Source organism: Micromonospora sp. WMMD1102, from assembly GCF_029626265.1.
Taxonomy (GTDB): domain Bacteria; phylum Actinomycetota; class Actinomycetes; order Mycobacteriales; family Micromonosporaceae; genus Plantactinospora.
The window spans coordinates 2,065,422-2,526,794 of the sequence record NZ_JARUBN010000001.1 but is presented as its reverse complement, the minus strand read 5'-3'; the positions used below and the strand labels follow the sequence as shown (position 1 = coordinate 2,526,794).

The following is a 461,373-nucleotide window of genomic DNA, read 5'->3' as shown; positions in this document are numbered from 1 at the left end:
GGCTGGCGCGGCCCCGGGTCGAGAGGGCAGCATGGCGGGCGTGTCCCAGCCTCCACAACTCACCGCCGTGCAAGCCCGCGCCCGCGCGCTCCGCGACGGGGGTGACGACCCGGGCGCCCGACGGCTGCTCGCACAGGCGCTCGAGGCGGCCCGGCCCGCGTACGGCAAGGACCATCCGGAGGTGCTCGGCACCGTACAGGTACTGGCGCGGTGGCAGCGGGAGGCCGACGATCCGGCGGCGGCCCGGCGGTTGCTCGAAGAGGCGATTCTGGACGGCCAACGCCGGTGGGGCGACGCCGACCCGCTGATGCTGGCGCTCAGCTTCGAACTCGGTGCCGTCGCCGAGGAGTTGGGCAACCGGCACGAGGCACGCCGCAACTTCGGTCGGGTCGCCTCGCTCGGGCCCGGTGTGCTCGGCGACGACCACTGGCAGGTCCGGGCGGCCCGCGACTACCTTGGCGAGGCGCCGGGCGGCGCGGCGGAACCAGCCGCGCCCCTGTCGGCGCCACCGGCACAGCTCTCCGCGCCACCGGCACAACTGTCCGCACCACCAGCACAGCTGTCCGCACCACCGTTCACACCCCAGTCGGCGCCACCGTTCACACCACCCCGGTCGGCCCCACCGGCCATGCCATCCCAGTCGGCGCCGCCGTTCACACCACCCCAGTCGGCGCCGCCGGCCGGCGGTGGACTGTTCCAGTCGGCCGCCACCTCGGGGGCGTACGCACCGGCCGTCGAGGTGCCGGGCCGGCCGGCCGAGCCGCCGCCCTCCTCGTACGCCCCGGGTGCCGAGCGGGCGTCGTCGACGTACCCGCCGTACTCGGCGCAGTCGGGCGGCCAGGTCGAGCCGTACCCGGTGGTCATGCCGACCCCGACGGCCGCGGCACCGGCACCTGTCGCGGAACCGAACCGGGGCCGTGGTTCGACGGTCGCCGCCGCGATCGCCGCGGCGGCGGCGGTGGTCGCCGCGATCGTGGTGGTGGTCGCGGTCGTGCTGGACAAGAGCGGGTCGCCGGAGCAGGGGCCGACCGACGAGCGTGCCGAACCGGTGGTCGCCGGCGAGCCGCCGACCGACGTGAAGTTGCGCGACGAGGGCACCGCCATCACCATCTCCTGGACCGATCCGAGCGGCGGGACGGTGCCGTTCGTCGTCGCGGGTGCCCGGGCGGGCCAGCAGACCAAGCCGATGATGACGCTCAGTCCCGGCGAGACCACCTACAAGGTGAACGCCGTCAACCCCAAGCTCGATTACTGCTTCTCCGTGCTCGCCGTCTATTCGACAAACGAATTCGCCCCGTCGGATCTCGCCTGCACCAAGCGGGACGGTGCCGGACCGACGCCGGGCTGATCACAATTCGACAACCGTTGCGACCCCACCCACCTGCCTCGGCCTACCGCACTGACCTGCGGAGACGGCGCGGGACGGCGGCACTTATCCACAATTCGCGCCGCGTCCGTCCACAACGGCACGTTCCGGGTACCCGCCGGCAAAGCACGGGCCTTATGATGACACGCGGTTTCGGGAAAGATTCGCTGACGAAGGCGGTCGGACACGACCGCTCACGGGGTGGGGAGGCGGCCGGCTGTGGTCACCACAGGCAACGGCTTGACAGGCAGTGACGGCAGCGGCGGTGTCGACCCCGGCGGGGTCGCGCCGGTCGCGCCCCCGGCCCGCCGCCGCTCCCGGCTCCGGGGTGGACTGGTCACCGTGGCCACCGTGGCGGCGCTGGCCGCCGCGATGGGGCTCACCGTGCTCGGCCTCGGCGCCGCAGACAACGCCGTGGCCAGCTTCGACGCCAGCTCCTGGCTCTGGAGCACGACCAAGAGCGAGCTTGCCCGGGTCAACGGGGTGACCGGCCGGGTGGACACCCGGGTGCAGGTCCCGCAGGGCCGCAACCACCAGATGCAGGTGGCGCAGACCGACCGGCTGCTCATCCTGCGCGACCTGAACACCGGCCAGATCAGCTCGCTCGACCTGGCCACGCTACAGATCATCGCGACCACCAAGACCACCGCCGGGATCGGGGTCAACGTGGCCCTGCACGAGGACGCGGCGTTCGTGGTCGACGCGGTGCAGGGCGTCGTCCGCCAGCTCGACCCCCGGTCGCTGGCCCCGGTCGGCGAGCAGATCAACTATCCGCCGGGCATCACCGGCGGCCAGTTCGACGGCAAGGGGCGGCTCTGGGTCGCCGTGCCCAGCGAGGGGACCGTCTCCGCGGTCACCGCCGCCACGCTGCCGCAGTCCGACAGCGGCGGCACCGGCGGCAGCGTCAGCCCGGAACAGGTCTTCAACGACGCGGTCGCCGATCCGAGCCACGACCTCACCATCTCCACTCTGGACGACGGCGTCGCGGTGCTGGACCGGACCACCAGCACGCTCACCACGCTGCGCGGCGACGCGAAGCAGCCGGTCAAGCTGCCGCTGACCGGCCCCGGCGACATGCCGCCACGGACCACCGGCCTGCGGGTCCCGGTGACCGTGCTCGACGACCGCAACATCGTGGTGGCCGACAACGGCGCCGTCGGTCAGCAGTTCAAGGTGCCCGGTGGCGGCACCCGGCTGAGCCCCGCCGTCGCCTGGGCCGACCGGTTCTACTGCGCCGACGCGGACACCGGGACGGTCTACTCGTTCGACGCCGCCGGGAAGCTGCTGGAGAAGATCGAGATTCCGGGCGCCAACGGCCCACTGGAGCTGGAGGTGCGGGAGAACCACCTCTTCATCAACGCACCGAACTCCGCCGTCGCCCGGGTCATCGACGACAAGCACCGGGTCAAGGACGTCAACAAGTACGCCAACGACGTCCTCGGTGGCGACCCGCCGCCGGACCCGCCGGCTCCGCCGCCGCCACCGAAGCCGGTGATCAGCAAGCCGAGCGCGCCGAAGTCGGTGACCGCGGCCGCCGGCAACGCCCGGGCGCGGGTGAGCTGGCGACCGGCCGCCGCCAACGGCGCCGCCATCACCCGTTACGTGGTGCAGGGCGCGGACCGGACCTTCGAGGTGGGCGCCAACCAGCGCTCGCTGGAGGTGACGGGTCTGACCAACGGCGAGACCTACCGGTTCGCGGTGCACGCGGTGAACGCCAAGGGCGCCGGCCCGGCGAAGCGGAGCAACCCGGTGGTGCCCACCTCGGAGGTGCCGGATCCGCCGGCCAGCGTCACCGCCGAGGAGCGGCCGGACGGCACCGTGCTGGTCAAGTGGCCGGCCGCCAACGGCCAGGGTTACAAAATCAACAAGTACGCCGTGACCGCCATCTCAGCCGGCGCCAACGCCCCGGTCGGCGAGTCGACGAAGACCGAGCTGGTGATCCCGGCCGGTGAACTCGACTACGGCAACCAGTACGCCTTCACCGTCGTCTCGATCAACGAGAAGGGCGCCGGCTCGGCCGCCTCGCCGGCCAGCAACAGCGTCGTGCCGTTCAGCACCCCGGCGGCACCCGTCGGCCTCCAGGCCAGCACGGTCGCCGGCTCGCGCGGCACCGTCTCGGTGCGCTGGAACCCGCCCGCCGACAACGGCCGGCCGATCACGAAGTACCGGGTCGAGGCGGGCGGCAGGACCAGCGAGGTGACCGACACCCAGGCGACCGTGGGAGGGCTGGGTGACGGTCAGAGCGTCACCGTCCGGGTGCAGGCGGTCAACGAGGCCGGGCCCGGTGCCGCCGCCACCGACACCGCCAGCACGGTGGCGGCGCCGAAGGTCACCATCACCGGCACCACCGCCGACGCCACCTCGGTGACTGTCAACTTCACCGTGAACGCCGGTGGCGGCCAGGCAACGTGTTCGGTGACCCCGTCCGGGCGGGCGAAGGTGAACGGGAACTGCTCCAGCATCCGGGTCACCGGGCTGACCCCCGGCACGAGCTACAGCTTCAAGGTGACGGCGACGAACGCGGCCGGCAACGGCACCGACGACGTCAGCAAGGCGACCGCGGCCGTCTACGGCATCGCCACCTGCAACAACGGTTCCTCCGGCGACCAGCGGACGTACTGCAACTCCGACGGACCGGGCCGCAACGGCAACGAGATCTTCTCGGTGACCCGGCAGGACGACGACCGCCAGGTCGGCTGGGCGAAACCGGGCAGGCGGATCAAGGCGCTCTGCAAGGCGTCCGGCGAGGAGGTCTACGCCTACGTCTACAACGACGACAAACGCAGCACCTGGTGGGTCCGGATCGAATGGGACGGCGGCAAGCCGTACATCCCGTTCGCCTGGCTCAACCTCGAAGGGGGCGACAATATCAACGTCCTGCCCACCTGCTGACCGCCTCACCTGCTAGCAGGGCGCACCTCCGGTAACAGGGAGCACCACGACGTGAACCACGAGCCGCTCACCCCGCACCATGTGCAGGGCTTCGCCAACCTGGCCGCCCGGATCGCCGACAACATCAACTCGGTGGTGCTGGGTAAGCCGCACGTGGTCCGGCTGGCGCTAACCGCGCTCTTCGCCCAGGGGCACGTCCTGCTGGAGGACGTGCCCGGGGTGGGCAAGACCACCCTGGCCCGGGCGATCGCGGCGACCGTGCACGGCCAGTGGCGGCGCATCCAGTTCACCCCGGACCTGCTCCCCGCCGACGTCTCCGGGGTGACGATCTTCAACCAGGCCAGCCGGGGCTTCGAGTTCCACCCCGGCCCGGTCTTCGCCAACATCGTCATCGCCGACGAGATCAACCGGGCCTCCCCGAAGACCCAGTCGGCGCTGCTGGAGGTGATGGAGGAGCGCAACGTCACGGTGGACGGGGTCCGGCACCCGGTCCCCCGGCCGTTCCTGGTGGTCGCCACCCAGAACCCGGTCGAGATGGACGGCACCTACCGGCTCCCCGAGGCACAGCTCGACCGGTTCCTGGTGAAGCTCTCCGTCGGCTATCCCGACGAGCTGGTCGAGATCGAGGTGCTGCGCGGCGCCCCGCTCCGCTCCCCGGAGGCGCTGGAGCCGGCCACCGACACCGCCACGGTCGGCGAGATGGTCCGGATGGCGCAGCGGGTGCACATCGCCGACCCGCTCTATGCGTACGCGGTCCGGCTCGCCGCGGCGACCCGCAACCATCCGCAGGTACGGGTCGGGGTAAGTCCGCGGGGCGTGATCGCGCTGACCCGGGCCGCCTGCGCGTACGCGCTTGTCGACGGGCGCGGCTGGATCATGCCCGAGGACCTCAAGACGCTCGCCGAACCGGTCTTCGCACACCGGATCCTGCTCTCCCCCGACGCCCAGGTCCGGGGCGTCACCGCGACCGAGGTGCTGAACGAGGCGATCGCGTCGGTGCCGGTGCCGCTGCCCTCGGGGCAGATGTCCCCGGCGGGCACCTGACGTGCACCGCCCCGCCCGCCAGACCCGCCCGGCCCGCCGAGCCGACCGTCTGGCCCGCCCGACCCGCCGAGCCGACCGTCTGGCCCGCCCGACCCGCCGAGCCGACCTTCTGGCCCGCCCGACCCGCCCGCCCGGCCGTCCGCGCCGGACGACGGCGACGCCATGACCGTCACCTCGCGCGGCATCGGCCTGCTCGTCGGCGCCGCCGTCCTCCTCGTCGCCGGCTTCCGGTTCGGCTATCCCGAACTCGCCCTGCTCGGCACCGCCGCCGCGATCGCGGTGGGCTGCGCCGCCGGCAACGCCGCCTGGCGGCCCCGACTCGACGTCACCCGGATCGCCGACCCGGACCGGGTGGGCCGGGGCGAGCCGGCCAGCATGACGCTGACCGTCCGCAACAGCGCCCGGCTCCGCTCGGCCAACCTGATCGCCGAGGACCGCTGCGGCAGCCGCCCGGTGCCGGTGCCGCTGCTCCGGCTGCGCCCCGGCCGGGACACCACGGTCAGCTACCCGGTGCCGACCAGCCGGCGCGGCGTGATCGACGTCGGCCCGCTGCGGGTCACCGGGCGGGACGCGCTCGGGCTGATCACGGTGGCCCGCTCGCACGGCGGAACGGCCCAGGTCTGGGTGCATCCCCGGATCCATCCACTGGGCGCGGTACCCGCCGGGGTGGCCCGGAGCATGGACGGGCGGATCGACAAGGTGCCGCAGGGGTCGATCACCTTCGACTCGCTCCGGGAGTACGTCGTCGGCGACGAACTGCGCCGGGTGCACTGGCGGACCAGTGCCAAGGTCGGCGAGTTGATGGTCAAGGAGCAGCTGGACACCAGCCTGCCCCGGATCGTCGTACTGCTGGACAACCGGGCCGGTGCCCATCCGGGGCGGGTCGACGGGGTCGCCGAGACGTTCGAGTCGGCCTGCGAGGCGGCTGCCTCGGTGGTGGTGGCCGCCCGCCGGGAGGACCTGTCGGTGACGCTGCTGCTGGTCGCCGACGACGACGGCTCCGGAGAGTTCCTGGACCGGCTCGCCGCCGCCGACCTGGTGCCCGGGGTGCAGGGTGCCGACGGTGACCCGCTGCGCACCAGCACGCTGCGGCTGCGGCAGGAACGGCTCGGCGACACCCTCGTCTTCCTCACCGGTCCGGGTGCGGCAGCCGACCTCGGTTACGTCGGCGCGCTGCGCCCGGCGTACCCGTCGGTGCTGGCCGGAGTGTTCGGGGCCGGCGGGCAGACCGCGTCCGGTGCCTCCGGGCTGGTGGTGATCGACGCGGCCGACGGGGCGGAGTTCGCGGCCGAGTGGGACGGGGCCCGCCGGTGGTGAGAGTTCTCCGGGCGCTGCCGGTGCCGCTGGCCCTGGTGGCGATGATCGGCCTGGCCGGCGCCGTCCTCGGCGCGGTCTACGCCGACCCGCTGCTGACCCGACTCGTCCTCGGCGCGGCCGTCGGTTCGGTCGGGGTCAGCCTGGCCGCCCGGCGCCTGCCGTCCTGGCTGGTCGCCCCGCTCTCGGTGCTGGCCCTGCTCGGCTACGCCGCCGTCGCGCTCTGGTTCACCGCACAGCGGGCCGACCTGCCCGGCTCGTTCGGCACGGTGGCCGCGGACGCCGCCCGCAACGGCATCCCCCGGCTGCTCACCGCGCTGATCCCGGTCGAGCCGCTGCCGGACACGGTGATCGTCCCGCTGGTCGCGGCCTGGCTGGCCGGGCTGGCCGGCGCCGAGGTGGGCATCCGTTCCGACCGGGTGCTGCTCGGCCTGACCGCCCCCGCCGGCCTCTACGCGGGCGCGCTCTACGTGGTCGGCCCGAACGCCGATCCGACGCCCTGGCTGACTGTCGCGTTCGCCGCCGCCGGTGCGATGGCGCTGGCCGCCGGTGGCCGGCCGGCCCGGCTCGACGGCGGGCCGGCAGACCCGGCCGCCGAGCTGGCGCCCGGGGTCCGGGCCGCGCTGCGGGCCCGCACCCTGGCCGGTACCGCGTTGGGCGTGGTCGTGGTGCTCGGGCTCGCCGCACTGGTGGCGCCGGTGGTCGCCCGACAGGTCGGCACCACGCCGGTCGACCCGCGCCGCTACGTGCAACCGCCGCAAGTGGACAGTCTGGACGAGAACCCGCTGATCCGGATCTCCGGCTGGGCGCTGAACCCGGACCAGAAGCTCCTCGACGTCGCCACCGTGGGGTCGGACCGGCCCCTGCCGGCCGGAGAGCCGGCCGGGACGGTTCCGCCGATCCCGGCCGGCGACGACGAACCGGAAGTCGAGGAGGAGTCCGACGTCGTGCCGCCCCGGCGGATCCGGCTGGCGGTGCTGGGCGACTACGACGGGGTGACCTGGCGGGTAGGCGGGACGTACCGGAACGCGGGTCGGGTGCTGCCGGAGCCGGAGTCCCTGCTCGGCGCGCAGGCCGTGGAACAGGTGGTGCAGCGGATCACCATCGACAGCCTGACCGGCCGGCTGCTGCCGGTGCTGCCCACCCCGCGCGAGGTGACCGGCGCCCGGGTCGCGTACGACCAGGAGAGCGGGACGCTGATCCAGCCGGAAGGGCTGACCACGGGGCTGAGCTATTCGGTCGCCTCGCGGGTGGAGCGGCCCGACTACGGCCTGCTGCCCTCGGCGAGCGTGCCGTCCGGCGACGCGGTGGCCAGATTCCTCCGGGTGGAGCCGGGAGCACCGGAGCAGATGCAGCAGCTCGCGGCACAGCTCGCCGAGGAGAACGGGTCCCCGCACGCCCGCGCCGACGCGATCGAGACCTTCATCGCCGAGCACTACCGGCTGGTCGCCGACGCGCCGAGCGGGCACGCCTATCCGAACCTCAACTTCTTCCTCTTCGGCCCCAGCAACGGTGGCGGGCAGCGGGGCACCTCGGAACAGTTCGCTGCCGCGTTCGCCGTACTCGGCCGGATGACCGGACTGCCCACCCGGGTGGTGGTCGGCTTCCAGCCACCGGCCGGCGGTGGACCGGTCCGGGGCGCGGACGCGCTCGCCTGGCCGGAGGTGCTCTTCGACGATCTCGGCTGGGTGGCCTTCGACCCGCTGCCGAAGCCGAACACCCGCCCCAAGCCGGTCGAGCAGGACTTCAAGCCGCCACCGGAGGACCCCACCCCGCCGCCGGAAGAGGCGACCGCGAGTCCGGAGGCGACACCGAGCGGCACCCCGGATCCGGCGGCGGCTTCCGACCGCGATGGCGGCCTCGGCACCCCGGTGCTGGTCGGCGGCGGCAGCGGCGGGCTGCTGCTCCTGCTCGCCGGGCTGGCCACCCTGGTCGTCGGCCTGCGCCGGGCGCAGCGCCGCCGCCGGCTCGCCGAGGGGGCGCCGGCACAGCGGATCGCCGGAGCCTGGCGGGAGGTGACCGACGCGTTGCGGCTGGCCGGGCGGCCGGTGCCGGACCATCTGGCCGCCACCGAGGTCGCCGAGCATGCCCGGGCCAGCCTGCCCGGTGCGGCGGGACCCGGGCCGGACGCCGGAACGACGCCGGACCGCGCGGGCGGGCTACGGCCGGCGGCACCTCCGGTGGACGACCTGGCCGCGCTGGTCAACCTCGCCGCCTTCGCACCCGGCAGCGCCACCGACGAGCAGGCCCGGCGGGCCGGCGAGCTGGCCGTGGCATACTCGGCCGGCCTCCGCGCCGACCGGCCGTGGTGGCGTCGGGTGCTCTGGTCGCTGCATCCCGGCCCGCTCCGCTGGCGTCGCTGACCGGCGCCACCCGACCGCCCGACCGACGTTGCCGGACCGGGCAGCGCCAGACCGGGCAGCGCCAGACCGGGCAGCGCGGATTGGGTCAGTCCTGCGGTGAGGTGGCCGGGCCCAGCTGCGCGATCAGGGTGGTCAGTGCCGCCGCGCCGCCGGCCGCCAGCTCCGGGGTGGGCAGCAGGGCCAGCACGGGTACGTCCACTCCGGACGCCACGTACCGCCGCACCCGGGCCCGGCAGTTCTCCGGGCTGCCGTGCACGATCAGCGCGTCGACCAACTCGTCCGGGACCAACTCCGCGGCACCGCGACGGTCACCGGCCGCCCAGGCCCGCCACATCGGCCCGAGCACCGACTCCCGGCCCAGCCAGCGGTGGAACTCCGCGTACGCCGGCACGCTCAGGTAGGTGGCGATCAGCCGGCGGGCGGCGGTGCGGGCGTACCCGGCGTCCTCGGTCGGGCAGACGAAGATCCGGGCGACCACCTCGAAACCGGGACGGCGCTCCCCCAGTGCACCGAGCACCTTCGGCACGTCGTCGTCGGCCAGCCAGTTCAGGATCGTCCCGTCCGCCTCCGCACCGGCCAACCGCAGCATGCCGGGACGCAGCGCGGCCAGCAGGATCGGCGGCGGTACGGTCGGCGGACGCTCCAACCGGAACCGCCGTACGGTGAACGTGTCGTAGACCTCGTCGACCGGCTCGCCGCGCAGGGCCGCCCGCAGGAACCGCAGCACGTCCCGGGTACGCCGGAACGGCTCGGCGAACCGCGTCGCGTTCCAGTCCTGCACGAGTACCGGCGACGAGGCGCCGATGCCGAGCGAGAACCTGCCGGGGGCGGCCTCGGCAAGTGCCGACGCGCTCATCGCCAGCAGTCCGGGGCCCCTGGTGAAGACCGGCGCGATGGCGGTGCCCAGCCGCAGCGACGGTTGCCAGGCGGCGGCGAGCGCCAGCGGGGTGAACGCGTCGCTGCCGGCCACCTCGGCGGACCACAGGTCCGTGAACCCCGCCTCGGCCAGTGCGGCGTAGACCGCGTCGTGCCCGTCGAGCGGTACGCCGCCGAGCGGCACCGTCATCCCCCAGCGTGTGGTCACCGGTCGATGGTGCCGGCTGGTCGGGGCCGGGGCAACCCGACCGGCCGTCTTGTAGCCTCTGCCGGGTGACCTTCTCGATCGTGGCGCGATCCGACGACGGCCGCCTGCACGGGGTCGCGGTCGCGAGCAAGTTCCTCGGTGTCGGTGCCCTGGTGCCGGCCGCCGAGGCCGAGGTGGGTGCGCTGGCCACCCAGGCTCGGGCGAATCTCGGCTACCGGCCGCAGGGGCTGACCTTCCTGCGCACCGGGCTGGCCGCCGCCGACGTACTGGCCGGACTGGTCGCCGCCGACGCGAGCCGTACCCAGCGGCAGCTCGGGATCGTCGACGCCGAGGGTGGGGCCGCGACCTACACCGGCACCGACTGCCACGACTGGGCCGGCGGGCAGGCCGGCACCGGCTGGGCGGTGCAGGGCAACATCCTGGTCGGGCCGGAGGTGGTCGACGAGATGCGGGACGCCTGGCTGGACGGCACCGACCGGCGCTTCCCGGACCGGCTGCTCGGTGCGCTCCGGGCCGGTGACCTGGCCGGTGGTGACCGGCGCGGCCGGCAGAGCGCCGCGCTGCTGGTCGTCGGGCGGGACGGCGGGTACGGCAGCGGCAGCGACGTCGTGCTGGACCTGCGGGTCGACGACCACCCCGATCCGGTGACCGAGCTGGCCCGGCTGCTGGACCTGCACCGGATGCTCTTCGAGCGGCCCGATCCCGCGACGCTGCTGGACCTGAGCGGTGACCTCGCCGACGAGGTGTCCCGGCTGCTCACCGGGCTGGGCTATCCCGGCGACGGCTCGGCGCTGGAGGCCCGGCTCGCCGCCTGGGCCGGCGTGGAGAACCTGGAGGAGCGGCTGGTGCCGGCCCGGATCGACCCGGTGGTCCTCGCCCACCTGCGCGCCCACGCACAGCGCGCCGTCGAACACGCCCGCACCTAGCGCGCCGTCGAACGCGCCCGCGCACGGGGAAGCGCCCGGCCGTGGTCGGCCGTCAGCCGCCGAAGGTGAGCCAGCGGACGCCGCGCCGGTCGATTTCGGTCTGCTCCGGACCGGTCAACGGCCGCCGGCCGGTGGCCTTGGCGATCAGGGTCGACCGGTCCCAGCGAAGCTCCTCGGCGAGCCCGACGGCGGCCGGTCCGGCCGCCATGGTCAGCAGCCCGGCGATCAGCTCGGCGGCCGGCCCGGTCAGCCACGGCTCCCGGTCCAGGGCGTCGGCCAGGTCCAGGCCGTGCACCCCCAACTCCACCACCCGGGTCACCAGGAACTCGTCCAGGGTCATCGGGTCGCCGTGCCTGGTCCGGACCACCCGGCCGGGCGGTGCGGCCAGGCTGGCGTCGTATCCGGCCCGCCAGGTGTGCGCGAAGTCCTCGGCGAGTTCCCGCCCGCTGCCGAATCCGGCGCCTTCCTCGCGCGCCGTGTCGATTCGGTCCGCGTCCGTCCCGGCGGTGAACTTCGCCGGCCCGAAGTACGCCGCCGCGTCCACCTCGGCGTGCGGCGGCGCCGGCTCGGCCAGCATCCCGACCACCCGGCCGGCGCCGGTGCGCACGTGCGCGGCCAGCTCCAGGACGGTCCACGGTGCACAGCGGGTCGGCCGGGCGAAGTCCGACTCGGTCAGCCCGGCCAGCACCTCGGCGAGTCGGACCGCCTCGCCCCGGAACACCTCGACGACCCGCACTTCCGTCAGGCTAGTCGGCCGGCCCGGTGCCGCCCCGCCCGGCCGGCTCGGCGCTACCTCGCCCGGCCGGCTCGGCGCCGCCCCGCCCGGTGTGCCGGGGCACCACCCGGTGCAGGGCGACGAGCACCAGGGCCGTCGTCAGGGCGGCGGTGCCGGCGATCCCGGCCGCGCTCCCGGCGTACGCGATCAGGAGCTGGCGGCGGCCGAACTCCGAGATCGGCGTCGACCGCAGGCCGTCGGTCCAGCCGATGGCGATCGCGGCGGCCACCAGCAGGGCCAGGCCGACGATGGCGAGTGTCGCGGCGGATCGCCGGTTACCGTCGGCGGAGGCGACCTGTGCGGTCTCGCGCTGGGTCAGCAGCAGCACCAGGCTGGCCGCCGACGCCCAGGCGCCGACCACCAGCAGCGCCGCCACCGCGTCGCTCGGCCGGTGCCAGCCGGCCGACAGGGTGGCGACCCCGGCGGCGGCGGCGTAACCGGCGCCGATCAGCGCCCCCCAGCCGCGTACCCGGGGCGGCAGCACCATGACCAGCGCGATCGCCACCGAGGCGGCGACGGTGGTGTGTCCGCTGGGCAGGCTGTTGCCGGCCGCCTCCCGGGCCTCGTCGACGTCGAAGTCGGGCCGCTCGATGAAGTACTTCAACGCCTGGGTGCTGAGGTTGGCGCCGACGATCAGCAGCACGGTCACCAGCGCCAGGGTGATCCGGGTCCGGATCAGGGCGATGAAGCCGATCACCGCGGTGGCGGCGAGCAGGGAGAGCAGGGAGACCGCGTTCAGCACCCCGCCGACGATGCCCTCGATCCGGTCCTGCCCGATCGAGTTGCCGGTCAACGCGATGGTGTCGAGCAGCTGGCCGTGCTCGGTGCCGACGGCGAACCGCCAGACCACGAAGAACGCGACCACCTGCACGACGGTCAGCAGGACGAGCCAGGACGCTGTCAGAATGCCGCTTCGGCCACGCACGCGGGACACCGTATCGGACGCTCCCGGCATAGCCGACACCGCACCGGTCGAGAAGCGGAATGCGGCGGAGAAACGAAGAAGCGGGAGGGGCCGCCACGGGGGAAGCGGCCCCTCCCACTGAGGCCAGGATACTCCCCCTGAGCCGCGCGGGGCACCCCGGACTGACTGGAAACTCAGCGCCTTTGGTGGGTCGTACCCCGAGACTCTCCGCCGTGGCGCGCGGAGGCGCGGAGGCCGGTCGGAGGCCCGGACGGCAGAACGGGCGGGCGGCACCGGATGGTGCCGCCCGCCCGCAGGGCGGTGGTGGACGCCCCGCGTGTTGTCCGTGGCGGAACGGGAGTGGCGGGCCGGCCGGATCGCTGCGTTGGCCAATCCGGCCGGCCCGCCACGGTTGGCCTGACCGTGGGAATCAGGCCCGTCTGGTGACCGGGATCAGCCGATCAGCCGGTCGTAGTCGTGCAGCGCCATCGCCACGTCGATCTGCGCCCAGAAACGGTGGTAGTTGAACGTCGGCACCGCACCGCCGTTCAGGTACGACTCCACCTTGGGCCAGTCCGGGTCCTCCTCGAGGAAGGAGCGGATGCTCAGGAACGTGGAGTTGGAGTTGATCGGGTCGCCGTTCGGCATGGTGCCGGTGAAGCCGGACGGCACGTAGAGACCCTGGCCGGTGCTGGAGTTGTAGGTGTCGTCGAAGCGGTTGTAGTCCGCCTTGGTCTCCGGCACCGACACACCCTTGTCGTCCTTGTTCTGCAGGACGGCGTCGAGCAGGGCCTTGGCCGTCGTCTTGGCCGCCGTGTGGTTCGCCTTCGCGCCGTAGTAGATCAGGGTACGGGCGTAGGCACCGGCGACGCCGACGTCCTGGGTGTGGTCGAGCACCGACACCCGCAGGTTGCTGTTGTTCACCGAGGTGGTACCGGAGGTCCAGTTGCCACCCGGCTGGCCGCTCCAGCTCAGCGTCGACGGGATCTGGTAGTCCGAGCCGTTCACCGTGGTGTTGGCGATGGCCCAGTTGACCCACTTGTCGAGCAGCGCCTTGGCCCGGGCGTCACCACTCTCGTGGTAGTACTCCGCCACCCGCTCCATGCTCCACGCCTGGAAGCCGAACCACTGGTTCGACGGCGGGTCGTGGTAGACCGGCTTGGCGTCGTAGGTCATGCCGTAGAAGGTCGGCACGCCGGACGGACGGGCGCTGTAGTCGCCGTTCCAGCTGTTGGTCGCGCCACCGGCGATGCCACCGTCGGCGGACTGGAGCCAGGTGTAGAAGTCGATCTGCCGGGTGAGGCTGGTGGCCCAGTCGGTCTTCGCGGTCGGTGACCTCGGGGTCAGCTCCGGCACGGTGGAGAGGACGTACGCGGCGAACGGGTTCTGGTAGCCGCCGTGGTTGTGGCTGGAACCGATCCGCCACGCCCAGCTGCTGCTGCCGCCCTGCGAACCGCCCCACGAGTAGTACCAGGAGAGCAGGTACGCGGAGCTGTTCTTGCCGGTGCCGGCCGCGCAGGACGGCGAGGCACACCCGGGCTGCTTGAAGTACTTGTCGTACATCGCGTAGCGCAGGTAGTCGCCCATCTTGGCGGCGTTGGCGATGGTGGCCGAGATCTGGCCCTCCGCGCCCTGCTCCTTGGCCCACTTCAGCGCCCAGTAGGCGGCCTGCACGGCCCGGGCGTCGGCGTCGGGAGCGTTGGTGTAGCGCCACTGCTGGGCGTAGGACGGGTCACCGATGAAGATCGGCAGGTAGCCGTTCGGGCCACCGTGCTTGAACGTCTCGCAGGAGGGGTGCGGAACGGTCTCGAAGACCGACTCCTGCGGGCCGCGCTGGTAGGTGTTGATGTACGCCGGCTTGGTGGTGCCGTCGCCGCACTTGCCGAAGCCGTAGACGTTGTCCACGTCGAGCAGCCAGTGCATGCCGTACATCCGGCCGCTGTTGTAGGTGGACTGGAGCTCCGCGGCCAGCGGGTCCGAACCGACCTTCACGCTGGAGTCGAGCTTGCCGCCCTGCTGCGGGTAGAGGTCCGGCCGGACGGCCTCGGGGGCGTAGTCCGCCGGGTCGCTGGCGTTGTAGTTCGACTGGGTCTCGGACGGGATGATGTACCGGTCCATGATCTGCCAGGCGTTGTTGAACGGTCCCCACTCACCGGTGGTGCGGCCGTACATGGCCTCCAGGAAGAGCCAGTAGCTGAACGCCTCGGAGGTGGTCTCGTGACCGTGGTCCGGGGCCTCGACCAGCAGCGTCTCGACGGAGTGGTACGGCACGCCCTCGGGGCTGAAGTAGCCGTTCCCGGGCGCCTTGATCTTGTTGTAGAGCTCCAGGAACTCCTCGCCGTACTCGCCGGACGGTCCGCCGCCCTCGTCGTCGGTCACGGTCACCTGGGTGGTGCCGGGGGTACGCCCGCTGGCGCTGGCGGTGATGGTCGCCGTGTCGTTGACGTCGTCGGAGTCCTGCGCCGCGTTGACCGCGACGTTGACGCCGGTGTTCCAGTTCTGCGGGGTGATCGTCGCCGTGCTGGCGCCGAGCGTCACGTCGGCGTCGCCGGTCTTGGCCAGGCTGACGGTGACGTTGCTGGTCGGCGCGGCGCTGAGCTTGACGTTCAGCGGCGAGCTGCCACCCTCGGAGAGGGAGAGCGTCGCCGGTACGACCATGCTCGGCTGGGTCGTGCCGCCGACGGTGAAGGCGACCTCGTCCACACCGCTCAGTCCGGCGCTGTCGTACGCCCGGGCCTGGGCGGTGTACGACCCGGCCGGCAGCGCGCTGTTGGTGTAGCTGTACGGCGCGCTGGTGTCGGTGCCGACCAGCATGCCGTTGCGGTAGAACTCGACCCGCTCGACCGGTCCCTCGGCGTCGCTCGCGGTGGCCGCGACGGTGACGTTGGCCGGCGCGGTGAAGGTGGCGCCGTTGGCCGGGCTGGTGATGTCGACCGTCGGCGCGGTGTTCTGCTCGCCGTTGCAGCGGTTGCCGTTGATGGTGAACGCGGTCGGGTTGGCGTTGGTCCCTGAGTAGGAGCCGTTGAACCCGATGCTGGTGGAGGCGCCGGTGGCCAGATTTCCGTTCCAGGCCGCGTTCGTCGCGGTCACGTTGGCGCCGGACTGGGTCCAGTTCGCCGACCAGCCCTGGGTGACCCGCTGGTTGCCCGGGAAGGTGAACCCGAGGCTCCAGCTGGTCAACGGGTCGCCGACGTTGCGGATGGTGATCGAGGCGCTGAACCCGGAGCCCCAGCTGTTGGCGGTGTAGGTGACGTCGCAGCCGGGTGCCGCGTAGGCGGTGCCGGGGACGACGGCCACACCTCCGACCACCAGTATGCCGGCGGCGGCCATCGCCAGTCGGCGTCTTCCTAACCTCAACTTCATGTCGTGACTTCTCCTCGCGGACCGGGCCGCGGTACTGCCGCGGCCAGGGCGCCTCCTGCGCGTGCTGCGGAGATGCGCGTTGGTGGGTAGGCGCCGAGATGGTGGTGGGGTCAACCCGTCCCGGACCGGGGTCGGCGGACGCCGGAGGAGACGCCGGACGTGGCGGCTCCGGAGCTGTGTTCGGGGCGCCGTACCGAGAACTCGGATGCCCTGGCGGCCCGTGATCGCGTCAGCTTGTGGCTCCCGACCGCGATAGTTCGACAGTGTTGCATGGGAGCGCTCCCGCAGCAAGTGGACGCCAGCGAGCCTCCACTACCGACGGTCAGAGAGACCCGCTGACCTGCGGATTAAGTGGATCGAGGGCAGCACGACGGGGTTTCGGCGACGTTGGCCCGATGTTTCGATCATATTTTGGGTCTTTCACAAACCCGTGACGCGGGATACAGTCCAACCAACGTCGATGGGAGCGCTTCCATTGACGATGATGTAAGTAGCTTGGATCGCACCACCTCGGGGAGCTGCGACGATCCGGTTCGCCGGAACGGACGCACCCCGTTGGGCGAGCTACGGCAATGTTACGTAGCCGCCGACCGCTCAGCCAGAGGGCTGAGGGCGGGCCAGCCCGGACTCCGCCGTCAGCCAGCTCACCACCGTCGGAAGGAGGTGGAACCAGAGCCACTCGCGTGGCCCGGCTCCCGCGCGGCACGCACGACCTGGACGCCAATTCCGCTCGTGCGTGTTTGTAACTCACGCTGGGGACGGGGGTTGCCCTCCCCGTCCCCACACTAACCCCCCGCCAACGACGGGAAAATCGGTCATCGGTACAGCGTCTCGACGCCGAACCGGTCGATCGGCTGCGTCATCGGCACCTCGGACGGCGACCGGTCTCGTCGCGACACGACGAACGGTCGCCGTGGTCATGGCGCACGTGGGGACGGGCAATGGACGAGGCCCAGACCCGCCATTGCCACCCGAACATCCCATACGCAATCGCCCGGTAGATCGCTACGCTCCTTGCATGGGAGCGCTCCCGGGCGTCGTGCGGAGGGCCCCACTCACGAGGAGACAGCATGTCCGTACTGACCCGGCGGCATCTGCTGCGCCGCGCCGCGTTATCCGCCAGTGCCGTGCCGGTCGCCGGCCTGTCGACGAGCACGGCGGCAGCCACCGTCACCGGCGGGGCGCTGGCCGGATGCGACGCCGGTCCCGAGGCTGACGACGAGCGACGTACGGCGCCGGACGCGCAGCTCGGCCTCCGCTTTCCGGACGGCTTCGGGTGGGGTGCGGCAACCTCGGCATACCAGATCGAGGGGGCGGCCAAGGACGACGGGCGGGGCGAGTCCGTCTGGGACACGTTCAGCCACACCCCGGGCCGGACCCGGGGCGGGGACACCGGCGACGTCGCCGCCGACCACTACCACCGGTACGTCGAGGACCTGGACCTGATGAAGGAACTGGGGCTGCGGACGTACCGTTTCTCCATCTCCTGGCCGCGGATCCAGGCCGACGGCACCGGAGCGCCCAACCAGCGCGGACTCGACTTCTACCGCCGCCTGGTCGACGGCCTGCACGACCGGGGCATCGCCCCGATGGCCACGCTCTTCCACTGGGACCTGCCGCAGTCGCTACAGAACACCGGCGGCTGGGAGTCCCGGGACGTCCCCTACCGGTTCGCCGACTACGCCGAGGCGGTCTTCGAGGCGCTCGGCGATGCCGTGCCGGTCTGGCTGACCATCAACGAGCCCAAGACGGTGGTGCAGAACGGCTACCTCCAGGGCCACCACGCCCCCGGCCTACGCGACCCGGACGCCGCCTACCTGGTCGCGCACCACCTGCAACTGGCGCACGGCCTTGCGGTCCGCGCACTGCGCGCCACCGGCAGCGGCAGCCGGATCGGCCCCGCGCTGAACCTGCACCCGTGCTACCCGGCCGACGACGCGCCGGGGGTGGCCGAGGCCACCCGGCTCTACGACGGCTACGAGAACCGGCTCTACCTGGACTCCATCTTCAAGGGCGCCTACCCGGCCGACGTGCTGGCCGACCTCGGCCCGGACAGCCGGATGGTCCGGGGCATCCGGGACGGCGACCTGAAGATCATCTCGTCCCCGATCGACCTGCTCGCCGTGCAGTACTACACGCCGATCTACGTCACCGCCGACAGCGACATGGTCCGCAAGTGGCCGACCTCCGAGGCGGACTGGCAGCAGATCTTCCCGGACGGCATGTACGACACGCTCACCCGGGTCACCCGGGACTACGGCGACGTGCCGCTCACCGTCACCGAGAACGGCCTGCCCACCCCGGACCGGCTCGACGGCAACGGCACGGTGGACGACGTCGGCCGGATCGCCTTCCTCCGCGACCACCTCGCCGCCGCACACCGGGCCATCTCCGACGGGGTGCCGCTGGAGAGCTACCACGTCTGGTCACTGATGGACAACTTCGAGTGGAACGAAGGCTACGAGCAGCGGTGGGGACTCGTCTACGTCGACTTCCCCACCCAGCGCCGGGTCCCCAAGCGCAGCGCGCACTGGTACCGGCGGGTGATCGCCGACAACACTGTCTGACACAGCACCGGCCGTACCGGCCGGCACCGTAGCCGTCGCCGCCCCCGCGTGGTCCCCGCCGGACCATGCGGGGGCGCGGTCTGAGATCGAGGTTCACCCGGCTGGGAACCCCACCCACCCGGCCGTACCGCCGAGGAGAATGTCGGATGGTGGAGTCACAGAGCTCGACCAGGAGGCACGTCACCGAGTCCGAGCTCCGGGCGCTGGTCCGGCGCGGCTTCGGCGACCGGACCGGCGTCACCGACTGGCGGGAACTGACCGGCGGCACCTACAACGCCGCCTACGCGGTCACCCTCGGCGAGAACACCGAACTGGTGCTCAAGGTCGCCCCGCCGCCCGAGCTGGAGCTGCTGCGGCACGAGGTCGACCTGATGCGTACCGAGGTCGACTTCCACCGGCGGGCCGCCCGGGTCGGGGCCGCCGTGCCGGAGGTGGTCTACGCCGACTTCACCCGGGACCTGATCGGCACCGACTTCGTTTTCCTCAGCCGGATACCCGGAACCGACCTACAGCGTCGCCGGGACGAGCTGACCCCGGCCCAGCTCGCCGCCGTACGCGCGGAGATCGCCGCGCAGGCCGCCCGACTGCACACCGTCACCGGCCCGGCGTACGGCTATCCGCTGCGCGAGAGCCGGAGCTGGCAGCCGTCCTGGCGGGCGGCCTTCGGCGCGATGGTCGACGACATCCTCGCCGACGCCGTCCGGCTGGGCAGCGCGCTGCCCGCCCCACCGGACCGGATCGGTGACCTGCTACGCCGGCACGCCGACGTCCTCGACGAGGTACGCCGACCCGCGCTTGTGCACTTCGACCTCTGGGACGGCAACGTCTTCGTCGCCGCCGACCCGGCCGGCACGGTCCGGCTGACCGGCCTGATCGACGGCGAACGGGCCTTCTTCGGCGACCCGCTGGCCGAACTGGTCTCGATGACACTGCACCGGGAACTGGACGACGAACCGGAGATCCTCGCCGGCTACGCCTCCGCCGGACACGGCCGGCTCGAACTGACCGGCCCGGCCCGCCGCCGGCTCACCCTCTACACGATCTATCTCTATCTCATCATGTGCATCGAAGGCGCCACCCGGGGCTGGAACAGTCCCGAACGGGCCGAGCGCGAACGGTGGCTCGTCGGACGGCTCGAGGCGCAACTGGACCGGCTGGACCGGGTCCGGCAGTGACCGGCCGAGCCTCGACCCGCCCCCGGCCGACGGACCGCCGCCCCTCAGCGGGGCAGTGCCTGCTGAAGCTCGGCCCGCAGCGCCGGGGTGAGCATCTCGCCGGCCGCCTTGGCCAACTTCGCCATCTCGTAGCCCACCACGCCGATGTCGGCGTCGTTGGCGGCGAGGGTGGCCAGGATCGAACCGTCCCGGATCTGCATGACCAGGAAGTAGCCCCGGCCCATCTCGACCACCGTCTGCTTCACGATGTCGCCGTCGAACATCTCGGCGGCCCCGGTGGTGATGCTGGACAACCCGGAGGTGACCGCGGCGAGCTTGTCGGCGTGGTCCCGGGGCAGGTGCTCGGAGACCGCCACCAGCAGTCCGTCGGCGGAGACGACGATGGCGTGCGCCACCCCTGGTACCCGTTCCGTGAACCCGCTCACCAGCCAGTTCAGATCCCGTGCCTCTTGACTGAGCGTGTTCAATACTTCTCCTCTTCGCTGCGCGCGCCGGCCGGCGCCATCGGTATCACCATCGTCTCCTCGGCCTCGGCCCGCCGGAGCCCACCGTAGTACCGGCTCAGCATGCCGCCCACCTGCTCCGGATCCGGCGCCTCGCGCTGCACCGGCTGCCTGGGCCGGACCGGCTCCGCCTTCGCCCGCAGCTGTGCCATCGGCACCCGGATCGGCAGCCCGTTGGCGTTCGTCCCGCCGGTCACCGGCACCGCGGGCGGGGCGTTCCCGGTGGCCAGCGCACCGGTCGGCGCGCTGGCGGGGGCTGCCGCCGGTGTCGCGGTACTCCCCTTGCCCTGCCGGGACCACCAGGTACTCGGCGCCGAACCGGCACCGGCGGCCATCCCGAGCACGTCCTCGGCCCGGGTCGGCGTCTCCCGGCGAACCGCCCGGCGGGCCTGCGCAGCCTCCTCGCCGGCAGTCTGCGGACCGACCGGCCTAGCCGCACCGTCCTGGGTAGTCGCACCGTCCGGCCCGGCCACCGCACCCGCGACGACCTCCAGCATCCGCCGGCCGGGAGCACCGACCGGCTCCGCCGCCGGCGCCGGGGCGAGCAGGTTCGCCGGCAGCCAGACCGCCGCCACCAGCCCACCCTGCGCGGTGGTCCGCAGCCCCACCCGTACGCCCTGCCGGGCGGCCAGGTGGCTGACCACGAACAGACCCATCCGCTCCGAGGCGGCGACGTCCGCGGCCGGCGGCAGCGCGAGCAGCTCGTTGGCCCGCTCCAACGCGGCCGGACTCATCCCCAGACCCTGGTCGACGATCTCCACCAGGACGCTGCCGTCCGACTGCCGGGCGGTGTCGACCTGGACGACCGTGTCCGGCCGGGAGAACGACGACGCGTTCTCCAGCAGCTCGGCGAGCAGGTGCACCAGGTCGGCGACGGCATGCCCGACGACGTGCAGCTCGTCGGCGACGTGGTGCCGGATCCGCTGGTACTGCTCGATCTCGGCGATCGCGGCGAGCATCACGGTGCCGAGCAGCACCGGGCGGTTCCACCGCCGGGTGGCGTCGGTGCCGGCGAGCACCAGCAGGCTGTCGTCGTTACGCCGCATGCGGGCGGCGAGATGGTCCAGCTTGAACAGGTTGTCGAGCTGGTCCGGGTCGCTCTCGTCCTGCTCCAGCTCGTCGAGCAGTTCGAGCTGCCGCTCGACGAGTACCTGGCTGCGGCGGGCCAGGTTGACGAACATGGCGTTGACGTGGCGGCGCATCACCGCCTGCTCCAGCGCCACCGTCACCGCGCTGCGGTGCACCGCGACGAACGCCTCGGCCACCTCGCCGATCTCGTCCATCGACCGGACGTCGGCCGGTGGCACCTCGAACTCGGCCGCGACGGGATCGACCGTACGCAGCCGTTCCAGGGTCTCCGGCAGCTCGACCTGGGCGACCCGCAACGCCTGGCCACGCAGCATCCGCAGCGACCGGGCCACGGATCGGCCGATCGCGATCGAGGTGAACAGCGCGGCAAGCAGGACCGCCAGCACCGCACCGGCGGTGAGCAGCGTCCGGCGCAGCTGCTCGGCGCTGCGGGAGTCCGCCAGCTCCACCGCGTCGCCGACCGCACCCGCCTCGACCTGCCGGAGCAGGTCCTGGCGCTGCTGGCTGACCGTCCACCAGCGGCCGGGTTCGAGCACCGCCGCGGTGCGGCCACCGGCGGAGTATGTGGTCTCCTCCAGCCGGATCGCCGCCACGAAGTTCGGATCGGTCGCGGCCTGGTCGTACCGCTCGATCTGCCGGTCGGTGGCCGCGAGCCGGAAGCCGGCGATGCCGCTGAGCTGCTGCGCCCGCAGGTCGGTCAGGGTGACCACGTCGTTCTGGTCGTAGCGGCCGGCCCGGGCGGCGGCGTAGAGCTGCCCCCGGATCCGTGAGTTGATCTCCTTGACCTGGGCGAACTGGACGTACCTGAGCACCGCGTCGGTCAGCTCGGCGCGCTCGGCCCCGGGTGACGGCTGGGCCAGCAGCACCAGCAGCACCTCGATGGCCCGGTTGTACTCGGCGAGCACCGGGGTGGGATTCGAGCCGGCCGCCGGCACCGAGGCCCGGACCTCCGGCAACCGGTCGAGTGCGTTGTCGACCCGGTCGTAGGAGACCCGCCAGGAGGCCACCCCCCTGGCCAGCGGCGACGCCGCCGCCCGGAACCGGTCGATCGCCCGGTCGGCGACCGGGTACACCGACTCCAGCGCCGGCAGCGGGCGGCCCGGCTCGACCGAGGGGGCCGCGCCGGCGTTCAGGGCCGCCAGCTCGCCCGCGGTCTGGTCCCGCTCCCGCTGCAACTCGTGCACCAGGGCGGTGATGTCGCGGCCCACCGCCACCTGGTCGGCGAAGTCGTCCAACAGGCCGGCCTGGCTCACCAGCGCGCTGGTCTGTGCCCCGGCCAGGACCAGGAACGCCACCGACGGGACCACGAGGACGGCGCCCAGCTTGGTGCGCATCCGCCAGTCCCGGATCCGAAAGGCGGACCTGCGGCGATGTGGCACCACCCGGACGTCGAGTCGGCGCCGGCGGTGACGCGAGACGGCGCCGTGTGACGGGTTCGGGGCAACAGCCACCATGCCTCCTACCGTCCTCGATGCGGGGCGCGCCAAGGAGCGGAGCTATTCCAATTCAGGCCCCGACCTGCTGTCAATGATCAGTTGGGCGCGACAGGTCACGAACGATACTGCGGGCGAGCAGATCTTGTCGCTGTCGGCGACTCGTCCTCATCCGTCCGGACGATGCGTTCAAGTCCGGACGCACCGTCGAGCCGACCGATCGCCACCAGAGCGGCGCCGACCGCACCGATCTCCGGATTCCGGACGTGGTGCACCGCGCGCGGGGCCAGCGCCACCGAGAAGGAGTGCCGCCACCACTCGGAGGCGGCGACGGCACCGCCGCCGAGGACAACCTGGACCGGTTCGTCGAGGGTGGACTCGATCGCGGCGACGCCGGCCACGACCTGGTGGCAGAGCGCGCCCATCAGTCCGGCCAGGAGGTCCACCGCGGTCGTGTTGAAGCCCAGCCCGGACAGGACGCCCGAGCCGGCCGGGGCGAGCCCCGGTGGACGGTCGCCGCCCAGCCGGGAGTCGGCCGGTATCCCGCCGAGCGGCGGCACCCGGGCCAACGCGCGGTCCAGCTCGTGCCCCTCGGGCAGCCTCATCTCCCGCCGCGCCCAGGCGTAGAGGTTGCCGCCGCCGGAGAAGGCGGTGCCGGTCACCAGGTGCCCGTGGTCCACCCGGTAGCGCCACAGCTCGTCCGGCAGCGGAGGCAGCTCGGCACCGGCCGGCACCGTCTGGACCAGGCGCACCGCCGCCGAGGTGCCGACCGTGACCGCCGCGCGCCGGCTGTCGTAGCAGCCGGAGCCCACGTTGGAGGCGGCACCGTCGCCGCTCGGCGGCGCCCACCGGGCGTTCCGCAGCTCCGGCCAGCGCCCGGCGTACTCGGCCCGGAGCCGGCCGAACCAGGCGGCGGGAGCCAGCGCCGGCAGTTCGCCGTGCCGCACCCCGGCCAGCTCGCACGCCTCCGGATCCCAGCTCAGGGTGCGCAGGTCGAGCAGGCCGGTGCCGGAGGCCTGGGAGACCGACATGACCGCCTCGTCGAGGAGGACGCCGAAGACGTACTCGACCAGGCCGGCGAAGCGGATCCGGCCGGGGCCGCACCGCTCCCGCAGCCACGGCAGCCGGACCGACCAGTAGAACCGGTGCCACCAGGTGCCGGTACGCCCGTGGTAGTCGCCGGGATCCGCCGGCCCGGTCAGTCCGGCCGGCGGGGTGGGCCGGGTGTCCAACCAGGTCAGCACCGGGCCGAGCGGCTCACCGCCCGGGCCCAGCGGCACCACCGAGTGCCACTGCGCCGAGGCGACGACGAGTTCGACACCGTGCAGGTGGCCCGCGCCGGCCAGCTCGTCGAGGCACTCGACGAGGGCGGCGAGGTAGCCCGGCCCGTCCAGGGTGGCCCGGCCGTCGTCCCCGATCACGATCTCGGCCGGTCGCCGGGCCAGCGCGTCGGGCAGCGGCCGGGCGGCCGCGTCCAGCACCAGGCCGCGCACCGACGACGTACCCAGGTCGAGAGCGAGAATCCTCATCGCCGGAAACCGTACCCGTTCGCCGGTGCCGAGCAGGGCAGGCTGGCGCGGGTGCCGGCCGCGGGCGACCCCGGGCCGCCCATCTGGTGGACGGCGGCGCCGAAGGGGCTGCGGCACCGGTACGTGCTGCCCTAGACTCGGCCCGTGCTCGCGCGACTCAACTCCTGGTGGCCCGCCATCCCGGCGGCCGACCTCCGCGCGTAGCGATCTTCGACGCGGCCGCCCCACGCGGCGGCCGCCACGGTTTCCTCCCCGCCCTCACGGCCACCGCTCGGGACGGTCCCCGGCTGTGAGGACGACCGATGACCCTGCTGAACCACCTGATCCGCACCATCGCCGACGGCGCCGACCCCGGCCCGTTCGCCCTGCTGCGCCGGGACGGCGCCACCGGCCTGGAAGTCTTCAGCGGTACGCCGCACACCGTCGCCCGGCTCGCCGACATCCCGCTGCCGGCCGGGCCGGCCGGCCCGCGCACCCTCGCCCTGGTGCCGTACCGGCAGGTCACCGAGCGCGGCTTCGACTGCGTCGACGACGGCGCCCCGCTGGAGTGCCTGATCCTCGACGAACCCGACCGGATCCCGCTGGCGGAGGCGCTGGCGGTGCTCCCCGAGGTGCCGGTACCGGTCCGCGACGCCGGCTTCGACATCGCCGACCCGGAGTACGCACAGATCGTCGACCGGGTCCTGGCCGACGAGATCGGCCGGGGCGAGGGGGCGAACTTCGTGATCCACCGCTGCTATCTCGGCAACCTGGCCGGTCCCCCGCTGCTGGCGGCGCTTGCCGCGTTCCGCCGGCTGCTGACCGGCGAGCGGGGTGCCTACTGGACGTTCCTGGTGCACACCGGCGGGCGGATCCTGGTCGGCGCCTCGCCGGAACGGCACGTCAGCGTCGAGGACGGCCTGGTGATGATGAATCCGATCAGCGGCACGCTGCGCCATCCGGGCCGGCCGGCGGACCGGGCCGAGCTGCTGCGTTTCCTCGCCGACCCGAAGGAGATCGACGAGTTGTACATGGTGCTCGACGAGGAACTGAAGATGATGGCGACCGTGGCCGAGCACGGCGGCCAGGTGATCGGGCCGTACCTGAAGGAGATGGCGCACCTGACCCACACCGAGTACCTGCTCGCCGGGCGGGGCTCGCGGGACGTCCGGGACGTGCTCCGGGAGACGATGTTCGCGCCGACCGTGACCGGCAGTCCGATGGAGAACGCCTGCCGGGTGATCGCCCGGCACGAGGGGCGCGGCCGGGGCTACTACGCGGGGGTGCTGGCCCTGCTCGGCGTCGACGAGGCCGGCCGGCAGACCCTGGACGCGCCGATCCTGATCCGGACCGCCGAGATCTCGCCGGAGGGACGGGTGCGGGTACCGGTCGGTGCGACCCTGGTGCGGCACTCCACCGCGGCGGGTGAGGTGGCCGAGACGCACGCGAAGGCGGCCGGGGTGCTCACCGCGCTGGGGTTGCGGCCGGAGCCGCCCGCCACCGGCGACCGCGCCGCCGAGCGCACCCTCGATGGCCGCCCCGCCGGGACGACCGCCACGCGGGTGCCGTCGACGGCCGTGCCGGACCTGGTGTCGGACGCCGTGCCGGCCAGCCGGCCGGGCGCCGTCGCAGCGGAGCCGGCCGCCGAGGTCCGGCTGGCGGACGATCCGGCGGTACGTGCCGCGCTGGCCGCCCGCAACGTCGGGCTCGCCCGGTTCTGGCTGGAGCAACGGACCCCGGGTGCCACCGTACGGCCGGAACTCGCCGGCCGGCGGGTGCTGGTCGTCGACGGGGAGGACACCTTCACCGGCATGCTCGCGCACCAGTTGCGGGCGCTCGGCCTGACCGTGTCGGTACGCCCCTGGGCCGAGGTCGCCGAGCCGGGCGGATTCGACCCGGCCGGTGCCGACCTGACGGTACTGGGGCCGGGGCCGGGCGATCCGGGGCACCCGACCGACCCGAAGATGCTCGCCCTGCGCGAGATGGCCGGACGGCTGCTCGATACCGGCGCACCGGCCCTCGGCGTCTGCCTCGGCCACCAGGTGCTGGCCGCCCGGCTGGGCCTGACCCTGCACCGGCGCACCGCCCCCTACCAGGGATTGTGCCGGGACGTGACGCTATTCGACACCGTCGCCCGGGTCGGCTTCTACTCCAGTTACACCGCACTGGCCGAGGCCGACGCCCTGGACACCGCGTACGGGCCGGTGCGGCTGGCCCGGGACCCGGTCGACGGTGCGGTGCACGCCCTGCGCGGGCCGACGTACGCCGGGGTGCAGTTCCATCCCGAGTCGGTGCTGAGCCGGGACGGCACGGCGGTACTGGCCGAGTTGGTCGGTCGGCTGCTACCCGCCCCGGCCGGCTCGACCCCCGTGGCCGGGCTGGCCCACGCACCGATGCCGGGGACCGGCACGCCGTCGCCGGGAGCGGGCCGGTAGGTGTCCGGCACGCATACTTCCCGGCATCCCGGGTAGGCATTCGCGTGCCGGTGGTCCGGGCGGGTTGAGAGCCCCCGCCCGGGCCGCCGGTCCGCATCTGCCGTCGGTGACGTCGCCGCCTCCGGCGACGGGTGCGGATCGGCGGGAGGGGCGCTGTGGTGTCCGACTGGGTCCTGTCGTCCGACCAGGACCCGTCGTCGAACCAGGACCCGTCCACCCCGTCCCGCCGCTGGCTCGGAAGGCACCTGCCTCGGGGCCGTGTGGACGGTCGGCCCGGCGACCGGGCACTCGACGGCGGGACCGAGCCGGGAAGTGGGCTGGCCCGCTACCGGTTCCGGGACGTCTACTTCGGTCTGGTCCTGCTCGGAGTCGCCGGCATGCCGACCGGCTCCGGTGGCCGGGCGGGTTCCGACCGGAGTTGGGTCAGCGGATGGCCGTCGGGGCGCCCTGCCCGGCCCAGGCGTACAACCCGGCCAGCACGTCGTGGAGTCCCGCACCACGTTCGGTCAGGGCGTAGTCGATCCGGGTTGGCGGGCCGGGGTCCACCCGACGATGCAGCATTCCCGCGCCGGCGAGTTCGCGCAGCCGTTCCGTCAGTACCCGTCGGGAGACGCCGGGCAGCGCCTCGACGAGGTCCCGGAACCGCGCTTCGCCGTGGCTGAGCACGTACAGCAGGTCGAGGGTCCAGCGTCGGCCGAGGAGTTCCAGGGCCGCCGAGGTGTCCGCCGGCAGCTGCCGGCCGGGCACGTCGGTGAGGTCGGTTGAAGCGGTTACTTTTTCAAACTTGATTTTTCGAGTGGCGACCTGTTCGGCAGGCGGGTCGGCCGGGGCCGAGCCGCCGGCCAGGAAGACGGCGACGCCGTCGAGCACCCGGGCGAGGCCGAACTCGAAGTCCGGCCGCACGGCCGCCGGGCCGGCGCCGGCCTGCCCGACCAGCCGGGACAGCAACGGGAACCGCCCGGTGCCGAGCCGTTCGCCCAGTCCGGCGACCTCGACCGCCCACCACTGCTCGATGCTCGTCCCGGACCGCCGCTCCTGCTCGGCCTCGGTCTGCGCGTAGCGGGCAGCACCCTGCACGTAGTCGCTGACGGTGAGATAGAGCTGGAGCATTGTCGCCGGGTCGAGTCCGAAGCCGTCGAGCGCACCGAGCACCCACTCCACGTTGGCGAGCAGGTTCGGGCCGAGCGGCGGCCGGCTGGTGCCGGCGACGACCGGCAGTACCCACGGATGCCGCTGGTACATCGCCCACTCACGGCGGGCGGAAAGCTCGATCCGGGCGCGCCAGCCGGCCGGGCCGACCGCCGGATAGTCGATCTCGCCGAAGACGCTCTCCACCATCAGGTCGACCAGTTCCGCCCTGCCCGGCACGTACCGGTAGAGCGACATCGCGCCGGTGTCCAGGGCGGCGGCGACCCGGCGCATCGACAGGCTGGCCAGGCCGTCCGCGTCGGCGAGCCCGACCGCCACCCGCACGATGCGGTGCAGGCTCAGCCCTGCTCCGGACCCGGCGTCGAGGCCGTCGCGCTCCATCCACTCCCACCCCACCGTCGACAAGGGTACGCATTCGATACAGAGTACGCACGATCGCGTACAGTGTACCCAGACAGGGAGCGCGAGCGACGGAGAGGTGACGATGACCGAGACGGTGCTGGTACGCCGGGCCGGGTTGGCGGATGCCCGGGCGGTCGCCGCCCTGCTCGGGCGGGCCGGACACGACGAGGCCGTGCTCGGTTGGGTGGTGCCGGACGAGAGTGCCCGCAGGGCGTGTGCGCGGAGTTGGGTCGAGTTCGCTCCGGACTGGCTGGGCGGACTGCTGCGGACCGGTGAACTCCTGCTGGCCGGTGACGAGTCGAACCCGTTCGGTGGCGTGGCCGTCTGGGAGCACCGCACCCCTGCCCCGGCAGCGGCCACCGCCGGCCCGGACGAGCGGCAGGCGGCCTTCCTCGCCCGGGCCTACGGCCGGTACGCGCCCCGGATGGTTCTGGTCGACCAACTGATCTCGGCCCGCCATCCCGACCGGCGACCACACTGGTACCTCCAGCAGATGGTGGTGCTGCCCGAGCTGCGCGGCCGGGGACTCGGCGGCGCGATGCTGCGTCACCAGCTCCGCCGGGCCGACGCCGATGGGATCGGCAGCTACCTGGAGGCGAGTTCACCGCGCAACCGCGCCCTCTACCAGCGGTACGGATTCCGGTCCTGCGCCGAGCCGATCCGGCTGCCGGACGGGGGCCCGACCCTCCAGCCGATGTGGCGGGAGCCCCACCCCGGTCAGCCGCCCTCGTAGCCCTCCCGGCCGGTGGACCGGGTGCTCGCCAGCCAGATCCCGAAGCCCATCGCGAGGATGGCGGGCACCTCCAGCAGGAGCCGGAGCCCGCCGAAGGACAGCGTCTCGTGGAACGCGGTCACCCCGATGACGACGCTGGCGACGGGATCCACCAGGGTTATCGCGGTGAGCGGTGCGGCCAGAGGACCGTTCTGGAAGGCGTTCTGGTTGAGCGCCACCGAGGCGAACCCGACCACGGCCAACGCGTACAGGTGCCAGTCGGTCAGCGTGGAGAGCGGATCCCGGCCGACCCGGTCAGCCACGGTCTTGAGCAGGGATGCGGTGCCGGCGTAGAGCAGCCCGCTGGCGATCCCGAGCAGCGTTCCCCGGGCGGCGTCGGTGACCCGGTGGGCGAGCAGCAGGCAGATCCCGACCAGGGTGCCGCCGATCAGCGCCATCCCGAGCCAGCCCGTCAGGGACGGCTGGGCAACCCCGGCCCGGGGGCGGGCGGCGGCGAGGAAGACGGTCAGTCCGACGACGCAGGCGGCAACCGCGGTGACGTCGCGCGGATGCGGTCGCCGGTGGTCGAGCGCGGCCTCCAGCGGGATCGCCAGGAACATCCCACTGATCAGCAGGGGCTGGATGAGGGTCAGCGGCCCGAACCGGAGGGCGATCGCCTGTAGGACCGTACCGGTCAGGTCGGGAATCTTGGCGAGCAGCCAGGCCTTCCGGCGCAGCAGCCGGATCAGCAGCCGCGGGTCGGCGGCACCGTGCGGCGGCTCCTGTCGCGCGGCGCGCTGTTGCAGGGCGGCGCCGAGAGCGAAGCAGGCGGCGGAGCCGAGGGCCAACGCGACCGCCGCGCCGTTCACCCGGCGGTCCCGGCGTTGGACGACGGCGCGCGATCCGTACCCACACGGATACGCTACGTGCTGTAATCGCTGCTCAGGGACGGTTCCGCGCGCCGGCCACCGGTCCCCTCGGCCGACGCCCTCCGCCCGGCCAGCACCCTCCGGCCAGCCGACACCCTCCGGCCGGTCCGCCGGGCGGCGGTGGAGACCAGGAACCCGCCGACGGAGACCGGATGACCAGATGACCGACCGGACCGACCGGAGGATTCTTCCGGTCGGTCCGGACAGCGGCACAGCGTGGTCCGGCTCAGGACGCCAGGGTTCCCCCGGCCCGCCCCTCGTGCAGCGTCAGGTTGCGGCCGTTCGCCGGGTCGAACAGGTGGATCTTCTCCAGGTTGAACCAGATCCGCCGGTCCTCCCCCTCGGCGACGGTGGACTCCGCCGACAGCCGGGTCACCAGGTTGGCCCCGGTGCCGCCCAGGTCCTCGGCGCCCGCGTCGGCGGCGAGTTCCTCCAGCTCCGCCGCGCTGGCCCGCTCACCGGAAAGGGTGAGATAGACGTACTTGTCGGAGCCCATCGACTCGACGATCTCGACCGGCGCCTCGAACTCCATCCCCCGGCCCCGGGTCTGCTCGTCGACCAGACCGGCGTCCTCGAAGTGCTCCGGCCGGATGCCGAGGATCAGCTCCCGGGGGGCGTCCTCGGCCGCCAGTTCACGCCGGAGCCGGTCCCCGAGGGGTACGTCGCCGATCGCCGTCCGCAGCGTCTCCTCCTCGATCGCGGCGTGCAGGAAGTTCATCGACGGCGAGCCGATGAAACCGGCGACGAAGAGGTTGACCGGGTGGTCGTACAGCTCCTGGGGCGGGCCGACCTGCTGCACCGCGCCGCCCCGCATGATCACCACCCGGTCGCCGAGCGTCATCGCCTCGGTTTGGTCGTGCGTGACGTAGACGGTCGTGGTGCCGAGCTGCTTCTGCAACCGGGACACCACGGTACGCATCTGCACCCGCAGTTTCGCGTCGAGGTTGGACAGCGGCTCGTCCATCAGGAACGCCTTCGGGCTGCGGACGATCGCCCGGCCCATCGCCACCCGCTGCCGCTGCCCGCCGGAGAGGTTCGCCGGCTTGCGATCCAGCAGCGCGGTCAGCTCCAGCACCTTGGCCGCCTCGTCGACCTTCTGCTCGATCGTCGCCCTGTCCAGCTTGGCCAGCCGGAGCGGGAACGCCATGTTCTCCCGGACGGTCATGTTCGGATAGAGGGCGTACGACTGGAACACCATGGCGATGTCCCGGTCCCGGGGTGCCTTGTCGTTCACCCGCTCCCCCGCGATCCGCAGCTCGCCGGAGCTGATGTCCTCCAGCCCGGCGATCATGTTGAGCGTGGTCGACTTCCCACAGCCCGACGGGCCGACCAGGATCACGAACTCGCCGTCGGCGATCTCCAGGTCGACCTCCCGGACCGCGACCGTCCCGTCCGGAAAACTCTTGCTCACCTTGTCCAGCACGATGTCAGCCACTGCGACCTCACCCCTTGACGGCGCCGGACGTCAGGCCCGACACGATGCGACGCTGGAAGAACAGCACGAACAGAATGATGGGAATCGTGATCACCACGGCGGCGGCGCAGATCGCCCCGGTCGGGTCCTCGAACTGCGACTCCCCGGTGAAGAACGACAGCGCCACCGGCACCGTGCGGGACCGCTCGGTGGAGGTCAGCGAGATCGCGAAGAGGAAGTCGTTCCAGCAGAAGATGAAGACCAGGATCGCCGTGGTGAAGACCCCGGGCGCGGCCAGTGGCGCGATCACCCGGCGGAACGCCTGCCCCGAGGTGGCTCCGTCCATCTTGGCGGCCTTCTCCAGGTCCCAAGGGATCTGCTTGAAGAACGCCGACAGCGTGTAGATGGCCAGCGGCAGCGAGAACGTGATGTACGGCAGGATCAGCCCCGGCCAGGTGTCGAAGAGCCCGAGCGACCGCTCGATCTCGAACAGCGGCGAGACGAGCGAGACCTGCGGGAACATCGCGATCAGCAGGGAGACCCCGACCAGCAGCTTCTTGCCGGGGAAGTCCAGCCGGGCCACCGCGTACGCGGCCATGGTGCCGAGCACCACCGCGATGGTGGTGGCGATCAGGGCGATCCCGATCGAGTTGCCGAGCGCCCGGAGGAACTGGTTGGTGGAGAAGATCGTCCGGTAGTTGTCCAGGGTCCACTCCCGGGGGATGAAGTTCCCGTCGGTGAGCGTGCCGGTGGTCTTGAACGACAGCGACGCGATCCACAGCACCGGTACCAGTGCGAAGACCACCACCACCACGTCCAGCAGTCCCCACCGCCACTTCGCCCGCGCGGTGGTGTCGGAGGCGGCCATCAGCGTCCCCTTCCGTTCACGACCGCGGTGCTGTGCCGGGTCATCGGCGGCCTCCCTCGTCCGTGCTGCCCGGGGCAGCGGTGCCGAACAGCTTCACGAAGACGAACGCGATGATCGCCACGGCCAGGAAGATCAGCACCGACATGGTCGAGCCGATCCCGAGGTTGAGTCCGCGCATCAGGTTGTTGTAGGCGAGCATCGACACCGACGAGGTCTCGTTCGCACCGGCGGTCAACACGAAGATGTTGTCGAAGACCCGGAACGCGTCCAGGGTGCGGAACAGCAGCGCCACCAGGATCGCCGGCTTCATCACCGGCAGCATGACCTTGGTGAAGCGCTGCCAGGCGGTGGCGCCGTCCATCGAGGCCGCCTTGAGTAGGTCCTCCGGCACCAGGGCCAGCCCCGCCATCAGCAGCAGCGCCATGAACGGGGTGGTCTTCCAGATCTCCGCCAGCATGATGATCGCCAGCGCGCTGGCCCGTTCGGTCAGCGGCGCCCCCTCGCCGAAGAGCGTGGCCAGGTAGCCGGTGCCGGGCGTCCAGGCGTACCGCCAGGAGAAGGCCGCGACGACGGTGACGATGCCGTACGGGATCAGCGCCGAGGTGCGGACCAGCCCGCGCCCGACGATGGTCCGGTGCATCACGATGGCCAGGCCCATGCCCAGCACCAGTTCGACGGCGACCGTGACGACGGTGATCAGCATGGTCACCCCGAACGCGGTCCACCAGTAGTCGTTGGTCAGCACCGTGACGTAGTTGGACAGCCCGACGAATTCCCGCTCGTCCGGGAACTTGAGGTCGAACCGCTGCAACGACAGCCAGACGGAGTAGAGGATCGGATAGGCCGTCACCGCCAGCATCACCAGCGCGGCCGGGGCGCAGAGCAGCCAGCCCAGCCGGCGTTCGGCCCGCTTCCCCTCGCTGAGCGGCACCCGGTCACGCCGGCCGCGCCGGGGCGCCGGCACCGGGCCGGCAGCAGCGGCCCGCTCCGCGGCGGTCTGGGACTCGGTGTCCGTACTCACGGCAGCACCCCCTTGGAATCGAGCGCGTCCTGGGTCGCCTCGCGCATCCGGTCCGCGGTCTTCTCCGGGTCGATCGCCGACGGCGGCGAGAGCGTCGCCGACAGCACGGTCGAGATGTTCTGGTACGCCGGGCTGCGCGGCCGGGTCGCCGGATCCTTCAACTCCTCGAGGATGGTGTCCCGCATCGGGTACGCCTCGGCCATCTCCGGCTCGGCGTAGACGCTCTCGATGGTCGGCGGCACCCCGTCGTTGATCGCGGAGAACTTCTGGTGCTCGGCGTCGCGCAGGCAGGCGGCGGCGGCGAACGACTCGTCGGGGTGCTCGGAGTAGCTGCTGATTCCCAGGTTGAAGCCGCCGATCGTCACCTTGCCCGGGACGCCCGGCCGCACGCCCGGGAAGCGGGCCCACTTGACCTTCTTCGCCAGTTCCGGGTCGGCCTCCTGCATGGCCGGGTAGACGAACGGCCAGTTGAGCTGGAAGGCGCCCGCCCCGGACTGGAAGTCGAGCCGGGCCTGGTCCTCGATCGTGTTGGAGAACGACGAGGTGGTGACCCCGGCGGTGGCGAAGTCGCGCAGCACCTCCAGGGCCCGTACGGCGCCCTCGTCGAAGACCGCCTTGCTGCCGTCGTCGTTGATGATCTGGCCGCCGGCACTGGCCACCAGCGTGTTGTAGAGGACGACCAGCCCCTCGTACTGGGCACCCATCGTGATCACCCGGTACGGCTGGCCCCGGTCCCGCAGCTGTTGCGCCATCCGGGTCATCTCGTCCCAGGTCTGCGGCGGCTGCCGCACCAGGTCGGAGCGGTACCAGAGCAGTTGCACGTTCGTGTTCTTCGGGGCGGCGTAGAGCTTGCCCTCGTAGCGGGCGGTCTCCAGCGGACCGGCCAGGGTGCCCCGCTCGACCTCGGCCTGACGCTCGCCGGTCCACTCCAGCAGCCAGCCGGCGCTGGCGAACTCCTGGGTCCAGGTCACGTCCAGACCCAGGATGTCCATCCCCGAGTCCTCGGCGGCGAGTCGCCGGACCAGCTGCACCCGCTGGTCGTCGGCGGCCCGGGGCAGCACCCGGTACGCGATCCGGTACCGGCCGCCCGCCTTGGCGTTGCAGCTGTCGACCACCTTCTGGATGTTCTGCTCGGTGGTGTAGTAGAGGTTGATGGTCGGCACGCCGCCGTCGTCGCCGGAGCCGCAGGCGGCGAGTGGCGCCAGCAGGGTCAGCCCGGCCAGGGCCGCCGCCAGCCGGAACCGACGCCGCCGCCCGGCGCCGCCGCGTCCGGGTCCGGTCCCGTCGTTGTGCTCACGGCCCGGCTGACCGGACCGCTTCCGGGCTGGCCGATCGGGCTCAGTCATGCCGGCCTCCCGCCCTCCTCGGCGTTCCGCCCACGTCGGCATCCGCCGATTTCGACCTTCGGTGGCTCCCCGCCGACCACGTTTCACGCGCCTGGTGACCGTTCATCGCGCCGCCCTCCCTCTCCACGATGGGCCGGGGCGAGGCCGTCCCGGCACACGGCGAAAGCACCTCGTCTCCAGCCACAGGCGAACCGCCGGACCAGGCGTAGGTGTCGGATTACCCCCACTGCCCAGGCGTCCAGCGCCCGAAACATCGACGAAACCCGGTGCCCGCCGGCTCCGCCCCGTGCAAGGAAGGGCCCCTTCTTATCGCTTTTTGTATAAGAAGGGGCCCTTCCTTGCATCTCGGCGCGGCTGGCAGCAGGGGCGATTCCTGGTCCAAAGTGGTGTTCCCGCTGGCCGTCGCCTCGGCTACCGTGGGTGCTGCCTCCGGCGCCAGCCTGTCGCCGTCGACGCCGACACGCTCTCACCGGGCCGGCAGCGCGCCCGACCCGGCGCGTCCCGGCCCGGACCGACCCGAGCGGCAGGCTCCGACAGGTGAAACGCGCCCCGTCAACGCGATCCTCCGGCAGGATCGTCTGCAAGAGGAGGTGCCGACGTGCGGAACACCCGGGAACGCACCCTGTCCTTCGAGGTCAGCGGGCCACCGCCGGTCAGGACCGAGGCACTGTCGATCTTCGCCGCCGGGCACCGGCAGGCCGCCCGGGTCCGTACCCTGCTCCAGGCCGCCTGCGCGGCATCGCAGCGCACCGGCTGGACCGCGTTGACCGAGCCGGTCGCGCTGGAGATCGTGCTCCGCTGCCCGCCGGGCCGCCGGACCTCCGACGCGGCGACCCTGATCGGCGGGATCGCCGCCGTGCTCCAGGACAAGAAGCGGGCCGCCGACATCGGCCTGGCCCACCTCGGGGTACTCGCCGACGTCGCGCTCTACGTGGACGACCGGCAGGTCCAGCAGGTCTCCTACCGGGAGGAGCCGGCGGAGGAGATGTCCTACCAGGTGCGGGTGACCAGCCTGCCGCCACCGGTCTGAAGCCGGGCGCCGGGCGCCGGACCCGACCCGGACGACAGCGGAACCGCCACCGGTACGCCGGATCCGGTTTGGCCGTCGCCCACCGCTGGGTACGCGGTCGGCGACCGACGGGTGACGGGGACCGGCGGGCAACGGCACCGGCGACGAAGGGAGCGGTCATGTCGGAGCCACACGTCACGCTCGACCCCACCGGTCTGGCCCCGGAGCGGCGGCATCTGCGCGGTCCGCTGGAGGAGCAACTCACCTCCGCGCTGCGCGCCGCCACCGACCGGGTCCGGGCGGAGTACGCCGGCGAGCCGGTCGAGCAGGTCTGCCAGCGGCTGCTCGACGAGACCCGGGCGGGGCTGCATCCCGACATCGCCGAGGGCTTCACCCCGGACATGGACGAGTTCTGCCGGGTGGCCGTGGCGATCGTCCGGCAGGATCCCGCCGGATCCGGCTGAGCCGACCCGGTCCGTTGTCCGTCCGGCGGCCGCAGCCCGGAGCCACCGCCCGGACCGGCAAGATCGACGGCTGTCGGCGTACGGACATTGGCCGGGGGCGTCCGGCCTCCGTACACTCAGTGCGCCGTTACGGCCGACCGTGCGCGTCCCGCGTCCCCTGCACCGGATCCGGTCGATCTCTACGGGAGGCCCAGTGCCCGCACTGCCGTCCAGCGTGCCCGCCGCGGTGCTCGACACCACCTCCACCGCCCTGCTTACCGCCGCCGAGAACGGCGAGGTGACCTGGTACAACCGGGCGGCCCAGCGGCTCGGCCAGTTGATCGGCGCGGACATCGGCTCGCTGCCGTTCCGGGCCGCCACCCCGGACGGGCCGCCGGTCGAGCTGCGCTGCCCGACCGCCGACGGCGCGGTACGGCACCTGCGGGTGACCTGCCGACGGCTGCCACCCCCTCGGCGCACCGACCGCGTGCCGGACGACCAACTGGTGTACGAGCTGGCCGACGTCACCGAGCAGCGCGCCGACCGGCGCCGGGCCGACGACTACGCCTGGCGGCTGTCCCACATCGAGCAGCTGGCCCGGGTCGGCACCTGGGAGTGGCACCTCCCCTCCGACCAGGTGGTGTGGTCACCCACCCTGAAGGCGATGCTCGGGCTGGCCCCGGAGACCGCGCTCGACTATCCGACCTACCGGACGCTGATCCACCCGGACGACGTCGCGATGATCGAGGCGACGTTGGACCGGGCGATCCGGGAGGCCGACTCGTTCACCTACACGCACCGGATGTACCAGGCGAACAGCCGGCAGATGCGCATCCTGGAGTGCTACGGCGAGGTCTTCACCGACGAGTCCGGCCGTCCGCTGCGGATGCTCGGCACCGCGCACGACATCACCGAGATCCGGCAGGTGCAGGACGAGCTGGCATACCTGGCCGAGCACGATCCACTGACCGGGCTGCCGAACCGGCGGGCGCTGACCGCGAGGCTGAGCCAGCTCACCGGCACCGACGGCCGGACGGCGGCGGCGCTGCTCCTGATCGACATCGACAACTTCAAGGACATCAACGACCTGCGCGGGCACGCGATCGGCGACGAGGTGCTCCGGCTGCTGGCCCGGCTGCTCCCCGACCACCTGCCCGCCGAGGCGGTGCTCGGCCGGCTGGGCGGGGACGAGTTCGCCGTGCTGCTGCCCTGCTGCGACGCCGACCGGGCACTCGCGATCGGGGCCGGGCTCTGCGACCTGGTCGCGCATACCCCGCTGGCGGTGCGCGGCGAGCCGTTGCGGGTGACCCTGAGCATCGGCGCCGCACCGCTGGACACCGCCGACGACGACACCCTGCTGCTCGCCCACGCCGACCTCGCGCTCTACCAGGCCAAGGGCGAGGGTCGCAACCGGGCCCGGCTCTTCGCGCCGGAGCAGCAGCGCCAGGCGGCCCACCGGGTCGACCTGGTTTCCCGGGTACGCCGCGCGCTGGACACCGGCCAGCTGCAACTCGACGCCCAGCCGATCATCGACCTCGCCGACGAGCGGGTGCGCAGCTACGAGCTGCTCATGCGGGTACGCGACGACCAGCACCGGCAGATCGGGCCCGGTGACTTCCTGCCGGCACTGGAACGCGGCGACATGATCTACGAACTGGACCGCTGGGTGGTGGAGACCGCGACCGCGGCCCTCGCGTCGGCCCGGGCCGCCCAGGTGGAACTGCGGCTGGACGTGAACATCTCCAGCCGCTCGTTGGAGGACCCGAGTTTCGGTGACTGGGTGGTCGGCACGCTGGCCGCCGCGGGCGTACCGGCGACCCAGCTCGGCCTGGAGATCACCGAGACCACCGCCATCGCCAACCTGGCCGCGGCCCGGCGGCTGGCCTCCACGCTCACCTCGGCCGGTTGCCGGTTCAGCCTGGACGACTTCGGCGCCGGATACGGCTCCTTCGTCTATCTCAAGCACCTGCCGTTCAGCGCGGTGAAGATCGCGGGTGAGTTCGTCCGCCAGGCCGACCACGGCGGCTCCGACCCGATCCTGATCGACGCGGTGGTCCGCGCCGCGCACGGGCTCGGGATGCGGACCGTCGCCGAACACATCGACCGGCCCGAGCTGGTACCGGTACTGCGGCAACTCGGCGTCGACCGGGGCCAGGGCTACCACCTGGGCCGCCCCGAGCCGCTGCACCAACTGATGGCCCGGACCCTCACCCGGGGCGGGGTCTCCGCGACCAGCCGCTGACCGGGACCCGGCAGGTCAGGAACCGGCGAGCGCCACCACCTCGTCGGCACAGCCCCAGCTCAGGGTGACCCCGGCGCCGCCGTGCCCGTAGTTGTGGACCAGCCGGGCCGGACCCGCCGAGCCGGACGTCTCCTCGGCCAGCCGGGCCCCACCGGTCCGGCCCGGCCGCAACCCGGCGAGCCGCCCGAGCACCGGCGCCCCGGCCAGCTCCGGCACCAGCGCGACGCACCGGGCCAGGATCGCCGCCGCGGCGCCGTCGTCCGGCCCGGTCTCGGTCCGGTACGGCTCGAAGGTGCCGCCGAGCACCACGTCCCGGCCGCGCGGGTGTACGTAGGTGATGCCGGCCGGGTTCGCCTCGTCGCGTACCGAGGTGGTCAGGCCGGGGTTCTCGACGAGCACGATCCGGCCCCGGACCGGGTGCACCGCCGGGTCGTCGGCGAGCTTGCCGGCGGCCAGCCCGGTCGCGTTCACCACCAGCGGTGGGCGCCGCGCCGAGGGCCACATTCCGGCCGCGATCCCGGGTACGTCGGCGAGCCGGTCCACCCGGTGCCGGCGTACCGGCACGTCGAGCCGGGACAGCCGGTCGACCAGCCAGTCCAGGTACGGCCCCATCTCGACGGTCGGCACGGTGAACCGCCACTGGCCGGCGTACCCGTCCGGGGGCGGGGCGGGGCGGAAGTCGGGGACCGCCGGGGCCCACCACGGGTCGGCGGTCCCCGGCTCGCGCAGCAGCATCCGGGTCGGCCGCATCACCACCCCGGGTACCTGCTGGCGGGCCTGCCCGGCGAAGACCTCGAAGGTGCGCCGGGCCCAGCCCAGCACCCGGGGGTCGGCACTGGTCCGGGTCGGGTACCAGACGGCGGCGGCGATCCGGGAGACCGTGTCGACCGGTTCGTCGGCGGTCAGCACTGTCACCCGGGCACCGGCCTCGGCCAGCCGCACCGCGCTGGTCAGTCCGACCACCCCGGCACCAACCACCACGACGTCACGCATCCGTCAAGCGTGCCGGTCGACCCGGCCGGGCGTCCAGCACGACGGTCGCGAACCCCGCGGCGGGTGGGAGAGGCAGGATGCCGGGGAGGGCCGGGCAGCGGGTTCACCGACTTCGTCGGGGCGGCGGGTCGGCGGCGGCCGGTCCCGGCGATCGGCGCGACGGCGGGGAACCCGTCGCCGACGCCAGGCGGGACCTGGTGCGGGCCGGTGCTGCCGGAGGCAGCGTCGCGATGATGTCGGCGAGCGAGACGCCGGCAAGGCTGCGCCGCCACGCGTCGTGTGCCTCGGCCATCTTCTGGGCGAGCACGCAGGTGTTGCGGCACTCCTCTGGAGCGAGTGCTCCCAGTCCCTGCTGGCGGATCTCGCGGCACTCGTACGGCGGGGAGGTGCCGTCGACCGCCTCCACGATCCGCAGCAGTGTGATCTCGGCCGCCGGTCGGGCGAGCCGGAACCCGCCGCGTGGACCGGTCGTCGCGACCAGCACGCCGGCCTTGACGAGTCCTTGCAGTTGCTTGGCCAGGTAGGCCGCCGGGATGTCGTAGTACTGCGCGAGCTGCGCCGCCGACGCGGTGGCTCCGGGATCGAGCTGCGCCAGCGTCGCGGCGCAGTGCAACAGCCATTCGGTGCTCACCGGCAACTTCACCGGGCCAGCCTATCGCGGATATTGCGGACCTGCAAAGTCCGTAATAATGTCGGCCGGTAGCGAACGAGAGGAAGGACCGTCATGCGAATCGCAGTCGCCGGGGCGACCGGGAACATCGGCGCCCGCACCGTCGCCGCCCTCGAACGGGCCGGGCAGGAGGTGGTGCGCATCAGCCGCGCGCAGGGCGTGGATCTGTCGATTGGAGAAGGACTCGAGCGCGCCCTCACCGGCGTCGACACGGTCGTCGACGTCAGCAACGGGCCGGCCACCGACCGGGCCGAGGCGGTGGACTTCTTCGGCACCGCCACCCGGAACCTGCTCGCCGCCGGGGAGCGGGCCGGCGTCCGGCACCACGTCCTGCTCTCGATCGTGGGGATCGACCGGGTCGAGGGCAACGCGCACTACGCCGGCAAGCGCGAGCAGGAGCGCCTGGTGGCCGCCGGCCCACTGCCCTGGACTATCGTCCCGGCCACCCAGTTCCACGACTTCGCCGCGATGGTCGCCGGTTGGACCGAGCGGGACGGCGTCGCGACGATCGCACCGCTGCTCGTGCAGCCGATCGCACCCGCGGACGTCGCCGACGTCCTCGCCGAGATCGCGGTGGGCGAGCCACGGGGCCGCCACCCCGACGTCGCCGGCCCGGAACCGCAGGACCTCGTCGACATGGCACGACGCACCAACGAGGCGCGCGGCCACCGGGTGAGGCTCGTACCGACCTGGTCCGGGCTCTTCGGCCCGGCGATGGCCGGCACCGTACTGCTGCCCGGCGAAGGCGCCCGCATCACGCCGACCACCTTCGACGAGTGGCTCGCGGAACAGCGCCAGGACCACACGTCAGACCGGCACGCCGACGCCGAACCACACCCGACATCCGGACCGGCGGCGCGCTGAGGACCCGGGCCCGAGCCGGCCGAAGAGGCGGCGCCTCCGCGCCGGCCGTCAATGCCCCGGCGCCGCCTGGGCCGGGGTGGCGACGGCCGTCTCGTACCTGAGCAGGGTGTCGACGAACGTCCGTTGTTGGGCCGGGGTCAGCGGCGCGAGGGCGCGTCGCCAGGCCTGCGCACCGGGAGACAGCCACTGCGCGATGGCGGGACGGCTCTCCGGGCTGATGTCGACGATGCGGCGACGACGGTCGGCGTCGTCCTCGCGTCGCACCAGGACCCCTTTGCGGCTCAGATCGCGGCCGCGAGACCGCACTGATCCGGAAGCTGACCGACGCGGTCGTCACCGTCTACGGCGAGTGGGCCCGGAGCATCACGGTCGTGCGGTTGATCGGCGTGCCGCCGAACCGCTGGGGCATCGGCGGCACGCCGGCCCGGGCGCCGTCGCCGAGCGTCACGTTCGGCATCAGGGAGGCCGCGTTCAGCCGACCCGACGCCGACGAGATCGTCGCCCGGCTCGTCACCGGGGTCACGGACGCCGTCGTCGGCGTCTTCGGGGAACGCGTCCGCGCCGGCCTCACGGTCGAACTCGTGGGCACTCCGGACGGGCGCACCGGAGTCGGTGGAGTGGTGGTCACCGCGTAGCGGCTACGACCAGATGCCGGAGCGGACCGGGCGTCGGAGCGGACCGGACGCCCGAGCGGACTTAGGCACCCGAGCGGACCAGGCGCCGGAGCGCCCGGACGTCGGAGCGCACGAGGGGGCGTCAGGAGTGGCGGACGTCCAGCGCGACCACGTACCGGCCGCCGGTCCGGGTCAGTTCCAGGGAACGGACCGGCAGCGCCTGGTCGCTGTCTGGTGCGACCCGCAACCCCAGGCCGTAGGTCAGGTAGCCCTCGAAGTCGCCGCCGAAGGCGTACCCGCGCAGGGTGGCGAAGCCGAGTTCCGGCCGGGGTGCGGTGGTGACCGAGGAGCGGCCCCGCTCGTCGTGTGCCTGCGCCTGGACGAACCGGATCCGGAGGAAGGCGTTGCCCGGCAACCGGAGTGGCTCGCCGGTCCCCTCGGCGGGGATCCGGCCCAGGTAGGCGAGCTCGTAGGAGGGGAAGCCGCCCCGGAAGGTGAACGAGATCCGGCTGTACCCGGGGCGCCCCTCCGGATGGTCCGCCGCCCGGATCTCCACCAGGTACGGCAGCGGCGGCGCGGGAGGCGGCGCCACCGGTGGGCGTACCCGGTGCCGGACCAGTACGGGCTCGGCCGGTACACCCCAGCCGTACGCCGTCCGGAACGAGGTGACCTCCTCCCCGCCGGTCGGGCGGGCGGGTCGGCTCGGGGTACCCGTATCGGGGCCGGGATCGCCCGGGACCGGGACGGAGCCGGACGGACCCGAGGTCGCCTCGGACAGGCGGTCCGGGGCGGTGCCGGGGCGGGGTGCGGAATCGCAGCCGGTCAGCCCGACGAGCAGCAGTACGGCGACGAGTGTCAGACGGTGCGCTCTCATGTGGTGGGGACGCGCGAGCGGCGCAGCCGGTTTACCGGGCCCGACCAGCGAAACAACGGGTCCGCGGATCGCCGCCTCGAGGCGGCCCCGCACTCGATACCTCCCGCAGGGTAGCGGTTATCTCACTCCACGTCCATAGAGGAAGACCCCTAAAGTTCGCCGGAACCCCGTAAGTAATTAAAGTCCCGTGACGAGGGATCAATGAGGGTTTCTGCGCATGAAAGGTACGACTATCCTCAGGAGTGTGCAGGAAGAATCGGACCGCGAACTCAGCGCCTCCACCCGGACCCACCGCTACGTCGTGGTGTCCGAGGTGGTCGTCGAGGTGGAGAACGACTACCGGCTTCGGGCCGCGGCCCTGGCCAAGCTGGATGAGGTGGCGTCCAGCACCCCCGAGGGGCTTGAGCGGATGCGCAGCCGCATCGAGGGCGACACCGCCGTGGCGCTCGACTTCCTCACCGATCCCGTCGCGGCCGTCGCCGCCGCCGACGGCATCCGGGCGCACGGCCACGGCATCCGGGTGCGCCGATACCTGCCCCGGGACGACGGTGCCGGCGACCCTGGCGACGAGCGCCGGTGACGTCCCGCCCCGGACTCCCCGGCGGTGCGGCCACCGACCGGTTGACCGGGGCGACGGGACGCCGGACGGCGCGGCCGAGCGTCAGCGTCAGCGGGGCATGACCCGCTCGACCAGCAGCGGCACCAGCCGGTCCGCCTGGTCGTCCAGATAGAAGTGACCGCCGGGCAGCGAGTGCACGTCCAGCCCGGCGGTGGTGTGCACCACCCAGCGCCGGGCGTCGGCGGCGGTGAAGGTGTGGTCGCGGTCCCCGACGATGGCGGTGATCGGGCAGTTCAACGGCTCGCCGCCGGCATAGCGATAGGTCTCGATCAACCGCAGGTCACCCCGGACCATCGGCAGGGTCAACTGCCGGATCTCGTCGATCTCCAACATCTCCACCCCGCTGCCGCCGAGTTCCCGGATGTACGCCACCACCCCGTCGTCGTCGCGCAGGTGCACTCCCAGCGAGCTCCGGGCCGAGGGGGCCGGGCCGGCCGAGGCGAAGAGTCGGCGCACCGTCACCGGCTCGCCGCCGCGCAACCGGCGGGCCACCTCGAAGGCGACCACCGCACCCATGCTGTGCCCGAAGAACACCACCGGCCCGGTCAGCTCCCGCTCGACCGCCCCGACGATCTCGTCGGCCAGCAGCGTCATGTCGTCGATGACCGGTTCGCCGTACCGGTTCTGCCGGCCCGGGTACTGCACCGCGAGCACCTCGATCGTGTCGGGGACGAGTTCGGCGAAGCGCCGGTACCCGGCCGCCCCGCCACCGGCGTGCGGAAAGCAGATCAGCCGGACCGTGGCCCGGGGCGCGGCCGCGAAGCGGAGGAACCAGTCGGTCGTGACCCTGCCGTACCTGCTGCTCACCGGCGCAGCCCTTTCCCTCGGTGGAATGTCCCGTGTGGACGATGCCGGGCGGTCACCCGTTCTCCTTGCCGGCCGGACCAGGACGGCTGCCGAACGTGCGGTCCAGCGCCGCGTACCGCTCGTCGGCCGTCTCCTCGTCGGCGGCCTGTTCCATCGCCAGCGCCCGGACCAGGTCGTGGAAGAAGTACCGGGGCTGGCTCGACCCGTCGACCTGTGCGACGTCCAACAGCCGGGCGTCGACGAGTTGCTCCAGCAGCTCCCGCGCCGTGGCGAGGGTGACGTCGAGCAGCACCGCGGCGGTCCAGATGGCGAACCGGGGCGCGTCCAGCAGGGCCAGCAGCCGGAAGGCACGCCGGGCGGACTCGCCGAGCCCCTGGAGGCTCAGCGCCACACTGGCCCGCACCTCCAGGTCGCCGATCCGGAGTTCGTCGAGCCGGCGACGCTGACTGGAGAGCCGGTCGGCGAGCCGGGCCAGCCGCCAGTGCGGCTTCGCGGTGAGCCGGGCACCCGCGATCCGTACCCCGAGCGGCAGGTGACCGCAGAGTTCGACGATGCGTACCGCGGACTCCGGCTCGGCGGCCACCCGGGCGGCACCGACGATCTTGGAGAGCAACTCCAGCGCCTGCCGGTGTTCGAGCACGTCCAGGTCGATCAGGGGTACGCCCTCCAGCGCCGCCAGCCGGGCCCGGCTGGTCACCATCGCCGCACAGCTGGGGCTCTCCGGCAGCAGTGGGCGTACCTGCTGTTCGCTGGCGGCGTTGTCGAGCAGCACCAGGACCCGCCGGCCGGCCAGCCGGCTCTGGTAGAGCTGGACCCGCTCGGCCAGCGACGGCGGGATCTCCGACACCGCCACCCCGAGCGCCCGCAGGGTGGTGCCGAGCAGGTCGACGGGATCGGCCGGCTGCGGCCCGGCGCCCCGCAGGTCCAGGTAGATCTGCCCGTCCGGGTACGACGACCGGAGCAGGTGTCCGACGTGGATCGCCAGGGCCGTCTTGCCCAGCCCGGCCATCCCGCCGATCACGCAGGCGAGCCGCCGCCCGCCGTTGTCCGCCCGGGTGCGCAGCAGCGCGACCACCTGGGCGGCCTCCCGGTCCCGGCCGGTGAAGTCGGCCACGTCCGGCGGAAGCCGGGCCGGCAGCGGCTCGGCCGAGACGGGCCGGACGCTGACCCGGGCCTCCGGGGCCGGGAGCGTGAGCGTCGCCTCCGCGGCCAGGATCGACTTGTGCAGGTCCTGTAGCTCCCGACCCGGGTCGATACCGAGTTCCTCGGCGAGCAGCCGCCGGTAGTCCTGGTAGCTGGCGAGCGCGTCCGCCTGCCGGCCGCAGCGGTAGAGGGTCAGCATGAGCTGGCCGCGCAACTGCTCACGCAGCGGGTCCGCGGCGACCAGGCCGGTCAGTTCGACGACCAGCCGACCGTGCTGGCCGAGCGCGAGTTCGGCCTCGATCCGGTCGCCGAGCGCGGCCAACCGCGCCTCCTCCAGCCGGGGCCGCTCGGCGTCGTTGAGGAACTCGGTGACCCCGGCGAGGGCGGGACCGCGCCACAGCGCCAGCGCGGCGCGCAGCGCCTCGGCGGCCTCGGCCGGCCGCCGGGACGCGAGGGCGTCCCGACCGCGCGCCGCCAGCTCCTCGAACCGGACCAGGTCGAATCGCTGGGGCGCGACCCGCAGCACGTAGCCGGGACGCTGCCGGACGATCTCGGCGTCCGGGGCGAGCTTGGCGCGCAGCCGGGAGACGTACGTCTGGATCTGCGCCGCCGCGGTGACCGGCGGGTCGTCGCCCCAGAGTACGACGGCGAGCCGCGAGTCGGAGACCACCCGCCCCCGGGCGAGTAGCAGTACGGCGAGCACGGTGCGTACCTTCGACGCGCTCAGCTCGACCACACCGGTCGGGTCGACCACCTCGACCGAGCCGAGGATCCGGAACTCCAGCTCCCCGGACCGGGGGTGGCCGGCCAGGCCCGCCTCGGGGTTGTCGGCCGGCGCCGGAGTCGACGGGATCGTGCTCATCAGCACCTCCCGCCGGTCGTCGTCGGTGCCGTCCCGGCGCCGGTCATCGGAAGTCCTTGCCGTGGCTCACCGCGAGCGCCGGGCGGACCGCCCGGTAGCGGCGCCGGGTCTCGATGTCCAGGTCCTCGTAGACCGGATCGAGGGCGTCGGCCATGAACAGCTCCCGCATCAGCGCACGCTGCACCTTGCCGCCGGGCGACTTGCGCACCTTGCCGGGGTGCAGGAACGCCACGTTCGCCACCCGTACGCCGAAGCAGCGGCTGAGCCAGTCCTTGACCGTACGGGCCAGCGTCGACAGCGACGCCGGGTCGGCGGTCTCCGCCTGGACCTCGTGCAGGACCACGATCTCCTGGCGGGGTGAGGGCACCGCGAAGACCGTGCCGGTCAGGTCGGCGAACCGGGTGTCGGAGGTGCGTACCGCCTTCTCCATGTCGTGCGGATAGAGGCTCCGGCCGCCGACGACGAGCATCTCGCGCATCCGGCCCAGCACGTACAGCTCGGCGTCGGCGATGACGCCGAGGTCACCGGTGCGCAGGTAGCCGCCCTCGCCGTCCCCGGTGGCCGCCCCGAAGACCCGGTCGGTCTCCACCTCGCGTCGCCAGTAGCCGCGGGCCACGCTCCGGCCCCGGATCCAGATCTCGCCGAGCCGCCCGTCCGGCAATACCGAGGCGCTCTCGGGGTCGACGATCCTGATGTCAAGACCATTTACGGTGCCGCTGCTGACAAGTGATCTAGCCGCCGCCGCGTCGGCCGCCGCCGGCAGGAGGATGTTCTGTTCCAACCGGCTCGGGTCGAATCGTTCCACCGCCAACGGCCGACCGGGTCGGGTGCCGGAGACGAACAATGTCGACTCGGTGATGTGGTAGCCGACCCGGACCGCCTCGGGGCGGAAACCCGCCGGCCCGAATCGCTCGGCGAATTCGATCAGCGGCTCCGGCTCGATCGGGTCCGCGCCGCCGACGAAGGCGTGCTCCCAGCGGGCCAGGTCCATGCCTCTGACCTGCTCGTCGGTCACCTCGCGAGCACACAGACGGTATGCGAATCCGGGCGCCGAACTGATCCGCACGTCGTATTTGTCAACGGCTTCCAACCACCGGCAAGGATCGGTGAAAAAATCGTCGGCGGACATGAGCACGGTGGTGGCGCCGCGATACAGCGGTTCGAGAAGCATCTCGATCAGGCCGGTCCCGTCGTGCAACGGCAACCAACTGAGACATCGGTCCGCCGGAGTCAGCGAAAAAGTGTCCCGAAATATCTCGAAGTTGTGCGCCAGATTCTCATTGCTGATCATTACGCCTTTCGGGTCGCTCGTCGAACCCGTCGTATAGCGCAGCAACGCGAGCCCGGCCGGACTGATGTGCGTCGGACCGTCCCATCCGCCCGGGTCGGCCGGACCGGCAAGGTCGGTGGCGGTGCAGAGCAGCCGGTCCAACCCGTCCTGGCTCATCCAGTCGGAGACCGTGACCAGGCTCGCGCTGTCGGTCAGCACGATGCGCGGATCAGAGTCCAGGGCGATTCCGGTGGCCCGCATGAGGTGGTGCTTGTCCCCGTCGGGCAGCGGGGCCGGCACCGGGACGACGCCGGCATACATGCAGCCCAGGATGCTTTTGACGAACTCGAGACCGGTCGGATAGAGCAGCAGTGCCCGATCACCCGGCCGGCAGCGGTCCCGCAGTCGGCCGGCCAGTTCCCGGGCCGCCTGGTCCAGCTCGCCGTAACGCAGGGATTCCGAATGCTCCTCACGTTCACCCCAGCGCAGCAGGACGACAGCCTCCCGGTCCGGATCATGGCCGGCGTGTCGGATGACCCGCTCCACCAAACCCACGATTCCCACCCGCATTTCCCCCCAAAATGTTGGCTACAGGAAGCGTGGCCAACCACGGCGGGCCGCCGAATGAGCACAGGCTCGGCGACGGCCACGCCCGCGGACGCCAGTTCCCCAAACGCTCACGGACGGTTCCGCCTACGATATCGGTGCACGGATATTCAATCAAGTCAGGTTGGAGACAGCCATAACAACTTCCAGCGAAACATCAGGAAAACGGTGGAGTCGCTTATACAGCCGGACGTCCACTACCGAATGGTAACCTCTCCCGCATTGCCGCGATGTCCCGGCCACCAGGGCAATTGACCCGCCCGGCCGGGAAACTTCCCGCCGCTTTGCCGACGCAAACAACATAGTCCGCCGTCTTCCACATACGCGCCCGCACCCAGAAGACAAGACTGTTTCACATACTCGTGCGTAACCCCGGCTGGGCCCGCTCGGAGCAGGCCGGGCAGAGTCGTAAATAGGGGACGAGCGGCCCCGGCGGCGCCGTGCCGGCACGCGAGAGGGCCTGCCGCGCCGGCACGCGAGAAGCCCGCCCGGGCGGCCGTGGGGGCGCCGGGGCGGGCTGCTGGTCGCGGGGTCAGGCGTTCGACGGCTCCGCCATCGCCACCGCGATCTGCCGAGGGCCGGTGAACGGCTCGCGGCCGTGCGCCGCGAGCATGTTGTCGACCACCAGCACGTCGTCGTACTGCCAGTCGAACCGGGTGGTCGCGGCCCGGTAGCAGTCGCGCAGGTGCCCGATGACGTCGTCGGGGATCCGGCCGCCGTCCCCGTAGTAGGTGTTCGTCGGCAGGTCCTCCTCGTCGAACATCTCCAGGACGCCCTCCCGGATGTCCTTCGGCAGCGTCGTCACGTGGAAGAACGTCGCGTGGTTGAACCACACCGTCTCGCCGCTGACCGGGTGCGTGTGCACCGGTCGGCGTACCGCCCGGGTCCGCAGGCCGCCGCCGTCGCGCCACTCGACCTCGATCCCGTTGACCGCGCAGTACTCCGTGACGGCCGCCCGGTCGTCGGTGTTGAAGATCTGCTGCCAGGAGGTGCCGAAGGAGCCGTGGAAGTTGCGCACCACCATCCAGCCCCGGCGGACGAACTCCTCCCGGATGGTCGGGTCGATCGACCGGTAGACCTTGCGGATGTCGGCCAGCGGGGTCGCACCCCGGGTGGCCGGCGCCTGCCGGCAGTAGAAGTAGAGCGTCAGCGGCCACACCGCCTGGTACGAGTTCTCGTTGTGCAGGAAGATCTCCTCTTCCGGCGGGTAGTCGGTCGAGGTGTAGACCTGGCCCTTGATGGTGCTGCGCGGCGAGGAACGCTCCGAATAGGTCAGCGGCGGGCCGGAGAGCGCGCGGACCACCGCGTCGAAGCCGTCGACACCGCCGACGGAGAAGCCGCGCAGCAGCAGCGCACCCCGCTCGCCCAGGATCTTGCGCAGCTCGGCGCGCTCGGCCCGGATCAGCTCCCCGATCTCGGCCCCGGCCGACCCGCGGGTCACCAGGTACGGCATTGTTCCGGTGTCAGTAGTGGACAGAGTCATGGTCCGGCCCTTCGGTCTGGTCAGCTCCGTGCGGTTCAGTCGGACATGGCCACCAGGACCCGGCGCCGCCCGGTGAACGGGCGCCGGCCGTGGCCGACCAGTACGTTGTCGATCAGCAGCACGTCACCCTGTCGCCAGTCGACGTCGACGGCGGCCTCCAGGCCACGGTCACGCACCTGGATGACGTACTCGTCGGGGATCGGGCTGCCGTCGGCGAACGTGACCGACTGCGGAAGCTCGTCCGGCGGCAGCACCTCGGCCAGCGACTTCGCGGTGTCGTCGCCCAGCGCCGCCGGGTGCCACTGGTCGGACTGGTTGAACCACACCTCGACCCCGGTCACCGGGTGCCGGGTGGTGGAGGGACGGTCCTGGGTGACCCGCAGCCCGCCGTCGGACTTCCACTCCCAGCTCGCCTCGGTGCTGCTCAGGAACGCCTCGACCTCGTCCCGGTCGGCGGTCTCGAAGGTGTCCTGCCAGCTCTTGCCGAGGCCGAACCCGTCGTGCAGGTTCTGGGTGTAGCGCACCCCGCCGGCGTACGCGGCCCGCACCTGCGGGTCCAGCGAGTGCAGCCACAGTGCGGCGTCGACCACCGGGGTGGCGCCACCGGTCTCGGCCGCCGTGTGGCAGAAGAACATCAGCCGGGACGGCCACTGGTGGGCGTACGACAGTTCGTTGTGCATCGAGATGGTGAACTCGGGCGGGTACTCGGTGGAGGTGTAGACGTTCTTCCCCACCTTGGTGCGCGGCGAGTTGCCGTGCACGTACGCCAGCCGGTTGGGCAGCAGCTGGTCCATCACCGGATCCAGCGTCTCCTCCGTCACCTGGAAGCCACGGAAGACCAGCGCCTTCTCCGCGGTCAGCAGGTTGTCCAGCTCCGCCGTGGTCGAGAGGTAGTCGGCCAGCCCCTGCGGGCTCGCCTCGACCCCAGCAGCCGCCGGGTCGATCTCCATCGGTCTCCAGCTCTGGTGACCTTCCATCGGACTCTCCCTTCGAGGGGACTCCCGCGGGAGGTGGAGACCGGTAGCGGGAATCGGAAGGTAATGCGTCGGTGACACAGCCGTCATCCAGTCCAAGGATGCCGGCAAGATCTATACTTTCTCGATACTGCGGCCATCGAGCCGCTGGACCCCTGCTCCGGCACCGTTTAGCCACAGGCCACCGGCTGCCGGCGGGACGATGTTCCGGCCCGGCGCGGCGTGCCGGCCCAGCCGGCGGACCATCCGGGCGTTGTCCGGACTCCTGGCGATCCCCCGCACCGCCGGGCTGGCGACGGCGAGCAGCACCAGCGAGGCCATCACGGCGCTCAAGCCCAGCACCGTCGCCCGGACCCCGGCACCGCCGAGCAGCACCCCGCCGGCCAGTGCGCCGAGGAAGTTCGCCCCCGAGGCGAGCAGCGTGGCGACGGCACCGACCCGGCCCATCATCGGGTCCGGGGTGATCCGCACCAGATAGACCCCGCCGACCACGTTGAACAGGCCGCCGACGTAGCTGTTGACGGCGAAGATCACCGCCAGGCTGACCGGATCGGTGGTGAACGCCATCAACGGCACCGTCACCGCCCAGGCGGCCAGCCCGCCCACCACCAGGGTCCGCAGGGTGGCCCGGCGCAGCCACCACATGCCGCTCAGCGCGCCGAGCATCCCGCCCACCCCGCTGGCCCCGATCACCGCACCGACAAGCGCGGCCGAACCGCCGCCGTTGCGGATGGTGACCATCAGGACCAGGGTCAGCGCCTGGAACACCGCGTTGCTGATCGCGACGAAACCGAGCACGGTACGCAGGAACCGCTGCTGCCACAGCCAGGCCACGCCCTCGGCGATGTCGGCGCGCACCGTGCCGGGCCTGGTCGGCCGGGGTTGCTGGAACGGCCGGCGGATCAGCAGCAGCGCGACGAGCGAGCCGAGGTGGGCGAGCGTGGTGAACAGGAACGGCGCCCAGCGGGCCAGGGTGAACAGCAGCCCGCCGACCGGCTGACCGACCAGCACCGCGGCCCGGCCCCGGGTCTCGTTCTGGGTCAGCGCGCTCGGCAGCTGTTCGGCCGGGACCAGGTGCCGGACGGCGGCCCGCTCGGAGAGCTGGTAGAAGACGCTCAGGCTGGTCTGCACGAACGCGACGACCATGAGTTGTGGCACCCAGACCCGGCCGAAGAGTACCGCCAGCGCCACGCTGCCGGTGGCGAGCAGGCAGCCCAGGTCGCAGAAGATCATCAGCCGGCGCCGGTCCCAGCGGTCCACGAAGGCGCCCGCCGGCAGTTGCACCAGCAGGTGCGGCAGCAGCGCGGCGGCACCGACCAGCCCGGCGTTGCCGGCCGAGCCGGTGTACCAGAGCACCAGCATCGGGTAGGCGATCGAGGTGATCCGGGCCCCGACCATGGTGCCGGCCGCCCCGGCCCAGAGCAGCAGGAAGTCCCGGTTGCGCCGCAGCGGCACCGACGCCGGCGGCTCGGCGAGCGACGGCGCAGAGGGGGCAGACGGTGCAGAGGGGGCAGACGGCCCAGGGGAAACAGGCGGCGCGTAGGCAGGCGGCGCGGCGGCAGGCACTACGGCGACAGGCGGCACGGACGGCGCCGCCCCGCCGGATGGCGGGGCGGGCTTGTCGTCCACGATGCTCACGTTCCGGTTCCCGGCGGTCCGTCCACCGGACCCCGGCGGCACCACTCCAACACCGCCATCGCGCTGTGCAGCTTGTTCTCCGCCTGCTCGAAGGCGATGCTCGCCGGACCGTCCAGCACCTCGGCGGTGACCTCCTCGCCTCGGTGCGCCGGCAGGTCGTGCATGAAGACCGCGTCCGGGCTTCCCACCCAGAGTTCCTTGCCGACCTGGAACGGTGCGAAGATCTCCCGCCAGTTGGGGTCGGGCTTGCTGGTGCCGGTCGTCTGCCACCGGGTGGTGTAGACGACGTCGAAGCCGCCGGGCAGCTCGGCCATGTCGTGCCGCCGGTGGATAGTCGCCGTACCCCGGGCCGCCTGGGCCGAGGCGGTCGCCACGATCTCCTCGGTCAGCCCGTACCCCGGGGGCGTGCGCAGCTCCAGGTGGGTGCCGGCGTACCGGGTCAGGGCCAGGGCGAGCGCCGCCGCGCTGTTGTTGCCCTCCCCCACGTAGAGCACCCGCAGCCCGTCGATCCGGCCGAAGTGGTCGAGCATCGTGGTCAGGTCGGTGAGCGCCTGGGTCGGGTGCTCGTCGGCGCTCATCGCGTTCACCACCGACATCCGGTCCTGGTCGGCGAGCGCCCGCAGTTCCGCCGGATCGCCCGCGGTGCGGGCCACCAGCAGGTCGAGCATCCGGGACATCACCCGGCCGGTGTCGGCGTGCGTCTCACCGGTGTTGAGCTGGAGGTCGTCCGGCCCGTACCCGACGATCTGCGCGCCGAGGCGCAGCGCGCCGCTGGAGAACGCGGTCCGGGTCCGGGTCGAGGTCTTCCGGAAGTACACCCCGACCACGTCGCCGTGCAGCGGCCGTTCCCGCCGGGCCTGCCCGGACCGGAACCGCACCCCCCGGGCGACGATGGACCGCAGGTCCTCGTCGGTCAGGTCGTTTATCGAGATCAGGTGCCGCACCATCCGTGCCTCCTCCTGCGCCGTGCCGCCGGCCGGCGGCAGGTCCCGGGCCCGGTCGGCCGGCAGGCCGGCCGTCGCCGCGATCCCGACGGTCTCGCCGTCGGCGGCAGCGTAGGCGCCGGTCTCCGCCACGGCCGCCGGACGCTCCGCCCAGCCGGCCAGCTCGGTCGCCACGAACGACTGCACCGCCTTGCCGGACTCGGCGTTCGTCAGCACCACGAAGCCGTCACCGGCACCGAGCCGCCCCAGCGTCATCGCCCGGTAGCCGACCGTCTCGCCAGGATGCCCGAACTCCAGGTCCGGCGCGGTGTCGTCGACGACCGTGCCGAGCCCGTAGAAGCTACCCGGTGCGGCGACCGCCACCAGCTCGGCGGCGAGCGCCGGAGTGAGCAGTTCACCGTTGCCGAGCCGGGCACGGTGGACCTCGACAAGCACCCGGGCCAGGTCCGCGGCGGTCGTCCAGAGACCGCCGCCGGCCAGCGCCGGACGGTTGCGCCAGCCACCGGGTACGGGTACCCCGTGTGCGTCGTGGCCGAGCGCGACCCGGCGGGCCGGGTCGGTCGGGAACGCCGGGTCGAAGCTGCTGTCGGTCATGCCCAGCGGGGCCAGCACGAGCCGCCGCATCAGCTCCGGGAACGGTTCCCCGGTCAGGTCGACGAGCACCTGTTGCAGCACCGCGTAGTGGCTGTTGGTCTTCCGGAACGACTCCCCCGGCACCAGTTCGGGCCGGATCGGCGCGGAGGTGGCGGGCGGGCGGCCGTACAGCACGTCGAGCAGGGACGGGCCCGGCTCGGTCGGGGCGTACCCGGTGTTCGGGCTGGTGGAGAGGCCGGAGAGGTTCGCCAGCAGGTGCCGTACGGTGACCGGTGCGCCGCCGTCGGGCAGCCGCCACGAGGTCAGGTACCGGTTCACGTCGGCGTCCAGCTCCAGCCGACCCTGGGCGACCAGCCGGAGCACCCCGAGCGCGGTGACGTGCTTGCTGATCGAGGCGACCTGGAACGGGGTCTCCGGGGTGACCGGCTCCGACCCGCCGGCGGCGAGTACGCCGTAGCCGCGTACCTCGGCGAGCTGGCCGGCCCGGACCAGCGCGACACTCGCGCCGGGGATGTGGTGTTCGGCCATCAGGGGCAGCGGCGACGGCCCGGCGCCGAGCCGGCCGACCGGACGCGCCTCGGCCCGGACCACACCGGAGCCGGTGCTGGCGACGGGCTGGGCGGGTTCGACGACGGGCGCAGCCGGTTCGACAACGGTGCTCGGCGCAGCCGGTCCGACAACGGTGCTCGGCGCAGTCGGTTCGACGACGGTGCTGGGCGGGGGCGGGTCGCCGAGCGCCACGGCCAGGTCGGCGACGGTGCCGTTCTGGTAGAGCATCCGCAGCGACACCGGCAGCCCGGCCCGACGCCCGGCGGTGACCAGCTGCACGATCCGCATCGAGTCGGCACCCAGGTCGAAGAAGCTGTCGTGCACACCCACCCGGTCCAGGCCGAGCACCTCCGCGCAGACCTCGGCGATCCGCCGCTCGGTCTCGGTACGCGGCGGCAGGTACTCGCGCTCGCCGCCGAACGAGGTCCGCTCCGGCGCCGGCAGCGCCCGCCGGTCCACCTTGCCGGCCGGGTTCAGCGGCAGCGCGTCCAGGGTGACGAAGGCGGCCGGCACCATGTAGCCGGGCAGCGCGGCGGCGAGGAAGTCGCGCAGTCCGGCCGGCTCGACCGGCCGGCCGTCCACCGGTACGACGTAGCCGGCGAGCCACTTCTCGCCGCCTGGGTCCTCCCGGGCCACCACCACGCCGTTGCGGACGTCCGGATGGGCGAGCAGCCGCTCCTCGATCTCGGGCAGCTCGATCCGGTGCCCCCGGATCTTCACCTGGTGGTCCGCCCGGCCCAGGAACTCCAGGTTGCCGTCCGGGCCGTACCGGACCAGGTCGCCGGTGCGGTACATCCGGGCCCCGACCGCCCGGCCGAACGGCTCCGGCAGGAACTTCTCGGCGGTCAGCTCGGGACGGTTGACGTACCCGCGGGCGACGCCGTCACCGGCGATGTACAGCTCGCCGACCACGCCGACCGCGACCGGCTGGAAGTCCCGGTCCAGCACGTAGGTCCGGGTGTTCGCGATCGGCCGTCCGATCGGCACCACCTCGACCTCACCGGGCACGTCCCAGCTCGTCGACCAGATCGCGGTCTCGGTCGGGCCGTACACGTTCACCAGCCGCTTCACCCGGCCGCGCAGCTCACCGGCGAGGGCCGGCGGCAGCGCCTCGCCGCCGACCAGCGCCACCACCGGACGGTTGCCGAACCCGGCGTCCAGCAGCAGCTTCCAGCCGGACGGGGTCGCCTGGACGTGGGTCACCGGAAAGCGGTCGAGCAGGCCGAGCAGTTCCGGGCTGTCCCCCACTTCGTCGTCGTCGGCCAGCACCAGCCGGCCGCCGGTGACCAGCGGGAGGTACAGCTCCAGGCCGGAGATGTCGAAGGAGAGCGAGGTCGCGGCGAGCCAGACGTCCTCGGTGCCGGCGTCCAGCAGCCGGCGCATCGAGAAGAGCAGGTTCAGCAGCGCCCGGTGCGAGATCTGCACACCCTTCGGCCGCCCGGTCGAACCGGAGGTGAAGATGATGTACGCCAGCTGGTGCTGGTCGTCCCGGCGGGGCACCGGCTCCGCCGACCGGGACTCGATCACGGCCTCGTCCCGGTCGGCGAGGACCCGCCGGCCGGAGTAGACCCCGGCCAGCCGCCCGACCAGCTTCGACTCGCTCACCACCAGCTCCGCCCCGGCGGTCTCCAGCATGTAGCCGAGCCGTTCCGCCGGCAGCTCCGGATCCAGCGGCACGTACGCCGCACCGGCCTTCCAGACGGCCAGCAGCCAGGCCAGCAGGGACGGCTCGCGGGACAGCAGCACCCCGACCACCGACTCCGGCCCGACGCCGGCCGCCCGCAGGTGCCGGGCGTACCGGTTCGCCAGCGCGTCGAGTTCGGCGTACCGGACCCGCTCGCCTCCCTGGACCACCGCCACCGCTCTCGGGGTGGCCGCCGCCTGTGCCTCGACGACGTGGTGCACCGATCGACTCATGCTGCTCACCACTCCACGGCCGTGTCGTTCCAGTCGGTCAGCACCGCGGCCAGTTCCGCCGCCGGCACGTACGCCGCCCGGGCGTTCCCGTCGGCACCGGCGGCCATCGCCTCCAGCACCGTCCGGTACATCGCCACCACCCGCTCGGCGTTCTGCTGGGTCAGCGCGGAACGCCGGACCCGCAGCATCAGGTGCCCGGGGCCGGTCGAGACCGCGAGCGCGAACTCGTTGGCGGCGTCGCCGGCACCGGCCCGGACGTCCACCAGCTCCGTGTCGACCTGGTGGAAGTCCTGGTAGCTGAACATCACCTCGATCAGCTGCCGCCCGCCGACCTGGCGCTGGATCGCCGGCATCGGATAGCGCCGGTGCGGCCAGAGTTCGACCTCCCGGTCGTAGACCTGCCGGACCAGTTCGCCCCAGGTGCCGGCGGTGCGGTCGTGCGGGAACGGCAGGGTGTTCAGGTACATCCCGTAGACCCGGTCGGCGCCGTCGACCTCCGGGCGGGCGCTGCACACCAGGCCGGTGAAGAACGCCGGCTCGTCGGTGAGCTGGCTCATCACCTTCAGGTGCGCCGCGTGCAGCACGGCCTTCATCGAGGTACGGGTCGCGCTGGCCAGCGCCCGCAGCCCCGGCTCGAGGTCGGGGAAGCCGACCGGGATCCGGAAGCTGCCGGTCTCCTCGGGTGCCTCGCCCCACCCGGCCGGCGGGGTGAACCGGGCGTACCGGGTGACGATCCCGTGCCAGTAGTCGCGGTCCTCGGTCGAGGCCAGCGAGTCGAGTTCGGCGGAGATGAAGTCGGCGTACCGGACCGGCGGCGCGGCGACCGGCTCGGGTGCCGCTCCGGCGGCCAGCTGCCGGTAGAGGTCGAGGACCTCCATCAGCAGCGACTGCTGGCTCCAGCCCTCGGTGATCGCGTGACACTGGGTGAAGCCGAGCCGCCAGGCGACGTCGCTCTCCACGAACCCGGCCATCCGGAGCAGGGGCGGGTCGGTCAGCTCGAACAGGTTCGCCCGCTCCCGGGCGATCAGCTCGTGCAGCGCCTGCTCCCGGCCCGCCTCGTCCAGGTGCCGTACGTCGCGAACCTCGACCGGCATCTCGGCGGTGCCGTGCACGAGCTGCATCGGCACGGAATAGCTGGTCAGGTCGAACGAGGTACGCAGCAGCTCGTGCCGGGCCACCACGATCCGGGCCGCCTCGCGCAGCGCGGCCGGCTGGAAGGGCCGCTCGTCACGGATCCGGAAGAAGCTGGTGTTGTGGTAGCGGTTGCCGCCCACCCCGCCGAGCATCTCCACCACCATGCCGAGCTGCACCTGCGACAGCGGGTACGCGTCGACCACCCCGGCCGGCAGCGCGGCCCGGTCCTCGCCGGAGATCAGCCCGAACGGCGCCACCGGACCCGCCTCGGCCGGCTGCTCGGCGACCGGCTGGCCGGCGAGTTTCTCGGCGAGTTCGGCGACGGTGCGGTACTGGAACACGTCCCGGACCGCCACCTCGAACCCGGCCGCCCGCAACTTCCCGACCAGGGCCACCGCCCGGATCGAATGCCCACCCAGATCGAAGAAACTCTCCGTCACCCCGACCCGATCCAGACCCAACACCTCCCGCCACACGGCGGCGACCCGCTCCTCAGTCTCCGACCGCGGACCCACGAACACCGGCCCCGCATCCACCACAGCCGAATCCGGATCCGGCAACGCCCGACGATCCACCTTCCCGTTCGCGTTCAACGGCAACGCATCCAACGACACGAACACCGCCGGCACCATGTACTCCGGCAACCGCGCCCCGCAGTGCTCGACCAGCCCGCTCACCGGCAACTCCCCGGAAGCCGGCACGCAGTAGGCCACCAACCGCTTGTCCGAAGCCGAACCCACCGCGACCACCGCCGCGTCCCGGACCGCCGAATGCGCCAGCAACACCGAACGGATCTCACCCAACTCGATCCGATAACCGTGCACCTTCACCTGGTCGTCGACCCGACCCACGAACTCCACGTCACCGCCCGGCAGCATCCGGACCTGGTCGCCGGTGCGGTACAGCCGACCACCCGGCGTCGCACCGAACGGATCCGGCACGAAACGCTCCGCCGTCAACTCCGGCCGGTTCACATAACCCCGAGCCACCCCGACACCACCGACGAACAACTCACCCAACACACCCACCGGAACCGGAGACAGCTCCGCATCCAGCACGTACATCGCCATCCCCGGCAACGGACGACCGATCGGCACCACCTCGACCGTCTGCGGGCCGCGCACCGGATAGACGCAGGTACCCACCGACGCCTCCGTCGGGCCGTACTCGTTGACCAGGCGGCCGTCGCCGAGGATGCCGCGCCAGTGTTCGGCGACCGGGCCGGGCAGCGCCTCGCCGGCAACCACCACGATCTCGGCCAGCGCGGCGAGCTGGGCAGCCTCGGCCTGCTGGCCGATGATCTCCAGGTGGCCGGGGGTCAGCTTCAGGAAACTGAACGGACCCGCCGCCACCAACTCCCGACCCAGATCCGCCATGTCCAACTCCGGACCGGCCAACCACACCCGCTGACCCGACACCAACGGCGCCCACACATTCGGCACCACCAGATCGAACGCCACCGACGAGAACAACGCCGAACCACCAACACCACGACCAGCCAACTCCCGCGCCGCCCACGACACATGGTTGACCAACCCACGATGCGACACCGCCACACCCTTCGGCCGCCCCGTCGACCCCGACGTGAAAATCACATACGCCAGCCGGTCCAGATCGGCGGGCTCGGAGATCGGGGAGGACGGACGGTTGCCGATCTCCAGGCGCTCGGTGTCGACCAGCACGCAGTCCAGCCCCGGGTCGAACCGGTCCGCGTGCCGGGACCGGGTGACCACCACCCGGGCACCGGCGTCGGCGAGCATCGCGTTCACCCGGTCGGCCGGGAAGGACGGGTCCAGCGGCACGTAGGCAGCACCGGTCTTCCAGACCGCCAGGAAGGTGGCGATCAGGTCGGGACCCCGGTCCAGCAGCACCCCGACCAGGGACTCCGGCCCGACGCCCCGGGAGCGCAGGTGCCGGGCCAGCCGGTTCGCCCGGGCGTCCAGTTCGGCGTAGTCGAGTTCCAGCTCGCCGAGCGCCACCGCGGTCCGCTCCGGATGGGTGGCGGCCATCTCGGCGACCAGCTCCGGCACGGTACGGGTCGGCGCCTCGACGGGGTTTACCGCGTACTCGTCGAGCAGCCGGTCCCGCTCCCCCGCCGGCAGCTGGGTGCCTCGGGCGTTCCCGCCGGCACCGGTCGCCGCCATCGCGGCCAGCACCGCCCGGTACATCTCGCCCACCCTGGCTGCCTCCGGCCGGCTCAACGTGTGCGTGTCGGCGGTCAGCACCAGGCTGCCGGTCATCGCGGCGACGGCCAGGCCGAACTCCGTGGCCCCCTCGCCGAGCCCGGACTCCACATCGACCAGCTCGGTGTCGACCGCGTCGAAGTCCTGGTAGCTGAAGCGCACGTCGAGCAGGCGCTGGCCGTCGGCCAGCTCGCGCTGGATCGCCGGCATCGGGTAGCGCCGGTGCGGCCAGAGTTCGACCTCCCGGTCGAAGACCTGCCGGACCAGCTCGCCCCAGGTCGCCGCGCCGCGCCGGTGGCCGAACGGCAGGGTGTTCAGGTACATCCCGTAGACCCGGTCGGCGCCGTCGACCTCCGGGCGGGCGCTGCACACCAGGCCGGTGAAGAAGACCGGCTCGTCGGTGAGCTGGCTCATCACCTTCAGGTGCGCGGCGTGCAGCACGGCCTTGAGCGAGGTACGGGTCGCCGTGGCCAGCTTCCGCAGCTCCGGCTCCAGGTCCCGGACCGGCACGGTGACCGAGTACGGCTCCCGGGGCGTGTCCGGGGCGTCGGCCCAGCCGGTCGGCAGGCTCAGCCGGGCGTACCCGTCGACGATGCCGCGCCAGTGGTCCCGGTCCTCGGCCGAGGCCAGCGAGTCGAGTTCGGCGGCGATGAAGTCGGCGTACCGGACCGCCGGTCGGGTCGCCGGTTCCGGGGTTCCGCCGGCCCGGATCTGCTGGTAAAGCTCCAGCAGCTCGGTCAGCATCGCCCGGTGGCTCCACCCCTCGGTGATCGGGTGCGAGACGGTGACGGACATCCACCACGCCTCGTCGCTCTCCTCGTGCACGGTGAACCGCAGCAGCGGCGCCACCCCGAGGTCGAACAGCTCGGCCCGTTCCGCCGCGGTGAACTCCCGGATCGCCTGCTTCCGTCCGGCGGCGTCGAGCTGCCGCAGGTCGCGTACCCCGATCGGGATCTCGGCGGTGTCGTGCACGAGCTGCATGGGCACCGAATAGCTGGTCAGGTCGAACGAGGTACGCAGCAGCTCGTGCCGCTCGACGACGATCCGGGCCGCCTCGCGCAGCGCGGCCAGCCCGAACGGCCGCTCGGTGCGCAGCCGGAACGAGGTGACGTTGTGGTACGCGTGCAGGTCGCTGTCGGCAAGCATCTCCACGACCATGCCGAGCTGCACCTGCGACAGCGGGTACGCGTCGACCACCCCGGCCGGCAGCGCGGCCCGGTCCTCCGTGGAGATCAGCGCGAACGGCGCCACGGTCGGCCCGTCGATGCTGGCACCGGTCGCCACCGCGACGGCCGTGGCCGGGACGGTCGTGCCGTCGGTGGTCGTCTCCGGCACCGGGCCGGCGAGTTTCTCGGCGAGTTCGGCGACGGTGCGGTACTGGAACACGTCCCGGACCGCCACCTCGAACCCGGCCGCCCGCAACTTCCCGACCAGGGCCACCGCCCGGATCGAATGCCCACCCAGATCGAAGAAACTCTCCGTCACCCCGACCCGATCCAGACCCAACACCTCCCGCCACACGGCGGCGACCCGCTCCTCAGTCTCCGACCGCGGACCCACGAACACCGGCCCCGCATCCACCACAGCCGAATCCGGATCCGGCAACGCCCGACGATCCACCTTCCCGTTCGCGTTCAACGGCAACGCATCCAACGACACGAACACCGCCGGCACCATGTACTCCGGCAACCGCGCCCCGCAGTGCTCGACCAGCCCGCTCACCGGCAACTCCCCGGAAGCCGGCACGCAGTAGGCCACCAACCGCTTGTCCGAAGCCGAACCCACCGCGACCACCGCCGCGTCCCGGACCGCCGAATGCGCCAGCAACACCGAACGGATCTCACCCAACTCGATCCGATAACCGTGCACCTTCACCTGGTCGTCGACCCGACCCACGAACTCCACGTCACCCGTGGCCGACACCCGCACCAGATCACCCGTGCGGTACAGCCGACCACCAGCCGACCCGAACGGATCGGGCACGAACCGCTCCGCCGTCAGCTCGGGACGGTTCACGTAACCCCGGGCCACCCCGACCCCACCGACATACAGCTCACCCAGCACACCCACCGGAACCGGAGCCAGGTCGGCGTCCAACACGTACATCGCCATCCCCGGCAACGGACGACCGATCGGCACCACCTCCGAGACCGGCACACCCAGCACCGGGAACGTGCAGGTACCCACCGACGCCTCCGTCGGCCCGTACTCGTTGACGAGTACCGCGTCGGGGGCGCACTCGCGCCAGCGTTCCAAAGTATGCCGGGTGAACGCCTCGCCGGCCACCACGGTGATCCCGGCCAGGCCGGTGGCCTGGCCCGGTGCGAGCTGGTGGGCGAGCACCTCCAGGTGGCCGGGGGTCAGCTTCAGGAAACTGAACGGACCCGCCGCCACCAACTCCCGACCCAGATCCGCCATGTCCAACTCCGGACCGGCCAACCACACCCGCTGACCCGACACCAACGGCGCCCACACATTCGGCACCACCAGATCGAACGCCACCGACGAGAACAACGCCGAACCACCAACACCACGACCAGCCAACTCCCGCGCCGCCCACGACACATGGTTGACCAACCCACGATGCGACACCGCCACACCCTTCGGCCGCCCCGTCGACCCCGACGTGAAAATCACATACGCCAGCCGGTCCAGATCGGCCGGTACCGGAAGCGGGGTCTCCGGCTGTTCCGCGACGGCCGCCGCGTCCCGGTCGACCAGGACCCGCACCGGGATCTGCGGGAACCGGTCGGCGTAGCCGGAGCCGGTCACCACGACCCGGGCACCGGCGTCGGCCAGCATGTCGGCGAGCCGGTCCGCCGGATGGGCCGGGTCCAGCGGCACGTACGCGCCGCCGGCCTTCCAGACCGCCAACATCGTCACCAGCAGCTCCGGGGTACGGTCCAGCAGCACCCCGACGACCGACTCCGGCACCACACCGCAGGCGCGCAGGTGCCGGGCCAACCGGTTCGCCCGCTCGTCCAGTTCGGCGTAGCCGAGCCGCTGCCCGGCGCACTCGACCGCCACCGCGTCCGGGGTGGCCGCCGCCTGCGCGGCGAACCGCTCCGGCACGCTCGGTCCGGCCGGCTCGGCGGTGGTGCGGTTCCACTCCACCACGCAGCGCTGCCGCTCCTCGTCGGCGAGGAAGGTGCCCCGGGCGTCGCCGTCCGGGTCGGCCGCCATCGCCTCCAGCACCGCCCGGTACATGGCGCCGATCCGGTCCCCGTTGGCCCGGCTGAGTGCCCGGGGGTTGACCGCCATCGTCACGTAGCCGAGCCGGACCGCCACGGCGAGCGGGAACTCCGTCGGGCTGTCGTCGATGCTGGCCATGTAGTCGACCAGATCCCGGTCGACCTGGTCGAAGTCGTGGTAACTGAACCGGACGTCCATCAGCCGCTGACCCTCGCCGAACTCGCGCTGGATCTCCGGCATCGGGAACCGGCGGTGCGGCCAGATCTCCATCTCCCGGGCGTACGTCCGCGTCACCAGCTCCCGCCAGGTCCGGGCGCCCCGGTCGTAGCCGAACGGCAGGCTGTTCAGGTACATCCCGTAGACCTGGTCGGCGCCGACCACCTCGGGGCGGCCGTGCAGGACCAGGCCGGTCAGGAACGACTCCTCGGCGGTAAGCTGGCTCATCACCTTCAGGTGCGCGGCGAGCAGCACCGTCTTCAGCGACGCCTTCGCCCGGCTGGCCAGCTTCCGCAGGTCGGCGTCGAGGTCGTGGAACGGCACCCCGAGCATCAGCGACTCGCGCGGCGCGTCCGGGTCGCCCCAGCCGGTCGGCAGGGAAAACCTGGCGTACCGGCCGACGATGTCCCGCCAGTACTCCCGGTCCTCGGCCGAGTCGAGCGAGCGCAGCTCGGCGGCGATGAAGTCGGCGAACCGCACCGGCGGAGCCTCGACCGGCGGCGGGGTTCCGCCGTCCCGGATCTGCCGGTAGAGGTCGAGCACCTCCATCAGCAGCGAGTGGTGGCTCCAGCCCTCGATGATGGCGTGGCACTCGGTGACCGACAGCCACCAGGTCTTGTCGTCGCAGACGTGTGCGTGCAGCCGCATCAGGGACGGCTGGGCCAGGTCGAAGACGTCGGCCCGCTCGACGGCGGTGAACTCCCGCAGCGACCGGTCCAGCTCGGCGGCGTCCAGGTGCCGCAGGTCCCGCTCCCCGACCGGCATCTCGGCGTCCGGGTACACCACCTGCATCGGCACCGAGTACGTGGTCAGGTCGATCGCGGTACGCAGCACCTCGTGCCGGGCCACCACGATCCGGGCCGCCTCGCGCAGCGCCGCCAGCCCGAACGGCCGCTCGTCCCGGATCCGGAACGAGGTCACGTTGTGGTACGCGTGCAGCTCCCCGTCGGAGAGCATCTCCACCACCATGCCTGCCTGCACCCGGGACAGCGGGTACGCGTCGGCCGCGCCGGCCGGCACCTTCGCCCGGTCTTCGGCGGAGAGCAGCTCGAACGGCGCCACCGGGCGCTCCTCGGCGGCCGGTGTCGAGCGGCCGTCCAGGATGCCGCAGAGTTCGGCGACGGTACGGTGCGCGAAGACGTCCCGGACCGAGACGTCCAGCCCGATCGCCCGCAGCTCGCCGACCAGAGCGACCGCCCGGATCGAGTGCCCGCCGAGGTCGAAGAAGCTGTCGTGCACACCGACCCGTTCGAGCCCGAGGACGTCCCGCCAGATCGCCGCGACCCGCTCCTCCACCGGGGTACGCGGCGCCACGTACGCCTGCTCGCCGTGCAGTGCCGCGCGGTCCGGTGCGGGCAGCGCGCGGCGGTCGAGCTTGCCGTTGGCGGTCAGCGGGATCTTCGCCAGCGACACGAACGCGGCCGGCACCATGTACTCGGGCAGGCTGCGGGCCAGGAACTCGCGCAGCTCGGCCGGGTTCGGCACCTGCTCTCCCTGGGCCACCAGGTAGCCGGCCAGCCGCTTGTCGCCGGGGATGTCCTCCCGAACCACCACCACCGCGTCCCGGATGCCGGGGTGCGCGGCGAGGACGGTCTCGATCTCCCCCAGCTCGACCCGGTAACCCCGGATCTGCACCTGGTCGTCGATCCGACCCAGGAAGTCCAACCCACCATCCGGACGACGCCGCGCCAGGTCACCACTGCGATACATCCGCGCACCCGGCACCCCGGCGAACGGGTCCGGCACGAACCGCTGCGCCGTCAACTCCGGCCGCCGCAGATAACCCCGGGCCACCCCCGGACCACCGACGTGGATCTCACCGGGCACCCCGACCGGCACCAGGTTCCCGTACCCGTCCAACAGGTAGATCCGCAGATCACCGAGGGGGTAGCCGACCGGGTTACCGGGATCGGTGATGTCCTGCGCCCGTACCTGGTGGAAGGTGGAGTGCACGGTCGTCTCGGTGATCCCGTACATGTTCAACAACGCCGGACGGTCCAACCCGAACCGATCCGTCCACGGCGCCAGCTCCGCCATCTCCAACTTCTCACCCGCGAAGACCACGGCCCGCAGTTCCAGGGCGGCGAGTCGGGGGTCACCGTCCCGGGCGAAGCCGACCAGGCTGCGGAACGCCGACGGGGTCTGGTTGAGCACCGTCACCCGCTCCGCCACCAACAGATCCAGGAACTCGTCCGGCAACCGGGTCACCTCACGCGGCACCACCACCAGACGACCGCCGTACAGCAACGCACCCCACAACTCCCACACCGACACGTCGAACGCGTACGAGTGGAACAACGGCCACACGTCGTCAGCCGAGAACCGGTAGTGGGTCTCGCCGACGGTGAGCAGCCGGAGCACATTGGCGTGGGTCAGGCAGACACCCTTCGGTTTGCCGGTCGAGCCCGAGGTGTAGATGACGTAGATCAGGTTTTCCGGGCCGGAGAGCGGGACCGGGTTCTCCGCCGGCTGACCCGACAGGTCCTCCTCGTCCAGGTCGACCACGGCACCGGCGGAGAAGCCGGCGACGGTCCCGGCCAGTGAGGACTGCGTCACGACCACCGAGGCACCGGCGTCACCGACCATGAACCCGAGCCGGTCCACCGGCTGCGCCGGATCCAACGGCAGGTACGCCGCACCCGACTTCAGCACACCCAGCAGGGTCGGCACGAGATCGAGGCCCCGCTCCAGACATACCCCGACCAGGGACTCCGGCCCCGCGCCGAGGGCCCGGAGCCGGTGCGCCAACCGGTTCGCCCGGACGTTCACCTCCGCGTACGACAACGACACACCCTCGAACGTCACCGCGACCGCGTCCGGAGCGGCGGCCACCCGCTGCTCGAAGACCTGATGCACGGTAAGGGTCGGCGGCACCGCGTCGATCCGGAACGGGTTGGCGACCCCGGTCACCTCGGCCCGCTCGGCCTCGTCGAGCAGGTCGACGGCGGAGAGCGCCCGACCGGGCTCGGCGACGGCGGCCTGGAGCAGCCGGACCAGGTGCCCGCCCAGCCGCCGCACGGTGGCCCGGTCGAAGAGCGCGGTCGCGTACTCCAGGTGGGCGCGCAGCCCGCCGTCGGCGGCCTCCTGCACCTGTAGCGTCAGGTCGAAGCGGGAGACCTGGGAGAGCGCGTCCAGCGGGGAGACCGCCAGCCCCGGCATCGCGTACCGGCCGTCGCCCGCCTCGTGCATCGTGAAGGCGACCTGGAACAGCGGGGTACGGGACATGTCCCGGTCTGGCTGGAGTTCGTCGACGAGCTGCCCGAACGGCACCTCCTGGTGGTCGAAGGCGGCCAGCACGGTCTCCCGGTTGGCGGCGAGCAGCTCGGCGAAGGTGATGTCGGAGTCCCAGCGGGCCCGCATCACCAGGCTGTTGATGCCGTACCCGATCAGCCGGGACAGCTCGGGCCGGTTGCGGCCGGAGACCACCGTGCCGACCGGGATGTCGGTGCCGCCGGTGTACCGGGACAGCAGCGCCTGGTAGCCGGTGAGCAGCACCATGAACAGCGTCGCGCCGTGCCGCTGGGCGAGGTCGCGGAGTTGCCCGCCGAGCCCGGCCGGCAGCTCCAGCTCGACCGCCGCGCCGGCCCACTCCCGGGTGGCCGGGCGGGGCCGGTCCGCCGGCAGGTCCAGCGGTGGGACCCCGGCGAGCTGCCGGCGCCAGTAGTCCAGGTGTCGCTGGTGTTCGGTCGCCTCGCGGCCGCGTTCCCAGGCGGCGTAGTCGGCGTACTGCACGGGCAGCGGGGCGAGGGTGTCGGGGCGGCCGGCGAGCGCGGCGGCGTACAGCTCGCTCAGCTCCTCGGCGAAGATCCCGGCGGACCAGGCGTCGCAGGCGACGTGGTGGAAGACCACCACCAGCAGGTGGTCGTCGTCGGCCAGCCTGATCAGCCGGGACCGGACCGGCCACTGGGTGCCGAGGTCGAACGGTACCGCCGGCTCCTGGGCGGCCCGCTCGAAGCCGCGGGCCTCCCGCTCCGCCTCGGGCAGCTCGGTCAGGTCGGTCACCGCCAGCTCGACCGGCCCGGCCGGGTCGATCACCTGGACCGGTTCGCCGTCGGCGAGCGCGTAGCGGGTACGCAGGATCTCGTGCCGGCCGACCAGCCCGGTCAGCGCCCGGCGCAGCGCGGCTGCGTCAAGCGTGCCGCGCAGCCGCAGCGCCAGCGGCACCAGGTACTCCCAGCTACCCGGGTCGAGCCGGCTCAGGAACCACATCTGCTGCTGCCCGAAGGAGAGCGGCAGCGGGCCGTTCCGGTCCACCCGGGTCAGCGCCGCACGGCGCCCGCCGCGCAGCCGACCGGCGAGCCGGGCCCGCAGCAGTTCCTCCCGGGCCGCCTCGACGCCGCGTTCGATCGTGCCCTCGCCCGTGCTCATCTGTTCTGCTCCTTCAGCAACGCCAGGCCGGTCAGCAGGTCGGATTCGGATAGCTCGTCGATCTCGGCGCGGATCCGCTCCTCGACCGCCTCGGCGATCCGCGCGATCGTGGGCCGCTCGAAGACGGTCCGGACCGGAAGGTCGATCTCGAACTCCTCCTGGATCCGGGAGGCCAGCCGGACCGCGAGGATCGAGTGGCCGCCGACGGTGAAGAAGTTCGTCTGGGTGCCGGCGTCGACGTCGAGCAGTTCGGCCCAGATCTCGGCGATCCGCTCCTCGACCGGGCCGTTCGGCGCGACGTGGTCCGGGGCGTCCGCTCCGGTGGCCGTCCGGCCCGGTGTCGGCAGCGCGCGGCGGTCGAGCTTGCCGTTGGCGGTCAGCGGGATCTTCGCCAGCGGCACGAACGCGCCCGGCACCATGTAGTCGGGCAGCCGTTTGCCGCAGTATCCGGCCAGTTCGGGGACGGTCGGCGCCTGGTCGGCGTCGGGCACGTAGTAGGCGACGATCCGCGGCTGGCCCGGCTCCGGTTCGTCGGTGCGGACCACCGCGTCCCGGATGCCGGGGTGCGCGGCGAGGACGGTCTCGATCTCCCCCAGCTCGACCCGGTAACCCCGGATCTGCACCTGGTCGTCGATCCGACCCAGGAAGTCCAACCCACCATCCGGACGACGCCTGGCCAGGTCACCACTGCGATACATCCGCGCACCCGGCACCCCGGCGAACGGGTCCGGCACGAACCGCTGCGCCGTCAACTCCGGCCGCCGCAGATAACCCCGGGCCACCCCCGGACCACCGACGTGGATCTCACCGGGCACCCCGACCGGCACCAGGTTCCCGTACCCGTCCAACAGGTAGATCCGCAGATCACCGAGGGGGTAGCCGACCGGGTTACCGGGATCGGTGATGTCCTGCGCCCGTACCTGGTGGAAGGTGGAGTGCACGGTCGTCTCGGTGATCCCGTACATGTTCAACAACGCCGGACGGTCCAGACCGAACCGATCCGTCCACGGCGCCAACTCCGCCATCTCCAACTTCTCACCCGCGAAAACCACCGCCCGCAACGCCAACCGGTCCAACCTCGGGTCACCGTCGCGGGTGAACCCGACCAGGCTGCGGAACGCCGACGGGGTCTGGTTGAGCACCGTCACCCGCTCCGCCACCAACAGATCCAGGAACTCGTCCGGCAACCGGGTCACCTCACGCGGCACCACCACCAGACGACCGCCGTACAACAACGCACCCCACAACTCCCACACCGACACGTCGAACGCGTACGAGTGGAACAACGGCCACACATCGTCAGCCGAGAATTGATAGTGCTGTCGGGTGGTGTCGAACAGCCGGAAGACGTTGGCGTGGGTCAGGCAGACCCCCTTGGGCCGCCCCGTCGAGCCGGAGGTGTAGATGACGTAGATCAGGTCCTCGGGGTGCGAGACCGGCGCCGGGTTGCCGGCCGGCAGCCCGGAGAGGTCCTCCTCGTCCAGCACCAGCAGCTCGCCGCCGAAGAACCCGGCGACCGTGTCGACAAGCGAGGCCTGCGTGACCAGCACCGGCGCCCCGGCGTCGCCGACCATGAAGCCGAGCCGGTCCACCGGCTGCGCCGGATCCAACGGCAGATACGCCGCACCCGACTTCAGCACACCGAGCAGGGCCGGCACGAGATCGATACCCCGCTCCAGACACACCCCGACCAACGACTCCGGCCCCGCACCCAACGCACGCAACCGGTGCGCCAACCGGTTCGCCCGGACGTTCACCTCCGCGTACGACAACGACACACCCTCGAACGTCACCGCCACCGCGTCCGGAGCGAGCAGTACCCGCTCCTCGAAGACCTGGTGCAGGCAGCGGTCCGGGGTGCCGGTGCGGAACGGGTCGGTCCGGCCGGTGCCGACCAGCTCGTCGAGCGGGTCGAGGAAGTCCACCGTGCCGAGCCGCAGCTCCGGGTCGGCGGTGACCGCCTGGAGCAACCGGACCAGGTGCCGGCCGATCCGGTCCACGGTCGAACGGTCGAAGAGCGCGGTCGCGTACTCCAGGGCGGCGAGCATGGTGCCGTCGGCCTGGACCCGGACGAAGAGCGTCAGGTCGGTCTTGGCGATCTGCCACGCCTCGGTGAACGCGGCCAGGTCGTCGCCGCGGACCGCCCCACCGGTCAGCCCCTCGTCGTGCAGGTCGAAGGCGACCTGGAAGAGCGGGGTCCGGGACATGTCCCGGTCCGGCTGGAGATCGTCGACGAGCTGCTCGAACGGCAGCGTCTGGTGCGCGAACGCCCCCCGGCAGACCTCCCGGGTCGCCTCCAGCGCCTCCTCGAACCGCATCCCCGGGCCGAGGTTCGGCCGCAGCACCAGGGAGTTGAGGAAGAAGCCGACCATGTTCTCCAGCTCGGGCCGGTTGCGGCCGGCGACCGGGGTGCCGACGGCGACGTCCCAGTTCCCGGCGTACCGGGCGAGCAGCGTGCTGAACGCGGTGAGCATCGTCATGTACGGCGATGCGCCGTGCCGCCGGCCCAGGTCGCGGACGGCGGTGGCCAGCCCGGTCGGGATGGTGAACGGGGCGAGCGCGCCCCGGGGGTTCCGCCGGGCCGGTCGGGGCCGGTCGGTCGGCAGGTCCAGCGGGCCGAGCCCGTCGAGGGTCTTCCGCCAGTACGCCAGCTCGGCCGCCAGCACCTGCTCGGTCAGCCAGCCCCGCTGCCAGCTCGCGAAGTCCGGGTACTGCACCGGCTGGGCCGGCAGCTCCGGGTCCCGTCCGGCGAGCACCGCGGCGCAGAGTTCCCGCAGCTCCCGCTCCAGCACCACCGACGACCAGCCGTCGCAGGCGATGTGGTGCAGGGTGAGCAGCAGCACCGACTCGCCGGCCGGGGCACGTCCGGCGGTGGCCGGAATCCGCACCGACGTCGGCGGGGTGGGCGTCGGCACGCCCGGGAAGCGGACCAGCAGCGCCCGCCAGACCGGGCCGGTGGCCAGGTCGAAACCGCGCTCGAACTCGGCCCGGAACACCGTCTCCAGGTCGGCGGAGTCGGCCTCCACCACCCGCAGCTCGACCGGGCCGGGCGGGTCGACGAGCTGGCGGGGTTCGCCGGCGTCCTCGACGTACCGGGTGCGGAGGATCTCGTGCCGCCCGGCGAGCACGTCCAGGGCCCGCCGGACGGTGCGCTGATCGATTTCGGCGCCGAGCCGGACGAAGAGCGGGGCGACCCACTCGGTGTTGCCCGGCTCCAGCCGGTCCAGGAACCAGAGCCGGCGCTGCCCGAACGAGAGCGGCAGCGGGCCGGTCCGGGGCACCGGGTGCAGCGGCGGGCCGTCGTCGGACGGTACCGCGATCAGCTTCGCCTGCTGCTCGACGGTGGGCGCGGCGAAGAGGCCGCGAAGCGCGACCTTGCTGCCGGAGGCCGACCGGAGCTGGTTGGCGAGCCGGGTGAGCAGCAGCGAGGAGCCGCCGAGGGTGAAGAAGTCGTCGTGCGCGCCGACCCGGTCCACCTTGAGCAGCTCGGCCCACGCCTGCGCGACCATCCGCTCGGCGGTGGTGCGCGGCGCCACGTACGGCGGGCGGCCGTCCTCGGCGGCGGTCTCCGGCGCCGGCAGCGCGGCCCGGTCCACCTTGCCGCTGCTGTTCAGCGGGAACTCCGGCAGGGCTACGAAGGCGGCCGGGATCATCGGGTCCGGCAGCCGGTCCCGCAGGAAGGTACGCAGCCGGTCGGCGGCCGGCACCCGCTCGCCGGTGACGTACCCGACGAGTCGCTTGCCGCCCTCGGCGGCCTCCACCGCCAGCACCACCGCGGCGCTGACGTCCGGGTGGGCGACGAGCGCCGACTCCACCTCGCCGGGCTCGATCCGGACCCCGTTCACCTTCACCTGGTGGTCGAGCCGGCCGATGTACTCCAGGGTCGCGTCGGCCCGCCAGCGCACCAGGTCGCCGGTGCGGTAGAGCCGGGACCCGGCCGGCCCGTACGGGTCGGGGACGAACTTCTCGGCGGTCAGGTCCGGCCGCCCGAGGTAGCCCCGGGCCACCCCGACCCCGCCGGCGTGCAGTTCACCGGCGACCCCGACCGGCACCGGGTCACCGTTGCCGTCGAGCACCAGCACCCGCAGGTTGGCCAGCGGCCGGCCGATCGGCACCGGGCCGGTCGGCAGCGCCGGGTCGTACGGGTGCGCGGTCACGTCGATGGCGCACTCGGTCGGCCCGTACGTGTTCCAGAGGGTGACCTTGAGTCCGTCGGTGAGCCGCCGGCACAGCTCGGCGTGCAGCGGCTCGCCGGCCGAGAAGAGCAGCCGCAGCGAGGTGCAGTCCCGCCAGCCCGGTTCCTCGGCGACCAGCCGGAGCACCGACGGCACGCCCTGGAAGACGGTGACGCCGTGCCGGTGGATCGCCCGGACCAGTGCGGCCGGGTCGCGCTCGGCGCCGACCGGGGCGAGTACCACGGTGCCGCCGCTGACCAGCGGGGCGAAGAACTCCCAGCAGGCCGCGTCGAAGGTGAGCGCGGTCTTCTGCAACACCCGGTCGGCGGGGCCGAGGCCGTGCTGCCGGACCGCCCAGTCGACCCGGTTCGCGATCGCCGCGTGGCTGACCATGACGCCCTTGGGCCGCCCGGTGGAGCCGGAGGTGTAGATCGCGTAGGCGAGGTGGTCCCCGCCGGCCGGGTTGCCCGGCGCCTCGTCGGAAAGTCCGGCGAGGACGGTCCCGAGGTCGTCGAGGGTGACCACCCGGGCGCCGGTACCGGCCACCAGCTCGGCGTGTGCCGACTCGGTGAGCACGATCCCGGCGCCGGTGTCGGTGAGCACCCAGCTCGCCCAGTCCCTCGGGTGGTCCGGGCTGAGCGGCAGGTAGCCGGCACCCGCCTTCCAGACGCCGAGCAGCGCGACGACCAGCTCCACGCCGCGGGGCAGGCAGACCCCGACCAGTGCGTCCGGCCCGACGCCGAGGTCGCGCAGGTGGCGGGCCAGCCGGTTGGCCCGGCGGTCCAGCTCGGCGTACGTCACCTCGACGTCGCCGGCCAGTACGGCGACCGCGTCGGGCGTGGCCGCCACCTGGCGGGCGACAAGCGCCGGCAGGATGTTGGCGGACCCGGCGTCGGTCGCCGGCCCGCGCAGGTCGCCGGCTGATTCGGTCCGGCTTCGATCGGGGTTCATCGGGTGCTCCTCACCTCGTCGCGGGGGCGGTCAGCCCTGCGCCGCCGCCATCCGCTGGCGCAGGCTCAGCGGGCGCATGTCGGTCCAGACCTCGCCGATCCGGGCGAGGCAGTCGGCACGCGGGCCCTGGGTGCCCTCGGCGTGCCAGCCCGCCGGCAGATCGCGGTCGGCGGGCCAGATGGAGTACTGCTCCTCGTCGTTGCGGACGACCCGGTACACCCGGTCGTCGTTCTGCTCGTCAGCCATCGGAACTCCTCGTGTGGTCGGTCAGGGCGCCGGCGGGAGGCCGGGTCACCTGGTCGGTCAGGTCGCCGGCCGGAGGCCGGTGACCTGGGCTGCTGCTCCCCGACCCGGTGCGGGTCCGGGGGATCGCGATCCCGGCCGGGGCCGGATCGCCTCGTCGTGCGCGGCGGGCGGGTCAGCGGGGATTCGCGGTGCCGCCGGTGGCGGGCAGGAAGTCGTCGACGCGGGTGCCGAGGCCCCGTTCGACGGCGGCGGCCCGGACGAACTCCGCGAGGGCGATGTCCAGGGCGCCGAGGCCGAACGGCGAGTAGACCACCGTCCGGTCCGGGTCGCGGCGGAAGCCGCCGGTGCCGCGCAGGATCTGGCCGATCGGCGCGTCGATGAAGTCCCGGTGTCCGACCTGCTGCTCGGTAAGGTGCAGCGAGGTCCGCTCCCGGCAGACGTGGTCGGCGTCGTCGACCACGTTCTGGCTGGCCAGGATCGTCGCCGGGGTCAGGTCGCGCAGCGATACGTGCAGCACCAGGGTGCCGGGGCGGGCCGGGCCGAGGTCGAGGTGTGGTTCGGCCGCCGTGGTGGCGATCGAGACCAGGTCGTGCGCGGCGACCGCCCGGCCGGCGTCGGCGGCCAGCGTGACGTGCAGGGTCGGCGAGAGGTCGGCGCACTGCCGGGCGAACGCGGCGGCCCGGGTGCAGTCGCTGTCGAAGAGGGTCACCTCGGACAGCGTCGGCAGTGCGGCGAGCAGGAAGCGCAGCACCTCCAGGTTGATCACGCCGCAGCCGATCAGCGTGACCCCGCTCGGGCCCGGCTCGCGGACCAGCAGCCGGGCGGCGAGCGCCGCACTGGCCGCGGTCCGCTTGGCCGAGATCACCGACCCTTCGAGCAGCGCCGTCGGCTGCCCGGTGTCGAGGTCGTTGATCACGATCGAGGCGCTGGCCCGGGCCAGCCCGCTGTCGATGTTCCCAGGCCAGGAGGCGATCCACTTCATCCCGGCCGCCGGGGACTTCCCGCCGACGTACGCGGGCAGCCCGATGATCCGGTTGCGGGGCTGGTCGGGGAAGCGGAGGAACGTCGAGTGCGGCACCGAGGTGGCACCCTCGTCGTGCAACCTGTACGCCTCGCCGACCAGCTCGATCAGTGCGAGTTCGCGTTCGGCCAGGATCTGTCGCACGTCGTCATGTCGAAGGATCAGCATCAGGCCTGATCACCACCGGCGGCTTCCTTCCAGAGGTGCGAAACCTCACCGAAGCGGCTTCGCACCCAGTCGTCGGAATAGATCGTGTCGAGGTAGCGGTCGCCACCGTCGGGGAAGATGAGCACGCATGTCGCGTCCTCGGGGATGGTCTGGCTGCGCCGTTCCAGGGCCGCGACCGTGGCCCCGGAGGAGCCGCCGGCCAGGATCGCCTCCCGGGCGGTGAGCCGGCGGCAGGCGGCGACGCACTCCAGGTCGGTCACGTGCATGACCTCGTCGGCGGCGTCCGGGTCGAAGAGTCCCGGCCGCAGCGACGCGCCGTGTCCGGGGAGCAGCCGCTCGATCGGCTGCTGCCCGTCGAAGATCATGCTGCCGACCGCGTCGACCGCGACGATCTTCGTCTTGAGCCCGTGCTGCCGGATGTAGTCCGCGCAGCCGCGCAGGGTCCCGCAGGAACTGACCGCGCAGAACAGGTAGTCGACGGAGCCGTCCAGCGCCGCGACGATCTCGCCCATGGTCTGCCGGTGTGCGATCGGGTTGAGCGGGTTGGCGTACTGGTTGGGCCAGAACGCGTGCGGGGTGTTGGAGACCAGTTCGCGGACCCGGCGTACCCGCACCGGCAGGTATTCGCCGCTGTCCGGGTCGGGCCGGTTCACCACCTCGACCGACGCCTGGTACGCCCGCAGTATCGCGATGTTCTGCTCGGTCGTCTTGGCGTCGACGACGCAGACGAACCGGAGTCCGAAATACCGGCAGATCTGGGCGAGCCCGACCGCGAGATTTCCCGAGCTGGACTCGACCACCACCGACCGGCCCGGCTGGAGCTCACCGCTGCGAATTTTGTCCAGCAGCATGCTCAGCGCGGTCCGGTCCTTGACGCTGCCACCGGGATTGAACCGCTCCAGCTTGGCGAAGACCCGAATTCGGGAATCGGGCACCAGGCGTTCGAGTTCCACCAGCGGCGTGTTCCCGACGGCCGCGAGGATGCCCTTCAGCGCATCCGGTGGACCCTCTTCGACCTCGCCCTGCGGTTGGTCGTCACCGCTGCTGAGGGTCGGCGTGCAGGCGCCGCGCTGTCCAGCTCGTAAAAGGTCCATTGGCACGGCTTTCCCTTCGCGGGTCAGTTACGCTCCCGGAAACGTCACCGCCAGGTGAGGCGTTCCCACGGTTGGCGCCGGCCTGCTTTCTCGGCTCCTTGCCATCCTGCGACCCGCGGCTATACCAGCCCCATATCGAAACTATCTTCGAGAAAACGAACCGGGCCCCGCCACCGGCGTAAAGCCGGCTGGCGGAGCCCGATGGTCCGTTGTGGACGGCTATTCGCGTACGCCGGCCAGCTCGACCGCGCCGGACCGGAAGGCGAGCCGGACCGGCAGCACCGCACCGAGTACCGCCAGGGCGGCGCTGACCAGCGTGATCACCGCGACGGTGCCCCACGGCACGCTGACCGGGGTGGCCCCGACCAGCTGCCCCAGGGCGAGCCGCAGCCCGGCCAGGTTCACCGCCGAGGCCCCGACCGCGAGCAGCACCCCGACCCCGGCGACCAGCAGCGACTCGGCGGCGAAGACCCGGAGCACCTGGCGCGGGGTGGCCCCGGCCAGCCGGAGGATCGCCAGGTCGCGCAGCCGGTCCGAGGTCGCCATCACGAGCGTGTTGACGATGGCGATGAAGCAGAAGACGATCGCGATGCCGAGCACCAGCACCATGCCCAGCGAGCTGGCCTGGCTGTTCTCGCTGCTCTCCTCGCCGAGCCAGTCCTCGGCCGGGACCGCCCGGGCACCGAGCCCGCTGGTCGCGGCGGCCAGGGCCGAGCGGACGGTCGCCGGGTCGGTGCCGTCGCGCACCGAGACGTAGACCCGGCGGGCCAGCCCGGTGAAGGCGTACTCGGCGGTGCCGGCGTACTTCGTGCTCAGGTAGGCGACGTCGTTGCTGCCCGAGGTGGTGTTCAGCACCGCCACCACCCGCAGCGGGACGCTGCTGCCGTCGGCCAGGAAGACCTCGACGGTCTCGCCGACCCCGACCCCCCAGTCGTCGTTGACCACTATGGTGTCGTCGCGCAGGTCGGCCGGGTTCCCCTCGTCGACCGGCAGGGTCAGGGTGCTGGACAGGGCCGCCGGGTCGACGGCCAGCGCCTCGTAGTCGGCCAGCCGGGCGTCGTCCCGGGCGTACACCATCGTCGGCAGCGCGGCGAGCACGTCGACGCCGGGGATGGCCCGGACCCGTTCGGTGACCGCCTCGTTGACTCCGGGGGTGCCGTCCGGGGTGACCACGAAGTCGGCGACCACCTGGTTGCGCCGGCCGCTGTCCTTGGCCCGGTCGATGGTGGCGGCCGCGCCGAGCAGCGAGATGGAGAGCCCGACGGTGAGCAGCACCGGCGCGGCGGTGGCCGCGGTACGCCGCACCGCGGTCAGCGCGCTCTCCCGGACCAGCATCCCGGCGGCCCCGCCGAGCCGGCCCAGCGGCCAGGTGATCAGCCGGGCGATCGGCTTGACCACCACCGGGGCGAGCAGTGCGAAGGCGAGGATCGGGAACATCAGCACCCCGATGTACCGGGTCGGCACCATCACCAGGCCCGGGTTGACCGTCGCCACCCAGCCGATGGTGACGAGTCCGAAGGCGAGCGCCAGCAGCCCGTAGAGCCACCGGCCGGGGGTCATGGTGCGGGAGTCCACGGCCGCGTCCCGCAACGCCTCGATCGGGCGTACGTCGCCGGCCCGGCGGGACGCCGCCCAGACCCCGAGCAGCGCCACGCCGAGCGCGGTGCTGAAGGCGATCAGCAGCGGGACCCAGATCGCCGGGCTGGTGGAGACCTCGACGGTGAACCAGGACGGGGCGAGCCCCAGCTCGACCATCCAGCGGGCCAGCGGCGGCGCGGCGGCCAGCCCGAGGGCGGAGCCGGCGACCGCCGAGGCGAGCCCGACCACGAACGCCTCGGCCAGCACCATCCGGCGTACCTGCCGGGGGGTGGCGCCGACCGTGCGGAGCAGGGCGATCTCCCGGCGCCGCTGGGCGACCGCGAAGGCGAACGTCGAGGCGACCAGGAAGATCGAGACGAAGCCGGCCACCACGGCGGTGATCGGCAGCAGCGTCTGGGTGTTGTCGATCGCCTCCCGGTCGGCGTTGTAGCTCGGGTCCAGCACCCCGCGCCGGTCCCCGGTGAGCACCTCGGCGTCCCCGCCGACGGCCTGCCGCACCGCTTCCGGGGCGCCGTAGGAGACCAGCGCCTCGACCCGGGGCGCGAGCCGGGCCGCCTCGGCGTCGGTGAAGAAGACCGCCGACTCGAAGTCGGCCGGCCCGGTCACCCCGGCGACGGTGTACTCGCGCGGCCCGCCGGTGGTGAGGACGGTGACCCGCTCACCCGGTCCGGCACCGCCGGCCGGCACCACCACCTCGGTGTCGGTCTGCGGCGCCCGGCCGGCGGCCAGCGCGTACGGCGCGAACTCGGCACTGGCCCAGCCGTGCCCGACCTGGTCGTCGGGTCCGCCGGTCAGTTGGGCGTAGAAGGACCGGACCGGCACGGTACGGCCCAGCGCGCCGATCTCGGCGGCGAGCGCGTCGGAGATGCCCCGGGCCTGGATCAGGGAGCGGCTGCCCGGGTCGTGCCGAGCCGGATCCCACTCGGGATCCAGCGCGGCCACCACCACCGGGGCGGTGGCGAACCGTTGCGGCGCCCGGTCCGGCAGGTCCAGGGTGGCGGCGATCTCCAGCCCCATCGCGGCGATCATGCCGGCGCCCAGGGTCAACGCCAGGAAGGTGCCGACGAAGGCGGCCCAGCGCATCCGCAGCGTCTGCACCGCGATGCTCAGCACGCGCCGACCTCCATCCGGGTCATCCGGGCGGCGATGGCCTCCGCCGTCGGGTTGACCAGCTCGCCGGCGAGCACCCCGTCGGCGAGGAAGACCACCCGGTCGGCGTTGGCGGCGGTGACCGGGTCGTGCGTCACCATCACGATTGTCTGCTGGTGCTGGTCGACCAGGCCGCGCAGCAGGGCCAGCACCTCCCGGCTGGTGCTGGTGTCCAGCGCGCCGGTCGGCTCGTCGGCGAAGAGCACCGCCGGCTTGGTGACCAGGGCACGGGCGATCGCCACCCGCTGCTGCTGGCCGCCGGAGAGCTGCGCCGGCCGGTGCCCGCCCCGGTTGCCGAGCCCGACCTCGCCGAGCACCTCCGCCACCTCGGAGCGGCTCGGCCGGCGACCGGCGAGCCGCAGCGGCAGCGCCACGTTCTGCTCGGCGGTCAGCGACGGCAGCAGGTTGAACGCCTGGAAGACGAAGCCGATCTTGTCTCGCCGGAGCAGGGTCAGCGCGGTCTCGCTCAGCCCGGTCAAATCGGTGCCGCCGATCACCACCCGACCGCCGGTCGGCCGGTCCAGCCCCGCCGCGCACTGCAACAGCGTCGACTTGCCCGAGCCGGACGGCCCCATGATCGCGGTGAAACTGCCGGCCCGCAGGTTCAGCGACACGTCCCGCAGCGCGGTCACCGCGTTCTGTCCCGAACCGTACGTCTTGCTCAGCGACTCCAGCCGCACAGCGTGCTCCATAGCGAGCATCCAATCACTGATCGTCAGATCGACACATGAGATTCCACCCTGAGAAGCCCCGGACGCCCGACCCTGAGCCGTCCTGCGGGTTCGGGCGGTTTCCGGACGTCACCGCCCGGGGGAGACTCCACCGGTACCCAGGGCGAGCAGCAGCTCCAGTTGTGCGCTGTCGACGAGGGAAACCCGGTCGATCCGGTGCGTCGGGTCGGCGGTGGCCGCCTCCAGCAACCGGCGGTAGTGCCCGGTAAGCCGCTCTATGGTCGCATCATCGAACAAATCCGTGTTGTACCGGAAGGCTCCGGCGAGTGAATCCTCCGACTGCCGCAGCTCGACGTTGAGGTCGAACTGCCCCTCCAGCTGCGGCACGTCGAAGGCGGCCAGCCGCAGCCCGGAATGTTCGATCTCCGGGCCGACGACGGCACCCTCGGGCACCAGCGGCAGCGGCGGGTCGAGCCGGTCCGCCGCCACCATCGTGAAGGCGATCCGGAACAGCGGCGCCCGGCTGCCGCCCCGGGCCGCGCCGAGCATCCGGTCCAGCAGCGGGAACGGATAGCCGACGTGCGCCAGCCCGGAGAGGAGTTCCCGGTGCGCCGAGGCGACCGCGGCGGCGAAGGTGGCGCCGGGCGCGAAGGAGGAGCGGAGTACCACCGTGTTGACCAGGTAGCCGACCACGTCGCGCAGGCCCGCGCCGTACCGGGTGGCGACCGGGCAGCCGAGGGTGAAGTCGTCCTGCCCGCCGTACCGGTAGAGGGTGGCCTGGAAGACGCCGAGCAGGAACGCGAACGGGGTCACCCCGGCCGCCGAGGCCGCCGACCGGACCCGGCCGGCCAGCTCGTCGGGGAGCCGCAGGTGGTGGGTGGCGCCATCGAAGGTCTGCCGCTCCGGCCGGGGCCGGTCCAGCGGGATCACCCCGGCGGACACGCCGGTGCAGCGCTCCCGCCAGTACCGTTCCAGCCGGGCCCGGCGGGGCGAGTCGAGCAGCTTCCGTTCCGCCTCGACGTGGTCGAGGTAGCCCGCGGTCAGCGGCGCCCAGTCCGGGGCACCGCCGGCCGCGATGCCCCGGTAGCCGGCCAGCAGGTCGCGCAGCAGCAGCCACTGCGAGGTGGCGTCGCTGACGATGTGGTGGGTGACCAGCACCAGGGCGGCGTCGGCGGCGGCACGGCGCAGCAGCACCACCCGGAAGACTTCCCCGGCGCCGAGCCGGAACGGCTGCTCCCCCACCGACCGGGCCAGCCCGAGCAGCGCCGCGTCGGTGCGGCCCGGCACGTCCCGGATCTCCAGCCAGCGGGAGGCCGCCGCCCCGGCCGGCGAGGCAGCCGGGGGCGCCGCCGGGACGTACTGCCGGGGTGCCCCGTCCCGCTCGGCGAAGGCCGTGCCGAGCACCGGGTGCCGGGCCACCAGCGCGTCGACCGCCCGGGCCAGCGCCGCGTCGTCGAGCGCGGTCCGGACCCGCACCGCGAGCGTGATGTTGTACGCCGGGCTCTCCGGCGCGAGCTGGTAGAGGAACCAGAGCGCCTCCTGCCCGACCGAGAGCGGATGCCCGGCCCCGGGCGAGGGCTCGACCACCGGCTGCCCGCCCGGGGTGGCCGGCTGCCCCCCGGCGGGCGCGAGGTCGGTGCTCATCCCCGGTCGCCCAGTACGCCGTGCAGGTGACCGGCGAGGGCGTTGACGGTCGGGTGGTCCCAGGCCATCGTCGGCTCCACCTCGATGTCGAAGCGCTCCTCGACGTCCCCGCTCAGGGTCATCGCGTACACCGAGTCGAGGCCGATCTCGACCAGGGGCGTGTCGGCGTCGATCTGCTCGGCCGGCCGTTGCAGGTAGAACGCGATCCGGCCGACCAGCCAGCTGCGGATGGCGTCGACGGACGTGTCTTGGATGGTTCCGGACATGGTGCTCTCCTTCGGCGTACGGGCGCGGACGGTCAGCCGGCCAGGCGCCGGTTGACGAGATCGAAGCCGCGGTTGTCCTGATGACGTTCCAGCAGCTCGGCGTAGATGTGGTCGGCCAGCCCGTCCGGCGCCGTACCCGGGTCGATGCCGAGCCGGCCGGCCAGCCGGGACAGCGCGGCGAGCAGCCAGCGGGGGTCCCGGAGGAACGGGTCCGCCGGACCGTGCCGCCACACCCCGAGGCAGGCGGCGGCGGCCAGTACGGTCGCGTACCGGTCGGTCAGCTCGAAGCTGCGCCGGCCGGCGATCACGGTGCGGTCGGCGGGGGGCAGGTCGGCGCAGAGCCCGCCGAGCCGGTCGAGTTCGGCGGCGAAGAGCCGGCCGAGCCGGTCGACCGCCGGATCCCCGCCCGGCTCGTCCAGGTGGTCCCGCAGGCTGCCGGCCAGGCTGTCCATCCCCTTGGCGGAGAGCCCGAGAGCGGCGAAGTCCAGCGGCGGCAACGGGTCGTCGAGCCGGAACAGGGCCGGCGGCGCGCTCGGGCCGGACCGCCAGCCCTGCCGGGCCAGCCGGGGCAGTTGCGGGATGATCGTCGCCTGGCAGACCGCCGCACTGGCGTGCGTGAGCGTCGCGGCGAGCAGGTCCCGCAGGGTCTTCTGGAAGATCGCGTACCGGCCGTCCCGCAGGTACGACCGGGCGCCGAGCACCACCGAGAGCGAGTGGGCCGCCTCCTGGAACAGCTTCGGCACCAGGTACTTCACGGCGGCGCTGTACACACTCGTCTGCTCCGGCAGCACGTGCAGGGCACGGGCGGCCACCGTGGACAGGCAGTCGCCGACCAGCAGGTCCAGGAAGGCGCCGACCAGGGTGGCCCGGGCGTGCGGCAGTTCGGCGACCGGCAGCCCGTACAGCCGGCGGTCGAGGGCGAAGCGCAGCACGGTACGCAGTTGGGTGTCGACGATCCCGACGGCCATCCCGGGTAGCACGCTCCGGGTCACCTGGAAGGCCCGCAGCACCGTCTCCATCGCACCGCCGGCCTCGCCGACCAGCGCGTCGACCGGTACCGGGCAGTCGGTGAACTCCAGCCCGCCGAGCAGGATGCCGCGGACACCGGCGGTCCGGTAGCGGTGCAGCTGGCGGCGGTGTCCGGCCGGCAGCGCCGCCATGTCCAGCAGCAGGTGCGAGTGGCTGCGGCTGCCCGGCCGGTCGTCGGTGCGGGCGAACAGGGTCACCGCGTCCGCCCGGGACAGGTTGCCGACCATCTCCCGGCGGCCGGTGACCAGGAACCGGTCCCCGGCGGGCCGGGCCCGCAGCTCGGTGCGGCCGAAGTCGGTGCCGTGCGCCAGTTCGTTGTAGCCGGCCGACGCCTTGCCGTGCCGCAGCAGCAGGTCGGCCAGCCAGCGGCGCTGTGCGGGGGTGCCGTCGGTCCAGACCGGTGTGGCGGCGATGAAGGTGGTGACCCCGTAGCCGACCCCGAGGGTGGTGTCCCGGCGGAACACCGCCCGCAGCACCCGGGCCAGCCGGTCGGCCCGGTCGAACCGGCCGCCGAGGGCCCGGGGCACGAACTCGGCGTTCAGGCCGTACCCGTCGAGGGCCCGCTCGCCCTCGGCGAGCAGTTCGCCGCGCTCGTCGGCGGCGAGCACCGCCGGATAGCCGACCGGGTTCGCCGGATCGTGCGGATCCCCGAGGTACGTCTCCAGGTCGGGATCTGCCGCGCCGGCCGGCGTGCTGCCGGGCGGGGTAGCGGTGTCGACGCTCATCGGACCACCTCGGGAAGCTGCGGAGCCGGCTCACCGGACCGGGCCGACGCGGACGGCTCACCCGACCGGGCCGACGCGGACGCCTCACCGGGCCGGGACGGCGGTGCCGGCGCGCCGGCTGGCCGGGACGGCGGTGCGGGCGGTTGCCCGGTCGCCTCGGCGAGCCGGAACGGGAGCAGGGAGAAGAGCCGGCCCGCACGGTGCTGTGCGCGCAGGTCCGGAAGCAGCCGGTCGTAGTCCTCGCCGTCGTCGGGCCCGGCGCCGTCGTCGGGTCCGGGTCCGGGCCCGGGTCCTGATCCGGAGCCGGAGCCGCTGCCGGCGACCGGGCGGAGCTGCCCGATCAGCCGGTGCAGGCAGGCGCGCAGCCAGCGGGCGTCCGCCCAGAGCGGCGCGGTCGGCCCGTCGGCGAGCCAGTGCCGGTTGCGCAGCCACAGTTGCAGGCAGCCAGCGGCGGCGAAGGCGACGGCGTACCCGCCGGCCAGCTCGAACGCCTCGACCGGCACCTGCCGGGGCTGCGGCCGGTACGCCGCCATCCGCTCGTGCAAGGCGTCCACCAGTCCGGCCAGCGTCTCGGCCTGGGCGGCCAGGGCCGGCGGGACGATGCCGGCGTCGGCCAACTCCAGCACCTCGGCGACCGCGGCCGGCAGCCGCTGCACCACGCTGCACCCGGCCCGGGAGAGCAGGGCGAGCCGGCTCCGGTCGAAGTCCGGCAGCGGCCGGGACAGCTCGACCGTCTCGGCCAACCCCGGGTCGGTCACCCCGCGCCGGTAGCCACGCACCAACCCGGGAAACTGGTTGACCAGGGAGTTCAGGTTGACCAGGGTGTTGCCGTCGAAGATGCCGACGATCCGGTGGTCGCGTTCGATCTTCTGGAACAGCCCGTCGGCGTGGTCGGCGGTGAGCAGGGCGCGCGCCCCGAGCACCTGGCCGAGCCGGGGGATGGTCCGGTCCATCATGGTCGGCACCAGGTATTTGGCGATCGCCGAGGTGACGCTCAGCTCGCCGGGGGTGGCGTGGATGCCGCGCGCGGTAAGCACGCTCACCACCTCGCCGACCAGCAGGTCGACGTACGCCTCGGTGAGGGTGCGGTTCGCGTGCGGCAGGTCGATCAGCGCCCGGTCGTAGAGCCGGTGCCCGGCGGCGAAGTCGGCGACCAGCCGGAGTGCCTGGTCGGCCAGGCCGAGCGACATCGCCGCGCACATCGTCCGGGTGAGCTGGACGCTCTTCAGCACGATCTCCGGGCCGGCGCCGGCCGGGCCGAGCAGCGCCTCGGCCGGCACCTGTGCGCCGTCGAAGGCGATCCCGCTGATGTCCGCGCCGCGTACCCCGTGGGTGCGCTCCTTCGGCAGGCAGCGGAAGGTGCCGGGGTCGAGCCGCCGCTTGTCGACGAGCAGCAGGCTGAACCCCCGGGTGCCGCCGGCCGGCTCGGTCCGGGACAGCACGCAGAGCAGATCGCCCCGGCTGGCGTTGTTGATCAGCCACTTCTCGCCGTCGACCCGGTAGCCGGCGCCGGACGGCACCGCCGAGACGTCACCGGCGAGCAGGTCGCTGCCGTGCTCCCGCTCGGTCAGCGCCAGCGAGATGACGCTGCCGGCCAGCACCTCGGCACCGACCCGGCGGGCCTGCTCCGGGGTGCCGCCCACCCAGGCGGAGACCGCGCCGAGATAGGTCTTGCCGTGTCCGATCGCGACGGTCAGGTCCCGGCGGGCCAGCATCCGCACCGCGTGCAGCAGTTCCTCGTAGCTGCGCAGCTCGCCGCCGAACTCGGCCGGCACGTACCAGCGGGGCAGGCCGAGCCGGTCCAGCTCGGCGCAGACCTCGGCCGGGAACTCCTCCCGGGTGTCCAGCGCCACGCAGTTGGCGAACGAGGCCGCCCGGGACGCGTCGTGCGGGTCGCCGAGCCCGGCGTCGAGGTGCTCGGCGAGGGCGAAGGCCGGATAGCGCATCCCGGTCACCCCCGCCCGGCCGGCACCGGCAGCCCGGCCCGGCCGGCCCGATAGCGGTCCCGGACCTCCGGATCGAGTTCCTCGTACGTCGAGTCGAGCACGCCGGAGACGAAGAGTTCCCGCATCATGGTGCGCTGGATCTTGCCGCTGGTGGTCCGCCGGACCTGGCCGACCCGGACGAAGACCACGTTCGCCACCCGGACCCCGAGGACCCGGCTCAGGGCCGCCCTGACTCCGGCGGCCAGCCCGGCGATCTCGGCGTCGTCCCGGCCCCGGGTACGCAGCTCCTGGACGACCACGATCTCCTCCCGGGGTGCCGGCACCGAGAAGACCGCGCAGGGCAGCCCGGCGAACGCCGGCGAGACCTCCCGGACCTCGCGCTCCACGTCGTGCGGATAGAGGTTGCGGCCGTGCACGATCATCATTTCCTTGATCCGGCCGGTGACGTAGAGTTCGCCGTCGTCGAGGACACCGAGGTCACCGGTACGCAGGAAGCCGCCGTCGCCGTCCGCGGTCGCCGCGCCGAAGGCCCGTCGGGTCGCCACCGGGTCCCCCCAGTAGCCCCGGGTGACGCTGCCGCCCCGGATCCACACCTCGCCGACCCGCCCGTCCGGCAGCACGGTGCAGGTGCCGGGGTCGACGATCCGCACGTCCAGCGCGTTCACCCGGCCGCTGCCGACCAGGGCCAGCCCGGCGGGCGTACCGGCGGGCAGCGGGGCGAAGACGTCCCGGGCCAGCTCGGCCGGGTCGACGTACGCGCTGACGGGGCGGCCGGTCGGGCGGGCCCCGGTGACGCAGAGGGTCGCCTCGGCCAGCCCGTACGTCGGCAGGAACGACTCGTAACGGAATCCGGCCGGGGCGAACCGGGCGGCGAACCGCTCCAGGGTGGCCGGGTCGACCGGCTCGGCGCCGTTGCAGGCGTACCGCCAGCGGGACAGGTCCAGCCCGGCGACCTGCTCGTCGGTGAGCACCCGGGCGCAGAGGTCGTACGCGAAGTTCGGCGCGCAGGCGACCTCGGCGCCGTACCTGTCGATCGCGGTCAGCCACAGGTGCGGGCGCTTGAGGAAGTCGTTGGGCCGGATCAGCACGGCGGTGCTGCCGAGCAGCAGCGGCGCGATGAGCATCGCGATCAGGCCCATGTCGTGGTAGAGCGGCAGCCAGGAGCAGAACCTGGTCTGGTCGGTCCAGCCGAGGGTCCGGTGCGCCGAGCCGATGTTGTGCAGCACGTTGCCGTGGGTGACCATCACGCCCTTCGGGTCGCTCGTCGAGCCCGAGGTGTACTGGAGGAACGCGATGTCGTCGGGGCGGGCCGGATAGGGCCGCCAGTCCGCGCCACCGTCGCCCGGCCCGGTCCCGATCGGACCGCCGGACCCGATCGGACCGCCGGACCCGATCGGACCGCCGGACCCGATCGGACCGCCGGACCCGATCGGACCGCCGGACCCGATCGGACCGTCAGGCCCGGCCGGGACGGCGGCCAGGTCGGTCGCGGCGAAGGCCAGCTGGTCCAGGCCCTCCTGGAGCATCCAGTCGGCGACCGGGCGCAGGTTGCCCGGGTCGGTCAGCACCGCCGCCACGTCGGCGTTCCGGGCGATCGCGCTGGTCCGGTCGGCGTGCTGCCGGTAGTTCGCCGGCAGCGGGACCGGCACCGGGATCACGCCCGCGTAGAGGCAACCCAGGAAGCCGACCACGAACTCCAGCCCGGTCGGATAGAGCAGCAGCGCCCGGTCGCCCGGCCGGCACCGCCGGCCCAGCCAGGTCGCGGTGGACCGGGCCGCCCGGTCGAGTTCGGCGTACGTCAGGGACGACTCCACAAGCCGCTCCCCCACCCCACGGCAGAACACCACCGCCTGCCGCCCTGGCGATCCGGCGACGTTGTGCCGGACCGCCTCGACGATGCTTCCCAACATTGCTTCCCCGGCTTCTCCGGTACGGCGTGCACCCGCGCCATCGGCGCCTGTCGGGCCAGACCGTACGGTCGACGTCTCTATTCGGGCTATATCGGCGGGTTGGCCGGTGTGCTCAGCCGCAGCCGCCGGCATGCCCCTCGTCGGTGCGGCCCGGCACACCCACGAGTACCGGCTCGGCCGCCGGGCCGCTCTCCTCGGGTGCCGGTACCGCCGCCGGCCGGGCCGCCGGTCGGGCGGCACCGCGCCTGGCGGCGACCGAGGCGGCGAACGCGGGCAGCCGGTCCACCCCCCAGAACCGGTCCAGCTTGTGCACGAAGAACGGCACCCCGAAGACGCCGTCGGCGTAGATGTCGAGCAGCGCCGCGACGCCCTGGCGGCGTACCTCGGGATCGTCCGCCGCCCCGGCGACCTCGGCCGGGTCGAGCCCGAGTTCGGCGGCGATCCCGGCGACCGTGTCCCGGTCGCAGATGTTCCGCCCCTCCTCCCACCTGGCCCGGTACGCCCGCTCCAGGTAGCCCGGCCCGGCACCGTGCCGCGCCGCGACCAGGTAGCCCAGGTGCGGGATCTCCCAGACCGGCTCGCGGTCCACCGGCCAGCTGAAGGACAGCCCGCGCTCGGCGGCCAGCCGCCGGATGTCGGCGAGCACGTAGAGGTGCTTGGCCCGGGACATCGCGGTGTAGACGAACTCGCCGCCGGCCTCGGTCAGCAGCCGGGAGCTCCGCTCGTCCGGCTCCCAGAACGGCACCCAGTCCAACCCGGGGACCAGCTCCGGATGGTGCTGGTGCAGGTCCCGGTAGGCGAGCCAGGAGTACGGGCTGCGCAGGCTGAAGTAGAACCGTGGGGTGCGGCGCACCGCCATGGGAAACTCCTCGGATACTCCGAGGCGGTACGCGCTACAGCGCGATGCCGCCGTCGACTTGGAAGACCTGGCCGGTGACGTAGGAGGACCGGTCGGAGACGAGGAAGCCGACCAGGTCGGCGGTCTCCTCGGCCCGGCCGAACCGGCCCAGCGGAATCCGGCCGAGCATCTCCTTGTTGACCGCCGGCGGAAGTCCCGCGGTCATGTCGGTCTCGATGAAGCCCGGCGCCACCACGTTGGCCCGGATGCCGTACCGGCCCATCTCCTTGGCCAGCGCCTTGGTGAAGCCGATGATCCCGGCCTTGGAGGCGGAGTAGTTGGTCTGCCCGGCGTTGCCGGCCACCCCGGCGACCGAGGAGAGCGTCACCACCGCGCCGCGCCGCCGCTTCATCATCGCGAAGACCGCCGACCGGCAGACGGTGAAGGTGCCGTCCAGGTTGGTCCGCAGCACGCCGTGCCACTCGTCCTCGCCCATCAGCACCAGCGGCCGGTCCCGGGTCACCCCGGCCACCGTCACCACCGCGTCGATCGGGCCCAGCTCGTCCTCGGTGGCGCTGACGAAGTCGCGTACCTGGGCCAGGTCCACCACGTCCACCTGCCGGGTCAGCACCCGGGCCCCGGTCTCCCGGGCGGCCTTCGCCGACAGTTCGGCCGCCTCGGCGTTGGCCTGGTAGCAGAAGGCCACGTCGAAGCCGTCGGCGGCGAGCCGGGCCACCACGGCCCGGCCGATGCCCCGGGATCCGCCGCTGACCAGCGCGACCCGTCGTCCGTTGTCGCTCATCTCGCTCCTCACACCCCCGCCGGGGCCGGCTCCGCCGGACGCAGCGCGTCCAGCGGGCGCAGCGTCTGCACGAACTGGCCGAGCCGCATCACCGGCTCGTCGCCGACCACGGTCTCGCCCTCGAGGATCACCGTCTCGCCGACGACCTTGACCAGCCGGACCCGGTGTTCGAGGACGTCACCGGGATAGACCGGGTTGCCGAAGGTGACGTTGCTGATCGAGCCGGCCAGCACCACCTTGCCGGCCAGCACGTCCGGGTTCGGGTTCTCCCAGCTGGCCAGCAGCACCGCCGCCTGGGCCCACGACTCGACGATCAAAGTCCCCGGGTACGCGTAGTCGCGGTCCACGGACGCCTCGTCGAGCCGCTCGTAGCAGGCCTCGCTACAGGTGACCGCCTTGGTCGCGGCCAGCCGCTCACCCGGCACCAGCTCGACCACCCGGTCGAGCAGCAGGATCGGATACCGCTGGGGTATCACCTTCCGGATCCCGGCAACCCCGATCATCGGTTCTCCTCCGGTCGGTTTTCCTCCGGTCGGTAGCGCAGGCGCAGCTCGGCGGCCGGACCGCGACCCGTGCTGATCCTGGCGGTGCAGCGCAGTTCCGGCCCGGACCAGGACAGCGCCGCCTCAATCCGCAGATCGTCGCCCGGGGCGACCGGGCTGAGGAAGCGGCACCTGTCCATCGCGGCCAGTTCGGGGCGGTGCCGCTCGCCGAGCGCCGCCCGTACGGTCTGCCCGACGAGTTCGACCAGGTAGACCCCGGGCAGCACCGGGAAGCCCGGGAAGTGCCCGGTGAAGACCGGGTCACCGGGGTCCACCTTCGCGGTCGCCACCGCCGAGGTCCCGTCGGCGTCGAGCAGCTCGACCTGGTCGGCCAGGGGTGCGCAGCGGGTCGTCACGACCCGCCCCGCAGCTTGCCGTCGAGGAGCTGGTAGGTGCTGTCCAGCGTGCTTACCGCGATCAGCTCGCTCTCCTCCATCTTGACGCCGTACCGCTTCTCCAGCCGGACGGTGATCTCCAGGGCCATCAGGGAGTCCACCTCCAGGTCGTTGACGAAGTGCGCCTCGTCGGTGACCTCGGCCAGGTCGACGTCGATGGTGTCGGCGATGAGCTTGCGCAGGTCTTCCTTGTCGAGCCCCGTGGTGAGCTGGTCAGACATGACTTTCCGTCCTCTCGGTGTGAATCTCGTGGTCCTCGGTGTTGATCTCGTGCTCCTCGGTCTGGGCGACGTCGCCCGGGGATGGCTCGGCCAGCACGGACTCGACGACGCCGAGCTGGTAGTCGCCCGCGCGGAAGCCGGGATGGCGCAGCAGCCGGCGGTGGAAGTCGACGTTCGTGGTCACCCCCGCCAACCGGTACTCGGCCAGTGCCCGGTCCAGCCGGCGCAGCGCCTCCTCGCGGGTGGCGCCGTGCGTGACGATCTTGGCCAGCAGCGAGTCGTAGAACGGCGGTACGACGTAGCCGTCGAAGAGGTGGCTGTCCACCCGTACGCCGGGGCCGGCCGGCATCCGCAGCCCGTGCAGCCGGCCGGTGGAACCGGCCCAGTCCCGGTCCACGTCCTCGGCGTTGATCCGCGCCTCGATCGAGTGGCCGTCGAACCGGACGTCGGACTGGGTCAGGTCCAGCCGCTCCCCGGCGGCGATCCGGATCATCCAGGCGACGATGTCGATCCCGGTGCGTACCTCGGTGATCGGATGCTCGACCTGGAGCCGGGTGTTCATCTCCATGAAGTACGCCGCACCGTCCGGCGCGACCAGGAACTCGAAGGTGCCGGCGCTGACGTAGCCGATGTCCCGGGCCCCGGCGACCGCCGCCGCGCAGAGCCGCTCCCGCAGTTCCGGGTCGAGGGCCGGGGACGGGGACTCCTCGACCAGCTTCTGGTGCCGGCGCTGCACCGAGCAGTCCCGCTCGCCCAGGTGCAGCACGGTGCCGTGCCCGTCGGCGAGTACCTGCACCTCGATGTGCCGGGCGGCCGGCAGGTAGCGCTCCAGGTAGACCCGGTCGTCGCCGAATAGGGTCCGGGCGGCCGAGCGGGTCGTCTCGTACGCCAGCGGCAGGTCCTCGGCCCGGTGCACCACCGCGATGCCCCGGCCGCCGCCGCCGGCCACCGCCTTGACGATCAGCGGGAAGCCGATCGTGCCGCCCGCCGTCACCGCGTCGCCGAGCGAGTCGACGGTGCCGTCCGAGCCCGGCAGTACCGGCACCCCGGCGGCCCGCATCGCCGTCCGAGCCGCCACCTTGTCCCCCATCAGCGCGATGTGCTCGGCGGCCGGGCCGACGAAGGTGAGCCCGACGCCCCGGCAGGAGGCGGCGAAGACCGGGTCCTCGGAGACGAAGCCGCAGCCGGGGTGCACCGCGTCGGCGCCGGACTTGGCGGCGGCGTAGAGGATGGCCGGGATGTTGGTGTAGCTGCGGGCGACCGGTCCTGGTCCGATGTGCACGGCGTGGTCGGCGAGCTGCACCGCCAGGCTGTCCCGGTCGGCGGTGGAGTAGACCTGCACGCTCTCCAGGCCGAGGTCGCGGCAGGCGCGGATGATCCGGACGGCGATCTCGCCGCGGTTGCAGACGAGTACCCGGTTGACCATGCCCGCCACCTCAGCCCGGCTCGATGCTGAGCAGCGCCTGCTCGTACTCGACGACCTCGCCGTCGGTGGCGTGCACCGCCCGGACGATGCCGCCCCGGTCGGTGACGACCGGGTTCATCATCTTCATCGCCTCCACGATCGCGACCTGGTCGCCGACCTCGACCCGCTGGCCGATCTCGACGAAGGGCGGCTGGTCCGGGCCGGGACGGCGGTAGAAGACCCCCATCAGCGGCGCGGTCACCGGCACGGTGCCGGCGTTCGGGGCGACCGCCGCGGCGACGGCCGCCACGGCCGCACCCGGTACGGCGGCCACGGCCGTGCCCGGGGTGACCGCCACGGCCGCACCGGGTACGGCGGTCCCGGCCGCGCCGCCGCCTGCCGCCGGTTCGGCGGCGACGGTGACGACCGTCTCCCGGGCCGGGCCGGGATCGACCCGCTCGACCTCGATCCGGACGTCGGCCACCTCCACCCGCACCCGCCGGATCGCCGAGTCGCGGACCAGCTCCGCCACCTCGGCGGCGGCCCGCACCGCACTCTGCAGTGCGGCGTCGGTGTCGTTGGCGACCGGGGTTTCTGGACCGCTGCCGTTCGCGGCTGCCGCGCCGTTGCCGTTCGCGGCTGCCGCACCGCTGCCGTTCGCGGCTGCCGCACCGCTGCCGTTCGCGGCTGCCGCACCGCTGCCGTTCGTGGTTGCCGGCCGGCTGCCGTTGGTGGCTTTCGACCGGGTGCCGTCGCGCTCCGGCGACGGCGGCGTGCCGTTGGCCACCTGGGCGGTGGCCGGCTCGCGGACCTGCTCAGACATGCGCGCCTTCCTTCCAGGGTTCCGGCACCGCGCTGCCGGCGGCGGCGCCCTCCGGGGCCAGCACGCCGTATCCGCGCAGCCGGCGGTAGCGGGCGGCCAGCAGTTCCTCGACCGGGACCGCGGCGAGCTGGCGCAGCAGCCGGCCCACCGCCTCGGCGACGAGTTCGGCGGCCCGGTCCGGGTCGCCGGGCGGCTCCGGCAGGATCTCGTCGACCACACCGAGCCGGCCGAGGTCCTCGGCGCGCAGCCGCAGCGCGCGGGCGGCCACCGGGGCCTGCCCGGCGTCGCCGAAGAGGATCGCGGCGCAGCCCTCGGGGCTGATCACCGAGAAGACGCCGTTCTCCTGGATCAGCAGCCGGTCCGCGACCGCCAGCGCCAGGGCGCCGCCGCTGCCGCCCTCGCCGGTGATCACCGCGACCACCGGGGTACGCAGCCCGGCCGCCAGCGCCAGCGTCTCGGCGATCGCCCCGCTCTGGTTGCCCTCCTCGGCGGCCAGCCCCGGGTACGCCCCAGGAGTGTCCACAAGGGTCACCACCGGTACGCCCCAGCGCTGCGCCAGCTCGAACAGCCGCATCACCTTGCGGTAGCCCGCCGGGTGCGGCATGCCGAAGTTGTTCGCCACGTTCTCCCGGGTGTCCCGCCCCTTGGCGTGCCCGACCAGCACCACCGGCACGCCGTCCAGCCGGGCCAGCCCGCCGACGATCGCCGGGTCGTCGCGTTCCCAACGGTCGCCGTGCAGCTCGACGAAGTCGCCGAAGATCCGTTCGATGTGCTGCCGCACCGTCGGCCGGTCCACCGCCCGGGCCCGGCCGACCGCCGTCCAGGCGTCCACCGAACGCTCCGGCCGGTCGTCGTGCCCGGCTCCCCGGGACGTCCGGCGGCCGGCGGCGGCGACCGGGCGGCCCGGGGCGGTGCCGACAGCCGCGAGCGGACCGCCCGAGGAGGCGCGGGCCGCCGCGAAGAAGCCGACCAGCCGGGCCAGCACCCCGCGCAGCTCGGCCCGGCGTACCACCAGGTCGACGTGGCCGTGCTCGTGCAGGAAGCGGGCGGTCTGGAAGCCGGCCGGCAGCGGTTGCCGGATCGTCTGCTCGATCACCCGGGGGCCGGCGAACCCGGCCCGGGTGCCCTCCTCGGCGACGATCACGTCACCGAGGCTGGCGAAGGAGGCGGCCACCCCGCCGTAGACCGGGTCGGTGAGCACGCTGACGTACGGCACCCCGGCGTCCCGGAGCAGCCGGATCGCGGCGGCGGTCTTGGCCATCTGCAACAGCGAGAGCACGCCCTCCTGCATCCGCGCCCCGCCCGAGGCGCTGACCGCGACCAGCGGCACCCCGTGGTCCAGTGCGGTCTCGGCGGCCCGGGCCACCTTCTCGCCGACCACCGAACCCATGCTGCCGCCGAGGAAGGCGAAGTCGAGCACCACGAGCGCGACCCGGTGCCCGCCGATGGTGGCCAGCCCCAGTACCGCGCCGTCGGCCCGGCCGGTCCTGGCCCGCGCCCGGGCCAGCCGCTGCGGGTAGGGCATCCGGTCGGTGAACTCCAGCGGGTCGGCGGCGGCGAGGTCGGCGTCGTGCTCGACGAAGCTGTCCGGGTCGACAAGCAGCGCGATCCGGTCCTCGGCGCGCAGCGGCAGGTGGTGGCCGCACTCCGGGCAGGTGTGCAGGGCCCGGGCCAGCCGGTCCCGGTGCAGCAGCGCCGTGCAGCGCGGGCACGGCTGCCACACGCCGTCCGGCAGCCCGTTGATCAGGTCCAGTGTGGAGGCGCCCACGGCTCAGCCCACCCCGCCGAGCAGGGTGGCGCCGACCTGGCCGTCCCGGTCCACCCCGGTCACCAGCGCGACGCCGTCGGGACGCTCGGAAAGCTCGGCGAGCGCACCGGCGAGCTGGAACGCCGACGACGCGGCCGAGGTGTCGCCGAGCAGGGCCCGGCAGTGCACCCGGGTCGGCCGGTTCGTCCCCAGCACGTCGACCAGGGCCGCCTCCTCCAGCGCACCGAACTCGTCGCCGCTGTCGGAGGCGGCCAACACCGTCACGTCGGCCGGGCTCAGGTCGGCCGCGGCGAGTGCCTCCGCGACCGCGCGGGCCAGCACGGTGCGCACCGCCGACGGGTCGGCGAAGGCGAGGAACCGGGAGCCCCGGACCGCCGCCAGCGGCCGGCGCTGCTGCCGGACCGCACCGGAGTACGACTCGAGCAGGAAGATCGCGCAACCCTCGCCGAGCGCCGTCGCGCCGTCGGCCGGGGCGACCCCGTCCCGGGACCGGGCGTGCCACTCCAGCCAGCCGCGCTGGACCGAGTACTCCTCGACGGCGCCGCACAGCACCGGCCCGCCGTGCCCGCACCGGTGCAGCCGTACGGCGTAGTTCAGCGCCAGCAGGCCGGTGAGCGAGCCGCCCGCGATCGTGGTGTTCGGGCCCTTCAGCCCGTACCAGATCGCGCTCTGCCCGGCGGCGCGGTTCATCACCGTGTTCGGGAAGCGCGCCGGGTCGACGTGGAACGGCTTCGCCCCGGTCAGCGACTCCCGGGTGAAGTCCATGATGCTCTGCACGCTGCCGGAGTTGGTGCCCAGCACCAGGCCGAGCCGCTCCGGCTCGCCGAGCCGCTCCCGCCCGTGCTCGTCGAGCAGCATCCCGACGGTGGCGATGGCGATCCCGGTGGCCCGGTCCATCGACCGGGTGCCCTTCTTGCCGAGCACCTCGGCGACGTCGAAGCCGGGGATCAGCCCCGCCCGGTCGTACGGTCCGGGCCAGACGTCCCGGTCCAGCGCGGTCACCGCACCGGTCCCGGCGCGCAGGCCGGCGGTGAACCGGTCGGCGCCGAGCCCGAACGCCGAGGCCGCCGACCAGCCGGAGAGCACCAGCTCGTCCGCGGCGATGGTGGTGACGGTCATCTGTCTCTCCCCCTCAGCCCGCGGCCGACGCCACGACCGGCGTCCCGTTCGGTTCCGACGCGACCGGCGTCTGGCTTGACCCCGACGCTGCCGGCGTCAGGCTTGACCCCGACGCGACCGGCGTCGAGACCGGCTCCGACGCCGTGCCCGGCTCGACCGCCTCGGCGTGCCGGGGACTCCAGGCCGGAATTCCGGCGATGTTCTCGGCCCCGTCGACCCCGATCGTGTTGCCGGTGATCCAGGACGAGTCGGTACGGGACAGCAGCAGGACCGCCTCGGCGACGTCCTCAGGCCGGGTGAGCCGGCCGTGCGGATTCGTGGCGCCGGCCTGGGCGACGAACTGGGTGTGCTCGGGGATCCGCTCCAGGGCCGGGGTCACGGTCACCCCGGCGCAGAGCGCGTTCACGGCGACGCCGTACCTGGCGAGTTCACAGGCGAGCTGCCGGACGTGCGACTCCAGCGCACACTTGGCCGCCGACACCGCGCCGTAGCTCGGCATCACCGAGGTGGCCCCGGAGCTGGTCATCGCGTACACCTTGGCGCCCCGGTGCAGCAGCTTCGCCGCCATCAGCTCCTGCACCCAGTAGACGAGGCTGTGCGCCATCACGTCGACCGTCATCTCCATCTGCCGCTGGCCCAGCGTCCGGTCCCAGCCGGCCCGGGGCAGGTACGGCAGCAGCGAGCCGAACGCCAGCGAGTGCATGACGACGTGCAGCCCGCGCGCACCGGTCAGCTCGGCGATGGTGGGCAGCAGTTGCTCCCGGGTCGACCGGCTGGACGCGTTGACGTTGAAGAAGTGCGCCTGTACGCCGTACCCGCGCAGTTCCGCCTCGAGAACCCTGGCCGCCTGGGCCCGCTCGCCCATGTCCAGGTGCACCCCGATGACGTTGCCGCCCTCCCGGGCCAGCGCCAGCGCGGTCGCCCGCCCCATGCCGCTGGACGCGCCCAGCAGCAGACTCCACGTGCCTTCCAGGGGAATCAGCATCCCGCGCTCCTTCGAGTCGATCCGGCCGTCCGCCAGATCCGGACCATCGCCACGTTTCCGGTGCCGGCCGCCGTGACCAGCAGGCTGTCCCCGTCGCCGGCACGCAGCCGGTCGGCCAGCCGGAGCATCGGGGTGAGGCTGCCGGCGGCGGGCGGGCCGGCGTCCCGCACCAGGTCGACGCCGGCCGGCATCGCCCCGGCCACCAGTTCGCCGACCGCCGAGTCGTCCAGCAGCGCGTGCACCGGGACCTGGCCGGCGCCGAGGCTCGACGCCGCCTCCCGGACCACGGCCACGGCCCGGTTCCGGGTCGGACCGGCGGCGAGCCCGTGCGGCGGGAGCAGCAGGGTGCGGACCGAGACCTGGCCGTAGCCGGTGACGCCGCGTGCCCGCGCCCGCTCCGGCGGCTCCAGGACCAGGATCACCGAGCCCTCCTCCGGGGCCGCCGCCTCGGGTGCCGGCACCGCCTGCTCCATCGCTCCGGCGAGCAGCATGGTGGCCCGGCCGGCCGCGAAGGCCCGCGCCCCGACCTGCACCGACTCCAGGCCGGCGACCAGCGGCGAGATCAGCGTGAGACTGATCCCGGTGAACCCGTGCTCCATCGACAGCCGGCTGGTCAGCACGTTCACCGCGCCGTACGGGGCGGTGACCGGGCTCAGCTCGCTGGCGTGCTCGGCGATCACGGTGCGATCCTGCTCGTCGTGCAGCGCCGCCACCCCGTTGTTGGTGCCGACCACCACGCCCCGGCCCTGCTCGGCGACGCCGTCGAGCCGGTTCCCGGCGTCGTCGAGGGCGTCCCGCCCGGCCACCAGCAGGTACTGGCAGGCGGCCGGCAGGTACTTGTAGCCGCGCCGGCCGAGCCGGGTACGGACGTCGAACCAGGCGTCGGCCGCCGGCCGGTCCACCGGCGGGGCACAGACACCGATCCCGGTGACCACGACCTGACTCATGTCCCCGCCCCCGCGAGTGTCCCCGCCCCCGCGAGCACCAGCGACACGTTGTTGCCGCCGAAGGCGTACCCGTTGACCATGATCCGGTCGGAACCGAGCGGGGTGGCCCGGCCCTGCGGCAGCCAGACCCGGCACTCCGGGTCCTGCTCGGCGATCGGCACGTTCGGCGGCACGGTGCGGTGCCGCAGGATCAGCGCCGCCGCGACCGCGGCGACCGCGGCCGCCGCACCGCCGGTGTGCCCGATCAGCGCCTTGAGGCTGTAGAGCGGCACGTCGGCGCCGAGCACCTCGTGCAGCGCCCGGCTCTCCACCACGTCGTTGAGCTGGGTGCCGGTGCCGTGCGGCAGGACGCAGCCGATCCGGTCCCGGTCGGCACCGGTCTGCTCCAGTGCGGCCCGCATCGCCCGGACGATCTGGGTGCCGGCCGGCTCCGGCGCGGTCAGGTGGTAGGCGTCGCAGGTCCAGCCGGAGCCTTCCACCGTGCCGTACACGGTCGCGCCCCGGGCCCGGGCATGCGCTACCGACTCGACCACCAGGGCGCCGGCCGCCTCGCCGAACGAGGTGCCCCGGCGGTGCCTGTCGAACGGGCGGCACCGGACCGGGTCCACCGCGCCCATCCGGTTGAAGCAGGCCAGCATCACCCGGCTGTACGCGTCCGAACCGACGGCCAGCGCCACGTCCGCCTCGCCGGACCGGACCAGGTCGGCCGCGGCGCCGAGGGCGAACCCGCCGGCCGCGCAGGCGTTGCTGATCGTGGTGACGACGCTCAGCGGCCCGAGCCGCTCGGCGATCTCCGAGGCGACGGCGATCTCCGAGGTGAACCGGGCCACCGGCTTGCCGCCGTCGGCCCGCCACTGCTCGTGCAGGCCCGCGTCACCCATGCAGGTGCCGAGGGCCAGGCCGAGCCGGGTGGCCGCCGACGCCGGCCCGCCGGGCGGCAGGCCGGCGTCGGCGACGGCCTCGTCGACCGCGGCCAGCGCCATCCGGGACGTCCGGGCCAGCGCCAGGGACTCGGCCGGCAGGTCGACGTCGGCGACGCGCTGCACCACCGGCACGTCCATGTTCGCGTACGGGTCCGGCACCGGACCCGGGTCGGTAACCGGTGCCGCCATCATCGCGTCCCAGAGGGCGCGCGTACCACTGCCGTGGCACGTGACGACACCGAGGCCGGTGATGGCGACGCCGGTCATCGACGTGTACTCGAAGCGGCCGGCGCACCTTCCAGCGCGCTGGCCAGCCGGTCGTCGAAGTCCACCAGGGTCCAGTCCCGGCGGCTGCCGATCACCGCGTACCCGTGGGTGATCTTGCCGGTCGCGGTCGGCACCAGGATGCCGTCGCGCAGCACGTAGCAGTCCATCCGCGAGGTGTAGGTGAGCCGCTTGAAGACGTTCTCCACGGTGAAGACGGTGTAGAGCTCCTCCTCCATCCGCGCCTCGTCCAGCAGCGTGATCCGGGAGTGCGGCACCACCGGGATCCAGTCCTGCTCGTCCAGCAGCGTCTTGATCGAGACGCCCCGGTCGGCCAGGAAGAGGTCGACGACCTCCTCCATCTGCCGCAGGTAGCCGGACATCTGCATCCGCTCGGTGAAGTGGCAGTAGAAGTACGGGATCCGCCACTTCCAGGCGTACGCGTTGCGGCCGGCGGTGAGCGCGGCCAGCACGTCGCCCTCGGGGGCGGCACCGGCGGCGGCCGGCCGGGTCACCTTGACCGGCGCCTGGCCCAGCCGGGCCACCGCGTACGGGGCCAGCTCGGCAGGTGCCGGCTCGGCCGGGTGCCCGTGCGGGTCGTGGCGCAGCTCCACCCGCACCTTGGCGCTGACCGCCTTGACCGGCGGCACCCCGTGGACCGAGATCTCCACCGCGAAGGCGAGCGCGTCCCCGGGCAGCGGCCGGACCTCGGCCGTCGCCACGTCGTCGATGTGGAAGGCGTGCGTGATCCGGGTGTCGATGTCGACGATGTCGACGCAGAGGCCGTGCCGCTCGTAGAGCCCGCCGGGGGCGAAGCCGCGCTGCCGCAGGTGGTCGAGGACGACCTCCTCCACCAGGTAGTTGACGTGCTTGAAGCCGATCCAGGTGCAGATGTTGGATCCCTCGTAGCGGGGCCGCAGGTCCACGCGGGTCACCCCGTCGGTGAGCGGTTCGGCCACGGGCCGGGGTGCCAGGGTCGTCGAGTTCACGTGCGCTCCAGATGTGTGTCGAGGATCGGTTCCGGTGCCGCGTGCAGCGGCGACAGCGGGCGGGCGAAGTCCGCCACCAGGGCGGCGAACCGGTCGGGGTGCTCGGCCATCGCGAAGTGGCCGCAGTCGGGCAGCAGGGCGTACCGGCCGTCCGGCGCCGCGTCGGCGAGCGCCCGCCCGTCACCGGGCCGGGCGGCGAAGTCGCCGTCGCCGGCGACCACCAGCAGCGGCAGCGCCAGGTCGGCGACGGGCAGGAACGGGGTACGCAGGTACGCCTCGAAGAAGCGCATCCAGCCGTACGGGCCGATCCGCTCGCGTACCCGCTCGCCCATCGCGACGCGGATCTCGGCGGGCAGCCCGGCCGGGGCGCTGACCCGGATGCCCTCTTCGAGGATCCGGTGGAAGTGGTTGAGGTAGAAGTCGATCGCGGCCCAGTCGAAGTCGTCGGCGGCGCTCCGGTAGAAGGGCGAGACGAGTACCACCGCCCGGGGCAGCGGCACCGCCGCCGACCGAGGTGGTGCCGCCGGTGCCATCGCCGGCCGGATCTGCTCCGGCCCGGTCTCGGCCGCACCGGCCCGGCCGAGCAGTTCCAGCAGGGTGTTCGCGGCGAACGAGTGCGCCACCACCAGGTCGGCGCCGCCGTCGACGCCGGCCAGCGCCCGGGCCAGCGGGCCGGTGGGGTCGGACCGGTGGCTCCAGCCGCCGTCACCGGCGCTCGCCCAGGGCAGTTCGGCGTCCCACAGTTCCAGCCAGTCCGGCGCCCGCGACTCGAACCGGTCCCAGATGCCCCGGCTGCTGCCCAGGCCGTGCAGCAGCAGGGTACGCACCGGACGGGTCCCGGCCCCCGGCCGCCGGCACCGGACCAACGCCCCGGCACCGGTCACCCCGGCAACAGCTCCGGTCGTCCCGGCAACAGCCCCGGTCGTTCCGGCGTGGCTCGGCCTCGGCGGCGCGGCGGTGCTCATCGCGCACCCGCACCGGCGGTGAGCAGCAGTGCCGCCGCCGCGTCCGCGCCCGCGCCGTCCGAGCTGGCCAGCACGGCGCCCCGGTCGTGCCCGCTCAGCCAGGCGGTGCCGGCGACGCACTGGAGCACGCCGAGCGCACCCGAGCAGTGCCCGTGATAGGAGGTGAGGTCGTGACTTGTCAGCTCGGTCGTCCCGGCCGGTCCACCCGGTCCGCCGCCGAACCACATGTCCACCGGTCGCGGGTCGGTACGCCGGATCGCCGCCACCGCCGCCGGCTGGTCCGCCTTGCGGGCGTACGGGCCGAGCGCGGCGAGCGCCTCGACGCCCCGGTCCCGCACCGCCGCCGCGGACTCCAGCACCAGCGCCGCCGCCCCGTCGAAGAGCCGCAGGTCCGCCGCGCTGTTGCTGCGACCACCGCTGACCAGGTGCCGCACCGGCGCGTTCGCCGGCTCGACCCCGACCACCAGCACCCGGTCCACCCGGCCGGCCAGCACCAGCAGCCGACCCCAGTTGACCGCGTCCAGCCCGGACGTCGCCCCGCTGCACATCGTCAGGTTCGCCCCGCGCAGCCGGAACCAGATGGCCAGCCAGGAGGCGGTCACGTTGCTGGCGGTGGCCGGCAGGGTCATCGGGCTCAGCCCGGCGTACGTCTCGGCGGCGATCGTCGACACGGTGTCGCAGACGGTGTCGACGTTGCCGTAGTTCGAGCTGACCACCACGCCGACGGTCTCGCCGGGAACGGTCAGGCCGGGGTCGCCGAGCAGCCCGGCGTCGGCCAGCGCGTCCCGCCCGGCACAGAGCGCGAGCCGGGTGGCCCGGTCCTTGTAGCGCAGTCCCTTGCCGGTCAGCCGGTGGGCCGGGTCGTCCCCGTCCTCGGCGACCGGGGTGCGCCGGAGCAGGTCGTCGGGGCCGGCGACCCCGGAGACCGCCAGGCCCACTCCGCTGACCACCACGTCGACGGGAGCCATCAGGTCACCTTCTCCACGATCGCGACGGCGTTCAGTCCGCCGAAGCCGAACGAGTCCACCTGGGCCAGGCGCAGGCCGGCCAGTTCGGCGTGTCCGCGTACCAGCCGGAAGCCGTCGACCTCGTCGATCGGGTTGTCCAGGCCGAGGATCGGCGGCACCACCCCGGAGCGCAGCGCCTCGACCGCCACCACCAGGCTGTGCAGCCCGGAGGCGCCGGCGGTGTGCCCGGTCATCGACTTGATCGCGGTCATCCACGGCGACGGCGAGACCCCGGAGTAGACCTCCCGGACGGCCTGCGCCTCCGCCTCGTCGTTGAGTGCGGTGCCGGTGCCGTGCAGCATCAGCAGGTCCACGTCGCCGGGCTCGATCCCGGCCCGGCGGTGCGCCTCCCGAGTGACCAGGGCGATGCTCTTGGCGTCCGGCGCGGACGGGTGGTAGGCGTCGCAGTTCACCGCGACGCCGCGGACCCGGGCGTGCCGGTGCCCGGTGCCGGGGCCGTCCGCCTCCCGGCGCAGCACCACGGCGACCGCTCCCTCGCCCTGGAGCATGCCCCGGCGGTCCCGGTCGAACGGCCGGACCCGTTCCGGCGCCTCCGGATAGCAGCGGTCCAGCAGCCCGTAGGTGCTCTCGGTGATCGCGTCCACCCCGGCCACCACCACGGTGTCGGCGGCGCCGACGTCGAGCAGGTCCATGCCGAGCCCGAGGGCGTAGAGCGAGGCCGAGCAGGCGTTCGCCACGGTGTGCGTGTTGCTGGCCCCGAACCGCTGGCGCAGCGCGCTGCCGAAGTGCAGGTCGCGTACGTCGAACGGCACGCCGTCGCGCCAGCTCAGCTCGACCGAGCGCAGCTCCCGCAGGGTGGTGCCGACCAGCACCGGGGTGTCCCCGAGGTCGTCGTCGAGGCCGGCGTCGGCGAGTGCGGCGGCGACCGCCTGCTCCAGCCACCGGCTGGCCCGCAGGGTCTCGTCGCAGCCCGGTCCCGGCCGGTCGTCGATCTCGTACGCGTGCTGTGCCCGGTACCGGCTGCGGTCGAAGCCGCGCAGTTCGGCCAGCCCGCTGTAGCCGGCGCAGAGCGAGTCGAAGAACTCGACGGTGTTGCCGCCGATACTGGCCACCGCGCCCATCCCCACCACCAGCGCGGTCACGGCGCCACCTCGTCGTACCTGCCGAGGATCAGCACCGCGTTGTTGCCGCCGAAGGCGAGCGCGTTGTTCTGCACCACCCGCAGCTCGGCTTCCCGAGCGACGTTCGGCACGCAGTCGAGCCCGCACTCGGGGTCGGTCTCGACGTGGTTGACCGTCGGCGGGATGAACCGGTGGGTGATGGCCAGGGCACAGGCCGCCGAGGCCAGCGCGCTGGCCGCACCCATGCTGTGCCCGATCATGCCCTTGATCGAGACGGTGCGCGGCGGGCGTTCCCCGAAGACCTGCCGGATGGCGCCGGCCTCGGTCACGTCGTTGGCCTTGGTGCCGGTGCCGTGCGCGGAGATGAAGTCGATGTCGCCCGGCTTCACCCCGGCGTTGCGGTGGGCCAGCTCGATGCAGCGGGCGATGCTGTTCTGGTCCGGCGCGACCGGGTGGTACGCGTCGCAGTTGAGCCCGTAGCCGAGCACCTCCGCGTAGATCCGGGCGCCCCGGGCCCGCGCCGAGTCCAGGCTCTCCATCAGCAGGATGCCGGCACCCTCGCCGGTGAGGATGCCCTTGCGGTTGCGGTCGAACGGCTGGCACGCCTCCGGGGCGATGGTGCCGAGCCGGTAGAAGCCGGTGAAGGTCTTCCGGCAGAGCGCGTCGGCGCCGCCGCAGAGCGCCACCTCCACGTCCCCGGAGCGGATCGCGTCGAAGCCGTACCCGACCGCGTAGTTGCCGGCCGCGCAGGCGGTCGGGATGGTCACCGTCTCGACGTCGGTCAGCCCGAGTTCGGCGACGATGCTGGAGGAGAGCCGGCCGGCGGGGACCCGGCGGGCCACCACCGGGTCGAAGTGCTCCGGACCCCGGTCCACCTGCACCCCTACCAGCTGGTCGAGGTCGTGGGATTCCCCGTCGGTGGTCCCCACCGACACCAGGGCGCGGCGGGACCGCAGCTCCTCGACGGCCAGGCCCGCGTCCGCGACCGCCATGCCGGCGGCGGCGGCCGAGAGCTGGCTGGCCCGGCCGAGCTGCGCCGGGTCGACGCGGTGCAGCCAGCGGGCCGGGTCGAAGTCGCTGATCTCACAGCCGTTGGCGTACGCGAATCCGGTGGTGTCGAACGCGGTGATCGGCTTGACTCCGCTCCGGCCGGCCCGCAGCCCGGCGAGGAAGTCCTCGACCCCGATCCCGATGCTTGTCAGCACGCCGAGCCCGGTGACGACCACCCGGCGGGGCGACCGAGCATCGCCTGGCAGAACGCTCATGATCTCGCCTCATTCACCCGTAGTCTTCCGACCCGACATCCGCGCGCGGCGCGGTCAGGCTTTCGACGCCTCGTCGATGACGGCGTAAACGCCCGCCAGATTCACCATTCGGCTCAGTTCCGCCTGGTCGATGGTGACGTGCAGATTCCGCTCGAGAGCGGCGAGAATTTCGATCGCCAGCAGCGAGTCCGCCCCGTGGTCCTCTTTGAACAGACTGGTCTCGGTGACCTCGTCGGCGTCGATTTCCAGAATCTCGCAGACGATCTCCTTGACCTGCTCGCGGTCGATGTCGGTGGTCGGGGTCGTGCTGGTCATCTCGCCTCCAGAAACGGATCGGTTGAGCGAATGGATGGCTGCCTGCGTCGGCTGCGCCGTGTGCCGCATTTCCCGATACCGTTTGCCGCATCGGCCCGTCCGGCAGCACCATCGGATCGCGGTACTGCCCCGAGTCTGTGAGCCGCGACTATATTTCTCCTATATGGCGACGGGCGGTCCGCCATATCCGCCCCGACCCCCGGTTTCGGCTGCGCCCGACCGCCGGTCCACCGCCCGTGGCAGGGTGGAGTCATGGCGGTCGACATCGTCTACGAGACGCACGCGATGACCACCGACAACGAGGCCGGCCTGGCCACCGGCTGGCGCCCCGGCCAACTCTCCGGGTACGGCCGGCGCGGCGCCCGGGAGCTGGGTGAGCGGCGCCGCGGCGACGGGCTGGCCGCGGTCTTCTGCTCCGACCTGGCCCGGGCGGTGGAGACGGTGGAGATCGCCTTCCCGCGGCGGGAACTGCCGGTGCACCGCGACACCCGGTTGCGGGAGTGCGACTACGGCGAGTTGACCGGCCATCCGGTGGGCGAGCTGGCCGCGCTGCGCGGCCGGCACCTGGACGAGCCCTTTCCGGGTGGCCAGAGCTACCGGCAGGTGGTGGAGCAGACCCGCGACTTCCTCCGGGACCTCTCCGCCGGTTGGGACGGGTTCCGGATCCTGGTCGTGGCGCACTCGGCGAACCGGTGGGCGCTGGAACACCTGCTGCACGGTCGCCCGCTGGCCGACCTGGTCGCCGCGCCGTTCGAGTGGCGCCCCGGGTGGACGTTCCGGCTGCCGTCGGGCTGGGGCACCGACCGCCCTCCGCCGGCCCGCCGGCAACCGGGACAGCCGGCCGGCGACCGGGGCCGGCGCCGGGGCAGGCGGTGAGCCGTGGCGTAGCCTCGGTAGCTCGCGGGCGGTTGCCGTCCGGGCCTGCCTATCCTTGGCGACGACATGCAGACGCCACCGCCCGCCACCGCCGTACCCGCCGTCGACCTTCCCGCGCTCCAGGCCCGGTTGCCGGAGCTGATGTTCCGGGACCAGCGCCGGATCCAGCGCCGGCTGGAGGGGCTGGCCAAGATCCGTGATCTCGGACGGCGACAGGCGGCCGCCGCCGAGATCGCCGCCGAGATCGAGGCGGCCGAACAGCGGCTGGCCCGCCGCCGGGCCGCCGTGCCGGTGATCAGCTATCCGGCCGGACTGCCGGTCAGCGAGCGCAAGGACGACCTGCTCGCCGCGATCCGGGACCACCAGGTGGTGATCGTGGCCGGCGAGACCGGCTCTGGCAAGACCACCCAGCTGCCCAAGATCTGTCTGGAGCTGGGTCGGGGCGTCCGGGGGCTGATCGGGCACACCCAGCCGCGCCGGCTGGCCGCGCGTACCGTGGCGGACCGGATCGCCGACGAACTCGGTACCGAGCTGGGCGGGGCGGTCGGCTACAAGGTCCGCTTCACCGACCAGGTCGGGGACGGCACGCTTGTCAAGCTGATGACCGACGGCATCCTGCTGGCCGAGCTGCAACAGGACCGGATGCTCCGGCAGTACGACACGTTGATCATCGACGAGGCGCACGAGCGCAGCCTCAACATCGACTTCATCCTCGGGTACCTCCGGCAGTTGCTCCCCCGCCGCCCCGACCTCAAGGTGGTGATCACGTCGGCGACGATCGACCCGGAGCGGTTCGCCCGGCACTTCGCCGCCGACGGCGAGCCGGCGCCGGTGCTGGAGGTCTCCGGCCGGACCTATCCGGTGGAGACCCGCTACCGGCCACTTGTCGAACTCGGCGACGGCGAGGACCCGGACGACGACGGGGAGACCGTCCGGGACCAGATCCAGGCGATCGGCGACGCGGTGCAGGAGCTCGCCGCCGAGGGGCCCGGGGACGTCCTGGTCTTCCTCAGCGGCGAACGGGAAATCCGGGACACCGCCGACGCGCTCGGCAGACTGGTGCAGAACCGGCCGGCGCTGCGGGACACCGAGATCCTGCCGCTGTACGCCCGGCTCTCCACCGCCGAGCAGCACCGGGTCTTCCAGCCACACCGGGGCCGCCGGGTGGTGCTGGCTACGAACGTCGCCGAGACCTCGCTCACGGTGCCCGGCATCAAGTACGTGGTGGACCCGGGCACGGCCAGGATCTCCCGGTACAGCCACCGGCTCAAGGTGCAGCGGTTGCCGATCGAGCCGATCTCCCAGGCGTCGGCGAACCAGCGCAAGGGGCGCTGCGGGCGTACCTCGGACGGGATCTGCATCCGGCTCTACGACGAGCCGGACTTCCTCGGCCGGCCGGAGTTCACCGACCCGGAGATCCTGCGCACCAACCTCGCCTCGGTCATCCTGCAGATGACCGCGATCGGGCTGGGCGACATCGCCGCGTTCCCGTTCATCGACCCGCCGGACAAGCGCAACATCGCCGACGGGGTCAACCTGCTGCGCGAGCTGGGCGCGCTGGAGGAGACCGGTCCGGAGACCGGCTACCGGCTCACCCCGCTGGGCCGCCGGCTGGCCCAGCTTCCGGTCGACCCCCGGCTGGCCCGGATGGTGCTGGAGGGCGAGCGGAACGGCTGCGCCACCGAGGTGTCGGTGATCGCCGCCGCCCTGTCGATCCAGGATCCCCGCGAGCGGCCGGCGGAGAAGCAGGCCCAGGCCGACCAGGCGCACGCCCGGTTCACCGACAAGGAGTCGGACTTCGCCGCCCTGCTGAACCTGTGGCGCTATCTCCAGGAGCAGCAGCGGGCGCTCTCGTCCAGCGGGTTCCGCCGGATGTGCAAGGCCGAATACCTCAACTACCTGCGGGTACGGGAGTGGCAGGACATCAACTCCCAGCTCCGCCAGGTGCTCCGCACCAGTGCCGGCGCGGCGTCCGACGCCCGTCCGGGGCGTGCCCGACGCGGCGGCGACCGCGGCACCGCCGGCCCCGCTCCGGGTACCCCGACAGCGGCCGACACCCCGACGGCGGACACCGCGAAGGCGGACACCGCGAAGGCCGGCGCCCCGACGGCCGACGGCACGCCGCCGGAGAACGTCGACACCGACCGGATCCACCAGTCGCTGTTGGCCGGGCTGCTCTCGCACGTCGGGCTGAAGGAGGCGCAGAAGAACGAGTACCTCGGCGCCCGGGGTGCGAAGTTCGCCCTCTTCCCCGGCTCGGCGCTGTTCCGCAAGCCGCCGCGCTGGGTGATGGCCGCCGAACTGGTCGAGACCTCCCGGCTCTGGGGCCGGGTCGCCGCCCGGATCGAGCCGGAGTGGGTCGAGGCGCTCGCCGGGCACCTGGTCAAACGCAGCTACAGCGAGCCGCACTGGGAGAAGAAGCAGGCCGCGGTGCTGGCGTACGAGAAGGTGACCCTCTACGGCATCCCGCTGGTCAGCGGCCGGAAGGTCAACTTCGGCCGGATCGACCCGGTGCTGAGCCGGGACCTGTTCATCCGGCACGCCCTGGTCGAGGGCGACTGGCAGACCCACCACAGGTTCTTCCACGACAACCAGGCACTGCGCGACGAGGTCGAGGAGCTGGAACACCGGGCCCGCCGCCGGGACATCCTGGTCGACGACGAGACCGTGTACGCCTTCTACGACCAGCGCATCCCCGCCGACGTCGTCTCCGGCCGGCACTTCGACGCCTGGTGGAAGAAGACCCGCCGGGACACACCCGAGCTGCTCAACTTCGACCGGCAGATGCTCGTCAACGAGGGCCGGGGCGGAGTCGACGCGGCCGACTATCCCGACGAGTGGCACTCCGAGGGGGTGGCGCTGCCGCTGACGTACCGGTTCGAGCCGGGGACGGCGGCCGACGGGGTGACTGTAAACATCCCGCTGCCGATGTTGAACCAGGTCGACGCGGACGGCTTCGACTGGCAGGTGCCGGGGCTGCGCGAGGAACTGGTGGTGGCGCTGATCCGGTCGCTGCCGAAGGCCGTACGCCGGAACTTCGTCCCGGTGCCGGACTACGCGCGGGCGGTGCTGGCCGCGATCACGCCGGGCCGGGAGCCGCTGCTGGACGCGCTGACCCGGGAACTGCGCCGGATGACCGGGGTGACGGTGCCCCGGGACGCCTGGGACGTGGCGAAGCTGCCGGCACACCTGCGCCCCACCTTCCGGGTGGTCGGTGACGAGCGGCAGACCGTCGCCGAGGGCAAGGACCTGCCGGCGCTGCAACGCCAGCTCAGCACCCAGGTACGCCGGATGGTCGCCGCCGCCGCGCCGGACGTGGAACGCTCCGGGCTACGGGAGTGGAGCGTCGGCACGCTGCCCAGGTCGATCGAGCAGGACCGGGCCGGCTACCTGGTGACCGCCTATCCGGCGCTCACCGACGAGGGCGACAGTGTCGGGGTGCGGGTCTTCGAGAGCGAGGCCGAGCAGCGCCGCCAGATGTGGGCCGGCACCCGGCGGCTGCTCCGGCTCACCCTCGGCTCGCCGCAGAAGGCGGTCTCCGGCCGGCTGACGAACGAGGCGAAGCTGGCGCTGAGCCGCAACCCGTACCGCAACGTGCAGGAGTTGCTCGACGACGCGGCCGACGCGGCGGTGGACCGGCTGATGGCCGACGCGGGCGGGCCGGCCTGGGACGCCGACGGTTTCACCGCGCTGCGCGACCGGGTCCGGGCGGAGCTGGTGGACACCACCTTCGAGGTCGTCGACCGGGTACGCCGGGTGCTGGCCAGCGCCTATTCCGTCGAGCAGCGGCTGGCCCGGACCAACAGCCTGACCCTGGTCGCCGCCCTTGCCGACATCCGCGCCCAGCTCTCCGGGCTGGTGCACCCCGGCTTCGTCACCGCGACCGGCCATGCTCGGCTCGCCGACCTGCCCCGCTATCTGACCGCGATCGAGCGCCGCCTCGACCGGCTTCCGCAGAATCCGCAGCGGGACCGCGACCAGCAGGCCCGGATCGTCCAGGTGCAGCAGGAGTACCAGGAGATGCTGGCCGCGCTCCCCCCGGCCCGTCGGGCCGACGACGCGGTACGGCAGATCCGCTGGATGATCGAGGAACTCCGGGTGAACGTCTTCGCCCAGGCGCTCGGTACGCCGTACCCGATCTCGGAACAGCGGATCTACCGAGCGATGGACGTGGCCGAGGCGGGCTGAGGGCAAAATATGGCAGGGTGCACAGGCTGGGCCCAGGTCAAGGTACGAGACGGCATTCCCGGGCTGGACGAGGGGCACGACCACGCGTACTCGTGGTACCAGGACTACGACGGCGGCCGCTCCCTTCCGTCGATCCGGATCCCCGCGGCCGTTCGACCGCCCACGCTCAGACTCCTCCAGCGTGCCCGGACCGACAAGTACGCGCAATAAGTGGCTATGCCCGGCGACACGGGTAGCGGCCCGCTGCGATGAACTCGTCCAGGCCCGACCGCTGATGGACGGAATTCGATATTCTCCAGTAGTGGAACAGCCCAATGCGTCGACAACGGTTAGTAAGGCTGGTGGCCTGTCGCGCCGATCGGCAATCAGCCGCCTGCTCCCGACGAACAGGCTGATCGTGTCCTTCGGCAATGTCGCCACCGGATACTCGGTCGCGGTGTTGGTGATCGACGGAGTCGAGGTCAACGCGACTGGCATCGGAGCCGTACTGGGCATCCTGGTGGCGATCATGCTCGCTACCGTCGCTTACCTGCTGTTCTATCCAGCGCCGCTCAAAAGGTGGATTATGCGCTGGCCGGAGCGAGGGCTGTCCGGGTGCCTACTGACCGGCGCCGTGCTGGGCGTCGGTGTCACCGTCTCGGCGCCGTTCGGCTTATGGCTCGGGCTCACTGGCTCCGGCCTGCTCGGGCTGCCAGTCGAGGTCACCAGTCTCTGGCCCGTCCTGGTCGGTGGGTGCCTGGCCGAGATCAGCCGCATCGCCGTATGGATCCTGCTACGGACACCAAGCCGAGAGAACCGGGCCAGCGGAGCGCACCATCAGTCTGCGCGGCTCGTGATCTGTCTGCTAGCGCTGTGGCTTGCCGTTGCCACGTTGGAGCGAGTCCGGCTGGACCAGGGCGAGGCGTGGCGGCAACTGCTGACGCTGGCGGTGCTGGCGATGCTGTTCAGCATGGTCGAATTGTGGCGCGGCTCCCAGGACAGCGCGGCCTTCGTGCCGCGCCTCCTACCACTGCTGGCCCTGTATTCGGTGCTGATGAATGGCCTGATGTTGGGAGCCGTGAGCTGGGTCAGCCGCTCGCTGGCCCTTTCCCTCCACCTGGGAGGATGGGGCGGTCTTGCGCAGGCAGCAGTGCTCTGTACCGCCGTAATGTGGGTGGGCAACCTTCCCCTTCTACTGCTGCCGCTGGCCAGAGCGGCGCGCTCTGGGTGGCGCTCCGGCAAGTCGGTCGAATGGATCGCCGCGCTCCGGCCGAGCCGATATGGCTACCGGTGGGCGGCCAAGCCCAAGGACTGATCTCGGCCGCTCACCGGAGTGGCTACGCCGGAGGCGCACCGACCTTCAGCGATACCATGAAGGTCGTCCAGGCGGCCGGGCGGAACGTCAGCACCGGACCGAACGGGTCCTTGCTGTCCCGTACCGCGACAACGGCTTCCAGATTGTCGGCAACCTCGACACAGTTGCCATTGGCACCGGAGCGACGGCTTGTACGCCACCTGGCGTTGGTCGGATCAACGTCGTACATCTTCCTCACCTCCTTCCGTCAACCCTGCTCGGCAGCACGTGCGATCAAGCGGACCGAGGCCACCGGGTTCAGCGCCGCCGCGCGTAGGTACTCGAAGAGATCGGTGTAGCTGGCGATGTCGGCGTCGCGCTCAAGGAACAGGGCGTTCACCCGGTTCTCGATATAGACCAGGTCTGGATCGGCCGGATCCGGAAATCCCATGATCGCAAATGCGCCGTACATGCCGGGATGCGCACCGACCTCGTAAGGTAGGACTTGCACGGTGATGTTGGGCAGCTTGGTGAGTTTGGCAAGGTGTTGCAACTGGTCGCGCGTCACGTCCGTACCGCCCACCTTGCGGTGCAATACGCTCTCGTCGAGGATCGCCCACACCCTGAGCGGCTCGGCCTTGCTGATCGCCTCCTGGCGCCTGAGCCGCGCTTCGACTCGCCGTTCGACATCCTCCTCCGAGCCGTTCGGCAACAGCCCGGCAGTGACGGCCCGGGCGTACGGTTCGGTTTGGAGCAGGCCGGGGACGAAGAGCGATTCGTAGTTGCGGACCGACTGCGCCTCCGACTCGAACGAGATGTAGGTGCTGTACTCGTCGGGCAACTGGTCCTCGTACGCCTGCAACCAGCCGAGCTGTCCGGCGTCCTTGGCGAGGCCGACCAGTTCGAGCCGGCGTTCGAGATCCGCGACGCCGTAGACGTCGAGCAGGCCGAGCAGGGTTCTGCGCTGGGGCCGGGCCCGCGCGGTTTCGAGCCGCCAGAGGGTGGCGGGATTCATGTGGGTCCGTTCGGCGACGTCTTCCCGGGTGAGGCCGGCGCCGTGCCGCAGTGCGCGGAGTTCCGCCGCCAGTCGCCGCAGTCTGACGGTCGGCGGTTGCTTTCGTGCCGCCACGTTCATGCTCCTTCGCTCCTCTCCAGTCTCATGTGGCTTGGGAAAACCCACGCGATCTGAACAGAACAGCTCATCGCAAGCCTTGCGTTGGTACATCCTGCTCCAGCAACATGACCCACGGTACGGCGGTGGTCACGCATCGGCTGTCCCGTACCGACCACGGCGCGCCGCGCACCTTCCCCCGATGGGGTGCGTCGTGGCCGCTCCGCCCCTCGGGCGGATGTCCCGCATCCGGGATGCCGGGCATACCCTCTGGCGGCAACCAGCTGCCCGGCATCCCTCCGCCCAGGAGGTCGTCATGCTGCTGCGCCTGTTCTTCACGGTCGTCGGTTGCACACTGCTCGGCTTCCTCGCCGGCCTATTCGCGTTCAAGGTCAAATCTCGCTGGTGTCCACACTGCGGTACGACCACATCCGAGCTGGTCGGCCAGCATCGCGCCCGGCCCTGACCGTGGTGACCCGGCACGCCGAAAGGAACGGTTGATGAGCCTGGGGGAACTGACCCCAAGGAGCCCTTCTACGCGGCGCTGCTGACCGAGACGGCATGGCAACGCGACATGACCGTCGAGGCCCTGCTGACCCTGACGGACCTGCTCAACCCGCCCGACAACCCGGAGGCCGCGCACCTGGTCCGTGCGACGTGGACGCGGGGAACGCCGGGCAGGCTTCTGTGCCTGCCAACCAGACCGTAGGGTTGGTCAGGTGAGTGGCGATCCGGTCCCGCCTAAACGGGAGCTACGCATTTCCGACGCCGAGCGAGAGGCCGTGGTCGCCCGGTTGAGCGCCGGGGTGGCGGAGGGCCGGCTGACCCTGCCCGAATTCGAGGAGCGCCTCGACGGCGTGCTACGCGCCCGGACCGGCGGCGAGGTAGAGCCCTACATCGCCGACCTGCCGGCCGTGGCCCCGACCGTCGCCCCTGACGAGGTCGTCGAGCTGAACAGCTTCGCCGGCGAGATCAAACGCTCCGGTCGGTGGACCGTACCCCGGCGATTGGTGGTACGCAGCAAGGCCGGCACGGTCAAGCTCGACCTTCGGCACGCCGTCATCAGTTACCGGGTCGTCGAGATCAACCTCGCTACCCAAGCCGGCTCGACGACCATCGTGCTGCCGGCTGGTGCGACCGCCAACATCGACGGAGTCAACACGAGCGCCGGTACGGCGACGGCCAAGGTACCGTCCACACCCGAACCCGGCTCGACCGCTCCGCACATCGTCGTCAGCGGCAGCACCGCCGCCGGCACGCTGGTGGTGCGCTATGAGCGCCGCTTCTGGCGCTGGCGCTGGTAGCCAACCTTTCGGCGTTGGCGCTGGTAAATCCCCGCGGCCCGCACCGGGCCTGTCGTCACGTCATAACTGTCGTGCCGGTGAATCGGAGTTGTGCTATCCAATGCTGGTGCGCGAGCAGAATTTCGAGGTGGTTCGTCGGGCGATGCTCAACCGCCCGGTGGATGAGCGGCGGTACGCGGGCCTCGTGCGCCCGGACAAGACCGTGCGGTGGGCGGTCGAGGAACTCGCGCAGATCGAAACCCGGCGGAAGGGCCGGGCGCGGGGGGCGACGCCGCGGTCGCTGACAGCGCTGCCGGAGTCGTTGCGCCGGCTCGCCGACCTGTTGACAGAGTTGGGCTGGTACGACCTCGCCGCGCTGGCACGGCGGGAAGAGCTCATGGTGTACCGAGAGTTGGACGCGCCACGGCCGGGCGCCTTCGCCGACAGGATGACCGAGACGATGTCGGCGCTGCGCAAAAACCTCGTCGACGACGAGCGCTATGCGGAGGCGCTGGCCGTCATCGACGAGCAGCTTGCCGCCGACCGGCACCGAGCCGGGCAGGTGGCGGCCAGGGAAGCCAGGACGTGGCGGACCATCCTCCTGGCTCGGCTCGAACGTCACGAGGAGGCCGTGGAGTCGGCGGCCGCCCAGGTCGCGGAGATCCGTGGCCGACACGAGCGTGCCGGCGGCGCGCCCGTCGACCTCGAACTCTGCCACGCGCTGACCAAGTATGCGGAACAACTCGACCGGGTCGGCCGGGTCGCCGAGGCAGCCGACGTGACGGCCGAGGTCCTGCCGTTCTGGCGCGGGCGCAACGACTCGCGGTACGAGTTCGCCCGGACGGTGGACGAACTCAGTGACCGGCTGGCCCGCAGCGGACGGGCCGAGGAGGCGTACGCGGTCATCGCCGATGCGTGGTCACGGCTGCGCCGCGACCACGGTGGCCTGGCCGATGTCTGGCACAACCTCGGCGTCCGGCTGCGCACGTTGGGCCATCCGGAGAAGGCCCTCGCCGCCAGCGAGCAGGCGGTGAAACGACACCGCGGGTACGTGCACAATGCACGCGAGCAGCATCGGGCCGTGGAGGCGCGGGACGACTGGGACGACGACCACCGCTACTCTGTGGACCACCTGTGGAGGCGGCACCGCCAGAGGGTGGAGAAGGAACAGGAGAAGGTCCGTCGAGCCGAACGAGACCTGCGCCACGCCCTACTCAGCCTGGCTGCCTGCCTGCGGCAGGTCAACCGTGCCGCCGATGCGGCAGCGGCGGACGCCGAGGCCGCAACTCTCGAAGAAGCACCGGACGCCCGACCGCCTTCACCGGCGTAGCACGGATTCCCGAGGCACCTTCCTGCCCAAAAATCCGTACTGCGGGTGGAACCGTCAGTACGGCGTGACGCCCGCCGGCAGGGTCGAGTTCTCGGCGGCCGTGCCGACGTATTCCAGCAGGATCCGCCGGAACGCCCGGGCCGCGTGCGTCGGTTCCGGCTCCCGGCGCCGGGCCAGCGCGATCGTCCGGTGTACGCCCGGCGGGGCCAGCGGGGTGACCCAGAGCCTCGGGCGGCGGGCGACCACGATGCCCGGCACCAGGGCGACGCCGAGTCCCGCCTCCACGAAGCTGAGCACGGCGTCCATCTCGCCACCGTCGACCGCGAGCGACGGCTCGAAGCCCGCCTCCCGGCAGGCCCGCAGGGTGGCGTCGCGCAGGTCGTAGCCCTGCCGGAACATCACCAGCGGCTGGTGCCGCAGGTCGGTGAGGCGCATGGTGCCGGCCGAGTCGGTCATCGGCAGCGGGTTGAGCGAGGCGACCACCAGGTTGTCCCGGAGGATCGGCTCGGCGGTCAGCGCCGGGTCGGCGCCGGTCGCCGGGAGAATGATCAACGCCAGGTCCAGCTCGCCCCGGAGCAGGTCCCGGACGAGGTCCTGTGAGCCGCTCTCCTCCACCCGCAGGTCGACGCCGGGGTGGGCGTCCCGGAACCGGCGCAGCACCGGCGGGGCGAGCGAGGTGGCCAGGCTGGGCGTGGCGCCGAGGCGTACCCGACCGCGCCGGACCCCGACGAGTTCCTGCACCTCCCGGCGGGCGGTGTCGACGTCGGCCAGGATCCGCTCGGCCAGCGGCAGCAGCACCTCGCCGGCGGCCGTCAGGCCGACGTTGCCGCGCACCCGCTCGAAGAGCGGGGCGCCGAGGTCGGTTTCCAGGGCGTGAATCTGCTTACTCAGCGACGGCTGGGTGATGCCGACGTTGTCGGCGGCATGCGTGAAATGCCGGGTTTCGGCCACCGCCACGAAGTACCTCAACTGATGGAGCTGCACCGTCATAGCCTACAGCTATCGTAACTGCGCCTTCGATGCATTGGACGACTAATCAGAGCTCTCCTAGCGTCTGTGAGGTGACAGCTGTATCGACGCGATCGCCGATCCGGTCCAGCATCGGGCTCAAGGCCGTGATGGCGGTGACCGGCATCCTGCTGGTGCTCTTCCTGATCGCGCACATGCTCGGCAACCTGAAGATCTTCTTCGGCGCCGAGTCGTTCGACCACTACGCGCACTGGCTGCGCACCATCGGCGCCCCCGTGCTGCCGGACACCTGGTATCTCTGGATCCAGCGCGCCGTGCTCGGCGTCGCGCTCGTCGCGCACATCTGGTCGGCCACCGTACTGGCCCGGCGGGCCCGGGCGGCCCGGCCCGTCCGGTACGCGCACCGGCCGAAGGTGCAGGGTAGTTACGCGGCCCGGACGATGCGCTGGGGCGGGGTGATCATCGCGCTCTTCGTCGTCTACCACCTGCTCGACCTGACCACCGGCGACCTGAACCCGGTCGGCGACCCGAGCCGGCCGTACGCGAACGTGGCCGCCGACTTCGCACCCGAGCGCTGGTACGTCACCCTGCTCTACACCGTCGCGATCGTCACCCTCGGCTTCCACCTGCGGCACGGCATGTTCAGCGCGTTCCGCAGCCTCGGACAGCAGACCCCCCGGGGCGAGTCCCGGGCCCGGGCGCTCTCGCTCGGTTTCGCCGTCGCACTCTGCGCCGGATACCTGGTCGTCCCCTTCGCCGTACTCGCCGGATTGGTGCGCTGATGACGAACCCCACCGAAGAAAACCCGCCCAACGGGCTGGACCTGTTCACCATCGGCGAGCCGATCGCCGACACCAAGGCCCCGGACGGGCCGATCGAGACCCGCTGGCAGCGCCGCCGGTTCTCCGCCAAGCTGGTCAACCCGGCCAACCGGCGCAAGCTGACCGTGATCGTGGTCGGCACCGGGCTGGCCGGCGGCGCGGCCGCCGCCACGCTCGGCGAGCAGGGCTACCGGGTCAGGTCGTACTGCTACCAGGACAGCCCGCGCCGGGCACACTCGATCGCCGCCCAGGGCGGCATCAACGCCGCCAAGAACTACCGCAACGACGGCGACTCGATCCAGCGACTCTTCTACGACACCGTCAAGGGCGGCGACTTCCGGTCCCGGGAGTCGAACGTACGCCGGCTCGCCGAGGTCTCGGTGGAGATCATCGACCAGGCGGTGGCCCAGGGCGTGCCGTTCGCCCGGGAGTACGGCGGGCTGCTCGACACCCGCTCGTTCGGCGGCGCCCAGGTGCAGCGCACCTTCTACGCCCGGGGGCAGACGGGCCAGCAGTTGCTGCTCGGGGCGTACCAGGCGTTGGAGCGGCAGATCGGGCAGGGCCGGGTCGAGATGCACAGCCGGCACGAGATGCTGGAGCTGATCGTGGTCGACGGCCGGGCCCGGGGCATCGTGGTCCGGGACCTGGTCACCGGCGAGATCACGACCGACTTCGCCGACGCCGTGGTGCTCGCCTCCGGCGGGTACGGCAACGTCTTCTACCTCTCCACGAACGCCAAGGGCTGCAACGTCACCGCCACCTGGCGGGCCCACCGCAAGGGCGCGCTCTTCGCCAACCCCTGCTACACGCAGATCCACCCGACCTGCATCCCGGTCTCCGGCGACCACCAGTCGAAGCTGACCCTGATGAGCGAGTCGCTGCGCAACGACGGCCGGGTCTGGGTGCCGGCGACGGCCGGTGACGACCGCCCGCCCCGGCAGATCCCGGAGGCGGAACGGGACTACTTCCTGGAGCGGGCGTACCCGGCCTTCGGCAACCTGGTCCCCCGGGACATCGCCTCCCGGGCCGCCAAGAACGTCTGTGACGCAGGCAGAGGCGTCGGGGCGACCGGGCTCGGCGTCTATCTCGACTTCGCCGACGCGATCGACCGGCTGGGCCGGTCCACCATCGCCGAGCGGTACGGCAACCTCTTCGAGATGTACCAGCGGATCACCGGCGAGGACCCGTACGAGGTGCCGATGCGGATCTATCCGGCGGTGCACTACACGATGGGCGGGCTCTGGGTCGACTACGACCTCCAGTCGACCATCCCCGGCCTGTTCGTGATCGGCGAGGCGAACTTCTCCGACCACGGCGCCAACCGGCTCGGCGCCTCGGCGCTGATGCAGGGCCTCGCCGACGGCTACTTCGTGCTGCCCAGCACCATCGCCGACTACCTCGCCGCCGGCCCGTTCGAGGCGCTCACCGACGACCACCCGGAGGTGGTGTCCGCCCGGGACGACGTCACCGACCGGCTGAACCGGCTGCTCGCCTGCCAGGGCGACCGGACCGTCGACTCGTTCCACCGCGAGCTGGGCCAGATCATGTGGGACCACTGTGGCATGGAGCGGACCGACGCCGGGCTGCGCAAGGCGCTGGCCGAGATCCGCGGCCTGCGCGAGCAGTTCTGGCAGCGGGTCCGGGTCCCCGGCGACGGCGAGGGGCTCAACCAGGCGCTGGAGAAGGCCGGCCGGGTCGCCGACTTCTTCGAGCTGGCCGAACTGATGTGCGTCGACGCGCTGCATCGTACCGAGTCGGCCGGCGGGCACTTCCGGGCCGAGAGCCAGACCGCCGACGGCGAGGCGCAGCGCGACGACGACAGCTTCGGGTACGTCGCGGCCTGGGAGTTCACCGGCGCCGACCGGCCGCCGGTGCTGCACCGGGAAGACCTGCAATTCGAGTACGTACACCCCACCCAGCGGAGTTACAAGTGAATTTGACCCTGCGGATCTGGCGGCAGTCCGGCCCGGACGACAAGGGCCGGATGGTCAGCTACCAGGTTCCGGACGTCTCCCCCGACATGTCGTTCCTGGAGATGCTCGACGTACTCAACGAACGGCTCACCCTCGACGGCGAGGAACCGGTCGCCTTCGACCACGACTGCCGGGAGGGCATCTGCGGCGCCTGCGGCATGGTGATCAACGGCGTGGCACACGGGCCGGAACGGGCCACCACCGCCTGCCAGCTCCACATGCGACACTTCGCCGACGGCCAGACCATCGACATCGAGCCGTGGCGGGCCAGGGCGTTCCCCGTGGTCAAGGACCTGGTGGTGGACCGGGCCGCGTTCGACCGGATCATCGCGGCCGGCGGGTACGTCACCGCGCCGACCGGTGCCGCGCCGGAGGCGCACGCCCAACTGGTCCGCAAGTCCGACGCGGACGCCGCCTTCGAGTCGGCCGCCTGCATCGGCTGCGGCGCCTGCGTCGCCGCCTGCCCGAACGGTTCGGCGATGCTCTTCACCGCCGCCAAGGTCAGCCACCTGAGCCTGCTGCCGCAGGGCCAGCCGGAACGCCTCACCCGGGTCGTCGGGATGGTCGACGCGCACGACGAGGCCGGCTTCGGCGGCTGCACGAACATCGGCGAGTGCACCGCCGTCTGTCCTAAGGGGATCCCGTTGACCAGCATCGGCCGGCTCAACCGGGACTACCTGAAGGCCACCCGGGAGCGGGACGGCGCACCCGGCACCTGACGGGCCGGCGGTCCCCGCCAGAGTCGCCTATCGTTACCGGTCGGCAGGCAACCCGACCCTGGCGATGGGAGAGCACTGGTGAGCAGGGTGAATCGCAGGACCGCACTGGGCGTCGGCAGCGCCGCCACCGCCGGCGTCGTACTCGGCACCGCCACCCAGGCGATGGCCGCGCCGAACAGCGGCCAGGGGCTCGAAACCCCCGACCGGGCCCGCGCGGACCAGGTCGCCGCGATCTACCGCCGGGAGAAGACGAAGGCCGGCGGCAACTGGTACGCATACCTGAGCGTCGCCAGCGGGACGGGCCCGACGCCGCTGCCGGCGGTACGGGAGAACCCGGACACGGTCGTCGAGGCGTACAGCGTGAACAAGATCGCGGTTGCCACGGCGGTACTGGACAAGGTGGACCGGGGACTGCTCACCCTGGACCAGCGGGTCGAGGTCACCTCGTCGATCGTGGTGCCGAACGGCGACGGCATCTTCAGCCTGGACGGCGCCTACCCCAGCTCGGTGACCCTCGGCCACGTCCTCGCGGCACTGCTCACCGTCTCCGACGACACCGCCGTACGGCTCTGCGGGCTGGTCTGCCCGGCCGCCGAACTCAACCAGATCCTCGTCGCGAAGGGCTTCCCGAAGACCCAGGTCGAGCCGGTCGCCAACCCGAACCGGTTCTTCCTCGGCACCAGCACCGCCCGGGAGACCCACGACCTGCTCCAGGCACTGGTCCGGGGCACCCTGCTCTCCGCCACCTCCACGAACTTCCTGCTGCACCAGCTCCGCGCGCCGATCGCGTTCACCGACGGCATCCGCCGCAACATGTCGTCGGCGCAGCGGGGCCGGATCGCCACCAAGGCGGGCTGGTTCGGCAACGCCCGGCACGAGGCAGGGCTGATCTTCAACCCGGCCGGCGCGCCGGTGCTGACGTACGTGCTCTTCGCCGACGGGCAGGCCGACCCGGACAACTTCGGCTCGACCCATCCGGCGGTGCAGGCCCGGGCAGCGATGGGCCCCGCCTTTCTCGACGCGGTCGACGGGCTGGCTAACCTCTCCCTGCCGTCCCGCCGGCCGAGGAAGTACACGCCGTCCAACGGCGGCTGAGTTCAGCGGGTCAAGGCAGGTCAGCAGACCGGGTCAGGTCAGCGGAGCGGGACAGGTCGACGGTCGGGGCGGGCTCCGGGGTCTCGGCGGCCGGCGGATCGACCGCTCCCCGGCCGACGGCCTCGTAGACGGCCGGACGCCTCGCCCGGAGCAGCAGGCCCCAGCCGAGCCCGAGCAGCGCGGCGACCAGGGTGACCCCGGGCAGCAGCCACGCCAGGTAGCCCGGGTTGCCGGGCGCGAGCAGCGCGTCGAAGTTCACCAGCAGCACCACCAGGACGGCGAGCAGCAGCACGGTGGCCAGGGCCGGTGCGACCAGCCGCTGCCAGGCGTTCACCCCGGCCTCGGGGCGGCGGTGGAAGAAGCCCAGCACCGAGGCGGAGGTGAGGGTCATCAGCAGCACCACCCCGACCGCCGAGAGACCGCTGAGCCAGGTGAAGAGGTCGAGCACCGGATCCCGGCCGGCCAGCACGAAGGCCAGCACCGCGCCGAGGGCCAGCACCGTCTGGGCCAGCGAGCCGCCCGCCGGGGCCCCGGTCCGCGCGCCGGTCCGGCTGAGGAAGGCCGGCAGCACCCGCTCCCGGCCCAGGGCGAACAGGTACCGGGCGACGGCGTTGTGGAACGACAGCAGGGCGGCCAGCACCGAGGTGATGAAGACCAGGTTCGCCACGTCCGCCACGGTGCCGCCGGCATGTGCGCCCAGGCTGCCGAAGACCACCCCCGGACCGTCCCCGGCCGTGGCCGCCTGCGCGTTCTCCGGGCCGGTCAGCACGGTCAGTGCCCAGGCGGAGAGCGCGTAGAAGGCACCGGTGAAGGCCACCGCGACGTAGGTGGCCCGGGCCACCGTGCGGCGGGGGTCCCGGACCTCCTCGCCGTAGAGCGCCCCGGACTCGAACCCGGTGAAGCTCGCGATGCCCAGCGCGAACACCGCACCGAGCCCCGCCGCGAAGAGGTTGCCCGGATCGAGCCCGGCGAGGGTGACGCTGCCGCCGGCCGGGTTCCGGAACGCCACCACGTCGAAGACGACGACCGCGAGGCATTCCAGCAGGAGAACTACGGCCAGGACCGTGGCGTTCAGGTCGACCTGGAGCACCCCGAGGACCCCCACCACCGCCAGGCCGGCCAGGGCCCAGACCCACCACGGCCGGTCGACGCCGAACTTCGTCGTGACGAAGGCGTCCAGGACGGCGCCGAAGAGCCCGTACAGCCCGATCTGGATGGCGTTGTAGGAGGCCAGCGCGACGAAGGAGGCGCCGACCCCGGCCACCCGGCCCAGCCCGTTGGCGATCCAGGAGTAGAAGGCACCGGCGTTGCCGACGAACCGGCTCATCGCGGCGTAGCCGACCGCGAACACCCCCAGCACGGCGGCGAGCAGCAGGAAGGCGAGCGCGGCGCCCACGTTGCCGCTGACGGCGTACATCGTGGTGATGCCGCCGCCGAGCACGGTCAGCGGTGCCGACGCGGCGACGGTGAAGAAGACGAGGTGGACCGTGCCCAGGCGTCCCCGGCGCAGGCCGGTGTCCGGGGAGGAATCCGATGACATGTGTCGGTCTCCCTCGGGCGGATTGAGACAGGACTCACGGTCGACATCGGAGAGGTTATGGGCGATCACGCGGCGCGACAAGCCATCGATCGACCACAAGTACCGAACACGTACGGCCAGGGCGGGTTGAACGGAAAGTGTGCATGCCGTACCGTCCTCCATCGACATTGCGTAGTGGCCGACCCGGCACGCCAGCCGGCCGGTGCGAGGATGACGATGACCAATTACCCGGGCCAACCGGCCGAACGGCTGGCCGACGAGTTGTTCCTCATCGCACACGATGACTACAGCGGAAAGCTCCTCGCGGCGGCTGCCCTGGTGGATGCGGCCCTCTGCGGGGCGCTCCTCGCCGAGCTGCTCTTCGACAGCCGGATCACCCTGGTCCAGTCCGCCGTCTACGTCGCCGACGACCGGGCCTGGCGCGAGCCGGTGACCGACCGGGTGCTGGCCGAGATGGTACGCCGCGGCGACGGCCACCAGGCCCGCTCCTGGCTGGAGTTCCTCGCCCCCCGGGTCCGGGACCACGTCGGCGACCGGCTGGTCAGCGCCGGTGCGGTACGCCGGATGACCGCGCGCGGGCTGAACCTGCGCACCACGCTGCGCTTCCCCGGGCTGGACCCGAACCGGGTGGCCCGGCCCCGGGTCCGGCTCAACGCCATCCTGGAGCGCTCCGAGCAGCCGCTGGACGCCCGCACCGCGACGCTGGCCGGGCTGGTCCGGGCCGCCGGACTGGTCCGGGCGTTGATCCCGGCCGACCGGGCGATCGTGACCGAGCGGATCGCGGCGGGCCGGCGGCTGCTCCCGACGGAACTCGGCGACCTGCTCAACGCGGTCGACGCGGCCGTCGCCGCCAGTGCGCTCACCGTACGCCGCTGACCTGCCTCGGTCGGCGCCACGCCGTCCTCGACCCGGAATCCCGGTCGACGCGACAGCGCGGTCGCCCGGGATCGCGGTCGACGCGACAGTGCGGTCGACGCGACAGCGCGGTCGGCCCGGTGCCGTCGTCGGCGGGCTGTCGGGTGGGTGCGGCACAATGCTTGCCGGCACCCAGACGCCCAGCGCCGAGCCCGGTGGCGGGCGCTGGCGCAACCGAGTGGAGAAGGCGGAACAGGACGTGACAACCTCTGCGCAGCCGCGCTCTGTGCACCAGCGGATCGCCGAGGAACTCGGCGTACACGAGCGGCAGGTACGGGCCGCGGTGGACCTGCTCGACGGCGGGTCGACGGTGCCGTTCATCGCCCGCTACCGCAAGGAGGCCACCGAGTCGCTCGACGACACCCAGCTGCGCACCCTGGAGGAGCGGCTGCGCTACCTGCGGGAGCTGGAGGAGCGCCGGGCGGCGGTGCTGGAGTCGATCCGGGGCCAGGGCAAGCTGGACGACGCGCTCGAAGCGCAGATCATGGCCGCCGACTCCAAGGCCCGGCTGGAGGACATCTACCTGCCCTACAAGCCGAAGCGGCGGACCAAGGCACAGATCGCCCGGGAGGCCGGTCTGGAGCCGCTGGCCGAGACGCTGCTGGCCGACCCGTCGCAGGACCCCCGCACGGTGGCGGCCGGCTTCGTCAACCCGGACGCCGGGGTGGCCGACCCGACCGGCGCGCTGGACGGCGCCCGGTCGATCCTGGTGGAGCGCTTCGCCGAGGACGCCGACCTGATCGGTTCGCTGCGCGAGACGATGTGGTCGCGGGGCCGGCTGGTCGCCCGGGTACGCGACGGCCAGCAGGAGGCCGGGGCCAAGTTCGCCGACTACTTCGACTTCGCCGAGCCATACACCAGGCTGCCCTCGCACCGGATCCTGGCGATGTTCCGGGGTGAGAAGGAGGGCGTGCTCGACCTGACCATGGACCCGGAGGAGGCGCCCGCCCCCGAGGACGCCCCGGTCGGGCCGAGCCGGTACGAGCAGGAGATCGCCGCCCGGTTCGGGGTGGCCGACCGGGGACGGCCGGCGGACCGCTGGCTCGCCGACACGGTGCGCTGGGCGTGGCGCACCCGGATCCTCATCCACCTCGGCGCCGACCTGCGGATGCGGCTCTGGCAGGTGGCCGAGGACGAGGCGGTACGCGTCTTCGCGACGAACCTGCGTGACCTGCTGCTCGCCGCGCCGGCCGGTACCCGCCCGACCATGGGGCTGGACCCAGGGCTACGCACCGGGGTGAAGGTGGCGGTGGTGGACGCGACCGGCAAGGTGGTGGCGACCGACACGATCTACCCGCACGAGCCGCGCCGGCAGTGGGACGCCTCGATCGAGACGCTGGCCAGGCTGGCCCGGGCGCACAAGGTCGAGCTGGTGGCGATCGGCAACGGCACCGCCTCCCGGGAGACCGACAAGCTGGCCGGCGACCTGATCAAGCGGTACGCCGACCTGGACCTGACCAAGATCGTGGTCTCCGAGGCCGGCGCCTCGGTCTACTCCGCCTCGGAGTACGCCTCGCAGGAGCTGCCCGGCCTGGACGTCTCACTGCGCGGCGCGGTCTCGATCGCCCGCCGGCTCCAGGACCCGCTTGCCGAGCTGGTCAAGATCGACCCGCGGTCGATCGGCGTCGGGCAGTACCAGCACGACCTCTCCGAGGTGAAGCTCTCCCGCTCGCTGGACGCCGTGGTGGAGGACTGCGTGAACGGTGTCGGGGTGGACGTGAACACCGCCTCCGCGCCCCTGCTGACCCGGGTCTCCGGGATCGGCGCCGGGCTGGCCGAGAACATCGTGCTGCACCGGGACGCCAACGGCCCGTTCCGGACCCGACAGGCGCTCAAGCAGGTGGCCCGGCTCGGCCCGAAGGCGTTCGAGCAGTGCGCCGGCTTCCTGCGCATCCCCGGCGGCGACGACCCGCTGGACGCCTCCAGCGTGCACCCCGAGGCGTACCCGGTGGTCCGGCGGATCCTGGCCAGCACCGGCGGCGACCTCTCCGCGCTGATCGGCCGGACGGCGGTGCTGCGCAAGCTCAGGCCGAACGAGTTCGTCGACGACACCTTCGGGCTGCCGACCGTGACCGACATCCTCAGGGAGCTGGAGAAGCCGGGCCGGGACCCCCGACCGGCGTTCCGGACCGCCACCTTCGCCGAGGGGGTGGAGAAGATCGGCGACCTCGTGCCGGGGATGCTGCTGGAGGGCGTGGTCACCAACGTCGCCGCGTTCGGCGCGTTCGTGGACGTCGGGGTGCACCAGGACGGGCTGGTCCACGTCTCCGCGATGTCCCGGACCTTCGTCAAGGACCCGCGCGACGTGGTCAAGTCCGGTGACGTGGTCCGGGTGAAGGTGCTGGACGTGGACGTACCCCGGAAGCGAATCTCCCTCACCCTGCGGCTGGAGGACGAGGCCGAGCCGCGACCGGCGCGGGACCGGGGCGGCGACCGGCCGAGCCAGCCGCGCCAGGGGCGCGGCGGTGCCGGCGGCGGAAACCGGTCCGGTGGCGGCCAATCGGGTGCCGGACGGTCGGGCGGCGGACGGTCGGGCGGCGGCCAGGGTGGCGGCTTCGGCGGCGGTGCGCTGGCCGACGCCCTGCGCCGGGCCGGGCTGGACAAGGGGCTGGACGGCAACCGACGGTAGTTCTCCGGCGGACCGCCCCGGCCGGCCAGCGGTCGGTCGGTACGGTCCGCCCGGGTTCAGCCGCCGCCCGGGTTCAGCCGCCGCCGGTACGGTCCGGGACGGAGTGGGGTCGGCCGGCCGGGTCGGCGTCGTTGCGGGGAGCCGGCGCGGAGCTGCCCCGCCGGATCCAGGCCGGTGCCCGGAACGCGCTGACCCGCCCCCACCAGATCCGCTGCACGAGCAGCGTCAGCACGCCGGCCGCGACGATCGCGCAGAGGTTGATCAGCAACTGGACGAGTGAGCCGAACGCCTCCTCGAAGACGCCGTAGCCGAGCGCGACCGCGACGTTCCCGGCGGCCGGGACGGTGGTCACCGAGATCAGCACCCCGACCAGCGAACCGGACCGGTTCGAGGTGACCGAGAGCATCCCGGCCACCCCGGCCAGGAAGCCGACCACCCAGGAGAGCGCGTCGGGCCGCCAGATGAAGTCGGTCATCGGCCGCTCGGCGAGCAGCATCGACCGGTCGAGCAGGTCGACGGCGGTCAGCGTCCAGGTGCTGAGCACGGTCACCGCCACCGCCGTGAGGAATCCGACACCCAGCGCCAGCAGCGAGCGCCGGATGACCGACCGGCGCCAGCGCAGCAACGCCACGCAGAGCGCCGCGAGCGGCCCGAACTCCGGACCCACCACCATCGCACCGATGATCAGGATCGGCTGGTCGAGCAGGACCGCGATGCCGGCTATGACGGTGGCCAGGGTGATCAGCAGCAGGTACGTCACCGACAGCTGGGTCTCCTCCCCCGTCTTCTGGGCGATCTCGTCCCAGACCACCGCGTCGGTGCCGAGCCCCGGAGCCGCCCGGGCGGCCCGGTCGGCGGCGGCCGAGAGGGTGACGTCGACGCCGTCCCCGACCACCCCGCCGGAGTGGTGCACGCCGAGGTCGCGCAACGCCTCCAGTACCTCGTCGGCGCCCTCCCGGACGACGTCGCAGAGCACCACGTCACCGGCCGGCATCCGGGCGGCGCCGGGCAGCACTATGACGTGCGCCACGGCGGGATCGGCGGCGAGCAGTTCCTGAACCGCCGCGGACCGGTCGACGGGCACGATGATCCTCAGGTGCAGCACGTCGCCATCCTGCACCCCGCCCCGCTGCGGCTCCACCCCGACCGGGCGGCCGGCTGGCGTCTCGGAGGCTGTTTCGACCTGTCGCGGCGGTCGGCGGCGAGATGAGCGGAACCGGTCAGGAAGGTGTGACCTGTGGATGAGGGCCGACGGTTGACCGTTTCCGGACAGCGGCTTATCACTTCTTCACCGTTGCGGGGCTCTAATCGATCCCGCCGGAAGCAGGCAGAATGGAGCCCCATGAGCGCGCGGATACTGGTCGCCGAGGACGACCCGAAGCAGGCCAACCTGGTCCGGGTCTATCTCGAACGGGAGGGCCACAGCGTGCTCGTCGTCGGTGACGGGCGGGCCGCCCTGGAGCAGGTCCGCGCCCGCCGCCCCGACCTCGTGGTGCTGGACGTGATGATGCCGGTGCTGGACGGGCTCGACGTCTGCCGCATCCTGCGGGCCGAGTCCAACCTACCGATCCTGCTGCTGACCGCCCGGACCACCGAGGACGACGTACTGCTCGGGCTGGACATCGGCGCCGACGACTACCTGACCAAGCCGTACAGCCCACGGGAACTGGCCGCCCGGGTCCGTGCCCTGCTGCGTCGCTCGGGGGCGGTGAGTGCCGGCAACCAGGCGGTGCTCCGGGTCGGTGACCTGGAGGTCGACCCGGGCCGGTTCGAGGTGCGGATCAACGGTCGGCTGGTCACGCTCACCGCCAAGGAGTTCGGCATCCTGGAGGTGCTCGCCGGCGAGCCGGGCCGGGCGTTCACCCGGGCCCAGATCATCGACCGGGCCTTCGGCTTCGACCACTACGTCCTGGAACGGACCGTCGACGCGCACGTGATGAACCTGCGCCGCAAGATCGAGGACGACCCGGCCGAGCCGCACTACGTGCAGACCGTCTTCGGCCGGGGCTACCGGCTGGCCGAGCAGCCCGGCGGGGAGCGGGGACGCCAGGACGCCGCCGCCGGGGAACGGGGGCGGGCCGACGCCGCCGCCGGGGCGGACGGGGTGGCGTGAGCTTCCGGTTACGGGTGCTCGGCCTGGTGATGCTGGTCGCGGTGAGTGCGACCGCCGCGACCCTCTGGCTGGTACTCCGGCAGGCGTCCCGGCAGATCGACGAGTCCGGCGCCGCCGCCGCCTCGCTGGACCAGGTTGCCGCCGCACTCAGCGACTACGGCCGCCGGCACGGCACCTGGGAGCGGGTCCGCGACCTGGTGGTGCGACTCGGCGCGCAGACCGGGCAACGCATCCACCTGGTCGCCGACTCCGGCTGGGTGCTGGTGGACACCGACCGCGAGGCACGCCCGGACGAGGCGGTACGCGAACTCGGCACCGTGGTCGGCTACGTCAATCCCCGCCCCACGCTCGACCTGGCCGGGCTGGACGCCGACCCGGCGGAAACCGCCGCCAAGGAGCTGTACCGGTACCGCACCGGTGTCCGGTTCGCCGCCTGCCTGACCCGCAACGGCGTCGAACCCACCCAGTTGCCCGACCGGTTCGGCATACCCCAGTACGACATGACCGCGGCCGCCTCGACGAACCCCAAGCTGGCCCGGAACTGCTCGGAGCTGGCTGTCCAGTCCGAGCAGGCGAACCGGGCCGACCTGGCGGAGCTCTCCGCCGCGTGCCCCGACACCGCGCCCGGCGACCCGCGCGACTACTGCCTGGCGGAGGCGTTCAACGCCCGGATCGCGGAGGTCGCGCCGGAGCCGGCCCGGGTCATCCTCGGGGTCGGCACCGAGGGCGACCGGGCGCTGGTGGTCGGCCCGCTGCTGGCCGCCGCCGGCGGGGTGGCAGCGGTGGCGATCATCGCGACCACCCTGCTCAGCCACCGCGTGCTCCGGCCGATCGGGATCCTGACCGCCGCCTCCCAGCGACTCGGCCGGGGCGACCTGACCAGCCGGGTGCCGGTGCGGGGCAACGACGAGATCGCCACCCTGGCCCGGTCGTTCAACCGGATGGCGGACTCGTTGCAGCGCGGCGAGGAACGCCAGCGCCGGCTGGTCGCCGACGTGGCGCACGAGCTGCGTACGCCACTGGCCAACCTGCGCGGCTATCTGGAGGCGCTCTCCGACGGGGTGATCGACCCCGACCCGGAGTTGTTCGCCTCGCTGCACGAGGAGGCGGTACTCCAGCAGCGGATCGTCGACGACCTCCAGGATCTCGCCCTGGCCGAGGCGGGCAGCCTGGCGTACCACCGGGCAACCGTCGACCTGGCCGAACTGCTGGAGACCTGCCGTACCGCACACCGGGCCGGCGCCGACGCGGCCGGGGTGACCCTGACCCTCGCCGCCGAACCGGTGACCGTGCACGCCGATCCCGACCGGCTGCGGCAGGTGGTCGGAAACCTGCTCACGAACGCGTTCCGGGCCACCGCCAGGGGCGGGCAGGTGGCGCTCACCCTGCACCGGGAGGGCGACTCGGCGCTGATCCGGGTCGCCGACAGCGGTTCCGGGATCACGCCGGAGGCGCTGCCGTACGTCTTCGACCGGTTCTGGCGGGCCGACTCGGCGCGCGGCCGGAAGACCGGCGGCAGTGGCCTGGGTCTGGCCATCGTCCGGCAGATCGTCACCGACCACGGCGGGGTCATCCGGGTCAGCAGCGAAGTCGGGGCCGGCACCACCTTCACCATCACGCTGCCGATCCCGCGCTCCTGACCACGGTCCCACGTTCCCGACCGCGGTCCCGTCCTCTTGAACGCGGTCTCGCCACCGGAGGCGGAGCCGAATCCTCTTTCTGTTCGTCACCGACGGGCGGCACCCGACGTTCACCTTGACGGAAGACCTGCACGACATCGCCGACAGCGGTCCGGCGACATCTTCCCGTCGTACGTCCGTGAACGGAGGACCTATCGTGAGCGCCGACGATCCCGGTGGCCAGCAGCGACGCGCGGTGCCCGGTCAGGGCCGGTGAACGCCAAGATCTATCTCTCCGCGCCCGACGTCGGGCCGTTGGAGGAGTCGTACCTGCTGCGCGCGCTGCGGTCGGGTTGGGTCGCGCCCGTCGGCCCGGAGATCGACGGCTTCGAGCGGGAGGTCGCCGACCGGGTCGGTGTGGCCGGTGCGGTCGCGCTGAGTTCCGGCACCGCCGCACTCCACCTGGGCCTGCTGGGTCTCGGGGCCGGTCCCGGAACCGTCGTCGTCGTGCCCACCCTGACCTTCGTCGCCACCGCCAACGCGGTCCGCTACACCGGCGCCGAACCTGTCTTCGTGGACTGCGACCCGGGCGACGGCAACATCGACGTCGACCTGCTCGCCACCCTGCTCAAGGAGTTCGAGGCGGCCGGGCGGCGGGTGTCGGCGGTGGTTCCGGTGGACCTCTTCGGCAGCTGCGCCGACTACGCCCGGCTGCTGCCGGTCTGCGACGCCGCCGGAGTGCCGGTGCTGGAGGACGCGGCAGAGGCGCTCGGCGCCACCCGGGGCGGACAGCCGGCCGGCTCGTTCGGGCACGCCGGGGTGCTCTCGTTCAACGGCAACAAGATCGTCACCACCTCCGGCGGCGGGATGCTCGTCTCGGACGATCTGGCCCTGGTCGAGCGCTGCCGCTATCTCTCCACCCAGGCTCGGCAGCCGCTGCCCTACTACGAACACACCGAGACGGGGTACAACTACCGCCTCAGCAACCTGCTGGCCGCCGTCGGCCGAGCGCAGGTGCGCCGGCTCGATCTCATGATCAATCGGCGCCGCGAGCTGCGGCGACGGTACGCGACGCTGTTCGGCGCGGTGCCGGGAGTACGGCTGCTCGGGGAGCATGACCCGGGGGCCAACAACTGGCTGACCTGCATCGTCGTCGACCCGGTCCAGGCCGGCTGGCAGGCGGCGGAACTCGCCACCCATCTCGCCGCCGCCCAGATCGAGACCCGGCCGGTGTGGAAACCGATGCACCTGCAACCCGCCTTCGCCGGCCAGCGCAGCATCCTCACCGGCGTCGCGGAGCGGCTCTTCGGCACCGGCCTCGCCCTGCCCAGCGGCTCCGGACTGACCGAACCCGAGATCGAGTACGTGCTCCGCACGACAGCGGACTTCCTGGGAGTACCCGCGTGAGCCTCGGGCGGCGCCGGTACGACCGGTCGAAGCGGGTACTGGACGCGGTCGTCGCCGCCGCCATGCTGCTGCTCCTCGCACCCGTCATCGTCGCGGTGGCCGGTGCCGTCGTACTGGCGCTGGGCCGGCCGGTGCTGTTCCGCCAGGTCAGACCGGGCCGGCACGGCAGGCCGTTCGTCCTCTACAAGTTCCGCACCATGCATGCCGTCGGGCCGGGCCGGGTCGGCGACGCCGAGCGGCTGACCCGGCTGGGGTCCTGGCTCCGCGCCACCAGCCTGGACGAGTTGCCGACCCTGTGGAACGTCTGTCGCGGGGACATGAGCCTGGTCGGGCCGCGCCCACTGCTGCCGACCTATCTCGACAGGTACACGCCGCAGCAGGCCCGCCGGCACGAGGTCCGGCCCGGCATCACCGGCCTGGCGCAGGTCAACGGCCGCAATGCCATCAGCTGGGAGGAGCGGTTCAGCCACGACGTCTGGTACGTCGACCGGCGCTGCCTCGGTCTCGACCTGCGCATCCTGCTGAAGACGGTCGCCCGGGTACTGCGCCGGCACGGCATCACGGCCGAAGGCGACGCCACCATGCCCGAGTTCCTCGGCACGCGCCGGACGCTCGTCGGTGCCGGCCGGGCCGGCCCGGGGCCGGAGGTGCGGCGGTGAGCGTCGACGTCGTGATCGTCGGCTGCGGCGGGCACGGCCGGGAGATCGTCGGGATCGTCCGGGCGGTGAACGAGGTGACCCCGGTGCAGCGGCACTGGCGGCTGCGTGGCTTCGTGGACGACCGCCCGGCGGAGTCGAACCTCAAGCAGGTGCAGCGCCTCGACGTCGAGTACCTCGGGCCGGTGAGCTGGTTGCGCGACGCCCCGGCAGGCACCCACGTCGTCCTCGGCGTCGGCGATCCGCGGGTCCGGCGCGACCTGGGCGACCGCGTCGACGCCTACCGGCTGCCGGGGGCGGTCCTGGTGCACCCGGCAGCGACGCTCGGGGTCGGGAACACCGTCGGGGACGGCGTGGTGGTGTTCGCCGGTGCCCGCGTCACGACGAACGTCCGGCTCGGGCGCCACGTCCACCTGAACCAGAACTGCACCGTGGGCCACGACAGCGTGCTGGCGGACTACGTCTCGGTGAACCCGCTGGCCGCGGTCTCCGGCAACTGCGTACTGGAGCCGGGCGTGCTGATCGGCACGACGGCCGCCGTGCTCCAGGGCCTGCGGGTCGGCGCCGGCAGCGTGGTCGGCGCCGGCGCCTGCGTCGTCCGGGACGTCCCGGCGGGCCTGGTCGTCAAGGGGGTACCGGCCAGGTGAACACCCATCGCGACGAACCCGGCGCTGCCCGGCCGGCCGGGCAGGGCCCGCCCGCGCAGTTGGAGCCTGGACCGGACGACCACGGTGCGGCCCGGCAGCGGCTGCGGGTCGTGGTCCTGTTGAAGACGAACAGCGGGGGGTTGTGGATCCTCCCGCAGGTGACGGAACTCCGCCGACGGGGACACGAGGTCCTCGTGGTCCTGCCTCCCGGTCCCGGCCGGTTGACCGCCGAACTGACCCGCAACGGCTTCCAGGTCGTCGACTCCCCGTTCGACTTCGGATTCCGACCGCGTCCGGCCACGCTGAGCGGCCTGTGGCGGCTGCGTCGCCTCGTCCGCCGGCTCCGGCCGGACGTGCTGCACTACCACCTCTACGCGTCGGCCCTCGCCGCCCGGCTGAGCACCCTGGGACTGCCGGTACGCCGGGTGCACATGGTCGCCGGCCCGCTCTTCCTCGAGTCCGCGCTGATCCGGCCGGTCGAGCGGCTGCTGTGGCGACTGGACCACGCCACCATCTGCGGCACCGCGCACACCTCACGGCGTTACGGGGAGCTCGGCTGTCCGGCCGTCCGCCGTCCGGTGGCGACCTACGGGGTGGATGCGGGACGGTTCGCGCCGTCCTGGGCCGGGGGCCAGCGCGACCTCTCCGGCACGGTCGCAACGGCGACCCGCGAGGAGGTACGGGCGAAGACGCGTGCCGAGCTCGGCATCGACCAGGACGCGTTCCTCGCGGTGATGGTGGCGTACGTCTATCCGCCGAAGCGGCTCGCACACAACGGGCGGGCCATCAAGGGTCACGACGTCCTCCTGGCCGCCTGGCGTGTCTTCCACGCCCGGCATCCCCGGTCGCGTCTACTGCTGGTCGGGGGCGGGTGGACCGCCGCGGGTGAAGCCCATCGACGCGAACTCGTCCGCCGGTTCGGCCTCCAGGCGGACCCGAGCGTCACCTGGGTCGAGTCGATGTCGGACGTCCGACCCTGTTACGAGGCCGCCGACCTGAGCGTCAGTCCGTCCCTCTCGGAGGGCCACGGGGCCGCCTGCGAGGCAAGCGCGATGAACCTGCCGAGCATCGTCAGCGACGCGGGTGGGCTTCCCGAGACCGTCGACGAGGAGTCCGGCTGGGTGGTCCCCCGGGGCGATGTGCCGGCCCTGGCCTCGGCGCTGGAGACCGCGTACCGCGAGTTCGAGGCTGGCCGGCTGCGAGCGCGGGGGAACCGTGCCCGCGAGCGTGCCCTGCGGCTGTTCGACAACCGGAGAGCCGCCGTCCGGGTGGCCGACATCCTCGAACAGGTGGCCAGGGGCGAGGACTGTGCGGACGGCGGGGACGGCGCTGACGGATCAGGCGCCGGCCGGGCCGGCAGCCCGGGAAGAAGCGCGGACGAGGAAAACTCTCTCGATTTTTCCAGTGGCCGAACAGGACCGCACTGGCTCTCCTGAATGCGCTCGACCGCATTCGCGATATGAGCATCCGATGCGTCAGGTGACGACTATTATCCTTATTTGTCCCGATATCCCACTGACGTTGCAGGTCACGGCCGGAGGGTGCTGAGTGACGGCTTACCTGAGGTCGCAGACATTACCGGCGCCGTCCATTCCGGTCGGTCGGTCCACCATGCCGATCCGCGCCCGTCAGGGTCCGATCTGGCCGTTGGTGTCGCTGGCGGCCGGGTGCCTCGCCGGGGCCCTGGCGGTCGCGCATCCCGTCACCTCGGCCCTGGCCGTGCTGGCCGCCGCAGCCGTCCCGATCGTGCTGGGCCGCCCCGACCTGCTCATCCTCTCCGTGCTACCGCTCAGCGTGGCCCACCTCGCGTCCGTGGCCGACGACCTACGAGGGGTCCTGCTGGTCAGCCTCGCCGTCGGTCTGCTGCTGGTGCCGACCCTGCGGTCACAGGTCAGACGGGCCCGCCCGCTCCGGCCGGGTTGGCCCGCGTTCTGCGCCGCCGCACTCACCGGACTTCTCCTGCTCAGCACGATGACCCGGGACAACGCCTGGGCACCGGACCTGCCCGGCAGGTTCTCCGGGCTCAGCCACCTGATCGTGATCGTCGGCGGCCTGTTCCTGCTGGCCGCGGTCACCGTGTGGCCGCCGAACCCGGCCGACGTCGCCCGGCTGGTGGCGCTGACCGGCGGCATCGTCGGCGCCTACGCACTGCTCAGGGGGCACTACAACGGTGGTCGGCTGGAGGCCCTCGGTATCAACTCCAACTATCTGGCCGCGGTGGCGGCCCCGTCGGTGGGTGCGAGCGTCGCTCTCGCGCGCCAGCCCCGCCGGCTGGCCTATCTCGCTCCGGCGGTGGTCGCCCTCGTGGCGGTGCAGCAGACCCAGTCCAGGGCCGGAATCCTGGCGGCGGCGGCCGGCGTGCTGGTCGCCCTGATCTCGAACCGTCCGGTGCGCCAGCAGATGATCGGGATAGCGCTCAGCGGACTCCTGGCCGCCGTCGTCTACGTGTTCCGGAAACCCATCTGGACGGTGGTCTTCGACGAACGCCCGATGTCGCAGCTCACCGACGACTCCGGCCGGGCCGGCGTGCTGAGCGCGACGATCAACGCCATTGCCGAACATCCGTTCAACGGCATCGGCTACCGCATGTTCCCCTACTACGCCCTGAACTATCCCGAGGTGGGCCGATTCCTCAAGACCCACAACGATTACCTCGGCCTGGCGGCGGAGGCCGGCATTCCGGCGGCGCTGCTCCTGGTCACCCTCGTGATCGCCGGACTCGTCGTTCGCGGCAACGCGCTGCTCACCCCACTGCGCGCCGCCGTGGCGGCCGGAGCGGTGACCCTGGCGTTCGCCAACGTGCTCGTCTGTCCGGTCGCCATCGTCGGGTTCTGGATCTGCCTCGGCTGTCTGCTCGCCGACCGACGTCACACGGCCGCCGACGGCCCAGCCCCGCGTCCGCACCCGAACAGGGAGGAAAACCATGCTCGATAGCAGGAGCGAAGTCGCCGCCGGGCAGCGGTTCGGCTTCGGCGCCAACTGGAAGTCGTTCGTCCAGGTGATGGACGACGACCGGATCGCCTCGGCGACCGCCTCGTTGACCCGGGCGCTCGACGTCCCGGACCTCGCCGGCAGGTCGTTCCTCGACATCGGCTGCGGCAGCGGGCTCTTCTCCCTGGCAGCGCAGCGCCTCGGCGCCACCGTGCACTCATTCGACTTCGACCCCGACTCGGTCGCGGCCACCATGGCACTCCGGCAACGGTACTCGCCCGGTGCCGACTGGGTCGTCGAGCAGGGTTCCATCCTCGACCGGTCGTACACCGCCAGCCTGGGCCAGTTCGACGTCGTCTACTCCTGGGGGGTGCTGCACCACACCGGGAACATGTGGCAGGCGCTGGCTGCGGCCGTCGACCTGACCCGGCCGGGCGGCCGGCTCTTCGTGTCGATCTACAACGACCAGGGTCCCGCGAGCCGGGTCTGGCGCTGGGTCAAGCGCCACTACAACTCGTCCGGCCGGCTCGGCCGGCTGTTGCTGCTCGGCCTCAGCACCGGTTACCTATACCGGCGAGTTCCGCTCCGGAAGCTCCTCCAGCTGGTCATGCCCCGGCAGTTCCCGCCCCGACCGATCCGCCGGGGCATGTCCCGACGCCACGACCTGGTCGACTGGGTCGGCGGGTACCCGTTCGAGGTGGCCCGGCCGGAGCAGATCTTCCGGTTCTTCCGGGACCGGGGCTTCGAGCTGGTCGAGCTCAGCACCTGTGGCGGAGACCTGGGCTGCAACGAGTTCGTGTTCCGGCGGCGCGGTGGCGGCTGACCCCCGCGCCCGCCGCCGGGCCGCCCGGCCCAGGCCGCCGGTCCGGAGCATCCGGCCCGGTCCGGTCGCGCCGGGCAGCAACTGCCGGAGCATCGCGATCTCGGCCGCCGCCGGCAACAGGCGCCGCCACCGCACACCGGTCATCCGGCAGAACCGGACCACCTGCGCCAGGGTCAGGACGGCATAGCTGACCGAGGCGGCCAGAGCACAGCCGACGATGCCCCAGCGCGGAATCAACACCAGGTTGAGCACGATGTTCACCCCGAGCGCCGCCGTGGGAAACGCCGAGACGACGAGGGGCCGGTCACACCGGATCAGGTAGGCGCCGATCTGCCGGCCGGCGTGCATGAGAAAGAGCCCCGGTCCGAGCGCGTACATCGCCCGGACGCTGTCGGCGAACGCGACGCCGTACGCGAGCGGGATCAGGACCGGTGCGGTCGCGCAGAGCCCGCCGACGGAGATCGCGGCCAGCAGGGTCGAAATCCGGGTGGCCCGGGTGGTCGCCTCGACGGCGTCGCCGAGTTCACCCTCGGCCTGGCGGGACAGGAACACCCCGCGGACGGCCTCGGCCGGGATGCGGGCGAATCCGCCGACCGTCACCGCCAGGGCGTAGAGACCGACGGCAGCCGACGAGGTGAGCGCGCCGAGGATGAAGACGTCCAGGCGCAGGGTCAGGTTCAGCGCGGCGGAACCCGGATGGAAGCGTAGGCCCAGCGAGATCGCCCGCCGGGCCAGGCCGGGATTCCAGAACCTCAGCCGCGGGCGTTCCCGGGCGAGCAGCACCAGGAGCGCCGAGGCCGAGGAGGCACTCCAGATCGCCACCACCCAGCCGGGCGTGAGCCAGCCCGCCGCCGCGAGCAGCGCCGTCGCGCCGAACTGGAGGACGGCGACGTACAGCATGGAGCGGGTGACCAGGGCGATCTGCGCGTCCAGGGTCAGGGCGCCGTTGAGATAGAGCGCGGTTATGCCGGCCGGCACCGACGCCAGTGCCATGGCCAGCAGTTCCGGGCTCGCGACGGTGATGCCGAACCAGGTCCCCGCCCAGAGCAGCAGGGCGCTGCCGAGCGCGGCCAGGACGCCGACCGTGGGTCCGAGCAGGACGCTGTTGGCGAGGATCTCGTCCCGGCGGCCGGCCCAGAGCCGGACGTGCGACTGTTCCACGGAGAGATAGCCGAGCGCGATCGTGGTGGTCGCGGTCGCGATCACCAGCGCCGTCACGCCGCGCCCCTCCGGCAGCAGCGCACGGGCCACCAGGACTCCGCTCGCCGCGTTGAGGCCGAGCACCAGGACGCGGGCGACAGCGTTCCAGGTCGCCTGGCCCACCGTCGACCTCCGGCCGGGTGACGGTGCTCGCGGCGCCGCCGAACGTGTCGCCGATGGCTCCGTCCGGCCGGTCACGACTGCCGGGCGAGCAGATCGCGGTACGTCGGCACCGCCGTCGACGGGGCACCGGCCCGGTCCAGCCAGTTCCGGTGCCAGAGTTCGAACTGGACCAGTGCCCAGATCCGGTGACTCTCGTCGTCGCCCCGGTCGTGGCGCACCAGCAGCGCGGTGACCGCCTCCGGCCGGAACAGCCCCCGCGACCGGGCCGTCTGGTCGGTCAGCAGGCTCCAGGCCAGGTCGCGCAGCTCGCCCCGGAACCAGCGGCCCAGGGGCACGGCGAAGCCCATCTTGGGCCGGTCGATGATCTCGGCTGGCAGCCAGGGCGCGACGGCCCGCTTGAGCAGGTATTTCGTCGTACCGCCCCGGAGCTTGAACCGGGTCGGGAGGTGCGCCGCCCACTCCATCAGGTGATGGTCGAGCAACGGCGAGCGGGCCTCCAGGGAGTTGGCCATGGTGCTGATGTCGACCTTGGGCAGCAGGGCGCCCGGCAGGTAGGTGTGCACGTCGGCGTCGATGAGCCGGCCCAGCGGGTCCGCCGCGCGGGACGCCGCGTACGCCTCGCCGAGCAGCGCCCAGCTGTCCACCCCGGCCAGGTGCGCGCGCAGCTCGGCTGTGTAGAGGTCGAACTGCTGCGCGGGTGGGAAGACGGAGATCAGCGAGGCGTAGCGGTCCAGCATCGGTTGACCGAGCAGCTGGAGGATCCGACCCACGGCACGGGGCCGGGAGCCGGCCCTGGTCTGCGCGACGAGCCCGCCGCCGACCCGGTGCAGCGCCCGTGGCGCCGCCCAGTCCGGCACCCGGGCGAGCGCCCGCATCAGCGCGTACCGCCGATAGCCACCGAAGCACTCGTCCCCGCCGTCGCCGTTGAGCACCACCGTCACGTGCTCGCGGCTCAGCCGGGCCACGTAGAAGCTCGGTATCGCGGACGAGTCGGCGAACGGCTCGTCGAAGTGGTCGGTGAGCGTCGGCAGGAGGTCCAGGCTGGAGGAAGAGACCACCAGCTCGTGATGGTCGGTCCCGTACCGCCGGGCGACCAGCCGGGCGTGTTCGCGCTCGTCGTAGCGCGCCTCGTCGAAGCCGATGCTGAAGGTCTTCACCGGCTCGGTGGAGCAGCGCGCCATCGCGGCCACCACCGCCGAGGAGTCGACCCCGCCGGAGAGGAAGGCGCCAAGTGGGCGTTCGCTGACCATCCGGACCCGCACGGCGTCCAGCAGCCGCTCCCGGAGCTGCTCCGCCGCCTCGGTCTCGTCGGGCACCTCGTGCGGTGTGCAGTCGAGGCGCCAGTACCCGCGCACCTCGACCGCGCCCTCTTCCCAGGTCAGCAGGTGGCCGGGCGGGAGCTTCCGGATCCCCTGGTAGATCGTCCAGGGGGCCGGCACGTACTGGTAGCTGAGATAGTGGTGCAGCGCCACGAGGTCGAGCCGGCGGTCCAGGCCCGGGTCCTGGAGCAGGGACTTCGCCTCGGAGCCGAACGAGAGGGTGGAGCCGTCGGACCGCCAGTACAACGGCTTCTTGCCGACCCGGTCCCGGCCGAGCAGGAGCCGACGCCGGCGGGTGTCCCAGATGGCGAAGGCGAACATGCCCCGGAGCCGGTGCACCAGGTCGTCGCCGTGTTCCTCGTAGAGGTGGACCAGGCACTCCGAGTCGCCGTCGCCGCGTAGCCGGTGCCCCCGGCGGATCAGCTCGGCCCGGAGGGCGGCGAAGTTGTAGATCTCGCCGTTGAAGACCGCGACCACGGTGCCGTCCTCGTTGCGCACCGGCTGGTCACCGCCGGCGACGTCGATTACGGCCAGCCGGCGCATCCCCATGGCGCACCGGTCGTCCGCGTGCATGCCGGCACCGTCCGGGCCCCGATGGGTGATCACGTCGCACATCCGGTGGACCAGCGCCGGATCGGGGCGGCCGGTCGAGACGACTCCCGCTATGCCGCACATGCGGGTGCTGCCGTTTCCTCGTGCCGGCCGCCGGGTGCGCACCGGCGGTACATCGCGAGGTGTGCCGACGCCGCCGCCTCCAGGGTGAAGACGCTCGCCCGGAGTGCCCGCGCGGCGGCCTCCGGATCTCGCTGCCGGGCCGGATGCAGGGCCCGGTGGATCGCCTCCGCCCACGCGCTCGGCGGGGCGTCGCGGGCCACCACGGTGACCCCGGGGAGCTGCTGGGCGATGAACCGCACGCCTGGCAGGTCGGATGCGACGACGGCGGTACCCACCGCCAGCGCCTCGAGCACCACACCGGGCAGTCCCTCCCGATCGGAGGGCAGGACGACGACGTCGGCCTGGCGCATCAGGTCACCGACGTCCTCGCGGGCGCCGAGCAGGTGCACGAGGGCGGCGACCCCGCCCGCCTCGGCCGCACCCAGCACCCGCGCCTCGTCCTCGGCGTCCCGCGCCCCGACCAGCACGGCACGGCACGCGCGCCCGCTCCCGGCCAGTGCCGCGACGGCCTGCGACACGATCCATCGTCGCTTCTCCGGCGCCGGACGGCCGACGTGCAGGCAGATCACCTCGCCCGGTGCCGCGCCCAGGCTGGCCCGGAGGTCGAAGTCGCCCGGCCGGGCCAGACGCCCGAGGTCGATGCCGTTGGGAATGACCCGGCAGCGTGGATCCGCCTCCCACGACGGCCGGTACGCGTTGCTCAGCGCGCCCGGCGAGACCCCGACGACGTCGGTCGCGAAGATCGAGATGAGTCTCCGCATCACCCATCGCTGGATGCGGCGCCGTGCTGTGCTCGGACGGCCGTCACCGTCGCTGCGGAAGTGCGCGATCCGCACCCGTACCCCGCCGAGCGCCGCCAGCAGCACGAGCACGCCGGAGAACGTCGAGACGTCGGAGTGCACCACCTGCGCCTCCAGCCGCCGCAGCAGGCGCAGGAAGCGGATCGGGAACCGGAGGTCCAGCGGGAGCGGATGAACGGTGGCACCCATCCGCTCGACCGTCGGAGCGAGCACCCCCGCCCGCCCGCTGAGCGTGACGAAGTGCAGCACCACACCGGCTTCGGCCAGCAGCGGCAGGAGTTCCACGGTCCGGCGCTCCGCTCCCCCGACGTCGAGTGAACCGAACACCCGGACCACGTGGCAGCGGGCCGGCTCCCCCGGCCCGTCGAGCGCTGCGTCGACCAGCTTCCCGGTCGGGGTGGACTCGTCGCGGGCGAGGTTGCCGAGTGGTCTGGACACTATCCTGCTCCTGGGACGGTGGCGGGTGGCTCGGGAAGCGTGCGGTGGCCGCCCTGGGCCGTCGCGGCGGCCACCGCACGGTAGAAGGCGGTTCGCCGGCGGGCCAGCGTGTCGGCGGAGAAGTCGCGTGACCGCGCGAGGTTGCGGGCGGAGGCAGCGGTCATCCGCTCCGGGTCGGCCAGCATCCGGTCGACGGCGCTGGCCAGCGCGGCCGGGTCGTCGGGCGCGACCAGGTCCTCGGCGGCGAGCAGCTCCGGGATGCCGCCGACCGTCGTCCCGATGGCGGGCAGGGCGCGGGCCATCGCCTCGATCAACGCCTGGGGCAGTCCCTCCGTGCGCGACGGCATCACGAACAGGTCCGCCGTGTCGAGGTGCCGACGGACCGCCGCACCGGTCGAGACGACGCCGGCGAAGGTGACCCGGTCGGCCACGCCGAGCCGTTCGGCGAGCCGTTCCAGGTCGGTGCGGTACCTGCCGTCGCCGAGGTGCACGAGCCGGGGCCGGCCGGGGCCGGCCAGCCGGGCCAGCGCCGCGAGGAGGGTGTCGACGCCCTTGTAGAGCTGCGCCAGCATGCCGACCGAGACGATCGTACGGTCGTCGCGAGGTCCGTCCACGACGCGCGGCTGCCCGACGTACGCCTCCGCCGGGAGGTACACGCTCGACACGTGCGTGCTCACGATGCCCTCGCGGACCGGATACCGGCGTTGCAGGTGCCGCTCGGTCACGTAGGCCGCGCCGACCGCCGTCCGGCACTGGTGTCGCAGCCTTCTCGTGCTCAGGTGCCGCAGCACCGGCCGCAGCGGATGCCGCACCGTGCCGGGGGCGAAGACGTCGTAGGGGTCACCGATGACCTCCAGCGCGTACGGCAGGCCCCGCCGCTCCCGCGCCGCCGCCAGCAGTGACCCGATGGGGGACGGCACCCGCAGGACCACCGCGTCGTGGTCGTCGGCGGCGGCGGTCACGGCACGCCTGACCGCCGGCTGGCGGCGCAGGTATTCGGCGGGTCCCTGGTAGTGCGGCACGGGCCAGACCTCCACGCCCTCCCCGTCGACCCGGGACGCACCGGCGGGTACCTCGGGCACGTCGCTGACCCTGGCGACGACCCGGACGGTCCGGAAGGCGGCCAGATAGCGACTCCAGTTCGGATAACTGGGCCCGGCGTGGGTCCACACCCGCGCGTCCGGCGTCCGCAGACACCGGGACTCCGTGGTGACCACCACCCGCATCGGTGTCCTCCCTGTGACGACGGCAAGCGCTCTGGCGACGGCGTCGAACACCCGTTGCGGCGACAATTCGACGACGCTTTCGATTTCTTCCCCGGCTCCGAGCACCACACCGCCCACCGACGCGCGACTGACTAACGTCGGAGTCCCCGCAAAGGTGACGGAACCCAGCGTCGACCCGTTATGTTTGGGCGCGGGTCAGCGGCGTCCACGCGCGTCGGAAACTGACCCGCGGAACTGCGCCAGCCACGCCGAGAGCGCGATTCCGGAAAGCGATTCACGATCGCATTCGAAAGGATCTCATGACAGCCTCGCCCGCCGGTGCGCAAGCCCACCGCGGGGCGCCCGCCGGACCCGCCGCCCTGCCCGCCTCCCGCAGACCCACCGACGGCGCCGCCGATCCGCCACCGCGCCTGCTGATCGTCGCCCACTGCTTCCCCCCGTCGGAGATGGTCGGGGGCAGACGGCCGGCCTCACTGGCCCGGATCGCCGAGCAGGACGGCTGGGACGTACGCGTCCTGACCGCGACGCCGTCGGACCAGGAGGCCCCCGGCGCCGGCATCCCGGAATGGCGCGTCGTACGGGCGGCGCCACTGTTCCGCTGGCCCCAGCTCGGCACCGAGCCGCGGTCGGTCCCGGATGGCGACGGCAGGCGCGACCCGCATCCCGCACCGCCGCGCCGCGCGGGTCTCCGCTCGGCGCTCGCCCGTTCGGCCAAGCTCGTCGGGCGTGAGGCGCTGATGTTCCCGGACGGCGAGTCGACCTGGATCGTCCCCGCCGTCACCGCCTTCCTCAGGACGCGGCGGGGTTGGCGCCCCGACGCCGTTCTGGCGACCGGGCCGCCGTTCTCCGGCTTCGTGGTGGCCGCCATCCTGGCCCGGAAACTCCGGGCGCCCTGGGTCGCCGACTACCGCGACCTCTGGACGGTGGGAAACGACTACCGGGTCCGGAGCCGGGTCGCGCTGCGCAGGCGGGCCGACCACTGGCTGGAACGGCTGCTGCTGCGGTCGGTTGCCGGCTGCGTCACCATCTCGGCACCGATAGCGCACACCCTGCACACCACGTTCGGGGTCGGCACCGAGGTCGTCATGAACGGGATCGACCGGCGTGCCGAGCAGACGCCGCTCCCGACCGGGGCGCCGGGCGCCTGCTGGCCCACCGCGGCGGCCGGCACGACGACGCTGCGGCTGGCCCACACCGGGCTCCTCTACCCCGGTAAGCGCAGCCCGGCACCGCTGCTCGACGCGATCGCGCTGCTCGGGGACGACGCGCGACGCGTCCACTTCGTCCAGGCCGGGCCGGACAACGGCGTCGCCGTCGACGCCGCCCGGCGCTGCGCCGTGCCGGACGCCGTCACCGTACTCGGCCACGTACCGGTCGAGCGGTCGTGGCGGATCCAGGCCGAGGCCGATGTGTTGGTGCTGCTGATGTGGAACGATCCGCGGGACGCCGGCACCGTACCCGGAAAGTTCTTCGACTACCTGCACGCCCGGCGGCCGATCCTGATGCTCGGTCACCGGGACGGGGTCGTGGCCGACCTGATCCGCGCCCGGGGCGCCGGGGTGGTGCTGAGCGAGCCCACGGAGATAGCGGACCAGTTGCGGCGGTGGTTGGCGGCCAAGGACCGCGACGGCCGGATCCCGGCACTGCCGCACAGCGTCCAGGAGGGTCTGTTCCGGGAGGACCAGATGCCGAGGTATCTGGACCTGCTCCGCGAGACCGGCGTCCGACACCGCGCGGCCAAAGCCCGACCGACCGGCACGACCTGACCGACCGGCACGACTGTTCGGCCGCGTCACGGCCCGGACCGGGTCCTGGCGACGCGGGCGACCGGTCAGGCGGGCACGATGCTCGGCTCGGCCGCACCGGTCATCCCGGCCGGGTCGTAGTGGGCCCGGTACCAGTCCACGGTGGCCCGCAGGCCGTCCGTCAGCGAGGTCGCCGACACCGTCGGAAAGAGCTGGCGCAGCAGCCGGTTGTCGGCGCTGGAGTGCCGTACGTCCCCGGTCCGGTCCGGCGCGACCTCCCGCTCGATCGGGTGCGCCAGCAGCAGTTCCAGTTCGGCCACCACCGTGTGCAGATCGGTCTGCGTGCCGAAGGCCAGGTTCACCGGCTGGGGGTGGTGCACCTGGCGCCGCACCGCGTCCAGCAGCACGGTGCAGACCGTGTCGACGTACGTGAAGTCCCGGGTCTGGTGCCCGTCGCCGTAGAAGACGACCGGCCTGCCGTGCAACGCGGCGTGCACGAACCTCGGGATCACCGCCGCGTACGCGTGGTCGTGCCGCTGCCGGGGTCCGTAGACGTTGAAGAACCGGAAGGCGAGGGTGGGCAGGTCGTAGCAGGCCTGGTAGGCCAGGGCGTACGCCTCGGTGGCAAGCTTGCTCGCCGCGTACGGACTCAACGGCCTGGTCCAGCCGAGTTCGCTCTTCGGCAGGTCCGGATTGGCCCCGTACACCGACGAGGAGGAGGCGACCACGACGTGCCGTACGTCGTGCCGGCGCGCCGCCTCGAAGACCGAGACCGTCCCGGTCGCGTTGACCCGGTGCGACGCCATCGGGTCCTTGACCGAGCGCGGCACGCTGGGCAGCGCCGCGAGATGCACCACCGCGTCCCGGCCGGCGACCGCCGCGGAGAGCACCCGCTCGTCCAGGATCGAACCGACCACCAGTTCGACGTCGAGCCCCGCCAGGTTGCCCCGGTCGCCGGTCGACAGGTCGTCCACCACCCGCACGTCGGTGATGGCCGGGTCCGCCAACGCGGCCCGGGTCAGGTTCGCACCGATGAAGCCGGCACCGCCGGTCACCAACAGTCGCATTTCTCGTCAACCTTTTCTTCGACGGACGCCGGTACGCGTACGCCGGACGCACTTTCGGACACGCTACGGTTTTCACACGCCGCCTGACTAACGCGGCAGCGGTATCGAAGGAGACGGCCACGTCACGTCCCACCTGTGTCGCGACAGCACGCGAAAATCATCCGCGAAAACCGCCGCGACTCTTCTCGGAATATGAAACGGATCCGCGCGACTACCCGAAAAACTCTAAAACAACCGCAACGCGCATGGAAGTCGGCTAGATAGTACTTAACCTGGCGAGGATTCATCCGGACCTGCGTCAGGGCAGTCCGACCAGGGAGCCGTAGATGCAGCAGAGTGCAGCCACGCCCACAGCCACCCACGCCATCAACCCGCGAAGAGGCGCGCAGCGCCGTTCAGTGGCGCTGGTGGCGACCGACACCGCAGGGTGGTTGGGCGGCTTCGCGGCAGCGGCATGGGCGCGGCACGAGTTCGACGTCACCGTCGACGAACTCGGCAGAGTGGTCTGCGCCGGACTGATCGCCGCCGTGCTGAGCGGTCTGGCGACCCGGGTGCGACAGCGGTGCTGGGGGCGGCACCCGCTCGGCAGCCTCCAGGACGCCCGCGCTCTCGCCGGCACGGTCGCCTGCGTCGCGGCTGTCATGCTGTTCGCCGTACTCGCGATGTCACCCCGGCCCGTGCCGGCCAGCACCCCACCGGTCGGGGCGGCGCTGGCCCTGCTGCTCATGCTCTCCGTCCGGGTCGGCTACCGACAGCAGCGCGACAGGTCGCGACGGCCGACCATCCGGTCCGCCGTTCCGGTGCTGCTCTTCGGGATGGGTGCCGCCGGGCAGGCGCTGCTGCACGCCATGGTCAGCGACCCGCGCGGGCGCTACCTGCCGGTCGGCCTGCTCGACGACGACCCGGAGAAGCGGCACCTGCGCATCGACGGCGTGCCGATGCTCGGCGGTCGGGACGAGATCGCCGCCGCGGTGACCCGCACCGGCGCCGGCACGGTGATCTTCTCGGTCGCCAACGCGGACGCCGAGCTGATCCGCAAGGTCCGGACCGCCACCCTGGCCGCCGGGGCCGCCTTCAAGATCCTTCCTCCGGTACGCGAGCTGGTCGACCACCGGATCAGCGTCGCCGACGTACGCGACGTCGACATCGACGACCTGCTCGGCCGCCGGCAGGTCGCGACCACCCTGCGCAGCTCCGACAACGGCCTCGCCGGCCGCCGGATCCTGGTCACCGGCGCCGGCGGCTCGATCGGCTCCGAGCTGTGCCGGCAGATCGCCCAGGCCGATCCCGCCGAGCTGATGATGCTCGACCGGGACGAGTCCGCCCTGCACAGCCTCCAGCTCTCGCTCTCCGGCCGGGCCCTGCTGGACAGCTCCGAGCTGATCCTCGCCGACATCCGGGACGCCGAACGACTCGCCCGGATCATGGCGGAACGCCGCCCGGAGATCGTCTTCCACGCCGCCGCGCTCAAACACCTGCCGCTGTTGCAGCAGCACCCGGGCGAGGCGGTGCAGACGAACGTCTGGGGGACGCTGGCGGTCCTCGACGCGTGTCGCGGGGTGGAGAAGTTCGTCAACATCTCGACCGACAAGGCAGCGAACCCGATAAGCGTGCTCGGCTACTCCAAGCGGATCACCGAGCGGCTCACCGCGTACGCCGCCGCAAACTGCGCCGGCACCTTCCTCAGCGTCCGGTTCGGCAACGTACTCGGCAGCCGGGGGTCCGTGGTGACCGCCTTCCGGGCGCAGATCGAGGCCGGGCTGCCGGTGACGGTAACCCATCCCGAGGTGACCCGCTATCTGATGACGGTGCAGGAGGCGGTGCACCTGGTGCTACAGGCCGCGGCGATCGGCCGGGACGGCGAGGCGCTGGTGCTCGACATGGGCCGGCCGGTGAGCATCGACGACCTGGCCCGGCAGCTCGCCGACCAGGCATCCGAGCCGGCCCGGATCATCTACACCGGCCTACGGCCCGGCGAGAAGCTGCACGAGGACCTGTTCGGTGCCGGCGAGCCGGACGTACGGCCGCTGCACCCACTGATCTCCCACGTGCCGATACCCGCGTTGAATCCCGCCGAGGTCATCGGGCTGGACCCGTTCGACGACCGGGAAAAGCTGATCGAGCGGCTCGCATCTCTCTGCGGTCAGACCGTCCAGGATCCGCATTCGATGACGCTGATACCGACCACGCGCAACGCTCGCTCCTGACCGAGACAACCGGGCTGACCAGGCAGGTAGCGCACCGGAGTCGGGAAGCAGACAGCCGACTGGCGGGTCACCACCGGCACATAGCACGATCCAGGAAATTGCTGCCAGCAATTCCGGGTAGCCGGCTGACGCACAATTCTCGGCCGGTCGGAGCATGTCCGGGAAACCTGGATCCGATCCCGGGTGACAGACCCGGCCGATTCGACGTTCCGGCGGGCAGCACGCCAACAGGAAACATTTTCGTCGCCGCGTGGATGCGGTGGAGTTCGCCGGTGCCCCGGCTTCGGCGCCCCCGGCGACCGTGCGACCCGATGGAGGCGGTACGTGACCGGACAACTGGCCCTGATCGGCTTCGGTTACTGGGGCACAAACCTGGCCCGCAACCTCGACAAGCTGGCCCCCGCACGGTGGCGCTACCTGGTCGACGCCAGTCCGGACCGTCGGCGCGTCGCGGCGGAGCGCTACCCGTACCTGCGGATCGCCGCCGACCTGGACACGGTGCTGGCCGACGACCGGGTCGGTGCGGTCCTGATCGCCACCCCGGCACCGAGCCACGCGCCGCTGGCCCGCCGGGTACTGGCCACCGGCCGGCACGTCTTCGTCGAGAAGCCGCTGGCGATGTCGACCGGCGACGCCGTCGGGCTGGCCGAGACCGCCGACCGGTCCGGCCTGGTGCTGATGGTCGGCCACACCTTCGAGTACGTCCCGGCGGTGCGGCGGATGCACGACTACATTCGCTCCGGCGAGATCGGCGACGTGCTGCACCTGCACTCCCAGCGCCTCAACCTCGGCCGGATCCAGAGCGACCTGCACACCTTCTGGTCCATCGGGCCGCACGACGTCTCCATCGCCAACTACCTGCTCGGGACCACCCCCCGGTGGGTGGCCGCGCAGGGCGGGCGGTACCTGCACGACGGGGTCGAGGACGTGGTCTTCGTGACCGTCGGATATCCCGGAGACGTGGTGGCACACATGCACGTGAGCTGGCTGGATCCGGCGAAGACCCGCCGTACCACAGTGGTCGGCACCCGCCGGATGCTGGTCTACGACGACCTGAACACCGACGCCCGGCTCACCGTCTTCGACAAGGGCGCGGAACCGCTGGAGCCGGACGGGCAGGGCCCGCGGCGATACCGGCTGCGGGACGAGGCGGTGCACGTGCCGACGCTGGACACGGTGGAGCCGCTCGAACGCGAACTGCGGCACTTCCTCGACTGCGTGGACACCGGAGCCCGGCCGTGCACCGACGGCTGGAACGGCGCCCGGGTGGTGGCGGTGCTGGAGGCGGTGGACGCGTCGCTGCGGGCCGGCGGCGCGACAGTACCCGTACCCCTGGTCGCCGCGCCGACCGCCACGGCCGGCCTACCGACCTGATCCCCCGACCCACCCCGAGCTGCCCCGACCCGACTCGTCCTGATCACCGTCGCGAGCACAGGAGCCTGCCAATGTCCCGAATTCCCCTGGTCGACCTGGCCGCCGCGTACGACCGGCACCGGGAGGCGATCGACGCGGCGATCCGTGCCGTCGTCGAGGACACCCGGTTCATCCTCGGTCGCGAGGTCGGCGAGTTCGAGTCGGCGTTCGCCGCCTTCTGCGGCAGCACCCACGCCGTCGGGTTGGCCTCCGGTACCGCCGCCATCCACCTGAGCCTGGCCGCGCTGGGCGTGGGCCCCGGTGACGAGGTGGCCGTGCCGGCGCACACCTTCGTCGCCACCGCCGAACCGGTGAGCTGGCTGGGCGCCCGGCCCCGGTTCGTCGAGGTCGACGCCGAGACCGGCGGAATGGACCCGGACGCTCTGAAGGCGGTCGTCGACCGGGTCCGGGCGGTACTCCCGGTGCACCTCTACGGCCTGCCGGTCGACCTCGATCCGATCGGTGCGCTGGCCGCCGCCGCGGGGGTGCCGGTGGTCGAGGATGCCGCCCAGGCGCACGGTGCCGAGTACCTCCGCGACGACGGTTCGGTGCTGCGGGCCGGCGGCTACGGCCGGATCGGCTGCTTCTCGTTCTATCCCGGCAAGAACCTCGGGGCGTTCGGCGACGCCGGGGCGGTCACCACCGCCGACCCGGTGCTCGCCGAACGGATCCGCCGGCTGGCCAACCACGGACGGACCAGCAAGTACGAGCACCTCACCGTCGGCTACGCGGAACGGATGGACACCCTCCAGGCGGCTGTCCTGGCGGTGAAGCTCCGCACGCTGGCCGAGGACAACCGGCGCCGCCGGGAGCTGGCCGCCGGCTACCGGACCGGGCTGGCCGGGGTCGGCGACCTCGTACTCCCGGTCGAGCCGCCGAACCGGCGCGGGGTGTACCACCTGTTCGTGCTCCGCAGCCGACACCGGGACGGCCTCCGGGAGCACCTGCGCCGGGCCGGCATCGACGCGGGCGTGCACTATCCGATCCCGCTGCACCTGCAACCGGCGTACGCCTCGCTCGGTCACCGTCCCGGAGACCTGCCGGTGACCGAGGCGTGGGCCCGGGAGTGCCTCTCGCTGCCGATCTACCCGGAGCTGACCGACGGGCAGCTGGCGACGGTCCTCGCCCGGGTACGCGACTACTTCGCCAGCACGGCGCACCGAAGCTGACCCGCCGCACCGGCCGTCGAACACGCCCGACCTGCGCATCGTTGCCGGATGTCCGTCACCGGCCGCTCGTCGGAATCGTTGGAGCAGGCAGGAGGGAAGTTTCATGGATCTGGCTGTTCAGCGTGCGGAAACTCGGAAGTCACCCCAGGAGCGGGAGCGGATCGACGATCTGTTCCGGCTGATCCCGGCGGGTGGCGGCCTGGCACTCGACGCCGGCGCCTGGGACGGTCACCTGGCGCGCCGGCTCGCCGAGCACTACGGGCGGGTGATCGCGCTCGACCTCACCGCGCCGACGATCGACCACGAGCGGGTGAGCTGCGTCCAGGGCGACATCACCGCGCTGGACTATCCGGACGACAGTTTCGACCTGGTGCTCTGCACCGAGGTACTGGAACACGTACCGACCGACCGGCTGGCCACCGCCTGCGCCGAACTGGCCCGGGTGACCCGGCGGCACCTGGTCGTCGGAGTGCCGTTCGAGCAGGACCTGCGGCTCGGCCAGACGACCTGTCGCAGCTGCGGCCGGCGCAATCCCCCGTGGGGGCACGTCAACTCGTTCACCATGGACCGGCTGCGTGGCCTCTTCGCCGGGCTGCGGATCGAGGCCACCTCGCTGGTCGGCCAGCGGACCGGCACCAACGCCCTGGCCGCCAAGGTGTTCGACCTCGCGGGCAACCCGTGGGGGACGTACGGGCAGGAGCAGGGCTGCGTGCACTGCGGCGCCAAGCTGGTCGCCCCGGAACGCGGGCTGACGACGAAGGCGCTCATGGCGCTCGGCTCGGCACTCTATTTCCCCGGCGTCTGGCTGCGCGGCTACCAGCCCGGCTGGGTGCACCTGCACCTCGTCAAGGATTAGCCCGGAGCACCGCGTCCGGAGGGAGCGGGTCCGGTCCCGGTTCGACGCCGGACCGGACCCGCCGACTCCGATCACAGGGTCAGCGCAGTCCGTTGCGGATCGCCACCGCCACCAGCCGCTCCGGATAGTCGGTGATGATGCCGTCCACCCCGAGGTCGATCACCCGCTGCATCACCGCCGGGTCGTCCACGGTGTACGGCACCACCTTCAGCCCGTACCGGCGTTGCAGGTCGGCGACCGTCGGGCCGTGGAAGTACGCCGGGTCCTGCCGTAGGTACCAGTCGGCGGACGGCACCGTGCCCTGGGCCGGGTCGTGCACCTGCCAGTTGGCCGAGACCGTGCCGGCGCCGGCCGCCCGGACCAGCCGGCCGAGGTCCCGGTAGCGCCGCCAGTCCAGCCCGGCGGTCCACGGGCTGCGCACCGAGGGGTCGTGGTAGACCGCCCGCAGCGAGCACTCGTCGGCCAGGCTGGCGCACTCGGCCGGGCCGTACTGCCAGACCAGGGCGACGGTCTCGATCCGCCGGTTCAGCTTCCGGGCGTGCGTGATGGTGCGCCAGTCGAAGGACTGGATCGTCACCCGGTCGGTGAAGCCGGCCCGCTCGACCGCCCGGACCAGCTTCGCGGTGAAGCTGCGGTACGGCTCGGTGTCGGCCACCAGCGGACTGAGCTTGGTCTCGACGTTCAGCCGAACGTCCCGGCGCCCGCTGCGGCGCACCAGGTCGAGGACCTCGTCCAGGGTCGGGATCCGGGCACCCGGCACGGCGACCTGATCCGGCAGCTCCGGCAGGGTCTTCGTGCCGCAGTCGACGGTCTTGAGCTGCCTGAGCGTGAGGTCGTGCACCCGCTTGCCGACGTACGGGAACGCCGGGTCGCCCGGCCGGGCCGGTGCGGTGTCGACGCAGTGGCTGCCGTTGACGGTACGGTCGTGCAGCACCACCAGGTGGCCGTCCCGGGTCACCCCGGTGTCCAGTTCGAGTGTGGAGATCGCCGGGTTGGCGAGCGCGTTGGCGAAGGCCGGCAGGGTGTTCTCCGGCCGGGTGGCCCGACCGCCCCGGTGCGCCTCGATGTCGAACGGCGCGGTGTGGCCCTTCGGCAACGCGATCCGGCGCTCCGCCAGCAGGGTACGCAGCCGGTCCGGGTAGTCGGTGATGATGCCGTCCACGCCGTCGTCGAGCAGCTTCGCCATCGTCGGCACGTCGTCGACCGTCCACGGCACCACCTTGATGCCGAAGCGGTGCGCGTGCGCCACCATTTCCCTGGTCACGTACGGCCGGTAGCCCGGGTCGGTGACCGTGCCGTTCTGCGGGAAGCCGTGCACCGGCGAGAAGGCGGTGGCGCCGAAGGTCCTGATCGCCCTGATCGGGTCGCCGTCGAAGTCGTCGATGTCGAGGCCGCCGAGCCACGGCGACGCACCGGGCTGCCCGGTCTGCAGGAAGTCGTAGTTGGTGAGCGCCACCAGCGGCAACCGGGGCTCGACCTGGCGCATCCGCATCAGGGCACCCCAGTCGAAGCTCTGGACCGTGACCTGCCTCAGCAGCCCGGCGGCCCGGATCTCGGCGGCGGTGAGCTGCACGAACTGCTCCCGGGGCGCGGTCTCGGCCGGCGCGCCGGCCTCCACCTTGGTCTCCACGTTGAGCATGACGTCGTCGGCCCGGTAGCGCTTCACGAGCGCGAAGACCTCGCGCAGCAGCGGCATCCGGGCCCCGGGTACGGCGAGCTGCCCCGGCTTGTCCGCCAGCGTCTTCGTACCGCAGTCGAGGGTACGCACCTGGGCCAGGCTCAGCGTGTTGACGTACTTGCCGACGTACGGGTACTCGGGGTCGCCGGGGGTGGCCGGGCCGGTGTCGACACACTTCGTACCGCTGACCCGGCGGTCGTGGGTGACCACCAGCTGCCGGTCCTCGGTCACCTGCACGTCCAGTTCGAGGGTGCTGACCCCGAGCTGGAGCGCGTTGCCGAACGAGGCGAGGCTGTTCTCCACCCGCAGGCCGAGCCCGCCCCGGTGTGCCTGTAGGTCGAAACTCCGCCGGGAGTCGGGTCGGTGGCGCTCGTCCGCCTGGACGCCGGTGGGCGTCCCGGCCAGTACGGCCGCCGTCACCAGCAGCGCGCCGATCAGTTGGCGCCGTCGGGACATTGGTAATCACCTGTTCCAGTGTGGTGCCTCGGGGTCCGTGCGACCGGCCCCGGTGCGGTGTCGAGGGTCGCGCCGGGTCGGACCCGGCGATCCGGCCCAGCATCACGAGGGCCGGCGGCCGGGAGGCGTGCGCCGGGCAACATCAGGGTGAACCGGGGTCGACGGCCGGCGACGGATCGGACGAAGTGGCGGTGATGTCCGGCCTGGTCGTCCCACCTGTCGTCCGCCAACCGGCCGTAGCGCCGCGGGCCGGGCGGACACTGTCCACCTTTCGATCGACGTTGCCTGATTTGACACGCGGCCCGGTGTTGTGTCTCGGCTACAATGAGCCGCGACCACGTCACCCAACCACCACGGGGAGGGGTTCCGATGAACCCGGTTGGTCCAGCGGTCGGCGCGGCGGCCGGTGCGATCGGCGCCGCCGTCGCAGCCGTCATCGGCCAGATCAATGTGGAGATCGACGGCCTGGCGAGCGCGGCCGCCGCGATGCGCGAGGAGCTCAAGGAGGGCTACCGCACCCAGGTGCCGCCGGTGCACGTCGCCATGCAGCAGGGCGCGACGATCGGCGACCAACTCGAAGGCGACGACTGGCTGCACCTCCAGGAGCGCTACGACGAGTGCATCCAGAAGAGCCTGGAGGCTCTGGTCAACCTGGATCTGGGCACCCAGGCGGTGGCGGCGGCGGCCGAGCAGATCGCCACCAACTACCGCGGCTCCGACGCCTTCGCGAACGCCACGGTGAGCGACGTGCACGAGGTCCTGCCGCCGGTCGAGCAGAGTGGACGGCAGGCGGAGGCACGTCCCGCCAGCCCGGCGAGCCCGGCGAGCCCGACAGGAGGCGCCGACAATGGCTGAGGAGTACATCCCGCGCCTGTGGCGGCTGGTCGAGGCGGCGCAGCAGCGGCTCCAGCCGAGCCGGGAGCAGGTCTCCGCCTGGGAGCGGACGTCGAGCATGCTGGGCGGCCACGCCGCCAGGTTGCAGGCCTGCCGCAACCAGCTCGCCACGCTCTGGCCGCCGGAGCAGAACGCGGCCTCGGCGGCGTACATGGCCGAGCTGGACCGGCTGATCGAGGCAAGCCGGCAGACGTCGACGGCGGCGCAGAACAACGCCACCCACATCGGGCACGTGGCGGACGCCATCGAGCAGGCCCGGACCAAGCTGGAGCCGGTCTACCGGGAATACCTGGAGAACCAGCGGAAGCTGGCCGACTACCAGCGGCAGGTCGAGCTGGCCGGCGATGTCGGCGGGACGGTCGGCGGGGCCGCCGCGTCCCGCTTCGGCCTGACCGCACTCGGGCAGAAGGCAGGGGACTTCCTCGGCGAGGGCGCGATGAAGGTGCTCACCGACCCGCCGGTGAGCGACGCCCAGCAGGCAGCGCTTGTCGCCCGGGCCCGGGCCGTGCAGGTGGAGGTGGACGGCGCGGCGCGGGACGGCACCGGCCGGATCCAACCGCCGCCGGAGTATGTTCCGCCACCAATCAACAAAGAAGGCCGCATACGGCATCCTGAAGACGACTCCGACGGAACGATCCGACCGCCGGTCGTCAACCCGCCGCCCCGCCGCCGGGGTGATACCCCGGACGACCGCCCCGGCTACGTCGACGGAACACCGCCGCCGGACATCCACGCTGAGGTGACCCCGGAACAGGTCGGCCCGCCGCCGAGCTATCCAGTCGACGACGGACCGAGTTTGACCGGTGTCGCCCCGCCGACCACCGCTCCGCTGCCCGTGACGCCGGTCCCACCCGGCCCGCCGGTGCCCGCGCCAGGTCCGGTGCCACCGCCGGTCGTTCCGCCGACCATCGGCGTTCCGCCCGGTCTCGGCGGGCCGCCGGGCACCGGCCCGGGACTCGGCACCGGGCCACGCGGCCCCGGCGGACCGGGCAGGGTCGGCCCGCTCGGCGGGGGCCCGACCGGTGGTGTGCCGCCGGGCGGCGTGATCGGTGGCCGGCCCGGTGGTGGCCCTGGCGGAGCACCCGGCGTTGCCGGCGCGCCCCGCTCGGGCGGCGTAACCCGGGGGGTCAATCCGGTGGGCGGGGTGATCGGGCCGCAGGGTGGCCGCCCCGGGGCGGCTGGCGGCGGTCGGCCCGGCACCTCCGGTGGGATCGGCGCCGTACCGGGCGGCGGAAGGTCGGGTGCCCGCCGGCCAGGCGCGGGCGGCGGCACCTCGGGTACGCCGGGTGCGATCGGCGGAGCACGGGGCCGCCGTGATCCGGAGAATCCCGAGCAGAAGAAGTGGGATCCCGACAACCCGTGGGAGGTCGAGCAGGGCGTCGCCCCGGAGATCGAGCCGAACCGGGACGTCGACCGACACGAACCCGGAAGCGGGATCCTCGGGAAGGACCGGTGACGGGAAGCGCCAGGTTCTCCACCCGGCTGTCGCGCTGGTGCGCGGCAGCCGTGTGCGGCCTGCTCGCGGCGCCGCTCGGTGCGCCCGCAGCGCTGGCGGACGCGGCCCGGGACCGGCAGTGGCACCTGCGGGCGCTCGACGTCGCCGACGCGCACCGGATCAGCCAGGGCGCCGGGGTCGTGGTGGCCGTGGTGGACACCGGTGTACGGGCCGATCACAAGGACCTGACCGGCAACATCCTGCCCGGTGTCGACGTGACCGGCGCGGGGACCGACGGGCGGCAGGACACCAACGGTCACGGCACAGCGATGGCAGGACTGATCGCGGGGCACGGGCACGGTCCAGGCAACGCCGACGGCGTGCTCGGGATCGCCCCCGAGGCCAAGATCCTGCCCGTACGCAGCTCGCGGACCAAGGTCGGTGCCGGTGACGATCTGCCGCGAGCGATCCGGGAGGCGGTCCGTCGTAAGGCGAGGGTGCTGTCGCTGTCACTCGCGGCCGGTGCCGGCGAGGCCCTCAAGCAGGCTGTCGAGGAGGCGCAGGCCGCCGACATCATCTTGGTCGCCGCAGTCGGCAACCGTCCGGACGACGCGTTCGTCGCTTATCCGGCGGCCTATCCGGGGGTGCTCGCCGTCGGCGCGAGCGGACGGGACGGCAAGATAGCCCCGATCAGCGTCACCGGCGACAAGGTCGGGCTCGTCGCGCCCGGGGTGGACATCGCCTCCACCAGCCGGACCGGGGCCTACCAGGTAAGCGACGGGACGAGCGACGCCACGGCGATCGTGGCCGGTGCCGCCGCCCTGGTCCGGGCGAAGTATCCGGAACTCTCCGCCGCCGAGGTGATACACCGGCTCACCGCGACCGCCACCGACCGGGGCCCCCGGGGCCACGATCCCGAGTACGGCCACGGCGTGCTCAACCTCGTCGAGGCGCTGACCGCCGACGTCGCGCCGGCCGGGGCGCAGCCCAGCACCCGACCGAGTCCGACGGGAGAGGCGACGTCACCGGGCGTGGCCCTGCCACCGCCCGGTGACGGGTCCACCGGTGTCAAGCTCAGTCCTGCCGCGTACGCCCTGGGTGGGCTCTGCCTGCTTGTGGTGCTGGCCGGTGCCGGTGTGCTCGGCTGGCTGCTGGTGCGCGCCCGCCGCCGTCGAGGCGGCACCGGGCCGCCCCGCTCCGACCATCCGTCGCCGGTAGGTCCCGCCGTTGGCGGGCGACATCCCGGACCGCCACCCGGATATCCGGCAGCGCCGCCGTACTCATCCGACCCCAGGCCAGCACCGCCGTATGCACCCGGTCCTGCGGCGGCACCGCCATACCGGTCCGGGCCTCCGGCAGCGCCGGGTGGGTACCCGTCCGGCTACGGCCCGCCCGGGCAGGCACCGCCCGGACCGGGGTACCCGCCGCCCGGGTAGGCACGATCCTGACGGTACCGTCCTGCGGATGGGACGGGACCAGGCGGCGGAGTGGGCGGAGCAGCGACGGCAGGCGATCGTCGCGCGGGCCGGGGCCGAGCAGCGTCGCCGGGAGGCGGAACAGCAGCAGGCCGGGCAACTCGTCGCCGAGTTCGTCGCCGAGGCCCTGGCGCGAGGACTGCGGCAGACCAGGCTCACCGTGCTCGCCTACAACGGCCGTACCCGCTACCGCACCGGCCTCACCGGCTGGTACCTGGACCTTGCCCGGATCCACGCGGTGGACGCCGCCGGGAACTTCTACCTGCTGACCGTGCCGGCCAGCCTGCGGGCCCGGCTGGCCGGGACGACGCTCCGGCCGCAACCGGCGAAGCTTGTCGTCGGCGAGGGCGGGCCGGACGGCCAGTCGATGCCACTGGGTGCGCTGCTGCGCAGGCGGCTCGACGCCGGGGACGGGTGGCCCGAGACCGGCACACCAGCCGCGACGTCCTGATCCGAAGGGACGGCGCGCACCTCGGGCGCCGGACCGGGGTCAGGCATCCTTCAGGACGTCGGTGATCAGGGCTTGCGCCTCCTCCTGGAGCCGGCTGAGGTGTTCCGGCCCGCGGAACGACTCCGCGTAGATCTTGTAGACGTCCTCGGTGCCGGACGGGCGGGCGGCGAACCAGCCGGACTCGGTGCTGACCTTCAGCCCGCCGATCGCCGCGCCGTTGCCCGGTGCCTCGGTCAGGGTCGCGGTGATCGGTTCACCGACCAGCTCGGTGGCGGTGACCTGGTCCGGGGAGAGCCGCCCGAGCACGGCCTTCTGTTCCCGGTCGGCCGGTGCGTCGATCCGGGCGTACGCGGGCTCGCCGAACCGGGACACCAGGTCGGCGTAGTGCTCGCTCGGGGTACGGCCGGTCACCGCGATGATCTCGGCGGCCAGCAGGCAGAGCAGGATGCCGTCCTTGTCGGTCGTCCAGGTCCGGCCGTCGCGGGCCAGGAAGGACGCCCCGGCGCTCTCCTCGCCGCCGAAGCCGACCGAGCCGTCGAGCAGCCCCGGAACGAACCACTTGAAGCCGACCGGCACCTCCAGCAGCTTCCGGCCGAGGTCCGCGGCGACCCGGTCGATCATCGAGGAGGAGACCAGGGTCTTGCCGACCGCCGCCTCGGCGGACCAGTCGGGCCGGTTGCCGAAGAGGTAGGAGATGGCCACCGCGAGGTAGTGGTTCGGGTTCATCAGGCCGCCGTCGGGGGTGACGATGCCGTGCCGGTCGGCGTCGGCGTCGTTGCCGGTGGCGACCTGGTAGTCGGCCCGCCGGGCAATGAGCGAGGCCATCGCGTGCGGGGACGAGCAGTCCATCCGGATCTTGCCGTCCCAGTCCAGGGTCATGAACCGCCAGGTCGGGTCGACGAGCGGGTTCACCACGGTCAGCTCCAGGCCGTGCCGGTCGGCGATCTCGCCCCAGTACGCCACGCTGGCTCCGCCCAGCGGGTCCGCGCCGATCCGCACCCCGGCGGCACGTACGGCGGCCAGGTCGACCGCCGAGGGCAGGTCGTCGACGTACTCGGCGAGGAAGTCGTACCGGCCGGTGGTGTCGGCGCTGCGGGCCCGGGCGTACGGGACGCGTTTCACCTCGCGCAGGTCGTCGGCCAGCAGCGCGTTCGCCCGGTCCTGGATCCACCTGGTCGCGTCGGTGTCGGCCGGTCCACCGTGCGTCGGGTTGTATTTGAACCCGCCGTCCGACGGCGGGTTGTGCGACGGGGTGATCACGATCCCGTCGGCGAGCCCGCCGCCGCGCCCAGAGTTGTGCCCGCGCCCCGAGTTGTGCCGGAGTACGGCGTGCGACAGTGCCGGGGTCGGGGTGTAGCCGTCCCGGCTGTCGACGAGCACCGTCACCTCATTGGCGGCCAGCACCTCCAGGGCGCTCACCATCGCCGGCCCGGAGAGCGCGTGCGTGTCCCGGGCCAGGAACAGCGGCCCATCGACGCCCTGCTGCCGCCGGTACTCGCAGGTCGCCTGGGTGATGGCCAGGATGTGCCGCTCGTTGAACGCGGCTCGCAGGCTCGACCCGCGGTGCCCGGAGGTGCCGAACGAGACCTGTTGCGCCGGGTCGGCCGGGTCGGGCCGCTCGGCGTAGTACGCGGTGACGAGCCGGGGCACGTCCACCAGGTCGTCGGGCTCGGCGGGCTGGCCGGCGCGGGCGTGTACCGACATCTGACCTCCTACTGGCACGGTGTGGGCACGGGAAACCGGTGCGGCCGGTTGCGGCGGCGGTGGCCGACCGCACGGTGGCGGCCGACCGGGTCACGGGGGGGGCGGTCACGGCGGGCGGGTCAGGGCTCGACGCGCTGCCCCTTGCCGATGACCACGATGCCACGGTCGGAGACCGTGTAGCGCTCACGGTCGCGATCGAGGTCCACGCCGATCTCCACGCCCTCCGGCACCACCACGTTCTTGTCGAGGATGGCGTTGCGGACCACGGCGTGCCGGCCGATCTCCACTCCCTCCATCACCACCGAGCCTTGCACGTGGGCCCAGGAGTGCACCCGGACATTCGGCGAGACGACGGAGTTCTCCACGAGCGCGCCCGAGATCACCACCCCGGGGGAGATCATCGACTCGACCGCCCGGCCGACCCGCTCCTCCAGCCCGTGCACGAACTTGGCCGGCGGCCACGGCGGGTGGTCGGTGTAGATCGGCCACTCGTAGTTGTAGAGGTTGAAGACCGGGTGTACGGCGATCAGGTCCATGTGCGCCTCGTAGAACGAGTCGAGCGTCCCCACGTCCCGCCAGTACGCCCGGTCCCGGTCGGTGCTGCCCGGCACCTCGTTGTCGCGGAAGTCGTAGACGTTCGCCTCGCCCCGTTCGACGAGCATCGGGATGATGCTGCCGCCCATGTCGTGCTTGCTGGCCTTGTCGGCCGCGTCGGTCTCCACCGCCTCGCAGAGCATCTTCGTGCTGAAGACGTAGTTGCCCATCGACGCGTAGATCTCGTCGGGTGCGTCCGGCAGGCCCCTGGCGTCGGTCGGCTTCTCCCGGAAGGCCTGGATCCGCCGGCCGTCCGAGCCGACCTCGATGACGCCGAACTGGTCGGCGCTGGCGAGCGGCTGGCGGATCCCGGCGACTGTCACTCCGGCGCCGGAGGCGATGTGCTGTTCCAGCATCTGCCGGGGGTCCATCCGGTAGATGTGGTCGGCGCCGAAGACGATGACGTAGTCCGGCTGCTCGTCGTTGATCAGGTTGAAGCTCTGGTAGATCGCGTCGGCGGAGCCGGCGAACCACCACGGCCCGCGCCGCTGCTGCGCGGGTACCGGTGTCACGTAGTTGCCGAGCAGGTTCGACATCCGCCAGGTCTTCGTGACGTGCCGGTCCAGCGAGTGCGACTTGTACTGCGTCAGCACGACGATCTTGAGGAACCCGCCGTTGGCCAGGTTGGACAGCACAAAATCGATCATCCGGTACATGCCGCCGAACGGCACGGCCGGCTTGGCCCGGTCGGCGGTCAGGGGCATCAGTCGCTTGCCCTCTCCTCCGGCCAGGACGATGGCGAGGACCTTGGCTGACATGCCCCGACGGTAACGGAGCGGACCGTCTGCCGCACAGGGCTCGTCGGCTTCGTCCCACCAAGATCTTCACCGCCCGGTTCGTCCAACTTCGTCCCATCGCTACCCAGCCCCGGGCGGCGGCTACCGGTCGAGTGCGGCGGCCGCGGCGGCGGCGACGCTGTCGGCCAGGATGCCGAGCGGTCGGGAGTCGAGCCGCCACTGCTGCCAGTAGAGCGGGACCTCGACCACCGCCGCCGGGTCGATCGGCACCACGCTGCCGGCCGGGCACCTGTCGACCTGCTGCGGCGGCAGCATTCCCCAACCGAGCCCGAGCCGGATCGCCTCCGGAAAGTCCCCGGAGGACGGCAGGTAGCTGCGCGGCGGATTCCACTCGCGGCGGGAGCGTCGCCGCAGGTAGCGCTCCTGGAGGTCGTCCCGGCGGTCGAAGACGACCATCGGGGCGCGGGCCAGCGCGTCGAGGGTCGGGCCCTCCGGCAGCCAGGTCCGGACGTACTCCGGGCTGGCCATCGGGCGGTAGGACATCCGGCCGAGCGGACGTACCGAACAGCCCTGCACCGGGCGGGACTCCGAGGTGATCGCCGCCATCGCCGTACCCCGGCGGAGCAGTTCGGCCGAGTGGTCCTGGTCCTCGCGGTAGACGTCGACACAGATCCGCTGGCGGACGGCGTCGGCCAGCGCCGGGAGTACCCAGGTGTTCAGCGAGTCGCTGTTGGCCACGATCGGGATCCGGCTGAACTCCGCCGGGTCCGCCGAGTCCTGTCCCAGTTCGTCGAGCGCGTCGGTGGCGAGCAGCGCCACCTGGCGGGCCAGCCGGAGCACGACCTGCCCCGAGGCCGTCGGGCGGACCGGCCGGCCGCGCTCGACAAGCACCCTGCCGACGGTGCTCTCCAGTGCCTTCATCCGCTGGCTGACCGCCGACGGCGTGACGTGCAGCCGCCGGGCGGCGGCCTCGAACGAGCCGTCGTCCACGACGGCGACGAAGGTGCGCAGCTGCTCGAACTGGAGATCCACATAAGAGATGCTAACGAACCCCCAGAATCTTTAGCTGGAGTGTGGGTCTCCGGTTTTCTAGGGTCGGAGCCGTGATCCTCTCCTCCGCCGCTCCCCACACCGGTCTGGTGCCTGTGCTCGTCGCCGGCTTCGGGGTCGGCCTCTCGCTGATCGTGGCGATCGGCGCCCAGAACGCGTTCGTGCTCCGCCAGGGCGTACGCGCCGAGCACGTACTGCCGATCGTGGCGATCTGCGCCCTCTCGGACGCGCTGCTGATCCTGGCCGGCATCAGCGGGATCGGCGAGGTGGTCGAACGCGCCCCGGTCGCGCTCACCGTGTTCCGCTGGGCCGGCGCCGCCTTCCTGGTCGGCTACGGCCTGCTCGCCGCCCGCCGGGCCTTCGGCACCCAGAGCATGGCGGCCGGCAACGGCACCACCGGCTCGACACTGCGCACGGCGGTACTCACCGTGCTGGCGATGACCTGGCTCAACCCGCAAGTCTACCTGGACACCGTCCTGCTGCTCGGCTCGATCGCCAACACGCACGGCGGGTCCGGGCGCTGGTCGTTCGGGGCCGGTGCCGCGCTGGCCAGTATCGTCTGGTTCACCGCCCTCGGCTACGGAGCCCGGCTGCTCGGCCGGCTCTTCGCCCGCCCGGCCGCCTGGCGGGTACTGGACGCCCTGATCGCCCTCACCATGGTCACCATCGGGGTCAGCCTGGTCCTGCAGACCTGACCCGACGCTCCCCGACGCGAGAGTGGATGACGCCCGACGCCCGGGTGGACCGGGTGGCGCGGAGCGGGCGGAGCGGGGCGGGCTGGGCTAGGGTGCCGGCTGTGACCGAAGACGCGCCCGAAACCCGGCGGCTCCGGGTCGACCTGCTGACCCGGGAGTACCCGCCGGAGGTGTACGGCGGGGCGGGGGTGCACGTCGAGTACCTCGCCCGGGAACTGCGGTCCCGCGCCGACACCCGGGTGCACTGCTTCGGCGCACCGCGCCAGTCCCCGTACGCGGAGTCGGGCGTCACCGCGTACCCGGAACCGGCCGAGCTGGCGCACGCGAACCCGGCGCTGCGCACCATGGGCGTCGACCTGGCGATGGCGGCCGGTACCGCCGGCACCGACGTGCTGCACAGCCACACCTGGTACGCCAACCTCGCCGGCCACGTCGGCAAGCTGCTGCACGGGGTGCCGCACGTGGTGACCGTGCACAGCCTGGAGCCGCTGCGACCGTGGAAGGCCGAGCAGCTCGGCGGCGGCTACGCGCTCTCCTCCTGGTGCGAGCGGACCGCGCTGGAGGCCGCCGACGCGGTGATCGCGGTCTCCGCCGGGATGATGCGGGACCTGCTGACGGCCTATCCGGCGGTGTCGCCGGAGCGGGTCCGGGTGGTGCACAACGGAATCGACACCCACCAGTACTCCCCCGATCCCGGCACCGACGTGCTGGCGCGGCTCGGCGTCGACCCGGACCGGCCCAGCGTGACGTACGTCGGCCGGATCACCCGACAGAAGGGCCTGCCGTACCTGCTCCGGGCCGCCCGCCGGCTGCCGGCGGAAGCCCAGCTGGTGCTGCTGGCCGGCGCACCCGACACCGCCGAGATCGCCGCCGAGGTGGAGGAGCTGGTCGCCGGGTTGCGGGGCAGCCGGGAGGGCGTGGTCTGGGTCGCCGAGATGCTGCCCAAGCCCGAGGTGATCCAGATCCTCAGCCACAGCACCGTCTTCGTCTGCCCGTCGGTCTACGAGCCGATGGGCATCGTCAACCTGGAGGCGATGGCCTGCGAGACGGCGGTGGTGGCGACCGCGACCGGCGGCATCCCCGAGGTGGTCGCGGACGGCACGACCGGCCTGCTGGTGCCGATCGCCCAGGCCGCCGACGGCACCGGCACCCCGCTGGACCCGGATCGCTTCGTCGCCGACCTGGCCGACGCGATCACCGAACTGCTCACCGACCCGGCACGGGCCGTCGAGCTCGGCCGGGCCGGCCGCCGCCGGGCGGTCGAGCACTTCTCCTGGGACGCCATCGCCGACCGCACCATGACCGTCTACCGCGAAGCCGTCGAGAACTAAAAATCGCAGGGACGGCCGCGTTCAGCGATACTCGGGGCATGCGTGCATAAACACCAGTCATCACAACGGATCCGGGTCGGGCACGCGATCGCCGAGCTGAAGTGGTGGCGCCAACTACAACGGTTCACCGGCCGCCGTGAACTACTTTCCGAGACGATGAACGCCGTCGCCGGATTGGTCTCGGACCGCATGATCACCTGGTAGCCACACGCGGTATCACCGCAGCTCACAGCCCTACATGATTGCGCACGATATCGTAAGGCTGCCACTCCCCGATACCCGCTACGACTGCGATGACCAGCTTCACCTGCCACCCGCACCTCGACCACTGTGGCGGGAACCCGGAACTCGCCGGGCGGCCGATCGTGGTGCAGCGTACGGAACTTGCCCTCGCCGGGGCACCCGGCCACCCATCCCCGAACTGATCGATCTCCCAGGAATCCGGCACGAGGAACTGGACGGCAAGGCCGAAGTCTGGCCCGGCGTATGTATCATCCCGACTCCGGGGCACACCGCCGGGCACCAGTCCTGGCCCTGCGCCGGCCCGACGGCACGGTGGTCCTCGCCGGGCAGGCCCACGACTTCGCCACTCAGTACGGCTCGGACGCGCTCGCCCTGCGCGCCGCGCGGGACGGGGTGCCGGATGCGCTGCCGCCGGTGCCGGAGTGGCTGTCCCAGCTGGCCGACCTCGACCCGGCCCGGGTGCTCTTCGCGCACGACGGTGCCGTCTTGAAACCGGTGTCGTCGCGACGGCAGGCCGTGCCGCGACTCGACCCTGGACGGCGGCCCGGAACGACCAGCCCGGTCCGCCGAGGGCCCGTGGGATCCAGGAACGCCCGAGGTCAGAGTGTGTGAAGGGTCCGACGACCGGTCTGGTGCGATCGGGTGGCCGGAGACTACTCCTGGCCACCCGATCTCGATCAACTCACCTGGTACGCGCGCAGCACGGTCTGGACGATGCTGTTTCGATCGGCGTCGGTGGCCTTGACCCGTACTGACACGTAACCCGACTGGTGGTGTGGTACCTGGGCCTGCCAGCCCGGTCCGCCGGGTACGACATCGACCTTGTCGTTCCAGGTCTTCCCGTCGTCGTAGGAGACCTCCAGCGCGATCTTGGTGACCCTGGGGGCGCCGAGGCCGTGCTGCCGGTGCGCCGTGATCAGCACGGGGGTCGGGTCACCGACCCGGACCGAACTGTGTAGGTTCACCGGGGCGGCCACGCCAATCCCGAGCAGGGGCAGCGCGGTCGGTGCGGACGTGGTGTCGGAACGGAAGGTCCAGGCGACCTCGATCTTCCTGCCCAGCGCGGGGTCTGACGCGTGCCGCACCGCCTCGGCCGTCAGCCGGTACTCGGCGCTGCCGGCGGGCACGGCGAAGGAGCCCGCCCCTGGCTGTTGCGTCGCACCGATGCGGACGCCGTTTCGATAAAGGCTGGTCGATCCGGTGAAGCCCGGCGTGCCGGCGACCAGCCGCCAGTGCCCGTCCGAGTCGCTGGTCAGCGGCAGGTCAGCCGTGATCACGTTGTCGTCGCGGGCGGCGAACATCTGGCCACCGCTGCGTGCCGCGCCCAATTGGGGGCCTGGCACGGCGCGGTCCCAGCGTAGCGGCGGGTTGGCGCCGGCCCGCAGGGCCAGTCCGCTCGCCACGAGCTGCTGTTCCCCGTCCCGGCTGTTCCATACGTCCCAGGTTCCGCGGCTGTAGTACTCGGTCCGCTCGAGTGGGCCGTGGACATTCATGGAGCGGCAGACGCAGTACGAGGAACCACCGATCTGGTAGAACCAGTTCAACCGCCGCACTTCCGGCGTCGAGCTGTGGTAGCTGGTCGGCACGGCGGCGAGCGCGCTGGTCGACGCCCGGTGGGTGAGCCCTTGCGGAATGGCGCCCTCGTGGGAGAAGGCCAGCAGGTACCGATAGGGGCTGGCCGGGTTGCCTTTGACGGTGACGGTGAGGCGGCCGGCCTCCGCGAGCCGCGTGAGCTGCTCCCCGGGCGGGCCGCCGAGCCACATCGTGGGCAGAGCGAGTGGTTTGCCGTTCCATTGGAGATCGGCCGCGCTGGTTGCCACCATCGTGGCCCCGGCGGCGGCGAGTGACCGCACGATCGGATCGAGGTCGAAGGGGTCCACCTGTTCGGCGGAGGTGAGCACGACCAGTTTGCCGGCGACGCCGTCGGTCGGCACCTGCCCTCCGGCGCCCACCGGCACCGCGACCGTGGCGAGGTCGAGGCGTCCGGTGAAGACCGACTGCCCGTCGGGGGCGTACCAGGCGACGGGTACCTGGAGGCGCTCCGGCGCGGTCGCGGTCAGTTCCACGAGCGGGCGTTCCAGGCTGGCGAGGTCGGCGAGACGGAGCCGGGCTCCGTCAGCGCCCGGGGCGCTCCCGGCGTACACCTCGTGGATCTCCGGATCGTGCACGATGGTGTACGCGGTGGCGCGGGTACCGTCGCGAGCCGTCACGGCGATCGAGGTGTCGCGCTGGCCGGCCCGGGCCTCCGGCCGGTCGGACACGCCGAACGGCACCGGACCTGCCCACCGCCCGTCGAGGGTGACCGTGCTGTCGCCGGTGAGTCGCACCTCCGGGTGTCCGACCTGCACCAGCAGCGCCGGCCGGAGCACGGTGAACCACCCGACGACCGCGTAGCGACCGGTGGGCAGCCGGAGATCGGTGTCTCCGAAGACGGGCGTGGCGTCGTCGGTGTCCAGGTTGACCACTGTCATCTCCACCTGGACCGGTGCCCCGTCCCGGTCCACCGCCCGCAGCCGCATCGTGTGCTCCTCCGAGTCGAGCTGTACCGTGATCGGCGTACGGATGGAAACGCCGTTGCCGGTGCCGACCAGCACGCCACCGTAGGTGCCCGGCCGGTCCGGCTGACTGGTGACGGTGAGTTGGGTGCTTGCCCGACCGCCCGCCGGAATCGTCACGCTGCCGTCGTACGTGACGAGACCGCGCGGAGCGGCAGTGCCGGCGGGATCGGTCAACGCCACTTCCAGCGCCAACGTCACCGGAGTAGTACCGCTGTTGTGGTAGGTGACGGTCAGCGCCCGCTTCGCCGTCTGCGCGTTCCAGGGCAGCCGGGTGGCCAGGGTGGCCGGAACGGCGGCCACCCCCTGGCCGACCGCTCGGGCCACGTCCAACCGTCCTGCCCCAACCTGGAACACGCTGGCGTCGTCGATCGGGGCCGCGGTCGAGGTGAGCGCCGCCTTGAGCTGATCACCGGTCCATTCCGGGTGCTGCTGGGCGAGGATCGCTGCGGCGCCGGCCACGTGGGGTGTCGCCATCGAGGTGCCGGAGAGCGGCACCTGCGACGCGTCACCGGCGATTTCGGGGAAGGCGCCGGCGGCCCGGGCCGCCGCGATGTTCTCGCCGGGAGCGACGAGTTCCGGTTTGGCCAGTCCGTCCCCGGGCCGAGGTCCGTGCTGGGAGAAATCGCTCAGCCTGTCCCGGCGGGACACGCTGCCCACGGCGAGGGCGGCGTCGGCGGAGGCCGGCGAGTTGACCCGTGCTGGGCCAGCGTTGCCGGCGGCCGCGACGAACAGCGTGCCGTGCTCGGCACTGAGCCGGTTGACCGCCTGCTCCACCAGTCCGGTGCCGTCGCTACCACTGCCGCTGAGACTCATGTTAACCACCGTGGCCTGTACCTCGGCGGCGGCCCACTCCATGCCGGCCAGCAGGGCGTCGTCCTGGCCGAAGCCGTCGTCCCCGAGCACCTTGCCCACCGCCAGCCGGGCATCCGGGGCGACCCCTCGGCGGGTGCCACCCGACGTCGCCCCGCTGCCGGCGACGATGCTGGCGACGTGCGTACCGTGACCGTTGACGTCCTGGATCCGGCCGGTGGCGCTGAAATCCTTGGCGGCGACGACCTTCCCGGCCAGGTCGGGATGGCCCGGGTCGTAGCCGGTGTCCAGCACGGCCACGGTGACGTCCCGGCCGGTGTAGCCCGCCTGCCAGGCTCGCGGTGCACCGACCTGAGCCGCGCTGCGATCCAGACTGGCTCGGTGTCGGCCGTTGAGCCACACCTTGCGTACGCCACCGGATAGCGACCGGGTGCGGATGTCCGCCTGGCCGCACAATTGGGTCCAGAACCCGTGGGCGTCGTTCTTGACGACGTCGTTCGCGGTCAGGCCCAGGGTGGGGAGTCTCCGTCGGGGTGTGGTGCCGGCCATCGTCGTCGCCCGCGCTGAGGACGTGGTGTCGGCGTACTGGACCAGCAACGGCATCACCGTGGAGGAGGCGTCGTCGTAGCCCTGCCGTACCAGCCTGGTGACGTTGAACAGTTCCTCGTCGACCAGTCCCGCCTGCACCAGTGGGGCCGCTTCGGCGGGCAGCGCGTACCGGTCACCGTCGCGTTGGTACAGGTTGAAGGAGGCGGGGCCGCGCCCCGGGCTCTCCCGGGGGGTGACCGTGACCTCGCCATCCGAGTCCAGGTATGCCCGGTCACCGCTGAGCAGGGTGACCCAGCGTCCCGGCCCGTCCGCCGCGCCCCGGGCCGGATTCGGTGGTGCCGGCGTGCCGGCCCCGGCCGGGCCGATGACCACGAGCGCCGCCAGGAAGGTCGTACTCGTCGCCAGAATCGCGACCCATCTCCGCGCGTAGCCGCGCATGGTGCTCCTCTCTCTTGTCTCTTCTCTTGTCACCGGTGCGTCCCCAGCAGGGCGCAGGCGCGATCAGTCGACGGGTTTCGTCGGCCAGGTCACCGGGTTGTCCGGGTCGTCGACGATCTCGATGCCCTCGCCGATAGCGGTCAGCTCGGGGTAGTCGTAGCTGCCGCGACCGGCCAACTCGATATCGACCCCGTCGAAGTCGGCGGCCACGATGAGCCATTCGCCGCGCTCGTTCCGGGTCTTCCAGGCCGGGTGCTCGCCGAGGGTCATCTCGGCGGCCGAGACGAAGCCTCGCCGTCGAACTACGTCAATATCGGCCTGGTCGTCACCGGTGCCGACGGTCAGGACCGCTCCCACCAGCCGGCTGAGTGCCCCCACGTTGTCGGGCACGTCACTCCCGGCCAGTTCCACCCGACACGCGAGGAGCTTGGCGTTCGGCGGCAGCGCCGAGAGCCGGACAGGAGCCACGCACCGGTACGCGACGTCGAAGCGCACCCTCAGCGCCACCTCGACGGCGTCGCTCACCCGGCTCGCGTCTCCGTGTCCCCATACTTGCGCCCACACCCCGGGGAGCGGCTGCCACCGCAGATAGGAGTACTCGGAGGGCCCGACGCGGTAGACGTAGAGGGTGGCCGGCAGCCCGCCGACCGTCGCGTCCCGCTGCTCCGGCTCGGCCGACCTGGATGTCTCGGGCTCGACGTTGTGTCGTTCGATCAGCGCGTCAAGCCGGGCCGGATCGCGGGCGAGACCGACCTCGAAGAGGGTCCCGCCGGTATCGAAAGTGATGCTCTCGCTGCCGGGCTCCGCCGCCCAGGTCACGCTCGCGGCGCCGGTGGTCAGACCGTCGACCGAGAAGTGCAGCGCGCCCGGATCGGCGCCCACCAGGTCGGGGTCGGCCGCTGCGCCGGGTACGCCGGCCGCCACCGGAAGCTCCGGCACCCGCCAACCGCCGGGTGGTGGAGTCGAGCGAGCAGGGTCCGGTTCGGTGCTGGCTGTCTGGGCCGGCGGCGGTGCGCCGATGGACTCGGCGCCGCCAGGCCCGGGGCCCAGCACCGCGACACCGGCCACGCTGGTGACCGCCACGGCGACGACACCGGCCGCGCCGGCCAGCGCATAGCGGCGGCGGCGGCGCAGCGTACGGCCCCGCCGCGCGGCGGCCGTCGCCAATCCGGCCGTGTCGACCGGGCTTGCCGCCCGCTCGTCGAGACTGGTGGCAAGAGTTCGTTCGAAATGATCAGTCACGATTGGCTCCAACAATCGATTCGGAAGCGCGATAGCGTTCCCGCAGCGTGGCGACGGCCCGCAGTGCGGTGGTCCGGACGGTGACCGGTGAGCAATCCAGGATCTCCGCGACGGAGGCGTCGTCGAGGTCCTCGTAGTACCGCAGTACGAGCACCGCGCGCTGCCGTGGCGGCAGCCTGGCCATCAGGCGCCACATCAGGTCACGCTCGACCGCGTCGGCACCCAGGTCACGATCACCCGGGTGGTCGACGATCTCGGCGACGCTGAGTTCCCGGTTGGATCGGCGCCGCCACCAGGAGGAGTTGGCGTTGACCAGCATCCTGCGGACGTAGATGTCGGGCCGATCCGCCGCCACCACCCGCCGCCACTGCACGTACGCCTTGGCCAGAACCTCCTGGACCAGGTCATCGGCCCGGTGATCGTCACCGGTCAGCAGTCGTGCGAAGCGCACCAGCGCCGCACCCCTGCTGTGGACGTACTCCTCGAAGGTCACGTCGAATGGCCCCTTCGCTCGGATCGCTGTCACCCGAACAGACGCCTTGGAGGGCACGGGACGTTCATCGGAGTTTATCGATCTAATCCGGTACGTACGCGGGTTGATGCTGGACGGGCGGCGCAAGTCGATCCAGCCGATGGCGGGCCGTTTGCCGGGGGTGCACGATCAGGCGTTGAACCACTTCGTGACGAACAGCCCGTGGAATTTGGTGCCGGTACGGCGCCGGCTGGCGTTGCGGATGGATGAGGTGGTCACATCGGCGGCGTGGGCCCTGGATGATACGGGGTAACTCGAGTGTGGGACTGCGTCGGCGGCTGTGGCCAGGCAGTACACCGGCACGGCGGGCAAGGTCACCAACTGCCAGCTCGGGGTGAGTCTGAACTTGGTCACCGATACCATGTCGTGTCCGGTCAACTGGAGGCTGTTCCTGCCCGAGTCGTGGGACCCTGCCTCGTCGGCTGCGGCTGCGGATGTCGACCAGCGGCGCGCACGGGCGCCGAATTGCTGGCACCTGCGGAAGGGATAACAGAAAGGCTTCCCACCGACTCCATTTCGATGGGAGTTGAAGATCGAGAACTCGAGAAACTCGCCCAGCACTACCAGGTCTCGCCCACGCTGATCCAACACCAGTTTGACAACCAGGTCTTGCGGTAGCCAGGCAGGACCCCGGCTGGGCCAGCAGCTGAAGCGCCCTCCGTCCGGCGGGCGGGTGGCGATCATTGCCAGTAGGTTGGGCAGGGTGAGTGGACGGATCCCGATCGAGGACGTGACGCCGTCCGTGGCCTGTGGCCGGTACCCGGCCAAGGCGGTGGTGGGCGAACTGGTCCCGGTGGCCGCACGGTCGTACCGGGAGGGGCACGCGGCGATGGGCTGCCAGGTCGCCTGGCGCGGCCCGGACGGCGCACCGCGGCCGGTGGTCCGGATGCGGCCCGGCCCGAACTTCGACGACCGGTGGCACGCCGCCATCCGCCCCGACGCGGTGGGCGAGTGGAGCTTCACCGTGCAGGCGTTCGAGGACCCCTACCTGACCTGGCGCGACGCCGTGCTGAAGAAGATCGACGTCGGGCAGGGTGCCAGCGAGTTGGCGAACGACCTGGCCGAGGGCGCCGAGCTGCTGGACCGGGCCGCCGAGGGCGTACCCGAAGCGGAGTCGGACCGGGTCCGAGAGGCCGCCGCCGCGCTGCGCGACGGTGACCGGCCGGTGCCGGAACGGGTCTCGCCGGCGTTGGGCCTGGCCGACCTGCTCTGGACGCATCCGGTCCGGACCCTGCTGACCAGCGCGCCGGCCCTGCCGATCTGGGTGGACCGGCAGCGGGCGCTCTTCTCCGCCTGGTACGAGTTCTTCCCGCGCTCGGAGGGTGCGGTGCTGGCCGCCGACGGGCAGCCGGCCCGGTCCGGGACCTTCCGCACCGCCACGGAGCGGCTGCCCGGGGTCGCCGCGATGGGCTTCGACGTGCTCTACCTGCCGCCGATCCATCCGATCGGCCGGGTCAACCGGAAGGGCCGGAACAACACGCTGGTCGCCGAGGCGGACGACGTCGGCTCGCCGTGGGCGATCGGCGCGGCCGAGGGCGGGCACGACGCCATCCACCCCGACCTGGGTACCGTCGACGACTTCCGGTCGTTCGTCGCCGCCGCCCGGGAGGTCGGGCTGGAGGTGGCGATGGACCTGGCGCTCCAGGCCGCGCCGGACCACCCGTGGGTGACCGAGCACCCGGAGTGGTTCACCACCCGGGCGGACGGGACGATCGCGTACGCCGAGAACCCACCGAAGAAATACCAGGACATCTATCCGGTCAACTTCGACAACGATCCGGCGGGGATCCGGGCCGAGGTGCTCCGGGTGGTGCTGCGGTGGGTCGGGCTGGGCATCAGGATCTTCCGGGTCGACAACCCGCACACCAAGCCGTTCGACTTCTGGCACTGGCTGATCTGGGAGGTCAAACGGCACGACCCGGACGTGCTCTTCCTGGCCGAGGCGTTCACCCGACCGGCGGTGATGCACGGGCTCGGCAAGATCGGCTTCACCCAGTCGTACACCTACTTCGCCTGGCGGACCGGCACGGCCGAGCTGCGGGAATACTGCGAGGAGTTGGTCGGGGCGGTCGACCACATGCGGCCGAACTTCTGGCCGAACACCCCGGACATCCTGCCGGAGCACCTCCAGCACTGCGGGCCGCCGATGTTCCGGATCCGGGCGATCCTGGCCAGCCTGCTCTCGCCCTCCTGGGGGATCTACGCCGGCTACGAACTCTTCGAGCACGTGGCCCGGCCTGGTGCCGAGGAATACCTGGACAACGAGAAGTTCGAGCTGCGGCCCCGGGACTGGGCGGCGGCCGAGGCGGAGGGGCAGTCGCTGGCCCCGTTCCTGGCCCGGCTCAACGCGATCCGGCGGGACAACCCGGCCCTGCACCGGCTGCGCAACCTGGTCTTCCACGACATCGACAACCCGGCGCTGCTCTGCTGGTCGAAGCGGGACGAGCGGACCGGCAACACGGTGCTGGTGGTCTGCTCCGTCGACCCCGGGCAGGTGCAGTGGGGCAACACCGTGCTCGACATGCCGGCGCTCGGCCTCGACTGGCCCGAGCGGTTCGCCGTGCACGACGAGCTGACCGGCGCCCGCTACGACTGGGGGCAGCACAACGCGGTCCGGCTCGACCCGTTCGTCTCCCCCGCACACGTCTTCACCGTGCACCCCTACCGCGACGGCGCCGGGGTGGAAGATCGGACCGGGGACGCCGACGGGGACGCCGGAGCGGAAGGGCTGGAATGGACGAGCTGATCGCCGGTACGGCACACGACCCGCACGCCCTGCTCGGCGCGCACCCGGCGGACGGCCGGACGGTCGTCCGTACCCTCCGCCGGGGCGCCGGCACGGTCGAGCTGCTCGTCGACGGGGCACGGCAGCCGATGCGCCGGGTGCACGACGAGGGGATCTTCGAGGCGGCGGTACCCGGTACGGTGCTGGACTACCGGGTGGTGGTCGACGGCGGTGAGCCGTGCGACGACCCGTACCGGCATCCGCCGACCGTCGGGGAACTCGACAGGCACCTGATCGCCGAGGGACGGCACGAACGGCTCTGGACGGCGCTCGGCGCCCGGCCGGCCCCCGGCGGCGGGGTGGCGTTCGCGGTCTGGGCGCCGAACGCCCGGGGCGTCCGGTTGGTCGGCGACTTCACCGGCTGGGGCGCGCACCAGGGCTGGCCGATGCGTTCGCTCGGCTGCAGCGGCGTGTGGGAGATCTTCGTCCCGGAGGCGACCGTCGGGCAGCGGTACAAATACCGGATCCTCGGCCGGGACGGGCAGTGGCGGGACAAGGCGGACCCGATGGCCCGGCACACCGAGGTGCCGCCGGCCACCGCCTCCGTGGTCTACTCCTCCGGCTACCAGTGGTCCGACGGCGAGTGGCTGGCCCAGCGGGCCCGGCGGCAGCCGCACCAGGAGCCGGTCAGCGTCTACGAGGTGCACCTCGGCTCCTGGCGGCCGGGCCTGTCCTACCGGGAGCTGGCCGACCACCTCACCGGGTACGTGCTGGAGATGGGCTTCACGCACGTCGAGTTCCTGCCGGTGATGGAGCACCCGTTCGGCGGCTCCTGGGGCTACCAGGTGACCGGCTACTACGCCCCGACCTCCCGGTTCGGCGACCCGGACGACTTCCGCCACCTGGTGGACCGGTTGCACGCCGCCGGCATCGGGGTGCTGCTGGACTGGGTGCCGGCACACTTCCCGCGCGACGAGTGGGCGCTGGCCCGGTTCGACGGCACCCCGCTCTACGAGCACCCCGACCCGCGCCGCGGCGAGCACCCCGACTGGGGCACGTACGTCTTCGACTACGGCCGTCCCGAGGTCCGCAACTTCCTGGTGGCGAACGCGCTCTACTGGTGCGAAGAGTTCCATGTGGACGGTCTGCGGGTGGACGCCGTCGCCTCGATGCTCTATCTGGACTACTCCCGGGAAGACGGTGAGTGGCTGCCGAACCAACACGGCGGCCGGGAGAACCTGGAGGCGATCGCGCTGCTCCAGGAGGTCAACGCGACCGTCTACCGCACCCATCCGGGCGTGCTGATGGTGGCCGAGGAGTCGACCGCCTGGCCCGGGGTGACCCGGCCGACCGACGCGGGCGGGCTGGGTTTCGGCTTCAAGTGGAACATGGGCTGGATGCACGACACCCTCGGCTACCTCGGCCGGGACCCGATCTACCGGCAGCACCACCACAACGAGCTGACCTTCTCCCTGGTGTACGCCTGGAGCGAGAACTACCTGCTGCCGATCAGCCACGACGAGGTGGTGCACGGCAAGGGGTCACTGCTCGGCAAGATGCCCGGCGACCAGTGGCGCCGGCTCGCCGGGGTGCGCGCACTGCTGGCGTACATGTGGGCGCATCCGGGCAAGCAGCTGCTCTTCATGGGCTGCGAGCTGGGCGACGACCAGGAGTGGAGCGAGACCCGGGGGCTGGACTGGCGGCTGCTCGACGATCCCGGTCGGGCCGGCGTGCAACGGCTGCTGCGCGACCTGAACCACGGCTACCGGGACAATCCGGCGCTCTGGTCCCAGGACACCGTACCGGCTGGTTTCCGGTGGATCGTCTCGGACGACTCCGCCAACAACACCCTGGCGTTCGTCCGGATCGCCGCCGACGGTTCGCCGCTGGTCTGCGTGGCGAACTTCGCCGCGCTGCCGCACGAGGGCTACCGGATCGGGCTGCCGACGGCCGGGCGCTGGTCCGAGATCCTGAACACCGACGCGGACTGCTACGGCGGTTCCGGGGTGGGCAACCTGGGTTCGGTCACCGCCGAGGAGCAGCCGTCGCACGGCCTGCCCGCCTCGGCGGCGCTGCGGGTGCCGCCGCTGGGCGTACTCTGGCTGCGCCCCGGCTGAGCGCGGCTTCCCGCGCTGTCCGGTCGAGAGTCCGATAGGCGGGGCCATCCGGCGCGCCGCCCGCGGCAGATGTCCCGGCTAGCCGTTCCACAAGCGCCGGACGGTCCGGCCGAGCGTCCGGGTGAACTGCCGCCACGACGCCGCCAAGCTCACGTCGGCGGTGTTCTGCGCGGCGGGCGCGGCGACCTGTGCGAGGGCGGTGTGCAGGTGTGGCAGGAGGCGTTCGGTGTTGGCGACGAGTTCGTCGCCGACCCGCCGGCAGACCCAGCGATAGCTCGTCCATGACAGCAGCAGTCCCGCGACGAGGACGGGTGTGCTGAGGCCCATGGCGACGAGGACCCATCTGGCCGAGGCCCCGGGATCCTCCGGAGCGATCAGGAACACGGTCACTCCGAAGACGAAGAAGAGGTCCACCAGAAGGTGACATCCGAGGATCAGCCACAGGGTCGGCCGGATCCGTCCCCTGTTCCGGACCCAGCGGAAGAACCGGCGGTCCTGCCCTCGTGCCCGCAACACGACGCCGACCCTTCCGATCCGGCCGAGCGTGGCCGTGACCGTCTCCACCTCCTGGCGTGACGTCCATGCCCGGGTACGGACGAGCCGTGACGCCTCGGCGATCCGGTGCCGGGCACCGGACAGCCCGGCGGTCGTCTGCATTCTTCTCGCCATTCCGACGCCGAGCAGGTAGACCGAGGCCACACCGGCGATCGGGAGGATCACGCCGAGCACCCTGACCTGCGGCTCTGCTTCCTCGGCGGTCAGCAGGTTGATCCCCAGCCCGGCGAACACGGCGCCCAGTGCGGCACCGACCGGCAGGTGCACCGCTCCGTAGGCGACCTGCGCAGGGACCGAGTCGAGCTTCCGCAGGTGACCGTGCAGCCCACGGTTGAACACCACGTCGAGGAGACCGGAGACGAGATAGCCGACGGCACCGAGCAGAGCCACGGCGAACGCGGCCGTCACCAGTACGGTGACCACGGTGACGACCGGGGTGGAATCCGCCATGCGCGGCAGTCTACGAAGGACTGTTCAGTCGGTCGCGGGTGCGCTGTCGAGGCGCGCTCCGGCGACGAACACCGCCAGCAGCGTCAGCGCGGCGACGGTGGCGGCGACCATGAAGACCCCGCTCGGCGAGGTGGCCGCCTCGACCGGCCCGAACAGCAGCGGCGAGCCGAACTGGCCGGCGAAGGTGGCGGTGCCGAGCAGCGCGGTCGCCTGCCCACGTCGGCCGGCCGGGGCGTGTTCGGCGACCAGTACCGTCAGGGCCGGCACGGCCAGCCCCATGCCGAAGCCGAAGACGGCCGAGGCGACGAGCAGCACGATCAGCGACGCGCCGAAGGCGAAGAGCAGCAGCGCCGCCGTCCAGGCGCCGAAGGCGAGGCGCAGCAGGCCCGACCCGCCGAACCGGGCGCGGAGACAGCCGAAGCGGAGCCCGGTCAGGCTCATCGCGAGGGAGAGCAGCGCGCCGAAGAGCGCGACCAGGAAACTTTCCCGGACACCGACCTCGGCCAGGCGTGCTGGCAGGAACACCAGTACCCCGTAGAGCAGCGCGGTGGCCACCGTCTGGAGCCCGTAGCCGACCAGCGCCACCGGTCCACCACGTCGCCCGGCCGGTCCGGAGCGCCCGAGCGGCAGCGGTTCGGGGCGGGCCGGTCGGGCAGGACTTGGGCGCTCCGATGTGGACATTATCCGGAGGGTGACCAGGCCGAGCGGGACACCGAGCAGGTAGACCGCGAACGGTGCCTGCCAGGAGATCGTGCCCAGGGCGCCGCCGAGCAGCGGCCAGAGCACCCCGCCGAGGCTGATCGCGGTGGTGCGCCAGCCCATCATCCGGTCCCGGGCCGCTCCAGCCGCCAGGTCGAGCAGGGCGAGGGTGGTGCCGGCGAAGACGGCGGCGGCACCGATCCCGAACAGCAGACGGCTGACGATCAGGGGTACGTAGTCGTCGAGCAGCAGGCCCGCGCCGCCGGCCACGCCGTACAGCACGAGTCCGGCGGCGAGCGGGCCGGGCACGCCCCACCGGTCGATCGCCCGGCCGACCAGTGGACCGACGAGGGCCAGCGACAGCCCGTGTGCGGTCAGCACCAGTCCGGCGGCACCGGGGCTGATCCCGAGGTCGGCGCGGAGCAACTCGACCACCGGTGCCAGCACCGCTCCGGCCAGCACGGTGAGGGTGGAGGCGAGCAGGAGTAACCAGAGTGGACCGGCTGGCGGGCGCCACGGCGTACCGTCAGCGGACGGCCGACCGGCGCGGACCGGCTGGATGCCGTGGTCGGGTGCGGTGCGGCGGGCTCTGCTGGTGGCCTCTTCGGGGCTGGCACTCATACCTGGAGGATCGGCCCTCGACCTTTGTTGAGGTCAACCACGTTCGACATCGACATGTGACAATGTCTGACGGTGGCCGCCGTCCCCTGTCCGACCGCCATCGCGCCGGGCACCGCCACCCGCACCGTCCGTCCAACGGAGGAGGTACCACCATGTCGCGAGCGATCCGCCGGTCGGCGCTCGTACTCGCCGCCGCCCTGCTCACCCTCGCCGCGCCGGCCGCACCCGCCCGAGCCGGCACCGGCACCGACCTGGCTCCGCAGGCGTTCGCGGCCGACAGCGGCGACAGCTGCCGGTTCGGCCTCGCCGAGGGAACCCTGGAGTTCCTGCCGATCTCGGCACCGCCCGGACTCGGCTCGGTGACCGTCACCGGCACCATCGCCGACCGCCCCTACGAGCGCGACCCCGGCCCGGTCTGCCGGGACGACGGCCTGTTCAGCTTCGTCACCTTCTACGCCTACGGCAACGGCCGGCCGATCAGCCAGAATTCGGCGAGGGTGGACAACGACATCGCCAAGTACAGCTTCCGGCTGGCCCCCGAGGTGCCGTCGACGGGTGTCGACGCGGTAGTCGTGCAGGTCTGCCGGACCTCGAACACGAACGCACCGACGCCGGTGCCGACCCCGGCCGGCTACTGCGGAACGCCCCAGGTCTACTCGCTGCACTGGAGCTGACCGCCGGCCGTCCGCACTGGAAGGACGACGATGTCCCGTTCCCGCCGACTGCGGGGACGACTGCCCGTACGGGACCACCGGGGACACCCTCGACCGGTACCCACCGACCGCACCGCCGGGACTCGCCCCGCCCGGTGACGACCGGTCCCGGGGGCGACCGGCTGGCTGGCCGGTTGCCCCCGGGATCTCAGGCACGCGGGTTACCGGGCGCCGGGCCGGGTTCTCCGGTGGACGGCGGCTACTCCGTCGACTCCGGCAGCGTGACGACGCCGTCGAGGTAGCGACGGTAGCTGCCGCGCAGGCGTACCCGGTCGCCGTCGACCAGACAGTGCACCGTGCCGCCCCGGGCGGAGAGCTGGCGGGCGGTCAGCGCGGTCCGGCCGAGACGCTCCGCCCAGTACGGCGCGATCTGGCTGTGCGCCGAACCGGTGACGGGGTCCTCGAAGGCGCCCGCCCCGGCCCCGAACCACCGGCTGACGAAGTCGACGCCCCCGGTCCCACCGGGGGCGGTGACGATCGCTCCGCGTACCGGCAGCCGGACCAGCCCGGTGAAGTCCGCCGCGACGGCCCGGACCTCGGCGGCGTCCCGGACCACGTAGACCAGGTCGATGTCCTGGAACCGCTGCTCCGGCAGCATGCCGAGCGCTGTCACCGCGGCGGCCGAGACCTCGTCGCCGTCCGGTACGGCCCGCAGCCGTCCAGCCGGGAAGTCCAGCTCCAGCTCACCGTCGCGTTCGGTCCGGCTCACCGGCAGCCAGCCGCTGCGGGTCCAGAACAGCAGCCGGCGCGCCTGCGGGTGCACGTCGTCGAAGAGTTGCCCGGCGGTGGCCAGGGTCGCGTGCCCACAGAGGTCGACCTCGACCGCCGGGGTGAACCAGCGCAGGTGGTAGGCGGGATCGCCGCCGGGCGGCGGCTCGGCCCCGGCCGGCAGTTGCGCGGTGTAGAAGGCGGTCTCGGAGAGGTTGTTCTCCTCGGCCAGGGCCTGTAGGACCGGGTCGGGCAGCCAGTCGGGCAGCGGCATCACGGCCGCGGGATTGCCCTCGAACAGCCGGTCGGCGAAGGCGTCGATCTGGATCAGGGGAAGCCGCATCGTCCCTGTCTATCAGCACCGGGCGGCGCCGTGCCGGCCGGCGGCCGGCCCGGGACCGGGCACCGGGCCGGTAGGGTCGTCCGGACCGGCCCGGATTGACGTTAGACTCTAGTTATATAAGTGGACGCTGAAAGGATGGCGACGTGCACGCGTTCGACGTTCTCGGCGATCCCGTCCGGCGGCGGATCCTGGAACTGCTCGCCGACGGCGAGCGTTCGGCGGGCGAGGTCAGCGCGGTGGTCCAGGCCGAGTTCGGCATCTCCCAGCCAGGCGTCTCACAGCACCTGCGGGTGCTCCGGGAGAACGGCTTCACTACCGTACGCGCCGCCGGCACCCGCCGGCTCTACGCGGTCGACCCCGCCCCCCTACAGGAGATCGACCGGTGGCTGGAACGTTACCGGGGATTCTGGACCCAGCGGCTGGACGCACTCGACACCGAGATCACCCGGGGTCGACGGGAACGCCGCCGGGCGGAGGAAACCGCCACGGAGAGCTGACCGGGCGGCCCTCGGTCGGCCTCCCGGCCGGATCCTCCGGATGATCTTCCAGCCTGGGTCCCCGAGTCCTCAGACGAGGTTCGCCTCCCGGAGCAGCCGCCACAGCCCGGCCCCGTCCGGCGCGCAGAACCAGCGTTCCCCTAGCAGCCCGGCGGCCGGAGTGCTGCCCTCGCCGCTGCCGGTCGGGGCCGGGAAGCCACCGGCCAGTACCGCCTGGGTCGGGGAGAGCCGGCGGATCAGCACCGCGGCGACGTTGTCCGGGTGGTCGGCGGCGAACTCGGCATAGATCTCCTGGTCGTGCTGGCCGTCGTCGCCGATGAGCAACCAGCGGATATCCGGGAACTCGCGGACCAGCCGGGCCAGGGTGGCCCGCTTGTGCTCCCGCCCGCTGCGAAACCAGCGGTCCGCCGTCGGGCCCCAGTTCGTCAGCAACAGCGGGCCCGCCGGATAGAGATGCCGGGACAGGAACCGGGTCAGGGTCGGCGCGACGTTCCAGGCACCGGTCGAGAGGTAGAGCACCGGGGCGCCGGGATGGGCGTTGACCAGGCGCTCGTACAGTACCGCCATGCCGGGCACCGCCATCCGGGCGTGCTCGTCGAGCACGAAGGTGTTCCACGCGGCCAGCAGCGGCCGGGGCAGCGCGGTCACCATCACCGTGTCGTCGATGTCGGAGAGGATCCCGATCCGCAGCGCCGGGTCGACGATCCGGACCGGCGCGTCGACCGGCTCGGCGCCGGGACTGGACAGGCGTACGGTCTGCCAGCCGGGCGCCAGGTCGGCCTCGACCACCAGGTCGACGAAGCCGCTGCGGTCCGCCCGGGTCTCGTGCCGGCGGCCACCCGCCTCGATCACCACCGGTGCGTGCTGGACCGGCAGGGTGGCGAAGCTTCGCCAGCCGCGGACCTTCTCCGGTCCCTCGCGGGGGCGGCGGCGCAGCCGGGTCAGCAGGACGCGGCCGAGCACCCGGATCCAACCCGGCCCGCCGTAGCCGGCGTACGGGATGATCGTGGCATCCCACCCACCCTGCCCCAGGCGGCGCTCGATGAACTGGTGAACCGCGTCCTCGATCCGGGCCGCCCGGTGCAGCCTCGGCACGGGCGCCGGACCGGCGGGTATCAGCGACACCTAGCCACCCTGCCACAGCGCACCCGGTCCGGCTACGAGACAGATCAACTAACCCGGTGGAAAGGTCACCGGTCCGACCGAGGCGAACCGGCACCGCCGCACGGCGGAGCACACACCAGGGCGTGGCGGACCACACCGGGGCGTGGCGGACCACACCGGAGCGTGGCGATCTGCGCCGAATCGGCGGGTCCGGCCGGCGGCGGCGTGCGAGACTGGCGAGTGGGCGGGACAGCTACGCCGGGCACGGGGGTCTCGGTGGCGGTGCCGCGCGGGGGGCGGCGGTCGGGCACCCTCGACCGGCCGGGCGCGCTGGCGCTCGGGCTGGGCCTGCTCGGCCTGGGCTACCGGCTGGCGCTGGTCCTGCTGACCGTCCCCGGCTCGAACAGCGACGAGGCGACCTTCGGCCTGGCCGCGCTGCACATCGCCGACGGCCGGGAACTCCCGGTCTTCCTCTACGGCCAGCACTACATGGGTACCGTGCAGAGCTACCTCGCCGCGCCGCTGTTCCTGCTCTTCGGCGCCGGCTGGATCCCGCTGCGGATACCGCTGCTGCTCCTCTACGCCGCCTTCGTCTACCTGGTGTACCGGCTCACCCGCCGGCTCTACTCCCCCTGGCTGGCCACCTTCGCCGTCGGGGTACTCGCGCTCGGCGGGGAACGGGTGGTCCGGGACCAGATCACCGCCGTCGGCGGGCGGCCCGAGGTGAAGCCGGCCGTACTGGGCCTGCTGCTGATCGCGCTCGCGCTCGGCCAGCACCGCACCCGGCACCGGTACCTGGCGTTCGGCCTCTTCGGCCTGCTCGCCGGGCTCTGCGTCTGGGACGACTGGCTGGTGCTGCCGTACCTGGCCGTCGCCTTCGGCGTCCTGCTGGTCGGCTGCTGGCGGGACCTGCTCGGACCGGCCGGCGCGCTGCTGGTCGCCGGCTTCCTGGTCGGGGTTGCCCCGCTGGTCGCCGACAACCTGACCGCGCCGACCGGACAGGACTCGATCTCCGTACTGCGGCAGGTCAGCGAGGGCGAGGAGGCGGCTACCCCGGGTGACGACCGGCTGCACGGCGCGCTGCTGGTCGGCATCCCGCTCGCCACCGGACTCTGCCGGCCGGAGGGTTGCGACCCGCTGGAGATGACCTGGGGCGGGCTCTACCTGGCACTGCTGCTCGCCGCCGGGGCGCTGGCGGCACTCGGACTCGCCCGCCCCGCCCGGCACCGCGACCCGACGCGGTCCAGCTACACCGAACGAGCCGGTGACGCGGCACGGATCAGCTACACCGAACGGGCCGGTGACGCGGCACGGACCAGCGACGCGGCACGGGTCGGTGACACCGGTCGGAGCGGGGACGGGCTCCGGGCCGCCCGCGTCGGGTACGCCGCCCAGCTCGCCCTGGTGCTCGGCGCCGCGCTGACCGTCGCGGCGTACGCCCGCAGCTCGCTCGCCGGCAGCGCACCCCTGGCCAGCGCCCGCTACCTGTCGATCCTGCAGATCTCGCTGCCGGCCGTGCTCTGGCCGCTCTGGCTGCTCGCCCGACGGTCGGGGCGGACCGGCGTCCGGCCGCCGATCCGGCTCGCCGGGATACTCGGTGCCGCCGTACTCGCCCTGCTGGTGGCCCTGCTGGTCGGCCCCACCGGGCACCTGGTCGGCGAGATCGGCACCATCCGGGCCGAGGAGCGGGACCAACGGCGGCTCGCCCGCACCCTGGAGCGGGCCGGGGTGCAGGCCGTGTACGCCGAGTACTGGACCTGCAACCGGCTCGTCTTCGTCACCCGGGAACGGGTCGCCTGCGCGGTGCTCGGCGAGAACCTGCGGCCGGGGCAGGACCGCTATCCGGCGTACCCGAAACGGGTCGGCGCGGCCGAGCGGCCGGGCTTCGTCTTCGAAGCCGGCGGGCCTGCGGACGCCGCGTTCCAGCAGCACCTGCGCGGCTCGGGCGTGCCGGCCCGGGTGACCCAGGTCGGCCGGCACCGGATCTACCTGCCGGAGTCGACCCTCCGTCCCCCGGGCTGACCGGCCCGGCCACTCCCGTATCCTGCGAAGTCGTGACTTCAGCGATGAACGAGTCTGCCGCGCTCCCGGAAACGGTCTTCGTGCACCCCTCGGCCGAGGTGGACCAGGGTGCCCGCATCGGCGACGGCACCAAGGTCTGGCACCTCGCGCACGTCCGCTCCACCGCCCAGGTGGGCACGAACTGTGTGATCGGCCGGAACGTCTACGTCGACGCGAACGTCGTCGTCGGCGACCTGGTGAAGATCCAGAACAACGTCTCCGTCTACCAGGGCGTGACGATCGAGGACGAGGTCTTCGTCGGCCCCTGCGCGGTCTTCACGAACGACCTGCGACCCCGGGCACAGAACCCGGACTGGGAGATCACCCCGACCACCGTCCGCCGAGGGGCCTCGATCGGCGCCAACGCGACGATCGTCTGCGGCGTCGAGATCGGCGAGTACGCGATGATCGCGGCCGGTTCGGTGGTGACCAAGGACGTCAAGCCGCATCAGCTGGTGGCCGGCAACCCGGCCCGCCCGCTCGGCTGGGTCGACGTCAAGGGCCAGGTGATCTCCCGGGACAAGGAGAACCCGCCCACCGAACTCGGCTGACCGGGGACGCGCCCGCACCCGTACTCCTGGGTCGTCCTGCTCCGCCGCCTGCTCCGGCTGAAGCGGCGGCGGAGTGCGCCGATTCGGGCTAATCACTTATTAGTGCACATTCATCACGCATTGCAATTAGCCTTGTACGACAGTGGCATGCTCCTCCGGCCGGCCGTGCCCAGCCCCCTCGCACCTCACCTCGGTCACCAGGTCTTCTGCTGGGGGTTACTTACATGTCTGCCCTGTCGATTGGTCACCGTCTCCGCCGCACACTGCACGAAAGCTACTCGCCGGGACAGAACGCGTTCGGCTTCCTGCGTCTTGTACTCGCCATCGGAGTGCTTGTGGCGCACGCCTGGCCGTTGGGATTCGGTCTGCCCAGCCCCGGCTGGTCCGTGAGCTCCGGCCAGGTCGACCTCGGGATGCTCTGCGTACAGGGCTTCTTCGTGGTGTCCGGGTTCCTGGTCACCGGCAGCGGCCTACGGTTTCCGCTCCCGAGGTACCTCTGGCACCGGGCGCTACGCATCTTCCCGGGGCTGTGGGTATGTCTACTGGTCACCGCGTTCGTCCTCGCCCCACTCGCGGCGTACCACGAGCTAGGCGGGCTCGACGGTTTCTGGACCCATCCAGCGGGTCCGACCGAGTATGTCCGGACGAACTGGCTCGCGAGCATGGAGCAGTACCCGATCTCCGGGCTGCTGGCCGACACCCCGTTCGGCCGGCTGGCGGGCGCGCCGAGCGCGTTCAACGGCTCGCTGTGGAGCCTGCGGTACGAACTCGGTTGTTACGCGCTGCTCGGCGCGCTGCTCGGCACGGCGGCGCTCCGCCGCGCACCGCGCACCGTACTGCTGCTGTTGGTGCTCTGCTACGCGTTCATCGTCCGGGACGTCCTCACCGCCGGACACTGGACGGTCCGGCCGCCGGACAGAGGCGCGGTCGGTCCGTTCCCGCTGGTTGGCTCGTTCGCCGCCAATCACGTGCTCTACCTGGGCTTTCTCTTCCTGGGCGGCGTGGCGGCCCGGCTGTACGCCCACCGGCTGCCAATGTCCGGCCCGCTGGCGCTGGTCGCGACCGTGACGGCGGTCGGCACTGCCTGGCAGGGCGCCTTCGTCGTGCTCGGCCTGCCCGCGTACGCCTACCTGCTCCTCTACCTGGGCGTCGCGCTGCCGTCCCGGCTGACCCGGATCGGACGTACCCGGGACTACTCGTACGGCATCTACATCTACGCATTCCCGGTGCAGCAGCTCGTCGCGCTCTTCGGCGGCGCCCGATACGGCCTCTGGGCCTACCTCGCACTGTCGCTGCTCGGGACGCTGGTCCTCGCGATCGCGTCGTGGCATCTGGTAGAGCGCCCGGCCCTGGCGCTGAAGAGGTGGAGCAGACCCTCGTCGCGCCGGCCCCGGCCCGCCCCTCGGCACCGACCGAGGTACCCGGTTGCCCCGGAGCCGGTCGCCTCGGCGACACGCTCGTCGCCGGGAAGGTCGACGATCCCGGTGGCACCGCCGTCCGCCCCGACGGCCGAGCCTGTCAGCGCCTTCCTGCGGATCCGTTCCGTGGCTGCGAACGGCCGCTGACCCTGACGGACGATGCGGATCGGAGCAGGCAGACGGAGAGATCCCGCTCGGCCGTCACGGTAGGCAGCCCGTGGCTCTTGGCGGATTCGCGGCCGGTCGAGAAGTACAGCGGCAGGCCGGCTCTGCTCCGACGTGGATGCCAGAGCAGGGCCGGCCTGGTAGCCGGGGTTGGTCTCGGCGGCGTCAGCGCGCCCGGTGGGCGCCTGCCGGTTGCCGGGTTCGGCGCCGCCGTACGACCAGAAACAGGAGTAGCACCAGCAGGAGCGCACCGGCCGAGACGAGCAGCAGCACCGGAACTCCGTCGCTGTCCGCCTCGTCCGGCGTAGCGGCCGCGGGCGCGCCGGGCAGGCTGAGCGTCGCCTTCGACTCCCGCAGTACCGCGCCGCTTGCGACGGCGAATTCGACGTCCCACGGCCCGCTGGGTAACTCGCCGTGCAGCGGCACGGTCATCAACCCGGTGCTGTTCGGTGCGATGGTCACTCCGCCGAGCGCGGTGAACGCCCCAGACGGTGCCGGCCCGCTGGCGGTCGACAGTCGTAACGTGCCCTGCGGATTCACGGCGCGCAGGCCGTTGTTGCGTAGCTCGGCGACGACCACGGGCATCCCTCGAGCGGTCTGCTCGGCGCGCATGCCGACGATTTCGAAGTTTGGCTGTGGTTCCTTTCCGGTGCCGACGTTCAGGTAGACCCGCAGCCCGGAGCGACGTACCTGGGTGGCAGCCCGCTCGGCCGTCCCGGCCGCCGCGCTGCCGATCTGGGCCCAGAGCACCGCGTACCGCTCACCCCGCGCGGCGTTCTTCGGCACGCGGATCTGGATCCGTACGGACTTCTTTGCCTTCGGTGCCAGCCGGAAACCCGGCGTCTGGACACGGGTCCAACCGCTGAGCGCGTTACCGGATCGGCCGTTGGCGAAGGTGAAGGCGTGGTTCTCGATGGCCGCCGCGCCCGGGTAGACGGTCACCTGCTGCCGGACCCGCGACGGGTTGACGACCTCGACCCAGCGCTCGACGCTCTGTCCTGGTTTCGCGTGCAGGGTCAACCGGGGCGAGCCGCCCGGATCGGTCGACTCCCCGCCAGACGCGCCGGCCGCCCGGATCTCCAGCGTGCCGCTGCTGTCCGGAGCCGCATAGGGCGGCGGCGCGGCGCCGGCCGCCGAGACGGGCATCGGCGCGAGGAGGCCGGCGACGACCGCGAGGAGGCCGAGACGGCGCAGTGGGCTCTGTGCTCTAGTCAACATCGCTACTTCCTGTTGGTGCCTGTCTCCCGGGCTTTGTGCGGCCCGGGGTCGGCCACGCGGCCGGAGCCTCCGGTCGGGCCGGACGCTCCGGCCGCGTGGGCTGGTGGTGACTATCGGACGGCGGAGAAGACCGCCGGTGTGGCGCTGGCCCGTTGCACGAGCCGGCGGACGATGTCGAGGTCGTCCTCCTCGTGGCCGGCCGTCTCGGCCAGCCATCCGTCGTCTCGCCGGCCGCCGACGGATTCCGTGACCGGACTCCGGACGAGAGCCGGAGACAGCAGACCGGCTATCGCCGGGACCGCACGCGACGCGGCCCGTCCGTCGCCGAACGGCGAGGGCAGCGCCGGTTTCGGCTCCCGGCGCAGCTGCGCGACGACCGCGTCCGCGATGTCGTCCGGGTTGGTGCCGACCAGCCGTCCCCGCCCGTCGGCCAGCGCCTCGGGGCGTTCGGTGCGATCCCGGGTCACCAGGAGCGGTGCGCCGATCGTCGCCGCCTCCTCCTGGATGCCGCCCGAGTCGGTCAGCACCACGTCGGCGACGAGGAGCAGACCGATCATCTCGGGATAGGACATCGCCGGGACGAGCCGCACCGCCGGCCTGCCGGACAGCGCGGCGGTGATGTCCGCCGCGAGAACCGGATTGGGGTGCAGGACGACCACCAGTTGGACGTCGGGTCGGGCCTCGTTGACCCGGACCAGTCCGGTACAGACGTCCCGGATCCGCTGCCCCCAGTTCTCCCTGCGGTGCATCGTCGCCACCACCACCGGCCGGTTGCCCTCCAGCCAGGCCGGCGGTCGGGCCAGGTCGTTCTCGACCAGGTGGTCGAGCGCATCCACCACGGTGTTGCCGGTGACGACGACCCGAGGCGCCGGAACGCCCTCGGCGACGAGGTTCCGGCGCGCCGTCTCGGTGGGTGCGAGGTGCAGCTCCGCCAGCCGGGCCAGCATGGTCCGGTTCGCCTCCTCCGGGAACGGCTCGCCCGGGTTGTGCGTACGCAGCCCCGCCTCCAGGTGGACGAGCGGGATACCCCGCCAGTACGCGACCAGCCCGCCGATCAGCGCGGTGAGCGTGTCCCCCTGCACCACCACGGCAGCCGGGTCACGGCGGGCCAGGGCGGCGTCGACAGCGGCGATCAGTGCCGCCGCCAGCTCGGCGAGGGAGCCGTCCCGGCGTACCGGGAACAGCACCTCGTCGGGAGCAAGGCCGAACGGCGCCAGGGCGTCGGTCACCTGGGCGGGATGCTGCCCGGCGTCGACCAGGGCCGCGGTGAAACGGTCGTCCTGGCGCAGTGCCATCACCAGGGGGGCCAGCTTGACCCCCTCCGGGCGGGTACCCGCAAGCAGGATGATCTCGGGTCTGTGGTTCCTGTCCGGCATGCCGGGTCCTCAACTCCGTACGCCGACGCCGCGACGGTTGCGGTAGCGCAGCAGCCCGCCGACGGCGACCAGCCCGAGCGCACCTGCCGCGATCGGCGCCCCGGCGAGCGGGATGACCGGGATCGGTGGGGCGATCGCGTTCGGGCCGCAGATCACGTTGCCCACCTCGAGCGAGACCAGGGTCCCGGACAGCGCCTCGAGCTGGAGCGCGGTGACGTCGATCTGTCCCGGTCCGGAGCTGGTCTGGGCATTGAGCAGCAGGTTGACCAGACCCGGCACGGTCAGTCCGGTGTTCGGGGGCGGGTTCGCCGGCAGGCTGAGCAGGGTCGTCTCGATGCCGAGCACCGTGGAGGTGATCCGGGCGTTCACCAGCGAGGCCGCGCCGCTGGCGGTCGGCGTACTGGTCGCTTCACAGGTGGCGTAGATGGCGTCCGCGGTGAGGCTGATCGTGGCAAGGCCGACGGTGCCGAGTACGAAGTCGACCTCGGCGCCGTTGTCGACGACGCAGGTGCCGTCCGCCCCGACGACGAACGCGCCGCCGGTGCCGACCACCCCGGCACAGCCGCGCGAGACACCGCCGAACAGGGCACGGCCGTACTGGCCGAGCACGCCGGCGGTGATAACGGTCTGCCCGCCCAGCACGCTCAGCAGCGGGTCTGGGTCGCCGCTGGTGGTCTCGCTGCCCCCGTCGGTGTTGCTGGCGGTGAACGTGCCCGAGCTGGCTACGGTCCCACCCAACAGGGTGATCTGCAGTGCGGACGCGGACACCTGCGAGGTGTCGGCGAGCGCCGGAGAGGCCGCCAGGACCGCGGCGGTGCAGCCGGCGACGGTCGCCAAGGCGAGCTTCCCGAGCGATAAACGCTTCTTGGACATTGATTGCTCCGTTTTCTGTGGTTCTGCTGTGTGCGGGCTGGGCGGACCCAACCGGAGTCCAGACCGGAGGGCGGTCAGTGGTGTGGCGGCGCGACCCGACGGGTGAGTGCGGCGCGCACGGCGTCTCGGGATCGTGCGGTCTTGTGCCAGTCGGACCGGGCGCCGACGAGCCGGAAGAAGGCCCACCACACGGCCACGCACTGGACGTAGCTGTTCAGCCAGTGGCCGAGGCCCAGGCCGAGCGCGGCCGGGATACTCAGGCTGCGGTCACAGCGGTGCCGGTAGATCAGGCCCCAGGTGGCGAACGGCAGGATGCCGAAGACCACGATCAGTGGCACCACGCCCCATCCCCCGTGCCTCCACCAGCCGGCGAGACTGTCGGGCGCCTGACCGACGTAGTAGCCGAGCACGGCGAAGCAGCCGAGATAGACGAGGGTGCCGACAAGCTGGGTCCAGGGCGCGGCGAGGAAGTACGCGATCTCCGCCGCCCCGGTGTTGCGGATGTGCCGCGAGGTGAGGACGGCCCAGGTGTACCGGGCGCACTGCATGGAACCCTGCGCCCACCGGGTGCGCTGCCGGACCAGCCGCCGGAGCTTGGTCAGCGCCTCCTGTGCCACCCAGGTCTCCGGACAGTATTCGGTGCGTCCGCCGACGAGCAGGACGTGCAACCCCAGCTCGAAGTCCTCGAGCAGAGCGCCGTGCCAGGGCGTACCGTGTCGGTCCGCGATCCTGTCGAGCATGGCGAGCCGGGTGAACTGCCCGTTGCCCCCCATGCCGACGCTGCCGGTATGCCGCCGCAACTCCTGCATGGCGGCGATCGGGCCGCGGAACTCCATGTCCTGCAACCGGATCAGCAGTTGGCTCCAGGGCCGACGGGCGACCCGGGACCGGGTCCGGCCGCAGTTAAGCATCCGTACTTCTATCTGGATTGCGGAGACACCGGATCGACCGAAGTAGCGCCGGCCGGCGAGGGCCGCCAGGCAACGTGGATCGAGACGACTGTCCGCGTCGACCACCCCGACGATGATCCGGTCCCGGTCGGCGTCCGCCGGTGTCGCGGAACGGATCGCCCGCCAGCCGGCGTTGAGCGCCGCCCCCTTGCCCTGCCGGGCCTCCGGCAGTCGGCGGTGCACTACCCGTATCCGGGGATCCGCCGCGAGTTGGTCGAGCAGTTCGCCCGTCCCGTCGGTGGACGCGTCGTCGACGCACCAGACGGTCGCCTCGGGGAAGGTGCGGCGCAGCGCGCGTACGGTCTCCACGACCACCGTCGCCTCGTCCCGGCAGGGCACCAGGAGATGCCAGGTGTAGGAGGACGGGTCGCCGTCCGAGGCGGTGCGCGGCCTCAGGAAGATCACCATGATCCCGATGACGTACGCGCAGAAGGTCACGCAGAGCAGGAACGCCAGCGTGTTCAGCACCTCCAGTGCGCTAAGCTGCAGCGACATGGGCCGCTCCCCGGAAGGTCCGTCCCCGGGTGAGGATCGTGACGAACAGGATCGTGCCGGCCACCACGCCGAGCGTGGTGATCACCGATCCGATCAGGATGTGGCTGCGTTCGTAACCCGTTTCAAATCCCCACAGCCGCATCGAGACGACCACGGCGGCGAGTCGTAGCTGGTTGACCGCGGTCAGGACGGCCGCGGTGAGCGCGCAGCAGACCGTGGCCCGCAGCAGGCCGACCCGTCCCAGGAACACCAGCAGGGCGGTGAGGGCGACCGGCGGGATCAGCAGCAGGCCGACAGAGCAACCGAGGGTCACCATGAACCCGACGAGGCGCCGATCGAGTGGAAACACCACAGTGGAGTACGTCGACCGCGCCTCGGCCAGTCCCAACAGGCTGACGAAGCGGGCGCTCAGCCACGCCTCGGCACCCGCGATGGCGCCCAGATTCGCGGCAACCGCACCGGCTGCCGCAGCGCCCACGGCGACGCCCAGTACGGGTCGCAGCCAGCCGACCCGCCTGGTCCGTCGCACGTGGGCACCACTCACCGGGTCCTCTTCTGCATGACGAGCAACACCATCGCGGTGCCCAGGATCAGCAGGCCCAGGCCGGCCAGCAGCCAGGACTGCAACGCCACGCCGGTCACGGCGAGTCCGCCGCCGGTGGGCGGTCCCTTCGGTCCGTACATGACCATCTCCCCCGTATCACTCTCGGTCCGGTCAGCGAGAACAGTAGGGGACCAAACGCCATGGACATGGTGATTTCTGCCTAAATCGTACAAGCGAGGCATCTTCCGCCTATCACCGGCGAAATCCCTTCATGTCATAGTCAGGCTCCTTGATGTTCTGGGCCCGGTTGGAGCGAATGGGGCTTGTTTCCTGATTCGGACCCTCTGCGACGATAGTCCCTTTAGAGTATGTCGAACCATGTAGTGAACATGTAGAGCGCCTCGGATTCGCCGACCCGCCCGGAAAGTCGCCACCACGTTGAGCATCGAGCAGCCGCACCTCGCCCAGGTCAGGGCGCCGTACGTCGCTGTACCGGCGACGCGTCCACGGCCCCGGACCGGTAGTGGCCGGCACCGGACCGACGCGCAGTACCGGGTCGACCCACGTGCGGGACGGCAGCAGGGCCGACACCGGCACGACCGGCGGAACGTCCCAACCGGACGACGACCCGCGCCTTTCCGTCGAGGCGTCCGGGTGCTGGTGCTCGAACCGCCCGATGGCGACCGCACCCCGGACGGTCTGGCCGACGAGTTCGAGGTGGCCGCCCGGCTGCCGCTGACGCCACGGATGGAGCAGCTCGACGAGGCGCTGCGGCACTGGCGGCCGAGACTGCTGCTCTGCAAGCTCCGCCTGGACCAGCTCGACGAACGGCTGGTGGCGGTATGCCTGGCGCGCAACGTCGACATCCTCGTCCTCGCCCACCCCGTCTACGGGCTGCTCCAACCCGCCCGGCTTCGGCGCTTCGGCGGACTGCCCTGGCTGCGCCTGCGACCCGCCCGCTCCGGCGAGCAACGGATCAAGCGCACCCTCGACCTGACTGTGACGCTGCTCGGCATGCCGCTGCTGATCCCGCTGCTGCTGCTCATAACGGTCGCGGCGGGCCTGGGCGGTCCGCCGCTCTACGTCCAGGAACGGGTGGGCGCGGGTGGCCGCCGGTTCCGGATGGTCAAGTTCCGCACCATGCACCCCGACGCGGAGCGCGACACCGGACCGGCACTCGCCGGCGTCGACGACGACCGGGTCACCCGAGTCGGCCGGCTACTGCGTCGGTTCCGCCTGGACGAGTTGCCGCAACTGTGGAACGTCCTCCGGGGCGACATGAGTCTGGTGGGGCCACGCCCGGAACGGCCGGAGTTCGTGGCCAGCTTCCGGGATTTGCCGCACTACGAACTCCGGCACTCGATCCGCCCGGGCCTGACCGGTATCGCCCAGCTCACCGGCGGGTATGCCGCCACGGTCGAGGACAAGCTCCGCTGTGACCTGCTCTATCTGCACTGCCGGTCGCTGCGGCTGGACCTCCTGCTGGTCCTACTGACGATCGCCGAGCTGTTTCGGGGGTTCCCCCGTGGCTGACCGCGCGACCGGCGGAGACGGCCGGCTGACCCGCAACTCCGCCGCCATGGTCACCGCCCGATTCACCGTGGCGGTGGCGGGGCTGACCACCCTGCCGATGCTGTACGACCGGCTCGGCGCCGCCGAGTTCGGGATCTGGGTGCTGCTCGGTGGCGTGGTCGGCGCCCTCGCCCTGGTCGACCTGGGGCTCGGCTCCGCTCTCGTCCGGCAGGTCGCCCGCACCGTGGCCGGCCAGCCGGACCGGATGACCCGGGCCGTGCTCGGGGTGGGTCTGCTCTGGGGAGTGACTCTCTGGCTGCTCGCCTCCGCCGGAACCGTCGCGGCCTGGTCCTCGCTGGCCCGGATGGTGCAGCTCGGCGACCTCGCCGCCGAGGCTCGCGACGCGCTGCTCATCCTGCTCCTCGGGCTGCTCTGCGACGGCGCGGCCCTGCCGTGGCGGGCCGTGCTCGAGGGCGCCCAGCACTACACCACACTGGCCTGGGTGACCGCCGGCACCGCCGTGCTCGGTGCCGTGCTCGCGGTGATGGTCGTCCGGCTCGGCGGCGGGCTCTCCGCCCTGGCCGCCTCCACCGCGGCGGTCGGCGCGGTGCGGACCACGCTTGTGGTGACCGCCGCCCGGCACCGGTACCGGCGACTCACCCCGAGCCTGCGCGGCCTGCGTCGGGCGGGGCTGCGCGACCTGTTCAACTACGGCCTACGGGTGCAGGTGACCAACGCGGCCGGGGCGGTCAACCTCGAACTGGACCGGTTCGTCCTCGGCGGCGTCGCCGGACCCACCGTGGCCGGGGCGTTCGAGCTCGGCAGTCGGCTGCTCAACATGTTCCGGTTGCCACCCGCGATCGTCCTGATGGCCATGTTCCCGATGGCGGTGTCCCGGACGGCCGCCGAGGGGCGGATCTGGCTCGACCGGTTCCACCTCGTCACCACCCGGTACCTCACCGCGTTCGCCGCCGTCGGTACCGCGCTGCTGGTGGTCTCCGCCGAGCCGCTCATCCGGCTCTGGCTGGGCCAACCCGTATGGTGGGCCACCGCCAGCATCGTCGTCCTCGCCCCGAGCTACGCGCTGAACCTGATCGCCGGCGCCACCGCGATCGTGCTGCGGGTGGAGAACCAGCCGGGCCGAGAGACCGGGTACGCACTGCTGTCGGTCGTCCTCAACCTCGCGCTGACCTGGCCGCTGTGGCGGCTGTTCGGGCCGCTGGGCGTACCACTGGCCACCTCGTGCGGAATCGCGGTCGGCACCGTCTACTTCGTCGTGCGCTTCCACCGCAGCACCGGTCGACCGATCGCCCCGACGCTGGCCGCCGTCCGGCCGGCTGCGAGCGCCGCGATCCTGGCCGGCCTCGGCGGCACCGTCGCCGCCCGATTCCTGCCCGACGGGCCGGGACGGCTCGACGCGGCGCTGGCCGTTCTGACCCGCTCCGGGGTGGTACTGCTGGTCGCGCTGGGTGTGCTGGTCGGCGCCGGGTTCTTCTCCGCTCAGGACCGGGCGAGGCTCCGCCGGCTGACGCGTCGCCCCCGGCCGGTCTCCCCGATGCGGGAGGCGGCCTGATGACCGTGCCGACCGATCTGCGCCGCTGCCTGGTGTGTGGCGGGGCGGGTGAGGAACACACCCGGCTCGACGGCAACCTACGCCGCTGCCCGTCCTGCACCTTCGCCTGGACCGCCCACCCCCTCCCACCCACCACCGAGCTGTACGACGAGTCCTACTTCACCGGCGACGGCTACGAGGACTACTACCTCCCCCGCCCCCGCCGCTACGAATCAGCCCGCCGCCTGCGCTGGCTCCAACACACCACCCGAACACACCAACCCACCACCCTCATCGAAGCCGGCAGCGCCGGCGGCTACTTCATCAAAGCCGCCCAACACGCCGGCATCACCGCCCACGGCATCGAAATCTCCGCACACGCCGCCCGACACGCCCGCGACCACCTCGGCGTCCCCGTCCACCACGGCCACTTCGAAACATTCACCCCACCCCACCGAGTCGACGCCGTCTGCGCCTTCCACGTCCTCGAACACGTCGAAAACCCCCGACAGTTCCTCCACGCCGCCCACCGCATGCTCAACCCCCGAGGCTGGCTCGCCCTCGAAGTCCCCAACATCGCCTCCGCCGCCGCCACCCGACTCGGCACCAACTGGCCCGGACTCCAGTTCCGGTACCACCGCTGGCACTTCACCCCCGACTCACTCCTCCGACTCGTCACCACCACCGGATACGACGTCGTCACCTGCGACACCGCCGTCTTCCGCTACTACATGCCGGCCGGCTACCGCCTCCGGCACGCCCGCAGACTCGTGCCGCCCGACTGGCTGGACACCCGGTCGTTGCGGTTGACCCAGCCCCGGCTGGGCGACCTGCTCCGACTCGTCGCCCGGGTACGTGAGCCCCGGAGGGAGAGATCGTGACCATCCAACTGGAGAAGTACACCTGTCTGGTGTGTGGCGGGGCGGGTGAGGAACACACCCGGCTCGACGGCAACCTACGCCGCTGCCCGTCCTGCACCTTCGCCTGGACCGCCCACCCCCTCCCACCCACCACCGAGCTGTACGACGAGTCCTACTTCACCGGCGACGGCTACGAGGACTACTACCTCCCCCGCCCCCGCCGCTACGAATCAGCCCGCCGCCTGCGCTGGCTCCAACACACCACCCGAACACACCAACCCACCACCCTCATCGAAGCCGGCAGCGCCGGCGGCTACTTCATCAAAGCCGCCCAACACGCCGGCATCACCGCCCACGGCATCGAAATCTCCGCACACGCCGCCCGACACGCCCGCGACCACCTCGGCGTCCCCGTCCACCACGGCCACTTCGAAACATTCACCCCACCCCACCGAGTCGACGCCGTCTGCGCCTTCCACGTCCTCGAACACGTCGAAAACCCCCGACAGTTCCTCCACGCCGCCCACCGCATGCTCAACCCCCGAGGCTGGCTCGCCCTCGAAGTCCCCAACATCGCCTCCGCCGCCGCCACCCGACTCGGCACCAACTGGCCCCATCTCCAGTTCCGGTACCACCGCTGGCACTTCACCCCCGACTCACTCCTCCGACTCGTCACCACCACCGGATACGACGTCGTCACCTGCGACACGGTCTTCTCCCGCTTCTACTGGCGGCCGTGGGGACGGCTGCGGCACGCCCGGGACCTGCTGGTCGCCGACTGGGCCGCCGCCGGGTCACCCCTGGTACGGCATCCCCGGCTCGGTGACGCGTTGCGTCTGGTGGCCCGTAGGCATGAGGGGGGGTGGCCAACATGACCGTGCCGGTCGTCTCGGTGCTACTGATCAGTTGGAACACCCGCGAGGAGACCCGTCGCTGCCTCGACTCGCTGCGCGTGGCGACCGCCGGCCTGCCGTACGAGGTCGTCGCGGTCGACAACGCCTCCACCGACGGCTCCGCCGAACTGCTCGCCGTCGACCCCCGGGTACGCCTGGTCCGGAACCCGCGCAACGTCGGTTTCGCGGCCGCGGTGAACCAGGCGTACCGGCAGGCGGTCGGCGAGCTGGTCCTCCTGCTCAACAGCGACGTCCGGTTCCATCCCGGCGCGCTGGACACCATGGTGGAGTTCCTGCGACTGCGACCGGACGCCGCAGGGGTCAGCCCGCTGTACCTGAACCCCGACGGCAGCTTCCAGCAGCACTACGTCCAGTTGCCGACGTTCCCGGCCGCGCTCACCCTGTTCACCGCGCTCCGCCGAGTCCCCGGCTTCCGGTCCGCACTGCACCGCTTCGAGCTGCGCGGCTCGGACTTCTCCCGACCCCGGAAACTCGCCTCGGGTAGCTGCATGCTGGTCCGGCGCACCATCCTGGAGCCGGACCGGATCTTCGACGAGCGCTTTCCGATCTACTGGAACGACGCGGTACTGACCCGTACGCTCCAGGCCGCCGGACACCAGCTCTGGATGATCCCGCACGCCGTCGTCACCCACACCCGTGGCGCCTCCTGCCGTCTGCTGGGCACCGCGTCCCGGTTCCGGCACCTGATCGGCGGTCTGGTGGGTTACCTGCGGCTGACCCAGCCCGGCTACCGCGTCGGCGTGTTCCGGCTGGTCCTGGTCGCCGACCACCTGGTTAAGCGGCTCTGTCGGCGGCAGACCATGCTGGGCTGGCGCGACCTGACCGCGGCACTGCGTGGCGACGTCGGGCCGCTGCCCGACGGCGACCTGCGGGACTGGACGATCCTCTCCGCGGACGGCTCGTGGGCGGCCGAGCACTATTTCCAGACGGTGCTGGGCGCTCGGTTCGACGACCTCCGGGTGCTGCTGGTCGACCCACCGAACCCGGCCCTGGCCCGGAGGCTGCGGGTCCGGTTCGACGGCGCGGTGTGGCGGGCCAGCCCGCCCGCCCTGGTGCCCTTCGCCGGCCGGCTTCCCGTGGTGCGGGCGCTCAACGGCTGGCACGCGGCCCGGCTGCTGCGCCGCTGGCTGGACGACCGGCCCGGGGCCCGGGTGTTGCGCCTCGACGAAACCAGCCGTTACCTGGTCGGGCGGCTCAACGAGGACGAGCTGGTGCCGGTCGGGCACCGGCCCGCCCGTCCCGAGGTCCTGCTGTGACCGACACCGGGCTCGCCGCCCCGACCCGCCGGGAGGCATCCGCCACCCCGGCAGCCGGGGCCCACGAGCGCGCCCCCGACTGGGTGCTGATGTTCAGTGGCAGTCCCTGGCGGGTCTCGGCACACCGGCAGCACGCGCTGGCCCGACAACTCGCCACCGACCGGCGGGTGGTCTTCGTCGACCCGCCCGGTAACACGCCCCGTTGGCGGTGGTCGGTACGTCAGGTCGACCACTCGCTGTGGCACGCGCTGCCGCCGGTTATCCTCCCGTTCGGTCGGCAGCTGCCGGCGGTGAACCGGCTGAACCGGCGGCTCACCGCACTGCGGCTGGCCCGCTGGCTGGCCGGCTGGCCCGGAACCCGGATCGTCTGGCTGGACGAGGACCTGGCCTGGCCGGTCTGCCGCCGACTCGACGCCACCGCCGTGATCTACGACGCCACCGACCTGGATTGGACGTTCACCCGGCGGTGGAACCGCGGCCACCTCCGCCGCGCACTGCGGTGCGCGGTCTCCGCCGCCGACCTGGTGCTCGCCTCCTCGAGCGCGCTTCCCGCGCGGCTTCCGGATGCCCGCCGGTCGCCGGTGCTCCTGGCCAACGGCTGCGATCCTGAGCTGTTCACCCCCGACGGGCCGGTCGCACCGGCACTGGCCGGGCTACCCCGGCCGATCCTCGGCTATCTGGGCACGATCGACACCCGGGCCCTCGACGGCGAGCTGGTCGCCGCACTGGCTGCCGCACGTCCGGAATGGACAGTGCTGCTGGTCGGCCCGTCGACCCGGGCCGGCCTGGCGCCGTTGCGCGGGCTGCCGAACGTGCGGCTGTGGCCGGCCGTGCCCTTCGCCGAGGCACCCGACCTGGTCCGAGGCTTCGACGTGGGGATCATCCCGTACCGGATCGGCGGACTCATAGACTACGTCCACCCGAAGAAGTGCTACGAATTCCTGGCCACCGGTCGACCGGTGGTGGCGACTCGCCTACCAGCGCTGCGGGAACTGTCCGCCCCGGTGCGGCTCGCGGCGACCGCGGCGCGGTTCGTCGCCGCGGTGGAAGAGGAGTTGGCCACCGCCTGGTGTCCCCGCGCGATCGCGGAGCGTCGGGCTGCCGCCGTGCCACACAGCTGGGATTCCCGGGGCGCCCTGTTGCGTGACCTGGTCACCGAAGTGGCGTACCAGCGATGATCCGGACCTGGAGTTGGTCGATGCTGGCGGCGGCCGTCGCCGGAGTCGCCGCCGCCGTTCCGGCCGCGATTCTTCCCGCCGGCCTCGGCGTCGCGGTCGCCGGCACCGTGCTCTGCGGCCTCGCCTTCCTCCTCTGGCCCTGGGCGGTCCTGCCGGTCGGGATCATCGGCGGTTCGATCGCCAGTGGGTTGCTCAATGTCACGGACGTCCGGATGTTCGTGGTCATGCACACCCTGCCGCTGGTGGCCGGCTGCACGGCGCTTGTCGTACGCCACCTGGCCGGATGGAGACCGGACCGGAGCCCACAGTGGCGCAGCAGCAGCATCGCCATGGCCGCTCTGGGGGTCGGCATCGGCGTCGCCGCCGTGTACGGCCTGGCGATGGGACATCTACCGTGGAACGTGCTGGTGGCGACGTACCAGGTAGCGGTTGTCCCGGCGTACTTCTTCCTGGCTCTGCACACTCTGCGCACACGGAGCTGGCTACGCGCCGCTGCCCTACTCTACCTCGTTCCCGTGGCAGTGCTGACCACGATCGAGCTGGCCACTCCGGGACGGCACGGCGGACTGCTCTCCGCGCTGGCCATACCGCCGCTGATGGTGCTCGCCGGACGGGCTCGCGGCTGGTACCGCGCCGGGTTGGTGCTGTTGGCCGCGGTCTTCCTGGCCGACGTGGCGCTCGCCTCCTACCGGGGGGTCTGGTTGGCCGTCGGCCTGGCCATCCTGATCATGCTGGTTCGGGGTGGTCCGGTGGTCCGGCGCGGGCTGCTGGTCACGGTCGCCGGAGCCGTCCTGCTCCTCGGCGTGCTCACGCTGCACTCGGGCGTCCGCGAGCGGTCCGCCGCGGTGGCGACGGCCTTCGAACGCGACGCCGGACACCGGGGGCCGGAGTCCGCCGTCGGTCTGGAGACCTTCGCGACGCGGCCACTTGTCGGTGCGGGTCTCGGCCAGTCCACCCAGCAGGTGTACGTCAAGGGGTTCACCGTGACCGACGTCGGCCCCGTCTACCACGCGTTCTGGGTGATGATTCTGGCCAACCTCGGCCTGGTCGGGCTTTTCGCCGTGCTGTGGCCGGTACTGCGCACGCTGCGCGCGGGCCTGACGCAGCACAACGGAATCGCCCTGGCATTCGCGGCACTGACCTGTGGATTCCTCGGCGCCGCGTTCTTCGCCGGGCCGACCGACGGGCACTGGGAACTCGGACTGCTGCCGGCGTTGACGGTGATCGCGCGCCAGACCGGCAGGAGATCGAGGGTGCTGGAGGCACAATGACGCACGCGAACCTGTGCCCCTCGTCCGGCCGGCCCGGAGCGCCGGCCGGACCGCCACCGCTGGCCGCGACCGCAGTGGTGGTGACCCACAACTCGGCGCGGCACGTCACGGAGGCGGTGGCGCCGCTGCTGCGAGCAGGTCTCCGCGTCCGGGTCGTGGACAACAACTCCACGGACCACACCGTCGCGCTGCTCACCGAGCGCTTTCCCGACGTGACCGTGATCGCCAACCAGCGCAACGCCGGTTTCGCGGCCGCGGTCAACCAGGGACTGGCCGGCTGCACCGACGACGTTCTACTTGTGGTCAACCCGGACTGCGTGCTGCCCGCGCCGGCCGCCCGGGAACTCGTCGTACACCTACGTGCGCGTCCGGACGTGGGGATCGTCGGGCCGCGACTCGTCGACGCGCACGGCCGGCCGGCGATCAGCGCCCACCCGTTCGAGACCCTGACCAGCGTGGTGCTCTCCCGGTTCGGCGGCAGCCTGGTGCCGGTGGCGGTACGCCGACTCCTCGCCGGGGTGCGCCGCAGGGCGGCGTACGACGCCTGTCGTGTCCCGTCCGCCCCGGTGAGCGTCGACTGGCTCTCCGGCGCCTGTCTCGCGATCCGCCGCCACCTGTTCGACCGGATCGGCGGGCTGGACGAGGGCTATTTCATGTACTACGAGGACGAGGAGCTCTGTCTCCAGGCCCGCCGGCTCGGCGCGGACGTGGTGCTGCTGCCCACCGCCACAGCGCGACACACCGGCGGCGGCAGCAGCGCCGACCCAGGCTGGATCTGGCCACACCTCTACCGGAGCATGCTGCGGTTCTTTGCCCGGCACCGACGCTCGAGGTACCACGCCCTCCGGCTGGTGATCCTGCTCCGGGCCCTGCTCGGAGTCGCACTGGCGGTCGTCCGGCTGGCTGTCTCACCGCGCCCGGGTCTGGCCCGGTTGCGCGCCTGGACCACGATCACCCGGCTCGCGGCCACCGCCACGAAGCCCCCGCCGGAAGGAAGCTCCGGATGCATGTCCTGATCACGGCGGTGGGCCACCGCACGGAGCACTGGACCGACCTGTTCGCCCTGCTGGCCGACCGACCGGAGCTGACGCTCACGGTGGTCGTGGCCGACGTGTCGGCGCAGACCGACCGGACGCTGCGCACCCTGGCCCGCCAGCGGCCAGGGTTGCACTACCGGCGGCTGCCGCACCTACTCGGCGAGGGCCTCACCGGTCACATGGCATCGGTGCTGTTCCGGCCCTACGAGCTGCACCGGGCGGTGCCCCGCCGCCCCGACGTGCTGCACATCATCGGCGAGGCCGCCTACCTCAGCACCTGGCAGGTGCTCCGGATGCGCCGCGAGCGTTGGCCGGGTCTACCGACCACCCTCTACGCCGCGCAGAACATCGTGATGCGCTTCCCCACGCCGTTCCCCCAGCTCGAACGGCGGGCGTTCGACGCCGTCTCGCACGCCTTTCCGATCACCCCGGCAGCCCTCGGCGTGCTGCGGGCCAAGGGTTACCACGGACCGGCCACCTTCGTGCCGCTCGGCGTGGATCGTGCCCGGTTCACCCCCGCCCAGGCGCCACCCCGGGCACGGCCGTTCACGGTCGGCTTCGTCGGCCGGCTCGAACCACACAAGGGAATCGTGGACCTACTGCGCGCTGCCGAGCTCGCCGACGTCGACCTGCTGGCCGTTGGCCGGGGCAGCCTCGCCCACCAGCTGACCAACGCGACGGCGGAACGCCCGGGACGGGTACGGCTGCACGACTGGGTGGACCACGACCGGCTGCCGGAGCTGTTGCGGCGGATGGACGTACTGGTGCTTCCCTCGACGGAGGTCGTCCAGCGCAACGTGCTGCCGTGGGTCGGCATACCGCTGCGGGAGCAGTTCGGCCGGGTACTCGTCGAGGCGATGGCCTGCGGGGTGCCGGTTGTCGGCAGCGACGTGGGCGAGATTCCCTACATCATCGGGCCGGCCGGGCTGACCTGTCCGGCCGGCGACGCGCCGGCGCTGGCCCAGCGGTTGATCCGATTGCGGGACGACGTCACGCTGCGCGACCGGCTCCGGCGACTCGGGTTGCGTCGGGCGTCGGAGTTCGGTTGGGACCGGGCAGCCGACATCATGTGCGAGATCTGGCAGCGGTCGCCGCAACGGGACCGCGGCAACGACCGGGTGGGGCATTCCGCGTCGCGGCCAGCGATGGCAGGCACGTCCGGGGCCGACGCCGAAGGGGCGGAAAGACGATGACGATCCACAAGCGCCTGCACGCACTTGTCCGAGGCGGACGGCACCGCAGGATGTTTCCGATACTGGCCCTGCTTGCCGGAGTGGCGGGCGCACACTCCGTGACCCTGATGGCGCCGCGGTCGTACGAGGCGGTGGCCTCGGTGATGGTGGTGCCGCAGCGGTCCGACAACGGTGGCGTCACCGGGATCACCGTCGCCCAGAACCTGGCGCCCACGGTCGCCCGACTGGCCGAGTCCCGGCAGGTCGCTGCCGCGACAGCGACGGTGCTCGGGCTCGCCGAGGACTCGGTGGCGGGACGGGTACACGGCGCGTCGGAGCCCGGCCTCCAGATCGTGACCATCCGGGCCGCGGCCGACACCGGCCCCCGGGCTGCGGCCATAGCCAACGCGGTCACCGATGCCCTCAGCAGCGAGGTCGGTCAGCTGCGTATCGGTGGCGAGTCCCCGGTCAGCGCCGAACCGCTGGACCGGGCCGCGCCGCCGCGTACCCCGCAGACCCCGAAACCGCTGCTCAATCTGGCGCTCGGCGGCATCGCCGGACTGCTCGCGGGGCTTGCTCTGGCCTCGGTGGGCCAACGTTTCGACAACCGTCTGCGGCGCCTCGACCAGATCGAGAAGTGCCTCCGGCTTCCAGTCGTCGGCGCCCTGCCCCCGTTGCCGCGTCGGCCATCCACGCAGGCCATCCCGTTGTACGACCGACCCGAGGTCGCCGCTGCCGTCGATGCCACCGTGGCCGCGGTGAGCGTGCTGACCGCCACGTCGTCGAGCTGTCGGATCCTCGTCGCGGGAATTCGGGACACCGCCTCGGTCGACCTGGTCGCCGGGTTGCTGGCCCTCGGTCTCGCCCGACACCGCAAGCCGGTGACGCTTGTCGAGAGCCGGACCAGTCAGCCCACCCTGGCAAAGGTCTTTCCCGGCTCCGAGCGTTGCACGCTGCAACAGGTGATCGCTGGGGATCGGGTGCCGCAGCCGGTGTCGGGCGTCGCCTCGCTCGCCGTCGTCCCGGCGGACCCGATCGGCCGCTCGTTCGGCGCGCAGCCGCCGGGCACCGCACAGGTCGGCATCCTACTGGACCAGCTCGCGGGCCGGTCCGGCGTGGTCGTGAGCACCGCCGGGCCGCTGCTCGCCGGCGTCGACCTCGCACTGCTCGCCCAGCACGCCGACACCGTTCTGCTTGTCGTGCACGCCGACCGGACTCGCGAGGGTGAGGCCAGTCGGGCAGCCCTGCTACTGCGCAGGCTCGACGTACCGCTGTTGGGACTGGTGGTCGTCGGCGGGGCGAACGAGCTGGACGCTCCCGTCTCGGCGGCCTGGCCGGCCGCACGGTCAGGGCGCCGGCGACCGCACCGCGGCCTGCCGGACATCGCCGTGCCGGCGGCTCCGATCCCGGCAGCAACCTCCGCTGCGGCTCCGATCCCGGCAGCAACCTCCGCCGCGGCTGCCGGCCATCCGTACCCGCCCAGCGGAGCGCGGACCCTCTCCACGCCGCGACAAGACCGTCCGGCCGAGGTGCCGCGGCCGGTCCCCGAACCCGGGCCGCTTACCGATTCGCCGCCGGCAAGCCACCTGCCAAGGGCCGAGCCGGAGCAGGTGCCGAGTTCTGACCTGGAGCCGCCGATCCTGGCCCGGTTCCGGGCAGCCCTGCAACGGGAGGGCATCTGAGCTGGCGCACCGTCGGTGACGCCGTCCGCCCCTTCCTACCGATTGGAAAGCATTGTGAGTGAGATTCTGATGGCGCCGGAGCTGTCCGGCGGCGACCTCGACGATCCCCGACGTCTGTACACCGAGTTGATGAAGAAAACCCTGACCAGGTACGCGTTCGGTGAGACCTGGCAGCCGTACGAGCCTCGCCGCAAGGGTGCCCGGGGCGCGCTGGTCCGTCGAGGGCAGCGGCTGCTGCACCGGCGCGGCCTCGAACTCGTCTCCAGGTTCACCTTCGACGCCGACGCTCGGGCCAACGGGCGGGACTGGCCGCCGGACGCCGAGACGATGGTCGGCCTGCGCCGGTTGGACAACGTCGAGCACTGCGTACTCGATGTACTGCGACAGCGGGTGCCCGGTGACCTGATCGAGACGGGCGTCTGGCGAGGCGGCACTGTGATCTTCATGCGTGCGCTGCTGGCAGCGTACGCCGACCGCGACCGTAAGGTCTGGGTGGCAGACTCGTTCCGTGGCCTGCCGAAGCCCGATGCGCATCGGGTCGAGGACGTCGAGGACGCGTTGTGGACCGTTCCCTTCCTGGCGGTCTCGCTGTCCCAGGTCAAGCAGAACTTCCGCCGCTACGGCCTGCTCGACGACCAGGTCAGGTTTCTGCCCGGGTGGTTCGAGGAGACCCTGCCGGGCGCGCCGGTGGACCGGATCGCGGTAATGCGGCTGGACGGCGACCTCTACGACTCGACAAGCGTGGCCCTGCGATCGCTGTATCCGAAGCTGTCGGTGGGCGGGTACGTCATCATCGACGACTACCACGCGGTACGGGGCTGCCGGCAGGCGGTGGACGACTTCCGCGCCGAGTTCGACATCACCGACGAGCTGGTGGCGGTCGACTGGACCTGTCGCTACTGGCGGCGCACCCGCTGACCGACAACGGTCGGCGCGATCCGCCGATGCCGGCAGGTGTGACTATCCTGGCGGGACGCGGCGCATCTCGTACCGCGTATCATTCCGGATCGGGCCGGTGTCGGGCGGGGGGCACGGGCCAACCGGGATCGAGCCTCAGCGAGCCGCATTCGATGCCGCCCATCCCGCCAACCGGTCTGTGCGGACTGCCTCGAAGAGCCGCCCAGCGCCTGCCGTGTCGGCGAACACCACGCTCTGGTCGCCGACCCTGCCGGTGCCGGCGGACGGGCTGGTGATCATGGTGGTCCGGGCGCCGCGCAGATCGTGGGCGAGCCAGCCGAGTTCCAGCAGCGAGGTGCCCCTGTCGAGGCTGACCGCCGCCGCGGTCGCGCGCAGGAACTCACTGAGCCGCCGGGGATCGGTGAGCAGGTCCCGCTGGCTCGCTTTTCCGATCATCGCGGCGATCAGCTCCTGCTGGTGCCGAATCCGGGCGAAGTCTCCGTCCGGAAAGGCATGACGCTCCCGAGCGTAGTCGAGCGCGGACGCGCCATCGAGGTGGCGGAGCCCCTGGACGAAGGGCCGGTACGGCGGTTCGCTCGCGACGAAGCTCCGCTCGATCACGACCTCGACCCCGTCGAGCGCGTCGATAATCCGGGCGAATCCGGCGAAGTCCACTTCGACCACGTGATCGATCCGTACGCCGCTGAACCGTTCGACGGTGCGGACCGTCAACGCCGCGCCACCCCATGCGAAGGCGGCGTTGACCTTCGCTGGTACGTCCGGCCGCCCGGCGTGGTCGACCGGCACGGTCACCCAGGTGTCGCGGGGAATCGATATCGCGTACACCCCCTCCCGGTTGCCGGGGATGTGCACCAGGACGATGCTGTCCGACCGGGAGCTGGTTCCACCGTCTTCCGGCGTGTCCCGGCCGAGAACGAGAAAGTTCAACGGTCCTTCGACGACCTTTTCCGGCCGCTGCTCCGGCGGCATCCCGCCGAACACGTCCAGCCGCTCTATGTGCCGGTCGACCGACCTCAGATAGAGCCAACCGGCGGTAACTCCACCAGCCACCGCCAGCACCACGAGAACGGTCAGCAGTCCCAGTGCACGGACGACTCGACGCTGCCCCGGGACCAGCCTCCGGAATCGCGACCGCGGGACGCAGAGAGCACCGATTTCCGCCATGACCGAGGGCACGGCGCGATCATCTGAGTCGATCCGGCCGTTATCCGCATCGTCGGCCGGGCGGCCGTCACCAGGCATCATGCTCAAAATCTACATCGACAAATCACCGTTGTGGCGCTTTCGAAGACAATACGTCCACCACGGCATTACCTCGGGCCGCGTCCAGTCGGGTTCACACGGTTCCGGACAGCGGAGGGGAAACCCTCGGCCATGGTCGGAACTCGACACCGGGACATGGCCAGCCGATCAACGGGGAAAAACCGTTTCAGATGTTCCGCTAGATACGATCCCGAACGCATCACCGGTTCGGTGCCTGCGCCGACGGAAGTGGCGGCCGAATTCCGTGCCGTGGCCGGTAGGTCGCGCCGGGACCGCGCCGCTTGAAGCGCATGGCGGGGCCCTCTACCAGGTGCCAGGACGGCACCGCGAAGATCAGCGCGCCGAACAGACTCAGCAGGATATAGCCGACGAGTCCGAGTTGCTGCGCACCCAGTATCGCCAGAAGCTGTTGCACCGGGAACCCGTATATGTAGGCGCCGTACGTGTAGTCCCGTCCGCGCCCGAGCCACGCCAGCCGGCGCGGCAGCGCGATTCCCAGATACAGCATCAGGTACGCCCAGGCTGGCAGGCCGACAGCGAAGAACCCGCCTCGCCAGAAGGTCAGTACGAACAGCACGGCGGCAGCTACGGCCAATCCGTCGTGCAGTGGGATGCGGTGCGCGTAGAGTCGGGCAGCCGCGCCGAGCAGGAAGACGAAGCCGAGCTGGAGTGTCCAGTCGGCGGCGGACGCTCCGATTATCGGGATCGGACCGACCGCACCGTGCGCTGGTGGCCGGGCGGTCCAGGTCGGGGCCGCGATCACGTCACGAAGGAGGAGCAGGTAGCAGCCGACGGCAAGCAGGAGTACTGTCCGAGGCGAGCGGCGCAGCACTCCGGTGCCTACCAGGACGCCGATCAGTGCATAGAAGGCCAGGTCGTAACGAAGGGTCCAGAGCGATCCGTCGAAGGCGCTCGGTCCGTCCAGCATGCGGCCGAACGGCGTGTCCGAGAGCAGCCCGGATATCGTGAACTGCTCCATCGAGGCCAGCCAGTTGGTGATGACATAGTCGACTGGCCCACCGGGATGTTCCCAGAATCCGTCGAGACTGCCGTTCTCGAGGAAGGCGACCAGCGGGGCGAATCCGAAGGCGGTCACCAGGAGGCAGACCCAGAGTCCGGGGAAGACGCGGAGAATGCGGGCCCAGAGGTACTGCCGAAGCGATGATCGCATTCCGCTTTCTGTGATCAGAAAGCCGGATATCAGGAAGAACCCGTACAGCGACAGTGCCCCGACGTCGGTTTGACCCGACGAGAGAAGGTGACCGGGGCTTCCCAGTCCGAAGCCGAGCGGCCAACTGTGCGCGATGATCACTCCGGCGGCCAGCATCAGCCGGAGTACGCCGAATGCGTTGTGCTGAGCGGAGTACCGCTCGGCCAGCGTCGGCAGCACCGGCGCATGGGTTTGCACCGCGTACGAAGTCGGCGATGGCGGAAGCTTCGCGTTCCGGGTGTGCGGCGAACTGCGGAACCGATGCGTCGAGGACGCCCTGAGCCCCTTCTGTGACGGGACTCAGGGCGTGTCAGATCGAATTACGGGATGCGGCGAGGGCCTTGGTGGGCAATAGTCTGCCTCCGCCCGGCGACGACGAGTCGAAAATCAGGAGTCGTCGCCGAAGGCGGTGAGCGAGGTCGTGACCGGCAGCGCGGGATGCCGGCGGGCGAGTCGCCAGCCGATGGTGGTGCCGTACGAGCCGGAGACCACCACCCCCCGGGTCTTGGCCAGGTCGAGCTTCGGCAGCACCGCGCGGCGGGTGATCCGCCACAGGATGAGCGGCCTGAGCACCAGATAGGCGGGGAAGAAGAGCCTGTTGTGCACGCCCTTCGCCCCGCGCCGGTGCCAGCGCCGCAGCGTACCGATCGCGACCTCCGGCCCGAGCCGGTGGATCTTGCGCGCGACCTGCTGCGCACCGAGCAGCGTCCGGCCCGGCAGCCGGAACAGCAACAACTGCTCGGTGAAGAGCAGTAGCCGCCGGTTCTCCGCCGCCATTAGGGGGTGCAGCCGGACCCGCTCGTCCAGCCGGGCCCGTGACCACTGCTCCGGCTCGTTGACGACCAGGTCCACCGTGTAACCCCGGGCCGTCATCTGGTTGACGAACTCTCGAGTGAGATGGATCTTGGGCGGGTTGACCGCCACCACCAGCAGCCGGGCGTCCTGACCCACCGCGTCCCGCACCGCCGGCACCGATCCGGCAAGGCCGGCCGGCGCGGGCAGCGTGGTCGCCGGGACCGGCACCCCGGCCGGAGCCGACCCGGTTGCCTCGTCCGGCATCGGAGTCGAGCCGAGGGCCTCACCCGCCGTCGCGTCCGGTCCAGGCCGGTAGCTGGCCAGCAACCCGGCCGCCACCGCCGCCCGGCCGTGCCGGGCCAGCAGCCTGGCCCGGGCCGCCGGCAGATCGAGTACCCCGAACTGGTCCCGCAGCCGGCGCCAGCCGGCCGCGACCACCTCCGGATCGTTGCCGACGTCGACGAACTGCCCGGCCACGCCGTCCAGCCCGGCCAGCGTCTCCGTCGCCTCCGGAGTCCGCCCGACCAGCACCGGCAGACCGCTGGCGATCGCCTCCACCACGGTGGCACCGAGCGGACCGACGTCACCGGGCTGCACCAGCACGTCGTGCCGGTGCAGCAGCCCCGGCAACTCGTCGGCGGCGACCGGAGCACGCAGCACGACCCGCCCCGTCAACCCCAACTCCTCGACCCGGGTGCGGACCATGTCGCCGCCGACACCGGTGAGGGTCAGCGTCACCCGAGGCTCCTCGGCCGCGACCCGGGCGAACGCCTCCAGCACCGGTGGCACACCCTCGTCCTCGACCGGCTGGCCGAGGTGCAGCCAGCGCAGCGGCTCCTCGACCGGGGTGGGACGGGGCACGAGCGCGTCGAAGTCGACCAGTTCCGGCACGATCCGCAGCTTGTCCGCGTACTGCGGGAAGCGCTCCTTGACCAGCTGGTGGACGTACGGGCCGGGGCAGAGGAGTTCGTCGACGCGTTGCAGCATCTCCTCGTACTGCCGCCTGGCCGCCGGGCGGGCGAGTACCGCCGTGACCAGCGGGGCGGACTCGGTCACCACGATCCGGGCGTCCGGCCGGGCGAGCCGGGCGGCGACCAGCCCGCCGAAGATGCCGGTGTGCGCGTGCACCAGCGGTGCCTCGATCCGCCCGCTCGGCAGCACCGCGGCCAGCGCGTCGACGTGGGCGCGGGCCAGGGCTGCGTAGTCGGGCGCGGCCGAGACCGGCACCGGCACCCGGGTCAGTTCACCCTCCGGGGTGTCCCGCAGCACGGCACCGCCGGCCCGGCCGGCGAGCCGGTCGGCCGCCGCCGCGATCAGGTGTGTCGACCGGGAGCGGTGCGGGTAGGTCCAGCTCTCGGTGTGCAGGATCGACACCCGCCCGAACTCCCCGCCGACCGCCTGGAGCATCGCCCGCAGCACCGCCCCGGCCCCGGCCGGGGTGTTCGGTGACGGATACCAGGGGGTGACCACGGCCAGCTCGGCGGGTGTCCGCCGGCGGGCCGGCTCGTCGGCCGGCTCGTACCGGACCGCCAGGCCCGGCTTGGACCCGACCGCGGCCCAGGCCACCGGCAGCGCCTCCGGGTCACCGGCGACCAGCAGGTCCGCGTCCCGGAGCAACCCGAGCACCGTCCGCCGGGCGTTGCGGTGCAGGGCACGTCCCGGACCGGGCACCCGGTGCGGGTTGACACCGGGCGGCAGCGCCACGGCCTTCCACTGTGGCAGGTCCGCCACGACCAGCGTGACCTGGGCACCCGCCGCCGCCAGCGCGGCGGTGTGGTGCAGCGCCGCACCGACCCGCAGCGGCCCGAGCGCGACGTAGACGACGTTGCGGTGGCTGCCGGTCACCGGGACCCCTCCACCAGGGCGCGCAGCCGGGCCTCCCACGGGCGCAGGGTGTTCTCCCGGGTGTACTGCTGGGCGTGCTCCAGCGCCCGCTGGTGGAGCTGGCCGTCCATGTCCCGGGCGGCCTTGGCGGCACCGATGAACGACTCGGCGACCGCGTCGGCGTCCATCCGGTCCCCGGTGAACCACAGTGGATAGTCTCGGAGCACCTCGCTCGCCGCGATCAGCGGCTCGTGCACGGAGACCACCGGCTTCCCGGATGCCATGTACTCGAAGACCTTTCCCGACGTCACGAACCGGGCACCCGGCACGCAGAAGACCAGCGCGTCGACCTGCTCGTAGATCCGGCTGACGTCCGCCTTGCCGAACGCGCCGTGGTAGCGCACCCCGTAGCTGTGCTCCTGCTCGATCCGGTCGCGCAGCGGCGCCACGGTGTTGGCGAAGAAGCCGAGGTGGCCGTGGATGTGCAGTTCCGCCCCGGCCAGCAGCGGATGGCTCTGCGCCCGCCGCCAGCCGGCGAAGAGCACGTCCAGCGGCAAGTACGGGGTGACCGTCCCGACGTAACCGAAGCGCAGCGGCCGGTCCGGCGGAACGGGCCGGAACTCCGGCCGGCCCAGCAGCTCCGGCTCCCAGCCGTTCGGCACCACGGTCATCCGGTCCGCCGCGTACGGGTAGCGCTCGGCGTGCCACTGCCGCATCCCGTCGTTGACGAAGACCGCCTCGGCGGCGTGCTTCAGCACCCGCGCCTCCCACCGGCCACCGGGAGTGTTCCGGCCCATCCGGACCTCCTCGGTGAACTGGTTGAAGGTCCAGGCGTCCCGGTAGTCGACCACGTACGGGATCCGCAGGGTGCGCCCGAGCAGCCAGGCGACCGCGAACGACACGAACGGGTTGCCGGTCGCCACCACCAGGTCGAAGGGGCGCTTCCGGTGCATCCCGTACGCCCTGGAGAGCAGTCCGGGTACCCAGCCGTTGTAGTGCTCCGGGAAGACCGACCGGAAGATCCGCTGGTAGATCCGGTCCGACAGGACCGGGAAGTTGCCGCGCAGCCGGCCGAACCGCCGGACGTCCGTCTCCCAGATGTACGGGTTCATCGGCGCCCGGACCACCCGTACCCGGGGGTCGACGGTCGCCTCCAGCGACTCGTCGCTGCCGTTCTCGAGGTAGTGGCTGAAGAACTCCCGGGGAGCCGTCAGCACGGTCACGTCCCAGCCGGCCTCCGCGAGGTGGTTGGCCGTGGCCCGGGCCCGGAAGACGCCACTGGCCCGGCTGGGCGGAAAGTAGAACGACAGGTAGAGGACCCGGGGCGGGGATCCGCTACGGACACGCCTGGAAATCGTCACTGCTCCTCTCGGATACCCGACGCGCCGCCGTCAGCCCGCGCTGCTGGCCGGCGGGGCTGACGTGGCGGCGGCGTCATGGCGGGAAGGATCCCGGGGCCCAACGGTTCTACCACAGGAACGTGAATGTCCGTCCCGGCCGCCGAGCAGCGGCTCAGCCGCCGATCACCACCCGGCGGGCCGTGGTCCAGCGGGCCGGGTCGGTCACCCGGCGGCCGTCCACCAGCACCTGCACGCCCGGCAGGTCGGCGGCGCCGAGCGTCCGGTACTCGGCGTGGTCGGCCTGGATCACCGCGGCGGTGACCGGCTCACCGTCGTACGCCGGCAGGCCGAGGCCGGTCAGCTCCTCGTTGGTGTACATCGGGTCCGAGACGTACGGCTTGGCGCCCCGGCGGCGCAGCGCCTCGACGGTCGGAAAGACGCCGGAGAACGCCGTCTCCTTGACCCCGCCCCGGTAGGCGGCACCCAGCACCAGCACCTCGACCCCGGTCAGGTCACCGACCGCCGCCGCGAGCAGGTCCACGGCGTACTCCGGCATGGCCGCGTTGGCCTCCCGGGCCGACCGTACGACGGTGGCCGCCGGGTCGTTCCACAGGTACATCCGGGGGTAGATCGGGATGCAGTGCCCGCCGACCGCGATGCCCGGCGAGTGGATGTGGCTGTACGGCTGGCTGTTGCACGCCTCGATCACCTTGAGCACGTCCACCCCGACCGAGTCGGAGAACCGGGCGAACTGGTTCGCCAGGCCGATGTTGACGTCCCGGTACGTCGTCTCGGCGAGCTTGGCCAGCTCGGAGGCCTCGGCCGAGCCCAGGTCCCACACCCCGTTGGGCCGGGGCAGGTCGGAGCGCTCGTCGAAGTCGAGGACCGCCTGGTAGAACTCGACACCGCGCCTGGCCGACGCCTCGTCCACCCCGCCGACCAGCTTGGGGTAGCGACGCAGGTCGGCGAAGACCCGGCCGGTCAGCACCCGCTCCGGGCTGAAGACCAGGGTGAAGTCGCGACCGACCTTGAGCCCGGAGCCCTCCTCCAGCATCGGTGCCCAGCGGTTGCGGGTGGTGCCGACCGGCAGGGTGGTCTCGTAGCTGACCAGGGTGCCCGGCTTGAGACCGGCGGCGATGGCCCGGGTGGCGTCGTCCATCCAGCCGAAGTCCGGCACCCCCTCGGCGTCCACGAAGAGCGGCACCACGACGACCACGGCCTCGCTCTCGGCGACCGCCGCCGCGGTGTCGGTGGTGGCGGAGAGCCGGCCCGCCGCCACCGCCTCCTTGAGCTTGACGTCGAGGTCCGCCTCGCCCGGGAACGGCACGGCGCCGTCGTTTACCAGCTTGACGACCCGCTCGGAGACGTCGGCACCCACCACCGAGTGCCCCTTGTCGGCGAACTGCACGGCGAGCGGCAGTCCGATCTTTCCGAGAGCGACGACGCAGATTTTCATGCCTACTACTTTCCTCCCTGGGGCAGCCTGCGCCGTAGTCGGGCCAGGACCCGACGGGGCGTGACAGGTGCGATGGCGATCACGAGTTGGCCTCGGTGACTCGTTGTCGGGGTGATCACGAAGAACCGCATCCCCCGGCGGAACATCAAGCGTGACACGCCGGGGCGGGTCGGCGCCCGTACCGGCGCCGTGCCGACCCCGCCGAAAGCGGTCAGCTGGGACCGGACGCCCAGCAGCGAACCGCCGGCTCCGGCACCGGCGAGGAGCAGACCGACCCGGAACCGGGCCCGGACGGTGCTGCCCGCACTGTCCCGGCTGGTCTCCAGGGTGGTGCCGGTCACGTCGCCGGCGGTCAGCCCGATCGGGCCGGAGGTCAGCGACGCCAGGTCCCGGCGGGGGGTCCGGGCGGTGACGGTGAGCGCCCGCTCGCCGTCCTCGCAGGTCTCCCAGCCGACGGCGACCGCCTCCAGCCGGGCCAGCCAGTCCGCGGCGGTGTCGGAGACGTCGAACCACTCGTCCGGCAGCGCCAGCCGGGGGTCCCGGAAACCGGGATATCCGGCGTACCAGCGGTCCCCGTCGACGATGGTCGGCGGCACTCCGTGCTCGGCGTCCTGCCGGATCACCGCGAGCAGGTCGTCGACGGTACCGCGCTGGGCGGTGGATATCCGCAGCCGCGCCTCGATGTCGAGCCGGCCCCGGATCCGGTCGGTGAGGTAGTTGTCGGCCAGCCCCCGGATGCCGGCCGCCACCTGCTCCTGGGCGGTCCGGTCGACGGCGAGGAAGTCGTCCTCCACCAGCCGGGCGACCTCCCAGGAGAAGTGCCGCAGCAGGATGGCGTCCCGCTGCTGGCCCGGCTCGATCAGCCCGGCGACGAAGTTCATCAGCGCCTCGGCGCAGCGCAGCCGCTCCAGGTGCTTCGAGCGGTAGGTGATGTTGTGCGCGTTGAGCCGGCGCACCGCGTGGTAGAACTCGTAGTCGGCAAGTACCGAGATCCGCTTCGCCCGGAAGCACGCCTCCAGGGTGAACGGCTGGTCGCTGCCGACCGGCATGTCCTCCGGGTAGCGCAGGTGGTGCCGCTCGATCAGCTCCCGGCGGAAGAGCTTGGTGTTCGCCAGCGACCAGGGCAGCGCCGAGTCGAAGAGGTCGATCTCCATCTCGTTGCGGGCGAAGACCGCCTGGTGGATGTTGCGGCTGTTCACCCCGACGGCCTTGCCGAGTACCACGTCGGAGTCGTACTCGTCGGCCGCCCTCACCAGCCGCTCCAGGGCCTCGTGCCCGAGGTAGTCGTCGGCGCCGACGAAGAAGACGTACCGGCCGGTGGCCTGGTCCAGGGCGCGGTTGCTGGGTGCCGCCGGACCGCCCGAGTTCGCCTGGTGGATCACCTTGACGGTGTCCGGATAGAGCCGGGCGAACCGGTCCAGCTCCCGGCCGCTGCCGTCGGTGGAGCCGTCGTCCACCGCGACGACCTCGATCCGGTCCCGCCCGATGCTCTGCCGCACCAGGGAGTTCAGACACTTGGTCAGGTAGGGCATGGTGTTGTAGACCGCCACCACCACGCTGACGTCGGGGGTGTTCACCTGACGGTTCCCGCGGATGGCGCGCTCACCGCCCGCTCGGCGAGCTGCTCCGGCGGCCCCGGAACGGGCTCCGGCTTCCGCTCCCGGTCCGGCAACAGCCGCCGGTAGACCTCGTCGAGTACCTCGGCCTGGGCCGACCAGGTCCACTCCGCGAGCAGCCCCGGCCGGTCGTACGCCGCCCGGTAGCGCCCGGTGTCGGCGAGTACCGCGCGGACCGCCCGGAGGAAGTCGGTCAGGTCCTCGGCCCGGAACACCTCGCCCTGGCCGGTCGACCGGACCGTCTCGGCCATCGTCTTCACGTCGCTGACCACCAGCGGCAGCCGGGCGTGCGAGTACTCGAAGAACTTGGTGATCAGCGCGATCTCGTGGTTCGGCCAGTGGTGGATCGGGATCACCCCGACGTCCGCCGCCGACAGGAACCGCACCACCTGCCAGTGCGGCACGTACGGCAGCACGTGCAGCCGGTCGGCCACACCCAGCGCGCTGGCCCGGGAGACCAGCTCCCGGACGTACGGGCCGTCCGGCTTGTTGACCACCAGCGCGGCGTGCGCCCCGGGCAGCTGCCGCAGCGCCTCGACCATGATCTGCAACCCGCGCCGGGGAGCCGCCGCCCCGCTGTAGACCAGCAGCGGGGTGTCCGGGGCGACACCGCAGAGCGCCCGCAGGTCCGGCGCCGGTCCGTCCGCGGCCGACGGCGGCTCCACGTCCGGGGCGTTGAGCACCACGGCCGGCAGCCGGTCCAGGCCGTGCTCGGCGCGCAGCAGCTCGGCGAGGCTCGTCGACACCGTGATCGCGGCGTCCGCGTACGGCACGTACTCCCGTTCGTGCGCGCGGTGCGCCGGCAGCCACCGGGCGTTGTCCTGCCAGGGCTGGACCCCGGGCAGGAACTCGTGCGCGTCCCAGACCAGCTTCACCGTCCGGCCGGCGGCGGCGGCCCGGGTCTTGGCGCGGGCGCCGACCCCGATCATCCGGAAGTCGTGCGCGTGGATCAGGTCCGGCCGCAACTCGTCGACGACCGAGCCGAAGGCCAGCTCGTAGTCCCAGAGCCCCGGCTCCAGCCGCCGCCAGGCCCGGCCGCCCTGGACGGTCTGCCAGAACCAGGTGTAGAGCCGGTCCCACGGGCCGTCCAGCTTGCGGCCCTTCCGGGCCCGGGTGAGCTGCCAGTAGCGGAACGACACCCAGCGGCGCAGCCACTGGGCCGCCATCCGCTCGGTGCGCAGCCGGCGCGCCTGCCGGGGGTCCGGCCGGCCGGACCGGGCCGCCACCGCCAGCGCCGCCTCGCGCACCCGGATGTCCGTCTGCCAGGCCTTCACCCAGGCCGCCCGGTTCGCCGCGATCCCGCTCGGCGGGTACGCCAACGGCCAGCGCAGCCAGGCCCGCCGGAACTCGTGCCGGCGGCGGGCCAGCGGATCCGGCATCGGCACCAGGCGCACCTCGGCCCGGCCGAGCTTCCAGGTCTGCGGGGCACCGACCGGCGCGCGACCGAGCAGCGTCACGTCCCAGCCCGCCTCGGCGGCCGAGCGGGCGACCTTCTGCACCCGGGAGTCACCGTGCACGCCGTTGTCGACAAGCATGACGACCCGCCCGCGTGAGCCCCGCACTCCGGCGCCCCGGTCCACGTCCATGATCTGTGTCTCCACCTTTTCGCAGCGCCTTCGCCCGGCAAGCCCCAGCGAGTGTACGGCAGCCCTCGCGGAGCCCTTGACATGCTTGTTCCGTTTGTGCAGAGCCTGGCCGGGTAGACCCGTTCGCCCAGTTGACGCACCGGTTCGGGCCTTTCGGATGCCCAATGCGTCAGCGACCGACTACGCTCCGGCTCCGGCTCCGCCGACCTCTCCGGCCGGCGCCGGAGTGGTCGGGGTGGTCGGGCGGGCACCCGGACGATCGGCCAGCAACCGGGTGTAGACGTCGTCGAGCACCTCGGCCTGCGCCTCCCAGGTCCAGCGCTCCAGCAGACCCGGCTCGTCGTACGCCGCCCGGTAGCCCTTCGGGTCGGCCAGCACCGCGCGTACCGCCCGGACATAGTCGGCCACGTCCTCGGCCCGGAACACCTCGCCCTGGCCGGTCCGGCGTACCGTCTCGGCCATCGTCTTGACGTCGCTGACCACGATCGGCAGCCGGGCGTGCGAGTACTCGAAGAACTTGGTGATCAGCGCGATCTCGTGGTTCGGCCAGTGGTGGATCGGGATCACCCCGACGTCCGCCGCCGACAGGAAGGCCGACACCTGCGAGAACGGCACGTACGGCAACACGTGCACCCGGTCCGCGACGCCGATCTCGGCGGCCCGGGCCCGCAACCCCTGCATGTACGGGTCGGTGCCGCTCGGCACGACGAAGACCACGTGCGCCCCGTCGAGCTGCGGCAGCCCCTCCACCATCGTGCCGAGGCCACGCTGCACGGCGGCGCCGCCGCTGTAGACCAGCAACGGCACCTCCGGGCCGACGCCGCAGAGCGCCCGGAGATCCGGCGCCGGACCGGCAGCCTGGTCCTCGTCCGGGGCGGGCTGACCGTGCGGTGCGTTGAGCACCACGAACGGCCGCTGCTTCAGCTTGTGCTCCCGCACGAGCAGGTCGCCGAGGCTCTCCGACACGGTGATCACCGCGTCCGCGAACCGCCCGTACTCGCGTTCCGCGGCGCGCAGTCCGGGCAGCCACTGTGCGGTGTTGCCGCCCGGGTTGATGCCGGGCAGGAACTCGTGCACGTCCCAGACCAGCTTCACCGGGCGGCCGGCGGCCCTGGCCCGGATCGCGGCCCGGGCACCGACGCCGATCATGCGGAAGTCGTGCGCGTGGATCAGATCCGGCTTCAGCTTGTCGATGGTCGGCCCGAACGCCAGCTCGTAGTCCCAGAGCCGGGGCTCCAGCTTCCGCCAGGCCCGGTCGCCCATCGTCTTCTGCCAGACGAACGCCTGGGCCCGGTCCCAGGGGCCGGTCAGCCGGCGACGCGCCTCCTGGGCCCGGTTCAACTGCCGGTGCCGCAGCCCGACCCAGCCACCGACCAGCTTCGCCAACACCTGCTGGGCGCGCAGCGCCGCCCGGCGCACCGGCAGGGCCGCCGGCGGGTTGCCGGACCGGGCCGCCAGCACCAGCTGGGCCTGCCGGGTCCGCAGGTCGGCCTTCCACGCCTTCACCGACTGCTGCCGGAACCCGGCGACCCCGGTGGGCGGGTAGCCGAGCGGCCCGCGCAACCAGCGACGCCGGAAGTCGTGCGGCCGCTTCGTCAGCGGCGACGACATCGGCAGCAGCCGGACCTCGGCGGCACCCTCCCGCCAGGTGTGCGGCTGCCGGTCCTTCGAGCGTCCGAGCAGGATCACCTCCCAGCCGGCGTCGGCGGCCGAACGCGCCACCTTCTGCACCCGGGAGTCGCCCTTGACGGCGTTGTGGACCAGCATCACCACCCGGCCGCGGGCCTGCCCGGATCCGGCGCCGTTGGAAGCCTGCATGACGCTCCTACCCTCTTTCGTCCCGGCCGGCCCGGCCGGGATCGCAGTGAGATCTGGTCGAGGCCGACTGCTCGCCGAGGAGCAGCGGGCCGGTCGGGGAAGACGGCTCAGACACCGCCGGACCGGTCGGCATCACGCACCGACTGTCGAACCCGGCGAGGTCTGCCCGGCCGGCAGGTCGCTGAGGGCGGCGTAGTCGATCCCGAACGAGAAGCGGGGTACGTCCCCGCCGGCCCTTTGGTAGTCGGCCAGCAACCCGGCCGCGTACGGCATCGACGTCGGATCCGCCACGACGATCAGGTCGAACCGTTCGGAGTCCAGCACCCTGCTCCGGATCAGCGAACGGGAGCCGTCGCCCCACCCGCGCCGGAACAGCGGCTGCACCAGCCTGCGGTGCACCGGGTCGGCGACCCGGGTCTCGAAGACACCGGAGGCGCGCTGCGCCCGGCCGTGCAGCGGCCCCCGGCCCACCACCCGGAACAGCTTGCGCGGGCCACGGTAGAGCAGCACCTGCTCGACCTTGCCGAGCAGCCGGGTGGACTCCAGCCGGCGCAGGTCGACCACCCGGACACCCTTGGCGAACTTGATCCGCCGCCAGAGCTTCGCCTGCTGGTCGACGAGCACCACCACCCGGCCACCGTCGGCGACGACCTGGGCGGCCTCGGCCGCGACTCCCCGGCCCCGGTTCGCGCCGAGCGCGAGAATAAGCACCTGCACGGTCACTCCGTCGGATCGGTGGCGGCGAGCGGGGCCGCGGCGGCCGGCACGGGATCGTCGGCGTCGGGGCGGTCGGCGTCGGGCAGGTCGGCGTCGGGGAACCAGACCCGCAGGTGGGCCCGGGCGACCGCGTCGTAGCCGTAGCGACTCGTCAGCACCGCGCGGGCGCCTACCGGATCGACCTGGTCCGGGAAGCGGTCCCGCAGCCGCCGGTAGCCGTCGGCGATGGTGTCCGGGTCGTCGGTGACGTCGATCAGCACCCCGGCGGCGTCCTCGATCCCGGCCAGCGTCTCCTCCGGCCCGCCGCACCGGGTCACCAGCACCGGCATGCCGGCCGCGATCCCCTCCACGATCGTCATGCCGAAGGTCTCCAGCCGGCTGGGATGGATCAGGAGGTCGTGCTCGCGCATCAACTCCAGCGCCCGCTCCGGCTCCACCGGCCCGGCGAAGGTGACCGCCTCGGCGACGCCGAGCCCCGCCGCCCGGCTGGTCATGGCGGCCCGTAGCCGCCCCTCACCGACGAAGGTCAGGCTCAGCGTTGGGTCCTCGGCGTGGCACTTGGCGAACGCCTCGAGCAGCAGGTGCACGCCCTTGCGTTCGCTGAGTGTGCCGACGTACAGCCAGCGGCGCAGCTCGGTGACCGGCTGCTCGCGCGGGGCACCGAAGGCCACCGGGTTGGGCATGAACGTGATCTTGTCGGCGTGGTGCGGGAACGCCTCGACGAGTACCGACCGCACCGCGTTGCCGACGGCGAAGAAGCCGGTGGCGCGGTGGATCACCTCGTCGTACATCGCCCGGGAGTCCGGCTCCGCCAGCACCTGGGGCAGGAAGGTCGCGTGCTCGGTGACGAAGACCCGGGCGTCGGGGCGGGCGTTCTCCAGCGCCGTCCAACCACCGCGCAGGCCCACGTGCGCGTGCACCACCGGCGCGTCGATCGGCCGGTTGTCGAGCACGATCCGCAGCGACTCCGCGTGCCGGCGGGCGAACTCCGCGAAGGTCATCCCGACCCGGGTCGGGACCGGCAGGTACCGCAGCCGGGCCCCGGCCACCGTGCCGGTCTCCCGGACGGCGTGCCGCAACAGTGTCCGCTGCGCCCGCATCACCGCGGCGTCCTGGGCCTCCGAGATCCGGGCACCCCACGGGTCGACGTGGTAGACCGTGGCCCGGTCCCACGACGGCGCCGTCGCCTCGACCATCGCCTGCACGAAGGCGCCGGCGAACGGCACGTGCCGGGTCGGATACCAGGGCGTGACGACGGCCACCTCCCGGACAGCGGGCACCCCCACCGGGTTCTCCTTCTCTTGCGCCGAGCCGGCGCGCTTGTCGTCGGCGGTTCTGTCTGGATCGGACGGACGCGGCGGGGTCAGACCTGTGCGGCGGAGAGCGCGGAGGCGGGCGGGGCGGTCTGCTCGCCGCCGGCCGCCGGCTCCCGACCGGGCAGCTGCGGCAACAGTCGGGTGTAGAGCTGGTCGAGGATCTCCGCCTGCGCCTCCCAGCTCCACTGCTGGAGCAGGCCGGGACGGTCGTACGCGGCACGGTAGCGCTCCGGGTCGGCCAGCACCGTCTTGACCGCCCGGACGAAGTCGGTCAGGTCCTCCGCCTTGAACACCTCGCCCTGGCCGGTGGTCCGGACCATCGCCGCCATCGTGCGGACGTCGCTGACCACCAACGGCAGCCGGGCGTGCGAGTACTCGAAGAACTTGTTGCTCAGCGCGATCTCGTGGTTCGGCAGGTGGTGCAGCGGGCTGACGGCGGCGTCCGCGCCGGAGAGCACCTTGGAGACCTGCCAGTGCGGCACGTACGGCAGCAGGTGGACGCGGTCGGCCACACCCAGCTCGGCGGCACGGGCCCGCAGCTTGTTCGCCGCCCGGTTCGCGCCGAGCGGCTGCACCGACAGCATCGCGACGTGCACGTCCGGCAGGCTGGCCAGCGCGTCGACGATCAGGTCCACCCCACGCACCGGGGTGATCCCGCCGGAGTACGCCAGCAGCGGGGTGTCCGGCCCGATGCCGCAGAGTTCGCGCAGGTTCGGCACCGGGGCGCCACGTTCGGAGTCGGCCGGGGCCAGCACCGGGGCGTTCAGCACCACGACCGGCTGCTCGGCCAGCTTGAAGTCCCGGCGCAGCAGGTTGGCGAGGTCGTCCGAGACGGTCATCACCGCGTCCGCGTACGGGGCGTACTCGCGCTCGTAGGCGGCCTGCGCCTCCAGCCAGCCCGGCGTGCGGGTACGCAGCCCCGGGACGTACTCGTGGGCGTCCCAGACGAACTTCACCGCCCGGCCCTTCGCCCGGGCCCGGGCCACGGCACGGGCCGCAACTCCGACCATCTTGAAGTCGTGCGCGTGGATCAGGTCGGGCTTCAGGCCGTCGACGACCTTCCCGAAGGACAGCTCCCACTGCCACAGCGCCGGGTCCAGCCGCCGCCAGCAGCGCTCGCCCATGGTGGTGGACCAGAACCACACGGAGAACCGGGTCATCGGCGCCCGGGGGTTGTTCCGGGCCTCCCGCAGCAGTCGGCTCTCCCGGGCCCGGAACCGCACCCAGCGGCTCGCCACCGCGAGCCCGACCCGGGAGAGCAGCAGCCGGGGCTTCTCGAACGGCCCGCCCGGCGACTTGCTGCCGGCGGCCTGTGCGGCCCGCCGCTGCGCGACCTGGGAGACGATCTCCGTCCGCCACGCCTTCATCGCGTCCAGCCGGTAGATCACGTGCTTGCCCGGCGGGTAGGCCAGCGGCCGGCGCAGCGAGCGCCCGCGCCGGAACCACGGCTCCAGCGGCTCCGGGGAGACCGGGACGAGGCGCACCTCGGCATCGCCGATCCGCCAGGAATCCGGCCCGGAGTCACCCTTCTTGCCGATCAGGGTCACTTCCCAGCCGGCCTCGGCGGCCGAGCGGGCGGCCTTCTGCACCCGGGAGTCACCGTCGACCCCGTTGTCGACCAGCATGACGATCCGACCCCGAGTGCGCCGTGTCCCGGCGGGCCCGTTCAAGTCCATGATGCCTGTCTCTGCCTCTCCCGCAGCGCGACTTCCCGAGAACCCCGGCGAGTGTACGGCAATCGGGCGCGTGCACGACGTGGGCCGGAACGGGGAACGTCTGGGCCGGTCAGCCCGCTGGGGCGCCCGGATCGTCACCGGTCGCGGCGTCTCATGACGTATTGTATTGCCGCCGGGCGCGGGGTTCGGCGGCCCCGGCGACGATCCGGGCCGGCCGTTGCCCCGGCGAATCCCCGACGAGTCCAGACTTTCTCAGGAGACGCGTGGTGAAGGTAGTCAGTGTCGTCGGTGCCCGTCCGCAACTGGTCAAGCTGGCGCCGATAGCGGCCGCTTTCGCCCGTACGGAGCACGAGCACGTGATCGTGCACACCGGGCAGCACTACGACGTGAACCTCTCCGACGTGTTCTTCTCCGGACTCGGCATCCCGGACCCGGCGGTACACCTCGGCGTCGGCTCCGGCGGCCACGGGGCGCAGACCGGGCGGATCCTGGAGGCCATCGACCCGGTCTTCGCCGCCGAGCGACCGGACTGGGTGCTGGTCTACGGCGACACCAACTCGACGCTCGCCGGTGCGGTGTCGGCGGTGAAGCAGCACATCAGGGTCGCGCACCTGGAGGCCGGCCTGCGTTCGTTCAACCGGCGGATGCCGGAGGAGCACAACCGGGTGCTCACCGACCACGCCGCCGACCTGCTGCTGGCGCCGACCCAGGAGGCGCTGCGCCACCTGGCGAACGAGGGGCTCGCCGACCGGGCGGTGCTCACCGGTGACGTGATGGTCGACGTCTGCCTGTCGATCAGGGACTCGATCCTGGCCGGCGAGCGGCCCGCGCCGGAGCTGCCCGAGGGGGTCGACCCGGCGGAGCCGTACCTGCTCGCCACGCTGCACCGGGCGGAGAACACCGACGACCCGGCCCGGCTGGCGACGCTCGTCGCGGCCCTGGCCGAGCTGCCGGTGCCGGTCGTACTGCTCGCGCACCCCCGGCTGCTGGCCAGGGCCGAGGCGCAGGGACTCAAGCTGGCGCAGGGCGCCCTGCGGGTCGGGTCGCCGGTCGGCTACGCCGCGATGGTCGCCGCGGTGCTGGGTTCGGTGGGCGTGGTGACCGACTCGGGCGGCCTGCAGAAGGAGGCGTACCTGCTGGGGCGCCCGTGCACGACGTTGCGGTCCGAGACGGAGTGGCTGGAGACGCTCGACGGCGACTGGAACCGGCTCGTCGCCGACCCGGCCCTGCTCGGGCCCGGTGAGTGGGTCGGCACGGCCACCCGCCCGGCCCCCGGCACACCGCCCGGGACCCCGTTCGGCGACGGGCGGGCCGCCGAACGCGTCGTCGAGATCCTCGAGAGCCGGTTGGCCGGCTGACCAACTGACGCCCGGTCGTCCGGGCTGACCGAGGAATCAGCGGTCGTCCCGGTCGACGGCTACCAGCGGTCGTCCTGACAGCCCGTACGCTGCCCCGGAACGCCGCCGGCCACCGCCGGCCCGGACCCGTGGGTCCCGGCCGGCGGTGGCCGGATCAGCCGTCAGCCTCGGTCTAGGAGACGGTGGCGACGTCCGCCGCCGAACCCCGGGGGGCCAGCTGGATGGTGCTGCCGTCCGTCGCGGACCGGAGCACCGCGGCGGAGACCTCGACCGTACGCAGGCCCTGGCGCAGCGTCACGATGTCGCTCTCCTTGCCCTCCACCGCGTCGCGGAACCGCTCGTGCTCGACCAGCAGCGGCTCCCGCTTCGGGATCGCGTACCGCACCATGTCGCCCTCGGCGACGCCCCGGAAGGCACGCAGGGCCTCCCACTCGGTGTCGATGGCGCCGTTGGCGTAGAAGGTGAGGTCGGCGGTGAGCGTGTCGGCGACGAAGCAGCCCCGGTCACCGGTGATCACCGTGGACCGCTCCTTGAGCGGGCTCAGCCAGTTGACCAGGTGGTTGACCATCGTGCCGTCGGCGAGCTGGCCGACCGCCGCCACCATGTCCTCGTGCAGCCGGCCGCTGCGCGACACCGTACGGGCCGAGACCGAGGTGTATTCCTGCCCGGTGACCCAGCTGGTCAGGTCGATGTCGTGGGTGGCCAGGTCCATCACCACGCCGACGTCGGCGATCCGGTGCGGGAACGGGCCCTGCCGCCGGGTCACCACCTGGTAGACCTCGCCCAGCTCGCCCGCCTCCAGCCGCAGCCGCAGGCTCTGCAACGCCGGGTTGTACCGCTCGATGTGCCCCACCCCGGCGACCAGTCCGGCCGTCTCGAACGCCTCCACCAGCCGGGTCGCGGCCTCGACGGACTGGGCGAGCGGCTTCTCGATCAGCGCGCAGACGCCGTTCGCGGCCAGTTCCAGGCCGACCGACTCGTGCAGCGCGGTCGGGCAGGCCACCACCGCGTAGTCGAGCTTGAGGGCGAGCAGCTCGGCCACAGTGGGGACCACCGGCACCGGCAGCGCGCCGGTCGGGTCACCGGCCGGGTCGACGACGCCGACCAGGTCGACACCGTCCAGCCCGGAGAGCACCCGGGCGTGGTTGCGGCCCATCGCGCCGAGCCCGATCAGGCCGGCGCGCAGTGCGCGTGCCTGCCCGCTCATCGGGCACCCGCCACAGTGTTCGCTGCCTCGGCGATCCGCTCCAGCTGTGCCTGGGTCAGCGACGGGTGGATCGGCAGCGACACGACCTCGCGGGAGGCCCGCTCGGTCTCCGGCAGGTCCCACGGGCCCGGCTTGCCGTCCTCGTCCAGGTACGGCTTGAGCCGGTGGATCGGGGTCGGGTAGTACACGGCGTTGCCCACGCCCCGCTCCTGGAGGTGCCGCTGGGCGGCGTCCCGGTCACCGGTGACCCGGACGGTGTACTGGTGGTAGACGTGCCGGGCCGCGTCGGCGACCGGCGGGGTGACCATGCCGGTGATCCGGGAGTCGAGGAACTTCGCGTTCGACCGGCGCTGCTCGGTCCACTCCGGAAGCTGACCCAGCTGCACCCGGCCGATCGCGGCGGCCACGTCGGTCAGCCGCATGTTGGCGCCGACGATCTCGTTGGCGTACCGCTGCTCCATGCCCTGGTTGCGCAGCAGCCGCAGGGTACGCGCCAGCTCCGGGTCACCGGTGGTGATCATGCCGCCCTCCAGGGCGTGCATGTTCTTGGTCGGGTAGAAGCTGAAGCAGCCGGCGGCGCCGAAGCTGCCCACCGGTACCCCGTTCAGTGCGGCGCCGTGCGCCTGGGCGGCGTCCTCGACGATCGCCAGGCCGTGCCGCTCGGCGATCGGCACCAGCCGGTCCATCGCGGCCGGGTGCCCGTAGAGGTGCACCGGCATGATCGCCACGGTGCGCGGGGTGATCGCCGCCGCGACCGCGTCCGGGTCGACGCAGAAGCTGCCGGGCTCGATGTCCACGAAGACCGGCTCCGCGCCGACCAGCCGGACCGCGTTCGCGCTCGCGGCGAACGAGAACGACGGCACGACGACCTCGTCACCGGGGCCGACGCCCAGGGCGAGCAGGGCCAGGTGCAGTGCGGACGTGCCGGAGTTGACCGCCACGCAGTGCCGGCCCGCCACCAGCTCGGAGAACTCCTCCTCGAACGCGGCCACCTCCGGCCCCTGCACCACCCGGCCACTGCGGAGCACCCGCACAGCGGCCTCGATCTCGGCTTCTCCGATCACTGGCTTCGCGGGTGGGATCGGGTCTGGGTGCTGCCCAGTCATGGGCAATCCTCCTGTCGGTGGGGAGATTCGCGTTCGGCACGCGATGCTAGCTCTCGGTCGGGTAGGTCGATCGGGTGGTGCGGAGTCGTCGGGGGCGATGGTGACCACGGTCACCGTCGGTGCCGGTGGGGTCGGCCGGTCGGGTTGGGGGCGGGACCTCAGTTGCCCCCTCCTGCCGCGACCGTGTCGTCCGCGCCGAGGGCGGTGGCGATCGCGGCGACCATCCGTTGCAGGTAGTCCTCTTGCAGGGGGGTGCGGGTCACGGCGAGCCGCCAGTAGAGCGGGCCGACGATCAGGTCGACCGCGACGTCCGGGTCGGCGCCGGCGGGCAGCTCGCCCCGGTCGACCGCCCGGCCGATCAACAGTATGCCGATGTCCCGCTGGTTGGCGTGCAGGGCCTCCTGGAGCGTCTGCGCGATCTGCGGGTTGCGGGCGGCCTCGGCGAGGAGATCCGGGATGATCTGCGAGGCCAGCGGGTGCCGGAGCGCCTTGGCCACGATCCGCAACAGGATGTCGAGGTCTCCGCGTAGGCTGCCGGTGTCCGGTAACGGTAGGCTACGCCCCGCGACCCGGGAGACGATCTCCAGCACCAGTTCCAGCTTGGAGTTCCACCGGCGATAGACCGCCGTCTTGCCGACGCCGGCCCGCCGGGCCACCGCCTCGATCGAGAGACGTCCGTAGCCGACCGCGGCGAGTTCCTGCAACACAGCCTGGCGGATCGCGGCGGTGATCTCCCCTCGGAGTACCGCCGCTCCCGCTGGAGCTCGCCGGTTGTCGGTCGCCACGCCGGCCAAGATAGCACGGCGACGGTACGGTTGCGTCGCGACGTACGATGGACTACCTTGCCACGAAGCGACGACCGCTCGGCGTCCGATCGTTCCGGCCACGGTCACCCCTGTCGCGCGTTCCTCAAGCCCGAAGAGATCGGAGCGCCTTGCTATGGCCACTACGGCGGTAGCCGACCCCGATTCAGGACTGACCGGCGCCCAGCTCGCGGCCCGGTACGGTCTTGGCGTCGCCGGTGAAAGACCCCGTCTCGCCGCGTACATCCGGCAGCTGTGGTCCTACCGGCACTTCATCGCCGCCTACGCCAACGCCAGGTTGGCGGCGTCGTTCAGCACCGCCCGGCTGGGTCGGCTCTGGCAGGTGCTCACCCCGCTGACAAACGCGGCCGTCTATTACCTGATCTTCGGGGTGATCCTCGGCACCAGCAGGGAGGTCGAGAACTTCATCGCCTATCTCTGCACCGGGCTGTTCGTGTTCACCTTCACCCAGTCCGTGGTGAGTTCCGGGGTGCAGGCGATCAGTGGCAACCTCGGCCTGATCCGGGCCCTGCACTTCCCCCGGGCCAGCCTGCCGATCGCGATCACGCTGACCCAGTTCCAGCAGCTCCTCGCCTCCATCGTCGTGCTGGCCGCGATCGTGCTGGTGGACGGCGAACCGGTCACCCTCGAGTGGCTGCTGGTGATCCCGGCGGTGGTGCTCCAGTCGATCTTCAACGCCGGGGTGGCGATGGCGGTCGCCCGGCTCGGCGCCAAGATCACCGATGTGAAGCAGATCGTCCCGTTCGTGATGCGCACCTGGATGTACGCCTCTGGCGTGCTCTACAGCGTGGTCTACTTCGAGCGGCACCTGCCCGAGACGGTGGCCTGGCTGGTCCAGCTCAACCCGCTGCTGGTCTACATCGAGCTGATGCGGCACGCGCTGATGGAGACGGCACCGGTCACCTCGTCGGCGACCCAGAGCTGGCTGCTCGCCGTCGGCTGGGCGATCGTGGCCGGCGTACTGGGATTCGTCTACTTCTGGCGTGGCGAGAGGGAGTACGGCCGTGGCTGAGCCGACAAACGTACGGACCGACGTCTCGGCGTCCACCGCCGCCGACGGTTCCCGGATCCCCACCGTCGTCGTCGACGACGTGCACGTCACCTACCGGGTGCACGGCGCCGGCCAGGGCGGCAGCGGCGGTGCGGTCGGCGCGCTCAAGCGGATGGTCAGCGGCACCAAGGCGCCGACGGTCCGCGAGGTGCACGCGGTCAAGGGCGTCAGCTTCACCGCGTACCGGGGCGAGGCCATCGGGCTGATCGGCAGCAACGGCTCCGGCAAGTCGACCCTGCTGCGGGCGATCGCCGGGCTGCTGCCCACCAACCGGGGCGCGATCTACACCCAGGGCCAGCCGTCGCTGCTCGGGGTGAACGCGGCCCTGCTCAACGACCTCTCCGGGGAACGCAACGTCATGCTCGGCTGCCTGGCGATGGGGATGACCCCGGCCGAGGTGCGCGAACTCACCCCGGGGATCATCACCTTCTCCGGGATCAACGAGCGCGGCGACTTCGCCTCGCTGCCGATGCGGACGTACTCGTCCGGGATGGCCGCCCGGCTCCGGTTCTCCATCGCGGCGGCGAAGAAGCACGACGTACTGCTGATCGACGAGGCGCTGGCCACCGGGGACGCCCGGTTCCGGCGGCGCAGCGAGCGGCGGGTCCGGGAACTGCGGGCCGGAGCCGGCACGGTCTTCCTGGTCAGCCACAGCATCAGCTCGATCCGGGACACCTGCGAACGGTCGATCTGGCTGGAATCAGGGCTGATCCGGGCGGACGGGCCGACCGCCGAGGTGATCGCCCAGTACGACGAGTTCATGAACCAGAAGTGACGCCCGGGCCGTCCGGCGTCCGGGCGGCCCGCCCGGCGCGGCTACCCGGGCGACCGGCCGCGCGCTAGGGTCCTAGAGGTCGTGGGCTCCGGTCGTCCTCCCACCGGTGACGGCGGGAGGACGACCGCTCCCCACCGGCGACGGCGGGAAGGGCGACCGGTGGCCCGGGTGCGGTGGCGGACGGTGACCGTCGGTCCCGGGCGGGCCGGGAACGCCATTCCCGGGTGGGCCGGAAGCGGCGCAGACCGGCCGGGCGACGCCGGCGGGGCGGAGATTTCGGCATTCGACAGTCGTTTCGGCATCCGACAGTCCAGTCAGTGAGGATCGGCAATGGCACATGACCCGGCGACGAAGCCGGACGTCGGCCCGGCCGCAGGCCCCCGCCCCGACGTCGCCGCGCCGTGGCGGCCGACCCGGACCGTGGCGGTGGTGCTGGCCGGGGGCACCGGGACCCGGGTCGGGCTCGGCATCCCCAAGCAGCTGCTCAAGATCGCCGGCAAGCCGATCGTGGAACACACCATCACCGTCTTCGAGTCCGCGCCCGAGATCGACGAGATCCTGGTGCTGATGGCGCCCGGCTTCGTGGCCGAGGCGCGCCAGATCGTGGACCGGGCCGGCTTCCGCAAGGTCAGCCAGGTGATCGAGGGCGGCGACACCCGCAACGCCACCACCCGGCTTGCGCTGGACGCACTCGGCCCGGACGACTGCAACGTGCTCTTCCACGACGCGGTCCGGCCGCTGCTGAGCCCCCGGATCGTCCGGGAGTGCGTGAACGCGCTCTGGCGGCACTGCGCCGTCGACGTGGCCATCCCGTCCGCCGACACGATCATCCAGGTGGACGACGACGACTGCATCACCGACATCCCGGTCCGGGCCCGGCTGCGCCGGGGCCAGACCCCGCAGGCGTTCCGGTCCAGCACCATCCGGGCGGCGTACGAGCTGGCCGGGCAGGACCCGGAGTTCAGCGCCACCGACGACTGCGGGGTGGTGCTGCGCTACCTGCCCGAGGTGCCGATCAAGGTGATCGACGGCTCGGACGAGAACATCAAGGTGACCCATCCGGTCGACGTACACCTGGCGGACAAACTGTTCCAGCTCGCCGCCGCCCAGGCGCCCCGGCTGCTGGACGAGCGGGCGTACGTCGAGGAGCTGAGCGGCCGTACCGTGGTGGTCTTCGGTGGCAGCCACGGGATCGGGGCGCGGCTGGCCGAGGTGGCCCGCGGTTACGGCGCGGACGTCTTCCCGGTCAGCCGGTCCGGCACCGGCACCCACGTGGAGCGCGCCGAGGACGTCGCCGCCGCACTGCGCGGGGCGTTCGAGGCGACCGGCCGGATCGACCACGTGGTGGTGACCGCCGGGGTGCTCCGGATGGGCGCCCTCGCCGAGATGGACGAGGCGACGATCGCGCACATGCTCCAGGTGAACCTGGTCGCCCCGGTGGACATCGCCCGGCAGGCGCTGCCCTACCTGCGGCAGACCAGGGGCCAGCTGCTGCTCTACACCTCCAGCTCCTACACCCGGGGCCGGGCCCGGTACGCCCTCTACTCGGCCACCAAGGCCGCCGTGGTCAACCTCACCCAGGCGCTCGCCGACGAGTGGTCGGAGTTCGGCGTACGGGTGAACTGCGTCAACCCCGAGCGGACCGCGACCCCGATGCGGACCCGGGCGTTCGGCGAGGAGCCGGAGCACACCCTGCTGGCCGCCGACACGGTGGCCCGGGTCTCGCTGGACGTGCTGCTCTCCGGGCTGACCGGCCAGGTGGTCGACGTCCGCCGCTCCCCCGGCGACCCGGCCGCCGGATCGGGCGACCCGGCCGCCGGATCAGTCGACCGACCGGGCGACCCGGCCGCCGAGGAGCCGACCCACGTCGAGCTCGTGCCACAGCCCCGGGTCGGCACCCCCTAGCCCCGTTCCGCACTCCCCGCCGGGCACCGTCCGGCGACCCGCCCGCCCCAGGAAGGAAGCGCATGCGTGGCGATCTGGTCAGGAAACTGACCGTCCGGTGTCTGAGTGCCGGCCTGGCCGTGCTGTCCTTCCTGCTCCTCGCCCTCACCTCGGCCGAACTGCTCGGGCTGGCCCTGGCGGTGGCCGGCGCCGCGGCCGTCTGGCTGGAACGCCGGGTCAACCCCCGCGCCGACCTGGTCGCCGAACCGGTGCTGCTGATCGCCGGGGTACTTGTCGGGTACGCGCACCGGGTGCCCGAGTCCGGGCTGAACTGGCTGGTCCTGGCGCTGACCGGGCTGACCCTGCTCGGGCTGACCCTGGCCGAGCGACCGCTGCGGGACGCCGCCGAGCTGGAGGTGCGCTCGGCGAACCTCGGGGTACGGGCCTGGCCGCTGCTGGTCGCCGACCGGCTCGGGCCGGCTGTGCTGGTCCTGCTGGCCGTACTCGCCGGCAGTGCGGCGCTGACCCTGCCGGCCTGGCCCGCCCTGCTGCTCACCGTGCTGGTCGGCGCGGCGGCCGGAATCGGCGCGGTCGGGCCGCTCGCGCTGCGTCGACTGCGTCCCTCGGCCGGGCAGAGCGCGGTCACCCAGGCGCTGCGCCGGCACCAGCCGGAGTTCCTGCTGCACTTCTCCGCGCCGCCCGGCTCGGAATACCAGGTGATGATGTGGCTGCCCTACCTGGAGCGGATCGGGCGGCCGTTCGTGGTGCTGCTGCGGGAGCCGAACTTCCTGCCGGCGATCTCGGCCGCCACCAGGGCGCCGGTGGTGGTCTGCCCGACGCCGCGATCCATCGACGAGGCGATCGTGCCGAGCCTGCGGGTGGCGTTCTACGTCAACCACGGCGCCAAGAACAGCCACTGCATCCGGTACGCCCACCTCACGCACATCCAGCTGCACCACGGCGACAGCGACAAGGCGCCGAGCGCCAACCCGGTCTCCGCGATCTTCGACCGGATCTTCGTGGCCGGGCAGGCGGCGATCGACAGGTACGCCCGAAACGGTGTGACGATCCCCCGGGAGAAGTTCGCGATCGTCGGCCGCCCGCAGGTGGAGTCGATAGCGGTACGCCGGGAGCCGATCCGGGACCGGGCCGACAAGGTGGTGCTCTACACGCCGACCTGGACCGGGCACAACGCCGACGTCGACCACTGCTCGCTGCCGGTCGGCGAGAAGCTGGTCCGCCGGCTGCTGGACCGGGGCGTGACGGTGATCCTGCGGGCCCACCCCTACACCTCGCAGAACCCGGCGTCGGCCCGGCAGCTCGCCCGGATCGAGCAGCTCCTCGCCGAGCACCGGGCCGGCACCGGACGGCGGCACGTCTTCGGCGCCGACGCGGCCCGGAAGATGAGCCTGGTCGACTGCGTCAACGCCTCCGACGCGCTGGTCTCGGACGTCTCCGCGGTGATCTCCGACTACCTCTACTCGGGCAAGCCGTACGCGGTCACCGACCGGGTCGGCGAGGGCGACCGGTTCGTCGAGGGCTTCCCGCTGGCCGGCTCGGGCTACGTACTGGACTCGGAGCTGTCCAACCTGGACGACGTGCTGGACCGGCTGCTGGAGAGCGATCCACTGGCCGAGACCCGGTGGCGGACCCGGACCCGCTATCTCGGCGACTTCCCGGAGCAGCACTACGCCGACGGGTTCCTCGACGAGGCCCGCCGGCAGGTGGCCGGGGCCGGTACGCCTCCGCCGGTACCGGCACCCCGCCCCGCCCCGGTCCACTGAGCGCACGCCCGTTGCGCCGAGGGTGCTCGTGGGCTGTGCCATGATGCCCCGGTGACGATGATCAGGACCAGCCGCGACCGTAACGAGCTGGCCGACCTGCTGCGCCGCGACCCGCACCTGCACGCGTACGAACTCGGCGACCTCGACGACTTCTACTGGCCGTACACCAACTGGTACCGGTGCGGCGACGCCGTGGCGCTGCTCTACCACGGTGCGCCCAGGCCGGTGCTGCTGGCGCTGCACCGCTCCCCGGCGGTGCTGGCCGAACTGCTCACCGGCCTCCTCCCGCTGCTGCCCCGGCACTTCGAGGCACACCTGTCCCCCGGCGGCGTGGAGGTGCTGGCCCGGGACTACCCGGTCCGGACGCGCGGGGCGCACCTGAAGATGGCGCTCACCGACCCCGACCGGCTGGCCCGGGTGGCGCCGGCCGGCGAGGTGCTGACCGAGGCGGACGTCGCGGAGCTGACCGCTTTCTACCAGGCGGCCTATCCGGGCAACTGGTTCGACCCGCGGATGGTCGAGACCGGTCACTACGTCGGGCTGCGCCGGGACGGTGGGCTGGTCGCCGTCGCCGGGGTGCACGTCTGGTCGCCGCGCTACCGGGTGAGCGCGCTGGGCAACGTGACGACCGCTCCGGCGTACCGGGGGCAGGGGCTGGGCAGCACCGTGGTGGCGACGCTCTGCCGGCGGCTGCTGGAGACCGTCGACACGGTGGCGCTGAACGTCGCGGCGGAGAACACCGCCGCGTACAAGCTCTACGACCGGCTCGGCTTCACCCCGGTCGCCGAGTACACCGAGTACGTCGTCGGCGAGGAACCGGCGCCCGCGGCCGTACCGGACGACGATCCACAGTGAACCTGAGCTGGTCCAGGCCGCCGGTCGGACTCCGCCGGCCCTTGTCAAGGATCAGCGCCACGGGCACCATGTCAACGGTCCGCACGCCTGCCCAGGCTGCCGGAGCTTTCCGCCCCACCGGCCCGTACGCCGGTCGTCCCACCCTGTCTTTCGCCGATCCGATCTGTCGTCGATCCGATCTGTCGCCGAGGAGGCGCCGGTGCTCGAGGAGTTCATGGGCATTCCCGCCCACCCCTTCCTGGTCCATGCCGCAGTGGTCTTCGTGCCACTGCTCGCGCTGGCCGCGGTCGGGTACGCGTTCCTTCCGTTCGTCCGCCCGCACCTGCGCTGGGTGCTGGGGCTGCTCGCCGTCGCCACCCCGGTCGCGGCGCTGATGGCCAAGCTCTCCGGTGACCGATTCCTCGCCCGCCTGGAATCACGTAACCGGGTCAGCCCGGAGTACGTCCCCCGGCTGGCGGAGCACCAGGATCTCGGCACCAACACCCTGTACGCGACCATCGCGCTCGGGGTGCTGACCCTGGCCCTGGTCCTCCTCGTCAAGCCCCGCACCGCCGCCGTACGGCCCGCCGCCAGCGTCGAGGGGGACGGCACGGAGGGCGCGGCTGCCGGAGGTGCGCCGGCCGCCAAGGAGTCGCCGGTGCTCAGCCTGGTCTTCGGGGTGCTCTCCCTGGCGGCGGCCGGGATCACCCTGTACTTCGTGTTCCGTACCGGCGACACCGGCGCCCAGGCGGTGTGGCAGGGCCAGTGACCTCGTGAGGTGTAAGGAAGGGCCCCCTCCTATACAAAATGCGATAGGAGGGGGCCCTTCCTTACACCCGTTCGGGAGGTCGGGTCGGCTCAGGACGAGTAGCCCCGGGTGGCCGCCCAGTTCGCCAGGTCGATGGTGCTCATCCAGTAGTTGCTGTCCTCGCCCGGGATGGCCGGGTCGGCAATCTTCACCGTACGGCCGTCGTCGCGGTAGCCGACCACCGTCAGGTAGTGCCCGCCGGGGTAGCTGTGCCAACCGCCGTCCAGGTCGGTGGCCGAGCCGGCGATGTTCATCACCACGGCGTATCCGCTGGTGACGGCGTGCACGACGTCCGCCTGGAGCCGGTCCATCTGGGCCGGGGTGGCCGCGCCGCCGGGGATGGCCGTGGTGCGGTAGAAGTCGGTACCGATGATCTTGTTGAGTACCCGGGTGGTGTCCTGGGCCGAGTTCGTGCCGCTCGTCGTGGTGCCGAGGTCGGCGGCTACTGAGTCCTGGCTCGGCTGCTTGTCCCGGACGGTGAGCGCGATCCGGGTGGCGGCCGGGCCGCAGTACCAACCGTTGATCTGGGTCTGGAAATCGTAGTCCAGCAGCTTGGCCGCGGGCGGCGCCGGCCGCTTGCTCGGGGTGCTGGTCGGGGCCGCCTTGGCCGCCTTGCTGGCCGGCGCCGTGGTCGGTGCCTCGGTCGCCGGGGCGGTGGTCTGCGGCGCCGTCGTCCGCGGCGCGGTGGTGGCGGCCGCTCCGGCCTGACCCGCGGCGGGGGCGCCGACTTCGGCGACGGCGACGGTCGAGCCGGTCTCCGGGGCCTCCGGCGAGCCGGTCGAGGCCAGCACGACCCCGGTCGAGGCGGCGGCGGCGAGCACCGCGGCCGAGGCGAGCGCGAGCCGGTTCCGGCGGCCCGACATGGCGGTCCTGAACCGCCCGTTAATTGCGTGCTTCAACGTTGTCCTCCAGGGGAATGCGTGTCACCACTACCGGGGGACGGGATGGTGACGCGACGTTTCTTATCGCTGCCGGAATGTGCCGGAGAATCGCGCGGAATGGCACCGGAAAGGCGCGCGCCGATGAACCTGGCGAAGACGGACCGGCGATGCGCCCACGGGTGCGGAGCACCGCTGTCGGCGTACCGGTGGAATCAGCGCCACCACGATCCGTCGTCGCCGGCCTGCGGCGGTACCGGGACCCGCCGGCGAGCCGGCCGGCGCGCCCCGCGCATCGACGACCTCCGCGGCACAGCCCGCTATCGGATCAGGATCGGGTCCCGGCCGGGGACCGGGTGGTCCGGTACGGCGGTCGCGGCGGCCGGGAGTGGCGCCACGATGCAGCGAGGAAACTGGGGGGACGGGCCGGAGCCCGGGTGATGCGGCACGAAACAACTACTCCTTCCGACACCGCCTACCGGGTTAGCTGACGGATTCGGGCGGGAAGGCCGCCCTACCCCGGGCCGCAGCCCGAGGATTCACCCCAGATAACTGTGGGTCCCCGGCTCGTTACACAACGACTCAGCGGGTCCGCTCCGGTGTCACCAGGCGGTGACCAAGGGGCCGGTAGCGGACTTGCCGACATTACTGTCCGCGTTCGGCCGTTGCCAAGCCCAGTGAGCAGCGAAAACAGTGACCAGGACCGCGATTGGGGGCTCCGGCGGCCATCCGAGGGTCACGGACGGTGGAGCAGATAAACCGGCATGATCATGTACGGGTGAGGTATGACGGAAATGACCGGCTTAGCCCGGTCGTCTGGGCATGGGACGAGGACACCAGGAGGCTCCTTTCGATGACAACGGTGCACGAAGCGACCTACGACCTGCTCCGTTCCCTCGGCCTGACCACCCTGTTCGGCAACCCCGGTTCCACCGAGGAGCCATTTCTGAAGAACTTTCCGGCCGACTTCGCGTACGTGCTGGCCCTACAGGAGGCGTCGGCCGTCGCGATGGCGGACGGCTACGCCCAGTCCAGCGGCCGCCCGGTGCACGTCAACCTGCACACCGCGCCCGGCACCGGGAACGCGATGGGCAGCCTCGTCACCGCCTGGCACAACAAGACGCCCATGATCGTTACCGCCGGCCAGCAGACCCGGACGATGAGCCTCTCCGAGCCGATGCTGACCAACGTGCGCCCGACCCAGCTTCCCGAGCCGTACGTCAAGTGGAGTCACGAGCCGATGCGCGCCCAGGACATCCCGGAGGCGTTCATGCGGGCGCTGGCCACCGCGGTCCAGCCGCCGGCCGGGCCGGTCTACCTCTCCCTACCGCTGGACGACTGGGACGAACCGGCCAGCGGCACCGCCCAGGTACGCCGGGTGAGCACCCGGGTCGCACCCGATCCGGCGGAACTGGACCGCTTCGCCGAGATCCTGGCGGCCAGTCGGCAGCCCATGCTGGTGATCGGCGCCGGGGTCGACCGGGCCGGCGGCTGGGCCGAGGCGGTCGCCCTCGCCGAACGGAGCCGGGCACCGGTCTGGCAGCCGCCGTTCGCCGACCGGGTCGGCTTCCCCCAGCACCATCCCCAGTTCCAGGGACTGCTGCCACCGGCGATCGGGCCGCTGGCCGAGAAACTGGTCGGGTACGACACCGTACTGGTGATCGGTGCCCCGGTGTTCCGTTACTACCCGTACGTCCCGGGTCGGCGGGGCTACCTGCCGGACGGGACCCGGCTGCTGCACGTCACCGACGATCCTGCCGAGGCGGCCCGGGCACCGGTCGGGGACAGCCTGGTCGGTGACGTGACGCTGGCCTGCGCCGGGCTGGCCGAGCGGCTGCCGCCGACGGACCGACCGCTGCCGCCGCACCGGCCCGCCCCACCGGACGCGGCAGGCGACACCCCACTCTCCCCGGACGCGCTCTTCGGGGCGCTCGCCGCCGAGTGGCCCTCCGACGGGATCGTCGTGCCCGAGTCCCCCTCCAACCTCAGCGTGCTGCACCGGCAACTGACCATCACCCGGCCGGGCTCGTACTACAAGATGGCCAGCGGTGGCCTCGGCTTCGCGCTGCCGGCGGCCGTCGGCATCGCGCTCGCCCAGCGGGACACCCGGCAGCACCGGCCGGTGGTGGCGGTGATCGGGGACGGCTCGTTCCAGTACTCGCCACAGGCGCTCTGGACCGCCGCCCAGCACCGGCTACCGGTCGTCTTCGTGGTGCCGGTCAACCAGGAGTACGGCGTACTGAAAGCCTTCGCCGAGTTGGAGGAGACGCCGGGGGTGCCCGGCCTGGAACTGCCCGGCCTGGACATCCCCGGCATCGCCCGGGGCTACGGCTGCACGGCGCACCAGGTGGAGTCGGTGGACGAGTTCCGGGCGGCGTTCCGGGCGGCGCTCGGCACGGAAGGTCCGACCGTGCTCGCCGTGCCGATCACCCGGGACGTCGCACCACTGCTCTGAATCCGCCGCCCGGAACACTCCCGGTGCAGCCGGGCCGGGGACCTCGGCCCGCGGCCGTCAGGTGGTCCGGGAAGGGCGGTCCCGGGCCGCCGTCACCCGCTGGTCCGGTAACGGCGGTCTCAGGACGTCATCACCCGCTGGTGCAGCGCGGTGACCGCCGAGCGGGCCGAGACGAACGATCCGTGCTGCCAGGCCACCTCGTGGCTGAGCCAGTCACCGGCGAAGTAGACCCGGCCGGCCGGGCGGAGCAGCAGGTCGTAGCCGGCGGTGCCGTGCGGCGGCGACGTCCAGGCACCCTCCAGGAAGCGGGTCCGGTCCCAGGCGTGCGAGTACGCCGTGGCCAGCTCCGAGCGGTACTTCTCGCCGTGGATCTTCACCCCCTGCATGACCGCCCGCTCCTGCCGTTGCGCCGGAGTCAGCGCACTGTACGCCCGCGCGTTCGCCCCGGTGTTGTAGTAGCCGACGATCAGGCCCCGCCGGCCGTGGAAGCCGTACGACGGGTACCAGATGTGCGCCAGGTCCAGGTCGGTCTCGGTGATGCCGCCGTAGATGCGCTGGTCCGACTCCCACCACCGGCTGCGGTACTCCAGCCCGATCTTGCCGGACGCGGCGGCCGGGAAGCCGCCGAGCGCCGCCGTCACGTCGGTGCCGAGGTTGTGCGGCACCCGGGCCATCAGCTGCGGCGGCAGCGTCGCCACGCAGAAGTCGGCCCGGAGCAGGCGTTCCCGGCCACCCTTGCGGTAGGTCACCTCGACCCGGCCACCCCGGTCGGTCACCCCGGTCACCTCGGCGCCGAGCTGGATCCGGTGCATGCCGACCGCCTTCGCCAGGGCCCGGGGGATCTGGTCCATCCCGCCCACCGGCTGGAACATCAACATCGCCTGGTCGTAGCCCATCTCGAAGGCGAAGTACCGGCCGACGTTGCTGGCGAAGACATCCGCCAGCGGCGGCGGGGCGCCCAGCGGTGTGCCACTGTCGTTGCCCGCCCCGGGATAACTGGCGTACCCCCGCCGGCCGGTGCCGGTGTACGCCCATCCGTCGGTACGCCCGCCGATCGCGCCGAAGCTCTGTAGGAAGGAGAGCAGCCGCTGCTTGTCCTCGGCGGTCAGCCGGTCGTCCAGCGCCCCCTGGTCGGTCGCCTTGGCCAGCAGTTCGGAGACGTAGCCGTAGACGTCGGCCCGGGCGGTGCGGTAACGGACCGGGGCGGTCATCCCGGCCGAGGCGTTGTAGATCCAGGCGTCCGCGTTGGCGTTCGTAAAGACCTCCACCGGTACGCCCAGTTCGCGGCAGTAGTCCATGGTGACCATCCACTGCGCGATCCGGCCCGGCCCGGCGTTGAAGTAGACGCCGTCGGAGAAGCCGGCCCGCTGGGTCTGCCCGTCGAGGTCGGTTTCCACGTCGCCGCCCCGGATGGTCAGGTTCCGGCCGCCGGGGCGGGAGCGCGCCTCCAGCACCGTGCAGTCGTACCCGGCCTTGCCCAGCTCGTAGGCGACGGCCAGGCCGGCGACGCCGCCGCCGAGCACCACCACCCGGGCGCCTGAGCGGCCGGTCAGGTGGAAGTCGGACCGGTTCGGTGCCCGGAACGGCGGTGCCGCCGACACGGCGGTCGGGGCGAGCCCGAGCGCGCCCATCGTGGCGAGCATCGCGCCCGCCCCGCCGCTGACCCCGACCGCCCGGAGAAAGCCCCGGCGGCTGACCGAGGACTGGTCGTGCTGGTTCATACCGTCTCCTCACAGGACCCGTGGGACGCCGAGTCTGTAAGGAGTGTGTTTCCGCGACGAAACGGAGAAGATTGCCGATCTGTTTCCGGCCTGGTGCCCCGGTCCTCGTCCGCTAATCGGCGTCGGCGGCGAGCCGGACGAGCATCTTTCCGACGTTGCCACCCCGGAGCATCTCCAGGAAGGCGCCCGGAGCCGCCTCGATCCCCTCCCGGACCGTGTTCGCGGTGCGCAGCGAGCCGTCGGCCAGCCAACCGGCGGCCAGTGGCAGGTAGTCGGCGAGCCGGTCCAGGTGGTCGGTCACCAGCATGCCCCGCAGGCTGAGCCGCTTGGTGAGCGCCAGCACCAGGTTCGTCGGGCCGGGCACCGGTGCGGTCGCGTTGTAGAGGCTGATCGCACCGACCAGCGCCACCCGGCCGCCGATGTGCAGCGCGTCCAGCGCCGCCGCCAGGTGGTCGGTGCCGACGTTGTCCAGGTAGACGTCGATTCCCTCGGGCGCCGCCGTCGCCAGCTGCGCGCGGACCGAACCGGCCCGGTAGTCGATCGCGGCGTCGTAGCCGAACTCCTCGACCAGCCGCCGCGCCTTCTCCGGCCCACCGGCCGAGCCGATCACCCGGGCCGCCCCGAGCCGGCGGGCGAACTGCCCGGCCAGCGAGCCGACCGCACCGGCGGCGGCGGAGACGAACACCACGTCGCCGGGACGGACCGGGGCGGTGTCGGTGAGCGCCACGTACGCGGTCAGCCCGGGTAGCCCGAGCACCCCGAGGTACGCCTCGGCGGGCGCGACCGAGGTGTCGAGCACGGTCGCGGCGGTGGCGTCGAGCACGGCGTACTCGCGCCAGCCGAGGGTGTGCGACACCGTCGCCCCGACCGGTACCGCCGCGGCCTCCGAGGCGACCACCTCACCGATCGCGGCACCGTCCAGGGCGGCTCCGACCCGGAACGGCGGCATGTACGACTTCCGGTCGTCCATCCGCGCCCGCATGTAGGGGTCGACCGACATCCAGGTGTTCCGCACCAGGATTTGCCCCGGTCCCGGCGTGGGCACGGTGGTGCTGACCAGTTCGAAGTTCTCCGGGCCGGGTTCGCCGTGCGGCCGGACCGCCAACCGGACCTCCCGGCTGGTCAGCCCCGCACCGCCGGTTTCGGCACCGTCCTGGCGCGCGCCGGCGCTGGCTTCGATCGACATCCACTCGCTCCCTTCGCTGCTGCTGGTCGGCACACCTAGCCCCGCTCGGGGGCCCAGACCCCGGTCGGCGCGGTGGCCCGGACATAGTCGGCGAAGTCCCGGGGCTCGCGCCCCAGCACCTGCCGCACCCCGTCGGAGAGGTACGCGTTGCGTCCCTCGGCGATCCAGCCGAGGCTCCGGACCAGGCTCTCCGCCTCCTCCGCCGCGGTGCCCGCCCCGGTCAGCCCGGCGAGGTACTCCGCCCGGGAGACCGCCCGGTAGCGCAGGTCCCGACCGGTCGCCTCGGCGATCTCGCGGACCGCCGCGCCGAAGCTGAGCAGTCGCGGACCGGAGAGCTGGTAAATCTGCCCGGCGTGTCCGGGGCGGGTGAGGGCGGCCACCGCCACCTCGTCGACGTCGACGTCGACGAACGGCACCAGGCCGTCGCCGGTCGGCAGCACCAGTTCACCGCGCCGCAGCGGATGCCAGAGGACCGGGAACTCGCTGAAGTTCTGCGCGAACCAGGTCGGCCGGAGGATCGTCGCGTCGAGCCCTGCCTGCGCGACCGCCCGCTCGCCGGCCAGCAGCTCGGGGTCGCCGGAGGCTCCCCAGTCCCGGGCGGAGAGCAGCACCAGCCGGCGGACCCCAACGGCCGCGGCCCGGGCACAGAACTCGGTGAGCTGTGCCGCCGCGTCCGTGCCGCCGGAGTCGACCAGGTAGACCGCTCCGGCTCCGGCCAGCGCCAGTGTCCAGCTGGACTCGTCGTGCCAGTCGAAGCGGGTCGGGCCGGAGCGCGAGGCGGCGCGTACCGGACTTCCGTACCGGTGCAGCAGCGCGACGACCCGGCGGCCGGTCTTGCCGGTGCCGCCGAGGACCAGGACGGGTGCGTCGTTCATGCCACCCAGTCAACCCCAGACCGGCGGAATTGGCTCGGACGCTCGGGCCGGCACGACGCGGTGGACCGGGGGCGACGCCGACCGGCCGGCGGGTACGGTGGCGCCATGTCCGCGATCACCGCCCTCGCCTCGGCCGGCATCCCGCACCGGGTGCTCCGGCACGGCCCGGTGCGCAGCGTGGCCGAGGCCGCCGAGGCGATCGGCGTCGAGATACCGGACGTGGTGAAGACCATCGTGGTACGCCGGGGAGCGCAGGACTTCGTCTTCGTGCTGGTACCCGGCGACCGGGTGATCTCCTGGCCGAAGCTGCGTACCCTGCTCGGGGTCAACCGGCTCGCCCTGCCGGACGCCGACGAGGCGAAGTCGGCGACCGGCTACGAGCGCGGCACCATCACCCCGTTCGGCTCCCGCACGGCCTGGCCGGTGGTGGCGGACGAACGGCTGCGGGGCCGCACCATCACGCTCGGCACCGGCGAACGCGGCATCGCCGTGGCGCTGGACGCCGACGCGGCGGTGGCCGCCCTGGACGGCCGGCTCGCCGACGTCACCGACCCCGAACCGCCCCGCTGACCCCCGTACCCGAGCCGCCCCGCTGACCCGACCGGACCCCCTTCCGGATCCGTCATCAGGAACCGAGCCCGACGAGCGCGACCATCAGCGGCAGGAGCAGCATAATCAGGATCGCGCCCAGGATGTCGAAGGAGAAGCCGGAGCGGATCATCCGGGTGATCGGTACGACGCCGGAGCCGTAGACGATCGCGTTCTGCGGGGTGGAGACCGGCAGCATGAAGCCGAACGAGGCGGCGAAGGTGGCGGCCAGGGCGGGCACGAACGGGTTGATCCCGGCGGCCACCGCCACCGGGATGATGATCGGCACCACCACCGCCGCCGAGGCGGTGTTGCTTGTCGTCTCCGAGATGACGATCGCCAGCAGCACCGCGAACGCGGTGATCGCGACGGCGCTGCCCAGCCCGAACAGGTCGGCGCTGCCGTCACCGATCGTCCTGGCCAGTCCGCTGCTCTCCAGCAGCGCGCCGAAGATGATGCCGGTGCCGAAGAGCAGGATGGTGCCCCAGTCGATCCGGGCCGCGTCGGACCAGCTCAGGGTGAAGGTCCGGCTGCCCCACTCGGTGGGCAGCAGGAAGAGCAGCGCGGCGCCGAAGACCGCGACGATCCCCTCGTCGAGCCGCCCGCCGATCCACTCGTACTGGCGGGACTCGCTGCCGAAGACCAGTGCCACCACACCCGGGGTGATCCAGAGTGTCACCGTGACGGCGAAGGCGACCAGGGTGTTCCGCTCGGCGGTGGAGAGCCGGCCGAGTTTCGCCCGCTCGGCGGCGACGTACTCGGCCACGCCGTCGATCCGGCGGATCTCCGGCTTGTTCAACAGCAGCAGCACCACGGCGAGGGCGACGAACATCAACGCGCAGATCGGGAAGGCCACCGCCATCCACTCGGCGAACGAGATCCGCTCCCCGGTCGCCTCGGCGATCAGGTCCCGGCCGATCAGGTTCGGCGGGCTGCCGACCGGGGTGAGCAGGCCGCCGACGCTGGCGCCGTAGGCGAGCATCAGCATCAGCGCGACGCCGACCCGCAGCCGGGTCGGGTCGAAGTCCGCTGCCGCGATGCCCCGCTCCTGCAACAGCTTCGCGATCACCGCGAGGATGCCGAGCGCGGTCGGCAGCAGCATCGCCACCGTCGCGGTGTTCGAGACGAAGGCGGAGAGCAGGGCGGTGATCAGGCCGAACGTGACGATCACCCGGCCGGTGGTCCGGCCGACCCCGGGCAGCGACAGCATCCGGAACGCGAACCGCCGGGCCAGCCCGTGCTTGAGCATCGCCTGGGCCAGGATGAACGCGCCGATGAAGGTGAAGACCGTCGAGGAACCGAACGGCCCGAGTACGTCGTCGGCGGGGGCCACCCCGAGGACGACCACGGCGGCGACGCCGAGCAGCCCGCCGACCGGGATCGGCACCGGCTCGGTGACCCAGAGCACGATGACGCCGAGCAGGATCCCGGCCAGCGTCTGCTGGTTGCCGGGCATGTCCAGTGGCAGGGCCAGGAAGACCACCGAGACGAGCGGGGCGAGCCAGAGGCCGGTGGTCCGGCGGCCCCGCTCGAAGCGTTCCTCGGCCGGGGAGAGCCGCTGCTCGCCCAGGCTGCGGTAGGTCCCGCCGCCCAGCAACGCCTTGTCGACGTCGGTACTGGCCGGCGCGGTATCGCTGCTGGCCGGCGCGGTATCGCTGCTGGCCGGGCTGCTGGCCGGGGCGGTGTCGCTGCTGGCCGGGGCGGTGTCGCTGCTGGCCGGGGCGGTGTCGCTGCTGTCGCTGGTGCTGGCCACGACGACCTCCATCGGTCTGTGCGGATGCCGGGACAGGTGTCTCCCTCATTCCCGCCAGATCGACGATCCACAACAGAAGTCGCGGAAAAGGCGTCAGATATTTCCGAGTACGCCGAACGGGTCGACCGCGCCGCCGTTGTCCAGCGCGACGATCCGGCGCCGCAGCGTGAACGTGGCGCCCGGTTCCAGCGTCACCTGCCACTGGCTCATCACCCAGTTGTACGCGGCGTACCCGACGAAGTCGGCCCGCTCGTAACAGAGCCCGTACGTCTGCCGGTCCGAGCCGGTCATCCCGATCCACGGCGCGGACGGCAGGTATTCGACGGCGGTCTCGCTGGTGACGGTGCCGTGCCCCGGTATCCCGCTGCGCTGCCCGGCACCGTCGTGGTCGAGTGCGTCACCGGTCCAGAACGTCCGGGGCACAGCACCGTCGTTGCGGAAGACACTCTCCGCGTTCACCCACGGCTCACCCGGCCGGATACTGTACGTCGTCACCACCGCGATCTCCGGCACGGCCGTACTGACCCCGGTGGCCCGGACCGCCGCCACCGGCCCGGCGAGCACCTCCACGGCGGTGGACCGGACGGTCCGCTGCTGCCAGGCGTTGTTGCCGCGCGGCTGGGTCGCCGAGGCGTACGGCAGGTTGATCCAGTCGAGCTGGTCGAGGTGGCCGACGGCGGCGAAGTCCAGCGGCTTGCCGACCGTCACCCCGGCGAGCTGCGGGTCGTCCGTACCGGCCGACACGGCGAGCGCCACCAGGTCGTTGCCGAGCACCAGGTCGGCGACGCCGGCCGAGGACTGCGGCCCGGGAACGGTACGGCCGGTGCCTGCCCGGGTCGCCGCGCGGGCCAGCCGCAGGTCGAGCCGGGTCGGCGTACCCGCCCGGACGCTCACGTCGCGGGTCACCGGTTCGTAGCCGACCCCGTTCACGCTGACCGTGTAGTCGCCGGGCGGGGCGAAGGCGAGCACCTCGCCGGCCGGGTCGGTGCTGCCGGCCGCCAGCCGGCTGCCGTCGGCCCGGACCACCGTCACCTCGACGTTCGGCAGGACGGCACCGGTGACCTGGTCGCTGACCCGGCCGACGATCCCGTCCCCGGCGTCGACCCGCCGCGCCCCCGGCACCCCGTCGCGCACCTCGAACGCCGCGATCGTGTACGCCGGCGACGCCGCGTCCCGGGCGTCCAGCACGATCCGCAGGTCGGCCCGCCAGCGTCGCTCGGTGACGTCGCAGATTACGTACCCGCGATAGCTGCCGTTGTAGAACCGCACGTGCGGGTTGGCGGCCAGCCCGGCGCGGACGTCGGCGTCCCAGCCGGCGCCGGAGGAGATCGAGGTGCCGACGAACTCGGTGGCGACGGTCCGGGCGCGCGGGTCGGCGAAGTCGGTGGTCAGGTCGTTGACCCAGTGGGTGTGCCAGTCTCCACTCAGGACGACCGGGTTGGAGGTCCGGTGCCGGGCGACGAAGTCGAGGATCCGGGACCGGGCCGGCGGATAGCCGTCCCACTGGTCCAGGTTGACGATCCGCCCGGGGCCGAGGTCGTAGTCGAAGGCGGCCATGACGGTCTGCTGGGCGATCACGTTCCACCGCGCCCTCGACCGGCGCAGCCCGTCCAGCAGCCAGCGCTCCTGCTCCGGGCCGGTCATCGTCCGGGTCGGGTCGAAGACCTCGCCGGTCGGCTCCTTGCGGCCGTCGCCGAGGGCCTGGTCGCTGCGGTACTGCCGGGTGTCGAGCACGCTGAACCGGGCCAGCCGGCCGAAGTCGAAGCGGCGGTAGAGCAGCATGTCCGGCCCGTCCGGCCGCTGCTCGGGCCGGAGCGGCAGGTGCTCGTGGTACGCCTGGTAGCCGTTCGCCCGGCGCTCCAGGAACGGCCGCCCGTCCCCGGCAGCCCCGGCGACCGGGCCGGCGTAGTTGTTCTGCACCTCATGGTCGTCGAAGGTGAGCACGAACGGGAACCGGGCGTGCGCGGCCCGCAGGTCCGGCGAGGTCTTGTAGAGGGCGTGCAGCCGGCGGAACTCGGTCAGGCTGCCGTCGGTGGTCTCGTAGACGTAGTCGCCGAGGTGCACCACGAAGTCGAGTTCCTGCTCGGCCATGTCCCGGTAGGCCGGGTAGGCGCCGCCGACCCAGGACTGGCAGGAGGCGAAGGCGAACCGCAGGTGGTCGACCTTCGCGCCGGGCGCCGGCAGGGTCCGGGTACGCCCGGTGCGGCTGACGACGTCGCCGACCCGGAACCTGTACCAGTACCAGCGGTCGGGTTGCAGGTGCGGCACCACCACATGCACCGAGTGGGCCGACTCGGGCCGCGCGGTCACCTCGCCGTGCCGCACCGGCTGCCGGAAGCCCGGATCCCGGGCCACCTCCCAGCGCACCCGCACCGGCTCGGCCGGCATCCCGCCGTCCTCGGCGTCCAGCGGGTCCGGGGCGAGCCGGGTCCAGAGCACCACGCTGTCGTGGTGCGGCTCGCCGGAGGCGACGCCGAGGGTGAACGGGGCGGGATCCAGCTCCGCCGCGTACGCCTCGGGCAGTTCCGCGACGAGCTGGCTGACCGCCACCGCCGTGGCGGTGCCACCGGCGACCCTGAGGAACCGCCGCCTGCTGATCGGAGAGACGTCCACCGCTGCCGCACCTGCCCTTACCGCCGACGATGTCGTCGGTCAGTCTGGGCAGCCCGGCCACCAGGCTCCTGAAGATCATGTGAAGCCCGGCGGTACGCCGGATGGCGGATCGCCGGTCCCGCCGGAGGGCTGAGCGGTAGGCCCGGTCAGCCGCGATCGCGTGTCGAGCGCCTCGCGAACCGCGCCGTTCGATCAGGTGGCCCGCCGCTCCGGTCAGCCGCGTTCGATCAGGTGGCCCACCGTGTCCGGGCCGAACATCGCCGCCCCGGAGCCGTCCCGGCGCTGGTCCGGCTCGGGCAGTGCCATCGGCTCGCCGCGCTTGCTGACGCCGACCGGACGCGGCCCGACCCAGGCGACGACCAGCTTGGACTCGCCCTTGAGGAAGCGCTGTGCGCGTACCCCGCCGGTGGCCCGACCCTTCGCAGGGTAGAGCGCGAACGGGGTCACCTTGACACCGCTGCCGGTCGAGGTGACCACCATCGGCTCGCCGTGCTCCGCCTCGTCGGTGCGGACGGCGCCGAAGAAGACCACCTCGGCATCGGAGCCGAGGTTGATCCCGGCCATGCCGCCGCCCTTGACCCCCTGCGGCCGGACCAGTTTCGCCGGGAAGCGCAGCAGCGAGGCGTCCGAGGTGACGAAGGCGAGCGTCTCGGCGCCGTCGGTCAGCCAGGTCGCCCCGACCACCTCGTCGCCCTCCCGCAGGCCGATCACCTCGAACTCGTCGGAGCGGACCGGCCAGTCGGGCGCGCAGACCTTGACCACGCCCTGCCTGGTCCCGAGCGCCAGGCCCGGCGAGCCGGCACCGCGCTCGCCGAGCGGGGCCAGCCCGACGACCCGCTCCCCCGGCTCCAGCGGCACCAGCTCGGCGGTGGACATCCCGCCGGAGAGCGAGACCGTGCCGGCCTGCTCCGGCAGCACCGGCAGCGGCAGTACGTCGGTCTTGAACGCCCGCCCCGCGCTGGTGACCAGCAACACCTGCCCCCGGGCGGTGGTGTGCACGACGGCGCGTACCGCGTCGTGCTTGGCCCGGCCGTTGCGCCGCCGCCCCTCGGCGGCCTCCTCCGACTCGGCGGCGGTCCGGGCGACCAGCCCGGTGGCGGAGAGGATCACCTGGCACGGGTCGTCGGCGACCTCCAGCGGCCCGGCCGGAGCCGACGCCGCCAGCACCTCCTTGAGGTCTCCGTCGATGAGCGTGGTACGCCGTCCGGCGGCGAACTCGTCCACCACCGCCGCCAGTTCGTCGGAGACGACCTTACGGAGCACCCGGTCGTCGTCCAGGATCTCGGTCAGCGCCGCGATCTCGTCGCGCAGCCGCTCCCGCTCCACCTCCAGCTCGATCCGGTCGAACTTGGTCAGCCGGCGCAGCGGGGTGTCCAGGATGTAGGTCGCCTGGATCTCGGAGAGCCCGAACTGGCTCATCAGCCCGTCCTTGGCCGCCTGGGCGTTCTCGCTGGCCCGGATCAGCCGGACCACCTCGTCGATGTCAAGCAGCGCCATCAGCAGGCCGTCGACCAGGTGCAGCCGGTCGGCACGCTTGCGCCGCCGGAACGTCGTGCGCCGGGTCACCACCTCGTAGCGGTGGGCCAGGAAGACCTCCAACAGCCGCTTGAGCCCGAGGGTCTGCGGCTGGCCGTCGACCAGGACCAGGTTGTTGACCCCGAACGACTGCTCCAGCGGGGTGAGCCGGTAGAGGTCGGCGAGCAGCGCCTGCGGGTTGACCCCGACCTTGCACTCGATCACCAGCCGGGTGCCGTTCTCCCGGTCGGTCAGGTCCTTCACGTCGGCGATGCCCTGGAGCCGGGCCGCCTGGCGCTGGCCCTTGCGCGGGCCGGAGGTGATCAGCTTGCCGCGTACCTCGTCGGTGATCGCCTCGATGATCTTCTCGGCGCCGACCCCGTAGGGCAACTCGATCACGGTGATCGCCTGCCGGCCCCGGCTCCCCTCCAGCGGACCGGTCTCCACCCGGGCCCGCATCCGGACCACTCCCCGGCCCGTCTCGTACGCCTTGCGCACCTCGTCCAGCCCGAGCAGCAGCCCGCCGGTGGGCAGGTCCGGGCCGGGGACGAACTCCATCAGCTTGTCCAGCTCGGCGTCCGGGTGGTCGATCAGCCAGCGGGCCGCCGCGACCACCTCGCCGAGGTTGTGCGGGATCATGTTGGTGGCCATCCCGACCGCGATCCCTGAGGTGCCGTTGACCAGCAGGTTCGGGAAGGCGGCCGGCAGCACCGAGGGCTCGGTCAGCGAGCCGTCGTAGTTGGGCTTGAAGTCGACGGTCCCCTCGCCCAGCTCGCCGACCAGCAGCATCGCCTCGCGGGACATCCGAGCCTCGGTGTACCTCGCCGCAGCCGGTCCGTCGTCCGGGCTGCCAAAGTTTCCATGCCCGTCGATGAGTGTGGCGTTCAGCGAGAAGTCCTGGGCCAGCCGCACCATGGCGTCGTAGATCGCGGTGTCGCCGTGCGGATGGTACTTACCCATGCAGTTGTGCACCACATAGCCCTCGGCAACGAAGGCATGCTCAGCACTACCAACCTGGATGTCGTACGTCGTGTCAGAGGCTACCTGCTCGACCGACTCGACCTTCATGAACGACGCACCCGAGAGGGCTTCCAGACGTGGCGCAAGTGGCGACCCGATGCGGTGTAGTCGCTCGATCCAGCCATCCCGCTCTGCCCGCCAAAGCGGAACGGAGCGATCCTCGAGCGGGACGCCTCGACGGTCCCTGCCGTATCGCACCCGAGTGCCACCCCCGGCCGAGAGGGACGAACGGAAGGCGATGCCGTGCTCGTCCCGGAACCAGCCACCGCCGAGGTGCGCCGCCGAGAACTCGGCCATGACGGCTCGAACCGGCAAGCGGTCGTTGCCCTGCTTTCCGCCGTAGGGGTATGAGACGGCAGCGACCCGCCGCAGTTCTTCCTGCTTGTACCCGATCTGCACCCAGGGCAGCAACGTCGAGGCAAGCTCGACAGCGTCCCGCCCCGAGACGGAAAGCCCGAACAGGTACCTCCGCCGGCCCTGCCCGCCTGAGGACCAGTGATGTCCATGGATCCCAAGGTCGGCGAGCATCGAGTAGACCTGCCGGACCAGAACCTCGCTGGTGCTGACCACAACAATCTCACGATGACGTTTGCGGACGTAGCCGTCGCCATCGAACAGACCCGCGAGGAAGGGTATCCAGGCCGGTCGCCTGTCGAGTACGTCCGGCGGAACTCTCTTATCGCCGCTGAGGGGCGTCGCGACGTCCAGCAGCCCTTGATGGCGACTGAAGGTCAAAATATGTTGATCGCGGTGGTTGGGTTTTTTCGCCTCGCGCTTGCCTCGTGAGGCATTCAGTCCGCTCGCGATTGCCCACCCATGGGCGGCGTCGAGTGGCTCGACGTCACACATGTGGATTCGGACCCTGTCGTCACCAGGCCTGGAGCGGTCGACCGGAAATCCTTCCGCCACGACAAGTCCCCGCACATAGTCGTACAGGTCACCACCGGATGCGCGCAGGTGTTCGTGCCGACCCCTGCCGTACGCGACAGTCAGTCGGCCCATCAGGTCCCGGGCGTCTGTCCAGGTAGTGAACAGGTCGTCCTCGACCACCGTCCGGAACCGCTGCCCGGGCGTGACGAGCATCGAATGACCGTTGGTCCAGGTCACCCGGACCAGATCCGAGCCCGGGTTCTCGTAGACCGCAGTCACCGGCACAGGCTGTCCCCGCGAGTCCAGGACCTCGTCGCCAACCTCGATACTTTCGATCGGACGAAGGCCCGTCGGCGTGGATACCAGCGTGCCTCGGACGAAACAATCGCCGATGACCCGGGCCGACTTCACGTGCGCCCGGTCGGGCCGGTGCCCCTGCTCGTTCATCGAGTAGAGGATCCGCCGGTGCACCGGCTTCAGGCCGTCCCGCGCGTCCGGCAGGGCACGGGAGTGGATCACCGAGAAGGCGTACTCCAGGTAGGAGTCCTCGACCTCGGTGGCCAGTGGGTTGTCCAGGACCCGGGCCCCCGCCTGGTCGAAGGCGGAGAGGTCGACCTTGGGTCCCTTGCCCGTACGGCGTGCCATGGTGTGCAGCGCTGCCTTTCCTCGCCGGCCGGGGATGCCCGGCCGCTGTCGGTTCCGCGTGCCTGTCGGTTGCGCGTGCCTGTCCGTGCGGGACAGGTCAGGCGTCGATCGCCTCCTGGTCGACCCGGTTCGCCGAGTCGATCAGCCAGTTCTTCCGGGGCTCGACCTTCTCGCCCATCAGCAGTTCGAGAACCTGCTCGGCGGCCTCGGCGTCGTCCATGGTGATCCGCCGGACCATCCGGCTGGCCGGGTTCATCGTGGTGTCCCACAACTCGTCGGCGTCCATCTCGCCGAGCCCCTTGAACCGGGGGATCGGGGTGACCACCTGCTTCTTCGCCTTCGCCAGCCGGCCGACCGTGGCTTCCATCTCGGCCTGGGTGTAGGTGTAGTGGGTCTCCGCGTTCTTGCCCCTGGTGCTGACCTTGTGCAGCGGCGGCACGGCGGCGTAGAGCCGGCCCGCCTCGATCACCGGCCGCATGTACTTGGCGAAGAGCGTGATCAGCAGGGTACGGATGTGCGAGCCGTCCACGTCGGCGTCGGCCATGATCAGGATGCGGCCGTACCGGAGCGTGCTGAGGTCGAAGGTGCGCCCGGAACCCGCCCCGAGCACCTGGATGATCGCCGAGCACTCGGCGTTGTCCAGCACCTGCTGGAGGCTGGCCTTCTGGACGTTGAGGATCTTGCCCCGGATCGGCAGCAGCGCCTGGTATTCGCTGGACCGGGCCAGCCGGGCGGTGCCGAGCGCGCTGTCCCCCTCGACGATGAACAGCTCGCTGCGCTCGACCCCGGTGGATCGGCAGTCGACGAGCTTCGGCGGCATCGCCGCGCCCTCCAGCGCGGTCTTGCGCCGGGCGGCGTCCTTCTGCTGCTTCTGGGTCAGCCGGACCCGGGCCGCGTCGACGATCTTCTGGAGCACCGTACGTGCCTCGGCCCGGGTCTTGCGGTCCTCCAGCCAGGCCTTGACGTGCTGCTCGACGACCGTCTGCACCACCTTCGTCACCGGGGCGGTGGAGAGCTCGTCCTTGGTCTGCGAGGTGAACTGCGGCTCCGGGATCCGGACGTGCACCACCGCGGTGAGCCCCTCCAGGATGTCGTCCAGGACCGGGGCGTCCTCCTTCGGCTTGAGCAGGCCGCGGGCGTTGCGGATCGCGTCGACCAGGGCCCGGGTGGCGCCCCGCTCGAAGCCCCGACGGTGGGTGCCGCCGTGCACGTTCCGGATGGTGTTGGTGAAGCACTCGACGGTCCGCTCGTAGCCGGTGCCCCAGCGGAACGCCACCTCGACCTCGGCCCGCCGCTCCACGTTGCTGCGCATCACGCCGTTGGCGTCGGCGGCGTTCTCCCGGTAGCTGCCCTCGCCGGTGACCAGCAGGGTGCCGGAGACCGGCTTGTCGGCGGCCGGCGACAGGTAGTCGACCATGTCGGCCAGGCCGTTCGGGAAGTGGAACGTCTCGGCGTTGATCGCCCCGCCGGTGGCGTCCCGCAGCACGTAGGTCACGCCGGGCACCAGGAACGCGGTGTGCCGCAGCTTGGTGCGGACCGCCTCCACGTCGAGGGCGGCACCGGTCTCGAAGTAGCGCGCGTCGTGCCAGTAGCGGATCGACGTGCCGGTCCGCTCGCCCCGCTTCATCTTGCCGATCAGACGCAGCCCCGGGTGCGGGGTGAAGGCGGCCCCGGCACCGGCTCCGTCGAACATCCCCGGCACGCCGTGCTGGAACGACATCTGGTGGACCTTGCCGTCCCGGCGGACCGTGACGTCGAAGCGCCGGGACAGGGCGTTGACCGCCGAGGCACCGACCCCGTGCAGGCCGCCCGAGGTCTTGTAGCCGGAGTTGCCGAACTTGCCGCCCGCGTGCAGCCGGGTCAGCACCAGCTCGACGCCGGAGAGCCCGGACTTGGCGTGCACGTCGGTCGGGATGCCCCGGCCGTCGTCGTCGACCTGCACCGAGCCGTCGGCGTGCAGGGTGACCTCGACCCGGGTCGCGTGGCCGGCGACACCCTCGTCGGTGGAGTTGTCCACGATCTCGTTGAACAGGTGACCCACGCCACGGCTGTCGGTCGACCCGATGTACATGCCGGGACGCTTCCGGACCGCGTCCAGACCCTCCAGGTGGGTGAGGTCGTCGGCCCCGTACAGGATTTCAGGCTGTGCAGTCAACGAGGTGAACTCCCGAAGTTGCTGGTCGGCGAGCTGGGCGCCGGGACGGCCCCCACGCCGGTAGCGAGCGTACCCACTGCGGGGACCGGTGGCCGGCAGCGTCCGGCCCGGTCGGGCCGCGTGGCGAGGAACATCACCCGATTGTCGCCGCCGGGTACGACAGACTCCCAGCGGGGGCGGCGGTGCCGGTGGGACTGGTGTGAATTGGGATGCGGGCGGGATCTCCGGTACGGCACGATGTCCGGTATGCCCAGGAGAGCGACCGCACCCCGGCTGCCCGACGGCACCCAGGTGGTGCTCCGGCACACCGCCGCCGACCTGGCGGGTGTACGGGTGCAGCGCGGCGCCACCGGCCGGGTCGTCGACCACGACCCGGTCGAGGACGACTACCTGATCCAGCTCACCGACGGCCGCCGGCTGCGCAGCCCACGGGGACAGTTGGCGCTGCGCAAGGCGTACCAGCGGAACCTGGCGGTGCGGGCGGCGGCGGTCGACGGCCCCGGCCTGGTCGCCCGGCACACCATCTACGCCGCGGTGGTCGGCTCCCGGGCCTTCGGGCTGGCCACCGAGGAGTCCGACACCGACGTACGCGGCGTCTACGCCGCCCCGACGGCCGCCTTCTGGTCACTGGCGAAGCCACCGAGCCACGTCGAGGGACCCGAGCCGGAGCGCTTCTCCTGGGAGGTGGAGCGCTTCTGCGAGCTGGCCCTGAAGGCGAACCCGAACCTCCTGGAGGTGCTGCACTCTCCCGCCGTCCTGGTCGTCACCCCGCTCGGCGAGGAGCTGCGGGAACTGCGGGACGCCTTCCTGTCCCAACTGGTCTACCAGACCTACTCCGGCTACGTGCTCAGCCAGTTCAAGAAGCTGGAGGCCGACCTGCGGCAGCATGGCGAACCCCGGTGGAAGCACGTCATGCACCTGCTCCGGCTGCTGACCGCCGCCGGTGACCTCCTCCGGTACGGCCGGCTGGAGCTGGACGTGGGACCGCACCGCGACCGGCTGCTGGCCGTACGCCGGGGCGAGGTCCCCTGGGCCGAGGTGGAACGCTGGCGGCTGGCCCTGCACGCCGACCTCGACGAAGCGGTCACACACACCCCGTTGCCCGCCGCGCCGGACGCGGCCCGGGTCGACGCCTGGCTCCACTCGGTACGCGCCCGCGGTGCCCGGGAGGAGCCGACGTGACGAGCGACGACGGCACCCGGACCGCCGCCCCCGACATGACCCGGCTGGACCCGGCCACCCTGTGCGAAGTCGTGGCCGACCAGCCGTACCCGTTGCTCTTCGCCACAGTCTCCGGCGCGCATCTCTACGGCTTCCCGTCCCGGGACTCCGACGTCGACCTGCGCGGCGCCCACCTGCTGCCGGCCGTCGAGGTGGTCGGGCTCCGGCAGGGGCCGGCCACACTGGACCGGAGCTGGACCCGGCACGGGGTCGAGATCGACCTGGTCACCCACGACGCGGCGAAGTTCGCCCGGATGCTGCTACAGCGCAACGGATATGTCCTGGAACAGTTGCTCTCCCCACTCGTCGTGCTCACCGGCGAGGCACACGCCGAACTGGTCGCTCTGGCGCCCGGTTGCCTCACCCGGCACCACGCGCACCACTATCTGGGCTTCGCGCAGACCCAGCGCCGGCTTCACGACCGCACCGGGGAACTCAAGCCGCTGCTCTACACGTTCCGGACCTTGCTCACCGGCATCCACCTGATGCGGACCGGCCGGCTGGTGGCCCACCTGCCGACCCTGGCGGCGGAACTGGCCGAGGCGCCGGCTTATCTCGGCACACTGGTCGCGGCGAAGGCGGCCGGCGAGCACGACCGGCTCGCCGGAGTTCCCGACGCGCCCGGCGTCGACCGGCTCGGCACCGACCTCGTGGCCCTGGAGTCGGTGCTGGACCACGCGCGGCAGGCATCCCGGCTGCCCGAGCGACCGACGGCAGAACCGGCCCTGCACGACCTGCTGGTCCGGATCCGGCTGGCCGCGGTGCCCGGACGTTAGTCCTGGCGAACCGTCCTGGCGCGGCCCGCTCAGGGAGTCAGCGGCCAGGGCACCAGGTTGCTGTTCGGAGGTCAGTCCTCCTGGCCGGTCCCGACCAGGTCACGGATCCGGTACGCCTGCACCAGCCGGTCGTGCAGCGCGTCCAGCCGGACGTCGACGCGCTGCCGGGCCGGGTCGGCGTCGTGCCAGTCGACGATCTCCCGCGCACCCCGGCTGAACGGCACCGTCGCCACGAAGTCCGGCACCAGCCGGCGCAGCTTGCTGTTGTCGAAGACCATCGAGTGCGCCTTGTCGCCGAGCAGCGCCGCACCCCACTCGGGGTCCGCGGCGGCGATCGTCTCCGACGGCACGTGCACGATCCGGGCCGGCACCCCGGCCGCCGCCGCCAGCGTCTCGGCGATCTGGTTCCAGGTGAGCACCTCGTCGGAGGTGATGTGGAAGACGTCCCCGATCGCGGCCGGATGCCCGAGCAGCGGCACGAATCCCCGGGCGAAGTCCGTGTGGTGGGTGAGTGTCCACAGTGACGTCCCGTCGCCGTGTACGACGATCTCCCGGCCCCTGCGCATCCGGTCGAGCACCGTCCAGCCGCCGTCGAACGGCACCAGGGTCCGGTCGTAGGTGTGCGACGGGCGCACGATGGTGGCCGGGAACCCGTCCTCCCGGTACGCCCGGACGAGCAGGTCCTCACACGCGATCTTGTCCCGGGAGTACCGCCAGTACGGGTTGCGCAGCGGCGTCGACTCCACGATCGGCAGCCGGGCCGGCGGGGTCTGGTAGGCCGACGCCGAGCTGACGAAGACGTACTGGCCGGTCCGGTCCCGGAACAGTTCCGTGCTGGTGCGCAGGTGTGCCGGGGTGAAGGCGATCCAGTCGACCACCGCGTCGAACTCCCGACCACCGAGGGTGGCCCGTACGGAGTCCGGGTCGCGGATGTCGGCCCGCAGCACCCTGACCTCGGGCGGCAGCGGCCGCCGGGTGGTGGTGCCCCGGTTGAGCACAGTCAGCTCGATCCCACGTTCGACGGCGAGCCGGGAACAGGCGGAGCTGATGATCCCGCTGCCGCCGACGAAGAGAACCCTGCGGGCGCTGATGCCGCCACCTCCTGTGCTCACCGCCGGCCCGGCGGAACGCTGGCGCACCGGCCGCCCGGAACGTGTGCCGGTCTCACCGCCTCTGGAAGGCTGTCAGTATGGCCGCTCACCGGTCCGGGCCACAACGCGCGGAGTCGCGTCGGGACGGAGACCGGTCAGGAGCAGTCGAACCGGTAGTCGAACGGGCGCTCCGGGCAGGACGGGCAGACGAACAGGTAGATGCCGCCGGCGTCACCGAGCATGATCCCGGCCGGGTTCTGCACCGCCCGCCACGGGTGGTCGTCGTCGCCGTCGAACGACCAGCCGGTCATCGCGGGCCGGTCCTCCACCGGAATCCACCGCTTCTCGTCGCCGCGGCTGAACTCCCAACTCGCGATGGTGAGCAGATGGCTCATGCCGGTACCGCATTCGCAGACCGGCCAGTCGGGACTCTGGGTCCAGCCGGGATAGCCGCCGACCTTGGTCCCGGACGCCTCCGACAGGTCGTACTCGTACTGCCAGCCCGTTCGCTCCGCCACCCGCCGTACGGTGTCGTCGATCTGTCCCCACACCTCGGGTGGCAGGTCGTGGCTGGGATATTCGACGACCGGCTCGGGGTCGACGGTGCAGGGATCCGGGACCAGTGCAGGGTCGGCGTCCTCGTGCGGCGTCGGCATCGTCTCGCGGCGGGTGCCGACGTCCGCGCGTCGCCGCCACCGCAGATGCGGCCGGGGCGAATACCACGGTTGGTGGTCGAACGGGCACCAGAGCACCTGCAACATGTCAGTCCCGGCGGGAAACGGCAGGTCCGGCACGTCGGCGGCGAAGATCTGGAGCACTGGTACCAGCGGTCCCCGCGCGGGATCGTCCGGGCCGGCGTCGAGGTGGTCCTCGGGATGTTCGCCGCCGCACCCGGGCCATGGTTCGTCGGCGGGCCACAGCAGCGGCCCGCCGACCGAACTCTGCTCGACCCCGGGCGACCCCTTGCGGGGGTGCAGCCGGGTCGCCACCCGCGCGAACGGGACGACCTGTGGAAACACCTCGGCCATCTCGATCGGGCTGGCGACGGTGGTGTGTCGGGCGACCGTCACGACCGAGGACCCTACCCGCCGCAGGCCGGGACGGCCGGGGCCGCTCTGCGAGAGCGTCCCCGGGGCCCGCTCCTGGACCGGGTGGCCGCACGGGAGGTGCGGACCGGGTCAGGGGTGGACCCGGGTCAGGGGTGGACCCGGGTCAGTGCTGCTTCGCCAGGCTGACGAACGCCCGCCACGCGCCCGGCCCGAAGGTGAGCGTTCCGCCGTCCCGGTCCTTGGTGTCCCGGACCAGCACCCGGCCGGGAAGGTTGTCGGCCACCTCGACGCACGCGCCGCCGTTAGTGTTGCTGCGGGTCGACTTCCGCCACTTGGGGGTCATAGCTCTTTCGCCATCCTCATCAGCAAGTCCCGAGACATGTCCCGAGGTAGTGCTACCGAGCGTATCGCGTCCCAGGCCCGCACCAACGCGGCAACCCGATCCGGGTCGGTGATCACACGGCCCGCCGCCTGGTCTTCGAGGTACGCCACGTCGTTTCCGCCTGGCAGGGACGCCAGGACCAGCGGCCCGGTCTGTCCGACGTACAGACCGCTAGATCATCCACTGGGTTCCGCGCCGACGATGACCAGCTTGCCTCATCGCCCGACACCCACCCCGGGTCGCCAGTTCGCTCCCGGTAGCGGCGGCTCGGGTGGGCGCGGCCCGCCCGTCGTCGGGCTCAGCGGATCGTGGCGGGCGAGGCGACGCCGATCCCGGTCGGGTACACCTGACCGACGGCGCCGGGCGTACCCCGGGATTGTTAGCGTCGATCCGTGCACCGGCGGGAGGGCGGCGGCGGAACGTGCGGGTGACGATGACGAGTGTCCCGGCCCGGCCCGGCCGGGTGAACGAGGACTTCACCGGAGCCGTGCCGGGCGCGGCGGTGATCCTCGACGGCGCAGGCATCCCCGGTAGCGGATCGGTCTGCCGGCACGGCGTCGCCTGGTACGCCCACCGCCTCGGCGGCACCCTGCTCGGCCGGCTGGCGCTGATCCCGGACGGCCGCCCCGCACCCAGCCTTCCGGCGCTGCTCGCCGAGGCGATCGACCGGGTGACGGACGAGCACCGGGACAGCTGCGACGTCGCCGACCCGGTCAGCCCGTCGGCGACGGTGGCCATGCTGCGGGTCCGCGGCGGCGTCGTCGAGCACCTGGTGCTCGGTGACTCGACAGTCGTAATCGACCGGGTGGACGGGCCGCCGCTGGTCGTCACCGATCCGCGCGAGGTGGTGATCAGCCGGTCGTACGAGGCCAGGCTCGGGGCCACCGTGCCCGGTGGCGACGAATACCGGCGGCTGCTGCGGGAGCTGCGCGGCCACCGGAACCGACCGGGCGGCTTCTGGGTGGCCAAGGACGATCCGAGGGCGGCGGACGAGGCGGTCACCGGAAGCTGTCCGGCCGCCGAGCTGACGGGGGCCGTCCTGCTCAGCAACGGCGCCAGCCGGATCGTGCAGCGGTTCGGGCTCGCCGACTGGCCGGAGACGCTGACCGTCCTGGCGTCGAGCGGACCTGCCGAGATCATCCGTCGGGTCCGCCGGGCCGAGGCCGAGCAGGCGGTGCCGGCGGACGACGCGTCGATCGCGCACTGCACCGATCTCGGCACGGCCTGACCCCCGGACGGCCTGACCCCGGAGCGGGTTCGGGAACGGGCTGTCCGCTCCGGGACCGGCTATCCGCCTCGGGTCGGGCGCTCGGCTTGCCCGGCTCGGCGACGGGTGCCGGTGACCGTGCTGCGGGGCAGTCGCCCGGCCCGGGAGTGGCCGGTGAGAGCGTCACCGTCCACCACGACGTCGAAGTCGAGGTTGAGGCGCATCGGACGGGTCACCGACTGCCGCCAGGTCACCCGGGGACCGTCGCAGACGATCGCGTCGAGGGGTACGGTCTCCGCCCGCGTCGACGCGCTGCCGGCCAGACCGCTGCCGCCGTCGTCGGTGAAGACGAAGACCGCGCTCAGCGTCCCGATCGGCGTCTTCAGCTGGACGTCCCAGGTGCCGAGGATCGGAGGCACGACACTCCCCTCAGACCGTGACGGGCGTACGGCCGCTGTCGCGCCACACCACGCCGCGCCGCTCGTACTCGAACAGGGTCTCGACCGCGTGCGCGACGCGCGGGCCGAACTCGCGCTCCAGGAGGTGGAGGCCGAGGTCCAGGCCGGAGGTGACCCCGCCGGCGCTGACCAGGTCGCCGTCGTCGACGACGCGGGCCGGCACGGCGCGCACCCCCGTCGCGTCGAGCACGTCCATCCCCAGCACGTGGGTCACCGCGTGGCGGCCCTCGATCAGGCCCGCCATGGCCAGGGCGAGCGATCCGCCGCAGACGGCCGCGACAGTCACCTCGGGGTTGCGCAGCGCGGCGCGCAGCAGGGGCACCGCCGCCGAGTCCGCGAACCGGGCGAGCAGCACCGGGATCGTCGCCACCTGGTCCGGGTCGCCGACGGTGGGTCCGCTGGCGCCGGGCACCACGACGTAGCCCGGCCGGTCGGGGTCCAGCCTGGCGGTCGCCCGCAGCGTCAGGCCATGAGTACCGCTGACCACCTCGCGCGGACCCTCGGCGGCGACCAGCTCCACCGCCAGGGCGCCGCCGGCCCCCTGTGGCTCGCCGTCGAGCACGGCCTCGACGCGCTCGCCAGCGCCGACACCGTGATCGTGCCCGGCAGGTACGACCCGGCCGCGCGGCTGCCCGCCCCGGCACTCGACGCGCTGCGGGCCGCCGCAGCCGCCGGCACCCGCATCGCCTCGATCTGCGTGGGCGCCTTCACGCTGGCCGCGGCCGGGCTGCTCGACCACCGGCGGGCCACCACGCACTGGGCCGCCGCACCGCAACTGCGCACGGCCTTCCCGGCCGTACGGGTGGACCCCGAGGTGTTGTATGTCGACACCGGGCAGATCGTCACCTCGGCCGGGGCGACCGCGGGGGTGGACATGTGTCTGCACCTCGTACGCCGCGACTACGGCGCCGCGGTCGCCGCCGACGCGTCGCGGCAGGCCGTCGCTCCGCTGCACCGCGACGGCGGCCAGGCGCAGTTCATCGTGCGCCCCCGCGCGGAAACCGCCAGGACCGGCCTGGACGCCGTCCTAGAGTGGCTGGACGCCCACGCCCTCGGCGAGGTGAGCCTGGCCGACGTGGCGGCGCAGGCCGGGCTCAGCCCGCGTACGCTCAACCGCCGCTTCCACGAGGAGACCGGTCGCACCCCGATGCAGTGGGTCACCGGCGTGCGCATCCGACGGGCCCAGGAACTCCTGGAGACCACCGACCACGGCGTCGACCGGATCGCCAACCTCGTCGGCTTCGCCTCGCCGGCCAACTTCCGGGTCCAGTTCAAGCGGCACAGCGGCGTGACACCCAACGCGTACCGGAGCACCTTCCGGGCCCGGCCACAGCCTCCCGGGCCTTCCGGCGGCCCGCCGCCCGAAGCAGCGGACGGAATCCGCGCAGGTCACTGAGAGCGGCCACCGGCACCTGTCGCCGGTAACCGACGGGGGCCGCGCCGAGCTGCCGCCCCCCGGCGCCGGTCGGCGCCGACCGTGGCGCCTACGATGGACCCGGCTTCGACGTAGGTCTGGACGTCTCGGTGCCCGATCCTGGTTCCCGGTCGCCGTCGGTGGAGGGTGTCGCCGCCCGCATCGACACGACGGTGCCACACCCGGCCCGCCGGTACGACTACCTGCTCGGCGGCAAGGACAACTTCGCCGCCGACCGCGAGTCGGCCGAGGCGATGCGGAAGGTCTATCCGACCGCCCGGATGGCCGTGCAGGAGAACGGCCGATTCCTCCGCCGGGCGGTGAGCTATCTGGCCCGGGAGGCCGGGATCCGGCAGTTCCTCGACATCGGCACCGGTATCCCCTCGGTGGACAACACCCACGAGGTCGCGCAGTCGATCGCGCCGGAGTCACGGATCGTCCACGTGGACAACGACCCCATCGTGCTGACGCACGCGCGGGCGCTGCTGACCAGCACCGCGCAGGGGCGTACCGCCTATCTGGACGCCGACCTGCGACGACCGCGGGAGATCCTCGGCCACCCGGACCTGCTCGCGACGCTCGACCTGGCGCAGCCGGTAGCGGTGCTGCTGGTGGCGATCATGCACTTCATCGTCGACGAGGACGACCCGTACGGCCTGGTCGAGGAGTTGCTCGCACCACTGCCGTCGGGCAGTGCGCTGGTGATGACCCACTTCACCAACGACTTCCTGCCGCCGGAGCTGGTGGCCAAGATCGAGGCGGCCTGGCGGGAGAACCCGGCGAACGGACAGGGCCGGGCCCGCACCGCCGAGGAGATCGGCCGCTTCTACACCGACCTGGAGCTGGTGTCGCCGGGGATCGTCCCGCTCGCCGAGTGGCGGGCCGAGTCGGAGCCGCAGCCCCGGCCCGCCGCCCGCGACGTCACCGCCTACGGCGCGGTCGGCTACAAGCCCTGACGTCAGTGGTTCGGCCCGGTGGTCCGCCGCGGGTCCGGGGCCGTTCTCGGTCATTGTCGCGCGGGCGCGGCCGTGCTGCCGCGCACGACCAGGGTCGTGGCCAGCTCGACATGGGTCTGGCTGATGGTCTCCCCGGCGGTCAGGGCCAGCACGAGCCGGGCGGCGGTGGCGCCCATCTCGGTGATCGGCTGCCGCACCGTGGTCAGCGGCGGTCCGCACCAGCCGGCGTACGAGATGTCGTCGAAGCCGACCACGCTCAGGTCGTCCGGGATGCGTAGCCCGGCCTGCCGGGCCGCCTCGTAGGCGCCGAATGCCTGGAGATCGTTGCCGCAGAGTACCGCCGTCGGTGGCTCGCCGAGGCGTAGCAGCTCAGCGGCCTGCCGGTGGCCGTCGTCGAACGAGAACCACAGTCCGGGCCGGAGCAGACGCTCGTCCAGCGGCGCGCCGCCCGCCGCGAGGGCCGCTCGCACGCCGTCCAGACGTTCCCGCGCGCACAGGCGGTCGAGCGGTCCGCTGATCACGGCGATACGTCGATGGCCCAGGGCGAGCAGGTGCTGGGCGGCGGCGAAGGCGCCACGGCGGTTGGCCGCCGCCACCGAGGGCACCGGATGCAGCGGCTCCACCGTGGGGTCCACCACCACGACAGGGATGGCGCAGGCGGCCAACAGCCCGTGCTGTTCCGGCACGACGCCCATCTGCACGGTGATCACGCCTGCCGGCCGACGCGACAGCAGGTCCCGTTCCCAGTTGCGGCCGGTCGCGGCCTCTCGCACCACGTCGGTGAAGCCGACGGCGAAGTCGCGCTCGACCACGACCTGCTTGACGCCCCGCAGCAGCTCCATAGCGACCTGGCCCAGCGCGCCGTAGAAGACCACCTCGACGCAGGCGGCCCGGGTGACCTTCTCGGGACGCCGGTAGTTCTGCCCGAGCAGCAGCTCCTCCACCCGGCGGCGGGTCTTCGGGGCCACGCCCGGACGGCCGTTGAGCACCTTCGACACCGTCGGCGGCGAGACGCCGGCCAGTCGCGCGATCGCGGCCACCGTCAGCGCACCGCGTCGCCGCCGCGGCTTCCCGCCGTCCGAGGTCGCCAGTGACGTGGCCTCGACGGCCGTGTCGCTCGACGTCACCGTATGGTCCGCCGCTCCAATGTCCGACGCTCCACTGTCAGACGCTCCGCCGCCCGGCGTCTGCGGGGGCCGTTGCCGCGAACCGCGGCGTTCGGCGACCTCCCGGAGCAGGCGAGCACGCACCCTGTCCGCCTCGTCCGCGGCGTCGGCTCCGGCGGGCACGGTCTGCACGAGGTACTGCCGCTTCTTCGACGCGGGATCGATGCCCGCGTAGACCCGGACCCGCAGCGATCCACTCGGCAGGGTCTCTATCTCGCCCCGTGCCCGCCGCTCCGCGCTTCCGGTCGCCATGCCGAAACCGTAGCGCATGGCTCCATGGATAGCTCCACATAGCTCCACGCCGTTCTGGTGCGGCCACCTGGCTCCACATCGCCCAGACGGATTGCCTCAACGGAGCGGCGCCGCGGGTTAACGAGTTCGTAACGAGGCACGTGGAGCCATTTCGGGCTCGACGCATGGAGCCATGAGAATCTGCGACAGCTCCACGAATACCGGCAGTTCCCTACTCATCGCAGTACCGGCGACGACGACGCTCGCCCCCGAAACAGTCATTGCGAAGGTAGACCGGTTCTGTCAGAGTGTGCAATCAAGGGATGGTCATCGATGGACGGTTGGCGTCGGGGCCGGGATCAGGATCAGTCCCCGTGGTGACACCAGACCGGTGCCGACCGGACCGACAGGATCGAGAAGGCGCGGATCAGCCAACAGCCCAGAAGGACGAAACATGGACCAAGATCAGAATGCGCCGGTGGTCGGCGAGCGGAGACTGCTGAGCCGCAGAACCATCCTGACGACCATGGGGGCCGTACCGGTCCTCACCGTCGCCGCGTCGGTCATGCGGGCCACGGAAGCCGCGGCCGCGACGGCGAACATCAATCCGTCGGCGCCACGACAGACGATCAAGGGCTTCGGCGCGATGACCCACGCGGGCTGGATCGGCGACCTCACAGCTGCCCAGCGGGACACGGCGTTCGGCACCGGTGAGGGCCGGCTGGGGTTCTCCATCCTGAGGATCCCCGTCGGCGAGACCCAGGCGGACTGGAGCCGCGATCTGGCGACGGCGAAGCGGGCGGTCGAACTCGGGGCCACGGTCTTCGCGTCGCCGTGGAACCCCCCGGCCAGCATGATCGAGACCTTCACCCGCGGCAGCCAGACCAACGCGAAGCGCCTCAGGTACAGCTCCTACGGCGCCTATGCCCAGTACCTGAACGACTTCACGACGTACATGCGGAACAACGGGGTGAACCTCTACAGCATCTCCGTGCAGAACGAGCCCGACTACGCGCACGACTGGACGTGGTGGACCTCCGCCGAGATGCTCCGGTTCCTGCGGGAGAACGCCGGCTCGATCAGCACCAGGGTGATGGCACCCGAGTCCTTCCAGTACGTCAAATCCATGTCGGACCCGATTCTCAACGACCCCACGGCGCTGGCCAACGTGGACATCATCGGGGCCCACCTCTACGGGACGTCCTACTCGAACTTTCCCTATCCCCTCTTCAGGCAGAAGGGGGCGGGCAAAGAGCTCTGGATGACCGAGGTCTACTACCCCAACAGCAACACCAACTCGGGCGACGCCTGGCCCGAGGCGCTCGACGTGGGCGAGCACGTGCACCGCGCGATGGTGGACGCCGAATTCCAGGCGTACGTCTGGTGGTACCTCCGTCGCAGCTACGGCCCCATGCGGGAGGACGGTCAGATAAGCAAGCGGGGCGCCATGATGGTGCACTACTCCAGGTTCGTCCGCCCCGGATACGTACGAATCGACGCCACGGCGAACCCGGCGTCGAACGTCTACGTCTCGGCGTACCGGGGCGGCGACACCGTCGTCATCGTGGCCGTCAACAAGAACACCTCGTCGGTGAGCCAGCAGTTCACCCTGTCGAACACCACGGCGTCCGGCAGTGTCTCGAACTGGCTGACCGACGGCAGCCGGACCGTCGCACCCCAGGGCGCGCTCACAATGTCGAACGGCTCCCTCACCGTCACGCTTCCGGCCCGCAGCGTGATGACCTTCGTGACCAGCGTGAGTGGTGGCCCCCAGCCGACCCCGTCGGCCACCCCCACAGCTCCGCCCACAGTCGTTCCCACCACACCCCCCGGCGGTGGGACAGGTCCCCGGCTCACCTACACCATGAACACCTGGAACTCCGGCTTCACGGCCAGCATCGGCATCACCAACACCGGCACCTCGACGATCGACGGCTGGACGCTTGCCTTCACCCTGCCCGCAGGCCAGTCCATCACCTCGGCCTGGAACGCCACCTACTCCCCCGCAAGCGGCCAGGTGAGTGTGCGTAACGTGAGCTACAACGGCACCATCGCCCCGGGGGCGACCGTCGAGTTCGGCTTCCAGGCCACCCACACCGGCAACACGGCCGAACCGAGCGCCTTCACCCTCAACGGCATTCCCTGCACCGTCGCCTGACCGACAGGCCAACGATCCCAGAGAGCGACAGGAACAGGTGCGGCCCCTCCCGCGACGGAGGGGCCGCGTCGGATGAGCGCGACAACATTGTGCACACCGGATGGACCTCGCGGTTCCGGAGCCAGGCGCGAGCCGCGTCGAGCCTCACGACGGGCCCGCTCTCCGGCAACTTCGGCCCCGGGTACGACGTGTTCGACGCTTCGTATGCTCACGCGATGGACGTCTACGATGCGGTACGGACGAGGCAGTCGATCCGCAGGTTCACCGATCGGCCCGTGGCGCGGGAACACCTGCAACGCGTCCTGGCAGCGGCGGCCAACGCTCCGTCGGGCAGCAACCTGCAGCCATGGCATGTCTACATGGTGTCTGGCGAGCCGTTGACAGAGCTGAAGAGGCGGGTGGCCGAGCGGGTGGCTGCCGGTGATCGCGGCGACGATCGCGAGTTCGCGATCTACCCGCCCGAGTTGCGCTCGCCCTACCTCGAACGATTGGCGGCGCTGGGCGAAGCCCGCTACGGCTCGCTCGGCATCGCGCGCGACGATGTCGCCACTCGGGCCCGGTTCGAGCCGAGAACTGGAACTGCTTCGGAGCCGGCACGGCACTGTTCTGCTATCTGGACCGGGACATGCCGGCACCGCGGTGGTCCGACGCGGGCATGTACCTACAGACCGTGATGCTACTGCTGCGGGCCGAGGGGCTGCACAGTTGTACCCAGGAGGCTTGGGCCGAGTACCACCGCAGTGTCGGCGATGTGATCGCGCCGCCTCCCGACCGAATGTTGTTCTGCGGCATGTCGATCGGCTTCGCCGACCCGGCGGTGGTGCATCCGCGCCCCCACCGCGCCCCGCTGTCGGAGACTGTTACGTTCCTCGGCTGAGTGGCAGCGCGTCCGTACTTCCGCACGCCACGGTCTGCGCCGCTGCCACGAACCCTGAAACGCTCGGCGGTCTGTCCGGTCAGGGCAGACCACGGGGCTGACCGAATGCCGGCGAGGCAGCTATTCGTCCTCCAGCAGGAAGTCGGTGACGAAGCAGGTGACCTCACCGTGCTCCGTGCGGCCGACCCAGGTGCGGTACGTCCCGTCGCCCTCACCCGAGGGAAACGCGACCAGGACGTTCTCGTCCCCCTCGGCGCCGGAGCAACCGTCGACCTCGCGGCGGGGTATGCCGGTCGGTCCGTCGGGCAGCCAGGCCAGATCCTCCAGGAGCGTGAGCTGCCAGTCGGACCCGGGCTCCGCCGAGAGCTGCCGGAACGTCTGTTCGTCGGTGAAACACCCGGTGCCGGCATTGACGTCGTAGCCAGTGACCTCGGCATCGCTGCCGTCGGAGATGCCTTCCGGCGACGCGCTCTCCCAGCTTGCCGCCGGCTCGTCCCGGACGACAAGTCGGGCCGCGGCGACGCGTCGGTCGGTCACCAGGAGGTCCACCCGGTAGCGGCCGGGTGGCACGACCTGGACGAAGGGGGCTGGAGGGTCGTCGTGGTTCCCGCCGAGCGGATCCGTAGCGACTATCCGACCGGTCGGCAACGACAGCCAGGTACGTTCGATCGAGGACGGTCCACCGTCGGCACCCTCGGCGGACGCGAACCGCCCGTCGTAGTCGATCGGACCCTCCTGCACGGCCCCAGCCTCTCCGCTCACCCGCCGACGCCGCCGTCGTGCCCGGGACGCGTCGGCACGCCCGAGCGCACGACGGACATCGTAGGTCATGCACATCCGACGCCGGCCCCTTCAGGTCAGGACCAGAGCCGAAGGGCTGGCCCTCGGCGGACCGGCCCTCTCCGGCAGCGAACACGCGGTTCGGGCACCGCCGACCGTGCCGGGGACGAGTCGGGCCGGTCGAACCGGGGTGGGCTGCGTTGGAGTGAGGTGGCCGAGCACGGCGGCCCTGGTCAGCTCGGCCTTGTTGCCCAGCCCGAGCTTCGCCCGGATCCGTCGTAGGTAGCCGTCGACGGTGTGGTGGCTGATCCCGAAGGCACGGGCGATCTGGCGCTGCGTGCGTGCCGCTCGTCGCGGGGCTCCCGGTGCCCGCCGGCCGAGCCCGGCCGGAGGTGCCGGTGCGGTGTCCAGCAGGCGTCAGAAACCGAAGAACGCCCGGTACGAGTCGAGCTGGAAGCGGAGCATGTGGATGCCCGGGTGGACATGCCGGCCGGCGCCCTCGGCCTCGCGCAGCAGGCGCGTCCGCTCGGGGGCCATGATGATGTCGGCGACGACGCAGTCTCGCGGCAATGATTCCGGGCTGAACGGCAGTGGGTCGTCGTCACGCAGCCCGAGTGGCGTCGCGTTCACGGCGAGGTCCACGTCCCCGCCGGGCGGCTCGTCCACGCCGACCGCCGATCCCGGGCGGCGGCTGTTCGTCCTCGACACCAGTTCGTCGCGCCGGACCCGGTCGGTATCCGAGATGCGCAGTCGAGCCACACCCGCATCGACCAGGGCCGCCGCGATCGCGCCGCCGGCACCACCGGCCCCGACCAGCGCGACCCGCCGGCCGGCCGGATCGTGCCCCGCCGCCCGCAGCCCACGGACGAATCGGACGCCGTCGACGTTGTCCGCCAGCCAACCACCGTCGGGCTCCCGCCGCAGTGCGTTGGCGCTCCCGGCGACGACCGCGGCGGGGGCCAGCCGATCGGCGTACCGGCACACCGCGATTTTGTGCGGCACGGTCACCAGTAGACCGTCCACGTTGGCCATCACCGTCAGGCCGGCGATGACCTCGCCGAGCCGGTCGGGCCGGACGTGCACCGGCACCAGCACCGCGTCGACTTCCTCCGCGGCGAAGAGCGGATTCACCAGACCGGGTGCCTTGACCTGGGTGACGGGGTCGCCCAGCACCGCGTACAGCCGGGTCGTGCCGGAGATCGGAGGAACGGTCATGTTTCCACCCCAGGTCTGTGGGCAGCTGCAGCCGTCGGAAGGAGTCGATCCGGACGACCGACGGGATCCGCGAAGAGTCCGACAGATTCCGAGGGCAAGGGTGGCACAACCTGTTCGAGTACGGGGGTACGGTGCCGGGAGGGTCAATGCCTGTCCCATCACGACCAAGGAAGCCACCCTCCGTGATCAGATCGGATCGGAGGGATTAGGCGTGGCCGTCCATGCCGGTGATCCGCCGCACCTCCTCGACCGACGGTGTTGCCGACGGGCGCAGGATCAGCACGCTGTCCGGCACCGCCGGCTCCCCGACCACCGCCAACCACGTCCCTGCGAGTTCACCCCGCCCGCAGTCCGGCAGGCCGCACGGCCGGCAGCCGTCTCCCGTGCGCGGCCAGTGCGCCGTCATCACCTGCCGGGCCAACACGGTGACGAGCCGGCGCCGCTCCGGGTCCGGGCCGACCAGCCGGTCGGTGATGACGACCCAGAGCGGCGGTCGGGCACCACGAGCCCCGGCAGCCGTTGCAGTCCCGACCCTCAGCGTGCGCGGTGATCGTGGTCCAGGCCCAGTCGACGGCCAGGCCGGGCGCGGACTCCGGGACCATGCTCATCGGACCCGCTCCAGCGCCGCGCGTACGTCCCCGGCGGTGACCGCCGCCGGCAGCGTCCCGCCGAGCAGCACCCGCACGGCGTGCTCCCGGCGGTGTACCTCACTGGCCCAGGCCCAGAGCGGACACCCGTCCGGCCCGCACCGGGCACATTCCCTCAGTGCGTGCGTACCGAGAACCAAGCGGGCGAACACGCACTCGACCGGGACCGGCCACTCCACCGTCAGCCAGCGCCACACGTGCCCGATCACCGGTCCGGTCCTGCCACCCGCACCCACCGGTGCAGGGCGGGATCCCATCGGTAGTCCTTGACCTGGTTTATCCGGCTCCAGATCCAGCCACGGGTACGCCACATGATCACGGTGTCACCTCCGGGTACGCCACAACGCTCCGGAACGCAGGTCACGGTTCCACACGTAGGGTGACCCCGACGACTACGCGGGCGATAGACAGCGGCAGTCAGCAGCCGCGTTTGCTGACGGAGCTGACAGGCTTACAGACCGCGGCGTTCCAGTTCGGCCGCTCGATGGGCCAACCGTGCCGACTGCGTGACCTCTGCGATCGACGCGGCATCCATCACCGCGGCGCCTGCCTTGTCGCGCTCCCCGGCGGCAGCGTGGGCCAGACCGAGGTGTACGAGGTAGTCACCCACCCACTCCGCTCGCCGGGCACCCGCTTCCAGGGTGTCCAGGCCGGATGTCAACGCCTCGATGGCCTCGGCGTGGCGGCCGCCGACCTGAAGCGCAAGCCCCTGCTCAAGCCGGAAGAAGGCCGGCGTCCGGTAGTAGTGCCACGCTGGCGTCGGGCCGTTGTGCTCGACCGCCTCGGCGGCCAGGTCGGCACCGGCCCGCAACGCCTCATCGGTGGCCCGGTCGTCGCCCGCCAGCGCGTACCCACGGGCAAGTTGGTAGTGGTCGTACGCCCGCTGCCCGATGTACGCGCGTGTGTCCCGTAGCGACGCCTCGGTCAGGCCGATCAGCGCGCCGACGTCCCCGGCCAGCCAGGCCCGGTGCCCCTTGTAGCTGAGGACTGTCGTCAGCATCTCGTAGTCGCCGGTCTCGGCAGCCCACCCGCACGCCTGGTCCAGCAGCACGCCTGCCGGGTCGAGCTGCCCGGACGCCATGTGCAGCCAAGCGGCGAACTGCGCCCACTGGGCGGCGAGGTCGAGCACCCGGGTGCGCAGCGGCGGTCGGGTCGCGTCGAGAGCCCGGCGGACGATGTCCAGGTGACTCATGGTCGGGCCGATCAGCGGTGCGGATCCGATCGCGTCGTCGAGTCGGCGTTGTTGGCCGGGGATGGTTCGCAGCGCGTCGACAGCGGACCCGTCCACGCTGCCCGGTCGGGCCGCGACCCAGTCGATGCGGCCGGCGGTGTCAGGGTCGAGCACGGTGTCGTTGACGAGCGTCGTCAGGGTGTCGCCGGAGTGGAGGGCGACGTCCAGGCGCTCGGCGACGTCGACGCCTCCGGGCCGCTTGCGGCCGGTCTCCAACTCCCAGAGGTAGGTGTGTGAGTAGCGGGTGACCTCGGCGAGTTGACGAAGCGTCAGGCCGCTCTGTTCACGCAGGCGGCGTAGCTCGGGACCGAACCTCGGGTCTACCGTGACGGATCGCATAGCCATCTCCCAGGTAAGGCTGGGGGTGTGGCGACCCAGGCCCTACCCCGGGCTGCCAGTTCGGACGGTACACCGGGCAGGCTCGGAAACACGGCAACGGCGGCTCCCCCGCTCCCCCGGTACGCCTCGTCAGGAGCCCGTCCCGGCGAACCGGGCGAGGGTGCCGTTCAGGTAGAGCCCTTCCTGGCAGGTCCTCGGCGCCGGAGCGCCGACCGGGGTGCCCGGTTGCCGGCAGACGACGGTGAGGGTCACCCGGGCCCCGGCCGGCACCCTGATCGGGGTGACCGAGTGGTAGTCCTGGTTACGGAAGTTCTCCAGCCCGTAGGTCACCACCCGGACGTCGTCGGCGGTGACGGTCAGGGTCCCGGTGTCCCCCTGCGGGTTGTCGACCAGGAAGTCGGTGATCAGGAGTACCCGGCCGCGGGGCACGGTGTAACTGCGCGACGCCGAACCCCCTGGGTTGGTCCGCAGCACCAGCGCGGTGGCGAACTGTCCGCCCCGGCCGGCACCGTCGCTGCTGCCGGCGGTCGCCGGTGTCGGCGTCGGTGCGGCGGGGGCCGCGGCCCGCTCCTGTTCGACGGCGTCCCGCGCCGCCGCGCCGGCGGCCTCGCTCGCCGCCACCTCCGCCTCGGTCGCGACCTGCGCCACGCCCTCGTCGACGGCCTCCCGGGCCGCGGACGTCACCGCCGGACGCAGCAGCCCGAACCAGAGGGCGAGCAGGAGCAGCAGCAGGGCCAGCAGCAGCGCCAGCAGTTTGAGCAGCCAGGCGGAGAGCACCGGCTGCTGTACCAGGGTGCCGTCCAGGGTGACGGCCCGGCCCGTGGCATCGCCCAGCACGGCGCGGAACGGCAGGTGCCTCGGCGTGCCCCGCCAGAGCAGCCGCCGGGCCCGTACGCCGAGGACGGCCGCGTACCGCTCGCCCGCCGCCAGGGTCGTCGGCCTCGGCCGGGGGGCGAAGCGGAGCTGTTCGGCACCGTCGACCGCCGTGACGGTCAGCGTCTCCCCGACGTTGCCGCCGTTGACTCCGACGACGTGGTAGCGAGCGCCGAGCCGCGCCCGGCGCACCTGCGGCCGTAGTTCCCCGGTCACCTCGGAGAACGGCGCGATGGTCAGCACGGCTTCCTCGACCGTGGCGGTCTGCGGCGCCTCGGACGGCACCACCCGGACGCCGTACGGCAGCTCTCCCGCGCGGACGTCGGAGGAGCGGGGCGGCCGGACGGTGAGCGTTACGGTCTGACTCGCGCCGGGATAGAGGGAGACCCTCGGTGGGTCGAACGTGGCCCAGGTGGTCGGCATGCCGACCACGTCGAGGTCGTACCCCTCGACGACGTCACCCGAGTTCCGGACCGTCACCGGGATGTCGACGCTCTCGCCCGGCACGACCACCGCCGGAGTCTCGACCAGGCCCAACGAGATGCTCATGTGCCGACCGTAGGCGTGGCGGGACCTGCCGGGACTGGCCGCCGGGGTACCGGCGCGGGCAGAACCGCTGCCCGTTAGGTCCGCGTTAGGTGCCCGCGAAGTCCCGTCCGGCAACCTCTGCGGTAATCGCCGTACGCATCGGCGCGGCGGCACCGTCCGGACCGGACGCCCCGGAGCGGGGTGTCGAGTTGTGCTGGGAGGCTGGAGTGCACCGTGTCACGGTAAGCGTCCACGCGGAGGACCCGATCTCGCGGCTCGGGGTGGAGAGCCAGCTCCGTTCCCGGCCGGACCTGTGGGTGGTCGAACCGGGCCAGGAGACCACCGAGAGCGTCGCGCTCGTGGTCATCGACGCCCTCGACGAGCCGGCCGCCCGGCTGCTACGCCGACTGCACCGGGCCGGCCGGGCCAAACTGGTGCTGGTGCCGGCCAGGATCGACGACGCCGGGTTGTCTCTCGCGGTGGAACACGGCGTGGTGGGAGTGGTCCGCCGCGCCGAGGCGAGCGCGGAACGGCTCAGCCACATCGTGCTGGCCGTCGCCCGGGGCGAGGGTGCGCTCCCGGCCGACCTGCTCGGTCGGCTGATGGCCCAGGTGGGCCGGCTCCAGCGGCAGATACTCGAACCGCGCGGCCTCACCCTGCTCGGGTTGAGCACCCGCGAGGTGGACGTGCTGCGGCTGGTCGCGGACGGGTTCGACACCCGGGAGATCGCCAGCAAGCTCTCCTATTCGGAGCGGACCGTGAAGAACGTACTGCACGGCATCACCACTCGGCTGCAACTGCGCAACCGGGCGCACGCCGTCGCCTACGCCCTGCGCAACGGGCTGATCTGACGACCGGGGCGGCCCCGCCGCACGCGGGTTGTCGGAAGACGACCGGGGCGGCCCCGCCGCACACGGGTTGCCTGAACGGGCCGGCACCGTTGCCCCCGACGGTGCCTTCCGGTCCGCACCGGCCGGCCGGAAACCGTCGGACGATGGTGGCCGGCCCGCCGCCCACCTCCATTCCGCCGCACGCCCGTTGAGGTCCACTTGCGACGTTCGATCGGATTCCCCGTTGTCCTGGCCGTGCTGCTCGCCGGTGCGCTGCCGCCCACCGCCGGATTCGTCGGCCAGGGCCGGGCCGCGCCCGCGCCGGTGCCGACGGCAGCGCCCGGCCCGGCGCCGAACCCCGAGGTGAGTCAGCGGATCGCCTACGCCGGCACCGGGCACCGCAGCCTCGGAATCGTCCGGGGAGAGGGATCGGAGGCGACCGCCGCCCCGCTCTTCGAATCCGGACCCGACCACTTCGACGACGAGATCTCGGCCCGCGGCTCGGCGGTGACCTGGGTGAGTCGACGCGACGACCGCAGCGCCGAGGTCTACCTGCGCCGGGGCACCGGTCCGGTGCTCCGGGTCACCCGGAACTCGACCGACGAGTGCCGGCCGGTGCTCTCTCCCGACGGGACCCGGATCGCGTACAGCTCGGCCGCCGGCCGGGAGGACGGCGGGCAGGACATCTACGTGGTCGGCGTCGACGGCGGCAGTCCCCGCCGGGTGACCGACGGGACCGGAGACAACACCTGGCCCACCTGGTCGCCGGACGGCGGCACGCTGGCCTTCGCGGGGCGACGCGGCACCGACGACCTTTCCCAGATCTACCGGGTGCCGGCCGGTGGCGGGCCGGTCACCCGGGTCACCGCCGAACCGACCGGGGCCGCCGAGCCGGCCTGGGACCCGAACCCGACGCACCGGCGCATCGCCTACACGCTCGGGCCGGCGACCTCGCATCCCGAAGTCTGGCTCTCCGCCCCGGACGGCACCGGCCGGGTCCCGATGCTGCTGCCGAGCTGGCAGGCCCGGCAGCCGGCGTGGACGGCCGACGGGGCGACCGTGGCGTTCGTGAGCCGGACCCTGCCGGACGGCGAGACGGCCGGGAACGTCGACCGGGTCTACTCGGTGCTGGTCCGGGACGACCCGTGCCAGTGCGTGGTGGTGCCACGGCTGGCCGAGAACCGCGACGTCAGCCACCCCACCTGGTACGCAGCCCCGGGCGCCGACACCGAATCGCTGCTGGTCGCCCGGGCCAGTGCCCCGGACCGGACCACCGCCACCCTCCAGGACATCCGTCCCGACGGGGTGGATCCGCGCGACCTGCGGGTGCCGGTGCTGCGCGAGGATCCCGGGGCGGTCGCCGACTCCCGACTGCTCTGGGAGCCGGTCGACGGCGATCCGTGGTTCGAACGGCAGGCGTACTCGCCGGACGGGCAGCGGATCGCGGTCAGCCGGTTCGAGACTGTCGACGACGTCCGGACCGAACGGATCTGGATCGTGGACGCCGACGGCAGCCGGCCACGGCTGCTGCCGATCGTCGGGCGGGGGCGCGGTGACCGGGAGACGGACCCGGCCTGGTCACCGGACGGCACCCGGCTCGCCCTGGTCCGCAACTCGCCCGGCGACGGGTCGGAGGCGCCGCGTACACCGTCCCGGATCGAGGTGGTCGACGCCGACACCGGGCAGCGTCTGCTGGACCTGCCGGTTCCGGACGCCCTGGCCGGACTCGACGACACCCAGCCGGCCTGGTCGCCCGACGGCACCCGGCTCGCCTTCACCCGGGGAACCTACCGGGGCGAGGTGTCGACACACATCTGGACCGCCGACGCCGCGGACGGGCTCGACCAGACGGACCTGACCGCGGCGATCTGCGGTACCGGCTGCCCGGTCGTCGACGACAGCGCCGCCTTCTCCCCGGACGGTGCCCGGCTCGTCTTCAACCGGGAGGCCGACGGCCTGGTCCTGGTCGACCTGGACGGCAACCGGTGCCGGCTGTTGCTGCCCGGCGGCGGGTCCTGCGCCCTGCCGGTGCCGGACCGCGAGGACGCTCCGCACCAGCCCCGGGACGTCGCCTGGTCGCCGGACGGCGAGCGGCTCGCCTTCTCGGCACGCCGGGCCGAGGACAACAACTCGCCCGAGGCGCTGTGGAGCTACGACCTCGACGACGGCAGCATCCGGCCGCTGACCGGACACCTGCCCGGACGGCAGAAGGAACCGAGCTGGCAACGCCGCTTCGACGTCGCCACCGCCGTGTCGGCCCCCGCGCCCGGCACCACCGTCGGTGGCCGGACCGCGCTGCGGCTCGCCGTCACCGACCAGGGACCGACCGCCGCCGACGACGTCCGGGGCAGCCTCGACGTCCCACCCGGGCTCTCCGTGACCGGCCTCGACACCCCGGTCGGCGAGTGCGTGCTGGCCACCCTCAGCTGTGCGCTGGGCCGGCTCGGTGTGGGACGCACCGTCGAGATCGGCGTCGAGCTGGTGGGCACCGCCCCGGGCGACTTCGAGCTGGCCTGGTCGGTCGAGGCCGACCCGATCGACACCGACCCGTCGGACAACCGTGCGACGACCACGGTACGGGTCGTTCCCGCGCCGCCGGGCAGCCCGGCCGATCCGGCGTTGACCGTCTCCCTCGACCCGCAGCCGGGGTACGTCGGCGGCACCGTCACCGTCAGGTACACGGTGCGCAACGCCGGTGGGACGACCGCCACCGGTCTGCGGGTCCGGCCGGCCCTGCCCGGCGGCGTACCGGTCGGTGGAGTCCTGGCCGGCTGCCCGGCCGACGGCTGCCCGGTGCCGGACCTCGCCCCGGGCGCCGCCGCCACCGTCGCGGGAACGCTCTCCCCGGGCGCGGCGCTGCGGACGACCGTCCGGGGCACCGTCAGCACCACCGGGGGCAACGCCGACCCGGACAACGACACCGCGAACGGGCCGCTGCGGGTGCTCGCCCCACGGATCGTGGCGGTGCCGCCGATCGGGCCGCCCGGGTTCGTCGCCTCGATCCGGGGCGTGGACTTCCCGCCCGGCCGGCCGCTGCGACTCTCCTGGGACCTCGGGATCACCGCCGCCGCCCCGCCGGTGCGGCCGGCGGCCGACGGCAGCTTCACCGCCCAGTTGCCGGTGTTGCCGAAGGACCGGCTGGGCGGCCGGCAGGCGGTGGCCAGCGGGACCGGGTTCCGGCCGGTGCGTACCCCGTTCCTGGTGGTCCTGCCGGCCCAGCAACCACCTGGACTGCTGCACCGGCGCTGGTGACGACGATGGGGGTGGAGACGTGATACACGAGATCGACGAGGGACTGCGCGGTCTGGTCCTGGAGGAGATGCTGGCGGGTACCGGGGCGGACGTGTCGTTCGACCCGCCCACCCGGCAGTGGGCGGCCCGACGCAACGCGCCGACGGTGAACCTGTTCCTCTACGACATCCGGGAGGACCGGTCGCGGCACTTCCAGGGCCGGGTCGCCGAGCGGGACGCGGCGGGCCGGACGGTGGCCTGGCACGACTCGCCGCACTTCTACGCACTGTCCTACCTGGTCACCGCGTGGACCAACCGGCCGACCGACGAGCACCGGCTGCTCGCCACGCTGCTGGCCGGTCTGGTCCGGTACGACGAACTGCCGCCCGCCCGGTTGACCGGCTCACTCGCGGCGCTGCGCCTGGCGGTGCCGATGTCGGTCGCCGCACCACCCGGCGAGGGGCGGGCACTGGCCGACGTGTGGAGCGCGCTCGGTGGAGAACTCAAGCCGTCGCTGGACCTGGTGATCGTCGCACCGGTGTCGACCCGCCGGATCGTGGCCGCGCCGCCGGTGCGGGAACGGGCGGTCGTGGTCACCGACACCGCCGGCCGGCTGGCGAGCCTGCGCACCCGTACCGCCGCGTCCCGCCGCCGGGACGACGATCGGGTCGGGGCCGAGCGGAACGGGGCCGAGCGGGTCGGGGGCGAGCGGGTCGGGGCCGGTCCGGGCGCCGGACAGGACGACCGGAGGTGAGCGACGCGGACGGCATGGCGTACCTGTGGGACCGGCTCGGACTGGTCGCCGCCCGGGTGGACCGACTGGTCGCCGAACGCCGCCGGAACGATCCCCGGCCGGACGACCCGTTCCGGGGCCTGTACCTCGCGGCGGAGGACGCCGACCGTCTGCTGGCCCGGTCGCCCGGACCGGAACCGGTGGATCCGACCGAGGTGCGGGCGCGGACGGCGGCGGAGGACCGGGCCGCCGAAGCCGGGACCGAGCCGCGGCTGCGGCGCCTCGCGCACGCCTTCGGGCTCACCGGACTGGACGTGGAGGTGCTGCTCGTCGCGATGCTCCCCGACGTCGAACCCCGGTACGAGCGGCTCTACGGCTATCTCAACGACGACGTCAGCCGGCGCCGGGCGACCGTGGGGCTGGCCCTGGAGCTGTGCGGCAGGCCGCCGGGTGACGCCGCCGGCCGGGCCCGGTTCGCCGGCTCCGCGCCGCTGGTCGCCGACGGGCTGCTGCTGGTCGAGCAGCCGGACCTGCCGTACCTGTCGCGTGCGCTGCGGGTGCCCGACCGGGTGGCCGCGCACCTGCTCGGCGACGACACCCCGGATGCCCGGCTGGCCGGCTTGTCCTGGCCGGCCGAGGACCGCACCGCCGACACGACCGGACCGCACGGGTCGGAGCGATCGGACAGGTCGGAGCGGTCGAACGGGTCGGAGCGGTCGAACGGGTCGGAGCGATCGGACGGGTCGGAGCGATCGGACGGGTCGGAGCGATCGGACGGGTCGGAGCGGACCAGTGCCGTCGAGCGGCTCGGCGCGGCGCTGCGCTGCGGGGTGGACCTCGGTTACCTGCGGGAGCGTCCCGGCTGCGCCGCCGACGATCTGGCGGTCGCGGCGCTGGTCCGGGCCGGCCGCTCGGTCTTCCGGCTCGACCTGGAGGCGCTGGCCGCCGACCCCGCCCCCGCCGAGGCACTGGCCGCGACGGTACGGGAGGCCCGACTGCGGGGTGCCGGCCTGGTGGCCGGCCCGGTGCAGGCCCTCGATCCGGTCGGCAGGCCGGAGCACGCCCGGCTGCTGCGCCGGGTCGCCGACCAGCCGGTGCCGGTGCTGCTCACCGGATCGGCCGAGTGGGATCCACACTGGACGGGGCGGGCACCGCTGCTGGTCGCCGCCCCGCCGCTGGACGAGCGGGACCGGGCCCGGCTGTGGCGGGCGGCCGGTGCGGCCCGGGGCGCGGACCGGCCCACGGGTTGGATCGACGGCGTGGACCCGGCGCGCGAGTTGGCGCCGTACCTGCTCGGCCCGGACCAGGTACGGCGGGCCGCGCAGGCCGCCGACCAGTTGGCTCTCCTCGCCGGCGCCGACCGGGTCGACTCCGGCCACCTGCGCGCCGGGGTACGCGGACAGAACGCCGGCGGCCTGGCCCGGCTGGCCCGGCGGATCGAACCCGGCGTCGGCTGGGCGGACCTGGTGCTCCCCGGTCCGGTCCAGGACCAGCTGCGCGAGCTGGCGCTCCGGGTGCGGTACCGGGACCGGGTGCTGGGCCGGTGGCGGATGCGCCCCGGCGGCGGGCGGGGCCGGGGCGTACTGGCACTGTTCGCCGGCGACTCCGGCACCGGCAAGACCATGTCGGCGGAGGTGGTCGCCGCCGACCTCGGTCTGGACCTGTACGTCGTGGACCTCTCCACCGTGGTGGACAAGTACGTCGGCCAGACGGAGAAGAACCTGGAGCGGATCTTCACCGAGGCGGCCGGGATCAACGGCCTGCTCCTGTTCGACGAGGCGGACGCGATCTTCGGCAAGCGGTCCGAGGTGAACGACGCGCACGACCGCTACGCCAACCTGGAGAGCGCCTACTTGCTGCAACGGATGGAGTCTTTCGACGGCGTCGCGGTGTTGACCACGAACCTGCGGGCCAACCTGGACGAGGCGTTCACCCGGCGGCTCGACCTGATCGTCGACTTCACGATGCCGGACGCGACCCAGCGGCGGGCGCTCTGGGACCGCTGCCTCGGCACCGAGCTCCCCCGCGACGACGACCTGGACCTGGACTTCTGCGCCGGCAACTTCGAACTGTCCGGCGGCAGCATCCGGGCCTGCGTGGTGACCGCGGCGTACCTGGCGGCGGAGGGCGGCCGGCCGGTGCGGATGGCGGACCTGATCGGCGCGGTGCAGCGGGAGTACCGCAAGCTCGGCCGGCTGCTGCTGGAGAGCGAGTTCGGCGCCCACCGACCGCGCGAGGAGCCGGCGCCGATCCACTGACCACGGAGGACAGCCATGCGCGCACACGATCCGCCGGACCGTGACGTCCGGAACCGCTCGGACCGGCCACTCCGGCCGGGAGCCGGTACCGCTCCGCTGGCCGGTGCCGCGGCCGAGATACTCGCGCTGCAACGCCAGGCCGGCAACGCCGCGGTCGCCGAGGCGATCCGGCGGCAGCTTGCCGGCCAAACCCCGGGCCAGGGGCAGACCCACGACCATGACGACGGGCAGCGGTCCGACCCGGAGCCGGTGCAACGCTCGGCGGTGCACGAGGTGCTGCGCTCCGCCGGGCGACCACTCGACGCGCCGATCCGGACCGAGATGGAAGCCCGGCTCGGCGCGGACTTCTCGGACGTCCGCGTCCACACGGACGCGGCCGCGCGGGCATCGGCGACGGAGGTGGGTGCCCGCGCCTACACCTCGGGCAACCACGTGGTCATCGGCGAGCGGGGCTCCGACCCACACACGCTGGCGCACGAACTCACGCACGTCATCCAGCAGCGGGAGGGCCCGGTGGCGGGTACCGACCACGGCAGCGGGCTGAGGATCTCCGACCCGTCCGACCGCGACGAGCGTGCCGCCGAAGCCAACGCCACCCGCGTGATGCGAAGCCCGTTGCGCGACCAGGGCCCGGCAGCCGCGCAAACCGGCGACCAGGGCCCGGCAGCCGCGCGAACCGGCGACCAGGGCGGTCCGCACCGTACGGCTTCCACGCCGGTCGTGCAGCGGATGCCGGAGGACGAATTCGACCGGACGCTGTTCGACGCGGCGGTTCGGCAGGCCGGCTCGTTGGATTCGTGGACGGGTTCGGTGTGGATCCTCCGCTTCCTCCGCTGGATGAACGAGGAGTCCGGCGTCCCCGGCGCGAGGGAACAGGACCGCATCGCCCAGCTGACTCCCGAGGACCTTGCCGCGCTGCTCACGAGGTTCGAGGCGAGGGCTGCGGAGTTCCAGCAGCGGGAGTCCGACCACGCGACGAGCATGGGCGAACTCGAGGCCGAGAGTGAGCTCGAACGTGAACTCGGACTACGCAAGGAGGAGCGTTCGATCCTCTGGGGCGGCGCCACCCTGTCGAAGAACCTGAGGCAGATGAAGGGCACCGGCCGGGAGAGGCAGAAACCCTTCCTGCGGGACTTCATCGAAGGTAACCCGCCGACGACGCCGAAGAACATGAACTGCTGGGAGGCGGTTCTCTTCGCCGCGTACCGGGAGTCGCTCATCGACATGGACTACGTCGAGGCGGCCATCGTCCGTGAAGACATGGCGAAGGCTCCCGCCTTCGCAAGGCGGATCATGGATGCACCTGCCGGCATGGCAAACATGAAGATGGAGGCGGAGGTGACCAACGAGGCAGGCAGGAAGATCAAGAAGAAGGTACTGCAATTCAGTTTGAAGTACCCGATTCCAAGAGGATATGTGGTCATCTTCGGGGACGAGGCGCAGCACGTGGCGCTGGCGACCGGCGCAACCAGCAAGAACAAGGAGAAGGTGACCCAGGAACTGTACGGAGAACTGGGACACGAGATCTACGAGCTGGACAGCCGAACCAACGGAATCGCAAAGTCCACCATCGAGGACATCATCGCCATCAACAGCCTGTACGGCGAGAAACTGGCCTGGGGACCGCTGCCGGGTCGGCTGGAGAGTTATTCCGGGGAACTGACCCACCGATGGTGAACATGGCCCGGGAGTGAGTGACACAGCGGCTGGAGGGCGAGCCGGCGCGCACCGACCGCGTGCGGAGCCCGCCGGCGTTCGAGGAGCGAAAGGAGGCAGCCATGCGCGCACACGATCCACCGGACCGCGACCTCCCGGGGCGCCCGGACCGGCCGGCCCGGCCGGCCCGGCCGGGGACCGGCTCCACCGCGCCGACCGGTTCGGTGGCGGCGATCCTGGCCCTGCAACGCCAGGCCGGCAACGCCGCGGTGACCCGGGCGATCCAGCGGCTACGGGACGGACTCGACACCGCCCGGGAGCAGGCCGACGAACACGGCGACGGGCAGCGCCCCGCCCCGGAACCGGTGCAGCGCTCGGCGGTGTCCGAGGTGCTGCGCTCGGCCGGGCAACCACTCGATGGACCCACCCGGACCGACATGGAGGCCCGGCTCGGCGCCGACTTCTCCGACGTACGGCTGCACACCGGCGCCCTCGCCCGACGTTCGGCGGCCGAGGTCGGCGCCCGGGCCTACACCTCGGGACGGCATGTGGTGATCGGCCAGGGTGGTGCCGACCGGCACACCCTGGCGCACGAACTCACCCACGTCATCCAGCAGCGCTCCGGTCCGGTCGCCGGCACCGACGACGGCCACGGCCTGCGGGTCTCCGACCCGGGTGACGCGTTCGAGCGGGCGGCGGAGGCGAACGCCACCCGGGCATTGGCCGCGCCGCGCCCGGCGGGCGGGCCCGGTGTCGCCGGTGGCGGCACCGATGCCGACCGGGGCGCCGTGCAACGGATGGTGGCCGGCGACGACGAGGTCGAGGTCGGGCCGAGCGGAAAACGTGAGCGGAGCGAGTCGCCGGAGGAAGCCCACAAGCGGGCCAGGCCGGGCGGTGAGAGCGAGTCCGAGTCCGAGTCCGAACCGGACGAGGCCGAGGTGACTCCTGAGCTGTTCGCGTGGATGCGGAGCCCGACGACCAACCGGAGCGAATACGCCGACCCGGACCCGACGTTCGTGCGGGAGATCGCCAAGACCGACAAGGGCGCCGCCTGCTGGAGCTGGGCACTGGCCGCGATGGAGCAGGACGGCAAGCCGTCGTACGGCGACTTCTGGGATGTGCTGCACGGGGTCACCGACGTCGACACCAGCCCACCCGCCTGGTTCGGGGCACTGGAGGCGGCGGTCCAGGAGCAGATCAGGGGCCTCACCCAGAGGTTGGCCGAGGACGACCTGCTGCGCGGGATCCCGCCCCCGCCCGACCTGACCGTCGGCGAGGACGATGACAAGATCGAGAAGGCCGGGCAGTTCCTCCAGGCAGCCTGCGAGAAGTACGTCGAGGTGCACGGGATGCGGGTCGTTCCGGACAGCGAGGCGGCCGCCTGGGTGGTGTGCCAGTACAAGTTCGTGGAGGGGACGGCCGGTCCCGAGCACTGGTGGATCGAGCTCGGCCGGGGCCGGAAGGTGGTGCTCCAGACCGTGCCCGGCAAGAACCTGGAGGTCGGTGGGGTCGACCTACGATGGCACCACCAGAGCAGCGCCCAGGGTCGAAGCTCCGGGAAAGCCGACTACGGCCTGATCCGGGTGCCCGTCAGGGCGCTGAAGGGCCGGCACGTCGAGATCCTGAAAGCGGGCATGGCGCAGGAGCGCGCCGCGCTGAACACCGAGCCGACCCGGCGGAGGGCCGAGCGCACGCTCACCATCCGCACCCGCAACACCACCGGTAGCTGACGCCCGGGGTCATCGGCGCCCGGCTTCGGATCAGGCCATCCGCAGCGCCCGTTTGAGGAAGATGACGGCCTGGATGATGGCCGCCTCCGCCGCCTCGGTGCCGCGCAGCGCGTCGAGCATCACGAAGTCGTGGACGATCCCCTGGTAGCGGGTCGCCGAGACCGGCACCCCGGCCGCCCGCAGCCGGTGGGCGTACGCCTCGCCCTCGTCGCGCAGCACGTCGGCCTCGGCGGTGATCACCAGTGCCGGAGGCAGCCCGGCCAGCTGCCCGAGTTCCGCCCGCAGCGGCGAGGCGGTCACCTCGGCCCGGACCGCCTCGTCCGGCGCGTACTGGTCCCAGTACCAGCGCATGGCGTCACGGCGCAGGTGGAAGCCCTCGGCGAAGGTCCGGTACGACGCGGTCTCGAACCGGGCGTCGGTGACCGGGTAGAAGAGCACCTGGCCGACCGGTCTCGGGCCGGCGTGCCGCTTCGCCAGCAGGGTCACCGCGGCGGCCAGGTTGGCGCCCACCGAGTCGCCGACCACGGCGACCAGCCCGCCGTCCAGGTCGGCCGCGGCGTACCCGGCGAGCCAGCACAGCACCGCGTAGCACTCCTCGACCGCCAGCGGATAGCGCGCCTCCGGCGAGAGGCTGTAGTGCGGGAACACCACCGCCGCGCCGGTGCCGACCGCCAACTCCCGGATCAGCCGGTCGTGGGTGTGGCAGTTCCCGAAGACCCAGCCGGCACCGTGCAGGTAGAGGATCACCGGCAGCCGGCCGATGGCACCCGCCGGCCGGACGATGCGGACCGGCACCGCCCGGGCCGGGCCCACCGGCACCGTCCGGTCCTCCAGTTCCGCGTCGGGCCGGACGACGTTTCCGGACTGGAGCTCGGCGAGCACCCGCCGGCCCCGCTCCGGACCCAGCTGGTGCAGGTACGGCGGGGTCGCGGTCGCCTCGACGAACTGTCGGGCGGCGGGCTCCAGCACGATCATCCGAGTACTCCGGGAATCCGGGCCGCGCACGCGGCGGAAACGGCCGAGGTGACCCCCGGGTACGCGGAGTCTCCCGGCACCGGACCGGGCAGACATCCGTCATTTGACGGTGCCCCACCGGAACTGCCCCTTCGGGTAGCCGGCGCTTCCCCGGCGCCCGCCCGTCGGGTCGTGGTTCCCGGTCCCGCGCCGGACCAGACTTTCTTCCACGGATCGCCGTCGTGCCCGAGGGAGTCTGTCCATGCCGTCGTACCTGTCACCCGGGGTGTACGTGGAGGAGGTGCCGAGCGGCTCGCGCCCGATCGAGGGGGTGGGTACCGCCGTCGCCGCCTTCGTGGGCTTCGCCGCCAGGGGACCGTTCAACAGCGCGACCCTGGTGACCAACTGGAGCCAGTTCGTCCAGACGTTCGGGGAGATGGTCGAGGACGCCTACCTGGCCCACGCGGTGTACGGCTACTTCGCCAACGGGGGCGGCGCCTGCTACGTGGTCCGGGTCGGTGCCCCGGGGGCGTCGGACGGCGGTGGTGCGGCGGCCCGGACGGTCACCGGACCGCCGGTGCCGCTCGGCACGTTCACCGTCACGGCGCTGCCGGACTCCGGCTCCGGCGAGGCCGGTGAACTCACCGTGGAGGTGACCGACGTCGAGGGTGACTCCGTGCCGGAGGACCGGTTCCGGCTGGTGGTCCGGCAGGGCGGCACGGAGCGGGAGACGTACGACGTCTCGGCGAAGCGGAACACCAAGGCGTACGTGGTCAACCAGGTACGGGAACGGTCGAGGCTGATCGCCGTCGAGGAGGCGGCGCCGGCGAACGCGCTGGCACGGCCGGAGAGGCAGTCGGTGGCCGTACCACCGGCACCGGCCGACGGCGCCGGCCTGCCCGCCCGGGTCTCCGCCGACGACTACGTCGGCGACCCGGACGCCCGGACCGGCTTCGGCGGGCTGGAGGTGATCGACGAGATCACCATGGTCGCGGTGCCCGATCTGATGAGCGCGTACCAGCAGGGGCGGCTCGGCCTCGAGGACGTCAAGGCGGTCCAGCTGGCCGTCGTCTCGCACTGCGAGCAGATGGGCGACCGGATGGCGATCCTCGATCCGCCGCCGGAGCTGACCGCCCGCCAGGTGCTCACCTGGCGGCAGCACGAGGCGGGGTACGACTCCCGGTTCGCCGCCCTCTACTACCCGTGGGTCAAGGTGTTCGACCCGGCGAGCGGGCAGCATCGCTTCCTGCCGCCGAGTGGACACGTCGCCGGGCTGTGGTCGCGCACCGACGCGGAGCGTGGCGTGCACAAGGCGCCCGCGAACGACGTGCTCCGGGGGGTGATCGAGGTGCAGAACACGGTGACGAAGGGAGAGCAGGACCTGCTCAACCCGGTGGGGGTGAACTGCATCCGCGCCTTCCCGGGGCGTGGCATCCGGGTGTGGGGTGCCCGGACCCTCTCCTCGGACCCCTCCTGGCGCTACATAAACGTCCGCCGGCTGTTCAACTACATCGAGGAGTCGATCCTGCTCGGCACCCAGTGGGCGGTCTTCGAGCCGAACGACGAGCGGCTCTGGGGCACGATCCGGCGCAACATCGCCGCGTTCCTGACCGAGGAGTGGCGCGCCGGGGCGCTGTTCGGTAGTACCGCCGCCGAGGCCTTCTACGTCAAGTGCGACCGGGAGACCAACCCGCCGGAGTCCGTCGACCGTGGCCGGGTGGTCTGCGAGGTCGGGGTCTCCCCGGTGAAGCCGGCGGAGTTCGTCGTCTTCCGGCTGTCCCAGTACTCCGACAGCAGCAGCCTCGTCTCGGAATGACCCGAGGCAGTTTTTCCACAGTGGACAGCGTCGTGGCGGCAGGGAGAGGACGGTAACCAGCGATGGCGGAGACGGGCGACACCTTCGTGACCCACCGGTTCCAGGTGGAGCTGGGCAAGGCACGGGTCGAGTCGGTGCAGGAGGTCAGCGGCCTCACCGTGGAACTCGACGCGATCGAGGTCACCCAGGTCACCCCGACCGGGGAGTACATCATCCGCAAGATTCCCGGGGCGCGGAAGGGCGGCGAGGTGACCATCACCCGCGGCCTGGACAAGAGCAGCGCGTTCACCGAGTGGATCAAGGACACCTACGAGAAGGGCGCGATCAACACGGCCCGGCAGAACATCAGCGTGATCATCGTGGACGCGGAGAACGCGGAGCAGCGCCGCTGGGACCTGACCAACGCCTGGGTGAGCCGGTGGGAGGGCCCCAGCCTGCGGGCCGGCGACACCTCCCCGGCCACCGAGAAGATCACGATCGTCTTCGAGGGCATCACCAGCTCCTGAGGTGCACGGCGGTCCGAGACGTTCCCCCGGTGCACCCGCACCGATCCTGTGAAGGGAGGCAGCGGCGTTCCTGTCCGGCCCCGGACGGCCGGGGCCGCACGCCGCGAGGTCGATGAGGCGACGTACCGTTTCGCACACCGCCCTGGACGAGCCGCCGGACGGCGCGGACCTCGCCCCGGCGGCCGTTCCCACCGCCCCGTCCGGGCCGCCCAGGCTGCAGACCGAGTTCTCCTTCGAACTTCCCCGGGGGTACGTCGACGAGACGGGCACCGTGCACCGGGACGGCAGCATGCGGCTGGCCACCGCCCGGGACGAACTCGCCCCGCTCGTCGACCTGAGGGTCAAGGACAATCCCGCGTACCTGTCGGTCGTGCTGCTCAGCATGGTCATCACCCGGCTGGGCACGGTCACCGACATCCGCGCCGAGCAGGTGGAACGGCTGTTCGCCTCGGATCTGGCCTTCCTACAGGACTTCTACCGGCGGATCAACGCGGAGGGGCACAGCCGGGCGGCGGTCACCTGCCCGCACTGCGCATCGGGTTTCGAGGTGGACCTCGCCGGTGGTCGCCCGGGGGAATCGTGACGTACGCGGCCGACCGGCTCTACGAGGAGGTCGCGTACGTCGCCTACCACTTCCACTGGTCCCGGGACGAGATCCTCGACCTGCGTCACGACGAACGACGGCGCTACGTCACGGAGATCGCCGCCATCAACAACCGCGTCAACGAAGGGCGGTGACCGGCGATGGGCGTACGCGACCTGCTCCGGCGGTGGCGCGGACCGGCCCGGTCCACGGTGGACCTGACCCCGGAACCGGCTCCGGGACCGGGCCGGGACACCGCCGATCCGGGCTGGCGGGGGCTGCCACCGATGGCCGGTCTGGTCACCGGTGCCGAGGTGTCACTCAGCGACCCGGTCGGATTCCGTGGCCGGCTGGCCACCTGGCAGAACCCCGCCTTCCGGAGCCCACTGGCGCACCTGGTCAGCCCGGACGCGCCGAGCGGGGTGGCGTACGACCTGCTCCGTCCGCTGCCACCGGCGGCGGCGATGGCCCGGCCCGTGCTGCCGGTGCGTCGCGGGCCCGACCTGGGACCGCCGACCTCCCCGTCCCTCGGTGAACCGCCCGGCTCCGACGTCCGTCCGACAGCCGGGGCCGGAGGTGCACTCCCGACCGGTGCCGCCACGACGCCACCCGCCGGGGCGACGCCGGCACGTCCCTCCCCCGCTCGTCGGACCGGTACGCCATTGACGGTCGCGCGGGTCGCCGCCGCGCCTCGGCGACTGCCCGCTGTCTCGCCCGACCTCACGGGTCACCCCTTTCGGCCGTCGGCCGCCGCCGCCCGGCCCGGGGCGGACCGCGGCGGCTCCCTCGCGAACTCCGACGGTTCCGGCAACGCCTCGTCGGCGCCGGCCCGGGTGACGTCGCAGCGCAGCACGTCGCCCGTCGCCCCGGGCTCCTCCGCCACGGATCAGCCCCCGCCCCCGCCCGCGTTCGGGCCCGCCACGGCCACCCCGCCGCCGGTCGTCGCGGCTCCGGTCCGGCCGACCGGGCGTGGCGCGCCGCCCGACACACCGGCCGTGCCGGTGTCCCGGGCCCGCCGGACCGGCGCCTCGGCGCCGCGACTCGGGCTCGGCGAACCCATCGTGTTGCCGGCCCCCGACCCGGCCGCTCCGGCCACGGTGCCGACGGCGCTCCGGCTGGCCTCGAACCGCGCCGTGCCCCGGTCGACGCGTCCGGAGCCCGGTGCGGGCGCGTCCGGTGCGGGCGGCAGCGCCGGGGTGCCGCTACAGCGGTCCGGTGTGGAACGGGGCCGCAGCCTGTCGGCGGGCAGTGTGCCCGGCACGTCGGGGCGGAGCGGGACCTCGCCGGTCGACCATCCCGGCGTCCCGGCGGGCCCGGGCGGTCCGCCGGCCCACCGGCCGGGGCCGCCGTCCGGACCGCCCGTCGGCCTCGGTCCCCCGCTCGGCCCGGAGGCCCGGCCCCGGCTCGTGATCCGGCCCCGACCGCCGGCCACCTCCGAGCCCGCCCCGACCGACCCGCCCGGACCGTCGACCGCGCCGCCCCGCCGCCCCGCCGCCCCGCCCGAACTGTCCGAGCCGTCAGCGGTGCCCGCACTGCCGGGGACGCGCCCGGCCCCGAGGGACAGCGCGGCCACGGCAGGGTCTGACGCTCCGGGCCGAGCGGGCGCCGCCAAGGAGCGGATGGGCGACCGGAAGCAGCCGGTGCAACGGTCCGTCGAAGCGCATCCCGGGCTGCCGGTCGGCCGGCCGCATCCCGAGGGGCCCACCGGGCAGTCCCGCACCCGGCTGCCGGCCCCCCGACCGCAGTCCCCGCCGCCGAGCACCGTCCCGGCACCGCCGAGCACCGCCCCGGCGCAGCCGAGCACCGGCATGCCACCGGGCGGTGCCCGTCCGGGCGCGACGCCGTCGGGTCGAGCGGCTCCGTCCCAGGGTGCCGCCGGGACCGGACCGGCCGGCGGGCGGCCGGCCCTGGTTCCGCTGCTCGGCGGACGGCCCGGACTGCCGATCCTGCGCCGGACCGCCGCGAACCCGGCGGCACACCACGCGGACTCCGGAAGGACGAGGCCCGCCGAGCCGGCCACGAACCGGGACCCGGCAGTACCGGACCGGGCCGCCGCGATCGCCCGCAGCCCGGCCGGACCCGCGGTGCCGATCCGCTGGACCAGACCCCCCGGCAGCAGGTCGGACCCGTCGGCCAGCACCGCCACGACGACCGGCCGAACTCCGGCAACCAGCAGGGAGGTGCCCGGCATGGTGAGGCCCGCGGCGGTTTCCGCCGATGCCGGCATCCGGACCGCCCCGGTCCTGGGCCCTCGTCCGACGCGAGCGCGACCACTCCCCCGGCCCGGTGCCGGCCCGGCGCGGCCGGCATCCAGCGTCGCCGTGTCGGTGCCTCCGCCGCCCGTTCCGCTTCCGGCTGCCGGGCTCCGGCCGGCCCTGGCCGGCACCGCCGGGTCCAGGGTCGGAACGGGTCCTCGGGGTGTCGCCTCCGCCCGAACGGCCGACGCCGCGCTGCCGGTGCAGCGGACCTCCCGCGCCTCCACCGCCGGCGGCACAGCGCCGACGGCACCGACCCGGTCCGGACCGATCATCCAGAAGCGATCGACGCCGGCCAACCCACCGACCGCCAGCCGCACGGCGACCGCCGGGGGCAGCGGTGGGGCGGCAGGTCCCGACTCGGCGGGAGGTCGCCCGCGCGGCTTCTCGGGCCCGGGACGTGACGAGCGGGACAGCGCCGAACGGTTCCACCATCTCGACCGCCGGGCCCTGGACGAGCTCGCCCACCGCCTCGTCGAGCCGATCTCCCGGCTGCTGCGGGCCGAACTCCGGCTGGGCCGGGAGCGTACCGGTCGATGGTTGGACGGTGCCCGATGACCGGTACAGATCCGGGCACCAGCGTCCACTTTCGACTCCGCGTCGACGGGATCGACCTCGGCGACTGGAACTCGTGCGACGGGCTCGGCTGCGAGGTCGAGGTGGAACAGCACCAGGAGGGCGGCAACAACGGCTTCGTCTGGCAACTGCCGTCCCGGGTGCGCTACACCAACGTCACCCTCAGCCGGCCGCTGATCCCGGACACGGCCAAGGTGGCCCGCCTGCTCTCCGCCCTACCCCAGGGAATCACCCGGGGTACCGCCCAGATCGCGGCGCTGCGGCCCGACCGGGCACTGCTGGTGCAGTGGGGCCTGGCCGACGTCGTACTGGTCCGCTGGACCGGTCCGTCCTTCCGGCCCGATCTCTCCGAGGCGGCGACGGAGAGCATCGAACTCGCGTACAACGGTTTCCTGGAGGTGGGCTAAATGCCGCGACCAGGATGCCGGACCGGCGCGGCGGTGGCGCCGTGACCAGACCGACCGGCAAGGTCTCCGCGTTCCTCCAGCGCTACCAGCCGCCACCGGGCGGCGGCAACCGTCCCGGCGGCCCGCTCGGCGGCCCGATCGCCTTCATGTTCAACCCGAACCAGCTGACCCTTACCAAGTCGGCCGCCTGGATCCCGCACGTGGTCCGCGGCGCGGAGCAGGTCGGTGTTCCGGAGTTCAGCGGCTCGGAACCGCGCACCCTCGCCCTGACGGTGTTCCTCGACGTGACCGACACGCACAATCGCACCGTGCAGCAACGGGTCGAGAGCCTGCTGTCCTGCTGCACCCCGACCGCGGCCAGCATCGCGGCCAAGGCGCCGTCGCCACCGTGGGTGAAGTTCACCTGGGGCCAGTTCCAGACCGTCTCGTTCTACTCGTACGCCAGCCAGGTCACCGCGACCTACACCCTGTTCAACAGCTCCGGTACCCCGCTCCGGGCGACCTGCGACCTGAACCTGACCGAGATCAGCGGCAGCAAGCCCGGTCAGAACCCCACCTCCGGCGGCCGCTCCGCCCGACGGGTGCACCGGGTGGTGGACGGCGACTCGCTGCCGCTGCTGGCCCACCGGGAGTACGGCGACCCGACGGTGTGGCGGGTGATCGCCGAGGCGAACGATCTCGACGACCCGACCCGGCTCCGCCCCGGCACCGAGCTGCTGCTGCCCGCCGCCGACGAGTTCCCGCCCGTGCTCTCCCGCGACCTCGGCCCGCCGGCCATGACGGTCGCCCCCGCTGGCGAAGGTAGGTAGATCGCGTGTCCGAGGGGAACCTCACCAATCTGCTCAAGGTCGGCCTGCCGGTGGACGGGCTCCCCGATCCGTGGCCGGACGAGTTGGTGTACGGCTCCGTCGACGACGGCTCCGGCGTGCCGGCGGTGGCGACCCTGCGCTACCGCGACCCCGGATCCCTGCTGCTGCAACAGACCGGGGTCGCGATCGGCCGCAAGCTGACCGTGGCGGTGCGCACCGGGGACGGCAACGGCGAGACGGCGCTGTTCACCGGGGATGTGGTGACGGTCGAGACGGAGTTCGACGGCACCGGCACCTACACCACGATCCGGGCCATGGACCTGTCGCACCGGCTCATGCGCGGCCGGCGGGTCGCCAGCTACCGCAACCAGAAAGCCTCCGACCTCGCCAGGGACCTCGCCCGCTCCGCGGGCCTGCCGATCGGCCGGATAGATCCCACCACAGTGGTCTACGAGATGGTGTCGCAACCCAACGTCAGCGACTGGGAGTTCCTCACCATGCTGGCGGCCGACAACGACGCCGAGGTGGCGGTGGTCGACGGCCGGTTCGAGTTCCGTCGACCCGTCCGCGCCGCCTCCGCCCCGGGTCCGCAGACCACCGCCGAGCGCAGCGACTTCGTGGCGGAGGTGGACGGGAACGTGCTCACCATGCGCGCCACCGTCACCTCGGTCGGCCAGTTCACCGACGTGGAGGTGCGGGGCTGGGATCGCCGTACCCGCGAGCCGGTGGTCGGGCGCACCCCGGTGCGGGACAGCGACGAGGTGGGCATCCCGGTGACCGCCGGGGAGGTGGCGGCCCGGTTCGGCACGGCGGAGATGCTTGTCGCCGACGTGCCGTACGAAACCCTGGCCGAGGTCGGTACGGTGTCCCGCGCCCTGGCCGCCCAGGTGGCGGCCGGCCTCGCCGAACTCGAGGTGGCCGTCCGCGGCAACCCTCGACTGCGGGCCGGCGTGCCGTTCGCGCTGACCGGGGTGGGGCGGCCGTTCGCCGGCAAGTACACCGTGACCGCCAGTCGGCACGTGTTCGGCCCGGCGCGGTTCTACCAGACCTGGCTGACGGTCAGCAGCGGCCGGGACCGGTCGCTGTCCGGGCTGGCCGCCGGTGAGCTGTCCCCGGCCCGGTCGGCCCGGATGCCGGGACTGGCCATCGGCGTGGTCACCGACGTCAACGCCGCGCTGGACCGCAACCACCCGGAACGCCGGGACCGGGGCTGGGTCAGACTCCGGTTCCCGTGGCTGGACGACAAGTACGAGACCGACTGGGTCCGTACGGTGCAGCTGGGCGGGTTCGGCGGCGGCGGGGTCTGCTGCCCCGAGGTCGGCGACGAGGTGCTGGTCGGGTTCGAGCAGGGACTGCTCGACCGGCCGTACGTGGTCGGCGGGTTGTACAACGGCCTCGACCAGCCCTCGCCGCACGACATGCCGCTGGTCGACCCGACGAGCGGGGCGGTGAACCGGCTCTCGTTCGCCTCCCGGCAGGGTCGGGCGGCCGGCCGCCGGAGCACCGGCAACTGGGTGGAACTGCTCGACGGGCCCACCGTCGCCGACCCGCAGGGGGTGCGGTTGCGCACCAGCAGCGGCACCGACAACCTGCTGCTGCACCTGGACCGGGCCGGCACGTCGGTGGTGGTGCGCAGCGACGGCAGTGTGGTGATCGAGGCCAGGACCGAGGTCACCGTCGAGGGGACCCGGGGGGTGTCGGTCGAGTCGGGCGGGCCGGTCTCGGTCAGGGGCCGGGGCGTGTCGGTGGACGCCGGAGCCGGCGAACTGAAACTCACCGGGGCCAGCGTCTCCGTCAGCGGCCGGGTCGTCCGGATCAACTGAAGCGCGGAAGCGAGGGAGGAGAGCGGCGATGCCACCAGCAGCCCGGATCGGGGACAGGGTCGGCCACGGCGCGCCGACCGGTACCGTCGGACCGCCCGGCGCCGGCGCGCCGGTGCCGACCGGTGGACCCACGCTCGGCGTCTCCAGCGTGCTGATCGGCGGCCTGCCGGCCGCGGTGGTCGGCACGCTCTGCACCTGTCCGATCCCACCGCCGCACCTGGCGCTCGGGCCGGGCAACGTCGTGCTGCCCGGCCCGCCGCCGGTGCGCGGGCCGGTGCTGATCGGCGGCTTCCCCGCCGCCCGGATGGGCGACCGGACCACCTGCTCGGCGACGATCCTGACCGGCGCCGTCAACGTGCTCATCGGGGGCTGAGCAGGGTGGCGGAGCAGTTCGTCGGCGCCGGTTGGGCGTTCCCGCTCCGGCTGGACGCCGGCGGCGGCATCGCCCTGGTCAACCGGGAGCGGGAGATCGTCGAAGCGATCCGGCTGATCCTCGGTACCGCTCCCGGCGAGCGGCCGATGCGTCCCGAGTTCGGCTGCGGGGTGCACGACCACGTCTTCGCTCCGGCGGACGAGAACACCGCCGGGCAGATCGCCTTCGAGGTGCGGGCCGCGCTGGACCGCTGGGAGCCGCGGATCGAGGTCACCGACGTGCTGGTGGGCTTCGACGAGGTGGAGGTCGGCACCCTCTACATCGACATCCGCTATCTGGTCCGGGGCACCAACGATCCGCGCAACCTGGTCTTCCCGTTCTACGTGATCCCGTCGCACGACGGGCCCGAGACGGAGGCAACGGACTGATGGCCCTGCCCGCGCCCAACCTCGACGACCGCCGCTTCCAGCACCTCGTCGACGACGCCAAGCGCTTCATCCAGCAGCGCTGTCCGGAGTGGACGGACCACAACGTGTCCGACCCGGGCGTCACCCTGATCGAGGCGTTCGCACAGATGACGGACGAGCTGCTGTACCGGTTGAACCGGGTACCGGAGAAGAACTACCTGGCCTTCCTCGACCTGATCGGCGTCCGGCTCTTCCCGCCGACCGCCGCCCGGGCCGACCTCACGTTCTGGCTCGCCGCCCCGCAGGCCGAGGCGGTGCTGCTGCGGGCCGGCACCGAGGCCGGGACGGTCCGTACCGAGACGGAGGAGGCCATCGTCTTCGCCACCGCCGCCGACCTGGCGATCGTGCCGTGCGAGCTGGCCCACCTGCGCGTCCATCCCGCCGACGGTCCGGCGGTCGACCGTACCGACCAGGTGTGGGACGGCCGGGACGTGTCCTGTTTCTCCGCCACGCCCACGGTCGGCGACGCCCTGCTGCTCGGCCTGGACTCGGCGGTACCGTCCTGCGCGGTGGTGCTGCGCCTGGAGAGCCGGGTCGAGGGCATCGGGGTCGACCCCCGGCAGCCGCCGCTGCGCTGGGAGGCGTGGAACGGCGCCGGCTGGATGGAGTGCGAGGTCGACCGCGACTCCACCGGTGGGCTCAACCGACCCGGCGACGTGGTGCTGCACGTCCCGGCTGGGCACACCGGCTCCACCGTCGGCGGCCAGCACGCCGGCTGGCTGCGGTGCCGGCTGGTGGCCGCCGAGCCCGGCCAGCCGTTCTACTCGGCGTCCCCGACGATCCGGGCCGCGTCGGCCTTCACGATCGGCGGCACGGTCGCGGCCGTGCACGCCGAGACGGTGGTCGGCGAGTTCCTCGGCGAGTCCGAGGGGGTGCCGGGGCAACGCTTCCGGGTGCTCCGTCCGCCGGTGGTCCCGGACGACGAGCCGTTCCTGGTCGAGGTCTCCGACGGCACCGGCTGGCAGGAGTGGGTCGAGGTGGACGCGTTCGGCGGGACAGGTCCGGACGAGCGGTGCGTGACGGTGGACCGGACCACCGGCGAGGTGGCGTTCGGCCCCGCCGTCCGCGAACCCGACGGCACGCTCCGCCGGTACGGCGCGGTGCCGCCGAACGGTGCCCGGTTGCGGGTCCGCCGGTACCGCACCGGCGGCGGGCGACGCGGGAACGTGGCCCGGGGCGCGATCTCGATGCTGCGCAGCTCGGTGCCGTACGTGAGCCGGGTGGAGAACCGGGAGGCCGCCGCCGGCGGGGTGGACGGCGAGTCGGTACAGAGCGCCTGCCGGCGTGGTCCGGTGCAGCTGCGGGCCCAGGACCGGGCGGTCACCGCGCGCGACTACGAGCTGATCGCCGGAGAGGCGGTGCCGGCCGCGGCCCGGATCCGCTGCCTGCCAGCCGGGGACGGCGCCGACGCCGGCGGGGTACGCGTCCTCGTCGTGCCCGAGGCGGTCGCGGACGCGGGTGACCGACTGCGTTTCGAGCAGCTGATCCCGCCCGACGACATGCTCGCGACCGTTGCCGAGCACCTCGACGCCCGCCGTCCCATCGGGGTACGCCTGGCCGTGGAGCCCCCCTTCTACCAGGGCGTCACCGTCGCGGCCCGGCTGACCGCCCGGCCCGGGGCAGCCGTCGAGCGGCTCCGGACCGCCGCGCTGGACGCGCTCTACGGCTATCTCAACCCGCTGCGTGGCGGGCCGGACGGGTCGGGCTGGCCGTTCGGCCGGCCGGTGCAGTCCGGCGAGCTGTTCGGAGTGCTCCAGCAGCTGCCCGGTGTCGCGTTGGTCGAGGAGGTGCTGCTCTTCTCCGCCGACCCGGTCTCCGGCCGGCGCGGTGCGGCGACACCCCGGGTCGCCCTCGACCCGCACGCGCTGGTCTTCTCCTACGAGCATCAGGTCCGGGTGGAGGAACGCTGATTCCGGCCCCGGCCGGAGAGAGGAGCGTCCCATGCGTGGCGCGGTGCCGGGTCTCGGCACACCACATCCGTTCGGCAGTCGACTGCCGGCGATCTACGGCAGCGACGAGCTGGCCGGGCGGCTGCTGGCCGCCTTCGACGAGGTGCTGGCCCCGGTGCACTCGACGCTGGACAATCTCGCCGCCTATCTGGACCCCCGACTGGCCCCGGCCGACTTCGTCGACTGGCTCGCCGGCTGGGTGGCGGCCGAGACGGCGCCGGGGTGGACGGTGCGGCAGCGTCGCGAGGCGGTGGCCAGCGCGGTGGCCCTGCACCGGGTACGCGGCACGGCGCGGGGCCTGGCCGAGCAGGTACGGACGGTCTTCGGGGTACGGCCGGAGGTGACCGAGAACGGCGGTACGGCCTGGTCGTCGACACCGGGCGGGCCGCTTCCGGGTACGGCGGCGCCCGCCCTGACGGTGACGGTGCGGGTGCCCGACCCCGACCTGGTTCCGCTGGCCCGGCTGCGGGCTCTGGTAGAGGCCAACCGGCCCGCGCACGTGCCGTGCACGGTCCGGGTGGTCGTCGAAGCCGACGGGGTACGCGGGAGTGACGACGATGGAACGTTGTGACCGGTGCGCGCCGGCCGAACCCGGCGGTGCCTTCTGCGCGGTCTGCGGATCCTTTCTAGAGTGGGAACAGACCGCGGACGCGCTGCCTCCGGGCCGGCCGTCGACTCCGCCCCCTGCCGTCCGGCCCTCGGCCACGGCGGTCCCTCCGGCGGGTCACCGGACGGGAGCGGAGCCCACGGGCCCCCGACAAGCGGGAACCACGGGCCAGCGGACCAAAGCGGGACCCACGCGCCCCACGCAAGCGGAAACCACGGGCCAGCGGCCCGAGGCGGGAACCACGGCCGAGGCGGGAACCACGGCGCAGGCCGGGACGGCGGCACAGGCCGGGGCGGCGGCGGACCGGGGGGCGGGCTCGGTCGTGGAGGCTGTCCAGCCTGCTCGGCCGCGGGTCCGCCGACCCGTGGTACGACAACGCCCGCCCGAGCCGGACGAGGGTTCCGGCGACGTCGTCTGCCCGGCCTGTGCGACCGGCAACCCACGCGACCGGAGATTCTGCCGGCGGTGCGGCGCGGCCCTCGGCGCCGCCCGCCCCGGGTCGACGGTCCGGCTGTCGTGGTGGCGTCGGCTCTGCCGGGTTCTGCTCCGGGCGGCGCGGTGGTTGGTCCGGCGCCGCTCGGGCGGCTGGGGTCTGGTCCACCGGATCGGCATCCTGCTGCTCGCCGTCGCCCTGCTCGTCGGCCTCGGCTACGGCGTGGTCCGGCTCGGCGCCCGGGGCAGCGACGCCGTACGTGACCGGCTCGTCGATCCGGAACCGGTGAGTCCGGTGTCGGTCCGCGCGTCGAGCCAGGCGCGGAACCACGCCGCGGAGCTGGTCGTGGACGGAATCAGCAACACCTACTGGGCACCGGCCGGGACCGGCGCGGGGCACGGCGAGTACGTGGAACTGACCTTCGGCACGCCGATCCGGCTGCTCGACCTGATCGTCCATTCCGGTGTGTCGGCCCAGCGCGACGTGTTCCTGCGGCAGGCCCGACCGGCGGAGCTGGAACTAACCGTCTGGACCGGTCGGACCGGCCCGGAAACCACCACGTTGCGGCTTGCCGACCAGGCCGGTCCGCAAACCTTCCGCCGGGTCTTCCCGGACGTGGTGCGGATCCGGTTGACCGTCCGCCAGAACTACGGCGGCGCGGCCGACCGCCGTACCGCGATCGCCGAGGTGGAGGTCTTCCGCCGTCCCGGCTGAGGACGCACGGCCGCTCTCACGCGGCCCAGGCCGGTTGCGGCCGCTCTCACGCGGCCCAGGCCGGTCCGGGCACGCCGAGCGTCCGCAACACCCGGCCGTACGCGCTGCGGGTCCGCGCGGCCGCCGCCGCGTCGCCGGAACGCTGGTGCGCCTCGACCAGTACCCGCCAGGCGTCGTCACGGAAGCCGTCGATCTCCAGTCCGCGCCGCGCCGCCGCGACCGCCCCGGCCAGGTGCCCCGCCTCCAGTTCGAGCGCGGCGAGCGTCGCCGCCGACTCCGCCGCCAACGTGCGGTAGCGGTCGCGTTCGGCCACGACCCACTCCACCGGCCCGTCCTCCGGCAGCAGGTCGCCCGCGTACTGGGCGAGGGCCTCCCGCAGGGCGGCCGCCTCGACGCGACGCTGTCCCGTACCGACGGTCCGGCGCCAGGCCGCGATCGCCTCCTCGAACGAGCGCACGTCGCAGAGCGCGGCACGTGGCAGCGCCAGCCGGTAGGACTCGCCGTCACGCCGGACGAGCGTGGACTGTCCGCGCCGCACGCCTGGTTCGAGGAACGCCCGGAGCGTGGAGACGCCCACGTGCAGGTTGCGAATGCCGGACCCGACCGGTAGTTCCGGCCAGAGCGCCGCCAGGATGATCTCACGGTGCACCGGCCGTCCTCCGTGTGCGGCCAGGAAGCGGAGCAGGGCCCGGACCCTCGGCCGGACCGTCGTCCAGTCCAACTGCCGGCCCGGGATCCTCAACTCGAACCCGCCGAGGCAGCGCACCACGAGCGGCGGACCGGCGTACGCCGACGGCGGTCCGGTCTCCGGCGCCGGCTGCTCGGCCGCCCGACTCCGGAACGTCTGCTGAGTCGAATATCCCATCTCGGAACTCCTCCTCCTGGCGTCGGTCGCCCTCGCGTAGACCCAGCCTGGGCCAGCGGGCCGCCGTGGACATCGGTTAGTTGACGTGCACCGGTCCGGCCTCGGCGGTGGCCGGATCCCCGCCCCGGCCGCTGCCCGTCATGTCCAGCCCGCACCTCGGGCTGGCCGCCGGCCCGGGTCGGCAACCTGACCGACGGACGTGCCGGCGGTGTCGCCCGAGCCCGGCACCCCGGCGAAACCGTCCGGTCCGGCGCCGGCTACTCCACGTCAGATGACGGATGTCCCCGGCGGAGGAGCCATCCGCCGTCGCCCCGACCGGGCGGTGGTGTCCGGGCGTCAGACTCCACCGTCGGCGACGGTCTCCCGGCGCAACGCCTCCCGGGCGATCTCCACCCGGCTCCGTACGCCGAGCTTGCCGAGGACGTGCGAGATGTGGGTCTGCACGGTGCGTCGGGAGAGATACATCTCCCGGGCGATGTCCGGTGTGGACCGTCCCTCGGCGACCAGGACGGCCACCCGGGTCTCGGTCGGGGTGAGCGCCTCCCAGCCGATCTGTGCACGCGCCGGCCGGGGACCGCGGACACCCCGACGCACGCCGGCGCGGCGGAGCCGGCCCTCGGCCCGACGGATGTCCCAGAGCGCCCCGAGCGCGTCGTACCGGTCGATCACCTCGCCCAGCAGCGTCCTCGCCTCGGCCTGCCGGCCGCCCACGGCGAGCACCGCGGCCAGGTCCTCCAGCGTCCCGGTCAACTCGACAGGTGAACCGACCGACCGGTAGTACGCGACCGCCTCGTGCAGCGGCGCCGGATCCGCGTCGAGCAGGCCCTGACACCGGCGCACCGCCGCGGCGGCCCGACCCGGCCGGGACTCCGCCTCGGCCTCGGCCCGGCAGGCCAGCAACGCCGCCCGCGCCGCCGCCCGGTCGTCGACCGCCGCCGCGAGTCGGACCAGCTCGGGCATCCACTGGTGCAGCAGGGTCATCTCGCCGGGTGCGCGTTCCAGGAGCGCCGCCAGCAGCGACAGCGCCCGCGCCGGCTCCCCCTCCTGCTCGGCCGCGAGCGCGCGGGCGGCGAGCAGGAAGTCCCGGTTCTCCCGGTCGGCGACGGTCCGGACGGGAAGCGCGAGACCCGCCCGGAGGTGTTCGGCCGCCGTGCCGTTCTCACCCCGGTGTCCGGCGATGAACGCGGCGACACCGTGCCGGAGCAACGCCGGTCCCCGCTCACGCAGCCCGGAGTAGGTGATACCGGCGGTGTCGCGGTCGACGGTGTCGAGTTCGGCCAGGGCGTCGTCCCACCGACCGAGCCAGTACAACAACACGGCCGCGGTGAGCGCCGAGACGCCCTGGCCGGATCCGGCGGCCCGCTGACCCAGGTCGCGGGCTCGGCGCAGGGTCGCCTCCGCCTCCGGCCAGCGATCGAGGTTCTGCAGGCTGAAGATCCGGCCGTCGAAGGCGAAGGTCCGCAGGTCGGTGTGTTCGGGTGCGTCACCCAGCACCATCAGTGCCCGGTCGACGTAGCCGAGCGCGGCGTCGTGGTCCCGCCGGATCGAGTGCGTCAGCCACAGGTCGGTCAACGCGTAGGCGGTGGCGAACGCGTCCCCGGCGTCCTCTCCCACCCGCAGCGCCTGACGCGCGGTGCCGTCGGCGGTGTCCAGGTCGCCGGTACTGGCCCGCTCGAACATCGACAGCGAGGCCAACAGGCGGGCCCGCCAGACCGCCGGTACGTCCGGGCGGCCGAGCGCACTCCGGACCACGTCCACGGCCTCCTCGTTGCGACCCTGGTGGAACAGTGTGCGGGCCAGGATCGAGGACATCTCGACCCGGTGCTCGGGCCGGGTCGCCACGGCGAGCGCCTGCCGGGCCCGTTCGGCGGCCTCCGGATGGCGGCCGGCACCGAGCAGTACCCGGGCGAGTTCGACGGTCAGCGCGGCCCGGTCGGTCCGGTCGAGTTGACTCGCCTCCAGCTCCCGCTGGAGGAGTTCCATCGCGATGTCCGGGGCGTGGGCGGACAGTGCCGGTGCCGCCTCCACCACCCAGCTACGTGTCCACTCGTCACCCGGGCGGCCGGCCGCCAGCAGTTGCTGGGCCACCCGCAGCGGTTCGGCACCGGCCGTCGCCAGCGCCTTCGCCGCCTCGCAGTGCAGCGCCGCCCGCAGTGCGGCCGGCACGCTGTCGTAGAGGGCCTGTCGGATCAGCGGATGCCGGAAGGCGAGTTGGTCGCCGACGCCGACGACGATGCCGGCCGCGACCGCGTCCTGCAAGCCCTCGGCCAGGTCCGAGGCCGTGCGCCGCAGCAGTGCGGCGAGATCGGTGACCGCGAACTCGCCGCCGAGCAGGGAGGCGGTGCGCAGCATCTGGGCGGTCGCCACCGAGACCACGCTGAGCCGGTCGCTCAGCGCGGCGGTGAAGGAGGCCGGAACCCGCTCGAACGCGTCGTCGGAGAGTTCGCCCTCGGCCACCGCGGTGCCGGCCGTCTGCTCGCGCGCCAGGGCGTCGAGCAGTTCACGCAGGTACAACGGGTTGCCCATGGCCCGCCCGAGCAGACGGTTGAGCGCGGGTCCCGGTGGCATCCCGAGCATTCCGGTGACCAGGGCCCGGACGTCGTCGGCGCCGAGCGCGCCGAGCGGGAGCAGGGTGCCGCCACGGCGCAGCGTCGCCGCCCGCAGCGTCTGCACGTCCTGCCGGGCCGGTACCGGACGGGTGGCGCTGACCAGCAGGAGCGGAAGTTCCTCGGCGGCCAGGGCGAGCCGGTGCCACAGCATCAACGACGCTTCGTCCGCCCATTGCAGATCGTCGAGAACCAGCACGGTGGGCGTGTCGGTGGAGAGTTCGTCGACGAGCGCCACGAGCATCTCGGTGGCGGTGTAGGCGACGTCGTCCGCGGCGAACAGCCCCGGTCGGCGGTCCTGGAGGAATTCGGCTATCCGCGCCCGGCGGGGATCCGGTGAGCGCGGCCGCACCTGGAGGCAGTCCAGCATCACCCGCAGCGGAAAACGGTGGGACAACTGGTCCGCGGTGCCCCACAACAGCTCGCGGCGCCGAAACCCGCCTCTGGTGAGGCCGGCGGCCACCAGGGAGGACTTGCCGATGCCGGCCTCGCCTTCCACCCAGAGCACCGATCCCCGGCCCTGACGGGTGGCCTCGACGGCCGTGTGCAGTGCCGCCAGCTCCTTCTCCCGGCCGGCCCAGACGGTCGGCAGCTCAACTGGGAACATGACGACGACGCACGCCCGGAATGGAAGAAGGAGCGACAGTCACGAGGATATGCTAGCCGACGACCCGGGATGCATCCATCAACGGCTATTGCTATCCAATGATGTAACAAACAATTATTGGAGTCGTTCCGCGCCGAAGAATCCGAGGTCGCGCCCGGTGCACCGTACCGTTCGAGAACTCGGTTTCGCGCAAACGGCCCGCTCGTACTCGTCGATCAACCGTGGCCAGCCTTCCGTGCGGGGTACTCGGCAGCGCCCGTGTCGCCGCACCTGCGCCGCGTCGGCGGGAACCGCACGTCGGCGAGTCCCGTCTGTGACTGGTGCGAGCCCGGCGGTTCCACCGTGTCGGGCGCGTAACGCCTGGTACGACGGGTCACGGGCGGCGTCGGGGGCGACCGCCTTCGGCTTCCTCGGCGGCAGTGTCCGGTCATCCGGGTCACCCTCCTGCACCGGCCCGTGACCCGGCCGACTTCTCGGGCGGGATCCACTCAGGCGTCAGAACACGTTAGACACTTACTTGACGGTCGTCACTGACATGCCTAAGGTCTCTAGATATACGAATATCGATGGAGGTGCCATGTCACGAACCAGGGCGGCGCTGGTAGCGTCCGCCAGCGCCGTGCTCCTCGCGGTCGGGGGCGTTGCCCTGTCCCCGCCGGCGTCCGCCGCGTCGCTGGTCGAGGTGACCAACTTCGGCAACAACCCCGGCGGCATGCGAATGCACATCTACGTCCCCGACAACCACCCGGCCAACCCACCGATCGTCGTCGCCATGCACGGCTGCGGCGGCTCCGGACCAGGCTTCTACTCAGGCAGCGAATTCGCCTCACTGTCCAACCAGTACGGCTTCATCGTCATCTACCCCTCCGCCATGCAGGAAGCCGGCTTCGGCAGATGCTTCGACACCTGGTCGGACGCATCCAAACGGCGCGGCGGCGGCAGCGACCCCGTCTCCATCGAATCCATGGTCAACTACGCCCGCACCCAACACGGCGGCGACATCAACCGGGTCTACGCCACCGGCAGCTCCTCCGGCGGCATGATGACCCAGCACATGCTCGCCGTCTACCCCGACCTGTTCAAAGCCGGCGCATCCTTCATGGGCGTACCCTTCGGCTGCTTCGCCAACGCAGCCGCCTACCCACCCGGCGGCCCCTGCACCAACGGCACCATGAACCGCACCCCCCAGGAATGGGGCAACCTCGTCCGCGCCGCCCACCCCAGCTTCACCGGCACCCGCCCGCCGATCCAGCTGTGGCACGGCACCAACGACACCCTCGTCCCCTACTCGCTACTCCAGGAATCCATCGAGCAGTGGACCAACGTGCACGGACTGAGCCAGACCCCGACGTCCACCGACACCCCGCAGGCCAACTGGAACCGCCGCCGCTTCGGCACCCAGGTCGAGGCATACGCCATCCAGGGCGCCGGGCACAGCCTCCCGTCCAGCGGCATGGCCCGGGTCGCGATCCAGTTCTTCGGCCTCGACCGCGCCGCACCGACCACCCCACCGGGAAACCCGACCACGCCCCCGGGAAACCCGACCACGCCGCCGGTCACCCCCACCGCCACGCCCACCCTGCCGCCGGGCTCCGCCGCCCAGATCGTCGGCGCGCAGTCGGGCCGGTGCGTCGACGTACCCTCGCGTACCAACGGCACCCGGGTGCGGCTCTACGACTGCAACCGGCAGGTCCAGCAGTCCTGGACGTACACCTCGGACAAACAACTACGGGTGTACGGAGACATGTGTCTGGACGCGGCGGGCTCCGGCAACGGCGCGGCGGTGCAGATCTACAGCTGCCACAGCCAGACCAACCAGCAGTGGAACGTCAACTCCAACGGCACCATCACCGGCGTGCAGTCCGGGCGGTGCCTGGACGTCTGGAGCACGGCCAACGGTGCGCAGATCCAGATCTACGACTGCCACGGACAGACCAACCAGCGGTTCAACCTGGTCCCCTGACCAGCTGAACCTGACCGACCCGACGAACACCCTGTTCATCCGCGTGCGGATCCGCAAGCTGCTGAGCGAGATCCAGCACGGCTGAGACAGGCCGACCGGAAGCGGCGGGCTCGGCAGGACGCCGAGCCCGCCGCTTCCGACCCGCACCGTCGCGTCCCCGGCCGGTCGACCCGCCACGGCCAGCGCGGCGGGCAGCAACACGTACCCCACCGTAGGGGCAGAACCAGAACGGCTCGTTACCGAAAATTCGGTAACGAGCCGTGAACTGACACATCGGGTGGTGGGCGATACTGGGATCGAACCAGTGACCTCTTCGGTGTGAACGAAGCGCTCTCCCGCTGAGCTAATCGCCCTCAGCGCGGACGACTGTACCTGATCGGTCGGAGTCCGCGCGACTTCGGGGTCAGTGCGTCGCGATGTAGTGCATGAACCTGGCGATCAGGTCGATGCCGAAGCTGGCCCGTACCGACAGCCAGACGACCGCAGAGACGAACACCAGCCCGACCGAACCGATGACGAACCTGGCCAAGAGGGACTGTTCGCGTACCCAACGTGCCCAGCTCTGTACGTGCCGACGGGTGAAGTTGAGCAGCCGTCTGGCCCAGTGGAACTCCACCGCCCAGATACCCAGACCGCCGATCACGATCAGCCAGCCCGGACCGGGCAGCGGAATCAACGCGAGACCGAGTGTGACGACGATCGCACCGGCGAGCGCCACGAAGACCTTCAACGCGATGCGGCCGGTCGGATTCGCTCGGATGATCTCCAGGGTCCGGCGTACCCGTTGCCGCCGGGTCTGCGTCACCAACGGCTCCAGCGGCACCTCGGCACCCGTCTCCGTGGGTGCTCCCGTCGCAGGTCCGGGCCGGTCCCCCCGTGGGACGCGCTCGCTTCCCGGCACGTCGTACCTCCGCTCTTCGACCGCCCCCGCGACGCCGGAGCGGACCCCGGCGTCGGCCCCGTTCGCCCGCCACGTACCCGGCAGGGCAGCTTTCTCCATTGAGGATGGATTCGTAGCCATTTCAACCCCCAGTGTGGCTCCGCCCGTCACTCAACAGGACGACTGGACGTTACCGGAGTGAGTCGACGGCTGAACCATCCGGCACCGGGTGGGATCGAGTACCTGGGCAGAACTGGACATCCTACATAAAGATTCGATTTCGATCGGGAGCTAGGAAGCCTCTTCCCACTACTGGGTGATATCAGCGTATGGCGGAGCGTAACCATGAGTAGCAGCTGAGGATGGGAAAGGCGGGACACATACGTCCCGCAGCGGTGCCGGGGGGAGAACGTCCATGAGTGTCATCCGACCGACCACGGTCGAGGTCGAGACGTCGTTAAGGCTCGTTGCACCTGATGCCACGGCTCTGCCGGTGCGCGCCAGCCTGCGCTACGACCCAGCCGACCCGTACGCGGTTCATGTCCTGTTCCACGCGGAATCCGCCGGAGGCGAAGCGGTCAGCTGGTCCTTCGCGCGGGAACTGCTCGTCACCGGCCTCGATGAGCCAGCCGGGATCGGCGACGTCCGGGTCTGGCCCTGGGCCACCCCCCGGGGCGACTTCGTCGCGCTCGCACTCTCATCACCGGACGGTAACGCACTGTTCGAGGTGCCACGTAGCGTCCTGGTCAGGTTCCTGCGCCGGACGTACGTGGTGGTCCCCCGAGGCCGGGAGGGCGACCACCTCGACGTCGACACGGCGGTCAACCGGCTGCTGGCCGGCCGCTGACCACTGCCGACGACGGCCTCGCCGGCCGGCAGGCCGGGGCCCGGGAGCGCCAGACCACGCCGCTCCCGGGAGCACCACAGGCTGATCGGGACCCACCACGCCGCGCGGACCACTGCCGAGGTCCGCGCGGCGTCTGTACGCGGATCACGGGGTTACGGGTTACCGACAGCGGTGACCGATTAAGTGAGATATACGGTTACGCAGAGTGATATGTCAGCCGTGCGTGGTGATGCCCCCGTCGACCGGAATGACCGCTCCAGTGAGGTACGCCCCGGCGCGCGACGCGAGGTAGATCGCCGCTCCGGCCATGTCGTCGGGCCGGCCGATCCGGCCGAGCGGCACCTGGTGCTCGATCGTCGCCCGGGTCGCCGGGTCGTCCAGCGCGAACGCCATCATCTTGCTCTCGAACGGGCCGGGCGCGATCGCGTTCACCGTGATGTGCTCCGGGGCGAGCTGATGGGCCAGGCTCCGGGTCAGCATGTGCACCGCCGCCTTGGTGGCCGAGTAGGCGTACACCTCCATCCATGGGACCCGGATGCCGTCGATCGACCCGATGTTGATCACCCGAGCCGGGTCGTCGGCACTCGCCGAGGCGCGCAGCGCGGGCAGCAGGGCGGTGGTCAGCTGGAAGACCGCCTTGACGTTCACCGCCCACAGCTTGTCGAAGGCACTCTCCGGATACGCCTCCAGCGGCGCCCCCCAGGTCGCACCGGCGTTGTTGACCAGTACGTCCAGGGTCGGCACCCGGGCCAGGACCTCCTCGGCGAGCCGGGCCGCCCCGGCCGCGCTGGAGACGTCCGCCGGGACCGCCTCGCAGCGGCCGAGTTCGGAGAGCTGCGCGGCGACCTCGGCGCACACCTCCGCCTTCCGGGACGAGATGATCACCTGGGCGCCCGCCTCGACGAATCCCCGGGCGATCATGAGGCCGATCCCCCGGGTACCGCCGGTGACCAGTACCGCCTTGTCCCGCACCGAGAACAGATCTGGCATGCGCACCTCTGGAGGCCGTGGGTCGGCCGGCACCGGAGTGCCGACCGACCCGAGTTGGCTTACTGTTCGGTAAGTTAGTCCGGATCGTACCGACCGGACAACTTCCGCCGGCACGACCCCGGCACGGAGCCGCCGATCCCGGCGGTCACGGCTCGCTACCGGCGATGCGTACGCCGTCCAGGTAGACCGTGATCCGGGGGTTGGCCGCGTAGTCCGGTCTCGCCGGCCGCCAACTGTGGTCGTCGGTCTCGACGAAGCGGGACCGGTCCGCCTTGGTCAACCGCAACTCGATCGGGCCCGTCCTGCCGGCCGCCGCCACTGTCCCCGCACCCCGGGCGAAGCCGACCTCCAGATAACTGTCCGCCCCGCGTCTGGGCCTCGGCAGTGTTGTCAGCGTCTGGGTGACGTTCGCGCAGTCGAGCGTGGCCCGCACGCAGGCCGCCTGCACCGCGCCGCGGCCGCCGTCCCGGGTGAACCAGTACCGCACCGTCACCCGGGACAGGTCGACCGGCACCCGACCGGGGTTGTCGAGGTCGATCGCCGCAAGGATCTGGGCGTCGGTCGGCGACCGGTCCAGGTTGCGGTGCAACGCGGCCAGCGGCGGCGGGTCGCTCGGCGCACCGACCACGAAGAGGGTCACCGAGTCGGCCGGGAAGGTGTGCGACAGCGTCCCGTTCGGCGCCCCGGCCACCGGCGGCGGCACCAGGATCCGCTGGTCCGCCTCCCGGACGATCGAGGTGAGGTCGGTCGCCCCGTACCGGTACACCTGCGCGGTCTGCCCGGTCCGGCCGCGCAGCGACAGCGAACTGGTCCGCTCCACCCCGCTCTTGTTCACCACCATCACGGTGAGCGCGCCGTCCGAGCGGCGCTCCGCCGCGTACACCGAGAGCTGGTCGGAGTCCGCCGAGGTCGCCCGGACCCCGACGTCGCCGAACCGGCCACCGGCGCCGTCGTAGTTGCGGTACATCCGGAAGGCGTACGCGCCCGGCTGGGTCGCGCCCGGCGGCGCCCAGAGCGTCGCCAGGTCCAACCCCTCCCGACCGAAGATCCCGAGTACGTCGGCCTGGGTCAACGCCCCGTTGACGTGGTCCAGCGCCCCCCAGTTGTACTCGGTGATCGCCGTCTTCGTCCCCGGATAGTTCGCGGCCACCAGCTCCTTCATCCGGGGCACCAGCCGCACCTGGGTGTTGATCCAGCTCTCGTCGGTGTAGGTCGGGTCCCAGAGCGCCCGGGTGGAGCGCAGCCGCAGCGCGTTGGTGGCCGGGTCGGTGCCGCTGCCGAACGCCACCCCGGCGGCCTGCGGATAGAAGTGCATGTCGAAGTAGTCGAGCACCCGCTGCCCGTGCTGCTCCTCGTACTCGCGCATCTGCTGGAGATACCAGGTGGTGAAGGGCAGCCCGTCCCGGTTCGGCCGGTCCGGCGGGTTCGCCCAGCACCCGGTACGCCCGCACACCTCCTGGTCCAGTCCGGAGTGGTCCCACGAGGTCCAACCCCAGCCGACCGGGCCGAGCGTCGCCGCCGACGGGTCGACCTCCTTGATCGCCGCGCCGATCGCGTACGCCTGGTCGCGCAGCTCGGCCGAACTCGCCCCCTCCGGGTGCACGTCCCGGTGCGTGGAGTGCCAGATGTCCGGCTCGTTGTCCAGGTTGTAGAACTTCACCCCGCCCTCGGCAGCCGTGCCGTACTTGCCGGTCAGGTGCCGCAGCCAGTCCCGGACGTACTCCGGGCCGACCTCCACACTGGTGTCGTGCGGGTCGTTGCCGGTGACCAGGGTGCCGTCCGGCCGTACGCCGTTGCCGCAGTCCGGCCGCCACTCGTCGGTACGCTCCTGCGGCCCGTACTTGGCGACGGAGAAGCCGCACGAGCCGTCCCGGGCCTTCGGCGCCCACCCGATCAGCGGCACCGTCAGCACAGTGTCGGTTCCGGTGCGCCGGTCCTGATCGACGAACCCGTCGGTCGAGGAGCCGTCCGGCAGCGCCCCGGGATCGGCGTTTTCCTCGGCGATGTTCTCGAAGAACCAGTCCGAGGCGCGGTTGGTGGTGTCGTGGCGGAAGTGGTAGCGGGTGGTGGCGTTGCCGCCCCAGCGGCGTACCGGCAGGGCCAGCTCCTCGGCCAGGGCCTCGTCGGTGAAGTTCATCCCGTAGATGTGCGGGCTGATCGGGTGCCGGTCGGCGGTGACGTCGACCTCGAGAGCCGGGCCGGGCTCGGCGAGGGCCGGGGGCGGGGCGACGACGACGGCAGCACCGCTGGCGGCGAGCGCCGTGCCGGTGACGATGGACAGGAGGGATCTACGACGCATGCGGGATCTCCGGAACTGCTGGTGTCCTCCCCCGGCGGGGATGGACGGTGGCGGGTTCGGTGTGTCTCGCGTACGCCCGTCGCTGTCTCACGCGCGGTGGTCTTGGCCCGGACCGGGAGCCAGGCTACCGATCAGCCGCCCACCCGGTCAACGTCGTCCGTCGATGCCTGCCCCGGCGCCCGAAGCGTGGCGAGGTGTTCCGCGGCCGGTCGGAGGGGTGCGCGTCGGGGCGTCTGCGGCTAACGTCGCAGGTGATGGTCCGATTCGGTCAGCATCCGGGTGAGCCCGGCGAGGTGCCGCCCCCACCCGACTGGGCCGGCATCCGTACCCTCACCCTGCGCGACTACTTCCTCGACCCGGCCAGCCGGGGACCGCTGCTCGTCGATCGACACCTGCTGATTCTGGTCACCGTCGGACACGGCACCCAGGAAGTCGACTTCCGGACCTACCCGTGCCGGCCGGGGTCGCTGCTCTGGGTGCGGCCCGGTCAGGTCGTCCGGCACGGCGGGCAGAGCGGACTCGACGCGGTGCTGGTCTGCTGGACCCCGGAGACCATGCGTGAGCTGGGCGTCTTCCCCACCGGCCCGCCGTTCGCCGCCGGTTACTGGCAGCTGGCCGGCGAGGACGAGGACGCGGTGATCAACGAGGTCAGTCAATTGGTGGTGGACTGCCAGCGGCACTCCGGCGACGGCCTCGCCGACGAGCTGCTGCGGCACCAGCTCGCCGTACTGCTGCTGCGGCTGGCGCTGCTGCCGCGCGACCCGGCCAGCACCCGGGAGCCGGCCCCGGAGAACGTCCCGCCGGTCGGCGGCACCGGGCGGGGCGGCGCTCCGGACGGTACGGAGTCGGCCGGCACCTTCTGGCGGCTGCGGCACGAGGTCGAGCGCTCGTACCGGCAGACCCGACGGGTCGAGGAGTACGCCGATCGACTCGACTGCTCGGTGCGTACCCTGACCCGGGCCTGCCTGGCCGCGACCGGGCGCAGCGCGAAGCAGGTGATCGACGAGCGGGTGGCGCTGGAAGCCCGGCGACTGCTCGCCGCGACCGACCTGCCGGTGGCCGAGATCGGCCGCCGGCTCGGCTTCCCGGAGCCGACCAACTTCGGCCGGTTCTTCCAGCGCGAGGTCGGGCACAGTCCCGGCGCCTTCCGGGCCGGCCTGTCCGGCCCCGCCTGACCACGTGGTTCTGACCGCCGAGGGTCGGCCGGGCCGTCACCGACCAACCTGATCGTCCCTTCCGGATACCGGTGGACGTTTGCCGAACATCCGTACGGGGAATCTTCGGCCTACCCCGGAAACAAGCATTGTCTGGAAGGGAGCATGGCCGTGGGTCTGATGTTCCGTAAGCGCAAGAAGTACGGTCCGTTGATTCTCAACTTCACCGAGAACGGCTTCTCCTCCTGGAGTATCAAGATCGGACGCTGGTCCTGGAACTCCCGGGCCCGCGCACACCGGGTCGACCTGCCCGGCCCGCTGTCCTGGAAGCAGGACAAGTCGCGGTCCTGAGGAAGCGGTGACGGACAGGGATGCCGACGGGTTCGTCGGCGTCCCTGTTGCGTGTCCGGCGCGGTCTGCGTCTCCGGCGCGATCCGCTCAGGACGAAGGCGGGGCTGCGGCGGTGATTGTCACGTCGCCGGCGAGCCGGCCCGACTCCGGCTCCCGGCGCACCAGTCCGGCGGAGAGCAGCGTGCTGAGCACCCGGTTGGCGTCCGCCGCGCGGTAGACGGTCCGCTCTGCGGTGAACTGCCGCAGCTCGGTGACGGAGGCGGCACCGACCGACGCCAGACGGGCGAGGAGTTCCCTGCGCAGCGGGCCCGGATGCGGGTCGAGCGAGATGTCCAGCAGATGCCCCGCCGGATCGCCGGGGTCCCGGTAACGCACCCCGGCGTACTCGTCGACCGCCCAGAGCGCGTTCTTGAAGGCGTCCAGCCGCTTGCCGGCGGCGGTGCCGAAAACCAGTACCTCGGTCCCGGCCTCGGCGACCAGCTCCACCTCGGTCACCAGCGGCAGTCCGGCCTCGGTCAGCCGGTGCCGGTGGTCCGTCCCGGACCAGACCTGTGGGTCGAGCACCAGCAGCAGCTCCGCGGGACGGCCAGCGGCCACCGCCGCGAGAACCTCGCCGGCCGGCCCCGGACCGCCGGTGGCGTCCACCCAGGCGAGGAGCGGAGCGCCGGTCGCGGTGGCCGCCCGCAGCGCCGCCGGCAGCCGGTCGACACCGCCCGGCACGAAGTGCGCGGTCAGCCCGGCCGGCAGCTCCGGCTGCACCGCCGAGTGGCGGGCGGCAAGACCCGGGTCGTCCGGCCCGAGGGTCAGCGCGGTCGTCCGCCGCCCGCGCAGCAGGTCGGCGAACTCACCGAAGACCCGCAGCGCGGCGTCCGCCGCACCGCCGTCCTGCCCGGCGTACGCCTGGACGAAGGTGGCCCGGCGGGACCGGTGCAGCGCGGTCGGCGTCCAGGAGTCGAGCTGGCGTACCAGCAGTTCCCGCTTGACGACGCCGATCGGATCCGTGGACATGCTGCGGTTCTACCCTGCCCGACCGGCCGCTGTCACCTCGCCGGTCACCGCCAACCGGCCAGCACCGCCACCCCGGCCAGCACCGCCACCCCACCGCATCGTCCGCCGGCATCAGCGACCGACGACCAGCGACCAGCGACCGACGCCGACGAGCGACGCCGACGACCGACGAGCGACGCCTAGAGCCGACGATCGACGCCGACGACCGCGACGACCAACGACCAGCGACCAACGACCAGCTGGACACTCCCCCGGACGGAGACTGTCGAGCTGCCCCGCCTGCGCGCCCAACAGGTCCGAGACGATGCCCGGAATGTCGCGCCCCGCCCGTGCGCCAGCTCGACAGTCCGCGTGCGAGGTATGAGCCAGCAGACAGACAGGCAGGCAGGCAGACGGGCAGACAGACAAGCCGCGACGGAGTCGGGGCCGCCGTTGCCCCGATGCCGGGGTGCCCGAGAAGACGACGAAACTGCCTCCAACTGCCCTCTTGTACTGAACGTCGCCACCCGAGCACGATGGGGCGTGGCTTCCGGCTTCGGTCAACTCACCCAGCAGGCGAACGCGCTCGTGGCGGCCGGTGACCTGGTCGGGGCCCGGAACCTGCTCGGTCCACCGCTGGACGCGGCCGACCCGAGCCCGGCACACGCCTCCGCCGAGCTGGCCGAGGCGGCCGGCCTCCAGGCCCGGGTACTCGTGGCGCTCGGCGACCCGCACGCGGCGCGCGGCTGGGCGGCGTTCGCCTACTCCGCGGCCACCCGGCTGCACGGGGTCGCCGACCCGCGCACGGTGGCGACGGCGGCCACCCTCGCCGCCGTACTGCACCGGGTCGGGAGTCATGCCCGTGCCGCCCGGCTGTACCGGGACGTGATCATCGAACTCACCGCGACCGACGGCCCGGAGTCGCTGCGGGTACTCGCCGCGCACGCCGACCTGGCCACCGTCGAGTACGCCCAGGGCGCGTGCACGTTGGCCCGCAACCGGCTGGAGGACGCCTGGGAACTGCACCGGGAGGTCTACGGCGACGGGCACCCCGGCGGGATCCGGATGCTCGCCCGGCTCGGCGCGTGGCAGCGCGACTGTGGACTGCTCACCCCGGCACACGAGCACCTGGCCCTGGCCCTGGAGTTGTGCCGGGAGCACCTGCCGGCAGAGCATCCGCTGGCGGCCCAGGTCGCGGCGCTCGCCCGGGCGGCGGCCGATCCGGACCACGTGTGCGCCGACTACGCGGCCGGGCCCGAGGACGACCCGCACCGCCCGGCCGGCCCTACCGGTGTCCCGCAGTACACCGAGCCCTGGCGTCCCGAACCCCGGCACGCCGCGCAGCCGGAGCACGGCGGGTACCCACGGCAGACGCACCAACCGCAGCACGCCGCACCGCAGCATCCCGCCGCACCCCAGCATCCCGCCGCACCGCAGTACCCGGACGGGCCGTACGGTGCCGAGCATCCGCCCGACGCCGAACTGCCGCCGCGCGACGAGGTGCCGCTGCTGCGCTTCCCGCCGCCCCCACCGCCTCGACCCACCAGCGGCGGGACCGGTACCGGCGTTCCCCCGGTACCGCCGCCCCGGCTGCCGCCGGCGCCACTCGTCGAACCACCGTCCCGGTGGGCCACCCCGGCGCCGACCGGAACAGCGATCCCGCCGACCGGCGCGGCTGTCCCGCCGCCCCGCGACGGGCTTGGCCGGTCCGGTCCGGGCTCCGCCGCCGGTGCCGCGCCGAACGGGGAGCCGGACGACGATCCGGAGTACGGCTGGTGGCCGCCGGATGTGGCACGCCGGATGCCCGACGACGAGGACGGTGTGGAGGCCGGCCGACGTCACGGACCGGCGGCGGCCCCGCCGTGGCGGCTGGAGAGCGATCCCCGTGCCGTCCCGGTCACCGACCCGGGGCAGCGGGATCTCGCGGGCGGTCCCGGCCTCGATCTCGACGGCTCCGGCGGAGCGGCCGAGCAGCGGCACCTGCCGGCGCGGCGGGGGTCCCGGCTGCCGGTCCGGGTCCACCGGCCGGAAGCCGCCGCCCGCCGGCTGCCGACGGTGGTCGTCGCCGGGCTGGTGGTGCTGGTGCTGCTCGGCACGGCCGCCGTGGTGTTCGGGTTCCGGCAGACCGGGGACGACGAGCCGGCACCGCCGGATGCCGGGCCGTCGACAGGTGCGCCGGCCGAGACGCCGGGCACGCCACCCCCGGCCTCCCCCGGCACGCCGCCCGGTTCGGTGACCCTGGCCGACAGCCAGAGCAGCGTGACACTGGGCTGGACCTACCCGAGCGGCGCGACCGGTCCGGTGGTGCTGGCGGGTGGGCGGGCCGGTCAGGAACTCCGGCCGTTCCAGGAACTGCCGGCCGGCTCCACCGGCTACGTGGTCTACGGCCTGGAGACGACGGGGAACTACTGCTTCTCCGTCGCGGTCGTCTATTCCGAGCGGCTGGTCGGCGAGGCCGATCCGGTCTGCACGGCCCGGCCCGGCAGGTCGCCTGCGGCACGCTGAGCACCGGCCGACGGCCGGCCCGCTGTCCGGTCGTCGGGGTGGTCCGGCCCTCCGTCCTGCCCCCGGGCCAGGAGCGGGCCCGCATCGTCGGCCTGCGCCTCGACAGCCGGCAGGCGTACCTCGACGCGCAGTCCGGGTCCGGCGTCGCCGAGGGACACCGTGCCGCCCTGGCGGCGTACCAGTTCCCGGACGATGGCCAGGCCGAGGCCGGCGCCGCCCGCGTCCCGGGCCCGGGCGTCGTCCAGCCTGGTGAACCGGTCGAAGACCCGGTCCCGGTCGCCGGCCGGAATGCCCGGCCCGTCGTCGGTGACGGTCACCAGGTGGTACACGGCAGCGGCCCGACCGCCACCGGGGTCCGCCTCCCGAGGCTCCGGGGCGCTCCCGGCGGGCCGGGCGGACGCCGCCAGCACCACCTCGCTGCCGGTGTGCCGGAGTGCGTTGTCCAGCAGGTTGCCCAGTACCCGGGTCAACGCGTCCGGTTCGGCCAGTACCCAGCACGGCGACGCCGGTGGCAGTACCCGCAGCGGCGCCGCCGGATAACGCTCGGCGACCTCGGTCAGCAACTGTGCCAGCTCGACCGGTTCGGCGGCCCGGGGCGGCCCGGCGCCCGCCTCGTCGAACCGGGCGAGCAGCAGCAGGTCGTCGACGAGCCGGCTGAGCCGCTGGATGTCGGCGAGCAGGTCGTCGGCGACCGCCGGCCATTCCGTCGCCGGTCCGAGCCGCTGGGCGACCTCGAGCTGGGTCCGCAGGTTCGCCAGCGGACTGCGCAGCTCGTGCGCGGCGTCGGCGACGAAGGCGCGCTGCCGGGCCCTGGCCGACTCCAGCCGGCCCAGCATCCCGTTCAGGGTCACCGCCAGCCGGTGGATCTCGTCGTGCGAGGCCGGCAGCGGCAGCCGGCCGGGCCGGGCCCCGCCGGTGATCTCCTCGGCGCCGGCCCGCAGCGTCTCGACCGGTCGGAGCGTGGCGCCGACCACCCGCCAGGCGACCGCGGTCAGCGCCACCAGGAGCAGCGGGAAGCTGACCAGCAGAATGGTGCGGACCACCGTCACGCTGTGCCGCACGTCCGCCGTGGACTTGGCCACCAGTACGGTCTGCGGATCGTTCGCCGGCCCGGCGGGTACCGCCACCACCCGGACCGGGCCGTCCAGGCCGAGCCGCCGGCCGGGCAGGTAGAACCTGTCCCGCTCGCCGGACTGGAACCGCCGCAGCTCGTCGGGGTAGAGCATCGGGACCAGCCGGTCGGCGTCGATCGACGCGGCCCGGATCCGGCTCTGCCCGTCGAGCACCTGGACGCGTACCTGGCTGCCGGCGACCGGGAGCGGGTCCGGCAGCGCGTTCTGGCCGGCGAGTCGGGCCACCGCCTCGGCGGTCTTCAGCGCTTCGGTGTCGACGGTGCGCTGGAGCGCGTAGCCCAGCGCGCCGAGCAGGACCAGCCCGCCGACGGCGAGCCCCGCGGCGAGTCCCGTCGCGCTGATGACGGTGAGCCGGGCCCGCAGGCTCAGGGTCCGCCACGGCCGTCGCAGGCCGGTCCACCCCCGGAGGCGGCGCCGGATCACGGGCCCGCACCGGTGCGTGGCGTCTTGCCTCGGGGGCGGCTCATGTCACCAGCCGGTAGCCGGCTCCCCGCACCGTCTCCAGCCGGTCCCGGCCGATCTTGCGGCGCAGGTAGCCGACGTAGACCTCGACGGCGTTCGGCGCGGTACGCAGGCTCGCGTCCCAGACGTGGTCCAGCAACTCCGTCTTGGAGACCACCTCGCCCGCCCGGCGCAGCAGGTACTCCAGCAGCGCGTACTCCCGGGCGGTCAGCTCCACCTCGGTGCCGTCCCGGGTGACCCGGCGGCGGGCCGGATCGAGGCTCAGGTCACCGGCGACCAGCACCACCGGCCGGCGCGGCGCACCCCGGCGGAGCAGGGCGCGCAGCCTGGCCAGCAGCACCACGTAGGAGAAGGGCTTGGTCAGGTAGTCGTCGGCGCCGCAGTCCAGCCCGTCGGCCTGGTCGTACTCGCCGTCCTTGGCCGACAGCATCAGCACCGGCAGCCAGTGCTTCTCCGCCCGCAGCTGGCGCACCACCCGGTAGCCAGAGAGTCCGGGCAGCATCACGTCCAGGATCATGGCGTCGTACCCGCCGTGCCGGGCCAGGTCGAGTCCCTCCGGCCCGGTGCCGGCCACGTCGACCACGAACCCCTCGGCGGCAAGGCCGCGCTGCAACGCCGAGGCCAGCCGGGCCTCGTCCTCCACCACCAGCAACCGCACCGGACAAGCGTGCCATCCCGGCCCGGAGGCGGCCACACCCGGCCGAGTGAGCCGACAGCGGTTCTCAGGTTCTCAGTGGTTTCACAGCGCCCGGGGCGCACGATGGAGACCAGGAGGTACGAACATGTCGGTTTTCCAAACGCGGCCCGCACTCCGGTGGCTGGTCCCGACCGGGGCGGCTCTGGCGGTCCTCGGCGGAGGTGCGGCGGTGGGCACCTTCGCCTCGGCGGCCGAGCCGAACCTGCCCGAGCGCAGTGCCGCACAACTCCTCGTCGACCTGCAGACCGCCCGCCTGGACGGCCTCTCCGGCACGGTGATCAAACGCGCCGACCTGGGGCTGCCCAGCCTGGCCGGCCTCGGCGCGCAGGGCAGCGCCGAACTCGCCACGCTGGTCTCCGGCACGCACACCCTGCGGGTCTGGCACGCCGGTCCGGACCAGGCCCGGGTCGCGCTGCTCGGCACGCTCGGCGAGACGGATCTCATCCGCAACGGTAAGGACGTCTGGATCTGGGACAGCCAGACGAACAAGGCCGAGCACATCACCCTGGGCGAATCTGCGGAGGCCGGCCGGTCCGGCCAACTGCCGGTGACTCCGCAGGAGGCCGCCGAGCAGGCGTTGGCGGCGGTCGACCCGACCACCCGGGTCAGCGTCGGACGGTCCGCCTCGATCGCCGGCCGGGACGCCTACGAACTGGTGCTCGAACCCCGGGACGCCACCTCGCTGGTGGGCCAGGTCACGATCGCCATCGACGCCGTCGAACACGTGCCGCTGCGGTTCCAGGTCGTGCCCCAGGGCAGCAGCAAGCCGGCCTTCGAGGTGGCGTTCACCCAGGTCGACTTCACCCGCCCGGACCCGGCCCAGTTCGTCTTCAACCCGCCGCCGGGCGCGGTGGTGACCGAGGGCGTCCGGCCGCAGGGTCGGCCGGCGTTGCCGGACGGGGTCGAGCGGCCGACGGTGGTCGGCAGCGGGTGGACGAGCGTACTGGTCGCCAAGGTTCCGCAGCTCGGCGCGGCCGAGAACGCCCGGACCGGCGACCCGAGGGCCGACCTGTTGGCTGGGCTGCTGGGCGGACTTCCGGAGGCCAGCGGCGAGTGGGGCCACGGCCGGCTGGTCAGCGGCAAGCTGTTCACCGCCCTGCTCACCGACGACGGCCGGCTGTTGGTCGGCGCGGTGAAGCCGGAACGGCTCTACGAGGTCGCCCAGACCACCAGGTGAGCTGACTCTGGAGCGGGCGTCCCTGTGCAGTGCCGGCAGGGGCGCCCGCCCGACGCTGTGCTGCACCAGGTTTTTCGCCGGCCGGGTCTCCCGCTGGCCGGGTCGCGCGGCCGATGGATGCCGGCGGAAAAACGCGCTATCGTTTCTCAGTTCGGAAACAAAAAAGAACGGCGTAATGCCGTTCTGCGCAATACTAACAATGGGGAGACTGCTTTGTCAAAGCCATCCGGTGTTTCGCCCGACCGGCGTCTCGACGAGGCCGACGAGCGTCTCGACGGAGCCGACGGGATCGCCGTCGAGCAGCAATACGTCTCCATGCTCTACGGGCGCCTCGACGAACTGCGCACCCAGGCCGCCCGCCGGATGCGCGGCGCACTGCGAAACACCGGCGGCACCCAGCAGGAGCGCTCGCAACGCGACGGCACGGTGCGGATGTACGCCGACCAGATCGACCGGCTCGGCGCAGTGGAACAGGGCCTCTGTTTCGGCCGGCTCGACCTCGACGACGGCACCCGCCGCTACGTCGGCCGGATCGGCATCTTCGACGGCGACGGCGAGTACGAGCCGGTGCTGCTGGACTGGCGTGCCCCGGCGGCCCGGCCGTTCTATCTCGCCACCGCCGCCGACCCGGACGGGGTACGCCGGCGCCGGCACATCCGGACCCGGGACCGCGAGGTGGTCGGGCTCGACGACGAGGTGCTGGACCTGGCCGCCGCCGGGCAGGCCGACGACCGGGGCGGGCTGACCGGCGAGGCGGCGCTGCTGGCGGCGGTGAACGCCAGCCGCACCGGCCGGATGACCGACATCGTCCGGACCATCCAGGCCGAGCAGGACCGGGTCATCCGGGCCGACCTCGACGGGGTGCTGGTGGTGCAGGGCGGCCCCGGCACCGGCAAGACGGCGGTGGCGCTGCACCGGGCGGCGTACCTGCTCTACACGCACCGGCAGATCCTCTCCACCCGGGGCGTGCTGCTGGTCGGCCCGAACGCCACCTTCCTGCGTTACATCTCGCAGGTGCTGCCGACGCTCGCCGAGACCGGCGTGCTGCTGCGCACCGTCGGCGAACTCTTCCCCGGGATCACCGCGACCCGCGCCGAGCCGGCCGAGGTCGCCGAGCTGAAGGGGCGGCTCGGCATGGTCGAGGTGCTGGCCGCCGCGATCCGGGACCGGGAACGGGTGCCGGACGAGCCGATCGGGATCGACATCGAGCGGGACAGCCTGGTGCTGGAGCCGGCCACCGTCGCCGCCGCCCGGGAGCGGGTCCGCCGCACCGGCCGGCCGCACAACCTGGCCCGGCCGCTGTTCGAGGTCGAGATCGTGCACGCCCTCGCCGACCAGCTCGCCGAGCGGATCGGCGCCGACCCGCTGGGCGGGGAGAACCTGCTCGACGATGCGGACCTGGCCGAGTTCCGCCGCGAGCTGAGCGCCGAGCCGGAGGTGCAGGCGGTGCTGGACTGGCTCTGGCCGGTGCTCACCCCGCAGCAGGTGGTGGCCGGGCTGTTCGCCTCCGAGCAGCGGCTCGCGGTGGCGGCGGCACAGCTCGACGAGGCGGAGCGGGCCGCGCTACGCCGGGAGCCGTGGGGCGGCTGGAGCCCGGCCGACGTACCGCTGCTGGACGAGGCGGCGGAGCTGCTCGGCGAGGACGACCGGGCGGTCCGGGCCAGGGCCGCCCGGCAGCGCCGGGCCGAGATCGAGTACGCCGAGGGCGTGCTGGAGATCGCCGCCAGCTCGAAGTCGATCGACTTCGAGGACGAGCCCGAGGCAGAGGACGGGATGCTTGACGTCACCGACGTGCTGACCGCCGACCGGCTGGCCGAGCGGCAGGCCGACGGGGACCAGTTGACCACCGCCGAGCGGGCCGCGGCGGACCGGGGCTGGGCCTTCGGACACGTGATCGTGGACGAGGCGCAGGAACTCTCCCCGATGGCCTGGCGGGTGCTGATGCGCCGCTGCCCGAGCCGCTCGATGACGCTCGTCGGCGACGTGGCCCAGACCGGGGCACTGGCCGGCGCCTCGTCCTGGTGGCCGGTGCTCGAGCCGTACGTCGGGAACCGCTGGCGGCTGGAGGAGCTGACGGTCAGCTACCGTACGCCGTCGGAGATCCTCGCGGTCGCCGCCAAGGTGCTGGCGGAGATCGACCCGACGCTCACTCCACCCCGGGCGGTACGCGACACCGGCGAGCAGCCCTGGGACGAGACGGTGGGTGCCGGCGAGCTGGCCGGGCGGCTGGTCGAGGCGGTCCGGTCCGAGGCGGCCGGGGTCGGCGCGGGTCGGGTCGGGGTGATCGTGCCGGCCGGGCTGGTCGACGAGTTGGGCCGGGCGGTCGGTGAGGCGGAGCCCGAGGTGGCGCTCGGCGCCGATCCGGAGCTGACCAGCCGGGTGGTGCTGCTGACCGTGGCGCAGGCGAAGGGGCTGGAGTTCGATTCCGTGCTGGTGGTCGACCCGGACCGGATCGTTGCCGAGTCCGCGCGTGGGCAGAGCGACCTGTACGTCGCGCTGACCCGGGCCACCCGGCGGCTCGGCGTACTCCGGATCGGCTGACCTCGACTTCTCGCCTTGTTCGTTCGGTCGGAGAAACGTCGCCACCAGCGGACAAGGCGAGAAACCACCATCTACTTATTGAAGTGCATCGATTGACGCGGTCTTGTTCGGTAGCGACACTGATCGTATCGCGCCTCTCGCGCGCAGGCGTCCAGCCGTCGATCCGGGAGGACCAGATGAGAATCGTCCACTGCCGGGCGCTGCTCGCCGCAACGACCGCCGCCGCCGTCGTCGGTGGTGGCATCGCCGTCGCCACCTCCGCGCACGCCGCCACCGGATGCCGGGCGACCTACACGATCTCCAGTCAGTGGAACGGTGGCTTCGGCGCCAACGTTGCCGTCACCAACCTCGGCGACCCGATCAACGGTTGGCAACTGACCTGGTCGTTCACGGCCGGACAGCAGGTCGGCCAGCTCTGGAACGGCACCGTCCGCCAGGCCGGTGCCCAGGTCACCGTCGGCAACGCGAGCTGGAACGGTACGCTCGGCACCGGCGCGGGCGCGTCGTTCGGCTTCAACGGCTCGTGGAACAACGCCAGCAACCCGGTGCCGACCGACTTCGCGCTCAACGGCACGCCCTGCACCGGCAGCCTCACCCCGTCCGGAACGCCATCCGGGACGCCGTCCGGGCCGCCCGGCACCCCGAGTGCCACGCCCACGGCGCCGACCTCGCCCACCCCGTCCGCCACCCCGACCACGCCACCAGGCGGTACGGAGCCGACGATCGTGCCTGACCCGTCATGGAACTGCGGCGCAGCCGCCGGCATCGTGCCGCCGACACGCGGCCGGCTCGTCCTGCGCGCCACGGCCCAACTCGGCGCCGTGCACGACGTGGGCGTCACCCAGTACGGCCACCGGCGCCTTCTCGACATCAGGGGCGGCACGTTCACCGGTGAGCGGGTCAGCGGCACCCTGCTCGGCGGTGGACTGGACCTCGAACTCACACTCGGCAACGGGGCCGTCGAACTCGAACAGATAAACGTCCTGCGTACCAGCGACGGCACCCTCATCTACCTGCGTAGCTGCGGTGTCGCGCCCGCCGGGAACTCCACGGTCCGGATCGTGCCCGACTTCGAGGCGCCGAACTCGAGTTCGTACGCCTGGCTGAACAGCGGCACGTTCGCCGGCACCCGGGTGGTGAACACCGCGACGAACACCCTCGAGTTCACCGTCTACGACGTATCCGGAGTCTCCCCGGCCGAGCCGCGGATCCAGCTGACCGATCCCGCCGGTCAGCCCAACCAGCTCTGGAACTGCGCGACGGGCAGCGGGACGAGGGGCGCCACCGTGTTCACCGAGACCGTCACGCTTGGCTCCAGCCTCAGCGTCGGCGCCAGCAAGCGCGGCACCCGCAACATCATCCCGATCACCGGCGGCACGACGAGCGGCCGGGTGACTGGATCGATCCTCTCCGGCGGCGCGGACTACCAGCTCATCGGCTCGAACACGACGCTGGACGCCCGCTACACCCTGCTGACCAACGACCGGGAGCTGATCCTGGTCCGCAACTGCGGGCAGTTCGGCCGGCTGGTGCCGACCTTCGAGGCCCGCGCGGCCGGCCCCTACGCCTTCCTGAACGCGAACACCTGGCTGAGTTCCGACCCGGGCTCCGCGCCCGGCGGTGTGAGCATCACCTTCTACGAGCGCCGATAACGGCCGATCCGCTGGCCACACTGCTGCGGACCGGTCCGCTCAGTGTGGCCAGTCGGTCGTCAGCCGCTCGTACGCCACCCGGGCGGCGAAGCAGAAGCCGGTGTGGTCCGGCGGGTGGCCGCAGGATCGGCAGCGTCCGCCTTCAATGACGTGACGCAGGAGCACGGACCGCATCTCGGCGCGCTCGACGCATCCGGGGATCGGCTCCGCACCGGAGTTGACCGGTACGGGTTGGGTCAGCTCACCCTCGGAGAACATCGGCGCCACCCTCTCGTCGCTTCCGTGGTCCGCCCGCGACCGGCGCCCGGGGGCGGGGTGATCCGGCGCGGGCGGACCGGGGCCGACGTGCCGCCCCCGCACCCAGTGCCACGAGCGACACGACCCGTGTTCGGAGAGTACGCCGACTGGTCTACATACGTCTAGATACGTAGAAGCTCGAAGCGCATCGTGCCAGGACTCATAGCGTCGATGCATGGAGGTTGGCCCGGACGACGAGATCGACAGCGGCGCGCCGCTCGCGCCGTATCGGCAACTGGCCGCGATCCTGGCTGCCCAGATCCAGCGCGGCGACTGGAAGCCCGACCGGGCGATCCCGAGCGAGGCACAGCTCGTCCAGCGATACGGGATCGCCCGAGCAACCGTCCGCCGGGCGATCGCGCTCCTCGTCGACGAAGGTGTCCTTTACGTCGTCCCGCAGCGCGGAACCTACGTCAGACGCGCGAACTAGCCTGAGCCAGTTCCACCCGGACTACTTGTCGGTGAAGTCGCCGACCTGGGCCGCCTGGCCCGAGGCGTCACTGGTCGAGCCGGACGCCGGGGTGTTCATCCCGCCGGTGGTGGCGTCCCCGGTGGTGGTCGGCGCGACGTTGCCGCCCGGAGGTCGGGGCCGCCGCCGGACGCTCGCCGGTCCGGCCTTCCGGCCACCGGTGGTGGTGGCCACCCCCCGGTTCCGGGTCGGGCCGCCGTCGCGGAGCACGTCCGGATCGGGTGCCCGGTTCGCCGGATCCTCGATGTCGATCTCGTGCGCCGCCCGCCCCTCGTCGACCGGCAGGCTGACCTCCTCGACGGCGCGCGGAGCGTACTCACCACGACCCACCCGGTCTTCGGCCCGCCGCACCGACTGCCGTCGTTCATCCTCTCCGGGCACGTCCATCACCTCGCCGACTCGTCGTTGTCCCGGGGTGTCCCCGATGCCCGGGTCGGCAAACCAGGGCGGTCGGGCGGCCGGGCGTGGGCCCGGGTTTCCCTGCTGGGGCAGCCGTTTGTGGCGTACCCGGCCGGGTAGCCAGCGGGTGCCACCGGCGCGGCGTCGCCGTGACCGGGGCGGTCGGAAGAGAACTCATCGAATCCGAGGAGGAAAAGATGAGCACGCAGACCCCGTCCAGGCAGCCGATGGGCCAGCAGGTGACGGACATGCAGTCGGCACCGACCCGGGAGATGAGTGCCCAGAACGTCTCCAACCAGCAGATACAGCAGACCCTGTCGGAGATGCAGCGCCGGATGGACGAACCGACTCGCCGGAATCCGGGCAACGAGACCAAGCCCGCCTGGCTGAGTACCGAGTTCTACATCTATCTGGCGGCGGTCGGCTTCACCTTGCTGGCCGCGGACCTGGTCGGCACGGACGCAACCGGCGTCGACCCGTTCCGGGCACAGCAGGCGTGGTTCTTCATCACCCTGATGACCATCGCCTACCTGGGTAGCCGTGGTCTGGCGAAGCTGGGTAACGCCTGGCGGCACGGCAGAAGGTGACGATGCTCCGGGCGCCGCGGCGGTAGGACGCGGTAGACACCGACGCGTGGCGTGACCGGAGTGTCCCGAGCAGTGGCGACTTGCCACGGGGGGTCGCGGTCCCCGCCGGATACGGCGGGGACCGCGGCCCTTTTGCCGTCGGGCAGCGCGTACGTCGTCGCGGCCCGTTCGATTCTCAGTGGGCGGCCGGTGTCACTCCTCGCCGAAGTCGCCCTCGAAGGCGTCCTCCAGCATCTCACCGGCGATCATGCCGCCGGCCATTCCGAGCGCGGCACCGGCGACCATCCCGCCCATCCCGTGCCCGCCGTGGTGGCCGCCGCCGTGCTTGCCGGGGTGCCCGTAGTGGTGCCCGCCCCCGCCGTACCGGCCGTAGCTCTCCACCGTCTGGGCCAGCCAGCCCTCGACCCGCTGCCGCCAGTCGACCTGGTCGACGCCGACGTGCTCGGCCGTGTACCGCCCGACGGTGTCCTGCCCGCCGCTGAACATCCCGCCGCGCTTGTCGCACTCGATGACGACGTCCACGCCGTGCTGGTTGGTGACGAAGGTCAGCTCGACCTCACGGATCGCGTGCGCGTACTGCGGGGCGGCGAAGAACTCGATCTCCTGGTAGAACGGCAGCGTCTGCTGTACGCCGTAGATGTGCCCGCGCTCCAGGTCGGCGCTCTTGAACCGGAAGCCGAGCTGGCTGAACGCCTCCAGGATCCTCTCGTGCACCGGCAGCGGGTGTACGGCGATCGCGTCCAGGTCACCCTTGTCCACCGCCCGGGCCACCGCGAGTTCGGTGCGCAGCCCCATCGTCATGCCGCGCAGCCGCTGGCCGTAGACGTCGGTGATCGGCGTCTCCCACGGCATCGGAAGCTGGAACGGGATGGAGAGTTCCTGCTTGGCCTCCAGCCGCATCGCGCCGCTGACCGGGAGCCGATAGAACTCCATGGTGCCGGCGTACTCGCTGTCCCCGCCCTCCATCTCGACCCGGGTGACCAGGGCGACGGTGACCTGCTCGATGTCGGCCGCGGCATCCCCGCCCCGCAGGTTGACCTGTCCGTCGAGCATCAGGCCGGGCCGGGTGTTCGGGTTGGTCAGCACGGTGTCCACGCTCGGACCGCCGACGCCGAGGGCGCTCAACATCTTCTTGAAGACCATAGAGATACTCCTGTTTACGGCGGATGGGTGCCGCGGGTGTCGGCCGGCATTCCATGGTGGATCGGCACGCCCCCGGTGACCTTATGCACCGTAGCTGTGAGGTGGCTGTGAGCGCCGGCCGATCGCCGGATCGGATCGACCGGCCGGGGTCGGGTGGGCGACGACGTAAGCTTCTGATCATGCGCGTGGGTATCGTGATCCTGCCCGACCAGCGGTGGTCCGTGGCCGGGCGCCGGTGGCGCCAGGCCGAGCAGTGGGGCTTCGACCACGCCTGGACGTACGACCACCTGGGCTGGCGCGACCTGGTGGACGGGCCGTGGTTCGACTCGACGGGCACGTTGACCGCCGCCGCCACGGTCACCTCCCGGATCCGGCTCGGCACCCTGGTCGCCTCGCCGAACTTCCGGCACCCGGTGCACTTCGCCCGCCAGGTCACCACCCTGGACGACGTCTCCAATGGCCGGCTGCTGCTCGGGCTCGGTGCCGGCGGGATCATGTTCGACTCGGCGGTGCTCGGTGCCGAGCCGCTCTCCCCCCGGCGCCGCGCCGACCGGTTCACCGAGTTCACCGAACTGCTCGACCTGCTGCTCCGGGAGGACAGGGTCACCTGGCGGGGCGACTTCTACGCGGCGGTGGACGCGCGGAGCAATCCGGGCTGTGTCCAGACCCCCCGGGTGCCGTTCGTGGTCGCCGCCAACGGCCCGCGCACGCTGCGCCTCGCCGCCCGGTACGGCCAGGGTTGGGTGACCACCGGCATCCAGGACGGTGACGACCAGGCGGCGTGGTGGCGCTCGGTCGCCGAGCTCGCCGGCCGGATGGACGAGACCCTCGCCGCCGCCGGCCGCGATCCGGACACCCTGGACCGCTATCTCCTGCTCGACTCGGCGCCGGTCTTCTCGCTCTCCAGCGCCGCGCACTTCGCCGACGCGGTCGGCCGGGCCGCCGAGCTGGGCTTCACCGACGTCGTCACGCACTGGCCGCGCGAGTCGAGCTGGTATGCCGGGGACGAGGCCGTGCTGGCCGAGGTCGCCACCGAGGTGCTGCCGCGGCTACCGGGCCGGAGCTGAGGCTGCCGGCACCCCGCACAGCGGTGGCCGGGCCCACGCGGGGCGGGCCCGGCCGTGCGGCGCCGACTGCTCAGCTGGCGGTGCAGCTCGGCGACGGTGCGCTGTTGGTGCCGTTCCAGCTCCCGAGGAACCCGAACGCGGTACTCGCCCCGGCGCCGAGGCTGCCGTTGTAGGAGACGTTCCGGGCGGTCACGCTCGAACCGCTGTTGCTGAGCGTCGCGTTCCAGGACTGGTTGACCTGCTGCCCGTTGGCGAAGGTCCAGCTGACGGTCCAGCCGCCGATCGCCGTACTGCCGGCGGTCACCCGGACCTCGGCCTGGAAGCCGCCCTGCCACTGTCCGGTAACGGCGTAGCTGGCGGTGCAGCCCCGGGTGCCGGCCGGCGGGGTGGTGGTCGGCGGCCGGGTGGTCGGCGGAGTGGTCGGCGGCCGGGTCGTCGGCGGGGTCGTCGGCGGCCGGGTGGTCGGGGTGCCGCCGCCGTAGACAGTCGCCTCCCGGGCGGTCTGCCGGATGCCGTTCGCCCCGTTGAAGATCCGCTGTCCCCACGAGGTCAACTGGCTGACGTCGAAGTTCGTCACCATGTCGAGGTATTCGACGCCGCCCCCGTTGCCACTCCACGACCAGCCGATGTAGCCGATCCCGTTCTGCTGGGCGTACGACATGATGGTGTCCTCGTCCGGGTTGCCGTCCGAGTGGTTGTGTCCGAACTCGCCCACCACGATCGGCAGGTTGGCGCTGCGGAACCGGCCGAGGTAATCGGTGATCTCGGCGGCGGTGTCGAAGACGCCGTACATGTGGATCGAGAAGACGGTGTTCCGGTCCGGATCGGAGTTGAAGACGCTCTGCGCGTTGTCCCGCATGACGAAGCGCCAGTCCTGACCCCAGTTCGGCGCGTCGACCATGATGGTGTGGTCGAAGCCGGCGTCGCGCAGCCGGGTGATCGCGTTGCGGGTGGCGGTCGGCCAGGTGGCGCTCACCGTCTCGTTGTTGCCGAACGGCTCGTTGCCGATGTTGAGGATGACGTAGTTCTCCTGGCCGGCGAGGGCACTCTGGATGCTTATCCAGTAGCTGACCGCCTGGTCGAGGGTGATCGCCGCGCCCTCCTCGCCGTACCCGGTGGTGTCGTGCACCTCCAGCACGCAGATCAGCCGGTTGGCCTTGCACAGCGAGATGACGTTCGCGACGTCGCCGGCGCTGTTCTGGGTCCACCGGCCGCCGCTGCTCAGCACCACCCGTACGGTGTTCGCGCCGAGCGATTTGATGTCGGCGAATGAACCGGTTTGGCTGGTGTACCAGGTGTGTGCGTGACTCACGCCGCGCATGATGAACTCGTTGCCACGGGCGTCGAGGAGTCGCCCGCCGCTGACCGTGAAGCCGGCCGCCGCCTGTGCGGGTGGCGCCACCGCGAACAGCGAGACAGCGGCGGCGGCGACGAGCGCGAACAGCGCCGATGCCACCGCGTAGATTCGTCTTTTCATGACCTACCTCAGGGAGGACCCCGGGGGACGGGGACAGAAGTGGGGGACCGGTAACCGCTGCCCGACAGTTACCACCCGACTTTCCCTGCGGCGGCACGGATCAGGGTAGGCCGATGAACCGGTTAACGCAACCGGTTCAGTAATGTCCGCCCCGTCCATTCCCTGGGCTCACCAGACGGCGGGCTTGCCCGGGGTGTAGAGCCAGGTCTGGAAGAAGGCGTCGAGCTGCCGCCGGCTCACCTGCTCGGCGAGCCGGACGAAGTCGGCCGTCGTCACCGTGTCGTTCCGGTTCGCCGCGTACCAGGCCCGGAGCAGGGCGAAGAAGGCCCGGTCACCGATCTTCGTACGCAGCGCGTGCAGCGTCATCGCGCCCTTGGTGTAGACCGAGCCGGCGAAGAGGTTCGTGGCGCCAGGGTCGCCGGGCGGCGGGTTCCAGAAGCTCGCCGTCTCCGGCCGGGCGTAGAAGGTGTCGAAGCGCGCCTGCGCGGTACGTCCGCCGGTGTGCTCCTCCCACAGCCACTCGGCGTAACTGGCGAAGCCCTCGTTCAGCCAGATCTCCTGCCAGCGCGCCGGGCTGACGCTGTTGCCGTACCACTGGTGGGCCAGCTCGTGCGCCACCGTGCCCTCGCCCGGCGGGCCGGAGTACATCGGCCGAGTCTGCGTCTCCAGGGCGTACCCGGCGTCTTCGTCGTCGTCGACGATCGCACCGTACGAGGTGAACGGGTACCGGCCGAACAGGTCGGTGAAGTACGCGATCATCTCCCGGGTCCGGGCCAGCCCGTCGGCGGCCTCCGGCCCGAGGTCCCGGTCGATCGCGTCGATGATCGGCAGCCCGCGCGGGCCGGTGCTGCGGCGCAGGTCGTAGTCGCCGACCGAGGCGGTGGAGAGGTAGCTCGCCATCGGGTCGCGGGCCCGCCAGACGAACGTCGTCCAGCCGTCCCTGGTGCGCTGCCCGACGAGTTCGCCGTTGGCCACCGCCGTCTTGCCGGCCGGCACGGTGAGCCGGAAGTCGTAGCTGGCCTTGTCGGTCGGGTGGTCGTTCACCGGGTACCAGGTGGACGCGCCGTCGGGCTCGTTGGCCACAAAGGAGCCGTCCGGAGTGGAGACCCAGCCGTAGAGGGCGCCCTCGACGTCGGTCGGCCGGCCGGTGGTGCCGTCGTACCGGACCACCACCGTGAACCGCTCGCCGCGGGACAGGGCGTGTCTCGGCGAGATCCGCAGCTCCTGGCCGTCCCGGTCGTACCGGGCGGCCCGGCCGTCCACGGTCACCGCGCGCACGTCGAAGCCGCGCAGGTCCAGGTTGAACCGGGAGAGCCGGGCGGTGGCCCGGGCGGAGATCGTGGCGGTCCCGGCGAACGCCCGGGTGGCCGGCTCGTAACGGATGTCGAGTCCGTAGTGGAGCACGTCGTAACCACCGTTGCCGGCGGCCGGGAAGTAGCCGTCGCCGACCCCCGGCGCGCCCGGCGTGCCGGGGGTGCCGACACCGCCGTGCCCGTGGTCGTGCCCGTGCCCGGTGGCGGACGCGGGCGCGGGTGCGGCGCCGAGCGAGAGCGTGACGGTCGTCGCCACCAGCGCGGCACCGACCCGCCGACAGATCACCATGGTCGGTCAGGTTAATACGGCCGCTGACCGGGGGGAAGGACCGAACGGCGGGCGGCGCCCGGGGTGGTGCGGTGACCGAACCACCACGGACGCCGTCATCCCCACCACAAGGATGACGCACCGGCGATCCTTAACCGGTTAAGAGCGACGCTACCCCCACGATGGACAGATAGTCAAGGACGTCACTGCACCACACAGCCGGATTCCGGGCCGGCGGAGAGTGGTTACCGGGTTTACCGGCGCCAGGCGGGGTAGACAGCCAGAATCGGCACAACGGAGGAGGTTCGGCATGGTCGGGGTGGGCTACACACTGATGTGTGAACAGACCGGGCCGAAGGAACTGGTCGAGTACGCGGTCCGGGCCGAACAGGCCGGCTTCGACTACCTGGTCATCTCGGACCACTACTACCCCTGGCTCGCCGCGCAGGGCCACTCCCCCTACGCCTGGTCGGTGCTCGGCGCGGTGGCGCACGCCACCTCGCGGATCAAGCTGATGACCTATGTGACCTGCCCGATCCGGCGCTACCACCCGGCCGTGGTGGCACAGAAGGCGGCGACGATCGGGGTGATGTCGGACGGCCGGTTCACCCTCTCGCTCGGCGCCGGGGAAAACCTCAGCGAGCACGTGGTGGGCGCCTGGCCGTACGTGCACCAGCGACACGAGATGCTGGAGGAGGCGTTGCAGATCATCCGGCCGCTGCTGGACGGGGACAACCTCTCCTACTCCGGCAACCACTTCGAGGTGCCCGAGGCGTACCTCTGGGACCGGCCGGCCGAGCGCGTCCCGATCGCCGTCGCGGCCTCCGGGCCGCACTCGATCGAGCTGGTCACCGAGTACGCCGACGCGCTCGCCCTCGACGTGCCGGACGCGGCGGTGGTCAAGATGTACGACGAACGCGGCGGCGCCGGCAAGCCCCGTTACGGGCAGGCGGCGGTCTGCTACGGACCGGACGCCGACGAGTGCCGCAAGATGGCGCACGAACTGTGGCGGTGGGCCGCCCTGAACTGGTCGGTCAAGGCCGAGCTGCCCGGACCCGAGTCCTTCGTCAGCGCCAGCGAGGCCGTCCGGCCCGAGGACGTGGCCGAACTCGTGCCCTGCGGCCCGGACCTGGACGCGCACGTCGAGGCGTACCGGAAGTACGTCGACGCCGGGTTCACCGACGTGGCGGTCGTGCAGATCGGCGCCGACAGCCAGCCGATGTTCCTGGACTGGGCCGAGCGCGAACTGCTGCCCCGACTCCGGGAGCTCTGAGCCGGAATGCGCTTCGGTCGCGTCGAGGTACGCCCGCTCGGCGGTGGACTGGGCTGCCTGCTGATGATCCTGATCTCGATAATCGGCTCGATCGTGCTGACCGTACTCGTCAACCTGGCCCTCAACTGATCGTCCGGCCGCCACCTACCCGCGGTCACGCCCCGGGCTGCGGCCCGGCGTGTCGGGCATTCCTCCCGGCCGCCCGGGTCAGCTGTCCCTGGCTCGGCCCCCGCCCGGTGCACAAGGCTCGGCCTCGGGCAGTCGTTCGGCTGTCGCGCGGCGACGCGGCGGAGACGAGTATGCGGTTCAGAATCCTGGGTCCCCTGTCGGTCGAGATCGCCGGTGCCCCGCTCCGGATCCGGAGCGCCCGGGTCTCGGCGCTGCTGGCGACCCTGCTCCTGGAGGCCAACCGGACGGTGCCGACCGAGCGCCTGATCGAGGCGGTGTGGGGCTGGCACGCCCCGGCGACGGCCCGGACCCAGTTGACCATCGTGGTGTCCCAGCTCCGCCGGCTGCTCGCCAGGGCCGGCGTACCCCGACCGGTGGTGTTCACCGAGACCGCCGGCTACCGGCTCGCCGCGACCGCCGACGAACTCGACGTACTGCTGTTCGAGCGGTACGTCGCCGACGCCGACCGGGCGGCCTCGACCGGCCGACCCGCCGAGGCGGTCAGCCGGTACCGCTGCGCCCTCGACCTGTGGCGCGGGCCGGTGCTGGCCGGCGTACAGGGCCAGCTGGTCAGTACGGCGGGCACCCTGCTGACCGAGCGGCAGGCCGCGATCCGGGCCCGCTGCATCGACCTCGAACTCGCCCTCGGCCGGCACGCCGACCTGGTCACCGAACTGGTCGGGCTGGCCGCCGCCGACCCGTTCAACGAACGCTTCCGGGAGAACCTGGTCCTCGCGTTCTACCGCTGCGGTCGGGTGACCGAGGCGCTGGCCGCCTACCAGGACTACCGGCAGCGGCTGGCCGACGAGGTCGGCATCGAGCCCGGTCCGCGACTGGCGGCACTACACCGCCAGATCCTCAACCGCGACCCCGCGCTCGACCCTTCCGCCACGGCCACGGCCACGGAAGCGATGCCGACCCGCGTAGACGTGGCGCCGACCAGCCCCGAGACGGTGCCGAAGGAGCTGCCGGCGGCGGTGGCAGCGGCCGGGGGTGGTACCGAGTCGAACCGGCCGGGACGCCGCCCCGGCGGTCCACCGGCCCGCCGCCGGGTCGCCGGCCGACCGACGCGCCGATCGGGCGGGACGCCGCGACGACCGGCCGGGCAACCGGGCGGCCCGGCCCACCGTCGACCCAGCGGCCGGGACGGGACGGCCGAGCAGCCGTCCGCGCACAGCGACCGGGACGGGACGGCCGAGCAGCCGTCCGCGCACAGCGACCGACACGCGATGGTCGGGCAGCCGTCCGCGCACAGCGACCGACACGCGATGGTCGGGCAGCCGTCCGCGCACAGCGACTGGGACGCGACAGCCGAGTACAGCGGCGAGCCGCCCGCTCCAGTCCCGGCGGCGGCGGACGGACAGGCGGGCGGCGGGCGGCCCGGGACGCCGTGGCAACTACCCTCGGCGGTGGCCGACTTCGTCGGGCGGGAGACGGAACTGGCCCGGATCCGAGCCGCTCTCGACGGCGACAGCGGCCGGACCGGACCGGCCCTGGTGGTGGTCGCCGGCCTGCCCGGGGTCGGCAAGACGGCGCTGGCGATCCGGGCGGGCTGGGACGCCGGCCCGGATCACCCGGACGGCTGCCTGTACGCCGAGCTCGTCGACGACCGGGGCGGGCCGGTGGACCCGTACGAGGTGCTCGGCGGCTTCCTCCGCGCCCTCGGCGTACCCGAAGGGTCGGTCCCGGTCGGGCGTACCGAGCGGCGCGACCTGTACCGGTCGCTGGTGGCCCGACGCCGGCTCCTGGTGCTGCTCGACGGTGCCGTCGACGAGAGTCAGGTACGCCCGCTGCTGCCCACCGGCCCGGCCTCGGCAACGCTGCTCACCGCCCGACACCCGCTGACCGGACTGGACGGCGCGCACCTGCTCACCCTCGACGTGCTGCCGGTCGAGCCGGCGGTCCGGCTGCTCACCGCGATGTTGCCGGACCGGGTCGCCGACGACGTTCCCGCCGCACACCGGGTGGTCCAGCTCTGCGACCGGCTCCCGTCGGCGATCCGGGTCACCGGAGGTCGGCTCGCGGCCGGCCGGGACGGGTCGCTGAGCCAGGCCGCCGAACGGCTCGCCGACGGCACGCGCCGGCTCGACGTGCTCGCCGACGGCGCCCGGGACGTTCGCCGGGGGCTGGCCGGGGCGTACCGGCGGCTGGCGACCGGGCCGGCGACCCTGCTGCGGCGGCTCGGCACACTGCCCGTGGCCGAGTTCCCGGGCTGGCTCGCCGTCCCGCTGCTGGACACCGATCGGGGCACCGCCGAGCAGGCACTCGCCGAACTGACCGGCGCCGGGCTGGTGCGTGCCGTTCCGGACCGCCGCACCGGGCTGGCCCGCTACCGGATGCCCGAACTGGTCCGGCTGTACGCCCAGGAGCGGGTCGCGGTCGACGATCCGCCACCGACCCGGGGCACGGCACACCGCCGGGCGTACTGGTGGCTGCTGGACCTGGCGCTGCGCGCCGACGGCCAGCTGCCCGACCAGGTCTTCCCGGCCGGCGCGCTGGGCCTGCCGGAGGGGTTCGGACCGTACGCCGGGATCCTGCGTGCCGTCGACGCCGATCCGCTGGGCTGGCTGACCGCCGAGCGGCACCTGGTGGTCGGTGCCGCCGGCCAGGCCGCCGCACTCGGCGACACCGAACTGGCCTGGCGGCTCGCCGTTGCCCCGACCAACTTCCTGCACCAGCGCCGGCTCACCGGACTCTGGCAGCGCGCCGTCGACCACGCGCGGACCGCGCTGCGGGGTAACGGCGGCAGCCACCGCGCCCGGGCCCTGCTGTCCCTCGGCAACGCGCTGCTGCTGCTCTCCCGGGCGGAGTCCGCCGCCGCCTGGACGTCCGCGCGGACCGCTCAGCAGCTCTTCGACGAGTTGGGTGACCGGGACCGGGCGGCGGCCTGCGCGACCGTCCAGTGGCTCGCCGAGCAGCACAACACCCCGGTCGGCAACCTGGGCCAGGAGCGGCTCGTCGTTCCGTACGGCACCGACGAGCCGGCCGCGCCGGCCCGGAGCCGGGGAACCCTGCGCGGCGTGATCCGGCGGATCGGTGTGCCGCCCAGGGCGACTCCGGTCCTCTGTCCCGCCGACCAGCCGGAGCCTCCGCGCCGGTCGGCCGCCAGCCTGGCCACGCCGCGCCGAACGCCGGTCCCGCGAGCGTCGGAGGTGGTGACGGTGTTGCCCGGCAGGTTCCGTCCGCCGGATCCCGCCCTCCCCCGCGGCGCCTGACCCCGGCCGCACCCGCGTCCGCGTCCGGGGCGTCGGCGTGTCAGCACCGACAGGTGGTACCACCGGCGCAGGGTACGGTCGATCCGCCGGCTCCGGTCCGCCAGGCGCCGATCCCGACAGCTCCGGCCGGGGCGCCCATCGGCTGTGCCGTCCCCGGATAACCCGACTCCGTCGCCGGATCGGGGTGGAGCAGCCGTGCACCGCCGAGGCGGAGCCGGAGCAGGAAGGCCAGCCGGCCGGCCGGATCGGCGCCACCCGCGGCCGTCCACCACGGCCCGTCCGACCAACCGGTGTGCCCGGGGTGCCGGACCTCTGCCGCCCACCACCGCGCGGCCAGCGCCTCGGCCCAGGCGGCGTACCGGACGTCGCCGGTAGCTCGGGCCAGGTCGAGCAGGAACTCTCCGTCAGCGGGCGCCGCCGATCCGGTGCCGGGCCGAAGTCCGGCCGGCCCGACCGGACGACCCCCGACACCGGCACCGCCGCTCCCGCCCCCGAGGGGTGCCACGCCGCCGTTCCGGTGCCGGGTCCAGCCGCTCGTGACGACCGCATGCGCGGCCGCCACCGCCGCTGCCCGGTATCGGGAGTCGCCGGTGTGGACGTACGCGCGGCACAGGAAGGCGCCGATTCCGGCCGGGTCGCCGGACCAGGACCGCTGTCCGGGGCCGGCGTCGGACGACGGGTTCGGCCGGCACAGGGTGCCGTCGACGGTCCGGGCCGCGTCCAGCAGCGTCTCCGCGCAGCGGACCGCCGCGGCCGCCAGGTCCCGCCGCCCGAGCAGCTGCCCGGCGGCCAGCAGGAAGGCGCCGATTCCGGCGGTACCCCCCGCCAGGTCGTACGTCCGCAGTCCGGCGCGTACCGAGTCGAAGGACGGCGGCACCGTCCAGACCATCGCGCCGCCCGGGTCGACGGTGTCGAGCAGTTGTCGGGCCACCGCCGTGATCCGTTCCCGCAGGACGGGAAGATAGGTGTGCCGCCACAGGTGCAGCAGGCCGCTGCCCAGCCCGGCGAGCCCGTACCCGAGCCCCGGGTCCGGCCAGCGCACCGGCTGCCGGAGTGCCAGCTCCACGGCCCGGTCCACCAGGTGCGGCCGGCCGAGCAGCCGGCCGGCGTCGCAGAGCGCCCAGACAGTCGCGGCGGAGCCGGCCGCGAGTCCGGGCAGGCGCTGCCACCCGCGGTCGGACGGATACAGCAGCCGGTCCAGCAGCCGGTCGAGTACCGGTGCCGCCCGGACCGGTCGTTCGGGGTCGCCGGCCGTCGTCCCGGCGACGACCAGCCGGGTCAACGCCGCCACCGACCGGGCGACGTCGGCGGGCCCCGGCTCCGAGGCGGTCTGTCGACCGGGCCCGGGTCCGGCCCAGACCTGGCCCGCGCGTCGCGGCCGGCCGGACGGGTGGACACCGGTAGGCCGGACGCGGACGTCCGCCCGGGTACCGGAAGCGTCAGTCGAGTCCGAAGTGGACCCGTGCTCCCGCCTCGGGTCCAGTCGCCGGACTGCTTCCTCGACCAGGTCCGACCAGGCCGGTTCCGACAGCGTCGCAATCGACTCCGGCGGCATCGCCAGGGGTCCTGGCAGCGTCTCCACCGCCTCCAACGACGCCACAGTCAGCCCTGTGCACCCGTCCGGGACGGTGTTCGGCTCATCGTCCGGGACGGTGTTCGGACCGGGATGCGGGACGGCGGTCCGCTCGGCGGTGGTCGCCGGTCGACCCGTGGCCGGGCTGCCGGCGGCCACGGCGCAGAGCGCAACCACCTCGTCCAGCCCGATCCGGTCAGCGGGCTCGACACGCATCAGGCCGCTGACGATCCGGCGCAACAGCGCCGGAACCGGTGGTCCGCCGAAGGAGGGCTCCATCAGCGCCGACACCAGCTCCTCAGGCGAGCGTGCCGGCAGGTCGCCGGGCCCGGCAGATGCGCCGGCGAACGCCGTGCCGGCGTCCACCGGCCAGACCCGACCGGCCAGCCACAGCGCCAGCACGCCGAGGCTGAACAGGTCTGCCGCCGGGTCCGGCGTGGCACCCTGCCACTGCTCCGGGGCCACGAACCCGGCCTCGCCGAAGTGCCGCAGGTCGAGGTACGACCAGTCGTCCCGCCCGCCGGTACGCAACGCGGCCAGCTCCAGATCGACCAGCCGGAGTTCCCCGTCCGGCAACAGCAGTACGTTCTCCGGCGCCAGCTCCCGCAGCACGACGCCGACCGCGTGCACGGACCCGACCAGCCGGGCCAGCCGGTCGAGCAGGTGGTACCAGCCGACCCGGCCCGATCCGGCGGCCAGCGGGACCGGACCGCCCGTCGACGGGTCCGGCGGGTCGGCCGACAACGGCCGCCCGGCGAGCAGTTCCTCGACGAGGAACCGGTGGTCGCCCTGCACGAACTCGCGAAGCGGCCGCGGCGTCACGCCGAGCGGGAGCAGGTGCCGCAGAACCCGCGCCTCGTGCCCGAGCAGATCCCGGACATCCCGGTCGGAGGCGTCCGCCCCGACGTACGGCCGGGCCTCCTTGATCAGGACGTCGACCCCGGTACGCAGGTCCCGGGCACGGTAGACACCGCCCTTGTTCGCCTGCCGGATCGCGCCGGTAACCGCGTACCTGCCGCCGATCAGTACCTCGGCCGGTCCGGCCGGGCCGACAGGCTCCCACGTGCCCGTCGACCCGACCGCCCCCGTTGACCCGGCCGCCCCCGCAGGCCCGACCGGGCCCCCCGACCCGGCAGGTCCCCCCGACCGCGCGACTCCCCCGAGCCGCACGTCCACCCCCGACCGCGCGACTCCCCCGAGCCGCACGCGTTCCCCCGGCCGTGCCGGGCCCCCCGACCCGGCCGGACCCTCCTGTTCGGTCGAGCCCCCCGACCGAACAGGCACCCCGGGCCCGGCCGGGCCCCCCGGTCCGCCCCCCGCGGACCCGGCCGTCCCCGCCGCACCGGTCTCCGGTTCGGCGGCGGACGTCCCCAAGACCTGCATCGACGCGACCGACCAGTTCGACGCCGTCCCGCCGGTCGGCCAGGCCGGCGCCCCCGGTGCCGGGGTGGCCGCCCGCTCCGGCACCGGGCCGAACGGCAACTCGACCCAGGCGGGTGGCCGGAAGACCGGCTCGCAGCGGTCCTCGACCAGGTTGCCGTCCGGGTCGACCAGACAGCGCCGGTACCGGCCGTCGTTGTCCCGCACGCCGAACTCACCGAAGGCGCCGTACCGGTAGTACACCACTCCGCCGGACCGGTATGCCCGGTCGGAGAGGATCGCCGGCCCCACCTGTCCGGCCGTCACCTCGTCGAGCCGCCTCGCCAGTTCCCGGAAGAGTTCGTCGCTCGCCGGACAGGCGGTGAGGAACTTCCCGGCCCCGGCCCGTGGCGCCCGGGGGCCGTTGAGTTCGGCCAGCCCGGCGGCGGTCGCGACGAACGCGAACGCGGTACCGGACTCGACCAGCACCGGTACGCACGCGGCGAGCACCTCCGGCGCGTTCGACGGCGTCGCCGAGACGTGCAGCTTCCAACCCTGCAACCGGGCGACCGCCAGTGCCGGAGCCACAACGGTCCGACCGGCCCGGTGCTGGACCGTCCAGCCGGTCAGGCTGATCAGGTCGAGCAGCTCGGCCACCAGGTCGGCCGGCTCCCGCAACCCGACCGACACCACCTGGCCGGACCTTGCCGGGTGCCCGGACGACGAGGGATGGCCGGACCACGAGGGGCGGCCGGCTGACGACGTCTGGCCGGGCCAGGACTGGTGACCGGGCCGCGGCACGTGACCAGACGACGGCCCGCGACCGGCCGGCGACCGGGTCCGTCCGCGCAGCGGCATGGCGAGGCCGGGATCCCGGCTCGCGGCGGCCGACGACTCGGACGTCATAGGTCTCCCCAGGTAGCGGTTGACGAAGCGCCGGCCGTGGTGAGTGGCGACTGGCACCGCCGACGAGACTGCCGGTCCGGCGCATCGTCCGGGCATCGACCCGATATCGAGTACCTCCGACCGGGGCCCCCGGCCACTTCCGGCCGGAGAACACCGCCACTCCGGCCGGCGAGCACCCGCGTTCCGGTCGGGTAGCCGTCGGAGATCGGGTCGGTTACCGGACCGTACGGAGACAGACCAGATTTTCCCGAGTGGACTGGGACACCGGTCCCGGGCCAGCGGGACGTCCGAGGGGCCATGATGCTGAGCCGACGGACCGATCCGCCCCGTTGGACAGCGGGCCTAGGCTGCGGAGGGAAACCGTCGCTCACCAGCGCGAAGACCGTCGAGATTGGATTACGAGGGGAGTGTCATGACCGCTAAGCCGATTCGCCCGGTCCGCCGTACGGAGATCGAACCGATCGTCATCGCCAGCGACAACAGCTTCGCGCACGCCTACGGCAGCGTCGCCGAGTTACTGAGCGAGAAGGACATCGGCGCCAAGGCCCAGGGCGGCCTGGAGTTCTTCGACAAGGCGGGCCGCCGACTGGCGCCGGTGTTCAACCACGAGTGGGCGTTGGAAGGGCTGGTTCCGACGCTCGAGGACCCCGACCCGGAGCTGATCCAGGGCCGGCTCCAGGCCGTCGTCCAGCACGTCGGGGACTACATCCGCAGGCATCCGGAGACTGTCGCGGATTCCGGGCTGACCGTGGACGAGGCGATCGCCGCCCTGCCGCAGATCGGCGGCGGCACGCTGGTCGAGGACGCCGCGCAGTTCCCGGGTGGCGACTCGCCGTCGGGGGGCATGCGGCTGATGGACCGGGGCGGCTGGTTCCACAACTCGCTGCACGCCGCCGGCTGGACACACTGACAACTTGATCGGACAGGGGTAGCAGGGGTGACGTCCACGGAGGACACCAGGCGATGGCCCACGGGCAGGATCGTCGCGCTGGTCGGGGCAGCCATCGTCGTCGCGCTCGTGGTCGCCGGACACTACGTCAGCGCCCGTGGAATCTGGATCGAACAGACCGGCGAGCTCGCGGTGATCGCGATCGCGTTCACCATGATGGGCGCACTGGTCCTGGTCGGGATACCCGGACATCCCGTGGGTCGGCTCATGCTCGCCGCCGGGGGGGCGGCGAGCGTGGCCGTACTCGCGGTGAGCTGGGGACGCTGGCTGCCACTGGCCTGGTTGAGCCAGTGGGCCTGGTGGGTCCCGTACGGGCTGATCTTCCTCACCCTGCTGCTCTTCCCGGACGGGCGACTGCTCTCGCGGCGGTGGCGTCCGGTGGCCGCGGTGGTCATAGTCGGGACGGTCGTCGCCGCCCTCGCCTACGCCGTCGCGGCCTTCGACGACCCCTACAGTCTGGTCAGCGACCCGGAACCGGCACCGACCCAGCGGGCTCGTACGCTCGTCCTGGTCGCGCTCCTCGCCATCGGGGTGACCCTGCTCGGGCTGGTCGCGGGCCTGGTCTCCCTGGTGCTGCGCTGGCGGCGGGCCGACGGTGAGACCCGGGCCCAGCTCGCCTGTCTGCTGGCGTCGGCGATCCTGCTGCTGCTCGGGCTCGTGCTGGAGGCCATCAACCTGCCCGGAGCCTGGGTGATCATGGTGGTGGCGCTACCGATAGGCATGGCCGTCGCGGTGCTGCGCTACCGGCTGTACGGACTGGACCAGGTCGTCAACCGGAGCATCGTCTGGCTGGTGATGAGCCTGCTGGTGATCGCCGCCTTCGTCGGACTGATCACGCTGCTGCGGGACCTGCTGATGGCGGGCAGCACCTCGAACGCCTCGCTGGTGGCGACCGGTTTGATCGCGGTCGCCTTCGAACCGGCCCGCGGCCGGGTGCAGCGGGGAGTCAACCGGCTGCTCTACGGCGACCGGGACGACCCCTACCAGGTGATGGCGCGACTCGGCGACCTGCTCGGCCGTACCGTCGAGCCGGGCGCGGTGCTGCCGCTGCTGACCGACACGATCGCGCGGTCGCTGCGGGTGCCGCACGTCGCGGTCGAGGTCGAGGGGCGGGAGGGGCCCCGGATCCTCGCTGCGTACGGCAGCGCGAACACGCCGGTCGAGGCGTTCGACATGGTCACCCGGGGGGAACGGGTCGGGCGGCTGCTGGTGGCGAACCGGAGCGCGGCGAGCCGGTTCACCCCGGTCGAACGGCGCCTGCTGGGTGACCTGGCGTTGCAGGCGGCGGTGGCCGCCGACGGCGTCCGGCTCATCCACGACCTCCAGGAGTCCCGGGAACGGCTGATCACCGCCCGCGAGGAGGAACGTCGTCGCCTGCGTCGCGACCTGCACGACGGTCTCGGCCCGACATTGGCCGGGATGGCCATGCAGGTCCGGGCGGCGCACAAGCTTGTCGCCGGGCAGCCGCGTACCGGCCGGATCCTCGACGCGCTCAGCGTGGACCTGCAGACCTGCACCGCCGAGGTACGCCAGCTCGTCGACCAACTCCGGCCGCCCGCGCTGGACCGGGGGCTGGCCGCCGCGCTGCGCAACGAGTGCACCCGGTTCGACAGCCCGACCCTCTCGGTCCGGTTGCACGTCGACGGCAATCTCCAGGGGCTGCCGGCCGCGATCGAGGTGGCGGCGTACCGGATCGTCGCGGAGGCGCTGAACAACGTGACCCGGCACTCCCAGGCGACCACCTGCCGGGTGAACGTGCACCGGGACCGGGCGCTGACCGTGGAGATCGTGGACGACGGGGTGGGACTCGGGCCGCGTCGGCCCGGCGGGGTCGGCCTCGACTCGATGCGGGAGCGGGCCACCGAACTCGGCGGCGAATTCGACATCACGCCGACGAGTCCACACGGTACCTCGATCCGGGTGCGTCTGCCCTTCCAGCCGACCGTCCCGGACCAGGCGACGGACACGCCGTCCCGGGACGGTCACCTCACTCTCGACCGGGCGGCCACCGACACCTCCGCCGCTGATGGCGCCGACGGTGGCCGTACGGGCAGCGACACCGGGACGGATCCGGGCTCAGGCGGCCCGGACGGGTGCTGGGGAGTGGCCCATCGAGCGCTCGACGCCGACCCGGAGTCGGAGTTGCCGCAGCCGCGCGGTGTGGCGGCCCAGCCCGCCGCCACCGCCCCACCGGCCGGCGGCAGCCAGACTCCGGACAGCGACGCGGGGCGGATCGGCTAGCCCGCTACGCTGAACCCGCGATGCGCAGCTTGGCTCCGCGGTGCCGTTTCGCCGGCCGCCGGCTGCGCACAGGACGCGGCGTGTGGGCAGAGGCGGCGACGAGCATGGTGCACGGTGGACGGATCCTCATCGTCGACGACCACCCGGTGGTGCGCCGAGGGCTGCGCACCATGCTCGAAGGCGAGTCGTGGGTGAGCGAGGTCTTCGAGGCGGCGACCACCGCCGAGGCGATCAGCACCGCCGTCGGCGAGCGGATCGAGGTGATCGCGATGGACGTGACGCTGCCGGACGGTGACGGTGTCGACGCGACCGCGCGGATCATCCAGTCCCGTCCGGACACCAAGGTCCTGATGCTGACCATGGCCAACGACGAGGAGATCGTGGCCCGGGCGCTGCGGGCCGGCGCCCGGGGCTACGTGCTCAAGGACACCGATCCGGACGCCGTCATCGACGCGCTGCGCACGGTCGCCCAGGGCGGGGTGGTGCTGGGTCCGGGCATCGGGCCGTCGGTGCTCACCGCGATGCACCGGGGGCCGGCCGAGCTGCCCGCCCCGTTCAACCAGCTCACCGCCAGGGAGCGGGACATCCTCGGCCGGCTCGCCTTCGGGGACACCAACGCCAAGATCGCGCGGCATTTCGGGCTCAGCGAGAAGACGGTACGCAACCAGCTCTCCGCCATCTTCGCGAAGCTCGGTGTCGCCGACCGGGTCCAGGCGGCGCTGCTCGCCCGCGACGTCGGACTCGGCACCTGAACCGTCCCGCCGTCCCGCCCGGTCAGCACAGTCACAGGTCGAGGTCGAGGTCGAGGACCAGCGGGTAGTGGTCGGAGGCGGACTCGGCCGCTCCGCCGGTCACCACCCGGGGCGGCTGGGCCACCCGGGCGAGCGGCGGCGTGCCGAGCAGGTAGTCCAGTCGCATCCCGGTGAATTCGGCCCCGCCACCGGCGCTGGTCGGCACGGTGTCCGGCGGCTCCGTGCCGGGGTCCGTCGCGGCGAAGAGGTCCACGAAACCCGCCCGGTAGAGCGCGGCGACCGCTCGGGTGTCCACGGTCACCCCGTCCGGCATCAGGTGCCGTCCCCGGTACTCGGGTGGCAGCCGGCCGATCCGCTCGTCGTGCCGGCCGTCCGGATCGAGCGTGTTCAGGTCGCCCATCAGCAGGACCAGCCGCTCCGGCAGCGGCCCGCGGTCCGGCCGGCCGCCGTCCCGCGTCTCCGGCCGGCCGCGGTTCCGCGTCCGCGGTCGGTCGCGGTTCCGCCTTCCCAGTCGGCCGCGCCGGATCCCGCCGGCCGCGCCGACCAGCCAGCCGGCCTCGCGCAGCCGGCGCCGCCCGGAGTACGGGTGCAGGTGTGTGCCGAGCACGGTCAGCGGCCCCCGTTCGGTGGCCAGCACGATCCGCTGTGCCCCGTGGTGGAACGGGCGGCGCACCGGCACCACCCGGAGCGGCTCGACCGGCCGGCGGACGAGTACGGCCACCGGCTGCCCGAACCAGCCGCCGGTCAGGTACGCCCGCATCCCCAGCCGCCGGGCGACCGCGTCGAGCCGCCGGCGGTCCCGGCGCAGCCCGCGAAGCTCCTGCAACGCCAGCACGTCCGGCCGCTGTTCGGCGACCACCTGGAGTATCCGGTCCAGCCGGCTCCGGTCGCCGCCGTCCAGCCCACCATTCTTGATGTTGTACGTCATCGCCCGCACCCGGCACCCCACCCCGTCCGGTCCCGTCCATCCCACCGGCCGGCGGGCGTGTGCCCGGTCTCGGCCCACCCGCCGGCAGGCATACGTACGCCTGGTCTCGGCCCACCCGCCGGCGGCGTGCGCCTGGTCAGTCCGGCCGGGCCGCCCGGGCCAGTTCGTCGTCGAGACTCGACAGCCCTGCCGGCGTGCTCGGCACCTTCTGCTGCTCCGCCGTCCGCGCACCGCCGTCCGCGCTGTCCGACCCCGCCGGTTCCGCCTCGCCACCGTCCCGGCGCCGCTCGTCCCGCCCGGCAGCGCCCCGTTCCGCCCGGCCGCCACCGGAGAGGTCCTCGTTGGGGCGTACCACGAGCCAGAGTAGGCCGATCCAGAGCGTGGTGAGCAGCATCGCACCGGCGAAGTCGCTCGGGTGGTGCATTCCCCGGTACATCCGGGAGGTGGCCACCAGCAGCGGCATGACGACCGCGGCCAGTACGGTCAGCCAGCGCCACCAGCGGTCGGTGCGCGGCATCACCAGCAGGGCGATCGCCACCCACAGGCACATCGTCGCCGCGATGTGCCCGGACGGGAAGGATGCGGTCGGCAGCTGGCCGTCCAGGTGCTCGACCGGCGGGCGGGGCCGGTCCACCGCGCGGGCGGTGGCGAGGAAGAGGGTCAGTTCGCCGAACATCGTCAGCGCGAGGAAGAGCACCGGCCGCCAGCGCCGCCACCAGGCCAGCACCAGCGGGCAGAAGACCAGCGAGACGAGCAGGATGGCGTGCGTGTCGCCGGCCTTGCTGGCCAGGTAGCTGAACTGGTTGAGGGTCTCGGTGCGGTGCTCGGCGAACCAGGCCGGCACCTCCCGGTCGAGGGTCTCGACGAAGGTCCCGCCGAGGTGATAGCTGACCAGCATGCCGAAGCCGTACAACGCGCCGAAGACGAGTACCCAGCCGGTGAGTACCTCGGCGACGGCCGCCCGGGGATGTGCCAGCACGTGGTCCTCGGCCGGGGCCGGGGTGATCTCCCGACCCGCCTCCGGCTCCAGCCCCTCGCCGAGCGGTCGGACCGGGCGGCCCCGCTCGCGCCGCCACAGCCGGAAGGCGTACGCGGTGACGCCGAGCCAGGCGAGGCCGAGCAGCCAGCCGGCGAGTACGTCGGTCAGGTAGTGCACGCCGAGCGCGATCCGGGTCACCCCGACCGCCACCACCAGGGCGATCACGAATCCGATCGCCAGCTTGCGCCACCGGGGCCGCATCGCCGGCAGGAAGACCAGCAGCAGGGCGCCGTAGGCGACGATCGACCCGAGGGCGTGCCCACTGGGGAAGCTGTTGCCCGGCGCCGAGGCCACCGGGATGTCGACCACCGGCCGGAGCCGGCCCACCAGTTCCTTCATCGACGGGTCGAGCACCAGGGCGCCGAGACCGGTGACGATCAGATAGACGGCCAGCCGGCCCTGCCGGCGGATCAGCAGGCCCAGCACCGCGATGGTGACCAGCCAGATCATGATCGGTCGGCCGCCCAGCGAGGAGATCGCCTCCAGTACGGTGACCAGGCCGCCGTTGGCCGAGACCAGCTCGTTGAACCAGGCCGCCGTCTCGTGGTCGGCCCGGTGCAGCGGGCTCCAGTGCACCCGGACCAGCAGTAGGAGGATTCCGAACCCGGCTCCGGTACCGGCGACCAGCGCCCATCCGGCCAGGCTCCGTTCGGCAAAATGCCCGAGAGGTCGCCGCAACACTTCGCTCACGGTGGCCACGCCAGGCTCCCTTCTCGATCCTGGCCTGCCCGGTACCCGGCACGCGGCCGGCGTACACCCGTCAGCGCTCGCGCGGCTCCGCGCCCGAGGCGCGGACGTCGGCGACCGGCCCGGCGGCGACGGCCCGCTCCTCGTCGGCGACCGGGATGTCGGCAGCGGACGGGGTGTCGGCGGTGGCCGGGGTGTCGGGAGCGGCCGGGGTGTCGGGAGCGGCCGGGTCGCGGACGGCCCGCTCGGCAGTGGTCGGCCCCGCACCGGCCCGGTTCTCGCCGCTGCGCGGGCCGGGTACGCCCGGACCGAGGGTCATCGCCGGGTCGATGTCCATGATGTTCAGCTGCCGGGGGTCGGTCCGGTCGGGCTCCCAGTGGTCCGGTTCGGCCGGCTCGTGCTCGCCGATGCGCAGCGCCTCCAACTGGGCGGCGAAGGCCAGCCCGCCGAAGAGCGCGATCCCGGTCAGGTTGGCCCAGAGCAGCAGCGCCATCATCCCGGTCAGCGCACCGTAGGTGGCGCCGAAGGCGTCGCTGTAGGACACGTACCCGGCAAGCAGCACACTGGCCAGCCACCACAGCACGATGCTGAACCCGGCGCCGAAGAGCAGCCAGGACAGTCCCGGCTGCCGGCGCCGGGGCGCGTGCCGGAACAGCACCGCCACCGCGAAGACGGTCAGCCCGAGGCTCAACGGCCAGCGCAGGATGTCCCAGGCGAGGCCGACCGACGGCCCCCACCAGTCGTAGTGCCGCTCCATCGAGCGGCCCAGTTCGCCGCCGCCGACCAGGATGAAGAAACCGGCCAGCGCGGGCGCCCCGGCGGTGAGCGCCAGGACGGCGGCCCGGAAGTACTTCCACAGCGCCGGCCGGTCCCGTTCCACCCCGTAGATCCGGTTCGCCCCGCGCTCCACCTGGGCCATCGTGGTGGTCAGCGCGAACAGGCCGGTGAGCAGGCCCAGGGCCAGGGCCAGCTCACCGGCGTCCTCGGTCTGCTCCGTGTCGACGAGCAGCTCCTTGACCATCTGGTCGCTGGCGCCCGGCGTCAACGCGATCACCGTGTCGGCGACGACCAGGCCGCCCTCGTTCGCGCCCAGGTCGCTGATCAGACCGGCCAGCGCGATCATGAACGGCACCACGGCGAGACAGAGTTGCAGGGCCAGGGCGCGGGCGTGGCTGAACGCGTCGCCGTACCGGAACCGGATGAAGGCGTCCCGGACCAGGTGCCAGCCACCGTGCCGGCGCAGGGTGTGCCAGGCGTCGTCGGCGGAGAGCTCGTCGTCCGGCATGCACCGGGTCTCGGGTACCAGCCGGGTGCTGCTCACCGCGCCTCCTCCACCCGCCGCTCACCCCGCTCGGCGACCGCGTCGGCGTCCTTGGACAGGTCCGGCTCGCTCTCCGGCTTCGGCACGCAGAGCCAGAGCGCGTCGGGGCGTACCGACACCTTCAGGGAGCGGCCGGCGGGGATGACGTCCCCGTCGAGTTCGCGCGGCTGGGCGCGGTTGCTGGTGATGCTGACCCGGCGGCCCCGCAGCACCTCCATCCCGGGCACCCGGTGGCGTCGCCGCAGCACCGCCCAACCGAGCGAGAGCCAGTGGTTCAGGGTCCGGGGGGTCAGCACCGCCACGTCCAGGAAGCCGTCGTCCGGCTCGGCGTCGGCGAGCAGGCGTACCCCGCCCTGCAACCGCCCGACGTTGGCGACCAGGACCGTCCGGGCCCGGCGCCGCCGGGGCGGCTGGTCGTCGATCCTGATCGACACCCGCATCGGCCGGTCCCGCAGGTGCCGCAGCGCCCCCATCACGTACGCCGGCCAGCCGACCCGGGCCTTGGTGGTCTCGGAGGTGGCTTCGAGCATCTTGGCGTCGAAGCCCATCCCGGCCATCACGGTGAAGTACTGGTCGCCGCAGGAGCCGACGTCGATCCGCCGCCGGCCCTGTTCGATCGCCACCTCCAGGCCGGCGGCCAGGTCGTTCGAGATCCCGAGGTTGGCGGCGAGCAGGTTGCCGGTGCCCGACGGCAGGATCGCCATCGCCACGTCGGTGTCGACCAGGGCACCGACGCAGGACATCACGGTGCCGTCGCCGCCGCAGACGAAGACCACCTCGGCGCCGGCCTCGATCGCCTGCCGGGCCTGCCCCTGGCCGGGGTCGTCGACCGTGGTGGCGTACCAGTCCGGTTCCGGCCAGCCGGCGGCGGTTAGTGTCTCGGTGACGGTCCGGCGCAGCCCGTCGAGATCGTCCTGCTTGACCGGGTTGACCACCACCGCCGACCGGGGGCCGGCCGGACCGCCGGACCGGGGACCCGCCGTCCGGGAACCGGCCGGCGCGTCGTCCGTGCTCTGCTCGTCCGCCTTCACGGCCGCCAGTGTGCAGCAGCTTGCCGCGCGGAGCGACCCGGACGGGCGTGACGTTTTCCGCACGCCGGGCAGGTTTCGACGGTCGGTCCGGCCGGCCGGCGCCGGTCAGGCGGCCTTGCGGAAGGTGTCCAGGGTGCTGCGGCGAAGCTCGGCGGGGTCGAGGCCGGCCTCGGCGAGCAGCAGGGCGGCCAGGCCGTTCCCCTCCCGGAGCAGCCCGAGCAGGATGTGCTCGGCACCGATCTCCCGGTGCCGGAGCTGGATCGCCTCGCGCAGGGCCAGCTCCAGCACCTTCCTGGCCCGGGGCGAGAACCGGCCGGAGAACTCCCAGCCGCCGAAGAGCCTGCGTCGGGCCGAAGGGGACGGGGGTGCCTCCAGGGCGCCCTCGCCGAACGACTCCTCCAGCCTGGCCCGGACCGCCGCCAGGTCGATGCCGATCGCGCGCAGCGCCTCGGCGTCGCGCTCGCCGAACTCCTCGGTGTCCCGGTCGATCCTCCGGTCGATCGCCTCGGTCACCCGGGTGGTGTCCAGGCCGGCCCGGTGCAGCAGTCCGGCGACGGAACTGCGCTGCTCGTCGAGGAGGGCGAGCAGCAGGTGCTCGGTGCCGACGTTGCGGTGCTCCAGCCGCTCCCGCGCCAGCACGGCCCCCCGGACCACGTCCCGGGCCTGCACCGTGAACCGCTCGAACATCATGCCCCTCCCTGGGTACGCGCCGACGCCCGGCCGGCGTGCTTCTTGTGTACTCCCTGCCTGCTGACTTCCAGCGCGTCGGCGATCTCCTGCCAGGACCAGCCCTGCCGCCGGGCGTTGTCGACCTGGACGACCTCCAGGCGCTCCAACAGCCGGCGCAGGGCCACCACCGCACGCAGCCCGACCCGTGGGTCGGTGCTGCCGGCCGCCGCCGCCAGATCCGTTGCCTGACTCATGTCGTCAACATAGGTTGACAGAGCCCAACTGTCAACCCGAGTTGACATCATTCGTCGCGAGCACCGAGGAATCTGTGGGTTCTCAGCGAAGTTGATCCGTTCTCACTGGATCTGATCCGTACCTGATCCGTTCTTCGGAACTTGATCCGAACCCGGCTGCGTGCCGCGGTCCGGGTCGTCGCTTGTCGGGGTACAGGCTGAAGTACCGAGATCGGTACGCCATCTCCAGAACTGATGGGTAGGTCAGGTCCGGGTTGAGCCGCCACGGACGTAACACTGAGTAATGAAGGACACGCAGGCTGGGTGCGCGCTCACCGCGGCAGATCAGTGCACGCCATCATGGTGAACGCCGCGTCTGTTCGAGCTGCCTGGTCACCGATAACGCGACTCGCTTCGGCTGACCGACGCCGTTCCGCCCGGGCCGCCGCGTTGTCAGCACCGCGGACACGTTCGGGCCGACGACGCCGTCATCAAAAGCACATGGAGGTGACAGCGGCCTCCGTCTGTCCGATACCCTGCTCCAGACCTGAGGAGGGGCGAAGCAATGTCCGATCTGGGGCACCTCGTCGCGACGACGTCCAAACGATGTCCGGCCAGCGTCACTATCTCCAGCCACCTGCTCCAGCTGGTCGCGGCGCTTCAGGTGATCAGCGTTGGCATGGTGTTGCCGGCGACGGGTGCGGTCTTGCGCTATTACAAAGAAGTGTTTCCGAACCCATACTCCTATGATTCGGTCGAGCAGCTCAGAATCTTCTACAGCGAAACCTTCCTCTACACCATGATCTCCACGAGCGTGGCGGCTATGATCGCCACTGTCGGCCTGGCCATTGTCGCCGCCTTCATCAGACGGGGGAAGCCTGCAGCGCGCGTCGTGACCTTGGTGCTCGGCGGGCTGTATTCCTGTTGCTACGCTGGACTCTCCTTCGTGTTCGGCGCCGGAAACGCGATACGCATGGGAGCTCCTGACGACTGGGACTGGCCTGACGAGCGGAATGCCGAACTGCGGCAGATGCTCGAAGACCGGTTCCCGAGCTGGTACGACCCGACCAGCACGGCATTACTCGTGCTTACTCTGATCGCACTCCTGGTGGCGTTGATCCTGCTCACATTGCCTGCCTCCAACGCCTTCTTCCATGCGGGGCCGCAGACCATCAGCCGACGGTGAATCGCGCCTTGGCCAGGACCGACGACCTGATGGAGCGGTATGACGTGTCGTTATGCGACGACGCAGGTGAGAGGCCGAGAAAGGCTTCCTGGATGTCATCGCGCTGTTCTCTGCGGGTGCGTAGCCGCTGCATCCCGTGATACCAGGCGATCGCGCGGACTCCGGCTGGCCTCCCGGACAACGGCTTGAGCTACCACCTACGTTGGCTCTTTCAGTCACTGTTGACATCAATCCGAGCTTCCTCGATGCTCTTCTATCGGCAGATGAGCGTATGCCGATGTGGCTAAGGATCTTTGCCGACTCGGTCGATCGTTACTTTCAGTTATTTGACGATCATCTACTTTCTGGAACGAGCCAATACCACGACCCTGGGATCTCGTACCTACCTCGGGAGGTCAGCCCGTACCCCGACATCGCTAGCCTTTGGGCGGCTCTGGATCAGGGGAGGCGGGCGGGTTTGGGCGGTCTGGTGGCGCTACGGGGTTCGGCGCCTGCCTCGTTGTCCGGGTTTGTGGTCGGGTACGTCGGCCCGGACGGGCGGGAGCTGCGGGAGGACCTGGGCGTGGTGGCCGGGGTGGCGTTCGAGTTGGTGCCGCCGGTCCGGTCGTTCCCGGCGTACCGGGGGCAGCGCAACAACACGGGCCTGTGGTGGTCGGCCACGATCGGCGGGCATGTGGGCTTCGAGTCGTGGTTGGAGCGGGATCACCTGACGCTCCTGGACTTTGACCCCTCGGTGGTGGCGATGGCGTCGCAGCCGTTCTGGCTGTCGTGGGACCAGGCGGGCCGGCGTCGCTCGCACGCGCCGGACTTCTTCGTACGGCTGGTCGACGGCACCGGTGTGGTGATCGATGTCCGCCCGGCCGGGCGGGTACGCCCGCGTGACGCGGCGGCGTTCGAGACGACCGGCCGGGCCTGTGCCGAGGTTGGTTGGGAGTATCGGCTGTTGCACGAGCCGGATCCGGTGGTGATGGCGAACGTGCGGTGGCTGGCCGGGTATCGGCATCCGCGCTGCCTGCGCCCGGCGGTCGCCGCTGCCGCCCCGGCGATGTTCGCGGAGCCGACGCCGTTGATGGACGGCGCGACACGGTTGGGTGACCCGCTGGCCAGTCTGCCGGCGGTGTTCCACCTGCTGTGGTGCGGCCGGCTGAGCACCGATCTGACGGTGCCGCTGTCGGAGCTGTCGATCGTTTCGGCGGCGGGCCGGTGAGCGGCGCCGGCCGGGCGGTGCTGGGGGTCGGCGACCGGTTGCAGTTTGACGGTCGGCCGTGGACGGTCGGCGGCTTGCAGGGGGTGCGGGTACGCCTGGTCGATGACGCCGGTGATGCCCAGGTGCTGCTGTTGGCACATGTGCTGGCGTCGCCGGGCTTCGATCTGTTGGAGGCCGGTCCGCCGCCGGCCCGGCTGGATCCGGTCGGGCTGATCGACGCGCTGCCGGCGACAGTGCTGGAGCGGGCCCGGCAGTGGGAGCGGCACGTCGTGGAGGTGCAGACCGGGTTGCCGCCGGACGCGCCGGCAGGTGTCCGGCCGCGCGAGCCCTACGACCCGGCCCGGCACACGTTGGCGGAGCGGAAGGCGGCCAAGGCAGCCGAGTTGACCGCGGCGGGACGGCCGACCAGCGCGGTCACGGTCAAGCGGATGCGGCTGCGCTACCGGTCCGAAGGGCTGTGGGGCCTGATCGACCACCGGGCCACCCGCCCGGCGTCCTCGCAGGGTCGGGTCGACGACCGGGTGGTCGCGGCGATCGAGGCTGTGATGGCGGCCGCGACCGGGGAATCGACCGGCACCCGGTCGCGGCTACGCCACCGGGTGGAGCAGTTGCTGGCCGTCGAACACGGACCTGGCGGGGTGCCGATGCCGTCGACGGCGACGTTCTACCGCCTGGCCGCCGCGATGGACGCCGGCCGACACACCTTCGGTGAGGCGACCACCCGCCGCAGCCTGGCGAATCGGCCAGCGCGGCCGTTCACCCGCGCCGTCGCGGTCCGCCCAGGCGAGTTGGTGCAGATCGACACGTCCCCGCTGGACGTGATGGCGCTGCTGGACGACGGGGTGACCGGCCGGGTGGAGCTGACCGTCGTGCTGGACGTCGCGACTCGCTCGATCTGCGCGGCGGTGCTGCGTCCGCAGGGCACCAAGGCCGTCGACGCGGCGCTGCTGCTGGCCAAGATGTTGGTCCCGGAGCCGATGCGGCCCGGCTGGACGGACGCGCTGGCGATGGCCCGCTCGCGCATCCCCCACCGGCGGCTGCTGGACCTGGACGCGCGGCTGGAGCACGCCGCCGCCCGGCCCGTCATCGTCCCGGAGACCATCGTCACCGACCGAGGCGCGGTGTTCGTCTCCGAGACGTTCGTGCGGGCCTGCGCCCGGCTCGGGATCTCCGTCGAACCGGCCCGGCCGGGCACCCCGACCGACAAGGGCCACGTCGAGCGCACGTTCGGCTCGATCCGCACCCTGTTCTGCCAGCACGTTGCCGGCTACGTCGGGCCGAACGTCACCCGCCGGGGCACGGCGGCGGCCATCGAGGCGGTGTGGTCACTTCCCCAGCTTCAGGAGTTGCTCGACGAGTGGATCGTTGCTGGCTGGCAGCCCCGCCCGCACGAGGGACTACGTGACCCGGATGCCGGTGGCCGGGTGCTGTCGCCCAACGAGATGTTCGCCGCCGCGATCGCGGCGGCCGGGTACGTCACCCTGCCGCTGACCGGCACCGACTACCTGGAGCTGCTGCCGGTCGAGTGGCGCACCATCGGCGATTACGGCATCCAGATCGACTACCGACACTACGACAGTCCTGACCTGGGCCGTTACCGGCACGGGTCGTCCGGTGTGGTCGGCAAGGGCAAGCAGTGGGAGGTCCACTACGACCCCTACGACCTGTCGCACGTCTTCGTCCGGGACCACCAGGGCGGCGGCTGGATCACGGCCACCTGAACCCACCTGCCGATGGTCGGGCAGCCGTTCGCCGACTTCACCTGGCGGGCCGCCCGGCAGATCGTCGCCGGCCGCGGTGGCGACGACACCGACGAGACCGCCGTTGCCCGCGCCCTGGACGACCTCCTCACCCGGGCCGGCGCCGGCCCCGGCGGCGACGCCCGCCATCAGCGGGTGGGCGCCCGGACCCGCGCCGCGGCCCGGTTGATCCCGTCCATCCCGCCGGCCGACCCGGAAGAACCCGCCGACGTCGAAGAGGAGGACCGGGACGTGCCGCTGGCGAAGGTGATCCCGTTCGGGGTGTTCGAGCCTGGCGACGAACGGCGCTACCGGTGACCCGCAGCCCGACGGAAGACCTGGTCGACCCGCCGGCCCACGAACCGCCCACCACGAAGGAAGGCTGGACGGCGTTCATCGAGCAGCAGCCCTCCCGGATGGAGGTTCTGGCGCCTGCCCGGCTGTCCGCACTCACCCCCGCCGAGCGAGACGCCTACGACGATGCCCGCATCGCCCACCACGCCCGGCTCATCATCGTGGCCACCCCGACCGTCGACCAGATCGTCAACGCCGGCCGGCGGCTCGTGCTGCTCAACCGCGGCACCGACACCGCACGGCGGGGCCTGGTCGTCACCGGCGACTCCGGCACCGGCAAGAGCACCGCGATCAAGCAGCTCGGCAAGCACCACGAACTGCTGGCCCGGCGTCGACGCACCGCGCCCGGCCCGTTCCTGCCGGTCGTCTACGTCACCGTCCCGCCAGCGGCCACTCCGAAGGTCCTCGCCGCCGAGTTCGCCCGATTCCTCGGCCTGCCCCTACCCCGCAACCTCAACCAGGTCAACATCACCAACGCCGTCTGCGACGTGCTCTCCCAGCTCGGCACCGACCTCGTGCTCGTTGACGAGATACACAACCTCAACCTGGCCACCAGGGTCGGCGCGGAAGCCTCCGACCAGCTCAAATACCTGGCCGAGCGGCTCCCGGCCACGTTCGTCTACGCCGGCATCGACGTCGAACACGCCGGCCTGTTCTCTGGCGTCCGTGGCCGGCAGATCGCCGGCCGTTTCGCCTCGATCGCCACCACGGCGTTCGCCTACGGCACCCGCACCCAGCGCGAGCAGTGGGCCGCCCTGGTCAGCGCCCTCGAACACGCGCTACGCCTGCACCAGCACCGCACCGGTTCGCTGCTACGTCTCGCCGGCTACCTGCACGAACGAACCAGCGGCATGATCGGCAGCTTGTCCCACCTGATCCGCGACGCCGCGATCGAGGCCATCTTCGACGGCGCCGAACGCATCACCAAAACCGCCCTGGACCGGGTCGTCCTCGACCACGCCGCCGAACCTCCCCGGCGGGGCGCCGCCGCATCACCGGCCCGGCCACGCCGGATGCCCGCACACACGGCCAGCAGCGGAGCCGCCTGACCATGCCCGACCCGCGCGACCCCTACTGGCAACGCCGCCTGCGCCCGTTGCCGATCCGAGTCCGGCCGATGCCGCGCGAACTCATGATCTCCTACCTGCGACGGCTCGCCAACGCCAACCGCGTCGACCGCCCTCTGCTGATCCGTCACATCGCCACCGATCACGCCGGCCACATCGGCCCGTTCCACACGCACGACCTCGCGCTCAACCGGCCGGCGCTCGCGCGGCTGGCCATCCTCAGCGGCTACCCCGAAACCGTCCTGCTGGCAGCCATCTCCACCCGCACCCTCAAAAGACCAGGGCCGGAGCCGCTGCGCGACTGGATACCACTGGGCGGCACCGATCCCACCCTGCTACGCCCCTGCTCCCACTGCACGGCCCGCCGCGGAATCCGCGTCCCGTCCATCATCCAGCTCGAACCGGGCCAGCCACCCGTCTGCATCCGGCACCGCCGGACGTTGGTGCCCTACCACTACCGATCCGACCGCGGCAACGAACAGCCCCTCGGGGCAACACCCGAGATCGTCACCGCCGCGCACCGCTACAAGATCCTTCGCCGCCGCCACCAAGACACCATCGGCGAGGCGTTCGCCGCAGCCGCCGGCATCACTCGCTTCTGGGGACGAGGCCGGGCCGGATTCTACAGGGACAAACCAGAGCAGATCAGTGCCCGCTGGAACACCCGAGCCGAACACCTCCCGGACGTTCCCGACACCGTCATCCGATACCCGGAAACTGTCGCGCTCACCAGCCTGTTCACCTCGACCCCCGCGCTGATGCTCACCCCAACCGAGGACCGCGACGCCCCCTCCGCCATGCAGTTCCTTCTCGCCGCCGCGCGCTGCCTCGAACACCCGGCGCCCGAACAATTGCTCCGCCCCGCCCACCCACTGTCCCGCTGGGCCGGCACAACGGACATGCCCGCCTGGTTCTGGCGCAACATCAACGAACCGGACCGAACGATCTACCAAACCCTGGCCCAAGGCTCAACCCGACTCCACCATCAGACCGAAAAGAGATCAGATTCGGTGAGAAGACGACGCCCCGAGGCTTCTCACCGAATCTGACCCGCTACTGGTCGGTTGGCCGCCCCGGATCACCTTTGCTGAGAACCCACAGGGATCGAGTGGTGCGGCGATCGTCGAGTGGTGCGGCGTCCACTCGTTTGAGTTCGGTCCAGCCGGTCCAGCCTCGCTGCCCGAGCAACTCGATCAGCCGACGGGCCGGCGGCACGGTGTCGAACGCCAGCGCGTCCATCAGCTTGACCAGCGGTGGCTCGATGTCCGTGTCGTCGACGTAGTCCTCGCCCAGTTCGTCGGCCATCCGGGTGAGGTAGGCAGCCAGCTCGTCAGCCAACTCGACCAGCCGCGGGTCGTCCTCGGTGCGGTCGAGTGCCCGACCGAGGGTGAGATAGAAGTCGACGAGCCGCGGGTCGGCGAGCTGCTCACGCTTGCGCGCCATCCACTCCGGGACCCGCTCCGGTGAACGCGCGGCCAGCGGGATCCAACCGTCGCGCTCGACCTGAACGATCCGCTCGTCGACCCCGAGCGCCCGCAACCGGTCGAGATAGTCGACCACGATCGGGGGAAGTACCAGGTTCTCCCCGGAGGTGAGCCGGGCGATCCGCTCCCGGCGCCGCTGCCGTTGCCGGATCTCCGCCCGTAACCGCTTGTCGATCTCGGCGACAGCCGCCCCGAACTCCTGCTCGTCGGCCTGTAGCAGCTCCCGTACCCGGGTGAGCGGAACCCCCGCCTCGGCGAGGGTCCGGATCTTGATCAGCTCGACCATGGCGGTGGCGTCGTACCTGCGATAGCCGGAGTGGTCCCGCTCCGGCTCCGGCAGCAGGCCCCTGGCGTGATAGTGCCGAACCGCGCGCACCGTCACGCCGGCATACGACGCCAGTTCACCAATGGTCAACATCACGTCAGTCTGCTACGCGGCGGGCAAGGAGCCGGCCCGGCCGGCTGCACCTCGGGTCCCGCGGATGATCTGGGCGATCTCCGGGGCGTGGGTGAAAGGCAGCCGGTGGTCGGCCTCGAGCCAGAACGTGGCGACGTGCGGCCGCTCGCGGACGAGCCGCTCGACGCCGGCACGCCAGTTCCGGTTGAGACGCGGCGCCGGCTCCTCGCCGCCGTCGCCGGCCATCGAGGTCGACATGATCATGCTGACCGGCCGGTCGATCTTCCGGTACCGGTCCAGGATTCCGGACCGGACCATGTCGATCTCAACATTGAGGTCGAAGATCTCCTGGGCGGTGAGCAGCACCCGACGGGCGGCGTCCCGCCCGGACCCCTGCTGCGCGACCAGCTCCTCCCACATCGCGAGAAAGGCCGCCGCGTCCGCCTCGGTGACGAACGGTTCGGGCACCGGATTCGCCCCGTCGACGAGAACAAGCTCGGCGACGGTGCCAGGATGCTCGGCGGCGTAGTGCACGGCCAGGTCCGCACCCAGTGAATAGCCCACGAGCACGGGCGTCGAGGGCAGGTCGAGGCGGTCCAGCTCCGCCATCACGGCAACAAGATCACCGAGGAAAGCCTCGAAGGAGTACCGGTCGGCGGCGGAGGTGTGGCCGTGGCCGCGCAGGTCGAAGGTGAGCACGTCGTGGTCGTGCCGCAGCAACTCGGTCAGCTCGCGCAGGTCTGCCTGGGTCGAGTTCAACCCGGGACACAGCACCAGCGGTCGTCCCCGACCGCCCCAAGACACCGGGATCGTGACGCCGGCGTGCTGGATCGTGAACTGCCGCACCGCCCGGTCGCCTCGCTCGGCCCGCTCCCTGCCGTCGCCGTGCCCGCCGCGCGGCCTGCGCGATCCGGCCAGCTCCGCGGCACTTGTTCCGTTGGTCATGCCACCATGCTCGAAGGTTGACCCTGGGGCAGGGTCAAACCGTCTTTCTACCGGCGGTTGTTCGACGGCGACGTCCACGCCGACTATCCCGGCTTGTGAGCCGGAACCGATCGGAGTCGACCGGCGCCGCCGTCGGGCTGGACAGTCGGGGTTCGGCGCACCACCTCGCGGGGTATAGGACACGCGTTCGAGAAGAGGAGATGAGCACCGTGGCCGAACGCAACCCGGAGAAGGACCCCGAGCAGTGGGTGACCGGCGACGAGCCGCCGACCGGACCGCAGGAGTCGTACCTGGGCACCCTCGCCCGGGAGGCTGGTCGGGACGTACCGGACGACCTGACCAAGGCGGAGGCATCGCAGCTCATCGACGAGCTGCGGGAGCAGACCGGTCGCGGCGGCCAGGGCTGAGTCGCACCCCGGTGGTTCCGGAGCAGGTGGCCGCCCCGCCGTCCGGCGGGGCGGCCGTCCGGCAGGTACCCTCGGCCGGTGTTCTCACCCCAAGGCCCCTCCCTGGGTGAACTCTGCGTCCAGGCGCTCTCCTCGGTGGAGCGCGGCTACGACCTGCTGGCTCCCAAGTTCGACCACACTCCCTTCCGCACCTCGGAGGGGGTCCTCGGGGCGACCACCCGGGCGCTCGCCGAACTCGGACCGTTCGACGACGGGCTGGACGTCTGCTGCGGCACCGGCGCGGGCATGCGGGTGCTCGGGCCGCTGTGCCGAGGACGGACCACCGGCGTCGACTTCAGCGCCGGCATGCTGGCGCAGGCGCGGGGCGCACACCCGGACGCCACCTGGGTACGCGCCGACGCCCGCGCCCTGCCCTTCGTCGACGCCTTCGACCTCGCGGTCAGCTTCGGGGCGTTCGGGCACTTCCTGCCCGCCGAACGGCCGGCACTGTTCGAGGGGGTGTACCGGGCTCTGCGGCCCGGGGGGCTCTTCGCCTTCGCGATCGGCGCGCCGCCGCCCGCTACCTCGGCCTGGCACTGGGCCGCGCTCGGGTTCGACCTGGTGATGCGGGTCCGCAATGCCGTGTGGCGGCCACCCTTCGTCATGTACTACCGCATCACCCCGCTGCCCGCCCTCCGGGCCGACCTGACGGCCGCCGGCTTCGCCGCGACGACCGAACCGCTGACCGACCTGGGCAGCCGTCGGGACGGCAGCCCACGCTGCTGGCTCGTCCTGGCCCGCAAGCCGGCCGTCACGTCCTGAACGCCCGCACGCTCTGCTGTCCGGCGATGCGGGTCGGGGTCGGTTCAGGAGACGGCGGCGCGGAAGGCGGTGGCCCGCAGCCGCAGCGCGGCCAGGTCACCGCCCTGGGGCGCGGTGCCGAGCAGCGCCTCGGAGGCGCCGACCGCCAGCGCACCCGCCGCCAGGTATTCCGGAGCGGACTCGACGTCCACCCCGCCGAACGGCACGAACGGGACGTCCGGGAACGGCTTCCGGAGCGCCCGCAGATAGGCCGGGCCGCCGAGCGAGGCGGGAAAGAGCTTCACCGCCGCCGCACCGGCCAGGCTGGCCGCGACGACCTCGGTCGGGTTCAGCGCGCCGACCAGGACCGGCAGCCCGAGCCGGACCGCCTCGGCGACCGCCGGGACCAGTCCGGGCGTCACCACGAAGGAGGCACCCGCCTGTTCCGCCTGCACCACGTCCGCCTCGGTGAGCACCGTACCGGCACCGAGCGGCGCGTCCGGACCCAACGCCGCCCGGGCCCGGACCAGTACCCCGGCCTCGTCGCGGGAGGTCAGCGACACCTCGACCAGCGCGACTCCGGCCTCCGCCAGCGCCAGTACGCTGGCCAGCGCCGGATCCGGCTCGTCGCCCCGCACCACGGCGAGCAGCCGGTGCCGGCGCAGCACGTCGGGCAGGTTCACCGTCCCATCGTCGCAGTCGGAGTTTGGCCCGCGCGGCACAACGGGACCGGGACGAGCCGGCACCTGCGATCCGGCGACGGATTCGCGGGGATTCGCATATCGCACCGGGCCGGTCGGCGATCCTGCTAACCTCCCCGCCATGCACCGTAGCCCTGTGACGGGTCCCGACCGGATGCCCGCCGAGGGCGACGTGAGCCGCAGCTACCAGGTCGGCGCGCACCGGCTCAGTGTCGCCGGAGGCAGCCGGGTGGGCCAGCGCTACTCGGCGAACTTCGACGTACTGCACGTCGATCCGGTGCTGCCGTTCCTGGCGGTGGCCGACGGGATGGGCGATGGCCGGGGCAGCACGGCCGCCGGTGGCACCACCATGGAGACGATGGTCGCCGGGGTACGCGCGGCAGCGCCACAGATCGGCCCCGACCAGCTGCGGGCCGCGATGGCGCAGGCACAGTCCCGGGTCCGGGCGGCCGGTGCCGAACTCGGCGAACTGACCGGCTGCACCTTCACCGGCCTGGTCGTCGTGCCGCCGGCCGACGGCCCCGACGACACCGGACGGGTCCCGGCATCCGGCGACGGGCCGACCGAAGCGGGTTACCCGGGCGGATCGGGCGCCACCGACCAGGTGCTCCGGGTACGGCGTACCGCACCGGTCGCCCGGACGGCACCGGGCACCGCGGCGGCCGGGTCGGCACCGGGTACGGCACCGGCCGGGTCGGCACCGGGTACGGCGGCGGCCGGGTCGGGCAGCACGACCGAACTCGCCGGCTGGATCGTGCAGATCGGCGACTCCCGGGCGTACCGGCTGCGGGACGGGCTGCTCGAACTGCTCACCGTGGACCACACGGCGGCCTGGCTCGGTGCCGTCTACGGCTGGTATCCGGCGGACTCGCCCGCGGCGGCGGCCGCCCGCTACCAGCTCACCCGCTACGTGGGCCATCCGGCGATGCCCGAACCGGATCTGCTGAACGTCTCGTTGCGCCCCGGCGACGTCTACTGCCTCTGCACCGACGGGGTCGCCGAACAGCTCGACTACCAGCGGCTCTCCGGGCGGCTCGGCGCGGCCGGCAACCTCGGCGAGACGGTCCGGGGCGTACTCGCCGACACCCTGGTCGCGGGCGGTCGGGACAACGCCACGATCGCCGTACTGCGGGTCGAGCCCTGACCGACCCTCCCCGGTACGGCCGTGCTGGCCGAATCCGGCGACGGCCGCCGTCCGGCCCGGCTACTCTCGGCTGGTGCGAGGGACACGACAGGTGACCGGCGCCGGGCCGGTGCCCCGGTGATCGCGGGGCGACGGTGACCGCCCCGCCGGACGCGATGGTCGTGGTCGGGATCGACGGCTCCCGGACGAGCATGACGGCGATCCGGTTGGCGGCCCGCGAGGCGGTCCTGCACTCCCGCCCGCTGCGCCTCGTGCACACCTTCAACTGGGTGGCGGACCCGTCGGAGCCGATGCCGGAGGAGCCGCGCCGCCCCGCCGAGGAACTGCTGTACCGGGCGACCGCCCTGGCGTCGCAGGCCCAGCCGGGACTCGACGTCTCCTGTGCGCTCATCGAGGGGCCGGTGATCACCACTCTGCTCCGCGAGTCGGGTTCCGCCGCGCTGCTGGTGATCGGCGACGGCGGGCTGGGGATCGATCCCGACGTGACGGCCTCCTCGGAGGCCACCGCCGTGCAGATCGCGGCGCGGGCCGGGTGCACCGTGCTGGTCGCCCGGGAGCAACTGCCGTCGGTCGGGCCGGTACTGGTCGGCGTGGACGGCTCGACCAGTTCGCTGAGCGCGCTCGACTACGCCTTCGACACCGCGTCGCGACACTGCACGGATCTCATGGTGGTGCAGGTCTGCGACCCGGACGGTACGGACGGCGGGCCGCCGCCCGAGGTGGTCGAGCAGCTCGCCGAGGCGGTCGCGCCGTGGCAGCGGAAGTACCCCTCGGTCCGGGTCGACCAGCAGGTCCGGACCGGCGACCCGGAGTCGGCGCTGGCCCAGGAGACCCGCCGGGCCGAACTGGTGGTGGTCAGCGCGCGCGGTGACGAGCCGTGGCGGGGCATGCTCGGCTCGGTCAGCCAGGCGATGCTCTACCACTCGGCCTCCCCGGTGGCCGTGGTACGCAACGCGCACGGCCTCTACATCCAGGAGTGAGCCGGTGAGCGTGCCGGAGCCGCAGCCCCGACCGGCCGACGAGGAGCTGGGCCGGATCGACGCGTACTGGCGGGCCGCCAACTACCTCAGCGTCGGGCAGCTCTATCTGCTGGCCAACCCGCTGCTGCGTGAGCCGTTGCGGCCGGAGCACGTCAAGCCTCGGCTGCTCGGCCACTGGGGGACGGATCCAGGGCTGAACCTTGTCTACGTACACCTGAACCGGGTGATCGTGGCCCGCGACCTGGCCGCGATGCTGGTGACCGGCCCCGGGCACGGCGCTCCGGCCGTCATCGCGAACACCTGGCTGGAGGGGACCTTCACCGAGTTGTACCCGTCGGTGGGCCGGGACGAGGCCGGGATGGCCCGGCTGTTCCGGCAGTTCTCCTTTCCCGGCGGGCTGCCGAGCCACGTCGCGGCCGAGGTGCCGGGTTCGATCCACGAGGGCGGCGAGTTGGGGTACTCGCTCGCGCACGCCTACGGTGCGGCGTTCGACAACCCGGACCTGCTGGTCGCGTGCGTGGTCGGCGACGGCGAGGCGGAGACCGGGCCACTCGCCGCCAGCTGGTTCTCCACCATGTTCGTCGACCCGGCCCGGGACGGGGCGGTGCTGCCGATCCTGCACCTCAACGGCTACAAGATCGCCAATCCGACGGTGCTGGCCCGGATGCCCGAGGAGGACCTGCTCGGCATGCTGCGCGGCTACGGCTACCAGCCGTACGTGGTGGCCGGGGAGGAGCCGGCCCGGGTGCACCGGGACCTGGCGGCCGGGCTGGACCGGGCGCTGGACGAGATCGCCGAGATCCAGCGGCGGGCCCGCCGGGGCGGGCCGGTGCAGCGGCCCCGCTGGCCGATGCTGGTGCTGCGTACCCCGAAGGGCTGGACCGGGCCGGCCGAGGTGGACGGCGAGCAGGTCGCCGGAACGTGGCGGTCGCACCAGATTCCGCTGGCCGGGGTACGCGACGATCCCGACCACCTGGCCCAGTTGGAGCGCTGGCTGCGGTCGTACCGGCCGGAGGAGCTCTTCGACGCGGACGGCGCGCCGCTGCCGGCGCTGGCCGCCCTGGCTCCACGCGGCGACCGCCGGATGAGCGCGAACCCGCACACCAACGGCGGCGGCGTACTCCGTGACCTGGTGCTGCCCGACTTCCGGCGGCACTCGGTCGGGGTGGACCGGCCGGGCAGCCCGTCGACCGGGGCGACCGGGGTGCTCGGCGGCTGGCTCCGGGACGTCGTCGCCGCCAACCGGGACCGGTTCCGGCTGTTCGGGCCGGACGAGGTGGAGTCGAACGGGCTGGCCCCGGTCTTCGAGGTCACCGACCGGGCCTTCCTGGGCGCGACCGGCCCCGGCGACGAGCACCTCTCCCCCGGCGGCCGGGTGCTGGAGGTGCTCTCCGAGCACCTCTGCCAGGGCTGGCTGGAGGGCTACCTGCTGACCGGCCGGCACGGCGTCTTCACCAGCTACGAGGCGTTCACCCACCTCGTCGACTCGATGGTCAACCAGCACGCCAAGTGGCTGAAGATCACCCGGGACATTCCGTGGCGGCGCCCGGTCGCCTCGCTCAACTACCTGCTCTCCAGCCACGTCTGGCGGCAGGACCACAACGGCTTCTCGCACCAGGACCCGGGCTTCATCGACCACGTCACCAACAAGAAGGCGGAGATCGTCCGGGTCTACCTGCCGCCGGACGCCAACACCCTGCTCTGCACCATGGACCACTGCCTGCGCAGCCGGCACCACGTCAACGTGGTCATCTCCGGCAAGCAGGCCGCCCCGAACTGGCTGCCGATGGAGCAGGCGGAGCTGCACTGCCGGCGCGGGCTGGGAATCTGGGACTGGGCCAGCAGCGACGCCGGTGCCGAGCCGGACGTGGTGCTCGGCTGCGCCGGCGACGTACCGACGCTGGAGACCCTGGCCGCCGCCGACCTGCTCCGCCACCACCTGCCCGAGCTGCGGGTGCGGGTGATAAACGTCGTCGACCTGATGCGGCTGCAACCCGAGAGCGTGCACCCGCACGGGCTGGCCGAGCCGCAGTTCGACGCCCTCTTCACCCGGGACCGGCCGGTGATCTTCGCCTACCACGGCTATCCGTCGCTGATCCACCGGCTCACCTACCGCCGGGCCAACCATCCGAACCTGCACGTCCGGGGTTATCGGGAGGAGGGCACCACCACCACGCCGTTCGACATGGTGATGATGAACGACCTCGACCGGTTCCACCTGGTCATGGACGTCGTCGACCGGGTTCCCGGGCTGGCCGTCCGGGCCGCCCACCTGCGGCAGGCGATGGTCGACGCCCGGCAGGCGTGCCGCGACCACACCCGCCGTTGCGGCGAGGACCATCCGATGGTCGCGAAGTGGCGGTGGCCGGGCTGAGCAGGTGGCCCGGCACGGCACTTCTCCAGCTCCGACATGGCGGCGTGGCCCGCCGGCACCAGTTCGGGCCAGGACATCCGTCGCGTCGGCGCGTCGGAAGCCCGCGACCAGTACGATCGCCAGCGGCGGCACCGGTCTGCTCATCGAGAAGCTGGCGCTGACGGGCGAGGCGGTGGAGGTGGAGTGGTTCCCGTGACACGTTCGGCGGACGAGATCCTGGACATCGTCGACGAGCGGGACCGGGTGGTCGGCCAGGCCCCGCGCGGCGAGGCGTACGCCCGGCGGCTGCGGCACCGGGCCGTCTTCGTGCTCGCCCGCGACCCGGCGGGCCGGATCTTCGTGCACCGCCGCACCGCGCAGAAGCTCGTCTTCCCGTCCCACTACGACATGTTCGTCGGCGGTGTGGTCGGCGCCGGCGAGAGCTACGACGAGGCGGCCCGGCGGGAGGCCGAGGAGGAGTTGGGGGTCTCCGGGCTGCCCGCGCCGACGCCGCTGTTCCGGTTCCTCTACGAGACACCGGAGCACACCTGGTGGTCCGCCGTCTACGAGGTGCGCTGCGCGATGCCGGTCGCCCCGCAGGTCGAGGAGGTGGCCTGGCACGCCTTCCTCGGCGAGGCGGAGCTGGACCGCCGGCTCACCGAGTGGGAGTGGGTGCCGGACGGGCTGGCCGCCTACCAGCGGCTGCTGGAGCGGCGCCGGCGCTAGCCGGGCAGCGAAGCTAACGTTCGCCGGCCCGGTCGGCGACGTTCGCGCGGGCCACGGCGTACCGTTCGCGGATCGCCGGGACGGCGTCCGACTCGTACGTCTCGACCTGCCCGACCGTCCACGACGGCGGTCGCTGCCCGCCGGACAACACCCAGGCCGCCTGCCGGGCGGCGCCGTCGGCGACGTACTCCCCCGGGGGTGGCACGAGCACGGGGCGGCCGAAGATCGTGGGCGCGATCCGGCGTACCGCCGCCGAGCGGGCACCGCCGCCGACCAGGATGACCCGGTTGGCCGTCGTGCCGTGCGCGATCAGCGCGTCCAGTCCGTCGGCGAGGGCGCACAGCATGCCCTCCACCGCCGCGCGGGCCAGGTGCGCGGGGGTGGAGTTCCGCAGGGTCAGGCCGTGCACGCCTCCGGTGGCGTGCGGGCGGTTCGGTGTGCGCTCGCCCTCCAGATAGGGCACCAGGACCAGCCCGTCGGCGCCCGCCGGGGCAGAGAGCGCCAACGCGGACAGCTCGGCGTGGTCCACCCGCAGCATGGTCGCGGCGGCGTCCAGCACCCGGGCGGCGTTGAGCGTGCAGACCAGCGGCAGGAAGCGGCCGGTCGTGTCGGCGAACCCGGCCACGATTCCGCTCGGGTCGGCGGCCGGCACGTCGGTCACGGTGAAGACCGTGCCGGAGGTACCGATCGACACGATCACGTCACCCGGCTCGGCGCCGACACCCAGCGCCGCCCCGGCACTGTCGCCGGCGCCGGGGCCCAGTGGGGCGCCGGTGCGCAGGTGTCCGGCCCGACCGGTCGGCCCGAGCACCTGCGGCAGCAGGATGTCGTCCCGGCCGAACGCCAACCGGATCAGGTCGGTACGGTATTCACCGGTCGCGGCCGACCAGTATCCGGTCCCGCTAGCGTCGCTGCGGTCGGTGCACAGCGCCTCCAGTTCGGGTGCGCCGGCCAGCCGCCAGGTCAGCCAGTCGTGTGGCAGACACACGGCGACCGTACGGGCGGCGTTCTCCGGCTCTGCCGAGGCCAGCCAGCGCAGCTTGGTGACGGTGAAACTGGCCACCGGCACCAGACCGACCGCCTCCGCCCAGGCTCGCCGCCCGGTCTCGCCACCGCCGAGGTCGGCAACCAGGTCGGCGGCGGCGCCGGCCGAGCGGGTGTCGTTCCACAGCACGGCGTCCCGGATCACCGCACCACCCGCGTCCAGGCAGACCATGCCCTGCTGCTGTCCGGCGATCGAGGCGGCGGCCACGTCGTCCAGCCCACCAGCCTGGGCGACCGCGTCGGAGAGCGCGGCCTCCCACGCCGACGGCGGCACGGCGGTGCCGACGGGGTGTGGTGCGCGACCCTCGCGCACCAGTTCCCCGGTCTCGGCGTCGCGGATGACGACTTTGCACGACTGGGTCGACGAGTCGACCCCGGCGACGAGGGGCACCGGTCCTCCCGGGGCGCTCCGGTACGGGTCAATTGACGCCACCGACCACGGCAGGGCCGGGGACCCGCCCGCACAGCGATTTGTTTATTGGCTGAATTATTTGGGCCACGCCGTGGCGATGTCAAGACCGTGCACCAGCCGGACCGGTATCCGAGACCCTCGGAGGAAGCTGCGGGCCGTCCTCCCCCACCTGTGCCGGGGGAGAGACGGCCCGGCCCGGGTCAGTGCAGCTGGACGATCTGGATCAGGTTGCCGCAGGTGTCGTCGAAGACGGCCGTCGTGACCGGCCCCATCTCCGCCGGCTCCTGGGTGAACCGGACGCCCAGCCCGCGCAGCCGCTCGTACTCCGCGCGGACGTCGTCGACCGCGAACTGGGTGTACGGGATGCCGTCGTTCACCAGCGCCTCCTTCCACGGCTTGGCCGCGGGGTGGCCGTCCGGTTCGAGCAGCAGCTCACAGCCGTCGGGGTTGTCCGGCGAGACGACGGTGAGCCAGCGCGCCCCGCCGGCCGGGACATCCGTCTTCTTCACGAAGCCGAGTTTTTCGGTGTAGAACTTCAACGCCTCCTCCTGGTTGCCGACGAGGACGCTGGTAACGGTGATGCGCATCAGTTCTCCTTGGTTTCGCGCTTGAGCCATCGATCGGTGAGGTGTTCCAGGGGGCCGGTTTCGAGGTGGTGGAACTTGTAGCGACCCTCCCGGCGGCTGGTGACCAGCCCTGCCCCGATCAGCACCTCCAGGTGCTGCGAGGTCGCCTGGCGGGACGAGGTGAGCTGGTATTTCATCGCCAGCCGGGTACAGATCTCGAACAGCGTCTGCCCGTCGCGCTCCGCCAGCTCGTCAAGGATCTTCCGACGGGTCGGATCGGCCAGGGCCTTGAACACGTCGGCCTCCCTGGCCGCACGTCCGGGTTCGGCGGTGTCACTCACCCCACGATGATAGGCAAGTAATCACTTGCCTATCAAGTCCGGCAGACCTGTGGCCCCAGGTAGCGGATCCGCGGGCCCGCGACGCAGCCGCGGGTCAGAGCTGCGGTGCGACGTGCGGGGCACCCTTGAGTTCGTGGAAACCGGGCACACCGGCCACCAGCAGGGTGCCGTCCCAGAGCCGCCCGGCCTGCTCACCGGTCGGAATGCGGGAGATCACCGGGCCGAAGAAGGCGACCCGGGCACCGTCGGCACCGGTCGCCGCGATGATCGGAGTGCCGACGTGTGGGCCGACCAGACCGATCGCCTCGGCGTGCGAGGCGCGCACCGCGTCGTCGTACGCCGTTGACATGCCGGCCTCGGCCAACTCGCGCGGCAGGCCGGCGGCGGCCAGCGCGACGTGCAGGTCGCCGAGCCAGTCCCCGTCACCCCGGGCGGTCGTCCACATCGCCGTGTAGAGTCGGGCCATCGCCGCCGGACCATGTTCCTGCCGCGCCGCCGCGCAGATCCGCACCGGGACCCAGAGGTAACCCTCCGGGTCGCCCTCGGGATCGTCGTCGCGCCCCTCGTTCAGCACCGACAGGCTCATCAGGTGCCAACGCGGCTCGACCGGCCGGACCTTCGCCACCTCCAGCAGCCAGCGCGAGGTCGTCCAGGTGTACGGGCAGGAGGGGTCCAGCCAGAAGTCCGCGACCATCGCCCGCGCCGTCACGTCCGCCTCCCCCATGTCGTCGGAGCCTAGTTCAACGCGGTCCCGCACGAGGCGCGGCCAGGGCACGGGGTCTCGCTGACGGCATGAGTTGGCGCTACCTGCGGCGCCGAGGTAACCAGTGGAGGATCTGACCGGCGATCAGCGCGGGGTGCGTGTCAGGCATCGCCTGAAGCGCACGGGTCAGGTGTCCGGCGAGGTACACCAGCAGCCCCACCCGGTCGCCCTCGAAGTCGACCAGCAGGGCCAGCCGGGCGGGTGCGCAGGGCCACGGCGCAGAGCAGGTCTCGCAGTGGTAGGCCCGCCCCGGGGTGTGCCGACCGGACTCGCGACGTCTCTGGGCGAGCCGTCCCGTGTGGCGGATCCAACGCTCCTGCGGCCCGATCACGACTACGTCCGGGCGTCGTGCCGCAGCTGCTGCCGCTGGGCAGGGGTGAGGTTGCCCGCGCGGCCGTTCGAGAGTCGAGGCATCGTCGCAGGCCAGCGGTTCCACGCCAGGCGCTGGTTGGTCGGCCGGGGCCGTCCGTCCGGGTCGCGCGGCACGGCCGCCGACTCGCGGGCGATCGCCGCGCCGGACGCGGCCTCGCGAACCGCCCGGCGGAACCCGGCTCGGGTCAGCGACGGCACGGGCGCCGGTCGGTAGGGCATCGGTACCGGACCGAAAGAGTCCGGGCACACCCATCGGAATCCGCACCGGCAGTACCGCCAGAACCGGCGCCAGTCCGGACGGTGCGTCGGGCGCGGTCCGCGAAACAGTCTCATGGCTTCTGTCTCCCATCGGCGTAGTGGAACGGGGACGGCATCATGGGTTGCCGCCCCGGTACCGTCCCCGTAGGCCGCCCCGGCCCGTCCTGGGTGAACTTCGGGTGTGGGGTCCGAGCAGGAGCGCTTGCTTCCACCCTGTACGCGAACCGCCTACGCTCGGGAGTCGTACCCGTGCCGCAAGAAACGTGCGGCAATCGGAGTGAAGATGAGGACAGGACCAGAGCTGCGGCAGGCGCGACGAGCGGCGGACCTCACACTTGCCGAGGTCGCGCGCCTCGGTGGGCTGTCCGCAAGCCATCTGTCCCGGATCGAGGCAGGCGAACGTCCGGTTACGCCGGCCACCGTCGACCTCTATCAGCGAGCGGTCCGGCGAACGCTCGGCGCGGCGTCGTGGCCTACCGTTGACGATGTGAGACGGAAAGATTTCTTCGCGCTGGCAGGCGCTACCGTCGCCGGCGTCGTGGCTGGCACCTCATCTGTGGACGACCTGGACGGATGCGCTCAGTGGATCGCGTGGGAGATCTGGCTCGGAGACGGGCACGAGCTGCACCAGAGCCTGATACCAGCGGCCCTGCGGCCCGGTACGGCCCAGCTCGTCCAGCGGCGCCAACTCGTCCGCACCCCGGCCGGCGCCGTCCGCTTCGCTCACCCGGGCCTACTCGACTTCCATCTGGCCTGCCGGGTGTTCGGCGATATCGCGGCCGGTGCGAGCGGTCGGCTTGAGACCACCCAGACCAGCCACGCGATCGACCTGGTGATCCGCGAGTTCGTTCAGCAGGATGCTGTAAGCAAAGTAACCCTCAGTCGATGGATGAGAAGTGGCGCGACGGATGTGCTGCGGGTGAACGCGGCGGGCATCCTGGCGAAGGTCGAGGCACCCGAGACAGCCGACCGGGTGATCGCAGCACTTCGCGCCGACGAGGCGATGCGGACCCTGTACCTCACCGCGGTCGCGAGCCGAGTCCTCGGCCTGTCGTGGACACTTGCTACACAGTTCGGCCGAGGCTCGACCCTAGCCGCGCCGGACGCACTGCCGAAGCTCGCCGAAGAGCTGCGCAACCCCCGTGACGCGGCGGCTCGGTGGTGTAGCGCGGTCCTCCTACACCGAGCCGGCGCCTCCGGGCACGAGCCGGTAAGGGCGGCTGTCGCCGATGCCCTGCGCGCCGAGAGCGCATCCGAGAACCTACGCACCATGGCCGCACTCCTGGCCGGCGCTGATCCGATCACAACGACAGCAGAGAGGCCCCGATGATCCTCGTTTCCGTCCATCCTGGACAGGAAGTCATGGCAACGCTGACGGCCGAGCTTGAGTCACGTGGCGTGGTGAACGGCGCGATCGTGTCGCTGATCGGCGCCGTCGAGGGCTGCGCGATCTCGACGATGGCCGCCGACGACTACTCGAAGGACATCGTCACGGAGTACGGCGAGCCGATGGAGCTGACCGGAACCGGCGAGGTGCAGGACGGCGCGGTGCACGTCCACGTCGTACTCGGTCGCCAGGGCGACGAAGCGAAGGCCGGACACCTGCACTGGGGCAGGGTTCAGCACTTCTTCGTCAACGCCTATGTCATGCCACTCTGACGATCAGCCCGGCGGTTGACCCGGGCCGGAAACCGGCCGCCCGGCCGGGGCGGCTGCCCCGCACGCAGCGACGGTGGTGAGGCGGACACCAGCGTGGAGCGGCGCCGCGACATCGGCGCCGAAGTCGGCGGACTCCAGCAGCGCACGCATCGGCGCGGCGGCCATCCACGGTGCGACCGGATGACGCCGGGCGTCCCGGTCGGCGGGATACCAAATGCTGACCATGAGTTCGCGGTGCTGGCCGGGGCGGGCGACGGGATCCGGACGGGACGTGTCGACGAGGTGCGGTGACACGGTGCCGACGAGGTGCGGTCCGGTGGGTGGGGGCAGCGTGAGCCGTGCCGGGGCGGCCCAGCCGCGACCGGCGTCGAGCGGCACGGCGACCGCGGCAGCGAGCGCGGTGCCGAGTAGGTGTCGGCGGGTCAGTGAGGTGGTCATCGGTCCTCCGAGGCGATCGTGGATTCGACCCGCGCGATGAGCAGCTTCAGTCGCCGGATCTCGTCGGCCAGCGCGGTGGTGCCGGTGGGGGTGAGGGTGATCCAGGTCCGGCCGCGCCGGCCCTCGTAACCCTTCTCCACCTCGATCAGGCCACCCTCTTCCAACACGCTGAGGTGTTTGGAGAGGTTCCCGGCGGTCAGGTCCAACTGGTTGCGCAGGTAGCCGAACTCGACCCGGCGCGCTTCGTGCGCGATGGTCAGGATGCCGAGCCGGACCCGCTGGTGCACCACGTCGTCCAGCCCGAGGACCGGATGGGTGGCAACCGGGTCGGGAGCGCCGGTCACGGCGTACGCCGGTGGCTACGGTCGGCGCGCGCGAAGCCGACCGCGCCCAGCAGCAGCACGATGCCGACGATGAGTTGGGGCACCGCCATTCCTGCCCGGATTCCGAACTGGGGCGGGCCGAAGCCGTCGTTCATCGGCAGCACCACCAGCACCAGCGCCAGGTAGCCGGCGGTGAACAGCAGCAACCCGGCGTTGCGCTCCAGCCAGGCCAGCACGAGCAACGTCACCCCGATCATGGCCCACGGCATGACCAGCCGGTCCAGCACCAGTTGCCAGTACGGCAGCGGTGCGTCCGGGTAGGGGTGGCTCCGGAAGTACAGGTTCACCGCCAGCCATGCGGCGGGGAACACGAGGGTGGTCACGGCGCCGGTGATCGCGTACGGCAGCACCCGCGCGCCCAGCCCCCGCGCCCGGGCGGCCCGCAGGTAGCAGACGGCGATGATCGCGTACGCCAGCACCGTCGCGGGTGGCCAGTAGTAGAGCATGCCCCGGCGCGCGAACGCGCAGCTGCCGTCGGGGTTGCAGTCCACCTTCATGGCGAGCCAGTCGAACGGAATTCCGACGAGCGTCACCGCCGCCAGCACCAGCAGCGCCGCCCAGGTCATCCGTTGGTCGAGACGCACGCGATGGGCGAGGGCGCGCACGTCGGACAGCAGTCGCCGGGGGTCACCGCCGGCAGGTACCGATTCAGTGGTCATGCCAACAGGTTTCCATAACAAACCTATTGGCGCTAGTGAGAACTCGTGGAGTCCTGAGTTGACCGATCGCGAGATGCTCCGCCGGCGGACCGAGCCGGCACCGTGCTGGGATCGGGCCGCCCGGCGCGTCCAGCATCGTTGCCCGGCCGGGCGGCACTACGGCGACTCCGGCGATCAGCCCGGTGGTTGACCCGAGCCGGAGACCGGCCGCCCGGCCGGGGCGTACGTGGGGCGACCCGGTCCGGGCGGCGGACCTGGCACCGGCGGGACGAAACCGGCCGGCGCCACCGGAGCTGCCGCGACCACGTTCCGGCCGACCTGGAAGCCCACCGCGCCGAGCATCGTCGTCAGGCTGCCAATCGCCGTCACGATGGCCAGCGTCTGCACGCCGTCCGCCTCGTACTGGCAGTTCGGGTCGTGCGCCTCGCCGGGGGTCGGCATGCAGATCTCGATCGCCCAGGCGACCAGGATCGGCGCGACGATCAGGCCGACGAAGGAGAGCAGCAGCAGCACGATGAAGACGGGGTGAGGACCGGCGCGTCGCATGATCGCGGAGTCTAGGTGATCACACGGCGACGCGTGGCCCGCCAGTCAGCGCGGGTCGAGGCGGTCGGCGTTCGGGCCGACGAGCCACTCCGTCTCCTCGCACTCGGCGATGAAGTCGGTCGGGAACCCTGCGGTGAAGTCGACGGCCGTCGCCAGCCGTCGCACCGCCTCGGCCGGCAACGTCAGCGCGACCGCGCCGAGATTCTCCGCGACCTGCCGGACGCTGCTGGCCCCGAAGATGGGGTGGACGTTGCGGGATCCCGCCCTGGTCCAGGCGAGGGCGACCTGTGCCGGGGTGGCGTCCAGCTCCGCCGCGACCTCCCGGACCGCCTCGACGGCGGCCCGGGCCCGGGCGGTGGGCGGGTCGGATCGGCCGGCCAGCAGGCCGTGCGCCAGCGGGGACCAGGTCGCGACGGTCATGCCGTACGCCCGCGCCATCGGCAGCAACTCCCGTTCGATGTCCCGCTCCAGCAGGTTGTACGGCACCTGGAGGCCGACGAACGGGCTCCAGCCGCGCCACTCGGCGAGGGTGTTGGCCCGGCTGACCACCCAGGCCGGGGCGTCGGAGATGCCGACGTAGAGCACCTTGCCGACCCGGACGGCGTCGTCCAGCGCCCGCATCGTCTCCTCGATTGGGGTGTGCCGGTCCCACACGTGCACCCAGTAGAGGTCGATGTGGTCGGTGCGCAGCCGCCGCAGGCTGGTCTCCAGGGACAGCCGGAGGTTCTTCCGGTGGTTGCCGTACCCGTTCGGGTCGCCGCGGTCCCGCGACGCGGTGTACTTGGTGGCCAGCACCACCCGGTCCCGCCGGCCGGTCAGCAACTCACCGAGCACCTGCTCGCTCTCGCCGCCGGCGTAGTTGACCGCCGTGTCGACGACGTTGCCACCCCCGTCGAGGTACGCGTCGAGGATGTCCCGGGCGACCGGCGTCGGGACGGCCCCGCCCCGCTCGGCGCCGAAGCCCATCGCGCCGAGGAAGAGTTCGGAGACGCGCAGGCCGCTCTGACCCAGTAGTCGATAGCGCAAGATGTTCCCTTCGCCGTGGCTGGACGCCACCCACCCTGCCGGCTGCCGGCGCCGGAAGGGAGGCCCCGGGAAGGCTGGCCCTGCCACGGCCAGCCTTCCCCGGCCCGGGGACCATGGCCTGGTCCACCGCCGCCGGCCGGGGACCACCGCCGGGGCCACCGCCGCCGGCCGGCGGCCGGTCCGATACGCCGCGTCAGCTTCCTCCGCCACCGCCGCACCCGCCACCACAACCGCCGCCACCGGACGCGCCGCCGTCGGCACCGCTGCCGGGGTCGCCGTGACCGGCGTGGCCGTAGCCGGCGCCCGGTGCGCCGGTCGGTCCGGTGTCCACGGCGCGGTGCTCGACGTACGCCTCGGCCGCCATCTCCTGGTCCAGCTCGCCGAGCACCTCGGTGCCGAACAGCGCCACCGCCATCGCCGCCGCGGCCGGACCGTAGGTGGCCAGGGCCGGCCGGTGCCGTGGACTCAGGTGGTCGTGGGAGCGCCGGAGCTGGGCGAGCAGCAGCAGGGCGGAACGGGGACCGACCCTCGGCGGGGTCGCGGCGGCAGTGGACAGGCGGACGGACGGCGCCACCGCTCGCCTTCGGCGGCGGGCGGCAGCCGGGCCAGCCGCCGACCAGGCCCGGCCGCTCGCAGCACCTCCCAGTCGGTTCCGACGAGCGCCAAGGGAACACGATGAGACGACTACCACCACGACCGCGCCAGCTCGCGGCGACGCTCGCCACCGGCCTGCTCGTGGCCGCCGGATCCCTCTTCCCGACCCCGGCCTCCGCCCGCCCCGACGCCGGACCCGCGCCCCGGGTCGCGGTCGCCGCCAGCATCAGCGCCAGCAGCTCGCACCCGGAGTACCCGGCCGGCAACGCGGGCGACGGCAACCCGGCGACCTACTGGGAGAGCGCCAACAACGCGTTTCCACAGTGGATTCAGGCGGACCTCGGCTCGGCCACCGACGTGAACCGGCTGGTGCTCAAGCTGCCGCCCGGCTGGGGCACCCGGACCCAGACCCTGTCGGTGCAGAACAGCGCGAACGGCTCGACGTTCAGCACCCTCGTCGCCGCCACCGGCTACACCTTCGACCCGGCCGGCGGCAACACCGTCACCGTCAACCTGCCGACCACGAACACCCGCTACCTGCGGCTGCACATCACCGCCAACAACGGCTGGCCGGCCGGGCAGCTCGCCGAGTTCGAGGTGCACGGCCCCACCGGCGGACCGGACAGCCAGGCCCCGAGCGCACCGACCAACCTGGCCTACACCCAGCCGGCCAGCGGACAGATCCGGCTGACCTGGAACGCCGCCAGCGACAACGTCGGCGTCACCGGCTACGACGTCTACGCCAACGGCACACTCCGGGCCAACGTCGGCAACGTGCTCACCTACACCGACAGCCAGCCGGCCAGCGCCACGGTCTCCTACCAGGTGCGGGCCCGGGACGCCGCCGGGAACGTGTCGGCGAACAGCAACACGGTGACCCGCAACGGCACCGGCACCCCGCCGACCGGGACCAACCTGGCGCTCGGCAAGCCGATCACCGCCTCGTCGACGGTGCACACCTTCGTGGCCGCCAACGCCAACGACGACAACGTCTCGACGTACTGGGAGGGGGCCGGCGGGGCGTACCCGAGCGTGCTCACCGTGCAGCTCGGCGCGAACGCCACGGTCAGCTCGGTGGTGGTCCGGCTGAACCCGGACCCGGCCTGGGGACAGCGCAACCAGACCATCCAGGTGCTCGGCCGCGAGCAGAGCGGATCGTCGTTCGGCAGCCTGTCCGGGGCCACCTCGTACAGCTTCGACCCGGCCAACGGGAACAGCGTCACCATCCCGGTCAGCGGCAACGTCGCCGACGTCCGGCTCTCGATCACCGCGAACAGCGGGGCACCGGCCGGCCAGGTCGCCGAGTTCCAGGTCTTCGGGGTGCCGGCGCCGAACCCGGACCTGACGGTCACCGCCGCCACCTGGAGCCCGGCCGCACCGGTCGAGACGACCGCGATCACCGTCTCGGCCACCGTCCGCAACGCCGGCACCGCCGCGTCCGGCGCGACGAACGTCAACTTCTACCTGGGTACGACCCTGGTCGGCACCGCCGCCGTCGGCGGGCTCGCCGCCGGGGCCAGCAGCACCGTCACCGCGAACGCCGGACCACGCAACGCCGGCAGCTACCAGTTGACCGCCAAGGTCGACGAGTCGAACGCGGTCGTCGAGCAGAGCGAGACGAACAACAGCCAGACCAACCCGGCCACCCTGACCGTCGCCCCGGTGGCCAGCTCGGACCTGGTCGCCGTGCCGAGCTGGTCGCCGAGCACCCCGGCCAGCGGCCGACAGGTCACCTTCTCGGTGGCGATCCGCAACCAGGGCAGCACCGCCTCGGCCGGCGGGGCGCACGGCATCACCGTGACCCTGCTCAACGCCAGCGGCGGCACGGTGCGCACGCTCACCGGCTCCTACACCGGCACCATCGCCGCCGGGGCCGGCACCGCGCCGGTGAACCTCGGCAGCTGGACGGCGGCGAACGGCCGGTACACCCTCCGGACGGTGCTGGCGGCGGACGCCAACGAGCTGCCGGTGAAGCAGGGCAACAACACCAGCGACACCCCGTTCTTCGTCGGGCGCGGCGCCAACCTGGGGTACGAGATGCACGAGGCCGAGGACGGCACCCTCGGCGGCGGCGCGACGGTGATCGGCCCGAACCGGATCGTCGGCGACCTCGCCGGTGAGGCGTCCGGGAGGCGCGCGGTGACCCTGAACAGCACCGGAGCCTACGTCGAGTGGACCACCCGGGCCCCGACCAACACCCTGGTCACCCGCTTCTCGATCCCGGACTCGGCGGGCGGCGGCGGGATCAACTCGACGCTGAACATCTACGTCGACGGCACCTTCCACAAGGCGATCGAGCTGACCAGCCGGTACGCCTGGCTCTACGGCAACGAGGCGAGCCCGAACAACTCGCCCGGATCCGGTGGACCCCGGCACGTCTACGACGAGGCGAACGTGCTGCTCAACTCGTCTGTCCCGGCCGGCAGCCGGATCAGGTTGCAGAAGGACCCGGCCAACAGCACCACGTACGCGATCGACTTCGTCAACACCGAGCAGGTCGCACCGCGAGCCAACCCGGACCCGGCCCGCTACGCCACCCCGGCCGGGACCGGTCACCAGGACGTGCAGAACGCGCTGGACCGGGTCCGGATGGACACCACCGGCAACCTGATCGGCGTCTACCTGCCGGCCGGCACCTACAGCACCGCGCAGAAGTTCCAGGTGTACGGCAAGGCGGTGCAGGTGGTCGGCGCCGGCATGTGGTACACCCGGTTCGCCACCCCGCCAGGGTCATTGCGTTCTGGGGTAGCTGCTGGTCATTGCAGTGATGAGGTCGTGCGGGCGACGGTCGGCGCGTCTGGTGGCGCGGGCGATGTTGGTATCGCCGTTGGTGCGGTGGTAACTGGCCGCGGTGTTACGTAGCGTCGCCATGATTGCGGGGCCGGTGCCGGTTCTGGCTTGGTGGAGGTCTTCACGGAACGTGACGTCGCGGACATGATGGACCTGATTCTCGATCAGCCACTCGTTTCGGGCCCAGGACTGCAGGTCCGCGGGTTGGGCGTGCTCGGCGGGGAGGGAGATGGTGTAGTAGGCGGTTTCCCTGGTGGTCTTGCCCTTGAGGGTGCGGGTGCGGGTGATCCGGACGGCCTGCTCGGCGTGAGGGAACAGCAGACCGCCGGGGGTGGCTACGGTGAGCGCCTTGACCGTGCGGGTCTCCCGCCGGCCGTGACCGGTTTCGCGGCGTCGGTCACCCACCGGGACCTGGGCCCAGGGCAAGGCCTTGAGCTGGGCAAACACGGTCGGCTGGTTACCTTTGACCGGGATGAGCAGGTCGGCGCCGCGAGCGGCGACCTCGGTCGCGTGGCTGGTCTGTGTATGGAGGGCGTCGGCCACGAAGATGAGGCCGTCCAGGCTACCCAGAACCTGTTCGACCGCGTCCAGCAGTGGGGTGAACGCGGGGATTTCGTTGCTTTTCGCGGCCACGGTGACCTGAGCGAGCACGATGCCGGTGCTGGTGTCCAGCGCGGACAGCAGGTGGACCCGGCTGCCATCGGCGCGGCGGGCGCCGCGCATGGTCTTGCCGTCGATGGCGATGACGATCCGGTACCGCCGAGGTCGGGGCGTGACCGGAGGCGGGACGCGGGTACGCAGCCAGTCGGCGAGCACGGTGGCCAGCAGGTCAGCGTCCAACCTGGTCAGCAGCCGCCAGATCGTGGTCGCGGCCGGGACGGCGCGGATGAACCCGAGCCGGGCCCTGGCGAGGTCATCGAGGTCGTGCAGCCAGTCCGCGATGGCCGCGAACGATGATGCGCCGGCGGTCACGGCGCACACCGCGACGGTCAGTAGCCCGACGAGCGGGTAACGCGCCCCACGCGGGGACCGGGGGTCCGCGATGGTGGCCAACGAGTGCTGGAGCCCAGCTTCTTCACCCTCGGTGACAAGGCGCGGTGGCGAGTCGGTGGGGGTGCGAACTGCGGACAGTACCTGAATCGGGCATGCTGACATCGCGGGTGAGGTCCTCAAGGTGTCCGGGAGCGTCGAGAACTCCATGATCACCTACAGGCCTCACCCGCCTTCCTCAACCCCGCAAGGGTCCGCCCACCCCGGGAATCCCCAGTTCAACGGCCACTCGACCAAACACGCAATAGCCCTGGCCACCCCGCCCGGCCAGGAGAACACCGACGCCGGTTTCCGGGTCGAGAGTACGGCGAACGGCTCCTCCTTCGAGCACCTCGCCTTCTTCGGCAACTACACCTCGCGGATCGACGGTCCGGGCAAGGTCTGGGGCGAGTTGCAGAACGTGTCGAACCTGACTTTCGACAACGTCTGGGTCGAGCACACCGTCTGCATGTTCTGGGGCGTGCACGTCAGCAACGTCACAATCAAGAACTCGAGGATCCGCAACACCTTCGCCGACGCGGTGAACATGACCAACGGCAGTACCGACAACCTGGTCAGCAACGTCGAGGGACGCGGCAACGGGGACGACGCGTTCGCGCTCTTCTCCGCCACCGACTCGGGTGGCGGGGCGAACACCGGTAACGTCTTCGAGAACCTGACGGCCACGCTGACCTGGCGGGCCGCCGGGGTCGCGGTGTACGGCGGACAGAACAACACCTTCCGCAACATGTACATCGCCGACCAGCTCGTCTATTCCGGGATCACCATCAGCTCGCTCGACTTCGGGTATCCGTTCGTCGGGTTCGGGCCGGGGCTCACCCGGGTGGAGAACGCCTCGATAGTCCGCTCCGGCGGCCACTTCTGGGGTGCCCAGACGTTCCCCGGAATCTGGGTCTTCTCCGCCTCCAAGGAGATGCGCGGAATCCGGGTCAGTGACGTCGACATCGTGGACCCGACCTACCACGGCATCATGTTCCAGACCAAGTACAACGGCAGCAGTCCGGAGAATCCGGTGACCGACACCGTCTTCATCAACATCTCGATCAGCGGGGCGCAGCGCAGCGGCGACGCGTACGACGCGAAGTCCGGCTTCGGGATCTGGGCCAACGAGATGCCCGAGCCGGGCCAGGGTCCGGCGGTCGGCTCGGCGGTCTTCAACAACCTCCGGATGAGCAACAACCACCAGAACATCCGGAACACCACCTCCACCTTCACCATCACCGTCAACCCGTAACCGGGCCGACGGCGGGTGCCGCCGGCAGCCACCTGCCGGCGGCACCCGGCACGACGAGGCCCGCGTAGCACGGAACGGAAATGTGGCTTCCGAAGGGGCAGCGTCGGCGTACGCGAATCCGTTACCGGGACCCGCCGATCAGCAGGCGGAGAAATGTCACTCGTTCAGGCCCGCCCACCACTTGCCCGGTGCCCCGACCGCACCTAGCGTAGGGCGGCGATCACGTGGACGGGGGACGGACCGGTGCGGATCGGAATGCGACGAGAACGCACGGTACGGCCAGGCGCTGCGGGATGGGCTCCGGCAACCTGTCAGCACGTCCGGACGGCACCCCGGACGGACGGGCCCGGAGCGCCCCGTAGCGGAGCCGGAACGTGCCGAACGAGCTGACCGAGCTGGTCCGGTCCGCGCAGGACGGCGACGAGGAGGCGTTCCGGCTGCTCTACCGGGAACTCCAACCCGGACTGTTGCGCTACCTCACCGTGCTGGTGGGTGCGGACGCCGAGGACGTCGCGTCGGAAACCTGGTTGCAGATCGCCCGTGACCTGGACAGCTTCGCGGGCGGGCCGGGCTTCCGGGCCTGGGCCACCCGGGTCGCCCGCAACCGGGCCCTGGACCACCTGCGGCACCAGCGTCGCCGGCCCAGCGTGCCGGTACCGGTCGAGGCGCTGTCCGAGCTGCCCGCCGCCGAGGACACCGCCGAGCGGGCCACCGAGGGACTGGCTACCGACAGCGCTGTGGCGCTGATCGCCACGCTGCCCCGGACCGAGGCGGAGGCGGTACTGCTGCGCGCCGTGATGGGACTGGACGCCGAGAGCACCGCGCGGGTACTCGGCAAGCGGCCCGGAGCGGTACGCACCGCCGCGCACCGTGGGTTGCGCCGGCTGGCGCAACTGCTGGCCGAGGACGAGGCGGGTGGGCCGGCACCGAACGGAGCCGCGACGGGGTCCGCACCACTTGCCGGGGTACCGTCCGGAGAAGACGTCGAGGCGGGACGGGGACGGCGTTGAGCGGCATGTGGATGGTTTTCCGCCGGACGGACGGGCTCGATCCGGAGACCGCCGAGCGGCTGCTCGACGCCTCCGCCGGAAACGTCACCGGCGCCGCACAGCCGAAGCACGCCGGGAACGTCACCGGTGTCTGGCACCCGGCAGGTGACCGGGCCGATCCGGTGGCCGAACTGTTGGCGGCCGCGTCGGCACCGGCCCGACCGGCGGAGTTGACCGGCGAGGAGGCGGCACTGGCCGGCTTCCGTACCGCTCGGCAGACAGCGGTGCCGTCCGGCAGGGCAACCACGGAGCAGCCCGGCACGGGTAGGGAGGTCGCCACCGGCACGGGCCGAAAGGCACTCGGCCGCGCGGGCCGGAAGGCTCGCGGTGCTGCGTCGGCGGGGCAGTCCCGGAGTGGCCCGCGCCGTCTGACGGTCGGGGCCGGTGGTTGGGTGGTGGTCGTCCTCGCCACGGTCACCGCCGGTGCGGCACTGGCCACCGACATCCCCCCGCTGGGTGGGCCGGAGGCGCCGCTCAGCAGGCCGAGCACCGGCGCACCGGCACCGGTACCGCCGGCCGACGTCGCGCCGCCGACGACCGTACCCGGCAAGGCCCCGTCGCCGAGCCTGCCGGCCCGGACCGGCCAGGCCACGCCGCACCCCTCGGTCTTCGGGCAGTGCCGCGCCTACCTGGCCCGGGGCGATGCGGACAGCAACTCCCCGGCGAACCGCTCACCGTCCAAGGCGCTGCTGGACGCGGCCGGCGGCCGGACCGAGATCGAGGGCTACTGCCGACGCCTGCTCGCCGCGGACGAGCCCGAGAAGAACCGCAAGCCCGAGGATCGTAAGCCCGACGGCCAGAAGCCCGACAAGAACCGCAAACCCGACCGGCATCGCAAGCCGGAGAAGACCCGCAAGCCCGACACGAACGCGAAGCCCGACACGAACGCGAAGCCCGGCCACTAGGAGGCGCTCGACGCGGCCATGGCGGCGGAACAGGCTCGGGAGCCGGAGGAGAGCGGGCGGACGGAGCGGACCGGCGGGTCAGGCTGAGCCGGGAAGCCCGCCGGTGGCCGCGAGCCGGACTAGCCTCCGGTCGACCCGGCCGGGCCAGGACGCCCCGCGTCCGGCGTACCGGAGGCGTCCGGCTCGCGGCCGGCGGGGTAGGCCCAGTCCGGCAGCGCCTCGCGGGCCGCCAGCCACTCTTCCGGTACGCCGGTCGCGTCGGGCCGCCCGCCGAGCCCGGTGTACGCCGCCACCACACCGCCGACGATCGCCCCGGTCGTGTCGACGTCACCACCGGCGAGCACACAGGCGGTGATCGCGGCCGGATAGTCCGCCAGGTGGGTCGCGGCCACCCACAGGGTGAACGGAACGGTGTCCTGGGCGGTGACCCTTGACCCGTTACCCAGCTCGTACGCCGCCTCCTCGACCGTGACCGCCGTGCCGGTGAGCAGTCGGCGGGCCCGCTCGACGCCCCGGCGCACCTGCCCGTCGACCAGGTACGGCTCCAGCCGGTCCAGCAGGGCCGCCCCGGACGGGCGTACCCCGGTCAGCCGGGCCTGTCCGGCCAGCGCGGCGGCGACCGCGACCAGGATCGCCCCGGCGATCCCCTCCGGATGGGCGTGGGTCACCTCGGCCGACCGGATCGCCTGCTCGGCGGCCCGGCGTGGCCGGTCGGCGTGGTAGGCGCCGACCGGGGCGACCCGCATCGCGGCGCCGTTGCCGCAGGAGCCCTCCCCACCGAACGCCTCCCGGGTCGCCTGCCGCCACGGCACGCCGTCCCGGATCTGGTACAGGATCACCACCGCGCCCGCACCGTAGCCCCGGTACGGCTCGCAGCGCTCGGCGAACGTGGCGGCCAGCCGGTCCGGCCCGATCTCGCCGTGCCCGGCGAGTTCGGCCACCACCGAGCAGGCCATGTGGGTGTCGTCGGTCCACTCCCAGGGGCCGGCGGGCCGCCGTCCGGCCGCGAATTCGGCCGGTGACCGGCCGACCATGAAGAACTGGGCACCGAGGGCGTCGCCCACGGAGAGCCCGTGCAGGCTGTCGTAGCAGAGGTCGAGCCGGGCCGGCTCGTGCAGCACGAAGGACATCACCTGCGATCATGCCCCAACCGGGTCCCCCTCGCTCCCCCCGCCGCCGGCCGTTCGGCGGCCGTCCGGCGGCCGACGTGCCCGCCGAGGGACTCACTCGCCGGTCAGCGGCCGGATCGCGTCGGCGACCCGGGCCGGCAGCGTCGGGTCGCCGATCCGGTCGTGGGTTTCGACGGCCGTGTCCACGAACTTGATCGCATGCTCGTCCCCGGAGTCCACCGCCCGGTTCCACGCCTCGTCGAACCGCAGGTCGGGGTGTGGGTCCGGAAGTGGGCGGGGTTCGGCCGGCGCGTAGGCGGCGGTGACCGCGGCCGTGGCGGCCCAGGCGGCGGCGAGGCTCGGCCGCCAGAGTTCCGTCGGCAACGCGGGCAGGGTGCGCAGCACCGCGTTCGGGGCGGTGGCGGCGTGTACCAGCATGACCGGGCTGGCGTAGCCGTGGCTGTCGTACCGGACGACGGCGGCGTCGACGATGGCCGCCAGCCGGGTCGGGACGGCCGTGCCGGGATCGCCGGGGACGGCTCCGGCAGCCTCCGGCCATCCGGTCGCTCCGGCGAGCTGGGCGAGCCGGGCCCGGATCCCGAACCGCTGGTCGGGAACTCGGGGCACCCGGTCCAGTGCGGTCCTCGGATCGGTGGCCGGATAGCGGGCGGCGCCGGGCGGGGCGAGTGGCTGCCACCGGGCCGCCCAGTAGCCGAGCGCGGCACCGAGTTCGGCGATCCTGGGCGGTGTCTCGGCGTCCCGCAGCGCGCGTACGGCGTGCCCGACCCGGATCACCCCGTGGGTGGCTCCGGCGGCGATGCCGGGCAACAGCCGGGGCCACCAGCGGGCCAGTACCGCCGACCATGGTTCGTCGGCCAGTTCGCGGGCGAAGTAGTCCAGCCAGTCGCCGGTCCGGGTGGGGTCGCCGAGCGGGTCCCGCCACTCCGCGACGGGGATCGGTGCGATTCCCCGTGGTCGCTCGGTCAGCCGATCGGCGTAGCGGTCCAACCAGCGGTGTACCCGTGTCCCGTAGCCGTGCCGGGCCAGCGCCTCCGCCGCCATCGGGGCGTGGTTGGACAACCAGCCGTCACGCTCGGGACCGGTGGACTGGAGACGCTGGTACGCCTCGTCGACGACGGAGTCTGACATGGTCACCAGCTTGCGACTTGAACCTCGCTTCATGTCAACCCATCGGCGCCGCCGGGTCGGACGGGCCGGGCGCACCAGGATCGGGCGCACCAGGATCGGGCGGCGCCAGAGTCAACCGGTGTCGGGCGGCCAACACCCGGAACGCACTCCCGTTGCAGGCCCAGAGGCGGGCGGCGGGCGGTCAGAGCCGGCAGGGCTGGAGCGGGGTGCTGGTCCGGGCCGACCGGGTGGAGCCGTCCCGGAACTTGACCGTCGCGGTGACCGCGATGGTGCCGCCCGCCGAGTTGCGCGGCTCGGCCCGGAACGGTCCCAGGCCGGCCAGCCAGGTGCCCCGGTCGTTACCGAGGGTGCGGGCGGACCCGCTGCCGTCGAACGGCACCGGGGTGTTCACCCGGTATCGCACCGTCACCGCCGAGACGTCGGCGCCGGCACCCACCCGCACCTGGACCAGCCCGAAGGTGGGGCTGCCGCAGCCCTCCTGGTGCAGGCCGCCGGAGTTCTGCGACTGCCCGAACCCGCCGGTCACCCTGGCCGTCGCCGTGGTCTGCTCGGCCATCGTACGGGCCCGGCGGGTCGTCGCGGTGTTGGCCGGCGGCCGGGTGGCGCGGGCGGCCGTGGGTTTCGGCGTGGGTGTCCCGGTCGGCGTCGGGCTCGCCTCGGTCGGGGTCGGGGCGGCCGTGCCGGAGTCGGCGCCCGACACTCCCTCCGACCACTGTGGACGCTCACCGCCGTTGCCGGCACAGGCCGTGCCGAGCGCCAGCACCGCCGCGCACGCCACGCCGAGCACGACGCCTGATCGGGTACGCCGAAAGTCGAGGACAGTCACCATGATCCCATCGGTCGCGTTGACCCCGTTTCCACCGCATCAGCCGGCCTTGACCGTAGTACCATCCCTCGATGTCGCCAAATCCACACCGGAAAGTGGGACAAGTCAGCACTTGACCCGGTGGCGGCGAGCACGTCAGCTCGCTACGGCCGCCACAGCACCAGCTCGATCTCCCTGGTCCGCTCGGCGAACCGCCCGCCCGGCGAGGCGGTACGCAGCACCCGCCGCAGCTCGCCCTCGAACTCCGGCAGCCGGTCCGCGAAGAGGTGCGGGGCGGACGACGACAGCGAGAAGACCCCTGCCACCACCTCGTCCTCGGTCCGCTCCCGCACCATGCCGCCGCCGACGGTCAGCCGGTGCGGACCGTGATAGCCGGCGGCCCACATCACCTCCTCCTCGCCACCCGCCGTGCCGCTGGGCAGCGTCCCCCGACCCGCCCGGCGGACCGGGCCGAGATAGCGGGCGACCAGCGCGGCGATCCCGTCGTGCGGCGGGCGGGGAAACGGCAGCGGGTCGACGCCATCCACTCCCCGGTGCGTGGTGGCACCCACGTGCACCCAGACCCCGCCGCCGCCGAGCATCGGGCGTACCGCGCGGGCGACCCGGGGGCGGTCGAGCCAGTGGAACGACTGCGCGAAGGTGACGACCCGGAAGGTGCCGAGCCCGGCCGGTAACTCCTCGGCCCGCAACCGCTGCCAGCGCACGTTGCCGACCCCGGTCTCCCGGGCCGCCTGCCCGGCCCGGCGCAGCATATCCCGGTCGGCGTCGAGCCCGACCACCGCCTCGAACAGCGGCGCGAGCAGCAGGGTCAGCGAGCCCGGCCCGCAGCCCACGTCGAGCAGCCGGCCCCGGCCGTCGAGCCGGAGTTCGGCGGCGAGGGTGTCGGCGACCTCCGCCGGGTACGGCATCCGGCCGACGGCGTAGTGGTCCGCGCTACCGGCGTAGAGCGTCTCGTCCCACCGGAAGGATGGCGGGCCGGTTCCGCCGCGTACCCGGGGGTCGTCCGGCATGGCCACACCCTATGTCCAGCCGGCCCCCGTGTTCAGCCGGCCGCTCCGTCCTTCCTGGCCGGGGCCGGTGGACGGCGGGCGAACGCCGGTGCGTGCTCGGGGCGTACGCCGATGCCGATCAGGTAGGCCGGGCCGAGCGAGGCGAACGGGAACCGCCGCAGCACGGCGAGCACCGGCCGGGGCGGCCCGGCCCGGCGCCCGTCGAGGATCGGTGCGACCAGGCCCCGGTGCATGAGCCGCTGCAACCGTTGCACCAGGATCGTCGGCAGCAGTCGCCGGGTGCGTACGCCGGCCAGGTCGGACTCGGTCACCGTGCCGCGCCGGAGCGGCTCGGCGAGCAGGCTGGCGGCGGCCACCGCGTCCTGCACGGCGAGGTTGATCCCGACCCCGCCGATCGGGGACATCGCGTGCGCGGCGTCGCCGAGGCAGAGCAGGCCGGGCACGTGCCAGCGGTCGAGCCGGTCCAGCCGTACGTCGAGGTGCTTGACGTCGTCCATCGAGGTGATCGCGTCGACCCGGTCGGCGAAGTCGGGAGCCAGCGCCGCGACGTTCCGGCGGAACTGCTCGACACCCTCGGCCCGGAGCCGGGCGTCGCTGCCCTTCCGGGCGATGTAGGCGATCTGGAGGTAGCCCTCCCGGGGAATGACCACGGCGAACCGGCCCGGCCCGACCCGTGGGGTGAGCCCGGCCGGGTCGTCGTGCGGGTGGCGGGGCAGCCGGAACCACCAGGCGTCGATCGGCACCGGGAACTCCCGGACCGGCAGGTTCGCCTGGGTCCGGGCGATCGACCACCGGCCGTCGCAGGCCACGGTCAGGTCGGCGCGCAGCTCACCGGTCCCGCCGTCCGGCCGCCGGTAGCGTACGCCCCGGACCTGGCCGTCCTCGCGGATCAGCTCGGTCACTTCGGTGTTCATCCGCAGCGTGAACGACGGCTCGGCCGCCCCCGCCTCGGCGAGCAGGTTGAGCAGGTCCCACTGCGGCACCATCGCGATGTACGGATAGCGGGTCCGCAACCGACGGAAGTCGGCGATGACGATCTGCTGCCCCGGTGCCACCGGGAAGGCGACCTCGTCCAGCCGGCTCTGCGGCAGGGCGGCGAACCGCTCGCCGAGGCCGAGCTCGTCGAGGAGTCGCAGGGTCGACGGGTGCACGGTGTCACCCCGGAAGTCGCGCAGGAAGTCGCCGTGTTTCTCCAGCACGGTCACCTCGACGCCGGCTCGGGCCAGCAGCAGGCCGAGCACCATTCCGGCCGGTCCACCGCCGACGACGACGCAGGTCGTACGCTCGTCCACCGCGACCACCTTATTCAACGGACGATGAATTATGCGTCCACCGTACGCCCCGGACAGCCACGATCGCAACCGCCCCGCACGGCCGGCGGCGCCGCCCGCACCCCGCCGCCGTAGCGCCGCCGACGTTGACGGGCCGAAGTCGTCACGCTACGTTCGTTCTCAGAACAGACGTACGCAACACGAACGATCGCACCGCCTGCCGTCACCCGCACCGTCCAGCGTGGCGACGGCCGGCGAAGGAGACTGGGGACGGATGGCTGAGATCGTCTCGTTGGCCGAGGGCGTGGCCGAGTTGGTCGACGACGGCGACAGCGTCGCGCTGGAGGGCTTCACCCACCTGATCCCGTTCGCCGCCGGACACGAGATCGTCCGGCAGCGGCGGCGCGACCTCGAGCTGATCCGGATGACCCCGGACGTCATCTACGACCAGCTCATCGGGATGGGCTGCGCCCGGCGGCTGGTCTTCTCCTGGGGCGGCAACCCCGGCGTCGGCTCGCTGCACCGATTCCGGGACGCCGTCGAACGCGGCTGGCCGACACCGCTGGAAATCGAGGAGCACAGCCACGCCGGGATGGCCAACCGCTACGTGGCGGGAGCGTCCGGGCTGCCGTTCGCGGTGCTGCGCGGCTACACCGGCACCGACCTGCCCCGGCACACCGCCACCGTCAAGCCGATCACCTGCCCGTTCACCGGCGAGGTGCTGACCGCCGTACCAGCGCTGAACCCCGACGTCGCGATCGTGCACGCCCAGCGTGCCGACCGGGCCGGCAACGTGCAGATGTGGGGCATCACCGGTGTGCAGAAGGAGGCGGTGCTCGCCGCCCGGCGGTCGCTGGTCACCGTCGAGGAGATCGTCGACTCGCTCGAGCCGGTGCCCACCCAGGTGCTCCTGCCCACCTGGGCGGTCAACGCGGTGGCACTCGTCCCCGGTGGTGCGCACCCCTCCTACGCCCACGGCTACTCCGTCCGGGACAACGCCTTCTACCAGGCATGGGACGCGATCAGCCGGGACCGGGACAGCTTCACCACCTGGATGCGCGAGCACGTCCTCGAAGCCGGGAAGAAGGCATGAACGCCTCGTCGCAGTCCGGCGGGGCACCGGAGGTGGCAGCGTTGACGACGACCGAGTGGACCGCCGACGAGATGATGACCGTCGCGGCGGCCCGGCAACTGCGGGACGGCACGGCGTGCTTCGTCGGCATCGGCCTGCCGAGCACCGCCGCCAACCTCGCCCGGGCGACGCACACCCCACGGCTCGTCCTCGTCTACGAGTCCGGGTGCCTCGGCGCCAAGCCCGACCGGCTGCCGCTCTCCATCGGCGACGGCATCCTGGCCGACACCGCCGACGCGGTGGTGAGCGTGCCGGAGGTCTTCAACTACTGGCTCCAGCCGGGCCGCATCGACGTCGGGTTCCTCGGCGGTGCCCAACTCGACCGGTACGCCAACATCAACACCACGGCCATCGGCGACGACTACCGCGACCCGCAGGTACGGCTGCCCGGCGCCGGCGGCGCCCCCGAGATCGCCGCCTCCTGCCGCGAGGTCGTCGTCGTCATGCGGCAGAGTCCGCGTACCTTCGTCGAGCGGGTCGACTTCGTCACCTCCTTCGGCCACGGGACCGGCCCCGGCGAGCGGGAGCGGCTCGGGCTGCGTGGCGCCGGGCCACAGGTGGTGATCACCGATCTGGGGATCCTCCGGCCCGACCCGGCCAGCCGCGAACTCGTGCTCACCGAACTGCACCCGGGCGCGACGGTAGAGCAGGCCCGCGCGGCGACCGGCTGGCCGCTACGGGTCGCCGACGACCTGCGTACCGGTGCACCGCCGACCGGCCCCGAACTCTCGGTGCTGCGCGCCCTCAAGGCCGCCACCCGCGGCACCGGCGCCGGCCCATCCCGCTGATCCCGGCGGATTTCCAGCCGGCCTGGTAGAAACGGGCGATGACCCGCACCGTCGCGACCAACACCCGAGTCGACCGCGCCGCACTGCTCGACTTCCTCCGGCCCCGGCACCGGGCCGTCCTGATGACGACCCGCCCGGACGGGCGCCCGCAGTCCTCGCCGGTGACCTGCGGCGTCGACCGGGATGGCCGGATCGTCGTCTCGACCTACCCGGAGCGGGCGAAGGCGACGAACGCCCGCCGCAATCCCCTGGTCTCGGTCTGCGTGCTCTCCGACGACTGGAACGGCCCGTGGGTCCAGGTCGACGGCACCGCCGAGGTCCTCGACCTGCCGGAGGCGCTGGAGCCGCTCGTCGACTATTTCCGGTGCATCTCCGGCGAGCACCCGGACTGGGAGGAGTACCGCGAGGCCATGCGCCGGCAGGGCAAGTCGCTGATCCGGATCACCGTCGACGGTTGGGGACCGGTCGCCACCGGCGGCTTCCCCGCCCGGCTCGCCGGCTGACCGGTCGCGGTGCCCGGTCAGCAGCCAACCTCAGTCGAGATAGAGGCAGAAGGGGTGGCCGGCGGGGTCGAGGTGCACGAGTACGTCCGCCTGGGGCTGGAACTCGGCCCGGGTCGCCCCGCACTCGACGGCGTGCGCGGCGGCACTCGCCAGGTCGGCGACCCGGATCTCCAGGTGCATCATCATCTGCTGGTCGCCGGGGCCGGCCGGCCAGGTCGGCCGGGCGTACGGCGACTCGGTCTGGAAGGCCAGCCCCACTCCCCCGGCCGGATTGCGCATCACCACCCAGTCCGGCTCCTCCTCGGTGATCTCCCAGCCGAGCAGCCGCTGGTAGAAGCGCGCCAGCTCGCCCGGATCCGGCGCGCTCAGGTTGACGGTGGTCAGGGTCAGGCCGGCGCCGTCGAGCATGATGCAAACCTCCGGATGCTGGTCACAGCGGCCACGCGGGCACGCGTCCGGGAATCGTAGCGGCGCCGACCGACACCGGCCGGCGCCACGATCCGCCCGGCTGCTGCCTGGCAGCCCCCCACCCAGCCGGGCGGGGCTACGAGCCGAAGGCGGTGAGGAAACGGTCCCGGAAGTCGCTCATCCGCCAGACCGGGGTGTCCGGGCCCGGCTTCAGCCCGTCCTGCCAGTTCCAGCCGGAGATCCGGTCCAGCACGGCCGGGTCCTTGGCGACGATCGTCACCGGTACGTCGTGACCGGCGTTCTCCCCGGTGACCAGCGGGGCGGGCTGGTGGTCACCGAGGAAGACGAAGACCAGGTCGTCGTCGCCGTACCGCTCCAGGTAGGAGACGACGGTGTTCAGCGAGTACTCGACGGCGCGACCGTACTGGACCCGTACCCTGGCGCTGTCCCGCCACCCCTCGTCGGAGGACTCGCCGGTCTCCGCCATCGGCCCGAAGACCGACCCGTCGCCGAGCTGGTCCCAGCCGATGAGTTCCGGGATCGGATGCCAGGGCGCGTGGCTGGACACCAGCGGGATCGTCGCCATCACCGGTGGATGCCCCGGCAGGGCGTGTTCGCGCTGCTCGAAGACCGACAGCGTGTACTGGTCCGGCATCTGGGCCCAGCTGAACTGCGGGCCGCGGTAGCCGAGTTCCTTGGAGGCGTGCACCTCGTCGTAGCCGAAGAACCTCCCCTCCGGCCAGGTCTGGGTGATCCCCGGCATCACCCCGACGGTCCGCCAGTCGGCCCGCTGGAAGGCCCGGTTGAGGGTCATCCGGTCGCTGGCGACGAGATGCGTGTAGCGCTGCTGGTTGTTGATCCAGAGGCCGGAGAGCATCGTGGCGTGCGCCAGCCAGCTGCCGCCGCCGGTCGTCGGCGAGGTGAGCCAGCCGCTGCGCGCCGTGTAGCCGGCGGTGCGCAGCCGGGTGTAGCCGTTGTCCAGGGTGGCGCCGACCCCCGGCGCGATGGCCGGATCCTCGATCGCCGAGCGGCCGTAGCTCTCGACGAAGGCGAGGACCACGTCCTTGCCCCGCAACGAGGTCAGCAACCGGTCGCCGGGGACGTCCCGGAACGCGTCCACCCGGGCCTCCGCCGCGAAGACCTCCTGGTCACGGAGCGCGGCCTGCACCTGGAGCACCCGGTCGTAGGTCAGGGTGCTCACCGGCACGTCCGGCAGGATCTGCACGCCGAACAGGGCGCAGACGACGCAGGCGGCCCCGAGCACCGAGACGGTGTGCGTCGCCGCGCGGCGGTGTCCGACGACCAGGCGGGTCAGCCGGAGCACCGAGAGCGTCATCAGGACCAGCAGGCCGACCGCGAGCAGCCCGGCGGCCACCATCGCGACGACGGCGCCGGTCCGGCCGTACGACTCCTCCAGGAAGTCTGCACCGGCGCCGAAGGAGACCCAGTCGAAGACCGGGTTGAACGGTCGGGCCAGTACCGCGAAGAAGCCCATGTCGACGACCTTCACGATGGCCAGCAGCCCGAGGGCCACCCCGACCGGTACCGCCACCACCCGGCGTCCCCAGGCCGGCAGCAGGAGCACCAGCGCGACGACCAGCAGGGCCTCCACCGGAAGGCGCAGGAACGCGCCGGGCGTGAGCAGGGTCAGCTGGTTCGGGGCGAGCAGGGCGAAGACGACAAGCAGCAGGGCCAGGATGCTGGTCAGCCAGGCCGCCGCGGTCCGGAGCCGGCCGGGGCGCCGACCGGCACCGCCGCCGCTCTCCGCCACGCCGGCCGCGACCTCGGCGCCGCCGGTCTCGGGAGTGCCGTCGTCGGCTGTTCCCGGGGTCGTGTCGGTGGTTCCCGCCGGTGCGTCAGCTGCTGCCGGAGTCGTGTCGGTGGTTCCGGCCGGTGCGTCAGCTGTTGCCGCGGGTGCGTCAGTGGGTCCGGCGGGTGCCTCGGTGGCGGTCCGACGGCGCGTGAAAACCGACAATCCAAAGGCCCTTTCCCGTGAAGCCTGGTGACGCCCGCTCGCCACTGGAGGGACCGCCCCGCCGACCCGCAGGTCGCCGGAGGTCGGCGACGCCGGCACCGTCCGGCCGGCCGACGCCGGTCGAGACGCTGACCCGGCCGGTCAGCGTGCCGCCGCCGTGATCCGGGCGCCACGTTAACACTGTCGGGTGACCGGGCCTCGACCACCGCCCGGCAGCTCGGGTCAGCCTTTCCGCCCGGCAGCTCGGGTGGGCCATCCGCCGTGGCGTCGTCGTCACCCGCCGTCGTAACCCACCGTCGTCATCCGCCGTCGTCATCCGGCGGTGAGTTCCTCGGTGTACACGGCGACCGGCGTGCCGTCCGCCCGGTAGGCGGTGAGCCGGCCGTGCGACAGGTTCGCGGAGCGGAACGAGAAGAGCCGCTGCCCCGGATAGACCTCCAGCAGCGGGATCGTCCGGGCGGCACCCCCGGGTGCGGACTGGTATTCGAGTCTCGCCACCACGGCCGGGTCGACGACGCCGTTGACGCGTACCTTCGTCTTCTCGGCGGTGACCCCGAAGGTGACCGGCGCACCGGCGCCGAACGCGGCGCACCCGGCCGCGCTGCGGCAGACGAAGAAGTAGCGCGGGTTGTGCACGTCGGACATCGCGTACGCCTTGAAGGTCGGATCCGCCCCCGCCGGCAGCGGCTGTACGGCGAAGAAGGCCACTCCGGCCACGGCGGCCGTCGCCACCCGCAGCCAGCCCCGGGCCGTCCCGGTACGCCGACCGGCGGCGACCGCCGCCACCGCGACCCCGCCGAACCCGACCAGGCAGAGCGTGACGACGGCCAGCAAGCGGGAGTTCTCGAAGAGGAACTGGAGTCCCGGCGTCATCGAGACCGCGCTGAGCAACGCGCCCAGCGACAGCACCATCACGACCAGCAGCACGGCTCCGGCCACCCGCCGGGCGACCCCGTACGCCCCGATCAGCAGCATCGCGGCCAGCACCGGCCAGATCTGGTGGTGCGTCCAGGAGACCGGCGAGACGGCGACCGTGGCGCAGCCGACGAGTACGGCCGCGTGCGCCGGCTGGCCGGCGAACTCCAGCCGGCGGGCCCGCAGCAGCGCGATCCCGCCGATGACCAGCACCAGGCTGAGCCAGAGCAGTGGGAACGTCGCGCCGTCGACGCCGATCCGCAGCAGCATGCCGTGCAGGGACTGGTTGCCGAGCGAGGCGAGGTTGCCGACCCGGTTGGTGTTCAGGAACGTCCCGGTCCAGAAGATCACGCTCTCCGCCGGCAGCACGGCCGCGCCGACCAGCCCGCAGAGCAGGAAGGCCGCGAGGGCCCGACCGGCGTCCCGGAAGCGGCGGGCGAGCAGGAAGTAGAGCACGAAGAGCAGCGGGGTGAGCTTGATCGCGGCGGCGATCCCGACCAGTACGCCCCGGTACCGGGCCGGGGTGAGCCGCATCCCGTCGACCAGGGCGAGCAGTACGACGAAGACGCTCACCTGGCCGAACCGCAGGTTGCTCTGTGCCGGTGCGGAGAGCAGCAGGGCGACCGCGGTCGCCGCCACCACGAGCGGCCGGCGCTGCCGGTCCGGTGCGAGGGCTCGGCCAGCGGCGATGCCGATCGCGGCGACCGCCGCGCAGGTGAGCACGAGCCAGCCGAGCTGGAGTGCCCCCTCGGGCAGCAGGCCGATCGGCGAGAGGACCAGGGCGGCGAAGGGCGGATAGGTGAACGGACCGCCGTTCTCGGCGACGAACTCGTAGAGCGCCCCGCCGGTGTGCAGGTGGCGGATGGCCCCGTAGTAGATGTGCAGGTCCGACAGGCGCTCCCACTCGGGACGGCGCAGCACCAGCACCGAGGAGACCACCGCCACCACGCCGTAGACGCCCCAGAGTGCGGCCGGAGCGGTCCGGGTGCTCCCCGTCGGCGTCTCGGTGCGGGAGGTCGCCATCCGCCGAGTCTAGGACAGTCGGACCGCCCGCAGATCGACCGATGCCGCGCTGTCGACGCGGCGACACGCCCGCCGTTTTCCGGGACACGCCGTGCCGGCCACTTTCTGTCGGTGCCCCTGGGCATACTGCCGCCGGACATCGACGACGCAGGTCCGAACGGAGGAAACGACCATGACAACCTTGTTGGCGATCGGCACCGGCAAGGGCCTCTTCCTGGCCACCAGCGGGGACGGACGCAAGAGTTGGGAGGTCAGCGGACCGCACTTCGCGATGACCGGGGTCTACTCGGTCGCCGTGGACAAGCGCCGGGCCACTCCCCGGTTGCTCGCCGGGGTGACCAGTTCACACTTCGGGCCGAGCGTGGCGACGAGTGACGACCTCGGCGCCAGTTGGCAGGAGCCGGCCGAGCCGCCCGTCGCGTTCCCGGACGGCGCCGGAGCCAGCCTGGAGCGGGTCTGGCAGCTCACCCCCGGCCCGGTCGGCGAGCCGGACCTGGTCTACGCCGGCACCCAGCCGTCGGCGCTGTTCCGCTCGGTCGACGGCGGGATCACCTACGAGCTGGTCCGCCCGCTCTGGGACCATCCGCACCGCGAGCAGTGGGCGGGCGGGTTCGGCGGGCAGGCGATCCACACGGTGCTGCCGCACCCGGCCGACCCGGCGCAGGTCCTGGTCGCCATGTCGACGGGTGGCGTCTACCGCACCGGTGACGCGGGGGCGAGCTGGCGCCCACAGAACACCGGCATTCGCGCCTACTTCCTGCCCGACGAGTGGCCCGAGTTCGGGCAGTGCGTGCACAAGGTGGCCCGGGACGCGGCCGACCCGGAGCGGCTCTACGCGCAGAACCACCACGGGGTCTACCGGTCCACCGACGGCGGTGTGAGCTGGCAGTCGATCGCCGAGGGCCTGCCCAGCGACTTCGGCTTCCCGATGGTCGCGCATCCGCACCGTGGCGACACCATCTACACCTTCCCGCTGGTCGCGGACGGGGAACGCTTTCCCGTCGACCGACGCTGCCGGGTGTTCCGCTCCACCGACGCCGGTGACAGTTGGCAGCCGCTGACCGAAGGGCTGCCAACCGGGCCCTACTACCCGGCGGTGCTGCGCGACGCGATGTGCGTCGACGACGCCGACCAGGCCGGGGTCTACTTCGGCACCCGCTCCGGCGAGGTCTACGCCAGCCGCGACGAGGGTGACTCGTGGGCGCTGGTCGCCGCCCACCTGCCCGACGTGCTCTGCGTCCGGGCGGCGGAGGTCTGAGCCGGATGGTCACCGTGATCGTGCCGGCCGCGCTGCGCGGCGAGACGTCCGGGGCCGGCCGGCTCGACATCGCGACGTCCGGCAGCCTCCGGGCCGTTCTCGACGAGGTGGCCGCCGGATGGCCCCGGCTGGTCCGGCGGATCCGGGACGAGCAGGGCGAGTTGCGCCGGTACGTGAACGTCTACGTCGACGGCGAGGACTGCCGGCAGACCGGCGGCCTCGACACGGCGGTGCCGGACGGCGCCGAGGTCCAGGTCATCCCCTCCGTCGCGGGCGGCTGACCTCCGACGCGGGCGGCCGACGCGGGCGGCTGCCCTCCGACGGCCGCTGCTCCGGGCCCGGGTGGCGTTGTCCGCGACTCGGGGTGCGAAGGGGCGCGGCTGCGCCTACCGTGGGGATGGTCAACGTTTCCGTGCTGTTGGCCGGCGGTTTGTCGTCCTCGGCCAGGGACGGGCGTGGGATGGGACGGGCGTGGGATGGGACGGCGGCCCGGCCGGGTCGCCGACCCGGAATGTGATCCACTCTCCGTGGGGTCCCCGCACGTGTCGCTCGCCGTCTTCGCTGTGGAGGCCTGCCCATGTCCGACTGGCGTTCGCGCGCCCTCCGTCCCGCGAAGCGGGCCCTGCGCCGCTCGCAGGACCGCTATCCGCAGTCGCCCCCGGAGCTGTCGATGGATCGGCGGGCGGCCGAGGAGGGCAGCGCGCCGCCACCGGCCGAGGAAAGCGTGGTCACCTCGGCGATCTACCGGGACGGCCAGCGGGTCGACGGACCGCCGAACCTCGCGGAGACCTGTCGACGGCTGCGGGAATATCCCGGGACGATGGCCTGGATCGGCCTGTACCGGCCGACGGAGGGGCAACTGCTCACCGTGGCCGAGGAGTTCGGGCTGCACGAGCTGGCCGTCGAGGACGCGATCGTCGCGCACCAGCGGCCCAAGCTCGAACGGTACGGCGACACCCTCTTCGTGGTGCTCCGGGCCGCCCGCTACCTCGACGAGGTGGAGGAGGTGGACTTCGGCGAGGTACACGTCTTCGTCGGGGCCAACTTCGTGCTCACCGTACGCCACGGGCAGGCTCCGGACCTGACCGCTGTACGCCGGCGGATGGAGAACGATCCCGACCTGCTGCGACGCGGCCCGGAGGCGGTGCTCTACGCGATCCTGGACAGCGTGGTCGACGGGTACGCGCCGGTGGTCGGCGGGTTGCAGAACGACATCGACGAGATCGAGACCGAGGTCTTCCGCGGCGACCCCCGGGTGAGCCGGCGGATCTACGAGCTCTCCCGTGAGGTGATCGAGTTCCAGCGGGCCACCCGGCCGCTGCTGGACATCCTCCAGGGGCTGGAGGGCGGCTTCGAGAAGTACGGCACCGACGAGGAGCTGCGGCGCTACCTGGGCGACGTGGCCGACCACGCCACCACCGCCGCCGAGCGGGTGAACGAGTTCCGGCAGATCCTGGCCGACATCCTCGCGCTGAACGCCACACTGGTGTCCCAGTCGCAGAACGAAGAGGTCAAGAACCTCACCGTGGCCAGCTACACGCAGAACGAGGAGATCAAGAAGATTTCCGCCTGGGCCGCGATCCTCTTCGCGCCGACGCTGATCGGCACGGTGTACGGGATGAACTTCGACTACATCCCGGAGCTGCACTGGGTCTTCGGCTACCCGTTCGCGCTCTTCCTGATGCTCGTGGTCTGCAGCACGCTCTACGTGATCTTCAAACGCCGCGACTGGCTCTGACCGGACGGCCGAACGTACCCGGGCCACCGGGCGCCGGGGCGAGCCGCCTGTCGGGTCAGAGCCAGTTGTTGCGCCGGAAGCCCCGGTGCATCGCCGCCGCCAGGACCAGCATCACCACCAGCACCACCCAGAAGCCCTGCGCCGCCTTCGACCCGGGGATGAACTCGAAGTTCATCCCGTAGATGCCGGCGATGAAGGTCTGCACGGCGAAGATCGCCGCCCACGCCGCGATCTTGCGCATGTCGTTGTTCTGGTCCACCGACACCTGGGCCAACCGCGCCTGGAGGATCGAGTTGAGCAGATCGTCGTAGCCGGTGACCCGCTCCACCGTCCGGGAGAGCACACCGTGCAGGTCCCGGAAGTACCGGGTCACGGGACGGGGCAACTCCCGGTCGTCGAGCAGCGCGCCGAACGGCCGCTGCAACGGCGCCACCGCCCGCCTGAACTCCATCAGCTCCCGTTTGAGCTGGTAGATGTGCGCGATCCGGTCCCGCGCGGTCCGCGGGGCGAACACCTGCTCCTCCACCGCGTCGATGTCGGCCTCCACGGCGCCGGCCACCTCGACGTACGAGCCGACGATCCGCTCGCAGACCGCGTAGGCGACCGCCCAGGGGCCGAGGGCCAGCAGGGTGGGCCGGGCCTCCAGGTCGGCCCGTACCGGCCGGAGTGCCCCGGGTGCGCCGTGCCGGACGGTGATCACGAAGCGGGGGCCGACGAAGGCGGTCACCGAGCCGGTCTCCACCACCTCGGAGGTCTCGGTCAGTTCGGAGTGCTCGACGTACCGCGACGTGCGCAGCACTATCACCGTCACCTTGTCGTACCGCTCCACCGCCGGCCGGTGCTCCCGGTTGAGCGCGTGCCCGGCCACCAGGTCGTCGAGGCCGAACGTCCGGGCGACCGGCGCGAAGTCCGCCTCCTGCGGATCGTGCAGTCCCAGCCAGACGAACCCCCGGCCGCGCCGGGTCGCCACCAGCGCCGCGTCGTGGTCGGCCGGGCCTGGCAGCCGGCGGCCGTCGAGGTAGGCCGCGCAGTCCACGATCCGGTCGGTCTGCCGGCCCTGCGGCGCCGGGGCGTACCCGGCGGAAAGGCCGTCCGGGTTGAGCATCCGGGCGAGCGCCCGGCGGACCGGTGCCACCCACCTGGTCCGGGTACCGTCCGCCACCGCGTCCTGTCCGTGTTCCCGCATCCCCGGTTGCCCCTTTCGCGCGCCCTCGCTGGCGTGCATAGAACCACCCGGCGGCCACCGGGACGCGGCCGGGCTATCCTCGGTCGTCAGGCGGCGTCATCAGGCGACCGCCCCGGACGAGAGCGTGCCGTACCCGGCCCCGCAAAGACGGCGCGCAGAAACCCATGACTGCCGTAGACATCATCGAGATCGTCGGTTCGCTGCTGATCCTGTCGGCCTTCGCCGCCGCCCAGACCCGCCGGCTCTCCCCGCACTCCGTCCGCTACCTGCTGCTGAACATCGTCGGCTCGACCGTGCTGGCGGTGATCGCCCTGCTGCACCAGTCGTGGGGCTTCCTGCTCCTGGAGGCGAGCTGGGCGGTCATCTCCGCCGTCTCGCTGGCTCGGCTGCTCCGCCGGGACCGGCAGGGCGGAGAGCCGGCGGAACGGTTTGCCGCCGCGGAGGGCGGGAAGAGCTGACCGGCGCCGGTTCGTCGGGACAGGGACTGGGACGGGACAGGCGCCGGTTCGTCGGGAGGCCAGCCGGCGCCGGTTCGTCGGGAGGGGGCAGGATGACAGACGCCGTACCCGACCCGTCGGCGGTGTCGATCGGCCTCGACACCGCCGCGCACGTCGGGATCTCCGTGGCCGACCTGGACCGCTCGGTCGCGTTCTACCGGGCGCTCACCGGGCTCGACCCGGTGGTCCGGGACGAGGGCATGCACGGCACCGGGTTCGCCCGTTCCCAGGGGCTGCTCCGGACGCGGCTGCGCTACGCCACCTTCCGGCTGCGCAACCTCGGCATCGACCTGATCCAGTTCGAGGATCCGGCCGGCGCACCGGCCGAGGTGGCCGCGAACCGCCCCGGTGCGATGCACCTCTGTTTCGAGGTGGCCGACCTGCCGGCGGTATACCAGCGGATGCTGGCGGCCGGGGTGGCGTTCCTCGGCCCGCCGTACACGTTCGACACCGCCGAGGTGTCGCCGCCGGAGGCGGCCGGCACCGAGGTCGCGTACTTCATCGACCCGGACGGCACCAACCTGGAGATCATCGCCCCGAGGGGCGGCTTCGCCCGCTCGGCCTGAGCGGCGGCCCGAACCGGCGGCGCCCCGGCCGGAACGCGGGACCGAGCGGGCGGCGGGTCGGCTCAGCCGTCGCCCCAGACCTCCTCGGCGGTCTCCACGATCAGCCGCAGCTTCGCCACCTGCTCCTCCTGGGTCAGCGCGTTCCCCTCCACGGTCGAGGAGAAGCCGCACTGCGGCGAGAGGCAGAGCTGTTCCAGCGGCACGTACCGGGCCGCCTCGTCGATCCGGCGCTTGAGCGTGTCCTTGCTCTCCAGTTCACCGCGCTTCGTGGTGACCAGGCCGAGCACCACCTTCTTGCCGGGCGGGACGAAGCGCAGCGGTGCGAAGTCGCCGGAGCGCTCGTCGTCGTACTCCAGGAAGAAGCCGTCGACGTCGAGCTGGCCGAAGAGCGCCTCGGCGACGAAGTCGTAGCCGCCCTCGGCGGCCCAGGAGGACCGGAAGTTGCCCCGGCACATGTGCGTGGTCACCGACAGGCCCGCCGGCCGGTCGGCAAGGGCGGCGTTGATCTGCCGGATGTAGCGCTCGTGCTGGTGCTCCGGGTCGCCGCCCTGGGCGGCCACCAGGTCCCGCTGCCGGGGGTCGTTCAGGTATGCCAGGCTGGTGTCGTCGAACTGGAGGTATGTGCAGCCCAGCTCGGCGAGCCGGCGTACCTGCTCGGCGTAGGCGGCGCTCAGGTCGACCCAGAACTGGTCCAGGTCGGGATAGACGGCGGTGTCCACGGCGGCCCGGCCGCCCCGGTAGTGCACCATGCTCGGCGACGGGATGGTCAGCTTCGGGGTGGCGGTGCTGACCTGCTGGGCGAGGAACGAGAAGGCGTCGCCGAAGATGGTGTCGGTCAGCTTCACCCGGTCGTGCACCCGCAGCGCCGCGGACTGGAACTCCAGCTTCCCGGACTCGTTGAAGAACTGCACGGTCAACTTCTCGTCGGCCGGGTCGATGCCGCCGAGCTGGTAGATGAAGTCCATGTGCCAGGAGGTACGCCGGAACTCGCCGTCGGTGGCGGTACGCAGCCCGATGCTCTCCTGTAGGCGTACCACCTCGCGGATCGCGTCGTCCTCGACGGCGCGCAGCTCTTCGGCGGAGATCTTTCCGGCGGCCCGGTCCGACCGGGCGGTCAGCAGCCGCGCGGGGCGCAGCAGGCTGCCGACGTGGTCGGCCCGGTATGGCGGGCGGGACGGTACGGCCATGGTGGTCCCCTCTGTTCCCGGAAATGCGGCATTGATGATCTTAGAGAAGATACCGCCGACCCGGGTCGTTCGACAGCTCAGGAGGCTGGTCCGGGGCCGCTCTGGGCCCAGATGGTGCTCATTTCCTTGATGGCCTGCTCCATGAGCCGCACCATCGCGGTCTTGGCCCGCTCGCCGTCGTGCCGCTGGATCGCCTGGGCGACGTCGGCGTGCAGTTGCAGCGCCTCCTCGTGCGGGAAGTGCGGCATCAGGTGGTAGTGGTGGCGGCCGGCCAGCACCTCGGCGACCAGTTCGTGCAGCTTGACGAACATCTCGTTGCCGGAGTCGACGAGCACCTGCCGGTGGAACTCGATGTCGAGCCGGAGGAACTCGGCCTCGTCCCCGGCCTTTCCGGCGGCCCACATCTTCGCGGCGAGCCCGACCAGCTCGCTCGCCTCCTGCGGGGTGGCCCGCTCGGCGGCGAGCGCGGCGGCCTGCGGCTCGACGGCCGTGCGCAGCTCGGTGATCGAGCGGAGCTGGGCGATCCGGCCGGCCGAGGCGAGCCGCCAGCGGATCACCTGGGGGTCGAAGACGTTCCAGTCGGCGGCGGTGCGGATCAGGGTGCCGACCCGGCGGCGTGACTCGACCAGCCCCATCGAGGCGAGCACCCGCAGCACCTCCCGGACCACCGACCGGGAGACGGCGTACCGCTCGACCAGGTCGTCGATGTAGAGCACCGCGCCGGGGGCGAGCTGACCGGCGCAGACGGCCGTGCCCAATTCGTCGAGCAGCCGGGCGTGCAGCCCGGAATCTCCGGGGTCGAGCCGGACAGACGCGACCTCTGGTGACGGCATGGCCATAAATAAAGCCTATCAGTGAGTAGCCTAGTCTTGCATAAGTCAGCTTTATCGGCCTAGCATCCGGCATTAGGCGGACGTAGGAGTCCGCGGGCGGCGCCCAACGGCGGGTGGCCGCGACGGAAGGGGAGATGGACGTGTTACGTCGCTCGGTAATCGGAACATCTCTGGCCGTGGTTGCTGCCCTCGGCCTGTCCGCCTGTGGAGGTGGCGACGACGGCGGCGGGTCGGACACGCTGCGCGTGACGCTGGTAAACCACGTCTGGACGGAGAACATCAAGCAGGCCCTGCCGGAGTTCGAGCGGCAGTCCGGGCTGAAGGTCGAGGTCACCCAGCTCGGCGAGGACCAGCTCTCCGACCAGTACAACGTCAAGCTGAACGCCGGCTCCCGCGACATCGACGTGATGATGTACCGGCCGTTGCAGGAGGGGAAGCTCTTCGCCAAGAACGGCTACCTCGCCGACCTGACCGAGAAGGCCAAGGAGGACTCGGCGTTCGAGTTCGCCGACTTCCAGGCCTCGCCGGTGCAGGCCACCACCTACGAGGAGAAGCTGGTCGGCGTCCCGATCATCACCGAGCAGGAGGTCCTCTACTACCGCAAGGACCTGCTGGAGAAGTCCGGCTTCACCGCACCGCCGAAGACCCTGGACGAGCTGAAGACCATGGCCGCCAAGGTGGCGGCCGACAACCCCGGCACCGCCGGCTTCGTGGCCCGGACCGGCAAGGCCGCCGCGGTCACCCAGTTCTCCAGCTTCCTCTACAGCTTCGGCGGCGACTTCGTTGACGAGGGCGGCAAGGCCAGCGTCAACACCGAGGCGGCCAAGCAGGCGTACGCGTACTACGGCGGGCTGCTCCGTGAGCACGGCCCGGAGAACATCAGCACCGACATGAGCTGGTCCGAGGCGATGGCGATCTTCACCCAGGGCAAGGCGGCCTTCTACACCGAGGCGAACTCGCTCTACAAGAACGCCACCGACCCGGCCAAGTCCAAGGTCTCCGACACCGTCGGGTTCGCGCCGTTCCCGGCCGGTCCGGGCGGCTCCAAGCCGTACAACGTCCCGTCCTGGGCGCTCGGCGTCAACGAGAGCTCGGAGAACCAGTCCAACGCCTGGAAGTTCATCCAGTGGGCGGCCGGCAAGGAGCAGACGCTGGCGCAGCAGAAGGGCGGCGTACCGAGCGCCCGCGCCTCGGTCTGGGCCAACCCGGAGGGGACCGCCACCTACCCGAAGGACCTCGCGGACGCCATCAAGGTCAGCACCGAGAACGGCGTCGGGCACGACCGGCCGCTGGTGGTGAAGGTCGCCGAGTCCCGGGAGATCGTCGGCCAGCCGATCGTGGACGCGATCACCGGCAAGGACGTGGCCGGCTCGGCCGACACCGCGAACGAGGCGTTCCAGAAGCTCCTCGACGACGAGAAGTAGGCCATCGCGCGGGGTGACGGGACGATCCGTCACCCCGCGTCTCTCCCTCCGCCGAAACCGGAGTCCACCCCATGGCATCCCTGGCATCCCCCCAGGCGTCCGGCGAACTGACCGGCTGGACCCGCTGGGCGAACGACCACCGCAAGTGGCTCTTCGCGGCACCGGCCATGACCTTCGTCGGTGCGCTGATCATCTTTCCGCTGGCCTGGACGATCTACCTCAGCCTCACCGACGCCGAGGGATCGGTCCGGGCGGAGTCCGAGTTCATCGGCTTCGCGAACTACCTCGAGGTGCTCACCGACACCGACCGGTTCTGGCCGGCGGTGCTGCGTACCGTCGCCTTCACCGGGGCCGCGCTCTTCTTCGAGATGGTCCTCGGCATGGCGGTCGCGCTGCTGCTCTGGCGGCCGTTCCGCGGCGAGCGGTGGGTCCGGGTGGCGATCCTGCTGCCGCTCGTCGCCACCCCGGTCGCGGTCGGCATGATGTGGCGGCTCATCTTCGACCCGAACATCGGGATGGCCAACCAGATCCTCGGCTGGGTCGGGATCGGCCCGCTGCCCTGGCTGGCCGGCCAGCACAGCGCGCTGCCTACCACCATCTTCATCGACATCTGGCAGTGGACCCCGATGGTGGTGCTGATCCTGCTGGCCGGGCTGACCGCGCTGTCCAACGAGCCGGACGAGGCGGCCCGGGTGGACGGGGCGAACGCCTGGCAGCGGTTCCGGCACGTCACCCTGCCGCTGCTGATGCCGACGGTGATCGTGGCGATCCTGCTGCGCGGCATCGACGCGCTGAAGACCTTCGACATCCTGTACGCCACCAAGGGGCGCGGCGGCGGCTCGTTCCACGAGGTCGAGACGCTGAACGTGTACGCGTACGGGCTGAGCTTCGACTACAACGACTACGGCATCTCGTCGACCGTGCTGATCATCTTCTTCCTGATCATCATCGGTTCGATGTGGGCGCTGACGTCCCGCCGGAAGAAGGGCGCACTCTGATGGCCCGACGCAAACGCCGCACCCCGTACCAGCTCTTCCGGGCGGTGGCCCTGGCCGTAGTGGTGGTCGCGCTGGTCGCCCCGCTGCTCTGGATGGTCGCCGCCTCGTTCAAGACCAACGTGGACATCTACGACTCCGGCAAGGCGTTCGCCTTCACGCCGGTGCTGGAGAACTACACCAAGGTCCTCGACCAGGCGAACTACCTGAAGTTCATCGGAAACAGCCTGTGGGTGGCGTTCGCCGCCACCGTGCTGTCGCTGATCCTCGGCGTGCCGGCCGCGTACTCGATGAGCCGGTTCAGCATGAAGAAGTCCGCCCTGGTGGTGCTGATGGCTCGGGTGATCCCCGGCGTCTCGCTGCTGGTGCCGTGGTACTACGTCTTCTCCAACATGCGGCTGGTCGGCGGCTTCACGGTGCTGATCCTGAGCCACATGTTCGTCTCGCTGCCGCTCGTGGTCTACATCCTGATGGGCTTCTTCGACGGGCTGCCGGAGGAGTTGGAGGAGTCCGGCCAGGTCGACGGGCTCACCCCGATCGGGGCGTTCCGGCGGATCACCCTGCCGCTCTCCGCGCCCGGCATCGCCACCGCCGGCATCCTCTCCTTCATCTTCTCCTGGAACAACTTCATGTTCGCCCTGGTGCTCTCCGGCGCCGACACCAAGACCCTGCCGGTGGCGATCTTCGACTTCGTCGGCTACGCCAGCATCGACTGGGGTGGCCTGATGGCCGCGTCCACGGTGGTCACCCTGCCGATCATGCTGATCGCGCTCTTCGTGCAGAAGTACGTCGTCTCCGGCCTCACCGCCGGGGCGACCAAGGGCTGAGGGCGGCGGCAACGTGGCAGAGACGGTGAGGCAGGCAGCGTGACCAAGATCGAACGGGTCGAGACCTTTCTCGTGCCGCCCCGGTGGCTCTTCGTCCGGATCGAGACGTCCGACGGGATCGTCGGCTGGGGCGAGGCGACCTGCGAGGGCCGGTCCGAGACGGTACGCACCGCCGTGCATCAGCTCAGCGAGGTGCTGGTCGGCCAGGACGCGCTGCGGATCGAGGACCACTGGCAGGTGATGACCAAGGGGTCCTTCTACCGGGGCGGGCCGATCCTGGCCAGCGCCGTCGCCGGGCTCGACCAGGCGCTCTGGGACATCGCCGGCAAGCACTTCGACGCCTCGGTGCACCAGTTGCTCGGCGGCCCGGTCCGGGACCGGATCCGGGTGTACGGCTGGGTCGGCGGCGACGAGCCCGGCGAGGTCGCCGAGCACATCGCCGCACAGGTGGCGGCCGGACTCACCGCGGTCAAGATGAACGCCTCCGGCCGGATGAGCCCGGTCGCCTCGGTCGCCGAACTCGACGGGGTGGTCCGGCGGGTCGCCGCCGCCCGGGAGGTGCTCGGCGAGCACCGGGACGTCGCGGTGGACTTCCACGGCCGGTTCACCCTGGCCAACGCCCGCCGGGTCGCCCCGCTGCTGGAGCCGTTCCGGCCGTTCTTCCTGGAGGAGCCGGTCGTACCGGAGAACTCGCACCTGCTCGGCGAGTTCGTCCGGTCGACGACCACCCCGGTCTCCACCGGCGAGCGGCTCTACAGCCGGCAGGAGTTCCTGCCCGCGCTCCAGGCCGGCATCGCGGTGGCCCAACCTGACCTGTCGCACGCCGGCGGGATCACCGAGGTCCGTAAAATCGCGGCACTGGCCGAGGTGTACGACGTACAGCTCGCGCCACACTGCCCGCTCGGACCGCTCGCGCTGGCCGCCTGCCTCCAGGTCGGCTTCGCGACGCCGAACTACCTGATCCAGGAGCAGAGCATCGGGATCCACTACAACGCCGACGCCGAGGTGCTCGACTACGTGCTGGACCGCACGCCGTTCGGGTTCGCCGACGGGCACATCCCCCGGCTGACCGGCCCCGGCCTCGGCATCCAGATCGACGAGAATGCGGTACGCCGGGCGGACCAGCGCGGGCACAGCTGGCGCGGGCCCGTCTGGCGGCACTCCGACGGCTCCTTCGCGGAGTGGTGAGCCGACCCGCCGGCCCGCCGCTCCGGCCTTCCATCCCAGCGCAGAAAGGCAAGTCGTGAAGATCGTCGCCGCGGACGTGAACGTCACCAGCCCGGACCGCAACTTCGTCACACTCAAGATCACCACAGACGAGGGGATCACCGGGCTCGGCGACGGCACCCTGAACGGGCGGGAACTCTCCGTCGCCTCCTACCTGGCCGACCACGTCGTACCGCTGCTGATCGGGCGGGACCCGCACCGGATCGAGGACACCTGGCAGTTCCTCTACCGGTCGGCGTACTGGCGGCGCGGGCCGGTGACGATGGCCGCGATCGCCGCCGTCGACGTGGCACTGTGGGACATCAAGGCGAAGGCCGCCGGGATGCCGCTCTACCAGCTCCTCGGCGGTGCCTCCCGGACCGGCATCATGGCCTACGGGCACGCCTCCGGGCGGGACGTCCCGGAGCTGTTCGACTCGATCCGGCACCACCTGGAACTCGGCTTCCGGTCGATCCGGGTGCAGACCTCGGTTCCCGGCATCGAGGCGGTCTACGGCGTCGCCGCCCAGACCAGCGTCGACGGCAAGCGCTACGACTACGAGCCGGCGCAGCGCACCGCGCTGCCGGTCGAGGAGGACTGGGACACCCGGGCCTACCTGCGACACCTCCCCACGGTCTTCGAGGCGGTCCGCAACGAGTTCGGCCCCGAGCTGCCGCTGCTGCACGACGGGCACCACCGGATGACCCCGATCCAGGCCGCCAAGCTCGGCAAGGCGCTGGAGCCGTACGACCTGTTCTGGCTGGAGGACTGCACCCCGGCCGAGAACCAGGAGGCGCTGCGGCTGGTCCGGCAGCACACCACCACCCCGCTGGCGATCGGCGAGGTCTTCAACACCGTCTGGGACTACCAGACGCTGATCCGCGAACAGCTCATCGACTACGTCCGGTCCGCAGTCACGCACACCGGCGGGATCACCGCGATGCGCAAGCTGCTGGACTTCGCCGCGCAATACCAGATCAAGTCCGGGATACACGGGCCGACCGACATCTCGCCGGTCGGGATGGCCGCCGCGCTCCACCTGGACCTGGCGATCCACAACTTCGGCATCCAGGAGTACATGAAGCACGGCCCGCTCACCGACGAGGTGTTCCGGCAGTCGTTCACCTTCACCGACGGCTACCTGCACCCGGGCGAGCAGCCGGGCCTCGGGGTCGAGCTGGACGAGGAGGCGGCGGCGCGGTTCCCGTACCAGCCGGCCTACCTGCCGTTCAACCGGCTCAAGGACGGCACCGTCCATGACTGGTGACGCGGGCACCGGTCCGGCGGGCGGCACCGCCGGCACCGACCGGTCGCGGGCCGACGGCGGCACCGGCCCGGCGGGCGGCACCGGCGGACCGGAGCCGTCCACCCGGCACGTGGTGGTGATGGGTGTCTCCGGGTCGGGCAAGACCACCGTGGCCAAGGGGATCGGCGCGGCGAGCGGGCTGACCTTCGCCGAGGCGGACGAGTTCCATCCGGAGTCCAACGTGGCACTGATGCGGGCCGGGGTGCCGCTCGGCGACGGCCACCGCTGGCCCTGGCTGCGCGAACTCGCCGGCTGGATGACCGAACGCGCCGCCGAGGAGGTCTCCACCGTACTGGCCTGCTCGGCGCTGCGACGCTCCTACCGGGACGTACTCCGGCAGGGGCCGCCGAGCGTCGACTTCGTCTTCCTGGACGGGTCGGCCGAGGTGATCCGGGAACGGCTCTCCCGGCGGGCCGGGCACTACATGCCGGCCAGCCTGCTCGACTCGCAGATCGCCACCCTGGAGCGGCCGGGACCGGACGAGCGGGTGCACGTCCTCGACATCGCCGCGACTCCGGAGGAGCTGGTCGAGGCCGCGGTCGAGAGTCTCGGCCTGCCGCGCTTGAGGGCCGGCCGGCCGGGACAGCCACCCGCCCGGTCCTGAACAGCTGCGGGTGCACCGGGTCGCTACGCTGCCGCAGCAGTCGGATCGATCGAGGAGGCGCCTTGTTCGGGATCGTGCGGCCGTGCCGGCACCGGATGTGCGGGAAACTGCACGCCGCCTGGCTGGGCCACCTCTGCGGGCTCTGCCTGACCCTGCGGGACGAGCACGGGCACCGGGCCCGGCTGGCCACCAACTACGACGGGCTGCTCATCTCCGTACTCCTGGAGGCGCAGCGCCCCGCCGAGTACCGTCCGGCGGGGCCGTGCGCCCTGCGCGGCTTCCGGTCCGCCCCGGTGCTCGCCCCGAGCGATCCCGGCGCCCGGCTGGCCGCCGCGGTCTCGCTGGTCCTCGCCGCCGGCAAGACCCGGGACCACGTCACCGACCGGGACGGCGCACTGCGGATGCCCGCCCTCGCCGGGGTCGCCGGCCGGCTGGCCGACGGGTGGGCCGCGGCCGGCGCCCGGACCGGCGCCGGAGTCGGCTTCGACACCGGCGTGCTGTGGGACGCGGTCGCCCGGCAGTCGGCGCTGGAGTCGGCGGTCGTCCCCGGCGGTTCGGTACTGGTCGCCACCGAGCCGACCGAGACCGCCGTGGCAGCCGCCTTCGCACACACCGCGACGCTGGCGGGCCGGCCCGGCAACGCCGCCGGGCTGGCCGAGGTCGGCAGGTACTTCGGCCGGATCGCCCACCTGCTCGACGCGGTCACCGACCACGCCGACGACGCGGCACGGGGCGCCTTCAACCCGCTGCTGGCCAGCGGCACGGACCTGGCGCAGGCGCGCCGGCTCTGCGCGGACGCGCACCACGGCCTGCGGCTGGCTCTGGCCGACCTGGAACTGCGGGACCGGAGGCTGGTCCGGGCACTGCTCGACCGCGAGGTCGGCGATGCCATCGAGCGGACCTTCGCGCTGGCGGGTGGGCCAGGCGCAGGCAGACAATCCCTGGCGTCGGATGGCCGGGGCGACGCTTCACACCACGGCCCGGACAGCGGGCACGGGCTGCCGCTCGTCCCGCACGGTCGCACCGCACAGCCGGCCGGGCAGACCGGCGAGCCTGCGGCGACGAGGCCGGCCGGCTGCGGCGGAGCGATGGTGACCGGCGGAGCCTGCGTCCTCACCACCTGCACCTGCGGGCTGTGGCAGCCGCGCTGGAGCAGACGCCGCCGCGAAGGCTGCGGCGACCGCTGCTGGTGCACCCGGCACTGCGACTGCAACTGCTGCGACTGCTGCGACTGCAGCTGATTCCGGCGCCGGACCGGCCCTCGACCCCGAACCTGTTCGCCCCGAAGCCGCCGGGACGGCGCAGGCCGGATCCGCACCGGGGTCCCGACGCCGGTGCGGATCCGACCTCCGCCAGGGGCGGGAGCGAACGCGTCAGCTCACGGTGATCGCTCCACTTCCGGAGCGGACACAGGCCACCGTCCGGTTAGCCGTGGCCGCGGCACCCGCCAGGCACTGCCCGAGCACCGCGTGCCCGGCCGCATTCGGATGCCAGGACTCCTGGCAGGTCTGGAAGTAGGTGACGCAGGCGTTGGCGATCCGCTGGATGGCGATCTTGTCGTATCCGGAGAGGCTGGTCACCGGGACCCCGGTCGGGCCGTCCTGCAACCGGATCGGGGTGGCGAGCGCACCGGTCGGGCTGGCACCGGTCTCGCAGAGCCGGGCACCGTCGAAGGCCCGCTGCACGTTCAGGTAGACCAGGTCGTCGCCGGGGAACTCGGTGCGCATGGTGCCGTGCACCGACCGCACCAGGGTGCCGAGGCCGGTGGAGAAGAGGTGCCCGGCGGCCAGGCTGGCCCGGTGTACGGGGCAGCCGGCGGCGTACCGCTCGGCGCCGAGGGCCCGGAACTTGTCCCGGCTGTCGTCCCGGTTGTCCTCCTCGTGGAACCGGGACTCGAAGTCGAACGGCAGCGGGTTGGTGTAGTCCTGGAAGACGATCCGGTGCTGCCCGTCGGCGTCGACCTGGTCCAGTGTGCTCAACAGCTGCCGTACCGCGTTCGTGGTCTCGGCGGTCGCCGCCGCGAACTCGGCCTGGGTGCCGAGGTCGTCACCGGCGCACGGCGCCTGCTCGACCGGCCCGCCGAGGTACGCCCAGAACTCCCACCAGCCGGTCCAGGCGTCCGCGATGAACCGGTTGGCGCAGTCCGAGGCGACGTCGCCGAAGGTGAACGAGCTGTTGTTGGAGCCGAGCCCGAGCAGCACCAGGTCGATGTCGTGGGTCTGCGCCACCGCCCGGAGCTGGTCGAGCTGTGCCGCCACCGTACGTCCCTTGGTCCGGCCGGCCGAGGCGTTGGCGATGTCGTACGGCTGGCCGCCCGAACAGGCGAGGTTGAACCGGGCCGAGATGCCGGGCAGGTTCGCCTGGTGCAGCGAGGCGTTCCCGGACCGGTGGCAGAAGAACGCGTTGCTGTTCGGCGCGGACCAGCCGGGAAAGCTCTGCGCGGTGCCGCCCGCGTCCACCACCGGCTGGTAGGCACCAGCACCCTCGCCGCTGACGAAACTGTCGCCGAGCGCGACAGCAGCCGTCGGCAGCGCGGCGCCGGCCGTACCAGTCGTGCTGACGATGGCCGACAGCGTGCCGGTCACGGCGAGGGTGATCGCCAGTGCCGCGGCGGACGCGGGCCGACGGAACCCGAACATTTCCGACCCCCAAGAACGTCTGATCGAAATATCGAAGCCTCTTCGCGTCCGGGCATCAGATCATGCGGCCGGATGGGGGTCAACGGATGGCACGGATCCTGGCCGGCATCCGCTTTCCGCAGGTCGGCAGCTTTGTTGCGCGGGCCGGGAGCCTCATCGGACGGTGCGCCCGGCCCTGCCGCCGGAGCGGCCCGCCCGTGCCCGGCAGGCGTGCAGCACCTCCGGGCGCAGCAGGTGGCCGAAGCCGGCGAACTGTGCACGTCAGACCTACCGGTCGCTGCGCCGCCGCGCCGCCGCACAGTCCCGCCGGCTGCCGCCGGTCGTGCACGTTGAAGCCCCGGATCCACCATGCGCGTAAGCACGTCCGTGGCTCGTTGTGGTCGGGTTGAGTCCGCCGGCCGCACGTCGACGGCGCACCGTGCCGGCAGCCAGGGATCGAGTGGGCACCGCGACGGCAGCCCGGATCGAGTGGGCACCGCGACGACCCCGCCGCCCGCACGGGATCGCCGCGTGCCGTGGAACCGGCCGACGCGGGAGCGCCGCGTGCCTGGATCCGGCGCACGCCGATCGCTCCGCGAACCGCCAGTCGATCACCGTCAGGTGACGTTTCGCACCCGACCGGGTGGGAATGCGATCATCGGCACCCCTGTTGCACCGCCCGGAGAGCCGGTCACACCGTTTTGACCGGCGAAAGGTCTTGGAGGACGACATGGCGACGGCCGTGGAATTCGGGCTGGACAGCTTCGGCGACGTCACCGCCGACGCCGAGGGCAACCCGGTGCCGTACGCCCAGGTGATCCGCAACGTGGTCGAGGAGGCGGTACTCGCCGACCGGCTCGGCGTCGACGCCTTCGGGCTCGGCGAGCACCACCGGGACGACTACGCGGTGTCGGCTCCGGAGATCGTGCTGGCCGCGATCGCCGCCCGGACCGAGCGGATCCGGCTCGGCACCGCGGTCACGGTGCTCAGCTCCGACGATCCGGTACGCGTCTACGAGCGGTTCGCCACCCTCGACGCGCTGGCCCGGGGTCGGGCGGAGATAACCCTCGGCCGTGGCTCGTTCACCGAGTCCTTTCCGCTCTTCGGCTACGACCTGACCGACTACGACCGGCTCTTCGAGGAGAAGACCGAGCTGATGTCGCAACTGCTCACCGAGGACGCGGTCAGCTGGCAGGGCAGCGTACGCGCGCCGCTGACCAAGCAGCAGGTCTATCCGAAGACGGAGTCGGGACGGATCCGCACCTGGATCGGTGTCGGCGGCAGCCCCGAGTCGGTGGTCCGCGCCGCCCGGTACGGCTTTCCGCTGGTGCTGGCCGTGATCGGTGGCGACCCGGCCCGGTTCGCCCCCTACGTGCAGCTCTACCACCGGGCGCTCGCCGAGTTCGGCAAGGAGCCGCTGCCGGTCGCGGTGCACGCCCCCGGTTTCGTCGGCGAGACCGACCAGGAGGCGGCCGACCTGCTCTGGCCGCACGTGCGGGTGCTGTTCAACCGGATCGGCGCCGAACGCGGCTGGCCGCCGATGACCCGGGGCCGGTTCGACGCCGACATCACCGACGGTGCCTGGCACGTCGGCTCGGCGGCGACGGTGGCTCAGAAGGTCGCCCGTACCGTCCAGGTCCTCGGCGTGCAACGCTTCGACCTGAAGTACTCCGCCGGCACGCTGCCGCACGAACTGCTGATGGGGAACATCGAGCGGTACGGCATCGAGGTCGTTCCCCGGGTCCGGGAACTCCTCGCCGCCGACACCACCTCGACGTCCTGACGACTTCGCGAGCCGAGGGCCGGAGCTGTCGGATTCTTGGCAGCGGCGAGCCGAACAAACCCGCACGGCGGCCGGGACTAACCGGATGACAGCACCATCCGTCAGACCGGAGGTCCACCATGCACATACCAGCTCGTCTCTCCGTCGCCGGCCTGGGCATCCTGCTCAGCGGCCTCGTCCTCGCCCCGGCCGCTCCGGCCGGGGCGGTGCCGGCAGCCTCGGCCGCGTCGACCGTGGCCGGCGCACCGGTCCGGGCTGCCACACCGGTCCGGGCTGCCACACCGGTCCGGGCCGCCGCTCCCACGGACGGCGGCAGCGGGCTCGGGGCGGTCGTCGGGGTACGCACCGGACGCGTCGCGTTCCGGCCCGTGCTCACTACCGACGGCATCGGCCCGTACCGGATCGGTGTCTCCACCCGGACCGGCCTGCTCGCTCTGGGGCTGGTGACGAACATCGAGGAAGAGCAGACCTGCAACGGCTTCTACTCCGGCGAGGCCGCCGGACGGTACGCCGGCATCCTGCTGCTCAGGTTCCAGGGCAACCGGCTGGTCCTGCTCTCCACCACCGATCCGACGATCCGGACCAGGGTCGGCGGGCGGGTCGGCATGACATTGGCCGACCTGGAGCAGCGGTACGGCCCACACGGCGCCGTCGAGTACGGCAAGTGGACGTTGCGCGCGTACGTGGTGTCGAGCGGCGGCCGGATCATCGCCTTCTTCGAGGACCCCTACACCCCGTACGTCTACCGGATCGCCAGCGGCGAACGGGACCGGGTGCTCGCCTCCTTCGTCGGCGGCGACGACCAGTGCTGACGTACGCCGATCCCGGCTAAGCCGGACTGACAACGGTCCGTACCCCTCGGATGCCTCCTCGGGGTGCGGACCGTTCGTGCTCCGGGACCGGCGCTGCGAGTGCCCCTGCCAGCCGTGCCGTCCGGGTGGTCCGAGGCGCGGGCCGGCTGGCGACCTCGCGGTACCCTGAGCCGGTGACCAGCGCTTCCGGCCTGGTGACCCACGACCGCCACCAGCCGCCCACGTGAACCCGCCGCAGCGGATCGGCCCATACCGCGTCGAGCGGCTACTCGGCTTCGGTTCGTTCGCCACCGTCTGGCTGGGCCACGACCCCGCCCTCGACGCCCGGGTGGCGATCAAGGTGCTGGCCGAGAACTGGAGCCACGACCTGCGGGTCCGGGAACGCTTCCTGGACGAGGCCCGCCTGCTGTGGAGGCTCGACCACCGGCGGCTCGTCCGGGTGCACTCGATCGGCGAGTTGCCGGACGGCCGCCCGTACCTCGTGATGGCCTGGGCCGAGGGCGGCAGCCTGCGGGACCGGCTGGCGGCCGGGCCGCTGCCGGTCGGGCGGGCGCTCCGGGTGCTGCGCGAGATCGCCGCCGGGGTGGCCGTGCTGCACGCCAACGGTATCGTGCACCGGGACCTGACCCCCGGCAATGTCCTGTTCGACCCGTGCCCCGCCGTCCGCGCGACGGATGCCAGCGCCACGACGGCGGATACCCTGCCGGCGGGCGGTGCGTCGGACGACGCCGGGACCGACGAGTCGGTGCTCATCGCCGACCTCGGACTGGCCAAGGCCCTCGCCGCAGCGTCGGGGCTGACCGCTCGGGCCGGTACGCCCGGCTACATGGCGCCGGAACAGGACTCCCCGTCGGCGCTTGTCGACGCCCGGGCCGACGTCTTCGGGCTCGGCCGCCTCGGCACGACACTGCTCGGCACGGCGCCGCTCGACGCGACGACGTCCGCCGAGCCGCCGGGGCCGGACGACAGCGCCGACGGGCCGGCCGAGTCACCGGCGCTGCGCCCCGGCGTACCCCCGGGGATCGCGGCCGTGCTCCGCCGGGCGACGGCGCGGTCCCCGGCGGAGCGCTACCCGGACGCCGCCGCCTTCGCCGCCGCGTTGGACCTGGCCACCGGCGCCGGTCCGACCAGCGCGACCGACGAACCCCTTCCGGTACGCCGGTCGCGTCGCCACCCGCTCCGCGCCGCCATCCTGCTCGGGGCCGCCGCACTCGCCCTCACCGCACTCACCGTCACCGCCTTCGCCGCCCTCGGGCCGGGCTGGCCGGGAAGGGACAGCCGGATCGGCACCGACTCGACCGGCCGGATCAGCGTCGCCCTGCCGGAGGGCTGGCGGGCCACCGGTTCGGGCTGGATCGGCCAGCGCGGGCCGGACGGCGACCTGGAGCCGGCGCTGGTGATGGCGCCGGATCCGAAGCGCTGGCCGACCGACCCCGCGATGCCGGGCGCGTTCCTCGGGCTCTCCCGCGGTCTGGCCGAGCGGCACGACCCGGCGGGCTACCTCGCCGAGCGTCCGCACGCGGACTGTGTCCCGGCCCCGGTACGCACCGTGCGGCGCGGGTCCGTCGAATGGCACGTCGCCGCGTTCACCGCCTGCCGCGCCGGCAAGCCGGTGATCGTGGAGGCCGCCGGGCTCGCCCCGGACTCCGCCGGCCTGCTGTACGTGCAGATCACGCCCCCGGCGAACGCCTCGGCGGACTTCGTCGACACACTCCTGGCCGGAGTCCGGGTACGTCCCTGAGCCCGGGCGGCTCACTCGACCACCAGCACAGTGATGGTGTGGCTGCCGCCCGTCTCGAACGCGATCTCCACCTCGACGGTGCCCGGCCGCAACATCCGGCAGTCGACCACGCCGCCCTCGTAGTGCTGGGCGACCTTCTCCGTCGGCGTCGCCGCGACGGTTCCGGGGCCGACGTTCTGGACTCGCAGGATCGCGGCCACCGTCAGGCAGAGCGCCCTGGGCAGCGCCGCGCTGTCCGACCCGTCCACGGTGAAGATGACCGCCGGCAGGCAGGCCGGAGAGAGTTCGACGGTCGGCGTGGCCCGGGGCGGCGTACGGGTGCGGGTGGGTGGCGGCGTGGCGGCGACGACGGCCGGGGTACTGGCTGCCGGTCGGGGCAGTTCAGCGGTGCTGGTGGGACTCGCGCTGGCACTACCGGCCGGGGTGGGCGTCGGCCACTGCGCGGGCAGCGGGGCGACCGGAGCCGACCCGCAGCCGGTCATCGACATCGTCCCGACCAGTAGCGCCGGGACGACGGGCCAGCGCCGACGCGTGCTGGCGGCCGGCTGTCGCACCGGATCACACCTGTGCGTCGCTGAGCCGGGCCCGCAGCCGCTGCCGCCCCTGGTGGATCCGGGACTTCACGGTGCCCTCGGCGAGCCCCAGCAGCACCGAGATCTCCCGGTACGGCAGCCCGAGCACGTCCCGAAGCGCCACCGGCTCGGCGTACTCGGGGCCGATCGCCTCCAGCGCGTCGAGCAGGTCGAGCCGGGTCCCGGCGACCACGCTGGTCCGGCGCGGGTCGGGGGTTTCCGGCAACGGCACGCCCTGCCCCTCGGCGGTGAACCGCCGACGCAGGGCCGCGTACGTCGACCGGGCCCGGTTGGCCGCGACCCGGTGCAGCCAGGTCCGGAAGGCGGACCGTCCGTCGAATCCGGTGATCCCCCGGGCCACCGCCAGCAGGGTGTCCTGGCAGGCCTCCTCGGCGTCCTCCCGGTTGGGCAGGAAACGTGCGGACATCCGCAGTACGTCGGGGCGTACCGCGACCAGCAGGCGGTCCAGGGCGTCCCGGTCGCCTGCGGCGGCGGCCCGGGCCAGCCCGTCGAGATCGGTGACGCCGGAGGGCACGGGCCGAGTCTAGGGAGCCCTGTCCAGCACGGGCCGGGTGGAGGAACTTCCGGTCAGCCGGCCGGCCCGGGTCGGCTCCGGCCGAAGACGGATCGGGTCCAGCCGACGCCGGATCAGTTTCGGCCCACGCCGGACAGGTCCAGCCCACGTCGGATCAGCTTCGGCCGACGGCAGGTCAGTCTCGGCCGACGGCAGGTCAGTCTCGGCCGACGGCAGGTCAGTCTCGGCCGACGGCGCCGGTGGTGACCAGGTAGTCGTCGATCGACGCCGGTCCGACCAGGGCGACCCGGCACCAGTCGACGAGCAACAGGTCAGCCTCGCGCATCACCGACTCCAGCGCGGCCACCAGTTCTGGCTGTGGCTCCGCCGCCCCCGGTTCGGTCCGCACGGCCAGTACGGCGAGCGCGTCGCCGTCGGTGAGGCCGTACAGCAGTACCCGGCCGACGTTCACCGCGAACGAGCTGGGCACGATCCCCCGCTGGCCACGGAATCCGATCCCGCCCCGGTTGCGGGCGCCCGCCGGCAACCTGCCGAGCAGCCGGCTCCGAGACACCGGCCGGGACAGTGGGTTGACCGGGTTGCTCCGGACGTGCAGGTTCCGGAAGCCGTACACCCGGCCCTGCTCGTCGCGCCGGGCATGCTGCTCGAAGCTGCGGCGTACCGCCCGGAGTTCGGCCTGGACCTCGTCGACGAGGTCGGCGCTGACCAGTTCGACCTGCCGCCAGTCGTCCTCGTGCAGTTCGAGACGGTCGGCACCGGCCGGGGCCGGGGCGACCATCGGCAGGGCGGCGCAGAGTGTCGGCAGCGAGTACAGGATGTCGCCGGGCGGGACCGTCTGGATCCGGCGCAGGGTCAGCGTGAGGACGCCGGTGGCGGTGAACTGTGCCGCCGTCGGCGGCTCGGCCCGCTCCACCGACCAGGTGTCGCCGGCCAGTTCGAGGGTGGTCGCCGACTGGAAGCTGCCCGGAAGCTGCTCGATGGGCAGTTCACTGCGGCCGATCTGGACGCCGGTTTCGGCGTCGAGAAAGGCGACCCGCACCAGGTTCTTCGACATGGCGGGGACCTTATCCGTACGCCGATCTTGCTCGACCGCAGACCCTCGGCCGGCCGTCCGGCTCCGGACGGCGCTGGCCACCTCCCGGTCCTCGCCGGCGGGCGGTGCTGGCCGGCGGGCGGTCCGAATAGCGGACACTATTGCTCTCTCGTTGAACAAACGTGTCAGACTCGGTGGCTGCCGCCGCTGTGCGGCGGGACATGGCGGGCCAGGACGGCGAAGGAGGCCGGCAGATGGGTTCGATCGAGGCGACCGACGCAGCCCCGGGCGGAGCAGACGACCACGTGCACGCCCTGGTCGCCGAGTGCGGCCGCCGGGCCCGCGCCGCGACGGCGGGTCTGGCCGAAGCACCCGACCCGGTGATCGACTCCGCGCTGACGGCGATGTCCGATCGCCTGGTGGCCGCCGAGCGCGAGATCCTCACGGCCAACCAGCGGGACGTCGAGGCGGCCGGTGCCGCCGGGATGAGTTCGGCGTTGCAGGACCGGCTCCGGCTCGACACGGCCCGGCTCAAGGGCATGGCCGACCAGCTCCGGTTGCTCGCCGAGGCACCCTTCCCGGCCCGGGAGACGCCGCTGCGGTCGCTGCCGGGCGGGCTGCGGCTGGCCGAGCGCCGCCGACCGGTCGGGGTGATCGGAGCGAACTTCGAGGCCCGGCCGAACGTGACCGTCGACGTGGTCTCGCAGCTGGTGAAGTCCCGCAACGCGGGCGTACTGCGGACCGGCTCCGCCGCGCTCACCTCGGCGGAGGCGCTGCACCGGCACGTCATCGCGCCGGGACTGCGCGACGTCGGGCTCGACCCGGACGCGATCCAACTGCTGCCGGACTCCAGCCGGGCCAGCGCGGTCGCCCTGGTCCGGCAGACCGACCTGATCCCGCTGGTGATCCTCCGGGGCAGTGGTGACGCCACCCGCTCGCTGGGCGCCGAGGCGGCCCGGCACGGCGTCCGCACCCTGGCACACGCCGACGGCGGCGGGGTGTTCTACGTCGACGCCGCCGCCGACCTCGACCGGGCCACCGCACTGCTGGTCGCCGGCCTGGACCGGCTGGGCGTGTGCAACCGGGTCAACCTGCTGCTGGTGCACCGGAACGTCGCCGGGGAGGCGCTGCCCCGCTTCGAGGCGGCCCTGGCCGAGTTGGGCGTACACACCTCGCTGCCGCCGTACGACCACCCGGTCGGCTACGAGTGGGCGCTGGACAACGGCCGGGAGGCGACCGTGACCATCGCCGAGGTGGCCGACCTGACCGAGGCGGTGACGATCGCCAACACCGAGACGTCGGGACTCGCCGCGACGATCGTGACCGAGGATCCGGCCGCCGCCGAGCGGTTCATCGCCAGCTCGATCGGCACCGGCGTCTTCTGGAACGCCTCGACCCGGCTGCTGGACGGCTTCAAGCTGCACGGCGTACCGGAGACCGGGATCAACGTGGACCACGTGCCGGGGCCGCGCGGCCCGGTCACCTTCCAGGACCTCTACCTGCGGCAGTACGTCGTCGTCCCGGCCGACGCGCCCGGCGGCGCCCGGGGCTGACCCGCTGCGGCGCGCGACCGGGCCGGTTCGTCGTCCTGGCGACGCTCACCGAGCGCGCCCCCGAACTCGCCACCGGGGCCGAGATGGTGCGCCGGGCGCGCCGGCGCGCCCGGCAGCGGCGGCGCCGGGCCCAGGCGGTGACCGGCGGGGTGGCCGCGCTGGCGCTCCTGCTGGCGGTTCCGGCCGTGGACGGTCTGCTGGGCACCGGGTCGCCGCCGTCGGGCCCGGAGGCGGTCGGCACCGCACCGCTGGCACCGCCGCCGTTTCCGTTCGTGCCCACCGTGTCCCTGTCCGGCTACGGCGAGCCGGTCGCGGAGGTCTCCGCCGGGGTGCCCGTCCTCCGGTACTCCGGCGGCCAGGACCGTTGGCTCACTGTCTCGGTCACGGCGGGACGGCCGTCCCCGTCGGCGTCGAGCGGCGCGATGTACTCGTCCAGCCTCCTGGTACGCGGGCACCCGGCGTCCCTGGAGCTGGGCCCGACCGACCACGTGCTCAGCTGGCAGGAGTCCGCGGACCGTTGGGTGCGGTTGCATTCCGACCCGCACCTGACGGTCCGCATGCTGACCGCGTACGCCGCGGGCCTCGTCCCCGGGGTGATGCCGGTGAGACCGCCGTTCACCTTCGACGTGGTGCCTGCCGGTCTGATGCTGGAGAGCATGGCTCGGGACCGGGTCTTCTTCTGCCGCCCGGATGGACCGCCGGGCCCGAGCGCTGCCGGACGACTCGTCGTGATGCTGGTGGAGACGGCCCTGGCTCCGCTCGTCGACCAGGCTTCCGGTCTCCCGGACGGCAAGCCCGTGCGGGTGGGTGGCCGGCCGGGCCGACTCGACGTGACGCCGAGGTCGACGGTCGTCCTCGTCGACCTCGGCGACGACCGCACCCTGCGGGTCGAGTCGTCGTCCTCGCTCGACCTGGACGCGGCGGACCTGCTGTCGTTCGCGGCCGGTACGCGGCCGACCGAGCGGGCCCGGGTCGTCGGCGGCGAGTTTGACGACGTGACGGGTGATCGCGTCGTCGAGCAGGCGGACTCGACGGGTGGCACCGGCCCGGCGTCCACCTGCGGAGTATCGCCGGTGCGGTAACCCGAGCCGCGTTTTCACGGCTGGTCCCGGCACGGGACCGACCGAACCGACCGACAACGCCGCTCACGAGGGCGGGCTGTAGCCGCCTCACGAGCGGGCGGTAGCTGCCGCTCGGGCGCGGCCCGCCGGTGGCCCCGGTGAAGGGCCCGGCCAGCCGCTGTCCGTTCCGCCCCTACGGGCGGCGCTGTCAAATTTATGTCCTTTGTGGACAGTTGCTGTCCGGAACAGGAGGAGATGACGTGTCTGCTCGATCGGGTCGCTGGTCCCGGCGCACGACGTTGCGCGTGCTCGGAGCCGGCGGGGCGCTTGCGGTGACCGGTGTGGCCGGGGTGTCCCTGGCAGGCTCCGGACGCGGGCGTGACGACGTGGTGCGGGATCCGTACTACCCGGGGGACGAGTGGCAGCGCGGCACGCCGCCGGCCGTCGGGCGGATCGGGTCGGGGTCCTCGGCGGTGGCCCGGGAGAACGCGCGGGCGGGCAGCGCCGGCTTCGGCGTCGAGCGGTACCGGTTCGGGGACGACAAGCTGGGGCAGATCTCCGGTTACGCCTCCGCGACCAGCGTGCAGGTGGGCGGGACCCTGGACTTCCACGTGTCGGTCGCGCCCGCGCAGCGGTACCGGATCCAGGTCTTCCGGCTCGGGCACTACGGCGGCTCCGGTGCCCGGCTGGTGGCGGCGAGTCCCTGGCTGGCCGGTCGCGCCCAGGACGTCCCGACGGTGTCGGCAGAGCGCGGGACGGTGCGGTGCGGTTGGGACGTCGGCTGGCGGTTGTCGGTCGGCCGGGACTGGGTCAGCGGCTACCACCTGGCGCTGTTGACCAATGCCGCCGGCTGGTCCCGGTTCGTCCCGTTCGTGGTACGCGACCCGCGGCGCCCGGCCGCCGGTCTGGTGGTCGTGCCGACGAGCACCTACCAGGCGTACAACATGTGGCCGGCGGACGGTCACCTCGGGGCGAGTCTCTACTACGGCTTCGACGGCGCGCGGCGGCGGGTGCCCGGAGAGCGGGCGCGGGCGGTCAGCCACGACCGGCCCTACCAGGGGACCGGGATCCCGACCGGAGCCGAGCACGACATCGGGTTCACCCAGTGGGTGGAGAGTACCGGTGCCGACCTGACCTATGCCAGCAGCGAGGACCTGGACACCGGACGGGTCGATCCCCGACGGTACCGCGCGGTCGTCTTCTGCGGTCACGACGAGTACTGGACCGTCGAGATGCGGGCGGCGGTGGCACGGGCCCGCAACGGCGGGACGAGTCTGGTCTTCCTGGGCGCCAACAACTGCTACTGGCGGATCCGGTACGGCACACCGGACGGCCGGCACGACGAGCGCCTGGTCGACTGTGCCAAGCAGAAGACCCGCCGGGGCGGGCCGGTGCCGCTGACCACGCAGTGGCGGCTCGCCGGCAGTCCGGAGCAGGAGCTGATCGGGGCGCAGTACGTGAGCATGATCGACGGGCGGGCCCCGCTCGTCGTACGCGACACCGCGCACTGGTTCTGGTCCGGCACGGGCCTGCGCGACGGCGACCAGATCCCGGGGATCGTCGCGGGTGAGGCCGACCAGGTGATGTCGAAGGCGACCCGGCCCCGGGCCGAGACGCACACCGTGCTCGCCCACTCACCCTTCCGGCGGCTCGGGCAGACCCACCACCAGCAGACGACACTCTACCGGGCTTCCTCCGGGGCCTGGGTCTTCGCCGCCGGCTCGCTCGGCTGGACCGCCGGGCTGTACGCCGAGGGTTTCGTCGACCCCCGGCTGCGACAGGCGACCCGCAACCTGCTCGACCGGGTCCTCGCCGAACGGTCGGGCTGATCCCTGGACTTGTCGCAGGACGTTACGGGGTGGCTCCGGACGGGCTCAGTTCCGGCCGGTCCGAACCCGTACCGCCCGCCGGACCTGTCATGAAGCGCCGGCTCAGCCGCCGGTACGGGCGACTGCGCAGCGCCAGCCCCGTCGCGACCAACCCGACGATTCCGGTCAGCACGAACACCAGGGCGAGGCCACGGTCGGCTCCGGTGCCGAACCAGCCGCCGATCGTCCGGGCACCCGCCCCGTCCGTCATGAACGGGATGAAGACGAACTGGGCGATCGGCGAGATCAGGAACGCCGTCAGGGGCGAGGCCGCCTGCTCGACGCTCTGCGCGAAGCCGAAGACCCGACCCTGCCGCTCGTACGGCACCACCTTCTGCAGGATCGTCTGCTCGGCTGCCTCGGCGTAGGGCACGGCCAGCATGTAGAGGTACAACCCGACGGTGAGCAGAATAATCGACGAGTGCAGCGTGAAGAGCGTGGTGACAGTCCAGAGCAGCACGTTGACCAGCAGCAGCAGCCGGACCGGGTTGCTGCTCAGGCCGGTACGGGCGATGAGCAGCCCGCCGACGATGAAGCCCGTACTCAGCAGCCCCCAGAGCAGGCCCCAGGTCTGCACCGAGACCAACGACAGCCCGTACGCGTCCATGAGCGCCATGAAGACGCCACCCAGGAAGTTGTTGAACGCCGAGAAGAGGATCAGCGCGGTCAACCCCGGCACCTCGCCGACCACCCGGATGGTGCCGCGCAGGTCCACCCGCCGCTTCGACGCGCCCGCCGGCTCGGCCGTGGCCGCCGGCTCGCCGGCTCCCGACGCCGTGGCCGTGGCCACCGGCTCGCCGGAGACCGGCTGCACCGTGCTGACCAGCGGCTCGCCGGGGACCGGAGGCTCGGCGGCCGGGGCCGGGGCGGCCGGCCGGTCCGGCAGCGGGACGGCCGCCAGGTGCAGCACGGCGAGGGCGACCACGACGAGGGCCAGGACCAGCACCCAGAGCATCCCGCCGGCCGCCACCAGCACCCCGCTGATCACCGACGTCACCAGGAAGCTCACCCCGGTGGTGCTGCCGACCAGGCCGTTGGCCCGGTCCCTGGTCTCCTCCTCGATCAAGGCGGTGACCAGGGTCGGCAGCGCGATGGTCCTGATGTTCCCGGCGATGACCCCGACCATCACCAGCACGACGAGCGTCCACAGTGGCACGCTCGTCGGGTCGGCGAACGACCGGCGCGGGGCGAGTTGGTAGACGGCCAGGGCCACCGCGTAGAGCGCGAGCGAGACCAGCGCCGACGCCTGCATCACCGTCTTCTTCCGGTGGTGGTCGACCAGGCTGCCGAACCAGATGCCGGTCAGCGCGGTCAGCACCAGGAAGATCCCGGAGATCAGGCCGGTGGCGAAGACCGAGCGGGTCTCCAGGTAGACATAGAAGGTGATCGCGAACCAGACGGTGTAGTTGACCACCGACACCAGCAGCGTGTTGCCCAACACCTGGAAGAAAGTCTTCCGGTCCCCGCGGATCGCGTTCATGTCGACGACCCTACGACCTGAACTTAGCTTGATGTCGAAGGGTTCCCGAACCGCCGACGTGACCCGAAGGGTGACGGATTCCGGAGTACGGACCATGCGGGGCGTTCGCTCGTAGCGTGGAGATCATGGCAACCCACGCCCGGGTCAGCACCCCGTTCGGTCCCCGGACCACTGCCGCCGAGATCCTCGACGGCGTCGACCTCACCGGTCGCCGGATGATCGTCACCGGCGGCGCCTCCGGCATCGGTGCGGCGGCGGTCCGCGCCCTGGCCGGGGCGGGAGCGGCGGTCACCGTCGCCGCCCGCAACCCGGCGCAGGCCGAACCGCTGGTGGCGGAGTTCGCCGGGCCGGGTCCGGGCAGCGTCCGGGCCGCCGCCTGCGACCTGGCCGACCTGACCTCGGTCGAGGCGTTCGTCGACGCCTGGGACGGCCCGGTGCACGCGCTGGTCGCCAACGCGGGGGTGATGGCCATCCCGACCCGGCAGCTCAGCGCGGAGGTTTGGGAACTCCAGCTGGCCACCAACTACCTCGGGCACTTCGCCCTCGCCTGCGGCCTGCACGACAGCCTCCGCGCCGCCGGCTCGGCCCGGGTGGTGCTGGTCAGCTCCGGAGCACACCTGCGGGAAGCGTTCGACTTCGACGACCCGCAGTTCGAGCGACAGCCGTACGACCGCTGGGCGGCGTACGGGCGGTCGAAGGTCGCCGAGGTCCTGCTGGCCGTGGGTATCGCCCGGCGCTGGGCCGCGGACGGGATCACCGCCAACGCCCTCAACCCCGGCTTCATCACGACCAACCTGCAACGCCACATGGACGACGAGACGCTGCGCGCGTTCGGGGCGATGGACGAGGCGGGCAACCGCATCGAGCAGTCGTACTACAAGACGCCCGCCCAGGGTGCGGCGACGACCGTGCTGCTGGCCGCGTCGCCGCTGGTCGAGGGGGTCACCGGTCGGTACTTCGACGACAACCAGGAGGCCGAGGTGGTGGCCGGCGGACCGGAGGCCAGCGGAGGGGTCGCCGCGCACGCCGTCGACCCGGCCGCCGCGGATCGCCTCTGGGCGTACGCGACCGAGGCCCTGACGTCCCGCCGGAAGACGGCGTAGCCGGCCGACGCCACGTGCGGAGGGTTACACCGTGACCAGCCGGGTTGCGCCGGATCGTCGCAGTACGGCGAAGCCGTGCCGACCAAAGACGTGCTCACCAGCGCAGACCTGACCGAGCTGCGGCGCTCCGCGCTCGGCGCGGCCGACCCGCTGGGCATCGCCGCCGAGCTGGCCGAGGCGGTCGAACAGGGGCGACTCGCCGATCCGGACGACGCCGGCCGGGCGCTGACCCTGGCCGCCGAGATCGCCGAGACCAGGGCCCGACTCGACGCCGCACAGCGGTACGCGGACCGCGCCGTCCAGGCGTACCGGGACAGCTCCGGGCCCGACGCCGGTTTCGCCCGGGCACTGCACGCCCGGATCCTGTTCCGGACCGGCCGGGACGACGAGGCGCTCGCCGAACTCACCGAACTGCGCCCGCTGTTGGACTCCGTACCGGACGCCGCCGCGTACCTGAGTGCCGCCCTCGAGGTCGGCGGCCGGACCGAGCTGGCCGAGCGGTGGCTGACCGAGGCGGTGCAGGGCGCGCTGCGTGACCGGGGCAGTCCGGCGCCGGACGCCGCCGAGGAGACCACCGAGGCGGCGGGGACCGCCGAACCGACCGGGCAGGAAGCCTCCGGACTCCTCTTCTTCCTGCTGCAACAGCGCCACCGGGTACGCCGGGAACTGGACCTGCCACACGACCAGAACGACAACCTGGCCGACCGGTTGGAGAACGAGCTGTTCCGCAGCGCGACCACGGCGGGCGCCGAGCCGGGTCCGGAAGCCCGGTTGTTCCTGCCGGCGGGCGAGTTCGACGCCCTGCTGTCGCGCTGGCCCGACCTGGCCGAGGCGGTTGGCGGGGACTGGTCCGAGCATCGGGCCCGGGTCCAGCGCGAACTGGTCCGGCTGACCGACTCGGGCCAGCTCGGGCTCGGCCCGCTGCGCGGCTCGATCGGGCGCCTGGCCGGGTACGCGGAGCGCACCGGGGTGGATCCGACCACCGGACAGGCCCGGGCCGGCTACGCGGCGGAGCTGGTCGGGCAGGGTGCGCAGCTGCCCTGGCCACCTGAGCGGAACGAGGCGTGCTGGTGCGGCTCGGGCAGCAAGTACAAGAGGTGCTGCCTGCCGCGTGCCCGCGCCCGGTCCGCCGGCTGAGCCACCCGGTCGAGGCCCGGCGGTCCCCCGGTCCAACCGCCGGGTCGCCGCTGTCCCTACCCCCGTGCCGCTACCGCTACCCCGTGCCGCTACCCCGTGCCGCTGCCGCTGCCCCGGCTGATCCGGGTCGGGTCGGGTCGGCGCAGTCCGGCGAGGAGGACCTCGACCATGCGGCGGGCATCGTACCGGGGGTCCCGGTCAGCGCCGATGCAGAGGTTGCCGACGGCGCGCATCAGTTCGAGGGCTTGGATGTCGGTGCGGATCTCGCCAGCGGCGCCGGCGGCGTCGAGCAGGTCGGCGCAGACCGGTGTCAGGCGGTCGAGAAAGTAGTCGTGCAGGGCCACGAAGGTGGCGTCGTCGGACTGTAGCGCCTCGGCGAGGCCGTGTTTGGTGACCAGGAAGTCGACGAAGAGGTCTATCCACCGGGCCAGGGCGCTGTGCGGCGCGTCGTCGCTGGCCAGCAGTGCCCGGCCCGCCTCGACGGATGCCTCCACCTGGTGCCGGTAGACGGCGACCACGAGATCGGCCCGGGTCGGGAAGTGGCGGTAGATCGTGCCGACCCCGACGCCGGCCCTGGCCGCGATGTCCCGTACCGGTGCATCGACGCCGGAGGCGACGAAGGCCGCGGCGGCCGCTTCGAGCAGGGTCTGCTCGTTGCGCCGGGCGTCGACCCGCTTGCGACGGCTCGGCGTCGCCGCGCCGCTGCCGTCGGGCGCCGGGCCGGTGCCGTTGTCAGTCACTGTGCTGCCCTTTCACGGTGTTGTCCCTGCATGGTGCTGTCCGCCTCCGTCACTCCCCTGATCCGTCGCCCGCGCGGCCAAGCGGAGCATGGTTCCGGATCATAGAAACGGAACGCTGATCCGCTATTCCATGGTGCCAGAGAAGTGCCAACGATGCAGCGGTGACCCTGCCGTCCGACCTGGAGATCAAGATGGTGCGCGTCTTCGACGCACCCCGTGCGCTCGTCTTCGAGGCGCACACCAGCTGTGAGCACCTCAAGCACTGGTGGGGCCGGGGCAACCCGCTCGACTGCGAGCTGGACTTCCGTCCGGGCGGCGGCTACCGGTTCGTCGAGCACGCTCCCGACGGCCCGTACGCGTTCCGGGGCGAGTACCGGGAGATCCACCCGCCGGAGCGGATCGTGCAGACCTTCGAGTTCGAGGGCATGCCCGGGCACGTCTGCGTGGAGACACTGGAGTTGACCGAGGAGGACGGCAGGACGACGGTCACCACAGTCACCCGGTTCGACACCAGGCAGGAGCGCGACGGCATGATCGCCTCGGGGATGGCGGACGGGGCCCGCCAGTCGTACGAGGCGCTGGCGACCTACCTGACGAAGCTCGGCTGAGCGGCGGGAGCAGCGGATGCGAGAGCTGACAGTCGACTTGTTCAGCACCGTCGACGGCTGGTTGCGGGGTCGCGACTCCCCCGCCTACTTCGGATACGACGGTCCCGACCTGCGGGCGTGGATCGAAGAGCAGTCGGACTGCCCGCAGGTGGTGCTCATGGGCGCCAACACCTATCGGGCCCTGGTGGAGATGGGCGGCGGTGAACTTTCCGATTCGATGGCCCGGCTGCCCAAGGTGGTCTTCTCGAAGTCGTTGCGCCCACCGCTCGTCTGGCCCAACACCTCCCTGGTGGGCGAGGCCGTCGAGGTGGCCGTACCCGAGATGAAGGACGCCGCCGGCGACCCGCTCCGGGTGATCGGCAGCCGTTTGCTGGTCCGCAGCCCCTGTTCCGGCTCGGGCTGGTGGACCGGCTCCGCCTGATGGTCTTCCCGCAGGTGCTCGGCGAGAGCGGCGAGGAGCGGATGCTGGCCGGACTGCCCGACCTGGACCTCCGGCTCGCCGCGACCGAGGTGCTCGACAAGCGGCTCGTCCTGCTCGACTACAGGCTGGACGGAGCCCCGGAGCCGGCCGGGTAGCGCCGGGCACCGGGCACCGGGCGGGCCCTCGGCAGGATGCGGGATGCTCACCCGCCGGCCCCCGGCCGGCCGGGGGCCGTGACGGGCGGGGTCGACAGCGGCGGGTTCGACAGCGGCGGCCGGATCGGACCGCGCAGCACCCGCAGCGCCACCCTCGGATGCGCCAGCGCGGCCGGCGGCCGGACCAGGTGCTGCACGTCGGTCAGCACCCGCAGCACGTACGGGTCCCGGTCGGCCACGTCGGAGGCGCGGTCCAGATACCAGTACGAGAGCCGGCCCCTTCGCCCCGGCCGGACCGTACCGGCGGCGGAGAACCGCAGGTCCGTACCGGTGGCGATGGTCCACGCGGTGGCGCTGCACCCGGCCACCGCCGCCTGGGCGGCCCGGCCGAGCCGCCCCCGGTGCACCCGCAGGTGCTCGCCGACCACCACCGCCGTCTGCGCGGCGACGCTCATTCCCTGGCCGTAGACGGGGTTGAAGGCGCAGGCGGCGTCCCCGACCACCAGGAAACCCTCCGGCCAGCGCGACATCGACTCGTAGTGCCGGCGGTGGTTGCCGGTACGCCGGAAGCCGTGGATCGGCCCGTCCGGCTCGGCGTGCCGGATCGCCTCGTAGATCAGCGGACTGCGTAGGTTGCGGGTGAACTCCAGGAAGCCCGCCTCGTCGGTCGGCGGGGCCTGGTCGCCGAACCCGCCGAGCGTGACCATCCAGCGGCCGTTCTCGATCGGATAGAGCACTCCGCCCCGGGAGACCCGCGGCGGCTTCGGCATCACCATGATGTTCTTCCAGCCGTCGGCGACCCCGGGGGCCAGCCGGTAGCGCCGGCTCGCGTAGCCCAGCCCGGCGTCGATCCGGGTCTCCTCCGGCCGCCCGTAGCCCAGTTCGGCCAGCCAGCCCGGCGAGCGCGAGCCGCGCCCGCTGGCGTCCACCACCAGGTCGGCGACGCAGGGAAGGATCTCCGGTCCGCCGTCACGGGCCCGCAACCGGACCCCGGCGACCGAGTCGCCGTCCTCGCCGGGCAGCAGTCCGACCACCTCGCGGGCGGTCTCGAACCGGATCCGCCGGTCGGCGGCGAGTCGCTGCCGGATAGTCCAGTCCAGCAGTTCCCGGCTGGCCCCGACCAGGGTGTGGGTGGCCGGGAAGCGCTCGCGCCAGCCGTACGGGCTCAGCGACAGCAGGTCGGTCGGGGCGGCCACCGGCACCGCGCCCCGGTCGTACAACTCGGCCATCAGGCCGGGGAAGAGCCGGTCCAGGGCCCGCTGCCCGGAGGTGACGAGTACGTGCAGGTGCCGCGCCTGCGGAATGCCCGTACGCAGGTGCGGTCCGTCCGGAAACCGGTCCCGGTCGAGTACGGTCACCCGCTCGACGAAGTCGGCCAGCGCACGTGCGATGCAGAGACCGGCGAAACTCCCGCCGACGACCACGGCATGGCGGGGCTTGGACAGTGGCGAAGGCATCCCTCCATCCTTACCGACACCGGCGCTCACCAGCCCAAACCGATTGGTCCGACGTGCCGGACAGTCGACATCACGACTCTCCGGCGCGTCGGCGTACCTGGCGGTCCGGCCGGCGTCACGGCGGACGGGCCGGCGTCACGGCGGACGGGCCGGCATCACGGCGGACGGGCCGGCATCACGGCGGACGGGCCGGGGTGCGGCGGAGGGGCCGCCTCCGGCGTGGCCCGCCGCGGCTCATTCCAGGTGCAGGGTGGCGGAGGCCTGCTCGGCGGCGGAGGTCACCGGCTCGACGTAGAGCAGCCCGGCGCGGTGCCGCAGGTACCGGCCGGCGAAATTCTGCGCCTCCAGCGAGATCGCGGCGCCGCTGGCCAGGCCGGTCCGGCGCAGGAAGCTGGCGTCGGCCCGGAACTGCGCCGAACCGTCGTCGCGCTCGACGTGCACCTCGTAGTTGCGGTGCCGCAGGTAGTAGCCGGGGAAGTTGGTCGACTCCAGCGACACCGTGCCGGAGCCGGACAGGCCGGTCACGATCCGGAACTGCGAGTCGGCCAGCGGTGTGACGTTGGCGTCGACCCGGACCCGGTAGTCGTAGTGCCGCAGGTACGCCTCGGCGAGGTCGTGCGGGCGCAGCCGGACCGGGGTGGCGCCGTCCGGCACCGGGATGCCGAGGTTCGGGGTGCCGTCGGCGTTCCAGTACAGCTTCTGGATCCTGGTACGCCGGTTGGGGTCGTTGAGCGGGTCGCCGTTGATGTCCCGGTAGTTGCGGTCGTGGTAGACGAGGATGTCGCTCTGACCGTCCTCGGAGACGGTGAACGAGTTGTGCCCGGGACCGTACTGGCCGGTGGCGGCGAAGCTGGCGAAGACCGGGGTCGGGCTCTTGGTCCAGGACGCCGCGTTCAGCAGGTTCGCGTTCGCCGGGGCGGTGAGCATCCCGAGGCAGTAGTTGGCGTCGGTGGCGCTGGCCGAGTAGGTCAGGAAGATCCGGCCGTTGCGCTGGATCACCGACGGCCCCTCGGCGACCCGGTAGCCCCGGGTCTCCCAGTCGTACGTCGGCACCGTCAGCCGGGTCACCGTGCCGGTGATCTGCCACGGGTTGCTGCCCATCCGAGCCAGGTAGAGGTTGGAGTTGGTGGAGATCCCCGGTTCGGACTGCGCCCAGACCAGATAGCGGACGCCGTTCGCCACGAATGTCGACGCGTCGAGGCTGAAGGTGTCCCACGGGGTGCTGATCCGGCCGCGCTCGGTCCACGACCCGGTCAGCGGGTTGGCACCGGCGTTCTCCAGAACGTACATCCGGATCCGCCAGATGTCGTCGGTGCGGCCGGCGGCGAAGTAGACGTACCAGCGGCCGTTGACGAAGTGGATTTCGGGAGCCCAGATGTGTGCGCCCATCTCGCCGCTGGTGTGCCGGCGCCAGATCGTCGTCTCGGCGGCGCTGGCCAGGCCCTGCAACGTGGTCGCCCGGCGGAGCACGATCCGGTCGTACTGCGGGACGGTGGCGGTGAAGTAGTAGTAGCCGTCGGTGTGCCGGAAGATGTGCGGGTCGGCGCGCTGGTTCACCAGCGGGTTGGTGTAGTTCACCGCCGGTGCGGCGGCGGCCGGGGCGCCCGGCAGCAGTCCGGCCAGCAGCGCGAGCACGGTGGCCAGTACGGCGAGCAGCGGCCTGGAGCCGGTTGACCGGAGCGGGTGGCGCACCCTGCGCGGAATCGGCTTCATGACATGTGACCTTTCGTCGGGTCCGGCGGAGACACCCGCTGTCATCGGGGTGTCACGCAGGCCAGTGTTATCGCTAACATCGATGCCAGTCAAGACGTCCCCGAACGGGCGCACAGTCAGGAAGTCGCGGCACCGTCCACCGGACGACCTGCGGAAGGACAACCCATGGAAGCTCCCGCTTTCCCGCCCCCGACGACACCGAGCCGGACCCGGCTCGCCCGTACCACCACGGTGCTCGCGGTCGCCGCCATGCTCGTCGGCGCCGCCGTCGCCCTACCGGTCCGGTCGGCCTCGGCCGCGACCGTCGATCCGAACGCCTGGTACGTCCTGGTGTCCCGGCACAGCGGCAAGGCCCTGGACGTCTACGAACGGTCCACCGCCGACGGTGGCCGGATCGTGCAGTGGGCCCGCAACGACGGCGCCTGGCAGCAGTGGCAGTTCGTCGACTCCGGATCCGGCTACCACCGACTGCGTTCCCGGCACAGCGGCAAGGTCCTCGACATCCGGGACTCCTCCACCGCCGACGGCGCGGAGGTGATCCAGTGGGCCGACCGGAACAGCACGAACCAGCAGTTCCGGCTCGCCGACTCGGACGGCGGGTACGTCCGGCTGGTCAACCGGAACAGCAACAAGGCCCTCGACGTCTGGGAGTGGTCCACCGCCGACGGCGGCCGGATCAGCCAGTACGCCGACACCGGCGGCGCCAACCAGCAGTGGCAGCTCGTCCGGGTCGGCTCGGGCGGCACCCCGGGTCCGACCCCCACCGGCGGTCCGGGCACCCCGCCGGCCGGCTACCCGGCGCCGATGCGGGTGACCGGGGACGTCGGGGTGCACGACCCGACCGTGCTCCGCCGCCCCGGCGGCGACTACCTGGTCGCGCACACCGGGGACAACGTCGCGCTGAAGACCTCGACGGACCGGGTAACGTTCCGCAACGCCGGGTCGGTCTTCCCGAACGGCGCCCCGTGGACCACCGGCTACACCGGCGGCAGCCGCAACCTCTGGGCGCCGGACATCTCGTACCGGAACAGCCAGTACTACCTCTACTACTCCGCCTCCACCTTCGGCTCGAACCGGTCGGCGATCTTCCTGGCCACCAGCCCGACCGGCAACTCGGGAAGCTGGACCGACCGGGGGCTGGTGGTCGAGTCGGCTACCTCGGACGACTTCAACGCGATCGACCCGAACCTGGTCGTGGACGCCCAGGGCCGCTGGTGGCTGGCGTTCGGGTCGTTCTGGTCCGGGCTGAAGATGGTCGCCCTGGACCCGGCCACCGGCAAGCGCGCGGACGGCACGATCCGGAGCATCGCCGGCCGGGGTGGCGGCGCGATCGAGGCGCCGACCCTGGTCAGACGGGGTGACTACTACTACCTGTACGTCTCCTTCGACCGCTGCTGCCAGGGCGCCGCCAGCACCTACCGGGTGATGGTCGGGCGCTCGACGAGCGTGACCGGGCCGTTCGTCGACCGGAACGGCACCGCGCTCACCTCCGGCGGCGGGACCCAGGTGCTCGCCACCCACGGCAGCGTGCACGGGCCGGGCCACCAGACGGTGCTCACCGACGGCGACGGCGACTTCCTCGTCTACCACTACTACGCCGACAACGGCACCGCGCTGCTCGGCATCAACCGGCTCGGCTACGACTCGGCCGGCTGGCCATTCGTGTACTGAGCCGCCCCATCCCCTCGTTGCGGTCACGAGCAGCGGTGTGGAAGGGCCCCGTACCGCCCCGCGTTCTGCGACAGGGCGGGCGGTTTTTCCAGGGGCCCTTCCTCACAGCTCGACGGTGAGCGTTGCCGGGCCCGGCTGGTCGAGCCGGAACGTCGCGGTGCGCCCACCGGCCGACACCTCGTACTCGCCGAGGAAGCCGGTGAACCCGACCCGACCCCGCTCGTCGGTGCCGAGGGTCGTCGGGGCGAGCCACCACTCGTCCCGGACCAGCGTGCGCAGTGCGTGGTAGGAGGGTTTCGGCGTGCCGTCGGCCCGGACGAAGCCGCCCGGCGCGCCGAGCCAGCCGCCGTCCACCATCCCCCAGTACGTGCTGGCCCGCACCGACGGGTGTGACAGCAGGGTCCGGTAGTGCCGGACCACCTCGTCGGCCTGCCGCTCCTCCCCCTCCGGGGTGCTCGGCCACTCCGGGATCTGGTAGTCGTTCAGGTCCACGATGTCGGCCGGCATGAGGTGGCCGGAGAGCAGGGTCGTCTCGGTGAAGTGGATCGGCAGGCCGTACCGGGCGAACCGGTCGATGATGCCGAGCGTCTTCTCCTCGCCCCAGTAGCCCTGGTGCATGTGGCTCTGCAGGCCGAGCGCGTCGATCCGGATCCCCGCCTCCAGCACCCCCTCGATCAGGCACTCGTACGCGGCGGACATGTCGAAGTCGTTGAGCAGCAGGGTGGCCCGCGGGTTCGCCTCACGGGCCGCGTCGAAGACCGTCCGGACCAGCGGGATGCGCCCCAGCTCCCGGCAGATCCGGGTCAGCCCGTTGTCGTACTTGTCGAAGATCGGCATGATCACCACCTCGTTTATCACGTCCCAGGTGTCGATCAGCCCGGCGAAGTCGGTCACCTCCCGGCGGATCCGGTCCAGCTGCGCCTCGGTGATCTCCGCGTTGGAGAGCTCGGTCAACCACTGTGCACTCTCGGTGTGCCAGGCCAGCGGATGGCCCTTGACCAGACAGCCCCGGTCGGTGAACCAGCGTGCCGCCGCCTGGAGGCGCCGGGTGTCCGGCCGGCCGCGCTCGGGCTCGAACCAGCCCCAGTAGAACGGCAGGGTGGCGAAGTTGAACAGGTCGAGCCAGAGCTCACCCATCCGTTCCGACCGGGCCGTGCCGCCACCGGCCGGCACATCCGATCCGGCCCCCGAGGCGACGGCCTCGGAGGCGACGGCCTCCGGGGTGGCGGACTCCGGCTGGCCGGCGGCGTGTGTGACGGAGTCGAGTCCGGTGCAGCCGAAGAGGAATGCGTGGTCGCGCTGTGCGACCACCACCTCCTGACCGTCCAGCGGAACACCTCCACCTGTCACGGTGAGGGTGGCGGTGGCGGTCCGGTGCTGCCGGACCAGGGAGTCGGACGACATCGAAGATCCTCCATCGGCGGGGCACTGCGGGTCGGCCAACCGTACGCCCCGGCATCGGCCGGCGATCGACGCGCGATCTCAGCGCATGTGCAGATGCACGTGCATCTGCACATGCGCCGAGCGCTCGCCAGTCGGCAGAATTGCCTGATGTCGATGCGGGGCAAGCAGCTGACCGAAACGCGGACGCGGCGCCCGACCGGGCCGGACGGGCCGTCGGCTGCGGTCGCCATCCTGCTGCTCGGGACCGAGTTGCTATTGATCAGCCTCTCGATCTGCGCCGCAGTGCTGGACCAGTCGGCCCCTGGCCGTGATGGCCGGCACCGCAGCGGTCACGCTGGCCGGGGAGATCGTGCGCCGCTACCTGGCACCTCCGGCGGACCGACGCTCCGAGTTGGACGGCGCGACGGACCAGGACCCGGAGACACCCGCACCGCCGCTCGGGACCAACTCCTGAAGGGACTCCTGGTCGTCCACCCCGGCCCGCGCCCAGCCGACGGAGTCGAGGCGACCCCCGGGACCCCGCACCCGGGAGCCGCGCCCGACCCGCCGGACGGGCCGCCGGGCGGAGCCGCCGATCGCCGGAAGCCGCACCCGCGCGGCGACGCGGTGCCGCCCGGATCTGCTGCGATGATTCGAAGGCCGGTGACGATTCCGTCCCCTTCGTACGGCTGCCACCGATTTGATTGACAATCCCTAGATCGGCATGTATCAAGGTGACACTCTTCGAAGTCCATGATCTGCGCCCGGTCGAGAGAGTCCCCAAGCCAGCCAGATCCTTAACCTGAGCCAACGGGGAGGAACCAGTGACCGGATCGAACCGACACCCGATGGACCGACGGGCCGTGCTGCGCTTGGGCGCGGGGCTCGGCGCCGGAGCCTTCCTCGCCGGTTGCAGCGTGCAGACCGGTGACGGCGGCGACGACGAAGGCTCCGGATATCCGGAGCGCTCGGTCGAGCTGATCGTGCCGTTCGCCCCGGGTGGCAGCACCGACCTCATCGCCCGGACCCTCGGGAAGGCGATCGAGAAGCCGCTCGGCCAGTCCATGGTGATCATCAACCGGGACGGCGCGGCCGCCGCCGTCGGCACCAGGGAGGTCGCCTCGGCCAAGGCCGACGGCTACAAGATCGGGTTCCCGCCCAGTTCGCTGTTCACCCTCACCCCGCAACTCGGCAAGGGCGCCGCCACCGTCTCGCTCGACGAACTCCGGGTGGTGATCGGACTTACCGTCGAGAACATCGTGCTTGTCGCACACCGGGACTCCCCGTTCCGGACCATCGACGACGTCATCGCCCTGAAGGGCAGCGGGCGGCGGATCACGTACGGGCACTCCGGGGTGGGCACCGGGGCCTACTTCGCACAGACCGCCTTCTACAAGCTCGCCGGGCTCAACGCCACCGACGTACCGTTCGGCGGTGGCGGGCCGGCCGTCACGGCCGTACTTGGCAAGCAGGTGGACATCGGCGCCTCCCAGCCGGCCGAGTCGATGCGGCTGGTGCAGTCCGGTGAGCTGCGCTGGCTCGGGGTGTTCAGCCAGCAGCGCAGCCCCTCGCTGCCCGACCTGCCGACCGCCGTGGAGAAGGGCTTCGACCTGACCGTCGACCAGGCCCGGTTCATCGCCGGGCCGAAGTCGATGCCGGACGGTGCGGTGACCGCGCTACAGGAGGCGTTCCGGGAGGCGGTCAAGGCGCCGGAGTACGACGACTTCCTGAAGAAGAACTTCATCGACCGGCTCGAGGTCGATGGCGCCGAGGTGACGGACAAGATCAGGGGCGACTTCGACCGGTACAAGGCGCTGATCGACCGGTTCGGGCTGGCGCCGAAGTGAGCCCGAGCGACCCCGGCCGGGCCTCCCCACCGGACGACGAGGCCGAGCCGGGGCCGTCGCTGCCTGGCGGATCGGGGCCGCCGCCCGAGGGCCGGCTGGTGATGCCGCCGGAGGGCGAGCCGGGGCTGCCGGGCGACGACATACCGCCGGCCGGGCCGTTCGGCCAGCTCGTCGCGGGCATACTGCCGGTCTCGCTGGGCCTGGTCACGCTCGGGTACTCGGTCACGCTCTCCCTCGGCACCCCCGCCGAGGCCGGGCCCGGACTCTGGCCGGCGCTGGCCAGCCTGCTGCTGCTCGGCGCCGGAGGATGGTCGCTGATCTTCGAGCGGAAGGCGGGGACCGTCGAACGGTTCGGCCGGGGCGGGCTCGGGATCGTCGTCGGGGTGGTCAGCCTGGTCGGCTACGTGCTGCTGATCAGCCGGATCGGCTTCGAGATCTCCACCCTGCTGGTGATGGCCTGCTGGCTCAGGCTGCTCGGCCGGGAGTCCTGGCTGGTCACCGCCCTGGTCAGCAGCGTCACCACGGCCGCGCTCTACCTGCTGTTCGTCGTGCTGCTGGACGTGAAGCTCCCGAGATTGGTCTTCTGAGTGGACTTCCTCGACCCCGTGCTGGCCGGCTTCGGGGTGGTCTTCACCCCGGTGAACCTGCTCTACGTGCTGGCCGGCGTGGTGATCGGCATGGTCATCGGGGTACTCCCCGGCCTCGGGCCGGTCGCCACGATCGCCCTGCTGCTGCCGATCACCTACGAGATACCGGCCGAGTCGGCGATCATCATGCTCGCCGGCATCTACTACGGCGCCATGTACGGCGGCACCATCACCTCGGTGCTGCTGCGGCTGCCCGGCGAGGCGGCCACGGTCATCACCACGATCGACGGCTACCAGATGGCCCGGCAGGGGCGGGCCGGTTCCGCGCTCGGCATCGCCGCGATCGGGTCGTTCATCGGCGGCACCGTGAGCATCGTCGGGCTGACCCTGGTGGCCCCGCTGCTGGCCCGCTTCTCGCTCGGCTTCGGACCACCGGAGAACGCCGTACTGGCCGCGACGGGGATCCTGCTGGTCGCCAGCCTCGGTACGGTGTCGACGGCGAAGAGCCTGGTCGCGGCCGGGCTCGGCCTGCTGCTCGCCGCCGCCGGGCCGGACCCGCTGTTCGCCTCGCCCCGGTTCACCTTCGGCAACATCAACCTGGCCGACGGCGTCGACTTCGTCGCCCTGGCGATGGGACTCTTCGGGCTTGGCGAGATCCTCTACCTGCTCGAACACCGGGTCCGGAACCGGCTGCCGAAGCCCCGGGTCAGCAACGCCTGGCCGTCCCGGCAGGACTGGCGGCAGTCCCGGGGAGCGGTCGCCCGCGGCTCGGTCGTCGGGTTCTTCACCGGACTGCTGCCCGGCGGCGGCGGGGTGCTGTCGTCGATGGCCGCGTACGCCCTGGAGAAGCGCCGCAGCCGGACGCCGGAACGGTTCGGCCGGGGAGCGATCGAGGGTGTCGCCGGCCCGGAGACCGCCAACAACGCGGCGGCAACCTCCTCGTTCATCCCGCTGCTGACGCTCGGCATCCCGACCAACCCGGTGATGGCGCTGATCTTCGGCGCGCTGCTGCTCCAGGGCATCCCGCCCGGTCCCCGCCTGATCGACGAGAACCCGGAGGTCTTCTGGGGCGTCGTCGACTCGATGTACGTCGGCAACGTCTTCCTGCTGATCCTCAGCGTCCCGCTGGTCGGCGTCTTCGTCCGGCTGGTCTCGGTCCGGGACAGCATCCTGGCCCCGATCGTGGTGACCGTGACGATGCTGGGGGTCTACACCGTCAACAACAGCACCTTCGACATGCTGCTGGTGATCTTCTTCGGTGTCGTCGGGTACCTGATGAAGAAGACCGGCTTCGAGCCCGGCCCGCTGGTGCTGGCGTTCGTGCTGGGCAGCCTGCTGGAGACGGCGTTCCGGCAGTCGATGCGGATCTTCGACGGCGATCCGAGTGGCTTCCTGACCCGGCCGATCTCCGGCACCCTCTTCGCGGTCGGCGTGCTGGTCCTGCTCGTACCGGTCGGCGTCCGGCTGCTCCGGCGACGCCGGCCGGCGACCGGGAGACCGGCCCGGGACACGGCGACCGAGGAGGTGCCGACCCCCGAGGAGGACCTGGCACCGGAACAGCGAACGCCGACAGAGGACAGCGCGGCGGGACGGCTGACGGCGGCGAAGGACAGCGCGGGGACCGGGCAGCGCACGCCGACAGAGGACAGCGCGGCGACCGACAGCAAGGTGCCGTGAGCAGGTCGCCGTGAGCCGGTGCCCGCGGTGGCCCGGACTTCGCCGGCCGGGCCACCGCGGGCGGTCCTATCACCTCGGCGTGAACTCCACCCAGTTCAGGTTCACCAGGCCGGTGGTCGGGCCACCGGCGACCGGCTGGAAGACCAGGTAGAGCCGGTGCCCGCCGGCCGGCTGGTCCACCGGCAGGGTCTGGCTCGACCAGGCGTTGTTGCCGGTCGTGGCGTTCAGCGTGGCGGTGCCGGCCAGCGGACCGGTCGGCGAGTCGAGCCGCAGCTCGACGGTGGCCCGGGGCGTGCCGGCGGTGGCCGCCGAGCCGCCGGAGTAGCGGAAGGTGACCGCACTCGCGTCGCCCAGGTTGATCGGGTCGAACGCGATCGCGTCACCCGCGTCGATCCCGTTGACGTGCTGGCCACCACCGGTGTCACTGGTGTTGGCGATCGTCACGTTCTGCTTCACCTGGGCGAACTCGGCCTGCTGCCGGGGCACCTGGATGACGACCTGGCCGACCGTGGTCAGCGCCGGCTGGCCGCCGCCGCCGAGGTCGGTTCATGGTTCCTCCGTTGGGCACACGGGCACACACGGTCCTGGTCACGAATGGGCGGGGCACGCGCCGCCGCACCCCGCCCGGAAGGTCACCGACGGTAGATGGTCAGCTCCGACATGTTGGTGTAGCTGAGCGCCGCGAAGTCGAGCGACTGGCCGGGGTTGGCCGCGCCGCCGGGCGCGGTGTCCTGCTCCCAGTTCGCGTGCCGGAACTCCGGGTCGCCGATGGTCTGGAAGAACTGCTGGAAGTTGATGTCGCCCTCGCCGAGCGGGACCATCTCGTAGCCGTTGGCGAGCGCGCTGTTCCGGTTGCCGTCCTTGGCATGGAAGAGCGGGAACCGCTTGCTCTGCCCGACGACGTTGAGGATCGGGTCGAACAGGTCGGTCTTCTCCCGGCCCCACCGGTCGACGTACTTCTGGTGCTTGAAGCGGGCCACGTAGGCCCAGTAGATGTCGAGTTCGAAGAAGACGTACCGGGGGTCGGTCTTCCGGAAGAAGTACTCCAGCCGGCGGGTGCCGGAGGAGCGGGTCGGCCGGCCGTTCGCGTCCAGCGGGCCGGAGTCGAGCAGGAACGAGTACGCGGCGTCGTGGTTGTGTGTGTAGAGCCGCAGCCCGCGCCGCCGGGCCTGCCGGCCGAGTTCGTTCCAGACGTCCGCCGCCGCGTCCCAGTCGGCGGGGTACGCCGAGTTCGTCGGGTCGCTGCCGGTGCCGATGTTCCGCATGCCGAGGGTCTCGGCGATCTCCATCTGCTGCTCGAAGGTGGCCGGGTTGATCGAGGTGTGCGTGCCGTTGGCGACCAGCCCGTTGTCGTCCAGGATCTTGCGGATCTCGGCCGGGGTGATCTGCCGGCCCAGGATCTCGGTGCTCTGGTTGTATCCGGCGAACTCCACCTCCTGGTAGCCGAGTTCGGCGATCCGGGCGAGCACCCGCTCGAAGCCGTACGGCACGCCGCTGTCGTCCGGGGCGGCGGAGATCCGGTCCCGGACGCTGTAGAGGATGATGCCCCGGCGGCGGGGCGGGATCAGCGGTTCGGCCCGGAGTTGTCCGTGCGCGACCGCGGGGGCGTCGGTGCCGAGCACGTTGGCGCCGACGGCGCTCAGTGCGGCGGCCGCGCCGGCCGAGGCGGCCAGGATGCCGCGCCGGGTGAGCCGCCGTCGCTGCGCCGGGTCCATCGGTTCGCCCTGCGTCTTCCCCATGTCCTGCACCTTCCCGGGCGGCGATGCCTCCGCCACCCATGCTTGGATCGATTCAACAGGTCCTCGGTGCGCAACCCGGACAGCTCGCCGGGTGCCTTGTTAAGTCGTCGACGGTGGGGCGCGCTCACGTGCCACGCGTGGCGCGCGGGGATCTGCGTCCCGGCCGTGGCGGGGCCGGATATCTACCTCGCTCCCCGCTCCGGGTGGCCGCCCGGACGGGAATATGACGATCGCTGGTCGTCCCTGTTACGAATAGACACACGCTAGAGGCTGCATGGCCAGAAGAAAAGAGCGAGGCTCAGCAACTTTGGTCGACATCTACAAAAGTTCGTCACTTGTGGCGGAAAGTAACCGTCGAGTGTGGTCGAACGAAGCCGTCGCCGCTTCGACGGCGAGCAGCGCGCTCGGAGCCGGGGTCTCAGAAGTAGGTGCGCAGCAGGTCCACGACGACGTGTCCATCGTCGACCACCGGAAGTACCCGCCACCTGTCGAAGGCGCTGCACGGGTGGGAGATGCCGAAACAGACCAGGTCACCCGGGTCCAGGTCGACGCCGGGTGGCACCGCCAGATAGCCGTGGTGGTCGTTGAGCCGGCTCACCGTCAGGCCGGTGCCGGGCCGCAGCTCGCCGCTGCGCCGCCGGACCAGCAGCGGCACCGGCAGGCCCTCGTCGTACGGGGCGTCCCGCTTGCCCATCCCGACGATCGCCAGCCCCGGCTCCGGAGTGGAGGTGACCTGCGCCCAGAGTTCCAGGGCCGGGTCGAGAAAGTCCTGGCCGGCGAGCCGCCGGAACGGCGTGTGCTCGGCGTAGAAGCCGTGGTCGTGCGTGACGTAGGCGCCGCTGCGCAGCACCATCCGCAGGTCGTACCCGGGCAGCCAGTCGCCGCCGAGCACCTCGGCCACCAGGTCGAACCAGGCACTGCCACCCGCGCTGACCAGCACCTCCGGGCCGACCAGCCCGCGCCGGGCCAGCTCGGTCGCCGCCGTCCGGAGCCGCCGCAGGTACGCCGAGACCGCCGCGCCGTCCGGCAACCCGCCCTCGTAGCCGGCGACGCCGTGCAGGCGTACCCGGGTGGCGGCGGCGACCGCCTCGGCGACCTCGACCACCTGCTCGACGCTGCGGCAGCCGGCCCGGCCACCGGGGAAACCGAGCTCGACGAGAACCGGCAGCGGTGCGCCGGCCGGCTCCTCGGCCAGCGCCGCCTCGGCCGCCGCGACCCCGGCGACCGAGTCGACGAAGAAGTACGCCTCGAAGCCCCGGCCGACCTCGCGGGCCAGCCAGCGCAGCGGCGCCGGGTCGAGCAGCTCGTTGGCGAGCAGCACCCGGGGCACCCCGAGGGCGCGGGCGGCGAGCACCTGGTTGGCGGTGGCCATGGTGATCGCCCAGGCACCGGCGGAGAGCTGGGCGCCGAGCAGCGACGGGGCCATCGTGGTCTTGCCGTGCGGGGCGAACGAGAAGCCGTGCCGGGCGCAGAAGTCGGCCATCGTGTCGACGTTGTGCGCGACGGCGGAGCGCCGGACGGCCAGCACCGGCCAGCTGACGGCCCCGTCGAAGAGGGAGTGTCCGGCGGCCGCGAACGTCGCGTCCGGGACCGGCTCGTCGGGCTGCCAGAAGCCCCTGGCCCGCCAGTCGAGCGCGGGCCCGTCGGAATGGTGGCGCACAGGCTCGCTCCCCGTACCGCTTCGGACGTGGCTCACTGTCGGCTGCCCAGCCTACCGAGGTCGGGTACGCCCGCTCACCCGCCCGCACCGCGCGGTCCATGGTCGGGCCCACGAGTTGATCGTCCAATCTGGAACAATGCTGGCCGGGTCCGGCGCCGTGCCGGACCGATCGTCTGATTGGAGCATCCGTGCCGGTTATCGCCAACCTCGCCAAGCTGGTCGACAAGGACTACCAGGACAAGAGCGTCGCCGAACTCGTCGACGCCCCGGTCGCCGCCCTGGCCGGGGTCAGCGAGCGCGCCGCGACGCACCTGAAGGAGGCGCTGGGCATCAAGACCATCGGGGACCTCGGACGCAGCCAGTACTTCCGGACCGCCAGCGCGCTGGTCGCGCTCGCCGACGACAAGTAGCCGGCACGGCCGGCCGGCGGCGCCCAGGGTCCGCCGGCCGGCTGCCGCGCCGTTCCCCCTGGTTGCCGACCGACCGTCAACCCTCGAACCAGCAGAAAGGCTGAACCTCTTGTCGATACCGCGACCTGTGTCCGGGTCATCGCCGACTCCGGCACCCAGGACGAGTTCCCGACGCTCGATGATCCGTGGCGGCGGTCTCGCCATGGCCGGTCTGGTGGGCGTGACCACCGCCGCAACGGTGGATCCGGCCCCCCGCGTCGGCCGCCGCCGTCGGGCCGTGGGAGTACGTCGCCCCCGGCGGCTCCATCCAGGCGGTGGATCTACAACCCGGTCCGGGACGGTGTCGCCTACCGGGGCACGGACACCCAGGCCACGGTGTCCAGCCGGCTCCGGGTACGCGGCGCCGGCCAGTACGGCTTCTCGATCGACGCGCCGGACAACTGGTGGCAAGCCTGCGAGGCGACCACCCGGGACTCCACCGGAGACAATGCCGGCTTCTACGTCGGCGCCAACGCCGCCAACAACTTCTTCCAGGTGTGCAAACCGTGGTACACGAGGGGCTACGGCTGGCACGTCAGGGCGAACCGGAACAAGTTCGTCGGCTGCGAGGCCCAGGACACCAGGCTGCACGGCTGGTACGTCGAGTGGGACCGGAACACCTTCGTGGGATGTGTCGCCGACACCGCCGCGATGTACGACGTCCAGGGCGTCGCCGACACCGCTGACGGCTTCTACGTCGTGGACGGCGCCGCCACCTCGATGGTCGGTTGCCAGGCGTTCGACCGGAAGCCCGGCGGCAACGCCGCGCGACAGCGTTACGGCTTCAACGTGCCGGCCACGATGGTCAGCGGCGGACGACTCGTCGCGGCGACCGGATGGGACAACACCGGCGGGCTGATCCGGCAGCGGTAGGGCGACCGACCGCCGGACCTTCCCGGCGGTACGTCCGGTGGAGGTCGCCCCGGTGCGACCCACGGGGCAGCGGTTCGCCGGGATGCCTCGACGACCCGGCACGGCTCCGGGCCGGACGCGCCACGGTGGCACGTCCGGCCCGGAGTCCGGTCCCGCGGGTCACCGGACCGCTATGCCGGCGCCGCCAGACCGAGCCGGGCGGAACCCGGCACCGCCGCCCCGGCCCGGGCGGTGCCCTTCGGCGACTGCGTCGTCACCAGGTGCCGGGCGTACGCCTCGGTGGTGAAGAAGGCCGGCAGCTCCTCGCCGAGCGCGGTCCGCACCAGGATCCCGGCCGCCCGGCTCGACCGTTCCCGGTCCGCGACCGGCCGCTCCGCGTTCAGCTTCGCGACCTCCTCGACCAGGATCGACCGGACCAGTTCCTCGGTCACCCGGCCGCCCTCGGCCAGCGGCGTCGCGTGGTGCAGCCACTGCCACAGCTGGCAGCGGGCGATCTCGGCGGTGGCCGCGTCCTCCATCAGGTCGAAGATGGCCGCCGCGCCGGTGCCGCCGAGCCAGGCGTCGAAGTAGCGCAGCGCCACCGCCACGTTGCCGCGCAGCCCGGCGGCGGTGACCCGGCCCGGGGTGCGGTCCACCGAGAGCAGGTCGTCCGCGCCGACCGTCACCTCGGGGCGGAGTTGGTCGAGCTGGTGCGGCCGGTCGCCGAGGACGGCGTCGAAGGCGTCCCGGCAGACCGGGACCAGGCCGGGGTGGGCCACCCAGGAGCCGTCGAACCCGTCGGCCGCCTCGCGTTCCTTGTCCGCCCGGACCTTGCCGAGCGCGACCGCGTTGACCTCCGGATCCCGGCTCGGGATGAAGGCCGCCATCCCGCCGATCGCGTGCGCGCCGCGCCGGTGGCAGGTCCGGACCAGCAGTTCGGTGTACGCCCGCATGAACGGCACCGTCATCGTCACGTCGCCCCGGTCCGGCAGTACGAAGTCGTCCCGCCAGCCGAAGTTCTTGACGATGCTGAAGATGTAGTCCCAGCGTCCGGCGTTCAGCCCGGCGCAGTGCTCGCGGAGCTCGTACAGGATCTCGTCCATCTCGAACGCGGCGGTGACGGTCTCGATCAGCACGGTGGCCCGGATGCTGCCCTGCGGGATGCCGAGCCAGTTCTGCGCGAACCGGAAGACGTCGTTCCAGAGCCGGGCCTCGCGGTGGCTCTCCAGCTTCGGCAGGTAGAAGTACGGGCCGCTGCCGGCGTCGAGCTGCCGCTGCGCGCAGTGCAGGAAATAGAGCCCGAAGTCGACGAGGGTGGCCGAGATGGCCCGCCCGTCCACCACGACGTGCTTCTCCACCAGGTGCCAGCCGCGCGGCCGGACCACGATGGTGGCGAGGTCGTCGCCGAGGGCGTAGCGCTTGCCGCCGGGGGCGGTGAAGTCGATCCGCCGGTCGATCGCGTCGACCAGGTTGAGCTGGCCGCCGATCACGTTCTCCCAGGTCGGTGCGAGGGCGTCCTCGAAGTCGGCCAGCCAGACCCGGGCGCCGGAGTTGAGCGCGTTCACCGTCATCTTCCGGTCGGTCGGGCCGGTGATCTCGACCCGCCGGTCGAGCAGGCCGGGTGCCGGTGGCGCCACCCGCCAGCTCGGGTCGGCCCGGATCGCCTCGGTCTCCGGCAGGAAGCCGGGGAGCTGGCCGTCGGCGTAGCGGGCGCGGCGGGCCCGCCGGGTGTCCAGCAGGGCCACCCGGCGGGCCGCGAACTCGCTGTCGAGCGCGACCAGGAAGTCCAGCGCCTTGGGGCTGAGGATCTCGTCGTACCGCTCGCGGAGCGGCCCGGTGACGACTATCCGCATCAGAACTGCTCCTCCTCGGTCGAACCGCGCAGCGCGGTGGTCTCGCCGGCCGGGTTCAGCACCGTGCTGACCAGGTCGAAGTAGCCGGTGCCGACCTCCCGCTGGTGCTTGACGGCGGTGTAGCCGTACGCCTCGGCGGCGAACTCGCGCTCCTGCAACGACACGTACGCCGGCATCCCGTCGGTGGCGTAGCCCCGGGACAGGTCGAACATCGAGTAGTTGAGCGCGTGGAACCCGGCCAGCGTGATGAACTGGAAGCGGTAGCCCATGTGCCCGAGTTCCCGCTGGAACTTGGCGATGGTGGCGTCGTCGAGGTGCTTGCGCCAGTTGAACGACGGCGAGCAGTTGTACGCCAGCAGCTGGTCCGGGTACACCGCCTTGATCTCCTCGGCGAACCGGCGGGCCACCTCCAGGTCCGGGGTGCTGGTCTCCATCCAGAGCAGGTCGGCGTGCGGGGCGTAGGCGAGTCCCCGGGCGACGCAGGAGTCCAGCCCGTTGCGGACCCGGTAGAAGCCCTCGGCGGTCCGCTCCCCGGTGACGAACGGCTGGTCCCGCTCGTCGACGTCGGTGGTGAGCAGCGTCGCCGCCTGCGCGTCGGTACGCGCGACGATCACCGACGGCACTCCGGCCACGTCGGCGGCGAGCCGGGCGGCGTTCAGGGTCCGGACGTGCTGCCCGGTCGGCACCAGTACCTTGCCGCCGAGGTGGCCGCACTTCTTCTCCGAGGCGAGCTGGTCCTCCCAGTGCACTCCGGCCGCCCCGGCGATGATCATCGCAGTCATCAGCTCGTACGCGTTCAACGGTCCGCCGAAGCCGGCCTCGGCGTCGGCGACGATCGGGGCGAGCCAGTCGATGCCGCCGTCGTCGCCTCCGGTGCGGCCCTCCGCGGTCTCGATCTGGCCGGCGCGCAGCAGCGCGTTGTTGATCCGGCGCACCACCGCCGGCACCGAGTTGGCCGGGTAGAGGCTCTGGTCCGGGTAGGTCTGCCCGGCGAGGTTGGCGTCGGCGGCGACCTGCCAGCCGGAGAGGTAGATGGCCTTCAGTCCGGCCCGGACCATCTGCACGGCCTGGTTGCCGGTGAGCGCGCCGAGCGCGGGGACGAAGTCCTCCCGGTGCAGCAGGTCCCAGAGCCGCCGGGCGCCCCGGTCTGCGAGGGTGTGCTGCTCCTGTACGACGCCGCGCAGCCGGACGACGTCGTCCGCGCCGTAGGTCCGCTCGACGCCCCGCCACCGGGGGTCGGTGGCCCATTCGGTCCGCAACCGCTCTGCCGGCGTGCTCATGGAATTCTCCTCCGAGGGTTCGGGTCGACAAGTCGACTACTCGCCGTACATCGGGACGTGTCGTCCATCGGGACATGCCGTCCATCAGGACATGTCGAAACTGTGGCACGGTGGCCACAGGCGGGTCGAGATACGGAAACGGCCAACTATTGAAAAGTCGCGGCGCCATTCTGCGAAGTTGCGAATTGACTACTTCACAGATGTGTTAATGTGACGGGACCCACCGCGGAGGGAGGCGTCGTGACCAAGACGTTCGCGGGTGCCCGGCTGCGCCGGCTGCGTGAGGAGCACGGCATCAACCAGATCGAGCTGGCCCGGCAGCTCGCCATCTCGCCCAGCTATCTCAACCAGATCGAGCACGACTCCCGCCCGCTGACCGTCCCGGTGCTGATCCGGATCACCGAGGTCTTCGGCGTCGACACCGCCTACTTCGCGCCGCACGACACGCCCCGGCTGGTCGCCGAGCTGCGCGAGGCGCTGCCGACCCGGGCCAGCCTGCCCGACCTCACCGAGCTGGCCGGCAAGCTGCCCGAGGTGGCCGAGGCGGTGATCGACCTCTACCGGCGTTACCGGCAGGTCGACGACCAGCTCGCCGAGGTGGCCGGCGACCGGGACCTGGCGCCCGGGCGCAACCCGCACGACCAGGTCAGCGACTTCTTCTACCGGCGGCAGAACTACGTCCCGGAGCTGGACGAGGCGGCCGAGGCGCTGGCCGCGCAGATCGGGATCCGCCGGGGCGAGACCCGGGCCGCGCTGACCGACCGGCTGGCCGGCCGGCACGGCGTGCGGATCGTCCGGCAGGAACCGGACTCGCTCGCCGGGGACCTGCACCGCTACCGGCCGCAGACCCGCACCCTGCACCTGTCGACGTCGCTGCGCTCGGGCCAGCGGGCGATCCGGATGGGCGCCCAGATCGCGCTTCTGGAATTCGCCGACGTCATCGACGAAATCATCGAGGAAGAAAGCGTCCCGGACCTCCAGACGCAAATTCTCATGCGGGTCGGACTGGCAAACTATTTCGCCGCCGCACTGATTCTGCCGTACCGTGAATTCCTCACCGCGGCCGAGACGATGCGCTACGACATCGAGTTGCTGACCGACCACTTCGCGATGGGCTGGGAGAGCGTCTGCCACCGGTTGAGCACCCTGCAACGGCCGAGGGCGCGCGGGGTGCCGTTCTCGTTCGTCCGGGTGGACCGGGCCGGCAACATGTCCAAGCGGCAGTCGGCGACCGGCTTCCCGTTCTCCCGCTCCGGCGGCACCTGTCCACTCTGGAACGTCTACGAGGCGTTCGGCGCACCGGGCCGGGTGATGACCCAGGTCGCGTCGATGCCCGACGGCCAGCGCTACCTCTGGATCGCCCGTACGGTCACCCGGCACCACGGCGGCTACGGGCAGCCCGGCAAGACCTTCGCGATCGGGCTGGGCTGCGAGACCCGGCACGCCGGCCGGCTCGTCTATTCCGCCGGGATGGACCTGCACGCCACCGAGGCGGCCACCCCGATCGGGCCGGGTTGCAGGACCTGTGCGCGGATGACCTGCCCGCAACGGGCCGCCCAGCCGATCGGCCGGCAACTCGACCTGGACGAGAACCGCAGCACCTTCATCCCGTACCCGCTCGTGGAGCAGGACGGCTAGTCCACAGGGGACTTTCAGCGGGCACGGAGACATTCAGTGGACGCGGAGAAAACTGCGCAGCGCAACGGATCGAGGTCCGACCGTGATGACGCCGCGCGGCTTCGGTCGCATGCTCGACAGAAGGTGGACGGTCCCGGCGGCGCTGCGGACTCTTGGCCCTAAGTCGACCGAGACCGGCATGGTGCACCGGAGCCGAGGCGGCTGGTCCGCGCCGATCGCGGACGTCCACGGGGGATCCAGACTCGACGTATGCACGTTCCGTCGTCGTGCCTACGTACGTGTCGCGCACCTCCCTCCCCCGTGCGCCGAACCGGAATCCGGGTGCCGGTCACCACGAGGGAGGAACGACGAATGAAACGGCACATGCGGGAGGACTACCTCGTCGAGGGCGAGGGCCTGCTCAGCTTCGACGAGAACCACGAACCGACCACCCGCCGCCCGTCCACCACCGCCGAGCTGCGCAAGTTCCGGTTCTCCCGGCTCGGGCCGGAGGGACGGACGCTCTCCGAGCAGACCCGCACGGCCCTCGCCGAGGCGATGGTCGCCGGGGCGAATGCCGACTCCGCCGACCCGGCCGTACCCGCCGGTTACACGTACCTCGGTCAGTTCGTCGACCACGACCTGACCATGGACAACACCGCCGCCGCGCTGGGCGAGGACGTCTCCGTCGACGAGCTGCTCCAGGGCCGCTCCCCGGCGCTGGACCTGGACTCGCTCTACGGCCGGGGACCTGAGGACCGGCACGACCGGGTCTTCTACGCGGCCGACGGCGTACACCTGAAGACCGGGACCACGGCGGCGGTCGCCGGTGCGGACCCGGTGGTCAACCAGGACCGGGACGGCTTCGACCTGCCCCGCTCGGGGCTGGGTTCGACCAAGCGGGAGCGGCGGGCGGCGCTGATCCCGGACGCCCGCAACGACGAGAACCTGGTGGTCGCGCAGACCCACCTGGCGTTCATCCGGTTTCACAACCGGGTGGTCGACCAGTTGGCCGAGGGCGGGCTGGCCGGGCGGGCACTGTTCCGGGCCGCCCGCTCGGTGGTGGTGAAGCACTACCAGTGGCTGCTGGTGCACGACTTCCTGCGCCGGATCGTCTCGCCCGACGTGGTCGACGACGTGTTCAGCCGGGGCCGGAGGTTCTTCGAGGTCTCCCCCGGCTACGGCTTCCGGCGGCGGGACCGGGCCGTGCAGCCGGGCGACCGGCCGACGATGCCGATCGAGTTCTCCGTCGCGGCCTACCGGCTCGGACACAGCATGATCCGCGCCGTGTACGACTGGAACCGCGTCTTCAACACCTCCGACCACCCCGACGTGCTGGCGCCCGGCACCCTGGAACTGCTGTTCCAGTTCTCCGGGACCAGCGGCATCCTCTCCCCGGACGGCACCGTCGCCGACCCGGAGTCGGGGTCGTTCGAGCGGCTGCCCACCAACTGGATCGCCGACTTCCGCCGCCTCTACGACTTCACCGAGGCCGGCCGGGACGACCTCGTCGCCGTCGTCAGGCGGGACGAGACCGATCCGGGACAGCGGCAGCTCAACCTGACCCAGCGGATCGACACCCGACTGGTGGACCCGCTGCGCAACCTGCCGCTCGGCGCGTTCGGCGGCCAGGACGCCCCACCGGCGATCGAGCTGAACCTGGCCTTCCGCAACCTGACCCGGGCGGTGATGGTGCGGCTGGCCAGCGGGCAGCAGATGGCCCAGCTCCTCGACCTGGTGCCGCTGAAGGCCGACGAGATCCTGGGCGGGCTGGACGGTGCCGTGCTGGACGGGCTGAGCGACGAGCAGCGGACCGAGTTGGCCGGCAACACGCCGCTGTGGTTCTACGTGCTGCGCGAGGCGGAGTTCAACGGCGGCCGGCTGGACGGCGTCGGCGCGCGGATCGTCGCCGAGGTCTTCCACCGGGCGATCGAGGGCAGCCGGATCTCGATCCTGCGCGACCCGACCTGGCGGCCGACGCTCGGCCCGGACGACCGGACGTTCCGGATGGTCGACCTGCTGCTCCACGCCTTCGAGGGCCGGGCCGAACTGCTCAACCCGGTCGGCTGAGCCGAACCGCACCCGTGCGCGACGTCCCCGCCGGACCACGGTGGGGACGTCGCGCGGCGCGGCGCGTGGCAACCGTGGCATCGGTCCGTTCCCGGTCGGCCGGTGACCTGGACACCAGGTGCGTCACCGCGCTCGCGTAACGCACCTGGTGTCCAGGTGAACACGAGTCGGGCAGGCGGCAGCCCGGCCCCGGAGGCTCAGGCAGCGGGCAGGGCGGGGGGCAGGTCGAACGCCGGGAAGAGCCCGGGGTCGTGGAACGCGACGATCTCGGTGATCTGGCCGCCGCCGAACCAGAGCAGCGAGATCGCGACCGGCTGGTAGTGGAGGTCGCCGGGCCGCCGGACGTACCCGGCCAGCGCCGGCCGCCCGTTCGCCCGGGTCGGCAGCGTCCGGAACCGGCCGACGTAGTCGGGCAGCGCCGGATCCCAGCTCCCCGCCAGCGCCCGGAGCACCGACTCCCGACCCTGGAACCACAGCGGGTACGGCGGCATCGTCGTGCGGACGTCCTCGGCCAGCAGCTCGGCCATCGTGGCCAGGTCGGCCCGCTCCAGCGCGTCGACGTAGCGGCGCAGCACCGCCAGCTCCCGCTCGGTCGGCTCGGCCGGGGCGGCCCAGTCGAGGCGGCGGGCCGGCAGGTGCTCCCGGAGTGTCGCGCGGGCGCGTTGCAGGGCGCTGTTCACCGACGCCACGCTGCCGTCGAGCAGCGACGCGGCCTGGCTGGCCGGCCAACCGAGCACGTCCCGCAGGATCAGCACGGCCCGCTGGCGCGGCGGCAGGTGCTGGATCGCGACCAGGAACGCCAGCTCGATCGTCTCCCGGCTGACCGCCACCGCGTCCGGCTCGCCCTCGCTCGGCGCGGCCGGCTCCCACAACCGGTCCGGGAACGGCTGGAGCCAGCTGTCGGTGCCCGGCGGCAGGTCGCCGGACGGGTCCCAGGGCCCGCTCAGGTGGTGCGGCAGCAGCCGGCGGGACCGGCTGTCGAGGGCGTCCAGGCAGGCGTTGGTGGCGATCCGGTAGAGCCAGACCCGGACCGTGGAACGGCCCTGGAAGCCGCCGATGTTCTTCCAGGCCCGCAGGAACGTCTCCTGGACCAGGTCCTCCGCGTCGTGGTAGGAGCCGAGCATCCGGTAGCAGTGCACCCGCAGCTCGCTCCGGTGCCGCTCGACAAGTGCGCCGAACGCCGACTCGTCGCCACCCCGCGCCGCGGCCACCAGCCCGTCGTCGTGTTCCACCGGTTCGGACCTCCACCCTGCGGTTCGAAAGGTCAGGTCTACCAGTTGCCGGCGCGGCGGTCCCGCCAGGCACGCCCGTCCGGGTCGTAGACCAGCCGGTACGCCGGTACCGCCCAGAGCCGCTGGTACCACGGCAGCCGGCTCGTCTCGTGCGGGACGAGCCGGCCCGGTGGCCGGGGCCCCTGCCGGCCGCCCGCGTGCCAGTTCCGCAGGGCGTTGGCGGCGGCCTCGACCGCGTCGACGGCCGACTCCGGGTCGAGCAGGTCTCCGTCGTCGCCGGGCGCCCGGTCCAGGTGCTCGCGGAGCAGGGCCAGCCGCAGGTCCCGGGGGAAGCGGCGGGCGCCGTCCCCGAGACCGGCCGGGTCGCGCGGCTCCCGCTCGTCGGGGGTGTCGTCGAGGACGGCGCAGGAGAGTTCGCTGTCGTGGGTCCAGGAACGCCGGTTGAAGTTGTCGCTGCCGACGCTGCACCAGACGTCGTCCACCACACAGACCTTGGCGTGCACGTAGACGGGGGTGCCGGCGTGGTTCTCCACGTCGTACACGTGCACCCGGTCGGCGGCGGCCGCCCGGCAGAGCGCGATGGCCTGCTCCCGGCCGACCTGGTTGGGTGGCAGCGCGAGCCGGCCGTCCACGTCCGGATGCCGGGGCACCACGGCGATCAGGTGCAGGTCGGGGTTGTCACGCAGCGCGTCGGCGAAGAGCTTCGCCACCTCCCGGGACCAGAGGTACTGGTCCTCCAGGTAGACCAGCCGGCGGGCCCGCTTGATCGCCTTCGTGTAGCCCCGGGCGACCGTCTGCTCGCCGAGCCTGGCGAACTGGTAGGCCGGGCGCATCGCCGGATAGGTGCGCAGTACCTGGATCCGGTGCGGTCCGCAGGGCGGCGGGTCGGGCGGTTGCGGCGGCAGCCGGTCGGCGTGCAGGTCGGCGCCGCGCAGCTTGTCGCGCAACGTGCTGATCGGGCCGTGCTGGTCCAGCGGCGCCGGGTCGGTCCAGCGTTCCCGGAAGCTGAGGTCGAGCGCGCCGACCACCGGGCCACGCAACGCGAGCTGCACGTCGTGCCAGGGCGGATGCTCGCCGTACGCCTTCGCCATCCGGAGTGCCTGCGGGTCGCCCCGGTGGTCGGAATCGTCGCGCCGGCTGTGACACAGGTCGATCCCGCCGGCGAACGCGATGTCCCGCTCCGGCCGGCCCGGGTGCCGGAGTACGACGATCTTCTGGTGGTGCGAGCCGCCGCGCCGGACCCGGTGGTCGAGGAGTACCTCGCCACCGGCCTCGCTGACCTCCTCGCCGAGGTGCCGGTTCTCCTCCTCGCTGTAGGTGAACCGGTCGAGGTGGGAGCGCCAGATCAGGCCCTTCACGATCACGCCCCGCCGGGCGGCGGCGGCCAGCAGTCCGGCGATGGTCGGGCCGCCGTCGCGGAGCCGCTCGTCCGGGTCGCCCCGCCAGTCGGTGAAGAAGACGTGGTCGCCCTCCTCGAGGGCCTCGACCTCGGTGGCGAGCCGGTCGAAGTAGGCGGCGCCGTGTACCAGCGGCTCGGCCAGGTTGCCGTCGGTCCAGACGGGCAGGTCGGAGTCGGGATTGTCCCGCTCCGCCCCACTGAGAAACCAGTCCTGAACAGGCACACCGCACCCTCCGTAGGCGATCACCCCACCGTAGGACGGGTGCCGCCGCCGTGCATCCCGTACGCGCCGTTCGGGTCCGCCGCCCGCCCGGCTCGGGCCGGCAGGCGCGAGGTTGCGGTATGCCTGGCTCCACCGGGGATCCGCCGGCTACCCGTAGTGACCGGATCCGGGGTCCGGTGATGTGCTCGCACCATTCGTCCGAGCAGCCCGGCGGGTCGGTCCAGCCGGGCGGCCGACCCCGATTGGAGCGCCCGTGAGCACAGCGCCACGGACCAACCCGCAGCTAACCCGACGCCGCCGGCTGGCGGACCTGGTGGCCCGGCGTCCACTGGCCGCGTACTTCACGATGTCGTACGCGCTGACCTGGCTGGCGTGGACCCCCTACATCCTCTCCGAGACCGGGCTCGGGGTCCTGCCGCTGCGCTTCCCCGAGGTGCTCGGCAGCTCCCAGACGCTTGGCCTGCTGCCCGGCGCCTACCTGGGCCCGGTCACGTCGGCGTTCGTGGTGACCGCCGTGGCCGGCGGGCGGCCGGCACTGCGCCGCTGGGCGGGCCGCCTGGTCAGGTGGCGGGTCGGCGTCGGCTGGTACCTGTGGGTGCTGTCCGTGGTGCCCGTCGTCGCCGTCGTCGCCACCCTGCCGCTGGCCGGCGCCTGGGCCGACCTGCGGCTACCCGCCGGCACCGTCCTCGTCGGCTATCTGCCGATGCTGGTCCTCCAGTTCCTCACGACCGGCGTCGCCGAGGAACCCGGCTGGCGGGACTTCGCGCAGCCCCGCCTCCAGGCCCGGTACGGCCCGCTCGGCGGTTCGCTCGTCCTCGGGCCGCTCTGGGGCGCCTGGCACCTGCCGCTGTTCTTCAGCGAATGGGCCGGTTGGCCGAACGTGGACTGGCTGATGGCGGCCGAGTTCGTCGGTTCCGCCGTACTGCTGAGCATCGTGATGACGTGGCTGTTCAACCGCACCGGCGAGAGCCTGCCGCTGGTGATGCTCTTCCACGCGCACATCAACGCCGTCTCCTCGCTGCTCTGGCCGGCGATGTTCCCGTCGCTGGACGCGTTCGGCGACTCGCTGCACGCCCTCGCGATCGGCGCGGGCGGCGGGGCGGTGCTGCTGCTCGTCGTGACGCGTGGTCGCCTCGGTTACCGGCCCGATGCCGTGGCACCTGCCGCCGGGAATCCGGCCGACCTGCCGGACCCCCCTGGCCCGCGGCCGGTCAGCTCGTCAGCGGCAGGACGAGTCGGCTCGGCGAGAGCTGGACTGTGACGCCGGCCGCGGCCGGGTCGGTGGTCAGGTACTCGCCGTGGTTGGCAACCAGCACCAGGCCGATCCGGCTGCCGGCCGGGAAGAGGTAGTCCTTCGGCTCCAGCCGGATCGTCACCGGGTACGCGGTGCCCGGGGTCAGCGGCGTACCGGCCGTCAGCGAGTCGCGGTTCTTGGCGTCGATCGCGCCCCGGCTCACCACCCGGGTCGGCACCCCGTCCGTGTAGTGCACCAGCAGCGCGGTCAGCGGCGTACTCGTCGAGGTGGCGGTGAACCTGACCTCGGCCGTGCCGGCCCCGGCCAGCCGACGGGCGGTGCCCAGTGCCGGGACGAGGTAGACCAGCCGGTTCGGCTTGGCGGTCTCCGGCTGGCTGGTCATCGCGTACTCGAGCTGGCCCCGGCTGTCGGTGAACGACTGGCTGGCCGTCGGGCCGGGCGCGGTCAGCAGGGTGCCGGCGGCGCCGCTGCCCGGTCCGCCCAGGTAGTAGTCGGTCGAGGTGACCGTCCCGGGCCAGCTCGGATAGGTGCTCGTGGTGCCGCCCGGCCGCTTCACGGTGGCCTGCGGCTCGCTCATGATCCCGTTGTCGATGTCGTAGAGCCAGTGGTCCATCCAGCGGCCGACGGTGTCCCGCCCCACCAGGTCACTGCCGAACGGGTCGGTGTGCCCGCCGTCGTGCAGCCACAGCTTGCGCGGCACCCCCTGCGCGGCGATGGCGTCCCAGTACCGGCCGAAGTGGGTGGTCTTGGTGTTGTTGTCCTGCTGGCCGTGCACCAGGAAGACCGAGGCGTCCACCGAGGCCGCCCCGTCCCGGTAGTCGCGCTGCTGCCAGAAGGCGTTCATGTCGGCGGTGGCGTCGTCGGCCGCGTCGCCGAGCGCGGTGTAGCGGGCGTCGCACTCGGCGTCGTGCGCGGGCGAGGAGACGTACCGGGCCAGGGACTCGGGGTACCGGCTGCCGAAGCCGCCGTAGGCGATGCCCTGGGCGCGGGCGTAGTCGTACCAGGCGGAGATGGCGGCGATCGGGACGATCGTCTCCAGCCCGTCGATGCCGGTCTCGGCGACGCCGATCGGCAGGGTGCCGGCGTACGAGACACCGATCATGCCGACCGCGCCGGTGCTCCAGTCGGCGACTGCCGGCGTACCGTCGGCGTAGCTGGCCGTGGTGCGGCCGTTCAGCCAGTCGATCACGGCGCTGGCGCTGCGGACGTCCTCCGGGCCGCCGATGGTGGCACAGCCGTCCGATCCGGCGGTGCCCTGCATGTCGACCTCGACGACGGCGTAGCCGCGCGGCACGAAGTAGTTGTCGTACCAGGCGGTGAAGTGTGCCGGGATGATCAGGTCGCCGCGGGCCCTGGCCGTGCTGTCCCCGAAGTACGGGCTGGCGTGCATCACCGTCGCCACCTGGAGCCCGGCCCCGGTCTCCTCGGGCCGGATCACCTGCGCGGCGATCCGGTCGGTCGCCCCGTCCCCGTCACTGTCCATTCCGGAGCTGACGTAGACGGTCTCCTGGATCGCCGCGTCCCGGGCGAAGACGGGCTGGGTGGCACCGTCCTCGATCACCAGGCCGGGCGGGGCGGCGGCGGCCGGTCCGGTGCCGACCAGCGCACCTCCCGCCGCCATCGCCCCGGCCACCAGGACGGCGAAGAATCTGGGCACGCTCGTGCCGACACGATGACGCATGGTCCCTCCCCCGTTCGGACACCTGGCGCCACGATATCGACCTGACCCGATCTGACGAAAGTCGATGTACTTCTCTCCGCGCGAGAGCCGTCACCGCTGCCGCGCCCGGCCGGTCCGCGAGGTCACGTCCGGCCCGGTCCGCGAGGACACGTCTGGCCCGGTCCGCGAGGACACGTCTGGCCCGGTCCGCGAGGTCACGTCCTGTCCAGAGCCGAGGGCGCGGCCGGCCGGCCGTCGACGATGGCGGCGTCGTGCCGGTAGATCCAGGCGATCGCCCCGAACGACCAGTCCGTCCCGCCGCTGGCCATCCGGGCGTCGCGTTCCCGCTGCTCGGGTCCGTCGGGGAGATGGAACCGGATCTTGTTCTCGGCCGACAGCGCCTGCATCCGCGAGGTCCGGGGCAGGCGGACACGCTCGTAACGGACCAGCGCCGCCGCCGGGTCCGGGCCAGCCTCGACCAGGCAGCTGGTCAGCGCCGCGCCGTCCTCGATCGCCTGCGCGGCGCCCTGGGCCAGGAACGGCAGCATCGGATGGCAGGCGTCGCCGAGCAGCGTGACCCGCCCGGCCGACCAGCGCGGCAGCGGCGGCCGGTCGAACAGTGCCCAGACGTACGTCTCGTCCACCGACGCGAGGATCTCGCGCACCTGCGGATGCCAGTCCGGGTACGCGGCCAGTGCCTCGGCCAGGTCGCCGCGATCCGTCCAGGACTCCCGGGTCCAGGCGTCCCGCTCCACCACCCCGACGAAGTTGACCAGCCGGCGTCCGCTGACGAAGTAGTGCACGAAGTGCCGGCCCGGCCCCATCCAGACCTGACCGGAGACGTCCAGGTCGAGATGGCGCAGCCGGTGCGCCGGCACCAGCCCCCGGTACGCGACACAGCCGGTGAACCGGGCCGCCTCGGCACCGAACAGCTCCCGCCGGACCGTCGAGTGGATGCCGTCGGCACCGACCAGCACGTCACACTTCACCCGGGTGCCGTCCGCGAAGGACGCCGTCACGACCTGACCGTGGTCGGTCAGCCCGGTGAACCGGCGGCCGAGGTGCAGCCGGTCGGCCGGTAGCGCCCGAGCCAGTGCGCCCAGCAGGTCGGCACGGTGCATCTGGTAGTACGGGTAACCGAAGGTCTGCTCCAGCGGTGTGCCGAGCGGTGCGCGCAGCAGGGTACGGCCGTCCGCCCAGCGACGCTGGTGCAGCGCGACCGGCCGTACGCCGGTCCGGGCGAGTTCGTCGGCGAGGCCGAGGCGGTGCAGGATCCGGGAAGCGTTCGGGCTGACCTGCACGCCCGCACCGATCTCGGCCAGCGTCGGCGCCTGCTCGAAGACCCGCACGTCGAAGCCGGCGCGGAGCAGCGACAGGGCGGCGCTGAGCCCGCCGATGCCAGCACCGACGACGGCGACCCGCAGGCCGTCCGGTGTGGACGTGGACGCTTCCGCCCGACCGGTGGCCGAGCCGTCGGCGTACCCCATCCGGTCAATATAACGACGGCGTGGGCTCCCGCGCGTGGCGTGGCCAGCCGGTCAGCGCCGTCGGCGGCTGCGGTTCTCGTGCTGGTGCATCTCGTCGACGACCTGGCAGGCGTTGTGCATCGGGTCGAGCCGGTCGGCGTGGATCGCCACCCGTTGCAGCAGTTCCTTGAAGGCCGCCTCGTCCCGGCCGAGGACCCGGAGGATCTCGGCCTCGGCGGCGGCCAGGGCGGCCTGCCGGTCGCGCCAGAGCGTCTTCCCGGCGTCGGTGGCGACGACCCGGCGGCTGCGCCGGTCGGCCGGGTCGGGCTGCCGGGAGACCAGCCCGGCAGCCTCCAGATCGTCGATCAGGTAGGTCAGGACGGTCCGGTCGATGCCCAGTTGGGCGGCCATCGCGCCCTGGTTGGTCGCCAGGTTCTGGCTGGCCGAGGCGACGACCTGGTAGCCGCGGGGACCGCCGGGCACGTCCTTCACGATCTCCTCGGCGGCGCGGAGGTAGCGCCGCATGATCACGCCGAGCGCCCAGCCGAAGTCGTCCTTGAGCAACTCCGCCGCGAGCCGCCCGCCGCCCTCCTCGGCAGGGGCGGCGGATGGCGCGGGAGCTGCGGTGTCGGACACGTGACCAGCATACCCGTCCAAAAGATCATCGCTGGCGAGATCTTCTGTGAGACAGAAATATTTTGATAGAGATAATCTAGACCACAGTTCTGCGGTGGTGTCGCCGATCGGTGACTAAGTTGGTCGTGCTTGCAGAACTTCTCTGGGAGGTAACAGTGAGTCTCTTCCGACTCGACGCCAGCATCCGTGGCGAGCAGTCCGTCAGCCGTGCCGTGGCCGACACCGCCGAGGCGGCGTGGCGACGTACCCATCCGTCCGGGGTGATCGTCCGGCGCGACCTGGCCGCCACACCGGTACCCGCCGACGCCTGGCCCACGGCGGTCGTTGCCGGATTCGTCCCGGCCGACCAACGCACCGAGACGCAGGCGCGGGCCTCCGCCCTCGCCGCGAGCTACGTCGACGAACTGATCGCGGCCGACACCTACCTGTTCGCCGCGCCGCTCTACAACTACGGGCCCTCCCAGCACGTCAAGGCCTGGATCGACATGCTGCTCATCGACCCCCGGCTGGCTCCGGGCCAGGTGTCACCGCTGCGCGGCCGGCCGGCGGCGCTGATCGTCACCCGGGGCGGCGGCTACGGCCCGGGTACCCCCCGGGAGGGCTGGGACCACGCGACGCCGTACTACCGCCGCGTCTTCGCCGACCTCCTCGAACTGGACCTGCACGTCAGCGAGGTCGAGCTGACCCTGGCCGAGGTCACTCCGGCGATGGAGCCGCTGCGGGACCTGGCCCGGCAGAGCCTCGAAGCCGGCCACACCTCGGCCGGCAAGCACGGCGAGCTGCTGGCCCAGCACGTGCTGGGCAGGGTGGCCGCCTGAGGAGGAGGCGGGTGGCACGAGCGGGGCGGGGTGCCTGACCGGGGCGGGGCGGCTGCGTAGGCTTGCTGGTCGTGCTGATCCTGCTGCCCCCGTCGGAGGGGAAGACGCCGCCCCGCTCCGGCCGGCCGGTGAACCCGGACACGCTGTCCCACGGGACGCTCCAGCCGGGCCGGGAACGTGTCCTCGACGCGCTCGTCGCGCTCTGCGCGGATCCGGACCGGGACCGGGCCCGGGAGGTACTCGGACTCAGCCCGGGGCAGGACGCGGAACTGGACCGCAACGCCCGGCTGCGTACCGCGCCGGCCCAACCGGCGGCGAAGGTCTACACCGGCGTGCTCTACGACGCCCTCGACCTCGGCACCCTGCCCGCTCCGGCCCGCGCCCGCGCCCGGCGCCGGATACTCGTCTTCTCCGGGCTCTGGGGCGTGGTCCGGACCGACGACCGGATCCCGGCGTACCGCTGCCCGGTCGGGGTGCAGCTGCCCGGGGTGGGCGGGCTGGCGGCGTACTGGCGGGGACTGCTCGACCCGGCACTCACCGAGGCGGCCGGCGGCGGGCCCGTCCTCGACCTCCGCTCCAGCGGGTACGCGGCGATGTGGCGGCCCACCGGCAAGCTCGCCGAGCGCACCGTGACGGTCCGGGTACTGCACGAGCAGCTGGTCGGCGGGGAGGTCCGGCGTTCCGTGGTGAGCCACTTCAACAAGGCCAGCAAGGGGCGGCTGGTTCGTGACCTGCTGCTGGCCGGCGCGGCGCCCCGATCCGCGGGCAGGCTCGTCGAGGCGCTGCGCGACCTGAAGTACACGGTCGAGGAACAGCCGGCGGTCGCCGGTCGCCCCCGCCAGCTCGACCTGGTGGTCACCGAACTGTGATACCTGCCGGGCCCCTGGTGACCCGCCGGCCGGGCGACCGGCGACCCGCCGGGCGGGCCACCGGTTGACGCGGGAGAGCTAAGATCGGCTCTCCGTTCGCAGCCATCGAATCCACTGTCGGGAGTGGTCGTGACCCAGCAGGACTCCGCGTCGTCCGGTATCGACACCACCCAGATGAGCCACGCCCGCGCGTACGACTACGTGCTCGGCGGCAAGGACAACTTCGAGGTGGACCGGGAGGCCGCCAAGCAGGTCATCGGGCTCGCCCCGGACCTGCCCGCCCTGGGCAGGGCGCAGCGCCGGTTCCTGCTCCGGGTCACCCAGATGTGCGCCCGGGAGGGCATCGCGCAGTTCCTGGACATCGGCGCCGGCATCCCCACCGCGCCGAACGTGCACGAGAGCGCCCGGGCCGTCATCCCGGACGCCCGGGTGATCTATGTGGACAACGATCCGATCGTCTTCGTGCACAACCGGGCGCTGCTCTCCCCCGACGACAACGTCAGCTCGATCCAGGCGGACGTCCGGCGGCCGGACGAGATCCTCGACGACCCGGAGGTGCAGCGGCTGATCAACTTCGACGAACCGGTGCTGCTGCTCTTCATCGGCCTGTTCCACCTGGTCACCGACGCCGAGGATCCGGCGGCGCTGATCGCCCGGTTCCGCGAGCGGATGGCACCGGGCAGCTACATCTGCATCTCCCAGTTCTGCGTCGACGGCAGCGACCCGGCGGCCAAGGCGAAGCTGGAGGAGATCTCGGTGAACTCCCCGGCGCCGATGACCTTCCGGCGCCGGGACGACATCGAGCGGTTCTTCGAGGGTTTCGAGCTGCTCTCCCCCGGCGTCGTCGACGTGCAGCAGTGGTGGCCGGACGAGACCGCCCCGCCGACCATGCTCAAGGTCGCCGCCGGGGTCGCCCGGAAGCTGTAGACGCGGCGGTCCGGGCCGCCGTGCACCCAGCAACCCTCGACCGCCGTAGACCCGGCGAACGTGGGGTCGCCCGGGCCGGAGACGGTCAGCGTGAGTGCGCGGCGAGGTCGGTCAGCACCTCCAGCATCGCCGTGACCGCCGGTGCCCGGAACTGCGGCCGGGCCGTCACCGCGTAGAGCCGGCGGGTCGGCAGCACCGGGGTGGTCGGCCGCAGGACCAGGTCACGGCGTACCGCCACGGCGGCCAGGGTCGGCATCAGCATCACGCCGACCCCGGCCGCCACCAACGCCTGCTTGCCACTCCAGTCGTCGCACCAGAACCCGATCCGGGGTGCGGCACCGAGCGCCTGGGCCAGGGGTGCCACCGGACCGAGACAGTCGGGATGGGCGCCGTCGATCCAGGTCTCGCCGCTCAGGTCGGCCAGCTTGATCCGGCGGCGCCGGGCCAGCGGGTGCTGCGCCGGCAGGACGACCTGGAGCACCTCGTCGAGCAGGGGCACCAGTTCGACGTCCTCGACGTCCGCCCGGGGCAGGTCGGCACCGACCGGGGCGTCCCGGGCGGTCTGCGGCTCGTCGTACAGGTGCCAGTCGGTGAGCAGGGCGAGGTCGATCCGGCCGTCCCGTACCGACGGCAGCAGCGCCGTCTGGTCCGGTTGCCGCAGGCTCAGCGCCACACCCGGATGCAGCCGTCCGAACCGGCGGACCGCCTCGGGCACGAAGTGCGTGTTGACGCTCGGGAACGCCGCCAATCGGAGTTCGCCGGACTCCAACTCGGCGAAGGTGGCGAGCCGGGCCTCCAGGTCGCGCAGCCGGGTGAGACTGTCCCGGGCGAGTTCGATCGCCACCGCACCGGCCGGGGTCGGCCGGACACCCCGGGCGTCCCGGCTGAACAGCCGTACGCCGAGCCGCCGTTCCAGGCCGGCGACCTGGCGCGACACGGCGGGTTGGGTCAGCGAGAGCGCGGCCGCCGCCGCCGAGAACGACCCCCGCTCACCGACCGCGACGAGCACCTGCAACGACCACGGGTCAAGCATGTGTGGAGCTTATGGCAGACCCTACCGATCCGCAGTTGTGCGCATAACACTTCCGGCCCACGCTTGACCGGTGAGTCCGATCAGCACGGCAGGCGCGAGCCAGCGGGACGCCGGTACCGACGCGGTCACCGCCGCCCAACTCGCCGACCAGGTTGCCTTCCTCGCCGACTGGCTGCCCCCGGCGCCGGCCCGGATCCTCGACGCGGGATGCGGGCGCGGCGCCCTCGCCCGCGCCCTCGCCCGCGCCGGCTACGCCGTCCTCGGCGTGGACGTCGACCCGCTGGCCGTCGGGGCCGCCGCCACACGGGGGGTGGCGGCCCTGGTGGCCGACCTGGCCGGCTACCGGGACGAGTACCTTTTCGACGCGGTTGTCTGTTCGCTCTCCCTGCACCACATGCGCGATCTCGCCGCCGCGGTCCGGCGGGCGCGGTCGCTGCTGCGACCCGGCGGGATCCTGGTGGTCGACGAGTTCGCCTGGGAGCGGGCGGACGCCGGCACGGCCGCCTGGTACCACGACACCGCCGCGCTGCTCGCCGCCGCCGGGCGGCTCGGACCGGAACCCGACGTCACCCCGGTCGCGACGCCCCACGACCACTGGATGCGACGGCACCGGGACGAGCAGCGCCTGCATCCCGGCGAGACGATCGTCGACGAGATCGGCAGGCACTTCGAGATCCGGGAGACCGTCCGGGTGCCCTACCTGCATCGCTATCTGGGCCAGGGGCTCGGCGACGACGCCGACGGGCTGGCCACGTTCACCGTACTGCGACAGATCGAACACCTGCGGGTGGCCGACGGGAGCCTCACCGCGGTGGGCCTGCGGCTGCTCGCCCAGGCCCGTACAGGAGGGAACTGAGATGCACATCGTCAACACCGACCAGGCCGAGGCGTGGAACGGGCCGGAAGCCGCCAACTGGGCCGCGCGGACCGACCGGGACGACCCGGTGAACGGCGCGCTCACCGAGACCCTGCTCGACGCCGCCGCGATCGAGCCCGGAGATCGGGTACTCGACATCGGCTGCGGCACCGGCGACACGACCCGACGGGCCGCCAGCCGGGCCGCTCCGGGTCGGGTGCTCGGCGTCGACCTCTCGGCACTGATGCTCGACCGCGCCCGGGTCGCCGCGAGCACCGCCGGCCTGCACAACGTCGAGTTCGCCCAGGGCGACGTGCAGGTGTACCCGTTTCCCGGCAACGGTTTCGACGTCGCGATCAGCCAGTTCGGCGTCATGTTCTTCGCCGAGCCGGTGGCGGCGTTCCGCAACGTCCACTATGCGCTGCGGCCCGGCGGGCGGCTGGCCTTCGTCTGCCCGCGCGCCATGACCGAGAACGCCTGGTACGTCGCACCGATGTCCGCGCTGTACGGCCGGCACGACCCCGGCCGCCGGAACACCGGCCGGCGCGATCCCGACCGGCTACCCGACTCGGCGATGTTCTCGCTGGCCGACCCGGACCGGTTGACGAACGTGCTGAGCCGGGCCGGCTTCACCGACGTACAGCCCCGGCCGGTCGACGCCCCGATGGCGTTCGGCGCCGACGTGCACGAGGCGGCCCAAGGGTTCCTCGGCTCGGGCCCGGTACTGGCCGTCCTGCAACAGCCGGACGGACCGAGCCTCGAGGAGGCCCGGGAGATCCTGGTCGATGTGGTGCGCCCGTACGAGGGGCCGGACGGGGTACGGATCCCCGGCGCCTCCTGGCTGGTCACCGCCCATCGCCCGTAGTCGGCACCGACGGCAGCGGGACGGCAAGCGGCAAGCCGGCCGCACCGGCGGGACGCTGGATCGACGGGAGGCTGCCACGGCGGGAGGCTGCGTCGGCGGGACGCTGGATCGACGGGACGCCGCGACGGCGGGACGCCGGGGCAGGACGCGCTGCGGTAGCGTCCGGGCACTGGTCACCGCCGGTGAACAGGCTGTCCGCCGCGCGGAGGGTTTCATGGGCAACCGGGTCGTCTGCGACATCTCGATCTCCGTCGACGGATTCGTCGCCGGTCCAGGGCAGAGTCGGGAGCAGCCGCTCGGCGGTGGCGGAGCCGAGCGGCTGCACAGCTGGTTGTTCGAGGCGCAGGACGAGAACCGGGCGGAGATCGACGCGATCGTCTCGGCCGGTGCCTTCGTGATGGGACGCAACATGTTCGGGCCGATCCGGGGCGAGTGGCACCTGGACTGGCAGGGCTGGTGGGGCGAGGAGCCGCCCTACCACGGGCCGGTCTTCGTGCTGACCCACCATCCCCGGGAGCCGTTGACGATGAAGGGCGGCACCACCTTCACCTTCGTCACCGACGGCATCGAGGCGGCACTCGATCGGGCACGGGCCGCCGCCGGTGACCGGGACGTGGCCATCGCGGGCGGGGCGGCGACGGTCAACCAGTACCTGCGGGCCGGGCTGGTCGACGAACTGCGTACCCACGTCGCCCCGGTGGTCCTCGGGGCGGGTGAACGGCTTTTCACCGACGTACCCGGGTTGGAGCTGCGGCTGCTCTCCGCCAGGGCCACCTCGCTGGTCAGCCACGTCAGCTACCGGATCGTGCGCTGACCCCGCCGCCGGCGGCCCGCCGCCGGAAGGGGACCGGCGGCGGCGACCGTACTTTCGGCCGGTTCGGCGGGTGGGTCGGACTCTCGTAGCCTGACCAGCGTGTACGTTCCGAACCGCCTGGCCGGACGGGTCCGGGTCGCCGCCGACGTCGGGCTCGGCGTCCTCCTCGGCGCGACCCTGCTGGGCACCGTGATCGCGCTGGCCGCCAGCTGGGGCGGCCGGTACTGGCTGTCCGACCTCGCCGCCGGAGCCGTGGGTTCCGCCGTCGCCCTGACCCGCCGGCGGCACCGGCTCCGGGCGGCGGTCGCCGGGCTGGGCGTCGCGGCCGTCGCCATCGCTGTCGCCCGGTCCGCCGGACTGCCCGCCGAGCCCGGTCCCGCGCTGGCCCTCGCCCTCGCCGTGCTCGTCGGATCCGCGCTCCGGCACCTCCCACCCCGGTCGGCCGGCGCGGTCGCGGGTGCCGGGCTGGCGATCGTGGTCGGCGCCCAGCTCGCCTTCCCGTCCTCCTCCGGCGGCGGCCTCGGCGCCGTTCCCGCACTGAACGCGGCGGGCTGGCTCGCCGCGCTGGCCGGCGGGCTGGGACTGCGGCTGCTGGCCGCCCGCCGGGCGGCGGCGACCGAACGGGTACGCCAGGACGAGCGCCTGGCACTGGCGCGGGAACTGCACGACGTCGTCGCCCACCACATCACCGGCATCGTGGTGCAGGCCCAGGCGGCCCAGATCGTGGCGCGCCGGCACCCCGAGCGGGCCGGTGCGGCCCTGGCCGGCATCGAGTCGGCCGGCTCGGACGCGCTGGCCGCGATGCGCCGGGTGGTGGGACTGCTGCGCGACACCGACGACGCGGCCCCGACCGGCGCCGACCCCGAGCAGCTCGGCGAGCTGGTCAGGCGCTTCGCCGACCACGGGCCGCCGGTGCGGCTGCGGCTGCCGGACGGCGAGGACACCTCGGACTGGCCCCCGGAGGTGGCGAGCACGGTGCACCGGGTGGTGCGGGAGTCGCTGACGAACGTCGCCCGGCACGCCCCGCAGGCCCGGTCGGTCACCGTGACCGTCGCCCGGGACGGGACGGCGCTCACCGTCGAGGTCGTCGACGACGCCCCGCCGGCCGGGTCGCGCTATCCGCACCGGGCCGGCTACGGGCTGGTCGGGATGCGGGAACGCCTGGAGGCGCTCGGCGGCACCCTCCGGGCCGGTCCGGGTCCGGAGGCGGGCTGGGCGGTACACGCCAGCCTGCCCGTTCCGGTCGGGGACCGCCGGTGACCATCCGGGTGCTGGTCGCCGATGACCAGGCGATGGTACGCAGCGGTCTGCGGCTGATCCTGACCGACCAGCCCGACATCGACGTGGTCGCCGAAGCCTCCGACGGCGGTCAGGCGGTCACACTCGCCCGGCGGCTGCGCCCGGACGTCTGCCTGGTCGACATCCGGATGCCCCGGCTGGACGGGATCGAGGTGACCCGTGCGCTGGCCGGTCCCGACGTCCCCGATCCGCTCCGGGTGGTCGTGGTCACCACGTTCGACCTGGACGAGTACGTCTACGGTGCGCTGCGCAACGGAGCGGTCGGCTTCGTACTCAAGGATGCCGGGCCGGCGTTGCTGGTCGAGGCGGTCCGGGCCGCGCACGCCGGGGACGCCCTGGTCTCGCCCGCGGTGACCGTGCGGCTGCTGCGCCGGCTGCGCGGCGTCGGTGCGCCCGGCAGCGCACGTCCGGCCCGGCCGCTCTCCGAACGGGAGACCGAGGTCGTCCGGGCCATCGCCCGGGGCCGCACCAACCAGGAGATCGCGGCCGAGCTGTTCATCTCGCTGAGCACAGTCAAGAGTCACCTATCCGGCATCCAGCGCAAACTGGGGCTGCGCAACCGGGTCGAGGTCGCCGCCTGGGCCTGGGAGAACCAGGTCGTCGGCCTCGGCTGACGGGCCCGGTACACCGAGATCGGCCGCCCGCTGCCCGCCCTGGCATAGCCCGCCGCGAATAGCATCGGGGTTTCCGATCCGCAGAGGACGCAGTGGACACGGGAGGGACACGACCATGCGGAAACCGCAACCGGCACCTGAGATCGCACTTGTCGCCGTCGCCGACGACGACACGTTCGCGCACGCCTATCCGGACGTACCCACCCTGCTGTGCGATCCGGTCGTCACCGGTGCGCACCGCGACGAGCTGGAATTCTTCGACGCCGAGGGACGCCGGCTGAACCCGGTGACCGGCCCGACCGGCGAGCTGACCGGGCTGCGGGCGGGCGCCGGGGAGCCCGACCCGGACGCGCTGCGGCACCGGCTGGCCCGGGTCGTCCGACACGTCGAGACCCACCTGCGGGCACGGCCCGAGCTGGTCGAGCGGTTCGGGATCGCACCGGAGGCGGCGATCGCGGCGCTGCCCGACCCGGAGCGGCTCAGCCTCGCCGAGACCCTCGCCGTGCTGCCGCACCAGGACCGGCCGGAGGTGCGACGGACCGCCTGGTGGCAGCCTGACGTTCCCGCTTACGCACACTCGGACGGCTGGTTCCACAACGCGATGCACGCGGCGGGCTGGACGCACCCCTGAGCCTTCCGCACGTACCGGGCGGGGTGGGTTGGCAGCGACCCACCCCGTCCCCGGTTTGACATCCTGACCTGCGGGTAGCCCGCCGGGACATCTGGCGGACGGGGCGGCGGTTGAGGATCGCGAAATACCTGCACTCGTGCCTGCTGGTCGAGCAGGACGGGGTACGGCTGCTCATCGACCCCGGCCGGTTCAGTTTCGTGGAGGGTCGGGTGGATCCGATGGACTTCGCGCCGCTGGACGCCGTCGCCCTCACCCACCACCATCCGGACCAAGCCGACCCGGAGGCACTGGCCGCGATCGTGCACCGGACCGGGGCACAGCTGATCGGCAACCTGGAGACCGCCGGGGCGCTGGGTGCGGAAGGGCTGGACGTGACAGTGCCGGCCGACGGCGGGTACGAGATCGGCCCGCTGCGGCTGGAGGCCATCCCCGCCGACCACGAGCCGATCCTCGACGACCACACCCCGGCCAACACCGCATATCTGGTCGGCGGTCGGCTGCTGCACTGCGGCGACTCGCTGCATCCGAAGCTGCTCGCCCACCGGGGTGTCGCGGTCGCGGCGGTACCCGTGATGGCGCCGTTCCTGACCGAGCGCGCGGTGGCCGGCTTCGTCGCGCAACTCCAGCCCGGCGCGGTGTTGCCGGTGCACGACGGCCATGCCCGGGACTTCTTCCTCCGGCAGCGCTACGAGACCTACCGCCGGTACGTCGAACGACTCGGCATCACCTTCCACGCCCTGACCGAGCCCGGAGCCGCCATCACGATCTGACGCGCACAGCCCGGAGGCACCGGACGGGCAGCAGGGCTGGCCGGCGGTGCGGCCTGGCCGGCAGCGCGGTCGATCGGCTGGTTACGGGCGCCGGGCGACCTCGGTGACGAACGCCCGCCACGCGGGCGGAGCGAACCTCAGTGTCGGCCCCGGCCGGTCCTTGCTGTCCCGGACCAGGACCCGACCCGGAAGGTTGTCGGCCACCTCGACACAGTTGCCGCCCTGCCCGTTGCTGCGGGAGGACTTCCGCCAGCGCGGACCGTCGATCAGCTCCATGACTCCGCCGCTTCCGTGAGGAGTTCGAGGGACGGGCGTGCAGGAAGAGCGTACTCGCGGATCGCCTCCCAGACCTCGTCGAGCGCGGCGACCCGGTCCGGGTCCTCGACCACCCGGCCGTCCAGCGGATCGTCCAGGAAGGCGACAGTGCGGCCGTCGACGGTGGCCAGCGCCAGCGGCCCGTTGAGGCCGGGATAGCCGCCCACCGAGGCCGGCACCACGGTCACGCTGACGTTCGGCAGGGCGCAGGCCCGCACGATCGCGTGCAGTTGCCCGGCCATCACCTGTGGTCCGCCGACCGGCCGGCGCAGCACCGCCTCGTCCAGCACGGCGAAGAGCCGGCACGGCCGCTCCGCCCGGTGCAGCACCTCGGCGCGGGCGATCCGGGCCGCCACCGCGGCGTCCAGGTCCGGCACCCGGGTGCCGGCATCGCCGAGGATGGCCCGCGCGTACTCCTCGGTCTGGAACAGGCCGGGCACCACCGCCAGTTCGAAGCTCCGGATCATTGTGGCCCGCTGCTCGTCGTCGAGCCAGGGTCGGATGAAGGCCGCACCGCCGGCGTAGGCCCGCACGTCGGCGACGGACCCCTGGAACAGGTCGCCGGAATCGAAGACGGCGTCGAGTTGCCGCGCCGTGTCGGACCGCGGGATCAACCGGTTGGTCTCGAACTTGGCGACGAGCGATGTCGAGACGTGCAACCGGTCGGCGAGCTGTTCCTGGGTCAGGGTGGACCTGGAACCAGCGTACTTGAGAATTCTTCCTATTCCTCCGTTGTGATTCGACATTCCTCACCTTTCCCGGTGCACGTGATCGGGCCTGTCAGCTCTGTCCACGACGGGAGAGGTCATGAGATTCGGTCGCAGGATCAAGCCGTATCACCGCCGGAACTGACGCTGACTCTGGCGATACTGCCGGTGCGGCTATCGGTGGCGCTGCCCCGACTCGGTCGACCTCGTCCCGATGCCGTACTCCCCGAAGGTGCCGCCGCTGACGAACGCGGAATACCGGGCCGCGATGCGCACCCGAGTATCCGGACCGGGTGCCTCGGAGATGTTGGACGTCCCGCCGGGCCGGTTGGCCGGGGTGTCGTCGTGGAATCGGCGCCGGGCGGGTCGGAGCCGGAAAGCCGGCCCGGCCCGCCCGGTGCCCGTACTGCCGAGCGGCGCCTACCAGGCGCCCGCCGTCGGCCGGTCGTCGCGCGGCGGCTCCACCGGGCTCGGCCGCCAGAGCGGCTGCCCGGCGGTGGATTCCTCGTCCCGCTCAACCTGAGCAGGCGTTCCAGTCGACTCCGCAGTCCCGGAGGCGGTCTGCTGCACATTTTCGGACGCAGTCTGCCCCGCAGTTCCGGAGGCGGTCTGCTCCGCAGGCTCGGTGACAGACGATGGCTCCGCAGTGTCGGAGACATACGTCGGCTCCACAGCCTCGGAGACATACGTCGGTTCCGCAGGAGCGGAGAGATGGCTCGGTTCCGCAGGAGCGGAAGGATGCGTCGGTTCCGCAGGCTCGGAGGCGGTCGGCGTGGCGGGGCTGGACACCTGGACCGGATCCGTCGGAATCGGCGCCCACGCTGGCTGCACCGGGTGGGAGTTCTCCGTCCGTTCCTCAGCCGGGCTGGACACGACCGCAGGCGCGACGGCAGGCGCGACGGCAGGCGCGACCGCAGGCGTGACGGCCGCAGCGGTCACGGCCGGGACGGCAACCGGCGACGACCAGGCCCCGGTGGTGGTGACCGGTTCGGCCGCCGCCGCATGCTTCGGGCTCTCCGCCGGCTTCGGAGTGATCTGCTCCGACGGTGGGGTGGCGTCGCCCTGCTCGGAGTTCTCCTCCTCGTCCTCGGAGTCTCCGGCCGGTCCGTCCTCCTCGTCCGCCGCCTCTCCTGCGGCGGTTTCCTCGTCCTTCTCCTCGCCGTCCTCCTCCTCGCCGTCCTCGGCCTCGTCGCCCTTCCCGCCTTCCGCCTCCTCCCCAGCTTCCCCGTCGCCCTCTTCCTCGCCCGCGTCTTCCTCGTCTTCTTCTACGTCTTCTTCTACGTCTTCTTCGTCGTCTTCGTCTTCGTCGTCATCCGCGACGGCGGCGGCAGCAGCCTGCGGATCGTGCCAGGAGAACTCGATCTCGATGGAGATCTCGCTGCCCTCGCGCTCGATCTCCAGTTCACAGTGGACCCGTTCACCGACCGTGACCGAGCCGGCAGCGCCGTAGTAGACCTTCCCGCCGGACTCCAGCTGACTGGCCAGCAGGCGCAGCCAGCCGGCCAGATCCTCTCGCGCCACCATCCGCTCGTCCTCGTAGATTTCCATGGCCGACATGCTCGCACTGCACGCGAGATCCGCCACGTCTGGGTGGTCGGCATGCTGGTGACTGCGAAAACGGCCAGAACCTTGCTACGACACCGCTTCGAGGCGCAGGAAGGACACAGCGGGCATCGGAAGCGGGAACTCGACCGTGCAGGTCCCGTCGTCGGCGGCCAGCACCTGCTCCGGCTGGTACTCGTCCAGCCTGTCGCGGCTGTGCAGCGTCTCCCACTGCTCCTCCGTCGGCCAGTCGCCGCCGCCGAGTTCCTGCCAGACCCGGACGATGTTGGAGTGCTCGGCGTCGAGCCGCCAGTGGCGTACCCGATAGGAGCCGGCGGTCAGGCCACGGACCTCGACCCGGACGGTTCGGTCCAGCCGGGCTTCCCCACCGGCCTTGGACTGGTCGAGGGTGCCGTTCCAGGCCAGCACCGTCACCGCGCCGTCGTCGCCGCACGCGGCCCACGCCTCGACCAGGCTCTCCGCGCCGTCCCCGGTAAGCGTGGCCGGCAACTCCCGCTCGCCGAGCCGGTCGGCCAGGGCGAGCGCCCAGAACCGGGGCTTGCGCAGGTTGCCGACGGTGAGCAGCCCGAAGCCGCCGTGGAAGAGCCGGGGCGGTCGGCCCAGCTCCTCGAAGTGGTCGGAGGCGACCCAGTAGGCGAGCGCGTCCAGCCGGTTGGCCGCCGAACGCATGCCGCGCAACAGGAAGGCGGCGGCGAACACGTCGTCGCTGACCGGGTTGAAGTGGGTCGGCGTGACCCCCCACTCCGTCCAGAGGATGCCGAGGTCCGGCCGGCCGTGCCGGGCACAGACCGGGCGGAAGTCGAGCGGCGGGGCGCCGTAGGCGTGCGTGGAGACGAAGTCGACCGGCGCACCGGAGCCGTCGACGTGGTCCAGCAGTTCGCCCACCCAGCCGGCGGCGGCCGAGGAGGGGCCGCCGACCGTGAGCCCGGGGTCGACGTCCCGGACCGCGCCGGCGGTCACGTCGTAGAGGCGCATGAACTCGGCCCGGGTACCGGACCAGAACACCTCCAGGTTCGCCTCGTTCCACACCTCGAACGGCCAGTGCCGCACCTCGTCCCGGCCGTAGCGCTCGATCAGGTGGCCGACCAGGGCCCGGACCAAATCGGCCCAGCGCTGCCAGTCCCGGGGCGGCGAGACGATCGCCCCGTACACGAAGACGGTCTTGGTCGGGTCGCTGGCCAGGTCCCGGGGCATGAACGACAGCTCGACCACGGGACGCAGGCCGAGGCCGAGCAGCCGGTCGTAGACCTCGTCCACCCGGCTGAAGTCGTACACCGGCTCGCCGTCGACCTCGCGGTATACGCCGAGGTCGTCGCAGAGGATGGCGTGCGCCCGGACGCTGTCGACGTGCAGCTCGGTACGCATGACGCGCAGCGCCTCGGCGAATTCCGCACCGATCGGGCGCCCGCCCGTCGTCTCCGTGCTGAGTAGGTGACTCAGATGCTCGGAGCCGACCATCGGGCGCCACGGCCGGTGCAGTGGCCGGGTCGGTCCGGCCGCCTCCACCATCACCCGCACCAGCGGATCGACCCCGGCGTCGCCCCGGTCGTCGGCACCCGCACCCCGGGCCGCCCCGTCGAGAGCGGTTCCGTCGAGCGCGGTTCCGTGCAGGGACGCTGCCCGTACCGGCTCCGACGGTGTCCCGGGCTGGTCGACGTCGCGCAGTGCCGCCACCGCGTATTCGTAGACGTGGCCGGGGTCGCCGGTGGTGTCCGCGTACGGCGGATGCGGCACCGCCAGCACGTCGCCACCGTGATGGTCCAGCGGTGTCAGCGGGTCGTCCCCGGCCGACCTGTACACCTGGTAGCCGACCGCCTCCGGCACCGGCGTCCAGTCGAGGGTGACCTGTCCCCGACCCGGACGCGCCACCAGGGCGGACGGAGCGTCGAGGGTCTGCGGCCCGGCGCCGGTCCGGCGCCGTCCTATCCGCCCCTGCCAGTCCGCCCGGGCCCGCTCCGCGTTCTCGGCGCTCGTCGTCTGTTCGCTCATCCTCGCGTGATCCTCCGTGTGGCTGGTCTGCCGTCTCTGCTGCCGCCCGGGTTCGGCTACTGCCGGGGCGGTACGGAGAACTCCTCCACCCGCATCACCGGCCGGAGCAGCCGTTCCGCCCCGCCCGGGGTGAACTGCCGGCGCAGTACGTCGTCGCCGAGCAGGTTGCCCAGGGCACCCAGCACCATCCCCTGGTCGAGCGCGAGATACCGCTTGGCGACGGTGCCGCTGCGCACCGCCACCGAGTCGTAGAAGCCGCCGGGGCCGTAGACGTCGAACTCCCGGCGCAGCTTCGCCAGCTCGGCCTGGGCGGCGGCCGGTGCGTACGGCAGGGCCAGCACGACCGCGTGCGGGGTGACCACGCCGTCGCCGTAGGTCACCGGTTCGGGCTGGGCGGGGCGGTCGGGGCAGCCGGCGAACCCGTGGTCGACGCTGGTCCGCTCCTGGTCACTTGTGTAGCCGGGACCGTCCAGCCCCATCGCGTCCACCCCGTACTCGCGGTAGCCGCCGGCCGGGTCGGAGGCGGGCGAGAAGCCCCAGTGGCCGTACTTCGCGTCGTCGAGGCCGTGCGCGATCTGGCCGCGTACGTAGACCGGGTGGTTGCGGCCCCAGCTCTGCGGCCCCCACCGGACCTCGGGTACGAACATGTCCGGCATGAACACCTCGAACATGTCCCCGCCCCAGGAGGGTACGAACTGAAGGCCCCGGTAGCGGTAGGCGCCCTCGAAGACCGGGACCCCGGCGTACTCCCGCCAGCCGCCGACCGGCTTCATCTCCTGCCAGGACCAGTCGCAGGTGTCCGGGAAGGTGCGCCAGGGGCCGAAATAGTGTGCCGGCGGCACCTGTGCACGGGCGATCGCGACATAGCTGATCATGCGGGTCTCGCTGTTCAAGGCGCCGTAGGTGTGGCAGGTGTAGTGCACGTCCGGACCCCGTCCCCGGTAGTTGCCGGGCAGCGAGCAGCCGGGCGGCGGCTCGACCCAGAAGCCGCCGCGCATCAGCCCGACCGGCACGTCGGCGCCACGCGCCTGCGGGTCGTAGTAGAAGCCGAAGTCCATCGCGTCCAGCAGCGGGTCGGACTTGCGGCGCAGTTGCGGCAGCGCGTTGTGCACCACCATCAGCGCGGCGGCCAGCCAGGCGTTGTCCACACTGGACGCGAATGGGTGCACCGGCGTGCCGTCGACCGGCCAGGTGTGCAGCAGTTCCAGGGTCGCCGGGTCGTACCAGTTGAAGAACATCCCGGAGTCGGCGTGCCGGTCGAGCCGGGCCAGCGAGTCCAGGGCGGTCTCCACCCGCCGGACCAGCTCCCGCTCGCCGATCAGCTTCAGCTCGCGGGCCGCCACCGCCGACCAGATGTACGAGCCGACGTTCGTCGGCGAGGTGTACCTCGACCGGCTGCCCGGGGCCAGGTCCCCGTCGATGTTGTCGGCCGGCAACCCGGTACCCGGGTCGGTCATCGCCACCATCGACCGCCAGGTGTCGGCGGCCAGGCGCAACGCGCCGGCCCGGTCGACGCCGGCAGGCAATCCGGCAGGTGACCCGGCCGGTGCGGTGTGGGCCGGCGGGGCGGCCGTGGCGGCGCCGGCCGGGACGGTCAGCGCCAGGGTGAGGGTCGCCGTCAGGGCGACCCGGAGGGGACGGATCATGATTACCTCCGGAGGTACGTCACTTCAGTCCGGTGGTCGCGATGCCGCGCACGAAGTGCCGCTGCAACACGAGGAAGACGATCACGACGGGCAGCACCACCACCGCCGAGCCGGCGAGCAGCAACCCGAACTTGGTCTGGTTCTGCCCGACGCTGTAGAGCGCCAGCGCGACCGGCAGGGTGTACTTGTCCTCGGTGGTGGCCACCACCAGTGGCCAGATGAAGCTGTTCCAGTGCGCGAGGAAGGTGAGGATGCCGAGGGCGGCCAGCGCCGGCCGGCAGAGCGGCAGCACGATCCGGACGAAGATCCGCAGCTCGCTGGCGCCGTCGACCCGGGCCGACTCGACCAGTTCGTCGGGGATGGAGAACATGAACTGCCGCATCAGGAACGCGCCCAGCGCGCCGGCCAGGAACGGCAGCACCAGCGCGGCGTAGGTGTTTGTCAGCCCCAGGTTGGCGATCAGCACGAAGAGCGGCACGAAGGTCACCATGCTGGGCACCATCACCGCGCTGAGGACCAGCCCGAACAGGGCCCGGCGGCCCGGAAAGCGCAGCTTGGTCAGCGCGTAGCCGACGGCCGAGCAGAAGACCAGGTTGCCGGCGGTGACCAGGGTGGCGACCAGAGCCGAGTTGAAGAAGTACGTCGGGAAGTCGAGCCGGCCGAACAGCTCCCGGTAGTTGTCCAGGGTGAACTGCTCCGGCCACCAGGTCGCCGGGACGAGCCGGATCTCCGCCTCCGACTTGAACGACGAGATCAGCATCCAGAGGAACGGGCCGACCATGGCGAGCAGGCCCGCCACCAGCACCACGTGCAGCACGACCGTGGCCACCCGGTCCCGACGGCGGCGTACCGGCCGGCGCGCACCGTCGCCCGCGACCGGCGGTACGGCCACCGGCGGGCGTG

369 protein-coding genes, 1 tRNA gene, 10 pseudogenes and 2 riboswitches (1 of these 382 cut by a window edge) are annotated in these 461,373 nt (G+C 72.3%); of the genes and pseudogenes, 187 read left to right on the top strand and 193 right to left on the bottom strand.

The genetic code is table 11. The features are described from left to right. The first annotated feature begins 40 nt into the window (after positions 1-40). The 5 genes from O7626_RS11185 (at position 41) to O7626_RS11165 (ending at position 8,979) form a co-directional block, all read left to right on the top strand. Positions 41-1,348 carry a tetratricopeptide repeat protein gene (locus O7626_RS11185; protein ID WP_278061091.1) on the top strand — a complete coding sequence of 436 codons (1,308 nt, stop codon included), beginning with the start codon at positions 41-43 and terminating at the stop codon, positions 1,346-1,348. A 351-nt stretch (positions 1,349-1,699) separates the two neighbouring features. Next, positions 1,700-4,258, top strand: coding sequence for a fibronectin type III domain-containing protein (locus tag O7626_RS11180; RefSeq protein ID WP_278066128.1), 2,559 nt, complete (start codon positions 1,700-1,702; stop codon positions 4,256-4,258). Positions 4,259-4,309: 51 nt separating this feature from the next. After that, positions 4,310-5,302, top strand: a complete 993-nt coding sequence (locus O7626_RS11175; protein WP_278061090.1) for a MoxR family ATPase — start codon at positions 4,310-4,312, stop codon at positions 5,300-5,302. 162 nt (positions 5,303-5,464) lie between these two features. Continuing rightward, positions 5,465-6,619, top strand: coding sequence for a DUF58 domain-containing protein (locus O7626_RS11170; protein ID WP_278061089.1), 1,155 nt, complete (start codon positions 5,465-5,467; stop codon positions 6,617-6,619). Then, the gene (locus tag O7626_RS11165; protein WP_278061088.1) at positions 6,613-8,979 is read left to right on the top strand and encodes a transglutaminase domain-containing protein; all 2,367 of its coding nucleotides are present in this window, start codon (positions 6,613-6,615) and stop codon (positions 8,977-8,979) included. Before O7626_RS11170 ends, O7626_RS11165 begins: the two co-directional genes overlap by 7 nt. 85 nt (positions 8,980-9,064) lie before the next feature. On the opposite strand, the gene O7626_RS11160 is transcribed toward O7626_RS11165, so the two are convergent. Further along, positions 9,065-10,045, bottom strand: coding sequence for an LLM class F420-dependent oxidoreductase (locus O7626_RS11160; protein WP_278066127.1), 981 nt, complete (start codon positions 10,043-10,045; stop codon positions 9,065-9,067). Positions 10,046-10,128: 83 nt separating this feature from the next. On the opposite strand from O7626_RS11160, the gene O7626_RS11155 reads away from it, so the two are divergent. Continuing rightward, positions 10,129-10,989 (top strand): DUF1028 domain-containing protein, encoded by an 861-nt coding sequence (locus tag O7626_RS11155; protein WP_278061087.1) that lies wholly within the window; start codon positions 10,129-10,131, stop codon positions 10,987-10,989. A gap of 52 nt (positions 10,990-11,041) precedes the next feature. Here O7626_RS11155 and O7626_RS11150 read toward each other — a convergent pair whose 3' ends face one another. From O7626_RS11150 to O7626_RS11140, 3 genes and pseudogenes are all read right to left on the bottom strand, one after another. Further along, positions 11,042-11,725 carry a maleylpyruvate isomerase N-terminal domain-containing protein gene (locus O7626_RS11150; RefSeq protein WP_278061086.1) on the bottom strand — a complete coding sequence of 228 codons (684 nt, stop codon included), beginning with the start codon at positions 11,723-11,725 and terminating at the stop codon, positions 11,042-11,044. Between the two features lie 85 nt (positions 11,726-11,810). Continuing rightward, a pseudogene (locus O7626_RS11145) lies at positions 11,811-12,671 on the bottom strand (phosphatase PAP2 family protein); the annotation flags it as partial. A gap of 450 nt (positions 12,672-13,121) precedes the next feature. Beyond that, positions 13,122-16,031 (bottom strand): glycoside hydrolase family 48 protein, encoded by a 2,910-nt coding sequence (locus O7626_RS11140; RefSeq protein ID WP_278061085.1) that lies wholly within the window; start codon positions 16,029-16,031, stop codon positions 13,122-13,124. Between the two features lie 1,070 nt (positions 16,032-17,101). Between O7626_RS11140 and O7626_RS11135 the strand changes: the two genes are divergently transcribed. Together O7626_RS11135 and O7626_RS11130 are read left to right on the top strand one after the other, a co-directional pair. Further along, positions 17,102-18,598, top strand: coding sequence for a GH1 family beta-glucosidase (locus O7626_RS11135; protein WP_278061084.1), 1,497 nt, complete (start codon positions 17,102-17,104; stop codon positions 18,596-18,598). A gap of 146 nt (positions 18,599-18,744) precedes the next feature. Next, positions 18,745-19,773 (top strand): phosphotransferase, encoded by a 1,029-nt coding sequence (locus tag O7626_RS11130; RefSeq protein WP_278061083.1) that lies wholly within the window; start codon positions 18,745-18,747, stop codon positions 19,771-19,773. 44 nt (positions 19,774-19,817) lie between these two features. Here the strand turns inward: O7626_RS11130 and O7626_RS11125 are convergent, their stop codons facing one another. The 3 genes from O7626_RS11125 to O7626_RS11115 form a co-directional block, all read right to left on the bottom strand. Continuing rightward, complete coding sequence (locus tag O7626_RS11125) at positions 19,818-20,240, bottom strand: roadblock/LC7 domain-containing protein (protein ID WP_101365437.1); 423 nt, start codon at positions 20,238-20,240, stop codon at positions 19,818-19,820. Then, positions 20,237-22,699 (bottom strand): ATP-binding protein, encoded by a 2,463-nt coding sequence (locus tag O7626_RS11120; RefSeq protein ID WP_278061082.1) that lies wholly within the window; start codon positions 22,697-22,699, stop codon positions 20,237-20,239. Before O7626_RS11120 ends, O7626_RS11125 begins: the two co-directional genes overlap by 4 nt. 215 nt (positions 22,700-22,914) lie before the next feature. After that, positions 22,915-24,327 (bottom strand): FGGY family carbohydrate kinase, encoded by a 1,413-nt coding sequence (locus O7626_RS11115; RefSeq protein ID WP_278061081.1) that lies wholly within the window; start codon positions 24,325-24,327, stop codon positions 22,915-22,917. 302 nt (positions 24,328-24,629) lie between these two features. On the opposite strand from O7626_RS11115, the gene O7626_RS11110 reads away from it, so the two are divergent. Next, a complete protein-coding gene (locus O7626_RS11110) occupies positions 24,630-26,741 on the top strand; it encodes an anthranilate synthase family protein (RefSeq protein ID WP_347404774.1) in 2,112 nt (703 codons plus the stop codon). Positions 26,742-27,164: 423 nt separating this feature from the next. Here O7626_RS11110 and O7626_RS11100 read toward each other — a convergent pair whose 3' ends face one another. After that, the gene (locus tag O7626_RS11100) at positions 27,165-28,286 is read right to left on the bottom strand and encodes a winged helix-turn-helix transcriptional regulator (RefSeq protein WP_278061080.1); all 1,122 of its coding nucleotides are present in this window, start codon (positions 28,284-28,286) and stop codon (positions 27,165-27,167) included. Positions 28,287-28,374: 88 nt separating this feature from the next. On the opposite strand from O7626_RS11100, the gene O7626_RS11095 reads away from it, so the two are divergent. Next, positions 28,375-29,025 carry a GNAT family N-acetyltransferase gene (locus O7626_RS11095; protein WP_278061079.1) on the top strand — a complete coding sequence of 217 codons (651 nt, stop codon included), beginning with the start codon at positions 28,375-28,377 and terminating at the stop codon, positions 29,023-29,025. Here the strand turns inward: O7626_RS11095 and O7626_RS11090 are convergent. From O7626_RS11090 to O7626_RS11070, 5 genes are all read right to left on the bottom strand, one after another. Next, entirely contained in the window at positions 29,010-29,873 is an 864-nt protein-coding gene (locus O7626_RS11090; RefSeq protein ID WP_278061078.1) for a DMT family transporter, read from the bottom strand. The two genes, O7626_RS11095 and O7626_RS11090, sit on opposite strands and share 16 nt — an antisense overlap. A gap of 286 nt (positions 29,874-30,159) precedes the next feature. Next, positions 30,160-31,368, bottom strand: coding sequence for a sn-glycerol-3-phosphate ABC transporter ATP-binding protein UgpC (ugpC, locus tag O7626_RS11085; protein WP_278061077.1), 1,209 nt, complete (start codon positions 31,366-31,368; stop codon positions 30,160-30,162). A gap of 7 nt (positions 31,369-31,375) precedes the next feature. Next, positions 31,376-32,215, bottom strand: coding sequence for a carbohydrate ABC transporter permease (locus O7626_RS11080; RefSeq protein WP_278061076.1), 840 nt, complete (start codon positions 32,213-32,215; stop codon positions 31,376-31,378). 40 nt (positions 32,216-32,255) lie between these two features. Beyond that, complete coding sequence (locus O7626_RS11075) at positions 32,256-33,179, bottom strand: sugar ABC transporter permease (protein WP_347404856.1); 924 nt, start codon at positions 33,177-33,179, stop codon at positions 32,256-32,258. 53 nt (positions 33,180-33,232) lie between these two features. Next, entirely contained in the window at positions 33,233-34,582 is a 1,350-nt protein-coding gene (locus tag O7626_RS11070; protein ID WP_278061074.1) for an ABC transporter substrate-binding protein, read from the bottom strand. 598 nt (positions 34,583-35,180) lie between these two features. On the opposite strand from O7626_RS11070, the gene O7626_RS11065 reads away from it, so the two are divergent. From O7626_RS11065 to O7626_RS11055, 3 genes are all read left to right on the top strand, one after another. Then, positions 35,181-35,612, top strand: a complete 432-nt coding sequence (locus O7626_RS11065) for a hypothetical protein (RefSeq protein WP_278061073.1) — start codon at positions 35,181-35,183, stop codon at positions 35,610-35,612. Positions 35,613-35,770: 158 nt separating this feature from the next. Then, the gene (locus O7626_RS11060; RefSeq protein WP_278061072.1) at positions 35,771-36,055 is read left to right on the top strand and encodes a hypothetical protein; all 285 of its coding nucleotides are present in this window, start codon (positions 35,771-35,773) and stop codon (positions 36,053-36,055) included. A gap of 193 nt (positions 36,056-36,248) precedes the next feature. Further along, a complete protein-coding gene (locus tag O7626_RS11055; protein WP_278061071.1) occupies positions 36,249-38,276 on the top strand; it encodes an EAL domain-containing protein in 2,028 nt (675 codons plus the stop codon). 15 nt (positions 38,277-38,291) lie between these two features. Here O7626_RS11055 and O7626_RS11050 read toward each other — a convergent pair whose 3' ends face one another. Beyond that, the gene (locus O7626_RS11050) at positions 38,292-39,269 is read right to left on the bottom strand and encodes an FAD-dependent oxidoreductase (protein WP_278061070.1); all 978 of its coding nucleotides are present in this window, start codon (positions 39,267-39,269) and stop codon (positions 38,292-38,294) included. A gap of 103 nt (positions 39,270-39,372) precedes the next feature. After that, the gene (locus O7626_RS11045; RefSeq protein WP_278061069.1) at positions 39,373-39,912 is read right to left on the bottom strand and encodes an Rrf2 family transcriptional regulator; all 540 of its coding nucleotides are present in this window, start codon (positions 39,910-39,912) and stop codon (positions 39,373-39,375) included. A gap of 81 nt (positions 39,913-39,993) precedes the next feature. Between O7626_RS11045 and O7626_RS11040 the strand changes: the two genes are divergently transcribed. Continuing rightward, positions 39,994-40,803 carry an NAD(P)H-binding protein gene (locus O7626_RS11040; protein ID WP_278061068.1) on the top strand — a complete coding sequence of 270 codons (810 nt, stop codon included), beginning with the start codon at positions 39,994-39,996 and terminating at the stop codon, positions 40,801-40,803. 48 nt (positions 40,804-40,851) lie between these two features. On the opposite strand, the gene O7626_RS11035 is transcribed toward O7626_RS11040, so the two are convergent. After that, positions 40,852-41,067: a hypothetical protein gene (locus O7626_RS11035; RefSeq protein WP_278061067.1), complete on the bottom strand. Its 216-nt coding sequence runs from the start codon at positions 41,065-41,067 to the stop codon at positions 40,852-40,854. Positions 41,068-41,108: 41 nt separating this feature from the next. Here O7626_RS11035 and O7626_RS11030 point away from each other — a divergent pair. Together O7626_RS11030 and O7626_RS11025 are read left to right on the top strand one after the other, a co-directional pair. After that, positions 41,109-41,165: pseudogene (locus O7626_RS11030) on the top strand (hypothetical protein); the annotation flags it as partial. 9 nt (positions 41,166-41,174) lie between these two features. After that, the gene (locus tag O7626_RS11025) at positions 41,175-41,438 is read left to right on the top strand and encodes a hypothetical protein (RefSeq protein WP_278061066.1); all 264 of its coding nucleotides are present in this window, start codon (positions 41,175-41,177) and stop codon (positions 41,436-41,438) included. Positions 41,439-41,559: 121 nt separating this feature from the next. Here O7626_RS11025 and O7626_RS11020 read toward each other — a convergent pair whose 3' ends face one another. Beyond that, complete coding sequence (locus O7626_RS11020) at positions 41,560-42,291, bottom strand: hypothetical protein (protein WP_278061065.1); 732 nt, start codon at positions 42,289-42,291, stop codon at positions 41,560-41,562. A gap of 244 nt (positions 42,292-42,535) precedes the next feature. On the opposite strand from O7626_RS11020, the gene O7626_RS11015 reads away from it, so the two are divergent. After that, a complete protein-coding gene (locus O7626_RS11015; protein ID WP_278061064.1) occupies positions 42,536-42,871 on the top strand; it encodes a hypothetical protein in 336 nt (111 codons plus the stop codon). 87 nt (positions 42,872-42,958) lie between these two features. Here O7626_RS11015 and O7626_RS11010 read toward each other — a convergent pair whose 3' ends face one another. The 38 genes and pseudogenes from O7626_RS11010 to O7626_RS10830 form a co-directional block, all read right to left on the bottom strand. Next, complete coding sequence (locus O7626_RS11010) at positions 42,959-43,717, bottom strand: alpha/beta fold hydrolase (protein ID WP_278061063.1); 759 nt, start codon at positions 43,715-43,717, stop codon at positions 42,959-42,961. 52 nt (positions 43,718-43,769) lie between these two features. Beyond that, entirely contained in the window at positions 43,770-45,722 is a 1,953-nt protein-coding gene (locus O7626_RS11005; protein WP_278061062.1) for an AfsR/SARP family transcriptional regulator, read from the bottom strand. A gap of 43 nt (positions 45,723-45,765) precedes the next feature. Next, positions 45,766-47,556, bottom strand: coding sequence for a fatty acyl-AMP ligase (locus O7626_RS11000; protein WP_278061061.1), 1,791 nt, complete (start codon positions 47,554-47,556; stop codon positions 45,766-45,768). Positions 47,557-48,130: 574 nt separating this feature from the next. Continuing rightward, positions 48,131-49,051, bottom strand: a complete 921-nt coding sequence (locus tag O7626_RS10995; RefSeq protein WP_278061060.1) for a TauD/TfdA family dioxygenase — start codon at positions 49,049-49,051, stop codon at positions 48,131-48,133. Positions 49,052-49,116: 65 nt separating this feature from the next. Next, complete coding sequence (locus tag O7626_RS10990; RefSeq protein WP_278061059.1) at positions 49,117-50,058, bottom strand: TauD/TfdA family dioxygenase; 942 nt, start codon at positions 50,056-50,058, stop codon at positions 49,117-49,119. Positions 50,059-50,169: 111 nt separating this feature from the next. After that, positions 50,170-51,510, bottom strand: a complete 1,341-nt coding sequence (locus tag O7626_RS10985) for an MFS transporter (protein ID WP_278061058.1) — start codon at positions 51,508-51,510, stop codon at positions 50,170-50,172. Positions 51,511-51,689: 179 nt separating this feature from the next. Beyond that, a complete protein-coding gene (locus O7626_RS41510) occupies positions 51,690-52,640 on the bottom strand; it encodes an ornithine carbamoyltransferase (RefSeq protein ID WP_347404855.1) in 951 nt (316 codons plus the stop codon). A 201-nt stretch (positions 52,641-52,841) separates the two neighbouring features. After that, a pseudogene (locus tag O7626_RS10980) lies at positions 52,842-55,697 on the bottom strand (amino acid adenylation domain-containing protein); the annotation flags it as partial. Positions 55,698-55,702: 5 nt separating this feature from the next. Beyond that, on the bottom strand, positions 55,703-66,790 hold the full coding sequence (locus O7626_RS10975) for a non-ribosomal peptide synthetase (RefSeq protein ID WP_278061056.1): 11,088 nt from the start codon (positions 66,788-66,790) through the stop codon (positions 55,703-55,705). Then, complete coding sequence (locus O7626_RS10970; protein WP_278061055.1) at positions 66,787-71,916, bottom strand: non-ribosomal peptide synthetase; 5,130 nt, start codon at positions 71,914-71,916, stop codon at positions 66,787-66,789. Before O7626_RS10970 ends, O7626_RS10975 begins: the two co-directional genes overlap by 4 nt. Before the next feature lie 30 nt (positions 71,917-71,946). After that, on the bottom strand, positions 71,947-72,162 hold the full coding sequence (locus O7626_RS10965; protein ID WP_278061054.1) for an MbtH family NRPS accessory protein: 216 nt from the start codon (positions 72,160-72,162) through the stop codon (positions 71,947-71,949). 172 nt (positions 72,163-72,334) lie between these two features. Then, positions 72,335-73,351, bottom strand: coding sequence for a 2,3-diaminopropionate biosynthesis protein SbnB (sbnB, locus tag O7626_RS10960; protein ID WP_278061053.1), 1,017 nt, complete (start codon positions 73,349-73,351; stop codon positions 72,335-72,337). Next, positions 73,351-74,334, bottom strand: a complete 984-nt coding sequence (gene sbnA, locus O7626_RS10955) for a 2,3-diaminopropionate biosynthesis protein SbnA (RefSeq protein ID WP_278066124.1) — start codon at positions 74,332-74,334, stop codon at positions 73,351-73,353. The genes sbnB and sbnA overlap by 1 nt, the downstream gene beginning before the upstream one ends. 330 nt (positions 74,335-74,664) lie before the next feature. Further along, positions 74,665-77,157 carry an FtsX-like permease family protein gene (locus O7626_RS10950; protein WP_278061052.1) on the bottom strand — a complete coding sequence of 831 codons (2,493 nt, stop codon included), beginning with the start codon at positions 77,155-77,157 and terminating at the stop codon, positions 74,665-74,667. Continuing rightward, positions 77,151-77,894: an ABC transporter ATP-binding protein gene (locus O7626_RS10945; protein WP_347404773.1), complete on the bottom strand. Its 744-nt coding sequence runs from the start codon at positions 77,892-77,894 to the stop codon at positions 77,151-77,153. Before O7626_RS10945 ends, O7626_RS10950 begins: the two co-directional genes overlap by 7 nt. A 99-nt stretch (positions 77,895-77,993) precedes the next feature. Continuing rightward, the gene (locus tag O7626_RS10940; RefSeq protein ID WP_278061050.1) at positions 77,994-79,508 is read right to left on the bottom strand and encodes a condensation domain-containing protein; all 1,515 of its coding nucleotides are present in this window, start codon (positions 79,506-79,508) and stop codon (positions 77,994-77,996) included. Next, positions 79,505-79,774, bottom strand: coding sequence for an acyl carrier protein (locus O7626_RS10935; protein ID WP_278061049.1), 270 nt, complete (start codon positions 79,772-79,774; stop codon positions 79,505-79,507). The genes O7626_RS10940 and O7626_RS10935 overlap by 4 nt, the downstream gene beginning before the upstream one ends. 32 nt (positions 79,775-79,806) lie before the next feature. After that, the gene (locus O7626_RS10930; protein ID WP_278061048.1) at positions 79,807-81,528 is read right to left on the bottom strand and encodes an acyl-CoA dehydrogenase; all 1,722 of its coding nucleotides are present in this window, start codon (positions 81,526-81,528) and stop codon (positions 79,807-79,809) included. After that, on the bottom strand, positions 81,525-83,474 hold the full coding sequence (locus tag O7626_RS10925; RefSeq protein ID WP_278061047.1) for an acyl-CoA dehydrogenase family protein: 1,950 nt from the start codon (positions 83,472-83,474) through the stop codon (positions 81,525-81,527). Before O7626_RS10925 ends, O7626_RS10930 begins: the two co-directional genes overlap by 4 nt. A gap of 5 nt (positions 83,475-83,479) precedes the next feature. Beyond that, the gene (locus O7626_RS10920; protein WP_278061046.1) at positions 83,480-85,384 is read right to left on the bottom strand and encodes a fatty acyl-AMP ligase; all 1,905 of its coding nucleotides are present in this window, start codon (positions 85,382-85,384) and stop codon (positions 83,480-83,482) included. Positions 85,385-85,496: 112 nt separating this feature from the next. Further along, on the bottom strand, positions 85,497-86,243 hold the full coding sequence (locus tag O7626_RS10915) for a DsbA family protein (RefSeq protein ID WP_278061045.1): 747 nt from the start codon (positions 86,241-86,243) through the stop codon (positions 85,497-85,499). A gap of 34 nt (positions 86,244-86,277) precedes the next feature. Beyond that, on the bottom strand, positions 86,278-87,024 hold the full coding sequence (gene fabG, locus O7626_RS10910; protein WP_278061044.1) for a 3-oxoacyl-[acyl-carrier-protein] reductase: 747 nt from the start codon (positions 87,022-87,024) through the stop codon (positions 86,278-86,280). Positions 87,025-87,032: 8 nt separating this feature from the next. Beyond that, entirely contained in the window at positions 87,033-87,527 is a 495-nt protein-coding gene (locus tag O7626_RS10905) for a beta-hydroxyacyl-ACP dehydratase (RefSeq protein ID WP_278061043.1), read from the bottom strand. Then, positions 87,524-87,922 carry a 3-hydroxyacyl-ACP dehydratase FabZ family protein gene (locus tag O7626_RS10900; RefSeq protein ID WP_278061042.1) on the bottom strand — a complete coding sequence of 133 codons (399 nt, stop codon included), beginning with the start codon at positions 87,920-87,922 and terminating at the stop codon, positions 87,524-87,526. Before O7626_RS10900 ends, O7626_RS10905 begins: the two co-directional genes overlap by 4 nt. After that, positions 87,919-88,182, bottom strand: coding sequence for an acyl carrier protein (locus tag O7626_RS10895; RefSeq protein WP_278061041.1), 264 nt, complete (start codon positions 88,180-88,182; stop codon positions 87,919-87,921). Before O7626_RS10895 ends, O7626_RS10900 begins: the two co-directional genes overlap by 4 nt. Further along, positions 88,175-89,608, bottom strand: coding sequence for an acetyl-CoA carboxylase biotin carboxylase subunit (locus O7626_RS10890; protein ID WP_278061040.1), 1,434 nt, complete (start codon positions 89,606-89,608; stop codon positions 88,175-88,177). Before O7626_RS10890 ends, O7626_RS10895 begins: the two co-directional genes overlap by 8 nt. A gap of 10 nt (positions 89,609-89,618) precedes the next feature. After that, the gene (locus tag O7626_RS10885) at positions 89,619-90,410 is read right to left on the bottom strand and encodes an acetyl-CoA carboxylase biotin carboxyl carrier protein subunit (protein WP_278061039.1); all 792 of its coding nucleotides are present in this window, start codon (positions 90,408-90,410) and stop codon (positions 89,619-89,621) included. Then, the gene (gene accD / locus O7626_RS10880) at positions 90,403-92,178 is read right to left on the bottom strand and encodes an acetyl-CoA carboxylase, carboxyltransferase subunit beta (protein WP_278061038.1); all 1,776 of its coding nucleotides are present in this window, start codon (positions 92,176-92,178) and stop codon (positions 90,403-90,405) included. Before accD ends, O7626_RS10885 begins: the two co-directional genes overlap by 8 nt. Before the next feature lie 3 nt (positions 92,179-92,181). Beyond that, the gene (locus tag O7626_RS10875) at positions 92,182-93,297 is read right to left on the bottom strand and encodes a beta-ketoacyl synthase N-terminal-like domain-containing protein (protein WP_278061037.1); all 1,116 of its coding nucleotides are present in this window, start codon (positions 93,295-93,297) and stop codon (positions 92,182-92,184) included. A 13-nt stretch (positions 93,298-93,310) separates the two neighbouring features. After that, positions 93,311-94,282 carry an SDR family oxidoreductase gene (locus O7626_RS10870; protein WP_278061036.1) on the bottom strand — a complete coding sequence of 324 codons (972 nt, stop codon included), beginning with the start codon at positions 94,280-94,282 and terminating at the stop codon, positions 93,311-93,313. Further along, positions 94,276-95,229 (bottom strand): beta-ketoacyl synthase N-terminal-like domain-containing protein, encoded by a 954-nt coding sequence (locus O7626_RS10865; RefSeq protein ID WP_278061035.1) that lies wholly within the window; start codon positions 95,227-95,229, stop codon positions 94,276-94,278. Before O7626_RS10865 ends, O7626_RS10870 begins: the two co-directional genes overlap by 7 nt. Further along, entirely contained in the window at positions 95,226-96,419 is a 1,194-nt protein-coding gene (locus tag O7626_RS10860; protein WP_278061034.1) for a beta-ketoacyl synthase N-terminal-like domain-containing protein, read from the bottom strand. Before O7626_RS10860 ends, O7626_RS10865 begins: the two co-directional genes overlap by 4 nt. Beyond that, positions 96,416-97,405: a thioesterase gene (locus O7626_RS10855; protein ID WP_278061033.1), complete on the bottom strand. Its 990-nt coding sequence runs from the start codon at positions 97,403-97,405 to the stop codon at positions 96,416-96,418. Before O7626_RS10855 ends, O7626_RS10860 begins: the two co-directional genes overlap by 4 nt. Continuing rightward, positions 97,402-98,232 carry an alpha/beta hydrolase gene (locus tag O7626_RS10850; RefSeq protein ID WP_278061032.1) on the bottom strand — a complete coding sequence of 277 codons (831 nt, stop codon included), beginning with the start codon at positions 98,230-98,232 and terminating at the stop codon, positions 97,402-97,404. The genes O7626_RS10855 and O7626_RS10850 overlap by 4 nt, the downstream gene beginning before the upstream one ends. 134 nt (positions 98,233-98,366) lie before the next feature. Continuing rightward, the gene (locus O7626_RS10845) at positions 98,367-99,338 is read right to left on the bottom strand and encodes a beta-ketoacyl synthase N-terminal-like domain-containing protein (RefSeq protein ID WP_278061031.1); all 972 of its coding nucleotides are present in this window, start codon (positions 99,336-99,338) and stop codon (positions 98,367-98,369) included. Then, positions 99,338-100,480: a beta-ketoacyl synthase N-terminal-like domain-containing protein gene (locus O7626_RS10840; protein WP_278061030.1), complete on the bottom strand. Its 1,143-nt coding sequence runs from the start codon at positions 100,478-100,480 to the stop codon at positions 99,338-99,340. Before O7626_RS10840 ends, O7626_RS10845 begins: the two co-directional genes overlap by 1 nt. Beyond that, positions 100,477-101,724, bottom strand: a complete 1,248-nt coding sequence (locus tag O7626_RS10835; RefSeq protein WP_278061029.1) for a beta-ketoacyl-[acyl-carrier-protein] synthase family protein — start codon at positions 101,722-101,724, stop codon at positions 100,477-100,479. The genes O7626_RS10840 and O7626_RS10835 overlap by 4 nt, the downstream gene beginning before the upstream one ends. Positions 101,725-101,778: 54 nt before the next feature. Then, positions 101,779-102,039: an acyl carrier protein gene (locus O7626_RS10830; RefSeq protein WP_278061028.1), complete on the bottom strand. Its 261-nt coding sequence runs from the start codon at positions 102,037-102,039 to the stop codon at positions 101,779-101,781. A 252-nt stretch (positions 102,040-102,291) separates the two neighbouring features. Between O7626_RS10830 and O7626_RS10825 the strand changes: the two genes are divergently transcribed. From O7626_RS10825 to O7626_RS10815, 3 genes are all read left to right on the top strand, one after another. Further along, on the top strand, positions 102,292-102,915 hold the full coding sequence (locus tag O7626_RS10825; RefSeq protein ID WP_278061027.1) for a histidine phosphatase family protein: 624 nt from the start codon (positions 102,292-102,294) through the stop codon (positions 102,913-102,915). 66 nt (positions 102,916-102,981) lie between these two features. Next, a complete protein-coding gene (gene hrpA, locus O7626_RS10820) occupies positions 102,982-107,103 on the top strand; it encodes an ATP-dependent RNA helicase HrpA (protein WP_278061026.1) in 4,122 nt (1,373 codons plus the stop codon). A gap of 301 nt (positions 107,104-107,404) precedes the next feature. Further along, the gene (locus O7626_RS10815) at positions 107,405-108,397 is read left to right on the top strand and encodes a hypothetical protein (protein WP_278061025.1); all 993 of its coding nucleotides are present in this window, start codon (positions 107,405-107,407) and stop codon (positions 108,395-108,397) included. A 22-nt stretch (positions 108,398-108,419) separates the two neighbouring features. Here the strand turns inward: O7626_RS10815 and O7626_RS10810 are convergent, their stop codons facing one another. Continuing rightward, entirely contained in the window at positions 108,420-108,626 is a 207-nt protein-coding gene (locus O7626_RS10810) for a DUF397 domain-containing protein (RefSeq protein WP_278061024.1), read from the bottom strand. An 18-nt stretch (positions 108,627-108,644) separates the two neighbouring features. Continuing rightward, on the bottom strand, positions 108,645-109,511 hold the full coding sequence (locus tag O7626_RS10805; RefSeq protein WP_278061023.1) for a helix-turn-helix transcriptional regulator: 867 nt from the start codon (positions 109,509-109,511) through the stop codon (positions 108,645-108,647). A gap of 292 nt (positions 109,512-109,803) precedes the next feature. On the opposite strand from O7626_RS10805, the gene O7626_RS10800 reads away from it, so the two are divergent. The 3 genes from O7626_RS10800 (at position 109,804) to O7626_RS10790 (ending at position 112,100) form a co-directional block, all read left to right on the top strand. Continuing rightward, positions 109,804-109,953, top strand: coding sequence for a hypothetical protein (locus tag O7626_RS10800; RefSeq protein WP_278061022.1), 150 nt, complete (start codon positions 109,804-109,806; stop codon positions 109,951-109,953). Positions 109,954-110,206: 253 nt separating this feature from the next. Beyond that, positions 110,207-110,791, top strand: coding sequence for a DUF1707 domain-containing protein (locus tag O7626_RS10795; protein ID WP_278061021.1), 585 nt, complete (start codon positions 110,207-110,209; stop codon positions 110,789-110,791). After that, complete coding sequence (locus O7626_RS10790; RefSeq protein WP_278061020.1) at positions 110,760-112,100, top strand: hypothetical protein; 1,341 nt, start codon at positions 110,760-110,762, stop codon at positions 112,098-112,100. The genes O7626_RS10795 and O7626_RS10790 overlap by 32 nt, the downstream gene beginning before the upstream one ends. 54 nt (positions 112,101-112,154) lie before the next feature. Here the strand turns inward: O7626_RS10790 and O7626_RS10785 are convergent, their stop codons facing one another. Continuing rightward, positions 112,155-113,090, bottom strand: coding sequence for a LysR family transcriptional regulator (locus O7626_RS10785; protein ID WP_278061019.1), 936 nt, complete (start codon positions 113,088-113,090; stop codon positions 112,155-112,157). A gap of 71 nt (positions 113,091-113,161) precedes the next feature. Here O7626_RS10785 and O7626_RS10780 point away from each other — a divergent pair, with 71 nt between their 5' ends. The 4 genes from O7626_RS10780 to O7626_RS10765 all read left to right on the top strand — a co-directional run bounded on the left by O7626_RS10780 (position 113,162) and on the right by O7626_RS10765 (position 117,677). Next, positions 113,162-113,851: a succinate dehydrogenase cytochrome b subunit gene (locus tag O7626_RS10780; RefSeq protein WP_278061018.1), complete on the top strand. Its 690-nt coding sequence runs from the start codon at positions 113,162-113,164 to the stop codon at positions 113,849-113,851. Positions 113,852-113,886: 35 nt separating this feature from the next. Further along, positions 113,887-115,824 (top strand): fumarate reductase/succinate dehydrogenase flavoprotein subunit, encoded by a 1,938-nt coding sequence (locus tag O7626_RS10775; protein WP_278066123.1) that lies wholly within the window; start codon positions 113,887-113,889, stop codon positions 115,822-115,824. Continuing rightward, positions 115,821-116,582: a succinate dehydrogenase/fumarate reductase iron-sulfur subunit gene (locus O7626_RS10770; RefSeq protein ID WP_278061017.1), complete on the top strand. Its 762-nt coding sequence runs from the start codon at positions 115,821-115,823 to the stop codon at positions 116,580-116,582. Before O7626_RS10775 ends, O7626_RS10770 begins: the two co-directional genes overlap by 4 nt. Positions 116,583-116,660: 78 nt before the next feature. Continuing rightward, the gene (locus tag O7626_RS10765; protein ID WP_278061016.1) at positions 116,661-117,677 is read left to right on the top strand and encodes a serine hydrolase; all 1,017 of its coding nucleotides are present in this window, start codon (positions 116,661-116,663) and stop codon (positions 117,675-117,677) included. Positions 117,678-117,687: 10 nt separating this feature from the next. Here O7626_RS10765 and O7626_RS10760 read toward each other — a convergent pair whose 3' ends face one another. Then, positions 117,688-119,217 carry an APC family permease gene (locus O7626_RS10760; protein WP_278061015.1) on the bottom strand — a complete coding sequence of 510 codons (1,530 nt, stop codon included), beginning with the start codon at positions 119,215-119,217 and terminating at the stop codon, positions 117,688-117,690. A gap of 216 nt (positions 119,218-119,433) precedes the next feature. On the opposite strand from O7626_RS10760, the gene O7626_RS10755 reads away from it, so the two are divergent. Both O7626_RS10755 and O7626_RS10750 read left to right on the top strand, forming a co-directional pair. Continuing rightward, a complete protein-coding gene (locus tag O7626_RS10755) occupies positions 119,434-120,093 on the top strand; it encodes a GPP34 family phosphoprotein (RefSeq protein WP_278061014.1) in 660 nt (219 codons plus the stop codon). A gap of 157 nt (positions 120,094-120,250) precedes the next feature. After that, positions 120,251-122,761: a Tex family protein gene (locus O7626_RS10750; protein ID WP_278061013.1), complete on the top strand. Its 2,511-nt coding sequence runs from the start codon at positions 120,251-120,253 to the stop codon at positions 122,759-122,761. A gap of 73 nt (positions 122,762-122,834) precedes the next feature. Here the strand turns inward: O7626_RS10750 and O7626_RS10745 are convergent, their stop codons facing one another. Then, entirely contained in the window at positions 122,835-123,866 is a 1,032-nt protein-coding gene (locus tag O7626_RS10745; protein ID WP_278061012.1) for a DUF389 domain-containing protein, read from the bottom strand. A 237-nt stretch (positions 123,867-124,103) separates the two neighbouring features. Here O7626_RS10745 and O7626_RS10740 point away from each other — a divergent pair, with 237 nt between their 5' ends. The 8 genes and pseudogenes from O7626_RS10740 to O7626_RS41505 all read left to right on the top strand — a co-directional run. After that, entirely contained in the window at positions 124,104-124,874 is a 771-nt protein-coding gene (locus O7626_RS10740; protein ID WP_278061011.1) for a response regulator transcription factor, read from the top strand. Further along, the gene (locus tag O7626_RS10735) at positions 124,871-126,514 is read left to right on the top strand and encodes an ATP-binding protein (protein WP_278061010.1); all 1,644 of its coding nucleotides are present in this window, start codon (positions 124,871-124,873) and stop codon (positions 126,512-126,514) included. The genes O7626_RS10740 and O7626_RS10735 overlap by 4 nt, the downstream gene beginning before the upstream one ends. A 252-nt stretch (positions 126,515-126,766) precedes the next feature. Next, positions 126,767-127,900, top strand: coding sequence for an aminotransferase class I/II-fold pyridoxal phosphate-dependent enzyme (locus O7626_RS10730; RefSeq protein ID WP_278061009.1), 1,134 nt, complete (start codon positions 126,767-126,769; stop codon positions 127,898-127,900). Next, entirely contained in the window at positions 127,897-128,559 is a 663-nt protein-coding gene (locus O7626_RS10725) for a sugar transferase (RefSeq protein ID WP_278061008.1), read from the top strand. The genes O7626_RS10730 and O7626_RS10725 overlap by 4 nt, the downstream gene beginning before the upstream one ends. After that, positions 128,556-129,203, top strand: coding sequence for an acetyltransferase (locus O7626_RS10720; protein WP_278061007.1), 648 nt, complete (start codon positions 128,556-128,558; stop codon positions 129,201-129,203). The genes O7626_RS10725 and O7626_RS10720 overlap by 4 nt, the downstream gene beginning before the upstream one ends. Further along, complete coding sequence (locus O7626_RS10715; RefSeq protein ID WP_278061006.1) at positions 129,200-130,639, top strand: glycosyltransferase; 1,440 nt, start codon at positions 129,200-129,202, stop codon at positions 130,637-130,639. Before O7626_RS10720 ends, O7626_RS10715 begins: the two co-directional genes overlap by 4 nt. A gap of 214 nt (positions 130,640-130,853) precedes the next feature. Next, on the top strand, positions 130,854-132,137 hold the full coding sequence (locus tag O7626_RS10710; protein ID WP_278066122.1) for an O-antigen ligase family protein: 1,284 nt from the start codon (positions 130,854-130,856) through the stop codon (positions 132,135-132,137). Then, a pseudogene (locus O7626_RS41505) lies at positions 132,127-132,603 on the top strand (class I SAM-dependent methyltransferase); the annotation flags it as partial. The gene O7626_RS10710 and the pseudogene O7626_RS41505, both read left to right, overlap by 11 nt. A 96-nt stretch (positions 132,604-132,699) precedes the next feature. Here the strand turns inward: O7626_RS41505 and O7626_RS41500 are convergent. From O7626_RS41500 to O7626_RS10685, 4 genes are all read right to left on the bottom strand, one after another. Beyond that, positions 132,700-134,280, bottom strand: coding sequence for a polysaccharide biosynthesis C-terminal domain-containing protein (locus O7626_RS41500; protein WP_347404772.1), 1,581 nt, complete (start codon positions 134,278-134,280; stop codon positions 132,700-132,702). A 71-nt stretch (positions 134,281-134,351) separates the two neighbouring features. Continuing rightward, positions 134,352-136,274, bottom strand: coding sequence for an asparagine synthase (glutamine-hydrolyzing) (gene asnB / locus O7626_RS10695; RefSeq protein WP_278061004.1), 1,923 nt, complete (start codon positions 136,272-136,274; stop codon positions 134,352-134,354). Then, positions 136,262-137,512 (bottom strand): glycosyltransferase family 4 protein, encoded by a 1,251-nt coding sequence (locus tag O7626_RS10690; RefSeq protein WP_278061003.1) that lies wholly within the window; start codon positions 137,510-137,512, stop codon positions 136,262-136,264. Before O7626_RS10690 ends, asnB begins: the two co-directional genes overlap by 13 nt. Next, positions 137,512-138,738, bottom strand: coding sequence for a glycosyltransferase (locus O7626_RS10685; protein WP_278061002.1), 1,227 nt, complete (start codon positions 138,736-138,738; stop codon positions 137,512-137,514). The genes O7626_RS10690 and O7626_RS10685 overlap by 1 nt, the downstream gene beginning before the upstream one ends. 299 nt (positions 138,739-139,037) lie before the next feature. On the opposite strand from O7626_RS10685, the gene O7626_RS10680 reads away from it, so the two are divergent. Continuing rightward, positions 139,038-140,504 carry a glycosyltransferase gene (locus O7626_RS10680; RefSeq protein ID WP_278061001.1) on the top strand — a complete coding sequence of 489 codons (1,467 nt, stop codon included), beginning with the start codon at positions 139,038-139,040 and terminating at the stop codon, positions 140,502-140,504. Between the two features lie 65 nt (positions 140,505-140,569). Here the strand turns inward: O7626_RS10680 and O7626_RS10675 are convergent, their stop codons facing one another. Continuing rightward, positions 140,570-141,550, bottom strand: a complete 981-nt coding sequence (locus tag O7626_RS10675; protein ID WP_278061000.1) for an NAD-dependent epimerase/dehydratase family protein — start codon at positions 141,548-141,550, stop codon at positions 140,570-140,572. A gap of 326 nt (positions 141,551-141,876) precedes the next feature. On the opposite strand from O7626_RS10675, the gene O7626_RS10670 reads away from it, so the two are divergent. The 4 genes from O7626_RS10670 (at position 141,877) to O7626_RS10655 (ending at position 147,195) form a co-directional block, all read left to right on the top strand. Continuing rightward, positions 141,877-143,757 (top strand): nucleoside-diphosphate sugar epimerase/dehydratase, encoded by a 1,881-nt coding sequence (locus tag O7626_RS10670; RefSeq protein ID WP_278060999.1) that lies wholly within the window; start codon positions 141,877-141,879, stop codon positions 143,755-143,757. A 324-nt stretch (positions 143,758-144,081) separates the two neighbouring features. Further along, complete coding sequence (locus O7626_RS10665) at positions 144,082-145,131, top strand: Gfo/Idh/MocA family oxidoreductase (protein ID WP_278060998.1); 1,050 nt, start codon at positions 144,082-144,084, stop codon at positions 145,129-145,131. Positions 145,132-145,202: 71 nt separating this feature from the next. Then, on the top strand, positions 145,203-146,339 hold the full coding sequence (locus O7626_RS10660; RefSeq protein ID WP_278060997.1) for a DegT/DnrJ/EryC1/StrS family aminotransferase: 1,137 nt from the start codon (positions 145,203-145,205) through the stop codon (positions 146,337-146,339). 103 nt (positions 146,340-146,442) lie between these two features. After that, positions 146,443-147,195 (top strand): class I SAM-dependent methyltransferase, encoded by a 753-nt coding sequence (locus tag O7626_RS10655; protein WP_278060996.1) that lies wholly within the window; start codon positions 146,443-146,445, stop codon positions 147,193-147,195. Between the two features lie 79 nt (positions 147,196-147,274). Here O7626_RS10655 and O7626_RS10650 read toward each other — a convergent pair whose 3' ends face one another. Further along, positions 147,275-149,329, bottom strand: coding sequence for a glycerophosphodiester phosphodiesterase family protein (locus O7626_RS10650; protein WP_278060995.1), 2,055 nt, complete (start codon positions 149,327-149,329; stop codon positions 147,275-147,277). Positions 149,330-149,698: 369 nt separating this feature from the next. Here O7626_RS10650 and O7626_RS10645 point away from each other — a divergent pair, with 369 nt between their 5' ends. The 4 genes from O7626_RS10645 to O7626_RS10630 are packed head-to-tail and all read left to right on the top strand — an operon-like array spanning position 149,699 to position 153,584. Next, positions 149,699-150,184: a hypothetical protein gene (locus O7626_RS10645; protein ID WP_278060994.1), complete on the top strand. Its 486-nt coding sequence runs from the start codon at positions 149,699-149,701 to the stop codon at positions 150,182-150,184. Beyond that, positions 150,177-151,679 (top strand): hypothetical protein, encoded by a 1,503-nt coding sequence (locus O7626_RS10640; protein ID WP_278060993.1) that lies wholly within the window; start codon positions 150,177-150,179, stop codon positions 151,677-151,679. Before O7626_RS10645 ends, O7626_RS10640 begins: the two co-directional genes overlap by 8 nt. After that, entirely contained in the window at positions 151,676-153,094 is a 1,419-nt protein-coding gene (locus O7626_RS10635) for a S8 family serine peptidase (protein WP_278060992.1), read from the top strand. The genes O7626_RS10640 and O7626_RS10635 overlap by 4 nt, the downstream gene beginning before the upstream one ends. Before the next feature lie 28 nt (positions 153,095-153,122). Further along, positions 153,123-153,584 (top strand): hypothetical protein, encoded by a 462-nt coding sequence (locus O7626_RS10630; RefSeq protein WP_278060991.1) that lies wholly within the window; start codon positions 153,123-153,125, stop codon positions 153,582-153,584. Between the two features lie 39 nt (positions 153,585-153,623). On the opposite strand, the gene pgm is transcribed toward O7626_RS10630, so the two are convergent. From pgm to O7626_RS10615, 3 genes are all read right to left on the bottom strand, one after another. Beyond that, positions 153,624-155,288 (bottom strand): phosphoglucomutase (alpha-D-glucose-1,6-bisphosphate-dependent), encoded by a 1,665-nt coding sequence (pgm, locus tag O7626_RS10625; RefSeq protein WP_278060990.1) that lies wholly within the window; start codon positions 155,286-155,288, stop codon positions 153,624-153,626. Positions 155,289-155,407: 119 nt separating this feature from the next. After that, positions 155,408-156,640 carry a glucose-1-phosphate adenylyltransferase gene (gene glgC / locus O7626_RS10620; RefSeq protein WP_278060989.1) on the bottom strand — a complete coding sequence of 411 codons (1,233 nt, stop codon included), beginning with the start codon at positions 156,638-156,640 and terminating at the stop codon, positions 155,408-155,410. Positions 156,641-156,760: 120 nt separating this feature from the next. Next, a complete protein-coding gene (locus tag O7626_RS10615) occupies positions 156,761-157,651 on the bottom strand; it encodes a LysR family transcriptional regulator ArgP (protein ID WP_278060988.1) in 891 nt (296 codons plus the stop codon). A gap of 104 nt (positions 157,652-157,755) precedes the next feature. Here O7626_RS10615 and O7626_RS10610 point away from each other — a divergent pair, with 104 nt between their 5' ends. The 5 genes from O7626_RS10610 to O7626_RS10590 all read left to right on the top strand — a co-directional run bounded on the left by O7626_RS10610 (position 157,756) and on the right by O7626_RS10590 (position 160,550). Next, on the top strand, positions 157,756-158,364 hold the full coding sequence (locus O7626_RS10610) for a LysE/ArgO family amino acid transporter (RefSeq protein WP_278066121.1): 609 nt from the start codon (positions 157,756-157,758) through the stop codon (positions 158,362-158,364). 101 nt (positions 158,365-158,465) lie between these two features. After that, on the top strand, positions 158,466-159,695 hold the full coding sequence (gene glgA / locus O7626_RS10605; RefSeq protein WP_278060987.1) for a glycogen synthase: 1,230 nt from the start codon (positions 158,466-158,468) through the stop codon (positions 159,693-159,695). Between the two features lie 42 nt (positions 159,696-159,737). Beyond that, positions 159,738-159,899 carry a hypothetical protein gene (locus O7626_RS10600; protein ID WP_278060986.1) on the top strand — a complete coding sequence of 54 codons (162 nt, stop codon included), beginning with the start codon at positions 159,738-159,740 and terminating at the stop codon, positions 159,897-159,899. A gap of 89 nt (positions 159,900-159,988) precedes the next feature. After that, entirely contained in the window at positions 159,989-160,120 is a 132-nt protein-coding gene (locus O7626_RS10595; protein ID WP_278060985.1) for an MBL fold metallo-hydrolase, read from the top strand. A gap of 61 nt (positions 160,121-160,181) precedes the next feature. Beyond that, positions 160,182-160,550 carry a hypothetical protein gene (locus O7626_RS10590; protein WP_278060984.1) on the top strand — a complete coding sequence of 123 codons (369 nt, stop codon included), beginning with the start codon at positions 160,182-160,184 and terminating at the stop codon, positions 160,548-160,550. Between the two features lie 65 nt (positions 160,551-160,615). On the opposite strand, the gene O7626_RS10585 is transcribed toward O7626_RS10590, so the two are convergent. The 3 genes from O7626_RS10585 to O7626_RS10575 form a co-directional block, all read right to left on the bottom strand. Then, positions 160,616-164,293 (bottom strand): S8 family serine peptidase, encoded by a 3,678-nt coding sequence (locus O7626_RS10585; RefSeq protein ID WP_278060983.1) that lies wholly within the window; start codon positions 164,291-164,293, stop codon positions 160,616-160,618. A gap of 63 nt (positions 164,294-164,356) precedes the next feature. Continuing rightward, the gene (locus O7626_RS10580) at positions 164,357-165,535 is read right to left on the bottom strand and encodes a hypothetical protein (RefSeq protein ID WP_278060982.1); all 1,179 of its coding nucleotides are present in this window, start codon (positions 165,533-165,535) and stop codon (positions 164,357-164,359) included. Beyond that, a complete protein-coding gene (locus tag O7626_RS10575; protein ID WP_278066120.1) occupies positions 165,528-166,028 on the bottom strand; it encodes a SigE family RNA polymerase sigma factor in 501 nt (166 codons plus the stop codon). The genes O7626_RS10580 and O7626_RS10575 overlap by 8 nt, the downstream gene beginning before the upstream one ends. A 106-nt stretch (positions 166,029-166,134) precedes the next feature. Between O7626_RS10575 and O7626_RS10570 the strand changes: the two are divergent. The 3 genes and pseudogenes from O7626_RS10570 to glgB all read left to right on the top strand — a co-directional run bounded on the left by O7626_RS10570 (position 166,135) and on the right by glgB (position 170,909). Then, a pseudogene (locus tag O7626_RS10570) lies at positions 166,135-166,557 on the top strand (transposase). Between the two features lie 213 nt (positions 166,558-166,770). Beyond that, positions 166,771-168,813, top strand: a complete 2,043-nt coding sequence (locus O7626_RS10565; protein ID WP_278060981.1) for an alpha-1,4-glucan--maltose-1-phosphate maltosyltransferase — start codon at positions 166,771-166,773, stop codon at positions 168,811-168,813. Next, positions 168,801-170,909 carry a 1,4-alpha-glucan branching protein GlgB gene (gene glgB, locus O7626_RS10560; RefSeq protein ID WP_278060980.1) on the top strand — a complete coding sequence of 703 codons (2,109 nt, stop codon included), beginning with the start codon at positions 168,801-168,803 and terminating at the stop codon, positions 170,907-170,909. Before O7626_RS10565 ends, glgB begins: the two co-directional genes overlap by 13 nt. A gap of 78 nt (positions 170,910-170,987) precedes the next feature. On the opposite strand, the gene O7626_RS10555 is transcribed toward glgB, so the two are convergent. Beyond that, a complete protein-coding gene (locus O7626_RS10555; protein ID WP_278060979.1) occupies positions 170,988-171,914 on the bottom strand; it encodes a hypothetical protein in 927 nt (308 codons plus the stop codon). A gap of 24 nt (positions 171,915-171,938) precedes the next feature. Next, complete coding sequence (locus O7626_RS10550; RefSeq protein ID WP_278060978.1) at positions 171,939-173,234, bottom strand: MFS transporter; 1,296 nt, start codon at positions 173,232-173,234, stop codon at positions 171,939-171,941. 152 nt (positions 173,235-173,386) lie between these two features. On the opposite strand from O7626_RS10550, the gene O7626_RS10545 reads away from it, so the two are divergent. Continuing rightward, a complete protein-coding gene (locus O7626_RS10545) occupies positions 173,387-173,908 on the top strand; it encodes a hypothetical protein (protein WP_278060977.1) in 522 nt (173 codons plus the stop codon). 238 nt (positions 173,909-174,146) lie between these two features. Here O7626_RS10545 and O7626_RS10540 read toward each other — a convergent pair whose 3' ends face one another. Next, complete coding sequence (locus O7626_RS10540; protein WP_278060976.1) at positions 174,147-174,998, bottom strand: PhzF family phenazine biosynthesis protein; 852 nt, start codon at positions 174,996-174,998, stop codon at positions 174,147-174,149. A 143-nt stretch (positions 174,999-175,141) separates the two neighbouring features. Here O7626_RS10540 and O7626_RS10535 point away from each other — a divergent pair, with 143 nt between their 5' ends. Next, positions 175,142-175,495, top strand: a complete 354-nt coding sequence (locus tag O7626_RS10535) for a metalloregulator ArsR/SmtB family transcription factor (protein WP_278060975.1) — start codon at positions 175,142-175,144, stop codon at positions 175,493-175,495. 69 nt (positions 175,496-175,564) lie between these two features. Here the strand turns inward: O7626_RS10535 and O7626_RS10530 are convergent, their stop codons facing one another. Continuing rightward, positions 175,565-176,620 carry a phosphatase domain-containing protein gene (locus O7626_RS10530; RefSeq protein ID WP_278060974.1) on the bottom strand — a complete coding sequence of 352 codons (1,056 nt, stop codon included), beginning with the start codon at positions 176,618-176,620 and terminating at the stop codon, positions 175,565-175,567. A 255-nt stretch (positions 176,621-176,875) separates the two neighbouring features. On the opposite strand from O7626_RS10530, the gene O7626_RS10525 reads away from it, so the two are divergent. The 3 genes from O7626_RS10525 to O7626_RS10515 all read left to right on the top strand — a co-directional run bounded on the left by O7626_RS10525 (position 176,876) and on the right by O7626_RS10515 (position 180,776). Continuing rightward, the gene (locus O7626_RS10525; RefSeq protein ID WP_278060973.1) at positions 176,876-178,621 is read left to right on the top strand and encodes a hypothetical protein; all 1,746 of its coding nucleotides are present in this window, start codon (positions 176,876-176,878) and stop codon (positions 178,619-178,621) included. A gap of 44 nt (positions 178,622-178,665) precedes the next feature. Beyond that, a complete protein-coding gene (locus O7626_RS10520; protein WP_278066119.1) occupies positions 178,666-179,211 on the top strand; it encodes an acyltransferase in 546 nt (181 codons plus the stop codon). A 224-nt stretch (positions 179,212-179,435) separates the two neighbouring features. Then, entirely contained in the window at positions 179,436-180,776 is a 1,341-nt protein-coding gene (locus O7626_RS10515) for an acyltransferase (RefSeq protein ID WP_278060972.1), read from the top strand. Positions 180,777-180,959: 183 nt separating this feature from the next. Here O7626_RS10515 and O7626_RS10510 read toward each other — a convergent pair whose 3' ends face one another. The 6 genes from O7626_RS10510 to O7626_RS10485 all read right to left on the bottom strand — a co-directional run bounded on the left by O7626_RS10510 (position 180,960) and on the right by O7626_RS10485 (position 186,390). After that, on the bottom strand, positions 180,960-182,012 hold the full coding sequence (locus tag O7626_RS10510; protein WP_278060971.1) for a hypothetical protein: 1,053 nt from the start codon (positions 182,010-182,012) through the stop codon (positions 180,960-180,962). A 110-nt stretch (positions 182,013-182,122) separates the two neighbouring features. Further along, positions 182,123-183,388 carry a UDP-N-acetylglucosamine 2-epimerase (non-hydrolyzing) gene (gene wecB / locus O7626_RS10505; protein ID WP_278060970.1) on the bottom strand — a complete coding sequence of 422 codons (1,266 nt, stop codon included), beginning with the start codon at positions 183,386-183,388 and terminating at the stop codon, positions 182,123-182,125. Positions 183,389-183,397: 9 nt separating this feature from the next. Then, positions 183,398-184,261 (bottom strand): choice-of-anchor P family protein, encoded by an 864-nt coding sequence (locus tag O7626_RS10500; RefSeq protein ID WP_278060969.1) that lies wholly within the window; start codon positions 184,259-184,261, stop codon positions 183,398-183,400. A gap of 74 nt (positions 184,262-184,335) precedes the next feature. Beyond that, the gene (locus O7626_RS10495) at positions 184,336-185,706 is read right to left on the bottom strand and encodes a glycosyltransferase family 2 protein (protein ID WP_278060968.1); all 1,371 of its coding nucleotides are present in this window, start codon (positions 185,704-185,706) and stop codon (positions 184,336-184,338) included. Further along, positions 185,690-186,235, bottom strand: coding sequence for a hypothetical protein (locus tag O7626_RS10490; RefSeq protein ID WP_278060967.1), 546 nt, complete (start codon positions 186,233-186,235; stop codon positions 185,690-185,692). The genes O7626_RS10495 and O7626_RS10490 overlap by 17 nt, the downstream gene beginning before the upstream one ends. An 11-nt stretch (positions 186,236-186,246) precedes the next feature. Then, complete coding sequence (locus O7626_RS10485; protein WP_278060966.1) at positions 186,247-186,390, bottom strand: hypothetical protein; 144 nt, start codon at positions 186,388-186,390, stop codon at positions 186,247-186,249. A gap of 514 nt (positions 186,391-186,904) precedes the next feature. Here O7626_RS10485 and O7626_RS10480 point away from each other — a divergent pair. The 11 genes from O7626_RS10480 to O7626_RS10430 are packed head-to-tail and all read left to right on the top strand — an operon-like array spanning position 186,905 to position 199,602. Continuing rightward, positions 186,905-187,783 (top strand): sugar transferase, encoded by an 879-nt coding sequence (locus tag O7626_RS10480; RefSeq protein ID WP_278060965.1) that lies wholly within the window; start codon positions 186,905-186,907, stop codon positions 187,781-187,783. After that, the gene (locus O7626_RS10475) at positions 187,776-189,335 is read left to right on the top strand and encodes an oligosaccharide flippase family protein (protein WP_278060964.1); all 1,560 of its coding nucleotides are present in this window, start codon (positions 187,776-187,778) and stop codon (positions 189,333-189,335) included. Before O7626_RS10480 ends, O7626_RS10475 begins: the two co-directional genes overlap by 8 nt. Beyond that, entirely contained in the window at positions 189,335-190,195 is an 861-nt protein-coding gene (locus tag O7626_RS10470; RefSeq protein ID WP_278060963.1) for a class I SAM-dependent methyltransferase, read from the top strand. The genes O7626_RS10475 and O7626_RS10470 overlap by 1 nt, the downstream gene beginning before the upstream one ends. Further along, positions 190,192-191,049 carry a class I SAM-dependent methyltransferase gene (locus O7626_RS10465; RefSeq protein ID WP_278060962.1) on the top strand — a complete coding sequence of 286 codons (858 nt, stop codon included), beginning with the start codon at positions 190,192-190,194 and terminating at the stop codon, positions 191,047-191,049. Before O7626_RS10470 ends, O7626_RS10465 begins: the two co-directional genes overlap by 4 nt. After that, positions 191,046-192,344, top strand: coding sequence for a glycosyltransferase (locus tag O7626_RS10460; RefSeq protein ID WP_278060961.1), 1,299 nt, complete (start codon positions 191,046-191,048; stop codon positions 192,342-192,344). The genes O7626_RS10465 and O7626_RS10460 overlap by 4 nt, the downstream gene beginning before the upstream one ends. After that, positions 192,341-193,522 carry a glycosyltransferase gene (locus O7626_RS10455; RefSeq protein WP_278060960.1) on the top strand — a complete coding sequence of 394 codons (1,182 nt, stop codon included), beginning with the start codon at positions 192,341-192,343 and terminating at the stop codon, positions 193,520-193,522. The genes O7626_RS10460 and O7626_RS10455 overlap by 4 nt, the downstream gene beginning before the upstream one ends. Continuing rightward, complete coding sequence (locus tag O7626_RS10450) at positions 193,519-194,793, top strand: O-antigen ligase family protein (protein WP_278060959.1); 1,275 nt, start codon at positions 193,519-193,521, stop codon at positions 194,791-194,793. The genes O7626_RS10455 and O7626_RS10450 overlap by 4 nt, the downstream gene beginning before the upstream one ends. Next, positions 194,790-195,809, top strand: coding sequence for a glycosyltransferase family 2 protein (locus O7626_RS10445; protein WP_278060958.1), 1,020 nt, complete (start codon positions 194,790-194,792; stop codon positions 195,807-195,809). Before O7626_RS10450 ends, O7626_RS10445 begins: the two co-directional genes overlap by 4 nt. Further along, complete coding sequence (locus O7626_RS10440; protein ID WP_278060957.1) at positions 195,797-197,023, top strand: glycosyltransferase; 1,227 nt, start codon at positions 195,797-195,799, stop codon at positions 197,021-197,023. The genes O7626_RS10445 and O7626_RS10440 overlap by 13 nt, the downstream gene beginning before the upstream one ends. Then, complete coding sequence (locus tag O7626_RS10435; RefSeq protein ID WP_278060956.1) at positions 197,020-198,684, top strand: hypothetical protein; 1,665 nt, start codon at positions 197,020-197,022, stop codon at positions 198,682-198,684. Before O7626_RS10440 ends, O7626_RS10435 begins: the two co-directional genes overlap by 4 nt. 54 nt (positions 198,685-198,738) lie before the next feature. Then, positions 198,739-199,602, top strand: a complete 864-nt coding sequence (locus O7626_RS10430; protein ID WP_278060955.1) for a TylF/MycF/NovP-related O-methyltransferase — start codon at positions 198,739-198,741, stop codon at positions 199,600-199,602. Positions 199,603-199,737: 135 nt separating this feature from the next. On the opposite strand, the gene O7626_RS10425 is transcribed toward O7626_RS10430, so the two are convergent. The 11 genes from O7626_RS10425 to O7626_RS10375 all read right to left on the bottom strand — a co-directional run bounded on the left by O7626_RS10425 (position 199,738) and on the right by O7626_RS10375 (position 216,168). Further along, a complete protein-coding gene (locus tag O7626_RS10425) occupies positions 199,738-200,652 on the bottom strand; it encodes an LCP family protein (RefSeq protein WP_278060954.1) in 915 nt (304 codons plus the stop codon). A 412-nt stretch (positions 200,653-201,064) separates the two neighbouring features. After that, positions 201,065-202,255, bottom strand: coding sequence for an acyltransferase (locus O7626_RS10420; protein ID WP_347404771.1), 1,191 nt, complete (start codon positions 202,253-202,255; stop codon positions 201,065-201,067). A gap of 207 nt (positions 202,256-202,462) precedes the next feature. After that, on the bottom strand, positions 202,463-204,715 hold the full coding sequence (locus O7626_RS10415) for a glycosyltransferase family 4 protein (RefSeq protein ID WP_278060952.1): 2,253 nt from the start codon (positions 204,713-204,715) through the stop codon (positions 202,463-202,465). Beyond that, entirely contained in the window at positions 204,712-206,055 is a 1,344-nt protein-coding gene (locus O7626_RS10410; RefSeq protein ID WP_278060951.1) for a glycosyltransferase, read from the bottom strand. The genes O7626_RS10415 and O7626_RS10410 overlap by 4 nt, the downstream gene beginning before the upstream one ends. Before the next feature lie 151 nt (positions 206,056-206,206). Beyond that, positions 206,207-207,490, bottom strand: coding sequence for a nucleotide sugar dehydrogenase (locus O7626_RS10405; RefSeq protein ID WP_278060950.1), 1,284 nt, complete (start codon positions 207,488-207,490; stop codon positions 206,207-206,209). A 5-nt stretch (positions 207,491-207,495) separates the two neighbouring features. Beyond that, on the bottom strand, positions 207,496-209,067 hold the full coding sequence (locus O7626_RS10400; RefSeq protein WP_278060949.1) for a glycosyltransferase family 2 protein: 1,572 nt from the start codon (positions 209,065-209,067) through the stop codon (positions 207,496-207,498). Next, the gene (locus O7626_RS10395; RefSeq protein ID WP_278066118.1) at positions 209,064-210,641 is read right to left on the bottom strand and encodes a glycosyltransferase family 4 protein; all 1,578 of its coding nucleotides are present in this window, start codon (positions 210,639-210,641) and stop codon (positions 209,064-209,066) included. Before O7626_RS10395 ends, O7626_RS10400 begins: the two co-directional genes overlap by 4 nt. 231 nt (positions 210,642-210,872) lie before the next feature. Next, entirely contained in the window at positions 210,873-212,459 is a 1,587-nt protein-coding gene (locus O7626_RS10390; RefSeq protein WP_278066117.1) for a glycosyltransferase family 4 protein, read from the bottom strand. A gap of 183 nt (positions 212,460-212,642) precedes the next feature. Continuing rightward, positions 212,643-213,227 carry a hypothetical protein gene (locus tag O7626_RS10385; protein WP_278060948.1) on the bottom strand — a complete coding sequence of 195 codons (585 nt, stop codon included), beginning with the start codon at positions 213,225-213,227 and terminating at the stop codon, positions 212,643-212,645. A 2-nt stretch (positions 213,228-213,229) separates the two neighbouring features. Next, positions 213,230-214,513 (bottom strand): glycosyltransferase family 4 protein, encoded by a 1,284-nt coding sequence (locus tag O7626_RS10380; RefSeq protein WP_278060947.1) that lies wholly within the window; start codon positions 214,511-214,513, stop codon positions 213,230-213,232. A gap of 77 nt (positions 214,514-214,590) precedes the next feature. Further along, a complete protein-coding gene (locus tag O7626_RS10375) occupies positions 214,591-216,168 on the bottom strand; it encodes a glycosyltransferase family 4 protein (RefSeq protein WP_278060946.1) in 1,578 nt (525 codons plus the stop codon). Positions 216,169-216,485: 317 nt separating this feature from the next. Here O7626_RS10375 and wecB (O7626_RS10370) point away from each other — a divergent pair, with 317 nt between their 5' ends. Further along, positions 216,486-217,577, top strand: coding sequence for a UDP-N-acetylglucosamine 2-epimerase (non-hydrolyzing) (gene wecB / locus O7626_RS10370; protein WP_278060945.1), 1,092 nt, complete (start codon positions 216,486-216,488; stop codon positions 217,575-217,577). Between the two features lie 172 nt (positions 217,578-217,749). Here wecB (O7626_RS10370) and O7626_RS10365 read toward each other — a convergent pair whose 3' ends face one another. The 3 genes from O7626_RS10365 to O7626_RS10355 all read right to left on the bottom strand — a co-directional run bounded on the left by O7626_RS10365 (position 217,750) and on the right by O7626_RS10355 (position 220,675). Then, on the bottom strand, positions 217,750-218,784 hold the full coding sequence (locus O7626_RS10365) for a Gfo/Idh/MocA family oxidoreductase (RefSeq protein WP_278060944.1): 1,035 nt from the start codon (positions 218,782-218,784) through the stop codon (positions 217,750-217,752). Further along, positions 218,781-219,890, bottom strand: coding sequence for a DegT/DnrJ/EryC1/StrS family aminotransferase (locus O7626_RS10360; protein ID WP_278060943.1), 1,110 nt, complete (start codon positions 219,888-219,890; stop codon positions 218,781-218,783). The genes O7626_RS10365 and O7626_RS10360 overlap by 4 nt, the downstream gene beginning before the upstream one ends. Positions 219,891-220,048: 158 nt before the next feature. Then, positions 220,049-220,675, bottom strand: a complete 627-nt coding sequence (locus tag O7626_RS10355; protein ID WP_278060942.1) for a TetR/AcrR family transcriptional regulator — start codon at positions 220,673-220,675, stop codon at positions 220,049-220,051. Between the two features lie 154 nt (positions 220,676-220,829). Between O7626_RS10355 and O7626_RS10350 the strand changes: the two genes are divergently transcribed. The 6 genes from O7626_RS10350 (at position 220,830) to O7626_RS10325 (ending at position 227,811) form a co-directional block, all read left to right on the top strand. Next, positions 220,830-221,726 carry an ABC transporter permease gene (locus tag O7626_RS10350; protein ID WP_278060941.1) on the top strand — a complete coding sequence of 299 codons (897 nt, stop codon included), beginning with the start codon at positions 220,830-220,832 and terminating at the stop codon, positions 221,724-221,726. After that, positions 221,719-222,540 carry an ABC transporter ATP-binding protein gene (locus tag O7626_RS10345; protein WP_278060940.1) on the top strand — a complete coding sequence of 274 codons (822 nt, stop codon included), beginning with the start codon at positions 221,719-221,721 and terminating at the stop codon, positions 222,538-222,540. Before O7626_RS10350 ends, O7626_RS10345 begins: the two co-directional genes overlap by 8 nt. A gap of 330 nt (positions 222,541-222,870) precedes the next feature. Then, positions 222,871-224,445, top strand: a complete 1,575-nt coding sequence (locus tag O7626_RS10340; RefSeq protein ID WP_278060939.1) for a bifunctional cytidylyltransferase/SDR family oxidoreductase — start codon at positions 222,871-222,873, stop codon at positions 224,443-224,445. Between the two features lie 62 nt (positions 224,446-224,507). Then, entirely contained in the window at positions 224,508-226,208 is a 1,701-nt protein-coding gene (locus O7626_RS10335; protein WP_278060938.1) for a CDP-glycerol glycerophosphotransferase family protein, read from the top strand. A gap of 57 nt (positions 226,209-226,265) precedes the next feature. Next, positions 226,266-227,063, top strand: coding sequence for a GNAT family N-acetyltransferase (locus tag O7626_RS10330; RefSeq protein WP_278066116.1), 798 nt, complete (start codon positions 226,266-226,268; stop codon positions 227,061-227,063). A gap of 199 nt (positions 227,064-227,262) precedes the next feature. Further along, positions 227,263-227,811 carry a DUF2231 domain-containing protein gene (locus tag O7626_RS10325; protein WP_278060937.1) on the top strand — a complete coding sequence of 183 codons (549 nt, stop codon included), beginning with the start codon at positions 227,263-227,265 and terminating at the stop codon, positions 227,809-227,811. 89 nt (positions 227,812-227,900) lie between these two features. Here the strand turns inward: O7626_RS10325 and O7626_RS10320 are convergent, their stop codons facing one another. Continuing rightward, positions 227,901-228,713: a C39 family peptidase gene (locus tag O7626_RS10320; RefSeq protein ID WP_278060936.1), complete on the bottom strand. Its 813-nt coding sequence runs from the start codon at positions 228,711-228,713 to the stop codon at positions 227,901-227,903. A gap of 472 nt (positions 228,714-229,185) precedes the next feature. After that, positions 229,186-229,326: riboswitch (cyclic di-AMP (ydaO/yuaA leader) on the bottom strand. Between the two features lie 255 nt (positions 229,327-229,581). Here O7626_RS10320 and mdlC point away from each other — a divergent pair. Next, positions 229,582-231,183: a benzoylformate decarboxylase gene (mdlC, locus tag O7626_RS10315; protein ID WP_278060935.1), complete on the top strand. Its 1,602-nt coding sequence runs from the start codon at positions 229,582-229,584 to the stop codon at positions 231,181-231,183. Between the two features lie 119 nt (positions 231,184-231,302). Here mdlC and O7626_RS10310 read toward each other — a convergent pair whose 3' ends face one another. The 3 genes from O7626_RS10310 to O7626_RS10300 form a co-directional block, all read right to left on the bottom strand. After that, positions 231,303-232,904 carry an FAD-dependent oxidoreductase gene (locus O7626_RS10310; protein ID WP_278060934.1) on the bottom strand — a complete coding sequence of 534 codons (1,602 nt, stop codon included), beginning with the start codon at positions 232,902-232,904 and terminating at the stop codon, positions 231,303-231,305. Between the two features lie 112 nt (positions 232,905-233,016). Further along, positions 233,017-234,090, bottom strand: coding sequence for an NADP-dependent oxidoreductase (locus tag O7626_RS10305; RefSeq protein WP_278060933.1), 1,074 nt, complete (start codon positions 234,088-234,090; stop codon positions 233,017-233,019). 35 nt (positions 234,091-234,125) lie between these two features. Then, positions 234,126-234,965 carry an NAD(P)H-binding protein gene (locus O7626_RS10300; RefSeq protein WP_278060932.1) on the bottom strand — a complete coding sequence of 280 codons (840 nt, stop codon included), beginning with the start codon at positions 234,963-234,965 and terminating at the stop codon, positions 234,126-234,128. Between the two features lie 105 nt (positions 234,966-235,070). On the opposite strand from O7626_RS10300, the gene O7626_RS10295 reads away from it, so the two are divergent. After that, the gene (locus tag O7626_RS10295; RefSeq protein ID WP_278060931.1) at positions 235,071-235,535 is read left to right on the top strand and encodes a YbaK/EbsC family protein; all 465 of its coding nucleotides are present in this window, start codon (positions 235,071-235,073) and stop codon (positions 235,533-235,535) included. A 55-nt stretch (positions 235,536-235,590) separates the two neighbouring features. Here the strand turns inward: O7626_RS10295 and O7626_RS10290 are convergent, their stop codons facing one another. The 6 genes and pseudogenes from O7626_RS10290 to O7626_RS10275 all read right to left on the bottom strand — a co-directional run bounded on the left by O7626_RS10290 (position 235,591) and on the right by O7626_RS10275 (position 246,124). Next, positions 235,591-237,306 carry a DASS family sodium-coupled anion symporter gene (locus O7626_RS10290; RefSeq protein WP_278060930.1) on the bottom strand — a complete coding sequence of 572 codons (1,716 nt, stop codon included), beginning with the start codon at positions 237,304-237,306 and terminating at the stop codon, positions 235,591-235,593. Between the two features lie 93 nt (positions 237,307-237,399). After that, positions 237,400-239,919, bottom strand: a complete 2,520-nt coding sequence (locus O7626_RS10285) for an alkaline phosphatase D family protein (protein WP_278060929.1) — start codon at positions 239,917-239,919, stop codon at positions 237,400-237,402. A gap of 213 nt (positions 239,920-240,132) precedes the next feature. Further along, positions 240,133-242,502: a DNA topoisomerase (ATP-hydrolyzing) gene (locus tag O7626_RS41495; RefSeq protein ID WP_347404854.1), complete on the bottom strand. Its 2,370-nt coding sequence runs from the start codon at positions 242,500-242,502 to the stop codon at positions 240,133-240,135. A 420-nt stretch (positions 242,503-242,922) separates the two neighbouring features. After that, positions 242,923-243,735 (bottom strand): annotated as a pseudogene (locus tag O7626_RS41490) (LAGLIDADG family homing endonuclease); the annotation flags it as partial. Continuing rightward, a pseudogene (locus O7626_RS41485) lies at positions 243,709-243,969 on the bottom strand (DNA gyrase subunit A); the annotation flags it as partial. The pseudogenes O7626_RS41490 and O7626_RS41485, both read right to left, overlap by 27 nt. A gap of 97 nt (positions 243,970-244,066) precedes the next feature. Beyond that, positions 244,067-246,124 carry a DNA topoisomerase IV subunit B gene (locus O7626_RS10275; protein ID WP_278060927.1) on the bottom strand — a complete coding sequence of 686 codons (2,058 nt, stop codon included), beginning with the start codon at positions 246,122-246,124 and terminating at the stop codon, positions 244,067-244,069. Positions 246,125-246,370: 246 nt separating this feature from the next. Here O7626_RS10275 and O7626_RS10270 point away from each other — a divergent pair, with 246 nt between their 5' ends. Continuing rightward, positions 246,371-247,306: a nucleotidyltransferase domain-containing protein gene (locus tag O7626_RS10270; RefSeq protein WP_278060926.1), complete on the top strand. Its 936-nt coding sequence runs from the start codon at positions 246,371-246,373 to the stop codon at positions 247,304-247,306. A gap of 35 nt (positions 247,307-247,341) precedes the next feature. Further along, the gene (locus O7626_RS10265; protein WP_278066115.1) at positions 247,342-248,121 is read left to right on the top strand and encodes a nucleotidyltransferase domain-containing protein; all 780 of its coding nucleotides are present in this window, start codon (positions 247,342-247,344) and stop codon (positions 248,119-248,121) included. Between the two features lie 71 nt (positions 248,122-248,192). On the opposite strand, the gene O7626_RS10260 is transcribed toward O7626_RS10265, so the two are convergent. The 3 genes from O7626_RS10260 to O7626_RS10250 all read right to left on the bottom strand — a co-directional run bounded on the left by O7626_RS10260 (position 248,193) and on the right by O7626_RS10250 (position 250,604). Beyond that, positions 248,193-249,233, bottom strand: a complete 1,041-nt coding sequence (locus tag O7626_RS10260) for an SDR family oxidoreductase (RefSeq protein ID WP_278060925.1) — start codon at positions 249,231-249,233, stop codon at positions 248,193-248,195. A 134-nt stretch (positions 249,234-249,367) separates the two neighbouring features. Continuing rightward, positions 249,368-250,282 carry a hypothetical protein gene (locus O7626_RS10255; protein WP_278060924.1) on the bottom strand — a complete coding sequence of 305 codons (915 nt, stop codon included), beginning with the start codon at positions 250,280-250,282 and terminating at the stop codon, positions 249,368-249,370. Positions 250,283-250,424: 142 nt separating this feature from the next. Continuing rightward, positions 250,425-250,604: a DUF397 domain-containing protein gene (locus O7626_RS10250; RefSeq protein WP_278060923.1), complete on the bottom strand. Its 180-nt coding sequence runs from the start codon at positions 250,602-250,604 to the stop codon at positions 250,425-250,427. A gap of 472 nt (positions 250,605-251,076) precedes the next feature. Between O7626_RS10250 and O7626_RS10245 the strand changes: the two genes are divergently transcribed. Then, positions 251,077-251,871: a protein phosphatase 2C domain-containing protein gene (locus O7626_RS10245; protein WP_278060922.1), complete on the top strand. Its 795-nt coding sequence runs from the start codon at positions 251,077-251,079 to the stop codon at positions 251,869-251,871. A 59-nt stretch (positions 251,872-251,930) separates the two neighbouring features. Here the strand turns inward: O7626_RS10245 and O7626_RS10240 are convergent, their stop codons facing one another. Together O7626_RS10240 and O7626_RS10235 are read right to left on the bottom strand one after the other, a co-directional pair. Beyond that, complete coding sequence (locus O7626_RS10240; protein WP_278060921.1) at positions 251,931-252,269, bottom strand: hypothetical protein; 339 nt, start codon at positions 252,267-252,269, stop codon at positions 251,931-251,933. A gap of 10 nt (positions 252,270-252,279) precedes the next feature. Further along, positions 252,280-252,795, bottom strand: a pseudogene (locus O7626_RS10235) (DJ-1/PfpI family protein); the annotation flags it as partial. Between O7626_RS10235 and O7626_RS10230 the strand changes: the two are divergent. Together O7626_RS10230 and O7626_RS10225 are read left to right on the top strand one after the other, a co-directional pair. Beyond that, positions 252,778-253,704 carry a helix-turn-helix domain-containing protein gene (locus O7626_RS10230; RefSeq protein ID WP_278060920.1) on the top strand — a complete coding sequence of 309 codons (927 nt, stop codon included), beginning with the start codon at positions 252,778-252,780 and terminating at the stop codon, positions 253,702-253,704. The pseudogene O7626_RS10235 and the gene O7626_RS10230 overlap by 18 nt on opposite strands. A gap of 128 nt (positions 253,705-253,832) precedes the next feature. Continuing rightward, the gene (locus O7626_RS10225) at positions 253,833-254,678 is read left to right on the top strand and encodes an SAM-dependent methyltransferase (RefSeq protein WP_278060919.1); all 846 of its coding nucleotides are present in this window, start codon (positions 253,833-253,835) and stop codon (positions 254,676-254,678) included. 50 nt (positions 254,679-254,728) lie between these two features. Here the strand turns inward: O7626_RS10225 and O7626_RS10220 are convergent, their stop codons facing one another. Then, positions 254,729-256,096 carry a LacI family DNA-binding transcriptional regulator gene (locus tag O7626_RS10220; RefSeq protein WP_278060918.1) on the bottom strand — a complete coding sequence of 456 codons (1,368 nt, stop codon included), beginning with the start codon at positions 256,094-256,096 and terminating at the stop codon, positions 254,729-254,731. Between the two features lie 433 nt (positions 256,097-256,529). Here O7626_RS10220 and O7626_RS10215 point away from each other — a divergent pair, with 433 nt between their 5' ends. The 3 genes from O7626_RS10215 to O7626_RS10205 all read left to right on the top strand — a co-directional run bounded on the left by O7626_RS10215 (position 256,530) and on the right by O7626_RS10205 (position 259,110). After that, positions 256,530-258,233 (top strand): cellulose binding domain-containing protein, encoded by a 1,704-nt coding sequence (locus O7626_RS10215; RefSeq protein WP_278060917.1) that lies wholly within the window; start codon positions 256,530-256,532, stop codon positions 258,231-258,233. Between the two features lie 215 nt (positions 258,234-258,448). Further along, positions 258,449-258,907, top strand: coding sequence for a nitroreductase family protein (locus tag O7626_RS10210; RefSeq protein ID WP_278060916.1), 459 nt, complete (start codon positions 258,449-258,451; stop codon positions 258,905-258,907). Continuing rightward, the gene (locus O7626_RS10205; protein WP_278060915.1) at positions 258,859-259,110 is read left to right on the top strand and encodes a nitroreductase family protein; all 252 of its coding nucleotides are present in this window, start codon (positions 258,859-258,861) and stop codon (positions 259,108-259,110) included. The genes O7626_RS10210 and O7626_RS10205 overlap by 49 nt, the downstream gene beginning before the upstream one ends. A gap of 120 nt (positions 259,111-259,230) precedes the next feature. Here O7626_RS10205 and O7626_RS10200 read toward each other — a convergent pair whose 3' ends face one another. From O7626_RS10200 to O7626_RS10175, 6 genes are all read right to left on the bottom strand, one after another. Further along, positions 259,231-259,851, bottom strand: a complete 621-nt coding sequence (locus O7626_RS10200; RefSeq protein ID WP_278060914.1) for a DUF4241 domain-containing protein — start codon at positions 259,849-259,851, stop codon at positions 259,231-259,233. A 456-nt stretch (positions 259,852-260,307) separates the two neighbouring features. Continuing rightward, positions 260,308-261,105 carry a ThiF family adenylyltransferase gene (locus tag O7626_RS10195; RefSeq protein ID WP_278060913.1) on the bottom strand — a complete coding sequence of 266 codons (798 nt, stop codon included), beginning with the start codon at positions 261,103-261,105 and terminating at the stop codon, positions 260,308-260,310. Positions 261,106-261,709: 604 nt separating this feature from the next. Further along, complete coding sequence (locus O7626_RS10190; RefSeq protein WP_278060912.1) at positions 261,710-261,961, bottom strand: hypothetical protein; 252 nt, start codon at positions 261,959-261,961, stop codon at positions 261,710-261,712. After that, the gene (locus O7626_RS10185; protein ID WP_278060911.1) at positions 261,958-262,116 is read right to left on the bottom strand and encodes a hypothetical protein; all 159 of its coding nucleotides are present in this window, start codon (positions 262,114-262,116) and stop codon (positions 261,958-261,960) included. The genes O7626_RS10190 and O7626_RS10185 overlap by 4 nt, the downstream gene beginning before the upstream one ends. Before the next feature lie 87 nt (positions 262,117-262,203). Then, a complete protein-coding gene (locus tag O7626_RS10180) occupies positions 262,204-263,322 on the bottom strand; it encodes a helix-turn-helix transcriptional regulator (RefSeq protein WP_278060910.1) in 1,119 nt (372 codons plus the stop codon). A gap of 129 nt (positions 263,323-263,451) precedes the next feature. Further along, the gene (locus O7626_RS10175; RefSeq protein ID WP_278060909.1) at positions 263,452-264,744 is read right to left on the bottom strand and encodes a hypothetical protein; all 1,293 of its coding nucleotides are present in this window, start codon (positions 264,742-264,744) and stop codon (positions 263,452-263,454) included. A gap of 89 nt (positions 264,745-264,833) precedes the next feature. On the opposite strand from O7626_RS10175, the gene O7626_RS10170 reads away from it, so the two are divergent. The 6 genes from O7626_RS10170 (at position 264,834) to O7626_RS10145 (ending at position 275,161) form a co-directional block, all read left to right on the top strand. After that, positions 264,834-265,574: a response regulator transcription factor gene (locus tag O7626_RS10170; RefSeq protein WP_278060908.1), complete on the top strand. Its 741-nt coding sequence runs from the start codon at positions 264,834-264,836 to the stop codon at positions 265,572-265,574. 198 nt (positions 265,575-265,772) lie between these two features. Continuing rightward, positions 265,773-268,805: a hypothetical protein gene (locus O7626_RS10165; RefSeq protein WP_278060907.1), complete on the top strand. Its 3,033-nt coding sequence runs from the start codon at positions 265,773-265,775 to the stop codon at positions 268,803-268,805. Positions 268,806-268,824: 19 nt separating this feature from the next. Next, on the top strand, positions 268,825-269,538 hold the full coding sequence (locus O7626_RS10160) for a DUF4255 domain-containing protein (protein ID WP_278060906.1): 714 nt from the start codon (positions 268,825-268,827) through the stop codon (positions 269,536-269,538). Further along, entirely contained in the window at positions 269,535-271,775 is a 2,241-nt protein-coding gene (locus tag O7626_RS10155) for an ATP-binding protein (protein WP_278060905.1), read from the top strand. Before O7626_RS10160 ends, O7626_RS10155 begins: the two co-directional genes overlap by 4 nt. Before the next feature lie 249 nt (positions 271,776-272,024). Next, on the top strand, positions 272,025-273,452 hold the full coding sequence (locus tag O7626_RS10150) for a DUF4157 domain-containing protein (protein WP_278060904.1): 1,428 nt from the start codon (positions 272,025-272,027) through the stop codon (positions 273,450-273,452). Between the two features lie 101 nt (positions 273,453-273,553). Next, entirely contained in the window at positions 273,554-275,161 is a 1,608-nt protein-coding gene (locus tag O7626_RS10145) for a DUF4157 domain-containing protein (protein WP_278060903.1), read from the top strand. 30 nt (positions 275,162-275,191) lie between these two features. Here the strand turns inward: O7626_RS10145 and O7626_RS10140 are convergent, their stop codons facing one another. Next, complete coding sequence (locus O7626_RS10140) at positions 275,192-276,136, bottom strand: alpha/beta hydrolase (protein ID WP_278060902.1); 945 nt, start codon at positions 276,134-276,136, stop codon at positions 275,192-275,194. Positions 276,137-276,377: 241 nt separating this feature from the next. Here O7626_RS10140 and O7626_RS10135 point away from each other — a divergent pair, with 241 nt between their 5' ends. The 13 genes from O7626_RS10135 to O7626_RS10075 all read left to right on the top strand — a co-directional run bounded on the left by O7626_RS10135 (position 276,378) and on the right by O7626_RS10075 (position 289,433). Then, positions 276,378-277,931, top strand: coding sequence for a phage tail sheath subtilisin-like domain-containing protein (locus tag O7626_RS10135; protein WP_278060901.1), 1,554 nt, complete (start codon positions 276,378-276,380; stop codon positions 277,929-277,931). A 62-nt stretch (positions 277,932-277,993) separates the two neighbouring features. Beyond that, positions 277,994-278,437 carry a phage tail protein gene (locus O7626_RS10130; RefSeq protein WP_203869023.1) on the top strand — a complete coding sequence of 148 codons (444 nt, stop codon included), beginning with the start codon at positions 277,994-277,996 and terminating at the stop codon, positions 278,435-278,437. 112 nt (positions 278,438-278,549) lie between these two features. Continuing rightward, complete coding sequence (locus O7626_RS10125; protein WP_278060900.1) at positions 278,550-279,020, top strand: hypothetical protein; 471 nt, start codon at positions 278,550-278,552, stop codon at positions 279,018-279,020. Continuing rightward, on the top strand, positions 279,017-279,175 hold the full coding sequence (locus O7626_RS10120; RefSeq protein WP_203869021.1) for a DUF6760 family protein: 159 nt from the start codon (positions 279,017-279,019) through the stop codon (positions 279,173-279,175). The genes O7626_RS10125 and O7626_RS10120 overlap by 4 nt, the downstream gene beginning before the upstream one ends. Positions 279,176-279,181: 6 nt before the next feature. Then, positions 279,182-281,833 carry a hypothetical protein gene (locus O7626_RS10115; RefSeq protein ID WP_278060899.1) on the top strand — a complete coding sequence of 884 codons (2,652 nt, stop codon included), beginning with the start codon at positions 279,182-279,184 and terminating at the stop codon, positions 281,831-281,833. Then, entirely contained in the window at positions 281,830-282,258 is a 429-nt protein-coding gene (locus O7626_RS10110) for a phage tail protein (RefSeq protein ID WP_278060898.1), read from the top strand. Before O7626_RS10115 ends, O7626_RS10110 begins: the two co-directional genes overlap by 4 nt. 41 nt (positions 282,259-282,299) lie before the next feature. Beyond that, a complete protein-coding gene (locus tag O7626_RS10105; protein WP_278060897.1) occupies positions 282,300-283,067 on the top strand; it encodes a LysM peptidoglycan-binding domain-containing protein in 768 nt (255 codons plus the stop codon). A gap of 5 nt (positions 283,068-283,072) precedes the next feature. Further along, complete coding sequence (locus tag O7626_RS10100; RefSeq protein ID WP_278060896.1) at positions 283,073-284,890, top strand: VgrG-related protein; 1,818 nt, start codon at positions 283,073-283,075, stop codon at positions 284,888-284,890. 28 nt (positions 284,891-284,918) lie between these two features. After that, a complete protein-coding gene (locus O7626_RS10095) occupies positions 284,919-285,263 on the top strand; it encodes a PAAR domain-containing protein (RefSeq protein ID WP_278060895.1) in 345 nt (114 codons plus the stop codon). Positions 285,264-285,268: 5 nt separating this feature from the next. Beyond that, complete coding sequence (locus tag O7626_RS10090) at positions 285,269-285,691, top strand: GPW/gp25 family protein (protein ID WP_278060894.1); 423 nt, start codon at positions 285,269-285,271, stop codon at positions 285,689-285,691. Next, on the top strand, positions 285,691-287,640 hold the full coding sequence (locus tag O7626_RS10085) for a putative baseplate assembly protein (RefSeq protein ID WP_278060893.1): 1,950 nt from the start codon (positions 285,691-285,693) through the stop codon (positions 287,638-287,640). Before O7626_RS10090 ends, O7626_RS10085 begins: the two co-directional genes overlap by 1 nt. Positions 287,641-287,671: 31 nt before the next feature. Then, positions 287,672-288,250 (top strand): phage tail protein, encoded by a 579-nt coding sequence (locus tag O7626_RS10080; protein WP_278060892.1) that lies wholly within the window; start codon positions 287,672-287,674, stop codon positions 288,248-288,250. A 400-nt stretch (positions 288,251-288,650) separates the two neighbouring features. After that, on the top strand, positions 288,651-289,433 hold the full coding sequence (locus O7626_RS10075) for a hypothetical protein (protein ID WP_278060891.1): 783 nt from the start codon (positions 288,651-288,653) through the stop codon (positions 289,431-289,433). Between the two features lie 46 nt (positions 289,434-289,479). On the opposite strand, the gene O7626_RS10070 is transcribed toward O7626_RS10075, so the two are convergent. Then, positions 289,480-290,298 carry a BTAD domain-containing putative transcriptional regulator gene (locus tag O7626_RS10070; protein WP_278060890.1) on the bottom strand — a complete coding sequence of 273 codons (819 nt, stop codon included), beginning with the start codon at positions 290,296-290,298 and terminating at the stop codon, positions 289,480-289,482. Positions 290,299-290,634: 336 nt separating this feature from the next. Beyond that, a complete protein-coding gene (locus O7626_RS10065; protein WP_278060889.1) occupies positions 290,635-293,511 on the bottom strand; it encodes an AAA family ATPase in 2,877 nt (958 codons plus the stop codon). Between the two features lie 577 nt (positions 293,512-294,088). Here O7626_RS10065 and O7626_RS10060 point away from each other — a divergent pair. Beyond that, positions 294,089-295,474: a PHB depolymerase family esterase gene (locus O7626_RS10060; RefSeq protein WP_278060888.1), complete on the top strand. Its 1,386-nt coding sequence runs from the start codon at positions 294,089-294,091 to the stop codon at positions 295,472-295,474. Positions 295,475-295,752: 278 nt separating this feature from the next. On the opposite strand, the gene O7626_RS10055 is transcribed toward O7626_RS10060, so the two are convergent. Both O7626_RS10055 and O7626_RS10050 read right to left on the bottom strand, forming a co-directional pair. Beyond that, positions 295,753-295,827: transfer RNA gene (locus O7626_RS10055), tRNA-Val, on the bottom strand. Between the two features lie 50 nt (positions 295,828-295,877). Further along, the gene (locus tag O7626_RS10050; RefSeq protein ID WP_278060887.1) at positions 295,878-296,297 is read right to left on the bottom strand and encodes a TIGR02611 family protein; all 420 of its coding nucleotides are present in this window, start codon (positions 296,295-296,297) and stop codon (positions 295,878-295,880) included. A gap of 472 nt (positions 296,298-296,769) precedes the next feature. On the opposite strand from O7626_RS10050, the gene O7626_RS10045 reads away from it, so the two are divergent. Then, the gene (locus O7626_RS10045; RefSeq protein WP_101365276.1) at positions 296,770-297,201 is read left to right on the top strand and encodes an SsgA family sporulation/cell division regulator; all 432 of its coding nucleotides are present in this window, start codon (positions 296,770-296,772) and stop codon (positions 297,199-297,201) included. 213 nt (positions 297,202-297,414) lie between these two features. On the opposite strand, the gene O7626_RS10040 is transcribed toward O7626_RS10045, so the two are convergent. Together O7626_RS10040 and O7626_RS10035 are read right to left on the bottom strand one after the other, a co-directional pair. Continuing rightward, the gene (locus tag O7626_RS10040) at positions 297,415-298,191 is read right to left on the bottom strand and encodes a glucose 1-dehydrogenase (RefSeq protein WP_278060886.1); all 777 of its coding nucleotides are present in this window, start codon (positions 298,189-298,191) and stop codon (positions 297,415-297,417) included. A gap of 145 nt (positions 298,192-298,336) precedes the next feature. Continuing rightward, positions 298,337-300,490 carry a glycoside hydrolase family 44 protein gene (locus O7626_RS10035; RefSeq protein WP_278060885.1) on the bottom strand — a complete coding sequence of 718 codons (2,154 nt, stop codon included), beginning with the start codon at positions 300,488-300,490 and terminating at the stop codon, positions 298,337-298,339. A gap of 254 nt (positions 300,491-300,744) precedes the next feature. Between O7626_RS10035 and O7626_RS10030 the strand changes: the two genes are divergently transcribed. Further along, positions 300,745-301,665 carry an AraC family transcriptional regulator gene (locus O7626_RS10030; protein WP_278060884.1) on the top strand — a complete coding sequence of 307 codons (921 nt, stop codon included), beginning with the start codon at positions 300,745-300,747 and terminating at the stop codon, positions 301,663-301,665. Between the two features lie 150 nt (positions 301,666-301,815). Then, positions 301,816-301,995 carry a DUF4236 domain-containing protein gene (locus tag O7626_RS10025; protein ID WP_278066114.1) on the top strand — a complete coding sequence of 60 codons (180 nt, stop codon included), beginning with the start codon at positions 301,816-301,818 and terminating at the stop codon, positions 301,993-301,995. Positions 301,996-302,082: 87 nt separating this feature from the next. Here O7626_RS10025 and O7626_RS10020 read toward each other — a convergent pair whose 3' ends face one another. Then, the gene (locus O7626_RS10020; RefSeq protein ID WP_278060883.1) at positions 302,083-303,003 is read right to left on the bottom strand and encodes a hypothetical protein; all 921 of its coding nucleotides are present in this window, start codon (positions 303,001-303,003) and stop codon (positions 302,083-302,085) included. 522 nt (positions 303,004-303,525) lie between these two features. Between O7626_RS10020 and O7626_RS10015 the strand changes: the two genes are divergently transcribed. Beyond that, positions 303,526-305,487: a tetratricopeptide repeat protein gene (locus tag O7626_RS10015; protein WP_278060882.1), complete on the top strand. Its 1,962-nt coding sequence runs from the start codon at positions 303,526-303,528 to the stop codon at positions 305,485-305,487. Here O7626_RS10015 and O7626_RS10010 read toward each other — a convergent pair. Both O7626_RS10010 and O7626_RS10005 read right to left on the bottom strand, forming a co-directional pair. Further along, on the bottom strand, positions 305,412-307,010 hold the full coding sequence (locus O7626_RS10010; RefSeq protein ID WP_278066113.1) for an ATP-binding protein: 1,599 nt from the start codon (positions 307,008-307,010) through the stop codon (positions 305,412-305,414). The genes O7626_RS10015 and O7626_RS10010 overlap by 76 nt on opposite strands. A gap of 73 nt (positions 307,011-307,083) precedes the next feature. Then, complete coding sequence (locus O7626_RS10005; protein WP_278060881.1) at positions 307,084-307,740, bottom strand: response regulator transcription factor; 657 nt, start codon at positions 307,738-307,740, stop codon at positions 307,084-307,086. A 124-nt stretch (positions 307,741-307,864) separates the two neighbouring features. Here O7626_RS10005 and O7626_RS10000 point away from each other — a divergent pair, with 124 nt between their 5' ends. The 3 genes from O7626_RS10000 (at position 307,865) to O7626_RS09990 (ending at position 313,149) form a co-directional block, all read left to right on the top strand. Next, the gene (locus O7626_RS10000; RefSeq protein ID WP_278060880.1) at positions 307,865-308,956 is read left to right on the top strand and encodes a hypothetical protein; all 1,092 of its coding nucleotides are present in this window, start codon (positions 307,865-307,867) and stop codon (positions 308,954-308,956) included. 315 nt (positions 308,957-309,271) lie between these two features. Then, a complete protein-coding gene (locus O7626_RS09995; protein ID WP_278066112.1) occupies positions 309,272-311,497 on the top strand; it encodes an ATP-binding domain-containing protein in 2,226 nt (741 codons plus the stop codon). A gap of 176 nt (positions 311,498-311,673) precedes the next feature. After that, a complete protein-coding gene (locus O7626_RS09990) occupies positions 311,674-313,149 on the top strand; it encodes a DUF3237 family protein (RefSeq protein WP_278060879.1) in 1,476 nt (491 codons plus the stop codon). A 39-nt stretch (positions 313,150-313,188) separates the two neighbouring features. Here the strand turns inward: O7626_RS09990 and O7626_RS09985 are convergent, their stop codons facing one another. Continuing rightward, entirely contained in the window at positions 313,189-313,407 is a 219-nt protein-coding gene (locus O7626_RS09985; RefSeq protein ID WP_278060878.1) for a hypothetical protein, read from the bottom strand. 214 nt (positions 313,408-313,621) lie between these two features. Here O7626_RS09985 and O7626_RS09980 point away from each other — a divergent pair, with 214 nt between their 5' ends. Next, on the top strand, positions 313,622-313,876 hold the full coding sequence (locus tag O7626_RS09980; RefSeq protein ID WP_278060877.1) for a GntR family transcriptional regulator: 255 nt from the start codon (positions 313,622-313,624) through the stop codon (positions 313,874-313,876). A 21-nt stretch (positions 313,877-313,897) separates the two neighbouring features. Here O7626_RS09980 and O7626_RS09975 read toward each other — a convergent pair whose 3' ends face one another. Next, a complete protein-coding gene (locus O7626_RS09975) occupies positions 313,898-314,296 on the bottom strand; it encodes a hypothetical protein (protein WP_278060876.1) in 399 nt (132 codons plus the stop codon). A gap of 215 nt (positions 314,297-314,511) precedes the next feature. On the opposite strand from O7626_RS09975, the gene O7626_RS09970 reads away from it, so the two are divergent. After that, positions 314,512-314,901, top strand: coding sequence for a hypothetical protein (locus O7626_RS09970; protein WP_278060875.1), 390 nt, complete (start codon positions 314,512-314,514; stop codon positions 314,899-314,901). A 192-nt stretch (positions 314,902-315,093) separates the two neighbouring features. Here the strand turns inward: O7626_RS09970 and O7626_RS09965 are convergent, their stop codons facing one another. After that, positions 315,094-316,044 (bottom strand): sporulation protein, encoded by a 951-nt coding sequence (locus O7626_RS09965; protein ID WP_278060874.1) that lies wholly within the window; start codon positions 316,042-316,044, stop codon positions 315,094-315,096. Between the two features lie 179 nt (positions 316,045-316,223). Here O7626_RS09965 and O7626_RS09960 point away from each other — a divergent pair, with 179 nt between their 5' ends. Beyond that, positions 316,224-317,111 (top strand): LLM class flavin-dependent oxidoreductase, encoded by an 888-nt coding sequence (locus O7626_RS09960; RefSeq protein WP_278060873.1) that lies wholly within the window; start codon positions 316,224-316,226, stop codon positions 317,109-317,111. A 70-nt stretch (positions 317,112-317,181) separates the two neighbouring features. Here O7626_RS09960 and O7626_RS09955 read toward each other — a convergent pair whose 3' ends face one another. Continuing rightward, positions 317,182-318,588 (bottom strand): cellulase family glycosylhydrolase, encoded by a 1,407-nt coding sequence (locus O7626_RS09955; RefSeq protein ID WP_278060872.1) that lies wholly within the window; start codon positions 318,586-318,588, stop codon positions 317,182-317,184. Between the two features lie 168 nt (positions 318,589-318,756). After that, the gene (locus O7626_RS09950) at positions 318,757-320,190 is read right to left on the bottom strand and encodes a M1 family metallopeptidase (RefSeq protein WP_278060871.1); all 1,434 of its coding nucleotides are present in this window, start codon (positions 320,188-320,190) and stop codon (positions 318,757-318,759) included. Between the two features lie 289 nt (positions 320,191-320,479). Between O7626_RS09950 and O7626_RS09945 the strand changes: the two genes are divergently transcribed. From O7626_RS09945 to O7626_RS09935, 3 genes are all read left to right on the top strand, one after another. After that, the gene (locus O7626_RS09945) at positions 320,480-321,442 is read left to right on the top strand and encodes a TIGR03557 family F420-dependent LLM class oxidoreductase (protein ID WP_278060870.1); all 963 of its coding nucleotides are present in this window, start codon (positions 320,480-320,482) and stop codon (positions 321,440-321,442) included. A 6-nt stretch (positions 321,443-321,448) separates the two neighbouring features. Further along, positions 321,449-321,571: a hypothetical protein gene (locus O7626_RS09940; protein ID WP_278060869.1), complete on the top strand. Its 123-nt coding sequence runs from the start codon at positions 321,449-321,451 to the stop codon at positions 321,569-321,571. Positions 321,572-321,741: 170 nt separating this feature from the next. Then, entirely contained in the window at positions 321,742-324,825 is a 3,084-nt protein-coding gene (locus O7626_RS09935) for a transcriptional regulator (RefSeq protein WP_278060868.1), read from the top strand. A 40-nt stretch (positions 324,826-324,865) separates the two neighbouring features. Here the strand turns inward: O7626_RS09935 and O7626_RS09930 are convergent, their stop codons facing one another. Continuing rightward, positions 324,866-328,450, bottom strand: a complete 3,585-nt coding sequence (locus O7626_RS09930; RefSeq protein WP_278060867.1) for a lanthionine synthetase LanC family protein — start codon at positions 328,448-328,450, stop codon at positions 324,866-324,868. Positions 328,451-329,075: 625 nt separating this feature from the next. Between O7626_RS09930 and O7626_RS09925 the strand changes: the two genes are divergently transcribed. The 3 genes from O7626_RS09925 (at position 329,076) to O7626_RS09915 (ending at position 332,605) form a co-directional block, all read left to right on the top strand. Then, a complete protein-coding gene (locus O7626_RS09925; RefSeq protein ID WP_278060866.1) occupies positions 329,076-329,573 on the top strand; it encodes a hypothetical protein in 498 nt (165 codons plus the stop codon). Between the two features lie 27 nt (positions 329,574-329,600). Further along, a complete protein-coding gene (locus tag O7626_RS09920; RefSeq protein ID WP_278060865.1) occupies positions 329,601-331,853 on the top strand; it encodes a histidine kinase in 2,253 nt (750 codons plus the stop codon). Between the two features lie 80 nt (positions 331,854-331,933). Next, entirely contained in the window at positions 331,934-332,605 is a 672-nt protein-coding gene (locus O7626_RS09915; protein WP_278060864.1) for a response regulator transcription factor, read from the top strand. Positions 332,606-332,636: 31 nt separating this feature from the next. Here O7626_RS09915 and O7626_RS09910 read toward each other — a convergent pair whose 3' ends face one another. The 6 genes from O7626_RS09910 to O7626_RS09885 form a co-directional block, all read right to left on the bottom strand. Then, the gene (locus tag O7626_RS09910; protein ID WP_278060863.1) at positions 332,637-333,533 is read right to left on the bottom strand and encodes an endonuclease/exonuclease/phosphatase family protein; all 897 of its coding nucleotides are present in this window, start codon (positions 333,531-333,533) and stop codon (positions 332,637-332,639) included. 136 nt (positions 333,534-333,669) lie between these two features. Further along, positions 333,670-335,271: a phosphatase PAP2 family protein gene (locus O7626_RS09905; RefSeq protein WP_278060862.1), complete on the bottom strand. Its 1,602-nt coding sequence runs from the start codon at positions 335,269-335,271 to the stop codon at positions 333,670-333,672. A 61-nt stretch (positions 335,272-335,332) separates the two neighbouring features. Continuing rightward, on the bottom strand, positions 335,333-336,580 hold the full coding sequence (locus O7626_RS09900; protein WP_347404770.1) for a YihY/virulence factor BrkB family protein: 1,248 nt from the start codon (positions 336,578-336,580) through the stop codon (positions 335,333-335,335). Further along, positions 336,577-337,515 carry a diacylglycerol kinase family protein gene (locus tag O7626_RS09895; protein WP_278066111.1) on the bottom strand — a complete coding sequence of 313 codons (939 nt, stop codon included), beginning with the start codon at positions 337,513-337,515 and terminating at the stop codon, positions 336,577-336,579. The genes O7626_RS09900 and O7626_RS09895 overlap by 4 nt, the downstream gene beginning before the upstream one ends. Positions 337,516-337,716: 201 nt before the next feature. Beyond that, entirely contained in the window at positions 337,717-338,301 is a 585-nt protein-coding gene (locus O7626_RS09890) for a Clp protease N-terminal domain-containing protein (RefSeq protein WP_347404769.1), read from the bottom strand. Beyond that, positions 338,298-338,534: a helix-turn-helix domain-containing protein gene (locus tag O7626_RS09885; protein ID WP_130463859.1), complete on the bottom strand. Its 237-nt coding sequence runs from the start codon at positions 338,532-338,534 to the stop codon at positions 338,298-338,300. The genes O7626_RS09890 and O7626_RS09885 overlap by 4 nt, the downstream gene beginning before the upstream one ends. Before the next feature lie 544 nt (positions 338,535-339,078). On the opposite strand from O7626_RS09885, the gene O7626_RS09880 reads away from it, so the two are divergent. The 6 genes from O7626_RS09880 to O7626_RS09855 all read left to right on the top strand — a co-directional run bounded on the left by O7626_RS09880 (position 339,079) and on the right by O7626_RS09855 (position 345,115). Further along, on the top strand, positions 339,079-339,699 hold the full coding sequence (locus O7626_RS09880) for a hypothetical protein (RefSeq protein ID WP_278060861.1): 621 nt from the start codon (positions 339,079-339,081) through the stop codon (positions 339,697-339,699). Between the two features lie 499 nt (positions 339,700-340,198). Continuing rightward, the gene (locus O7626_RS09875) at positions 340,199-340,906 is read left to right on the top strand and encodes a TnsA-like heteromeric transposase endonuclease subunit (protein WP_278060860.1); all 708 of its coding nucleotides are present in this window, start codon (positions 340,199-340,201) and stop codon (positions 340,904-340,906) included. Beyond that, on the top strand, positions 340,903-342,627 hold the full coding sequence (locus O7626_RS09870) for a Mu transposase C-terminal domain-containing protein (RefSeq protein ID WP_278060859.1): 1,725 nt from the start codon (positions 340,903-340,905) through the stop codon (positions 342,625-342,627). Before O7626_RS09875 ends, O7626_RS09870 begins: the two co-directional genes overlap by 4 nt. A 12-nt stretch (positions 342,628-342,639) precedes the next feature. After that, positions 342,640-342,963, top strand: a complete 324-nt coding sequence (locus O7626_RS09865; RefSeq protein ID WP_278060858.1) for a hypothetical protein — start codon at positions 342,640-342,642, stop codon at positions 342,961-342,963. Further along, the gene (locus O7626_RS09860) at positions 342,960-344,048 is read left to right on the top strand and encodes an ATP-binding protein (protein ID WP_278060857.1); all 1,089 of its coding nucleotides are present in this window, start codon (positions 342,960-342,962) and stop codon (positions 344,046-344,048) included. Before O7626_RS09865 ends, O7626_RS09860 begins: the two co-directional genes overlap by 4 nt. A 2-nt stretch (positions 344,049-344,050) precedes the next feature. Continuing rightward, positions 344,051-345,115: a TniQ family protein gene (locus O7626_RS09855; protein ID WP_278060856.1), complete on the top strand. Its 1,065-nt coding sequence runs from the start codon at positions 344,051-344,053 to the stop codon at positions 345,113-345,115. Between the two features lie 4 nt (positions 345,116-345,119). Here the strand turns inward: O7626_RS09855 and O7626_RS09850 are convergent, their stop codons facing one another. After that, positions 345,120-345,968 (bottom strand): MerR family transcriptional regulator, encoded by an 849-nt coding sequence (locus O7626_RS09850; RefSeq protein ID WP_278060855.1) that lies wholly within the window; start codon positions 345,966-345,968, stop codon positions 345,120-345,122. A gap of 12 nt (positions 345,969-345,980) precedes the next feature. Beyond that, positions 345,981-346,892, bottom strand: coding sequence for an alpha/beta fold hydrolase (locus O7626_RS09845; protein WP_278060854.1), 912 nt, complete (start codon positions 346,890-346,892; stop codon positions 345,981-345,983). A gap of 200 nt (positions 346,893-347,092) precedes the next feature. Between O7626_RS09845 and O7626_RS09840 the strand changes: the two genes are divergently transcribed. Together O7626_RS09840 and O7626_RS09835 are read left to right on the top strand one after the other, a co-directional pair. After that, positions 347,093-347,299, top strand: a complete 207-nt coding sequence (locus O7626_RS09840; protein ID WP_278060853.1) for a DUF3072 domain-containing protein — start codon at positions 347,093-347,095, stop codon at positions 347,297-347,299. Positions 347,300-347,377: 78 nt separating this feature from the next. Then, a complete protein-coding gene (locus O7626_RS09835) occupies positions 347,378-348,100 on the top strand; it encodes a class I SAM-dependent methyltransferase (protein WP_278060852.1) in 723 nt (240 codons plus the stop codon). A gap of 44 nt (positions 348,101-348,144) precedes the next feature. Here O7626_RS09835 and O7626_RS09830 read toward each other — a convergent pair whose 3' ends face one another. Next, positions 348,145-348,762 (bottom strand): bifunctional 4-hydroxy-2-oxoglutarate aldolase/2-dehydro-3-deoxy-phosphogluconate aldolase, encoded by a 618-nt coding sequence (locus O7626_RS09830; protein ID WP_278060851.1) that lies wholly within the window; start codon positions 348,760-348,762, stop codon positions 348,145-348,147. 139 nt (positions 348,763-348,901) lie between these two features. Between O7626_RS09830 and O7626_RS09825 the strand changes: the two genes are divergently transcribed. The 4 genes from O7626_RS09825 to O7626_RS09810 all read left to right on the top strand — a co-directional run bounded on the left by O7626_RS09825 (position 348,902) and on the right by O7626_RS09810 (position 353,983). Next, complete coding sequence (locus O7626_RS09825; protein ID WP_278060850.1) at positions 348,902-349,924, top strand: protein phosphatase 2C domain-containing protein; 1,023 nt, start codon at positions 348,902-348,904, stop codon at positions 349,922-349,924. Positions 349,925-350,058: 134 nt separating this feature from the next. Beyond that, entirely contained in the window at positions 350,059-350,904 is an 846-nt protein-coding gene (locus O7626_RS09820; protein ID WP_278060849.1) for a universal stress protein, read from the top strand. 4 nt (positions 350,905-350,908) lie between these two features. Continuing rightward, entirely contained in the window at positions 350,909-353,278 is a 2,370-nt protein-coding gene (locus tag O7626_RS09815) for a phosphoketolase family protein (protein WP_278060848.1), read from the top strand. Positions 353,279-353,470: 192 nt separating this feature from the next. After that, a complete protein-coding gene (locus O7626_RS09810; RefSeq protein WP_278060847.1) occupies positions 353,471-353,983 on the top strand; it encodes an NUDIX domain-containing protein in 513 nt (170 codons plus the stop codon). Between the two features lie 13 nt (positions 353,984-353,996). Here the strand turns inward: O7626_RS09810 and O7626_RS09805 are convergent, their stop codons facing one another. The 6 genes from O7626_RS09805 to O7626_RS09780 all read right to left on the bottom strand — a co-directional run bounded on the left by O7626_RS09805 (position 353,997) and on the right by O7626_RS09780 (position 357,700). After that, entirely contained in the window at positions 353,997-355,418 is a 1,422-nt protein-coding gene (locus tag O7626_RS09805) for an FGGY-family carbohydrate kinase (protein WP_278060846.1), read from the bottom strand. 221 nt (positions 355,419-355,639) lie between these two features. Next, entirely contained in the window at positions 355,640-356,026 is a 387-nt protein-coding gene (locus O7626_RS09800) for a VOC family protein (RefSeq protein ID WP_278060845.1), read from the bottom strand. Further along, a complete protein-coding gene (locus tag O7626_RS09795; RefSeq protein ID WP_278060844.1) occupies positions 356,026-356,346 on the bottom strand; it encodes a metalloregulator ArsR/SmtB family transcription factor in 321 nt (106 codons plus the stop codon). Before O7626_RS09795 ends, O7626_RS09800 begins: the two co-directional genes overlap by 1 nt. A 94-nt stretch (positions 356,347-356,440) precedes the next feature. Then, complete coding sequence (locus tag O7626_RS09790) at positions 356,441-357,070, bottom strand: disulfide bond formation protein DsbA (protein WP_278060843.1); 630 nt, start codon at positions 357,068-357,070, stop codon at positions 356,441-356,443. Between the two features lie 79 nt (positions 357,071-357,149). Beyond that, the gene (locus O7626_RS09785) at positions 357,150-357,440 is read right to left on the bottom strand and encodes a hypothetical protein (protein ID WP_278060842.1); all 291 of its coding nucleotides are present in this window, start codon (positions 357,438-357,440) and stop codon (positions 357,150-357,152) included. A 2-nt stretch (positions 357,441-357,442) separates the two neighbouring features. Then, positions 357,443-357,700, bottom strand: a complete 258-nt coding sequence (locus O7626_RS09780) for a hypothetical protein (protein ID WP_278060841.1) — start codon at positions 357,698-357,700, stop codon at positions 357,443-357,445. Positions 357,701-358,022: 322 nt separating this feature from the next. Here O7626_RS09780 and O7626_RS09775 point away from each other — a divergent pair, with 322 nt between their 5' ends. Together O7626_RS09775 and O7626_RS09770 are read left to right on the top strand one after the other, a co-directional pair. Beyond that, positions 358,023-359,069, top strand: coding sequence for a helix-turn-helix transcriptional regulator (locus O7626_RS09775; protein ID WP_278060840.1), 1,047 nt, complete (start codon positions 358,023-358,025; stop codon positions 359,067-359,069). Then, a complete protein-coding gene (locus O7626_RS09770) occupies positions 359,066-359,398 on the top strand; it encodes a DUF296 domain-containing protein (RefSeq protein ID WP_278060839.1) in 333 nt (110 codons plus the stop codon). The genes O7626_RS09775 and O7626_RS09770 overlap by 4 nt, the downstream gene beginning before the upstream one ends. Positions 359,399-359,401: 3 nt before the next feature. Here the strand turns inward: O7626_RS09770 and O7626_RS09765 are convergent, their stop codons facing one another. The 6 genes from O7626_RS09765 to O7626_RS09740 form a co-directional block, all read right to left on the bottom strand. Then, the gene (locus O7626_RS09765) at positions 359,402-359,836 is read right to left on the bottom strand and encodes a hypothetical protein (RefSeq protein ID WP_278060838.1); all 435 of its coding nucleotides are present in this window, start codon (positions 359,834-359,836) and stop codon (positions 359,402-359,404) included. Then, positions 359,833-360,180 (bottom strand): transcriptional regulator, encoded by a 348-nt coding sequence (locus O7626_RS09760; protein WP_278060837.1) that lies wholly within the window; start codon positions 360,178-360,180, stop codon positions 359,833-359,835. The genes O7626_RS09765 and O7626_RS09760 overlap by 4 nt, the downstream gene beginning before the upstream one ends. After that, positions 360,177-360,878, bottom strand: a complete 702-nt coding sequence (locus O7626_RS09755) for a hypothetical protein (RefSeq protein ID WP_278060836.1) — start codon at positions 360,876-360,878, stop codon at positions 360,177-360,179. Before O7626_RS09755 ends, O7626_RS09760 begins: the two co-directional genes overlap by 4 nt. Before the next feature lie 174 nt (positions 360,879-361,052). Further along, positions 361,053-361,424, bottom strand: coding sequence for a hypothetical protein (locus O7626_RS09750; protein WP_278060835.1), 372 nt, complete (start codon positions 361,422-361,424; stop codon positions 361,053-361,055). A gap of 45 nt (positions 361,425-361,469) precedes the next feature. Then, entirely contained in the window at positions 361,470-362,450 is a 981-nt protein-coding gene (locus O7626_RS09745; protein WP_278060834.1) for an aldo/keto reductase, read from the bottom strand. 193 nt (positions 362,451-362,643) lie between these two features. Then, positions 362,644-363,024, bottom strand: a complete 381-nt coding sequence (locus tag O7626_RS09740) for a hypothetical protein (RefSeq protein WP_278060833.1) — start codon at positions 363,022-363,024, stop codon at positions 362,644-362,646. Positions 363,025-363,125: 101 nt separating this feature from the next. On the opposite strand from O7626_RS09740, the gene O7626_RS09735 reads away from it, so the two are divergent. After that, positions 363,126-365,906 carry a discoidin domain-containing protein gene (locus O7626_RS09735; RefSeq protein ID WP_347404768.1) on the top strand — a complete coding sequence of 927 codons (2,781 nt, stop codon included), beginning with the start codon at positions 363,126-363,128 and terminating at the stop codon, positions 365,904-365,906. A gap of 42 nt (positions 365,907-365,948) precedes the next feature. Here the strand turns inward: O7626_RS09735 and O7626_RS09730 are convergent. Continuing rightward, positions 365,949-366,989, bottom strand: a pseudogene (locus O7626_RS09730) (ISAs1 family transposase); the annotation flags it as partial. 43 nt (positions 366,990-367,032) lie between these two features. Here O7626_RS09730 and O7626_RS09725 point away from each other — a divergent pair. From O7626_RS09725 to O7626_RS09715, 3 genes are all read left to right on the top strand, one after another. Then, positions 367,033-368,118 carry a hypothetical protein gene (locus O7626_RS09725; protein ID WP_347404767.1) on the top strand — a complete coding sequence of 362 codons (1,086 nt, stop codon included), beginning with the start codon at positions 367,033-367,035 and terminating at the stop codon, positions 368,116-368,118. A gap of 374 nt (positions 368,119-368,492) precedes the next feature. Next, positions 368,493-369,128: an RNA polymerase sigma factor gene (locus O7626_RS09720; RefSeq protein WP_278060832.1), complete on the top strand. Its 636-nt coding sequence runs from the start codon at positions 368,493-368,495 to the stop codon at positions 369,126-369,128. Positions 369,129-369,133: 5 nt separating this feature from the next. After that, positions 369,134-370,072 (top strand): hypothetical protein, encoded by a 939-nt coding sequence (locus O7626_RS09715; protein ID WP_278060831.1) that lies wholly within the window; start codon positions 369,134-369,136, stop codon positions 370,070-370,072. Between the two features lie 203 nt (positions 370,073-370,275). On the opposite strand, the pseudogene O7626_RS09710 reads toward O7626_RS09715, so the two are convergent. From O7626_RS09710 to O7626_RS09690, 5 genes and pseudogenes are all read right to left on the bottom strand, one after another. Next, positions 370,276-371,202: pseudogene (locus tag O7626_RS09710) on the bottom strand (ADP-ribosylglycohydrolase family protein); the annotation flags it as partial. A gap of 93 nt (positions 371,203-371,295) precedes the next feature. After that, the gene (locus tag O7626_RS09705; RefSeq protein ID WP_278060830.1) at positions 371,296-372,330 is read right to left on the bottom strand and encodes a questin oxidase family protein; all 1,035 of its coding nucleotides are present in this window, start codon (positions 372,328-372,330) and stop codon (positions 371,296-371,298) included. A gap of 181 nt (positions 372,331-372,511) precedes the next feature. Then, positions 372,512-373,159: a hypothetical protein gene (locus O7626_RS09700; protein ID WP_278060829.1), complete on the bottom strand. Its 648-nt coding sequence runs from the start codon at positions 373,157-373,159 to the stop codon at positions 372,512-372,514. A 140-nt stretch (positions 373,160-373,299) separates the two neighbouring features. Next, positions 373,300-374,166 carry a class I SAM-dependent methyltransferase gene (locus tag O7626_RS09695; protein ID WP_278060828.1) on the bottom strand — a complete coding sequence of 289 codons (867 nt, stop codon included), beginning with the start codon at positions 374,164-374,166 and terminating at the stop codon, positions 373,300-373,302. A 32-nt stretch (positions 374,167-374,198) separates the two neighbouring features. After that, the gene (locus O7626_RS09690; RefSeq protein ID WP_278060827.1) at positions 374,199-375,458 is read right to left on the bottom strand and encodes an FAD-dependent oxidoreductase; all 1,260 of its coding nucleotides are present in this window, start codon (positions 375,456-375,458) and stop codon (positions 374,199-374,201) included. Positions 375,459-375,711: 253 nt separating this feature from the next. On the opposite strand from O7626_RS09690, the gene O7626_RS09685 reads away from it, so the two are divergent. From O7626_RS09685 to O7626_RS09675, 3 genes are read left to right on the top strand one after another with little or no spacing between them, the layout of a single operon-like run. Beyond that, complete coding sequence (locus O7626_RS09685; RefSeq protein ID WP_278060826.1) at positions 375,712-376,530, top strand: CoA-transferase; 819 nt, start codon at positions 375,712-375,714, stop codon at positions 376,528-376,530. Then, positions 376,527-377,357: a CoA-transferase gene (locus tag O7626_RS09680; RefSeq protein ID WP_278060825.1), complete on the top strand. Its 831-nt coding sequence runs from the start codon at positions 376,527-376,529 to the stop codon at positions 377,355-377,357. The genes O7626_RS09685 and O7626_RS09680 overlap by 4 nt, the downstream gene beginning before the upstream one ends. A 38-nt stretch (positions 377,358-377,395) precedes the next feature. Further along, positions 377,396-377,860, top strand: a complete 465-nt coding sequence (locus O7626_RS09675; protein ID WP_278060824.1) for a PPOX class F420-dependent oxidoreductase — start codon at positions 377,396-377,398, stop codon at positions 377,858-377,860. 30 nt (positions 377,861-377,890) lie between these two features. Here O7626_RS09675 and O7626_RS09670 read toward each other — a convergent pair whose 3' ends face one another. From O7626_RS09670 to O7626_RS09660, 3 genes are all read right to left on the bottom strand, one after another. Further along, positions 377,891-378,268, bottom strand: coding sequence for a VOC family protein (locus O7626_RS09670; RefSeq protein ID WP_278060823.1), 378 nt, complete (start codon positions 378,266-378,268; stop codon positions 377,891-377,893). A 136-nt stretch (positions 378,269-378,404) separates the two neighbouring features. After that, the gene (locus O7626_RS09665; RefSeq protein ID WP_278060822.1) at positions 378,405-380,039 is read right to left on the bottom strand and encodes a sulfatase; all 1,635 of its coding nucleotides are present in this window, start codon (positions 380,037-380,039) and stop codon (positions 378,405-378,407) included. Between the two features lie 516 nt (positions 380,040-380,555). Beyond that, a complete protein-coding gene (locus O7626_RS09660; RefSeq protein ID WP_278060821.1) occupies positions 380,556-382,181 on the bottom strand; it encodes a glycosyltransferase 87 family protein in 1,626 nt (541 codons plus the stop codon). Positions 382,182-382,353: 172 nt separating this feature from the next. Between O7626_RS09660 and O7626_RS09655 the strand changes: the two genes are divergently transcribed. The 3 genes from O7626_RS09655 (at position 382,354) to O7626_RS09645 (ending at position 385,177) form a co-directional block, all read left to right on the top strand. Next, a complete protein-coding gene (locus O7626_RS09655) occupies positions 382,354-383,439 on the top strand; it encodes an exo-alpha-sialidase (RefSeq protein ID WP_278060820.1) in 1,086 nt (361 codons plus the stop codon). A 5-nt stretch (positions 383,440-383,444) separates the two neighbouring features. Continuing rightward, complete coding sequence (locus O7626_RS09650; protein WP_278060819.1) at positions 383,445-383,720, top strand: MoaD/ThiS family protein; 276 nt, start codon at positions 383,445-383,447, stop codon at positions 383,718-383,720. A gap of 296 nt (positions 383,721-384,016) precedes the next feature. Then, positions 384,017-385,177: a magnesium and cobalt transport protein CorA gene (locus tag O7626_RS09645; protein ID WP_278060818.1), complete on the top strand. Its 1,161-nt coding sequence runs from the start codon at positions 384,017-384,019 to the stop codon at positions 385,175-385,177. 55 nt (positions 385,178-385,232) lie between these two features. Here the strand turns inward: O7626_RS09645 and O7626_RS09640 are convergent, their stop codons facing one another. Beyond that, a complete protein-coding gene (locus O7626_RS09640; protein WP_278060817.1) occupies positions 385,233-386,363 on the bottom strand; it encodes a magnesium and cobalt transport protein CorA in 1,131 nt (376 codons plus the stop codon). A 90-nt stretch (positions 386,364-386,453) separates the two neighbouring features. Further along, positions 386,454-386,520: riboswitch (guanidine-III (ykkC-III) riboswitch) on the top strand. A 7-nt stretch (positions 386,521-386,527) separates the two neighbouring features. Here O7626_RS09640 and O7626_RS09635 point away from each other — a divergent pair. Together O7626_RS09635 and O7626_RS09630 are read left to right on the top strand one after the other, a co-directional pair. Beyond that, positions 386,528-386,821, top strand: coding sequence for a hypothetical protein (locus O7626_RS09635; RefSeq protein ID WP_278060816.1), 294 nt, complete (start codon positions 386,528-386,530; stop codon positions 386,819-386,821). 92 nt (positions 386,822-386,913) lie between these two features. Then, on the top strand, positions 386,914-387,426 hold the full coding sequence (locus O7626_RS09630) for a VOC family protein (RefSeq protein WP_278060815.1): 513 nt from the start codon (positions 386,914-386,916) through the stop codon (positions 387,424-387,426). 62 nt (positions 387,427-387,488) lie between these two features. On the opposite strand, the gene O7626_RS09625 is transcribed toward O7626_RS09630, so the two are convergent. Together O7626_RS09625 and O7626_RS09620 are read right to left on the bottom strand one after the other, a co-directional pair. After that, complete coding sequence (locus tag O7626_RS09625) at positions 387,489-388,613, bottom strand: 5-methyltetrahydropteroyltriglutamate--homocysteine S-methyltransferase (protein ID WP_278060814.1); 1,125 nt, start codon at positions 388,611-388,613, stop codon at positions 387,489-387,491. A 77-nt stretch (positions 388,614-388,690) separates the two neighbouring features. Beyond that, the gene (locus tag O7626_RS09620; RefSeq protein WP_278060813.1) at positions 388,691-389,446 is read right to left on the bottom strand and encodes an FCD domain-containing protein; all 756 of its coding nucleotides are present in this window, start codon (positions 389,444-389,446) and stop codon (positions 388,691-388,693) included. A 245-nt stretch (positions 389,447-389,691) separates the two neighbouring features. Here O7626_RS09620 and O7626_RS09615 point away from each other — a divergent pair, with 245 nt between their 5' ends. The 7 genes from O7626_RS09615 (at position 389,692) to O7626_RS09585 (ending at position 397,049) form a co-directional block, all read left to right on the top strand. After that, the gene (locus tag O7626_RS09615) at positions 389,692-390,870 is read left to right on the top strand and encodes a sugar ABC transporter substrate-binding protein (protein ID WP_278060812.1); all 1,179 of its coding nucleotides are present in this window, start codon (positions 389,692-389,694) and stop codon (positions 390,868-390,870) included. 71 nt (positions 390,871-390,941) lie between these two features. After that, positions 390,942-391,868, top strand: a complete 927-nt coding sequence (locus O7626_RS09610; protein ID WP_278060811.1) for a sugar ABC transporter permease — start codon at positions 390,942-390,944, stop codon at positions 391,866-391,868. After that, positions 391,868-392,692: a carbohydrate ABC transporter permease gene (locus tag O7626_RS09605; RefSeq protein ID WP_278060810.1), complete on the top strand. Its 825-nt coding sequence runs from the start codon at positions 391,868-391,870 to the stop codon at positions 392,690-392,692. Before O7626_RS09610 ends, O7626_RS09605 begins: the two co-directional genes overlap by 1 nt. Positions 392,693-392,731: 39 nt before the next feature. Next, entirely contained in the window at positions 392,732-393,880 is a 1,149-nt protein-coding gene (gene dgoD, locus O7626_RS09600) for a galactonate dehydratase (protein ID WP_278060809.1), read from the top strand. 55 nt (positions 393,881-393,935) lie between these two features. Then, a complete protein-coding gene (gene manD, locus O7626_RS09595; RefSeq protein ID WP_278060808.1) occupies positions 393,936-395,165 on the top strand; it encodes a D-mannonate dehydratase ManD in 1,230 nt (409 codons plus the stop codon). Then, positions 395,155-395,808, top strand: a complete 654-nt coding sequence (locus O7626_RS09590; RefSeq protein ID WP_278060807.1) for a gluconokinase — start codon at positions 395,155-395,157, stop codon at positions 395,806-395,808. Before manD ends, O7626_RS09590 begins: the two co-directional genes overlap by 11 nt. Positions 395,809-395,870: 62 nt before the next feature. Then, positions 395,871-397,049: a DUF5685 family protein gene (locus tag O7626_RS09585; protein WP_278060806.1), complete on the top strand. Its 1,179-nt coding sequence runs from the start codon at positions 395,871-395,873 to the stop codon at positions 397,047-397,049. A gap of 132 nt (positions 397,050-397,181) precedes the next feature. Here the strand turns inward: O7626_RS09585 and O7626_RS09580 are convergent, their stop codons facing one another. After that, the gene (locus O7626_RS09580; protein WP_278060805.1) at positions 397,182-398,447 is read right to left on the bottom strand and encodes a hypothetical protein; all 1,266 of its coding nucleotides are present in this window, start codon (positions 398,445-398,447) and stop codon (positions 397,182-397,184) included. Positions 398,448-399,156: 709 nt separating this feature from the next. On the opposite strand from O7626_RS09580, the gene O7626_RS09575 reads away from it, so the two are divergent. The 3 genes from O7626_RS09575 to O7626_RS09565 all read left to right on the top strand — a co-directional run bounded on the left by O7626_RS09575 (position 399,157) and on the right by O7626_RS09565 (position 402,762). Beyond that, positions 399,157-400,209, top strand: a complete 1,053-nt coding sequence (locus O7626_RS09575) for an LLM class flavin-dependent oxidoreductase (RefSeq protein WP_278060804.1) — start codon at positions 399,157-399,159, stop codon at positions 400,207-400,209. A gap of 119 nt (positions 400,210-400,328) precedes the next feature. Further along, on the top strand, positions 400,329-401,021 hold the full coding sequence (locus O7626_RS09570; protein ID WP_278060803.1) for a hypothetical protein: 693 nt from the start codon (positions 400,329-400,331) through the stop codon (positions 401,019-401,021). Between the two features lie 223 nt (positions 401,022-401,244). Next, positions 401,245-402,762, top strand: a complete 1,518-nt coding sequence (locus O7626_RS09565; protein ID WP_278060802.1) for a serine/threonine-protein kinase — start codon at positions 401,245-401,247, stop codon at positions 402,760-402,762. 11 nt (positions 402,763-402,773) lie between these two features. Here the strand turns inward: O7626_RS09565 and O7626_RS09560 are convergent, their stop codons facing one another. The 3 genes from O7626_RS09560 to O7626_RS09550 form a co-directional block, all read right to left on the bottom strand. Further along, a complete protein-coding gene (locus tag O7626_RS09560) occupies positions 402,774-403,316 on the bottom strand; it encodes a hypothetical protein (protein ID WP_278060801.1) in 543 nt (180 codons plus the stop codon). A gap of 4 nt (positions 403,317-403,320) precedes the next feature. Continuing rightward, positions 403,321-403,869, bottom strand: a complete 549-nt coding sequence (locus tag O7626_RS09555) for an RNA polymerase sigma factor (RefSeq protein ID WP_278060800.1) — start codon at positions 403,867-403,869, stop codon at positions 403,321-403,323. A 217-nt stretch (positions 403,870-404,086) separates the two neighbouring features. Next, positions 404,087-404,923 carry a hypothetical protein gene (locus O7626_RS09550; RefSeq protein WP_278060799.1) on the bottom strand — a complete coding sequence of 279 codons (837 nt, stop codon included), beginning with the start codon at positions 404,921-404,923 and terminating at the stop codon, positions 404,087-404,089. Between the two features lie 233 nt (positions 404,924-405,156). On the opposite strand from O7626_RS09550, the gene O7626_RS09545 reads away from it, so the two are divergent. The 3 genes from O7626_RS09545 (at position 405,157) to O7626_RS09535 (ending at position 409,345) form a co-directional block, all read left to right on the top strand. After that, positions 405,157-406,455: an aldehyde dehydrogenase family protein gene (locus O7626_RS09545; RefSeq protein ID WP_278060798.1), complete on the top strand. Its 1,299-nt coding sequence runs from the start codon at positions 405,157-405,159 to the stop codon at positions 406,453-406,455. Positions 406,456-406,538: 83 nt separating this feature from the next. Beyond that, a complete protein-coding gene (locus O7626_RS09540; protein WP_278060797.1) occupies positions 406,539-407,537 on the top strand; it encodes a hypothetical protein in 999 nt (332 codons plus the stop codon). Positions 407,538-407,776: 239 nt separating this feature from the next. Beyond that, positions 407,777-409,345: a N,N-dimethylformamidase beta subunit family domain-containing protein gene (locus O7626_RS09535; RefSeq protein WP_278060796.1), complete on the top strand. Its 1,569-nt coding sequence runs from the start codon at positions 407,777-407,779 to the stop codon at positions 409,343-409,345. A 22-nt stretch (positions 409,346-409,367) separates the two neighbouring features. Here the strand turns inward: O7626_RS09535 and O7626_RS09530 are convergent, their stop codons facing one another. Beyond that, entirely contained in the window at positions 409,368-410,864 is a 1,497-nt protein-coding gene (locus tag O7626_RS09530) for an MFS transporter (RefSeq protein WP_278060795.1), read from the bottom strand. A gap of 125 nt (positions 410,865-410,989) precedes the next feature. Here O7626_RS09530 and O7626_RS09525 point away from each other — a divergent pair, with 125 nt between their 5' ends. After that, the gene (locus O7626_RS09525; protein WP_278060794.1) at positions 410,990-411,967 is read left to right on the top strand and encodes an SDR family NAD(P)-dependent oxidoreductase; all 978 of its coding nucleotides are present in this window, start codon (positions 410,990-410,992) and stop codon (positions 411,965-411,967) included. 75 nt (positions 411,968-412,042) lie between these two features. Beyond that, positions 412,043-413,104, top strand: coding sequence for an SEC-C domain-containing protein (locus O7626_RS09520; protein ID WP_278060793.1), 1,062 nt, complete (start codon positions 412,043-412,045; stop codon positions 413,102-413,104). Positions 413,105-413,193: 89 nt separating this feature from the next. Here the strand turns inward: O7626_RS09520 and O7626_RS09515 are convergent, their stop codons facing one another. Beyond that, entirely contained in the window at positions 413,194-413,844 is a 651-nt protein-coding gene (locus O7626_RS09515; RefSeq protein ID WP_278060792.1) for a TetR/AcrR family transcriptional regulator, read from the bottom strand. 161 nt (positions 413,845-414,005) lie between these two features. Between O7626_RS09515 and O7626_RS09510 the strand changes: the two genes are divergently transcribed. The 3 genes from O7626_RS09510 to O7626_RS09500 are packed head-to-tail and all read left to right on the top strand — an operon-like array spanning position 414,006 to position 415,028. Beyond that, positions 414,006-414,452, top strand: coding sequence for an SRPBCC family protein (locus O7626_RS09510; protein ID WP_278060791.1), 447 nt, complete (start codon positions 414,006-414,008; stop codon positions 414,450-414,452). Between the two features lie 16 nt (positions 414,453-414,468). Further along, positions 414,469-414,873, top strand: coding sequence for a hypothetical protein (locus O7626_RS09505; protein WP_278060790.1), 405 nt, complete (start codon positions 414,469-414,471; stop codon positions 414,871-414,873). After that, positions 414,855-415,028 carry a hypothetical protein gene (locus O7626_RS09500; RefSeq protein WP_278060789.1) on the top strand — a complete coding sequence of 58 codons (174 nt, stop codon included), beginning with the start codon at positions 414,855-414,857 and terminating at the stop codon, positions 415,026-415,028. The genes O7626_RS09505 and O7626_RS09500 overlap by 19 nt, the downstream gene beginning before the upstream one ends. A gap of 47 nt (positions 415,029-415,075) precedes the next feature. Here O7626_RS09500 and O7626_RS09495 read toward each other — a convergent pair whose 3' ends face one another. Both O7626_RS09495 and O7626_RS09490 read right to left on the bottom strand, forming a co-directional pair. Continuing rightward, complete coding sequence (locus tag O7626_RS09495; protein ID WP_278060788.1) at positions 415,076-416,485, bottom strand: FAD-dependent monooxygenase; 1,410 nt, start codon at positions 416,483-416,485, stop codon at positions 415,076-415,078. A gap of 234 nt (positions 416,486-416,719) precedes the next feature. Further along, entirely contained in the window at positions 416,720-418,198 is a 1,479-nt protein-coding gene (locus O7626_RS09490) for a family 43 glycosylhydrolase (protein WP_278060787.1), read from the bottom strand. 249 nt (positions 418,199-418,447) lie between these two features. On the opposite strand from O7626_RS09490, the gene O7626_RS09485 reads away from it, so the two are divergent. After that, positions 418,448-419,869 carry a family 43 glycosylhydrolase gene (locus O7626_RS09485; protein ID WP_278066109.1) on the top strand — a complete coding sequence of 474 codons (1,422 nt, stop codon included), beginning with the start codon at positions 418,448-418,450 and terminating at the stop codon, positions 419,867-419,869. 102 nt (positions 419,870-419,971) lie between these two features. On the opposite strand, the gene O7626_RS09480 is transcribed toward O7626_RS09485, so the two are convergent. Further along, positions 419,972-421,273: an endo-1,4-beta-xylanase gene (locus O7626_RS09480; RefSeq protein ID WP_278060786.1), complete on the bottom strand. Its 1,302-nt coding sequence runs from the start codon at positions 421,271-421,273 to the stop codon at positions 419,972-419,974. A 310-nt stretch (positions 421,274-421,583) separates the two neighbouring features. On the opposite strand from O7626_RS09480, the gene O7626_RS09475 reads away from it, so the two are divergent. The 4 genes from O7626_RS09475 to O7626_RS09460 all read left to right on the top strand — a co-directional run bounded on the left by O7626_RS09475 (position 421,584) and on the right by O7626_RS09460 (position 425,363). After that, positions 421,584-421,727 (top strand): hypothetical protein, encoded by a 144-nt coding sequence (locus O7626_RS09475; protein ID WP_278060785.1) that lies wholly within the window; start codon positions 421,584-421,586, stop codon positions 421,725-421,727. Between the two features lie 373 nt (positions 421,728-422,100). Then, a complete protein-coding gene (locus O7626_RS09470; protein ID WP_278060784.1) occupies positions 422,101-423,099 on the top strand; it encodes a tripartite tricarboxylate transporter substrate binding protein in 999 nt (332 codons plus the stop codon). Further along, entirely contained in the window at positions 423,096-423,686 is a 591-nt protein-coding gene (locus O7626_RS09465) for a tripartite tricarboxylate transporter TctB family protein (protein ID WP_278060783.1), read from the top strand. The genes O7626_RS09470 and O7626_RS09465 overlap by 4 nt, the downstream gene beginning before the upstream one ends. Then, on the top strand, positions 423,687-425,363 hold the full coding sequence (locus O7626_RS09460) for a tripartite tricarboxylate transporter permease (protein WP_278060782.1): 1,677 nt from the start codon (positions 423,687-423,689) through the stop codon (positions 425,361-425,363). Positions 425,364-425,432: 69 nt separating this feature from the next. On the opposite strand, the gene O7626_RS09455 is transcribed toward O7626_RS09460, so the two are convergent. The 3 genes from O7626_RS09455 to O7626_RS09445 all read right to left on the bottom strand — a co-directional run bounded on the left by O7626_RS09455 (position 425,433) and on the right by O7626_RS09445 (position 428,762). Further along, entirely contained in the window at positions 425,433-425,849 is a 417-nt protein-coding gene (locus tag O7626_RS09455) for a carbohydrate-binding protein (RefSeq protein WP_278060781.1), read from the bottom strand. Between the two features lie 146 nt (positions 425,850-425,995). Further along, entirely contained in the window at positions 425,996-427,102 is a 1,107-nt protein-coding gene (locus O7626_RS09450) for a TIM barrel protein (RefSeq protein ID WP_278060780.1), read from the bottom strand. A gap of 418 nt (positions 427,103-427,520) precedes the next feature. Continuing rightward, positions 427,521-428,762 carry an alanine racemase gene (locus O7626_RS09445; RefSeq protein ID WP_278060779.1) on the bottom strand — a complete coding sequence of 414 codons (1,242 nt, stop codon included), beginning with the start codon at positions 428,760-428,762 and terminating at the stop codon, positions 427,521-427,523. A gap of 188 nt (positions 428,763-428,950) precedes the next feature. Between O7626_RS09445 and O7626_RS09440 the strand changes: the two genes are divergently transcribed. Then, positions 428,951-429,172: a hypothetical protein gene (locus O7626_RS09440; RefSeq protein WP_278060778.1), complete on the top strand. Its 222-nt coding sequence runs from the start codon at positions 428,951-428,953 to the stop codon at positions 429,170-429,172. Between the two features lie 375 nt (positions 429,173-429,547). Then, positions 429,548-430,084, top strand: coding sequence for a hypothetical protein (locus O7626_RS09435; protein WP_278060777.1), 537 nt, complete (start codon positions 429,548-429,550; stop codon positions 430,082-430,084). A 170-nt stretch (positions 430,085-430,254) separates the two neighbouring features. Here O7626_RS09435 and aceB read toward each other — a convergent pair whose 3' ends face one another. Beyond that, a complete protein-coding gene (aceB, locus tag O7626_RS09430; RefSeq protein WP_278060776.1) occupies positions 430,255-431,916 on the bottom strand; it encodes a malate synthase A in 1,662 nt (553 codons plus the stop codon). Next, positions 431,916-433,196: an isocitrate lyase gene (aceA, locus tag O7626_RS09425; protein WP_278060775.1), complete on the bottom strand. Its 1,281-nt coding sequence runs from the start codon at positions 433,194-433,196 to the stop codon at positions 431,916-431,918. The genes aceB and aceA overlap by 1 nt, the downstream gene beginning before the upstream one ends. A gap of 240 nt (positions 433,197-433,436) precedes the next feature. On the opposite strand from aceA, the gene O7626_RS09420 reads away from it, so the two are divergent. Beyond that, positions 433,437-434,834, top strand: coding sequence for a short-chain fatty acyl-CoA regulator family protein (locus tag O7626_RS09420; RefSeq protein WP_278060774.1), 1,398 nt, complete (start codon positions 433,437-433,439; stop codon positions 434,832-434,834). 351 nt (positions 434,835-435,185) lie between these two features. Further along, positions 435,186-436,883 (top strand): heme peroxidase family protein, encoded by a 1,698-nt coding sequence (locus O7626_RS09415; RefSeq protein WP_278060773.1) that lies wholly within the window; start codon positions 435,186-435,188, stop codon positions 436,881-436,883. Positions 436,884-437,080: 197 nt separating this feature from the next. On the opposite strand, the gene O7626_RS09410 is transcribed toward O7626_RS09415, so the two are convergent. Beyond that, a complete protein-coding gene (locus tag O7626_RS09410; protein WP_278060772.1) occupies positions 437,081-438,115 on the bottom strand; it encodes a sigma-70 family RNA polymerase sigma factor in 1,035 nt (344 codons plus the stop codon). A gap of 38 nt (positions 438,116-438,153) precedes the next feature. Further along, the gene (locus O7626_RS09405) at positions 438,154-439,737 is read right to left on the bottom strand and encodes a phospholipase D-like domain-containing protein (RefSeq protein WP_278060771.1); all 1,584 of its coding nucleotides are present in this window, start codon (positions 439,735-439,737) and stop codon (positions 438,154-438,156) included. 253 nt (positions 439,738-439,990) lie between these two features. On the opposite strand from O7626_RS09405, the gene O7626_RS09400 reads away from it, so the two are divergent. Continuing rightward, the gene (locus O7626_RS09400; protein ID WP_278060770.1) at positions 439,991-440,998 is read left to right on the top strand and encodes a CPBP family intramembrane glutamic endopeptidase; all 1,008 of its coding nucleotides are present in this window, start codon (positions 439,991-439,993) and stop codon (positions 440,996-440,998) included. On the opposite strand, the gene O7626_RS09395 is transcribed toward O7626_RS09400, so the two are convergent. The 3 genes from O7626_RS09395 to O7626_RS09385 all read right to left on the bottom strand — a co-directional run bounded on the left by O7626_RS09395 (position 440,949) and on the right by O7626_RS09385 (position 444,754). Continuing rightward, positions 440,949-442,673 carry a CocE/NonD family hydrolase gene (locus O7626_RS09395; RefSeq protein ID WP_278060769.1) on the bottom strand — a complete coding sequence of 575 codons (1,725 nt, stop codon included), beginning with the start codon at positions 442,671-442,673 and terminating at the stop codon, positions 440,949-440,951. The genes O7626_RS09400 and O7626_RS09395 overlap by 50 nt on opposite strands. A 194-nt stretch (positions 442,674-442,867) precedes the next feature. Then, entirely contained in the window at positions 442,868-444,139 is a 1,272-nt protein-coding gene (locus O7626_RS09390; RefSeq protein ID WP_278060768.1) for an FAD-dependent monooxygenase, read from the bottom strand. 51 nt (positions 444,140-444,190) lie between these two features. Next, positions 444,191-444,754 (bottom strand): MarR family transcriptional regulator, encoded by a 564-nt coding sequence (locus O7626_RS09385; protein ID WP_278060767.1) that lies wholly within the window; start codon positions 444,752-444,754, stop codon positions 444,191-444,193. A gap of 155 nt (positions 444,755-444,909) precedes the next feature. Here O7626_RS09385 and O7626_RS09380 point away from each other — a divergent pair, with 155 nt between their 5' ends. The 3 genes from O7626_RS09380 (at position 444,910) to O7626_RS09370 (ending at position 447,368) form a co-directional block, all read left to right on the top strand. Then, complete coding sequence (locus O7626_RS09380) at positions 444,910-445,572, top strand: NAD(P)H-dependent oxidoreductase (RefSeq protein WP_278060766.1); 663 nt, start codon at positions 444,910-444,912, stop codon at positions 445,570-445,572. A 71-nt stretch (positions 445,573-445,643) separates the two neighbouring features. Continuing rightward, positions 445,644-446,441 (top strand): peroxide stress protein YaaA, encoded by a 798-nt coding sequence (gene yaaA, locus O7626_RS09375; protein WP_278060765.1) that lies wholly within the window; start codon positions 445,644-445,646, stop codon positions 446,439-446,441. Between the two features lie 129 nt (positions 446,442-446,570). Then, positions 446,571-447,368, top strand: coding sequence for an SAM-dependent methyltransferase (locus O7626_RS09370; RefSeq protein ID WP_278060764.1), 798 nt, complete (start codon positions 446,571-446,573; stop codon positions 447,366-447,368). Between the two features lie 85 nt (positions 447,369-447,453). On the opposite strand, the gene O7626_RS09365 is transcribed toward O7626_RS09370, so the two are convergent. Then, complete coding sequence (locus tag O7626_RS09365) at positions 447,454-448,401, bottom strand: LysR family transcriptional regulator (protein WP_278060763.1); 948 nt, start codon at positions 448,399-448,401, stop codon at positions 447,454-447,456. 70 nt (positions 448,402-448,471) lie between these two features. Between O7626_RS09365 and O7626_RS09360 the strand changes: the two genes are divergently transcribed. The 7 genes from O7626_RS09360 (at position 448,472) to O7626_RS09330 (ending at position 454,250) form a co-directional block, all read left to right on the top strand. Further along, entirely contained in the window at positions 448,472-449,257 is a 786-nt protein-coding gene (locus O7626_RS09360) for a class I SAM-dependent methyltransferase (protein WP_278060762.1), read from the top strand. Position 449,258: 1 nt separating this feature from the next. After that, complete coding sequence (locus tag O7626_RS09355; RefSeq protein WP_278060761.1) at positions 449,259-450,122, top strand: class I SAM-dependent methyltransferase; 864 nt, start codon at positions 449,259-449,261, stop codon at positions 450,120-450,122. Between the two features lie 214 nt (positions 450,123-450,336). Continuing rightward, positions 450,337-450,936 carry a dihydrofolate reductase family protein gene (locus O7626_RS09350; RefSeq protein WP_278060760.1) on the top strand — a complete coding sequence of 200 codons (600 nt, stop codon included), beginning with the start codon at positions 450,337-450,339 and terminating at the stop codon, positions 450,934-450,936. Positions 450,937-451,035: 99 nt separating this feature from the next. Continuing rightward, the gene (locus O7626_RS09345; RefSeq protein ID WP_278060759.1) at positions 451,036-452,196 is read left to right on the top strand and encodes a histidine kinase; all 1,161 of its coding nucleotides are present in this window, start codon (positions 451,036-451,038) and stop codon (positions 452,194-452,196) included. Further along, complete coding sequence (locus O7626_RS09340) at positions 452,193-452,849, top strand: response regulator transcription factor (protein ID WP_278060758.1); 657 nt, start codon at positions 452,193-452,195, stop codon at positions 452,847-452,849. Before O7626_RS09345 ends, O7626_RS09340 begins: the two co-directional genes overlap by 4 nt. A 115-nt stretch (positions 452,850-452,964) precedes the next feature. Then, complete coding sequence (locus O7626_RS09335) at positions 452,965-453,480, top strand: hypothetical protein (RefSeq protein ID WP_278060757.1); 516 nt, start codon at positions 452,965-452,967, stop codon at positions 453,478-453,480. A 110-nt stretch (positions 453,481-453,590) separates the two neighbouring features. Then, positions 453,591-454,250: an MBL fold metallo-hydrolase gene (locus tag O7626_RS09330; RefSeq protein ID WP_278060756.1), complete on the top strand. Its 660-nt coding sequence runs from the start codon at positions 453,591-453,593 to the stop codon at positions 454,248-454,250. 81 nt (positions 454,251-454,331) lie between these two features. On the opposite strand, the gene O7626_RS09325 is transcribed toward O7626_RS09330, so the two are convergent. The 6 genes from O7626_RS09325 to O7626_RS09300 form a co-directional block, all read right to left on the bottom strand. After that, positions 454,332-454,526: a DUF397 domain-containing protein gene (locus O7626_RS09325; RefSeq protein WP_278060755.1), complete on the bottom strand. Its 195-nt coding sequence runs from the start codon at positions 454,524-454,526 to the stop codon at positions 454,332-454,334. After that, the gene (locus tag O7626_RS09320; RefSeq protein ID WP_278060754.1) at positions 454,517-455,311 is read right to left on the bottom strand and encodes a helix-turn-helix transcriptional regulator; all 795 of its coding nucleotides are present in this window, start codon (positions 455,309-455,311) and stop codon (positions 454,517-454,519) included. Before O7626_RS09320 ends, O7626_RS09325 begins: the two co-directional genes overlap by 10 nt. A 381-nt stretch (positions 455,312-455,692) precedes the next feature. Continuing rightward, positions 455,693-456,820 carry an amphi-Trp domain-containing protein gene (locus O7626_RS09315; protein ID WP_278060753.1) on the bottom strand — a complete coding sequence of 376 codons (1,128 nt, stop codon included), beginning with the start codon at positions 456,818-456,820 and terminating at the stop codon, positions 455,693-455,695. An 84-nt stretch (positions 456,821-456,904) separates the two neighbouring features. Beyond that, on the bottom strand, positions 456,905-458,824 hold the full coding sequence (locus O7626_RS09310; protein WP_278060752.1) for a xylan 1,4-beta-xylosidase: 1,920 nt from the start codon (positions 458,822-458,824) through the stop codon (positions 456,905-456,907). A 56-nt stretch (positions 458,825-458,880) separates the two neighbouring features. Continuing rightward, complete coding sequence (locus tag O7626_RS09305; RefSeq protein ID WP_278060751.1) at positions 458,881-460,470, bottom strand: glucoamylase family protein; 1,590 nt, start codon at positions 460,468-460,470, stop codon at positions 458,881-458,883. A gap of 19 nt (positions 460,471-460,489) precedes the next feature. Then, positions 460,490-461,373, bottom strand: partial view of a carbohydrate ABC transporter permease gene (locus tag O7626_RS09300; RefSeq protein WP_278060750.1) — the 3' portion only. The gene runs 22 nt beyond the window's last position; 884 of the gene's 906 nt are visible here — the last part of the coding sequence; its start codon lies beyond the right edge, outside the window; its stop codon occupies positions 460,490-460,492.

Excerpts from the sequence above, each read along its gene's own strand:
- O7626_RS09325 (WP_278060755.1), bottom strand. The coding sequence starts at position 454,526 with ATGGAGCTGATCGACGGTCCGCGCTGGCGGAAGTCCTCCCGCAGCAAC.
- O7626_RS09780 (WP_278060841.1), bottom strand. The coding sequence starts at position 357,700 with ATGCCCTACCGACCGGCGCCCGTGCCGTCGCTGACCCGAGCCGGGTTC.
- O7626_RS10135 (WP_278060901.1), top strand. The coding sequence starts at position 276,378 with ATGCCGTCGTACCTGTCACCCGGGGTGTACGTGGAGGAGGTGCCGAGC.
- O7626_RS10220 (WP_278060918.1), bottom strand. The coding sequence starts at position 256,096 with ATGGCGACCGGAAGCGCGGAGCGGCGGGCACGGGGCGAGATAGAGACC.
- O7626_RS09910 (WP_278060863.1), bottom strand. The coding sequence starts at position 333,533 with ATGACGTACAACATCAAGAATGGTGGGCTGGACGGCGGCGACCGGAGC.
- O7626_RS10065 (WP_278060889.1), bottom strand. The coding sequence starts at position 293,511 with ATGTTCCCAGTTGAGCTGCCGACCGTCTGGGCCGGCCGGGAGAAGGAG.
- O7626_RS09695 (WP_278060828.1), bottom strand. The coding sequence starts at position 374,166 with ATGCCGGACGACCCCCGGGTACGCGGCGGAACCGGCCCGCCATCCTTC.
- O7626_RS10395 (WP_278066118.1), bottom strand. The coding sequence starts at position 210,641 with ATGCTTGTCGACAACGGCGTGCACGGTGACTCCCGGGTGCAGAAGGTC.
- O7626_RS10080 (WP_278060892.1), top strand. The coding sequence starts at position 287,672 with ATGCGTGGCGCGGTGCCGGGTCTCGGCACACCACATCCGTTCGGCAGT.
- O7626_RS10755 (WP_278061014.1), top strand. The coding sequence starts at position 119,434 with ATGACCAATTACCCGGGCCAACCGGCCGAACGGCTGGCCGACGAGTTG.
- O7626_RS09620 (WP_278060813.1), bottom strand. The coding sequence starts at position 389,446 with ATGCCGTCACCAGAGGTCGCGTCTGTCCGGCTCGACCCCGGAGATTCC.
- O7626_RS10440 (WP_278060957.1), top strand. The coding sequence starts at position 195,797 with ATGCATGTCCTGATCACGGCGGTGGGCCACCGCACGGAGCACTGGACC.
- O7626_RS10035 (WP_278060885.1), bottom strand. The coding sequence starts at position 300,490 with ATGCGTCGTAGATCCCTCCTGTCCATCGTCACCGGCACGGCGCTCGCC.
- O7626_RS09310 (WP_278060752.1), bottom strand. The coding sequence starts at position 458,824 with ATGAGCGAACAGACGACGAGCGCCGAGAACGCGGAGCGGGCCCGGGCG.
- O7626_RS10310 (WP_278060934.1), bottom strand. The coding sequence starts at position 232,904 with ATGAACCAGCACGACCAGTCCTCGGTCAGCCGCCGGGGCTTTCTCCGG.
- O7626_RS10030 (WP_278060884.1), top strand. The coding sequence starts at position 300,745 with ATGGTCCGATTCGGTCAGCATCCGGGTGAGCCCGGCGAGGTGCCGCCC.
- O7626_RS09660 (WP_278060821.1), bottom strand. The coding sequence starts at position 382,181 with ATGGCGACCTCCCGCACCGAGACGCCGACGGGGAGCACCCGGACCGCT.
- O7626_RS10125 (WP_278060900.1), top strand. The coding sequence starts at position 278,550 with ATGAGGCGACGTACCGTTTCGCACACCGCCCTGGACGAGCCGCCGGAC.
- O7626_RS10500 (WP_278060969.1), bottom strand. The coding sequence starts at position 184,261 with ATGTCCAAGAAGCGTTTATCGCTCGGGAAGCTCGCCTTGGCGACCGTC.
- O7626_RS10590 (WP_278060984.1), top strand. The coding sequence starts at position 160,182 with ATGTATCATCCCGACTCCGGGGCACACCGCCGGGCACCAGTCCTGGCC.
- O7626_RS09765 (WP_278060838.1), bottom strand. The coding sequence starts at position 359,836 with ATGACCACCTCACTGACCCGCCGACACCTACTCGGCACCGCGCTCGCT.
- O7626_RS41510 (WP_347404855.1), bottom strand. The coding sequence starts at position 52,640 with ATGGTGCGGCACCTGATCTCGATAAACGACCTGACCGACGAGGACCTG.
- O7626_RS10975 (WP_278061056.1), bottom strand. The coding sequence starts at position 66,790 with ATGAGCACGGGCGAGGGCACGATCGAACGCGGCGTCGAGGCGGCCCGG.
- O7626_RS09480 (WP_278060786.1), bottom strand. The coding sequence starts at position 421,273 with ATGTCGTCCGACTCCCTGGTCCGGCAGCACCGGACCGCCACCGCCACC.
- O7626_RS09885 (WP_130463859.1), bottom strand. The coding sequence starts at position 338,534 with ATGAGTCAGGCAACGGATCTGGCGGCGGCGGCCGGCAGCACCGACCCA.
- O7626_RS09990 (WP_278060879.1), top strand. The coding sequence starts at position 311,674 with ATGAGAATCGTCCACTGCCGGGCGCTGCTCGCCGCAACGACCGCCGCC.
- O7626_RS10870 (WP_278061036.1), bottom strand. The coding sequence starts at position 94,282 with ATGCTGATTCCCCTGGAAGGCACGTGGAGTCTGCTGCTGGGCGCGTCC.
- O7626_RS10390 (WP_278066117.1), bottom strand. The coding sequence starts at position 212,459 with ATGCTGGTCCACAACGCCGTCAAGGGCGACTCCCGGGTGCAGAAGGTG.
- O7626_RS09960 (WP_278060873.1), top strand. The coding sequence starts at position 316,224 with ATGCGCGTGGGTATCGTGATCCTGCCCGACCAGCGGTGGTCCGTGGCC.
- O7626_RS10675 (WP_278061000.1), bottom strand. The coding sequence starts at position 141,550 with ATGCGACTGTTGGTGACCGGCGGTGCCGGCTTCATCGGTGCGAACCTG.
- O7626_RS10445 (WP_278060958.1), top strand. The coding sequence starts at position 194,790 with ATGACGCACGCGAACCTGTGCCCCTCGTCCGGCCGGCCCGGAGCGCCG.
- O7626_RS10945 (WP_347404773.1), bottom strand. The coding sequence starts at position 77,894 with ATGCTCGCTATGGAGCACGCTGTGCGGCTGGAGTCGCTGAGCAAGACG.
- O7626_RS10760 (WP_278061015.1), bottom strand. The coding sequence starts at position 119,217 with ATGTCATCGGATTCCTCCCCGGACACCGGCCTGCGCCGGGGACGCCTG.
- O7626_RS10485 (WP_278060966.1), bottom strand. The coding sequence starts at position 186,390 with ATGTACGGACCGAAGGGACCGCCCACCGGCGGCGGACTCGCCGTGACC.
- O7626_RS09605 (WP_278060810.1), top strand. The coding sequence starts at position 391,868 with ATGGCCCGACGCAAACGCCGCACCCCGTACCAGCTCTTCCGGGCGGTG.
- O7626_RS09865 (WP_278060858.1), top strand. The coding sequence starts at position 342,640 with ATGGTCGGGCAGCCGTTCGCCGACTTCACCTGGCGGGCCGCCCGGCAG.
- O7626_RS11160 (WP_278066127.1), bottom strand. The coding sequence starts at position 10,045 with ATGACGGTGCCGCTCGGCGGCGTACCGCTCGACGGGCACGACGCGGTC.
- O7626_RS09790 (WP_278060843.1), bottom strand. The coding sequence starts at position 357,070 with ATGGGGGAGGCGGACGTGACGGCGCGGGCGATGGTCGCGGACTTCTGG.
- O7626_RS09475 (WP_278060785.1), top strand. The coding sequence starts at position 421,584 with ATGGCCGGCACCGCAGCGGTCACGCTGGCCGGGGAGATCGTGCGCCGC.
- O7626_RS09670 (WP_278060823.1), bottom strand. The coding sequence starts at position 378,268 with ATGCTCGACGGCGCCGGCCTGACCCTGACCACCGTCAACCTGAGCGCG.
- O7626_RS09470 (WP_278060784.1), top strand. The coding sequence starts at position 422,101 with ATGGACCGACGGGCCGTGCTGCGCTTGGGCGCGGGGCTCGGCGCCGGA.
- O7626_RS10350 (WP_278060941.1), top strand. The coding sequence starts at position 220,830 with ATGGCCACTACGGCGGTAGCCGACCCCGATTCAGGACTGACCGGCGCC.
- O7626_RS09705 (WP_278060830.1), bottom strand. The coding sequence starts at position 372,330 with ATGTCAGACTCCGTCGTCGACGAGGCGTACCAGCGTCTCCAGTCCACC.
- O7626_RS09625 (WP_278060814.1), bottom strand. The coding sequence starts at position 388,613 with ATGGCCGTACCGTCCCGCCCGCCATACCGGGCCGACCACGTCGGCAGC.
- O7626_RS09530 (WP_278060795.1), bottom strand. The coding sequence starts at position 410,864 with ATGAACGCGATCCGCGGGGACCGGAAGACTTTCTTCCAGGTGTTGGGC.
- O7626_RS09590 (WP_278060807.1), top strand. The coding sequence starts at position 395,155 with ATGACTGGTGACGCGGGCACCGGTCCGGCGGGCGGCACCGCCGGCACC.
- O7626_RS09950 (WP_278060871.1), bottom strand. The coding sequence starts at position 320,190 with ATGGTGATCTGTCGGCGGGTCGGTGCCGCGCTGGTGGCGACGACCGTC.
- O7626_RS10320 (WP_278060936.1), bottom strand. The coding sequence starts at position 228,713 with ATGTCGGGCCGCCGGAACCGGCTCGCGCTCGCCTCGGCCGCGGTGCTC.
- O7626_RS10250 (WP_278060923.1), bottom strand. The coding sequence starts at position 250,604 with ATGACCCCCAAGTGGCGGAAGTCGACCCGCAGCAACACTAACGGCGGC.
- O7626_RS10595 (WP_278060985.1), top strand. The coding sequence starts at position 159,989 with ATGACCAGCTTCACCTGCCACCCGCACCTCGACCACTGTGGCGGGAAC.
- O7626_RS11130 (WP_278061083.1), top strand. The coding sequence starts at position 18,745 with ATGGTGGAGTCACAGAGCTCGACCAGGAGGCACGTCACCGAGTCCGAG.
- O7626_RS09575 (WP_278060804.1), top strand. The coding sequence starts at position 399,157 with ATGGCGACGGCCGTGGAATTCGGGCTGGACAGCTTCGGCGACGTCACC.
- O7626_RS10060 (WP_278060888.1), top strand. The coding sequence starts at position 294,089 with ATGTCACGAACCAGGGCGGCGCTGGTAGCGTCCGCCAGCGCCGTGCTC.
- O7626_RS09525 (WP_278060794.1), top strand. The coding sequence starts at position 410,990 with ATGGCAACCCACGCCCGGGTCAGCACCCCGTTCGGTCCCCGGACCACT.
- O7626_RS10510 (WP_278060971.1), bottom strand. The coding sequence starts at position 182,012 with ATGTTGACTAGAGCACAGAGCCCACTGCGCCGTCTCGGCCTCCTCGCG.
- O7626_RS10785 (WP_278061019.1), bottom strand. The coding sequence starts at position 113,090 with ATGACGGTGCAGCTCCATCAGTTGAGGTACTTCGTGGCGGTGGCCGAA.
- O7626_RS10245 (WP_278060922.1), top strand. The coding sequence starts at position 251,077 with ATGACGAGTGTCCCGGCCCGGCCCGGCCGGGTGAACGAGGACTTCACC.
- O7626_RS10585 (WP_278060983.1), bottom strand. The coding sequence starts at position 164,293 with ATGCGCGGCTACGCGCGGAGATGGGTCGCGATTCTGGCGACGAGTACG.
- O7626_RS11120 (WP_278061082.1), bottom strand. The coding sequence starts at position 22,699 with ATGCGCACCAAGCTGGGCGCCGTCCTCGTGGTCCCGTCGGTGGCGTTC.
- O7626_RS09700 (WP_278060829.1), bottom strand. The coding sequence starts at position 373,159 with ATGGTGACTGTCCTCGACTTTCGGCGTACCCGATCAGGCGTCGTGCTC.
- O7626_RS09980 (WP_278060877.1), top strand. The coding sequence starts at position 313,622 with ATGGAGGTTGGCCCGGACGACGAGATCGACAGCGGCGCGCCGCTCGCG.
- O7626_RS10830 (WP_278061028.1), bottom strand. The coding sequence starts at position 102,039 with ATGACCAGCACGACCCCGACCACCGACATCGACCGCGAGCAGGTCAAG.
- O7626_RS10860 (WP_278061034.1), bottom strand. The coding sequence starts at position 96,419 with ATGACCGGCGTCGCCATCACCGGCCTCGGTGTCGTCACGTGCCACGGC.
- sbnB (WP_278061053.1), bottom strand. The coding sequence starts at position 73,351 with ATGCTGATCCTTCGACATGACGACGTGCGACAGATCCTGGCCGAACGC.
- pgm (WP_278060990.1), bottom strand. The coding sequence starts at position 155,288 with ATGTCGGTACACGCCCGCGCCGGCCAGCCCGCCGAGCCCGACGACCTG.
- O7626_RS10435 (WP_278060956.1), top strand. The coding sequence starts at position 197,020 with ATGACGATCCACAAGCGCCTGCACGCACTTGTCCGAGGCGGACGGCAC.
- O7626_RS10110 (WP_278060898.1), top strand. The coding sequence starts at position 281,830 with ATGACCGGTACAGATCCGGGCACCAGCGTCCACTTTCGACTCCGCGTC.
- O7626_RS10865 (WP_278061035.1), bottom strand. The coding sequence starts at position 95,229 with ATGAGTCAGGTCGTGGTCACCGGGATCGGTGTCTGTGCCCCGCCGGTG.
- O7626_RS10550 (WP_278060978.1), bottom strand. The coding sequence starts at position 173,234 with ATGAGTGCCAGCCCCGAAGAGGCCACCAGCAGAGCCCGCCGCACCGCA.
- O7626_RS09495 (WP_278060788.1), bottom strand. The coding sequence starts at position 416,485 with ATGCCTTCGCCACTGTCCAAGCCCCGCCATGCCGTGGTCGTCGGCGGG.
- O7626_RS09335 (WP_278060757.1), top strand. The coding sequence starts at position 452,965 with ATGCGGAAACCGCAACCGGCACCTGAGATCGCACTTGTCGCCGTCGCC.
- O7626_RS09890 (WP_347404769.1), bottom strand. The coding sequence starts at position 338,301 with ATGATGTTCGAGCGGTTCACGGTGCAGGCCCGGGACGTGGTCCGGGGG.
- O7626_RS09655 (WP_278060820.1), top strand. The coding sequence starts at position 382,354 with ATGACAACCTTGTTGGCGATCGGCACCGGCAAGGGCCTCTTCCTGGCC.
- O7626_RS10340 (WP_278060939.1), top strand. The coding sequence starts at position 222,871 with ATGGCACATGACCCGGCGACGAAGCCGGACGTCGGCCCGGCCGCAGGC.
- O7626_RS10205 (WP_278060915.1), top strand. The coding sequence starts at position 258,859 with ATGCCGGCACCGCGGTGGTCCGACGCGGGCATGTACCTACAGACCGTG.
- O7626_RS10925 (WP_278061047.1), bottom strand. The coding sequence starts at position 83,474 with ATGCGCTATCCGGCCTTCGCCCTCGCCGAGCACCTCGACGCCGGGCTC.
- O7626_RS10645 (WP_278060994.1), top strand. The coding sequence starts at position 149,699 with ATGAACCCGGTTGGTCCAGCGGTCGGCGCGGCGGCCGGTGCGATCGGC.
- O7626_RS09725 (WP_347404767.1), top strand. The coding sequence starts at position 367,033 with ATGATCACCTACAGGCCTCACCCGCCTTCCTCAACCCCGCAAGGGTCC.
- O7626_RS10470 (WP_278060963.1), top strand. The coding sequence starts at position 189,335 with ATGACCGTGCCGACCGATCTGCGCCGCTGCCTGGTGTGTGGCGGGGCG.
- O7626_RS10750 (WP_278061013.1), top strand. The coding sequence starts at position 120,251 with ATGCTTGCCGGCACCCAGACGCCCAGCGCCGAGCCCGGTGGCGGGCGC.
- O7626_RS09675 (WP_278060824.1), top strand. The coding sequence starts at position 377,396 with ATGACCCGCACCGTCGCGACCAACACCCGAGTCGACCGCGCCGCACTG.
- O7626_RS11170 (WP_278061089.1), top strand. The coding sequence starts at position 5,465 with ATGACCGTCACCTCGCGCGGCATCGGCCTGCTCGTCGGCGCCGCCGTC.
- O7626_RS10115 (WP_278060899.1), top strand. The coding sequence starts at position 279,182 with ATGGGCGTACGCGACCTGCTCCGGCGGTGGCGCGGACCGGCCCGGTCC.
- O7626_RS10330 (WP_278066116.1), top strand. The coding sequence starts at position 226,266 with ATGATCAGGACCAGCCGCGACCGTAACGAGCTGGCCGACCTGCTGCGC.
- O7626_RS11020 (WP_278061065.1), bottom strand. The coding sequence starts at position 42,291 with ATGAGAGCGCACCGTCTGACACTCGTCGCCGTACTGCTGCTCGTCGGG.
- O7626_RS09490 (WP_278060787.1), bottom strand. The coding sequence starts at position 418,198 with ATGAAGCCGATTCCGCGCAGGGTGCGCCACCCGCTCCGGTCAACCGGC.
- O7626_RS11140 (WP_278061085.1), bottom strand. The coding sequence starts at position 16,031 with ATGAAGTTGAGGTTAGGAAGACGCCGACTGGCGATGGCCGCCGCCGGC.
- O7626_RS10920 (WP_278061046.1), bottom strand. The coding sequence starts at position 85,384 with ATGTTGGGAAGCATCGTCGAGGCGGTCCGGCACAACGTCGCCGGATCG.
- O7626_RS10450 (WP_278060959.1), top strand. The coding sequence starts at position 193,519 with ATGATCCGGACCTGGAGTTGGTCGATGCTGGCGGCGGCCGTCGCCGGA.
- O7626_RS09970 (WP_278060875.1), top strand. The coding sequence starts at position 314,512 with ATGAGCACGCAGACCCCGTCCAGGCAGCCGATGGGCCAGCAGGTGACG.
- O7626_RS10175 (WP_278060909.1), bottom strand. The coding sequence starts at position 264,744 with ATGAGCATCTCGTTGGGCCTGGTCGAGACTCCGGCGGTGGTCGTGCCG.
- O7626_RS10885 (WP_278061039.1), bottom strand. The coding sequence starts at position 90,410 with ATGTCTGAGCAGGTCCGCGAGCCGGCCACCGCCCAGGTGGCCAACGGC.
- O7626_RS09800 (WP_278060845.1), bottom strand. The coding sequence starts at position 356,026 with ATGCGCATCACCGTTACCAGCGTCCTCGTCGGCAACCAGGAGGAGGCG.
- O7626_RS09735 (WP_347404768.1), top strand. The coding sequence starts at position 363,126 with ATGAGACGACTACCACCACGACCGCGCCAGCTCGCGGCGACGCTCGCC.
- O7626_RS10140 (WP_278060902.1), bottom strand. The coding sequence starts at position 276,136 with ATGATCGTGCTGGAGCCCGCCGCCCGACAGTTCGTCGAGGCGACCGCG.
- O7626_RS10045 (WP_101365276.1), top strand. The coding sequence starts at position 296,770 with ATGAGTGTCATCCGACCGACCACGGTCGAGGTCGAGACGTCGTTAAGG.
- O7626_RS09775 (WP_278060840.1), top strand. The coding sequence starts at position 358,023 with ATGAGGACAGGACCAGAGCTGCGGCAGGCGCGACGAGCGGCGGACCTC.
- O7626_RS10740 (WP_278061011.1), top strand. The coding sequence starts at position 124,104 with ATGAGCGCGCGGATACTGGTCGCCGAGGACGACCCGAAGCAGGCCAAC.
- O7626_RS09415 (WP_278060773.1), top strand. The coding sequence starts at position 435,186 with ATGAAACGGCACATGCGGGAGGACTACCTCGTCGAGGGCGAGGGCCTG.
- O7626_RS10660 (WP_278060997.1), top strand. The coding sequence starts at position 145,203 with ATGTCCCGAATTCCCCTGGTCGACCTGGCCGCCGCGTACGACCGGCAC.
- O7626_RS10305 (WP_278060933.1), bottom strand. The coding sequence starts at position 234,090 with ATGTCGATCGAAGCCAGCGCCGGCGCGCGCCAGGACGGTGCCGAAACC.
- O7626_RS11060 (WP_278061072.1), top strand. The coding sequence starts at position 35,771 with ATGTCGGAGCCACACGTCACGCTCGACCCCACCGGTCTGGCCCCGGAG.
- O7626_RS10180 (WP_278060910.1), bottom strand. The coding sequence starts at position 263,322 with ATGCGATCCGTCACGGTAGACCCGAGGTTCGGTCCCGAGCTACGCCGC.
- O7626_RS11070 (WP_278061074.1), bottom strand. The coding sequence starts at position 34,582 with ATGACTGAGCCCGATCGGCCAGCCCGGAAGCGGTCCGGTCAGCCGGGC.
- O7626_RS09315 (WP_278060753.1), bottom strand. The coding sequence starts at position 456,820 with ATGGAAATCTACGAGGACGAGCGGATGGTGGCGCGAGAGGATCTGGCC.
- O7626_RS09355 (WP_278060761.1), top strand. The coding sequence starts at position 449,259 with ATGCACATCGTCAACACCGACCAGGCCGAGGCGTGGAACGGGCCGGAA.
- glgB (WP_278060980.1), top strand. The coding sequence starts at position 168,801 with ATGGACGAGCTGATCGCCGGTACGGCACACGACCCGCACGCCCTGCTC.
- O7626_RS11115 (WP_278061081.1), bottom strand. The coding sequence starts at position 24,327 with ATGAGGATTCTCGCTCTCGACCTGGGTACGTCGTCGGTGCGCGGCCTG.
- O7626_RS10835 (WP_278061029.1), bottom strand. The coding sequence starts at position 101,724 with ATGAGCGTTCTGCCAGGCGATGCTCGGTCGCCCCGCCGGGTGGTCGTC.
- O7626_RS10460 (WP_278060961.1), top strand. The coding sequence starts at position 191,046 with ATGACCGTGCCGGTCGTCTCGGTGCTACTGATCAGTTGGAACACCCGC.
- O7626_RS10265 (WP_278066115.1), top strand. The coding sequence starts at position 247,342 with ATGACCCGGCTGGACCCGGCCACCCTGTGCGAAGTCGTGGCCGACCAG.
- O7626_RS10360 (WP_278060943.1), bottom strand. The coding sequence starts at position 219,890 with ATGACTGGGCAGCACCCAGACCCGATCCCACCCGCGAAGCCAGTGATC.
- O7626_RS09680 (WP_278060825.1), top strand. The coding sequence starts at position 376,527 with ATGAACGCCTCGTCGCAGTCCGGCGGGGCACCGGAGGTGGCAGCGTTG.
- O7626_RS10810 (WP_278061024.1), bottom strand. The coding sequence starts at position 108,626 with ATGTACGACGTTGATCCGACCAACGCCAGGTGGCGTACAAGCCGTCGC.
- O7626_RS09505 (WP_278060790.1), top strand. The coding sequence starts at position 414,469 with ATGCGAGAGCTGACAGTCGACTTGTTCAGCACCGTCGACGGCTGGTTG.
- O7626_RS10130 (WP_203869023.1), top strand. The coding sequence starts at position 277,994 with ATGGCGGAGACGGGCGACACCTTCGTGACCCACCGGTTCCAGGTGGAG.
- O7626_RS11005 (WP_278061062.1), bottom strand. The coding sequence starts at position 45,722 with ATGAGCACGATCCCGTCGACTCCGGCGCCGGCCGACAACCCCGAGGCG.
- O7626_RS10085 (WP_278060893.1), top strand. The coding sequence starts at position 285,691 with ATGGCCCTGCCCGCGCCCAACCTCGACGACCGCCGCTTCCAGCACCTC.
- O7626_RS09685 (WP_278060826.1), top strand. The coding sequence starts at position 375,712 with ATGGCTGAGATCGTCTCGTTGGCCGAGGGCGTGGCCGAGTTGGTCGAC.
- O7626_RS09750 (WP_278060835.1), bottom strand. The coding sequence starts at position 361,424 with ATGCGACGCGCCGGTCCTCACCCCGTCTTCATCGTGCTGCTGCTGCTC.
- O7626_RS09365 (WP_278060763.1), bottom strand. The coding sequence starts at position 448,401 with ATGCTTGACCCGTGGTCGTTGCAGGTGCTCGTCGCGGTCGGTGAGCGG.
- O7626_RS09855 (WP_278060856.1), top strand. The coding sequence starts at position 344,051 with ATGCCCGACCCGCGCGACCCCTACTGGCAACGCCGCCTGCGCCCGTTG.
- O7626_RS09395 (WP_278060769.1), bottom strand. The coding sequence starts at position 442,673 with ATGCGTCATCGTGTCGGCACGAGCGTGCCCAGATTCTTCGCCGTCCTG.
- O7626_RS10905 (WP_278061043.1), bottom strand. The coding sequence starts at position 87,527 with ATGATCGGGGTTGCCGGGATCCGGAAGGTGATACCCCAGCGGTATCCG.
- O7626_RS09540 (WP_278060797.1), top strand. The coding sequence starts at position 406,539 with ATGGTGCGCCGGGCGCGCCGGCGCGCCCGGCAGCGGCGGCGCCGGGCC.
- O7626_RS09320 (WP_278060754.1), bottom strand. The coding sequence starts at position 455,311 with ATGTCGAATCACAACGGAGGAATAGGAAGAATTCTCAAGTACGCTGGT.
- O7626_RS10520 (WP_278066119.1), top strand. The coding sequence starts at position 178,666 with ATGAACGAGTCTGCCGCGCTCCCGGAAACGGTCTTCGTGCACCCCTCG.
- O7626_RS10990 (WP_278061059.1), bottom strand. The coding sequence starts at position 50,058 with ATGGAAGGTCACCAGAGCTGGAGACCGATGGAGATCGACCCGGCGGCT.
- O7626_RS11135 (WP_278061084.1), top strand. The coding sequence starts at position 17,102 with ATGTCCGTACTGACCCGGCGGCATCTGCTGCGCCGCGCCGCGTTATCC.
- O7626_RS10540 (WP_278060976.1), bottom strand. The coding sequence starts at position 174,998 with ATGCGGCTTCCCCTGATCCAGATCGACGCCTTCGCCGACCGGCTGTTC.
- O7626_RS09570 (WP_278060803.1), top strand. The coding sequence starts at position 400,329 with ATGCACATACCAGCTCGTCTCTCCGTCGCCGGCCTGGGCATCCTGCTC.
- O7626_RS09450 (WP_278060780.1), bottom strand. The coding sequence starts at position 427,102 with ATGGGGAAGACGCAGGGCGAACCGATGGACCCGGCGCAGCGACGGCGG.
- O7626_RS09545 (WP_278060798.1), top strand. The coding sequence starts at position 405,157 with ATGGGTTCGATCGAGGCGACCGACGCAGCCCCGGGCGGAGCAGACGAC.
- O7626_RS09940 (WP_278060869.1), top strand. The coding sequence starts at position 321,449 with ATGCGCTTCGGTCGCGTCGAGGTACGCCCGCTCGGCGGTGGACTGGGC.
- O7626_RS11095 (WP_278061079.1), top strand. The coding sequence starts at position 28,375 with ATGACCGAGACGGTGCTGGTACGCCGGGCCGGGTTGGCGGATGCCCGG.
- O7626_RS10930 (WP_278061048.1), bottom strand. The coding sequence starts at position 81,528 with ATGAGCGTCGACACCGCTACCCCGCCCGGCAGCACGCCGGCCGGCGCG.
- hrpA (WP_278061026.1), top strand. The coding sequence starts at position 102,982 with ATGCAGACGCCACCGCCCGCCACCGCCGTACCCGCCGTCGACCTTCCC.
- O7626_RS10145 (WP_278060903.1), top strand. The coding sequence starts at position 273,554 with ATGCGCGCACACGATCCACCGGACCGCGACCTCCCGGGGCGCCCGGAC.
- O7626_RS10095 (WP_278060895.1), top strand. The coding sequence starts at position 284,919 with ATGCCACCAGCAGCCCGGATCGGGGACAGGGTCGGCCACGGCGCGCCG.
- O7626_RS10680 (WP_278061001.1), top strand. The coding sequence starts at position 139,038 with ATGACAGCCTCGCCCGCCGGTGCGCAAGCCCACCGCGGGGCGCCCGCC.
- O7626_RS11040 (WP_278061068.1), top strand. The coding sequence starts at position 39,994 with ATGCGAATCGCAGTCGCCGGGGCGACCGGGAACATCGGCGCCCGCACC.
- O7626_RS09630 (WP_278060815.1), top strand. The coding sequence starts at position 386,914 with ATGACAGACGCCGTACCCGACCCGTCGGCGGTGTCGATCGGCCTCGAC.
- O7626_RS10230 (WP_278060920.1), top strand. The coding sequence starts at position 252,778 with ATGAGTACCGCTGACCACCTCGCGCGGACCCTCGGCGGCGACCAGCTC.
- O7626_RS10495 (WP_278060968.1), bottom strand. The coding sequence starts at position 185,706 with ATGTCGCTGCAGCTTAGCGCACTGGAGGTGCTGAACACGCTGGCGTTC.
- O7626_RS09845 (WP_278060854.1), bottom strand. The coding sequence starts at position 346,892 with ATGACCAACGGAACAAGTGCCGCGGAGCTGGCCGGATCGCGCAGGCCG.
- O7626_RS10630 (WP_278060991.1), top strand. The coding sequence starts at position 153,123 with ATGGGACGGGACCAGGCGGCGGAGTGGGCGGAGCAGCGACGGCAGGCG.
- O7626_RS10790 (WP_278061020.1), top strand. The coding sequence starts at position 110,760 with ATGAGCGCCGCTTCTGGCGCTGGCGCTGGTAGCCAACCTTTCGGCGTT.
- O7626_RS10845 (WP_278061031.1), bottom strand. The coding sequence starts at position 99,338 with ATGGCTCCCGTCGACGTGGTGGTCAGCGGAGTGGGCCTGGCGGTCTCC.
- O7626_RS10375 (WP_278060946.1), bottom strand. The coding sequence starts at position 216,168 with ATGCTGGTCGACAACGGGGTCGACGGTGACTCCCGGGTGCAGAAGGCC.
- O7626_RS11110 (WP_347404774.1), top strand. The coding sequence starts at position 24,630 with ATGACCCTGCTGAACCACCTGATCCGCACCATCGCCGACGGCGCCGAC.
- O7626_RS09350 (WP_278060760.1), top strand. The coding sequence starts at position 450,337 with ATGGGCAACCGGGTCGTCTGCGACATCTCGATCTCCGTCGACGGATTC.
- O7626_RS10970 (WP_278061055.1), bottom strand. The coding sequence starts at position 71,916 with ATGAACCCCGATCGAAGCCGGACCGAATCAGCCGGCGACCTGCGCGGG.
- O7626_RS10000 (WP_278060880.1), top strand. The coding sequence starts at position 307,865 with ATGTCGGTTTTCCAAACGCGGCCCGCACTCCGGTGGCTGGTCCCGACC.
- O7626_RS10685 (WP_278061002.1), bottom strand. The coding sequence starts at position 138,738 with ATGCGGGTGGTGGTCACCACGGAGTCCCGGTGTCTGCGGACGCCGGAC.
- O7626_RS11050 (WP_278061070.1), bottom strand. The coding sequence starts at position 39,269 with ATGCGTGACGTCGTGGTGGTTGGTGCCGGGGTGGTCGGACTGACCAGC.
- O7626_RS09850 (WP_278060855.1), bottom strand. The coding sequence starts at position 345,968 with ATGTTGACCATTGGTGAACTGGCGTCGTATGCCGGCGTGACGGTGCGC.
- O7626_RS09945 (WP_278060870.1), top strand. The coding sequence starts at position 320,480 with ATGGTCGGGGTGGGCTACACACTGATGTGTGAACAGACCGGGCCGAAG.
- mdlC (WP_278060935.1), top strand. The coding sequence starts at position 229,582 with ATGACAACGGTGCACGAAGCGACCTACGACCTGCTCCGTTCCCTCGGC.
- O7626_RS09715 (WP_278060831.1), top strand. The coding sequence starts at position 369,134 with ATGTGGATGGTTTTCCGCCGGACGGACGGGCTCGATCCGGAGACCGCC.
- aceB (WP_278060776.1), bottom strand. The coding sequence starts at position 431,916 with ATGCGGATAGTCGTCACCGGGCCGCTCCGCGAGCGGTACGACGAGATC.
- O7626_RS10895 (WP_278061041.1), bottom strand. The coding sequence starts at position 88,182 with ATGTCTGACCAGCTCACCACGGGGCTCGACAAGGAAGACCTGCGCAAG.
- O7626_RS10805 (WP_278061023.1), bottom strand. The coding sequence starts at position 109,511 with ATGAACGTGGCGGCACGAAAGCAACCGCCGACCGTCAGACTGCGGCGA.
- O7626_RS10195 (WP_278060913.1), bottom strand. The coding sequence starts at position 261,105 with ATGACCGTTCCTCCGATCTCCGGCACGACCCGGCTGTACGCGGTGCTG.
- O7626_RS09635 (WP_278060816.1), top strand. The coding sequence starts at position 386,528 with ATGACTGCCGTAGACATCATCGAGATCGTCGGTTCGCTGCTGATCCTG.
- glgC (WP_278060989.1), bottom strand. The coding sequence starts at position 156,640 with ATGTCAGCCAAGGTCCTCGCCATCGTCCTGGCCGGAGGAGAGGGCAAG.
- O7626_RS10405 (WP_278060950.1), bottom strand. The coding sequence starts at position 207,490 with ATGAAAATCTGCGTCGTCGCTCTCGGAAAGATCGGACTGCCGCTCGCC.
- O7626_RS10215 (WP_278060917.1), top strand. The coding sequence starts at position 256,530 with ATGGACCAAGATCAGAATGCGCCGGTGGTCGGCGAGCGGAGACTGCTG.
- O7626_RS10040 (WP_278060886.1), bottom strand. The coding sequence starts at position 298,191 with ATGCCAGATCTGTTCTCGGTGCGGGACAAGGCGGTACTGGTCACCGGC.
- O7626_RS09580 (WP_278060805.1), bottom strand. The coding sequence starts at position 398,447 with ATGTTCGGGTTCCGTCGGCCCGCGTCCGCCGCGGCACTGGCGATCACC.
- fabG (WP_278061044.1), bottom strand. The coding sequence starts at position 87,024 with ATGAGCGACAACGGACGACGGGTCGCGCTGGTCAGCGGCGGATCCCGG.
- O7626_RS09305 (WP_278060751.1), bottom strand. The coding sequence starts at position 460,470 with ATGATCCGTCCCCTCCGGGTCGCCCTGACGGCGACCCTCACCCTGGCG.
- O7626_RS10935 (WP_278061049.1), bottom strand. The coding sequence starts at position 79,774 with ATGTCCGGAACCATCCAAGACACGTCCGTCGACGCCATCCGCAGCTGG.
- O7626_RS09925 (WP_278060866.1), top strand. The coding sequence starts at position 329,076 with ATGACCGCTAAGCCGATTCGCCCGGTCCGCCGTACGGAGATCGAACCG.
- O7626_RS10515 (WP_278060972.1), top strand. The coding sequence starts at position 179,436 with ATGTCTGCCCTGTCGATTGGTCACCGTCTCCGCCGCACACTGCACGAA.
- O7626_RS10995 (WP_278061060.1), bottom strand. The coding sequence starts at position 49,051 with ATGCCGTACCTGGTGACCCGCGGGTCGGCCGGGGCCGAGATCGGGGAG.
- O7626_RS10650 (WP_278060995.1), bottom strand. The coding sequence starts at position 149,329 with ATGTCCCGACGGCGCCAACTGATCGGCGCGCTGCTGGTGACGGCGGCC.
- O7626_RS09995 (WP_278066112.1), top strand. The coding sequence starts at position 309,272 with ATGCTCTACGGGCGCCTCGACGAACTGCGCACCCAGGCCGCCCGCCGG.
- O7626_RS09640 (WP_278060817.1), bottom strand. The coding sequence starts at position 386,363 with ATGCGGGAACACGGACAGGACGCGGTGGCGGACGGTACCCGGACCAGG.
- O7626_RS09770 (WP_278060839.1), top strand. The coding sequence starts at position 359,066 with ATGATCCTCGTTTCCGTCCATCCTGGACAGGAAGTCATGGCAACGCTG.
- aceA (WP_278060775.1), bottom strand. The coding sequence starts at position 433,196 with ATGAGCACGCCGGCAGAGCGGTTGCGGACCGAATGGGCCACCGACCCC.
- O7626_RS10890 (WP_278061040.1), bottom strand. The coding sequence starts at position 89,608 with ATGGTCAACCGGGTACTCGTCTGCAACCGCGGCGAGATCGCCGTCCGG.
- O7626_RS10020 (WP_278060883.1), bottom strand. The coding sequence starts at position 303,003 with ATGTCCACGGATCCGATCGGCGTCGTCAAGCGGGAACTGCTGGTACGC.
- wecB (WP_278060970.1), bottom strand. The coding sequence starts at position 183,388 with ATGCCGGACAGGAACCACAGACCCGAGATCATCCTGCTTGCGGGTACC.
- O7626_RS10070 (WP_278060890.1), bottom strand. The coding sequence starts at position 290,298 with ATGGGATATTCGACTCAGCAGACGTTCCGGAGTCGGGCGGCCGAGCAG.
- O7626_RS10915 (WP_278061045.1), bottom strand. The coding sequence starts at position 86,243 with ATGGCGGTGCGCCGCACCCCACGGTTCTACTTCAGCCTGCGCAGCCCG.
- O7626_RS09935 (WP_278060868.1), top strand. The coding sequence starts at position 321,742 with ATGCGGTTCAGAATCCTGGGTCCCCTGTCGGTCGAGATCGCCGGTGCC.
- O7626_RS10335 (WP_278060938.1), top strand. The coding sequence starts at position 224,508 with ATGCGTGGCGATCTGGTCAGGAAACTGACCGTCCGGTGTCTGAGTGCC.
- O7626_RS10965 (WP_278061054.1), bottom strand. The coding sequence starts at position 72,162 with ATGGCTGACGAGCAGAACGACGACCGGGTGTACCGGGTCGTCCGCAAC.
- O7626_RS10640 (WP_278060993.1), top strand. The coding sequence starts at position 150,177 with ATGGCTGAGGAGTACATCCCGCGCCTGTGGCGGCTGGTCGAGGCGGCG.
- O7626_RS10825 (WP_278061027.1), top strand. The coding sequence starts at position 102,292 with ATGGCGGTCGACATCGTCTACGAGACGCACGCGATGACCACCGACAAC.
- O7626_RS10940 (WP_278061050.1), bottom strand. The coding sequence starts at position 79,508 with ATGAGCACCGACCTCGCGCCCGCCGGGGGGCAGCCGGCCACCCCGGGC.
- O7626_RS10800 (WP_278061022.1), top strand. The coding sequence starts at position 109,804 with ATGCTGCTGCGCCTGTTCTTCACGGTCGTCGGTTGCACACTGCTCGGC.
- O7626_RS10295 (WP_278060931.1), top strand. The coding sequence starts at position 235,071 with ATGTCCGCGATCACCGCCCTCGCCTCGGCCGGCATCCCGCACCGGGTG.
- O7626_RS09880 (WP_278060861.1), top strand. The coding sequence starts at position 339,079 with ATGTCCGATCTGGGGCACCTCGTCGCGACGACGTCCAAACGATGTCCG.
- O7626_RS11080 (WP_278061076.1), bottom strand. The coding sequence starts at position 32,215 with ATGGCCGCCTCCGACACCACCGCGCGGGCGAAGTGGCGGTGGGGACTG.
- O7626_RS10270 (WP_278060926.1), top strand. The coding sequence starts at position 246,371 with ATGCCCAGGAGAGCGACCGCACCCCGGCTGCCCGACGGCACCCAGGTG.
- O7626_RS10300 (WP_278060932.1), bottom strand. The coding sequence starts at position 234,965 with ATGAACGACGCACCCGTCCTGGTCCTCGGCGGCACCGGCAAGACCGGC.
- O7626_RS10210 (WP_278060916.1), top strand. The coding sequence starts at position 258,449 with ATGGACGTCTACGATGCGGTACGGACGAGGCAGTCGATCCGCAGGTTC.
- O7626_RS09825 (WP_278060850.1), top strand. The coding sequence starts at position 348,902 with ATGCACCGTAGCCCTGTGACGGGTCCCGACCGGATGCCCGCCGAGGGC.
- O7626_RS09610 (WP_278060811.1), top strand. The coding sequence starts at position 390,942 with ATGGCATCCCTGGCATCCCCCCAGGCGTCCGGCGAACTGACCGGCTGG.
- O7626_RS10670 (WP_278060999.1), top strand. The coding sequence starts at position 141,877 with ATGCAGCAGAGTGCAGCCACGCCCACAGCCACCCACGCCATCAACCCG.
- O7626_RS09650 (WP_278060819.1), top strand. The coding sequence starts at position 383,445 with ATGGTCACCGTGATCGTGCCGGCCGCGCTGCGCGGCGAGACGTCCGGG.
- O7626_RS09985 (WP_278060878.1), bottom strand. The coding sequence starts at position 313,407 with ATGTTCTCCGAGGGTGAGCTGACCCAACCCGTACCGGTCAACTCCGGT.
- O7626_RS09755 (WP_278060836.1), bottom strand. The coding sequence starts at position 360,878 with ATGACCACTGAATCGGTACCTGCCGGCGGTGACCCCCGGCGACTGCTG.
- O7626_RS10875 (WP_278061037.1), bottom strand. The coding sequence starts at position 93,297 with ATGACCGTCACCACCATCGCCGCGGACGAGCTGGTGCTCTCCGGCTGG.
- O7626_RS09840 (WP_278060853.1), top strand. The coding sequence starts at position 347,093 with ATGAGCACCGTGGCCGAACGCAACCCGGAGAAGGACCCCGAGCAGTGG.
- O7626_RS10365 (WP_278060944.1), bottom strand. The coding sequence starts at position 218,784 with ATGAGCGGGCAGGCACGCGCACTGCGCGCCGGCCTGATCGGGCTCGGC.
- O7626_RS09645 (WP_278060818.1), top strand. The coding sequence starts at position 384,017 with ATGTCCGACTGGCGTTCGCGCGCCCTCCGTCCCGCGAAGCGGGCCCTG.
- O7626_RS09390 (WP_278060768.1), bottom strand. The coding sequence starts at position 444,139 with ATGGGGTACGCCGACGGCTCGGCCACCGGTCGGGCGGAAGCGTCCACG.
- O7626_RS10555 (WP_278060979.1), bottom strand. The coding sequence starts at position 171,914 with ATGGCGGATTCCACCCCGGTCGTCACCGTGGTCACCGTACTGGTGACG.
- O7626_RS09550 (WP_278060799.1), bottom strand. The coding sequence starts at position 404,923 with ATGTCGAAGAACCTGGTGCGGGTCGCCTTTCTCGACGCCGAAACCGGC.
- O7626_RS09965 (WP_278060874.1), bottom strand. The coding sequence starts at position 316,044 with ATGGTCTTCAAGAAGATGTTGAGCGCCCTCGGCGTCGGCGGTCCGAGC.
- O7626_RS09485 (WP_278066109.1), top strand. The coding sequence starts at position 418,448 with ATGCTCGTCGGCGCCGCCGTCGCCCTACCGGTCCGGTCGGCCTCGGCC.
- O7626_RS41495 (WP_347404854.1), bottom strand. The coding sequence starts at position 242,502 with ATGAAGGTCGAGTCGGTCGAGCAGGTAGCCTCTGACACGACGTACGAC.
- O7626_RS10545 (WP_278060977.1), top strand. The coding sequence starts at position 173,387 with ATGTCGCGAGCGATCCGCCGGTCGGCGCTCGTACTCGCCGCCGCCCTG.
- O7626_RS10655 (WP_278060996.1), top strand. The coding sequence starts at position 146,443 with ATGGATCTGGCTGTTCAGCGTGCGGAAACTCGGAAGTCACCCCAGGAG.
- asnB (WP_278061004.1), bottom strand. The coding sequence starts at position 136,274 with ATGTGCGGCATAGCGGGAGTCGTCTCGACCGGCCGCCCCGATCCGGCG.
- O7626_RS09955 (WP_278060872.1), bottom strand. The coding sequence starts at position 318,588 with ATGAAAAGACGAATCTACGCGGTGGCATCGGCGCTGTTCGCGCTCGTC.